Genomic DNA, 461,373 nt, shown 5'->3' with positions numbered 1-461,373 from the left:
TTCCAGAATCAGGGCGTCATGCAGCCAGTGGTGTTGAACGTGATCTTCCTGTGTCCCTTCTGCCAAGGCCACGGCCAGGCTGTACTGGCCCCGAGGCAGGATGGGCATGCGAAAGCTGAACCGGGCGGTAAAGGGTTCTCCGGCAGCCAGACGCAATCGCTCGGACCCCAGGTAGGTGTTATCGCCAAACAGCGCCTGCCCTAGACGGTCCTTCAGGTAGAAGCCGACGATAGGGCCGTCCAGAGGGTGCAGCGCGACGGCGTGAACCACCAGCTCGACCGCCTCTCCACCAACCAGCCAGGACAGCGCGCGCCCCTTGTCGTCATAGAGGGCCACGTGCTGTATTTCGCCACCGCCCTGCCCAAAATCACTGCTGTCGGGGTCGAAGCGAAACACTTCCAGGTCGTTGCGCAGCGTGCTGTTGACGACCAGCTCATGGCGCATGTCGACATAGTCCTGCTCGGCGATCTCGGCCGGCAGCGCCGCCGGGGCACTTTTCTTCTGAGACTCGGCGTCACCGGAGCCTTCAAACTGGGAGGCCAGATAGTGCTCGGTGACTTCCTTGGCCGTTCCCACCATGCGAAGGCGGCCCTGCTCCAGCCACAGCGCCTGGTCACACAGGCTGGTCACGGCGCTGCTGTCATGGCTGACAAAAAAGACCGTTCCGCGGGACATGAAGTCACGCAAAAAGCGCATGCACTTCTGGACAAAAAAGGCATCCCCGACGGAAAGCGCTTCATCAATGATCAGGATGTCGGCATCGACATGCACGATCACGGCAAAGGCGAGTCGTACCATCATGCCGCTGGAGTAGGACTTGACCGGACGGTCGATAAAATCGCCGATATCGGCAAAGGCTTCGATCCGAGCAAAACGCTCGTCCACCTGCGCCCGACCAAGGCCCATGATGGCGGCATAGATGTAGACGTTTTCACGTCCGCTGAACTCCGGATTGAACCCGGAACCCAGTTCCAGAAGCGCTGCAATACGGCCGTTGACCTTTATCTCGCCCTGGGTGGGCGTCAGGGTGCCGCTCAACAGCTGCAACAGGGTCGATTTGCCCGAACCATTGCGGCCGATGACGCCCACCGTCTGACCTTTCAGGACATCAAAGCTCAGCTCTTCAAGCGCTGTAAATATCCCGTAGGCCGGTTCGCGCGGGCGGCCAAGCCGCCGGCTGAGCGGATGCCAGAGCCACTGGCGCAGGCGGGCACCGGTTGACGGGTAAAGGCGAAAGTCCTTGCGCAGCTGACGGACCTGCAGGGCGTATTCCGGCTCAGATGACATCTGCAAATCCCTTGCGTCCTTTCTGGAAAAGTAACAGCCCAAACCAGCCCAGAAGACATGACACGACGCTGTATATGGCCAGTGCGCTGACATCCGGCAGGCGGCCCCAGAGCACGACTTCGCGGCTTTGCTCGATAATCACGGTCAAAGGATTCAGGGCCATGAGCTGTTGATAGGGCTCGCCAAGGGCTTCAACGGGAAAGAAGATCGGTGATAGAAACAGCAGTACCGTGCTGATCAACCCGGTGAGATGACCGATGTCGCGCAGATAAACACCAATGGAGGCAAACCCCCAGGCAATTCCCAGCAGCATGGGCACCATGGGCAGCAGTGTCAGGGGCAGCAGCAAAATGGTCAGGTGCAGCGGATGCCCAAGCACAATCATGGCCAGCAGCAGCACGCCGACACTGACGGCAAAATGGAAAAAGGCGGATAAAAAGAGTGTCAGAGGCAGGATTTCCAGCGGAAAGACCACCTTTTTGACATAGTTGGCATTGCCCAGCATCAAACCGGGGGATCGGGTCAGAATTTCTGCCATCAGGCCGTGAATGATCATCCCCACAAACAGGACGATGGCAAAGGTCGCCTTGCCCTGCTCGCCGGTTTCAACATTCCACTTTGTCTTGAAGACCACGGTGAACACAAAGGTATAGATCAGTAACAAAAGCAGGGGGGTAACAAAGGTCCAGACCATTCCCATCAGGGAGCCCCGATAGCGTCCTACCACGTCTCGCCAGCTCATGATCAGCAATAAATGCCAGTGCTTTCGCAGGGAGCGCAACAGCTGCAGGGGGTTGGCATCACGCATTGCAGACGACTGGGTCATGAATGCTTCCGTAAGCAGTGAAATCAGGTGGCGCATTGTATAAGCTCGGCCCTGCCCGGGCAACGCTCGCCCTGTTTGGCACAGATTGTTTTGTAAGAAATGTTATATGGCCGAACACTCGCCGCTAACCTGATAGCATGCTCGAACGCGCCTGCCGAGCCAGTATCATTACCATCACTTTTTTGGGTTTTCTCTATCTGACATGCAATGGCCACTTGAACATCATCAGCTCGAAGCACCGGGCAGTATCGGCATTGCGCTGCATGTCTTTTACCCGGAGCTTCTGGATGAATTTCGGGATCACCTTGCCCGAATGCCATGGCCGTTTGATCTGCTGGTTTCCGTCACCCGCCCGGATGAGATCGCCCTGGTCAGGGAAACGCTGCAGACGCTGCCCATGCTGGGTCAACTTTTAATAGAGCAGGCCCCCAATCGAGGGCGTGACCTGGCGCCCATGATGGTCACCTTCAATGAGCCACTGCGTCAGTATGATGTTGTGGGTCATCTGCACACCAAAAAGACCCCCCAGGCGCAATGGGGAGAGGCATGGCGCAAGCATCTGCTGTCGCATCTGCTTGGAACGCCCGAGCAGATACAGCAGATTTTTTTCCATCTTGCCCACGGCCATGTGGGGATGGTGTATCCGGCACTGACCCTGCAGACCCCTTTCTGGGCGATGAGCTGGCTCTCCAATGCTGAAATAGCACGACCGCTCGCCGAGCGGCTGGGCGTTACCGTTGAAGAAGAGGCCTGTTTCAGCTTTCCGGTGGGTTCGATGTTCTGGGCACGACAGGACACCCTGAGGCCGTTACTGGATCTGCACCTGTCCATCGAGGACTTTCCCGAGGAGACCGGCCAGCAGGATGGCACGCTTCAACATGCCATCGAGCGGCTGTTTGGGCTGGTCTGTCACCAGGTCGGCCTGCCCTTGGCGATCATCGACCTGGCGCGACATTGTCTTGATGACGACGACACGCTCAATGCCTTTTTCGAACTGGTTCCGCCCATCGACAGGAAAATCGAGCGCGTCTATCCAAGCTTTGATGCGCTGACCCTGAGCACGCGCGATACGCTGGTGCAGATGCCCTTCACTCACAGGGCAGCGATGCTTCGCTGCCTGATGGCGTGTCGTGGGCATGAAGCGGGCATTGCCGCCGCTCAAATCGAGGGCTTCATGGGGCAGCGTGACGCCGCCGAGCAGCAGGTGGCCCATGAGGGACAATCAGGGGCCGACGCCATGGTCACGGCCATGGTTCAGCAGGGCGTGCCCGAGACGACAGCCCGCGCATGGATGGCACTGGAAACCGGATTCGAGACCGGGCTGTGGCAGCCGCGACCGGCCGTTCTGGCGGCCCTGCAACGCTTTGGCTCATCGATCGAGCATATCGGCGCTGTCATCGACACACCGATAGACAATACCGCTGCCCTTGAGCGTCTCAGGACGCTGGGGTTTGACATGCTGACGTTTACCATCGCCGGCAGCGATGGTGGCCCCGACCGGTATGCTTCCGGCTTCTGGCAGCAGACGCTGGAAAAGGTCAACACATTTGGCAGTGACAAGCTGCTGCATGTCGGTGGCCACCCCTGGCATGACATGCAGTCTGCCTGGCAAATGGATGAGCGCGTCACGCCGCTGTATGCCATGCCTGGCACGGCCATGGCGCCCATTTTTTGGCCGTGTCGAGAGCTGATGCAGCATTTGTCGAGCGCGTGCTGGCAGGACGATTTATGGCGCGGCCTGATGACTAGGCGCCTGATACGTCAGGTGGATCACGAGCCGGGATGCCTGCTGCTGACGCATCATTTTTCCTGCGAGGAAGATGCCGGCTATCTGTTTATCGGCCCGCTGTTGCTGGAGATGCTTCAGCGCTGGATTCGCGCCCACGAGCGGGTCGGCATGAGACACTGCTTCATACCGGTTGATCGTGTACATCCGGCGGCCAGAATGTACGATTTGCTGGCAGGCACCGGTCGTTATCAAAAATCCTCGCTACCGACACTTCAATGCCGGCGTTTTGAACGGTATGCCCGATTGAGCATGAAGCTCACCCATCCGACCTGGCAGCGGAAATGGTTCTGGAGCGACTGGGCCACACAGCCGGGCATTGCCGCGGGTGCCGTGCAGTTTCTGGAGGATCTGATTGGTGTGCTCGGACAGCACTGGCACCGATTTTACGTCAACAATGATGCCCTGCAGGCACTCGCTGCCCGGCTGCAGGAGGGAGATACCCCACTGCCTTCCGGCATTTTCATTGATCAAGGCAACACGCGCTGATGCCCTGACCGTCAGCGCGTTGAACCAGCCGTTCGTATAACGATATTTTTAGTGGATCTTTCTTTGTGATGAACAGTTTTCTCAGACAGTTAAGCCATAAATCCCGACAGGCGCATCGTTACAATGCCTTTATTGCGGCGCGTCTGGATCATGTGCTGCGCTCGGGTTCCATTCCCGCGAAAATCGTCAATATTGGGCTATGGCTTGCCTTTCATGGGGTACGCGTTGCCCGTCAGATTCGTTATCGCCAGTGGTCATTGCGAAGCTCACAGACGGCTTCACAGGGCAGCGTTCATGAACGCCCCTGGCTTTTGCCCGTCACCGATAACCCCGTACGTCGGGGCGTGTTGATCGTTGCCGAACTTTCGATCCCCCAGTGTCGGCAATACCGCGTAGAGCAGAAAGTCACCATGTTTCGTCACCTTGGCCAACCGGCTACCGTGGTGAGCTGGACAGATTCTGCTACAGCATTTTCCCAGCTGCAGACCAGCCTGCTGCTGGTGTGTTATCGCACGCCTGCCACCCAGGAGATGAAGGACCTGGTCCAGGAGGCGAGCCGCCTTTCCATTCCTGTCCTTTTCGACATTGATGATCTGGTCTTTGATGTAGAAGCCTACTCGCTCAACAGTAATCTGCGTCAGCTGCCCAAAAGCGAGCAGAAACAGCTGCTGGAAGGTGCTCAGCTTTACTGCGACATGCTGAGCCTTTCGGATCATGCCATTGCCAGTACGCGGGTGCTCAAGGACCACATGAAGCCGTTTCAGGACGGCTCTCTTTTCATCGTCGAAAACGGTCTTGAAAATTCACTGTGTCAGATCGCCGAGGAGGATGACGGCTTTCCCGACAAGGACAGGGTTGTCATCGGCTATGGCAGCGGGACACGGACGCATGACTCGGATTTCGCCGAAGTCACTGAAGCTCTGACACGCGTGCTTTCAGAGCATCCCGATGTCGAATTGGCCATTTTCGGGCATTTGACCATTCCGGAAGCCCTGAACGGCTTCAAGGACAGGATACGGCGCGTTCCCTTCATTCGATCGGAAGATTACTACCGCGCGCTGCGCCAGTTTGATATCAATCTTGCCCCGCTTGAAGCCGGTGTCTTCAACGATGCCAAAAGCAATATCAAGTACCTAGAGGCCTCCGTTCTTGGCATCCCCTCGGTGGCATCCCCTCGGGATACCTTTAGCGACATTATTCGTCACGGCGAAAATGGCTATCTGGCAGATACTTCCGATGACTGGTACGAGGCCCTTTCCACACTGGTCAAAGACTCGGGGACACGTCAGAAAATAGGCAAGGCAGCCCGCGAAACGGTGCTGGCACGCTATCCGTTGACCACGATTGCCGAGCAACAGCTGGCGCCTGTCCTGGAATTGGCCGGCAATGCGCATGAGGGTGAAAGCACCTACCACATCATGGTCGTCAATGTGCTCTTTGCGCCGCTCAGCTTTGGCGGTGCCACCATCGTTGCAGAGCAGATGGCCAAGGACATCAACAAGCGTGAGGACACTCGAGTCACCGTTGTAACCGGTTGCTTCAACGGCACGCTTGCCCCCGGCGAGATTCGTCAGTACCAGTGGGAAGGCATTTCAGTCTTTGCGATTGGCCTGATCGGTGGTGACAAGGAAACCGATTTCTCCAACCCGCTGGCCGATGAATGTTTTGAGACCATCGTCAGCGCGCTACGCCCTGATGCCGTGCATTTTCACTCGATTCAGATGCTCGGTGCCGGGCTGACCGGGGTGTGTCGACAGTTCAACATTCCTTACGCCATTACCCTGCATGACGCATGGTGGCTGTGTGAACGCCAGTTCATGGTCAATGAAAACGGGTATTGCGGTCAGGAAGCCATTGACCCGCTGGTCTGCGCATCCTGTGTCGAAGATCCGTCACTGACCTATCGACGCCGGTTCATATTGCAGGACGCCCTGCATCATGCGGCCCTTTTGTTGTCGCCCAGCGACTTTCAGGCGCTTTTGCATGTCCGCTCGGGCTGCCCGAGCGAAAAGGTGGTGGTGAATAAAAATGGCGTACTGGCGCCTGATGAAAACTACCCGGCGCTGGTGGCAAAAAGGGACAGTAAGCCACTCGTTTTCGCCTATATGGGGGGCGTGGCCGACCACAAGGGCTACCCATGGCTGAAAAGGCTGTTCGAGTCTCTTGACCGCAACGATTATGTTCTTCGCCTTGTGGATATTCAGGCGCGCTTTGGCAGAGCCACTATCCGCCGCGAAGACTGGGATATCCAGGGCGACATCGACATCGTGGCCCCCTTCTCCACCCAGGACATGGACGAATTTTACGCCGATATCGATGTGCTGCTGTTCCCGTCCCAGTGGAAGGAAAGTTTTGGCCTGACGGTGCGTGAAGCCATGATTCGTGACGTCTGGGTCATCGCCACCGAGTGCGGCGGCCCGTCGGAGGATCTCAAGCCGGGCATCAATGGTGATGTGGTTGACATGAATGACAGTGCAGGCTTTGTTCAATCCATTACTGACTGTCTAAACGACCCAGAGCGCATCCGCGCCTATCGCAACCCATTGGCCAGTCAAATACGTACGTTCCCCCAACAGGCTGATGAGTTGCATGGTCTGCTTATCAATACCATCGAAGGATCACGCAGTGTCATTGCCACCGATGCCTGATATCGACAATAACGCGCTGGATGTCAGGGCCATCGTTGTGACCTACCACCCGGATGAGCCATTGCTGGCTCGTCTGTTGACGGCCCTGTCAAGGCAGGTCAGTGCCGGGGTCATTGTCAATAATGGCGAGCCCCTGTCTCTCGATGCGTCATTCATCAAGCGCTGCGGGTTCACTGTTTTGCAGATGGACAGCAATGTCGGCATCGCATCAGCGCTTAATCAGGGCATTACCTGGGCCATCGATGCGGGAGCTTCCTACGTCGCTTTCTTTGATCAGGACAGTTTGCCGGTTGATGGCATGATTACAACGCTCAGGACCACCCTTCTGGCGCTGCAGGCCAGGGGGCTTTCTCCGGGCGCTGTCGGGCCATGCTACGAAGATAGAAGAACCGGAAAGCTTGCCGAAGTCATGGCGGCGGATACACAGCAATGCCTTAAAATGATGGCGCCGCCGACAGAAGGATATGCCGAAGTTGATATGTTGATCACTTCAGGATGTCTGATCCCGGTCAGCGTGCTTGGCCATGTTGGCAATATGAAGGAGGATCTCTTTATCGACCACGTCGATATGGAGTGGTGCTTCAGAGCCAGGCATTACGGCTATAAAATATATATTGTGGGAGATACGCGGCTTGAGCACTGCATCGGCGACCGTTTTCTTCACTTCATGACAAGACGCGTCATTATGCATTCGCCGGTGCGTCATTATTACATGATCAGAAATGGTATCGCCCTACAGCGCTTTCCGCACATGACCTCCAGGTGGCGGCGCAATATCAGTTTGACGATTGCCAAGCAGTTCATCTTTTACAGCCTGTTCTTTCCGCAAAGAAAATCGCGTATTCCACTGATGCTAAAAGGCATTGTGGACGGGTTTCGTGGTCATCTGGGTCCACTTTCCCAAAACACCAGAAAAGACAGGCGCTAACCATGTCGACTGCCAAAACATTGACCTGTGGCATCTGCATCCCTACCTGCAATGCTGGCAGGGACTGGAAGGATTATCTGGAAAAAACGAGCGCTGCCAGCGCCGGCATGCGGCTTCTAATCATTGACTCGACCTCCGATGACAGTACTGCCTCCATTGCCCAAAAGGACGGCTGTGAGCTCGTGACCATCCCTCGGCATGAATTTGATCATGGGGGCACCAGAAACCGGGCACTTCAGCTGCTCGATGACTGTGATGTGATTATCTTCATGACACAGGATGCTTATCCTGCCACGACGTCAACGCTTCAAAAGCTTGTGTCCGTTTTCGAAGACTCTGATATGGGCGCTGCTTATGGGCGGCAGTTACCGCATGAAAACGCCAGTGCAGTTGCGGCACACGCGCGCCTTTTTAACTATCCGGCTGATTCTCATCGGGTCAGCGTCGACGATATCCCGCAAATGGGTATCAAGGCAGCCTTTTTATCCAACTCATTTGCAGCCTATCGCCGGCAAGCGCTTATGGATATAGGCGGCTTTCCTGAAAATGCCATTCTTAGCGAGGATATGGTTGCTGGCGCCAGACTCTTGAATGCAGGCTGGCAAATGGCTTATTGCGCTGAAGCAGAAGTTCATCACTCCCATAATTACACCATGCTTCAGGAATGCCGCCGCTACTTTGATATTGGCGTATTGCATGCCAGAGAAGCCTGGATTCAGGAAATGACCGGCCGGGCTGAAGGAGAGGGAAAACGTTTTGTGGTTTCAGAACTTCGCTATTTATGGCGCCGCTCTCCACTGACGATTCCTTCCGCCATATGCCGCAATGCCCTGAAATATATCGGCTACAGACTCGGAAAGATGGAAGGTCATCTGCCGACAGGATTAAAGCGTCAACTTTCGATGAACAAGGGATTCTGGGGGCGTTAAAACCATCTCGCCTCGAATCCCCTGCTCACCAAACGAAATGCTAGCCTCGCGCCCTTTCCCGGCCTTCAGATTGGCGATCACTCGGATCATCTGTTCGGGGCTGCTCAACCGGCGCCACAATGGTGCCAATCTTGCTCATGACATCAACCAGAGCTGCGGTATCCAGCTCACCGGAGACAGCCTCAAGATTCAAGCGGTCGAGCAATAATTGACGGAAAGTTTCTACATATTGAATTCGCTGAGAATACAGATCAGCCCTCGCCCCAAGGACATCGACCAGATCCCGTAGGCCAAGTGCAGCGCCCTTGTCTGCGGCTTCCAGGTAAAGCTCGCCGGAGCGAATGGATTGAGCCAGCGCTTCCAGACGGGTGATATCCCCCCCGATATTGCGATGGTATTGACGAAGCCTTTCCAGTGATTGACGACGCGCATCACTGATATCGGCCATTGCTGCCTGCTGACGTAGTTCGCCTTGGCGAATACTGGTACTGGTATAGCCACCGCGATACAGATTCATTCTGGCCTGTATGGAAGCTGTCTTGTCTTCGCTTTCCCGGTAGGGATCGTCGCTGTTGCGATCCTGCCAGGTCAGATTGAGATTGATCTCCGGGAAATAATCGGCGTGACGGGCGCTGGTTTCAGCTTGAGCCACTTCAAGCTGCGACTGTGCCAGCAAAACGTCTGCGTTATTGCTGATCGAGGGTTCCATCTGGTCGAGAGACCGTGGCGTTTCAAATCCGCTGTCTGGAAATGTGCTCAGCGCAAAATGATCAAAGTCAGGTGAAACACCGGTCAAGCGCTCCAGAGAAGAGCGCGCATTGTCATATTCATTTCGAGCGGCTGCGATATCAGCAAGCGTACGGTCATGCTCGGATTTCGCCGCCAGAAGATCGATCCGATCTCCAATGCCCAGGTCATAGGCTCTTTGAGCCTGAGTCACCTGAAGCTCCAGAGACTCACGCTTGCTGGTCAACAGCTCGACTCGTCTGGAGAGATAAAAGGCATTTAAGTAAGCTTCGGCAGTCTCCAGAGCCAGATCCCGCTCATTCACCACGATCTGTTGCTCGGCGGCATCGCGTTGACGGTTGGCCTTTTGAACCTGACGAATGCGCTCCATCGAAAACAGGGGCTGGGACAGCGTTACCTGGCGGGTCGTATCCTTCGATCTACCTTCACAGCGGCGCTCGAACTCGGATCCGGCAGCAGGCTCTCCTGTTTCGGGATTTTGTATACAGCTGTTTAGATTCCCATCCGTGTAAATGTTGTCGCTTTCGGTATAGCTTCGCAGCACCGTCACATCAATCTGAGGCTTGAGGCGCGCCCAGGCCATGGGAACTTCAAGACCGGTGGCTTCGGCCTGAAGGCGCTGGCTGGTCAGCGAAGCGTCATTTTCCAGTGCTTTTGCGAAAAGTGCCGGCAATGAAGGGACAGTATTGGCATAAGATATTTCCGATGCCGACACCGAACCGGTATAGCTTTCTCCCGCGATCTGCGGGGAAAGTGGAACCTGTTTTGAAGACAACGCGGAAAGTGCCTCTCTGTTCGGCTCGGCCCGCCTTGTGCGGTTTAACTGGCTCGAGCCATCGGACTGCACGGCCTCCATTTGCGTCATGAAGTCACTGCCGAAAGCAGGGAAGCTCGTTAGAGCCACCCCGCTCAGCAGCAGAGCACTAACACCCCATAGCTTGCGCCGAAAATGAGTCATTCTTTCCCCTCAGTCCTGGCGCATGGAGCGATTGAGCATATCGGTTACCGGCTGCATCAAATAGTTGAAAAGCGTTTTTTCACCCGTTTGAATCATGATCTCGGCAGGCATCCCGGAGAGCAGCTGCATGTTTTCGGTCATCTGCTCGCGTCCTTCTTCAGAGACCTGAAGCAGGGCCTTGTAATAACGCGCCCCGGTGTTTTCGTCTTCAAAACTATCTGCCGAAACATGATCTACCATACCGTCAACCACAGGCGCTCGACGCTGGTTAAAGGCACTGAAGCGAATTTCGGCTGACTGGCCATGATAGATATTGTCGATGTCCTGGGCTGGTATGCGTGCTTCAACCATGAACCCTTCATTGGCAGGCACAATACTCATGATGGGCTCACCAGCCCGTACCACGGCACCAATGGTGTGAATATCAAGCCCTACGACCGTTCCGCTGACCGGCGCCTTGATGTCTGTGCGACCTACTTGGTCCTGCAGGGCTACCATGCGCTCACGCGAGTCGGAAATCTGTGACTGAGCCTGACGCAATTGCTCGCCGATTTCCTGCTGATAATTCTGACGCTGCGATTCAATGCGTGAACGATTTTCACTGATCTGAGACTTCAACTGCGCAATCTGCGCTCTGGCCCTGGCCGTTTCGGATTCTGACTGCAAAACCTGTCGCTGGAGTTCACGAATACGCTGGTTGTTACCGAGGCCCTCCTTGAAAAGGGACTGATAGTCTTCCACCTCACCGTTAAGGGAAGTCATGCGTTTTCGATCAATACTGATGGTTCTTGTCAGCCCGTCAATCTGCTCACGGTACTGCTGAATCTGATCATTGAGGGCTGCAATTTCACTTTTCAGCGAGCTACGACGGGAGAAAAAAAGGCTTTTCTGGACAGCGATGATCTGTTGAAAACGATCATTATCATTCACCATTGTCAGTAGATCGTCCGGAAAGGTAACGCTGTCGCTGTCCTGTTGCTCTGCGAGCAGGCGGGCTTCCTGAGCACTGGCAATAAACCAGTTGGCACGGGCAATATCGTATTGAGAACGAGACTGCGTGCCATCCAGCACCATCAAGACATCCCCTGCCTCTACATGATCGCCATCACGTACATTGATCTGATTCACAATGCCGCCTTCAAGATGTTGCACCGTCTTTTTAAAGCTCTCGACAGAAACAGTGCCACTGGCGACAACCGCAATGGATAGCTGAGCAAGGGCCGCCCACAGGCCAAAACCGCCAAAGGCAACCAGCAGTATGATGATACCTGTCCACTTTACCTTTCGATCGCTGGTGGGTAGCTCAAAGCCACGCGTGCTGCTCTGACTGCGTGGCGCAGTGCTGCCTTCCAGAAAGGTCTGGCTGCCAGCAACAATATTATTTGCCATGAAAGGAAACTCCAGAACTTCCGGAAATGGTGCCAGGGATCTCTCTTAAACCCTTAGCTATTGGAACCCTGCCCCGAGGCGGTTCTACGGCCATGTTCGTTAAGCGATGTTGGCGGATTGCTGCTCTGAACGGCGGACTGGCGCTGGCGGGCAAAACGATTGAGCACTTCATCCCGAGGCCCAAACATGCTTACCTGCCCGTCCTTGAGCACCAGCAGTTTATCCATGCTGGTCAGCACGCTGGTGCGATGGGAAATCACAAAAAGGGTAGTGCCCTCTTTCTTGAGCACCTCGATTGCACTGGCAAGCGCTTTTTCACCGCTGTCATCAAGATTGGAGTTGGGCTCATCGAGCACGACCAGCACAGGTTTTCCGTACAGTGCGCGTGCAAGTCCGATGCGCTGCCGTTGACCTCCAGAAAGCGCACCAGCGGATGAAGAAATGAAGGTGTCATAACCGTCAGGCTGCTGCAGAATCATTTCGTGAACACCGGCGCGTTGAGCCGCTTCGACAACACGCTGTGCATCTACGTCGCCAAATCGCGCAATGTTTTCACTGATCGTGCCATCAAACAGTTCAATGTCCTGAGGGAGATAGCCAATCCAGGGCCCCAGCTCATGACGATTCCATTGAGTGATATCAGCGCCGTCCAGCCGAACCTTACCGACCTGGGCAGGCCAGATACCAAGCAGTACTCTTGCCAGCGTCGACTTCCCGGAAGCACTGGGCCCGATGATGCCAACGTGTTCGCCCTTGCCGACTTCGAACTGCACGCCGCGGATGGTCGACATCCTGCCGCCGGGCGGACCTGCTGCAATACCTTCGATGCTTATTCGCCCCGTGGGGTCAGGCAGCGACATCCTTTCACTCTCGGCAGGAATGTCGTTTAGAAGAGACTGTAAACGCTCATGTGCATTTCGTGCGCCTACAAACCCCTTCCATGCCCCAATCATCTGATCGATCGGCGCCAGCGCACGCCCCATCAATATGGAACCGGCGATCATCATGCCGGGGCTTATCAGCCCATCAATTACCAGCAGTGCACCCAGCCCCAGAATCAGGGACTGGAAAAGCAGCCTCAGCACCTTTGAAACATTGGATAAGGTACCGGCTCGATCGCTTGCCCATGACTGCTTGATCAAAAATTCTCGATGACGCGCTGCCCAACGCTGGCGGATCCCGGGAAGGATGCCCATGGCGTGCAACACTTCGGCGTTGCGAAGATTGGAGTTGGCAAGTTCCTGGGCCTTGATATGCTCGCTGCTGGCTTCCGCCAGAAGATTGCGGGTCGCATATTCATTGATAATGGCCAGTGCAAAAAGAATGACACCTGCTGCAATGGCAAACACACCAAACCATGTGTTGAACATGAAAAGAACAGCGATATAAACAGGAATCCAGGGAGCATCAAAAAAGGCGAAAAGGCCATTACCTGTCAGAAACTGACGAAGACTGGTCAGATCATTGAGCGGCTGTGCCGTTTGCTGCCCGGGCGTCATCAGGCTTTTTCGAAACATGGCGCCATAAAGCCGATCACTTACCAGCGTGTCGATACGGTTGCCTACTCTAACCAAAAGGCGAGAACGTATGATTTCGAGCCCACCCATAACCATAAAAAGAAACACAACGATCATGGTAAGCATAAGAAGTGTATCCACACTTCTCGTGGAAATGACCCGGTCGTAGACCTGCAGCATGTAAAGCGGGGGGACAAGCATCAGCAGGTTGATAAACATGCTGAAGACACCGGCTGTAACAAATGATCCTCTGCACGCCTTCAGTGCCACGCCAAGATCAGTAAGCGGCCGTTTCTGTTTTGAAGCCATGGAGGTTGCTCATGAGGATGGAAAGGAGCAAAACTTTGATGAACGAATTCTAACAAAATCGAACAACTCTTGCTACTTTGGAAGCAACTCAAGAATATAAAAAGTATTATTTAACTAATCAAAATAGGTGGTTAGAAAACATCGCGACCCTTAAAACCAATTAGCACCGTTTTGAATATGATCCAGAGATCGAGACCGAGCGTCCAGTGTTCGATATACCAGAGGTCATGCTCAACACGGTTTTGCATTTTATCTAGGGTGTCAGTCTGTCCCCGGTACCCCTTGACCTGTGCCCACCCGGTGATCCCGGGCTTGACCATGTGACGCTGCATGTAGGACTCCACCAGCTGTTTATAATGTTCATTATGAATCAGCGCGTGAGGCCTTGGGCCGACAATGGACATCCTACCCTGCAGAACATTAAAAAATTGTGGCAGTTCATCAAGTGAAGTTTGACGAAGAAAGGCACCTACTCTGGTGAATCGAGGATCTCGTCTTGAGGCCTGGGTCACATGACCTTCCGGCTCATCATGCATATACATGGACCGAAACTTGTACACCTTGAATCTCTGCCCGCTGAGCCCGGTCCGATACTGTTTGAAAAGCACCGGTCCAGGAGAGGATACGCGTACGGCAATGGCGATCATCAGATAAATCGGCAGGCACAACACCATGATCAGGGTGCTTAACACGATGTCTTCGCAGCGTTTGACGATACGTGCATTGCCGCTCATGGGGCTTACGCTCAAATCAATGGCATAAAGCCCTACCACCTGACTAACCCGATGATTAAGTAACGGAAGGTCAGAAAATTCGGGAATAAACCTGATTTCAACCGTTTGATGCCTAAGTGAATACATCAGGGATTTAACTACCCCCCCGAGTGCCAGTGGCATACAAATCCAGACCTCATGGACCTGTCGTTCTGCAACACGACGCGTAATCACATCCATTTCTTCAAGCCCCGGATCATGGTTGATACGGTGCATTCCACTGATTGAAAACCCGGCACTCTGCTCTTCACGCATATGGCGGGTAATACCGCGAAGCGTGACCCCCGGGCCAATCAAAAACACCTTGCGCCGATTGAGACCTCGCAAACGCAGCCACGACAACAACTTTTTAGCGGCCAGACGGGCAAAAGCACACAATAGAAAGGAGATAACAAGCGTCAGGCTCAACCAGAGCCTCGAGTAGCGACTCGCGGCCTGAGCGAAATAGATAAGCGATGCTGCAGCAATCGCTACCAGCAGCCATACCCATAAAAGTCTGAACAAAAGAGTTGCAAGAGACGTTGTTCGCCAGCGCACATAAGCCTGACGAGACATGTTTAACAGCAAAATCAGAAGAACCATAATCATGAGCGCAAGCTGATAGCGCTCATGAAGTTCAAATCCGCCGAGCCTTAAACGATAGGCGATGACGCCGGACAGCCAGATAGTGGCGGCATCGAACAAGGGCCCGAAATAGTGAAGGGGAAATCGTTCCGTGACTAAAAGCGTTCTGCCTTTCATTTACATCCAGGCCAATCAGACAATAGACATGATCATCATTGCACACTGGGATGATTCAGACAGAAATCATAATAACTTACAAATATTATCTTATTTTTCAGGAAGGTCTTCGACATCTTCCTGCTTCATAAACCAGAGCAGCTTGATACACATTGATAGGCAGGAGCACAGAGTGTTCCCGCCGACAAATGGCATTAATAAAACGGGCAACCTCTGATGGTCGAAATTTTTTATTCGACCATCAGAGAAATCATGCATCAACGATAAACAGGCAGCCTTTCGCAAACCCTGGCAACCTGGCTTTTCACTGTCTCTTCTGCATCGGCGCTATCACCCTTTTGCATGGCATCGAGGATATCGCAGATCCAGCCGGCCAGCTCGCGACATTCGTCTTCCTTGAAGCCACGGGTGGTCACAGCGGGCGTGCCGATACGCAGGCCGGAGGTGACGAACGGGCTCTGCGGGTCGCCCGGTACGGCATTTTTGTTGACCGTGATATGAGCACGTCCAAGCGCGGCATCAGCGTCCTTGCCGGTCAGGCCCTGCTTGACCAGCGAGAGCAGAAACAGGTGATCTTCCGTACCGCCGGAGACCACGTCAAAACCGCGCTCCATGAAGACACCAGCCATGACCTTGGCATTCTTGACGACCTGCTGCTGGTAGGCCTTGAACTCGGGTTCCAGCGCTTCCTTGAAGCAGACAGCCTTGGCGGCGATGGCATGCATCAGGGGGCCGCCCTGCCCGCCCGGGAACACGGCGGAGTTGAGCTTCTTGTAGAGGTCTTCATCACCCGCGGCGGAGAGAATCAGGCCACTGCGCGGGCCACGCAGAGTCTTGTGCGTGGTCGTGGTCACCACATGAGCGTGCTTGAGCGGGCTGGGGTATTCACCCGCGGCCACTAGGCCGGCAACGTGGGCCATGTCGACAAAGAACCAGGCGCCGACTTCATCGGCAATCTCGCGAAAGCGTGCCCAGTCGATGATCTGGGAATAAGCCGAGAAACCGGCGATGATCATTTTCGGCTGGTGCTCACGAGCCAGACGCGCGACTTCGTCATAGTCGATCAGGCCCTGGTCGTTGAGCCCGTACTGCACGGCGTTATAGTGCTTGCCGGAGAAGTTGGGTTTGGCACCGTGGGTCAGGTGGCCACCCGCGTCCAGGCTCATGCCCAGAATAGTGTCACCCGGCTTGACCAGTGCCTGAAATACGGCGCTGTTGGCCTGAGAGCCGGCATGCGGCTGCACATTGGCGTAATCGCAGCCAAACAGTTCGCAGGCGCGGGCAATGGCCAGCTCTTCAACCTTGTCGACAAACTCGCAGCCGCCATAGTAGCGCTTGCCGGGATAGCCTTCGGCATACTTGTTGGTCAGCTGTGAGCCCTGGGCAATCATGACGCGCGGGCTGGTGTAGTTTTCCGAGGCGATCAGCTCGATGTGATCTTCCTGACGGCCGTTTTCCTGCTGCATGGCCTGCCAGAGTGCGTCGTCATAGCCGGCAATGGTCATATCGCGTGTGAACATGAACTTCCTCGATACCAGAAGGTTGATAACGCACCGGACGAGCTTGACAGGCGCGTGATGGAAAGACGTTGCTCGTCATCATACACAACGCTTTTGGGCCTTTCACTTGAAACGCGGCCATCTCGGATGCGAGAGCGACATCCTGAAAAAAGACATCAAAAACGAGGTTGTCATGAGCCTTTCCGTAAAGCCTCCTTATGCCTGAAACAAAAACGGCAGCCCATGAAGGCTGCCGTTTTTGATGGTGACCGAATACCACTGCGCTATGCCGGCTCGCTCACGGGTACCGTCTCGGAAACGCCGAGGGGTGAGGCAGGACGCTTGATGGCCCTTTGGGGCGGCCTGGTTAAATCGATGTTTTCCGGGAAGCCGATTTTGCGCCCAAGCTCGATATCGGCGCTGACCGGGTCAAGCACGAACTCTCCGGCCACGGGCGTAAAGGTCAGCTCTCCCACGTAGCAGCGCTCACCGACCACGAAGAAGTCCACGCGACAGAAGCCGAAGGGCTCGGAAAGCGCCTTCGCCACCTGAATCATTTCATCAAGACACGCAGGCGCCTTGAGCTCTTCCCCCTGCAGGGGCTTGTAGCCACGGCGGTTGAACGGGGCGATCTGCCAGTCTTCGGTGAAAAACTGACAGCGGATATCGGTAAAGCGCCCGGCAATCAGCTGGATATAGATCTCCTGCTCATCGCCATTGTTCAGCACCAGTACCTTGTAATCCGCCGGAACCTCACCTTCAATGAGCAGGGCCTTTTCGATGACCAGCTGCGGTTTGATGGCGCGGTAATGCTTTTCCCGGTGCAGGCCTGCGTAGTCATAATGCAGCCATTGATTGGCTTCACAGGCCAGCGCAAACATGTCCGTATGCCAAGGTTTTTTAATCACGGCCACCTGCCCGGCACTGTGATTGGCCTTGATGACAAACGGCTCCTGAATGCGGCTCAATTCTCGCTCGGTGATCGTGTCATAAACACCGATAAAGGGCACCAGATACTGCTCGCCGGCACGCTCGGTAATATAGCTTCGCACCGCCACTTTATCGGCCAGTGTCGAAAAACAGGGATGCGGGTAACGCATCCGATGAAAAATCTTTTCACTGACACTTTCAGGCGATCTGAAATTACAAAAGCGACCGTGAAGGCGCAGATAGGTCAAATTGAAATAGATAACATCCGGTGTTTTTTTAAACAGCCGGTAGATCAAGCTTCGCAGCTTTCTCATGCGTTCATGCCCCTTGATGATAACAACACCAATGGTGAAAGCCCGCTCATGAGTCATGGCAGGTGATCACCTCTACCCTTGATGCCCGATCCATGATGGATGGCCGGTATTCAACGGCTTCTCTGGGCCCGATTAATTGACAACCACGATGTTATAAGAAGGGCGTGCAGAGCGGTGTGAATGTATATAGGCACGGCAGGGACGACTGTGCAGAAACGGTTTTTCAGCACCAAAATGAAGCAGATACGCACTAAAGTAGTGCACCGTGGATTTTTACTACACGGACATTTTTCATCACCTCGAAGACGTTGATAACCTTTCGCATCGACCAGCCAGTCATGACCAGCCATTTAACTTAAGTCAACCCCTATTCAAAGCGCAAAAATCCAAAATAACGCATCGGAAAAACGCCTGAAACGACATCATTCTCACTGTCAAAATAATGACATTTAAAGGCTCTGCACTGTGTCGTTTCCTCCCCCTTTAAATGCTGAAATGCCCGGGCATTGCTGACCGGGCATTTCATTCAATGGTTCTGACTCGTGAAAGGGGCTTGCCTACCCCTCCCCCAGCAGCCGCAGACTTTCCATCGGGGCCTGACGTCGCAGCGGTGTACTGAGCAGATACCCGATACCGCCGATTAAAATTGCCCCGCCCAGTGGCATTAAAAGCCATACGCTTAAATGCACGCGCACGTCGAGGTCCAGCCAGACGCTATACAGCAGCGCGCTGACCCCTTCTGCCAGCATGGCGCCCAGCAGGCCGCTACAAAAACCGAGCCAGCCAAACTCCGCCAGCTGAGTGCGCACCAGCCGTCGATCGCCGGCGCCAAACACCCTGAGCAATGCCCATTCATGACTACGGGCCGGTCGGGAGGCCGTCAGCGCGGCATACAGCACGGCAATACCGGCCAGCAAAACGAACAGCAACACCAGTTCCACGGCTCTTGAGACCTGGCGCAGCAGATCACGCACCTGCTGCAGAATGGCGTCGATATCCAGCAGCGAGACCGAGGGATATTGCTGTATCAGCGGCCCCAGTGCCTGCTGCTGATCCAGCGGCAGATGAAAGGCGGTGATAAAACTGTGGCTAAAGCGCTCAAGCGACCCGGGCGGAAAAATCACGAAGAAGTTGGGCTGAAACGACTCCCAATCCACATTGCGCAGGCTGGTAATGCTGGCCGTGATCTCGCGCCCGCCGATATCGAACGTCAGCCGGTCACCGAGCCCGAGAGACAATTCCTTCGCCATGCTTTCCGCGACCGATACGCCCACCGGCGCATCGCGAGTCCCCGCCTGCCCGTCCTGGTCATCGCCGTTTGAAAACCAGGCGCCCTGCGTCAGCGTATTGCTGTCGGGCATGGTCGCCGCCCAGGTCAGATTAATCTCACGGCGCAGGTTGCCATCGTTGCGAGCCGTTTCCGGGACCGCATCGCGCGCGGTCACGCCGTTGATCTCGACCAGTCGCCCACGCACGATGGGATAGACCTCCGAGCGGCTATCGGTAATGTCATCCAGCGCGCTGATAAACCCTTCTCGCTGGCTGGGCTGAATGTTGATGGCAAATTGATTGGGGGCATCAACGGGCAGTTTCGACTGCCAGTCATCGATCAGGTCGGTACGCACCAGTGCAATCAGCGCCATCAGGGCGAAGGTGACGGCAAAGGCCAGGATTTGACCGATGCTGGATTGTCGACGCCGCGCCAGCTGTCGGCTGCCCATGCGCCAGTGCCGTGGCAATAACGTTGCCCCGCGCAGCAGCAGCGACAGCATCACCTGGGCGACACCCCACAGTACAACCAGGGTCACCAGCCCACCGACCAACAGCCCGGCTGACAGCACAAGATCGCCGCTATAAAGCCACAGCAGTGCCCCGAACATGAGACTGGCACAGGCAATGATCAGCCAGCCGGCGGCCGGCAGCGGTGCCAGCTCCCGACGCAGCACCTTGAGGGCGCTGACCTGCTTGAGGCGCAACAGCGTCGGCCCGGCAAACCCGATCAGGATGGCCACGGCCGTGAGCATGCCCAGCAGTAATGGCAGCGGCCCCGGTGGCGGTAACTCCAGCGGCAGAAATTGCACCAGCAGGCTCAGTAGCGCCCACTGGCCGATCAGCCCCAGCACCGCACCGACGGCCGCAGCGGTCAGGGCCAGCATGGCCAGCTGCGCGGCAAAGATACGCGAGAGCTGCTGCTGACTGGCGCCAAGGCAGCGCATCAGGGCCGCCGTATCCAGATGACGCTCGACATAGCGCCGGGTGGCCATGGCCACCGCGACGCCGGCCAGCAGCACGGCAGCCAGCCCCGACAGGCTCAGGTATTGCTGGGAGCGCTCCAGTGCCCGACCGATGCGCGGACTGTCCTTGCGCACATCGATCACGCGAATGCCGCGGTCCTGCCAGGCTTCGAGCTGGTTATCCAGCGAACTGACCGCCTCCGGCGGGCCGGCGGCCAGCAGGCGCCAGGTCAATCGGGCACCGGGGGCAATAAGCCCCGAACGCTCCAGATCCGGCAGGTTGATCATGATGCGTGGGTTAAAGCTGGCCAGCCCCACATCCTGATCCGGCTCCTCTAAAATCCAGCCGCTGATCCGAAACTGCTCATCCCCCAGCGTCAGTGCGTCTCCCAACTCAAGTCCCAGTGCGGTGCCCAGCCGCGGCTCGACCCAGACAGTATGGCGATCGGGAAGCCGAGTGGTGGTCTCGGCCCCGTCGCCAAAGTCGACCTGAAAGCTGCCATATAGCGGATAGGCCGGAGCCACGCCCTTGAGGCTTGCCAGCTGGAAACGATCCTCAAACCCTGCCATTGAGACCGTATTGACCTGGCGCGCCGTGGTCATCCCGGCGTCTTCCAGCGCATCAAGCACCTGCGTATCGAAGGGGTTGCCCTGCACCAGCACCAGATCGCCCCCCAGCAGCTGGCCGGATTGACGCTCCAGCGCGCTGCCGATGCGATCCAGAAAAAAGCCGATCATGGTGGTCGCCGCCACCGCCAGTACCAGTGCCAGAAAGAGCGCGCGGACATCCGCGGCGCGCAGGTCACGCCGGAGGCCCGCCCACCCCAGCCGCAGCGTATGGCCCCACCCGGATGAAGGGCGACGTGTCGGGGGTCCGGCATCAGGCGTCAAGCGAGCAGTCATCAGTGATCAACTCCGTCAGAGTCATGACGCAAGGCCGCAGTATCGGGGCCGCGAACATGCAGTCGTCCCTCGTCAAGCGTCAGGGTACGATCGCAGCGCGCGGCCAGCCGGGGATCGTGGGTGACCAGCACCAGGGTGGTGCCGGATTCCCGGTTGAGCGTAAAGAGCAGGTCCGCTACCCGGTCGCCCGTGGCGCGATCAAGGTTGCCGGTCGGCTCATCGGCAAAGACCAGCGCCGGACGAGTGACAAAGGCACGCGCAATCGCGACCCGCTGCTGCTCGCCACCCGAGAGCTGTTTGGGCAGGTGCTGGACGCGCGCCTCAAGCCCCACGCGCACCAGCCACTGCCGGGCCTGATCGGTATCGACGTTGTGGTCACTCAATTCCAGCGGCAGCAGCACGTTTTCAAGCGCGGTCAGCGTTGGCAGCAGCTGAAAGTTCTGAAACACGAACCCGACCTGCCCGGCCCGAAGACGCGCGCGGCCGTCTTCATCCAGCGAGGACAGCGGCTCGCCGAACAGGTCAAGCTCGCCGTGAGTGAGTGTGTCCAGCCCGGCCAGCAATGCCAGCAGGGTGGATTTTCCCGACCCCGAGCTGCCCACGATGGCCACGCTTTCACCGGCGTGAATCTCCAGATCCAGAGCGTGCAGGATGGTGATGGCGCTTGATCCGCTGCCCACGGTCTTTTCAAGCTGGCGCGCCGTCAGGATCGGTGTTCTATCCTGTGGGCGTGCGCTTCGTGCATGATCATCCTGTAAACGATCATCCTGACCGGGGTGTTCAACGTCCTGTTTTCTGGTTTCTGGAGTCGACATCTTGCGCTACCTGAATTGGATGAAGGTTTCACATCGCCTCGCGCCGAAGGCCCGACGCCTGCTGATGGTGCTGGCGGTTGTGCTGGCAGCAGTTCTACAGCCGGTTCATGCCGAAACGCTGCTGGTAGTGGGCGACAGCCTCAGTGCGGCCCGCGGTATCGATCGTGACGAAGGCTGGGTCAACCTGCTGCGTCAGCGGCTGGAGACCAAGGCGCCGGGTGAGCATACGGTGATCAATGCCAGCATCAGCGGCGACACCACAGTAGCCGGTCTTGAGCGGCTGCCAAAAGCGCTTGAAACGCACCATCCCGATATTGTGCTGCTGGAGCTGGGGGGCAACGATGGTTTACAGGGGCTGCCCCCAAGGCGCATGCAGGATAACCTGGCGCAAATGATCGAGAAGAGCCAGGCCAGTGGCGCACGGGTGGCCCTGCTGGGCATTCTGATTCCCCCCAACTATGGCCAGACGTATACGAAGGCCTTCGCCAACGTTTTCCCAACGCTTGCCAGCCAATATGATGTGCCGCTGGTGCCCTTTATTCTTGAGGGTGTGGCGCTCAATGATGAGCTGATGCAGGACGATCGCATTCATCCCAACGCAAAGGGACAGCCCATCATGCTTGATAATATCTGGCCTACCGTGGCCGCCATGCTGGATAAAGCATCGCCAGGTGATGCGACGCCTGCCAGCCGCCATTAAGCACTGATTCAATCCCGGGTACTGGCTCAATCACAAGCCCTGATTCAATCACGGCGGCGTGGCCGCCCTGTTTTTTTCGACTTACGGTGGAACCCCTGACATGTCCTCTGCTTCTCCTTCTTCCTTTGTGGTGGCCTATCGTCTGGATGGCCAGGGCAGCGGTACGCCGCTGGACCATGAGGCGCTTTCCCGCGTCTGGCATCACGACGAGGCACAGCTCTGGATGCATCTGGACTTTACCCACAAGGATGTCGATCACTTTCTTGGCACCATTGCAGAGCTTGACGAAGACATCATCGAGGCGCTGACGGAAGAAGATACCCGCCCGCGCGTGGCGGTGTTCAAGGGCGGGAGAATCACGACCCTGCGCGGCATCAACCTGAATCCGGGCGCCGACCCCGATGACCTGGTCTCGCTGCGGGTCTGGCTGACCGAGAATCGACTGATCACCGTGCGTCGGCGGCCGCTGCAGTCGATTACTCGCGTTCGTGCCTATCTTGATGCCGGTGAGGGTGCCCGCAATGTCGGCGAACTGATGGCCGGCATGGCCGATACCCTGGTCGACCGTGTCGGGGATCTGACTCACCAGATCGATGATTCGCTCAGCGAGCTGGAAGAGCGCCAGACCGTCCAGGACGCGCCTGCCATCACCAATGAGGAGCTGACCGATATCCGCCAGCCGCTGATCACGCTGCGCCGGTTCATGGAGCCGCAGTACCACTGTCTGGCACGCCTTGCCGAGGATGACATCTTCGATGAGACCGCGCGGCTATGGCTTCGCGAAGCGTCCAACCAGCTCTTTCGCTACGTCGAGGATTTTCGCGCCATGCAGGAGCGTGCCCTGATTCTGCAGGAGCAGATCTGGAACTCACACAATGAACGGCTCAACGAGCGCATGTACCTGATGGCCATCATGACGGCCATTTTCCTGCCCCTGACCTTTCTGACCGGCCTTTTGGGCATCAACGTCGGCGGTATTCCCGGTGCCTCAAGCCCGGCAGGCTTTACCGTGGTCGTCGTGCTGTCGATGGTGGTCGGTGCCGGCGTGATGGCCGTTTTGAAAAAATGGCGCTGGTGGTAACCCTCTGGTGATAGCCCTTTAAAATCTGGTGATAGCCCTTTAAAAACAGTGGCCGGGCAGCTCAGCGGTCGATATGCCCCAGATCGCGCTCGGGGTCGAGCCGGTCTCGTACGCGCCGCTTGAGCTCCTTGATGTCGGGAAAGCCGCCATCGCGCTTGCGCTCCCAGAGCACCTCGGAGGTGCCCTGCTCATCACAGGTCATCACCACCTCGAAATGGCCGCCGTGGCCGGGGGCCAGCGCCACCTGCTCAAGGCTTTCGCCAAAGGTGGATAACAGCTCCTGCGCGTACCAGCCGGCGCGCAGCAGCCACTGGCACTGGGTGCAGTAGTGAATGGTAACTTTCATGAAGGACTCCTTATGAGGGAACAGCAGCTTTTCGTTCAGGACCATGGGGTTACATCATGCAACAGAGGTCCTTAAAAAACACCGCCAACTATTAGTTAATCTAATGAAGCCCCGCGCAAAAGGCACTTTTACTACTCATTATGCTGGCTTCGCGCCTGTCGGACTTCATATCATGCAAGCCTATCTTTCATGACCGAAAAGTCGCCACCTGCATGGCAGGGCAGCATTTTCATTTGAGGAAGCATCGATCATGCAAACACAGCGGATGATCAGCCCCGAGCTGCTCGAACGTGTCGTTAATGCCTCGGAAGACGGTATTGTCGTGGCAGAGCGGGAAGGCAACGAGAACATCCTGATCTACGTCAACAGCGGCTTTGAACGTCTGACGGGCTACAGCGCCGATGACATCCTCTATCGCGACTGCCGCTTTTTGCAAAATGGTGACAATCAGCAGCCCGGCCTTGACCGCATTCGTGATGCCCTCAAGGAAGGTCATCCCTGCCGTGAAATCATTCGCAACTACAAAAAGGATGGCGCCCTGTTCTGGAATGAACTTTCCATCACCCCCATCCACGATGAAGAGGATCAGCTTCTGTACTTCATCGGCGTCCAGAAGGATGTAACCGGTCTGATGGAAGCCCAGCAGGAGCTCGAGCGTCTGCGTGCTCGCGTCGAAGAGACGTCCTGAGTGCCGTTGACCACTACCTGCTCATGACGCTTTTGAACGCCCGCCACCAGCGGGCCGGATGGCTTTTCCCCGGTCATCGACACCCTTGTCAGCCATCAAGACCATGAACACGTCAAAACCGCTTGCCTGAGGCCACAAAGGGCGCTATATAGCCTTTTTTGCAGCTAAGGGCAGTCACCATGAGTACCGAGCTGTTTGATGAAGCACCCGATGAGTTCGAAGCGGTCAACGATGACACCTGGACGCCCAATGCGCGTCCCAAAAAGGGAGAGATCTGCGCGCGCCGGCGCGTTGAGACGCTGCTGGAAAAACGTCGACTCGAGCGCGATCTGATCGATGGCTGGGAAGCGTGGGACGAGGAGGAATAGCTCGACGCTTCCCCTGCAGGGCGCCCATGTGGCGCCCTGAACGTTTGTGACCACGCCATTGCCCACCGCTTGACGCTGGCCGTGATGCCCTGTGATCTCTATCATCACGGTACTGGCAGACGACTGCCTCTGATACCCTGCCTATCACCATTGACTACGAGGCTGAATCCACTCCATGGCGCAATACGTATATACCATGAATCGGGTGGGCAAGACCGTGCCCCCCAAGCGTGACATCCTCAAGGATATCTCCCTGTCGTTTTTTCCCGGCGCCAAGATCGGCGTGCTCGGGCTGAACGGTTCGGGCAAGTCATCCCTTCTGAGAATCATGGCGGGCGTCGATCAGGACTATCACGGCGAAGCCCGCCCCATGCCCAACCTCAACGTGGGTTACCTGCCGCAGGAACCGGTGCTTGACGACAGCAAGACGGTCCGCGAGACCGTTGAGGAAGCGCTGTCCGCCATTACCGAAGCGCAGGCAAAGCTTGATGCCGTCTACGCCGCCTACGCCGAGCCGGACGCCGACTTTGATGCGCTGGCCGCCGAACAGGCCCGCCTTGAGAACATGATCGAGGCCAGTGACGCCCACAATCTCGAGCGCAAGCTGGAAGTGGCCGCTGAAGCCCTGCGTCTGCCGCCGTGGGACGCGCTTGTCGAGCATCTCTCGGGCGGTGAGCGTCGCCGTGTCGCCCTGTGCCGACTGCTGCTGTCAGGCCCGGACATGCTGCTGCTCGATGAGCCGACCAACCACCTGGATGCTGAATCCGTGGGCTGGCTCGAGCGCTTTCTGACCGAGTTCAACGGCACCGTCGTGGCGGTCACCCACGACCGCTACTTCCTGGACAACGCCGCCGGCTGGATTCTTGAGCTCGACCGCGGCCGCGGCATTCCCTGGGAAGGCAACTACTCCACCTGGCTTGAAGCCAAGGAGAAGCGTCTCGAGCAGGAAGCCAAGCAGGAAGCCACGCGTCAAAAGGCGATCAAGCAGGAGCTTGAGTGGGTTCGCCAGAACCCCAAGGGTCGCCAGGCCAAGAGCAAGGCGCGCCTCAATCGCTTTGACGAGCTGCAGTCCGGCGATTTCCAGAAGCGCAACGAAACCAACGAGATCTACATTCCGCCGGGACCGCGTCTGGGCGACAAGGTCATCGAGCTGCATAACGTCACCAAGCGTTTTGGCGACAAGATGCTGATCGAGGATCTGACCCTGTCTGTCCCGCCGGGCGCGATCGTGGGCATTGTGGGCGGCAACGGTGCCGGCAAGTCGACGCTTTTCCGCATGATCACCGGTCAGGAGCAGCCCGACAGCGGTGAAGTGGTGATTGGCGAGACCGTCGACATCGCCTACGTCGAGCAGCTGCGCGATGCGATGGACGATCGCCAGACTGTCTGGGAAGCCGTTTCCGGCGGCCAGGACATGCTCAGCATCAATGGCTACGAAGTGTCTTCGCGCGCTTATGTCGGTCGCTTCAACTTCAAGGGCAACGACCAGCAGAAGTATCTGAAGGACCTTTCCGGTGGGGAACGGGGTCGCCTGCAGCTGGCCCAGACGCTCAAGCAGGGTGCCAACGTGCTGCTGCTCGATGAGCCCTCCAACGACCTGGACATCGAGACCCTGCGCGCACTGGAAGAGGCCCTGCTGGCCTTCCCGGGCTGTGCGATGGTCATCAGCCACGACCGCTGGTTCCTGGACCGTGTCGCCACGCACATCCTGGCCTACGAAGGCGACTCCCACGTGGAGTTCTTCGAAGGCAACTACACCGACTATGAAGCGGACTATCACAAGCGCGTGGGCAGCGACACGCCCAAACGCGTGAAGTACAAGCGTATCGACGCCTGATCGAGTTCGGTCTCCAGTGCATTAAAAGGGCCACCCCATTGGGGTGGCCCTTTTTTATGACACGGCTTTTTATAACGTGGCTTTTTTGATGACGTGGCTTTGATGACGGTTCTTCTATCACGGCCCTTCTGTCACGACGTCAACCCTGGTCGTAGAAGGACGCCTCCCCTTCCGGGCGGGTCTTGAAGCGACGATGCAGCCAGAGATACTGCTCGGGGTGTTTACGAATGGCCATTTCAATAAAGGCGTTGACCTGAGTGGCGTCGGCCACCTCATCGCCACTGGGGAAGTTTTCCAGCGCCGGCAGATACTCGAGCGTGTAGGTGCGGTTGTCCGGATTACGATGAAACATCAGCGGCATGACCGGCGCGCCGGTCATGCGCGCGATCTTGGAGGTCAACCGGATGGAAGCGGCATCAATGCCGAAAAACGGGGCGAACACGCTCGCGTCGCGGCCAAAGTCCTGATCCGGCGAATACCAGACCGCATGACCGCCCTTGACGCGCCGGACCACGCCACGCAGATCATGCCGGTCAATGGCGGCACCGAAAATCCCGCGCCGCGCTTTCGTCATGAAATGCTCGAACAGCGGATTGTTGTGCGGGCGATACACCACGTCAGCATCAAAGAACAGCGAGTGCAGCGCACCGCCCAGATCCAGCGTCGAGAAGTGGATGCCAATGATCAGCACCCCCTTCCCCTGCGCCTTCGCCGCTTCCATGTGCTCGGTGCCCTTGAAGCTGACCCGGTGACGCAGGTGCTCGGGGTCGCGACACCAGCCGGTGGCGGTTTCCAGAATACCGATACCGTTGGCATGGAAGGTACGCCGCACCAGTCTGGCCAGCTCGCGCTCTCCCAGCTCGGGGAAACACAGCCGCAGATTGGTCTCGGTGATATGGCGACGACGTTTGACGAAGCGCCATACCAGCTCGCCAATGGCCGTGCCCACCCACAGCTTGAGCCGCCAGGGCAGAAAGGCGCCCACGCGCATCAAACCAATCGCACACCAGGTGGACCAGTAGCGCGGGTGCGCAAAGGATTCGGGGTAGTCGTGACGTTTGCGTTTACTCATCAATCAGCCTGTGTAACTTCCTGCGGACAGACGCGCTGGCGCATGTGTACCACGCGGCAGACACTGGTAAGGGATCACGGAACAAAGCACCGGCCATCGACAACCCATCAGAACAACTCATCAGAACAACGCGCTGGTATCAGACGCCCTCTCGGCTGTCGTCGTTCTGATGATAACAACGCGGCACGCGCGGCAGTATGCCGGTCAGCAGCGTATAGGCGATGGTATCGCACCAGCTTGCCACCTCGCTGACGCTGAGCACCGCACCGCTGGCGTCACGCCCCCACAGGGTCACGCGTGACCCGATGTCGGCTTCGGGCAGCTCGGTAATGTCCACGGTCAGCATGTCCATCGAGACGCGTCCGGCAATGGCGGCGCGCTGTCCCTCCACCAGAACCGGGGTGCCCTCTCTGGCATGACGATCATAACCATCACCGTAGCCGCAGGCCACCACGCCGACCCGCGTGGGTCGATGGGTGACATGGCGTGCACCATAGCCGATGGGCTCACCGGCCTGTAATTCGCGCACGGCAATGATCCGGCTTTCCAGCGTCATGACCGGGCGAAGCACCTGTTCGATCTCGTCATGCAGCGCGTGCTGGGGTTCCAGCGGATTGACGCCATAGAGCATGACGCCCGGGCGTACCCAGTCATGCCGGGCGGCCGGCACGCTCAGGGTAGCAGGAGAATTGGCAAAACAGCCGGGCAGATTCAGCTGGCGACGCAGGGCATTGATCGTCTCGAGCTGGGAGGTCAAAAGCGGGCTATCGGGGGTGTCGGCCGTGGCGAAATGGGTCATCAGCAGCGTCTGCTCGATCCCGGCGTGCGCCTGCAGACGCTGACAGAGATCACCGACTTCATCGGGGGCAAACCCCAGCCGGTGCATGCCGCTGTCGCATTTGACCAGCACGGTCATTCGGTGCTGCGGCCAGTGCGCGAGCCGCATCAGCAGCGCGTCGACCTGCCAGTGCGTGTGCAGCACGCTCCAGTAGCCGCCCGTAATGACTTCATCGAGCTCATCGGTCTCGAAAAAGCCTTCCAGCAGCACGATGGGACACTCGATGCCGCGGGCACGAAGGGCCTGTCCCTCTTCCAGACAGGCCACTGCCATGGCCGGTGCCAGATCCTGCAGCGCCTGAGCACAGGCGATAGCGCCATGGCCGTAGGCATTTGCCTTGAGCACGGCCATGGCGCGCGCCTCTGGCGCATACCGGCGCGCCTGCAGATAGTTGTGACGCAGCGCATCCAGGTCAATATGCGCCGTCAGCGGCCTCATGTGATCAAGCCCCGTGCAAAAGGATGGGTATCAGTAGCCGGTATCGCCGGGCATACCGCGTCCCAGTCCGCCACGCCCCAGACCGTTGAGATCATTGTCATCCGGCAGGGCGGTACGGTTGGGCGGCGGCAGGCGACGCTGGCCGGCACCTCCCTGGCTGCCTTCCAGCGGACTGGGGCCATTCATGCCGGGGTCGGGCTGATCGTCACCGATGCCAAGCCCCGTGGTTCCCTGCGACTCAAAGTTCAGCAGGACGGCCTTGTCGGCGCGTAGCCAGCCGTTGAGAACATCCAGCGTATCGACATCCAGAATGCCGGCCTCCTGACGAAGACTCAACAGGTTGAGCACATAATCATAACGGGCATCGGCGTAGTTGGAGATCGCGGTAAAGAGATTCTGCTGGGCCTGCAGGACATCGACAATATTACGCGTGCCGACTTCATAGCCATTGCGCGTGGCTTCCAGCGCGCTGCGATTGGACTCGATGGAGCGCTTTTGAGCCTGCACGCTCAGGACATTGTTGAGCGTCTGGGCATAGTAGGAGCGTACCTGCTGAACCGCGGTGCGCAGCTGCGACTCCTGCTGATACTGGGTCTGTTCCAGAGAGAAGGTGCTCTGGCGGACCTGGGCGCTGGTCGAACCCCCGGTGTAGATCGGGATGGTGGCTTCCAGCCCGATCTGGTTCTGTTCGTTGTTCCCGCGCAGGTTGTCCTGATCGCTGTCACCATACTGATAGTTGGCAAAGGCGGACAGGGTCGGCAGGTGGCCGGCACGCGAGGTATCAAGATTGGCTCGCGCCACCTTGACGGCGGCCCGCGCGGCCAGCAGATCCAGGTTCTGGCTGGAGGCCATCTCGACCCATGCCTGCTGGCTGGCCGGTGTCGGACGCTCGATGGGCATGTCATCGGCCAGTCCATCGATGCTGGAATACTGCTTGCCGGTCAGCTGCTCGAGCGCTTCGAAATTGACCTGCAGGGTGCTTTCCTGGGAGATGCGCTGCGAGCGGGTCAGGTCATAGGACGCCTGAGCCTCATACACATCGGTGGCGGCCACAATGCCAACATCAAACTGCTGGCGCACCTGCTCGAGCTGGCGCGAGACGGCCTGCTCTTCGGCGCGCAGGGTGTCGAGCTGCTCCTTGGCACGCAGCACCTCGAAATAGGCCTGAGCGACGTTATACAGAAGCTGCTGGCGATCGACGCGCAGGTTCAGGGCTTCCTGGGCGGTCTGGCGTTTGGACGCTTCCAGCTGATACCAGTTGGTAGCATCAAACAGGGCCTGAGTGGCCTGTACCTGCACCGTACTGCCGGTGTAGTGATTGTCACTGCCACCGCCAGCGTTGATACCGCCAGCGCCCCCACCTGCGCCAGCGCCGGCAAGGTTGCTGCGCTGGGAAGAAGTGATGTTGTAGCGCGTGACGCTGCCGGTAGCACTGACCTGAGGCAGCAGGTCGCCGCGCTCGATGTCTTCACCGGCCTGCACACTGTTATAGCCTGATCTTGAGGCGGCGAGATCGGCGTTGTTGACCAGTGCATCGCGCGCGATGGACATCAGGTCAGCAGCCTGAGCCTGGCCCGCGAGCGAGACGGCAAGCACCAGTGGCAGTACTCTGAACTTACGCATCGAATGATTCCCTGTCTAAAACGGTTATGGCCGTCTCTGGTCAGTATCTTGTGACCGGCGGGCAACCTTGTCGCATTCTTGAGCACACTGTCATGAGCACAGTGCAGCTACCTTATGGGGTGCGAGCTTAGCACATTGCAGGATTTTACATACATCCCTGAATGTTTAAAGGCGGTCAACGCCCGTTGATTGGCCCGGGCAGAAAGGCCAATCAAAAAAACAGCGCCAGATTGGCGCCGTTTTTGATCATCTGCCCGAAGCAGTTGATGGCTTGCCTGACGATGTCAGGCCATAAGCGGCTTACTCAAAGATGGAGTCCAGAGACAGGCCCTGCTTTTCAAGCATGCGACGCAGCTTTTTGAGCGCCTCGACCTGGATCTGGCGAACACGCTCGCGCGTCAGGCCGATCTCTTCGCCCACCTCTTCAAGCGTGGCGGCTTCATGCCCGCGCAGCCCGAAGCGGCGTACCACCACTTCCATTTGCTTTTCGGTCAGCTCGCCCAGCCACTCATCGACATGCGCCTTGACGTCAAAATCGACCAGGTCGGACTCCGGGCCGGACTCGTTTTCATCGGCCAGCGTGTCCAGCAACGGCTTGTCGTTTTCACTGCCGACCGGGTAGTCGACCGAAGACACCCGCTCGTTAAGCCCCATCATCCGCTTGACCGACTCTACCGGACGGTCCAGATGGGTGGCGATATCATCTGCCGTGGGCTCATGGTCAAGCTTCTGGGTCAGCTCGCGCGAGGCACGCAGGTAGACATTGAGTTCCTTGACCACGTGAATGGGCAGACGAATGGTGCGGGTCTGATTCATCAGCGCCCGTTCAATGGTCTGACGAATCCACCAGGTGGCATAGGTCGAAAAGCGAAAGCCGCGCTCGGGGTCGAATTTTTCCACTGCACGAATCAGCCCGAGATTACCTTCCTCGATCAGATCCAGCAGGGTCAGACCACGATTGAGATAGCGCCGCGCGATCTTGACGACCAGGCGCAGGTTGGATTCGATCATGCGCTGGCGTCCGGCAGGGTCACCCTTGCGCGCCAGACGGCCGTAGTAGACTTCCTCTTCCGGTGTCAGAAGCGGAGAAAATCCAATCTCGTTGAGATAAATCTGGGTGGCATCAAGACTTTGATGCTGCTGGCGTTCTTCCCGGTTCAGGGCTTTTTCGAACGCGTCTGCGTTATCCACTTCCTTGTCATTGCTATCATCGAGCGTCAACTCGTTTTCGCTCTCTTCCACTTCAACGTCGTCGTGCAATCCCTGTTCAACCACGCTCATATCGACTTCCCCTTTTCGTTTGAGATTCCCGTGTCATCGACCATGTCGACAACCCTTCGGGTCTCATAACACCGCTCATCTCGATAGGGATGAGCGGTCTCCCTGGTGCCTCAGCGATCCGGCAGATACTGCTGCGGATCCTTCGGTTGGCCATCCTGGCGTATTTCAAAATGCAGCTTGACGCTGTCTGCGTCCGTGGACCCCATGGTGGCAATCGTTTCCCCCTGACGCACGACATCGTTTTCCTTGACGTTCAAGGCGTCATTATGCGCGTAGGCGCTGAGGAAGTGATCGTTGTGCTTGAGGATGATGAGATTGCCATAGCCGCGAACGCCATTACCGGCGTAGACGACAATACCGGGGCCGGCTGCCTTGACAGGTTGCCCCTTTTGACCAGCAATATCAATCCCGGCCGTGAGATTTGTCTTGGCGCCAAAATCACCCACCACCTTGCCCTGTGTCGGCCATTGCCACTGGATATTGCTGGTGGGGGTATAGGTGCGATCAGAGCGGTCTTCACTGGTGGTTTTACCCGCCACTGCAGTGCCGCCGGTGTCTTCCTTGCCGGCAGTGCTGCTGCCGGATGAAGCGCTGCTGTCATGTGTCGGAGCCGAACCCTGCGTACCGGTCTGGCTGCTTCCAGAGCCGCTGCCGCCTGCACTACCGGCAGCTGCACTGCCAGCGGCGGCACCCACACCGGCCGCCGCGCCGACGGCGCCCTGGGAAAGCGTCGTTTGCGAGCCGGCATTGGCACCGGTGCTGTGACTGCGATTGATGGAGTCCTCATCCGGGGACAGCCAGCTGTCATCGCCGCCACTGCTGTCAGTGCCCTGAGCACCGCTGAGCGCCGTGGCATGCGTACCGCTGGTGCCCGACGAGGAGGCTGAAGACGCCGAGGACAACGCCGGTGCGTTGACGCCTTCATTAAGCCGCAGCGCCTGGCCGGGCTCGATGGCGTAAGGGGGCGCAAGGTTGTTCAGCGAGGCCAGACGACGGAAATCGATGCCGGTTTTCCAGCCAATCGAGTAGATCGTATCGCCACGCTGGACGTGATAAATGCCGTTGGCCATCGCATTTTGATTGAACGAGGCCTCTTCGACGGCCGGCGCGTTGCTGACCTGAGCGCAGCCGCCCAGCACCGCCATCAGAACAACACTGCTGCCCAGAGTGACCTGTCGCATGCGCAGATGAAATCGAACCATGTCTTTGCTCTACTCCTTTGACATTGATTGACTGTCCGTGGAGACCCGTGACGAGTCACCCCCGGAACGTTCTCCCACGGCCACCACCACGATAAATCCGACCAGCGCCAGCGCCAGTGCGATCCACAGGTGTGCCGGTTCACCGGTGACGGCCGTATAGGCTTCCGGTGACAGCAGTCTGTATTTCAGAGGCACCACTTCGCCATCCGGAGACATCGTATAACTTTCCAGCGAACGCCAGGGCCAGAGTACCGGAAGCGATCCCAGAATAAAGCCGATCAGCAGATAGAGCGTGGTGGAATAGTGATGCTTGAAAAGCCATGACAGCACGCGCGAAAAGGTGAAAAGCCCCAGCAGACAGCCCATCGCAAACTGCGCCATGACGACAAGATCGAACGTCTTGATGGCGTCAATCACGGTGTGATACATGCCCATGGTCAACAACAAAAAGCTGCCGGACACACCGGGCAGCAGCATCGCACTGATCGCAATGGCGCCTGCCACAAACAGCATCAGCGCCCCACCACCGCTGGGCAGGATGGCCGGCAGAAAATGCGCCAGCAGCGCCCCGAGGGCCAGAGGCAACAAAAAGACGAGTCGCCAGCGGTCCAGCCGACGCGCCACCACGATCGCCGAGGCGACCACCAGCCCGAAAAAGAAGGCATTGAGCAGCATGGCCTGGTGGTCCAGCAGATAGCTCACCAGATGGGCAAGGCTCAAAACGCTGGCCGCCACGCCGGCCAGCAGCGGTATCAAAAAGCCAAGATTGAGATGAACGATCAGACCCTTCAGGCCGTGTTCACGCCATGCACCGATCGCGCTCGGACCAAAGCGACGAATGGTCTCGATCAATTCCTGATAGATGCCGGTCACAAACGCGATGGTACCGCCGGAAACACCAGGCACGGAATCCGCCGCTCCCATGCCCATGCCTTTCAGAAAAAGCGTCACATGCCTTTTCACTTGTTCTACTCCAGATAAATGGGCGGCACAAAGACCGACTCGGGAAAACCTGCAAAAGCGCGCGCCGCGGCAACCTGCAAACAGTGCCTGCAACGCGCCTGTTGATGCGAGGGGCGCGAGTATCTCATCGCCCCTGGCAACTGTCTGCCCCGAGGTGCTCAGACACGCTTTATCCGCTCGGTTCTGTCAGTTCAGCTCAAGCCTTCATCCTGCTGACGATGGCGGGTCAACGCCTCGAGCCAGCCGCTGACATCGGCAATCGAGGCGTGACGAGTCAAATCCGTCTGAAGGGGTGTAATGGAAACGTAGCCGGCCTCGATGGCGGCAAAATCGGTGTCTTCGCCCATGTCGGCACTGTCTCCCGAAGCGGCGATCCAGTAGCGGGTGCGCCCCCGCGGATCCTGCAGCCGTATGGGCTGACTGCCCTGGCCACGCTGGCCCTGCCGGGTCACCCGAAATCCCTTGAGTTCTTCCCAGGGCACATCGGGGACGTTGACGTTCAAAAGACTGCGGGGCGGCAGCGCCAGCTGCTCGACGGCGCCGACCAGGGTCGCGGCCACCCGACCGGCCGTGTCGAAATGCTGATGGCCGGCCAGTGACATGGCAATCGCTGAAAGCCCCAGCGACCGCCCTTCCATGGCCGCTGCCACGGTGCCGGAGTAGAGCACGTCATCGCCCAGATTGGCACCATGATTGATGCCGGAGATCACCATATCCACTGTTTCATCAAAGATATCGCTGACCCCCAGATAGACGCAGTCCGCCGGCGTACCGTCCACGCTGTAAAAGCCACTGTCCATCGGCGTCAGCGACAGCGGATAGGCCAGCGTCAGCGAATTGCTGGCGCCGCTGCGGTCGCGATCCGGGGCAATGACTCGAAGCCTTGCCTGATTGACCAGCGCATCATGCAGCGCCCTGAGTCCCGGGGCATGAACCCCGTCATCATTGGATAAAAGCAGTTTGCGCATTGGACGTTCCTGTTCATGTCGGTTCGAAAATGAATAAGACCACCCGGGCACACGACTGTCTGTCCGCTCGGGGCATCGCGCGCTTGATCTTAAAGGGCCGGGTGCTGAAAAAGCTCACGCAGCACGGCCGTGGCGAACCCACCGCGTGCCAGCGAAAATCGAAGCCAGAGCCCTTCACCCTCATACTCAAGCTCGGGCGATTGGAGACAAAGGCGTAACGGCCGCCGCATGGGAGCAGCCCCCGTTTTCTCGATACCCGCGGCAAGCGAGGACTCGCGCTCGGCAACGGCACGCTCAAGCGCAAGCGCCTCACCACCGACGCCGCTGTCACCACGCCCCCAGAGCGGGCCGGTGGGGTGAATATCCAGCGCAGTCAGGCGCGTTCGCAGAGCATCATCGAGTGCTTCACCGGCAAACTGACTGGCGCTGCCCTCGAGGTTGAAAACATCACCCTCCAGACCGCTGGCCCAGTTTCCCTGCTCAATGCGCGCACTCAGCACCTGATTGAACAAAAAACTGCGCGCACTCGACAGCAGAAACCCGTCGCGGTCCTGCTTTTTCTTCCAGCCACGCGCCATCAGCGCTCGGGCACGGGTGAGGTTGCTGCCCTGATGACCAAAGCGCTGGGGCCCGAAATAATTGGGCACGCCGTGCGCTGCCAGTTCATGCCAGCGCGCCTCGAGCGAGCCTTCCGCGACAGCCTCACCCGTCACATACAGGGCAAATCGATTGGCGCGATGCACGCCGCGGCGCAGCTTGCGCGGATGGCGACCAAAACTCAGAAGCGTCAGGCCCTCCATCTCGACCTGTTCGGCAAGCCCCGAGGGCGTTGGCCGCCCGGTCAGCGCCACCGACACCCACTGACGCGTCAGGGCGGTATGATCCTTGAGGCCACTGACCCCGATATCTTTCGTCGCCACCTCCAGCTGATGCGACAGGTGGCGGATCAACTGCGCCGTCGACAGATTGCGCTTTTCACAGTGCAGCCACAGATGCTCGCCCTCGCCCTCGGGCGTAAAGGACATCTGCTCTTCGACCTGAAAGGCTTCGGGAAATTCACGAAATCGCCCTGAATGAGGCGCCTGCCCCAGACTTCTGGCCCAGTCGGGCAGCGGTGACACCGGGGACGTGCTCATGTCCTGTGTCATGACGCCTCGTCATGGCGCATCAACAGCGCCACGGCTTCCACGGCAATGCCCTCTCCGCGACCGGTAAAGCCGAGCTTTTCGGTGGTGGTGGCCTTGACGTTGACACACGACATCTCAAGCGCGATGTCGTCGGCGATCACTTCGCGCATGGCATCAATGTGCGGTGCCATTTTGGGGGCCTGCGCCAGAATGGTGATATCGACGTTGATCAGCCCAAACCCCTGCTGATTGACCAGCGACACCACGTGGCGCAGCAACGCACGGCTGTCGGCACCGCGCCACTGTTCATCGGTATCGGGGAAGTGCCGGCCGATATCGCCCAGAGCAGCGGCCCCCAGCAGCGCATCGCTTAACGCATGCAGCACCACATCGCCATCGGAGTGGGCCACGAAACCGTGATCAAAGGCCACGCGCACGCCGCCCAGCATTAAATGATTCCCCTCGCCAAAGCGATGAACATCAAAGCCATGACCGATACGCAGCCGGGCGAGCAGGGAAGGATCAGACAGGCTCATGGCCGGGCTCCTTGTCGGACAGGGATAAATGAACGCTGGTGCGCTGGGCAGACAGGATCTGCGCGGCCAGCGCCAGGTCTTCAGGATGGGTAATTTTCAGATTGTCGCTGCGCCCGGTGACCAGCAAAGGCGCATGGCCGAGCCGTTCGACGCCCGAGGCTTCATCGGTCATCAAGAAACGGGCTTCAAGCGCGGCCCTGAAGGCATCACGCAGAACGCCGTAGCGAAAGCCCTGCGGGGTCAGGGCGCGCCAGAGCCCCTGACGCGGCACGGTCGCCTCAATGCGCTGATCACTGTCCTGACGCTTGAGGGTGTCGGTGACCGGCGCCGCCAGCAGGCCGCCCACCGAATCATGGGCAATGGCCGCCATCAAATGGTGTAGATCGGCCACGGTGACACACGGACGCGCCACATCATGAACCAGCACCCAGTCATCAACATGGGCATGATCGGCAAGCCAGTCGATACCGGCACGAACCGAATCCACACGCTCGTCGCCGCCCTCCAAACGCTGCCAGCGCGCAAAGGGCACCATGGATTCATGAAACCACTGATCCTCGCCGTCCAGGCACAACAGCAGGGTGGCCTCGGGGAAGGCGTCGTGCAGCCGCGCCAGCGTACACGCCAGAACGGCCGCATCATCAAGCAGCAGATACTGCTTGGGACAGGCCGCACGCATGCGTGTCCCGCGCCCGGCTGCCGGCACGATCAGCCACTGGGGCGCACTCATTGCTCCCGCCCGGCAAACTGGTCACGGGCTTCATCGGCGCTCTGGTCGGCCCCCGGCGGCGCCACGGGTGTTGGGTTGTGGCTGGCCTTTTCGCTGGGCACCCAGAAAAACTGTTCGTCGTTGCGAATCATGCCCAGGTCGTTACGCCCACGCTCCTCGATCGCATCAAGGCCGTTTTTCAAATCCACCACCTCGGCGGCAAGACGGTCGTTGCGGTCGGTCAGCAACTGATTGCTCTCGTGCAACTCATCGGCGCGCGCCTTGACCCGGCTGTGCTCCATGAGGCCGCCATCTCCCAGCCAGAGCTGATACTGCAGCGCGGCCAGTGCGACGACCAGCGCGATTGAAATCCATTTGAGCATCGTGATCTATATCGTTGTTGGCCAAACCGGCCCTGGAGAAAGGCACAATTATGCCATTATCCGGCGGTGAATCGTCCAGCAGACACCTTGTCAAAGCAGGATGGAAAACCCTGCAGTGCCGGGGCAGGCCAACATGGCCCGCCCCACTGCCGCGTTACCAGCGGCGAATCACATCGGCATGCAGGGCATAATGCGTCAGGTTGGCAACGTCGAGCGCATCGCGCTCAAGGCGTGCCCGATCCCTGAAATAGCATTCAAGGGTTTTCGTGATGGTCGAGAAGGCAAGCTCCGACCAGGGGATATCCTCTTCCCGGAAAAGACGCACCTCCAGGCTTTCAGGCCCCGCCGAAAAGGCCGGCTCCAGATCATCACGCAGCCGGGCCAGATAGATCATGTAGACCTGATTGATGTGGGGCAGGTCGACCATGGTATAGAGCCCGCCCAGCTCGATCTCGGCACAGGCCTCTTCCCGGGTTTCACGAATGGCGGCCTCGGGCGTGGTCTCACCGTTTTCCATGAACCCGGCCGGCAGGGTCCAGAACCCTTCCCGCGGGGCGATGGCACGCCGGCACAGCAATACCCGGTCATCAACAATGGGTAGACTGCCGGCCACGATCCGTGGATTCTGATAGTGGATGGTGCCGCAGTTATCACATAGATAGCGTGGACGATCATCGTCTGACGGGATGGCAAAGCGCACCGGCGCGCCGCAATGGCTGCAAAAATTCATGTCTTCCTCGTTGCTTACGGCGCGTGACCGAACGCTTTACACTACGTTTGATCATCTCATGTGTCGATTGGCGATTTCGCCATGACGCTCGGGTCCTTCTGCTGGAAAGTGTCTCTTATGCTGCAAACGGCACAACAACGTCTCAAGGGCTACCGTCCGACCCGGCTTGACGGCCATTATCCACGGGCGGCCGTGCTGATGCCGATCATCAATCATGAGACCCCCACCCTGTTGCTGACACGTCGCAATGCGCGTTTGAGCTCGCATGCCGGCCAGGTCGCCTTTCCCGGTGGCAAGCTGGATGAGGAAGATAAAAGCCTTGAAGCCTGCGCCCTGCGTGAAAGCTTCGAGGAGATCGGCCTGCCCGCCGGAAAGGTTCGCCTGCTGGGTCGACTGTCCGAGCGCTTTTCGGCCAATGGCATGATCGTCACCCCCTTTGTAGGACTGATTGAGCCCGAGGTGCGCTTTACGCCCAACCCCGACGAGATCGACACCATTTTCGAAGTCGAGCTGGCACGCCTGATGACCGACCCGCGTCAGCACACCGATGTCATCCACGATGACGAGACCTGCTGGTATGTGCCCAGCTACACGATCCTGGAGCACACGCTCTGGGGGCTGTCGGCGATGATGGTCGTTGAGCTTTTAAATGTGGCCTTTCATGTGGATATCGGGCTGGATCGCTACCCTGAAACCTCGACCCTTCGCCACCTCCCCCCTCGTCCTTTACGCAGGCGCCCGTCATGAGCACCGTTACCGATGATTTCGACCAGGAAGTGGCCACCCTGCTCGCGGCCTCGCCCCTTGATCCTGGGCGCATTGATGCCCTCATCGAGGATCTGATCCAGCAGGGGTTCAGCCATCAGCGCGACTTTTTCTCACCGGCGCTGATCGATGCCCTGCTGCTGGATCTGGAACGCCTTGAAGCCCATGACGCCCTGACAAGCGCGGGCATCGGTCGACTCAAGGAGCATCAGCTGGCCACCAGCATTCGCGGCGACGCGATCCGCTGGCTGAACCGGGAAAGCCCCGCCCAGCGGGTCTATCTCCAGCGCCTCGATGAGCTGCGCGAGCAGATCAACCGGGCGCTGTTCATCGGTCTTTTCGAGTTTGAGGCCCATTTTGCCCGTTACCCGCCGGGCGCCTTTTACAAGCGTCATGTGGACAGCTTTCAGGGTCGTGCCAATCGGGTGATCTCCACGGTGACCTATCTCAATCGCGACTGGCCCGTCGACGGCGGCGGCGAGATGGTGCTGTTTGAAAGTCAGCAGCAGGGCCCGGACGGGTTTGATCCCCACGCCCCCATTCGCGAGAGGGCACGCGTGCTCCCCGAGGCCGGCACCCTGGCCTGTTTTTTATCAGACACCGTGCCTCACGAAGTCCTGCCAACCCGGCTGCCGCGCGCCAGCATTGCCGGCTGGTTTCGACGCAACGCCTCGGTCAATGGCGTGGTCGACCCCGCTCACTAACGCCGTCAAACCCGGGTAACAGGGGCAGGCGTCAGAATGCCCTTGTTATCGTGCGCTTTTCAGCGCATGACCTTTCTCCCTTCGCCATTAAAGTCAATGCCATTACGGCCGACATAAGCTGCCTGTCCCTGAGCCTGCCCAGTGCTGCTTTTGTCGACGTCCCCATTTTCGACATGGCGAGACCCGAGCCTGATGAAGTTTCCCGCGTTTTTGCTGACAACGCTTTTGCTGATGGGCAGTGCCGGTGTGAAGGCGCAGACCCACCTTTTGAATGACCGGGTGACGCTCAGCGGTTTTGGCACGATTGGGCTTATTCACAGCGATCAGGGAGAAGCTGACTTTGTGCGTGATATCGGCCAGCCCAAGGGCGCCGAACAGGGCTGGAGTGGGCGAACCGATACGCGGCTGGGCCTGCAGGCCAGCCTGCTTTTGACCCGCGAGCTCGACGTCGTGGTGCAGGGCATGAGCCAGTATCACAGCTCTGGCGATTTCAGCCCCGAGCTGATGCTGGCCTTTGTGCGTTACGCCCCGACCCCGGATATTCAGATGCGTGTCGGCCGGATGGGCTGGGATGTCGACCTGCTCTCGGAGTCACGCTATATCGGCTACGCCTACCCCTGGATTCGCCCGCCGGTGGATCACTTTGGCGTACTGCAGCTGACCTCGATTGACGGCGCGGATGTCACCTTCACCCGACCGGTCGGTGACAACCTGGTCTGGGCACGATTTTTTGCCGGCACCTCTAACAGCCGGTTTTTCATGACAGATGCCCTGCAGGTGGATTTCGATACCCATAGCGTCTTTGGCGGCCATCTCAATTTTGAAACCGACTCCTGGCGGTTTCGCGCCGGCTATACCCGAATTCAATCAGACGTCAGCTTCAGCGGTGGCGATGCCGATCTGGTCGGCGACTTTTTGAATGTCGATGCCAATCGCTACCTGAACGATCTGATTGGCTTTGACGATCTGCAGGTCTACTCGCTGGGCGCAGCCTGGAGTGCCGGCCCCCTGCAGCTGCAGGCGGTCTGGAATCGCGACATTCTCGCCGATGACGAAACCTGGCTGGACACCGGATTTCTCTCTGCCGCCTGGCGCATGGAAGCGCTAACGCCGTATGTATTGCTTTCCGGCGTTAGAACACATGACAACGAAAGTGACCCCTTCAGTGGCAACGTCAATCAGAATACCTGGTCATTGGGGCTTCGCTACGATGTGGCCACCAACCTGGCCCTCAAGGCCCAGTTTGACCGTATCCATACCCGCTCCCCCGGACTGCTGTGGCGTGGCACCGATGGCACCTGGAAGGACGATCAATCAAACCTTGTCAGCCTCGGGCTGGATGTCATCTTTTAAGGAGATGTCCATGACCCGTTTCACACGCCTTGCGCGCGCCACCACGATGGCCCTTTTGGTCACCACCTCTACGGCCCGGGCCGACATTGCCATCGTCATCAACGAGGCAAGCCCCGTACGTCAGCTCAGCCACAGCGAGGCGGTCAATATCTTCATGGGCCGCTATCGTCGGCTGCCGGACAACAGTGCCGCCCTGCCGATCGACCAAGCGCCGCTCAAGGCGCGCTTTTACAGGGCACTGGTGCAAAAGGACATGGCCGAGATCAACTCCTACTGGGCAAGACTGGTCTTTTCAGGCCGCGCCTCACCGCCGCAGCAGACCGACACACGAGAAGATCTCATTGATATCGTGACGCACAACAACAATGCGCTTGGCTATGTGGATGCTGATCTCCTGCCCCCTCACCTGCGTGTTTTGCTGACGCTCAGTGAGTCGCCATGACCCAGCTTTCGGGCCTTTTTCGCAGTCGTCTGGCCCTGCGGGCGGCCGCCAGCATTCTGGCCATCGTCGGCGTGCTGGGTATTATCTTTCTGGTGGTGTCCGTGCACTTGCGCGCCGCATCCGAAAAGGACATTCAGCAGATGCGTCTTGAAGACCTGATCTCCACGGTCGAGCGTACCGCGCAGATCGCCTGCTTTCTGGAAGACAGTCAGCTGGCCGACGAGGTTACTCAGGGCCTTTTGAGCAATCGCATCGTGCGGGAAGTGCGGCTCGTGCGCCGAGATGGCAGCGCGCTGGCCGACCATGCCAACGCCAACGAACATAGCAGCGGCACCCCGATTACCCGGACCATCACCTCTCCTTTCGAACCCGAGCAGCAAGTCTGCAGCCTGACATTGATACCGGATCAGGACTGGATCGACAGCATGGTCAATGATGCCACGCGGTTTTTGTCTGTCGCTTTGATGTTGCAGCTTTTGGGCATCGGGCTGAGTGTCATCCTGGTGGTGTTTTACTTTGTCACCCGCCCCATTAGCGATATCTCACAAAAACTCCATGCTCTTGAAGCGGAAACCGGCCAAAAACTGCCAGCGCCCGGTGGGCACGGCAAAGATGAGATCGGCAAGCTGGTGCTCAGCGTCAATGCCATGATCGACCGGCTGGTCAGCAGCCTGAGTGAGGAGCGCCGACAGCGTCTGGCCCGTGACATCGAACAGCGGCGCTACCGGACCCTGTTTGATAACGTCGAGGCCGGCATCTTTGAACTCGATGACCAGGGGCACCTGCTGTCGGCCAATCCGGCTTTTTGCCGTCTGTTTCTGGGAGGGAAACCGTTTGACAGGGAGGCGCCACCGATTGCCCTGACGACACTGATCCATGACGGCGGCCCCACCATGCAGGAGCTCACCACTCGTCGGGCACGACGAGACGGCACGCGCCAATGGGAGATGGCCGTGGGCGAAGGCGACCAGCAGCGCTGGGTCAACGTCATGGTCAGTCGTCTGGAAGCGGGACGGCTACAGGGCGTGGCACACGACATTACCGAACGCCGCCACGCCGCCGAGGCGGCCGAGAGGCTTGCCGTAACCGACCCGCTGACCGGAATTGGTAATCGACTGGGATTTGAACGCCGCCTTGAGCTGATCCAGCGCCATTATCGCCTTCATCCCGACTCTCGACATGCGCTGATGGTGCTCGATTTCGACCATTTCAAACAGGTCAATGATCTCCACGGCCACCATGCCGGTGATCAAGTGCTCAAACAGATTGCCGAGCTGATGCGGGACATATCGCGCCAGCATGATTATCCGGCACGCCTGGGCGGTGACGAGTTTGTGCTGTTGCTCGATCACCGAACCCCCGGGGACGATCTGGATGGCATGGCGCAGCGGCTGATCGACAGCATTAATGTCCCTCTGGTGCTGGAAAGTGGCCAGCAGGTAAGCCTGGGCGTCAGCATCGGTATTGCCGTGCTGGGCAGTGACGCCACTGAGGTCACAACGCTGGTGCAGCTGGCCGATCTGGCGATGTACCGTGCCAAGCGTGAGGGCCGCAACACCTGGCGTTTTCATGATCGGCATCGCCCCTTCGAGACCTGATAAAAACCGCACCTTCGAGATCTGACCAGGGCCTCACCTTCGATATCTGGCCAGAGCCTCACCTACTCTGATGGGCGCATTGCGTCATCAGATCGGGGGGCGCGGTCATGGCGTGCATTGTCCTGATGCGCGGCTTCCTCGGCCTCATCCTTTTCCGCCTGATTTTCGGCACCGACCACCATCTCCTCGGTCACATCAAGCTCGGCACCCACCACGGTCTGTACCGGGTGGGCTGCAAAGGGGGCCACCGGCTGCGGTGCCGGACGCACGCTGCGACGCCACATGAAAAAAAGCGCCATGAAGGCCGAGATAATGGCAAAGCCGTAGAAAAGGCCATTCCCGCCCGTCTGCCCCATGATTCCGGTGAGAATGGGCGCGCTGAGGGTGCAGCCCACCGCATTGATCAGCAACAGTCCCTGACTCATGCCGACCAGTGCCTGCGGCGGTGCCCGATCAGCCGCATGGCTCATGGCGACCGGGTACAGGGAAAACGTCATCCCGCCGAACAAAAAGAGCACCACGCCCAGCGCCAGTTCGCTGATCGCCGCCGCCAGTGGCAGCGCCAGCGACAGGGCAATCAGCGTCATGCCCAGAATGATCAGCACGATCTGTCGGTCGTGGCGATCCGACCAGCGCCCCATGGGATATTGCAATGCCATGCCGCCGACAATGACCACGGCCATGAACTGTCCCAGTCGCTCGACCGACAGCCCAATCTGCTGCAGATACAGCGGCAACAGCGAATAAAGGGCCGCCACGATCAGCCCCGAGCCAAACACGCCCATGACGCCGGTCGGTGTCACCCGCACCAGCCGCCAGGGCGGCAGCGGCACGGCATGCTCCATCAGGGGTGAGACACGGGGAATAATGCAAAGCGGCAGTACCGAAAGCGTCGCCAGTATGCCGATCAAGACATAGGGCGTGGCATCAAAGGGCGCCTCGAAAAGCCCCAGCAATAGCTGTCCGAGCGCCAGCGCGGCGTAAAGCGAAATCATGTAGAAAGCCAGAATCTGGCCGCGTCGGGCCGAATCGCTGCTGGTTAACAGCCAGCTCTCGATGACCAGATACACCCCGACCGTGGCCCAGCCGCCCACCAGACGCATGGCAAACCACCAGCCGGCATCCAGCCACAGCGCCTGAGCCAGTGCCGCGGCCGCCACCAGCGAGGCAAAACAGGCATAGGCCCGAATATGGCCAATGCGCAGCAGCAACCGGTCATTGAGTACCGCCCCCAGCGCCAGCCCCACATAGTAGGCCGATGAGACCCAACCGATGGTCTCTACCGAGGCCCCGGCGTTGTCGAGCCGCAGCGTCACCAGCGTCGAGAGAAACCCGTTGCCGAGGGCCAGAATGAAAAGCCCCAGCAGCGGCGGCAGGATCAGGGTCAGCAGTGGACGAGCCATGGCTTCCTCACAGGACAGCAAACATTGATAAGTCTTTAAATACCGGGTCGGCATGACATGCCGCCGTGGGTACAGGCTGGCCTGCCTGGAGGGGATTTTCCAGGATTGTCGACGCAGGGTGATGCGGGTCGGTCAGAACCGTCGCCCCATCCGACCATGAAGCCGGGCAGTCAACTGGTTATACTCCCTGTCGATTTCGACACCACCAAAGCGTAGCAATGACGATGAAAGACAACTGGCAGGCGCGCCTTATCATGCGTCTCTGGCAAGTGCTCTCAAAGCGCCCGCCGCGCACATTGTGGCGCCTGGCGTCACGATTTGAACCCGTTTACAGCCTGGTTGGCGTCAGGGAACGGCGCATTACGCGCATGAATCTGCGTCAGGCCTTTCCGCAGGTCAGCGAAAAGGCGCGCCGACAGCAGATCCATGACAGCCTGCGACATTCAATCGCCACCATGATGGAGCTGGGATTTGCCTGGCAGGGGGACCCCGAGGCGGTGGAGAAGTCGATTGTCGAGGTGCATGGGCGCGAACTGCTTGATGATGCGCGCGCCGAAGGGCGCGGCGTGATCGTGCTGGCGCCCCACTTTGGTAACTGGGAGATTCTCAACTTCTGGCTCTCCAGCCACTTTCCGTTCACGGCCATGTACGAGCCGCCCAAGATCAGTGCGCTGGACCCGGTCATTCGACACGGTCGCGAGCGGATGGGGGCACAACTCGTGCCCACAACCTCACGCGGTGTGGCCGCGCTTTTGAAGGCGCTCAAGCGCAGCGAAGCGATCGGCATTCTACCCGACCAGGTGCCGGACTGGGGCAGTGGTGAGTTTGCCGAGTTTTTTGGCTATCCGGCCTACACCGCCACCCTGCTGCCGCGGCTGGTCTCACGTACCGATGCCCGGGTCGTCACGGGGGTGGCCAGACGGCGCGAGGATCGATGCGGCTTTGACATCCATTTTCTCAAGGCCGACGAGCGGGTTTATGCCCGGGAAGACGAGGCCTTGTCGGCCAGAGGCGTCAACGCCAGTGTCGAGGCCGCCATTGCGCTGGATGCCATGCAGTATCAGTGGGAATACAAGCGCTACCGGCGCACGCCGGGCCAGCGTGAAAACGTACCCGGCTGGCGCGAGCGGCGCTTTTACAAGCAGGGGCGCAGCGGCCGAAAGCTTTAAGCCACAGGCCGCCGCCAGTCTGCGGATCAGTCGCGGAAGTTATCAAACTGCAGCGGCAGATCCGGCCCTTCCTCGCTTTTCAACAGCGCGATGGCCTGCTGCAGGTCGTCGCGCTTTTTGCCGGTGACCCGCACCTTGTCGCCCTGAATGGCGCTTTGTACCTTGAGCTTGGCTTCCTTGAGCTGCTTGACGATCGCCTTGCAGTCGGGCTGTTCCAGGCCCTGCTTGAGCAGGACCTCCTGACGCGCCTTGACGCCGGACAGCACAGGCTCCTGCTCATCCATGCAGCGCGCATCGATGCCGCGGGCAATCAGTTTGGCACGCAGGACATCAAGCATCTGCTTGAGCTGGAAATCGGCATCGGCTTCCAGCGCTACCTTCTCCCCTTCCAGGGTGAAGCTGGCATCCACGCCGCGAAAGTCAAAGCGCGTCTGCACTTCCCGGTTGGCCTGATCAACGGCGTTGGTCGCTTCGTGCTTGTCGAATTCGGACACGATATCGAAAGAGGGCATGGCATGGTCTCCTGAATGCACCAAAAGGGCTGATTCTAGCCGAGTCCGGGGGCAAGGCCCATTCATCCGGTGCGGCTTTCGTATTCACACAGCTGCGCCAGCCGCTCGGCGGCCGGCGTCAGGGGGCGCTCATTGTGGCGCACCAGATAAAAGCGCGCCGGCGGCAGCGGTGTTTCAAGGCTCAACTCGATCAGACCCGCCATGCCATGATGGGCCACCATCCCCTGAGCAAAGACCCCCACCATGTCACTTTGTGCGATCAGATTGAGTGACGTGGTAAAGGCGTCACACTCAAGGTGTGACTGCGCATTGATGATGTGCTTTTCATCCAGCCAGCGATAAAGACCGGCGTAATAGCCGCTTCGCGGCGTGGGCAGCACCCAGCGGGCCTGACGCAGCATATCGGGGTCGGTCGTCTCAGCCAGCGGATGATCATGGCGCATGACGACCACAAAGGGCTTGTCGAACAGATGCTGGATCCGCAGATCGTGATCGAGGGTCCCCGTATCGACCGTACTGATGGTGAAATCAAGCGCGCCAGAGCGCAGCCGCTCGACCAGCGCCGATAGCTGCCCTTCCTGAAGATGCATGCTGACCTGCGGGTATTCCTTTTGAAAGCGCGCCACGGCGGCCGGCAAGATGGTGCGGGCCACGGTGGCCGATACACCAATGGCCACATGGCCATGAGCGCGACCGCTGACCTGATCCACACTGTCACGCGCCCGCGCCAACTCGCTGACAATCATCCGGGCGTGGCGCTCGAATGCCCGCCCGCTGTCGGTCATCGTTACCCCACTGGCGCCACGCACCAGCAGGGCGGCACCCATAAGGGTCTCCAGCTCGCGAATGGCGCGGGTCATGGCCGGCTGTGACATGCCCAGCTCACGCGCGGCCGAGCGAATGCTGCCATGGGTGGCCGCAGCCACAAAAGCCCGAATGTGATGCAGTCGCGGCTCTGCCTTGCCTGGATCCATCTTCTGCTCTCTTGTTATTGGTGGACGGCTGGCGCCCGGGACCCGGCGTCATTGATTCCCGGTCCAGGCCCTGTCGTGATGAACCCTGTCCTGATGCGCGCTGCCATGATGCCCCCTGCCGTGATGAACCTGGCCGTGATAACGCCCGGGTATCGGGCAGAACGCAGCGGTATCTGTTGAGCCGGTACCGCTTTCCCCTAAAGTGTCATGACCTGCCCGCACCAACGCTTTCGACCCTGTCGATCCACCTTTGCGTACTGGTGTCAGGTCGCCGATAACAATCGCCGGTATCAAACGGCACACAATAATACGTTACTCGGGAGTCCCCGCCATGGTTGCTACCACGCAACAACCGGCACGTGAACAGCGCCGCTCGACACGCTGGCTCAACGCCATCGAACGCCTGGGCAATCGCCTGCCTGACCCCTTTATGCTGTTTGTCGCGCTGGCCATGATCGTTTTGATCGCCTCCGTGATCTTTGCAGCCCTTGATGCCAGTGTGGTGTTGCCGGCCACCGGCGAGACCCAGCCGATTCAGAGTCTGATCTCGAGCGACGGCGTGCGTTTCATCCTGGAGTCGATGCTGACCAACTTCACAGGCTTTGCCCCGCTCGGGCTGGTGCTGTCGATGATGCTGGGCATTGGGCTTGCCGAAAAGATCGGGCTGCTGGATGTGCTCATTCGCCGCACGGTCATGTCCGCGCCCCGCCAGCTGGTCACCTATACGGTCGCCTTTACCGGCATCATGATGAACGTGGCTTCTGACGCTTCATTGATTCTGCTGCCGCCTTTGGCCGCGATGGTCTATCACGGCCTCGGGCGCCACCCGGTCGCAGGGCTGGCACTCGGATTTGCCAGCGCCGGCGCCGGATTCACGGCCAACCTTCTGATCGTGGGCACCGATGCCCTGCTCTCCGGCATTTCAACGGAAGCAGCGCGGCTGGTTGACCCCACCATGGTGGTGACCCCGGTCGACAACTGGTATTTCAACTGCCTGTCGGTCGTGGTGCTAACCGTGGTGGCCGCCCAGATCAGCGAGCGGATTACCGAGCCGCGCCTGGGCACCTACCAGGGCGATGTCGAAAAAGTCGAAAGCGATGAACCGGCCAACGCCGGACGGGGTCTTCGCAATGCCGGTATTGCAGCACTGTTATATCTGGGCGGACTGGCCACGCTGGTCTTCTGGCCCGACTCGCCGCTGAAAAATGACGATGGCGGTCTGATTCCTTCGCCGTTTCTGTCGGGCATCATCCCGATCATTTTGCTCTTTTTCATCGTCATCAGCGTCGCCTACGGCGTGACCACCGGCAAAATCAAAACCTCACGGGATGTGTCGGAGCGCATGGCCGACGCCATGCGGGATCTGGGTGGCTATATCGTGCTGATCTTTGCCGCCTCGCAGTTCATTGCCTGGTTTGGCTGGACCCATATTGGCAGCTGGCTGGCGGTCAACGGCGCAGAGCTTCTGACCTCGATCAACTTCACCGGTCTGCCGGTCATTATCTGCTACATCCTGTTCACCGGCTTCATGAATCTTTTGATCTTCTCGGGCTCGGCCAAGTGGGCGCTGGAAGCTCCCATTTTCGTGCCACTGTTCATGCAGCTGGGCTACCACCCGGCCTTTATCCAGATGGCCTATCGCGTTGCGGACTCCTCGACCAACATCATCTCGCCGCTCAATCCCTACATGGTGGTGGTGCTGACCTTCATCCGAAAATACGACCGTGAGGCGGGGCTGGGCACGCTGATCTCATTAATGCTGCCCTACACGCTGGCCTTTCTGGGGCTCTGGATCGTGATGCTGGTGGGCTTTTACCTGCTCGATCTGCCCTTCGGACCCGGTATCCATGCGCTGATGCCATAGTCCGAGGCCCCATAGTCCGATGGCCCCATAGTCCGCTGCTGCCGGCGTAACACTACGGCGGCCCTCGACGCGCCTTGATTATTAACGACAGGAAAATTCCACATGTCTGAATCACTGATGCCACAGCTCAATACCCATCTTGACGCCTTGAAGCCGCAGCTCACGGCCTGGCGGCGCGACTTCCATCAGCACGCCGAGTCGGGCTGGGTCGAGTTTCGCACCGCCTCCATGGTCGCCGAGGAGCTCGACCGGCTGGGCTACCAGGTCACGCTGGGGCGCGACGTCATTGATGACACCTCACGCATGGGCGTGCCGGACGCCGATACCCTCAAGCGTGAAGAGGCACGGGCCCGCGCCCAGGGCGCCATCGAGCGATGGCTGCCGCAGCTCTCGGGGGGCTTTACCGGGGTGGTGGGGGTGCTCGACACCGGACGCCCCGGGCCGACCATCGGCTATCGCATCGATATGGACGCGCTGGATCTCGAGGAGTCCCTCGAACAGACGCATCGCCCGGCCCAGCAGGGCTTTGCCTCGAAAAACGCCGGCATGATGCATGCCTGCGGCCATGATGGTCACACCACCATCGGACTGGGTCTGGCGCGGCTGTTCAAGACCCTTGAGGCGGGCCTTTCCGGGCGCATCAAGCTGATCTTTCAGCCGGCCGAGGAAGGCGTGCGCGGGGCCCGCTCCATGGTCGCCGCCGGCGTGCTCGACGATGTTGATGTCTTTATTGCCACCCATATCGGGCTGGACATCCCCTGCGGTGAAATCGTGTGTGCCCAGGATGGCTATCTGGCCACCACCAAGCTCGACGTGCGCTATACCGGTGTGCCCGCCCATGCCGGCGGACGTCCCGAAGCGGGCCGCAATGCCCTGCTGGCCGCCGCCCAGGCCGCCGTCGGGCTGCATGCCATTCCCCGTCACAGCGCCGGTGCCTCGCGCATCAACGTGGGCGTGCTCAACGCCGGCAGCGGGCGCAATGTCGTGCCGGCCACGGCGACCATGAAGATTGAAACCCGCGGTGAAAACACGGTCATCAACGAGGAAATGCGCCGCCGCGCGATCGATATCATCGAAGGTGCGGCGAAGATGCATGGCGTCAGCGTCGAGTACAGCCTTGCCGGTGAGGCCGATACCTGCACCTCAAGCCCCGAGCTGGTCGATTACATTCAGGCCCGCATTCAGGGACTGCCGGGCGTTGATGTGGTCACGCCGCGCATCAGCGAGCCCTCTGGCTCCGAGGATGCCACCTGCATGATGAAGCAGGTACAGTCCCGCGGCGGACTGGCCACCTACATGATTTTCGGCACCGAGCTGGCCGCCGGCCACCACCATCAGTGCTTTGACTTCAACGAGGACGTGCTGCCGCTGGCGGTGCGCACCCTGGCCCATCTCGCCTTCGACATGGCGTTACCGGGAGCGCGCCATGACCGCTGAAGCCCCACGTAAAGAGACCCCGGCGACGCGCCTCAGTGCGCGGGTCGAGGCACGTCGCGATCAGTTCATCGCACTGGCCGATGCCATCTGGGACCATCCCGAAACCCGCTTTGAGGAACACGTTTCAAGCCGCCTGCTGGCTGATGCGCTCGAGGCCGAAGGCTTTCATGTCGAGCGCGGTGTGGCCGGGATGGAGACGGCGTTCGTGGCCAGCATTGGCAGCGGTGCGCCGGTGATTGCCCTGCTGGGCGAGTTCGATGCGCTGACCGGCCTCAGCCAGCGCGGTGGTGCCAGCACTCATGAGCCGCTCGAGCCCGGCGGCAACGGTCATGGCTGTGGCCACAACCTGCTGGGCACGGCGGCGCTGGCCGCGGCCGTGGCCGCACGGGACGATCTACGCGCGCGCGGCAGGCTCGAAGGCGCCGGCACCCTGCGCTTTTACGGCTGCCCCGGCGAGGAAGGCGGCTCGGGCAAGACCTTTATGGTCCGCGAGGGGCTGTTCGACGACGTGGATGCAGCGCTCACCTGGCACCCGATGACCTTCACCGGCCTTTTCTCCACCCCGACGCTTGCCAACATTCAGGCCTATTTTCGCTTTCACGGCACGGCCGCGCACGCCGCCAACTCTCCGCATCTGGGGCGCAGTGCGCTGGACGCGGTCGAGCTGATGAACATCGGTGCCAACTATCTGCGTGAGCATGTCCCCGAGCAGGCTCGTCTTCACTACGCCATTACCGACAGCGGCGGGAGTTCACCCAATGTGGTTCAGGACAGCGCCGAGGTGCTCTATCTGGTACGCGCCCCTGCCATGCCGGAGACCGAAGAGATCTACTCCCGCCTGCAGGATGTGGCCCGCGGCGCGGCGCTGATGACCGGCACCAGTGTCGAGGTAACGTTTGACAAGGCCTGCTCCAGCTATCTGCCCAATCGCACACTGGAAGCCCTGATGTTTGAACAGATCCAGACGCTGGGTGCCCCTGCCTTTGACGAGAGTGATCAGCGCTATGCCCGTACCATCGCCGACACCATCACGCCCACCGGCCGACATGCCGACCTTGACGGCATGCGTCGGATGACCGGCCCCGACACCCAGGACCGCATTGAGGCTTTTGAGGGCCAGGTGCTGGCGGATGCGGTACTGGCACCGGGCGATGACCGGGAGATCATGAAGGGCTCTACCGATGTGGGCGATGTCAGCCGCGTCGTGCCAACGGCACAGTGCTATGTCAGCTGCTTTGCCATCGGCACCGCCCTGCACACCTGGCAGGTGGTGGCACAGGGGCGCAGCGCGCTGGGGCACAAGGGCATGCTCAAGGCTGCCGCCATTCTGGGCAGCACGGCCGTTCGGCTGCTGGAAGACCCCGAGTGTGTGAACCGGGCACGCCAGGAACTGCGCGACGCAAGCGAACGCACGCCCTACCTCTGCCCGATCCCTGAAGGCGTGACGCCCTCGCCGCTGGCGTGCTGAGCTGAAGCCGCACGGACAGCCCTTTCCCGGTCGGTTATGATGACGCCATCTCAATATCCTGAGGAGCGTTTCATGACCGACAGGGACCCAATACTGCATGATCAACCCGCCGCCGATGACGACCCGATGATGGTGCGCATCGGCTACGTGCTCTATCTGGTCAGCATTCTGACCGGTATCACAGCGCTGGCCGGACTGGTCATTGCCTATATCTACCGCGGTCGCTCGTCAGGCTGGCTGGCCGCCCACTACACCTTTTTGATACGTACCTTCTGGATCGGGCTGTTCTATATGGCTCTGGCCACGATGCTGTCGTTTCTGGGGGTCGGCGTTTTGCTGTTCCCGCTGATCACGGTCTGGATCATCGTGCGCTGCGCACGGGGCTGGCGCGAGCTTGAGCGCCAGCGCACGCCAACGCCGCTGATGAACTGGGCCTGGTAGATGACTCGACCCTCGCGACCCTGAGCCATAAAAAACGCCCGCAGCAATCGCTGCGGGCGTTTTTTATGGAACGCAGAGCACACGTCTTACCCGGCGGATAGCCCACCGAATTTGCCGTTCTGATAGTCACTGACCGCCTGCTCGATCTCTTCACGCGTATTCATCACGAACGGGCCATGAGACACCATGGGCTCCTTGAGTCGCGGCGAGTGACCAAACAGCAGCGTGGCATCGCCAGAGCCGCGAATCTCGACGTAGTCACCTTCCTGCTCGAACTCGATCAGATGACAGGGGCGAATGGCCTGCTCGGAGATCATGATGTTACCGCGTACCACATAGCAGAAAATCTCGTGATCCTCGGGTACCGGCAGCTGGAGCAGCGACCCCTCCTTGATGGTAATCACCGACATGAAACTGGTCGTCGGCGTTTCGATGGGGCCACGGAAAGTGCTGCCCTGCTGCTCGAAATCGCCAGCGATCAGCGTCATGTGCCCGCGCTCTTCATCAAGATCAACCTGCACCAGGTCATCGGCCTGAAGGCCGGTATAGCGCGGCTCGGTCATCTTGAGCTCGGCCGGCAGATTGATCCAGAGCTGGAGGATCTCCATGCGCCCGCCTTCACGGCGAAAGGCTTCGGGCGAGATTTCCGAGTGCACCAGACCGCGACCGGCCGTCATCCACTGGACGCCACCAGCGTTGATGATGCTGTCATGATCGCCACTGTCGGAATGAGCCAGCGAGCCGTCAAGAATAAACGTCACGGTTTCAAATCCGCGGTGCGGATGCGGCCCGAACGGCAGGCCGGTATTGTTCTTCCCATACACCTGAGGGCCGTGGTGATTGAGAAAGAGATAGGGATCGAGATAATCGATCGAGGCCCCGGGCAACGGGCGATGCGTGATCAGATCGCCGATGTCATCGCGAATGGCGGTATGCAGATGCCGTACTTTTCGAGCGGTCATCGGTGTCTTGTCCTGTATTTGAATGAAACACTGATAGCGTCAAGTGTAAGACACATCCCCCTGTTGTGCCGTGATCCAGTGTGCCGTGCTCTGTTGTGCCATGAACGATCACATCAACACCTGCTCCGGGGTCATGACGGGCCGGTGGTCAACCGACGCAGCCGAAGCCCCGCCAGTAATGCCAGAAGCAGCAGCGCGGCAATGAAGGCACACACCCCATTCCAGCCCCCCATGTCCCAGAAGGTGCCGCCCAGGGTCCCGGCCAGACTCGAGCCCAGATAGTAGCTGAACAGATACAGGGACGAAGCCTGCCCCCGCGCCTGAGTGGCGCGCTGACCCACCCAGCCGCTGGCAATTGAGTGCGCGGCAAAAAAGCCAAAGGTGAAGATCAGCATGCCGATCAGGATCAGTAGCACGGGCGTGGCCAGCGTCAGAGCAAGGCCTGTGAGCATCACGACCACAAAGACCCAGAACACGCGTGGGCGACCCAGTCGGTCAGCCAGCCCGCCCGCCCAGGCAGAGCTGTAGATGCCCGACAGATAGACGATCGACAACAGCCCGATCGTTGTCTGGCTGAAGTGATACGGCGCCTCCAGCAGGCGATAGACGATGTAGTTGAACAGCGTCACGAAGCTGCCCATCAGCAAAAAGGCTTCCAGAAACAGCCACGGCAGACCGGCATCGCGAAAGTGCAGTCGAAAGGCGCCGGCCAGATTGGCCACGCTCAGCTTTCTGGGCTCAAAGTGGCGTGAAGGGGGCAGCATCTTCATGAAGGCCAGCGCGCTGATCAGGGAAATCACGCCCATGGTCGCCAGCGTCACCCGCCAGTTAACGAAATCGACCATCACCCCGCTGATCAATCGCCCGCTCATGCCGCCGATGGCATTGCCACCGATATAAAGCCCCATCGAGACGCCAATAAAGCTCGGATGAATCTCCTCGTTGAGATAGGCCATCGCTACGCCGCAAAGGCCGGCCATCGAAAGCCCCGCCAGCGCCCGCATGACCAGAATCATGCCCCAGTGCTGCATGAACGCTGCACCGATCGTCAGCGCAGAAGCGCTTAACAGCGCCATCGACATCATCTTCTTGCGCCCGAGGGCATCAGAAAGCGGCCCGGTAATCAAAAGGCCTACGGCCAGCATGCCGGTTGAGACCGACAGCACCAGACTGGTGCTGGCCGGATCGATGCCGAAAGCCTCGGACAGGATCGGCAGCATGGGCTGTACGCAGTACAACAGCGCAAAGGTGGAAAAGGCGCCCAGAAACAGCGCCAGCATGGTCGGTCGATATTCGGGTTTACCACGCTCGATGAACGGTATCTCTTCACCGGACGTCTGTACGGCGCTGCTGTCCGGATAATCCGTGCGGGACATGCTCTCCCCCCTGTGACCGCTGGCGCCGGTCGGCGTCAGAGCGTGAATCGTTAAACCCCACATTATAAGACGACTTGGCATTTTTCGTGCGACTGCCCACACGACCGAACATGTCAGGGGCACCTGCTCATGGGTTATCCTGGAGTACTCGACAAACGCCATCGCGGAGACTTCACATGGCTCAAAATTTCGACACGCTGAAAAGCGCCTGCCTCGATCAGTGGCAGGCCTATATCCAGCACCCCTTCGTCGCCGGCATTAGCGAGGCCACACTGCCGGTCGAAGCCTTTAGTTACTACCTGAAGCAGGACTATCTGTTTCTGATCCACTTCGCCCGTGCCTGGGGGCTGGCGGTCTATAAAAGCCGCGACATGACGGAGCTTCGTCACTCTCTGGACAACCTCAAAACCATTGTCGATACCGAGATGGGCCTGCATGTGGACTACTGCCGGGCATGGGGCATCGATCAAGAGCAGCTTCAGAATCTACCCGAAGCGCAGGAAACGCTGGCCTACACGCGCTTTGTGCTGGACTGCGGCCATCGAGGCGAGCTGCTGGACCTGCACGTGGCGCTGGCGCCGTGTTTGATCGGCTACGCCGAGATTGCTGACTGGATCGGTGCGCGCCCGCAGACCGTGACGATCGACAACCCCTATCAGGCGTGGATCGACATGTATCGCGACGAGGACTATCAAGAGGCCGCACGTCGGGAACGCCGCTGGCTGGACGAACGCCTTGCCGAGGTCTCCCCGGGCCGTTTTGCCCAGCTGATCACGACCTTTCGTGACGCGACCCGTCTTGAAACCGCTTTCTGGCAGATGGGACTCAATGTGGCATCCTGAACCGGCGGCAAACGCTGATGGATGAGACTTGACCGGGCACCGCTGCCCGGCCCAGACTGACCCGGCAATGGCCAGCCCATTGCTGCTTGACGGGGTGCCGGTGGAACCGGCTGAGATCACCTTGTATTGCCTGGCGATACCACGGTGGATCCCGATGAACCTGATCCGGCTAATACCGGCGTAGGGATTCAAGCGAAGGGTCCGCGCCCTTGTTCCGGCGCCCTGCAACACCTCCCCTTCCTGCCTACGCTGTGCGCCGCCTGACTGATGTCACGCTATGGAGCACAACATGACTGAACGCACTGCCTCAACCTCGGCCTCTTCACCGCATCGCACCAAACATCGCGCCAGCTTTCTGGCCGACAGTGCCCGCGTCGACAGCGCCTCCGTATCGCCACTGCCCGCCTCGCGCAAGGTCTTCGTTGAAGGCTCGCGTCCGGACATTCGCGTGCCGATGCGCGAGATTACCCTCTCGCCCACCACCACCCGTGATGGCATCGAAGACAACCCGCCACTACTGGTCTATGACACCTCCGGCCCCTACACCGACCCGGCAGCCGATATCGATATCCGCCGTGGCCTCACCGATCTGCGTCGCGCCTGGATCGACGAGCGCGACGATACCGAGTGGCTCGACGGCCCCACCTCCGAATACGGCCGCCGCCACGCCAACGACCCGCAGCTGGCAACCCTGCGCTTCGATTTGAAACGCACCCCGCGGCGCGCGAAAGCAGGTCGCAACGTCACCCAGATGCACTACGCCCGCCAGGGCATCGTCACGCCGGAAATGGAATTTATCGCCCTGCGCGAGAATCAGCGCCGTCAGCAGCTGGGCAGTGCCGAGGTCGAACGCATTCTGGGCCATCAGCACCCGGGCGAGAGCTTCGGCGCCCGCATGCCGGAAGAAATTACCCCCGAGTTTGTGCGCGAAGAAGTCGCCCGCGGGCGGGCGATCATCCCCAGTAACATCAACCACCCCGAAAGCGAGCCGATGATCATCGGGCGCAACTTTCTGGTGAAGATCAACGGCAATCTGGGCAACTCGGCGGTGACCTCCTCGATCGAGGAAGAGGTCGACAAGATGACCTGGGGGATTCGCTGGGGCGCCGATACCATCATGGATCTCTCCACCGGCCAGAACATTCACGAGACCCGCGAGTGGATCATTCGCAATTCACCGGTCCCGATCGGCACGGTGCCGCTGTATCAGGCGCTTGAAAAGGTCAATGGTGTGGCTGAAAACCTCACCTGGGAGATCTTTCGCGACACACTCATCGAGCAGGCCGAACAGGGGGTGGACTACTTCACCATCCATGCCGGCGTCAGGTTGCACCATGTGCCGATGACCGCCGAACGCACTACCGGCATTGTCTCGCGCGGCGGCTCGATCATGGCCAAGTGGTGTCTGGCCCATCACGAAGAGAGCTTTCTCTACACCCGCTTTGAAGAGATCTGCGAGATCATGACGGCCTATGACGTCGCCTTCTCGCTGGGGGACGGCCTGCGCCCGGGTTCGATTGCCGATGCCAATGACGCCGCCCAGTTCGCCGAGCTGGAAACCCTGGGTGAGCTGACGCAAATCGCCTGGCGCCACGACGTGCAGGTGATGATCGAGGGGCCGGGCCATGTGCCGATGCATCTGATCAAGGAAAACATGGACCGGCAGCTGGAATGCTGTGATGAGGCGCCCTTCTACACCCTGGGGCCACTGACCACCGACATCGCCCCGGGCTATGACCACATCACCTCCGGCATTGGCGCGGCGATGATCGGCTGGTACGGCTGCGCGATGCTCTGCTATGTCACGCCCAAGGAGCATCTGGGCCTGCCCAACCGCGATGACGTCAAGACCGGCATCATCACCTACAAGATCGCCGCTCACGCCGCGGATCTCGCCAAGGGTCACCCCGCCTCGCAGCGCCGCGACAATGCGCTTTCAAAAGCGCGCTTTGAATTTCGCTGGGAGGATCAGTTCAATCTGGGCTTGGACCCGGACACCGCACGCGAATACCACGACGAAACCCTGCCCAAGGACTCGGCCAAGGTGGCGCACTTTTGCTCCATGTGCGGCCCGAAGTTCTGCTCGATGAAGATCAGCCAGGAAGTGCGTGACCGTTTTTACCACGGTACAAAGGACAGCGGCGCTGAAGAGGATGAAGAGACCCGGCGCCGCGGCATGGCCGAGCAGGCGGAGAAATTTCGCGACAGCGGCAGCGAACTCTACAAGGAAGTTTGACCCGTAAACGCCAAAGGCCCCGGCACGCCAGGGCCTTTCATTTCCCATGGTGTCGCGCTTCATGCGGTCTGAATAAAAGAGCCGCGATCGACCAATGTCTACCTTCTCGGCACGCACCCGGCATTGAGTCAAATATCAGACATTATTATATTTACATCTGATATTTGGAGACGCCTGTGGCCGACATACTTCCCTTGCCCTACGCAGCGGCCAATGCCGATGTCAGCACGCTGGCCGAGGTGCTGGCCCATACCATTCTGTCGGGTCAGTGGGCCTGCGGCGATATTGTTCCCCGCGAGCTGGATCTTTGTCAGCACTTTGCCGCCAGTCGCAATCGGGTACGCAATGCATTGGCCACCCTGAGTGCCTGCGGTCTCATTGAGCGCACTGCCGGGCGTGGGACCGTGGTACGTGACATTTCGGAATGGCATCTGCTCGACCCTAACATGAGTGTCTGGCTTTCGGGGCTGGATACCCCGCATCCTCAGCTGGTCAATGAGGTGTTTGCCTTTCGTCTGGCAGCTGAACCCTACGTCAGCGAGCTGGCAGCGCGCTCGGCAACGGCGCGCGATCTGGCGCAGATCGAAAGCGCCTTCAACGGCATGTGCGATACCGCCCACGACCCCGATCAGCGCAGCGCCCATATTGATTACGACATTGCCTTTCACGACGCCATCTATTGTGCCAGTCACAATCTGGTCTGGCGCCAGATGGGCATTTTGCTGCGTCCCTCGATCGTCGCCCTGATTCAACGCTCTCACCACCGGGTCGATCGGCTCGACGACAGCCTGGAGCGCCATCGCCGGGTTCTGGAAGCCATTCGCATGCGCCAGCCCGATACGGCCCGCAAGGCCACCGAACATGTGCTGGCGCGCACGGCCTCTGATCTTGAACTGTCCGCCCGGCCGCCTGCGCTGCGTCCCGGCGCCCCATAACATCCTGACCGGTATCACGTGATCTGCCCGACCGCGAACTGCTGCGCTCACAACCATCCCGGCGTCTTTCATGCGCATCATGCTAGCGCCTGATGCGCCAGCCCTGTCACTACTATCCACAGCCCATATCCCCAGGAGCCCATCATGCAGTTAGGCGTCTGTTACTACCCCGAACACTGGCCACCACAGCGCTGGGCCGACGATGCACGCGCCATGGTCGAGGCCGGCATCAGCGTGGTACGCATCGGTGAATTTGCCTGGAGCCGACTGGAGCCACGCTCGGGCGAGCTGCAGTTTGGATGGCTGGACAAGGCCGTGGCCACGCTGGCCGAGGCCGGTCTTTCCATCGTCATGGGCACGCCCACCGCAACGCCGCCCAAGTGGCTGGTCGATACCCACCCGGAGATTCTCGCCGTGGATGAGCATGGCCGGCCGCGGGGCTTCGGGTCACGCCGCCACTACTGCTTTGCCTCACCGGTCTATCGCACCCAGAGCGAGCGCATTGTTCGGCTGATGGCCGAGCGCTACGCGAACCATCCGGCCATCATCGCCTGGCAGACCGACAACGAATACGGCTGTCATGACACCATCCTCAGCTACTCGCCGGCCGCACGCGAAGGCTTCGGCCACTGGCTCGAGAAGCGCTATGGGGATGTCGAAACCCTCAATCATGCTTGGGGCAGCGTGTTCTGGAGCATGGAAGTCACCGGATTTGATGAGGTCGAGGCGCCGGTCGGTACCGTGACCGAACCCCACCCGGCCATCGTGCTCGATTATCGCCGTTACTGTTCGGATCTGGTGGTGACCTATAACCGCCTGCAGGTCGATACCCTGCGAGGTGCCGGCGTGTCGGTGGATATCGTCCACAACTTCATGGGGCTTTTCACCGAGTTTGACCACTTCGATGTCGCGCGCGATCTCGATATCGCCAGCTGGGACAGCTATCCATTGGGCTTTCTGGAGCGCGGCGCGCACGATGAGGCCACCCGGGATTACTATCGCCAGCAGGGCCATCCGGATTTCGCCGGATTTCACCACGACCTTTACCGCGCCATGTGTCAGGGGCGCTGGTGGGTCATGGAGCAACAGCCAGGGCCGGTCAACTGGGCCATCAGCAATGCCGCGCCCCTGCCCGGCATGGTCCGCCTCTGGAGCCATGAAGCTTTCGCCCATGGCGCCGAGGTGGTGTCCTATTTCCGCTGGCGTCAGGCCCCCTTCGCCCAGGAGCAGATGCACGCGGGCCTTTTGCGCCCCGACGGCAGTCAGTCCCGTGCTTGGCAGGAGTTGCTGGCGCTGCGTGATGAACTCCCCGGGCTGGCGCAGCAGGACATCACCACAACCCAAGCATCGGTGGCGTTGATGTTCGACTATAGCGCCGTTTGGGCCTGCCAGATTCAGCCCCACGCCGCCGACTTTGATGCCCTTGAGCTGCATCTGAGCTGGTATAGCGCCCTGCGCCGGCTGGGTCTGGATGTCGATATTGTCCCGCCGACGGCCGCGCTTGATGGCTATGCCATGGTCGTCCTGCCGTGTCAGGTCATCGCCGATGAAGCCCTGGCCCAAAGACTGGATACTGCCCGCGCCTCCGGGTCGCGGCTGATCATCGGGGCACGCTCCGGCTCGCGCACGCCTGATTTTCAAATGCCAGCCAACCTGGCACCCGGCCCGCTAACCCCACTGGCCGGCGTGACGGTCGATCAGGTTGATGGCCTGCGCCCTGGCGCCCGGCCACGCCTGACGCTGCCCGGCAGTCCGCAGGGTCATGCCCTGCGATGGCGTGAGCAGCTGGATGAGAAGCGCCTGAAGGCGCGTGTAGTCCATCGCTTCGAGGATGGTATGCCGGCGGTGACCGACCACCAGGGCGTGACCTACCTCACCGCCTGGCTGGATGAAGACAGCATGATGGCGATTTTCGCCGAGGCAAGTCGCGCCATCGATATGGCCACCACCGTATTGCCCGAAGGGGTCAGGCTGCGCCGTCGCGGCACGCTCTGCTTTGCCTTCAACTACGCGCCCGAGCCCCGCCATCTGCCGGATCATCTGATTCCTGAATCCGGCTACCTGGTCGGCGACGCGACGCTTCCTCCCGCCGGCGTCAGTATCTGGTCGATAGCGCACTGATCCTGACAGCCGGATAACGACACTGCCCCCGCTCGGATAACCGACGCGGGGGCAGTGCTTTTAGGGGCAGGCTTTTATAGACAGTACGTTTGCGGACAGTGGGTCAGCGCCTGCGATCCCTCCACAGGCGCCTGGCGAGAAGACTAGATAAAGGCCAGGTAGATGGCGACCACCAGCACCAGCAGCGCAATGCTGGCCGGCCATGCCTTGCTCCAGGGCGTCATGTCGATCGCGCCGGCGTCCTGCTGCACCCAAGGCTCGGCGCGCGGCCTCATTTTGCCGATCGCCAGCATCATCAGCACCAGCAGCACCATGACAATCGCGATGAAGTGGAAATTGGAGACAATGTCGACCACACCGGTCAGCGGCGGCACGAAATAGAAGGCAGCGATGATCACACAGCCCAGCACCAGCGCCAGATTGGCGGCCATGGCCGGTACGCGACGGGTCAGAAAGCCGACCACAATGACCGACAGGAGAGGCACGTAATACAGCGAATTGACCTTCTGAACGTAGACAAACAGGCTCTCCTGACTGGCCATCAGCGGTGCAATGCTCATGGCCGCAATGGCCATCAGCCAGCCTGACCATTTTGAAGCGCGCACGACCTGGGCATCGGTGGCATCGGGCTTCAATCGTGCCTTGTAGACATCCAGACTAAACAGCGTGGCCGTAGAGTTCAGCGCCGAATTGAACGACGACAGAATGGCGCCCACCATGGCGGCGGCAAAAAAGCCGGTTAGCGGTGCCGGCAACACGTCATGCACCAGCTGGCCATAGGCGGCATCGGCCTTGACGCCCTGGCCGGTATACATGTGAAAGGCGATGATGCCCGGCAGCACAAGATAAAGCGGCCCGAGCAGCTTGAGCAGACCGGTCAAAAGCACGCCCTTTTGCCCTTCGGCCAGCGTTTTGGCGGCAAAGGTCCGCTGAATGATCTGCTGGTTGGTGCACCAATAGAACATGTTCAACAGCAGCACACCGGTAAAGAGGGTGGAGAAAGGCACCGACTGCTCCTCGGTGCCCCAGGAGCGCATTTTTTCCGGATGGCTGGTCTTGAGGGTTTCCCATCCCGCCAGAATGCCATGGCCGTCACTGATCGCATTGAGGCCGAAATAAACGATCATCAGCCCACCGATCAAAAGCCCTACACCGTTGATGGTGTCGGAAATCGCAATCGAGCGCAGCCCGCCAAACAGGGCATAGATGGCCCCGCCAACCCCTACCGCCACGATGGTCAGGACCAGCAGTACCGCGTTGGATTCGATGCCGGTCAGCGTCTGCAGATCCAAAAGCCCCATCAGTCCCAGTGCACCGGAGTAAAGAATGCTGGGCAGCAAGATGGCGGCGTAGGCGACCATAAAAATGATGTTGGCCAATAGCTGGGTCGTGCGATCAAAGCGCAGCGCCAGAAGCTCCGGCACGGTCGTCACGCCGCTTTTGAGAAAGCGCGGCAGAAAGAACATGGCCATGGTAACCAGGGTCACTACTGCCACTATTTCCCAGGCCATGACCGATAGCCCATCGGTAAAGGCGGCGCCATTGAGCCCGACCATCTGCTCGGTCGACAGATTGGTCATCAACAAGGAGCCGGCAATGATCGGAAAGGTCAGACTGCGCCCGGCCAGAAAATAGCTGCTGGAATGGCGATGATCATCGTGGCGTGTCATGCGCCAGGTGATCAAGGCGACCAGCGCGGTAAAGAAGAAAAATGACACCAGAGTCAGCGCATTCATGACATTGCCTTTTCAGGGACGCAGAAAGGGATTGCTACGTGGAATCGCCAAGTCTATCGTCGCCAAAAAAGCACACCATTCGCCATTTGTCGTACTTATCGATATTAAATGTCTGACAATTCAGGACATTTCATGGAAATGCCCTTTCCCTTGCACGTCATGCACATAAGACAGCTTTTGCAGTGTTCAAGCCCTGTGAGAAAAGCGCCCTTGATGGGTGCGCCAGGCAGAGCGCCTTTTTAAAACGCAAAAGGCCCCGGCAAGCCGGGGCCTTTCATGACGTCCAAAACGTGCTATGCCGGGGCGGTCTGCGGCTCGAAACGCTTTTGCAGATAGGCCTTGATGGCGTCGGACTCATACATCCACTCGGTCTGGCCATCTTCGCCTTCAATGGCAAGACACGGCACCTTGACGCGTCCGCCACCGGCCTTCAGTGCCTGTCGAGCGGCATCATCGTGCTGGGTATCGCGCAGGGCGATCGGCAGCGCCAGGCGATGCATTTCATGACGCACCTTCACGCAGAAGGGGCAGGTACGAAACTGATACAGCGTCAAACTCTGGCAGGCACGATCTACCTCGGTCTGCGCCTGGGGGGCACGCGTGATCGGTTCAGGACGACCGAAACGGTCGCGGGCGATCATGACAGGCGCCAGCACCAGCCGCACGGTTTTGAAAAAGTAGCGCATGACGATTTTCATGATGACACCGTAGGGAAGTAAAACGAAAGGATCGCGCCCATGGTATCAGCCCCGGGCGCCGCGGTTGACCCCAGGGCATTACTGGATCATCTTCAAAAGCGTCCAGGGGGCCTCACAGGCATACTTCTGTTCGCGCTCAACATCATGATCCCCCAGCGCCAGCTCCCGGTCATTGTCGTAGGCAACAAACAGACGCTCGTGATCCAGCACGGCCAGCCCCTCAGCCTTGTGGGTGAATACCAGCGGACCTCCCGTGTCGTTTTCCACCAGCGCCGGCGCCCTGCCTCGGGCGAAATCCGCCATGTCGATCACCCAGAGATAGCCGCCGATGCTGTCGATGCCGCCCTGCTCGTTTTCAAAGCTGGTCATCAGATAAAGCCGGTGGTTATACGGGTCATACTCAAGGCTCGACAGGCCACAGAGGTGCTCAACGGCCTTGAATTGACCGGGATCAAAGGTGTAGTGCTCGCGCAGCTCGTCGATGAATGTCAGCTGGCCCTGCTCGTTGATCCGATAGTGGGCGCCGACCACCCGGCAGACATAGTTGAAATCATCATAATGCTGACCCTGTTCACGGATACCAAACAACAGCAGACAATCGCCTTCATCAGCCGGGATGGCCGCCAGCCCTTCGATCTTGTAATAGGGCATGCCGATGGCAGCCGTCAGGCGCTGGCGCAGTTCCAGCGAGCCCTCGACGCCATCACGCGGGTCCGGGTCCACCACCTGTACACGGTCAGGGTCTCCAAGCGGCCAGATCAGCAGGTGATTATAGTCATTGAGGGAGTGATCTTCGGGGTGAATGCGATCAAAGCCGGTGGTGGCCAGCACATGGCGGCCATCCACGGTGAGCGCGAAGTCCTCGTACTTGATCGCCTGACGAATCAGGGGCTGGGTGTAATAGGTCAGCGTCTCTTCCTGTGGATGCCCCTGATCGTCGAGATCAACAGCAAAGATCGAGGAGCGCTCAATCCCGGGAATCGGCTTGTCACTGCCCAGAATCAGACGCTCGCCGTCATACACCACGGCAGAGACTTCGGCATGCACCAGCGCCTGGCGCTCATCGGCGAGCCCGGCCGGAAAGCAATGCAGTGTATTGTGATATAACAGACGTGCCTGCATGGTAGGACCCTCTGCAAAAGTGGTTCGATCACCATTGTCTGACGTCGGCATCCAGTGAATACAACCCTTCGCCCCGTCATCTGCCGCCCGAGCCGGGATCTGAAGGTCAGAGCCACCCGGCCATGACGCCCCACCCCGGAGATTCGTGCTTGGAAGTTCTCGCCATTACCGCCCCCATCTTCATGCTGATTGCGCTGGGCTATCTTGCTGTCATGGGCGGCGTGGTCACCCGCGATCACGTGCAGGGCGTGGGGCGTTTTGTGGTCACGCTTGCCCTGCCTGCGCTTATCATACGCGCGCTGAGCCAGCAGGCGCTGACGGATGTCTTCAACGCGCACTATCTGCTGGCCTATGGGCTGGGGTCGCTTTGCATTTTGCTATTGGGGCTTGGACTGACGCGGCTGCAGGGCCAGCGGCTCGACCACGGCGCCATCATGGCCATGGGCATGGGTACGGCCAACAGCGGCTTTATCGGCTATCCGATTGCGGTCATGGTCATCGGCCCCACCGCCGGGGTGGCACTGGCGCTGTGCATGCTGGTCGAGAACATGCTGATGATTCCACTGAGTCTGGCGCTTGCCGAGGCGGGCCGACAGCAGGGTGTGTCGGTGTTTCGCATGCTGGGCACCACGCTACAACAGCTGATCCGCAATCCGATCATCATTGCCATCGTCACCGGCGCCACGATCTCGCTGACCGGCATCGACGTGCCAGCACCGCTTTACAAGGCGCTGGACATGCTGGCCAATGCCTCGGCACCGGCCGCCCTGTTCGTGATTGGCGGAACGCTTTACGGCCTCAGGGTACGAGGCATGTATCGTGATGTGGCCCAGATTACGCTGGCCAAGCTGGTGATTCATCCGCTGCTGGTACTGCTGGGTTTTCAGATATTTCCCATCGACAATACCGAGCTGATGATCGGGGCACTGCTGATTGCCAGTGCCCCCATGCTGAGCGTCTACCCCATCTTCGGCACGCGCTTTTCAATGGATGGACTCTGCGCGGCGGCGCTGCTGGCCGCCACGGTGGGTGCCTTTTTCACCATCAGTACCGCGATCTGGCTCATTCACCAGACCGGATGGTGATCAGCACTCGGCAAGCGCTTTCAACAGCGTGTCACGGCGGGTCTCGTCCATGAAAGCGGCTTCAATGGCGTTGCGAGCCAGCACACGAAAGGCGTCTTCATCCCAGCCAAAGGCCTCATGGCAGGCCACGAAGTTGTTAAGCATGCCGCCGCCAAAATAGGCCGGATCATCAGAGTTGAGCGTTACACACAGGCCATGATCAAGCAGACCGGGCAGCGTGTGGTCTTCCAGACGCTCAAAGACCTTTAGATAGACATTGGAGAGCGGACAGACCGTCAGCGGAATCTGTTCGTTGGCAAGTCGGGCCACCAGCGCCTCGTCTTCCAGACAGCGCACGCCATGATCAATACGGCAAACATCCAGTGCATCCAGCGCCCCGCTGATATAGGTCGCCGGGCCTTCTTCGCCGGCATGGGCAATCCGTGCAATCCCCAGCGTGCGGGCGCGCTCGAATACAGCGGTAAACTTCTCCGGCGGGTTGCCAAGCTCGGCGCTGTCCAGCCCGATCGCGTCAATCTGGCCATACCAGGGGGCGGCCTGCTCGAGCACGTCCAGTGCTTCCTCGGCGCTGCGATCGCGCAGAAAGCTCATGATCAGGGCCGTTGACATGCCAAAGCGCCGGGTCGCCTCTTCACGCGCCTGGCCCAGACCTGCAAACAGGGTGCGCATGGCCACGCCGCGCGACAGGTGAGGCTGCGGATCGAACGACAGCTCGATGTGAACCACACCGTCTTCATGGGCGCGTTCGAAATAGGCCATCGCCAGATCAAAGAAATCCTGCTCGGTATGCAGGACGTTCATGCCCTGATAGTAGAGGTCGAGAAAGGATTGCAGATTGGTGAAGTTATAGGCCGCACGGACCTCTTCAATGGAGCCATAGGGGAGCGCAACATCGTTTCTGGCGGCCAGCTCGAACATGAGCTCGGGTTCCAGCGTGCCCTCGATGTGCAGGTGCAGTTCCGCCTTGGGCAGCGTTTGTAGCCAGTCTTTCATGAGCACTTCCTCACAGTCCTGCAGTCCATCAGCACCAGAGTGCCAAATGGTTCATCAAATAATACGACCGGAGTCGCTTCACAGCCGTCAGGATAAACCAGCCGGCTCGTAGTGTCGCGCACACGGCCTGATCAGGGGGATGACCCCACAAAAAAGGGGCTGCCATGGCAGGCAGCCCCCGGGTATTGCCGAACGGCATACGGGACGTAATCAGCTGCGGCTGGTCACTTCCAGCAGATGGTAGCCGAACTGGGTCTTGACCGGACCGTGCACCTTGTTGAGGTCACCGGTGAAAACGACCTCGTCGAATTCACGGACCATCTGACCACGACCGAAGGTGCCCAGATCGCCACCCTGCTTGCCGCTGGGGCACTTCGAGTGCTCGCGGGCAACATCGGCAAAGTCCTTGCCCTGCTCGATTTCGGTTTTGAGTGCTTCGCACTCGGATTCACTGTTGACCAGAATATGTCGTGCACTTGCCTGGGCCATGAAAAAGCCTCCTGCAGTTAAAACCCTGATTGTACGACGCCCCCGAGGCCAGCCATAGCGCTGCAGGGCTTCAAATACAAAAAATGACCGTTCAACGGAAAGAGCCGCTCAATGAGCGGCTCTTTCATTAACTCTTCACATCAAAAGCATTACTTTTTGATGGCGTCCTTGGCATTACCCTTGGCACTTTCAGCGTGCCCCTTGGACTGTTGGGCCTTGCCCTCGGCTTCGGTTCCGGGCTTGTCGGTCGCCTTGCCTACAGCTTCCTTGACCTTGCCCTTGACCTTGTCCATTGCGCCTTCAGTCTTGTCGGACTTGGAATTTGTCATGACAATTACCTCCATGTAGAAAATGTGATACCAGACCCTCTGGGCGGTATCTGCGTATCCGGGATACGCCTGTCTCAGTGTAGTCGGTTATGCCGCATTGCCAATGTCATCGCTGGATCAGCACAATCGCTGTATCAGTACCAAAGACACTGCCAGAAAAAGCATGGTGAACGCCGATCAATCCTTGCTGCTGTCGGAATTCGCCTTACGCTCACCCTTGGCCAGATCCTTTTCACCCTTCTCGATCTGATCCTTGTCGCCGGCCGCCTTGCCGGTCTCCTTCTGGATCTTGCCGCCAAGCTTGTCGATCATTCCTTCAGCCTTGCCACCTTTCGACTCTGACATGCCAACCTCCTGTTCTGCATGATGGCTCCGACAGGTCCTGCTGTTGCACTGCACATGTGTCGGTGCCTTTTAACAGCATAGACCGTACACATCGGTCGTCAGCCATGATTTTGTGAACGATTGTGACGAATCGGGCCCAGCCCTTCAGGCCGCGTTAATGGCGCTTGATCAGGCGAACTGCTGGCGCAGCCAAGCCACGATATCGCTGGACTCGTACATCCAGTGCGCTTCACCCGTGGCCTGAGTGATGCGCAGACACGGCACCATGGTGCGGCCACCCCCCTCGATCAGCTCTTCGCGAGCCGCGGGATCCTCGCGCGTGTTGCGAAGTTCGATATTGAGCGACAGCCGCTCGATTTCATGCAGCACGCGACGGCAAAAGGGGCAGCTCTCATATTCGTAGAGGGCCAGAGACCGGCACTGCTGATCCACTTCCGCCTGTTCTTCCGGCGTACGGACCATCTCATCGGTATTGTTCTGCATCGATGTCTCCTTACATGCGTTTCTGTTTAAAGCGTATGGCCTTCAGGGTCAGGGCGTGGATTCCTCGATATCCACGATGCCCGAACGGCTCATGTTGATTTTCCAGCGCTGCAGGGTCGTTTTCTGGGAGCCGCGAATGCCGCGTGCCACCAGATTGATCTGATAGCGTCGCTCAACCACCTCGCGACTCACCTCGCCATCCAGCAGCTGATAGACATGATGATGGCTGTCCTCGAGCAGATTCGCGATCATGGAAAGATCGAGCATCATGATCTCGCGGGTTTCTTCATAGCCGCTGAGAAATCGCGTCGGCAGCATTTTCGAACGGCTTCGATACTGCAGGATGACCTCTTCACGCTGTGTCACTCCGCCACCGCGGGTGGCACGGATGTCATCATCAAGTCGCTTGAAGCGGACATAGTCGAGCCATTCACGCTGCTGGCCGACCATCTCGTTGCTGTGTACATCAAAGTACTGACGCATCCACTTGGCTCTGCCCCGTCGCAGCCAGCGCCACAGCGTATTGCGCAGATCCTCCTTGAAGACCTCACGCATGGCGTATAAAAGCGCCAGTATCAGCACAAAGCGCAAGGTCAGATCCCCGACCAGATTGCGCGCTTCAAGCACCAGCACCGAGATCACCAGCATCACCACACCGGTGGCCAGCGCCTTGACGCCGCGCTCCTCCCAGGCGCCCAGCTCGCGCGTTCGCTGCTTGAGGGTGACCGGATACTCGATCAAACGCCGCAGCAGTCGCATCTTGTTGGAAATGCGCGACGGGCTCTGGGCGGCACGGCTTGAATTGTACTGATGCTCATCGCGATAGCGGTTTTCGAACTGACAGATCTCCAGCAACGCAGCGCGCGCCAGTGTCTGCGAGTCATCACCTTCGGGCAGGTCGGCAATCAGCTTCAAGAGCCGCTGCTCGGTGATCCAGGACAGATAGTTATCGATATTGATGAAGTACTTGAGCTGACTGTCATCACCGGGCCGGTTGCGCCGCATGCGCTTGGGCACGTTACGCGCCAGCTCGACAATTTCTTCAAGCGTATCCACGTTTACCCGATCAGGATCGCCTTCCAGAGGCGCAATCAGGCGTTCAAGCGCGACCACATATTGATAGGCATAGAGACTCAGGCTCAGGCGATAACGTTCGGGCGACTGCCGATCCCGACGCGCCAGACGACTATGCGCCAGCGGTAAATGACGCTGGTTGCTGTAGTAGGTACGCTTTAAATGAATGGCGTTGTGATAAAAGCTGCCTTCGGAGACAACATTACGATGAAGATCAATCTCTGCAGGCACGAACAGATAAAGATCCAGGCCGTGCTCGGTGGCTTCCCGAAGCACTCGCGAGATCTTGATGTTGAAACCTTCCCTGCGCTCTACACTGACCAAGAACGTAACCCTTCAAGCATGACGTGGCAAAGGCGCTATGGCCTGTAACGCATGAACACTCACACGTCGTGACCTGGTTCGAATCTCAATGATGGCATTATTGCCGCTACACTGGGAGACGCCCTACAGGGTATTTCATTTACACGCCAGGCACCCGAATGCATGACGCACCTGCCTGAATCGTTCAACCGGGGTAATCAAACCATGCAGGACACCACCGACAAGCATCATGGCAGGGACAGGGGGCGAAACACCACGTCGCCGTTAGCCATGCCGGGACGGGGCTGGAAGGACACGTTGTTGCGCGTCAAACGTCAGGTGGAAGCCAATCACGCCACGCTGATTGCGGCCAGTATCGCCTTTTATGCCTTTCTGGGGATCTTCCCGGCCATTGCTGCCTTCATTTCGATCTGGGGTCTGGCCTTTGATCCGCAACAGGTGCAGGGTCAGATCGAAATGCTCAGCAGCGTGCTGCCCGAAGACGCCGCCAGCATCATTCGCCAGCAGGCGCTGTCGGTCAATAACAGTGCCGGCACCGGCATGAGCATCACGGCCGTGGCAGGTCTTGTCTTTACGGTCTACAGCGCCTCCAAGGGGATGAAAGGCTTGATGGCCGGGCTCAATATCATCTACGGGGAAAAGGAAGAGCGTGGCCTGATCAAGCTCACCCTGATGACCTGGGTACTGACCGGCGCCATGATGCTGATGACCATCCTGACGCTGGGCACCATTGCCGTGCTGCCTCCGCTGATTGCCTGGCTGCCGTTTGGTGAAACCCTGACCACGCTGTTGACCTATATTCGCTGGCCCATTCTGCTGATGCTGGTGATCAGTGCCATCACTGTCCTTTATCGCTATGGGCCCGACCGTGCGCCGTCGCGCGTGCGCTGGGTCAGTGTCGGTTCCGTGACGGCTACCCTCCTCTGGGCGCTGGGCTCGATCGGCTTTTCGATCTATGTACGTAACTTCAGCAACTACAATCAGACCTACGGCACCATTGGCGCGGTCATGGTGCTGCTGCTGTGGTTCTGGCTGTCAGCCTTTATCGTATTGCTGGGCGCTGCACTCAACTGTGAGCTGGAGCGCCAGACCCGTGAGGACACGACCACCGGCAAGCCGCGCCCGATGGGCAAACGCGGTGCCTGGGCGGCCGATACCGTTGCCAGGGATGCCCACGACATCGGTGAGAACGCCTTCACGGATGCCAGCAGCGTGCCTACCGGCGAGGATCGCCACCGCGAGAGTTGAGCAACCTGATACTCAAACGCCGTGGTCAACCGACAGACGAGTCGACCCACGGCGTCCGATCCATCATGAAGCAACAGGGAGCGTTGTCATGAGTGAGCACTACCGCCAGCGTCAGCGCGTGAAATGGAAATGGGGAGAGCACTGGGCAGAAGGCAAGGTAACCCGCAAATATACCGACAGGGTGACCCGGCGCATCAAGGGCAGCGATGTCACCCGCAATGCCAGTGAAGAAGAACCGGCCTATATGATCAAACAGGATGACGGCGACCGGGTGCTCAAGCTTCACAAGGAGCTGCGCAAGGCCTGAGCCGTCATGTGAAGGTGAATATTTTTTGCGTGTCAGGGAGGACACCATGAGTGATGACCACGAAAAGATCTATCAGGACTTCAGGGACAGCGTCAACATGGCGCCGAAAGAGCTTGAAGAGTGGCTTGAAAGTGACGAGTCAAAATCAGTCGGCGACAGCGATGATGGCGAATCTACCGGGCACAAATCGGGCCGGCGCATTGTCGAGATCAAAAGAAAGCGCAAGGCAGAGCTGGATGACAACGACTACAACCACATGAAAAAGGTTAACCAGTACGTGGCACGCCATCTCAAGCAGCCGCCCCAGAAAGAGGACAAGAAGACCTCGCGCTGGCGCTACTCCCTGATGAACTGGGGACACGACCCGCTCAAGTCATCGTAAACCCTGGCTGAAACTGAAAACATTAGCGTTGATCAGGCAGTCCCGCTTCTCGACTGCCAGGATTTTCCAGACACAGGATACAAGGATGCCCCCTATGTTTTATCGCTCTATTCTCGCCGGCGCCGTCATGATGAGTGCCGCTACACTCGCCCAGGCCAGCCAGCCGGCGACCGACGGTCTCTACTCTGCCGACAAGCTCATGGATGCGCATGTCCATCTTCAAAATGAAGATAAAGACATCGGAGAAGTGGAGGATCTGCTGTTTGGCGATGACATGACCCTTCAGGCCATCGTGATTGAAACCGACGACGACAGTTTTGGTACGCAGGATCAGGGGTATGTCATTCAGCGCGGTGACTTCACGGTTGAAACCAGCGCCAATACTGACCTTGATGAGCTGGAATACAACGTCACCGTCAATCTTGATCGCGATGCGCTCAAAAAGCAGGACACCTGGAGCAATGACTGGTGGCAGAATGCCCGCCAGCAGGCCTCGCAGACATGGCAAAAGACCAGCGACGCTGCCAGCAGCGCCTGGAAGGATACGCGCCAGGCCACATCCAGCCTGCTGCAGCGTGCCGGTGAAGCGCTGGAAAACTAGGCTCAGCCAAAATCAGGCGCAGCGGCTAGCCGTCAAGACTGCGCGCCGGGTCGCCTGAAACACCCGGACAATGCCCGTCATGGTGCTCGCACCAGACGGGCATATTATTGCCCCGATCAGGCGTCAGGGTGTCTCCACCCATCAGAATCAGCAGAGAAAGCAGTATCACCAGAATAAAAACGGCGATATCACCGAGGGGATAGTGGCGATAATGATGCATGGCGACCTCCCGTCCTGTTAGCCGGGAACAGCCACCCTCAAGGAGTCATGCAGGGCGGCAGCCCTTTATATAAGACTTCTTATATATTAAAGAAGTTTTAAAAGGCTGCCGCGATACACGTTTCGTCGCACATGGCGTAGCAGGGCTACGCCCTGTGCCCCACTCCCGGATTACGTCAGTGCTGCCTTGCCCGGCTTTAGCATCACGGCACCCAGCGGCGGCAGATGCAGCGACAGCGTAAATGGATGGCCATGGCTTTCACGCGCTTCACTGTCACGCCCGCCATCGTTGCCGGCGCCGGTACCGCCGTACGTTTGCGCATTGCTGTTGAAGCACTCCTGCCAGTAGCCTGCCGCAGGCACGCCGACGCCGTAATTTGACAGCGTCTGCGGGGTGAGATTGATCACCACCAGCACCGGCTCGCCATCGCGACTCCAGCGCAGCCACGCCAGAACGCTGTTCTGGGCATCATCGCCGATGACCCACTCAAACCCTTCGGGCACGCAATCCTGCTCATGCAGGGCCGGCTCACTGGTATAGAGGCCGTTGAGATCCCGGACCAGATCCGAAATCCCCTGATGCTCGCTGTCGGCCAGCAAAAACCAGTCCAGTTCGCGGTCGTGGCTCCATTCGCGAAACTGTGCCAGCTCACAGCCCATGAACAGCAGCTTCTTGCCAGGATGCGTCCACATCAACGACAGGCACGCACGCAGGTTGGCAAACTGCTGCCAGCGATCACCGGGCATCTTGTTGATCAATGAGCCCTTGCCGTGCACCACCTCATCGTGGGAGATCGGCAGCATGAAGCGCTCGGAGAAGGCATACACCAGCGAGAAGGTCAGCTCGCCGTGATGGTAGCTGCGATACAGCGGGTCCTCGCTCATGTAAGTGAGGGTGTCGTGCATCCAGCCCATGTTCCACTTGTAGTTGAACCCGAGACCGCCTTCCGACACGGGTCGGCTCACCCCGGGCCAGGCCGTGGATTCCTCGGCGATCATGATGGCACCCGGCGCCTCTTCACCGACCACCTCATTGAGATGGGTCAGAAAGTCGATCGCTTCCAGATTTTCCTGGCCACCGTGCCGATTGGGAATCCACTCCCCTTCCTGGCGCGAATAGTTGCGATAGAGCATCGAGGCCACCGCATCCACACGCAGGGCATCTACATGGAAGTGCTTGAGCCAGTAAAGGGCCGAGGCCAGCATGAAGCCGTGGACTTCATGACGCCCGAGATTGTAGATATAGGTGTTCCAGTCCTGATGGAACCCTTCTCGAGGGTCCTGGTATTCATACAGCGCCGTGCCGTCAAAGCGGGCCAGACCGTGCGGGTCGGTCGGGAAGTGCGCCGGCACCCAGTCCAGAATGACACCGATACCCGCCTGGTGGCAGGCATCGACAAAGGCAGCAAATTCCTGCGGCTTGCCGAACCGGCCGCTGGGCGCGAACTGCGACAGCGGCTGATAGCCCCAGGAACCGCCAAAGGGGTGCTCCATGATCGGCAGCAGCTCGATATGGGTAAAGCCCATTTCCTTGACGTAGGGGATCAGCCATTGGGCCAGATCGCCCCAGCTGTAAAGCTCGCCCTCATCGCCGCCGTGACGCCGCCATGACGCCGCGTGCACCTCGTACACCGAGATGGGCGCATCCGCGCCGTGACGCTTGGCCCGCTCGTCCATCCATGCCTGATCCTGCCAGTCATGAGACAGCGGTGCAGCGACCACCGAGCCTGTCTCGGGGGGCGACTGGGTCGCCCGCGCCACCGGGTCGGCCTTGAGCGGCAAAAGCCCGTGCTGGCCCACGAGTTCGTATTTATAGACGCTGCCTTCGGCAAGACCGGGGATAAAGATCTCCCAGACGCCGGTGGGCTGGCGCTGGCGCATCGGATAGCGCCGCCCATCCCACTGGCAGAACTCGCCCACCACCGAAACGCGCCGTGCATTGGGTGCCCAGACGGCAAAGCGCACGCCCTCCACGCCATCGACGGTCATCATCTGCGCGCCGAGACAGGTGCCCAGCTCGCGGTGATTGCCCTCGCCGATCAAATAGAGATCAAGATCGCCCAGCAGCGGGCCGAAGGCATAGGGGTCCTCGACGATTTCTTCGCCATGCGGCCAGCGAATGCGCAGCCGGTAAGGCGCCAGCCGATCCAGCCGGCCGACAAAAAGATCCGGCACCTGACCCGGCTGAAGCCGGGTCAGGACGCGATCGCTGTCGCGTTCGAGCAGCTCCACCCCGATAGCGCGCGGCAAAAAGGCCCGCACGACCATCTCATGATCCACCTCGTGCGGCCCCAGAATGGCAAAGGGGTCGCCATGGGTGCCTTCTACCAGCGCCTGAGCGGCGTCAGGGTGCAGGTGAGTGATGTCGGTTGACGCACTGCGAACGTTCAATTTATTGCGAGTCGTCATGGTGACCCTCCCCTGATTGGGACATGTCATTGCCCGAGCGGGCGCTCAGTTCATCAAAGAGTGCCACCAGCCCCCGCATGGGCACGCTCAGCCAGGCCGGTCGATTGGCGGCTTCATAGGCAATCTCGTAGGCGGCCTTTTCCAGAGTGAACAGTGACAGTGCCGCGCTGGCACCGTCCTCGAACGCCCATTCATGGCCCACCTGATGTGTGGCCTGACGATAGGCCAGCAAAAACGACTGCGTGACCCGGTGACGATAGTCCTCGATGACGTCCTGACTGACCGCTTCACGGTCATGAGCCACATCGGACCGGTAGGCGTTGTCCAGTGCCATGGCCGAGGCGTAGTCAAAGGAACGAACGACCCCTGCCACATCGCGCAGCGGGCTGCTTTTCATGCGGCGTTCATCGAGTGACCGGGCAGGTTCGCCTTCAAAGTCGATGATGTAGGCATCGTCATGCGACACCAGAATCTGCCCCAGGTGCAGATCGCCATGGGTGCGTGTGCACAGGCTGCCGCGCGCGTGATGGGCAAACGAATCGGCCATCTCATCAAGCGCTTCACGACGCTCAAGGAGCCAGTTGGCCAGCTGCTGATCCTCTTCGCTGGCACTGCCCTTGTGGCTTTCCAGAATTTCCATGGCTCGGGCAAGCTGCGCGCGCACGCTGTCGGCCCATGCCTGCGTGCGGGCCTCGTCGGCGACCTCGGGGGCAAAATCGGCCTCCGGTGTCTCCATGGCCAGCAGGGTATGCATTTCTCCCAGCCGCTGACCCAGAAGGCCTGCAAAGCCGGTCAGGGTCGCCAGCGGGTCGTAGGCGTCGTCCTGCTCGGACTGCACCATCTCACTGACATCGCGAATGGCACGCTCAAGCGTGTTGAGCGTCCACTCCCAGGCATCGCCCTGATTGTCGATGTAGCCCTGCAGGACCATCAGAACGTGCGGCACGCCCTGATCATCAACGCGGGTCACTTCGCCGAGCATGGGCGCGATATGCGTAAAGCCGCGCTCGGTCAGATAGCGTCCCATCTCCGCTTCGGGATGGATGCCGCTTTCGATGCGTCGAATCAGCTTGAGCACCATTCGATCATCGATGATCACGGAACTGTTGGACTGCTCGGCGCTCAGGTAGCGCATCTCGGCGTCCTGCCCCGACATTTCCATTTCGCTCAAAAGCGAGGTGGATCTGAAGTGCAGCTCGCCCGGACGCGGCGCCTCGGCGTCCGTTTCCACGGCGCTGTGGGTCAGATCCAGCACCATGCCCGCACGCAGCGCCTGAACGACCGCCATCGGGAAGCCCGGCATCGCAAAGGCATCGGTCAAAAGACCAACATCGCGGCCGCGGCGAATGCGGGCCATGGCCAGCTGCTGTGGCAACAGCGCCGTTTCATCTTCACCGATCATGCCCAGCGGCAGCACATAGCGCTCACAGGACGATGGCTCGTTACCCTGATGCGCCTGAACCTCGATTTCAGCCAGCAATATCCTGGGCGAACCGGAGGCGTGCTCATCGATGACCGGGCCATCCAGACCGACCGCCCAGGCAAGCTTCACCTTGTCGATGGTGCTGTTTTTGGCCGCAAACCAGCGCCTTCGCGGCAGATACTGCGGCAGGCTCTCGCTTTCCAGCGAGCGACGTGTCCGCCCGCTGCCGATTTCGTCCAGACGCTGTTTGATCACCAGCGTCAGAAGCTCCGGCATCATCTCCTGAGCCGGCGTATGCCAGTGCGGCATGGTGGTTTCCGGCGCCAGAAGGAACCAGTAAAAACCATAGGGCGGCAGAGTCAGCAGATAGCTCAGCTGCCCAATGGGCGGGAACGTGCTGCCGCCAAGCATCTCTACCGGCACATGGCCTTCCCAGCTCGAGAGATCCAGCTCCACGGCCTGTGCCGAACGCGAGACGTTGGCCACGCAGAGAATGGTGTCTACCTGACCGGTATCTTCATGGGTATATTCGCGGATATAGGCCAGAATGCGGCGGTTGGACGGATACAGCAGCTTCATGACACCGCGACCGAAGGCCTTCTGCTGGCTGCGCACGGCCAGCATGCGGCGCATCCAGTTGAGCAGCGAATGCGGGTCACGCGTCTGCGCCTCGACGTTGATGGTCTGAAAGCCATACAGCGCATCCATGATCGGCGGCAGCACCATGCTGGCCGGATCGGCGCGCGAGAAGCCGCCGTTGCGGTCCATTGACCACTGCATGGGGGTACGCACACCGTCGCGATCGCCCAGGTGGATGTTATCCCCCATGCCGATTTCGTCGCCGTAATAGACCGTGGGCGTGCCCGGCATCGACAGCAACAGGCTGTTGAGCAGTTCAATACGCCGACGGTCGCGTTCCAGCAGCGGCGCCAGACGACGCCGAATGCCCAGGTTGATCCGGGCACGACGGTCAGAGGCGTAGTGGTTCCAGAGATAATCGCGTTCGCGGTCGGTGACCATTTCAAGCGTCAGCTCGTCATGGTTGCGCAGGAAAATGGCCCACTGGCAGTTTTCAGGGATCTCCGGGGTCTGACGCAGGATATCGGTAATCGGGAAGCGGTCCTCCTGAGCCAGCGACATGTACATGCGCGGCATCAGCGGGAAGTGGAACGCCATGTGGCACTCATCACCCTCGCCGAAATAGGGACGCGTGTCCTCGGGCCACTGGTTGGCTTCGGCCAGCAGCATGCGATCGGGGAAATGCTCATCGATTACCGCACGGATGCGCTTTAACACATCGTGGGTCTCGGGCAGGTTCTCGTTGTTGGTCCCTTCACGCTCGACCAGATACGGGATGGCGTCCAGACGCAGGCCGTCCACGCCCATTTCCAGCCAGTAGTGCATGACCTTCATGACCTCGTCGAAAACAACGGGGTTGTCGAAGTTCAGGTCGGGCTGATGAGAATAGAACCGGTGCCAGAAATACTGGCCGGCTACCGGATCCCAGGTCCAGTTGGAGGTCTCGGTATCCAGAAAGATGATACGGGTGTCGCTGTAATGGGTGTCGCTGTCCGACCAGACGTAAAAATCGCGCTCGGGAGAGCCCTTGGGCGCATGACGGGCACGCTGAAACCAGGGGTGCTGATCCGAGGAGTGATTGATGACCAGCTCGGTAATGACGCGCAGCCCGCGAGCATGCGCCTCCTTGATAAACTGCTGCGCCTGCTCCAGCGTGCCGTAATCGGGGCTGACCGCGCAGTACTCTGAAATGTCATAGCCGTCATCACGACGCGGCGACGGATAAAACGGCAGGATCCAGATGGTGTTGACGCCCAGACCCGCAATGTAATCAAGGCGCTCGATCAGCCCCTGAAAATCACCGATACCGTCGTTGTTGGCGTCATAAAAGGATTTGACGTGGACCTGATAGATGACCGCGTCCTTGTACCACAACGGGTCATGGATAAAGGCGGGTTCTCCCTCGGCGGCTGCCATGGCCTGCTGGGACGATCCGGATACATCACTGGCATTCATCATGAGACCTTGTCCTCCTCGCCCCGACCAGCGGTCGCAGACGATCGTGTTGCGTCATGCCTGAAGAAAGGCGTGAACCGCGGGCGCCGGCCCGCGATGTACACGCCATCCCGTCTGCTGAACGTGTTGTCTGAACTACTGCGCCGGATGCAGGCGCCAGATGCCAAAGGGCATTTGCGGTGTCAGGTTCGTGGTCTGCCACTTGCCATGCCAGGTCCATCGGTGACCGGTCATCAGATCCTCGCCGTGCACATCGGCGTGATCTTCCAGCCCGAGCTCCCAGAGCGGCAGCTCAAAACGGCCCGACTGGTCATGGAAGGGATCAAGGCTGACGGCCACCAGCACCACATTGCTCAGGTCCGGCGTTGACTTGATGAAATAGAGAATGCGGTCGTTGTCGATGGTGCCGAAACGAACGCCCAGATGGGTCTGAAGCGCCGGATTTTGACGACGGATCCAGTTGAGCCGGGCGATCTCGGCGCTGATGTTGCCAGGGGCAAAGTAGTCCCGCGCCTTGAGCTGATACTTTTCGGAGTCGAGATACTCCTCCTTGCCCGGCACCGGCGCCGCCTCACAGATCTCAAAGCCCGAATACATGCCCCAGAGCCCCGACCCCATGGTCGCCAGTGCGGCCCGGATCAAAAAGCCCGGACGGCCCGAGCCCTGCAAGAAGGTCGGGTTGATATCCGGCGTATTGACGAAAAAGTTGGGCCGGTAGCACTCCCGCAGCGGTGACTCGTTGAGCTGGGTCAGATACTCGGTCAGCTCGGCCTTGGTATTGCGCCAGGTAAAGTAGGTGTAGCTCATGGTAAAGCCGACCTTGCCCAGCCGCGCCATGATGGCCGGGCGGGTAAAGGCTTCGGCAAAAAAGAGGACATCCGGGTCGCGGCCACGAATATCGGCGATCAGCCATTCCCAGAACGGGAAGGGCTTGGTGTGCGGATTGTCGACGCGAAATATCTTCACGCCTTCATCCACCCAGCCCTGCACGACATCACGCAGCGCCAGCCACAGCCCGGGGATGGCGTCCTCGGCGTAGAAGTCGACATTGACGATGTCTTCATACTTTTTGGGCGGGTTTTCGGCGTAGCGGATCGTGCCATCCGGGCGCCAGGCAAACCAGCCGGGGTGTTCATCAAGCCAGGGGTGATCCGGCGAGCACTGAATGGCGAAATCCAGCGCGATTTCCAGCTCGTGCTCATGGGCGGCCGCCACCAGAGCACGAAAATCTTCAAGCGTGCCCAGTTCCGGGTGCACGGCATCATGACCGCCGTGTTCATTGCCGATGGCATAGGGGCTGCCCGGGTCATCAGGACCGGGGGTCAGCGTATTATTGGGCCCCTTGCGATGGGCATGCCCGATGGGATGGATGGGCGGGAAATAGAGCACGTCAAAGCCCATGTCCCGAACCATCGGCAGCCGGGCATGCACGTCGTTGAACGTGCCATGCTGACCGGGGGTCGGACTCTCCGAACGAGGAAAAAGCTCATACCAGCTGGCAAATTCCGCCAGTGCGCGGTCGACGTCCAGCGGCATGACCATGCTGCGGCTCAGATGGTGCTGTGGATCACACTGCTGCATGAGCGTCAGGGTGTCCCGCGAGAGCAAAAGCGCGACCTGCTCACTTTCGTCACTGGCGGCCTTCAACTGCGCCAGCAGTGTCTCGAGCGCACCGGCCTGTTCACTGCCGGTAGTCGCACGCTCCAGTGCCCGAGAGACATGCGCATGCCCTTCCTGCAGTTCCAGTACAATCGGCACACCAGCGGCGTGCTTTTTGCTCAACTCGTAATGATAGGTGCCGTAAAGATCCCACCAGGCCTCAATCACGAATTCATGAGTACCGGTGACGGAGGGGATAAAGACGCCTTCCCACAGATCGTTACCCAGTGGTTTGACCAGCGTCAGTGTCTCGCTGTGCCACTGCTCTGTCTGAGCCGAGGCCTTTGGCGCTTCTCCCTGTGTACAGCGCCACCGGACACGTGCGGCAAGCACATCGTGACCATCGGCGAAGATGACTGCCGTGACGTTGACCGGCTGCCCGACGATGGCCTTGGCGGCAAAACGCCCCTGCTCAACGCTGGGTTCAATCTGTTCGATGGCAATGCGGTCGGCCATGGCCGCCTGCATTACCGGCGCATCCTGTTGCGCATCGTTTCGGGATGTATTGCGTTGCACCATCGACATTGCTGCTCGCTCCTTTCCCTGGGCGCAGCCCCTTGTCCTTGCTCGACACAGACAGGGCTGTCGGCAATCCGCCGATGACGCGAGGTCATCGGCGGCGTGGTTTGACTACCCGTTACGGCTGGCACCGTTGTCATCGCGTACCAGTTCCAGCATCACCATCGAGCGGCCTTCGACCTCATAGGTGCTGCCAAATCCGTATTGTTCTCCTTCCCTGCTGGCAGGGGCAGCCGTGTTGAGACGGAAGACCCAGTGTCGGCCGGAGGAGACTTCCGGCAGCGTCCAGGTGATCGACTCATGATGGGCATTGACGACCATCAACAGCGTACTGTGTGAACCGGCCCGACGGATGCCGGTCGGCTGGGCGCGACCATCCAGCAGCACACCGATGGCACGGGAGTGATCCGCTTCCCAGGTGCCGACATCCATTTCCTCGGCATCCGGGGTCAGCCAGGTCACATCGCGGACTTCCAGTTCCTCGTTCCAGTCGCCGGTGAGGAAACGACTGCGATGCAGCATTGGATAGCGACGACGCAGGGCAATGATGTGACGGGTAAAGGCCAGCAGATCACGCCCTTCCTGGGAAAGCTCCCAGTTGACCCAGCCGATTTCGCTGTCCTGACAGTAGGCGTTGTTATTGCCACCCTGAGTACGACCAAACTCGTCACCGGCCAGCAGCATCGGCGTCCCCTGAGAGAACATCAGGGTGGCGAGCATGTTGCGCATCTGACGCAGGCGCAGCTCACGGATTTCCGGATCGTCGGTTTCGCCTTCTACCCCATGGTTCCAGGAGTAGTTGTCGTCGCTGCCGTCGTTGTTGTCTTCGCCGTTGGCCTCGTTGTGCTTGTCGTTGTAGGTCACCAGGTCGCGCAGGGTGAAACCGTCGTGCGCGGTGATGAAATTGACCGACGAATATGGCTTGCGCCCGCGATGGTTGAACAGATCCGCAGAACCCGTCAGGCGTGTGGCAAATTCGGCCAGCTGGCCTTCATCGCCCTTCCAGAAGGCGCGCATGTTGTCGCGGAACTTGTCATTCCACTCCGCCCAGCCCGGCGGGAAACCACCGACCTGATAACCACCGGGGCCACAGTCCCAGGGCTCGGCAATCAGCTTGCACTGCGACAGCAGCGGGTCCTGACGACAGGAGTCGAGGAAACCGCCCCCTTCGTCAAAGCCGTGGGGCTCGCGACCGAGGATGGTGGCCAGGTCGAAACGGAAACCATCGACCCGCATCTCGTCGGCCCAGTAGCGCAGCGAGTCAGTGACCATCTGCAGAACGCGCGGATGTGACAGGTTCAACGTGTTGCCGGTACCGGTATCGTTAATGTAGTAGCGCTTTTCTTCCGGCATCAGACGGTAGTAGCTGAAGTTGTCGATGCCCTTCCAGGACAGCGTCGGCCCCAGCTCGTTGCCTTCCGCGGTGTGGTTGTAGACCACGTCCAGAATGACCTCGACACCCACTGCGTGATAGCAGGCCACCATCTGCTTGAACTCGCTGATGGTATTGGTCGCCATGTAGGCCGGATGCGGTGCAAAGAAGGCCAGGGTGTTGTAACCCCAGTAGTTGTGCAGCCCCTTCTCCTGCAGATGACGGTCATCGGCAAAGGCATGAATCGGCATCAGCTCCAGCGAACTCACGCCCAGATTGCGCAGGTGATCCAGCACGGCCGGGTCACTGAGGCCCGAGAAGGTACCGCGTACCGACTCATTGACCTTCGGGTTCATCATCGTCATGCCACGAACGTGGGCTTCATAGAAGATGGTGCGATCCCAGGGCACATGAATCTCGCGCGAGCGTCCCCAGGTAAAGGCGGGATCGATAACCCGACACTTGGGAATAAACGGCGCGCTATCGCGCTCGTCAAAGCTCAGATCGCCGTCTTCGTGGCCAATGGTGTAGCCATAGAGAGCGTCATCCCATTTAAGCTCGCCGACCAGCTGACGTGCACACGGATCAATCAGCAGCTTGTTGGCATTGAAGCGATGGCCGTGTTCCGGCTCATAGGGGCCGTGCACCCGATAACCATAAAGCTGACCCGGCCGCGCATCGGGCAGATACCCGTGCCAGACCTCATCGGTAAATTCCGGCAGCTCGATGCGTTCAAGCTCTTCCTCACCGTCTTCGCTGAAAAGACACAGCTCCACCTTCGTGGCGTGCGCCGAGAAGAGGGCAAAGTTGACCCCCAGACCGTCCCAGCTGGCGCCCAGCGGATAGGGCAGGCCTTCGCGGACCCGGCTGCGCTGCTGGCCGGAAGCCGAACTGAGAGGCGCTTCACGCCCGCCCGAAGTAATCCCGGGGGTTGGTGCGCCGGGATGGATCGGTGTTGTCGTCATAAATCACTCCCAAAAGGGAAATACAAGGGCTCGGACCGTGCAGAGAGGCACGGTTACTGGCTCGGACTGTCATCATTACTGCTGTTACTGTTCTTGCCACTGGCAGTGGTCTCTTTACTGGCGGCCGCCTTCTTTTTTGTGGCCGTCGTTTTTCGAGCACCTGTGGCTGCCTTGCCGGCAGCGGTTTTGGAAGCCGTGGTCTTGTCATCGCTACCGGCAGCGGTGCGCTTTTTTGCCGTACTGGCCCGTTTGGCCGGTGCCTTTTTTTTGGCTGCCGGCTCGGCGGTCGCATCAGCGGCTGCCTGGGTTGCAGCCTGTGTGGCTGCAGCCGCCACCGGCTCGGACGACTTTGTACTGCGCACCGTCGAGCGCGGCTGGGCATCCTGAGGAACGTCGGTAATCCGCTCGGCGGCCACCATGCGACAGGCCATGTGCCAGTGCCGTTCGGCCTGCCCGTCCGGGCAGTCTTCGGCTTCCCAGATTCGGTAGGCCAGCAAGCGAATACGAAGCTGATCGTCTGCCATGTGATCCATTCTCCTTCCTGGGTCATGCCCTGCTGTCCGGCAGACCCGTAGTGTCTGAAAGACGCCGGCCCGGGCCGACGCCTGTGGTAAGGGTTACACCGACTGCATCTGATCGCCCTGGGCGGCGTCTTCCTGCGCGGTCTCGGCCTGACGGGCGTGTTCGGCATGTGACGTTACGGTGGCGGCATCACGAAACAGGACGCAAAACGGCAGTGATGACATGAGATCAAACACCGGGGCCTGCACGTTGACGGCCTGTCCGGTCACCAGCGACTGCCAGCCCTGAGCATCCTCTTCTGACGTCTTCACGCGGGTATTGCCCCAGCGCGACGCGTCAATGCACAGCGTGTCGCCTTCCAGCAGGGAGCCACCGTGACGTGTGGCGATGACCATGATGGCTCGGCCTTCATGCTCACGCGTGAAACCGACCAGCTGCCCGGCACGCTCGCCTTCAAAATCCAGTGGCTGGTAGTCGCCGTGTAAAAAAGGCGCCGGCAGGCGCTGCCTGAGACCCAGCACCTGGGCAATCAGGGCCTGCTTGATGCGACCGTCGCGCCAGTGATCGATCAACTCGCTCATGGACCGGTTTTGCGTCAGTTGCTCGCGGCGTTCGTTGAAATCAACCGGGCGGCGGTTGTCGGGGTCGACCAGTGAAAAATCCCAGCGTTCCGTGCCCTGATAGCAGTCCGGGACACCCGGCACCGTCATGCGCAGCAGGGTCTGCACCAGAGCGTTAAGGGCACCGGTCGGGCTGACCGCAGCGACAACGTCGTAAATCGACTGGCGCAGGGCCGCGCCCCGATCATCGGTGAGCAGCGTCATGACAAACTCACGACACTGACGTTCATGTGTCTCGTCCGGGTAAAGCCAGTGCGAGTTCAGCTTGGCCTCGCGCAGGGCCTTTTCCTGCCAGTCGGCAATACGCGTGGCAAACTGCTCAAGGCCCTGAGCATCGTCAGGTGACAGGGTCAGCGGCCAGGCGCCGACAATCAGCTGATAGACCATCATCTCTTCGGCAGTCGAAGGACCGACAGGCGTGCCGTCGTCATCACCGGACTGACGCAGTGATGAAGAGGCGATCAGCCAGCCCCGCACCTGCTCTGCCCAGCGATCGCCCCACTCCGACAGCGCCGCCAGGCGTGCGCGGACGTCTTCGCCGCGTTTGTGATCGTGTGTGGCCGTGGTCACCATCGTGCCGGGGAAGTGACGGGCTTGCCAGGCGTTGAAGCGGTGGAAATCCTCGGTCGAGCAGGCAAAGTGTGCCCCGTCAAAGCCGACATCGTTGCGCGAGATCAGCACGGCGCTGCGATAGCCGGCCGTATCCTCCACGGCTTTCGCCGCCAGCGGTGAGGTCAGCTGGGCAAAGCGCACGATGGCGTTGCGCTTTTGCCGACAGCCCGGCTCGTCGTCGTTGGCCGGCGCATCACCGCCCAGCCAGTCATAAATCTGATCAAGCACGGACTGATCCGGCGGCGTAAGCGCCTCTCTGGCCGCCGCCACGGCGTGCGCAAAGAAGTTCTCATCGCGCGGCGCCAGTCCCTGATCATCGGCGTAGGTGCGATAGATGGGAAACTGCACGGCCAGCTCACGCAGAACGCGGCGGATCATGGCAGGCGTCGTATCCCGGGTCATGGGATCATGACGCGCCACATCGGCCAGCGCTCGAACGGCGCGCTCGAACTCGGTTACCAGCGCGGTATCGATGATCTCGCGGCGGGCATGAATGACCTCTTTTTCAAAGCTGTGCTCGCGACCTGACAGCGACTGCCACAGCGCCTTGAGCGGCGCCTCGCCTTGTGCATCATGCTGAAGCTTTGAGACAACATTCATGAATTCATAGCCGGTGGTGCCGGTCATGCCCCAGTCCAGCGGCAGTGACTCGTTACCCTCCAGAATCTTTTCCACAAAGATCGGCAGCGGCGTCTCGGGGGCACCGCCGGGACGGCGCGTGGCCGCCTCATCGACACGGGCGCGCAACAGGCGGCAATAGCCGGCCGGGTCGGCCAGTCCGTCGACGTGATCAAGACGCACGCCGTCCACCAGCCCGCGCTCGATCAGTTCCAGCAGATAGACATGGGTCTGGGCAAACACGGCCGGATCATCGACCCGCAGGGCACCGAGTTCGGTAATGTCAAAAAAGCGCCGCCAGTTGAGGCTGTCATTGGCCGTGCGCCACCAGGCCAGCCGATAGTGCTGTCGTTCCAGCAGTACGTGCAGCCGCTCGGCACCTTCCGGCGTTTCCGGGTTATAGCGCGCCAGCAACGTGTCGAGCGCGGCGCGGCCGTCTCCGGTACGCACATGTTCGGCAAGTGCCAGACCTGCCCGCTCGGCGCCCTCTTCCAGTGAGACGGCCTCTTCGATCTGTTCAAAAAGACGCGCCTGTTCGCCCATGCCGCTTTCCAGCAGCATCAGCGCGTGGCAGCGCGGATCGATCGGGAAGCAGTGCTCGAAATAATCGATCTGAAAAAGACCTGTGGCCTCATCCAGCGCAAGCGTCATGTCGCCGGACACCAGCGCCTGACCATAGGGCTCGCCAAGAAATGGCACCAGCAGTCGACCCTCGAGGGTCGGATCTCCGTTGTCGCGCCAGTTGATGTCAAACATGTCGGCAAAACGACCCGACGGTCCCCAGCGCAGCACATCCAGCCAGTAGGGATTTTCGCGTCCGCCCACCGCGAGGTGATTGGGTACAAAATCGACGATCAGACCCATGCCGTGAGTTCTCAGCCGCTCGACCAGGCGCGTCAGCCCAGCCTCATCACCGATCTCGGGGTTGAGCCTGGTCGGGTCGACGCCGTCGTACCCATGGGTCGAGCCGCTGCGCGCGTCCCACAGCGGAGAGGCGTAAATATGCGTAATGCCCAGCCCGGCAAAATAGTCGACCAGCGCCTCGGCATCCTCGAGAGTGAAATCCTTGTGAAACTGTAGACGCAGACACGATAGCAGCGGTTTCAACTCCGGCATGTTCGATGATGCCTCCATGGATGCTTCATTCATGCGGGCCTGCTCCTGCGCGTGCGGTGGTCATTGCCCGAAGTCTTGCCATGACGCCGGAGGTTTCAAACATCTCATCAACGGTCAACGGCAGACGACGGCGCCAGTTGGGGTGCTCATCGAGCGTGCCGGGCAGATTGGGCTGCTCTTCAAGGCCCAGCAGGTCCTCAAGCTGCAGCAGTACCAATGGCGAAGGCGTCGCCCCGATATGGCGCGCGGCGGCTTCAAGCCAGGTATCGCAGTCGGCATCCGGCTTGATCCCGAAGGTCTCGGCCAGCGCCACAATGTCGTGCTTTCGCATCTCGCGCTGCTGCTCTGGCGTTTCCCCCTCACCCAGCATGTCAAGCTCGATACGCCAGTCCAGATCGCGCCCGAGCCGCCAGCCGGCCACGGTGGGCAGATCGTGTGTACTGGTCATGGCCACGGCGCGCGCCGGATAGTCGCTGGCCGGGGTAAATTCTGTTTCCTCGCGCTCGAACCACAAAACGCCCATGCCCAGAATGCCGCTTTGATCCAGCCGCTCGCGGAACTCGGGTTCCACGGTGCCCAGATCCTCACCGATGATCACGGCGCGATGGCGCCAGGATTCCAGCGCGATCAAACGCAGCAGCGACCGTTCAGGGTAGCGCACGTAGGCGCCTTCGGTGGGCGAGGCGCCTTCCGGAATCAGCCACAGCCGGGAAAGCCCCATGATGTGATCGATACGCAGGCCACCGGCCCCGTGCAGGCAGGCCCTGAGAGTGGCGATAAAGCCATCGAAGCCGTACTCGATCAGTCCCTGCGGCGAGAAGCCCGTGACGCCCCACTCCTGGCCGTTGGCGTTGAAATCATCCGGCGGTGAACCGATGCGAAGCTTGCCCAGCATTTCCTCCGGGCGACTCCAGGCCTGACTGCCATGCGGATCCACGCCCACGGCGATATCCGCGATCAACCCGATGCGCTGTCCGGCGTCGATGGCGCGCTGCTGCACGGTGGCCAGCTCAAGGGCAACCTGCCACTGCGCAAAGGCATAGAAGGCCACGCGTTCGCCGTGCTCCTGACTGAAACTCGCGACCGCCTCGCTTTTGGCGTCCTGCATGTCACTCGGCCAGGTATGCATGGGGCCGAGCGCTTCGCTGATGGCTTCAAAGCGGCAGTGGTTTTCCAGTGTCTCGCCACTTTCCCGGCGAAAAGCGTTCAGCGCCTGACGGTCGGCCTCGGACAGCGCGGCAAAATCACGCTCAAGCGCCTGCCAGCGCATCCGGCTGACGGCTTCATAGTCCACCAGTGCCGAGGCAGCGGCGTTATCGGCCGTGTTGCTCAGGGCGCTGTAAAGGGGGTTGAAGGCCAGACGGGTCGACGGGGAATAAGGGGAAAACCGCTCGGGCTGATGCGGAAACAGAGCATGCACCGGGCTGATGGCCAGCGCGTCCAGTCCCTCACGACCGGCACGCTCGGCAAGACGTCCCAGCGCCTCGCAGTCGCCGATACCGCCATCCCCACGGCGGCGCAGACCATAAAGCTGTACGCCCAGGCCTGCCATGGCCTGTCGGCCGCCCTCGGCCAGCGTGGCCACATCCATGCAGCGATGTGGCGCCACTGCCAGACGCCGTGTCTTGCCTTCGATCTGTAACCGGTAATAGCCAGGCTCGGCCACGGCCTCAAGTCTGCCCTGAGCATCGATCTGCCCGCTCAGGCTCCTGCCCTGTTCGTCGATAAGGGTATAATCGGTGCCGACCGGCACCATGCCGGGCAGCTCGATACCCTGCTCGATTTCGCCGACCATCAGCGGCGGCCAGTCGGCTACGGTCTCCGGCGAATGCAGACGCTCGATGGCCGCCAGGCTCGCCTTGATGTCAGCGGGCGACCCGGCCTCGTAGCCAAGCCCTGCCAGCACGCCCTTGATGGTGGCCTCATCCAGCTGTTGCGGACGATCCTGACTGTCCTGCCACTCGATGACGATACCGGCAGCTTCGGCCAGCGACTTCAATGCGTGATTCATAAATGACTGCTCAGGCAGGCGCGAATCGCCCCCGGTGCCAGCGTCGTGGCATCGCTTGATTCGCCGAGTTCATAGAGTCGCTGCCCTTCCGGGGCCTCGATATTTACGCGCTGTGTGCCCAGGTTGACGGCAATCCCCAGTACGGTGCCATCCCCCATGCGCCAGTGCGCCAGTACTGCGCCCTCACCCAGCGGCACGGCGCCCATGGGCCTTGTGCCCTGCAGGCGCGGCATGATTTCGGCGTGGCGAATATCCAGCAGTGTCATGTAGCGGCTACGCCAGAAGGCAGCGTCGTCATCCTGCCCTGTGCCGGCACTCGGCACGGACTGCTCAAAGGTGGAGACCGCGTTGGGATCAGGAATCTGCGCGCGCGTTTTCTCATCCTTGAAATGGGAGAAATCGGCAAACTCGCTGCGGCGACCTTCGCGCACGGCGTCGGCCAGCTCATCGCGATGATCGGTAAAGAAAAGAAACGGATGGCGCTCGCCGGACTCCTCCCCCATGAACAGCATCGGAATCATGGGGCACAGCAGCAAAAGCGCCGTGGCCGCTTCGAGACGTTCCTGGTCGACCAGCGAGATAAGGCGCTCGCCCATCGCCCGATTGCCCACCTGATCGTGATTTTGCAAAAAGGCGATAAAGGCCGTGGTCGGCAGGTGGCCGCTGGGCTCGCCGCGCGAATGGCCGCGGCGGTCATTCTGACCCTGGAAGATAAAGCCGCCGTGCAGGGCGCTGGCGAGCTTGTCGGTGGCGTGGTCGCAGTAGTCGGCGTAGTAGCCTTCATGCTCACCGGTCAGCAGCGCATGCAACACGTTGTGGATATCATCGTTCCACTGTGCGGTGTAGGTGTCTTCAAGTAGAGAAGCGCTGTTGCGCTCGTTTTCAAGCATCAGGTGGACATGACGCGTGTCATTGACCTGTTGCTTGATGCGCTTGCTCATCTCTCGCAGAAAGGCGTCATTGTTGATGGCATGCACGGCGTCAAAGCGTAGGCCGTCAAAGCGATACTCTTCGACCCACATCAGGGCATTGTCGATGAAGAAGTCCTTCACCTGAGGTCGATCAAAATCGATCGCGTCGCCCCAGGGGGTTCTCTCCCCGGTAAAGAAATCGCCCGCGTAGTGCGGCAGATAGTTGCCGTCCGGGCCGAAGTGGTTGTACACCACATCCAGAAAGACCATCAGACCCAGCCCATGGGCCTGGTCAATCATGGCCTTGAGCTGATCCGGCGTGCCATAGGCGGCTTCAACGGCGTAGGGCAGCACACCGTCATAGCCCCAGTTGCGCGCGCCGGGAAATTCATTGACGGGCATCAGCTCGATGGCAGTAATGCCCATCGACGCCCAGTCCTGCAAACGCTCGCGGATGGCGTCAAACCCACCCAGTACCCCGACGTGAATTTCCAGAATGACGGTTTCGTGCCAGGGCCGGCCCTGCCAGTGGCTGTTTTTCCAGGCATGGCCTTGTGGGTCGATGACCACACTGGGTCCGGTGATGTCCTCGTGCTGGGCACGTGCCGCCGGGTCGGGCACGGCCAGATCATCGCTGATGCGATAACGGTAGTGCGCGCCCGGCGGGCACTCGACCTCAAGCGTAAAGTCGCCGTCACGCGCCTTCTCCATGAGAAGGACTTCAGGCTCGTCGTCAGGCGCGCGTGACAGCTCCAGCGTGACCGTGTCGGCACCGGGTGCCCAGAGGGTAAATCGGGTGCGGTGATCGTCCAGCAGGGTCGCGCCGTAATGGCTGCGACTGGAAAAACGATCACCGCTGAATTTGGATACGGCAGCACTCATGTTGGCCAGTCTCCCTGACGCAGGTAAAGCGTACTCAATGGTGGAAGCGTCAAAAGCAGTGACGCAGGATGGCCATGGCTGGGTTCAGGATGGGCGTGCAAGGCACTACCGTTGCCCTGGTTACTTCCAGCGTAGAAGACACTGTCGCTATTAAATATCTCGCGCCAGACACTCATGACCGGCACACCGATGCGATAGTGATGGTGAACCACCGGGGTCAGGTTGCAGACCACCAGCAGCGGTGCCTTGCCGGGTTCAGCATGGCGTAAAAAGGCCACCACGCTATTGGCGCTGTCATCGCCGACCACCCAGGAAAAACCGGCCGACTCTGCGTCGCAGACGTGCATCGCCGGATCCTCGACATAGATCCGGTTGAGATCGGCAATGGCGCGAGACAACCCGCGCGGGCCTGCCTCATCCAGACGTTCCCAGTCCAGCTCGCGGTCATGATCCCACTCGCGCCACTGGCCAAGTTCGGTGCCCATGAACAAAAGCTTCTTGCCGGGATGGGCCCACATGAAGGCCAGATAGGCGCGCAGTCCGGCCAGCTTTTGCGCTTCATCACCCGGCATTCTGGACAGCAGGGAGCCCTTGCCATGCACGACTTCGTCATGGGAAAGCGGCAACACGAAATGCTCGGAGAAGGCGTACTGCAGCCCAAAGGTCAGATCACCATGGTGCCAGGCGCGGTAGAGCGGATCGCGGGACATGTAGGACAGCGTGTCGTGCATCCAGCCCATGTTCCACTTGAAGGTAAAGCCGAGCCCACCTGTGGCGATCGGTGCCGTCACGCCCGGCCAGGCGGTAGACTCCTCGGCGATCATCATGACCCCGGGGCAGCGCTCGGCCACCGTGGCATTGAGCTCGCGCAAAAACTCGACGACTTCCAGATTCTCGCGGCCACCATGGATGTTGGGCAACCAGTCATCATCGCTGCGGCTGTAATCCCGATAGAGCATCGAGGCCACCGCATCCACCCGCAGCCCATCAATATGAAAGTGCTCGAGCCATTCCAGCGCACTGGCAATCAGAAAGCCTCTGACTTCATTACGCCCCACGTTGTAAATCAGCGTATTCCACTCGGGATGAAAACCTTCACGCGGGTCGTGATGTTCATAAAGCGAGGTCCCGTCAAAGCGCGCCAGTCCATGCTCATCGGCCGGAAAATGCGCCGGCACCCAGTCCAGAATGACGCCGATGCCTGCGCCATGACAGGCGTTGACGAAACGGGCAAAGGCTTCAGGCGAGCCCATGCGTGATGTGGGCGCAAACAGGCCAATGGGCTGATAACCCCATGAACCGACAAAGGGATGCTCGCTGATGGGCATCAGCTCAATATGGGTGAAGCCCATGTCGGCCACCCAGGGGATCAGGCGGGAGGCAAGCGCATCCCACTCCAGCGTGTTGCCGTTTTGGTCGTGCTGCCAGGAGAGGACATGCAGTTCATAGATGGACAGCGGTGCCGTGCGAATATTGCTGGCATCGCGGCGCCTGAGCCAGGCATGATCATGCCAGCTGAAGGGGCGATTGCCGGCCACCACCGAGACATCCGGTATGGCGGCTTCGGTGCGACGCGCCAGCGGGTCCACCTTGTGGCGAAGCTGCCCTTCCCGGTCGACAAGCTCAAAGCGATAGCGCTCACCCACCCTGAGATGCGGCACAAAGATCGCCCAGACGCCGCTGCCCTCATGACGCTGCATGGCATGCCGACGCCCGTCCCAGACGTTGAAATCGCCCACGACCGATACCCGCTGAGCGTTGGGCGCCCACAGGGTAAATCGCACCCCATCGACCCCATCGATGGCCGTCGGACAGGCCCCGAAGACACGGGCGAGCTCACGGTGACGACCCTCACAGAACAGATGAAGATCCAGCTCTCCCGGCAGCGGCGCAAACCGATAGGCATCTTCTGCAATCTGGACAACGTCTTCAGGCCAGGTAATACGCAGGCGATAGCGCGTCCCCCCTGGCAGGTACGCCTGATAAAGACCGCCCTCCAGAGGTTCGGCCACGGCCAGTAACTGGTGCGCGGCGTCAATCAGCTCTACGGCTTCGGCACCCGGCAATAGCAGACGAACCAGCGTTTGATCGCCCTGCTCATGTGGGCCCAGCCAGGCAAACGGTTGGTCGTGTCGTGCCTGCGCAAGACGCAGCAGGGCGTCACGCTCGCTTTGGCAAGCGCCGGAGAATGCTGTCGCCATTATATGCTCACATGTCTTAACGAATGGGCCGTTACCCCTGCAGGAACCATCAGCTGATGATAGAGGCGGCGATAGGGCGTGACGGAAAGTCGCCATTGATAGTGGATGGCCATGGCCGCACGACGCATGGCATAGAAAAGCTCGGTGCAGCCGAAGATGCGAAAGGCGCGATCAATGGCTTTCTGGAAGTCCTGCTGAGAAAGGTCATCAAACAGGAATCCGGTGACACCGTCCTCGATCGTATCGGCCAGCCCGCCGGTGCGATGGGCAATTGGCAGCGAACCAAAGCGCTGGGCATACATCTGCGACAGACCACAGGGCTCAAAGCGCGACGGCATCAGAAGAAAATCGCTGCCGGCAAAGATGCAGCGCGCCTCACGCTCGCTGAAACCGATGTGCACCCCAATGGCGCCCGGAAAGCGCGCTTCGAGGTTGCGCAGGGCATTCTCGATGGCCGGCTCACCGCAACCGATAACGACCAGCTGACCACCGGCGCGCACGATCGATTCAGCCGCAGCAATGGTCAGGTCGAGTCCCTTTTGATGCACAAGCCGCGACACTACCGCAAACAGCGGGCCATGACTGACGGCCAGGCGGAACATGCGCCGGACATGATCGGTATTGGCACGCTTGCCGGCCCAGTCATTGGTGGCAAAGGCGCAGGCCAGATAGGCATCGGTCTGCGGATCCCAGCTGTCATCAATACCGTTGGCGATACCGCTGAGGCGCTTGTCCCGGGCACAGTCCGACAACAGACCTTCCAGCCCGCAACCAAAGGCAGGCGTGGTGATCTCCCGGGCATAGGTCTCGCTGACCGTGGTGATGTGGTTGCTGTAGATGATGCCGGCCTTCATGAAGGACATCAGGTTGTAAAACTCGAGTCCCTGCGGCGTGAAGGCGCTCTCGGGAATGCCCAGTCGGCTCAGATATTCGGGCCCATAGAGCCCCTGATAGGCCAGATTGTGAATGGTATAGACGCACGGCGTATCATCACCATTCCAGCGCAGATACCCGGCGGCAAGGCCAGTCTGCCAGTCATGCAAATGCAAAAGATCAGGGTGCCAGCCCTGATCTTCAAAACGAGCTCCCGTAGTGCCCATCGCCATCTGTGCGGCGGCCAGCGACAGCCGCGCAAACCGGATGGCGTTGTCCTCCCACTCCTGTCCGCTCTCATCAAGATAGGGGCTGCCGGGGCGATCATAGAGCTCCGGGCAGATCAGCACGTAGACGGTCAGGCCTTCCGGCAGCTCGATACGCCCCAGATCACAGGCAGGAATATCGGCAAGGCCGGGCAGTTGTCCGATGACATGAACCGGCCAGATGCTTTCAAGAACTTCGCGGTAGGCAGGCATCAAAACGCGCATGTCGTAATGATTGAGCAGCGCGCGTGGCAAAGCTGCTGAAACGTCACCAAGCCCGCCAACCTTGACGAAATCGGCAAGCTCCGAGGTCACGAATAAAACAGGATCAGCCGGCTCGCTCTGACCGGCAGAAACGCTGCTGTGTCTTGCGAGGGCATCAGGTATCGATGTAATGGATGTTGCGGTGGTTGTAGCGTGAGTGGCGTGTGCCAAAGTGGCATCGACGGCTGAATGAGACATGCGCGACCTCCTCGCGAAGTGCGCTGACGCCGAAATGTCTCGAGCCATGAAGCGGTACAGCTGACAGCCCTGAAGGGCGCCGACGCTATTGGGCGGCACCACATGATGGACGCTGTACAAACATCGCCTTTACCGACACTCCATGTCGACAAACGATCGCTTATGGTCGGCTGTGCATCCGGCACCACCGCTACCTGATAAATCCATCAGAAAAATGGGGCCGGAACATCACGACGAGCCGGAACCATGAGCCAGATATAGCGTGAACTGACAGTAGCGTCAAAGTCCTTTTAAAGGCACTGACAGCAATTTTGTAACTTTTACAAACAAGTTAATCTGGATTAAAAATCCTGGCCAAAGAAACGCTGTTTACGCCATATCGCCGAACAATTCTTGCATCTTTTCAGACAATCAGATTTTGTTCATAAGCCTGATAAAAGTGGTTCATCCTTATCGATATCGCAAGGGTGCAGGCCCTGCCGGTAATGGCACGAATTCATCAATTCGCTGGCACAGCCCTCTCACAGCGGGCTGATGGCCCGCCTCTATTCTCGAGCGGCCGCCCGGTCGGCGCGAATGGCGCGCCGGACGCGAATCTTCTGAAAAATCACCCCGCGACCGGGCGCCAACAGAAAGGCCAGCAAAAACAGGAATGCCTGAATGAGCACGATCACACCGCCCGTCTCGACATCCACGTGAAAGCTCACCATTACGCCTGCAAACACGGCAAGCCAGGTGCTTGCCGAGGCCACCATCATCATCGCGGCCAGTCGGCGGGTCAGCAAAAAGGCCGTGCAGCCCGGCGTGACCAGCATGGCGATGACCAACACAACGCCCACGGCCTGAAGCGCCATGACGGTGGCCAGTGTCAGCAAAACCGTCAGTAGCAACTGCAGGCGGCGGGTATCAAGCCCCACCACCTGCGCGTGCTGCGGGTCAAAGCAATAAAGTCGAAGATCACTGAATTTAAGCGCCACGATACCCAGCACGACAATGCCGGTCACGATGAGCTGATAGCGCGTCGAGGCCTCGATGCCCAGCAGGTTACCCAGCAGGATATGCATGAAGTGCACATCAGAGGGCACCATGGCCACCAGCACCATGCCCAGCGCCAGAAAACCGGTAAAGGCAATGCCCAGCACGGCATCAGGACGGATGCGACAGTGCCGCTCGATCAGGCCGGCGCCCAGCAGACAGCACAGGGCACTGCCAAGCGCGCCGATCACCATGGGAATTCCGGCAAGCCAGGCCAGCACGATACCCGGCACCACCGCATGCGAGGCGGCATCTCCGACCAGCGACCAGCCCTTCAACACGATCAGACACGACAGCACGGCACAGACCGTGCCGACCAGCAGACCCATCCACAGCGCCTGGCGCATGAAATCCAGCGTCAGTGGCAAAAACAGCAGGGTCAGCGTCTCGTCAAGTGAACTCATGGCCACTCCTCGCCGGCGGTATCCGGTGCCGGACGTCGCCGCCGGGCCAGCAGCCCATGACGCGGCGCCAGCACCAGAATGACCAGAAAGCACAGCGTCTGCAGCAGCACGATGGCACCACCCACCGAGCTGTCCATGAAATAGCTCGCCCAGCTGCCCGTAAAGGCACACAGCGCACCGATCAGCGGGGCCAGCCACAGCATGTGACCAAAACGATCCGTGAGCAGCCAGGCACAGGCCCCGGGCGTAATCAGCATCGCCACCACCAGCAGCGCGCCCACGGCCTGCAGTGCCCCCACCGTCATCAGCGACAGCATCGACAGTAATAGCACATTGAGCCAGACGGTATTCAGGCCCATCACCCTGGCATGACCTTCGTCAAAGCAGTACAGCATCAGGTCCTTCCAGCGCAGTGACAGCGCCACGATACAGACCAGCGAAATGATGATCAGTTGAACGGTCTCACTGTCGCCGATGCCCAGCAGGTTGCCGAAAAGAATGGTGGTGAGCTGTACGCCTCCCGGATTAAGCGAGATCAGCACCAGCCCCAGCGCCAGAAAGGCAGAGAAGACCACGCCAATGGCGGCATCACTTTTCAGTGCCCCCTGCCCCTTGATCAACCCGATACCGCCCACCGCCAGCAAGGCGCTGATAAAGGCTGCCGGCGCAAACGGCAGACCCAGCGTATAGGCAATGGCAATTCCCGGTACCACGGCGTGAGACAGGGCGTCTCCCAGAAGGGACCAGCCCTTGAGCACCACATAGCAGGACAGCCAGCCGCAGACCGCCCCGATCAGCGTGCCGACCAGAATGCCGCGCGTCATGAACTGATAATCAAACGGCGCGAGCAGCAGGGCGAACGGATCACTGCTCATGACAGGCTCCATGACGCCGCGCGCACGCTGGCATCGGCATGGGCCGCTGACAACACCGTCTCGGCCATGACCTCGCCGAAAGTGGCGGCCAGGTGGTGCTGGGTAAAGGTCGTGGATACCGGCCCGAAAGCGATGAGTCGCCTTGAGACCATGGCGACATGATCACAGTACTGCGGCACATTGGACAGTGCATGCGTCACGATCAACACGGTGACACCTTCATCGCGCAGCCCGCGAATCAGCGCCATGATGCCCTGCTCGGTATGGGCATCCACGCCGGTAAAGGGCTCATCGAGCACCAGAATACGGCTTCCCTGGGCCAGTGCCCGCGCCAGAAATACGCGTTTTTTCTGCCCTCCCGACAGCATGCCGATCTGGCGCTGTGCCAGGTCGGTAATCTCCATGCGGGCCATCGCTTCTTTCACACAGCGCCGATCAGTTGCCGAAGGAATGCGCAGCCAGTTCATCTGACCCTGGCGCCCCATCATCACCACATCGCGCACCGACACCGGAAACTGCCAGTCCACCTCTTCGGCCTGAGGCACATAGGCGACCAGATTTTGCTTCTGGGCATGGCGCACGCTCATCCCCAGGAGCTGCACCCGGCCACTGGTCGGGCGCGTAAATCCTAAAATGGTTCGACACAGGGTGGACTTGCCGCTGCCATTGGGGCCGATCAGGGCACAGATACTGGCCCTCGGCAGGGCCAGAGAAATGTCCTGGATCCCCAGATGTCCGTCGGGGTAGCGCACACTGGTGCGGGAGACGTCGATGACCGGGCCATCATATGAATGTGGGTTACTCAAGGCCAAATCCCTTTTCTATCTGTCGGGCGTTGTAACGCAGAAGTGTTTCATAATCAGGGACCGGACCTTCGCGGCGTGACAGCGAATCGACATACAGCGCCCCACCATAATGCGCCCCGGTTTCAGAGGTCACCTGCTTCATGGCCCGGTCATTGACCGTACTTTCACAAAAGGTCACCGGCACCTCATCGGCGTTGAGATCATCAATCAAGCGGCGCACCTGCTGCGGCGAGCCTTCCTGCTCGGCGTTGACCGCCCAGAGATAGCGTTCGCGAAAGCCATACGCTCGGGTCAGGTAGGAAAAGGCCCCTTCACAGGTGGCCAGCGTTCGCTGCGCGGCGGGAATGCGAGAAAAGGCGTCCCTGAGCGATTGATCCAGCGCTTCAAGCCGCTCGCTGTAGGCCCTGGCGTTGCGGTTGTAAGTGTCTGACCGGGCCGGGTCCAGCGCCACCAGTGCCCGGCGAATGTTCTCGACGTAGATCAAACCGTTTTGCGGGGTCATCCAGGCATGAGGGTTGGGGCGGCCGCTGTAAGGCCCCTCGCCCAGGCCAATGGGGTCGATGCCCTCGGTCAGTACGGCGACAGGCACATTGTCCATGCCCTGATAAAAACGCTGAAACCAGCGCTCAAGCCCCATGCCGTTATAGAGAATCAGATCGGCCCGCCGGGCCTTGAGGATATCGCGCGGGGTGGGCGCATATTCATGAATCTCGGCGCCAGGCGGCACAATGGAGATCACCTCCAGTTCATCGCCGGCCACCTGACGGGCCATGTCCGCCATGATCGTAAAGCTTGCCACGACCGTCTTGCGCTCCTGGGCAAGCGTTGCACCGGACATCAGCATCAGCGCCGGCACCACCCAGAGCGCCACGGCCCGAGCCGCTGACCACCGGCGGCGAGCCGTCGTCATCGTGACCGCGTTCCCCTTTTTTATCATGACGAATCTCCCCTGGCGGTATCGTCATGAAATCCTATTTAACCACGGTTAAAAAAGAAACCCCTGGTTGCTTAACTTATCCTGATGAACCATGGCCGGCTGTGAAGTTTATCTCTCGCAACCCCTGCAGAGCTGGGGCAACATGCCGTTTCGGTCACTGGAAGAGACAAGCGTGTGCTCATGAATTCCCGGCGTTTCTGGCGAGTACCTGCCCTGCTGACAGGGGGCATCATGTGGCTGGGGGCCACCTCGGCCATGGCGCACCCCCACGGCTGGATCGATTACCGCGTCACGGTCATGGTCGATGATCAGCAGCGGGTCACGGCGCTCGAGCAATCATGGAAGATGGACCCGTTTCAGAGTCTGACCATGGTGGAGGGTCTGGAAGGCGTGACGGGCGACGAGAGCATGGCGCAACGTCTGGATGCCCTTGGTCATGAGATCGCGGCCAATCTGGCCACACAGCATTACCTGACTCATGTCTATGACGGCGAGCAGGAGCTGCCGCTGGGGCGTATCGAGGACTACACCACCCGTCTGAATGACAGCCGGGTCGAGTTTTCCTTCATTGTGACGCTGGCCGAGCCGCAACCACTGAGCGATGCGCTGCACTGGCAGGTCTTTGATGACACCTATTTCATCGAATTTTTGTACGACGATCAGACTGAGCAACCCATTGAACTGGTCAACGCCCCCTCGCAGTGTCACGGCGAAGTGGTGCACGCCGACCCTGACCCTGCCGTCGTGGCTGGCGTCTCTGCCATCGATGTGACCGGAGAGACGCCCGATGGCATTGGCCGGCTTTTTGCCGACACCGGGGTAATCAAGTGTCAGGATATTTGAAACCGGTGTGGATAACTCTGGCCATCATCGCCCTGGCCGGACTGCTGCTGTCGACGATGGGTCAGGGGCTGTGGCAACCGCTGGTCAGTGAGATCATCACACAACAGCGCGCGCTGCATCGGGGGCTGGCCAGCGCCATGATGGCGCTCTCTCGGCGTGAAGGTACAGGAGACTGGCTGGATCTGATGGCGTTGAGCCTGGGGTATGGCGTGTTTCACGCTCTGGGGCCCGGCCACGGCAAGGCGGTTGTGGCGACCTATCTGCTGACCCAGCGAGCAGCCCTGATGCGGGGTCTGATCATGACCGCCAGCGCTGCCCTGCTGCAGGGGGTGGTGGCCATTGTCATGGTCACGGTGCTGGTCCTGGGATTTGGCTGGCTGACCCGGGAAGCGATGACCGGCACCGTGTGGATCGAGAAGGCAAGCTTTGCCGCCGTGACAGCACTTGGGCTCTGGCTTATGGTGCGCGCCGGGCGCGGTCTTCAGAAACACCGGCACGGGGCGTCCAGGGCGTCTCTCTCTGTAGGCTCTACAGAGACCATTAAACTTAATGACCTGCGGCTGACGCCGACACACTCTGGCGGCGCCAGCGTTGTGACGCCGCTGAACCATGTCAGCAGCGGCCCCTGCCCCTGCGGGCGAACCCACCACATTGACCCCATGACCAGCGGCCGGCACTGGCGCGAGATGACAGCGGCAATTGTGTCGATCGGCCTGCGCCCGTGCAGCGGTGCGGTCATGGTGCTTGGCGTGGCCGCCATGCTGGGCTTCTGGTGGGCCGGTGTGCTGGCGGTACTGGCCATGTCACTGGGCACGGCGCTGTCGACATCTCTGCTGGCCGCCGTGACAGTGCTGGCCCGTCGTCACATGGCCCGGTTTGTACAGCGCAGTGGCCGCCAGCGGCCGGCAAGGCTCGGGTATCTCCTTGCCCTGCTGGGCGGCACGCTGATCGCGCTGCTGGGCATTGCCCTTCTGATCAACACCCCGGAGGCTGCGCTGTCGCCGCTGATGCAAAGGCCGCTGGGCTAGCAAACGCGCCTGCCTCAGGTGTCCGGGCGTAGACCGGTGGCATCCCAGGGGATCAGTACACCCTCGATGGGATGGACAATGCCGTTATGGGCCCGGGTCTCCTCCCGCTCAACAGGAATGTCATTGACCTGATACCTGCCGTCCTGCACGTCCAGGCTGAGCTGCCCCGTCAGGGCCTGAGGGCGGCCCAGCGCCTTGAACTCGCTGGCCGGCACAATACCCGGCAGTAGATGATATTTGAGTACCTTTCTCAGCCACTCTTCATGTTCACCGCCCAGCAGCGCCTGGCGCTCGCTGTCTGGCAGTCGGGCAAAGGCCTCATCGGTCGGTGCAAAAATGGTGTAGGGCCCGCCGTCGCTGAGCATGTCGCTCATGCCGGCCTCATCAATGGCCTTCACAAGCGTGGTGAAATCGCCGTTGGCCCTGAGCGTTTCCAGAAGCGTCCGGTTTTCGTGCTCGGTACGATCCCCCGGCTGCTGCTGAGGTGTCTCCTGCTTTTCTGGCTGGGCCTGCACCATCGGTGCCGTGCCCCCGCCGGCCAGCGCCAGACAGGCCGCCATCCACATACTGCGATACAAGGTTTTCATTATTTCTCCACGACATGAATACAGGAAATCGGTCGCCACCGAGGAGCATCGGCGTGCACGCCAAACGATCAGGGCTCGCGTCGAAAGGGCAACATGGTGGCTGCTTCGAGACGCATCTGCGCCATGGCAGTGTCTTCTCGACCCAGAAACTCCGCCACCGCATCGCGAAACCCGTCATGGGCCAGCCAGTGCAGTGAGCGCGTGGCAATCGGCTCAAAGCCCCGGGCGATCTTGTGCTCTCCCTGGGTGCCCGGGTCAAAACGTGACAGCCCGGCGGCCAGGCAGTGCTCGATGCCCTGATAGTAGCAGGCTTCGAAATGCAGGCAGCTGGCCTCGACCTCGCTGCCCCAGTAACGTCCATAAAGCGTAGTCGACCCGCGCAGACACAGCGCTGCGGCCACGGGTCGCGATGTCTCATCCAGCGCCTGGATCAATACCAGGGCGTCGGGCATGTCCTGCAGCAAACGGTAAAAGAAATCGATGTCCAGATAGCCACGCTGGCCGTGCTCCATATAGGTGATCTGATAGCAGCGATAAAAGTGCTCTATGGCCGTGCGGTCGACCTCGCGACCCACCAGACGTCGCATGCTCAGTCCCTGCTCGGCCACGCGGCGCCGTTCCCGGCGCACTTCCTTGCGCCGTTTCGAGGTCATCGCCCCCAGAAATCCTTCGAAGTCGCCATAGTCACGATCAAACCAGTGATACTGCATGCCGCTGCGCTCCAGCAGCTCGGGCCAGCGCTGGCGCCATTGATGCGCCAGGCCCGCTTCCGGAAACAGCAGATGCCATGACAACAGCCCCGCACTTTCAAGATGCTCGGCCATTGCTGTCAGAGCATCATCACTATCGATGTCGTCGGCGAGCAGCAGGCGCGGGCCGGTCGCAGGGGTAAAGGGAATGGCGCTCAACTGCTTGGGATAGTACTCGCCGCCGGCCCGCTCCCAGGCATCGGCCCATTGCCAGTCAAAGACATATTCACCCCAGGAGTGATCCTTGAGATAGCGCGGCATGGCGCCGACCAGCCGGTCGCCCTGCCATATCGTCAGATGATGCGGGGTCCAGCCGGTGTCCGCACAGACGGCCCCGGTCACCTCCAGCGCGTTGAGAAACTCATGACGCACGAAGGGGTAGTCCGAACCTGCCAGCGCATTCCATTGCTGCGCATCGATGTCGGCCATTGCACCGATATCGCGAATATCGAGACTCATGGCGCTTCTCCAGCCAGATACATGATAGGGGTACAGGATAGTGATAGCGGTACAGGATAGTGACAGGGGTAAAGAATAGAAGGTCCTGACGTGCCAGGGTCAGGCCTTGTGTCAACGCTTCGGGATGGAGTCAGCGTAGCGGCTGCGCTATGCTGTCAAGCTATCTTTTAAATGGCCATCAACAGAGATGCCGACCCGCTCAATGCTGCATTCGATCCTTGATAATGACTTCTACAAGTTCACCATGCAAAACGCCGTGGTGAAACTGTTTCCCAACGCTCATGCACGCTACAGCTTCATCAATCGTGGCGAGCATGCCTTCCCGCCCGGCTTCGGTGAACGGCTCAGGGAGCAGGTGGATGCCATGGCCGCACTGCGGCTGACCAGCGAGGAGCGCCATTTTCTGGAGGTCACCTGCCCCTATCTCGATCCGACCTATCATGATTTTCTGGAGGGCTTTCGTTACAAGCCCCATGAGGTCACCATCGATCAGCAGGGCGAGGTGCTCAACGTCACTATCGAGGGACTGTGGTATCGCACCATTCTCTGGGAAGTGCCGCTGATGACCCTGATCAGCCAGATCTGGTACGAGATGCTCGACGAACAGCGTGACAGCGATGAGCTGGTCGCTCAGCGCACGCGTGAAAAAATCGAGCATTACGGCGAGCTGGGCGTGCGCATTGCCGAGTTTGGCACCCGCAGGCGTCACTCCTACGCGGTGCACGACCTGGTGGTCAGCACGCTCAAGCGCTACGGCGGCAGCACCTTTACCGGCACCAGCAACGTGCACATGGCCCATCGCCATGGAGTCAAGCCGCTGGGCACCCACGCCCATGAATGGTTCATGTTTCACGCTGCCCGTTTCGGCTTCAAGATGGCCAATACGCTGGCGCTGGAAAACTGGGTCGAGGTCTATCGCGGTGATCTAGGCATTGCGCTGTCGGACACTTTCACGACTCAGGTCTTTTTCGAAGGCTTTGACAAGATGTTTGCCAAGCTCTTTGACGGGATTCGCCATGACAGCGGGGACCCCATCGAATTCGCCAAGGCCACCATCGATCATTACGAACATTACGGCATCGACCCTCGCAGCAAGACCATCATTTTTTCCGATGCCCTGGACACCCACAAGGTCGAGAAAATCACCCGCTTTTGTGAAGGGCGCATCGGCATGTCGTTCGGCATCGGCACCAATTTCACCAATGATGTCGGCCTCAAGCCGATGAACATGGTGGTCAAGATGACCGAAACCCGCCCCGAAGGGGATCAGTGGCTGCCGGTCGTCAAACTCTCCGACATTCGCGCCAAAAACACCGGCGACCCGGGCATGATTCATCTGGCCCGCCGTATTCTGTCCCTGCCTCAGTAGGCCTGGCGGCCATGGCGCAGCCAATAAAGAGGGCCGGCACGGTATTCACCGTGCCGGCCCTCTTTTTAATGGACAGTACTGAACAACAGCACTTTAACAACCGTCTTTTAACTGCCGTTCAGCGCGGCCTACTTGGCACTGCCCTGAGGGGCTGCAAACACCTTGTTGAAGACATTCAGCATGACCTGCCAGCTGGCGGCGTCGGCCGCTGCGTTATAGGCCAGGGGCAGGCCAAACTCTTTTGCCTTGGCATCGGCAGAAGGATTGGTAAAGGCATGCATGGCGCTGGGGTACTGAATCAACGTAGCGTCAGTTTCCACACTTTCAAAGGTATTGAGCAGCGACTCAAGCGCTGACTGCGCCACCATTTGATCATCCAGGCCATTCTGGATGATGACCCGCCCATCAAAGTGGCTGGGGGTGTCCACCACCTGCCCGGGACTGCCGTGAAAGCTGACCGCTGCCTTGAAGGGCATGCCATCAAGTGCGGCATTGAGTGCGATACCACCGCCGAAACAGTAGCCGATGATGGCCATGCGCGAGGCATCCACCCCCTGCTTGTCCTTGAGGGTCTCGATGGCCGTGTCAAGATTGTGGCGAGCACCGGGCCAGTCGCTCATGACGGCCTTTGAAAAGCTGCCGGCCTCATCAGGATGTGTGGCCGTTTTGCCACTGCCATACATATCGACGGCAAAGGCCACATAGCCCAGCGCTGCAAGCTGCTCGGTACGATGTCGAATGTAGTCGCTCAGCCCCCACCACTCATGGACCACCAGCACCAGCGGACGCTTGCCTTCCTTTTCGGTGTCACGGGCCAGATAGCCGGTGTATTGCTCACCGTCCACGCTATAGGTCAGCGTCTGTGTTTCAACCTTTGGCCCCATTCGCCCCAGAGTGCCCTCATCCCCCCAGGTATTGACGCTGGCCAGCATCAATCCCATGCCGAGTCCCAGAAACATGGTTCTCATGAAATTCCCCTGTGCCGTTATAAATTCGTTATGTGACGTCATTGTTGTTATCAGTATAAGAAGACTTAACGCATGCTGACATTATTGTATTGATGACCATCATGAGAAAAGGGGCTTCGCCATCGCTGGCGAAGCCCCTTTTCAGGAACAGGAATCTGCAGAATAACTCAGGCGCGACGCTGCTCGGCGAGAAGAACCGGTGCCTTTTCAGAATCCTGCTCGACGACGGTCTCGGTCGACGAGGTTTTTTGCGTCTGTGCCGCGTCCCGCGCAAGGCTTGCCCGGACAAGATCACGGAGCTGATCGCAGGTGATGATGATGCGCTCGGCGCGGGGCTGGCCCTGCCAGATCACATCGATGACCGGATGCTCCCGCGTCTGATCGATACCAACGATACGCCCCTGCCGCTCCCGACGTGCATCCCTCAGTGTCGATCCCAGAAGCTGATGCACACCGCTGACACATTGTTTCCTGGATACATATGGCATGGCTGGCTGACCTGTTGCTGCCATTGAACGGCAGTCATTTCGGCTGCATTGCTGCACGCAGACAGATGATTCAAGGTTGACAATTTATTTGATTTAGAGCGCGACCTTAACATAACCAACTGATCAGAACACAGGTTATTTGTCAATTAAATTGTCGCCATAAGGCGACACCTGCACGCTTTCTGCCCGGTCGATTCCAGAAAATCCGGATGCCATCAACGCCCTGATCATGACCTGATATCAGCGCATGCCTGCAAGCTTATCGGCCAGCTCATCCAGTTTGTCGACTTCAAGATTGGGCGCCAGTGACGGGTCTTCTATCAGGGCAGTTCGGTCACGATGAATCCAGGCAGCCTTCATGCCCGCATGGCGCGCGCCCTGAATATCCCAGTTATTGCTCGAGACCAGCCAGGCATTGTCATGGGCCACCTTCATGCGGCGTGACAAATGGTGATAGACCACCGGGTCGGGCTTGAAGCGCTTGATGTCGTCGACACTGACCAGCGCTTCAAAATGATGGGCCAGCCCTGCATGTTCCAGCACCTGCTGCATGGCCTTTTCCGTGCCGTTGGAGAACGCCACACAGCGATAGCCGGCAGCGACCAGAGAGGCCAGCGCGCCATCCACTTCCTCAAAGGCGGGCAGACGGGAATAGGCCGCCATCCAGTCATCCCGGGTGGCCGGGTCCACCTCGAGCTCATGCGCGGCAATGGCAACATCCAGTGCGTCGCGTGTACACACCGAAAACTCGACATAGCGTCCCATGAGCCCACGGCGAAAGGACAGCTGCAGCTGACTGGCACGCCACTGCGCGGCCACGCTTTCAGCCTGATCCTGCAGCGTGGGGCGCAGCACCTCGGCCATGGCGTTCGGGTTGATCAATGTGCCGTAAACATCAAAGGCCAGTAGTGTTGGTGCCATGTCTCCTCCTTGAGAACAATGATGGGTCAAAAAAGGACGCCCGAGGGCGTCCTTTGATATCGCGATACCATAATGGTAGTGCAACAGTGCTGCGAGAAACGGATTAGAGGGTTTTGCCCATCGCCAGTGCCGTGTCCAGCATACGGTTGGAGAAGCCCCACTCGTTGTCGTACCAGGACATGACCTTGACCAGCCGACCGTTGACACGCGTGTGGTTGGTGTCAAAGGTCGAAGAGCTCGGGTTATGGTTGAAGTCGATCGAGACCAGCGGCTTCTCGTTGATGTTCAACACATCCGATTTGGCAGCAGCATCGCGCATGATCTGATTGATCTCGTCACGGCTGGTATCGCGTGAAGCCGTGAAGGTCAGGTCCACGACCGAAACGTTGATCACCGGCACGCGAATGGCAAAACCGTCCAGCTTGCCATCAAGCTCGGGCAGCACCTTGGCGACGGCCGAGGCAGCACCGGTCTTGGTCGGAATCATGGACTGGGTCGCGCTGCGGGCACGGAACGGGTCGGAGTGATAAACGTCCGACAGGTTCTGATCGTTGGTGTAGGCGTGAATGGTGTTCATCAGGCCGGTCTCGATACCCACGGTATCGTTAAGGGCCTTGGCCACCGGCGCCAGGCAGTTGGTGGTGCATGATGCGTTGGAAACCACCGTGTGACCGGCTTCCAGTACCTGCTCATTGACCCCGAACACGATGGTGGCGTCGGCATCACCGCTCGGACCGGAGATCAGAACACGCTTGGCACCGGCTTCGATATGCTTGGCCGCGGCTTCGCGCTTGGTGAAGATGCCCGTGCATTCCATAACCAGATCGATGTTCAGATCGCCCCACGGAAGTTTGGACGGATCACGCTCGGAGAGAATGCGAACACGGTCGCCGTTGACGGTAAAACTTTCATCGTCATGCGTGATTTCAGCATTGAAATGGCCGTGCGTGGTGTCATTTTCCAGCAGTAGCGCATTCAGCGCCGGGTCGCCCAGATCATTGATGGCCACGACTTCGATACGGTCACGATAACCACTTTCATACAGCGCACGAAAGGTGTTACGACCGATACGTCCGAACCCGTTGATTGCGACACGAAGCGTCATGTTTTCTCCTCCTGCGATATTGGATAAAGCTCATCACCGACAGGTTAATGAGCCGCAATTCTCTCGGTTTTCGGCCCCTGAATGTCTAACGTGGGGTCATTTTTTCTGACCTCAATGGCCCTGTTGTAAAGCACTGCCCATGCGGGTGCCCGTACTGGCGCCAACGAACACCCGTTTTTTCATCTGGTGTCATGTAATGCCCGGACAAGTCTGGCCCGGGAAGATCAATTACGCCAGAGCCTGGCCCGATCAAGTCGCTGAATGTCTGTTTGACCGAAGCGCCATAGGTGATAACGGGACACGTCTTTCGCCCATAAAAGAGGTGAATCGTGTCAAACAAGGCGCAACCCGGTAAAGTCCTGACTATATGACATGCTTTATCCTGTGTGACCACCTCGCGTCAGCGTGTTGCCCTGATGACTGATATTCTGGCGGCATCGATGAGCAGGATTTGTTTCAAAGACTTATAGAATTTCAGGAGTATCATCCGCCATGACACGCCCCGCCCTGGTCGGCGATATCGGTGGCACCAATGCCCGCTTCGCCCTGGTGACCCCCGGCGCCTTCGATCTGCACGACATTCAGACGCTGGCCTGCGCCGATTACGCCAACCTCGATGATGCGGTCAACGCCTATCTCGCCGGCATCAACAGTGAGCGACCGACCGAAGCCTGTCTGGCCTTTGCCTGCCCGGTTCACGACGACGAAATCAAGATGACCAACAATCCATGGCGCTTTTCAAAAAGCGACATGAAACAGCGCCTGAAGCTGGACAACTTCAAGGTCATCAATGACTTTACCGCCATGGCGCTGGGTCTGCCCCATATTCCCGATGAAGATCTGGTCAACCTGGGCGATGGTCACAGCGAACCCGGCCGTGCACGGCTGGTGATTGGTCCGGGCACCGGTCTTGGACTGGCCGGTCTGGCCCCCAGCCAGCGTTTCTGGATTCCGCTGTCGGCCGAAGGCGGCCACGCCAGCTTCGCCCCTGTCGATGATTTCGAGATTCGCCTGCTGCAGTGGTTTCGAGGCCGCTACGGCCGCGTTTCGATCGAGCGCATGCTGTGCGGACAGGGTCTGCTGGACATCTACACGGCCATGTGCGAATTCGAAGGCCATGACTGCACTCTGAGCACCCCGGCCTGCGTCAGCGAAGCTGCCCGCAATGAAGAAGATCCCGTGGCCCATCAGGCCGTCCTGCGTTTTTGCAAGATTCTTGGCGATGCCACCGGCGATGCAGCCCTGACGCTGGGCGCCCGCGGCGGTGTTTATCTGTGCGGTGGGATTCTGCCGCGTATCCTTGATACCCTCCGGATCAGCGATTTTCGCAAGGCCTTTGCCGACAAGGGACGCATGAGCCCCTACAATGCCGATATTGCGACCTGGGTAGTGACCGCCAAATGGACCGGACTGCTGGGCGCTGCCGAAGCACTCCACAACGAGGAGGTGACATGATCCCGGATGCATTGAGCGAGCTTCTATCGGCCACTCAGGGGCAGCGTGATGCCACCTGGCAGGGCCGCTCGCTGCTGGTCATCAACGATGACTGGGGCCAGCTTGTACTGTCCCGCCATGGCGGCCATCTGCTGCACTACGCGCCGGCCGGAGAGCGCGGCTGGCTCTGGACCACCTCCACGCCCAAGGCACCGCCGGAGGCCCTGCGTGGCGGCGTGCCGCTGTGCTGGCCCTGGTTTGGTGAGCCCGAGGACGGCAAGGGTCCGATGCACGGCCTTGCGCGCACTGCCAACTGGCGCATCGACGCGGTGGATGAGGATGTGGAAGGCGGCGTGGAAATCCACCTCTCTCCCGAAGAGCGACTGCACGACACCCTGGCGCCTCGTCTGGTCATTCACGCCAACGCACAGCGTCTGGCCATGGAGCTTGTTACCGAACACATTGGCGAAACACCGATACGCCTGACCCAGGCACTGCACGCCTATTTTGCGGTGCCGGATACCCACCAGTGTCGTATCGAGGGGCTGGGCGGTGCGCGTTATCTGGACAAGCTGGCCGATTACAGCGAAGCAGAACAGACCGGCGTACTGGGCATTCGCGGCGCGCTTGACCGCATTCATCACTCCAGCCGACCACTGGTGCTCGATGACGGCCACCGGCGTCTGAGAATCGCCAAGCAGGGCAGCGACTCGACCGTGGTCTGGCATCCGGGCGACAAGCTGCCGAGTGATATCCCCGAACGTGAACGCCTGAACTTCATCTGCATCGAACCGGCCTGTACCCGCCTGGATCCGGTCTGGCTTGCTCCCGGGGCACAGCACGTCCTGTCGATGCACATAAGTCCTGAAACCTCTGCTCGGGAATAACCCTGATCATGACAGCCGCGCCCTTTGTAATCGGTCTGCGCCAGCTACCGTACTACGACAGCCTGCAAACGCCCGGAGCACTGGCGAGCTGGTTTCAGCAGCGCCTTGAAGAGGGGCTCTGCGAATTCGACCACAGTGATTTAGAAAAGGCACGCGAAGGCCTGCTGGGGCAGGCGATTCGACAGCTCCCGGCAGATCAGGCCCGACAACTGCAATTCGACATGAGTGCCGGCGTGATCCCGGCTCGCCAGAATGACGATCGCTTTGGTGCCAAGTATTACGATACCCGTCCCGAGTATCTTGATGAGGTCGTTAATCGCACGCTGAAGCAGCTGGGGCTCGAGCAACTCAACACCTTCCTGCTCATGCGCCCCGACCCCCTGATGGATGTTGAAGCGACCGGACGGGCGCTGGATGCCATCGTTGAAAGCGGGCGCGCTCGTCGCATCGGCGTGGCCAACTTCCTGCCTGCCCAGTGGCGCCATTTGCAGGCCGCCATGCAGACCCCGCTGGCCTGCCAGCAGATGGAAATGTCGATTGCCCGCAGCCAGATGCTTTTTGATGGCATGTGGGACAGCATGCGCCGCGACAACATGGCCGGCCTTGCCGGCTCTCCGCTATGGGGTGGGCGTATCTTTGAAAACCAGCTGGGTCAGATGCTCAAGACCATGGCCGACACCCACCAGGTCAGCCCTGCTGGCGTCGCCCTGGCCTGGCTTCACACCATTCCGGGCCAGCCCAGAGCCGTCGTGGGAACGCTTCGCCCTGCCCGACTGCAGGCACTGGCACACGATGCCGGTCTGACCCTGAGCCGACCGGAGTGGTTTGCCCTGCTGGAAGCCGTACGCGCCTATCGCGTGCCCTGACGTCTGTTTCCCTTGAAGGTACCCAGGGCTGCCCGCTTTTCAGCGGGCAGCCCTTTTTTGTCTGTATGGACAAGTATGGGTTGGCAGGTGACCCAATGGCACAGGCACGACCTGCAAACCAGAAGTCATGACCTGCAGACCAAAAAAAGCCCGCCTCAAGTGAGACGGGCAAAACAACAGCCGAGGCTGCCGAGAGAGCCGGTACTGACAGGGTCAATCATGCCCTGCCGTTTGATCACTCAATTCACTTAATGCTTGATGGTGGCCACGGTTTCACGCGCGATGGCGCGAATGCCGTCCCAGTCTTCATTTTCAATCAGTTCCTTCGGGGTCACCCAGGTACCGCCCACACACATGACGTTGCGAAGCCTTAGATAGTTGGCTGCATTGTCAGGTGTAATGCCACCGGTAGGACAGAACTGGACATCTCCCAGGGGGCCTGCGAGCGCCTTGAGCGCGCCAACGCCGCCACTGGCCTCGGCCGGGAAAAACTTGAAGCGACGATAGCCGTACTGCCAGCCGGTCAGAAGCTCCGTGGCCGTTGCAATGCCCGGCAGCAGGGGGACCGGGCTTTGAATGCCGTACTCATAAAGACGATCGGTCGTGCCGGGTGTGACCACAAAGTCCACACCGGCATCTTCGGCGCGACGATACTGCGCCGGCGTCAGGACCGTACCGGCACCAATGCTGGCTTCGGGCAGTTCATCACGCAGGCGATACAGTGCTTCCATGGCACAGTCGGTGCGCAGGGTTACTTCCAGTACGGTAAGCCCACCTTCGTAAAGCGCCCGGCAAAGCGGTACGGCGTCTTCGATGCGATGAATGGTCAACACCGGGATGACCGTGGTCCGCTGACAGATACTGTCAATTTCAGTCGTACGTGTGGACGGTAACTGCTTGTCCGATGACATGAAGCCTCCTGATCATCACCCCGGCGGTATGCGCCGCGCTAAACAGATCGAAAACAGACATCCTCGACCCGGCCTGTTCCTTTCCCGGCACCGCCTGACGCGCCGGGACATGCTTTATCGTATCCTGATCGTGTCACGGTGCCCAGTAAAGTGCCAGCGGCGCATCAAGAAAAGCCCGGATCGGCAATTCATGTCGATCACTGCCTGCCATGGCATTGGCCAGTACGGCTTTTTTATCGCCACCGTTGAGATGCAGATAGCGACGATGCGAGCGCATCAGGCGATCGCGCGTCAGAGAGATGCGGGGTTGCCCAACGCTTGGCGCATGCGCCGCGATGACCAGCGCCTCGCTTTCAAGCCCGTCCCCAAGTTCTGCGCTGTCCGGAAACAGCGACGCCGTATGGCCATCGCCGCCCATGCCCAGCACCACGACACTGGCAGGCCAGGTCAACGCAGCAAGACGCTGACCCACCTCCTCGGCACCGGCTTCAGGCGTTGACGCCTCGTTAACGAGCGGATGAAAACGAGCCTCGGCGGCCGCATTGATCATCATGTGGGTGCGAACAAAGCGATCATTGCTGTCATCGTGATCGGTCGCCACCCAGCGCTCATCGGCCAGCGTAATGTCCACACGTGACCATGCCAGTGTCATCCGGCTCAGCGCCTGCATGAAGGGCTTTGGCGTACTGCCCCCCGAGAGCACCAGCGTGACACGCTCCTGCTGCTCGAGATCCTCTCTGAGGGCAGCGGCCACACTTACCGCCAGGTCATGGGCCACTCGAGTGCGTGCGTCGGCTTCAGTCGTTTTCATGGTTGGTCGTTTTCATGATTAATAGTCTTCATACCAGCTGCGTCCGTCCTGGGTGATCATTCCGATGGAAGAGACCGGTCCCCACGAGCCTGCCGGATAGCGCTTGGGCATGATATCGCGCGCCTCCCAGCCCTTGATCAGCTGATCGATCCAGCGCCAGGAGTACTCGATCTCGTCACGACGCACGAAGAGATACTGTTGACCCTTCATGACCTCCAGCAACAGGCGTTCATAGGCGTCGGGAATACGCGCCGACGGGAAGGCCTGGTGGAAATCCAGATGCAGTGGCCCGGTACGCAGGCGCATGCCCTTGTCCAGCCCGCTGTCCTTGGTCAGCACCTGCAGGGCAATGCCCTCGTCGGGCTGCAGCCGAATAATGAGCTTGTTGGCTGCCATGCTGCGCTGATCGTTATCAAAGATGTAGTGCGACTGCGGGCGAAAGTGAATCACGATCTGCGAGAGCTTCTCCGGCATGCGCTTGCCGGTACGCAGATAGAAGGGCACGCCTGCCCAGCGCCAGTTCTGGATCTCGGTCTTGAAGGCCACAAAGGTTTCGGTGCGCGAATCAACATTGGCGCCCTCTTCCTCGAGATAGCCCGGCACCGACTTGCCGGCGATGGTGCCTGCAATGTATTGCCCTCTCACCACATCGGTATCCAGACGCTCGCCTTCAAAAGGACGCAGCGCCTTGAGCACCTTGACCTTCTCATCACGAATGCTGTCGGCATCCAGATTGGAAGGCGGATCCATGGCAATCATGCACAGAAGCTGCATCAGATGGTTCTGGACCATATCGCGCAGCTGGCCGGCCTGGTCAAAATAGCCCCAGCGCCCCTCGATCCCGACGGTCTCGGCCACCGTGATCTCGACGTGCGAGATATGGCTCTGGTTCCACTGACTGCCAAACAACGGGTTGGCAAAACGCAGGGCCAGCAGGTTCTGGACCGTTTCCTTGCCCAGATAGTGGTCGATACGATAGATCCGACTTTCATCAAAGACGGCACCAATGGCGTCATTGATCTCCTCGGAGGTCTGCAGCGAATAGCCGATCGGTTTTTCGACCACCACACGGGATTCGTTGTCCAGACAGCCGCTTTGGGACAGGTTGGCGCAGATCTCGCCATACAGACGGGCCGGCACCGACAGATAGATGGTCAGCGGCTGCGCACTGGTGCCGTGCCACCGGGCAATCTGGTTGTAACTGTCAGGAGAGGAAAAATCGATTTCGATATAGTCCAGCCGCGCCAGAAACCGATTCATGCTCTCCTCGGTGCGCTCATCGGCGCGCACACGGGTTTCCAGTGCATCGCGTACGCGCGCACGAAAGGCATCATTATCGTATTCCTGACGGGCCAGACCCAGAATTCGGGTCTCGGGCGCCATCAGCGATTCGCGATCCAGATGGTAGAGCGCGACATACAGCTTGCGCAGGGCCAGATCGCCCAGCGCGCCGAAAAGCGCCAGATCGACAGCAGTATTGTTGTCGTCATTCACACTCATGCCGTGCTCCCTTCCCGGTTTGGTAGATTTCCGACAACGTTAGACATCAGGACATCATCCTCGCAACACATTGCTTCGCTTCCATCAGGGCAGCAGGTAGCAGCCCCATCGTCTGCCCTTGCGGGTATAGACACTGTCGAACCAATACATCTGACATGGCTGGCAGACCGTTTTCACGGACGTGGCTGCGCACAACCCTGATCATGCGTCATTTGACAGGATAGTTCGGCGGCATCGAGGCTGCATGAAGATCCAATGATATCAGCACTCTTTTACCTTGGGGATGACATTTTTAGAACGCATTGATTGTCACGGCCATGCTGCTCCCGGGGACATCATAAGCCTTTGGTCTAACAAGCAACGATAATTGCTGGCCTTACCCTGCCTTAACAACTTTATTATGGTGCGCATGATTCGTGTTGCCATCAACTGTCGATTACTGACCATTTCCCACGGGGTCATGAAAGGCGTTTCTTTCATTGCCCTTCATTCCCTGCACCTGACAGCAAATGCCCATAATGGCGCAGTACACAGGCAGCGGCGCTGGTAGTTTATGGCTGACACGATTAAGCAACGCCCTTTCAACCTGGCAGTACAAGGAAAGATGACATGGTAGGTCACTCGGGGAGCAGCTCAGGCGCTGCAAGTTATGGTCAGGCAAAACCGGACGCCGTCAAGGATGCCGACATTGTGCCGATGGTCTGGCTGAGCTGTGGCCTGGCGGCACTGGCAGGTCTGCTGTTCGGCATGGACGTCGGTGTCATTTCCGGCGCCCTGCCCTTTATCGTCAAGGAGTTTCATGTCTCCACCCTGATGGAAGGCTGGATCGTAAGCTCCATGATGGTCGGTGCAGCACTGGGAGCACTGGGGGCCGGCGCCATTTCACAGCGCCTTGGCCGCAAAAAGGCGCTGATGTACAGCTCGCTCTTGTTCTTTATCGGCGCCCTGGTCGCGGTCATGTCCACCAGCCCGAACATTCTGATCGTTGCCCGTATCCTGCTGGGACTGGCGGTAGGCGTGGCCTCCTTTACGGCCCCCCTGTATCTGTCCGAGGTCGCTCCCGAGCGTATCCGCGGCACCACCATCTCCTTTTATCAGCTGATGGTCACCATCGGTATTCTGGCCGCCTTCATGTCGAATCTGGCCTTCAGCTATATCGAAAGCTGGCGCTGGATGTTCGGCGTTTTGATGATTCCGGCCGCCATGCTGTTCATCGGCGTGCTCATGGTCCCCAACAGCCCGCGCTGGCTGGCCTCGCGGGACCGCTTTGACGAGGCTCGTGAAGTCCTTACCAAACTGCGCAGCAGCAAGACCGAAATCGATTACGAGATGGGCGAGATCGAGGAGAGCATCAACGCCAAGCAGAAAAGTCGCGGCTTCCAGATGTTCAAGGAAAACCCCAATTTCCGTCGTTCGGTCATGCTGGGCATCTGTTTGCAGCTGGTACAGCAGTTCACCGGCATGAACGCCATCATGTATTTCGCCCCGCAGATTTTCCAGATGTCCGGGTTCGAAGGTACGGCCGCTCAGCTCTGGAGTACGGTCGCCACCGGTCTGGTCAACGTGCTGGCGACCTTCATTGCCATCGGTTTTGTAGACCGTCTGGGCCGCAAGCCCATTCTTTATGCCGGCTTTGCCGTCATGGCCGCCAGCATGGCCGTTCTGGCCTCGATTCTGGTCATTGGGCCGACCACGACGTTCCTGCAGTACACCGGCATGGCGTCGCTTCTGATCTTCGTGGCCGGTTTTGCCATGTCGGCCGGCCCGCTGATCTGGACCCTGTGTGCCGAGATTCAGCCGCTCAACGGCCGTGATTTTGGCCTGAGCTGCTCAACGGTCGCCAACTGGGTCGGCAACTTTGCCATCGGCCAGTTCTTCCCGGTCATGATTGCCGCAATCGGTGGTGCCATGACCTTCGGTATCCTGTCGGTGCTCAACGTGGTCTTTATCATCTTTACCCTGCTGCTGATCCCGGAAACCAAGGGCATCTCGCTTGAGAAGATCGAAAAGAACCTGATGAGCGGCAAACCGCTGAAAGACATTGGCAACTGATACATCGGTGTCCAGGTGTTCAAAACCCCTCTTTCGAGAGGGGTTTTTTATGGGCGCCCTGTTGGCCTGGTCAGCAAGGGGCCTACAAAAATATCAGCAGTGGCGTATATAGCCATCAGAGCGTGCTAGCATGCGCATTTGATCCAATCCTACTCGACGCTTCTGAGGAGTTTCCCCGATGCGCAGGCTCGTTGCCCTTTCGCTTGTCATGCTGAGCACCACGGCATTCGCCGACACCTTCCGCTTTACGGCCATTCCCGATGAGGATGAAGCAAGACTTGTGGAGCGTTTTGACAAGGTGGCCGACTATCTGTCCGAAAAAACGGGTCTGGATGTCGAGTATGTGCCAGTCAAATCCTATGCCGCCGCGGTCAGTGCCTTTCGCAATGACCAGGTTCAACTGGCCTGGTTTGGCGGCCTGACCGGTGTTCAGGCGCGCCAGATCGTGCCCGGCTCGAAAGCGATTGCCCAGGGCAAGGAAGACGCCGACTTCAAGACCTATTTCATTGCCAATACCGATACGGGCTTGAAGGCAGATCAGTCCGAACTGTCGGATGCGGTCAAGGGCAAGACCTTTACCTTCGGCGCCAAGACCTCCACGTCCGGACGTCTGATGCCCGACTACTATCTGCGCGAGCGTTTTGACGAAGCCCCGGAGAAGGTGTTCTCCCGCGTCGGGTACTCGGGCGATCATACCCGCACCATGGCGCTGGTCGAGTCAGGTGCCTTTGATATTGGCGCTCTCAATTACACCGTCTGGGACGCCGCCGTGGCCGATGGCCGGGTGGATACCGACAAGGTGCACGTCATCTGGTCAACGCCGGCCTATCCGGATTATCAGTGGACCATTCGCGGCGATGTCGATGATCACTACGGTGCCGACACGACGCAGCACGTCCAGAAGGCCCTGCTGGACATGACCGACCCCGACCTGCTGGCAAGCTTTCCGCGTGAAGGGTTCATCCCGGCCTCCAACGAGGACTATGCGCCCATCGAGAAGGTCGGTCAGGAGCTGGGGCTGCTGCGATAAACCCATGCTGGAAACTGCGACTGTCGAACCGGACGTCTCTGGCGTGATTGCAGAATTTGATCATGCCTGTCTGGGCCATGACGATCACGTTGTCTTTCCCGACCTGACACTGCGTATCTCGCAGGGCGACCGCATCGCCCTGCTGGGACGCAGCGGCGTGGGGAAATCGACCCTGCTCGATGCCCTGCGCATTCGACTCGGCGACCAGGGCGCCTGGTGTCCTCAGGCCAATGCGCTGGTGCCCACGCTTTCGGCCTATCACAACATTTACATGGGGCGCCTGGCCCATTTTTCACGCTGGCAGAACCTGACCAACATGCTGCGCCCCAACCGGGCCTGCTGGCAGGAGATCAGCGGGCTTGCCGATACGCTGGGGCTGGACGGATTGTTGCGGCGTCAGGTCGACCAGCTGTCCGGCGGTCAACAGCAGCGTGTCGCCATTGCACGAGCGCTGTATCAAAAGCGGCCGATCTTTATCGGAGATGAGCCGGTCGCAAGCGTCGACCCGCGTCAGGGCGTTCGGCTGCTGGAGCTGATCAACACACGCCACCAGACCTGTGTGGTGGCGCTGCATCAGCGTGAACTGGCACTGGCGCACTTTGATCGCATCATTGGCCTGGATGAAGGGCGCATCATTATCGACGCACCTGCCCGTGAGCTGACTTCCCACGACCTTGACGTGCTTTATGTCACGCACTGATGCACCTGCCGGCTGGTTCAGCTGGCTGCGGGGCGACAATGTCGGCGCCAGGCTTTTGCGCCTGACGTTGATCATGCTGGCCATTACGCTGGTACTGCTGCCGCTGGCGGATCTATCAATTACGACCCGTGATCCGTGGAAGGAACTGGGGCGCATGCTTCAGGGAATGATTCTGCCGGATATCACGGCGACCGAATCGCCTCTGCATGCCCTGCTTCTGACCATCGCCTTTGCCCTGTGGGGGGTGATGCTGGGCATTGTGCTCGGGTTCCCGCTAGCGCTGATCTTCATGCGCTCTCGTCTGGTACGGACCCTGTGCGCCTTCGTGCGCGCCATTCACGAGCTTTTCTGGGCACTGCTGTTTCTTCAGGTCTTCGGGCTCTCTGCCATTACGGCGCTGGCTGCCATCGCCCTGCCCTATGCCGCCACCTTTGCCAAGGTCTATGCCGAAATCCTGGCCCAGATTGATCGCAGCCCTTCGCAGACGCTGTCGCCCGGAACCGATCGGCTGTCACGCTTTGTCTATACCGAGCTGCCACTGGCCTGGCAGCGACTTTCCGGTTACACCCGTTATCGTTTTGAATGCGCCCTGCGCGCCAGCGTACTGCTGGGCTTTGTGGGACTGCCAACGCTTGGATATTACCTGGAAAGTGCCTTTCGCCAGGGGCGATATCACGAAGGCGGTGCCCTGCTGTGGGCCTTTTATCTGCTGATTGCCCTGCTGCCCTGGTGGGCCCATCGTCGCCTGCTGGTGCCCTGGCTGGTGGGCACGGCGTTTTTGCTGGGCCCGTGGCCCAGCGTCAACCCGACGCTTTTATGGCAGTTCGTAAGCCATGACATCTGGCCACAGCCGCTGCTGGAAGGCGATTTCGCGGCACTGCCGCAGTGGTTTGGCAGACTGCCGGATCTGCTGCCCGCCATTGGCAATACGCTTTTGCTGGGGCTGATGAGCACCGTCGGCTCGCTGCTGGTCTGCCTGCTGGCCTGGCCTCTGGTCAGCCGCCATTTCGGCAACCGCGCCACGCGCACCATGGGACGCGGCGCGCTGATTGTCATGCGCTCGACACCGGAACTGCTGCTGGCCTTTATTCTGCTGCTGCTGACCGGGCCGTCACTGCTGCCGGCGTGGATTGCCCTGTCACTGCACAACGGCGCCCTGATTGCCTTTCTGGCGGCGCGTCATGCCGATGAGGTGACACCGGGGCTGCCCGGCATTCGGGGAATCAATCTGTATAGCCATGAGCTGCTGCCTCGCATCTACCCCGGCATTCTGGCGCTGCTGTTTTACCGCGCCGAGGTCATCATGCGCGAGACGGCACTTCTGGGCATGCTGGGGGTGGTCACGCTGGGCTTTCAAATCGACTCGAGCTTTGAGTACCTGATGTTTGATCAGGCCGTCGCCCTTTTGATGGTGACGGCCGTGATCAACATGGCAGTGGATGTGCTGTCGCGACGCCTGCGCCCGGACGCTCTGCCCGAGCGCCGTGACCAGCCTCGGCCGGCGCCGGTGGGTGACAGCGGTTAGAAGCGCCGGACCGTGACTCAGCTCGGGTGGAAAATCGAGAGATTGAAGCTTTCCGGCAGGCTCGGCTGCCCGCTCTTGCGATCGACAAAGCGGATGCGAAAGCCTTTCCAGGCCTGATACTTCACCGAGCCGGAGTAGGCGGACAGATACTCGATGCCGTCATGGGCAATGCCGGCATCATCCACCGTGACCGTAATGATCGGGTCGCGCAGTTCCACTTCGCCGTCGGGGAAGGAAAATTCGACCTGCCCCTTGTCGACGACCTCGCAGCGACTGAAGAAATCACAGCCCGGCCCATCACCGCCCTTGCGCCATTTAACGAACTGGGGGATACCGGTCAGGGCATGGCGCACCTTCCCCTTCTTGTCCACCAGTGAGGTCTCGCCCACCATGCCCGGGCGGCCACGATTCACCCGGTAGTCGTCATACAGCACCTTGTCGTCACCATCGACCTGCGAGGCGAAGCGCAGGCGGCCATCCCATATGCCCTTGCTGTCCGACTCCCGATCGGTATCGAACACCACGTCGCCTTCGGGGCCACTATGGCGAAAGACAATGGGGTTGGTCTGATGGGTCCTGGCGGAATGACTCGACTGAATCACCAGCGGCGTGGCTTCCTTCCAGGCATCGGCCTCGGCGCGCAGTGAATTCGGCGACAGGCGCAGCGCATTACCGGTCGAATTGCGAACCACGACTTCGCCACCATCCAGCGACACACCGCCCATGCTGCCGCTGTGCGATTCGCTGTCAAAGACGTTGGTCCAGCCATAAACGCAGGTGTTGGAGGAAGCAAAGCAGTTCATGAACTGCTGGCTTTCTGTAGTACGCACACAGGGCCAGGGCGCCTTGCCCTTGTTGCGCCCCTCCCACCAGTTGCCGATAAAACTCGAGCGATAAATCAGTCTTGCCCGAATGGCATCGCCCTTCATGGCCTCGAAGATGTTGTCCTGAAAGGTTGCGCCGTAGACATTTTTCTCGAAAATGATGCCATTGTCGGAGTAGTTAAACTCGTTACCGACAAAACGCGCGGTCGTGGAGTTGTTGCCCTTTTCATCGTCGATCTGGACGCCCACTCCCATGCCGATGAAAGTACAGCGCAGCAGGTTGTAATTGACCATGATGCCGCGCACCCGGATACCGAAACCACCTGCGGCGAAGTGAACATTTTCGATGACGGTATTGTAGCCGGGGCTATCGATATAGGTGCCGTCCCAGCGGCCCTTCTTGCGCCCGGTAGCGAAGTTGAGATCCCGCACCACCGGGCCATGGCCGGTAAACATGACGCCATCGCCCAGCGAGTGGAATGGCATCAAAATGGCGTTGCCCTCGTTTCTGAAACGCTGCCTGCCGGGGCCAATGAGATTCTTGCCCTTGAGATCGACCGTCTGTCCGATCGCATAGCGCCCGGGCGGCACATAAAGGCTGTTAACGATACTGGAGCGCGCCGCGCGCACAAATGCCGCCGAGCTGTCACTCTTGCCGGTCGGGTCGGCGCCCCAGTAAATCACATTGTTGCGGGCGGTCATGTCGAGCGCCTCGGACCGCTCTCGTGACTCGCTGGCCTGCGCACGCTCCGGGGTTGCCAGTGCCCCCGCCATGCCGGCAACAGGCAGCAGGGCCAGTGCACGACGCATGAAGCGTCGGCGATTGCGATCGTCTGTAGAAAGCGCCATTCAAAACTCCGTATAAGGCCACAAAAGGCCTGTTTCAGGGAATATCACACCTGTTTTGGGAAAATGCTGCCATGCCATTGTGGCGATCACCATTTGGCGGCCACCACCACATGCCTCTGCCACGTCTGTCATACTCGTGGTTTATGAAACCACGCCTGCCGCTTACAATCAGATGACATTTTTCGGGAGGCTCGCATGGACCGCTTATCCCATGCTGATACAGCACTACCTGTACTCTATCTCCACCGCTGGCGTGCCTGGCTCCCCGAGCGCGCGGGCGAGGACATGCCTGCCTGTATCATCACCGATGAAAAGCCGGCAGCGTCGAGTGTCCCGGCCCTGCTGCGACGCCGTCTGACGCCGCTGGGCCGCGCTGTCTGTACCCTGCTGGGTGACATGGCCGCCCATGAGCGAACAACCATGCCCGTATTGCATGCCTCTCGTCACGGGGACGGGCATCGCCCGCTGGACATGCTCGATACGCTGTTCGAGGGTGAGCCGCTCTCGCCCGCCCGATTTGGTCTGTCGGTGCATAATGCCGTGCTGGGTGTCTACTCGATCGCCTTTGGCAATCACACCTCGATGGCCGCCCTGGCGGCAGCCGGTGAAGAGTTCGAGGCGCTCTTGAGCGAAGCCCGTGGCTATCTGTTCGATGGACGCGACAGCGTCATGCTGATTCTGACCGACTCACCGGTCCCCGACCGCTATCGCATCCAGACTCAGGCCCCACAGGCCCCTTCCGCCATGCTGATGGAGCTGTCGCTAACACCAGCACCGGATGCCGTGCGCTTACATGCTCGATCGGTCGATAACACCGAAAACAGGGGGCAAATAGTGACACCGCCGCTGCTGGCCGACTGGCTGATGGGCAGGGGAGAGTTGATCACGCGCACCCCACCGCTTTGCTGGCAGGCCACTACGGGAATGGAAACACCACACGCCGGATAGCGTCCCAAAGGATATCCGGTTCTGGCATCATATGCCGCCCGAACAGGCGGGCAGACGACGCTCCAGCGGCGTACTCGTCTGCCCGAAGACGACAACAAGGATCCCGGAGACCCCCATATGGCCAATACCTCATTGACCGAACTTGAACGCGATGTCGCCAACATGATCATCGAAGCGCTGGAGCTTGAAGATATTACGGCCGACGACATCGAACCCGAAGCGCCCCTGTTTGGTGACGGGCTGGGTCTGGATTCCATTGATGCGCTGGAGCTGGGACTGGCGCTGCAAAAGCGTTATGGCATTCGCCTTGACAGCGACGCCGAGGAAAACCGCGAACACTTTGCAAGTTTAAGGCAGCTCAGCGCCCTGGTGGCCGAGCGCCGCAGCGACTGAGGGTTGTAATGGAAGCCATGCCTGCCGAACGCCCCAGAGCACGTCACTGGTCATCACCCCTGTCGATGGTGCTGTTTCCGGCAGCCCTGTGGATCGTTCTCCCCCTCTGGGGCACTCATGCCCTGTTGATCACCCTGGTGCTTCTGGCAGGCATTCAATGGCTGGCCGGTGAACATCGCACCCGCTGGGCGATGGTGATGATACTGCTGCTGGCGCTGTTGTTGGGTGGGCAGGCAGAACTGGGCATCCGACTTTATCCGGTCATGATCAACGTCTCACTGGCACTGATCTTTCTGGGCAGTCTGCGTTCTACGCCTCTGATCGAGCGTCTTGCGCGTCTGTCAGAGCCCGACCTCCCTCCCGAAGGCGTGCGTTATACGCGCAGGGTTACCTGGATGTGGGGCATTTTCATGACCCTCAACGCCGTCATTGCACTGGTGCTGGCGCTGTGGGCCCCCCTTCACGTCTGGCAGGTCTGGACTGGCGCCATCAGCTATCTGCTGGCAGCACTGCTGATGGCCGGTGAATGGCTGGTGCGCCGGCGCGTTCGACGCAAGGTGGTGCAGGCATGAATCCATCTCGCCATGCAGCACCGTCACTGACTCGCTGCCCGTGGCTTCTGGGCGCGGCGAATGACATCGTGGCCCTTTCAGGGCAGAAGGAGCGCACCCGCGGCGAGCTGATCCAGGCCATCAGGAACTGGGCGAACACGTCGCTGCCGGCCGATCGGGATGTGGCCCTTTATGACAGCGATCCCTGGCGGTTTACGGCGGCCCTGCTTGGCCTCTGGCATGCCGGCCATCGGGTGTGGCTGCCCGGCGACAATCTGCCCGAAACCGTCAATCATCTGCGCCAGCGCGATCTGGTCCTGCTGGGTGAATTTCCGCAGGCCTGGATGCCACCACCGCCCGTCTCGGACATGATGCCCGAGCCCGGCCTGCCGCCCGAACAGGAGGCCGTGGTGCTGTTCACCTCCGGCTCCAGCGGGGAGCCTGCCCCCATCTTTCGCACGCTGGGCCAGCTCGAGGCCGAAGTTGCCGCTTTCGAGCGACACTGGCCGCTCGCACAAGGCGTCGTCATCAGCCAGGTCAGCCATCAGCATACCTGGGGACTGACGGCAGGGCTTCTGCGTGCGCTGGCGACCTCTCATCCCTTCGGGCTCGAGATCGTGACCTGGCCCGAGACGCTGGCCGAGTGGCTCATGAACGTGCCGGTCAGCGCCCTGATCAGCTCGCCGCCTCAGCTTTCCCGGCTACCCGAGAGCACGACCGGCATGCCGGACCGCGCGCCCGGCCGTATTTTCAGTGCCGCCGCGCCGCTGCCTCATGAGGCCGCCGTGCAGGCCGAAGCGCTGATGGGCAGCGAACTCATCGAGATCTATGGCAGCTCGGAGAGCGGCGCCATTGCCTGGCGCAGGCCCTGTCAGGATACGACCTGGCAGGCGCTCGACGATGTCATGCTTCGCTGTGACGGTGAACGCACACTGCTGCGCTCAGGGCGTCTCCCCGAGCCCGAACAGTGGCATGAACAGGCCGACCACATTCAGCTGCTGGACGAACATCCTGCACGATTTACCCTGCACGGACGCGCCGACCGCATCGTCAAGGTGGCCGGCAAGCGCGTCTCGCTGGAAGGTCTGGCCCATCACCTCAAGGCCTTCCCCGGCGTCCTGGACGCCCGCTGTCTGACCATCGATCACTCGGGTGGGCGCGTCGGGGCCGTCGTGGCCATGTCATCCGACAGCATTGCCCATGATCATGACGCGCGAAGAGCACTCATCAGCGATTTGAGACAGCATCTGGCCCGTGCCTTTGAGCCGGTAGTGCTGCCGCGTTTCTGGCGTTTTGTGCACCGCTTCCCGGTCAACGCTCAGGGCAAGCTGACCCGTGCCATGGCGCGTCATCTCTTTGATGACCTGGATGACCGGCGCCAGCCGCGCTGGCTGGATCTTGAGTCCTCAACACCCGATCAGCACCAAATCACACTGGAAATTCCGGAGCGCCTGGCAGCACTTGAGGGCCACTTCCCCGGACGACCGATCGTGCCGGGCATTGCCCTGATTCACTGGGCACGTCAGCAGGCCGAGCGTCTTTTCGGCAAGCAGGATCAATGGCGCGACATGCGCCGGGTACGCTTTCCCGCACCGCTGTTGCCCGGGGATCGCGCGGTCATGACGCTGAGCCGCCAGCGTGGCGATCTGAACATCACCGTGACCTCTCATCGGGGCCAGCATCTGCAAATGCGCCTGCTCGGTGTCGACCCGATGCCCGACCACGGGGAGTTTTCATGAATCACGTCCAGAACAGCGCAGCGTTTTCGCCCTGCGTGCTGGTGCCGGTGTATAACCACGAACACGCCATCGTGGCGACCTGCGAGGGGCTCGCCGCCCTGAACCTGCCCATCGTGCTCGTCGATGACGGCAGCGATGCGGGCTGCGCCAGTGTGCTCGATCACCTGGCACAGGCCAGTGATGTGCACCTGCTGCGCCTGCCGCGCAACCGCGGCAAGGGCTACGCCGTTCGTCACGGCCTTGCCCATGCTCAAACGCTCGGATTTACCCATGCCCTTCAGGTCGACGCCGATGGCCAGCATGATCAATCAAGCCTGCCGCCCTTTATCGAGGCGTCCAGACACGCCCCCGACCGGCTTTTGATCGGCTATCCCCGCTTTGATCACAGCGTGCCGCTGCACCGCTTTATCAGCCGCTACATCACCCACGTCTGGGTCTGGTGCAATACGCTGTCCACCACACTGCGCGACACCATGTGTGGCGTGCGTCTTTATCCGCTGGCTGCGGTCAATGCCATGCTTGCGCGCCACGGGTGCGGTCATCGCATGGAGTTTGATACCGAGGTGCTGGTGCGCTGGTTCTGGGCCGGTCATCCGGTCGACAATCTACCGGTGCGGGTCACCTATCCCACCGATGGCGTCTCTCACTTTCGCCTGTTTCGGGACAACGTCCTGATGGCACGCATGCACCTGAGGCTGACGCTGGGCATGCTGATACGCCTGCCGAAGCTGATCCTCGGACGTGCCCGGCACCGGCGCGACGAACGACACAAGAGCTCTTCATGACATCACCGCAACGCAAGCGCACCTCGCGCCACTGGTCGGCCATCAGTGAGTCAGGCTCACTCAAGGGCATTCAATTGATGCTGGCCATTTATGACCGTTTCGGTGCGCGCGCCTATCAGGGCGTCCTGTTTCTGGTCGGACTCTACTATTGGCTGCGCCGCCCGATTGCCCGACGCGCGTCAAAGGAGTACCAGAAGCAACTGAAGGCCTTTTGCCCCTCGGTCTCCCTGCCACGCCTGACCACCGTGCGCCATTTCACGACCTTTGGGACGGCCATTCTGGACAAGGTGCTGGCGCTCTACGGTCGCATTGCCCCCGAGACCATTCATATAGAGCAGCGCGAGACCCTGAGGGCCGCCATCGATGCCGGCCAGGGCGGCATCATCGTGGTCACGCATCTGGGCAGCCACGAGATCTGTCAGGCGCTGGGGCGACTGCGGCGCGACCTGAAAATGAGCGTGGTCATGCATACCCATCACGCCCAGCGCTTCAATTCCCTGTTCAACGATATCGACCGCCCCCTGTCGGTAGAGATCATCGAGGTCAGCGACATGGGCCCCGCCACGGCCCAGCGGCTTCAGGCCCGCGTGGCCGAGGGCGGCTTTGTGGTCATTGCCGCCGACCGCGACCCCATCGAGGCCGGCGCCCGACGCCGCTGGCTCGATTTTCTCGGCCGACCGGCGCCCTTCCCCGAGGGTGCCTTCTGGCTTGCCATACTGTTGCACTGTCCGCTGTATCTGCTGGTCTGCGCCCGCAAGGGGCAGACACATCATGTGCACTTTGAATCCCTGGGTGATGCCACCGGGCTCTCGCGCCGGGAGCGCAGTGTGTGGATGGACAACACCATGGCGCACTTTGTCACGCGTCTGGAGCATTTCTGCTGTCGTTATCCGCTACAGTGGTTCAACTTTTACCCGTTCTGGCAGTCCGAAAAATAAAACGCATGCCCCGTTAAATCACGGGCGATTAAATCAAGCACGAACAACGCACGGACAGCCGCTGTCCTGCCGGCCCAGGAGCTCAAGTTACATGTCTTGTCGCACGCGTTTACGATCCCTGACCCTTCTCATGGTCACTCTCCCCCTGTGGCTCATGGCCCTGCCGGCCCGGGCCATGAGCCTTGAGACCCTGGCAGACCACCTGGCCGCTCAGGGGGACGTGAACGGGCGCTTTGAGCAGACCCGTTATCTGGCCGACCTGGACACCCGCATTGACGGTCGCGGCCACTACCGCTTCGAACAGGGCGATCGCGTGATCTGGTCGCTGGAGTCACCGGTAGAAGAGACCATGGAGCTTTCCGATGCGGGCATTCAGCGTAACGGCGAGCGCATTGATGATGATCCGGCCGGCGTGGCGACGCTGATCATGCAACTGCTCAACGGCCAGTTCTCGGCGCTCGCCGATCGTTTCGACATCACGCTTGAAGGCGATGAAAAGGCGTGGCATGCCACGCTGGTCCCGCGCCAGCAGGGGCTGGCGAACTATCTCCACAATATCGATATGCAGGGCGATGCACGCCTTGAGCAGATCAACATGGCCATGGCCGATGGTGACCGGCTCAACATTCATCTGCTGCCGCCTGAAGAAGACGCCGGCACCGCCGCGACTTCCCCGCAACAGGGCCCCTGAACATGACGCGCACCTCTCGCCTGCCGGCGCTTTTATGGGGTCTGGTACTGACAGCCTGTCTGGTCTTCAGCGGTTGGCAGCTGCTGCGCGGAACAAGTCTTGATACGCGCATTACGGCGCTACTGCCCGACACGCATCAGTCTCCCGGGATTGATCGTGCCAACGAGCAGCTCGGCGCCCCTTTTACCCACCGCTTTGTGCTGCTGCTGGACGCCGAAACCCCGGGCGAGGCCGCGGCGGAACTGGCGCAGACGCTACAACGTGCCGGCGCGGTCAGTGAGCTGCGCTATCGTCCGGGTGACTACCAGCTCGACAGCCTGCTGGAAGTACTGGGGCCGTCGCGCTATCGCCTGCTGGATGACCATCTGCGCACCACCATCGACGGCGGGGATACCGACGAGCTGCGCCGCCAGGCGCTGGCGTCTCTGGTCATGCCCACCGGTATTGACCAGCACCCGGTACGTGACCCCTTCGGACTGCTCAATCGCTGGCTCGACAGTCAGCTCTCTACCCGCTTTGATACCCGGGGTGATCTGGTCACCCTCGAGGTGGATGGCAAGGCACTGGTCGTGATGACCGGGGAGCTTGCAGGCAGTGCGTGGGATACGGGGCTGCAGGACCGTCTGACCGGTGCCATCGATGCGTTTCAGAAGGCGCACCCCGGGGCACATCTGTGGCGCTCGGGCATGGTGTTTCACGCCGCCGATGGCGCGCATCAGGCCAGAAGCGAGATCAGCACCATCGGGCTGGGCTCGCTGATCGGGGTGCTGCTCATCCTGCTGGTGGTGTTTCGTTCACCGGTCACGATCGCCACGCTGCTGCTGCCGCTGGCCACTGGCGCCGTGTTTGCCCTGGCGATCACGCTCTGGTGGTTTCAGGGCATTCACCTGCTGACCATTGCCTTTGGCAGCAGCCTGATCGGTGTGGCCATTGACTATGCACTGCACCTTCAGTGTGCCCGCGCGCTGGCCGGCCGGGAGTTCCGGCTGCGTCACATGTTGCCGGGGCTGGCACTCGGGCTTGTGACCAGCGTCATGGCCTACGTGGTGCAGGCCTTCACGCCCATGCCCGGGCTTCGCCAGATGGCCATATTTGCCGGCTGCGGGCTGGTCGGGGCCTGGCTGACGGTGGTGCTGTGGCTGCCCATGACACGCGTGCGCACCACGCCCGGCACCCGGAAACTGGCCGAACGGCTCTGGCGAGTGCTTGACCACCTTCGCGGCCGGCTCGGGCCGCGCCTGGCCCTGGTGCTGGCCCTGATCGCCGTCGCCATTGCCGGCGTGCGCCTGCAGGGCGATGACAGCCTGCGTCTGCTCAACACCTCATCACAGCAGCTGCTGGGTGATGAGGCGCTGATTCAACGCGAGCTCGGGCGGGATACCGGTACCGTTTATCTGTTGATCACCGCTCATGACAGCGAGGGTTTTCTCGGTCGGGTTGAATCACTTAACCCCCTGCTGGATGGGCTGGTGAAGGACGGTCATCTGGGCGGTCACACCAGCCTCGCCGACCATGTCCCCTCTGGGGCGCGTCAAGGCGCCAATCTTGAACGGACCCGCCGACTGTACCAGCAGCAGCTCGACCAGGTGTATGCCTCGGCAGGGCTACCGCCGGCCCTTTACGAGCGCGCCATGGAAATGCTGACGCAATCTCCGCCGCTGACGCTGGATCACTGGCTGACAAGCCCACTGGGAGAAAGTGACCAACGCCTGTGGCTTGGCGACATCGACAAGGGTCAGGTGGCCGGCATGGTCACCCTCAGCGGCGGCATTGATGATTATGCGCGTCAGCAGCTGGAAAGCCTGGCGCGCAGCGATGAACACATCGAACTGGTCGACCGGGTCGAACAGATCAGCAATGTGCTGGGCAAGCTGCGCCGCCAGATCGCGCAGTGGGTGGCAGGCGCCCTGGTCGTGCTGACCCTGCTGCTGGCCCTGCGCTACCGGTGGCGCACCTGGCGTGTCATCGCCCCGGCCGGCGGCGCCATTTTGACCGTACTCACGCTGTATGCCCTGCTGGGCGTGCCGCTGAATCTGTTTCATCAGCTGGCGCTGCTGCTGGTGCTGGGAATCGGGCTGGACGCCGGCATCTTCATGCAGGAACATCCCAGAGCCCATCACGCCTGGCTTGCGATCACGCTGTCGATCCTGTCGAGCCTGCTGGCCTTTGGCCTGCTGGCCTTCAGTGCCACACCGGCGCTTCATCATATCGGCATGACCACCCTGATCGGGCTTGCCAGCGTCTGGCTGCTCACCGCTCTGGTGCAGCGGCGCATTCCAGAGGATCAGCCGGCGCATCATGCCAATACCCATGACCACGGATAACGCCATGACAACTTCCACGTCCCGCGCTTTTGAGGCCGACATGTCTGAAAGGGAAACCGATGTGGCCATTATCGGCGCCGGGCCCGCCGGCGCCGTGGCGGCCGCCCTGCTGGCCGAGGCCGGCCATCGCGTCGTCGTGGTCGAGGCGGCGCACTTCCCGCGTTTTTCCATCGGCGAAAGCCTTTTGCCCCAGTGTCTGATGGACCTTGAGCGCGCAGGGCTGGCCGACGTGATCGAAAGGGCCGGCTATCAGATGAAAAACGGCGCCCGCTTTGTGCGTGGCGATCAGCGCGTGGATATCGATTTTCAGGACAAGTCGAGCGAGGGCACCGGGCAGGCCTGGCAGGTCGAGCGCGCCGACTTCGATCAGCGCCTGATCGAGGCCGCCTGCGCGCGCGGGGCCGAGGTGCGGTTTGGTCAACGGGTCACGGCCTTCGAGCGCCACCCCGAGATTCCGACACTGACCATTCGTGATGAAAAGGGCCACTGCTGGCGGCTCAGGGCCCGCTTCGTCCTTGATGCCAGCGGTCTGGCTCAGGTGCTGGCCCGCCTGGAAGGGACGCTGGAAGAGACCCATCTGACACAGCGCCAGGCCCTGTATACCCATTTATCCCTCAAACCGGACGCCTGCCGGTCGCATGATTTCGATCGCACCAAGATTCAGATCGGGCTGCACCCGCAGGCCAATGTCTGGTACTGGGTGATTCCCTTTGCCAACGGTCGCGCCTCGACAGGCTTTGTGGGGTCATCCGAGGAACTGACACGCCTTACCGGCCCGGATGCCGACGAGACGCAGGGCTTTCAGACCTGCTTCAAGGCCTTTGACGAGCTGGACGGCTGGCTTGATGCCGAAACGCCTCACCGCCCCATCGCGGCACTTGGCGGCTACAGCCGCAACGTCACCACCCTCACCGGCCCGGGCTACGCCATTCTTGGCAATGCCGGCGAGTTTCTCGACCCCATTTTCTCCTCGGGCGTGACCATCGCGGTGCGTTCGGCATGCCTGGCCGCGCCGCTGGTCAGGGCACAGCTTGACGGTGGTGACGTCGACTGGCAGGGAGATTTCGAGCGTCCGCTGCGCCATGGCATCGATACCTTCCGCGCCTTTGTGGATGCCTGGTACGATGGCCGACTGCCGGCCATCATCTTTCATCCCGAACCGCCGGCCTATCTGCGGCGCATGATCAGCGCCGTGCTGGCAGGTTACGCCTGGGATAACGACAACCCCTTTGTCAGTCAGCCGCGTCGACATCTCGACACCCTGGCCCAACTGTGTGGACACGCCGCATGACAGCCCTTTTTCTGCCCCGACGCCTCTGGCCCGCCGCGCTTTTGTTGATGCTGACCCTGCTGGCAGGCTGCAGCGCACCAGCCATGGCGCCCCAGGCAGCCCCCGGCTGGCAGGGCGAGGCACAGACGCTCAAGCGCAAGCTGACCATCACGCCCTTTGACGAGACACGCCCCGAGCAGACACTGCTGGCGGTGATTCGCCTTTCCGGTGACGGGCTGCGCGTGGTCATCGCCACCCCCACCGGACAGCGGCTTTTCACCCTGGTACGTGATGACCAGGGCGCACGCTACACCCAGTCGATCATGGACAAGCCGCCCTTCCCGGCCCAATGGTTTGCCCAGCGTCTGGAGTGGAGTCTGCGTCCAGAGTCTGCCCTGCGGGAGGCCTTTCAGGGCAGTGCATGGCAGGTACAGGACCAGCGTTTTGAACATGGCCGAGTGCGCAAGATTCTCGACGGCGACACGCTGGTCGCCCGGATCGATACCATCGATCATCATCTTGAGCAGGCCCATGACGTGCTGACCGATTTTCAGATCGGCTATCGCATGGTCATCACGCCCTTTGGTAATGACAATAGCGCCGGAGAGACCCCATGACGTCCGCTTACTGTCGACTCTCTGCGCCTGCCGTGATCTGCAGTCTCGGGGACCACCACGACACTCTCATTAACGCGCTGATCAAGGGGCAACGCGGTCTGGTCGACAGCGAGCGCTATACGCCCGGACGAATGCTGGCGCTGGGGGATGTCACGACGGCGCTGGTATCGTCCGATAACTGGCCTGTCGAGCATGCCAGTCGCAACAATCGACTCATCGCCACGGCGCTTGCGGCACTGGGCCCGCAGCTGGAGGAGACGCTCAAACGCCATGCACCGCATCGCATTGCCGTCGTCATGGGGACCAGTACCTCGGGCATCTCGGAAACCGAAGCCGCCATTGCCCGCACCGGTCCCGGCAACAACTTCGATGAGCACTATCGCTACGCCCATCAGGAGCTCGGCGCACCGGCCCACTTCATTCGCGCTCATCTGGGGCTGTCGGGGCCGGCATGGACCATCTCCACGGCCTGCAGCTCCGGTGCCCGAGCGCTGAGTGCGGCCCGGCGCCTGTTGCTCTCCGGTCAGGCAGACGCCGTGATCGCCGGCGGCGCCGATACGCTGTGCCACCTGACCGTGCATGGCTTTGATGCATTGGGGGCGATCAGCGATACGCCGTGTCAGCCGTTTACCCATGATCGACGTGGCATCAACATCGGTGAAGCGGCCGCCCTGTTCATCGTGACCCGCGAGGCCGGTGGCATTCAGCTGACCGGCTACGGGGAAAGCTCGGACGCCCACCACATCTCGGCGCCGGCCCCGGATGGCGGCGGCGCCATCGCCGCCATCCGCCAGGCGCTCGACATGGCCAATCGAGCCCCCGGTGATATCGACTACCTCAACCTGCATGGCACCGCGACCACGCACAACGATGCGATGGAGGCGCTGGCCCTTCATGACGTGTTTGGCGATCACCAGCCCCCGGCCAGCTCGACCAAGGCGCTGACCGGCCACACGCTGGGCGCGGCCGGTGCGCTTGAAGCCGCCTTTTGCTGGCTGGCTCTGGAGCACGGTTTTTTGCCGCGCCATGTTCATGACCAGCCGCTTGACGAGACACTGATGCCGCTGTCGCTGGTGGGCGAAGACAGCGTCGGCCAGCCGCGCGTGGCGCTCTCCAACGCCTTTGCCTTTGGCGGCAACAATGCCGTGCTGGTGCTGGAGCGCAGCGATGCATGACACGTACCCCGGGCCGTCAGCGTGGCCCCCCGTGGCGTCTCTGGTGCCGCACCAGGGGTCGATGTGTCTGCTCGATCACGTCATCGACGCCAATGACCGGCACATCGTTGTGGCCGTGATCCCGTCACCCGAGGATCTCTTTGCCGACACCCGGGGCATTCCAGTACAGGTGGCGCTTGAGTGGATGGCCCAGGCCTCGGCGGCCTGGTCGACCCTGCAGCCGCGCGAAGGTGGTACGCCTCGCCAGGGCATGCTGCTGGGCGCTCGTCGATTCGAGGCGAATATCGATTACCTGGCCTTTGGTCAGCCTCTGGAGGTCAGGGTCAGCGTGGATACCATCGCCGACAGCGGTCTGGGCACCTTTGACGGCGTGCTTTATCGACCCGGCGAAAACCCCGAGCATGACTGGCTGGCCAGAGCGAGCTTAAGCGTTTTGCAGACTGCCGCCGGGTAATCCCGGCGATCCCCGGGGCCTGCGTCCTGTTGCCCACGGCCATTTTCAACCACTACTTGCAATGACGACTCCCTACCACGCGATCGGAAAATGACATGTCACAGACCATCCTGATTACCGGCGCCAGTCGCGGCATCGGCCGGGCGGCCGCCCTGCGCCTGGCCCGCGACGGCTTTGATATCGTCGTGCACTACCGCCACAGCGAGACGCAGGCACGCGCCGTGGCGGACGAAATTACCTTCATGGGTCAAAAGGCACGGCTATTGCAGTTTGATGTCGGCGCACGCGACGAGGCCCGCGCGTATCTGGAGGCCGATATCGCCGAGCACGGCGCCTATTACGGCGTAGTGCTCAATGCGGGCTTTCATCAGGATGCGCCCTTTCCGGGCATGTCCGAGGAACAGTGGGACAGCGTGCTTAATGTTGATCTGGGCGGGTTCTATAACGTGCTCAAGCCGCTGGTCATGCCCATGATTCAGCGCCGAAAGCCCGGACGCATCGTGGTGCTCTCCTCGGCCGCCGGCGTGATCGGCAATCGCGGTCAGGTCAACTATGGCGCTGCCAAGGGTGGACTGATTGCGGCCAGCAAATCACTGGCGCTGGAACTGGCCAAAAGAAAAATCACGGTGAACTGTATTGCCCCCGGATGGGTCAATACAGACATGACCGACGATATCGATGTGGACATCAAAAAGATCGTGCCCATGCAGCGCATGGGGGAAGCCGAAGAAGTCGCCGGCGTGATCAGCTTTTTGTGCTCGGAAGACAGCAGCTACGTGACCCGCCAGGTGATTGCCGTCAACGGCGGACTGTTCTGATTGCGCTTTTTCAGATCCGCATCAGGCAGGTCGATGTCGTCGCATGTTTCGTAAAGGGTAACGACAATAACGAAAAGGACGACGCATGACGTTCAAGGCAGCGCTGTATGGCTGGACGGCCACGACCCTTCGTACGCTGGATCATCACGGCGTTCGACTGCGCTACCCCTATCGAGACCGCGTCATGTTTGAACATCGCATCCTGCCGGCCATCGCACGAGATGAAAGCATTCGGCGCGTATTAATGGTGGGCTGCGGCTGGTATACCCATCACTACCCGTCACTGCTGAGCGATGCGGAGGTCACGACCATCGATCTGGACGCCGCCAAGCGCCCCTTTGGTGGCGACAGCCATATCGTGGGCAACCTGACCACGCTGAGTGATCATATCCCCCGGGGCGGTCTGGACGCCGTGCTGTGCAATGGCGTACTGGGCTGGGGGCTCAATGAGCAGATTGATGTCGAGCGGGCCTTTGCCGCCTGCGTGGACTGCCTGCGCCCCGGAGGTCTGCTGCTTTTGGGCTGGAACGACCAGCCACCCTATAACCGGGTCGGCCCCGGCGATATTCCGGCGTTTGCACAGCTCGAGCCTGTCAGGGTGCCGGGGCTTGACGCCCATCGGGTCGTGGCGCTGCCGAGAAATCAGCACTGTTTTCAGGCCTTTCGCAAACCACTTTCAGGCTGAGGCCCGCGCCATGGTCTTTCGCAAACGTGTGTGAAAGGCTACATTGTGCACCCTGCCTTTTTGATACCTCCCGGAGGACGTTCGATGACCTTCCACCTGCCCTTAAAATTTTCCATGGCCGCGGCCATGACGGGCGCCCTGATCATGCTGACCACGGCAGGCCCTGCACAGGCACGCAACACCTTTCTGATGCAGCCACTGGCCGAGGTCATGACTCAGCCCGAAGCGCAGGAAAAGCTCGATCCCTCGATCCGGCTCTATTTTGCCGACCAGCAGCATCCAGCCATTCAGACACGCCGCGGCGGCTTCTACAGTGCCAACAAGGTGCGCGCCGCCCTGCGCACCGACGCTGAATCCTGCCGGCTGGCCGCACTTCAGTCGCTGTTGGCCCTGCAGGAGCGCGCCCGTCAGGTCGGCGCCAATGCCGTCGTCAACATCACCAGCTACTACGAGCAGCGTGCCAATCCGGACAGCCAGCGCTATGAGTGCCATGCCGGCAATGTCGTCACGGAAGCCGCCTTCAAGGGCGACATGGTCACACTGGGGCAGTAAGCCAGCCTGCACAGTGATGGGCTCAAAAAAGGGGAACCCGACCGGGTTCCCCTTTTGCTGGTGACCACTGCCTGATCAACGCATCAAAAGAATGGCACTCGGCATCGCTTCAAGCAGCTTGTGGGTGGTACTGCCCATCAAAAAGCGACGTAGCGAGCTGTGACCATAGGCGCCCATGGCCACAAGGTCGACTTCCTGCTCGCGGGCATAGGCCGGCAGCTTGCGCCCGGCGTCGCCCTCAAGCGTCACGGGTTTCGCATCAAGGCCGGCTGCAGCGAGCAGCTCGGCACCGCGCGCGGCAGGCTGCGAATTGGCGGGCTCACTGACATGCACCACGTGTATTTCCAGCCCTTCAAGCCAGCCCCATTTCACCAGCCGCGAGAGCTGTTCAAGGCCGCGATCGCTGCCATCAAAGGCGACCATGGCGCGGGCCGGTACCCGAAAGCGTGCCGGGGCAATCAGCATGGGAATGTCCAGATGCTGCGCCAGATCCTCCAGATGCGCACCCAGTGACGTATCCTCGTCACCCTGGTTTTGATGATTCTGGCTATGCTGATGGCCACAGCGGCCCAGCACCAGCAGATCTTCGCTGGTGCACTGTTCGCGCAGGGTGGGTGCCAGCGCACCGTGGCGCTGCTGAACCTGCGGCGCCAGCCTCTCGTCTGTCAGGCGAGTCTTGAGCGCCTCCAGCATCAGACGCCCCTGCTCACGCGCCTGACGAATGACCCGCCCTTCTTCTTCAGTGCGCTCTTCCAGCATTCGCTCGCGGGTACCCAGCCCGATCTGGCCTGAATAATCCTCGTGCGTAATGGTCTTTTGTTCCAGTACGTGCAAAAGACACAGGGGCGCCTTGATCTGTCGCGCCGCCCAGGCCGCATAGTCACCGATGGCGCTGTCAGCACGCGCCTGGTCATCGAAGCAGGCAATGATGGTTCTGCTCATGAGAATCTCCGGAAACACGTCTCGTGGTTCGAGTGTGGCTTATCCCGGACGCCGGTGTCGCCGCCCGGGAGCATGACGATGACGCTCAATGACCGCCCGGCTCTATAATGCCATCGGTCTTGTCATGTACCCCAAAGCGGTCGACCATGGTCTGACTGGCCTCATTGAGACCGATCACTTCGACATCGATCCCTTCTCGACGAAATTTCATGACGATCCGGTCCAGCACCTCGACCGCCGTGATATCCCAGAAGTGGGCATGTGTCACATTAATGCAGACCCGATCCACCCCTTCCTTGACATCAAAGGCATCGGCAAAGCGGGTGGTCGAGGCAAAAAAGATCTGACCGCGCACGTGATAGTCACGCTGCTGCACGCCGTTTTGCTCGGCGAGCACGCTGTCGATCTGCAGGATGCGACCGATCTTGTTGGCAAAGAAAAGTGCTGCCAGCAGCACGCCCACCAGCACGCCCATGGCCAGATTATGGGTGGCCACGGTGACGGCCACGGTGGCCAGCATGACGACATTGGTGGTCAGCGGCTTTTTGGGCAGATCACGAATCGAGCCCCAGTCAAAGGTGCCGATCGAGACCATGACCATGACGGCGACCAGCGCGGCCATCGGAATTCGGGCCACCAGCGGCCCCAGAAAGACCACCATGATCAAAAGGCCGATGCCGGCCGTCATGGTGGAAAGCCGGGTCCGACCGCCGGATTTCACGTTGATGACGGTCTGACCGATCATGCCGCAACCGGCCATGCCGCCCAGAAAGCCGGTCGCCACGTTGGCAATGCCCTGGCCGCGGCACTCACGGTTCTTGTCGCTGGGCGTATCGGTCAGATCATCGACGATCGTGGCCGTCATCATCGATTCCAGCAGACCGACGACCGAAAGCGTCAGCGCATAGGGAAAGATGATCATGAGGGTGTCGAGATTGAACGGAATATCGGGAATCAGAAACACCGGCAGACTGTCCGGCAGGTGGCCCATGTCACCCACGGTGCGCACATCAAGCCCGAAGATCATCGCAATGGCCGTCATAAAAACGATACAGACCATTGGCGAGGGGATGACCTTGCCGACCTTTGGCACATACGGGAAGAGGTAAATGATGGCCAGCCCGCCCAGCATGATGGCATAGACCGTGGGGGTGGCATTGGCGCCGGTAATTTCCGGCAGCTGCGCCATGAAGATCAAGATGGCGAGCGCGTTGACAAACCCGGTCACCACCGAGCGAGAGACAAAGCGCATCAGGCTGCCGAGTTTCAACACGCCCCAGAGGATCTGCAGAAGACCGGTCAGAATGGTCGCGGCAAACAGATACTCAAGGCCGTGGTCGCGCACCAGGGTGACCATCAAAAGGGCCATGGCACCGGTGGCCGCCGAGATCATCGCCGGCCGACCGCCGGCGATCGAGATGACCACCGCCATCGAAAAGGAGGCATAAAGCCCGACCTGAGGGTCAACGCCTGCGATGATCGAAAAGGCAATGGCCTCTGGGATCAGCGCCAGCGCCACCACCAGCCCCGACAGCACATCGGGACGCACATTGGAAAACCAGTTTTGTTTTATTGAGCCTCTCATGCTCATCCTTCCCTTCTGCAGTAAAAAATTCATGGCGCCCCGCGGGGCAAGCGATTGCGATCTGTGCCTGACGTCGCGTGCCGGGTCTGAATATGGATGACCTGCCCTGTCACGGTCTTTACATCCGCTGCATTAGCCGGGCAAATTCCAGACGCTGAAAAACGCTCAGCAATAATGTCGACAGCATTGTGCGGTCAGGATCATGGCAGCACGCGCAGGCCGGCCAGCGGCGTGCAAGGGCATAACGACACGGGTTTTAAACACGACATACGGAGATTTGACGCCGGAGGCGTCACGACAAAAGCACTCGTGCGAGCGCACCGCTCGGGTGAGCGGACATTCCTGAAAGGCTCAGGGTGGCGTAAGGCGCCAGAACGTCGTGACAGGCATCGAGATCATTGCTTCAACTCATTGTTGAGGTCATCAATTGCGGCGCAGTTTAACAGCCGGGTATCCATTGTGCATCCCGCTGGGGGCATCTCGTGCGCTGGATGACCGATCACGGGCTTCCGGCCAAACCGGGCATGAGCGCGTGACCACATCCCGGGTACCGGCAGCAAAAAGCCGTGATCGGCAAGGATCACGGCTTTCGGGACCAGGGCGCAGTCACATCACGCCCGGTCAGTGCCGCAGTTACTGAGTCTTCTCGGGCACGAACTCGGCTTCGATATGAAGCGTGACCTCATCGCTGATGCCCTGCTGGTCATCTTCGGGGATCAGATAATTCATGGCGAAGTCGCTGCGCTTGATCGTGGCTTCACCGTTGAAACCGATATGATATTTCTCATCGAAGGGATACACCGCCCCGCGATTGAATTCGGCGTCAATCTCGACCGGATGGGTCTGACCATTGAGGGCGAGATTACCGGTGATCGTGGCCTCATCATCACCATCAATTTCGATGCTGGTCGAGGTAAAGGTGGCCGTTGCATGCTCGGCGCTATTAAAGAACTTCTCACCCTGAAGGTGTTCGCTCAGATCGCTGCCGGTCAGCACCTTGTTCAGCGGTATTTCGATTTTCAGGTTGCTGGCAGCGGGATCTTCGCCAAGTCTGAGCGACCCGGACAGATCAACAAACTGGCCTTCGTAGTGCGAAAAGCCGTAATGGTCCACGCCCCATGTGATCTTGGAATGCAGCGGGTCAATCGTGTAATTGCCGGCCGGAACATCGTTGATGTTGTCGGTTTCAGGCTGCTGCTGATCGGCCATGGCCGGCGCAATGCTCAGCATGCCTGCCAGTACGGCAGCACTCAATGCGGTCGTTTTTATCACGTGACACTCTCCCTCGATGATCCTAGAAACAACATGACACAGCATAGATTAAATCAATGATCACTGCGGCACGATTTCACATTTGACATTGCCATTGCGCGTCAGGAGTGATTGCGCATCTGCTCAAAGATTTTGGTGATTTCCAGCGGCAGCGGAAACACGATGGTCGAGGCATTCTTGTTGCTCATGTCACTCATGGTCTGCAGATAACGAAGCTGCAGAGCGGCCGGATTTCTCGACATGATGTCGGCGGCCTCCACCAGTTTCTCGGAGGCCTGCATCTCGCCTTCGGCAGCGATGATCTTGGCCCGACGCTCGCGCTCGGCTTCGGCCTGACGGGCAATCGCACGCACCATGTCCTCGCTGATATCGACCTGCTTGATCTCGACATTGGAGACCTTGATGCCCCAGGCCTCGGTCTGCTGATCAAGAATGACCTGAATATCATCATTGAGACGGTCGCGCTCGGAGAGCATTTCATCAAGGTCATGCTTGCCCAGCACCGAGCGCAGCGTGGTCTGTGCAATCTGACTGGTGGCCATGCCGTAATTTTCGATCTGAATGATGGCGCGCTCGGGGTCGACCACCTTGAAATAGACCACCGCGTTGACCCGCACCGTCACGTTATCCCGGGAGATGACGTCCTGACCCGGCACATCCAGCGTCACGGTTCTCAGATCCACGATATCCATCTTCTGGACCACGGGAATGATGAAAAAGAGCCCCGGCCCCTTTACACCCTGAAAGCGCCCCAGAAAAAACACCACCCCGCGCTTGTATTCGGGCAGTACCTTCACCGACGCGGCAAGAATGAAAACAATGACAACAACGGGAATCAGATAGGTCAGCATGCGATGTCTCCCTTATACCGTATAGAGGCTGGCAGGATTATTCGTGCGTGGATGTTGCATCCTTCTTGGCGGGGATCGCCTCGTGTTCCAGTATCAGCACAAGGCCGTGCACATCGCTGACGCGGCGGCGCTCTCCTTCTGCCACGGGCGTGACGCTGCGCGCCTGCCACCGCTCCCCCTGCACGCGCGCATAGCCGTGATACTCATTTTGATGGTGCTCGGTAAAGTGGCGCGTGGCTTCGGCCACCGCACCGATGACTTCCTCGCGCCCGCCCATCGGGGTGATACGGCGAAAGCGTAAAAAGCGCATGACGATCCACAGCAAAAAGGCGCCCAAAAGCAGCGCAGTGGCGATAACCAGCGTCATGCCCAGCGCACTGTCACCGCCGGGCAAAAGTCCTGCGTTGACCATCATCGAGGCACCCACCACAAAAACCAGAAGGCCCAGTAATCCCACCACACCGAAGGTCGGCGTTATGGCCTCGATGCCAATCAATAAAAGACCGAGCAGCAGGATCAGGACCCCGTCTTCAACGGCCAGTGGCGTGGCCGCCCAGGCTGGCAGCGCCACCAGCAAGAGAAAAAGAAAGGTCAGTATGCGAGGTGCAGGTTTCATCAGACCTCCCGGCAGGCGCAGTGCATCAGATATCAGTGATCAACAGGGTACACCTGCTGGCTGCATCCTGTCTGAATGCATCATCGGAAAGAATGAGATGGAACATGGCTGGACACGGCGCCGGAAAGCCATGAAGACAGGAAGGTGTGAAAGGACGCCGTCCATTGGTAAAAGGCGCGCGAAACGGCCTAATGACCGCCCCGCCAGATGCGATAGCGTTGGCCCGAATATATTCACGCCAACTTATGGAGACCTGAATGCGATCCCGGATAGATGTGCTGTGGACAGGTGGCTGGGACTCGACCTATCGGGTGCTATGGGCCGCCATGGTCGAGAAAAGAACGGTTGTACCGCACTACATCGTCGATCTGGGACGAGCCTCCAGCCTGCGTGAGCTGCAGGCCATTTCCGAGGTGCGCGCGGCCCTGGCCGGGATTGATCCCGACGCCGCCGCCCGAATCGAGCCACTGCGGATCACGCCGGTCAGCGAAATCGCGGAGATACCTGACCTGAGCGCGGCATACCATCGGCTGACTCAGCAAGCACATCTGGGCAGCCAGTACGACTGGCTGGCACGCTATGCCAAAAGCGAAGGGATCGAGCATCTGGAGCTGAGCGTGCACGTGGATGACAAGGCCTATCACTTTCTGAAAGGCAGGGTGGTGGCCACCGAGGACGGCAGCTGGACCTTTGATGATCGGGTCGAGACTGACGAAGCCATTTTCCGCTTCTTCGACTTTCCCTTGCTGGAAGTCTCCAAGACGCAGATGAAGGCCGAGGCCGAGCGTCATGGTTTCATCGAGGCGCTGGAAAAGGCCTGGTTCTGCTACACGCCCATCGATCGCGCACCCTGCGGGCTCTGCAACCCCTGCCGCTACACCATCGAGGAAAACATGGGCTATCGCCTGCCGGCGAAGGCGCTGCGCCGTCACCGTACCCGCCACCTGCGCCGGGCCGCCAGAGCACCGCGGGCCCTCTGGCGCCGGGCGACAAAAGCCTTTTCGTCCGGGTCCTGACGTCACCCTGGCAGCGAGGCCGCCTTCTGGACCGCTTCCATAAAAGCCGCACCCATAAAGGCCATGCCTACAGAGCGTGCTCTAACAGAGCGCGCGTACGGCGCACTCCACGCCGCGCAGTTCGGCCAGCCCCTTGAGACGCCCGATCAACGGATAGCCTGGATTGGTCTGGCGTACGCGGTCATCACAAAGCTGATGGCCGTGATCGGGGCGCATCGGCATTCGTGCTCCCCCTTCTTCTTCACGGCGACGCTCCTCGCCGATCAGTTCACGAATCACCCCGACCATATCGACATCGCCGTCCAGATGCTCTGCCTCGATGAAGCTTTGCGGGTCATCATCGTCACGCCGGGTGGCGCGCAGATGGACAAAATGAAGGTGCGGGCCGAACTCACGCGCCATCGCGACAAGGTCATTGTCCTTTCGCACGCCATAAGAGCCGGTACAAAACGTCAGACCGTTGGCCGGGCTTTTCACCTGGTCCAGCACCCAGCGCGCATCGGCCGCCGTCGAGACAATCCGCGGCAACCCCAGCAGCGGGCGCGGCGGATCATCCGGGTGCACGGCCAGACGCATGCCCAGCCGCTCGGCCACCGGCACCACCTGCTGTAAAAAATGGCGATAGTTGTCCCGCAGCCGATCCTCATCAATGGCTTCGTAGGCTTTCAGATGCTCGAGAAACTGCGCCAGCGTGTAGTGCTGATCCGCCCCCGGCAGCCCGGCGATCAGAGTGGTGACCAGCCGCTTTCTCGCCTCGTCATCCATGCCCTCGAAATGCTGTCGCGCCGCCTCGATCTCGGCCTCGCTGTAAAGCGCCTGAGCCCCCGGGCGCTCAAGAATGAACAGCTCAAAAGCCGCAAAGCTCGTCTGATCAAAGCGTAGCGCCCGCCCACCGGTCTCGGTGGGCCATTCAAGCTCGGTACGCGTCCAGTCCAGAATCGGCATGAAGTTGTAGCACACCGTATCAATCCCGCTGGCCGCAAGGTTTTCAAGCGTTGAGCAGAACACTTCGATGGCACGGTCCCGGGCTGAAATATCCAGCCCCTGCTTGATCGACTCCGGCACCGGCACACTTTCCACCACCGACCAGGACAGCCCTGCCGCCTCGATCAAATGCTTTCGCTCGGCAATCTCCTCGACCGACCAGGGCGCGTCCGGAGCGTGTCCGTGCAGGGCCGTGACAATACCGGTGGCACCGGCCTGGCGAATCTCGGATAGCGTCACCGGGTCATTGGGGCCGAACCAGCGCCAGGTATGTTCCATGCCTCTCTCCTGTCCTGAATCCTGAAATCATCCCGAAAACCGGGACCTGCTTAAACGCCAGCCAGATGCTGCTCAAGCGCCGCGCGCATACCGAGTTGTTCGATTGATGCCAGGGCCTGTTGTACCTGTTCCCCAAAGCGCGGCGCGCGGACCAGCGACGCAGAGAAGATCGCCTCGATCCCCATGACGGCCGCCGCGCGATCAACGCTGCGCTCATGGTCATGACACTGCGCCAGTCGATCCGCCATCGGGTCGCTGACCGGATAGGTTCGGCCCTGCTCGTCCACGCCACGGGTATAGCGAATCCAGGCCGCCACGCCAAACACGGTCGCATTCAGCGCCTGCGCGTCATCACTGGCGTTTAACCGCTCCTCGCCGCCGCGCAGCCAGCGCTGAGGGAGCTTCTGCGAACCGTCCATGGCGATCTGGTGCAGCCGGTGGCGCAGGCTGTCATTGCCAAAACGTGCCATGAGCGCGCGGGCGTAGTCTTCAAGCGACACGCTCTCCGGCATCGACAGGGTCGGCGCCGCTTCTTCCAGCATGTAACGACGCAAAAGCTTTTGCAGCAGCGGATCGGTGACAGCCTCGGCCACCGTTTCCAGCCCCATCAGCGGGCCGGTATAGGCCAGAAGCGAATGCGCACCGTTGAGCATGCGAAGCTTCATGGTCTCAAAGGGCGCAACATCCTCGACCATCTCGACGCCGTACTGTCCCCAGTCGGGCCGTCCCTGTGGGAAGTGATCCTCGATCACCCATTGAAGGAAGGCCTCGCTGACCACGGCTGCCGGATCATCACAGCCCAGCGCCTGCAGGCGCCCGAAAGCCTCCTCATCCATGGCTGGCACGATGCGATCCACCATGCTGGAGGGAAAGGCCACCTGTGACTTGATCCAGTCGGCAAGCGCGACGTCACGCTGCTCGGCCAGTGCCACCACGGCCCGGCGGGTGCGCTCGCCATTGTCCGGCATGTTGTCACAGGAGAGCACCGTAAAGGGCGCAATGCCGGCCTGTCGCCGCCGGGCAAGCGCCTCAACCAGAATCCCCGGTGCCGTACGGGGCGCATCAAAATGGGCGATGTCGGCAGCAATGGCCGGATCATCGATCAGCAGCGTCCCTTCACTGGGGCTCAGGTAATAGCCCTTCTCGGTCACCGTAAGCGTGACGATGTGGGTATCCGGATCGCTCAGACGAGCCAGCAGCGCGGGAAGATCCTCGCCGCGCAGGCCCCGGGCATCCGTACCGGTGAACATCGTCTCATTGATGGCACGAATCTCGCGCAGGGTGACATGTGCGCGGTCCGTATATTCGGCCAGATGGTAGCGAAATCCCTGATCCCGCAGGGCGTCCACCAGCGCGCGATTGCCGCGAATATTGACGCTGCAGATGCCCCAGTCACGCTCGCCACCAGCGATGCACTGCTCGACCACCTGCGCCTGGTGCGCCCGATGAAAGGCACCCAGCCCCAGGTGCACGATGCCGATGCGCTCGGGGGCGTTTTCCGAGGCGATGCGTACCACCTCGATGGCGTCGTGATTATCGGATGGGCTCATTACGGTCTCCTTGTCGGGGGCACCTGCCAGCCTGTGCCCCCCTTACGGTTTCAAACGCCACGTTATCCCGCCGGGCCCATGACCAGATTGGGCAGCCACAGCGAAATGGCCGGGATATACATCACCAGCACCAGTACCGCCAAATTGCACAAAAGAAACGGGACGATGGCGCGGGCCACTTCACTCATGCGGATTTCGCCAATTCCTGACACCACAAACAGGCAGATGCCCACCGGCGGCGTGGTCAGACCGATCATCAGGTTCAGTACCGCCATGATGCCAAAGTGCACCGGATCAACACCGACGCCGGTCGCCACGCCCAGCAGCGCCGGGAACAGGATAATCAGCGCTGCGATGGTTTCCATGAAGGTGCCGACAAACAGCAGAATCAGGTTAAGGATCAAAATCACCATCAGCGGGTTGTCGCTGATGCCCAGAATGCCGTCGGCGATCATCTGCGGGATGCGCTCGCTGGTCAGAATCCAGCCAAACAGATTGGCCAGACCCACCAGCATCATCAGCGCCGCCGACGTCAGGGCGGCATCCACAAACAGCCCCGGCAGGTTGCGCCAGTTCAGCCCCTTGTAGACGAACATCCCCACCACCAGCGCATAGATACAGGCCACGATCGAGGCTTCCGTCGGCGTAAAGAACCCGCCGATGATCCCGTAGAGAATGATGAAGGTCATCAACAGCGCCCAGAACGCGCTCTTGCCCTCACTCAGGATCTCCTTGAGCGTGGCGCGCTTTTCCTTCGGATAGCCTCTTTTCACTGCCAGCACGTAGACGGTAATCATCATGCCCAGTGCCAGCAGAATGCCCGGCACCACACCGGCGATAAACATGCGCCCGACCGAGATACCGGAAAGCGACCCGACGATGATCATCGGCACGCTGGGCGGAATGATGGGGCCAATCGTTGAGGAAGCGGCCGTGACCGCTGCCGCAAAGGGCTTGTCATAGCCGGACTTCGCCATACCGGGAATCATCACGGCACCGACGCTTGCCGCATCGGCCACGGCCGTGCCGGAGATGCCACCAAAGATCATCGAACCACCCACGTTGGCCAGCCCCAGACCACCGCGAATGTGACCGACCACGGCGTTGGAAAAGCGCACGATATGTTCGGTAATGTTGCCCACATTCATCAGGTTCCCGGCCAGAATGAACCCGGGAATACACAGCAGCACAAACGAATCCATGCCGGCAAACATGCGCTGGGGCACGATGGTCAGCGGGATTCCAGCAGTGAACAGGTAGGCCGCCGAGGAGATGCCAAGCGCAAACGCGATCGGAATACCGGCAAACAGCAGGACAAAAAATACCGCAAACAGCATCAGGACTTCCATGGGGCTACCTCCGCTCGCCGGCAGGCGTTGTCTTGTTGTCACGAGACAGGCTCAAAAGCCCGGCCACGGCTTCAATGCCACCGATCACGCCGTACAAAATGACCATGGCAAACAGCACCACGGTGGCGCCAAAGACCCATTGCATCGACACCTTGAGCGCCGGCGAGGTCTGAAAGGCGCCGATGCTGGCGTATTGCAGGGCGTAGGGCACGATCAACCAGGCAAAACCGACCAGCACCACGCTGATCAACAGCTGATAAAGGCAGGCGCCCCTGACGCCGAAGCGATGATGAAAAAGCTCCAGACTGATGTGCTTGCCGCGACGCATGACAAGACCGGCACTGACGGCAATCATCATGATAAAGAGATAGCGCGACAGCTCCTCGGTCCATACCGGGGCCGCCGGAAGGATCAAGCGACCGAGAATCTGCAGGATCACCACACCGGCGATCGTGACCAGTATCAGACCGGCGATCGTGGCCAGCACTCGATCAAGCCCATTGACCAGGGTGCCGAATACGCCGCCCAGTCGCGGCACGCGCCCCAGAACGTCGAGCGCTTCCAGTGCATCACTGGCTCGCTTTTCAGTGTTACTCACGTTGTCTCTCCCTGCTGTCACGCCCCTTGCGCAGGGCACAAGGGGCGTGAAGGTCAGCAATAACGCCTTTATCCGAAGATGAGACGAGCGATCAGAGTTTTTCGATGCGCTCGAGAAGCTCGGTCTGCTCGGGGTCGAGCGCCTTTTTGATGGCCGGCATGGCCTTGTCGGCAAAGGCCTGGGTGTCGACCTCGACAAAGGTCATGCCCTTGTCCTTGAGCGCCTTCTCCAGACGCTTCTGGTCTTCAACAAACAGCGTGCGCTCATAGCTTTGCATGTCGCCTGCGGCGTCACGCACGACCTTTTGCAGATCGTCCGGCATGCTGTCGAGCTTGCGCTTGCCAATCACGACATAGATCCAGCTTCTGACGTGGTTGGTCATGTTGACGTATTTCTGCACCTCGGAGAGGCTCGCGCTTTCGATCAGCGACAGCGGGTTTTCCTGAGCATCGATGGTGCCCTGCTGCAGCGAGGTGAAGACCTCACTGAAGGACATCGGCGTGGGCCGTGCCCCCAGCGCCTGCCAGGTATCGACAAACAGCGGCACGTTGGGCACACGCAGACGCAGCCCCTTCAGGTCATCCGGTGTCTTGATCTCGCGGTTGGCGGTCAGCTCACGGGCGCCGCGCTCAAACCAGGTCAGCGGGACCAGCCCGGTACGTTCGGTGATCTGGGCCTCGATCTCGTCGCCGATGTCGCCATCGACCGCCTTTTTGAGCTGTTCGCTGTCGCGAAAGGCATAGGGAACGGCCATCATGGCGGCCTTGGGGGCCCAGTTCTGCAGGCTCTCCCCGGTAATGGTCATGTCGGCCGTGCCCAGCTGGATGGAGTTGATCGTATCCATCTCGTTGCCCAGCTGTTCATTGGGGTAGACCTGCACTTCGATACGGCCGTCGGAGTTTTTCTCGACTTCCTCCTTGAAGTGCATGGCGGCCTTGTTCCAGATGTTCTGCTCATTGGCCAGATGGCCGAATTTCAGCGTGTAATCTGCTGCCTGTACGGGGGTGGCCATCGCCAGCACACCAGCGGCCAGCACACCGGCACCGATCAGCTGTGACAGACGCAGACGTGACAATTGACGCATCGACATACCTTGCTCCTTCAGGGCCCAGGCCCTGATCAAATCCAGCGGTGGGATCATCGGCTGCCTGGCAGCCCGTATCTGTCGTCCTGCCTGTTTTCAGACAGGGCGCTATCGACCTACCAGTGCCAGAGCGTGCCATCCTCGAGCCGATTGACCGGCAGACTGGCGCGTTTGTAGGGGTACTTCGCGGCCAGGTCCTCATCGATGTCCACCCCATGACCGGGCACCTCGCCCGGTGTGAAGTGGCCATCCTCGAAGCGGTAGGCATGCGGGAAAACTGCCTCGGTCTCCTCACTGTGCGGCATGTGTTCCTGAATACCGAAGTTGGGTACCCAGGTATCGAAATGCAGCGCCGCGCCCATGCAGACCGGGGAAAGATCGGTCGGTCCGTGAAAGCCGGTGCGCACGTGGTAAAGCTCGGCCAGTGCCGCGATACGACGCACATGGGTGATGCCACCGGCGTGGGTCAGCGTGGCGCGGATATAGTCGATCGACTGTGATTCGATCAGCTCACGGCAATCGTGGATCGAGTTGAAGACTTCCCCTACCGCCAGCGGGGTGGTGGTGTGCTGGCGAATCATGCGAAATGCGCTCTGATTCTCGGCCGGCACGCAGTCCTCGAGCCAGAACAGATGATAGGGCTCGACTTCCTTGCCCAGTCGCGCCGCCTCGATGGGGGTTAGCCGGTGGTGCACGTCGTGCAGCACGTGCAGGTCATCGCCGAAGCGTTCGCGTACGGCCCGGAAAAGCTTCGGCACATGATTGAGATATTTCGAGGTGCTCCAGACGTTTTCACTGGGCAGGCTCGAATCGGCCGGTTCATAACGCTCGCCAGCCTTTTTGGCGACGCCGTAGGTAGAGGCGATGCCGGGAATGCCGCACTGCACGCGCACGGCGCGATAGCCCTGATCCACGTGGCGCTGTACCTCTTCGAGGCAGCCCTCGATGTCATGGCCGGTCGCGTGGCCGTAAACCATGACGCGCTCGCGGCTCTTGCCCCCCAGCAGCTTGTAAAGCGGCATGCCGGCGGCCTTGCCCATGATGTCCCACAGCGCCATGTCCACGGCACCGATCGCCGACATGGTGACCGGCCCACGGCGCCAGTAGGCCCCGCGATAGAAGAACTGCCAGATGTCCTCGATGCTGGAAGGATCGCGTCCGATCAGCGCCGGCGCCACATGTTCCTCGAGATAGGCCACCACCGCCAGCTCACGACCGTTGAGCGTGGCATCGCCGATGCCGTAGATTCCTTCATCGGTTTCGATTTTCAGCGTGACCAGATTTCGACCCGGGCAGGTCACGATGACGCGCGCATCCACAATCTTCATAAAGGTTCTCTGCCTGTGTACATCAATGGTGCCAGGCTACCTGTATTATGATTGGTATACCAAATAGACATTGGTATACATCGACGTCGCAAAGCTTCACAGCGCGTTTTAAAGTATTGTCAGATAGGCTGCATCAGCACATCGTGGTAAAACTGGCATGCCACATTGGGCCGCCAAAAATTGACCGGATCGTGGCCATCACGGGCCGGTGCCATCAGGGAGGTCGGGATGCGCCGACAGTATCAGATCATTGGCGAGCAGATCGGTCAGCAGATCGACCGCGACGGGTATATCCCCGGCGATCGACTGCCCACGGAGCGCGAATACGCCGAGCGCTTTGACGTGAGCCGCACGGTGGTGCGCGAGGCCTTCATCATGCTGGAACTGGCCGGGCGCGTGGAGGTACGCAAGGGCTCAGGGACCTATGTCTGCGCCCCCGGTGACAGGCCCCGACCTGCCTCCACCAACGCACAGGCCGAGCCTGTCGAAGATATCGGCCCCTTCGAGCTTTTGAAGGCGCGTCAGGTGGTGGAAAGCGCCGTGGCCGCAGCCGCGGCCGAACTGGTAACGCCGGCCGACATTCGCGCCCTGTCGACGCTACTGGCCGAGGAGCGTCAGGCGCTGGAGACCTCGATCGGCGGTCAGGAGCTGACCAATGCCCCCGATCAGGCCGATCGCGCTTTTCATCTGCTGATTGCGCGGGCCAGTCAAAACACCCTGCTGGAGGACGCCGTCAATCGGCTCTGGGAGCAGCGCGACCGAAGCCCCATGTGGCGACGGCTGCACGGACGCATCATGGATTTCTCCTATCGTCGCAGCTGGCTGGATGACCACGACCGTATTCTCGCCTGCCTTAAAAAACGCGACAGCGCCGGTGCTCATGACGCGATGTGGGGGCATATCGAGCATGTGATGCATACGCTGTTCACCCACTCCGATACCGATGACCCGGGCTTTGATGGCTACCTGTTCACCCGCGGCCTCGAGCGCCCATCTTCCTGAGTTTCCCGGCCCTTGCCGATCATGTCCCCCCAGCCCGTCTCGCCACCCTCATGCATCTGACCTAATGTAGGTAGGTGCAGCGTGCCAATGACTGCATTCAATGTCGGCAGGCAGCGCCTCAGAGAACAATACCAATACGGATGAGCGGCAGCGCAACAGGGCTGACCGAAAACGGGAGGGTGATATGGCCTGGCTGGATTACGCAGTGATCGTGGCATATCTGGGCGGCTTTTTGCTGCTGGGACAGCTTTTCAGGCAGCAGCACTCGGGCGAGGCCTATTTTCTGGGCAGCCGCGACTTTGGCTGGTTCCCGCTGTCCCTGTCGGCGGCGGCCACGCAGCTGTCGGCGGTCAGCTTTATTTCAGCACCCGCCTTTGTCGGCATGAAGGAAGGCGGCGGCCTGATCTGGCTGACTTACGAGTTCGCGGTGCCGCTGGCAATGATCGTTCTTGTCGTACTCTTTTTCCCCACGCTCTACGCCGCCGGTGTCGTCAGTATCTATGGCTATCTGGAAAAACGCTTCGGGCGCAGCACTCGCATCCTGTTGAGCCTGGTGTTTCAGCTCTCGCGTGCCTTCGCCACCAGTGTCATGGTGTATGCCATTGCCCTGATCCTCACCCATGCCATGGGCCTGCCGCTGTGGGCCACCATTGTCGTGATCGGGGTGGTCACGCTGGTGTATTCGTGTCAGGGCGGCATGAAGGCCGTGGTTTATGGCGATGTGATTCAGATGATCCTGCTGGTCATCGGGCTGGTGGTCTGTCTGGTGTTTGCCCTGTCGCTGCTGGGCGGCTGGGACGCCTTCATGGCCAATGTCGACCCGGCACGTCTTGAGACCGTGCGCTTTGATGACTTCGGGGTCAGCAGTGGCAACAACGGGTTTGGTTTCTGGCCCATGGTGATCGGCGGGCTTTTTCTCTACGCCGCCTACTACGGCGCCGATCAGAGTCAGGCCCAGCGGCTATTGTCCGCTCGCAACGCGCGCACCGCACGCCACACCCTGCTGGCCAATGGCCTGCTGCGCTTTCCGGTCACGCTGTGCTACTGCCTGCTCGGGCTGGTAATGGGCACACTGGTCGTCACGAATCCGGAATTTCGCGCGCTGATCCCCGCTGACGAGCCGGATCTGATGGTGCCGCTGTTCATACGCGACTATCTGCCTGCCGGGCTGACCGGCATCCTGATTGTGGCGATCTTTTCGGCGGCCATGTCTTCGGCCAGCTCGGCGATCAATTCGCTGTCGGCAGCCAGCGTGGAAGATCTCTTCGTGCGCGGCCGAAAGATCGATGACAAACGCTACATGCGTCTGTCCCGGCTCATGTCGGTGTTCTGGGGCGTGGTCTGCATCACGCTGGCCTTTTTTACCGGCAATATTGCCTCGACCATTATCGAGGCGATCAACAAGGTCGGGTCGCTGTTTTTCGGCCCGATGCTGGCGACCTTTCTGGCCGCCATTCTGATTCGGCCCATCAATGGCATCGGCGCCAACTGCGGCCTGATCGCGGGCGTGGGCCTCAACGCCTTTTTGTGGCTATTCGTGCCGGAGCTTTTCTGGTTCTGGTGGAACGTGACCGGCGCCGTCACCATGCTGGCGGTGGCGCTGGTGGTGAGTGCCGTGACGCATCGTCGCACGCACGCTGATGCCATGCCGCGCCCGGTGCTGGATGTTCACATGCCCACCGTGGCGGCGCTGGGCGTTTTCTTTGTAGTGATCGTGGCGTTCAGCATGTGGCTGCCGACGCTTCTGATCTGATCCACGTACGCCGGTTTCTGAATTCAGCCTTGATATCGGGACAGGACGTACCAAAATTCATGAGTGGAAGGATTCGACGGCGTGCCATGACGACACGCCACGCCCGTGGACGCGGGCAGTGTTTAACCGGTCTCGACAAAAGGATGTGACTCATGAGCGGTGCCACCACACGTAATCTCAAGGACGCCAACCAGAAAACCGCAACAAAGCTCTACCCGACGCGCAACGATATTCCCGAAGGCGAGCGCGAAAAGGTTGTGGCGGTCATGAACGCTCGCCTGGCCGAGCTGATCGACCTGGCGCTGGTGATCAAGCAGGCCCACTGGAACCTCAAGGGCCCGCAGTTCATCGCCGTCCACGAGATGCTCGACGGTTTCAGAAGCGGCATCGATGCCCACGTCGACGAAGTCGCCGAACGTCTCGTTCAGCTTGGCGGTACGGCACTGGGGACGGTGCAGCAGGTTTCCCAGAACACCAGCCTTGACAGCTACCCGGCCAATATTCACCGCATCGAGGATCACCTCAAGGCGCTGGCCGATCACTACGCCGGCGTCGGTGCCACGGTACGCAAGTCCATTGATGACACCGACAAGCTCGGCGATGCCGACTCCTCCGATCTGCTGACCGGCGTCTCGCGCACGCTCGACAGCAACCTGTGGTTTATCGAGGCCCACATGCAGGAAGGCGCCTGAGTCAGCGGCTCATTCACTGGCCTGAGAAAACGGCAACGGGAGCACCCTATGGGGTGCTCCCGTTTTTTGTATGGCCAGCAAAACGCCGATAGATATGTCAGGGCATCTCGGGCATAAGCTCGACATCAATGATGGCGCCACGATGACCAATGACAGTGCCCGCCAGTCGGTGACCCCAGCGCGCTGATTTTTCGACATCGCCACCGGTCAGACGACAGGCCAGATAGCCGGCGCTGAAGGAGTCTCCCGCGGCGGTGGTATCCACCACCTTGTCGACCCGCTCACCGGCCACCTCGTAGCGATTGCCGTCGTGCTCGATCAGACAGCTCTCGGCGCCGCGCTTGATCACGATCTCGCTCACACCCTGGTCGCGATAAAACGCAAACAGGGCCTCGGGCGTTTCAAGGCCAAAAAGGGCCTGATCATCCTCAAAGGTGACAATGGCCAGATCCACCTGGGCCAGCAGCGCCTGGTGCGCCTGACGGGCGGTCTCGACATCGGCCCAGAGCCTGGGGCGATAGTTGTTGTCAAAGACCACCCTGACCCCGCGCTCGCGCAGGCCTGGCAGCCCCGCCAGCAGCCGCTGGCGGCCCTCGGGCGTTAAAATGGCCAGACTGATGCCGCTGAGATAGAGCGTATCCGTGTGTGCCAGACGCGCCAGCAGCTGCTCGCTTTCCTCACCATCCAGCATGAAGCGCGCCGCGGCTTCGCTTCGCCAGTAGTGAAAGCGTCGCTCGCCTGTCTCATCGGTTTCAATGAAATAAAGTCCCGGCAGACGCGACTCAAGGGTCATGACGTTACCAGTACCGACCCCTTCCAGGGTAAAGCGCTCACGCATGGCCTGGCTGAAACTGTCGCTGCCCAGCGCCGTGACGTACTCCACCTTCAGGGCATCGCCTGCCAGGCGCGCCAGGTAAGCTGCCGTATTGAAGCTGTCGCCCCCGAAGGTCTGATGAACGGACTGCCCCGGCCGGCCATGCATTTCGATCATGCACTCGCCCATAAGCGCGATGGTTGATGACAAGATGGTTCTCCCTTTGCATTGTGTTTTGCGACGATGCACCCGAAGCTAAAAGGACTCAAGCAGCAACGACATTTTCCAGGCGATACCTTCAAACGTCACGACGTTCCCGAGAGAACAGTTTCAGGAGATCCCATGGCACGACTCAAATGTTTGATCTTTGACTGCGACGGCACGCTGGTCGACAGCGAACCGCTGCTCGCCGAGGTACTGGCACAAACCCTGCCCGAGGCCGGTTTGCCCTTTAGTGCCAGCGACTATATGAACGAATTTCGCGGCGTGGTCTATGCCCATATCGTGGCAGAACTCGAGCAGCGTCATGGCGCCGTTGACGAGACCCTGAAAAAGGAGACCGAAACGCGCATGCGTGCACGCCTGATGGCGGGTCTCAAGGATAACCTGATCGTGATTGAGGGCATCGAGTCGGTCATGGAAATCCTGGCGCCGGACTATCTGTGCTGTGTGGCCTCCAACGGCCCGCTCAACAAGATTCGCCAGTCCATGGAGGTTTCCGGGCTGGGGCACTTTTTTGGCGATCACCTTTTCTCGGCCTACGAGGTGGGTCACTTCAAGCCGGACCCGAGGCTTTTTTTACACGCCGCACACGCCATGGGCGTGACCCCCGAGGAGTGCCTGGTCATTGATGATGCCCCGGTTGGCGTCACCGCGGCGCTGGACGCCGGCATGCAGGTGGCCCATATCAACCATTTCCCCGATGAGGAACAGACACCGGCACGCGCCCATGAACTCCTTCACATGAAGGATCTGCCCGCCCTGGTGGAGAGGCTCAATCAGGCACTATAACGCCTGATAGCGGTCCAAACCCCTGAATGGTCTTACGCATTGATGGAACGGAGAACACCATGGCACGCAGTGAACAGGAAGTGATCGACGGTCTGTTTTCACGCCTCAAGGAAGCCGAAGCGCAGACCGGCGAGCGTGACGCGAAAGCGCAGGCATGCATTGATGACCACGTGCGCGACCAGCCCGGCGCCCCCTATTACATGGCACAGACCATTCTGGTTCAGGAAGCTGCGATCAAGCGGCTCAATGCCCGGGTCGAGGCGCTGGAAAAGCAAAAAAGCGAGAAACGCAGTAGTGGCGGCTTTCTGGCCGGCATTTTCGGCGCGGATCAGCGCGAGGAACCCGCCAACGAGCGCGGCCGGGCGCCCGGTACATCAGGGCGCCCTTCCGCCAGTGGCCCGGGGCAGAACTGGCAGACCAACGGCCCGGCCTCAAGCGCCCCCGGCAATGCCCTGCGCGGCGGTGGCAGTGGCTTTCTGGGCGGTGCTCTGCAAACGGCAGCGGGTGTTGCCGGCGGGATGATGCTGGGCAACATGCTGATGGGCATGTTCGGCCATCACAACAGCGAAGAGATTGCCGAGGTCATTGAAGACCCGGTCGGTACTGACAGCCAGGCCGATCAGGTCAATGACATGGACAGCGGTGACTCCGGCACGGATCAGGGCGGTTTTGCTCAAACCGACTACGATGCGCAATCCGATGCTCCTCAGGATGACGCTGGTTTTCAGGATGACGGCTCCCTGTTCGGTGGGGATGATGGCGGCTTTGACGACTTCGACGAGATCTAGCCACTGCTGACCGGGTATCAGCTCACGGACCGGATCGACCCTCCGGATGGCGTTCGGGCATGGACATTTCATCCCGGCATCAGTACTATATGGCGCCTTCGGAGAGGTGGTCGAGTGGTCGAAGGCGCCGGTCTCGAAAACCGGAGTGGGTTCAGGCCCACCGAGGGTTCGAATCCCTCCCTCTCCGCCATATATGAAAAAACCGGCCCAGTGGCCGGTTTTTTTATGCGCGATCGTCTGGCTCTGTTTGTCCATCTACCCCTGGTAGGGCGTGGACTGTGCCGCCGAGCCTGATGCCGGTTGTATCGGCTCGGCCACGTGGCGCAGCTCGATATTGTGCGTGGTATTGATGGCCTGACCGTTGCAGTTCAGCTGGCGCAGACGGTCATTGCCGATGACCTGAAAACTCATGCAGCTGTCGGCGCTTTCAGGGTCGAGCCGGTAAATCACCGCCTGCGGGTCTACCTGATTGCCGCGCGTCACGACCCAGTCACCCGAGCGCGTTTGTACGTCCTGCTCACGGCCATTGCCCAGATACCGCTGTTTCAGCGTATAGGTCGACGCAAATCCGGTCATGCCGGAAGACACCAGCGTCAGCTCGGTATCGATCCCCTCGCAGTCGGCACATGGCAACACGCCCTGCCAGCTTTCTGCCACGGACATGACCTGCGGTGACGATGACACTTCCGGCTGCTGACTGCAGCCCCCGAGTGCCAGACCTGCTGCGGCCAGCATGATGCCACTGGAAAAAGCTCTTTTCATGACGCGCCCCCGTTTACCGTTAACTGTCCTGACCGTTATCGGGTCCTGACCCTGTATGACTATAAGCAAACGTAGTCGAGTCGCATCAAACTGTCGTGGCCTTCAAAAGACGATTCGATCGCGACCGCGCCCCTTGGCCTGATAAAGCTTCTGGTCCACGCCTTCCACCAGATCATTACAGTTCATGCCGCGCGCATTGATGATGCCGGCCGAGAAAGTGACCTGCAGCCCGCGCGGACTGAGATACTCGAGCGCCAGCGAGTGACGCAGGCGCTCAAGCGCCTGAAAGGCACCGCTGACATCAATACCCGGCAAGATCAGCATGAACTCTTCCCCGCCCCAGCGCACCAGAATATCGCTGACGCGCAACTGGCGTGACAGCACCTCGGCAAACTGCTGAAGCACCTGATCACCGACGGTATGGCCGTAGTCATCGTTGACGCGCTTGAAGTGGTCGATATCCAGCAGCGCCACGCTGATCTCCAGACCCTGACGTTCGGCCTGCTCAAGTGCCGCCTCAAGGCTGCTGATCCCGAATCGACGATTGCGAATGCCGGTCAGCTCATCGTGCGTGGCCAGATACTCAAGACGCACATTTTTTTCTTCCAGCGCCATCTCGAGTTTTTTACGCTCGCTGATGTCGACCAGAAAGACCACATCACGCGGCCGGCCGTCTTCTCCCTCGATGCGGACGCTTTCGACAATCACCGTATGGCGCTCGCCATTGCGCGCCACCAGCTCACACTCTCCAAACTGCTGGGTATGGCCGTGACCGCTGCCCAGTGCACCTCGATGCTGGCACTGCAGGTAGTGGTAACTGCTGTAGGGCACGAGCATCGAAAAGGATCGACCAATCAACTCGTGCTCTTCATAACCATGAAAGCGACAGTAAGCCGGGTTGACCATTTCAAAACGCCCGTCTTCGGTCAGCACACAGATGCCCATGGGCGTGGCATTGATGATGCTTGAAATACACTCCTGGCTGCGCCTGAGCTCTTCGTGCTGAACGATCTGGCGGGTACAGTCCTGAAGCACCAGCATGATTCGGGCGGTCTCACCATCACTGGCCAGTCGACAGCCGGTAAGACTCAGCGCCAGACGCCGCTGGCTTCCCTTGAAACCGATCCAGCGCACGCGCGGCGCCTGTCCATGCTCGATGATGTTGTCATCAAGACACCAGTCGTGAGCAGGATGGTCGCCCTTGTCGTCGGGATACCAGTGCCAGGGCTCATCCTCCTCGAAGGGATCGAAATGGTTCAAAAGGGTTCGGGCAGAATGGTTGGCACCTTCCAGCGTAATACGCTCGCCACACCGGTAGACCAGCGCTGCAATGTTCAGCTTGTCGAGTGCCTCGATGGACGGGCAGTCGTTGGCGGGCGGCAAACAATGACTCATCTTGTGATGATTACCTTCCATTACATAAAAATTACTCATGAACACATTATGAACGTCCGTTTCTGGCGCTTCCTGTCTGATTAACGCATTAATCATTTTCAACGCGAAAATGTATTGCAAAGGGTGCAAATGGCACAGGTCACATGAGCCGGAGGAGTACTGGGGAATGAAAAATGCTGAATGAAAAACATGCTTTGAGAGGAAAAGGGATAATGCTTCTTTATCAGTTAAGGGAGTGAACAACAGGGATTTTCAATCATCTCCTGCCGGCTCGAGTCACTGGCGAGGAGCAATGCTCTCGTTTTGGGGCTGGTTAAAAATATAATCCTGCCGGCCATCCGTTTTGCATACCCTGACACTGACATGTCTTTCCAGCGCCTTTTTTTCGGCCCATTGAACCGCCGTACGCCTGGTACAAAAGCGCTTGATGATTTGATCCTTGTCATTGCATACCAGCCATCGGCCGTTTTGCTTTCTCACCAGATAGCCAAATGACATTGTGATCTCTCTCTGACAGGGCCATGCCCATTATTGTTCACACAGACCTTTTATTTTTTCAGCAATGACTATAAGCCACGACCGATGTTTTGCCAGAGGCTTTTGCGACCGTATCCGGATGGTCGGCGCGTGCAATCATTTGATTTAATACCCGAAACGATTCATTTTTCAGCCACTGATATTTCGAATTGATGCGCGCATCGACTCGACTGGCGAGATGCCCCTGGTGCCTTTCCCGGCCAATTGCCACCCTCGGGTGCATGGCGGCACTGAAGGGGTACAATGACAGCAGCCAACAGATTCGACCCATTACTCCCACGCGAGGTAGACCATGACGTCCAGGGTATTCGTGGATGGCCAGGAAGGCACGACCGGCCTGAGAATTTTTGACTATCTACAGGCACGTGACGATATCGAGCTGCTGCGCATCGACAGCGACCGCCGCAAGGACCGCGATGAGCGGGCGCGTCTGATCAATCAGGCCGATGTCGTCTTTCTCTGCCTGCCCGATGAGGCCTCACGGGAAGCAGCCTCTCTGGTCGACAATCCCGATACCTGTCTGATCGATGCCAGTACCGCCTTTCGTACCGACCCCGACTGGACCTACGGCCTGCCGGAGCTGACGCCAAGCCAGCGCGCGCGTATTCGCGACAGCAAGCGCATTGCCAACGTGGGCTGCCATGCCAGCGCCTTTATCATGCTGGTTCGCCCGTTGATTGAGGCCGGCCTTCTGCCATCCGATTACCCTTTCTCGGCCTTTTCACTGACCGGCTACAGCGGCGGCGGCAAGAAGATGATTGCCGATTATGAAGCCGCGCGCGACGGCTCGCTGGACGCCCCGCGCCCCTATGCTCTGACACTTGACCACAAGCACCTGCCGGAGATGCGCATTCATGGCGGGCTCGACCGCTCACCGGTGTTCACCCCGATCGTGGGCAACTTCCTGAAGGGGCTGTCGGTCAGCATTCCGCTTCAGTGCTCCCACCTGCCCGAGGGCACCACTGCCGAGCGTATTACCCGTGCCTGGCAGGCGCACTACGACGGTGCCCCCTTTGTAAATGTCATGGCGGCCCGCGACAGCGAGGCGCTCGACAACGGCTTTTTCGACGTCACCGCCTGCAACGACACCAACCGTGTCGACCTGTGCGTCTTTGGCAACGAGGAAAGGCTGGCGCTGGTGGCCCGCATGGACAACCTGGGCAAGGGCGCCGCGGGGGCTGCCGTACAGAACATGAACATCCACCTGGGCCTTGAAGAGACCACCGGTCTGGCCTGTCGGCTCGACTGACCCCGACCTCCTGTCGCGTGTGCGACGCGGCAGGAGGTCATCTTTGGTCCAGCCGTAACGGAACTGTCGATGAAAGAGCGCGTCACCCCCTTTCAGCTGTTCATTCTGGTGCTGTCGATCTATGTCATCACCGCCATGGCCGTCAGCATGCTGGTGACGCTCCCGCCGGAGCTTTCCCGGCTGTTCCAGTACATGGACTACATCGTCTGCCTGTTCTTTTTCATCGATTTCTGTCAGCGCTTCATGCGGGCCGAGAGCAAGCTGGCCTACATGCGCTGGGGCTGGATCGACCTGCTGGCGTGTATTCCGGCGGGGCTTTTTCAGGGCGCACGCATGTTTCGCGTGGTGCAGGTACTTCGTGTGCTGCGCGCGATCAAGTCGATGGAAATGATCTGGCGGCTCTTGTTTCGCAACCGCGCCGAGGGCGTTTTTGCCTCGGCCGCCACCGCCACGGTGCTGCTGGTGGCCTTTGGCGCCATCACCATGCTGATGGTGGAAAGCCCCAACCCGGAGAGCCCGATCAACACGGCCGAGGATGCCCTTTGGTGGGCGATCGTGACCGTTACCACCGTGGGGTATGGCGACTACTACCCCGTGACGACGCTGGGCCGTGTGGTTGCCGTATTGCTGATGATCGGCGGCGTGGGTCTTTTCGGCAGTTTTGCGGCCTATATCAGCTCGATTTTCATTGCCGATGACAGTGAGCGCGAATCCCGCGAGGCCCGCGCCCAGCGCGACATGACCCGTGCCCTTTACCATCAGATTGTTGAGCTGACCAGCGAGGTCCGAGAGCTGCGCCAGCGGCTGGACCAAATGAACGATCCCTCCAATCCGTCTCCTTCGTCCTCGCCCCTGCCGCACCCTGATGACGAAAACCGTCCGAACCGGGACGCCTGATCCGAACCTTCATGCAGGAATGAGGCATAACGTCGCAATTGCATTACGCTTTATGAAAAGGGGGCAGCGCACGGCTCCCGATTCACATGCACCCATGCACAAGGCGATGACATGACCCAGACCGACCCGCAGCATCAAAAGGACGGGCAGCAACAAAAGGCTGCTCCCCCGGCCGACGACACCACCATGTTCATCTTTGGCGCCAGCGGGGATCTGGTCAAACGCCTGCTGGTGCCCTCGCTATACAACCTGGACCGCGACGGCCTGCTCGACCGCGGCATGAATATCGTGGGCCTCGATATCGCCGAGCACGATGACGAAAGTTTTCGAGGCCATCTCAAGGACTTCATCGCTGACAAGGCCGCCGACAAGCACGCCGAAGGCGGCGGTCAGGAGCTCGATGAAGCACACTGGCAGGATTTCGCCCAGCGCATTCATTATCTTCAGGGCGATTTTACCGAATCGGACATCTACACCCGGATCGGCCAATATCTCGACAAGGCGACCAGCGACAACGCCATCTTCTACTGCGCCACGGCACCGCGCTTTTTTGGCGAGATCGCGACCCAGCTGGGCCAGACCGATCTGATGAAGGAAGGCAACAACCGCTACCGTCGCATGGTGGTGGAAAAACCCTTTGGTCATGATCTCGAATCGGCCCGCGCGCTCAATGCCCAGCTGCTGGAAGTCATGAAAGAAGAGCAGATCTATCGGATCGACCACTTCCTGGGCAAGGAGACGGTGCAGAATATTCTGGTCGCCCGCTTTGCCAACGTGTTGTTCGAGCCCTTCTGGAACAATCACTATATCGATCATATCCAGATCACTGCCGCAGAGACGGTCGGCGTTGAAAAGCGCGGCAGCTTCTATGAAAAAAGCGGGGCCATGCGGGACATGGTGCCCAATCATCTTTTTCAGCTGCTCGCCATGGTGGCCATTGAGCCACCGGCGGCCTTCGGCGCCGATGCCCTGCGCAGCGAAAAGGCCAAGGTACTGGGTGCCCTGCGCCCCTGGCCCAGAGAAGAAGTGCGCGAGAACTCGGTGCGCGGCCAGTATCGTGCCGGCCGGCTTCAGGACGAGGACGTGCCCGGCTACCGGGACGAGCCTGATGTAGAAGAAGACAGCAACACCGAGACTTATGTGGCCATGAAGATGATGGTCGATAACTGGCGCTGGGTGAATGTGCCCTTCTATCTGCGCACCGGCAAGCGACTGAGTGCGCGCGACACCGAGATCGCCATCTGCTTCAAGCCGGCGCCCTACGCCCAGTTCCGCGGCACTGACGTTGATCGCATGAATTCCAACTGGCTGATCATCCAGCTTCAGCCCAACGAAGGCATGTGGTTCGACTTTCAGGCCAAGCGCCCGGGGCCGGAGCTTGAAATGGACACCGTCAAAATGGGCTTTGCCTACAAGGATTTCTTCGATCTGCCGGCCGCCACCGGCTATGAAACCCTGATCTATGACTGCCTGACCGGCGATCAGATGCTGTTTCAGCGCGTGGATACCATCGAAAACAGCTGGCGCGCCGTGCAGCCCTTTCTTGATGCCTGGTCAGAAGATGACAGCGTCGAGGTCTATGAGGCGGGTTCCGAGGGTCCGCAGAGCGCCAATGACCTGCTCGAACGCGATGGGCGTCAGTGGCACAAGATCGGCGAGGTCACAGGTCCCGGCGTGGCGCCGGTACCCGGTGGTTCACGTCGCCAAACAGACTAGGATGGAAGGCGAAGGCGCGTGGCGCCTTCGCCCTGTTTTACAGGTTCATAATGGTGATCGCTGCCCGGGCCTCGGTTCCGGCGCTACTGCGCCAGTTCGTCTCGCCAGCAGTAGTTCGGTACGAAACCGACCAGACGGCGCGCTTTCTCATTGCTGTAAAAGGTCTCGAACTCCCCCATCTCACGCTTGAGCGGCACATCCGGATAGAACCGCTCGATCACCTCGGCGCTGGTCAGACTCACCGATAGATCGTCATTGGCGACGTTGAATACCTGATAGCCCAGTCCATCCGTTTGCAGACAGCACTCGACCATCCGCCCCAGATCGCGAGCATCAATATAGGCAAAGATGTTACGACGGCGCAGCGCAGGATTTTCCATGAACGCCGGAAACATCTCACGGTACTCGTGCGGCTCGATCACGTTGTTGATGCGCAGGCCGTAGATATCGATGCCCGAACGCGTCTGGAAAGAGCGCGCAGTGACCTCGTTGACCACCTTGCTCATGGCGTAGCTGTCCTGAGGCACCGTGGGATGTTCTTCATCCACGGGCAGATAGTCCGGCTTTACCTCGCCATCGGCAAAACAGATGCCGTAGGTGGTTTCGCTGGAAGCAAAGATGACCTTGGGGATGCCCAGTTTGGTGGCGGCATCGAGCACGTTATAGGTGCTCAACGTATTGATGCGATACGTCTCGTTATCCGGCCGGTGCAAAATGGCCGGTATGGCCGCGAAGTGGACGATGGCATCGTAATTCGGCACGCCGGTGCCCGGTTCAAGCTCATCGGGGCTGGCATAAGCCCTGCAGGCATTGAAGACCTGGCCTGCATCGGTCAGATCGGTGGTCAGGTGCGCGATGCCCGGCGTATCAGAGGGTGCCCAGTCCAGATTGGTGACCCGATGTCCCTGGTCGCGAAGATAAGCCGTCGCATGGCGGCCGGCCTTGCCGCTACCGCCCGTAAACAGAATGCGCATGAAGCTCTCCCCGATTGATGAAACGATCATGACACTCTGGCAAGGAACGGTCCGTGGCGCCAATGCCCCTTGCGACCTGACCGGTACACCGCTCCCCCGGGTAGCCACACAACGTTCCTCCGAATCCGGCGACGTCTGCGCCAGCGGTGTTTACCGGCCAACGATGACGGCAATTCCCCGGAAGACCCTTCTTTTGTTCCTTTCTTATCCAGCGTTAATACCTTCCCTGATCTTCACCTTGTACCTCCTGGCGTACTGAACCAGATTGGAAAGGCACCCTTTTTATCAGTCGGCGACGCCATGACAACGCCGATTCTCCGGACCGTTTTGACAGAGAGGTCACGCCATGAAGGCGCTTTGCTGGCACGGCAAGAATGATATTCGCTACGACACGGTACCCGACCCCACCATCGAGGATGCGCGCGACGCCATCGTCAATGTCAGCAGCTGCGCCATCTGTGGCTCGGACATGCACCTTTACGACCATTTCATTCCCGCCATGGAATCCGGTGATGTGCTGGGGCATGAGTTTATGGGCGAGGTGATGGAAGTCGGCAGCGAGACGCGCAATCTCAAGGTCGGCGACCGCATCGTGGTGCCCTTTACCATCACCTGCGGTGAGTGCGAACAGTGTCGTCGTGGCAACTTCTCGGTCTGCGAACGCTCCAATCGTAACCGCGCGCTGGCGGATGCCGCCTTTGGGCACGCCGGGGCCGGCCTTTTCGGCTACTCGCACCTCACCGGGGGTTACGCTGGCGGCCAAGCCGAGTATGTACGTGTGCCCTTTGCCGATCATACCCATATCAAGGTGCCGGACACGCTCACCGACGAGCAGGTGCTTTTTCTGGGCGATATCTTTCCCACCGGCTGGCAGGCGGTCGTTCAGTGTGACGTCCAGCCCACCGATACCGTGGCCATCTGGGGTGCCGGTCCGGTGGGTCAGTTCTGCGTGCGCAGCGCGCTGATGCTGGGTGCCGAGCAGATCATCATGATCGACAACGTGCCCGAGCGCCTGGCCATGGCCCGTGCCGGCGGCGCCATCACCATCAACTTTGACGATGAAAGCGTGCTGGAACGGCTCAATGAGCTGACCCGCGGCAAGGGTCCCGAGAAGTGCATCGACGCCGTCGGCCTTGAGGCCCATGCCACCCGCTCGCTGGACAGCGTCTATGACCGTGTCAAACAGGCCGTGATGCTGGAAAGTGACCGCGCGCACGTACTGCGTGAAATGATCTACGTCTGTCGTCCGGCCGGGGTGATCTCGATTCCCGGTGTCTATGGCGTGCTGGTCGACAAGATCCCGGTGGGGGCCCTGATGAACAAGGGCCTGACGGTGCGCACCGGCCAGACCCATGTCAAACGCTGGGCCGACGATCTGCTGGCGCGCATTGATGACGGCCAGATCGACCCGTCCTTTGTCATCACGCACACCATGGGACTCGACCAGGGGCCGGACATGTATAAAACATTCCGGGAAAAACAGGATGGCTGCATCAAGGTGGTGCTCAAGCCATGATGTTTAGCGCTCCTTTACAACCAGGTTCTCCTTTAAGAGGCACTCTCGTCAAAAGGCACGTCAACAGGCAAAGGGAGGCACTGACATGACGACATCGCATCATCTGCCCGCCAATCCGGGCGATCATGGCGGCCCGCGATCGCTGGATGGCAACGACCGGCTGGCACGCCTCATCGGCTGGACCGGTGTGGGGCTGGGTCTGGCCGAGCTCTTCATGCCGGAGCGCATTACACGGTCGCTGGGTATCGAAGGCCGTGAGCACTGGGTGCGCGCCTGTGGCGTGCGCCAGATCCTTACCGGGATGGGGGCTTTAAGTGATCACCCGGGGCCGGCCCTCAAGGCCCGGGTGGTCGGCAACGCGCTGGATCTGGCGGCACTGGCCTGGGTGCGACGCGAGCCGCAGGCGCATCAGGCCAATATCAATGGCACGATGCTGGCGCTGGGTGTTGCCACGGCGCTGGAAGCCTAGTGTGCCGGCAAACTGCATGGCCGCCATAAATACATGGGCGGCATCACACCCGACTACAGCCGCCGCTCCGGTTTCCCAAAACCAGTCGCGCACATGCGCGGTATTGCAAAGGATTTCGAGACACCTGCGGACATGCGCGCGACGCTGCCCATGCCTCGCTACCAGCCCGGCGAGCCCCGCATCACCGGCTGATCTGTTCTGCCCTCAAACGGGACAGGGCAAAACCGGCAATGGCGGTATCCTGCACCCCGGTGCCGGTCAGATCGCATACCGTGATCTGATCGTGCCCCGTAAGAGGGGATTGGCCGGACGCTATCACCTGGCCCAGCTCCTGCACCTCAAAGGGCACCGTTTTGCCAGCCCAGGCCTTGAGTTCACCGTTGGTCTCGCTCTGGGCGCGGGTATCGGCCACGAACACATCGGCGCACGTCATCACGGACGCTTCGAGCTCCCGTTTTTCCGGACTGTCCGAACCCATGGCGGTGACATGCACGCCGGCAGGCAAATGATCGGCATTGAGCAGCGGCGATTTCGACGGTGTGGTGGTAATGATCACATCCGCCTCACGGCAGGCGCTTTCAATGTCGCCATGCACATTGACGGTGAGATCGGAAAACCGCGTTCGCATACGTTCGGCCCAGGTGTTGGCGCGATCGGTATCGCGCGCCCAGACATCGACGGTGTCGATATCGCGCACCAGCCTGAGCGCGGCAATCTGCAGCTCGGCCTGGACGCCCGCCCCGATGACGGTCGCGCGGCGGCTGTCGCCACGAGACAGATGCTTGGCGGTAATGGCACCGGCCAGCGCGGTACGAATATCGGTGAGATACCCCTCGTCAAAGAGCACGGCCTCGACCAGCCCGGTTTTGGCCGAAAAGACGATCATCAACCCGTTGAGACTCGGCAGGCCCAGTGACGGGTTGTCAAAAAAACCGGGGCTGACCTTGATGGCAAAGCGATCATGGCCGCGAATGTGGGCCGTCTTGACGTCAACCTCGCCGTTGGACTCCTCAATCGTCATGGAGAGAATCGGCGGCTGCACCACCCGGCCCTGCCCCAGCGCGCGAAAGCCGGCTTCCACGGCGTCGAGCGCGGCGTGATCAAGCCGAACAACGTCCTGAATCTGCGTGCGGTTGTAAAGCTCCATCCCTGCTCCCGTGTTCTGCATGATGGTTCATGGGTCGACCATGTTTTTTGCCCGCTGCCAGGTGGCCATATCTACACCGTTGCCGGACACGATCAGGGCGACCCGCTCCCCGCGAATATCGATGGCATGCTCCTCAAGCGCCGCGAGCCCGACGACCGCGGCGCCTTCTACCAGCATTTTCTCGGTTTCCAGAAAGTGCACCATGGCGCGAGCAATGGCATGCTCGCTGACCTGACAGTGATCGCTCATCACCTCACGCACCAATGGCCAGGTACAGCGGTTTTCAAGACCGATACCGCCACCCAGCGAGTCCGCCAATGTTTCGATCTCCTCGACCGCGATCGGATGCCCGGCTGCCAGACTCTCGATCATCGCGGCTCCCGCCATCATGCTCACGCCGGTGACCCGCACCGGCGGGTTGATCCCCCGTACGGCGCGTCCGATACCCCCCAGCAATCCACCGCCGGAAAGACCGATCAGCACCCGATCGAGGCCGGGGACGTCTTCCATCAGCTCAAGGCCGATGGTGCCCTGCCCGGCCACGACCAGCGGATCATCGAAGGGCTCGATCAACGTCATGCCCTCCTCATTGACCAGTCGGCGCGCCTCCACAAAGGCGTCATCCTGACTGCGCCCCACCGTGCGCACCTCGGCGCCCAGCGCCTCGATGGCAGCGACCTTGTTGGCCGGCACCAGTTCGGAGACGCAGATGATGGCGTGCGCCCCCAGCCGGGATGCCGCCCAGGCCACCGCCCGGCCATGGTTGCCGGTCGAGGCCGTGGTCACCCCGCGGGCAAGTGTGGCCTCTTCCAGCGCGGCAATGGCGTTCAGCGCCCCTCTGAGCTTGAAGGCCCCGCTGGGCTGCAGGGTCTCAAGCTTGAGATAGACCTCGGCCTCGAAACGCTCAGAAAGAGAAACGGATTTCACCAGCGGCGTTCTCGCCGCCTGTCCCGCAATCCGGGCGCGAGCGAGATAGATATCGTGCAGGGTCACGGGACAGCGGGTCATGGCGTTCTCTGTCGATGGAAGGCGGATGCGCCACGGTGTTTTACTCTGGAACTGCTTTACTCTGGAACCGTTCCACCCTGGCGCACGGGGCCGGCTGCTTCAAGGCAGCCGGCGTTGCGCCATGGCCTCAGCTGCCGGACGGCCCCGGCATGTTCCCCAGACAGAAGTACTTGGTATCAAGATACTCCTCCAGCCCCTGAGCACCACCCTCGCGGCCAAGCCCTGACTGCTTCACCCCGCCAAAGGGAATTGGTGCACCGGTCATCTTCAGTGTATTGACGCTGACCATGCCGTACTCGAGCCCGCGCATCATCTTCCAGATGCGTTTGACGTCGTTGCTGTAGACATAGGCCGCCAGACCATATTCGGTGTCATTGGCGGCCGCCACGACCACCTCGTCATCATCGAAGGCGCACACGCCGGCGACCGGTGAGAAGGTCTCCTCGCGAAAGACACGCATGGCCGGGGTAATGTCGGCCAGAAGCGTGGGGATAAAGAAGTTGGCGCCCGGCGCCATCGACTGGTTCCCGGCCACCAGCCGGGCACCCTGGGCGAGGGCATCATCGACGATGGCCTGAGCCGCCTCGACTGCGCGGCGATGGATCAGCGGGCCAATATCGACCTCCATCATGCCGCTGCCCACCTTGAGGGCTTTCATGTGCACGGCAAAGCGCTCCAGAAAGCGGTCATAAATACGGCGATGTACGAAGATGCGATTGGCGGCCAGACAGTCCTGACCGGCGGTCTGGAACTTCGCCGCCACCGCATCACGGGCAGCCTCGTCGACATCCACATCCTCACAGACAATAAAGGGCGCATTGCCGCCCAGCTCCAGCGACATGCGCTTGACGCTGCCGGCGCTCTGACGGATCAAAAGCTTGCCTACCCGCGTGGAACCGGTAAACGACACCGAACGCACCCGACTATCGGTGCAGAGCACCTCGGATACGGTGGCAGGCTCCCCGGTGACCACGTTAAAAACGCCCGGCGGGATGCCGGCGCGCTCGGCGAGTTCCGCCAGCGCCAGCGCCGTAAACGGCGTCTCGTTGGCGGGCTTGACGATCACCGGACAGCCCGCGGCCAGTGCCGCGCCTGCCTTGCGCGTAATCATGGCCAGCGGAAAGTTCCAGGGCGTGATCATCACCGACACACCCACCGGCTCCTTGAGCGTGCCCAGCAGGGCATTGGGAATATGACTCGGAATCGTCATGCCGTAGGCGCGGCGCGCTTCTTCGGCAAACCATTGAATGAAGCTTGCGCCGTAATCCACCTCGCCACGGGCATCGCGCAGCGGCTTGCCCTGCTCCAGCGTCATCAGATGGGCAAGGTCCTCGCGATGCTCCAGAAGAAGCTGATGCCAGCGATGGAGCTGTCGGCCACGCTCATCCACTGACAGCGCCCGCCAGCCGGCGAAGGCGCGCTCGGCCGCCGTCACGGCGCTGGTGATCTGCTCGGCGTCCAGCAGCGCGCAGTGTCCGAGGGTTTCGCCGTTGGCCGGATCCAGCACAGGCTCATCATGATTGCTGCGGCCGGCCGTCCATTGGCCATCGACATAGGCAAGCTGGCGAAAAAGGCGCGGGTCGTTGAGCTGCATGTCACCTCCTGGACGCAGGCGCGTCATGGATGCACGTGATGAAAAAGGAGGATGCCGGCAGCCGGTAAAGAGGCTGTCGCCACCTGCCTTCAAGCGTGACAGAGACGCCCGGGAGGTTTTTTCTGTCCCCGCGCCTGCCACCGTGACTTTTTTTTCTTATGCGCTGTGCAACCTGGTGTTTTTTTGGTCAATGTCGGTGCAGACCCGGACGATACGACAACCCGCAGACACAAAAACGCCGCCTCGAAGGGCGGCGCTGGCCAGCAGCAAAAGCAGTGGCGCTTCTTAATTCATCGTTTTCTGGTCGCTATCCATGTGCTCATCGACCCACTGACTGGCGACCTGCGCCGGATCGGCCTTGTCGATCTCGACACGATGGTTCATGTCCTGCAGATCTTCCGTGGTCAGGGTTTTTGACACGCGGTTGAGGCTATCGCGCATCTCGTCGTTTAACGCCTCAGTGCGTGCGATCGGCACGATGTTCTGGGCCGGCTCCAGATCCTTGTCATCCTTGAGGGCCACCCAGTTGTTTTCGGCAATGGCGCCCTGAGAAGAGAACATGCGCGCCACATCAATATCGCCGTTGGACAGCGCCCCACGGGTCAGCGGCCCACCGGCATCCAGTGAGCGAAAATTGGCAAACTCGATGTTATAGACCCGCTTGAGCCCGGGAATGCCGACATCACGTGTGCGGGTTTCCGGCGGCCCGCCCAGGGTCAGCTCACCGGAGACCGGTGCCAGATCGGAAAAGGTTTCCAGACCGTATTTCTCGGCAGTCTCGGAGGTGACCACCAGCGCATCGCGATCCTCGGCCGGCGAGGCGTCCAGCGCCTCGATCCCGTCAGGTAGAACGCTGCGCAGCGCCGTCATGACGTCCTCATTGTTGCGGGCGTCAACATGAGCCTCATCCTGATCAAGATACGTCATCAGTGCCCCGGAGTATTCCGGCAGCAAATCGATTTCACCATTGGTCAGCGCCGGGAACACGACTTCGCGCGAGCCCAGGTTGAGACGGGTGGAGACATTGACGCCGTCACTTCTGAGCACATCGGCGTAGATGTTGGCCAGAATCAACTGTTCAGGAAAATTGGTCGAGCCGATGGTCAGGCTCGCCTGAGCCTTGTCGCCATTTTGTGTGGTGTCCTTGTCGGTACGGTCATCGTCATCGCCGGAGCAGCCGGCAAGGGCTGCCAGTGCCAGCGCCCCGAGCCCCAGTTTCCATCCACGCCCCATGTCCATGTTCATAACCCTGATCCCTTTTGTCATGAAGTGCATTCCCTTGTGTTCGTCATTGGTCTGTCGATTCTGGCCCAGAGAGGCACTGCGTGCATCCTGCTACGGCCATCATCCCTGCTATTGTCATCATCCTTGCTGCTGCAGCCCTTTGGCCGTGATCAGCTTCTGAAGGCCCGCAAACAGAAGCTCGGTCACCATCGCCAGCACGGCCACCAGTATGGCGCCCACCAGCACCTGAGCGAGATCGCGCACGGCAAGTCCGTCGATCAGATAGCGCCCGAGACCGCCCAGCCCCACATAGGCCGCCAGTGTTGCCGTCGACATGACCTGTACGGCAGAGGTGCGAACGCCTGCCATGATCAACGGCATGGCGATCGGCAGTTCTACCTGCCACAGACGCTGCCAGCCGGTCATGCCCAGCGCCACGGCGGCCTGGCGTACGGCCGGGTCCACCTCGCGCATGCCGACAAAGCTGTTGGTGACCATCGGCGGAATGGCCAGCGCCACCAGTGCCACGATTACCGGAATGACGCCATAACCCGCCAGCAGAAAGACCAGGATGATGACGCCAAAGGCCGGAATGGCGCGCCCGATATTGGAGATGTTGATGGCCAGCAGCCCACCGCGCCCGCTATGCCCCAGGCCAATGCCGATCGGCAGCGCGATGGCGGCACCGATCATCGTCGAGATCAGCACGTAGGTGACATGCTCAAGAATATGGTCGGGGATACTGCCGGGCCCCTGCCAGTTCATCGGCTGGGAGAAGAAGTCGATCACCCCGGTCATGAGCGTCATGACATCACTGTTCATCAGCGCACTCCCCGCTGCCAGGGCGTCAGACAATACAAAAGACCGACCAGCGCCAGATCCACCGTGACCGCCAGCGCCACCGACAGCACAAAGCCGATGATCAAGGGCGTTGCAAAACTCAGGGTAAAGCCGGTGATGAAAAGCTGTCCCAGCCCGCCCTGGCCAATCAGCGCCGTCACCGTCACCATGCCGATGATGGTCACCGCCGCGATGCGAATACCCGCCACGATCACCGGCAGGGCAATGGGCAGCTCAACGGTAAACAGCCGCCGGGCCGGCGTATAGCCAAGCGCCCGTGCCGCTTCACGAACGATCGGCGACACCCCGCGCAGCCCCTGAACGATGTTACGAAACAGGATCAACAGCGTGTAGAGCGTCAGCCCGATCAGCGAGGTCGCCATTGAAAGCCCGGTGAAGGGCATCAGCAAAATGAACAGCGCCAGCGATGGGATGGTAAACATGACCCCGGTGACGGCCAGCGACGGACCATAAAGTCGCGGCCAGCGTACGGCCAGAAGCGCCAGCGGAAAGGCGATCAGGAAACCGAACAGGAGCGACAGCCCCACCAGCTGGACATGCTGCAACAGCGCCGCCGTAATCTGATGACTGTTGGAGACGACCCAGTCCCAGTTCATGACAGCCGCCTTGTCAGCTGCAGCTGATCGATCACGCCCAAGTAGCGCCCCTGAGCGTTAAGCACCGGCATGACCTCGCCAGGCGCACTGATCAGGGCATTGAGCGCGCTGCGCAGGTTGTCATGGACGTAAAGACGATGACGCCATGGCTTGAGCGGCAAGGAATCGATTCTTGCCCGATCGTCTGCCTGCTTGAGGGTGTCCCAGTCCAGCCAGCCCAGCGGCGCGCGCTGCTCATCGAGCACTACGATGCCACTGCTGCCGGCCTGCTGCAGGTAGCTGCGTGCCCGCGCCACAATCTCATCACGCGGCGCGGTCAGACCCGCATCCAGCTCCAGACTGTCAAGGCGCTCCAGCGCCAGACGGCGCAGTTCACGGTCGGCCCCTATGAAATCCACCACAAAGTCACTGGCCGGCGCCGAGAGAAGACGCGTTGGCGTGTCGAACTGGGCCAGCCTGCCGCCCTGGGCGAAAATGGCCACCCGATCACCGAGCTTCATCGCCTCATCAATATCGTGGGTCACCATGACGATGGTCTTTTGCACCCGGCGCTGCAGGTTCAAAAACTCTTCCTGCAGGTGCGCCCGCACGATGGGGTCGACCGCGGCAAAGGGTTCATCCATCAAAAGGATCGGCGGGTCGGCGGCCAGCGCCCGCGCCAGCCCCACGCGCTGCTGTTGTCCGCCGGACAGCTGATGCGGATAGCGCCCGGCCAGCGTGTCATCAAGCCCCACCAGTTCGACCAGCTCGGCGACGCGCTCGCGAATGCGCTTTTTGTCCCAGCCCAGCAGGCGCGGCACGACGGCAATGTTGTCGGCGATGGTCTTGTGGGGAAAGAGCCCCGAATGCTGCATGACATAGCCGATCTGGCGGCGCAAACGAGTGGCATCCACCGACATGACGTCCCGATCACCGATCAGAAGTCGCCCGTCACTCAGGGTTTCCAGCCGGTTGATCATGCGAAGCGTGGTGGTCTTGCCACAGCCCGAGGGCCCCACCAGCACGGTCAGCTCGCCGGCCGGCAGGGTCAGATCCAGCGACTCGACGGCCACCGTGCCATCGCCGTAGCGCTTGGTGACCCCTTCAAACACGATGGCACTGCTGTCGTGGGTATCACGATCTTCTGCGCGGTCACGTTGGCGATGATCATCCGTCAACGGCGTATCCTCCTGAAATTAAGTCAACGCTGCCCTGAACCGGCAGTGTGCTATCGATGGGCATCAGACCCAGTCGCGGGCCACGCCCGCCGCCTTGCCCGCCACCGGATCAAGCGTCGGCCGCGGCAGTGACGCGATACGCTGGCGTACGGCGGGTGTGTCGTCACCGCTGCGACAGATGTCCCAGTCTCCCTGCCCTCGCGGGTAGCCGGCCGTCACGGCAAAATCGTGGCTGGCACTGATACGACAGTGCCCGGTGCCCGCCGGCAGAACAATCACGTCACCAGCGCTGACCTCGATGTCTTCACCCTGCTCACCGCCCAGACGCAGTGTGGCGGCGCCGTCGTATACCCCCAGCACCTCGTGGGCGGTGCTGTGAAAATGGTGGTAATCAAAGACACCGCCACGCCACTGAACGGGCCAGCCATTTCGCTCAAAAAGGGCCTCAAGCGTTGCTACCATCGAAAGGCCGTCTTCTGGCGTTATGGCGCGATAGAGCAGCACGGGATAGCGGCTATTGGGAATGCGGCCATCCTCCTGAAACAAAAGGGTCTGCGGCTTTTTCATTCATATATCCAGGGGATGGTGATGCAGGCATCTAGTCGCTATCAGTACAGCAGGAAACGGGGCATTCTGCGACAAATATGCAAAGCTTCTAACGGCTGCGAGCGGTGCGATTATAGGCATGCACGGCGCGCTGTATTCGGGCCAGATAAGTATCCTCGACGCCCAGATCGCGCAGGCCTGCCACCGTGTTATCAAGATACTCAAGGCAGCTGCCCAGCACGCCGGTAGCCCGGGCCAGACGATGAACGATATCGCCATCCGAAAGCCCCGGCAGATAGCGCGGGTGGTCCGGATTGGCGATAAAGGCAATGCCCGGCAGCTCGCCCTCATCGGTGGCCAGCGTCACCCAGCACGGCACATAGGCACCGGTGATCATCTCGCGGCGCCACACCAGTAAAAGCTCGTGCGCCAGATGCTGTTCGCTGACCCGAAGCGCCATGCCCTCACTGTCCCCGCCGGGAATCAGGGCCAGCATCAGCCCCGGACATTCGGGTGTGCCGCGGCCATGCTCCAGATTCAGACAAAAGTCACGGTGATAGCCCTCAAGGCGCACGCGCCGGCGCTCCTCGACCTCGATACACGGGTTCCACACCAGCGAGCCATAGGCAAAGAGATACACGCCATCGATCTTCTCGGCGCAGGGCGGTCGATTCGAAAGCATCTCGTTGATCGAGTCACGAAAGGCGTCATTGGAGACAAGCCGCTCCTGCGGGTGGCATTTCTCGTAGTGGGCGCGCAGACGATCGGCCTCAAGCACCTCTCGCGTCATGGCCAGCGGTCGTTCCTCATCCGGCTGTTCGTTCATGGAGCGCCCTCATTCATGAAAGTCATCTCATCAAGCCTAACGTGAACGAGCCCTGAAAACGAAAGCATCGGTTGTGATAACGCCCGGCCCCAGCCATGGCGGCAGCATGACAGGGGCCGGAACAATGGCAACAAACCTGACGTCAGTGGCCGCCCTCCAGCGTCCTGCGCGCCGTACCACGACGCAAAATGGCATGCAGGATAATGGCGCCGAAGGTGGCGGTGCCAATGCCATCAAGTGTGAACTGGCCAAGGCTCAGCGAGAAATTGCCGGCCCCCAGCACCAGCGTGACGGCGACCACGATCAGGTTGGCGTTATCCCCCAGATCCACGTTGTTCTCGATCCAGATACGCGCACCGGCCACGGCAATCAGACCGAACACAACAATCGATGTGCCGGCCAGCACCGGCCCGGGGATGGTGTGAATCACCGCCCCGAAACGAGGCGAAAAGCCCAGCAGGATCGCAAAACCGGCGGCTGCAACGAAGATCAGCGTCGAGTAGACCCTGGTGACGGCCATGACGCCGATATTTTCGGCATAGGTCGTCACGCCGGTACCCCCGGCCGACCCGGAGAGCATGGTGGCCAGGCCATCACCCAGAAAGGCGCGCCCGATATAAGGATCAAGGTTGCGCTGGGTCATCGCCCCGACCGCCTTGATGTGGCCCAGATTTTCGGCGACCAGAATCACCGCCACCGGCGCGATCAAAACCATCGCATGGGTGCTGAACTCGGGCGCCGTGAAGGTCGGCAGGCCAAACCAGGCCGCCTGCGAGATCGCCGAGAAATCGATCGGCGTCCCCCAGCCCAGGCCGTTGGTGACCACGGCGTAGATCATATATGCCGCCACCAGACCGACAAGAATCAGAAGCCTTTGCAGCATGCCGCGGGTGAAGACTGCCGCCAGCCCCACACAGAGAATCGTGACCAGCGCCATGATGCTGTCAAAGCTTGAGCCGGAAACGCTTGAGACCGCGACCGGCGCCAGATTGAGCCCGATGGTCATGACGATCGCCCCGGTCACCACAGGCGGTAGCAGCACTTCAATCCACTGTGTGCCCAGTCCCATCACGATCAGTCCGACCAACGCATAGATGGCCCCGCAGGCAATAATGCCGCCCAGCGCCAGACCAATACTGGGGTTGCCCCCACTGCCGGCATAGCCGGTAGCGGCAATCACCACGCCGATAAAGGCAAAACTCGAGCCCAGATAGCTCGGCACGCGCCCGCCCACGATCAGGAAAAACAGCAGGGTGCCAATGCCGGACATCAAAATGGCCAGATTGGGATCAAACCCCATTAAAAGCGGCGCCAGCACGGTCGAGCCGAACATCGCGACCGCATGCTGAATGCCCATGATCAGCGTCTGGCCGGCGCTCAGACGCTCGTCGGGCGCGACCAGCCCGCCCTTGCCAGCGTCGGCCGGTTGCCAGCGTGGAAACCAAGATTGTGCCATCTCGTGTCTACTCCAGACTTGTCATCAAATGCGATATGGCGCGCATTCTATCGCCCCGCACATTTTGATGCTCACCTGCGATGAAAACAGATCAAACACGCCTTGTTGACCGCTGACATCTCAACCTTTCGGCAGCCTCGCCATAGACGGCGCGCAGCGGCGAAGTAATGACTCCGAAATGCCCTTCGAAACCTTACTTAACGGTATAAATAAACAGGGCATGCGCCACAATCAATCAGGGAGTTCTGGTGGCAACGTCTGATATCGTAGGGCCACAACAGGTGATGATAAATGATGCTCCGATGACCGATGATCAGCCACACCAGACCAGCCGCCCCACTGCGGACAAGCGCCGTAGTGGCGTTGAGAAACGCCGGGCCGTCATGCGCAGCGCTGCCCTGCACTTTTTTTCGCGCTTTGGCCTGCACGGCACCAGCCTGGATCAGATCGCCGAGCGGGCGGGCGTCTCCAAGACCAATCTGATCTATCACTACCCGACCAAGGAAGTGCTGTATACCGCGGTGTTACTTGAAACGCTCGACATCTGGATCGCCCCCTTTCAGGCACTGCAGCCCAACGTCGAGGCCCTGCCCGCCATCCGCCACTACATTCGTCTCAAGCTGGAGCTCGCGCGCGATCATGCCGAAGCCTCGCGGCTTTACTGTCTGGAAGTGGTGCAGGGCGCACCGCTTTTAACCCCTCTGCTGGAAGGCAGCGTAAAAGCGCTGATCGATGACAAGGCAGGCGTTATCCGGCAGTGGATCGCACGCGGTGACATTGCACCGACCGATCCATGGCACCTGTTTTATCTATTGTGGGCCACCACCCAGCACTACGCTGACTTTGCTGTCCAGATTGAAACCATTTCAGGACAAACGCTGGCAGATCCGGACTTTATGGAGACGGCCGTCACCAATCTTCAAACGATCATCATGGCCGGACTCATGCCTCCCCGGCCCTGATTCAGGTTAATTTTTTTACTCAACAGACTCCCCTGCCCTGAACTACGCTTGAGCTATCAGGCCGGAGGCCGAAGCGCCATAACGCTTTTCACGACAGGGAGTCGATATGCAACGTCATGATTATCTGATCATCGGAGGCGGCATGGTGGCCGCCAACGCCGTTAACGGCATTCGCGAGCACGATAAAACGGGCAGCATCGCCATTCTGGGTGCCGAACCCGACGGCCCCGTCACACGCCCCGCGCTTTCCAAAAAGCTCTGGACCGACCCGGAGTTCACTTATGACAAGATCTGGATGACACCGGAAGAGGATGAGAACACCACGCTCTATACCGACATGCGCGTAGAACGCATTGATCGTGATGAGAAAACCGTCACCACAGCCTCGGGTGAAGTGCACGGCTACGGCAGGCTGTTGCTGGCCACCGGCGGTGCGCCCGTGACGCTTGATGGCCTGCCTGCCGGCGATCGTGTGCTCTATTTTCGCACCGTGCGCGACTACGACCGTCTGCGCGAGCTGTCGGGCGAACAGCGTCATATCGTGGTGGTCGGCGGCAGCTATATCGGTACCGAAATTGCCGCGGCGCTGGTGCAAAACGAGACGCAGGTCACGCTGGTCTATCCCGAGGAAGTGCTGGGCGGCAAGATGTTTCCGCCGTCGCTGGCCAGTCGCTATCACCAGACCTATCTGGATCAGGGCGTCAAGCTGCTGGGCAGTCGCCGCGTCGAAGGTGGCCGGGTCAACGGCGATCACGTCATTCTGACACTGGATAACGACAGTACGCTGGAAGCCGACGCGGTGGTGTTCGGGCTGGGGGTGACGCCCAATGTCGAGATTGCAGAACAGGCCGGCCTTGAAGTGGATGGCGGTGTGGTCGTCAACGAGCAGTTACGGACCGCGGATGAGCATATCTTCGCCGCCGGCGACGTGGCCTGCTATCCGGACCGCATTCTGGGTCGCCGACGCATCGAGCACGTCGATCACGCCAACCAGTCCGGGGTCACTGTGGGTCATATCATGGCCGGCAGCAATGAGACCTACGACCACACGCCCTATTTCTACTCCACCGTGTTCGACATGGCCTACAAGGCCGTCGGCACACTCGACAGCTCATTCGAAACCATCGAGGACTGGGCCACACCTCAGGAGCAGGGCGTGGTGTATTACCTCGATAACGGCAGGGTTCAGGGGGTGCTGCAGCTCAACATGGACCCGGACAAGCTCGCTGAGGCCCGCCGGATACTGGCCGACACCTCGGAGCAGAGTGAAGAGACGCTGGTTGGGCGTATCGAGATCAGTTGATTGTGATTCGCTGTCGTGTGGCAGGCGTTCACGACAGTGCCAGGCGCATGACGTAGTCGGTATCCACGACCTCTCCCATTCGGAAGTCGTGGGTCCCCACGACCTCGAATCCCATGGATCGGTAAAACTCAATCGCGCTGTGATTATTTTCCCAGACGCCCAGCCAGACAAATCAGCTGTTGGAGGCTCTGGCAAAGGCCATGGCCCTGTCAAAAAGCACTCGCCCGAACCCTTGTCCCTGAAACGCCTTGAGAAGATCGATCCGCTCGATCTCGATACTGCCCTCTTCCCGAGACTCGGTTTGTGCATCGCCTCGGTTCACCTTTAGATAGTCTGCCATTTGACCCTCGACCTCGAGCAGCCAGAAATCTGACTGTGGGTTACCGAGCTCGCAGGCCACTGCGTCAGGGTCAAAGGCGCGATCAAGATACTGCGCCATGACGTCAGCGTCATAATGGCTCTCAAACGTCTGACGATAGGTCTCGCGGCCAATATCGGCGACCTCCATGGCATCCGCCGGGCCACATTTTTTCAACACAATCGCCATGACATCCCCCTGAAACGATTTGAGCCTTTCGGACAACGCTTTCGATACGGCCCTGCCCGCTCACCTGTAACGGTATTTGAAAATACACCATGCCCCCGAATACAAAACGGGCGCCCTGTGATCATGGCGCCCGCCCTGGCGAACTGATCAGACCGCTATAACTGACTTTCTTATGATCACCAGACCTTATACCGCCTCATTCAGAACCTTTTTCTCACCGCTGTTTGCAGCTAAAAGAGACTCGCGATATCCCGGCTGATGTTCAGGTGCCAGGATCGCCAGCAGTTGGTCGTCAGCACCTGCATAAATGCGACGAAAACGTAGATAGCCACCGCCGAGCAGATAGGACTCCCGCCCACCAACCGTCATTTCAGGAATACGACCTGTTTTTTCATAATATTCGGCTCGTTTTATTTCAACATCCGTCAAACGGTTACTCATCTGACTTGTTTCAAAACCACTCATTGCAATATTGGAGCTCATATAACGAGGCGGTGCTGCAGCTACCATATTGTTTTTACGCTTGACCAGTGTTTTCAGATAGGTGATAGCTTCATCCCTGTCAGCAAATTCGCCCAAAGGCCTGAAACCCGCAATGGAATCGTGTACATAACGATCCATCATGACGACGACAGCTTCAGACGGACGTGAAAAGCACGGCTCCAGATCAATGATCCTGAGCCAATCGTTGATAACCGAGGGATCTGCTCCCGGAACTCTTGACTGTGATTTCAGAGCCCAGCCCGGGCCCATTTGCATGAAATCAGCAAGGCTTATTTCCGTTTTAGGCGCGCTTTCAAGGCTTTCCAACCCATCAATTTCTTTGAACTCCTTCTCCCTATATTTTTTAAATTCATCGTATCTTTCAAGCTCTTCTTCAAACCCTTCGTAGGCACTTTTCAGCTCATTTCTCTCGAAATCCGACGCACGCTGATAACTTTCCAAAACCTCAATGCCGCCATGGTGATGATTATCAAATCTCCACTCAATGGTTTTTTCCCAGTGCTCACGGACAACCTTACCCGTTTCACCGGATTTCACATTGCACAGAGAAATATACGCATTGAAGTCTTCTATCGTTTTCAACGTGATTTCGAAAGCATCATCTTTTACTTCAGGAGCGGCCTGCTCAAGCTTTAAAGGTACTCCTGATAGCCTTGCCTGACGGTACATTTCGGCCAGTGGAATACGGGACAGCAAGTCCTTGCCCAGAGGGTCAACGCCCTTCCCCTGACAACCGGGCACATATCCTCCACCGATATCGGAATGTACGCCCGGATACACGATCTCTTCGCCATTGGCAGGAATGGAGTGGTCGTTGTAGATGGAATCCAGCGGGAAGGAACGACGGTTTTCATGCGCCGCGACCAGGTGCAGGCAGCGCCCTGCGCGTGAGTCGATACTCAGGGTTCTTTCTGCATCGGCCCATGAAAAGTGACCGCTGGCAAAGGAAATCAGGCTGGGAATGCCCACCGAGGCCACGGTGTCAAACAGCCCCAGAAAATCGAACGTGACTCTGAAGCCGCCCAGCGTCAGTCCCGAGTTACCGGTCATGCGGGCATCCAGCTCGCAGAGCTGAATCAGCCAGTTGGTAAACACCCGTGCCAGAGCAGAGCCGCGTGAAAATCCGAAGGTCGAGATATAGATGTTTTTGACAATGCCTGGATCCTTGTTCTGCGGAAGCCCTGCGTTGTCCTTGTCAGGCATATGTGGTGCGATGGCTTGGTGTAGGGTAGAGAGCCAGGTATGCAGAAAGGTGTATTCTACGTGCCGGGTATGGCTGCTTAATGAAGCGCTACCCAGCTGCGCCATTTTCCCAAAGCCCTCGGCCTGCTGATGGCTAATCAAGGATTTGCCGGTAAAATATCGATACACTGTATTGATGGCCTGTGCCAGTGCCCAGGTGATTCGGACCTGTCCTAGTCGTCCGGTGCCACCGCCCAGCTTGGCATCCCAGAACCCTTCTCCGGAATCATCAACCTGTTCAAAACGCGTGCCGATGCCCGGAAGATAAATTCGGAAGTAATTATCATAATCGGCAACATTGGTCTGCCAATCGGTCTCCGGCGGCAGAACGCCGGGCACACTCAACCCTGGAAATGCACCATAGAGGCGTGCCACGTTGGACTGGCTGTTATCGCCTCGCTCCAGACTGTCTGCGAAATTATTGCCGGTACCATCGAAGAAAAAACCCAGGAAGAGATTGGTATCGCAAGGTGCAAGAGGATTATCGTTATTTTCCCTTTTCTCGTATTTTCCTTGTATATCGTTTTGTTCTGCAACACTGAAGAATACGCCTCTATCTGAAGGATTAACGAAGGTGCTTTCTAGAAGACTTGCAACCCTAGCGCTCATTTAAGCAACTCCCTCAGTTCATCGTTTTCTTTCTTTATATTTTTAATATGGCGTTTGTAATCTTCTATTTGGTCAGGAGTTCCTTCTTGATCCTTAATGCCTTGCTCAAAACTTCGAATAACCCCTTCATTCGACTCGATTTTCTCTAATATCAATTTATTCCGATACTCATCCGAAGGCACAGGCCACCCCTTGATGTCGCCCGGCCAATCTTCATGATTCGGATCGACATCGCTGACCACTACCTTGTACTGATCCTCGGGCAACATCTCGACCCAGAGCGTGGCGTTGTCGGCATTGTCATAGCGCGGCACGTCAACTCTAATATAGTCATTCACCGTGCCATTCTTCTTGCGCTCGGCAAATTCGCGAGAGCGACCTTCGGAAGTGGTACTTTTGAGGCCTCTTCGAATAACCAGTTCCACCTGCAGCCCTTCATGCCACTCTTTCGGCAGGTTGTAACAGCACATGACGCCACCGGCACTGTAGGGGCCCAACGGTTCGCCCCCTGCACTGCTTTTCTCTGCACCTGGTTCTCGGACAGCGTATCCTCCAAATGATTGGTCCGTGTAGTTCACGCCACTGACTCCGACGCCGACACGGTGTCTATCACTGCTTTCACTACAGGCCGCAAGCGGTAATAGCGTCAGCAGCAGTGCTATCAGAGGTCTAAAGGTCATGCGATCTTTCCTTTTCCGTCGTTTTGCACGTATTCGTAAATAATCAGGACAGCAGGCCATCGGCCTGGGCCGCTGCTCGGCAACACTGCATCTGATCGGCGTAGCCCGTCACGGGTGCCTCGGTATTGGCAAGCGCCTGCTCGATCCATCGATAACGGCTGGAGGGTTTTTCGAAGGCGTTATAAAGCCAGGCTTCCTCCCGCCGGATAATGTCCATCAGGGCGTCGATGGTGTTCATGTTCAGCAGCTCTGCAGTTTGCTGATCATCAAACGTTACTCGCCCGGGTGGGTCTATCGCGTATTCCGGCAGGGGCACGTTTTGCCAGTGTGTTTCCCGATCCACGTAGTGCCAGGCCAGCGCCGGCCCCATTAGCGCTGCGTGCTGCTGCTCGTTCAGCATTGCGATGAGCTGGGGAAGCCTGCGGGTATCGCTCAGGCGCAGCACAAATCGCATCTCCTGCACCGTCACCACCTGAAAGGCGGACAGCCGCTCAATTACTGCACTCATCGGCTCGGGAGTAACGATCAGGCTGAGCATGGGCATGCCATCTGTCAGCTTGAAAAGCTCGATCAGGACATCTCGTGGCAGATCGCGCGGCATCACCAGGATGGGAGAAACAGCCAGCACTCTGTCACTGGCATTGGGTGCATTGGCATACAGGGCATACCAGTGTTTCTGTGCCACATGGGTGTGCAAAAAGGGCAGCAAGGCGTTCTTGTTGAAAGCGGCATCGATCAGGAAATACAGGTTCGCCTCGGGATGCTGCCGAGACAGCTGATCGGTCCATGCCAGCGTCTCTTCTGTCCAGTCCTGCGGGTATGGGTCTATCAGCCACATGCTATTTCTCCTGTCAGGAAACACTGACCAGCGGCGAACCGGATGACAGATTTTTCAAAAGACACTCCACGCAAATGCCTTCAGGCATCTCAGGGAAAGTGCGCGTCATCTCCGCTCCCCCGGTAAAACTCTTGCTCGCACCCTTGATATCCACCTTCCCCGGCGCGTGAATCTCGATATTGCCGCCCTTGAGCCGCACATAGGCGCCGCCGCTGACGAGCAGAATTTCCTCGGCGGCGGCGAGGTCGATCTTCTGATCGCTGGAGGTGACGTTGAGATCGCGCCGGGCGGTGGCTTCCAGATTGTCGGACTGGGCCTGAATGTCGATTTTGCCGCGGGCGGCGAAGAGTTTGATGCCGGCCTTTTGCACAAAAAACGAGAGCTTTTCGGAGACCGAGGCAATCAGGCTGCGCCCGGCGGCAAGCGTCACGTCCTCACCGCTGGCCAACCCAAGCGAGCGCCCCTGAACCAGATGAGTCGATTCCGGCGTGCTCAGGGTAATACCCGCCGATGCGGCGGCGTGCAGCCAGGGGGCCTTGAGACCGGGGCTCTGGCCGCGCCCGCCGCTGTCGACCGCGCCGAGGGCACTGCTCTGATCGCCCCCGGCCATTTCACTGTTGCCGTAGGGGGCCTGGGTGTCGTCTCCGGCCTTTTTAAGCGATGTATTGCTTGCCAGCGGCTCGGCGTTATGGCCGGCGGCGCTCTGACTCAGGGACTCGGCCATCTCGTGGGCGGTGCTGAGCTGCTGAAAGGCCGGTCGCAGGTCGAGCTGATCACCGCTGGCACCAAGCTGGCCCCAGCTGGAGAGATACAGCCCTTCGTTGGCGCGGATGGCGCCATAGGCGTCGGTGCGCAGCTCAAAGCCGGTGCCGCGGAAGGCACCCCGGTGATTGCCGTTCTGGTGGATCAGGTAGCCGAGGTTGAGCTGGCTTTTCGAGTGCTCGGAGTTGAGCCGCACCCGCTCCTGATCGGTGGCGTCATCAAACACCAGTTCGTTGTATTTGCTGCCGCGATAGGTCTTGCTTTTGATGCCGGAGAGCAGGCCATTGCTGTGCCAGTCGGGGGTCTGTTCGCCGTTGTAGATGCGCCCGGTGATCAGGGGCCGGTCGGCGTCGCCTTCGAGGAAGTCGACCAGCACTTCCTGGCCGATGCGGGGCACGAACACCCCGCCCCAGCCGCCGCCGGCGTTGGGCTGGGCCACTCGCAGCCAGACGCCGGACTGTTCGTTACGTTGCCCCGTACGGTCCCAGTGAAACTGGACACGGACCCGGTTGAGGTGATCGGTATGGATCTCCTCGCCTTCCGGCCCCACCACGGTGGCGGTCTGCGGACCGCCGATCACCGGGCGGCGATGGGTCAGTGCGGTGCGATAGGGCTGGCTGCGGCGCTGGGCCTCGATGTCGACCAGGAAGTGGCCGGTGCCGGCACTGCGGTAGTTGTCGAGCAGGTCACTGCCCTGCTCGACCTGATCCTCATCGAGCCCGTGGGCGCGGCGGGCGGCGTCCATCTCGGCCTGCAGGCTGCCGGGCAGACGCTTCAGATGCGCCGAGACCGGCAGGGCGTTTTCGGCATGCGTGGTAATGCCCAGCAGCAGGAACTGCCGTTCGGCTTCACCGCCGGTGTCGTGCAGCGGGTGCTGGGTGAGTTCGAACCAGTGGCCGGCCTGCAGCTGTCGCGCACCACCGGCACCGTGAAAGCGTTTGGCCAGCGATTCATGGGCCTCGAGCCGGTTCTCGGTCAGGCGCTCGCCGCGATCATGGCCGTGGTAGTAGTATTCCCCAGCGTAGTCGTAGACCTCGGTGGCCGGCAGGTTGCCCTGATCATCGAGAGTGTCCAGCCCGGTGCGCTTGGTGAGGGCGGGCTGCTTGTAGTCAAAGGTGCCGACGCTCACCCGGGTGGGCTGGGCGCGGCGCACGCCACCCCACTGGTTCAGGGCGTCCTCGGTCTCGGTGGCGGCCTGGCAGTGGAAGCGGATCGCCTGCGGGCTGACCGGCGGGCAGGTGTCGACGTCATCGGTGATGACCAGCCGGTGGCCGTCGAAGGCGGCGCTGCTGTCGTCGCCCTTGCCCTGTTCACTGCCATCAGGATTGCTGACGCCGTCCCCGGCATGCTCGAAATAGTAGAAAAGGCCTTCTTCCTCACACAACCGGCTGATGAAGTTGAAGTCGCTCTCGCGGTACTGGACGCAGTAGCTGCGCGGCGGGTACTCGCGGCGCAGGTCGAAGCGGTAGCCGCCACGGGCGATGGCGTGGCCGTCAAACACTTCAGTGAGGATGTCGACCGCGCTGCGATCCTGAAAGAGGCGGCTGTCGCGGCCCAGTTTGAGCATCGCAAGCCACGGCACCAGAGTGAGCTGGTAATAGTAGACGCCACCGTCCTCGCCCAGCAGCGCGGCCTCCTCGACCAGCGCATGGCGGGTACGAGTGCTGCCGTCGGCCTGCAAAAAGCTCAGCTTTGCCGGCTGGGCCATCAGCGACTTGAGTTCGATATCGCCCTGCTGGGCCATGCAGTCGAGGCGATAGCGAAACGGCGCGCTGACGCGCTCCTCGCCCACTAATCGATGCGGCAGCAGTGCCGCACCGGCCAGTTCCAGACGCAGCAGACGCTGCGACTGCGACAGTGTTATGCCGAACTGTTCCAGTACACTATCCAGTAGCGAATCTGACATTTTCCTGCGCTCTGCCGCCTTATAATTAATCTACTAATTTAACACATACCACATGGAAGATTGCATGGAACCATGTCACCGGACATGCCAGTGCCTTGTACGACATGGCGTTCCCTTTACCCATCTACCAATAACGTTCTGCAAGGCTTTAGAGAAGCTGTTTCGCGTCCTGGAAAAACAAAAACGGGCGCCCTGTGATCAGGACGCCCGTAGCGTTTCGGCTCAGCGAAGCGCCTAGATACTGAGGCGGCTGTCTTCGAGCTTTGAAATCACCAGCTTCGAGCGGCGCTCGATTTCCTCGAGCATGCCAGCGCACTCGTCAGACATGCCGCTGTCACGGATCTCGGCCAGCGCCAGCAGCGCCTTGAGCTGGCTGCAGGTGTCCAGCGCCTTTTTCTGATCACCATCGTTGTTACCCATGACATGATCTTCCAGTTCACGCATATGGTTATTGGCCTGATCCAGAATATTGCGTTCCAGCCTGATCATGTTCTCTACCCTTGTCCGTTCATTGCAGTGTATCGCGAGGGCGCCACTGTATAGATTTGACGGCGCACATACCACCGACGCAGGCGCGATCAGGGGCAAAAAAAGGGCGTCGGCACAATGGCCGACGCCCCCTGATCTGCCCGGTCGTGATCAGACCTGCAGGTAGTCCAGAATGCCTTCGGCGGCCTGGCGACCTTCAAAGACGGCAGTCACCACCAGATCCGAACCGCGCACCATATCGCCGCCGGCAAAGATCTTCTCGTTGCCGGTCTGGTAGGCAAAGCGCTTCATTTCCATGTCCCCCTGCTCGGGCGCCAGCACGCGACCGCGGTCGTCGATCTCGACGCGATGATCGCTGTACCAATCTACCTCGTGGGGCTGGAAGCCAAACGCCACGACCACCGCCTCGCACTCGATGATCTCTTCGGAATCCGGGACCACCTCGGCACGCTGGCGTCCGTTCTCGTCCGGGTCGCCCATGCGGGTCCGCACGACCTTGATGCCCTCGACCCGGCCGTCTTCACCCACCACCGCAATCGGCTGGCGATTGAAGAGAAACTCGACGCCCTCTTCGCGAGCATTTTTCACCTCGCGACGCGAGCCGGGCATATTGGCCTCATCGCGACGATAGACGCAGGTCACCTCGTCGGCGCCCTGGCGCAGGGCCGTACGGTTGCAGTCCATCGCCGTATCGCCGCCACCGAGCACCACGACACGCTTGCCCTTGAGCGAGACGAAGTCGGGGCCGGTGTTGGCAAACCCCAGATTGTGGCTCACGTTGCCGATCAGGTAGTCCAGCGCCTTGTAGACACCGTCGAGCTGCTCGCCGGGGAAGCCCCCTTCCATGTACTTGTAGGTGCCCATGCCCATGAAGACGGCATCAAACTCCGACAGCAGCTCGGTGATCGCGACATCGGTGCCGATGTTCACGCCCAGGCGAAACTCGACGCCCATCTCCTCGAATACCTTGCGACGGCGCTGCATGACGTTCTTTTCGAGCTTGAATTCCGGGATGCCGAAGGTCAGAAGTCCGCCGATTTCCGGATAGCGGTCATAGACCACCGGCCTGACGCCGTTGCGCACCAGTACATCGGCGCAGCCCAGCCCCGCCGGGCCTGCTCCGATCACCGCCACACGCTTGTCGGTCCATTCAACGCCTGACATATCCGGACGCCAGCCCATCGCAAAGGCCGTATCGGTGATGTATTTCTCGATCGAGCCGATCGTCACCGCACCGAAGCCATCGTTGAGTGTGCAGTCGCCTTCACACAGACGATCCTGCGGGCAGACGCGCCCGCACACTTCCGGCAGCGAGTTGGTGCGATGGGAAAGCTCGGCGGCTTCCAGAATATTCCCCTCGGTGACCAGCTTTAGCCAGTTGGGGATGTAGTTGTGCACCGGGCACTTCCACTCGCAGTACGGATTGCCGCAGTGCAGGCAGCGATGGGCCTGGCTTGCGGCGTCGCGCGGGCGATACTCTTCATAGATCTCGCCGAACTCCTGCACGCGCAGGTGCGCTTCCTTCTTCTTCGGGTCCTGGCGACCCACATCAATAAACTGAAAATCGTTGGAGAGCTGTTCTGCCATTTGAATTCACTCCTCACTCGGGCCGGCGGCGGGATTCGGCCAGAAGGCTTCCAAGGCTTGCGGCCTTGGGCTTCACCAGCCAGAAATAGCGGACAAATTCGGTGAAATCCTCAAGGATCTCCTGACCCCAGGCGGACCCGGTTTCAGAGACATAGGCCTCAAGCGTTTCACGCAGATAGCGCCGATAGGCTTCCATGTACTCGGTATTGACGCGCTGAATCTCGACCAGCTCGTGGTTGTAGCTGTCCACGAACTCGCGATCCAGATCGAGTACAAAGGCAAAGCCCCCGGTCATGCCTGCCCCGAAATTAAGCCCGGTCCTGCCCAGCACCGTGACGACACCGCCGGTCATGTATTCACAGCAGTGATCACCGGCACCCTCGATAACTGCAAAGGCGCCCGAGTTACGTACCGCAAAGCGCTCGCCGGCCGTGCCCGCGGCATACAGCGTGCCGCCGGTCGCGCCATACAGACAGGTGTTGCCGATGATCGCCGTGTGACGACTCTCGAAACGACTGTCCTTCGGCGGGGTGATGATCAGCTTGCCGCCATTCATGCCCTTGCCGACATAGTCGTTGGCGTCGCCTTCGAGATACATGTTGAGCCCGCGGGCGTTCCACACGCCAAAGCTCTGACCAGCCACGCCCTTGAGGCGCAGCGTGATCGGCGTCTCTTCAAGGCCTGCCTCACCGTAGCGCTTGGCAATGGCGCCCGAGAGCGTCGCACCGATCGAGCGATCGCAATTGGTGGTGGTGAGATGGAACTCACCGCCACTCTGATCCTCGAGCGCCTCGCGCGTCAGATCCATGATCTCGAGATTCTTCTCGCCACCATCGTGGGGCACGTTGCGCTCGACCTGACAGAACTGCGGCGCATCGTCGGGCACGAAGTCGTTATGCAACAGCGATTCGAATTCGAGCGCGCGCTGGGAGCGGGTCTCGCCCTCGATCTTCTCGAGCAGATCCACCCGCCCAATGAGATCGGTCAGCTGACGAACGCCCAGCATGGCCATCAGTTCGCGCACCTCCTCGGCAATGAAGCGGAAGTAGTTCTTGACCATATCCACCGTGCCGCGGAAATGCTCATCACGCAGGCCCTGGTGCTGGGTGGCGACACCGGTGGCACAGTTGTTGAGGTGGCAGATACGCAGGTACTTGCACCCCAGCGCCACCATCGGCGCGGTGCCAAAGCCGAAGCTCTCGGCGCCCAGAATCGCCGCCTTGATGACGTCCAGACCGGTCTTGAGGCCGCCATCGGTCTGCAGTCGAATCCGCCCGCGCATGCCGTTGATGCGCAGGGCCTGATGCACCTCGGGCAGCCCCAGCTCCCAGGGCGAGCCGGCATGCTTGATCGAGGTCAGCGGGCTTGCCGCCGTGCCGCCGTCATAACCCGACACCGTGATCAGATCGGCGTAGGCCTTGGCCACACCGGTGGCGATGGTGCCGATACCGGGCTCGGACACCAGCTTGACCGACACCTGACCGGCCGGATTGACCTGCTTCAGATCAAAGATCAGCTGGGCCAGATCCTCGATCGAGTAGATGTCGTGGTGCGGCGGCGGCGAGATCAGCGTCACCCCGGGAACGGCGTAGCGAAGCTTGGCAATCAGCGCGTTGACCTTGCCCCCCGGCAGCTGACCACCCTCGCCGGGCTTGGCGCCCTGGGCGACCTTGATCTGCATGACCTCGGCGTTGACCAGATAGGCCGGCGTTACCCCAAAGCGCCCTGAGGCGATCTGCTTGATCTTGGACGAGCGAATCGTGCCGTAACGCGCCGGGTCTTCACCGCCTTCCCCGGAGTTGGAGCGCCCACCCGCCTCGTTCATGGCCTGAGCCAGCGACTCGTGCGCCTCGGGCGAGAGCGCGCCAAGCGACATGCCGGCACTGTCAAAGCGCGGCAACAGCTTTTCAATCGGCTCGACTTCGCTCAGAGCAATCGGCTCGGCGCCGGCCTTGAGCCTGAGCATGTCGCGGATGGTCGCTACCGGACGCTCATTGACCAGTGCCGCGAACACCTTCCATTTTTCGAAGCTGTTTTCCTGCACGGCTTCCTGAAGCTTTTTGACCACATCCGGGTTGTAGGCGTGGTACTCGTGGCCGTGCACGTAGCGATAGATGCCGCCCTGTCGGATCGGCTTGCGCGCCGTCCAGGCATCCCGGGCCAACAGCTCCTGCTGAAGCTGCAGCTCGGCAAAGCCGGTGCCTTCAATGCGCGAGGCCATGCCGTGGAAGCAAAGGTCCATGATCTCGGAAGACAGCCCCACCGCCTCGAACTGCTGCGAGCCACGGTAGGAGGCAATGTGCGAGATCCCCATCTTGGAGAGGATCTTGAACAGGCCCTTTTGCAGACCGCGACGATAGTTCTCGCGTCCGTCTGCCGGGTTGCCGGTCAGCTCGCCGGTGCGGTACATGTCCGCCATGGTCTGATAGGCCAGCCACGGATAAACCGCCGTAGCGCCGACACCGAAAAGCACCGCCATTTGATGAGCGTCACGGGCATAGCCGGTTTCGACCACCAGATTGACGCGCGGACGCAGGGCCAGACGACCCAGATGCTGGTGCACGGCGCCGACGGCCAGTGCCGGATGGATCGGCAGCTGCCCCTTTTGAAGGCCGTTGTCGGACAGCACCAGCACCACGCAGCCGGCACGCGCGCACTCTTCGGCCCGCTGACGCAGATGCACGAGGGCCTCTTTCAGACTCATCGACTCGCCGTCATACATCATCGGCAGGCGACAGCTGGCAAAGACCGGATCGTCGTGTTCGGTCAGCGCCGTGAACTTGCGCGGTGACAGCACCGGCGTGGTCAGAATCAGGCGATGAGCGTGATCGGGTGTGGCCTCAAAGACGCTGCGCTCGGCGCCCAGGCAGGTTTCCAGCGACATGACGATCGCTTCACGCAGCGGGTCGATCGGCGGATTGGTGACCTGGGCAAACTTCTGACGGAAAAAGTCGCTCAGAAGTCGCGGCTGGCGTGACAGAACGGCCATGGGCGTGTCATCCCCCATCGAGCCGACCGCTTCCTGGCCGGTTTCGGCCAGCGGCCGCAGCACCTGATCGCGCTCCTCGTTGGTCACGAGGAACATTTTCTCCATCGCCAGCAGCTGCCCTTCATCCACGGTCTGGAACTCGGCCAGCTCGGTCAGCGCCGATTCCAGATAGTGGGCGTTTTCCTTGAGCCAGCGCTTGTAGGGATAGGCACGCTTGAGCTTGTCATCGACATCGCGGGTATGCAGCACCTCACCGGTATGGGTATCCACCGACAGAATCTGCCCCGGACCCACACGGCCCTTGGCCACGACCGATCCGCTGGGGTAGTTCCATACGCCGATTTCCGAGGCGAGCGTGATATAGCCGTTGTCGGTGATCACCCAGCGGGCCGGGCGCAGACCGTTACGATCCAGCATGCACACGGCGTGGCGACCGTCGGTCAGCACGATACCGGCCGGGCCGTCCCATGCTTCCATGTGCATGGAGTTGTATTCGTAAAAGGCGCGCAGCTCGCTGTCCATGGTTTCGACGTTCTGCCATGCCGGCGGCACCATCAGACGCACGGCGCGATAAAGCTCCATGCCCCCGGTCAGCAGAAGCTCGAGCATGTTGTCCATGCTGGACGAGTCGGAACCCGTGGTATTGACGACCTCCTCGAGCCCTTCGATGTCTTTCAGCCGCTCGGTCGCAAAGTTCTCCTTGCGCGAGTTGGCCCAGCTGCGGTTGGCCTCGATGGTGTTGATTTCACCGTTGTGGGCCAGAAAGCGAAACGGCTGGGCCAGCGGCCAGCGCGGTGCCGTATTGGTCGAAAAGCGCTGGTGGAAGACGCAAATCGAGGTCTCCATGCGCTCATCGCCCAGGTCCTGATAGAAGGTCGGCAGATCTGCCGGCATCATCAGGCCCTTGTAGGAGACCACCTTTGAAGAGAGCGAGCAGACGTAAAACTCTTCTTCGCTCTTGAGCTTTTGCTCGGCAAACCGGCGCGCCATATAAAGATCGACGTTGAAGTCGAGATCGCCGTCGCGCCCTGCGGCCGGCGATACAAACATCTGGCGAATGCGCGGCATGCACGACTGCGCCAGCGGTCCGCAGACACTGTCGTCTACCGGCACATCGCGCCAGCCGTGAAAGGTCAGGCCGCGGGCGGCGAGTTCTTCCTCGACGACGCCCCGCGCCTTCATTTCACGGTCGTCGTCGTCGGGGAAGAACACCACGCCCACGGCGAAATTGTCGCCCAGCTCTGCCTGCAGCGACGTCCGGGCAATGTCGCGCATGAACCCTGCCGGCATCCCCAGCAGCAGCCCACAGCCGTCACCGGTCTTGCCATCGGCGTTGATGCCGCCACGGTGCGTCATGCAGGTCAGGGATTCGATGGCAGTGGCCAGCAGGTCGTGGCTTGACTGCCCTTCCATGTGAGCGATCAGGCCGAAACCGCAGTTGTCTCGGAACTCGTCGGGCCGATGAAGACCTCTTGTCATGAACATGCCTCTCCGTAAACGCTAAAAAGCGAAGCATCAAGAAATTGACACGGTTGTAATGGGTCTAAAAGAAGGATACTCTGCCCGGTTATTTTTATTTCAGACAGCGCCTCTTGAGCGCCCGAGGTGGGAAAAGAGCTGCTTCGAGCATACGATAGACGGCCCCTGAGGCAAACCCCCTGCCGCCGTCGAAAGTTTGAAAAAAACGGCTCAATTTCCAAGGGTTACGTGACACTTTCATCAAAAAAGGCTTTCTTCTCAAGACGTTAGACTTGCACCCCGATGGCGCCTGACTGCGTCATGCGCCCTATAAAAGTGCGCGCCATCCCATGCCATTTGTGCATAACCCATGCCTTTTTTGGTTTTCACCTTCGCATCAGAAATCTCTCGGATGGATCGCAAAAGGCCCGGAAAACGATTTCCGGGCCCGAGCCACCTCGACGCCATCAAATCCGCCTGTCAGGCCGACTCAATACAGGCCGAAGAGATACCCCACGACCATCATGATCAGGCTAAAACCCCAGAGATAGATAAAGGCATAGCGGATGTAGCGCCCCATCTCGAGACCGGCCAGACCCAGCGCCAGCCAGAGTGCCGGCGAAAACGGGCTGATAAAGGTGCCCACGATGCTGCCGATCGACATGGCATGCGCCACCGAGATCGGATCCACCCCGGCACTGGCCGTAATCTGCTGAATGACCGGTAGCAGCGCGAAGTAGTAGGCATCGGTGCTGGTCAGCAGCTCCAGCGGCACCCCCATGATGCCGACGAGAATATGCAGGACACCCACGGCCTGACCCGGCAGCACGTGCGTCACATCCAGCGCAATCGACTCCAGCATGCCGGTGCCGTTGAGAATGCCCAGAAAGGCACCGGCCGCGGCAATGATCGCGCCCATGTTGAATGCCTGCGGCGCATATTGCGTGATCACGCGTGACTGCGCCGACAGGCTCGGATAGTTGAGCAGCAAGGCCACCGACAGTGACAGCATGAAGATATAGGCCGGTGCCATCAGTCCCAGCGCCAGCGACACCACCGTGACCAGCGTCAGCGCCGCATTGATCCAGTAAAACCGCGGCATACCCTCACGCGCCCGGGTGGTGTGGTCACCCTCGCCGCTGTGAGAGGTCTCTGCGGTGGCCGCCGAGCCGCTGGAAGCAATGTCCGTACTGCTGCCCGGCGGATAGTGACGCGCGATGGCCGCTTCTACGCCGCCGGCGGCATGGATCTGACGCTTTTCACGCAGCCCCAGCAACAGCGCGCCGACCACGGCCAGCCCTACGCCGATCAGCTGCACCGGAATCAGGCCGTGCCAGAGCTCGTCGGGAGAGATGTTGGTGACGGCGGCGGCCCGTCCGATCGGGCCACCCCAGGGCACCATGTTCAAAAGGCCCATGCTGGTCGCCATCAGCGTCAGCATCAGATAGGGGTTCATGCCCAGTCGACGATAGAGCGGGATCAGCGCCGGCAACACAATCAGGAAGGTGGCTGCACCGGCCCCATCCAGATGCACACAGGCAGATACCAGTGCCGTCATGACGGCCACGGCCACCACATTGCCGCGCGTAAGCTTCACCATGGCGGTAATCAGGGGATCAAAAAGCCCCCGCTCTTTCATGACGGAGAAAAAGAGGATGGCGAACATGAACATGAAGGCCACGCCGGCCACCTTGTTCACGCCCTGCTGAAAAAACTCCGAGATCTCACTGATGCCAAAACCGGCCAGCAGCGCGCCAACGAAGGGAATGGCGCTGAGCGCGATAACCGGGATGACCTTCTCAAACAGCAAAAGGGTCACGATGGTGATAATGATGGCAAGGCCTATGAGGGTCAGCACCTTTCCTCTCCCGCGTGTGTTGTCATGAAGGGGCCTGCCGGCAAAGTGCCGACTGGAAACCATCGGGCGAGACTAGAGGGCCTGAGTGCTGCAAGGCAAAACTTACACAATTGAAAGGAAAGGAATTTTTAGTACCGGCCTGATCTCACAATAAGACCTTGGTCTCAGGAACCAGACGTTCAACAGGAATCATTATTATTTAAAGCGGCATTTAGCCGTCGAGCCTTTCAGAAATGAAAGCCTCACTTGATGTAGTGATACTACTAAAGTTGAGCCAAAAAAATGGCCGATGCGTCGTTGCACCGGCCATCCATCAGAGACATCACGCCACATCAGAATAAACGAATAAAATTACTGCCTTTCCCAGTGTGCCAGAAGCTCATGAACCTGTGCTTCATCGACGTCATCGGTAATACAGGCCTCACCCAGCGCCCTTAACAGTACCAGCCGCAGCCGCGCATCCATGACCTTCTTGTCCAGATGCATCAGCTCCAGAAAGCGCTCGGCACTCACCTGCGCCGGGGCATGGCGCGGCAGGCCGGCCGCATCGAGCAGGGCCGAAACGCGCCTGACGGTGGCCTCATCCAGCCAGCCAAGACGATGCGACAGGGCCGTGGCCATCATCATGCCCGCCCCGACCGCCTCGCCATGCAGCCAGTTTCCGTAGCCCATGGCCGTCTCTATCGCATGGCCGAAGGTATGCCCCAGATTGAGATGCGCCCGTACGCCCTGCTCGGTCTCGTCTTCCACCACGATCTCGGCCTTGACGGCGCAGCTTTTCAGGATTGCTTCGGTCAGAAGCGATGCGTCCAGCGCGCGCAGACCGGCCATGTTGTCCTCAAGCCAGGTCATGAAAGTCTCATCGCGGATCAGACCGTACTTGATGACCTCGGCAAGCCCGGCAGTCAGTTCACGGGCCGGCAATGTCTTGAGCGTGTCGGTATCCACGATCACCGCACGAGGCTGATGAAAGGCGCCGATCATGTTCTTGCCGCGTGGATGGTTAACGCCGGTCTTGCCGCCCACCGAAGAGTCCACCTGTGCCAGCAGCGTGGTGGGGATCTGGATAAAGGCAATGCCGCGCTGATAGCTGGCCGCCGCGAAGCCGGTCATGTCACCGGTCACACCGCCGCCCAGTGCGATCAGGGTGGCGCGGCGATTGAAACCGGCCGCCAGCAGGCCATCCCAGATGCGCTCAACGTGTTCAAGATTCTTGGTCGCCTCGCCGTCGGGCAGGATCACCTCATGTACCTCAAAACCGGCCAGGGTTGCCTTCAAGCGCTCGAGATACAGCGGTGCCACCGTCTCGTTGGTCACGATCATGACCTGACGGCCGCCCAGATGCGGCGTTAAAAGCGAGGCATCATCCAGAAGGCCGGGCCCAACATGAATGGGATAGTGACGATCCGGCAATTCCACCGTGAGGGTCTGCATCTGCGATATCCGTTGGATCAGTAAAGGGAAAACGGCGGCATCCGGTACCGCCGCTGACGGGAAGCCTCTCAAGTGACGGACAGCTTCTCAAGTAACGGGCTGCCTCTACAGCGAGTAGCCCGACAAATCGGAGCAACAGCTGCGCGAGACGCTGCCCGCATAGCGGCGAGTGCGTCGTCGGATCTCGGCCACTACCGAGCGTGGACTGCGCCGGTCGGTGCTGACAATCAGGGTCGCAGTGTCACGATAAAGCGGATCACGCATTTCCAGCAGCTCACGAAGGCGCTGTTCCGGGTCGGCGCACTGTAAAAGCGGCCGATTGCGATCCCGCGACGTGCGCTTGAGCTGCTGCTCAACGGTGGTGGAAAGATAGATGACCACGCCCCGCTCACGCAGCAGGCGCCGATTGGTCGGATGCATGACCGCGCCACCGCCGGTGGCCAGCACGATCCCCTGGTAGCGGGTAATTTCATCGATGACCTGGGCTTCACGAAGGCGAAAGCCGGCCTCCCCCTCGACATCGAATATCCAGGGGATATTACAGCCACAGCGCTGCTCGATAACGTGGTCGCTATCGAAGAAGTCACGCTGCAGCTCGGCCGCAAGCGTGCGGCCGATGGTGCTTTTGCCGGTCCCCATGGGACCGACCAGAAACAGATTGGGTAATGCCTGCATTAGCGCACCGTCAGGGTGTCCTCAAGGATCCTTGGCGTAATGAACACCAGCAATTCTACCTTTTCATTGGACTGTTCGGTATAGCGAAACAGTCGGCCAAGGCCCGGCAGATCACCCAGAAAAGGGGTCTTGTACAAATTGTTGACCTGCTCGGTAGAGAGGATACCGCCAAGTACGACCGTTTCACCATCATTGACCAGCACCTGGGTCTGAATTTGATTGGTATCAATGGCCGGCACACCGTTGTACTGATTACTGGAAACGTCGTCATTGTTGACGATCAGATCCATGATGATGCGATTATCGGGCGTGATCTGGGGCGTGACTTCCAGTGACAGCACGGCCTCCTTGAACTGTACGGTCGTGCCGGTCAGCGTACTGTCACCGCCCTGCTGGTAGGGAATCTCCTGCCCCTGCTTGATCAGGGCCGGATGCTGATTGGCCGTGATGACCTTGGGCTGGGAAATGGTCTGACTCTTGCCCTCGGACTCCAGCGCGTTGAGCTCCAGGTCCAGCAGCACATCGCCGGAGAGATAGCCAAAGCTGAAGCCGGTGGTGGGCGCCACGCTATTGCCCAGATCCACACTCAGCCCGCCGTTGGCCGCCACACCGCTGGAGGCCCCGGCCAGATTGATGCCACTGGAAGGCGTGCCCGGACGCGACACGCCCCAGCGCACGCCCAGCTGATTGACCACCCGATCACGGGCAATCACGATGCGCGCCTCGATCTGGACCTGGCGCACGGGCACATCCAGATGATCGATGGTGCGCCGGATGGCGTCGATGCGCTCGCGGGTATCCTGCACCAGCAGCGTATTGGTACGCTCATCCACCGACACGTGCCCGCGCTCGGACAACAGTCCCAGCCCCTGTTCCCCGCGCAGCAGCGCGGCCATGTTGAGTGCCTTGGCATAGCGCATCTGCAGATAGTCGGTGGTCAATGCCTCATTGGCAGACAGGCTCTGATCGGCCTGGGCAACACGCTGTGCCATGCCGGCCAGCTCTTCCCCGGGCGCCACCAAAAGCACGTCGCCGCTGCGCCGACTGGCCAGTCCACGGGTCTGAAGGATCAGATCCAGCGCCTGATCCCAGGGCACCTGACGCAGATTGATCGTCACGTTGCCGCTGACGCTGTCGCTGACCACCAGATTGAGGCCGACCTCATCGGCCAGAATCGACAGCACCGTGCGCACGTCAATGTCCTCGAAATTCAGCGAGATGCGCTTGCCGTCAAAGGGAAACTGCGACTGCTGGCGACCAGCGGCCGCCGAATCCGCCGGCGATACCCGGATCACCGCCTCGCGACCGCGCTGGGTCGCCATCGCGACCGCCCCGGGCTGCATGGCAAGCGTGAGCACGACATCATCGCCCGATTGAGAAGGCGTCACGCGCGACACCGGCGTTGCAAAATCACTGACATCCATGATGCGCTGCCACTGTGGCGTCAGACGCACATCGCTCAGACGCACTCGCGCCTGCCCGCCCTGCACATCCAGCTGGGGCGAGATGCCCTGCCGGTCCAGAGACACGACCAGCTCTCCGGCGCCCTGCCCGGCGGCGCGATAGTCAATATTGTCGATGCGGGCACGGGCATCGCTGACCGCCGAGGCCCCACTGTCATCATAGGCTCGGGTAGCCGCACCGCCCGCCTGAACGGCGGCAATACGCTGCAAAAGATCACCGCTCTGGCCTGCCCCGCGGCCTGGCGCACGCGCACCGAGTCTGACCTCCAGCACATTGCCCACTGCAGACAGCTGCCAGCCCACCGGACGGGCCATGGCCAGAATGACGCGCAATTGATCCCCCGAAACGTGTGCCTCGGCTTGCTCGACGCTGGCACCGGTCAGCGGCACGCGCGATGACGTCAGTCGACTACCGGCGCCGTCGAAATCCAGCACCAGCCGCTGCGGAGCACTCAGCAGAGTGGACTGAGGTACGCTGACCATGCCATCGAAGGTCAGGCGAACGACCTCCTGCCCCGAGCCTGCCGGACGCAGCGAGATATCGGTCAACGAGGCAGCACTCGCCAGCGCGCCTGACAGAAGCAGTAAAAGCCCCGTCAAAAGCGTGGTGACATGACGCCCGAGTCGGTGATGATTCATCACTTTTGCAAGAAGGCGCGTCGCAGCAGAGAGCCGAGCGCGGTAAAGAAGGTGACCCTTGGGTGTCATGAGGTTGCTCCCAGCGTCAGCGTGCGGCTGACTTCGCTGAAACCGCCGCGGCCATCCGGCGCCAGCTCCGTAATCTCGATATGGTCACTGCCGATGCGGGTGACCCGTCCACTGTTTTCACCGATGTACTGTCGCGGCTCAAGGCGTACGACACGGCCATCGGGCGTGCGTATCAAGGCAATCGTGCGCCCCCCCACACTCAGGGTGCCCACCAGCCGCAAAGTGGCGAGCGCGTAGCTTTCCAGCGGCTCGCGCGCGCGGCCGGGATTTGGCCTGGCATCGCCTGATGGTGTCACTTGAGCAGGTGTCGTGGCGACCATGCCCGGGGCGGCGGCAAAGGGGCTGCGACGTCCGCCCGCGCCATAGTGCAACGGTTGATACACCGGCTGCTCGGGCAGCGCGTCCAGATGCCCTACCGGGCGATGGCGCAGCGTCTCGAGTTCGGCATCCAGCTGTGCACTGCTGTCGCGCTCACAGCCCCAGAGCCCCAGACACAGTGCCAGCATGATCAATGGAGAGGCTCTCATGGCGTCACCGTCGCGTTTGAACCGGTGTCTGCCTGTTCGGGCTCATAGCGATAGGTCTCGGCCTGTAGCGACAGGACCAGCGCATCATTGGCCTCGCTGCCCGTGGGCGCCGGGGTCTCGCTGGCCGTAGGCGCTAAAGTAAAGTCATGCAGCGTCACGATGCGCGGCAGCTCCGCCACCCGTGAGATAAAGGCCGCCAGGTGGTGATAATCGCCACGCACCTGAATATCCAGCGGCTGGGTAATATAGAAAGGATGCGCCTCGGTCGAGGCCAGCCGGATAAAGTCGATGTCGAGCTGCTGCTGACGAGCAGCGTCGCTGATGTCATCGAGCAGTGCCGGCACTTCGCTGTCCGTGGGCAGCATGCTCAACAGTGCGCCCATGCGCACATCCAGTTCCTGCATACGCCTTTCCAGCAGCGGCAGGTTGGCCGCCTGGAAGGCGCGCGTGGCGTACTGCGACTTCATCGTTTCCACCTGCGCACGGGCATCACTGACTTCACGCGCGACGGGGGCGGCCAGATACCACTGCGCCCCGAACGCCACTACCAAAGTCACCAGCGCGCAAAAAAGTACCCGCAAAAGCCAGGGCCAGCTGCCCCCTTCTTCAAGGCTCAGTTCGGTCAGGCGAACCTGACGCAGCCGCTGCCATTCAAGACGCCAGTCGATGCGGGTCATGGTGAGGCCTCCGCGGTCGTCGCCGACGAGCTTTCATGCAGAGGGTGCTCCGGCACCTGCAGATTGAAGCGCCGACGGTTTGAACGCTCGTTTTCAGCACGCACGTCCAGCAGCAGGGGCTCCCCCAGTACCGGCGCATTCGAGAGCGCGCGCATCTGATCGGAGACCTGACGGTTGGTGGTCGCCAGCCCACTGATTTCGAGCTGGCCGTCATGGCGCGCCACCCGGTCGTAGACTACTCCGTCGACCAGGGTATCGGTCAGCGCCTGAAAAAGCGCCACGGTCTGGGAGCGCGAGAACTGCAGCTGCCGGATCAGCTCGATGCGTTCCTGCATCTGGTGGCGCCGATCCTCAAGGGCATGCCCCTGAGTGATGTCGTGCTCAAGGCTTTCGGTGCGCTGCTGGATATAAGCGATGTCGGCATTGACGCGCCCCAACTGGTATTGCTGCCAGGACTGGCACAAAAACCCGATACCCAGCCCGACAAGTACGGCAAGCAACAGCCAGAGGTGAAAGCGTCGAGTGCGCCGCTCACGTGCCTGCTCCCGCCAGGGCAGCAGGTTGATGTCGATCGGGGCATCGCCCGGTGTTTCGATCACCGTGCTCATGACAGCGACCTCATGGCCAGCCCGCAGGCGGTCATCATGGCCGGGGCATCGAGAGCGAGACTGGCATTGTCGATGCCGCTGCCAATACGCATGGTGGCAAACGGATTGGCCGGCACAACCTCCAGTCGGCTTTCCTCGGCCAGCCGCTCGGCCAGCCCTTCGATGACGCTGGAGCCGCCGGCCAGAATCAGACGTTCGATATCACAGGCACCGGCCGTGGTGTAGTAAAGCTTGAGCGAGCGCATGATCTGCTGGACCAGCGACTCTCGAAAGGGATGGAGAATGCGCTGGCGATAGTCCGGCAGGTCGCCGGTTTTTTTGGCACGCCCGGCATCGTCAAAGGTCAGACGATAGTGCTGGCGAATCTCGTCGGTCAGCTGACGTCCGCCCATGACGTTGTCACGGGTATGGACGATGCGACCGCGATGCACGATGTGAAAGGCAGTCATGCTGGCACCGATGTCGATCAGGGCACTGCCCCGGTCGGGGTGATGAGAGATCCGGGAGAGCAGATAGCGGGTTGCACGCTCCATGGCGAACATTTCGACATCCACCACCGCCGGCTCAAGGCCGACCTGTTCGAGAACATCGGTGAGCTGCTGCATGTCCTGACGCCGACAGGCCACCAGCAGGATGTCCTGCTGATCGTCGTAGCGGGCGTTGACACCCAGACGCTGAAAATCGAGGGTCACTTCATTGAACGGAAACGGAATGTGCTTGTCCGATTCCATGGCAATACGCTGGGCGATGTCATTGTCATCAAACGACACCGGCATGCTCAGCACCTTGGTAATCACGGCGCCGGTGGGCACGGCCACCACGGCACGACGCGCACGCGGACCGGCATGGTCAATGGCACGAGACAGGGCCATGACCACCTGATCGACATCACGAATGCGTCGCTCGACCACGGCGCGATCCACCAGCGGGCGTACGGCCCAGGAGGCCACCCGCCAATGATCACTGTGACGCTCAAGCTCGAGCAGCTTGACGGTGGCAGAGGTAATATCCACGCCGATCAAACCCTGTGTCGCACGTCCAAAACCCAGCACTTGAGTTCTCCGGCCAGTGGCACGTCCCTTGTAGACGTTATTTATAACGTGGCCCGGTCCGCACCGATGGCGCAAATAACGGGGTTTACTCGCGCTTTAAACGGTTTTAAAAGCACGTACTCTGTGCTCGACTACCCATTAACGCTGGTCGCCCTGGCACCGGCTACTTATAATGCCCGGCTTGCTAGTGCCATATTCCCGCGCGGTCTTCGACGACGACGCCAGACGGTCACCGATCCCCTGCGTACACAAGCCCGCCTCATTGACGGAACACGTGTTACATGACGTTCATCAAGCGCCTGGTTTTCCACCTCTTTTTCCTGCTGCTGGCCATAACGGCAGGCATCGCACTTTCTGTAGCTGGCGCTGCGCTCTACTTCGCTCCCAGCCTGCCCGACGTTCACCAGCTACAGGACTACCAGCTCGAAATGCCGCTGCGGGTCTATACCCGCGATGACAAGCTCATCGGTGAGTTCGGTGCCCAGCGCCGCCAGCTGGTCAAGGGTGACGAGATTCCGCAGGACTTCATCAATGCCCTGCTGGCCGCTGAAGACGCCGGTTTCTATCAGCACCCGGGTGTGGATCCGCGCGGCCTGATGCGTGCAGCACTGGAGCTTGGGACCAGCGGTCGCATTCGCTCCGGCGGCAGTACCATCACCATGCAGGTAGCTCGTAACTACCTGCTCACCCTGGATCAGACCTTTACCCGCAAGATTCGCGAGATCCTGCTGTCGCTGCAGATGGAACAGATTCTGTCCAAGCAGCAGATTCTTGAGCTTTACGTCAACAAGATCTATCTGGGCCAGGGTGCCTACGGTGTGGGGGCAGCCGCCGAGGCCTATTTCGACAAGCCGCTTGATGAGCTGAGCCTGCCGGAGCTGGCCACCATTGCCGGTCTGCCCAAGGCCCCGTCGAGTTTGAACCCGATCAGCAATCCTCAGCGTTCGCTGATTCGCCGCAACTGGGTCCTGCTGCGCATGCATCAGCTGGGCATGATCGACCAGAACGCCTATCAGGACGCCGTTCAGGCACCGATCGAAACCAAGCGCCACCACTCCCAGCCTGACGTCCAGGCCCCCTGGGTGGCCGAGATGGCCCGTCAGTACGCGCTCGAGCGCTTTGGCGACGAGGCCTATACCGGTAATTACCGCATTGTCACGACCCTTGACAGCAGGATGCAGGAAGCCGCTCGCAATGCGCTGATCCACGGCCTGGTGGACTACGACACCCGCCACGGCTGGCGTGGTGCCGAACAAAGCGACATCCCGGCCAGCCTGTCGGAAGCCCAGGACCGCACCGATCGTGCCGGTCTTGAAGAAGAGCTTTCCGAGTCACCGGAAGTCGAAAGCACTGCCCGGGAGGCCGCCGCGCGCAGCAAGGCATCGGTGCCCGGTATCGACGGGGATGTCAGCAACTGGCAGCGCGTGCTCGATGCCACACCGCGCCTGGGGCCGCTACAGCCGGCCATCGTGATCGACACCAATGGCCGCACCATGCGGGTGCTCAATGACAACGATGAAGTCGTGACCCTTGAATGGCCGGGGCTTGAATGGGCCGCACGCTACCTGAGCCCGCGCGGCCGGGCGGCAGCGCCGAGCAGTGCCGGTCAGATCGCCAAACGCGGGGATCTGGTGCGCATCATGGAGCGCAGCCGCGGTGACGGCTGGCGACTGGCGCAGATGCCGCAGGCCGAAGGCGCGCTGGTATCGCTGGATCCGCAGACCGGCGCTCTGAGGGCATTGCAGGGTGGCTTCAGCTTCGCCAGCAGCAAGTTCAACCGGGTCACGCAGGCGCGCCGCCAGCCCGGCTCCAACTTCAAGCCGTTCATCTATCTGGCCGCGCTTGAAAACGGCATGACGCCGGCCACCATCGTCAACGACGCACCGATCGTGCAGGCCGGCATCGGCAATCAGGACGCCTGGCGCCCGGAGAACTCCGAGCGCAGCTTTGGTGGCCCGACCCGGCTGCGAGTGGGGCTTTACCGCTCGCTCAACCTGGTGACCATCCGCACTCTTCAGTCAGTGGGGCTGGACCAGACCATCGACTTTCTGGTCAACATGGGCTTTGAGCGCAAGCGCCTGCCACACGGCCTGTCGCTGGCGCTGGGCACGGCCGAGCTGACGCCGCTTGAGGTTGCTCGCGGCTACGCTGAAATCGCCAATGGTGGTTTCCGCATCAAGCCATGGTTCATCGAGAGCGTGACCCAGGGCGAGGACGGCCCCAACCTGCTGGAAGAGACCAATCCGCCGGCGGCCTGTCGCGAGTGTGACCCAATGGACGCCACGGTGACCATCGATGACCGTACCTACCCGATCGCCGAACGTGTGGCCTCGCCCGAGTCGGTGTATATGCTGCGCACCATGATGCGCGATGTCATCGAACGGGGCACCGGACGCGCCGCACTGTCGCTCAATCGAGGGGACATTGCCGGCAAGACCGGGACCACCAACGATCAGCGTGATGCGTGGTTCTCGGGATTCAACAACAACGTGGCCACCAGCGTCTGGGTCGGCAAGGACACCAACGAGACCATTGCCGAATATGGTGCTCAGGCCGCGCTGCCCATCTGGAAGGATTATATGGGGGCCGTGCTCAAGGGCACACCGGAAGCAGCACCGAGTGCGCCTGACGATATCGTCACGGTACGCATTGATCCGGATACCGGCAGACGCCTGCACGATGAGGACAGCGGTGGCATCACCGAGATCTTCCGGAAGGACAACCTGCCGCCTTATCAGCCACGCTCGATTCGTCCTGAACTTGAATCGGAAAGCGGCTCTCAGGGTACCGGCAGCTACGACGCCATTTTCTGATCGCGCCTGTTTCTGATCGCGCTTATCTGTCTGTCCGGGTGCCCTGCCCGGACAGACATTCAAACTGCAACGATACATCATGACCATGTACCCACCCGTTCACGCCAATACCGATGTCACGACCGCGCCTGCGCCGGTGGTCACGTCTCGCACGCCTCCAACCCGTCGTCGGGGTCTCGGGGTATTCGTGCTCGCCGTCATGGCCGTCTGCTGGCATGGCAGTGCCCGGGCTGCCGATTCACTGTTCTATGCACCGCCGCCGCCCAGCGATGACTCCGTGCCCTTTTCGGGCGCCATTGAACTTGGCTATACGGCGCTTTCCGGCAATACCAATACCGAGACGCTGCTGGGCAAGGGCCGTATCACCTGGTATGACCAGGCCTGGACGCATACCACCCGCGCCGAGGTCAAAAACGTCAGGGACAGCGAAAACACCACCGCCGAGCAATACCTGTTCAGTCAGCGTGAGCGCTATTCGCTGGGAGATTCTCCCAACTATCTCTTCGGGCTGGCGCGCTATGAAAAGGAGCGCTTCTCGGGCTATGACAATCAGTTCACGACCATCGTTGGCTATGGCCGTCAGCTTTTTGATACCGACCTCCAGGCCCTGTCGCTGGAAGCCGGCCCGGGCTATCGTTTTGACGACTACGAAAACGGTGGCAGCCGACACATGCTGCTGGGCTATCTGGCCGCCGACTACTCCCTGTCGTTGTCCGATACCGCAAGCTTTATTCAGCAGTTTTCGGTCGAGGGCGCCGATGACAATGTGACCCTTCGCTCGTACTCGGCCATTTCGGTGTCGATCAATTCAAGCCTGGCACTGCGGGTGTCACACGACATCAAGAGCAACTCAAATCCGCCGCGTGAAGCGGATGCCCACACCGATCGCACCACGGCGGCCTCGGTGGTTTACAACTTCTAACGCCGTTCAACGTTTCAGACCACGAAGACATCACTTCTCACAAAACGTGACCCCAAACCCCGTGTCGCCTTCAAGCCTTCCGGGCACACTGCTGTCGCGCAGCGCCATGGCCAGTATTCGGGCTCGCTGCGATACCGCCATATGGGCCAAAACCACTAAAGCTGCCACCGCAGCGCATCGGTATTCAAGAGATTTCCATTATCATGGGTTCACGCTACACACGTTTTTTTGTTCCTGTTCTACCGCTTTTGATCACCGCATTGTCGAGTGGACAGAGTCTGGCCGCCGATAATGAAAACTTTGCCGGCTACTCAACGCTTGAAAGCGCCCAACAGGCCGATGACGACTTTGATGGCGAATATGCGCTGGGCTATACGAAACTGTCAGGCAACAGCAACAGCTCCAGCCTGCGTACCAATGCCGATCTCACCTGGTACCGCGGCCCCTGGTCGTGGAATCTCTATGCCGGCATCAACAGCGCCAGCGACGAAGACGACACCTCGGCCGAGAATTACAACGTCGGCGGGCGCACACGCTATGACCTCGACGATGACAACTATCTCTTTGGCCTGGCGCGCTGGCGCAAGGATCGGTTTGCCGGCTACAACTCCCAGAGCACACTGGCAGGCGGTTACGGCCGCCAGCTGCTCAGCGGCCCGCCGCAGTCGCTCTCGATTGAGGCTGGCCCCGGCGTGCGCCGTGACAGCTATACCGATAGCGATGAGAAAAAATATCGGGCGCTGGCCTATAGCGGCCTGAACTATCGCTGGCAGGTCTCGGATACGGCGACCTTCGGTCAGGATCTGGTGCTGGAAGCCACCGGGCTCAATCTCATCATGCGCTCCCAGACCTCGATGACCGTGGCCATCAATGACGCCCTGGCGATGCGCCTGTCCTACGATGTCGACTTCAATGATGATCCGCCCGAAGACGCCGAACACAAGACTGATACCACCACGGCCGTCTCGGTGGTCTACGACTTCTGACGCCAGGCGTTTGGTATAAAAAACCCCGCACCACTGGTGCGGGGTTTTTGTTTGACGCGATACGGGGCATGGGATCAGCCGCCGTAGACATCCTCAACGCTTGTCAGCGGGTAGTGAGACGGGTAGTCCTTCGTGGCCACGCCCGAATCCACTGCAGCGCGGGCCACGGCCGAGGAAACGCGATCAAGCAGGCGTGAATCCAGCGGCGTGGGAATGATATAGCCACGTCCGAACTCGAGTGATTCAAGCTCATAGGCACTCAGCACTTCCTGCGTGACCGGCTCGCGGGCGAGGTCCTTGAGGGCGTGTACGGCAGCGACCTTCATCTCTTCATTGATTTCACGGGCCCGCACATCCAGCGCGCCGCGGAAGATAAAGGGAAAGCCCAGCACGTTGTTGACCTGATTGGGATAGTCCGACCGCCCGGTGGCCATGATCACATCATCACGCGTGGCGTGCGCCGTATCGGGATGAATTTCCGGATCCGGATTGGAGCAGGCAAAGACAACGGGGTTGGCCGCCATTTTTTTCAGCTGCTCGGCGGCAAACAGGTTCGGACCGGACAGACCGATAAACACATCGGCGCCGTCGATGGCATCATCCAGGCTACGCTCGGAGGTAGTCACCGCGTAGCGCCCCTTGAACTCGTTGAGATCGTCACGGCCGTCGTGAATGACGCCCTTGCTGTCAAGCATGCGGATGTTGTCGGGCGTGGCGCCACAGGCGATCAACAAATTCATGCAGGCGATGGCGGCCGAGCCGGCGCCCAGACAGACGATGCGGGCCTGTGACAGCGTCTTGCCGGCGATGTCCAGGGCGTTGAGCAGCCCGGCAGCGGTCACGATCGCCGTGCCGTGCTGGTCATCATGAAAGACCGGAATATCGCAGCGTGCCTTGAGTTCGCGCTCGATCTGGAAGCACTCGGGTGCCTTGATGTCTTCCAGATTGATGCCGCCCCAGCTGCAGGCAATGTTGGCCACGGTCTCGATAAAGGCGCGGGGATCGGCGTTGTCGACCTCGATGTCGATGGCATTGATGCCGGCAAAGCGCTTGAACAGCACGCCCTTGCCTTCCATGACCGGCTTGCTGGCCAGCGCCCCGAGATTACCGAGACCCAGGATGGCGCTCCCATTGGAGATGACGGCGACCAGGTTACCCTTGCCGGTATAGCGATAGGCGGTTTCGGGGTCGCGCGCGATTTCACGGACCGGCTCGGCCACGCCCGGACTATAGGCCATGGCAAGATGTTTTGAGGAGGTCGTGGGTTTGGTGACTTCGATGCTCAGCTTTCCCGGAATCGGGTGAGCGTGATAATCCAGTGCTGCCTGTCTCTTGTCCTGGGACATGTCTTTTATCCGATTGAAAATCAACGATCAATCCGGCGCAGCGTAACGAAAAAGCCCCCTGCTCACAAGCTGACACGGCCCATGCGCAGCAAGGATACAAGCGCACTACATCAGGGCATTCATACCTGCCCCTCACGCCCGGCATGGAACGTGCTACCCTGCCGCGGCCCGTGAGACCACCCTCGACAGTCGGGCCGAATCATCCTCTTTTTACTTCTGGAGCAAGCCGATCGTGTCCAAGCCCGGGCCTGACCGCGTGATTCTGGCGGTGGCCGTGCCCTCACCCCTCAAGCGAGTGTTCGACTACCTGCCCGGCCGTGATGCGCCCGAAGAGGGCTGGGTCGCCGGTGTGCGTGTACGTGTGCCCTTTGGACGACGATCGGTGATCGGTGTCGTCATCGAGGTTCGCTCGCACAGTGATGTCCCCCTTGATCGCCTGCGCGACATCGAAGCCCTGATTGATCGCAGCCCCCTGCCTGCAGACTGGCTATGGCTGTGTCGGTTTGCAGCGCGCTACTACCAGCATTCGCTCGGTGAGACGATCAACGGCGCCATGCCGGCCCTGCTGCGCCAGGGGCGCCCGCTGGCTGCACGCTCCCAGGCGCGCTGGTTTCTGACAGAATCGGGACGCACACCTGGTGATGCCCTCACCCGAGCGCCTCGTCAGGCCGAGTTGCTGGCTGCCATCGCCCAGCATCCGCGCGGGCTGGTGGCGCCGGCGATCTCGGCGCTGGGGTTCAACCGAACACAGCTGAACGCCCTGCGTGACAAGGGACTTATCGACTGTCGCGAGGAAAGCGTGGCAGCGCCGGCCAGCGATCGAACGCCCGGAACACTGGCCGAGCCCACGCTGCCGCTTAACCGTGAACAGTCGGGCGTGCTGGCCGAGCTGCATCAGGATCTGGACCGATTTCGGGTATCGCTGTTGCACGGCGTCACCGGCAGCGGCAAGACCGAAGTCTATTTACAGCTGATCGAAGCGGTGCTGGATCGAGGGCGTCAGGCGCTGGTGCTGGTCCCCGAGATCGGCCTGACTCCGCAGACCCTGTCGCGCTTTCGCAAGCGCTTTAATGCCCCGGTCATTGCCCTGCACTCCGGGCTCAACGACAACGAGCGCCTCGACAGCTGGGAAGCCGCACGCTCGGGTCGTGCCGCGGTGCTGATCGGCACCCGCTCGGCGGTCTTTACGCCGCTGGCCGCCCCCGGTGTCATTATCGTGGACGAAGAGCACGATGGCTCCTTCAAGCAGCAGGACAGCCTGCGCTACCACGCCCGCGATCTGGCCATCGTTCGCGCCCAGCATGACGGTGTCCCCATCGTGCTGGGCAGCGCCACCCCTTCGCTTGAAAGCCTCGCCCGCGCACGCGACGGTCACTACCGCCACCTGCGCCTCAACACCCGTGCGGGCAATGCCGCGCCGGCCGCCCTGTCGATGGTGGATCTGCGCGGCAAACCGCAGCGCGGTGGACTGGGACCGCAGGCGCTGACGGCCATCAGGGAGCACCTGGAGGCCGGGCGTCAGGTGCTGGTTTTTGTCAATCGTCGTGGTTTTGCCCCGACGCTGACCTGTCATCAGTGCGGCTGGCTGGCCGAATGCCCGCAGTGTGACGCCCGCATGACGCTACACCGCGACCCGCACCGCCTGATCTGTCATCACTGCGAGCAGCAGCGCGGCGTCCCGGATGCCTGCCCGAAATGTGGCAGTGCCGACCTCAGACCCCAGGGGGCCGGCACCGAGCGCGCCGAAGAGGCACTGCAGGAGGCCTTCAGCGACACCCGCATCCTGCGCATCGACCGCGACAGCACCCGCCGACGTGACGCAATGGAACAGACACTGGCCGAGATCCGACAGGGCAACTCATGTCTGCTGGTCGGCACCCAGATGCTGGCCAAGGGGCATCACTTTCCTCATGTCACCCTGGTGGTCGTGGTCAATGCCGATGGCGGCCTTTATAGTGCCGACTTCCGCGCGCTTGAACATTCCGCGCAGCTGCTGACCCAGGTCGCCGGGCGGGCCGGGCGGGCGCAGCACCCGGGGCGGGTACTCATTCAGACCCTGCATCCCGAGGATCCGAGCCTGAGGCTGCTGGTTGAGGAAGGCTATGACGCCCTGGCCGAGGAGCTGCTCACCGAGCGTCGTCTGGCCGGGCTGCCGCCCTTTCGCTTCATGGCCCTGATGCGGGGTGAAAGTGCGCGCATGGAAGCCGTCATCGAACTCTTCACCCGGGCCGGAGACGCCATGCGGGCATGGCTCAATGAACGGGGTCTGGCGGTTCACTGTCTGGGCCCGGTACCGGCACCCATGGAGCGGCGCCAGAATCGCTATCATGCCCAGCTGTTGCTCAGCGCCGACCGGCGCAGCGCACTGCATGAGGCCAGTGCCTGGCTGGATGAATGGATGATGCAGCAGGCCGATGCCCGGCGCCTGCGCTACAGCATCGACATCGATCCGCAGGAGATGTATTGAGCCAACAGGGCCGACGCGACAGGCGCCTGATACACACCGGACACAATACCGGTTTTGACACTGTCTCCGGTTGAACGATAATGGCGTGCGCCAAAGCGCCTGCCCCCGTTGACCGATCGACAGCGAATTCATCGACAGTGTCAGCGCGGACGTTTTGTTACCAGGCGCGCAGTTCAAGACCTGGCCGAATGCGTCGGGCCAGTCATCCACGACCATAGATGCCAGCATGAAAGAGACGATCACCCTACTGCTCAATACGGCGCTCGAGGCGCTCAAGGCCGAAGGCGCGCTGCCCGTTGGCACCCAGCCCGACATTCGTGTCGATGCTGCGCGTGACCGGGCCCACGGCGACTACGCCAGCAATCTGGCCATGATGCTGGCCAAACCCGCCGGCATGAAGCCGCGCGATCTGGCCGAGCGCCTGATTGCTGCCCTGCCGGCCTCCAGCGCCATCTCGAGCGTCGAGATTGCAGGCCCCGGCTTTATCAATTTTTTCGTCAACACCAGCGCCGCCGGCGAAGTGCTTTTCGATATTCTCGAGGCCGGTGATGACTTTGGCCGCAACAGTGATGGTGCCGGTCAGAAGGTGCAGGTCGAGTTTGTCTCCGCCAATCCGACCGGCCCGCTTCATGTGGGCCACGGCCGCGGAGCGGCGGTAGGCGACAGCCTGTGCCGCCTGCTTGAAGCCAACGGCTTTGAGGTCACCCGCGAGTTTTACTACAACGATGCCGGCGCCCAGATCGATAATCTGGCCCTGTCGGTGGCAGCGCGTATCAAGGGCATCGAGCCCAACGATCCAGCCTGGCCGGCTGACGGCTATCGCGGCGAGTATATTCAGGACGTGGCACGCGCCTACATGCAGGGCGAGACCGTCACGGCCGACGACCGTCAGGTGACAGCCTCGGCCAATCCTGATGACATGGACGCCATTCGCGCCTTTGCCGTGGCCTGGCTGCGCCATGAGCAGGATCTTGACCTCAAGGCCTTTGGCGTTGGCTTCGATGTCTTCTTTCTGGAGTCCGACCTTTACGAGAGCGGCAAGGTAGACGCCACCGTGAAGCGCCTGATCGAGGGCGGTCATACCTATGAATCCGACGGTGCGCTGTGGCTCAAGACCACGGACTTCGGGGATGACAAGGACCGCGTAATGCGAAAGCGCGAGGGCGGATACACCTACTTCCTGCCCGATGTCGCCTATCACCTGGACAAGTGGCAGCGTGGTTTCACCACCGTCATCAACGAGCAGGGTGCCGATCACCACTCTACGGTCACCCGCGTGCGTGCCGGGCTGCAGGCACTTGATACCGGCATTCCGAAGGGCTGGCCGGACTACGTGCTGCACCAGATGGTGATGGTCACACGCTCGGGCCAGGAGGTTAAACTCTCCAAGCGGGCCGGCAGCTACGTCACCCTGCGCGACCTGATCGATGAAGTTGGCCGTGACGCCACGCGCTACTTCCTGGTATCGCGTGCGGCAACGTCCCAGATGACCTTTGATATTGATCTGGCACGCTCCCAGTCCAGCGATAACCCGGTCTATTACGCCCAGTACGCCCACGCTCGCGTGTGCAGTGTCGAGGCGAAGGCTGGCGAAAACGGCTGGGCCTTTGATGAGACTCTGGCGCGCGCGTCGCTGCATCTGCTCGAGGACGCTCGCGAACGCGATCTCATCAACCGGCTGGGCAGCTGGCCCGAAACGGTGCGCCGCGCCGCCGATCAGCGCGAACCCCAGCAGATTGCCCTGTATCTGCAGGAGCTCGCCAGCGAATTCCACACCTGCTACAACGCCGTCAAGGTCATGGTCGATGACGCTGACCTGCGCAATGCACGACTGGCGCTCGGCATGGCCGTGCGTCAGGTCATGCGCAACGGTCTTGACCTGCTGGGCGTGTCGGCCCCCAGGGAGATGTAAATGGCACAGCGCCAGAGCAAAAAGGCGCCCTCGGGCAAGGGCGCCACATCACGTAACAAGTCAAAATCCGGCGGCGACGGCTTCCATATTCCGGGCTGGCTGTGGGCACTGGTCGGCATCATCGCAGGCTTTGCCATTGCGCAGTACTTCCAGAATGATGCCCCGCCCAGGCGCGACCAGGTAGCTGCTGTCGTGGCCAAAAAGCGCGCCGATGGCGGCAATCAGCAAAAGGAAGGTGAGGCGTCATCGCAGGCCAGCGAAGAAGGCCAGATGCCGACGTTTGAGTTCTATACCCTGCTGCCCGAGTCGGAAGTGATTGCACCGAACGTGGAAGACTACAGTTCGGCCCCGCGCCCGGGCACCGAGGGCGCCGTGCTGGAACAGCACGCCAGACGCATTGCAGGCAACACCAGCAAGGCTACGGTGAGCAATCCCGATGGCAACAAGACCTCTTCATCACAGCAGAGCGCCCCGACGCAAAAGTCCGAGCCCAAAAGCAGTGCCAGCAGCAGTGATGCCATTCAGCAGATGGCCTCTCGTCATGAGGCGTCCAGCAGTCAGAAGAGCGCGCCCGCAAAGCAGACAAGTGCGAGCAGCGCCGGCAGCGGCCCCAGCTACATGCTGCAGGCGGCGTCGTTCAAGTCACAAAGCGATGCCAACAACATGGCCGGCAAGCTGCGTGACCTGGGCCTTGTGATGCAGGTCAGCCAGGTCAAGACGGCGGACAACACCACCTGGTATCGCGTCCAGGCCGGTCCCTATCGCGACTCCGGTGAGCTTGCGCGTGCCAGGGGGCTGATGCAGACCCGCGGCATCGATCCGATGCAGATTCAGCAGCGTTAACCACTACTAAGCGGTAACCACTACCACTAGTAGTGGTCCGAGGTCGACGTTGTCCCCCGGTCTCTGCTGTGCCCCTGTCTCTAAAGGCGTCTGTCGTGATACGACAGACGCCTTTTTAAAAATATCCCACGACAGACAACAGCCCGCCTAGACGCTTTTCTCACTGCCCTGCAGCAATGACACCTCATCCATCTCCTCGGACTGTTCGACATCGCCCTCCGCTGATGCACAGGAAAGGTCGTTGTCCAGGGAAGTCTGCCGAGGCTGTGCCATATCGTTACCGAAAATGTCATCCAGCAAGGGATTGTGCGGATTCATGTCGACCGTGCCCTGGAAGGCAGCGCCTTCCTTGAGGATCAGCCCGGGGGAATGGATTTCGCCTTCAACGCTGGCTCCGGCATGTATGGTCACGCTCTGCGCGGCAATCAGCCGCCCTTCAACGTGTCCGGAAACCGACAGGGAATGTCCGATGACATCTCCTTCGACCCTGCCTTCAGACCCGATGCTGACAGTATGATGCCTGAAAGTCACAGTGCCGATCATCGTCCCTTCGATATGCAGGTTTTCATCCCCCAGTATTTCCCCCGTGACCTGCGTCCTTGGACCAATCAATGCCCTGCCCGACGGTTCACGTACCGATGCCGATGCCATATCACTCGACGACTCGCGAGCAGGGACAGTAGATGCCTCTGACAGACTGCTGTCGCTTTTTGACTTATTGAACATGCTCGCCCCTCGTTATGCTGTTGCTGCGTGAACGCATTGTCCCTTCATCACTTTTCCGGGATGACGCCTGGGTAATGGGAAACATTGGTATTAATACTTATCATGACACCCAGCGTATGGCCCTGTCTGCCAGTGGTACTGCTCACCCTCTACCCGAACTGCCTTTTCTGGAGACTCGAGTGTAACGGCCGACATGCCGGGGCGAAGGCCATAGGGTCAGGGTTCCTGTCTTATGACCGTGGCACGACGCCCTTTTCAAGGAGACATTATGGGAACGGTAAACTGGTTAATACTGCTGGCCACGGTCGCCGGGGTGATGATTGTGATTGACGGCCTGCGCCGAGCGCATCGAGATCATGGTGCTGGCGGCCAATCTGCTGGTCTTGTCAAGGTCCATGATGGCGAAGAGGCCCGGGCGCAAAAAGAGACGCACGCACGCACGACCTTGGTGAACACCGCACGCAACCCGGTCATGTCAGAAGCCGTGTCGCCCCCTCCTGAATCGACGCCGGCACCATCACGTCAGAGAAGTGACCATGGGTGCAGCCTCATCGGCGCAACCCTGCATGTTCGCGGCCGCATCGAAGCTGACGAACCCCTGATCGTGGCGGGACGAGTGGAAGGCGATATTCATGCCAAACATCACTGCGTGACGCTTCTGGCCGCCGGGCGCATCGGACCGTCAGTAAAATCACAACGCCTGATCGCTTCCGGCACACTGTGTGGTGATATCGTCACCAGCGAATGTGCCCCCTTTCACTGGGGAGCAAGTTTCAGTGGACAGCTCAATGCTGCACGACTGGCATGCGACGAAGGCGTTCAGCTCAACGGCAGATGTCATATCGGCACTATGCCATAAGTATCATTTTCTCCCCCCGAAAGCCCCACCTGACAATTTCATCCCCGTCATGGCTTGATTTGGCCAACAAAAGCCCGCACTTCAAGGGAAAGTTTTCAAAACGCAGACGACTTCACGCGCCCTCGGGCGCTGTTTGCGTTCAAGTCACCAGGTGCATGTCACCAACGCATTGGAGTAGCGCCGATGACCACGATTGTTTCGGTTCGCCGCGGCGAACAGGTCGCCCTGGCTGGCGACGGACAGGTGTCGCTGGGCAATACGGTCATGAAGGGGAATGCCAGCAAGGTTCGCCGTTTTTATCGAGGCCAGGTGCTGGCCGGCTTTGCCGGCGGTACCGCAGATGCCTTTACCCTGTTTGAACGCTTTGAAGCCCAGCTCGAGAAGTATCAGGGGCATCTGACCAAGGCGGCCGTGGAACTGGCCAAGGAGTGGCGCACCGACCGTGCGCTGCGCAAGCTCGAGGCGATGCTGGCCGTGGCCGACCGCAACGCCTCGCTCATCATTACGGGCACCGGCGATGTGCTGGAACCCGAGCACGGCATCATCACCATCGGTTCGGGCGGTCAGTATGCCAACGCCGCCGCACGGGCGCTGGTACAAAATACCGACCTGTCAGCGCGTGAAATCACTGAAAAGAGCCTCGCGATTGCGGCAGACATCTGTGTGTACACCAACCACAACGTGACGCTCGAATCACTGGACTGATCATGACTGAGACTTCCATGCCCTCTGAAAACGCCAACAGCCAACACATGACCCCGCGCGAGATCGTTCACGCGCTGGATCAATACATCATCGGCCAGGCCGACGCCAAGCGCGCCGTGGCCATCGCCCTGCGCAACCGCTGGCGCCGCATGCAGCTCGACGACGCGCTGCGCCCGGAGGTCACGCCCAAGAACATCCTGATGATCGGCCCGACCGGCGTGGGCAAGACCGAAATCGCCCGCCGCCTGGCAAAACTTGCCAACGCGCCGTTCATCAAGATCGAGGCCACCAAGTTCACCGAGGTCGGCTACGTCGGCCGCGATGTGGAATCCATCATTCGTGATCTGGTGGAAGCGGCCATCAAGCTGGTGCGCGAACAGGCCAAGTCTCAGGTCGGTCACAAGGCCGATGATGCCGCTGAAGAGCGCATTCTGGATGCCCTGCTGCCGCCGGCCCGCGGCAGCGAGTACGACAGCGGCAAGAGCCGTGACAGCGCCACGCGTCAGACCTTCCGCAAGCAGCTGCGCGAAGGCAAGCTCGATGACAAGGAAATCGACATCGAACTGTCGCCGGCCGGTCAGGGCATGGACTTTCAGGCCCCTCCCGGCATGGAAGACATGGCCAGCCAGCTGTCGAGCATGTTCTCCAGCATGGGCAAGCAGAACAAGGAAACGCGTCGCATCACCGTCAAGGAAGCGCTCAAGCTGGTCCGTGACGAGGAAGCTTCCAAACTGGTCAGCGATGAAGACCTGAAAGCTCGCGCCATCGAGGCCGTCGAGCAAAACGGCATCGTGTTTCTGGACGAGATCGACAAGGTCGCCAAGCGTGCCGAATCCGGCAGCGGCGGCGACGTCTCCCGCGAGGGCGTACAGCGCGACCTGCTGCCGCTGATCGAGGGCTCGACGGTGTCCACCAAGCACGGCATGGTGCATACCGATCACATCCTCTTTATCGCCTCGGGCGCCTTCCATCTCTCCAAGCCCTCGGATCTGATTCCGGAGCTTCAGGGACGTCTGCCGATCCGCGTGGAGCTCTCCGCCCTGTCACCTGACGAGTTCAAGCGCATTCTGACCGAGCCGTCGGCCTCGCTGACGCGTCAGTACGAAGCGCTGATGAAGACCGAAGGTCTTGACGTTGAATTTACCGATGATGGCATCGAGCGCATCGCGCAGATCGCCTGGCAGGTCAACGAAGGCACCGAAAACATCGGCGCACGTCGTCTGCACACGGTCATGGAACGTCTGCTGGAAGAGGCGCTCTTTGAGGGCAGCGACATGCAGGGGCCGCTGGTCATCGATGGCGCCTATGTCGATGAACGACTGGGTGCCCTGGCGCGCGATGAGGACCTGTCACGCTACATCCTCTAAGCGTCTTTATCGTTTAACGCCAAAGGCGTATCCTGGGGGCGGTCCGTTCATGGACCGCCCGCTTTTGTTTAAATGAATGCCGGTCCCGTTCGAGGGCGTGGCGTCATTGAGTGCTTTTCAACATCATGGAGACGTCCCATGAGTGCCCCCATGCCAACAGGCGTTCACTATCATCAGCGCAGTCGCGAACTGGCGCTGACCTATGACATCAACGGTGAATCGCAAAGCTTTCGCCTCGGTGCCGAAATGCTCAGGGTGTATTCGCCCTCGGCTGAAGTACGAGGCCATAGCCCGGAACAGGCGGTATTGCAGACCGGGATGAAATACGTCGGGCTTAAAAACATTACGCCCGTGGGCAACTATGCCCTCAAGCTGCACTTTGATGATGGCCATGACAGCGGCCTCTATACCTACGCCTATCTCTGGGAGATGATCGAAAACCGCGAACTGTGGTGGGACGACTATCTTCACGAGCTCAAAAAGGCCAATGCCTCACGCGAGCCTCTGGGCATACCGCTGCAGCGTCATTGAACAAAGCGCCTGATGGGCGTCAGGACAAATGATCTCCTGAAAGCTACAATGGCTTTCGACAGGCGCGACCCTCCCGACCGGATAGACGACGCACGCATGCCCGCAGGGCAGGTAGCGCCACTGACGACACCAGAACACATGATTTGCAAACGCTGACAGGGGAACGCCATGGACAAGCAGACAACGCACTTCGGCTATGAGGAAGTCCCTGTCGAGGAAAAGGCCGGCCGCGTCGAGCAGGTCTTTGATAGCGTGGCACGCCGCTATGACGTCATGAACGATCTGATGTCGATGGGCGTGCATCGCTTCTGGAAGCGCGTGGCGCTGGAGCGCTCGGGTGTCCGCCGCGGCCATGCCGTACTCGATATTGCCGGCGGCACCGGCGACCTGACCGCCAGGTTCGTGGAGCGTGTTGGCCCGACCGGCCGGGTGGTCCTGGCGGACATCAACGCTTCCATGCTGCAGGTCGGACGTGACCGGCTGATGGATCGCGGTATCGGTGCTCAGGTCGAGATCGTGCAGGCCGATGCTCAGGCCCTGCCCTTCCCTGACAACACCTTTGACTGCATTACCATTGCCTTTGGCCTTCGCAACGTCACCGACAAGGATGCAGCGCTGGCGTCCATGACGCGCGTGCTCAAACCGGGCGGACGGCTGCTGATTCTGGAATTCTCAAAGCCCGTCAATGCGGTTTTCGAGAAGGTCTATGATCAGTACTCCTTTCATATCCTGCCGCGGATCGGCAAGTGGGTGGCCAACGATGCCGAATCCTACCGCTATCTGGCCGAATCGATTCGCATGCACCCCGATCAGCCGACGCTCAAGGCGATGATGGAAAATGCAGGGCTCGAACGCGTCGAGTACACCAACATGACCGGCGGTGTTGTCGCACTGCACCGCGGTATCAAGTTCTGAACGTCCCGTGCGGATGGTGTCCCTTGTTCGGCAGCATCCGCCGGGCCGCTTTCCCGACAGGGTTAATGGCATGACATACGCGTACCTCATGACTTTTCGTCATTGCATACCTCAAGGGCAATTCCGCTGATGTCCTTTATAACCCCCGTATTGCTGGCCGGCGTCGAGAAAACGGTAAACCGTCTGCTGGCGCGCGACCCGGCAGCCCCGTCCCGTCTGGCCGCCATGGCCGGGCAACGCCTTTTGCTGAGACTTGAATCCCCGCGGATTGAAGTGCTGGTGATCTTTCACATTCATGGTCTGACGCTTGCCTCACTGCCCGATGGCGAGGACCGGGATGCCGACACCACCATCGAAATCGATGCCGATACGCTGGGTGCCCTGCTGGGCGGCATGCCGATACAGTCGCTCATGACCAGCCACCGGCTGGTGGTACGCGGCCAGCTTGGCCTTTTGATGCAGGCGCGCGAGCTGTTGATGGATCTCGATATCAACTGGGAAGGCGCCTTCGCCGAATGGTTTGGCGAGGCCCCGGCGCATAGTCTGGCGACCGGTCTGCGACGTCTGGGACATTTCGGCGTGTACTCTTCCAAAAGTCTTGAACAGGATCTGCGCGAGTACATCCTGGAAGAGGGCCAATGGCTTGCTGGTCGTGCCCGCTTTGATGTCGCCCGTGAACACCTGACCGAACTCGAAATTGCGACCGACCGGCTGGAAGCCCGGCTGGAACGTCTCAACCGTCGTCTGCGAGGGCATCACTCTTGATGACGCTATGGCGCCTGATCCGTATTGCCTGGGTAGTGACCCGTTATCGGCTCGACAGTCTGATTCCGACTGAACGCCTGCCGGGCTACGCCCGTTTTGTCATGGCCATTGCCCCCATTCGGCTGTTCCCGAAGGGTGACAAGACGCGTGGCGAGCGCCTGCGATTGGCGCTCGAGGATCTGGGTCCCATTTTCATCAAGTTCGGGCAGATGCTCTCGACCCGACGCGACCTGATGCCGCCGGACATCGCCGTGGAGCTCAAGCGGCTGCAGGATCAGGTGCCGCCCTTCCCCAGCGATACGGCTCGCCACATCATCGAAGAGGAACTGGGCGCCCCGGTCGGGGAACTGTTTGCTCACTTTGAAGCCGACTCGATGGCGTCGGCCTCCATTGCCCAGGTCCATGCCGCGCGGCTTCATACCGGCGAAGAGGTGGTGATCAAGGTCATCCGGCCCGGCATCGACCGTGTCATGCGCAATGACATTGCGCTGTTGTATACCTTTGCCAAAGTGCTTTTGAAAATATGGCCCGAAGCCCGGCGCCTGCGCCCCGTGGAAGTGGTCAAGGACTATGAGTCCACGCTTTTTGATGAGCTTGATCTGCAAAAGGAGGCCGCCAACACCTCCCAGCTCAAGCGCAACTTTCAGCACTCTCCGCTGCTGCACGTGCCGACCATCTACTGGCCGCAGACGCGCAAGCGCGTCATGACCCAGGAGCGTGTCAACGGTGTTCCGGTGGCCGATACCGAGGCACTGGAAGCCCAGGGCGTCGACATGCGACTTCTGGCCGAGCGCGGCGTTGAAATCTTTTTTACCCAGGTGTTTCGCGACAATTTCTTTCATGCCGACATGCACCCGGGCAATATCTTTTTGGACATCAGCAACCCCAGCGATCCGAGCTATATCGCCATCGACTGCGGGATCGTGGGCAGTCTGACCCGGGAAGACCAGGACTATCTGGCGCGTAACATCATCGCGTTTTTCCGCCAGGACTATTACGAAGTGGCCATGCTCCATATCGAGTCCGGCTGGGTCGGTGAGCATACCCGCGCCAACGAGTTTGCTGCCGCCATCCGCTCGGTGTGTGAGCCCATTCTGGAAAAGCCGCTCAAGGACATCTCCTTTGGCCAGGTGCTGATGGGGCTTTTTCAAACGGCCCAGCGCTTTCACATGGAAGTGCAGCCACAGCTGGTCCTTTTGCAGAAAACCCTGCTCAACATTGAAGGGCTGGGACGCTCGCTGTATCCCGAGCTTGATCTGTGGCATACCGCCAAGCCCTTTCTGGAGCGCTGGATGCACGAGCGGGCCGGCCCCAAGGGGTTCTGGGAAGAGCTCAAGCGGCAGGCGCCGGACCTTGCCCAGCGCATACCACAGCTGCCGGTACTGGCACACCAGGCCCTTTCCCAGGTCGAAAACGAGCGCAAGCACCGCGAGCAGCAGACCGCCGCCCTTGTCACCCTGCAGAATTCCTTTTCGGGTGTACGCAAGGGCGCGCGGCGGATCAGGATCGGCCTGGTACTGATCGCAGGCGCCCTGGCCTGGCAGCCCATCTCCCAGTGGGCGCTGCAGCAGCACTGGAGCATTCTGGCCGCAGCCGGTATCGGGCTGGCGCTGGTCATCTGGCGCTGAGCACCGCAGAGAACATCGACAGATTGCGGACGGTGATGATATAAGCTCCCATCGTCCTGAACACGCCCTGGCATGACACATCAGGAACCCATTTCCATGAGCACTATTCTCGATCAGCTCGACCAGAGCCTGGCCAGTCGGCGCCACGGCGACGCTGATACTTCCTACGTCGCCGGCCTGCACCAGCGCGGTCTTAACAAGATTCTGGAAAAGGTCGGCGAAGAAGCCGTCGAAACGATTCTTGCCGCCCGTGACGCCGAGCAGGGCGATGACAACGCCCGCCAGGCGCTGATCGGCGAGACGGCCGATCTGTGGTTTCATTCGCTGGTCATGCTGTCGCATCTGGGACTTGATCATCGCAGCGTGCTGGAAGAGCTGGCACGCCGTCAGGGCATTTCAGGACTGACCGAAAAAGCGTCACGGACCGAGGGGTAACATTTCCCTCTTTTATCTGTCCTATCATTACAATGATGGGCGCAGCACCGAATCAACCAATGAACGTGTCCGGTCGGACACAATGGAGAAACGCCATGTTGGGTGGCATCAGTATCTGGCAGCTTCTGATCGTTCTGGGCATCATTATCCTGATTTTCGGCACGAAAAAGCTTCGCAACCTGGGCGGTGATCTGGGCGGCGCCATCAAGGGTTTCAAGCATGCCGTCAAAGATGATGACGATGAGACAGCCAACAAGCCTCATCAGCGCGTCAAGCATGACGAGACCCCGGGCAACGAGACCATCGATAGCCATGTGGACACGCGTGACAAAGAAGACACCCGGAAATAATCCTTCATGTTCGATATCAGTTTTCCCGAGCTGATCGTGGTCGGTGCCATTGCGCTGGTGGTGCTGGGCCCCGAGCGTCTGCCCACGGCAGCCCGCACGGCCGGTTTATGGCTGGGAAAGATCAAGCGCACGGTGTCCAGCGTTCAGCAGGAAATCACCTCGCAGCTCGAGGCCGAGGAGCTGCAGCGCAAGATGAAAAGCCAGCAGGACCGCTTTGACCAGGGTCTGAAAAAGGCACGAAATGATATCGAAAGTCTGGGCGATGATCCCTCGGCCAGCAGTCGAAAGCTGTCGGACAGGGCGCTTTCCGATGATCGTCCTGCCAACCGGCAGAGTGAATCGCCAAAGCAGCACGGCGAGACATCAAGCGCCGAGGCCCTGTCGGATCGTCACGCCAATACTGCCAATCCATCGACCGCCCCACCATCGGCTGCCGAAGCAGCCGCCAGCGAGCAGACAACCTCCGACACCCCGTCCTCCGGGCAGCCATCGGTGTCGGACAGCCATGACAGGGATAAACAGGATCGATGAGCCCACAGGACGATAATCAGTCGCACACACCGCTGATCGATCATCTTATTGAGCTGCGTTCACGACTCTTGCGCGCCATGATCGTCGTCGTGGTCGCGTTTGCATCGCTTTACGCCTTTTCCAACCAGATCTATACCTTTGTGGCCGAGCCGCTCATGGCCCTTCTGCCGCCCGGCTCGCAGATGATTGCCACTGAAGTCACCTCGCCCTTTCTGGCACCTTTCAAACTGACGTTGATCGTGTCGCTGTTTCTGGCCGTTCCCTTCGTGCTCTACCAGGCCTGGGCCTTTATTGCACCGGGCCTTTACGCGCACGAAAAAAAGCTCGCCCTGCCCATACTGGGATCAAGCGTCCTGCTGTTTTATGGCGGTGCCGCCTTTGCCTACTACGTCGTGTTTCCGCTGCTGTTCCAGTTTTTCACCACGGCAGGCCCGGCGGATGTGCAGATCATGACCGACATCAACGCCTACCTCTCCTTCGTGCTCAAACTGTTTCTGGCCTTCGGGCTGGCGTTTGAAATTCCGGTGGCCACCTTCCTGCTGGTATTGACCGGGGCGACCACGGTACAGGCGTTGTCGGCCAAGCGCCCTTATGTGGTCATTGGCTGTTTTATTGTGGGCATGGTGCTCACCCCGCCCGATGTCATCTCACAGACCCTGCTGGCCGGCCCCATGTGGCTGCTGTTCGAGGTCGGCATTCTTTTCGCCCGTCTGATTCGACGTCCGCGTGGCGGTCGTGACGATGTCGAAATGAATGACACCCATAGCTGAGTGACAAGCCGCGCGTCAGCGCGGCTGCTCCATAAGCGTATTCACGCGATCCACGAGCTTGAAAAGCCCCTGAGCCACGTCCGAGGGTCGTTTGCCCATGAGCCAGCCGGGCGTGGTAAGCACTCGGTGCTCGATATCCACCACGATCTCGCCGACGCCGGCACTCTTGTGCAATCCGCCCATGGCGCTGATGGTGCCGGACAGCGCAGCGCTCTGACCCAGCGTGACCGGAATGGCCTGCTCAAAGAGTCGGGGCACCAGCAATGCTGCCATGCCGATCAGCGCGATGGGCTTGTGGGCGTCATGAAACTCGTGAAGCTGGCCGACCAGCTGTTCAAGTACCTGCATGGAGGACCCGCTGACGGCAAAGTCGCTCAATTGATTGATGGCACCATGCCCACCGGGGATGATGATCGCGCCAAACTCTCCCGCCTGAAGCTTTTCCAGCGGATAAATGCGCTCATGCACCATGCGACATGACTCCACCATGGCATGGCGGCCCTCACTGTTCATGGGCTCGCCACTGGTGTGGTCTATTACGTGATGCTGCGCCACGTCCGGCGCAAAGCAGCTCCACTCAAGCCCGAGTTGATCCAGGCGCAGAAGCACCATCGTCAACTCCTGCACATCGGTACCATCCAGCCATCCGCATCCGGAAATCACGACTGCTACACGCTTTTTCATGCTGCTGCTCCCATGAGATTCATGACATCCGCCTTCCCGGGCAGATAGTGGTGACAGGCGCTTATACCGGCCTGTCGAATGCGACGATCGTCGTCACCGCTGCCGCACAGGCCAGCTATTATGGTTATGTTGGTTGTGTCACTTTTATGTTTCAGAAGTGCGCTGGTGTCTGCCATCGTCTCACGCAAATGTCCTGCCACCTGCCTGTATCGCATGCACCATGATGGTTTCTCGCACCGCATGATGCGCGGAAAAGCACGCTGACCGTGGATGATCTGATACTGCTCGTTTTTATACAGTATGGATGCCGGGATTAAAGCCATCCGAAAGATTCTGGAAATCAGGGGGCTGATCAATGTCATCTTCTGAAGGCACCCGGCCCATAGTCCTGAAGTGCGGCATGAAGGCGCTGTGGATATCAGTGGAGGCGCCGATGCCCTCATGATTACAACGGGCATGTTCTGTCTGGATGTACTGTATCGCGTCAGGCAGGAGCTGCGTGTCCCGACTTTCGTCTACCAGGCGAGCGCCGGGGCCGATGGCATGGTTACCTGATGTGCAAGGCAGGCCGCAAAGGCTCTCAGGACGTTATGACTGTCATCAAAGGGTCATGAGAGTTTCTCACACTGATGGATGCGCTGCCTTTTTTTGGTGGCGCATGTCATTTTCCGGAGAGTTCTCGATGTCATCACTACCCACTACCCCGGCTTCTGAAACGACCGCGTCACTCGAGAATGACCCTGCCTCCACGCTGAGGATCAATCACACACACGCCGGTATTCGCGCCCGGGCAGCCGCCAATGCCCTGCGCGATCTGGACGATGCCGGGCTTTATTTCAACCGTGAACTGTCCACGCTGAGGTTTCACATACGCGTGCTGGAGCAGGCGCTTGATGACACTCATCCGCTGCTCGAGCGACTCAAGTTCCTGCTGATTTTCTCCTCCAATCTGGATGAGTTTTTCGAGATTCGCGTGGCAGGTCTCAAAAGACGCATTGCCTATGGCAACGAAGACGTTGGTATGGACGGTCACTCAAGCTCCAGCATCTTCCAGGAGATCGTGAGCACCGCTCATGAACAGGTCGAGCGTCAGTACCATATTCTCAATACCCGTCTGATCCCGGCACTGGCCGAGCGCGGCATCCACTTCCTGCGTCGTAACAGCTGGAACAAGGCGCAAAAGGAGTGGGTCAGCACCTATTTCGACGACGAAATCATGCCGGTGGTCAGCCCGATCGGGCTGGACCCGTCCCACCCCTTCCCGCGACTGGTCAATAAAAGCCTTAATTTCATCGTCGAACTGGAAGGCCGGGACGCTTTTGGACGTGAAGGCGGCATGGCCATCATTCCGGCGCCCCGCTCACTGCCCCGACTGATCAGACTTCCCAAAGAGCTTGAGCGCGAAGGATGCCAGGAGTATGTCTTTCTCTCCTCAATGATTCATGCCCATGCCGAGCAGCTTTTCCCCGGCATGGTCGTGCGTGGCTGCTATCAGTTTCGTCTGACGCGCAATGCTGACCTTGCCATGGACACCGAGGACGTCTCGGATCTGGCCTCGGCGCTTAAAAGCGAGCTGCTGGCCCGACGCTACGGAGACGGCGTGCGTCTTGAAGTTGCCAATAACTGCCCGGCGCATCTGAGTGACTTTTTACTCAAGCAGTTCAAGCTGGGACAGGAGGATCTCTATCTGGTCGATGGGCCGGTCAACCTGAGCCGGCTGATGGCCATGATTGGCGACAGCGAGCGCGCGGACCTGCGCTACACCCCTTTCGTGCCTGGCCTGCCGAAAGCCCTTCGCAAGGATGAAAGCCTGTTCGACATGATCAGTCGACAGGACATCCTGCTTTTACACCCCTGGGAATCGTTTGGCGTCATCGAAAACTGGCTGGCCGAGGCCGCTCGAGATCCGAGCGTTCTGGCCATCAAGCAGACACTTTATCGTACCGGCTTTGAATCAGGCGTGGTCAGCGCCCTGGTTGATGCCGCAAGAAGTGGCAAGGAAGTCACGGTGGTGATCGAGCTGCGCGCCCGCTTTGATGAGGCCGACAACATCGCACTGGCCTCCCGGCTTCAGGAGGCCGGCGCCAACGTGATCTATGGCGTCATGGCCTACAAGACCCACGCCAAGATGCTGCATATCGTGCGTCGCGAAGCCGGTCAGATTCGCCATTACGCCCACATGGGCACCGGCAATTACCATTCAAAGACGGCAAAGCTCTATACCGATTACAGCCTTCTGACGGCGCGCGAAACGCTTTGCGAGGATGTCCATCACGTGTTTCAGCAGCTCTCCGGAATGGGCGAGCCGCGCCACACCGAACACCTCCTGCACGCGCCCTTTACGCTGCACCGTCGACTGGTGGAGCTGATCGACCGTGAAACCGCACACGCGCGCAAGGGCCGCAAGGCGATGCTGACCATCAAGTGCAACTCCCTGACCGAGCCAAAACTGATCCAGGCGCTCTACCGGGCGTCTCAGGGCGGTGTCATCTGCCAGCTGATCATCCGGGGCACCTGCTGTCTGCGCCCGGGGGTTCCAGGCATCTCGGACAACATTACGGTGCGCTCGGTGGTGGGCCGCTTTCTGGAACATACCCGCGTCTTTCATTTTCACAACGCTGGCAAGTCGGAAACCTGGTGTTCCAGCGCCGATTTCATGGAGCGCAACATGTTCCACCGGGTAGAGACCTGCTTTCCCCTGCTGGATCGCAAGATCGCCCAGCGGGTCAGAAAGGATCTTGATACCTATATGCTGGACAACTGCCAGAGCTGGACGCTTCAGTCAGACGGGCATTATGAAAAGCGCTGTCCGGGCAAGGATGAAGCCGCCATCAGTGCGCAGGAAACCCTGCTGTATGCCTATGCCGCGCGGCCCTGACAGAGCCCTTTCCGTGACTTTCAGCCCCATGAAATACGCTCGAGCCGCATGAGGCGGCCCGAGCGATTATTTTGCTGACTGATGCTGATGCACTGCCAGAACAGGTGTCAGAATGTTAAACGCCAATTCTGCCCCCATCGCGTTTTTGAATGACGACCGTCGATGACCGCGGACGAACCTGGCCCTGCGCTGCCTGTGTGGCATCCTCGGTATTGGCGGCCGGCCAGTTGACCGGGTGCTGAATATTGATAAACAGCGCCGTTCGATCAGGCGTTGCAAAAATGCCGGTGACTTCGGCTTCGTTGGGTCCAATGGCGAAACGCTTGAGCTGTGCCTGGTTTTGCGCGTTGATGGCAGGCTGGCCATCGCCTGTCATTGCACCGGGCACGACGGCGAGCACCTGATCGTTGGTCATTTCGGCCACCGCGTTCTCACGACCCTTGTCCAGCCCATTGTCGGTTTCGATCCACAGGATCCCTTCGCCGTTGTCACGGTCGTCAAACCAGAGACCGTCGGGACTTGCAAAGGCGTTGACGTCGGTCAGACCGGACAGATTGCTGTCAGCATCACTGGCGCTGCCCCCAAAGACGAAGGGCTCCCAGCGCATACGGGTCGGGTCATCACTGCTCTCCTGCCAGCGAATGATATGGCCATAAGTATTGTCTGCGCGCGGATTGGCAGCATTGACCGGCGCCGTGGCGTAGCCGCTGCCCATGGCAAGCGCATCACCCTCACCGGTAAAGCTCGCCTCACTGTCCTCTTCGGTGCGTTTTGAGTTATTGGTCAGCGTCATGTACACCATGCCCGAATGCGGATCGACCGTTCCCCACTCGGGGCGGTCCATGGGTGTGGCGCCCATCAGGTCGGCGGCGTCGCAGGTATTGATAATGATGCCGGCCTGATCCTCGAACAGCTCTCCCAGCCGACGCCCCTTGTGTTCTCCCCGCGGGATGATGGCGTCCACGCTCAGAGGCAACCACTCACCAGTCCCATCAGCATCAAAACGGGCGACATACAGTGTCCCCTCATCCAGATAGCGGGCACCGATGGCCTGGCGGTCATAGGCTTCACCGGGGCGGTTGGCGTCACTTTGCTGCCAGTGCTTTCGTGTCACGAACTTGTAGATGTATTCGTTGCGGCTGTCGTGTCCGGTATAAAAGGTCAGCGGCATGCCTTCGACGACGCGACCGGGCCAGCAGCCCTCGTGACGAAAGCGCCCCAGCGCCGTGCGCTTGTAAATGGCGCTACCGGCATCGTAGGGATCAATCTCGACGATATAGCCAAAGCCGCGGGCCTCATTGCGGTAGTCCTTCGCGGGGTCGTCGCCGCGCGGGGTATTGTCAAAACGACTGAACTCACCCTGCTCACCATCATCAGCACTTTCCCAGCCATAGCGGCCACGCTCGCCGTTGATACCCAGACGTGCCTGATCAGGCGTCAGCTCTCCCTGAGCGGTGAACACCTCGGGCCAGTTTTCTTCACAGGTCAGATAGGTGCCCCAGGGAGTATGGCCGCAGGCACAGTTGTTATTGGTGCCGCGAACGCGTGTGCCGTCGGGTGACCAGGCAGTGACGACCCAGGGCGTACCGCGCACGGGCCCGGACAGTTCCATGGGTGTGGCCGAGGTAATGCGTCGGTTGTGGGCATCACCGGCCACTGGCGCCCAGTGGCCCTGATCGTCACGTCTTAGACGGACCACGGCCACGCCATGTGCATTGATCTCGGTGCGCACTTCATCCGCTGGCCGTGCGCCCTCATCACCGTTGGTTGGGCCATCCTGCGGCGCCCAGAGGGCCGTTTGATCGATATATTCATGATTGATGGCCAGCAGAAAATCGCGTGAGGCATGCTGTGTATCAAGCGGAAAGTGGTACATGCCGTCGTGATGCATGCCCATGGCACGTGCCTGAAAGGCAGGAGTCATATGAAGATTCTGCTGCCAGCCGGCATTGCCGCCCTCCAGTGACGTCCCCCAGGGGACCAGAACCTGAGCGGTATAGCCTTCAGGCACCACGATAGCATCCGTCATGCTGCCGGGCAGCGACTCGAAACCCAATACAAGTCGGCGACTCGAGGGATTGGCGCTGGCCTGGCGAATGGCAGCACTCAGGCCAAAGTCGGTAAACAGTGTGGCAGCGGCAAGCCCCAGACTCCCCTGCAGCATGCGACGACGCGATAGATAGCGCGTCATTACGGATGAGAAAGGACGATTACCGCTATCGTTGTGATTGTCGTGATTTTCAATTTCCTGGCTCATGTCATCGCTCTCGGGTCTTGATCGATGAGCCGAGATTACGACGATATCATGACAGGTTTTTGACAGCCTCATGGCCCGGGGTGGCGATCGCTCGACCCCGGGCCATATCTTTAGTGCTTCAGGTATGGCGGATGGCCAGACGCTGCGCCGCACGACGCAGGTGGTGCTCGGTGTCCACCCAGCCCAGACAACCATCGGTAATGGAGACGCCATAGCGCAGCGGGCCCCCCAGCGCCTGCTTGCCCGTTTCGAGATGACTTTCAAGCATCACACCGACCAGAGAGGAAGCGCCATTGAGACGCTGGCCAATGACCTCATCAAGCACCAGTGGCTGACGCGCGGGGTCCTTGTCGCTGTTGGCGTGAGAGCAATCCACCATGATGGCAGTTGAAACACCTGCCGCGCGCAGGGCACTGCTGGCCCTTTCAACACTTTGAGCGTCAAAGTTGGGGCCGTGATGGCCACCCCGCAGCACCAGGTGGGTATCGGGATTGCCGCTGGAATGCAAAAGCGCCGGACAGCCGCTGTCGTCGAATCCCGGATAACGATGCCCATGGCGGCTGGCGCCCATGGCATCGATGGCGACTTGAATGCCACCGTCGGTGCCGTTTTTGAACCCCGTGGGCATGGGCAGCGCACTGACCATTTCACGGTGGATCTGCGACTCGGTAGTACGCGCCCCCACCGCCGCCCAGCTGATGAGATCATCCATGTAGGTGCTCAGCATGGGCTGGAGAAGTTCGCAGGCAATCGGCAGTCCCAGTGCGGTAATGTCGCGCATGAGTCGGCGCGTGCTGGCAAGCCCTTCGGCCATGTTGTCGCTGCCATCAAGATGCGGATCATACGCCAGTCCCTTCCAGCCCACGGTCGTACGCGGCTTCTCCACGTAAACCCGCATGACCAGCACCATGCTGTCCGCTACTTCCTCGGCAAGGTCTTTCAGACGCCGGGCATAGTCCAGTGCGCTGTCGCGGTCATGAATGGAACAGGGGCCCATCACAACCAGCATGCGTGAATCCTGCCCGTTCAGGATATTGCGGATCGCCTGGCGATGACCGGCAATCTGTTCCTTTAAAGCGGGCTGAAGCGCAATGGCTTCCTTGAGGGCGCCGGGCGTCGGCAACGGCTGGGCCATGGTGGAGGCCCCGGCATGACCACTCTGATCGACAGCTACGGGACAGGCAGTTTCAACTGTATCAAGCAAGGCGTTCATGGCGTTTTTCTATCCTTTGACAGCGTAATGAGGGTAAGCGTGGAGCGCCCTGTATCAGCACGCCGGCGGTCGGCACTCGAGTCGCCGCCAGCGTGTGGTTAAATCGCCAGTCAAACGTCGGATAGTGGTGATAAGTCATGCTCATGTAGCGCTCCCTGTGATGTCTGTCGGATCATTTGCCGTGATGCGAAAAACAAAAAACCCCGGTGGCGTGCTGCCGACCGGGGTTTTAAAGGGGTGGGCAGCACGGTGGATACCGGCACGCCCTGATGTTCAGGCGTGCCTGTCTCTAAACCAATAGCCCACTGGATAACCGACCGTGCTCAAAACACACGACAACGCTGCTGTTGACTTTTGGGCCAGCAGAGTCAGAGTGTCATTGAGCACGAAATGCAACATGCAACGTTATCCTGATCAAAAGTTTTAATACCACATCATGGGACACCTGCCCTCATGATGCATCATCCGAGACTAGCATGACTTCCCGGGATGAGAAACGCCTCAGATGAGAAACTCCCTCCAGATAAACAGCGCCGGCAATGCCGCTGCCAGCGATAACACCACTACGCCGGCCACCATACCGACCAGCAATGCACGATCCTTCAGTAACGTCGACGGCGATGTCATGATGGCCACCTGTCACGGTTGTTGGAACAACATTGTCTTGAACATCGTGGTTGTTGTCTGGCGAATTGTTCGCCACTGTCAGTTCACTTCACATGACGCCCGCCGTCAACAGGCAATGTGGCCCCTGTGACGAAAGCACTATCGAGCAGATAGCGCACGCCCTGCCAGATCACCCCAGGCCCGGGCACTGCCGGCAGCGCTGACTTAGCGTTGAGATGGGCCACATAATCATCACTGTCGCTGGCATTGAGCATGATGCCGGCCGGTGCGATGGCGTTGACCTTGATGTCGGGGGCAAAGCGCCCTGCCATCGACAGGGTCAGATTCTCAAGACCAGCCTTGGTGGCCGCATAGGCCATATGCCGTTGCGAGCCGTGAGCGGCGCTGTAGTCGGTGATATGGATGATGTCGCGCATGGGCTCGGGGCAGGCCATCAAAAGCTCATGAGCATGCAGATTGATGAGGTAGGGCGCCTGCATGTGCACCTGAAACATCAGGGCGAAATCCTCGCCGCAGGCGGCACTGTTCTCATCGCACTGCCAGTGCGAGGCATTATGGATGATGGCCCGCAGCGCCGGCGTCTGCGCCTTTAGCCGGGCAATAAAATCCAGAATGGCTGACTCGCTCGAGAAGTCGGCATAAAGGGCCACGATGCCCCGGGCTCTTAGTGCCTCGATGGCCGGTCGTTCACGCCGGTAGGTAATGATGATTGGATGCCCATCATCATGAAGACGTTCGGCACAGTAGCGGCCCAGTCGCTGACCGCCGCCGGTGATCAGTATGGGCGCCTGACTCATGACGCCGCGTCCTGCCCTTTTACTCTGGGCGCATAGCTGAAGACATCGGAAAAGATCCGTTTGGCCATGGGCTCGATCCGGGCCAGCGTATCCACCACGGCGTAGACCATGCCGGGAGAGCCGGCGATAAAGATGCTGGCCTCATCAGCGCGCTGGACCCGATCATGCAGGGCGTTATCGATGCGCTCGACCACGCCATCAAAGTCCTCTTCTCCGGGCAGTTCCACTACCGGCGTAAAGCTGAAGTGCTCGTTGTGTTCAGCCCAGTGGCGCGCCTGCCATTCCATGTAAAGCTCGCTGCGCGCACGCGCCGCCCACCACAGATGGATGGGGCGCTCGGGATGCAGGGCCAGCGAGGCCTCGATGATGGATTTCATCTGCGCAAACCCGGTGCCGGCAGCGATCAGCAATAGCGGGCGCGGATCATCAAGTTCCAGCACGGATTCCCCACCGGCCAGCGACACCTCGATATCGGCGCCTACGTGGAGCTGTTCAAACAGCGCGCGAGCGTTGTCACTTTCGGCGATATACTGGACGTGCAGCTCCAGAATGCCGTCGCCGTTGGGCGCATTGGCAATCGAAAACGGCAGATGATTACCCTGCACGACCAGCGACAGATACTGGCCCGGGGCAAAGAGAATCTGTTGCGGGTCGCCACGCAGAAACAGCCGATAAACATCGGCCGATAGCGTTTCCATGGTCTCGACCCTACAGGTCAGCGTCCTGGCAGACATGGTGCTTCCTTCAATCGATAGAAATGCAGCAGTGCATTGTGTCAGTGACTCCCGAGGCGTTAACCGCTCAGGTATTGATGCCGTACGTGTCCCAGCGCTCGTCGACCCGAGCCTTGATTTCATCGCTCATGACAATTGGCGTGCCCCATTCCCGCTGGGTCTCGCCGGGCCATTTGGAGGTCGCATCCAGCCCCATCTTGGAGCCCAGGCCGCTGACCGGTGAGGCAAAGTCGAGATAGTCGATCGGCGTATTCTCGACCATGACCGTGTCGCGCGCCGGGTCCATCCGCGTCGTGATGGCCCAGATCACATCCTTCCAGTCGCGGGTATTGACGTCATCATCCACCACGATCACGAACTTGGTGTACATGAACTGACGCAAAAAGCTCCATACCCCCATCATTACGCGCTTGGCGTGCCCTGGATACTGCTTTTTCATCGATACCACGGCAAGGCGATACGAACATCCTTCGGGCGGTAGATAGAAGTCCACGATTTCAGGGAACTGGCGGCGCAGAATGGGGACGAAGACCTCATTGAGCGCCACACCCAGCACGGCCGGCTCATCCGGCGGACGGCCGGTATAAGTGGAATGATAGATGGGATCGCGCCGATGCGTGATGCGCTCGACGGTAAAAACCGGAAAGGTATCAACTTCGTTGTAATAGCCGGTGTGATCGCCAAAAGGGCCTTCTGGCGCCATATCATCAGGATAGATGTAGCCTTCCAGGACGATCTCGGCACTGGCCGGCACGCTGAGGTCAAAGTGATGACACTTGACCAGCTCGGTTTTGGAGCCGCGCAAAAGCCCGGCAAAGGCGTATTCGGACAGCGAATCAGGCACAGGAGTGACCGCTCCCAGGATGGTGGCAGGGTCAGCGCCCAGCGCTACCGCCACGGGAAAGGGCTTTCCCGGATGGGTCTGCTGCCAGTCGCGAAAATCAAGCGCCCCGCCACGGTGGGACAGCCAGCGCATGATCAGGCGATTTTTCGAAAGCTTCTGCTGACGATAAATCCCCAGATTCTGACGTTCCTTGTGCGGCCCCTTGGTGATGACCAGAGGCCAGGTCACCAGCGGTGCGGCATCGCCCGGCCAGCAGTGCTGAATGGGAATGATATCAAGGTCCACGTCATCGCCTTCCAGCACGACTTCCTGACACGGCGCCTTTTTGACATGCCGCGGCCCCATGCTCATGACCTGCTTGAAGATCGGCACCTTCTGCCAGGCATCGCGAAAGCCCTTCGGCGGCTCGGGCTCCTTCAAAAAGGCCAGCAGTTCGCCGACCTCGCGCAGTGCCTCGACGCTGTCCTGCCCCATCCCCAGCGCCACCCGACGCGGCGTACCAAACAGATTGGCCAGCACCGGCATCGTGCTGCCGCGCACGTTTTCAAACAACAGAGCAGGCCCTTCATCGCGCAGGACGCGATCACATATCTCGGTCATTTCCAGATAGGGATCTACCTCGGCGGTGACACGCTTGAGCTCCCCCATCCGTTCAAGCCCCTGGATAAACTCCCGCAGATCGCGATACTTCATGCCCGGTCCTGCTCCCGTAATAAAGCAAAGGGGCAGCATAGCATGCTGCCCCTTCCATGCAGGCGTACCCCTGGCACGCCCGTGACACCTGACAAGCGCTTTAGCGGCGCTTCATGGCCTCGAAGAATTCCAGATTGGTCTTGGTATCCTTCAGGCGGTCGATCAGAAACTCGGTCGCCGCAATATCTTCCATCGGGTTGAGCAGCTTGCGCAGAATCCACATGCGCTGCATTTCATCCTCGGAGGCGATCAGGTCTTCACGACGGGTGCCGGAGCGGCGAATGTTGAGCGCCGGGTAGACACGCTTCTCGGCCAGCTTGCGGTCCAGATGCGCTTCCATGTTACCGGTCCCCTTGAACTCCTCGAAGATGACTTCATCCATCTTGGAGCCGGTATCCACCAGCGCGGTCGCCAGAATCGTCAGACTGCCGCCTTCCTCGATGTTACGAGCGGCACCGAAAAAGCGCTTGGGCTTTTCAAGGGCGTGAGCATCCACACCACCGGTCAGAACCTTGCCGGAGCTTGGCACCACGGTGTTATAGGCGCGGGCCAGACGAGTAATGGAGTCCAGAAGGATGACCACATCCTTTTTGTGCTCGACCAGACGCTTGGCCTTCTCGATGACCATCTCGGCCACCTGCACATGGCGGGCCGGCGGCTCATCGAAGGTAGAAGCCACGACTTCGCCGCGTACGGTACGCGACATCTCGGTGACCTCTTCCGGACGCTCATCGATCAACAGCACAATCATGTGACACTCGGGATTGTTGCGGGTAATCGAGTTGGCGATGTTTTGCAGCATCATCGTCTTGCCCGCCTTGGGCGGCGAGACGATCAGACCACGCTGGCCCTTGCCGATCGGCGAGGTCAGGTCGATGACGCGAGAGGTAATGTCTTCCGTGGAGCCGTTGCCGATCTCCATGACCAGACGCTCCTGGGGGAACAGCGGCGTCAGGTTTTCAAACAGGATCTTGTGCTTGGCGTTCTCGGGACGGTCAAAATTGATCTGATTGACCTTGAGCAGGGCAAAGTAACGCTCCCCTTCCTTGGGCGGACGAATCTTGCCGGCGATCGAGTCGCCCTTGCGAAGATTGAAGCGACGGATCTGGGACGGCGAGACATAGATGTCATCGGGTCCGGCCAGATAGGAAGAGTCAGCACTGCGCAGGAAACCAAAGCCATCCTGAAGGATTTCGAGTACGCCATCGCCGTAAATGTCCTCACCGCTTTTGGCGTGCTTTTTGAGGATGGCGAAGATGATGTCCTGCTTGCGCGAACGAGCCAGATTGTCGATGCCCATTTCCTGGGCAACTTCCAACAGCTCGGGAACAGTTTTTTGCTTGAGTTCGGTTAGATTCATCGGCTTGATTCGGAAATCGCTTTAGTCAGCATGGCTGTAAGAGATGCGGCCGGGACAGGAAACGGTATCTTGAATACCGCCTGATTTGTCGTCAGAGCCCGCGGGGTCTCGACACCTGATGGCTATTAAAAACCAGGCTGTGGAGATGAACCCGAAAAGCGCCTCGTTCGAAGGAAAGAAGTAACATGATGGTAAAACCCGAGTTCAGCACCGATAGCATCAGGGTCAGTTCGTCTGCTTGAGAAATGGCGTGGCAGACTGGGAGAAAAGCAATACGACCCTGTTGGCTCGCTCGGCGGCTGGCGAGCAGCTGAAATCAGGCGAACGCACCGATGTTAGACAACGCTGATCGTCGACGCAAGCCCTTTTATTGCTCGGCGATCGCCGGCCCGAATCGCCCGGCCCCGGGCCTTATTCAAAGATGCTCATCAATAAGCTGGTGCAGCTGCGCTCGTGAAAGGGCCCCGACTCGGGTGGTTTCAAGCGCGCCATCGATAAAAAGACACAGCGTCGGCACGCCTCTGGCCCCCAGACGCCCTGCCAGCGCCGGCGAGGCGTTGATGTCGACACGATAGACCTTCACCCGATCGGCGTAGTGCTGAGCGACTTCCTCAAGCGTCGGCATCAGCGTACGACAGGGGCGGCACCAATCAGCCTTCAGCATCACCAGTGCCGGCTCATGCCTGTCGGCCACCTCCTGCTCGAAACGCTGCTCATCCAGATCCGTGATGATACTCATGCCCTTCCCCATTGACGTCGTCTCCTCACTTGCCCCGCCAGGGCGGGCGGTTCGTTTAAGCAATTGACATGATATCAGCCTGACATCACTCTTTGGCGAACCATTACCTGACCGAAGGGGCCTGATGCGCGAAGGCTGCCAGGTCAGCAACGCCATGGAATCGGCTCATGACGCATGTTCAGACAATACCCTCTTCCGGCCCTCTTCGCCTGGCGGCGGTAGACCTGGGGTCCAACAGCTTCCACCTCTTGATCGTGGAGGCAGATAACGGCCACTTTACCGAACTGGAAAAGTGCAGCAAAAAGGTACAGCTCGCCGCTGGACTTGATGACCATGGTCAGCTTGATGAAAACGTCATGGCGCGCGCGCTGAAGTGCCTGGAATCGTTTGGTACCATCATCGATGAACATCGGGTCGATCGGCTAAGGGTGGTCGGCACCAATGCTCTGCGCACGGCCGCCAACAGCATCGACTTCGTGATACGCGCCGAACAGTGCCTGGGCCAGCGCATCGAAACCATTTCAGGCCGTGAAGAAGCCCGCCTGATTTATCAGGGGGCCTCGACCGCCTGGCAGGAAGACACCAGCCATTGTCTGGTCGCCGATATCGGCGGCGGCTCAACAGAGCTGATCGTGGGTACCGGTACCCGACCACTGGCGCTGGAAAGCCTGGAAATGGGCTGCGTGGCCTACACGCGGCGCTTTTTTGAAAGCGGCGACATCACCGAGGCCACCATGCACAGCGCCGAGCAGGCTGCCCTGCTGGAACTGGCCAACATTACCGCGCACTATCGCCGGCTGGGCTGGCAGCGTGCCATTGGTACTTCCGGCACCATCAAGGCCGCGGCGGCCACGCTCAGAGCGATGCAGCCGCATCTCAAAAAGGGCGAGATCACCCGCGAAGGACTTGCAGAGCTGCGTCAGAAGCTGATCGACCTGGGCCATCTTGACCATGTCAGCATGGCCGGACTCAAGAGCAATCGCGCTCGGGTCTTCCCGGCTGGCGTTGCCATTTTAAGCGCGATCTTCAAGGCACTGAATCTGGAGCACATGCAGCACACCAATGGTGCGCTGCGCGATGGCGTATTGCTGGATCTGCTTTCGCGTGATACTCGTCATGACGTGCGTCATACCACTCTGAGCGACATGCAGCGCCAGTATCAGGTCGATGTTCAACATGCCGAGTATGTGAGCGCAACTGCCCTGAGGCTGTTTGATCAGCCTGAAGTGTCGCGGGGGCTGGACGAGACGTCCCGCCAGCTGCTTGAACAGGCCGCCATGGTTCATGAAATTGGCTTGGGCGTGGCGCATAACCGCTACCATCAGCACGGCAGTTATCTGCTCGCCCACAGCGACATGGCAGGCTTTTCACTGCCCGATCAGCTGGCGCTGGCCTGGCTGGTTCAGGCGCATCGTCGCCAGCTTCCCGACCCCCCGCCGGAGCATCGTGCGGCGCTGCCTTCAGACGTGCTCGTACATCTGGCCCGCCTGCTGCGACTGGCCGTGGTGCTCTGTCGCGCGCGTGATCCGTCCAGTGACTGGCAACCGGCGTTGCATACGGAGGAGCAAGGTCTGGTGCTGACCTTTCCGGAACCAGTGCCTGAGCTGCTACGTCAGGATCTGGCATTGGAACAGCAGTGGCAGCAGCGGGCGGGGCTACCGCTTTCGATCAATACGCCCTGAGCCATCAGGGCCAGCGTGCCCTGTCAGACGCCAGCCATCGGCGGCCAGGTTTAGAGGCCCCAGCACGCCTGCCGGCGTCTCGTCATGCCACACGACCATGATGCGGTTACGCTGCCATGGCGGGATGGCATGCTCCTGCAACAGCTTTTTGAGCGGGCGTCGCCGCCCATGCAACCGGAGTTTCTCTCCGCCGACGCGGGGTGTCAGTATCAGCGCGGGATACCCGCCTGCCAGCGGCTGCATTTGCTCCCGGACAATGCCCAGCGGCGTGCTAATCGGTGTGGTGCCGTCCCACTTGAGTGACCACGAATCATCAGAGCCGCCTTGTTCGCTTTCAGACAGTAGAAAAAGCGTTTCACGCCAGAGCCGCGCCTGACCACCGGGCCAGACAACACACACCTGACGATCCGGGCCGGCACAGGCCAGCTGATCCAGCAGGGTTTCCAGCCGACCGCGGGGCGGCAATGCCAGCCCCAGCTGTCGTAGCGCCACATCGATAACCAGTCGCTGTCTTGGGCGGCCAAGGTGGCACAGCAGCGCTCGCGGCAGACGATCGGGCGTATTGCCCAGCGCCGCCAGATCCATATCTGCCAGCGCCTGCAGGAGTTCATCCGCCTCACGCAGATGATCAGCACTGCGCGCCATCTGCGCGGCCGCCGCCGGCCAGCGTTTCGCCAGAGGCGCCATGACATGGTGGCGCAGATAGTTGCGATCCTGAAGGTCGTCACTGTTGGTGGGGTCATCGCACCAGGCAATGGCCTCATCGGCCAGACAGGCATCGATATCTTCACGGCTTGCCGCCAGCAGCGGCCGCTCAAGGCGACCCGAACCCAACGTTCGATGCATCGGCATGCCGGCGAGTCCGCGCACGCCGCTGCCGCGCATCAGGCGATACAGCAGCGTTTCAGCCTGATCCTCCTGATGATGGGCCATCCACAGGGTATCGCCGGGTGAGAGCAGCGCTTCGAATACGGCGTAACGCGCGTGGCGGGCATCGGCTTCCAGCCCGTCACGCGATTCAGGGGTTACCCATTCGACATGGAGCACCACGCCCAGCTGGTCGCAGGCGCGCTGCGCCGTACCAACGAAGACATCGGCCGCCGGTTGCAGCCCATGATGAACATGAACGGCCCGCAGGGTCAGACCGGGGTAGCGCCTGGCCGCGCGCGCGGCCAGCAGCAAAAGACAGGTACTGTCACGCCCGCCCGATAATGCCACCCAGAGCGTGGACGTCGCCGCGCGCGCATGCAGCGCCGCCATGGCCTTTTCAATGCGCGCCTCCAGTGACAGGCTCATGGCGGGGCACTCCATGTTCAAACGTGACGGGCAGGCTACGCGGACACTGATACCCGGGAAGGTTTTAACCATTAAAAACGGGAAGGCAGAGCCTTCCCGTTGTGCATTCACTATCGACCAGCATATCGATCAGTCGAGGGCACCGTAGCTCATCAGGCGCTCATAACGACGCTCCAGCAGGGACTGGGTGTCCATGGCCTGCAGCACGTCCAGCTGATGCAGAAGAGAGCTCTTGAGGCGGCGTCCCATTTCGGACATGTTTCGATGCGCGCCACCCAGCGGCTCCTCGATCAGCGTATCGACAAAGCCCAGCTCCTTGAGCCGGGTCGCCGTGATGCCCATGGCCTGAGCGGCATCCGAGGCACGATCAGCGCTTTTCCACAAAATCGAGGCACAGCCTTCCGGCGAAATGACCGAATAGGTGGAAAACTGCAGCATGGCCAGCGAGTCACACACCCCGATCGCCAGTGCACCACCGGAGCCGCCCTCGCCGATGACCGTCGAGATAATGGGCGTTTTCAGGCGCGACATGACCGCCAGATTGCGGGCAATGGCTTCGCTCTGCCCACGCTCCTCGGCATCGATACCCGGATAGGCCCCGGGCGTATCGATAAAGGTCAGGATGGGCATGTGAAAGCGCTCGGCCATTTCCATCAGGCGACAGGCCTTGCGATAGCCTTCCGGACGCGGCATGCCGAAGTTGCGGCGCACCTTGTCCTTGACCGTGCGGCCCTTCTGATGACCGATGACCATGACCGGGCGATCATCAAGACGCGCCACGCCGCCAATCAAGGCGGCATCATCGGAAAAGCTGCGATCGCCGTGCAGCTCATCGAATTCGGTAAAGATTTCAGCAAGATAATCCAGCGTATAGGGACGCTGGGGATGACGAGACAGCTGAGAAACCTGCCAGGAGGTCAGATCCCGAAAGATCTGCTCGGTCAGCTTGCGGCTCTTGTCCTCAAGCTTGGCAATCTCGTCACTGATGTTGATCTTGCTGTCGTTGCCCACCAGTCGCAGTTCTTCGATCTTGGCCTGCAGCTCGGCAATCGGCTGTTCAAACTCGAGATAATTCGGATTCATAGGGGTCGTCACAGAGCTCTTTCATCAACGCGAGCAGCGCAGGGCATGCACGACAGTATCGGCCTGGACCGTCACAGCACAGAAAGGCAGCGCACGGCGTCGGTGAATCGGTGGGCCATTATCCCATTGTGGGCGTTGGGTGCAACCTTGAGACAACATCCATTGTACCGTGATGTCATCCCATGGTGTTTCCAGAGCGTCAGCGGTAGCAGAGTCTGACCTCCGGATGGCCCTCCACACCCTCCTGCAGCCCGGTAATCAGCTCGTCACAGGGCAGGACCCGCCACTGCGGATCGAACTCGAGACAACCGCCGGCGTGGCTGTTGCGATATTGAAGCCGAATGGGCAGCCCTTCCTGGTTCAGATGGGGCGTCAGGCGATCCATGAGCGTGCGGCTGAAGCGTCCATTGATGCGCTCGGCATCGATACTGATTTCAATCGCCTCTCCAAAGCGGGCGCGAGCCTCGACCATGGGGGTGACCTCCTTGGCGCGTAGACGCAGCCCGCCGGAATAGTCGTCCAGGCTAACCTCGCCTTCCAGAATCACGACCCGATCGGCTGCCAGATGCTGGCGCACCTGATCATAGAGCTCGCCAAAAAGGGAGGCCTCGATACGGCTGGTACGGTCATCGAGGGTAACAAAGGCGATGGTATCGCCCCGCTTTGACTTCATGGTACGCATGGCCACGATCAGGCCGGCCACACGCTGGAGTTCGCGGGCAGGCTTTAGATCGACAATACGGGTCGAGACAAAGCGCTTGAGTTCGTTTTCATATTCATCGATCGGATGACCGGTCAGATAAAGCCCCAGCGTATCCTTCTCGCCGGCCAGACGGTCACGGTCGCTCCAGTGGCGCACGCCGCGATGATCGCTGTAGACATCCAGCGTCTCTTCTTCATTTTCACAAACGAACGCCTCACCAAACATGTCCACCATGCCGATGCTGGCATTGTTCTGACTCTGCGAGGCTGCCCGCAGAGCATCTTCCAGCGCCGAGAACAGAACCGCGCGCGACGGCCCCAGATGATCCAGCGCCCCCGAGCGGATCAGCGCCTCCAGCGTGCGCTTGTTCATGCGCTTGCCATCGATGCGGCGGCAGAAATCAAAGAGATCACGATACGGTCCGCCCGCCTCACGCGCCTCGACAATAGCGCCAATCGGGCCTTCACCCACGCCGCGAATGGCACCCAGCCCGTAAACCACGTGCCCCTGCTCGTTGACGCTGAAGCGGTAGCTGCCGATGTTGACGTCCGGTGGGGTCACGTTCAGCCCCATGCGCCGGCACTCCTCGATCAACGGCACCACCTTGTCCAGGTTGTCCATTTCGGTCGAGATCACCGCGGCCATGAAGGGGCCCGGGTAGTGCGCCTTGAGCCAGGCCGTCTGATAAGACACCAGACCGTAGGCTGCCGAGTGCGACTTGTTGAAGCCGTAACCGGCAAACTTCTCTACCAGATCAAAAAGGTTACCCGCCAGATCGGCATTGATGCCGTTATTGGCGCACCCTTCCATGAAACCGGCGCGCTGCTTGGCCATCTCCTCGGGCTTTTTCTTGCCCATGGCACGACGCAGCATGTCGGCCTGCCCCAGGCTATAGCCGGCCAGCACCTGGGCAATCTGCATTACCTGTTCCTGGTAAAGGATGATGCCGTAGGTGGGCTCCAGAACCGTCTTGAGCAGCTCATGCTGATAGTCCGGATGGGGATAGGCAAGCTCGGCACGGCCGTGCTTTCGGTTGATGAAGTCATCCACCATGCCCGACTGCAACGGGCCCGGGCGAAAAAGCGCCACCAGGGCGATCATGTCTTCCAGCGAATCCGGCTGCAGGCGCTTGATCAGCTCCTTCATGCCGCGCGATTCCAGCTGGAACACCGCCGTGGTCTCGGCCTTTTTCAGCATGTCGAAGGTCGGCTTGTCATCAAGCGGGATGGTGGCAATATCCAGCGCCCCCTTCCCTTCTCGTGCTCGTACCGTATCCACCATCTCGAGCGCCCAGTCGATGATGGTCAGCGTACGTAGCCCCAGGAAGTCGAACTTGACCAGTCCGGCCTCCTCGATGTCGTTCTTGTCGTACTGCACCATCAGGCCACTGCCATCCTCATCGCACAGCAGCGGTGAGAAGTCGGTCAGGCTGGTAGGCGCAATCACGACCCCCCCGGCGTGCTTGCCCGTACCGCGAGTAATGCCTTCGAGTCGGCGCGCCATGTCCCAGATTTCCTGAGCATCCTCGTCGACGTCCAGAAATTCACGCAGCGCACTTTCCTGCTCGTGTGCCTTGGCAAGCGTCATGCCGACCTCAAACGGAATGAGCTTGGAGAGCTTGTCACCCAGCGAATAGGGCTTGCCCTGAGCACGCGCCACGTCACGCACCACGGCCTTCGCCGCCATGGTGCCGAAGGTGACGATCTGGGACACGGCGTTGCGGCCGTAGCGATCGGCCACGTAGTCGATGACCCGGTCACGCTTTTCCATGCAGAAGTCGACGTCAAAGTCGGGCATGGAGACACGTTCGGGGTTCAGAAAGCGTTCGAACAGCAGGTCGTATTCAAGCGGGTCGAGGTCGGTGATCTCGAGCGCGTAGGCCACCAGCGACCCCGCACCAGAGCCACGCCCGGGCCCCACCGGCACGTCGTTCTGCTTCGCCCAGCGAATGAAGTCCATCACGATCAGAAAGTAGCCGGGAAAGCCCATCTGATTGATGATATTGAGCTCGAAATCCAGTCGCTTGCGATATTCGGGTTCGTGCTCTTCGCGGGAGCGTCCCGGATAGATGGGCCGCTCGCCCCCAAATAGCAGATCCAGACGTCGGCTCAGGCCGGCATGGGAGAGTTCACAGAAAAACTCCTCCATGGTCTGGCCTTCCGGTACCGGATACTCGGGCAAAAAGATTTCGCCCAGCCGCATATTGACGCTGCAGCGCGACGCAATATGGACGCTGTTTTCCAGCGCCTCGGGGATATCGACGAAAAGTTCTGCCATCTCCTCGGGCGTCTTGAAGTACTGCTCCTCGGTGTAGCGCGTTTCCCGGCGCGGATCATCCAGCGCCTTGCCCTCGGCAATCGACACCCGGGTCTCGTGCGCCCAGTAGTCCTCGCGAGACAAAAAGCGTACATCGTTGGTCGCCACGACCGGCGTCCCGGTCTCCATGGCAAGCTGCACGCTCAGATGCAGGCACTCCTCATCGTTTTCACGCGAAGTGCGCTGCAGCTCCAGATAGAAGCGGTCGGGGAAAAAGCGCTGCCACTCGGTAAGCAGCTCACGGGCCGTCTCGGCATGTCCGTGCAGCAGATAGCGGCCAATTTCGCCTTCACGTGCCCCCGAGAGTGCGATCAGCCCCTCACTTTGCTCAAAAATCCATTCCTTGTGCAGATAGGCTCGCCCCTGCTGCTGGCCATGCTGCCAGGCCCGCGAGATCAGCTCGGTCAGATTGAGATAACCGGCCTGATTCATGGCCAGCAGCGTCAGGCGATAGGGATGCGCCGGATCCTGAGCGTTATACAGCCAGACATCGCTGCCCACGATCGCCTTGAGCCCCGCGGCCTGCGCCTGTTTGTAGATCTTGACCAGCCCGAACAGGTTGGTCTCATCGGTGACGGCCAGTGCCGGCTGACCGACCTCAACCGCCTTCTGCGTCAGCGCCTTGAGCCGGATCAGCCCGTCAGTCAGCGAATATTCACTGTGCAGTCGCAAATGTACAAAGGGCGTGGTCATGGGTGCAGGCTCGCTATGGTCAACGGATGGCATCAGTCAACGAAGGACATCAGGGGAACATCGGAAAGGCCATGCCATGGTACCGATGAACAGCGCTGCCGAACCAGTGGCCCGGCAAGAGAGCAGGGATTTTTCTGCGGGCATCAGCCCGGCAGAAGTACCCTGACCGGTCGAAAGGAGCGCCGGTGCTCGGGCAGCGGGCCAAGCCGCGCCAGCGCCTCAAGATGGGCGCGGGTCGGGTACCCCTTGTGGGCAGCAAAGCCGTATTCGGGATGGCGGGCATCCAGCGCCTGCATCTGGGCATCACGTGCCACCTTGGCCACAATCGAGGCCGCCGCAATGGCCGCGACCCGACCATCGCCCTTGACGACGGCCTGACCGGGCAAGTGATGTCCGGGCAAACGATTGCCGTCGACAAGCAGGTATTCCGGCGTGATCGACAGGCCATCAATGGCGCGGCGCATGGCCAGGTGGGTGGCATGATGAATATTGAGCGTGTCGATTTCACCGGAGGTGGCCTCCCCCAGCGAGACCGCCATGGCCTGCTCTCGAATCTGGCGATCAAGGCGCTCGCGGCGTGCAGGCGTCAGCTTCTTGGAATCCATCAGCCCTTCAATGGGGCGCTCGGGATCAAGGATCACGGCGCAGGCCACCACGGTGCCGATCAAGGGGCCGCGACCCACTTCATCAACGCCTGCCAGCCGCCAGCCCTGGTAGGGAATGACCAGCGGCGGATGCTCGGCATTTGAAGTCATGATTTCGGGAATAAAGTTCATGTTCTGCTGCGCTGTTGTACAGGAGTGATCGGCTCAGTGTGGACGAGCCATCAGTTCAACGATGGCCTTGGCGGCCCGCGCACTGGCACCGCGCTGAAGCGCTCGGTGCATGTCGACAAATCGTGCGCTCAACGCACGGGCCTCAATATCGTTTTCTAGCATGGGCGCCAGCGCCGCGGCAATGGCCTCGCCCGTGGCGTCATCCTGAATCAGTTCGGGCACCAGAGTCTCCTGCGCGATCAGATTGGGCAGGGAGATCCAGCGCGTTTTGACCAGACGACGAGCAATCTGCCAGGTCATGGGCGCCATGCGATAGGCCACCACCATGGGACGATGGCAGAGCATGGCCTCAAGGGCTGACGTCCCTGAGGTCAAAAGCACCGCATCGGCGGCCGTCATGACCTCCCACGCCCGACCCTCCACGATGGTGATGCCTTCATCAATGACACCATGGCCCAGCAACTCTTCACGCCTTGCCGGTGAGGCAGCAGGCATGACGACCTCAAGCTCGGGCAAACGCTGCCTCAATAGCCGAATCGCCTCGAGAAAGACTGGCGTCATGAAACCGATCTCACTACTGCGTGATCCCGGCAATACGGCCAGCACGCGGGCATCGTCATCAAGCCCCAGCGCCCGACGCGCCTGATGGCGGTCATTTTCCAGAGGCAGTTCTTCCGCCAGCGGGTGGCCCACAAAGCGGACGGGAACGTCGTGACGCTCGTAAAATTCAGCCTCAAAGGGCAGGAAGGTCAGCATCATGTCGACGGCGCGGCGGATCTTTTTGACCCGACCCTGCCGCCAGGCCCAGACCGACGGGCTGACATAGTGCGCCGTGGTCATGCCCTGTGCCCGGAGCTGCGCTTCCAGGCCCAGATTGAAATCCGGTGCATCGATCCCGATCATGATATCGGCAGGCCAGGCCTGCGCCTCGCGCCTTAAATGTCGGCGCACACCAACCAGTCTCGGGAGATGTTTGAGCACCTCGACGAGCCCCATGATGGAGAGCGTCTCCAGCGGATAGAGACTATCCAGCCCCTCATCGATCATCCGCGGACCGCCAATGCCACGAAAGCTCACATCGCCATGATGACGCTTGAGCTCACGCATCAGTGTCGCCCCCAGGATATCGCCCGAGAGTTCACCGGCTACCAGGAAAACGCGCATCGTGATTCTCTCCGGCGAATGGCTTGCGCCATTAGCGCGTCAGGCCTCGCGATGAGCTTCTCAGTGAATCGATGAAGACATTGAGCCAGGCACTGCGATTATCCTGCTGATCCAGCACTTCCAGGGCCTGAGCCAGCGTCTTCTGACTGCGAAACACCAGCTTGTAGGCCCGACGCAATTCGCTGATCACCTCACTGTCAAAGCCGCGGCGCTTGATACCCTCGGCGTTGAGCCCGTGCGTGGCGGCCGGATTGCCGGTCACCATGACAAAGGCGGCGATATCCTTGGTGATGATGGAACCACCGCCGCACATGGCGTAGGTACCGACATGGCAGAACTGGTGAACGGCAGAAAGGCCGCCCAGAATCACGTTGTCGCCGATATGGACATGACCGCCGAGCGTGGCCTGATTGGCCAAAATCACGTTGTCACCCAGCACGCAGTCGTGGGCAACATGGGCATAGGCCATGAACAGACCGCCGCTACCGATACGGGTGACGCCCTGGTCCTGAACGGTGCCTCGATGAACGGTGACCCCTTCACGGAAGATGTTGTTGTCACCGATCTCGAGACGAGTGACCTCGCCCCGATACTTCTTGTCCTGACAGTCTTCACCGATGGTCGCGAACTGATAGACGCGATTGTTGCACCCCATCGTGGTGGGCCCTCTGACCACCACATGCGGCCCGATGACGCTTCCGGCGCCGATCTCGACATCGGCACCGATCACGCTGAACGGGCCGACCTCGACATCGTCAGCCAGCCGCGCAGCAGGATCGATGATGGCAGATGGATGAATCAAGAGACTTTCCTCTCGGCACAGATGATATCGGCTTCACAGACCACTTCGCCGGCGACGTGCGCACGGCAGGAAAATTTCCAGATACCGCGACGCGCCTTGAGCATGCGCGCTTCCAGCGTCAGCTGGTCGCCCGGGAAAACCGGACGCTTGAGGCGAACATTATCACTGCCGACATAATAATAGATGTAGCCATCGGCGGGTCGCTTGTCGACCGTCTTGAAACCGAGAATACCGGCGGCCTGAGCCAGCGCCTCAATGATCAGCACACCCGGCATGATGGGATGGCCGGGAAAGTGCCCCTGAAAGAAGGGCTCGTTGTAGCTGACGTTTTTGCAGGCCGTAATGCATTCGCCCAGCTCCAGCGCGTTAACACGATCCACGAGCAAAAACGGGTAACGATGGGGGAGATATTCCTGGATCTCGTTGATATCCATGACCATGGGCTTACAACCTCTGACATAACGAAATGCCTGCCGATCCGGCAGGCATGTGACTGGCGGCCGCATGGCCAACCACTATGATGTTTGCCGCCGAGGCGACAATGGAAAACCGGTTGCACCAGCAACCCGAGGGGTGCTTATTCACCCTCGTTCTGGCGTTCAAGACGGGTAATTCTTCTGGCCAGCTGATCCAGCTGCTTGAAGCGCACGGCGTTCTTGCGCCACAGCGCATTGGGCATCGAGCCAGTCCCGGAGGAGTAGACACCGGGCTTTTCGATGGAATTGGTGACAAGACTCATGCCGGTCACATTGACACCGTCACACAGTGTCAGATGGCCGGCAAGGCCGACCCCGCCACCGAGCTGACAGTGACGGCCGACGTGGGTCGAGCCTGCAATACCGACACAGCCGGCCAGCGCACTGTGGTCACCGATGTGAACGTTATGCGCAATCTGCACCTGGGAGTCGATCTTGACGTTGTGCCCGATCACCGTGTCATCGAGCGCGCCGCGATCAATGCTGGTGCAGCTGCCCACCTCAACATCGTCACCGATAATGACACCACCGAGCTGTTCGATCTTGTGCCAGCGGCTACCATCATGGGCAAATCCGAACCCGTCGCCACCGATAACGGCACCGGCGTGGAGGATGGCCCGGGCGCCAACGATGACGCCATGATACAGCGTGACAGATGGATGAATCAGGCTGTCGTCACCCACCGTACAGTAGTCGCCTATGACGCTATTGGCACCGATGGTGACCCGATCCCCCAGGGTTGCGCCGGCGCCGACGACCGCATGCGCCGCCACCGTGACATCGCTTCCCAGTCGGGCACTGTCATCAATCACGGCCGTGGGGTGGATACCGCCCTGCTGACTGGGCAGAACCGGAGCGAAACAGCGAGACAGGTGCGCATAGCCCAGATAGGGATTGTCGATGGCCAGCGCCGGAACCGGGCACTGGTCGACCAGATCGGGATGCAGCATGACAGCCGCAGCACGCGTGCCGGCCAGATCCTTCAGATAGGCACGATTGGCCAGAAAGGCAATGTCGGTGGTGCCGGCATCCTGAAGCGTCGACAGCCCATCAACACGTACGGTGCCATCCCCGTGAAGGGTGGCACCCAGGCGCTGAGCGAGATCGGCGAGTGTAAAGCCTTGACTTGAATATCTTGTCATCTTGGTGGAGCGACGCGCGCCTTCAGTTGAGCGAGTTGAAGGTTTTGGTCACTTCCTGTGTCAGGTCCAGCGCATCACCTGCATAGATCACGCTGTTACGATCGACCAGCACATCCACATTGTGACGCTTGACCACCTGTTCGATGGCGCGATCCAGCTTGGGACGTGCCTGTTTCAGGAAGGCCTGCTCCTGCTGAGCCCGCTTCTGTTCAAGCTGACCCCGCTGTTGCTGAAACTGACCGCCCTTCTGACGCAGTTGCTTCATGACGCCCTGCCGCTCGCTGTCGGACATGACGTCACCATCGCTTTGCAGACGCTGCTGAAGCTTTTGAACTTCCTCTCCCAGCGCCTTGACCTGCTGCTGCTGACTGCCCAGCTGATTTTTGAGCTGGTTCATCGATTGCTGCGCCGAACTGGTCTCCAGCAGTGCCTGCTGCCAGTCCAGTACCGCCACTTCATTGGCCTGTGCAGCCCCTGCCGTCGTTCCAAGCGCTCCGGTCATCGCCAGAGCCAGCATCCACTTACGCATTACTTAACTCCTGAAATTCGTATCATTGTAACGCAATGGCCAATGATCAGAAGGTCTGGCCCAGCGAAAACTGGAAGAACTGGGTGTCGTCGTCATCCTTTTTATTGATGGGACGTGCTACCGAGAAGGTCAGCGGGCCCACCGGCGTCAGCCAGGAAAGACCCAGGCCTGCGCTATAGCGAAGGTCACCCAGATCAATACCGGAGCTGCAATCGGAAGTACGCCCTGACTCGACGGGGTAGCAATCACTCAGGAAGGTATTACCGGCATCAATGAAAAAGGACGTCTGAACCTGACGATGATCCTCGATAAAGGGCGTCGGGAAGATCAGCTCGGCAGACCCTTCCATCAGGATATTGCCGCCGAGTGTATCGTCGTCACCATCATTGCGCTCGGTGGTGCGCTGCCCCAGCGTATTGCTGCGAAAACCGCGCACGGAACCCAGACCACCGGAATAGAAGTTTTCGTAAAACGGCATGTTATCGGTGCCGCCGAAGCTGTTGGCGTAACCCAGCTCCGAACGGAATTTGAGCGCCCACTCTTCGGTCTTGATCGGGAACAGCTTCTGTCCCTGATAGCGCAGCTTGTAGAACTGCGCGTCGCCGCCGGCCGTTTCAATGGAAGCGTTCTGATAACTACCGGCCGTGGGCAGAATGCCACGGTTAAGGTTATTGCGCGTCCAGCCTGCAGTCAGGCTGTAGGTATTGAAATCCTTGCCTTCGTCATTGATGAACTGAACGATTTCAGAAGGAGAATCGTCGTAATCATCGACATGCAGGCTTTCAAGATTGACGCCAAAGTTCAGACGCGACAGGTCACTGATCGGATAGCCGAAATTCACGCCACCGCCAAAGGCATCGGTGGAATAGGTCGAAATATCGGAGTCCTCATAATCGGTGGACCGATAGTAGAGGTTGTAACCGCGCGAGATGCCATCCAGCGTCCAGTAGGGGTCGGTATAGCTGAACCGCAGATTCTGGTAGTACTTGCTGGTCTGCGCACCGATGTCCACACGATTGCCCGTGCCCAGGAAGTTACGCTGGGACAGGGAAGCACCATAGATGATGCCTTCGGACTGGGCAAAACCAAGACTGGCCGAAATACTGCCCGAAGGCTGCTCTTCGACGTTGTAGGTGACGTCCAGCTGATCGGGTGTATCGGCAACCGGCTGGGTATTGACCTCCACCTGCTTGAAAAATCCCAGGCGCTCGAGACGCGCCTGAGAGTCACTGATGGCATCGGTCGAGGCAGGCGCGCCCTCGAGCTGGGTCATCTCGCGACGCAGGACTTCATCGGAGGTGGTCGTATTACCCCGGAAATTGACGCGCCGAACATAGGCACGACGACCCGGGTCAACGTTGAAGGTCACATCGACCCGGTCATCGTTGTCATGAATATTGGGTACGGCCTCGATGCGGGCAAAGGCAAAGCCCTGCGCACCAAGTGCCTTGCGAAGCGCCTCGGAAGACGCCGTCAGATCCGACTGGGAAAAGATCTCGCCGCTTTTGGCCTGCACCAGGCTACGGGCCTTGTCATCGCCCATTTCGATATTGCCGGCAAAGTTGATATCGCCAAAGCGATAGCGCTTGCCTTCATCGATGTTGACCGTGACATAGATCGAGGACTTGTCCGGGCTGATCGAGACCTGGGTCGAATCGATGGAGAAATTGACATAGCCCCGATCCAGATACCACGAGCGCAGGCGATCCAGATCGCCCTGAAGCTGTTCGCGAGAATACTGATCGGCAGAGAACCAGCCAAAGAACCAGCCCGGGCGGTCTTCCAGCTCGAACTGTTGCTGAAGGGTATCGTCATCAAAATCGTGGTTACCCACAATGTTGATCTGCTTGATGCGCGCCACGTTGCCTTCGTTGATATCGATATCAACCTGCACGCGGTTTTGATCAAGCTCGTGCACCGACGTCGAGATGCTGGCGCTGTAACGTCCCTGTCCCTGATAGACCCGCTCCAGCTCACGCTGCATCTCTTCAAGCGTTGAACGCTGAAGCACCTGCCCTTCGGACAGGCCTGCATCGCTCAAACCCTTTTTGAGCTGATCCTCGGGGATCTTGGAGTTGCCCTTGATATTGATGCTGGCAATGGAGGGACGCTCATCGACATCAACCACCAGAACATCGCCGTCCCGCCCCAGCTGAACATCATCAAAAAGGCCGGTGCGAAACAGTGCCTTGCCGGCATTGGAAATCGATTCGTCGCTGACCGTATCGTGGGCGGAAATGGGTAACGCGTTGAACACGGTCCCCGCAGAAACACGCTGCAACCCTTCCACGCGAATATCGGAAACCTCGAAGGACACGGCAAACGCCGCCTGGGAGGCGCCCATTAACAACACCGCCCAACCTGTAGCTTTAATCTTCATGCCGTCATTTCGCTTGTTACAGAATTCCGCCCACTCGGGGCCCGCTTTTGCTCAAGGTTCATGCCAATGCCCTGACAGGGTCCAACAAAAAGGAAACCGTTTCGCTTATCGACATCGATGCTCCGAGCGGGAAGGCCAGTATGACACCCCAGATACGCCAGCAGTAGCCATCAACCACCCCGACGGGAACAGGCACCTTATACACAACCCCACCACCCTGACAAGCGTGGACGTCATGGCCTCGGTACAGAATTTGTAATAATCGCGAGGCCAACGACCCCGGCCATCATGCCAAAAGCCGTCAAAGACGCATGATGTCAAAATAAAAGGCCATCAGCATCAGTGAGGCGATCAGCGCCATGCCAATACGAAGTCCGAATGCCTGCACACGCTCTGAAACCGGCCGGCCACGCACCAGCTCAATGACGTAATACACCAGATGCCCACCATCCAGTACCGGTACCGGCAACAGGTTCAATACGCCCAGACTGATGGAGAGATAGGCCAGAAAACTGATGAAGGTTTCGAGGCCAGACCGGGCCGAATCTCCTGCCACTCGCGCAATCGTGATCGGCCCCGACAGGTTGGATGGTGAAATCAGTCCCGTGATCATCTTGCCAATGGACCCAACGGTCAGAGACGTCATCTCACCGGTGCGCGACAACGCCTGACCCATGGCGCCCAGCGGCCCCCAGGACAGGGTGCGCTGATACTCCTCGGGCCAGCTGACACTGCCGACGCCGGCCCCCATGAAACCAGTGGTGACGCCATCCTGCTCACGCCCTTCGGGTGTGACCGTGATCGTCATGTCACGACCATCGCGTTCTATACGCAGTGCCAGCGGCGTATCGGCAGCGGCCTGCACGTGCGATACCAGTGCCTCCCAGGTCGATATGGGCTGCCCCGCCACCGACCTGATGCGATCTCCCGGCTGAAGACCGCCCTGCGCCGCCGGACTGTCGTCGAGAACCTGCCCAATGACTGGCGCAACCACGGGGCGCCAGGGCGCAAACCCAAGGGTGCCCAGAGGCTCGGGCGGGTCCTGACGCACCATGAAACGCTCAACCGGCAGCTGATGCGTTTCAAGGCGTCCCTGTTTGTCTTTTGTGGAGATCTCAAGATGACCACTGGCACCTATTTCAGCCACCAGCGCCAGATTGACGTCGTTCCAGTCCGGTGTCTGCCGCCCCTGAACCGAGACGATTTCCTGCCCGTTTTGCAGCCCGCCACGCGCAGCAGGGGAATCCGGAGTGACCTTGCCCACCATGGGCACAATGGCACTCGTCCCCGCCATGAACATGACCCAGTAGGCCACCACCGCCAGAATAAAATTGGCCAGAGGGCCCGCAACCACCACGGCAATGCGCTTGAGCACGTGCTGACGATTAAAGGCCAGATGCTGTTCGGAAGGATCAACCGGGCCTTCGCGCTCATCGAGCATCTTGACGTAGCCGCCCAATGGGATAGCGGCCAGAGCAAATTCAGTGCCATGACGATCAACCCGGGAGACCAGCGGCTTGCCAAACCCGACCGAAAACCGCAGCACCCGAATGCCACAGCGGCGCGCCACCCAGAAGTGGCCAAACTCATGCACCGTAATCAGAAGCCCCAGAACCACGATGACCGCAAGGATGTTTTGCAGGATTCCCATGGCTATCCCTCGGCCGCTGTCGTGGCCAATGCATCAATCACGTCCTGCGCCACATGACGGGCCAGACGATCCTGAGCCAGAATCACGTCAAGCTCATCGGCACTGCGACGCTCGATGCGCCCCATGACGGTTTCGACCACGACCGGAATATCGGTAAAGCCGATACTGCCGGCCAAAAAGGCATCCACGGCAATCTCGTTGGCGGCATTGAGAACGGCAGGCGTCGTCCCTCCGGCCATCATGGCCTCACGGGCCAGTCTCAGGCAGGGAAAACGCTCAAGATCGGGGGTTTGAAAATCAAGGCGAGCCACGGCAAAAAGATCCAGCGGCCTGACGCCGGCATCGATGCGCTCGGGCCAGGCCAGCGCATGAGCAATGGGCGTTCGCATATCCGGATTGCCCATCTGGGCCAGCACCGAACCATCGCTGTAGGCTGCCATGGAGTGAATGACGCTTTGTGGATGCACGACCACGTCAATCTGATCCGGGGTGGCATCGAACAGCCAGCAGGCCTCGATCAGCTCAAGCCCCTTGTTCATCAGGGTGGCACTGTCCACGGAGATCTTGCGTCCCATGGACCAGTTGGGATGCGCGCAGGCCTGATCCGGCGTCACCTTCGCCAGCGCCTCGCGATCATGGTCCCGAAAGGGGCCACCTGACGCGGTCAGCAGCAGCTGGGTAATGCCATGACGATCAAGCCCGCCACGATGCTCGCGCGGCAGGCATTGAAAAATGGCGTTGTGTTCGGAATCCAGTGGCAGCAATACCGCGCCGGAGCGGGCCACTTCGCGCATGAACAGCGCCCCACTCATCACCAGCGCTTCCTTGTTGGCCAGCAGAACACGCCGCCCGGCGCGCACAGCCGCAAGCGTTGGCATCAGCCCGGCCGCCCCAACGATACCGGCGATCACGACGCCTGCCTGGCCGGCCACCTCGCAAAGCGCCTGCTCACCCCAGCTGACCCGGGTGGACATCCCATGCCCCTTCAGCGCCGCCTCGAGTTGATCAGCGTCTTCCTCACTGCCCAGCACGGCATGCTCGGGCTGATGTTTTAGACACAGTGACAGAAGTTTTTCAACGCTTGAATGCGCGGTCAGCGCATGGAGACGATAGCGGTCAGGATGGCGTTCGATGACATCAAGGGCACTGGTACCAATCGAGCCGGTGGCCCCCAGCAGGGTGACAGTCTGCATGAAAGAGATCCTGAAAGCTGAAACGGGTGGGAGGCATAAAATGCGTGGCCCGAGCCGATTCAATCATGATCATCGGCAACAGGCCACAAAACCGCATGCTGGCAGCACTTAACCGATCCAGGGCGCCAGCAGGGCAAAAATGGGGATGGCCGCGGTCAGGCTGTCGATTCTGTCCAGCACCCCGCCATGTCCCGGCAGGAGATTGCCGGAGTCCTTGATGCCGCGGTAGCGCTTGAGCATGCTCTCGTTGAGATCGCCCAGTACCGATGCGGCAGTCACGATGGCACTGATAATCACCAGCACCAGCGTCTGGCCAAGGCCCATGCTCTGCCACAGCGCCATGAGCAGCGCCAGAACGACCGTGCCTCCCAGTGCGCCATAAACGCCGGCCCAGGACTTGCCCGGACTGACACTGGGGGCCAGCTTGCGATTGCCAAAGGCACGCCCGGCAAAATAGGCCGAAATGTCGGCGCCCCAGACCAGCAACAGCACATACAAAAGCCATACCGGTGACTCACGCAGCAGCAACAGGGCGACCCAGCAGGGCAACAGCACCCAGAGGCCCATGGCATAGCGCACGCCACGGCTTTGCCATTGATCAACGTTGTCAGGGTAGCTGATGACCCAGTAGAGACAGAGCAGCCAGCCGGCCAGCGCAATCCACAAGGGCCAGGTATGCAGCGCAGCGCCAGAGGACCAGCCCAGTGCCATCAGGGCGATCAGCGTAACCGTGAACAGCGCACGGTCCCGAAAGGCCTCTCCCCCGGAAAGGTTGGACCACTCCCAGGCAGAGGCTGCGACCAGTATGCCCACGAACGTGGCAAACCAGCCGCCCCCCAGCACAAATAGAAGCACCAGAGACGTGGGCCCAATGGCCAGCGCTGTCAACACCCGTTGTTTAAGCACCCTGAACCTCGATTTGTTCGTCGGTCATGCCGAAACGTCGCTTGCGACCGGAATAAACGCTCAATGCCTCGTCAAAGGCGTCGCCGCCAAAGTCAGGCCAGTACAGCGGTGAAAAATAAAACTCTGCGTAGGCCATCTGCCAGAGAATAAAATTACTGATGCGCTGTTCACCGCTGGTACGGATACAGAGATCCACTTCCGGAATCCCGGTCGATACCATTTCGCGCTCAAACAGGGTCTCGTCGATGGCATCCGCCGAGAGATGGCCCTCTTCTACCTGACGCGCCAGGCGCTGCGCGGCACTGGCGATGTCCCAGCGCCCGCCATAGTTGACGGCCACAATCAACTTCAGGCCCTGATTGTGACGTGTCAGATTCTCGGCACGATCAATGGCTCGATTCAACGAAGAGGACAGCCTTGAGCGGTCACCAACGATACAAAGGCGAATGCCATTTTTATGCAGTCGGGACACTTCACGCTTGAGCGCCATGATGAAAAGCTCCATCAGAGCGCTGACCTCCTGTGCCGGACGTTTCCAGTTCTCACTGGAAAAGGCAAACAGGGTAATGGCTTCAAGATGATGCTCGGCAGCGCGCTTGATCACGGCCCTGACCGACTCTACCCCGGCATGGTGACCGCGTACGCCGGAAAGCCCACGAGACTTGGCCCAGCGATTGTTGCCGTCCATGATGATAGCCACATGCCGGGGCATGTTTGAAAACTTGTCAGGCGTCATGACTTCTCACTGCAGGCACGGCATCACGCCGTGCCCTGAATCGGATGGTTTCGGGCCCGAACCTCAGACCTGCATCAGATCGCTTTCCTTGTGCTCAAGCGACTTGTCGATCTCGGCAATAAAGCGGTCGGTCAGCTTTTGAATACCGTCCTGACCCTGACGCTCTTCATCTTCCGAAATTTCCTTCTGCTTGAGAAGGGATTTCAGATCACCGTTGGCATCGCGACGGATATTGCGCACGGCCACACGCGCATGCTCGGCTTCAGTCCGTGCCTGCTTCGTATACCCCTTGCGGGTCTCTTCCGTCAGCGCGGGCATCGGCACACGAATGACCGTACCTGCCGTCGACGGGTTCAGGCCAAGATCTGCGGTCATGATGGCCTTTTCCACCTTGGGCACCATGGCCCTTTCCCACGGCACCACTGACAGTGTCCGAGCATCTTCGACATTGACATTGGCCACCTGGGACAGCGGCATTTCAGCACCGTAATACTCGACACGCACGGCATCAAGAATACTGGGGTGTGCACGACCGGTGCGGATCTTGCCAAAGGCCGTCTGCAGCGATTCGACGCTTTTCTGCATGCGGCTTTCGGCGTCTTTCTGGATCTCGTTGATCACTTTATAAATCCTCTACTCAGCCTTTTTGTTCCACCGGGCCGTTATCGACGATAGTGCCTTCACGACCACCCATGACAAGATTCAGCAGCGCACCGTGGCGCGTCATGTCGAAGACGCGAACCGGCATGTCATGGTCACGTACCAGACAGATGGCGGTCAAATCCATGACGCCGAGTTTCTGGTCGAGTACATCATCGTAGCTGAGTCGATCATATTTGGCGGCATCGGGATGCTTGACGGGGTCCTTGTCGTAGACACCATCCACCTTGGTGGCCTTGATGACCACGTTGGCATCGATCTCGATACCCCGCAGGCAGGCAGCACTATCAGTAGTAAAGAAGGGGTTGCCGGTGCCTGCCGAGAAAATCACGACATCACCGGAGGTCAGGTAGCGTATGGCCGTGCGGCGATCATAGTGTTCGACCACACCGCTCATGGGGATGGCAGACATGACGCGCGAGCGGATGTTGGCACGCTCCAGCGCATCACGCATGGCCAGGGCATTCATGACCGTGGCCAGCATTCCCATGTGATCACCGGTGACCCTGTCCATGCCGGCGGCATGAAGCGCCGCGCCGCGGAACAGGTTACCACCGCCGACCACGATACCCACCTGGACACCAATGCCCACCAGCTGGCCGATTTCAAGCGCCATTCGATCCAGGACCTTTGGATCAATACCGAAGTCCTGTTCGCCCGTCAGCGCCTCACCCGAGAGCTTGAGCAGAATACGCTTGTACTTGGCGCTACGTTCAGTATTTGGGGGCATGTGACATCCTCCTGATGGCCCGAGGGGAGAAAACGTGATGTGTATTGCCGGTCATGACAGAAGATGTCATGCCTGAGCAGATACGCGAAGGCGTGCGCGAACGCACGCCTTCAAAACGCCTGCGATCGATAACGGTCACAGACCAGAAGCGACATGCCCGATCAGCTGCGGCGTGCCTGCTCCATGACTTCCTTGGCGAAGTCGACTTCTTCCTTCTCGATACCTTCGCCAACTTCAAAGCGCACAAAGCTAACAACTTCAGCGCCCGACTGCTTGGCGTATTCGGCCACGGTCACATTCTGATCCTTGACGAAAGGCTGATTGATCAGACTGTTCTCGGCAAGATACTTCTTCAGACGGCCCTGAACCATTTTCTCGGCGATTTCAGCGGGCTTGCCGGCCATGTCGGGCTGCGCAAGGATAATTGCCTTCTCGCTGTCGAGCTCTGACTGGGGCATGTTCTCGGGATGCGACACCGACGGGTTGATCGCAGCCACGTGCATGGCGATCTCGCGTGCGACGTCCTGATTGCCACCCTTGAGCACCACAACCGCGCCGATACGATCACCGTGCACGTAGGCACCAACGCTGCCGCCTTCGGGCGCTTCGATAACGGCTGCACGACGGACCGTGATGTTTTCGCCGATTTTCTGAACCAGCTGGGCGCGGGCATCTTCAAGCTCGCCTTCCATCACGACCGTGATGTCTTCGCTGCGAGTATCCATTACCTTGCTGACCACTTCATTGGCAAAGTTCTTGAAGTTGTCATCACGCGATACGAAGTCGGTCTCGGAATTGACTTCGAGCATCACGGCAGTAGTGCCATTGTCGTTGACGCGGGTCAGTACGGCGCCTTCGGCGGCCACACGACCAGCCTTCTTGGCGGACTTCAGACCTGCATTCTTGCGCAGGTTTTCAATGGCAGTTTCGATATTGCCATCGGCTTCAGAGAGTGCCTTTTTGCACTCCATCATGCCAAGCCCGGTGCGCTCGCGTAGTTCCTTGACCAGAGATGCGCTGATAGCTGCCATGTCATGAACCTCTGTTGAATCATGTATTCGGTTCCGGAGACACCGGAACGGGAAGAAAAATCGGTAGTGTTACAAAAGGACAGTGTCAAGACATAGGGTCTGACGCTGCGGTCGACGCTGTTTATTGTCTCAAAAAAGGGGGCCCGTAAGCCCCCTTTGTACACTGTCATTCACAGACACCGGCAGCAGACACGCGCCGGTGCGGGTGACATTACTCGGAAGCCGCTTCGGCTGCTTCGTCGACTTCAACAAACTCGTCGCCGCTGCCTTCCTTCGACTTGGCACAGGCATTGGCAATCGCCTGAACGTAGATCTGGATGGCACGGATGGAGTCGTCGTTGCCCGGGATGATGTAGTCAACACCGTCCGGATCAGAGTTGGAATCCACAACGCCGATGACCGGAATGCCCAGCTTGTTGGCTTCGTTGATCGCGATACGTTCGTGATCGACGTCAACCACGAACATGACGTCCGGCAGGCCGCCCATGTCCTTGATACCACCGATGGAGCGCTCGAGCTTTTCCTGCTCGCGCGTGGCCATCAGGACTTCCTTCTTGGTCAGCTTCTCGAAGGTGCCGTCTTCATGCATGGCTTCGAGTTCGCGCAGGCGCTTGATGGACTGACGAATGGTCTTGAAGTTCGTCAGCATCCCGCCCAGCCAGCGATGGTTCACGAAGGGCTGGCCTACGCGAGTCGCTTCCTCGGCGATGATCTTGGCCGCAGCGCGCTTGGTACCAACAAACATGATCTTGTTGTTGTTGGCAGACAGACGCTCAACCACGGAGACGGCTTCGTTCAGCGCCGGCAGCGTATGTTCGAGGTTGATGATGTGAATCTTGTTACGAGCGCCGAAGATGTATTTGCTCATCTTCGGGTTCCAGTAACGGGTCTGGTGACCGAAGTGGGCACCTGCCTTGAGCAGGTCACGCATATTGACTGACATGATGACTCTCCTGAGTATCGGGTTAAGCCTCCACGTACCCCATGGGTCCGACCGTTTTCACGGCACCCGGGACCATGTGTCGGTACATGTGTGGTCTCTGTGGTAATGGTTCAGACGCTTTTCCTGATCGCCTGTCCACGATACAAGTCTGTCATACCCGGACATCGATTGCAGGAAAACGCGCGGCTTTATACCATATAATGCTGTCAAGATGAAGCCGAACCTTGCTGTCACTGCCCCGCTTTCAGGGACAATATCGACCCTGCATTGTCGCACGGCTTCCCATTTCGCTTACCACGAGTCGCCATGAACATCCCCATCCATACTGCCGAAGATATCGACAAGCTGCGCACCGCAGGCCGCCTGGCCGCCAGCGTGCTGGAGATGATCGAGGCCCACATTCGCCCGGGCATTTCCACCGGCGAAATCGACCGTCTGTGCCATCACTACATCGAAAACGAGATCGACTCGATCTCGGCCACCATCGGTTACCACGGCTACCAGCACGCCACCTGCATCTCGCTCAATCATGTGGTGTGTCACGGCATCCCGGACTTCGGCAAGAAGCTTAAAAAGGGCGACATCTTCAATATCGATGTCACCATCATCAAGGATGGCTATTACGGCGACACCAGTCGCATGTTTATCGTCGGCGACAACATCAAGGGCGAACGCCTGTCCCGCGTAGCTCAGGAGTGCCTGTACGAGGCCATGAAGATCATGCGCCCCGGGGTCTGGCTGTCCGACATCGGACGCGCCATCGAGGCGCACGCCACGGAAAACGGCTATAGCGTGGTTCGTGACTTCTGCGGTCACGGCATCGGACGCAGCTTTCATGAAGACCCGCAGGTGCTGCACTACGACGGCTATAACGAGCATAATGATGCCGAGCTCAAGGAAGGCATGTGCCTGACCGTCGAGCCGATGATCAATGCCGGCGACTGGCAGACCCGGGTACTCCGGGATGGCTGGACGGCCGTGACCCGCGACAAGAGTCTCTCCGCTCAGTGGGAGCACACCCTGATCATCACCGCTGATGGCGTGGAAGCCACCACCGTCCGCCATGACGAGGACCTCGGGTTTCTGACAGACTGATCCGATCACCCTCCTGCCCTCTTCGGCCTGCCAGTGGCAGGCCCGTGGCGGACGCTGCCGCTCACTGCCTACTACGGTCACCGCCCATGCTGCTGCACCATTACCGGTTCACGCCGGACACCACCCTGATCGACATTGACGCCCTGAAAGCGCGTCTTGACCGGGATACCTCCCCCATCGGCGCCATTCGGGAGGTACTGGCCGAGATCCGCAGCCGCCTGGACGAGCGGTTCAAAAACGGGGCAGACATTCGTGATCTGGTGTTTGGCAGGGCCTGGTGCATCGATCAGCTGCTGGCGCTGTTATGGTCGCGTCTTGACTGGTGTGATGACGGCATCGCCCTGATCGCCGTGGGCGGCTACGGCCGCGGGGAGCTGCACCCGCACTCCGACATTGACCTGATGATCCTGCTGGAAGGCGATGACGACACGCCCTACCGGGCGTCGCTGACCGCCTTTATCACAATGCTCTGGGACATCGGCCTTGATATCGGCCATAGCGTGCGCTCTCTCACGGACTGCGAGCGCGAGGCACGCGATGACGTTACCGTCATTACCAATCTGCTGGAAACGCGGCGAGTGGCCGGTTTTGAACCGCTTCTGGCGCAGATGCGCCAGCGCCTGGACCAGCTGGACACCTGGAACAGTGAAGCCTTTTTCCAGGCCAAGCTTGCCGAACAAAAGGCGCGTCACCAGCGCTTCAACAACTCCGAGCATCATCTCGAGCCCAACATCAAAAGCTCACCTGGCGGTCTTCGCGACATTCAGACGGTGACCTGGATCGCCAAGCGTCATTTCGGCACCAACATCATCGAAGTGTTGATGCAGCGCGGCTTCATGACAGATGCCGACATGCGCATCGCCAGTCAGAGCCGGGCCTTTCTCTGGCAGGTGCGCTACGCCCTGCACATGATCAGCGAACGCGCCGAGGATCGGCTTTTGTTCGATCATCAGCGCACCATCGCCACCCTGTTCGGCTACCAGGACACGCCGGAGCGACTGGGGGTGGAAGAGTTCATGCGCCGTTACTATCGCGTGGTGACAGCGCTGGTCGAGCTCAACGACATGCTGATCCAGAACTTCGAGGAAAATACCCTTCAGCACGATCAGCAGCCGGAGGTCGTACCTCTTAATAACCGCTTTGAACTGGATGGACGGTATCTGCGTATTCGCAGCCCTCATGTGTTCAAGCGCCGCCCTTCTGCTCTGATCGAAATGTTCGTGCTGCTGGCCCAGCACCCTGATATTGAAGGCGTGCGTGCTGCCACCATTCGCGCCATTCGGGATCATCGCCATCTGATCGACAACGGTTTTCGAGCCGACCTGCGCAATCGCAGCTTGTTTCTGGAGCTGTTACGCGGTGGTGGCATGGTGGCCCGCGAGCTGGGTCGCATGGCGCGCTATGGGATTCTGGGCAAGTATCTGCCCCGCTTTGGCCACATCATCGGCCTGATGCAGCATGACCTTTTCCATATCTACACGGTGGATGCCCACACCCTTCGTGTGCTGGACGTCATCCAGCGCTTTCGTACCCGCGAAGGCCGCGAGGAGTATCCGCTGTGCGCCGCCCTGATCGCGCGCGTGCCCAAGCTTGAGCTTCTGTGGATCGCAGGGCTTTACCATGATATTGCCAAGGGCCGCGGCGGCGATCACTCCAGGCTGGGCGCCCGTGACGTTCAGGGGTTTTGCAATCGCCACGGAGTGCCGCGTCGCGATACGCATCTGGTCAGCTGGCTGATCGAGCATCACCTTTTGATGTCCACGACCGCGCAAAAGCGCGATATCAGCGACCCGGAAGTGATCCGTGAATTTGCCGCCATCGTTCACGATGAAGTGCACCTCGACTACCTCTACCTGCTGACCGTGGCCGACATCAACGCCACCAACCCCACGCTCTGGAACAGCTGGCGCGCAGCACTGCTCAGACAGCTGCACGGTGAAACGCGTCGCGTACTGCGTCGCGGGCTTGAAAACCCGATGGACCGTCAGGAGTGGATCGAGGAGACACGCGAAGAGGCCCGCGCCCTGACCCAGTGCATGGGCGGCGAATGTCAGGCCGTGGATGTGCTCTGGAAAACGCTGGGCGATGACTACTTCCTGCAGTACAGCGCCAGTGAGATTGTCTGGCATACCCAGGGCATTCTGCAGGCCGGTGTGGACGTCATGCCGCTGATTCTGATCAGCGCCCCGACCGAGGACATGACCGATGGGGGCACCAAGGTCTTTATCCACACCCGTTCGGTCAACAATCTGTTTGCCGCCACCGCCGCGGCCATCGATCAGCTGGACCTGTCCATCCACGACGCGCGCATTGCCACCTCGAGCAACGACTGGACGCTCAATACCTTTATCCTGCTCGACGACGACGGTCATGCCATTCGCGACCCGGCCCGGCTCAAGCAAATTCAGGCGCATCTGATCGAAGAGCTCGATGACCCGGACGACTACCCGCGCATCGTCAAGCGTCATACGTCGCGCCAGCTCAAGCATTTTCGGGTCCCCACCCGGGTACTCATCGAACAGGATGAGGCCAATCAGCGCACGGTACTGGAGCTGATCGCTGCTGACAGGCCCGGGCTTCTGGCCCATGTCGGGCAGATTTTCATGAGCTTTGATATTGCCCTGTCCGGCGCCAAGATCGCCACGCTTGGAGAACGGGTCGAGGACGTGTTCTTTATTACCGACACCAACGGCAATCCGCTGACCGACCCCGAGCTTCAGAAAGCACTGAGTGATCGCTTGTGCCACGTACTCGATGCCGAGGCCGGTATTGCAACGCCCGGATAGGCGCGAACCATCGACAGCAGCATTTTTCCCGATTTGAGCCGCGCCACGCCGGGCGCCTATAATCGCCGCCCAATGCGTCACAAGAGATTTCCCATGTTGAAGCTTTACGGCCTATCCAACTGTGACCGCTGCCGTCGCGCCCGCCACCGGCTCGAAGCCAGTGGTCAAAAGGTCGAGATGATCGACCTGCGTCGCCTGGCCGACCAGGGCGGACTGGAAGAGGCCCTTCAGCATTTTATGGCCCATGTCGACTGGTCCACGCTGCTTAACCGTCGTAGCACGACCTGGCGAGGGCTGGATGATGCCGAGCGTCTTGATCTGGATCAGACGCGCGCCGTGGCACTGATCAAGGCCCACCCCAGCCTGATCCAGCGTCCGGTACTTGATACCGGCACCCAGGTGCTGGTGGGCAAGGCCGTCGACGACTGGCCCGCCTGACCTCTTCCCTTTTAATTCAAGGAGTTTTTCATGCTGAGTTTTGCACTGGGTATCGGCACCCAGAACCGTCAGGGCGACTGGCTTGAAGTCTATTACCCGGCCCCGCTTCATACCCCGGAGCAGACGCTTGTTGACACCGTACGCAGCACGCTGGGTGCGCCCGAAGGCAACGTGGCGGTAAGCTTTCTGCCCGAGCACTGCGAAAGTCTGGCCGAGGCCTTGAGCCATGCCGGCAATGATGAGCAGGCCGATATCGCCCGTGCCATGGCGAATAGCCGCCGCCCGCTGGTCGCCGTCTTTCTTGAAGAAGACCGGGCGCCGGAAAGCGTGCCTGAGGTGTATCTCAAGCTGCATCTGCTGTCGCATCGTCTGGTGAAGCCCCACGGGCTCAAGCTTGATGGCATGTTCGGTCTTTTGAAGAACATCGCCTGGAGCAGCGAAGGCGCCATCGACATTGAGGAACTCGACGATCGTCGCCTGAAGGCACGCCTTGAAGGCCGCGCCCTGTCCGTCGACTGTGTCGACAAGTTCCCGAAAATGACCGACTACGTGGTGCCAAAGGGCGTGCGCATTGCCGACACCGCGCGCGTGCGTCTGGGCGCCTATCTGGGCGAAGGGACCACCGTCATGCATGAAGGCTTTTGCAACTTCAATGCCGGCACCGAAGGCCCGGGCATGGTGGAAGGCCGTATTGCGGCAGGCGTCATGCTGGGCAGTGGCTCTGATCTGGGCGGCGGCGCCTCGACCATGGGCACCCTGTCCGGCGGTGGCAACATCGTCATCGGTACCGGCGAAAACTGCCTGATCGGCGCCAACGCCGGCATCGGCATTCCGCTGGGTGATCGCTGCACCGTTGAAGCCGGCCTCTATATCACTGCCGGCGCCAAGGTGGCCCTTCTCGACGACCAGGGCGAACTGGTAGACACTGTCGCGGCACGCCATCTGGCCGGACAGAACGATCTGCTGTTTCTGCGCAACTCTCAGACAGGCCGCCTTGAGTGTCGTACCAACAAGAGCGCCATCGCGCTCAACGACGCACTGCACGCCCATAACTAAAGCGATGTCAGCGCTGTCCACACATCCGGGCGTCCACACGGGCGCCCGTTGAATGAAGAGAGTCATGCACAAGGTTTTCAACAACACTGCAGCGACCCGTCAGGCGCCGAGTGAGACACTGTCACTGGCGCTTGAGCTGCTTTCAAGAGCCTCGGTCACGCCGGAAGATGCCGGCTGTCAGACCCTGATCGGTGAGCGTCTGGCACAGCTGGGCTTTCATCTGGAGTGGATGGATCAGGGCGAGGTGCGCAATCTCTGGGCCGTGCGCGGTCAGACCGGACCCACGCTGGTGCTGGCCGGCCATACCGATGTCGTGCCCACCGGCCCGGAACATCTGTGGCAGACACCACCCTTTTCCCCCTGCATCGATGAGCACGGCTACCTTCGCGGACGCGGTGCGGCCGATATGAAGGGATCGCTGGCCGCGATGGTGACCGCCGTCGAGCGCTTTGTGACTGCTCACCCTGATCATCGCGGGCGGATTGCCTTTTTGCTGACCAGCGATGAAGAGGGCCCGGCCCGAGACGGCACCCGCGCCGTGGTTGAAATCCTGCGCGCCCGACACGAACCCATTGATTACTGCATCGTCGGCGAGCCCTCTTCCGAGGCACAGTTTGGCGACGTTATCAAAAATGGACGGCGTGGCTCGCTCAACGGCGTCCTGCGCATTCACGGTATTCAGGGTCACGTCGCCTATCCTCAGCTGGCGCGCAACCCCATCCATCAGGCCATGCCGGCGCTGAACGCCCTGGTGGCAGAACACTGGGACAGCGGCAATGCGTTTTTCCCGCCGACCAGCTTTCAGATTTCCAACATCCATGCCGGCACCGGTGCCAACAATGTCATTCCCGGCGAGCTGGAGGTGACCTTCAACCTGCGCTTTTCCACCGAAGTCACGGCGCAGGCGCTCAAGACACGCATCGAGGCATTACTCGATACATACGCGCTTGACTGGCATATTGACTGGCAGCTCTCCGGTGAGCCTTTCATGACGGTGCCGGGCGTACTGACCGAGGCCGTCAGCGCTGCTCTTTTTGACATTACCGGAGCGTCTCCCCGGCTTTCTACCGGCGGCGGTACCTCTGATGCCCGTTTTATTGCGACACTGGGGCCACAGACCATCGAGTTCGGCCCGCGCAACGCCACCATTCATCAGCGCGATGAACGCATCCTTGCCACGGACCTTGATCTGATGAGTCAGGCCCTTGAATCCACCCTTGACCGGCTGCTGCGATAATCCCATGGAGCACTATCCAGACATCGAGGTTTACCTTGCCTGCAATGATGCCGGGCGTATCTCGCAATGGCTTTCCACGGCGCTGGAGACCAGCGTGACGCTTGAGCGCGCCGGCAAACAGCAGTGGCGGGCGGCACCGATCTACAAGGGCCAGCGCCTGCCTGTCCTGCTCGTTGAACATGCCGCCGACCGACTGGCCAGCCTCTGGTTTGACAGCGAAATGACGCCCTGGCCCAGAGACGCTGACTGTGCCCGCGCCGCAAGCCAGGCGCTGGCGTGTGAAGTGCGCTGTTCACTGGGCGGATGGCAGCCCGGCGATGATCCTGACCGCTTTTTCCAGGTGCTCGCCGATGGCAGCGAAGGCGTGATCCACTGGCCGGATGCCGGCGCTCAGGATGGCAAGAAATAAGACATCATTGACGTGATCTGTCCTTGAGTTCATCAAAAACGCCCCGCGTTGCGGGGCGTTTTCGTGGTACACCATGTTTTTTTGGCACACCACGAGGATGTTTGAAAAGACGCTCTGTCAGGTGATGACCGTCACATCCTCGGCCTGCAGGCCACGCTCGTTCTGGATGGAGTAATAACGCACTCGTTGGCCCTCGGCGAGCGTACGATGCCCCTTGCCGCGAATGGCACGGAAATGAACGAAAACATCCTCGCCCCCGTCACGGGTGATAAAGCCGTAGCCCTTGTTGACATTGAACCATTTGACCACCCCGATCTCGCGATCATCCTTCTCGACTTCCACCACATTGGACAGTGTTGGCGTCAGCACATGCATGGCAAGTGTTGCGATCTCAAGCGTCACAAACGACGCCACGGCAGACAGCGCCCAGATGACGACAAGACCGGGATCAACGGCCATGTTGTCGATAACGACAGGGCTTGCAAGATAGACAAGAAAACCTGCGATAACCGGCGTTAAAAGCGCCAGCAGCAGGCTGATAACGGTACAGCGCCAGATGGTTTTTGAACTCATGACGATACTCTGCTTCAAACGTTTATCGGATTGTTTACTCGGACTGTCCCCATCCCGCGTATCCCCATGATGCCCCTTGCTCACGGGATGTGAACCCAGCCACCGGCCCTTCGGCCGGATGTTTAACGTACGGAGATCAACCACATGAACACACCTCCGCAACACGCTGATTCTAACATGCACATTGACACTACGCTTAAGCAGGTGATAGAGCGTGCTAACGATATGGAGAGCCGCCTGGCCTGGCAGGAGGACTGGCTGGAGCGCCTGGATGACGCGCTGATCAAGCAAAATGCCACCATTGAAAGACTGGAGCGTCTTTGTAATCTCATGGCCCAGCGCCTGGGAGAGCAGCGTGACAGCCTTGAATCCCTGCAGTCCGACAGCGCTCAGGAGCGACCGCCGCACTATTGATCGGATCCCGAGTGACCATCCGGATGCCATGGGTCAAGCAGGGCGCGACGGTGAAAAGCGATCACGGTATTGGTGACAGGAACCGGCGACAAAAAAAGAGGGAAGGCCCTGAGCCTTCCCTCTTTTTGCATCAAAATCGCCCGCGATCAAAAACGATCTTGTTTACCAGGCCGAATGCGGCACGCTCGGATCCAGACCATCCAGATAGCGCTCGGCATCCAGCGCTGCCATGCAGCCACTGCCGGCCGAGGTGATCGCCTGACGATAGATCTGGTCGGCCACATCACCGGCGGCAAAAACACCCGGAATGCTGGTGGCCGTGGCGTTGCCTTCAAGGCCTGACTTGACGGTGATGTAGCCATCCTTCATGTCCAGCTGCCCAGTAAACAGGTCCGTGTTGGGGCGATGACCGATGGCCACGAACAGCCCCGGCGCCTCAAGTTCGCGCGTACTGCCATCCGTCATGGATTTGAGCCTGACTCCCGTAACTCCGGAACCATCGCCGAGCACCTCATCGACCATGGTGTTCCATTCGATCGCCATATTGCCGTTGTCGACCTTGTCGAACAGCTTCTGCTGCAGAATTTTCTCGGCGCGCAGACTGTCGCGACGATGCACCAGCGTCACTTTCGAAGCGATATTGGAGAGATACAGCGCTTCCTCAACCGCCGTGTTGCCACCGCCCACCACCACAACGTCCTTGTTGCGATAGAAAAAGCCATCGCAGGTGGCGCAGGCAGACACGCCCTGCCCCTTGAAGCGCTCTTCGGATTCAAGACCGAGATACAGCGCGGTGGCACCCGTGGCCACAATCAGGGCGTCACAGGTGTAGCTGCCCTGGTCCCCCTTCAGCCGGAAGGGACGCTCGGTCAACGTCACCTCATTGACATGGTCGATGCGAATGTCGGTATCAAAACGCTCGGCATGGCGACGCATGCGCTCCATGAGCTCGGGACCCTGTACACCGCTATCATCACCCGGCCAATTGTCGACATCCGTGGTCGTGGTCAACTGACCGCCCATTTCCATGCCGGTCAGCAGCATCGGAGACAGATTGGCGCGAGCCGCATAGACCGCAGCGGAATAGCCGGCCGGGCCCGAGCCCAGAATAATCAGCGGATGATGGCTGGCATCACTCATGACATAACCTCAACAGAAATCGACAGAAATTGGATGGCGCCCAGTGTAACACTGCACACGACCTGCTTCAGTGTCCGGGCAGACATGATGGACATGTCTTATTGTGAGGGGGCGTGCAGCCTGCAGCCAATCGGCGATGGCAATGACACTCATTGGCTGCAGCCGGATCAGGCATCGTCGTCACGGCCTAGCGTGACCGACTCCAGGCTGTCATCGAAAAGGGAGATCGTCACCGTGACGACAATCGGCGCGCAGCACCACTGGCAGTCAACCCAGGTGATATGGGAGCCCTGACTGGTGTCGATATCGATATCATTCATGGCGTCGCAGTAGGGGCAATGCGCCTGCCAGGATATTAGCCTTTGGTCGTGCATAGGGGGCTTTCGCCTTGAAATACTTGAACGAAACGGGCGGTAAACTGTTATGCTAGCGCCACGAAGTTTGTCGACAATGTAGGCAGACCGACACAAGGTCATATTGCAGGTATGCTTACTATACTCATCAGGAAACAACAGCTCACGCTGAAAAATGTTCCCTGATGCGGCGTACCGGCCATGCGTTATCGCCTCTCCTGACGGAGGTTATCAAGCCGCATGGTGCGGGTCCGGAATCCGATGATGAGGAGGCCTCATGAGCCCTGATAACACCAAAGGCACGCTTAGCGAGCTGAAGGTCGGTAACACCACCTACCACTACTATAGTCTCAAAAAGGCAGCCGAGCAGTACGGCGATTTTACGCGCCTGCCCTTTACCCTCAAGGTGCTGCTTGAAAACCAGCTGCGCTTTCAGGACGGCGTTACCGCCACTGAAGACGATATTCAGGCCCTGGTCGACTGGCAGAAGGAAGCCCGCTCCACGCGCGAGATCGGCTATCGTCCGGCCCGCGTACTGATGCAGGACTTCACCGGTGTTCCCGGCGTGGTCGATCTTGCCGCCATGCGCGATGCGGTCGCCAAACTGGGCGAAAAGCCTTCTCGCATCAATCCGCTGTCGCCGGTGGATCTGGTCATTGACCACTCGGTCATGGTCGACGATTACGGCAACCCGGAAGCGTTTGAAGACAACGTCAAGATCGAGATGCAGCGTAATCACGAACGCTACGAGTTTCTGCGCTGGGGTCAGCAGGCCTTTGACAACTTCAGTGTGGTTCCGCCCGGCACCGGCATCTGCCACCAGGTCAACCTTGAGTACCTGGGCAAGTCGGTCTGGACGAAGGAAGAAGACGGCAAGACTTTCGCCTTCCCCGACACGCTGGTCGGCACCGATTCCCACACTACCATGATCAACGGTCTGGGCGTGCTGGGCTGGGGCGTTGGCGGTATTGAGGCCGAAGCCGCCATGCTGGGTCAGCCGGTGTCCATGCTGATTCCCGAAGTCATTGGCTTCAAGCTGGAAGGCAAGCTCAGGGAAGGCATCACGGCGACCGATCTGGTACTGACCGTCACCCAGATGCTGCGCAAGAAGGGCGTGGTTGGCAAGTTTGTCGAATTCTATGGTGATGGCCTCAAGGATCTGCCGCTGGCCGATCGTGCCACTATTGCCAACATGGCGCCGGAATACGGGGCGACCTGTGGTTTCTTCCCGATCGATGACGAAACCCTGACCTACATGAAGCTCACCGGGCGTAGCCAGGAGCAGATTGAGCTGGTCAAGGCCTATGCCCAGGAACAGGGCATGTGGCGCGAGGCAGGCCACGAGCCGATCTTTACCGACACCCTGTCGCTGGATATGGATAGCGTCGAGGCCAGCCTGGCCGGTCCGAAGCGTCCGCAGGATCGCGTTGCCCTGACCGACATGAGCGCTACTTTCGAAAAGCTGCTGTCCGATCAGTCAAAGGATGCGCCGGAGAAAGAAGAAGGCCGCTGGCAAAGCGAAGGTGGCAACACCGCGCCCTTTGTCGACAATAGCTTCAACGAAGAGCCCAATATCGAGCACCGCGGGCATAACTTCCGCCTGCAGGATGGTGCGGTCGTCATCGCCGCCATCACGTCGTGCACCAACACCTCCAACCCGAGCGTGCTGATGGCGGCAGGCCTGGTGGCCAAAAAGGCCGTCGAGAAGGGACTGACCAGCAAGCCTTGGGTCAAGACCTCACTGGCCCCCGGCTCCAAGGTCGTCACCGACTACCTGGCCGCAGCCGGCTTCCAGGAGCCTCTCAACGCGCTGGGCTTCAACCTGGTCGGCTACGGCTGCACGACCTGTATCGGCAACTCCGGCCCGCTGCCCGAGCAGATCGATCAGGCCATCCAGAATGACAATCTGACGGTTGCCTCGGTGCTCTCCGGTAACCGTAACTTTGAAGGCCGCATTCATCCGCTGATCAAGACCAACTGGCTGGCGTCACCGCCCCTGGTTGTGGCTTACGCGCTGGCCGGCAACGTGCGTCTGGACATCTCCAAGGAGTCACTGGGCAACGACCGCGATGGCAATCCGGTCTATCTCAAGGATATCTGGCCGTCCCAGAAAGAAATCGCCGAGGCCGTCGAGCGTGTTCGCAGCGATATGTATCGCAAGGAATATGCTGAGGTCTTTGACGGTGATGCGGCGTGGCAGTCCATCGACATCACCCCGGGTGAAGTCTACGAATGGTCGAAGGATTCCACTTACATCCAGCATCCGCCGTTTTTTGAAGGCATGGGCCGTGAGCCGGAACCGATCCAGGACGTCAAGAACGCCAGCGTCCTGGCCAAGCTGGGTGACTCGGTCACGACCGACCATATCTCTCCGGCCGGTTCCATCAAGCCCGATAGCCCGGCAGGTCGCTACCTTCAGGAGCACGGCGTCGAGGTCAAGGACTTCAACTCCTACGGTTCCCGTCGCGGCAACCACGAAGTCATGATGCGCGGCACCTTTGCCAACGTGCGTATCCGCAACGAGATGCTCGACGGCGTTGAGGGTGGTTTCACCCGCTACGTGCCCAACGGCGAACAGATGGCCATCTATGATGCCGCCATGAAGTACGCCGAAGAAGGCACCCCGCTGGTCGTGATTGCCGGCAAGGAATACGGCACCGGCTCGTCGCGTGACTGGGCCGCCAAGGGCACTCGCCTGCTGGGCGTCCGCGCCGTCATCGCCGAATCCTACGAGCGTATTCACCGTTCCAACCTGATCGGCATGGGCGTTTTGCCGCTGCAGTTCCCGGAAGGTGAAGATCGCAACTCGCTGGGCATGACCGGTGATGAAACCATCAGCATTTCCGGTCTTGGCGATCTGAACCCGGGTGCCAGCGTGAAGGTCTCCATCACCTTCGCCGATGGCAATACCAAGGAACTCGACGCGCTTTGCCGGATCGACACCATCAACGAGCTGGAGTACTACCGTCACGGCGGTATCCTCCACTACGTGCTGCGCAGCATGCTGCCGAAATAAGCAGCGCCTGCCATACAAAAGGCCCCATCCATGGATGGGGCCTTTTTTTGATTATCAAACGGACAGGCTGCCGGTCAGTGACGACCGATCAGAACGCCCCGGACATCTGCCGACGTGCCCAGAGCCAAAGCTCCACAATGGCCAGCAGCATCAGAGCATAGCCCAGCGTCTCGACGCCCTCTTCCACCGTGGACTTGATCTCGTAGATGTACTGCGCCTTCAAGACGGCCTCCCAGAAAATGCCTCGCCCCATCAGGCGTGAAAAAACATAGACCGTGACAAAGCCGCTCAGGAAAAGACCAAAGGACATCTGCTGCATGTAGCGGTAACACTCATCGAGTACACGCAGGCGATAACGCACCAGAAACACGAGGGCCGGCACCAGCACCAGCGCTACCAGCCACTGCCAGAGATCATCGAACACACGGTCCAGCATGAAATCCTGCTCACGGATCAGTGAGGCCAGCAAAAAGGCAAACATCAGCACAACCCCGTGGCGATACACGCCCATCGCGCGAACCTTCCACAGAAGGATCAGACTGGCCAGCAGCATGAAGGTCTGGGAAATTTCAGCGAAGGAAGCTTCGGTGAACTGATGCTCAAGGTCTCTGGGCAGCGCATCCCAGTACATGCACTGGCAGATCAAGGCAATAAAAAAGAGATAGGCAACGTAGCGATAGATGCTGTTGAGCGTCTGACGTCGCTCGGCGGGGGTCAAGGAGTTTGAAACTGACATGTTACTTCCGTAAATCATAAGCGTGTTAACGAATTATTATACCTTTTATTTTTAAAAAAAATTATCAATTTGCGCCAATATGTCATGGCCCAACGGCTTATCGAAAGGACAGGGTCGGAGATGCCATCAGGCATCTCCGATTTGTCCGTTGAAAGAATCAGGGTGTCTCAGCAGCCGCTGACCGCCGGACGCGCTGGCTGATCAAAAAAGAAGGGACGCAGTTTTACCCCCACCATATTGCCGGCGAAGGCGAACACCATCCATACCCAGCCATGCAGGCTGCCCGAGGCGATGCCGCTGAAATAAGCGCCAATGTTGCAGCCAAAGGCAATGCGCGCACCGTAACCCAGCAGCACCCCACCGATGACGCAGGCGGCCAGCGAGCGCGCCGGAATCCTTAAGCTGGGTCGAAATCTCCCTGCCAGCGCCGCGGCCAGCATCGCACCCAGCACAATGCCGATGTTCATGACGCTATTGATGTCATGCCAGATACTCTGGCTCAGCGCACTGGCATTGCCAGGCTGCTGCCAGTAGGCCCACTGGCCCGGATCACCGCCCATCACCTGCAGGCCCTTGGCGCCCCACAGCGCAAAAGCCGAGGTAATCCCCCAGGGCTTGCCGGACAGCGCAAGCGTTGCAAAATTAAGCAGCGCCAGCGCCACGGCACCAAAAAGCAATGGCCAGGGGCCACGCAGCCAGCGGGCTGTGCCACGACGCTCGGCCGGTACAGCTGCCGCCTCAAGCTTTCCATGCCGTCGACGCTCCAGCACCACCGTCAACGCCGCGATGGCAGCAAAGAGCGCCAGACTTGTCGCAATACCGGGCCCAATACCCAGCTCGACCAGCGATGTCGGCTGAAATGCCGGAAGCGACGACCACCAGTCAAAATTGATGGTGGCCAGCACCGAGCCGACAATAAAAAAGAGCAGCGTCACGACCATGCGGGCATTACCACCGCCCGCCGTAAACAGCGTCCCCGAAGCGCAGCCGCCACCGAGCTGCATGCCGATGCCAAACATGAAGGCGCCCACCATCACCGACACGCCGATGGGAGAGACAAAGCCGCGCACCGGATGGTCAAACAGCGTGCCGGCCGACAGCGCCGGAAAGAAAAGCACCACCGCAACCGCCAGCAGTACCATCTGCGCCCGTAGCCCACGCCCGCGGCGCTCAAGAATAAACACGCGCCACGCAGAGGTGAATCCAAAGGCGGCATGATAGAGCACCAGCCCCAGCGCGCCGCCTACCAGCATCAGCGCGCCCTGCGTCACGCTGATGGCACTGCCCACCATCAGAATCGCGACCAGCAAAAGCCCTGCAGATCCCCAGACAATCGGAGATTGATGCAGCGGCCTCGGCTGCTCTGTTGCCGTTACCTGCGCCATGACATTGCTCCAGACATACCTTTACTCCAGAAATAAAAAAGCCGTTATCCATATTCTATCGGCATAAACACAGTGGCTGAAATAAACGCTGGCTAACGGATTCATCAGGCCCTGGAAACACACGTGCGTTATGCTGTCGAACTCAAGATGACGCCGTAGATTGATACGGCCACCGGCTATCGGTACAAGGAGTTCATGATGCGCTGGATCAATGTAGCGCTGGCCGCCGTGCCGGCCAGCCAGACCCCCTCGGCAGGCGCCGGCCCGGCAAATGATGTGGCGCTTATCGAGCGTCAGCGCCTGTTTGGCAATCCCAGCCGCGTGCAGGGACGCCTGAGCCCGGACGGACAGTGGCTGTCCTGGATTGCCCCTCACAATGACGTGTTAAATTTGTTTGTGGCGCCCACTGATCATCCCGACCAGGCCCGGGCCCTGACGCACGAAGACACCCGCCCGATTCGAAGCTATTTCTGGTCACCGGACAGCCGGCAGCTCTTGTACGTCAACGACCAGGGCGGCGATGAAAACTTCCGCCTGTATGGCGTAAGCGTGGCCAGTGGCAAGCAGCGCATTCTCACGCCGCAGGAAGGTGTGCGCGTGCAGGTACTGGGCGTGAGCCGCCATATCAGGGACTACATCATGGTCGGCATCAACGACCGTGACCCGCGCTGGCACGATGTCTACCGGCTTGATCTGGACAGCGGCGAGCTGTCGCTGGTGTTACAAAACGACGGCTATGGCAGCTTTTTGCTGGATGAAAATCTGAACATTCGGCTGGCCGAGAAGCCCCGCGCCGATGGCGGCGAGGATTTCTTTCGCGTCAACGACCTGACCGTCGAGCGCGAACCGTTCACCTCCATCAGCTTTGAAGACAGCGCCAACACCGGCCCGGCCGGCTTTACCCGCGATGGCCGCACCATGTACTGGATCGACAGTCGCGGACGCGATACGGCGGCCCTGACAGCTCAGGACTGGGAAAGCGGCGAGTCCCGCGTGATCGCCCAGTCACCAAAGGCCGATATCACCGGCGTGATGGCCGACCGGGACAACCACGACATTCAGGCCTGGGCGGTGGATTATCTGCGCACCGAATGGACGGCCATTGATCCGGCTATCGGTGAAGCACTGGACTTTCTTGACGAGCGCCTCAAGGGCGACGTCAACGTCACCTCGCGCACCGATGATGACCGCCGCTGGATCGTGGTCAATGATCCGGTGACTGCCCCGGCCGAGACCTGGCTTTTTGATCGCGACGCCGGCACGCTGACCTCTCTGTTTGTCAGTCGTCCCGAGCTTGAAGGCGCACCGCTTGCCGGCATGACGCCGCTGGCGCTCACCTCACGCGATGGTCTGACGCTGGTCTCCTACCTGACCCTGCCTGCCGGCAGTGACGCCGATGGTTTCAAAACGCCGGACGCCCCGCTACCGATGGTACTGCTGGTCCATGGCGGACCCTGGGCGCGTGACAGCTACGGCAGCAACAGCTACCACCAGTGGCTGGCCAATCGCGGCTACGCGGTCCTGTCGGTCAACTATCGCGGTTCGACCGGGCTTGGCAAGTCCTTCACCTCTGCCGGTGACGGCGAGTGGGGCACCACCATGCATGATGACCTGATCGATGCCGTGAACTGGGCGGTGGATCGGGGTATTGCCGATCGGGACAGGGTCGCGATCATGGGCGGCTCCTACGGCGGCTATGCCACGCTTGCCGGACTGACCATGACGCCCGAGGTTTTCGCCTGCGGCGTGGATATTGTCGGACCGTCAAATCTGACCACCCTGCTGGACAGCATTCCGCCCTACTGGGAAGCCGGGCGCCAGCAGATGTATCGTCGCATGGCCGACCCCAACACCGAGGAAGGTCGTGAGTGGCTGAAAGCGCGCTCGCCGCTGACGCACGCTGACCGTATCCAGCGACCGCTGCTGATCGGACAGGGGGCCAACGACCCGCGCGTCAAGCAGGCTGAAAGTGACCAGATCGTTGAAGCCATGCGCGAAAAATCGATTCCCGTCACCTATGTGCTCTTCCCCGATGAAGGCCATGGCTTTGCCCGTCCGGCCAATAACATTGCCTTCAATGCCATCACCGAGGCGTTTTTGGCTGAATCGCTGGGCGGCCGGTTCGAGCCGATCAATGATGCATTGACACCTTCCACCGTGACCGTGCCGCATGGCGCCGAGTACACGCCCGGACTTGAAGCCGCACTCAGCACGAAGGACTGATTCACCTCACGTTTGGAATAAATAGGTCTGGAATAAAAAAGGGCCGCCTTCATGAGAAGGCGGCCCTTTTCCTGTCTCTGCCAATGGATCATCATCGGCAGTCAGCGCATCAGCGGCGACAGGGCTGGATCAAACGAATCGACCCAGACCTACCGCCGGACGCAGACGCTCCAGCAGCGTATTGGCCTCACTGCGGGCACGCTCGGCACCCTTTTGCAGCACCGACTCGATATGGCCCGGGTCCTGCATGAGACGCTCATACTCACCGCGTGGCGCCTCAAGTTGCGCATTGAGGTGCTCAAATACGGCATTTTTGGCATCGCCCCAGCCGATCCCCTCGGCGTAGCGCGTGCGCATGGCCTGCTCTTCGCTTTCGCTGGCAAAGGCCGAGTAGATCTGAAAGAGCGTGCAGGTCTCGGGATCCTTCGGCTCACCCGGCTCCAGCGAATTGGTCTTGATCTTGCGGATCAGCTTCAAGAGCTTTTTCTCGGAGGAAAACAGCGGGATGGTGTTGTCATAGCTTTTGGACATCTTGCGCCCGTCCAGCCCGTTAAGCGTCTGCACGCGCTCATCCACCACCGCTTCGGGCAGCGTGAAGTAGTTGCCCTTGTAGACATGGTTGAAACGCCCGGCCATGTCGCGCGCCATCTCGATGTGCTGAACCTGATCGCGCCCGACCGGCACGCGATTGGCGTTGAACAGTAAAATATCGGCCGCCATCAGCACCGGATAGCTGAAAAGCCCCATGGTGATGCCACGATCCGGGTCGGGACTGCCGTTGTCTTCATTGTCCGTCACGGCCGCCTTGTAGGCATGCGCACGATTCATCAGCCCCTTGGCACAGACGCAGGAGAGCATCCAGGCAAGCTCGGTGGTCTCACGGATGTCCGACTGGCGATAAAAGATCGCGTTGTCGGTATCCAGCCCCAGCGCCAGCCAGGTGGCTGCGATCTCCAGGCGCGACTGCTGCACCCGCTTGGGATCACTGGCCTTGATCAGCGCGTGCAGATCGGCCAGAAAATAGTAGGACTGAACGCTCTCGTCCTGACTTGCGGCAATGGCGGGGCGAATGGCACCGACGTAATTGCCCAGATGGGGGGTACCGGTTGTGGTAATGCCGGTCAGTACTCGTGTGCTGGTCATGAACGCAACGTCTGCTCGGTGATGGAAAACGGCGCGGATGAAGTCATCGCGTGAAAGTCCCCATAGTGTAACGCGCACGGAACGACCGGGCGACAGTCGCGCCCTCAGGGGCTACGGATCCGGTCGCTCAAGCCCGCACTGCCAGCAGGTGTCAAAGTGGTCGTCATGCCACTCGCCACAGTGCTGGCAGCGCCAGCCCCGCAACAGCCGCGCCCCGGGAGAGGCCGTTGCTTCAGCGCTCTGACGCCACTGATCGATCACGACCCGAGCGCGCGCCTCATCTTCCGGCATGACCCAGAGCTCGGGTTCGCAGTCGATGGGGGCCAGATCGCCCATACCGCCGGCCAGTATCCAGTTGCGCAGATCGCACGGGATACCGGCCCCCTCAAGCAGGTTGCGCACATGCCCCACCAGCAGGCTGTTGGGATGCGAAAAGACGCGAACCCGGCGCGGCATCATGGCCTCAGTCGCGGAAGATACGCACGCCCATCGCCTTGAGATAGGCCGTTTCCGGAATGGACGGATGGATGGGATGATCACCGCCCTGATGCCCCTGATAGATCAGCTGGGCATGACGGTCCTGATGACGAGCCGAACCGCGCACGACGTCAATGAGCCGGTCGCTGGCCAGATGCATCGAGCAGGAGGCTGACATTAACAGTCCATCGCGGCCCAGCAGACGGATCGCTTCCCGATTGAGTCGTCCGTAGGCCCGCTCGCCGACATTGATGTCCTTGCGCTTGCGAATGAACGCCGGCGGATCGAGCACGATCACATCAAACTGCTCATCGGCCGCCTTGAGCTGGGCGAGCACTTCAAAGGCATCGCCCTGTAGCGTGGAGACGCGATCTTCTACTCCGTTAAGCGCGGCATTGCTCGTGACGCGCTCCAGCGCCGGGGCTGATGCATCCACGCAGACCACTTCCGAGGCGCCAGCAACCGCGGCCTGTACGCCCCAACCGCCGATATAGCTGAACACATCCAGTACTCGCTTGCCGGCCACCTGGGCGTTGAGCCAGGCACGGTTATCGCGATGGTCAAAGAACCAGCCGGTCTTCTGGCCACCCACGACGTCGGCTTCAAAACGCACGCCGTTTTCTTCCAGCGCCACGGGACCATCCAGCGCCCCCTGAACGATCTCGACATCCGCATCGAGCTGCTCCAGACGACGTCCGGCGGTGTCACCGCGCAGCACGATCACTCGTGGTGATAGCACCTTGTTGAGCGCATCAATGATCTCGTCACGCACCTTCTCCATGCCGAGCGTATTGAGCTGAACCACCACCACATCATCAAAGCGGTCGACCACCAGCCCGGGCAAAAGATCACCCTCACCGTGCACCAGACGATAGAAGGGGCGCGAGTAGAGACGCTCACGCAGGGACAGCGCCTGCTTGAAGCGGTGCACCAGCAGGGAGCGGCTGAGCATCACTTCGGTATCGCGCGAGACGATGCGGGCGCACAGCAGTGCATTGGGATTGACATAGGCCACGGCCATGGCGCGCCCGTTGGCCGCCTCGACGATGACCTGAGCGCCGGGCTCAAAGCTCTTGAGCGGCGTTTCAGCGATGTCGATCTCGTTGGAGTAGAGCCATAGATGGCCCGCCTTGAGACGACGATCGGCGTTTTTCTTGAGACGAAGACGTTGGGTCACGACAGCTTCCGGAATTGATAATAAAAGGGGCACAAGCGTATTACCCGCCATTCTATCAGCTGGGCATCGCCACGGCAGTGTGTCGTATGGCCCTGATGGCGACTAACACTGGCAGTGCGGGCAGAATACGCTGGCGCGCTGACCGATGGTCATCGAGCGAAGCTCGTGACCGCACACGCGGCACGGCTCGCCACCACGACCGTAGACGTTCAGGCGCTGTACGAAATAGCCAGGTTCCCCGCGCCCGCTGACAAAGTCACGCAGCGTGGTGCCGCCCTGCTCGATCGATGCGGCCAACACCTGCCTGATGGCCTCCGCCAGGCGCTGATAGCGCTCGCGTGACACCTTGCCCGCCTCGACCCGCGGGTCGATACCCGCCATGAACAGCGCCTCGGCAGCGTAAATATTGCCCACACCGACGACCACGGCGCTGTCCATGATGAAGTTCTTGACCGCCACTCGCTTGCCACGCGAGCGCTGATAAAGAAGCCCGCCATGGAAGTCATCACCCAGCGGCTCGGGCCCGAGGGCAACCAGTCGTCGATCGCTCATGGGGTCGCCTTCAATGAAATCCACCAGCCCGAAGCGACGCGGGTCGTGATAGCGCAGCACCAGGCCTGAGCTCATGACCAGATCGATATGATCATGCTTGCGCGGCTCGGTACCGATCTCGACCAGACGCAGACTGCCGGACATGCCCAGATGCCAGAGCAGATGGCCCCCGGCCACCGGCAGCAGCAGATACTTGGCGCGCCGGGTGACGTCACCGATGCGCTCACCGGTCAGACGCTCGGCCAGCCCTTCCGGGACAGGAATACGCAGACGGTGATGGCGAACGATGACTTCATTGATCTCGAAACCCGCTACCCACGGCGCAATACCGCGACGGGTCGTTTCGACTTCAGGCAGCTCGGGCATGAGGTTCTAATGTGACAGCGTTGAAGAAAGTGCGGCGACGCAGCGGATGAGGGCCGGCCGGCCGAGCATCAGATACAAAAAGACCAGATACAAAAAGACCCGGCCATGACCGGGTCCTTTCAGGCCACCCTGACGGGCGGCACGCAAAGCGCCATCAATTACTTGATTTTGGCTTCACGATACATGACATGCTTGCGTACGACCGGGTCGTACTTTTTGAATTCCAGCTTGTCAGGAGTGTTGCGCTTGTTCTTGTCGGTCGTATAGAAATGACCGGTACCCGCGCTTGAAACCAGCTTGATCTTGTCACGCATGTTATTGCTCTCCGCATTCAAGCGCGCCAGGCGCTTGAGGTGTAATCACGAACCGTCGTCTCAGACGCTCAGACCATTGGCACGCAGATCCTTGAGGACCACTTCGATGCCTTTCTTGTCGATGATACGCATGCCCTTGGAGGACAGACGCAGCCTGACAAAGCGCTTTTCGGACTCGACCCAGAAACGATGCGTATGCAGGTTGGGGACGAAACGACGACGCGTCTTGCGCTGAGAGTGGGAAACGTTGTTACCAGTCACCGGACGCTTGCCGGTAACCTGACAGACTTGTGACATGGAAGCCTCCAGCCGTGAGCCCGAACGGGCCGCACATGAGTGTCTATTAAGTATTCGGGCAAACCGGTGAGAAGTGGCGGGCGATACGCCTCCCTGCCCCCTGTTCATAACCCGCAGAAAGTCAAAGGGCGTACTTTATACCAGAGCGCCCCCTGCTCGGCAAGTACGCCTTGATATAATTGCCTGTGCACCGCCATTAGCTCTGGAGCCAGCCTCGTTCGGCAAAGGAGGTGACCTCACCGTCACCGACCACAAAATGGTCCAGCACCCGAATATCAAAAAGCCCCAGCGCATCGACCAGCCGGGTCGTGATACGACGATCGGCATCGCTGGGCTCGGCCACGCCGGAGGGGTGATTGTGGGCAAAAATCACCGCCCCGGCATTGAGTGCCAGCGCCCGCCGGGCTACCTCACGCGGATAGACGGCAGCGGCGTCCAGCGTGCCGGTAAACAGTTTTTCAAAACGCAGCACCCGGTGCTGACTGTCCAGAAAAAGCGCTGCAAACACTTCATGGCCAAGGTCACGCAAATGCGCACTCAAAAAGCGACGCACCATATGCGGTGAATTGAGCGCATCACCGCGCATCAAAAGCGTTTCCAGATGCCGACGCGACAACTCAAGCGCCGCCTGCAGCTGCACGTACTTGGCATCTCCCAGCCCATGCGCCTGGCAAAACGTTTCACGACTGGCATCCAGCAGCGGCCGCAGCCCATCGAATTCACTTAAAAGATCGCGCGCCAGATCCACTGCCGAGCGGCCCTTGACGCCCACCCGCAAAAAGATGGCCAGCAGCTCGGCATCCGAGAGCGCCTGCGCGCCCAGATTGATCAACTTTTCCCGCGGCCGTTCCCCTTCCGGCCAGTGACTGATACCCACACCACTCTCCAACAGCATTGCCTGATAAAGGGTTAACGGCGCTTTCCCATCGAACTAAAGCCAAACGAGTGAGCTTTCAAAAGGTCATAACCTGTGCATGCCTTGCGAAACAGCCACTACGCTTTCCATGACATGCAGCTCACCACAGGAGAATCATGATGCGTCTTTATACCCTGCCCAAAACCGGTGCCATCAGCGATTTGACGCTCACCGAGCGTGACACGCCCCGCCCGGCGCGTGGTCAGGTGCTGGTGCGCATGCGCGCGGCGTCACTGAACTATCGCGACCTGATGGTTGTTACAGGCAAGTATGGTCGCGGTGGCGTGGCCCCGAATCGCGTGCCGCTGTCTGATGGCGCCGGTGACGTCGTCGAGATTGGTGAAGACGTCACCCGCGTGGCGGTTGGTGATCGTGTCGCCGGCATCTTCATGCAGAACTGGCTGGGCGGCGAGATCAATGACAGCCACCCCGGCTCGGCACTGGGTGGCGCCGTGGATGGCGTCCTCAGTGACTATGTCCTGTTCGATCAGCAGGGGGTGGTCACCCTGCCCGAGCACCTCTCTTTTGAAGAAGGTGCCACCCTGCCCTGCGCCGCCGTCACGGCCTGGAATGCCCTGTATTCCGGCAAGTCACCCCTGAAAACCGGCGACAGCGTGCTGTTGCTGGGTACCGGCGGCGTCTCCATGTTTGGCCTTCAGTTCGCCCGCGCCGCCGGCGCCCGGGCCATTCAGACCTCTTCCAGCGACGACAAGCTTGCCCGCGTGCGCGAACTCGGCGCTGACGCCACCATTAACTATCGCCAGACGCCTGAATGGCAGCAGGAAGTGCAGCGACTGACCGATGGCCGCGGTGTGGATCACGTGGTGGAAGTTGGCGGTGCCGGCACCCTGCCCCGCTCGATCGAATCTGCCCGCCTGGGTGGGCAGGTCAACCTGATTGGCGTGCTGACCGGTGGCGAGATCAATCCAACCGATATCATGCGCAAAAGCGTGTTGATGCGGGGCATCTTCGTGGGCTCACGCGAGATGTTCGAGCAGATGAACCGCGCCATCACCCAGCACCGGATCAAGCCGGTCATTGATCGCACCTTTGCCTTTGACGATACCCGTGCCGCCTTCGAGCATCTGGAAAGCCAGCAGCATCTGGGCAAGGTCGTCATTACCCTTGACTGAAACTGCATCAACACTGCCGGGCGCCCGTACCCGGCAGTATCGAAGGCCCCTCCTGGCATATTGGCGGATACCCAAACGACTCGACATCCCCTAGCGTAGCGCTGATCCATGTTAGCGCTAACAACTCAAAGGGGATATCAATGAGCACACATCAGGATTGCGGTAGCGGCCTGCGTCGTCAGTTTCTCAAACAGTCGCTGGCCTGCAGTGCCGCCGCTGTCGCCGGCGTCTCGCTGACACAGCCGGTCGCGGCGCAGCCGCTCAATCAACGCTATCCCGACCCGGCCGTCAAAATTCTCGACGAGCGTTTTCTGGACCTGCGTCTTTTCAATGCCAGCGTTGAAAAGCTGGCAGATGGCCTGCGCTGGGCCGAAGGTCCGGTCTGGTCCGGCGATGGTCGTTACCTGCTGGTCAGCGACATCCCCAATAACCGCATCGTGCGCTGGGACGAGATCAGCCAGTCGCTGGGCGTCTATCGGGAGAACTCAAACTTCTCCAATGGCATGACGCGCGACCGGCAGGGCCGCCTGATCGTCTGCGAAGGCTCCACTACACACGATATCGGTCGTCGCATTACCCGCACCGAACCTACAGGTGAGATCACGGTGCTGGCCGACAATTTCGAGGGCAAACGTTTCAACTCGCCCAACGACATTGTGGTCAAGCGCGATGGCTCGATCTGGTTTACCGACCCGCCGTTCCAGGCCGGTGGTTATTACGAAGGCCATAAAATCGAGACCGAACTGCCACACGGCGTTTATCGCATTAACGGTGACACCCTCAACGTGACCCGCGTTATCGACAATATCGCCGGTCCCAACGGCCTGTGCTTCTCCCCTGACGAAAAATTGCTCTATGTAGTGGAAGGCCGCGCCAAACCGGACCGACTGGTCTGGGCCTATAAAGTCAATGACGACGGCACGCTGGGCGCGCGCCATCAGCATATTGTGGCAAAGGATTTTGGCGGGCTCGATGGCATCAAGTGCGATGAGAAAGGCAATCTGTGGTGCGGCTGGGGCAGCTCGGGCTCTCCCGACGCGGACCCGGAAGCCCTGGATGGCGTGCGCGTGTTTGACACTCAGGGCAAGGCCATCGGCCATATCAGCCTGCCGGAGCGCTGCGCCAATCTGTGTTTCGGCGGCCCTCAGGGCAACCGGCTGTTCATGGCCGGCAGCCACTCGATTTACTCGATTTTTGTCAGCGTGCGCGGCGCTCAGTACCTGACCTGATTCTGGAAACAGTACCTGACCTGCTCGGCAGCAGGAGCACGTATTGTGCCCCTGCTGCCAGCGTGACAACCCCGATTTACGGCGCGGTCTGCTCCGGCCCACCCCAGACCCGCAGTGCCGCCCGCCGCCGTTGATCCTTTTCCTGCGGGGACAGCGAGAAGTCGCCCCCGTAAAGCGCCGCCTCCCAGCCACCATAGGTCGGATTGGGCAGCACGATGTAACGCTCACCAAACTGCGCCCGGTCCTGAATGACCTGCGCGTTGCGCGTGGCCACGTCATCAGCATCGTAACGGCTGTCGAAATCGGCCAGATTGTCACCCACCAGCAGCGCCACGTCGTGAGTGGCCATGACCGCCTCGCGTCGCGGCTGCTTGTCGCTGGCATTGGTGCGCAACATCATGTGCTGCTCATCAACCCATGGGAAATCCAGCTGTTTCAGGTTTTTCATGGTGGCATCCAGACCGCTCTCATCGCGATTGGTGACATAAAACACCTCGACGCCACGCGAGTGCGCGTACTGCAAAAACGCCTGCGCGCCGGGCAGTGCGCGTGCCTGAGCCTCCTCGACCCAGGCATTCCAGTTCGCACTGGAGTAGCGCTCATCACGCCCGATCAGCCAGGCCTGAAAGGCCGTGTTATCGATGACCGCCTCGTCACAGTCCACGATGACTGCCAGTGGTCGATCCCCCGTTTTTTGAGCCTTAAGTGCCTGATCAAGGCGCAGACGGGCCACATTGAACGCCTGAAAGGAGAGCGCCCGGTATTCGCCGGCGCTTTGCATCCAGGCCGTGGCCATGACCAGCTGCTCGTTGAGATCATCATTGCTGTAGGTCGAAGACGCCGGCGGGTTTTGACTGGCGCAGCCGCTCAGAACAACGCCAAGGGCCAGCGCCGAGAGCATCGGGGCCATTTGATGACGGGATAAAAAGGAAAGCGAGCGGTGTTGATTGAAGTGCATGGCAGTGTCCTTCTCGGGCATATCGTTGTGATTGTTTCCGGCCCGGCAGGTGCTACGCACGCCAGGCACGCAGTGGTAAGGTAGCATCCCCTTGATGACCGTTATGCCCATGGAGCCCTGCATGTCACGACTGGCTGGTCAACGCATCGTTTTAGGCATCAGCGCCGGCATCGCGGCCTACAAAAGCGCGGTACTGGCGCGGCTTTTGAAAAAGGCCGGCGCGGAGGTCCGCGTGGTCATGACCGAGGGCGCCCAGGCCTTTATTACGCCGCTGACGTTGCAGGCCCTGACCGGCGAAGAGGTGCGCACCTCATTGCTTGACCCTCGAGCCGAGGCAGGCATGGGTCATATCGAGCTGGCCAAATGGGCCGATATCGTTCTGATTGCGCCCGCCACGGCCGACCTGATCGCCCGACTGGCCGCCGGCATGGCCGATGACCTGCTGACCACCGTGTGTCTGGCCACACGGGCACGCTGTCTGCTGGCACCTGCCATGAATCAGGCCATGTGGTCGCATCCTGCCAGCCAGCGCAATGCCGCCACGCTCGTGGAGATGGGCTGGCAGCAGCTTGGCCCCGATGCCGGCGAGCAGGCCTGCGGCGATGTCGGTGGCGGTCGCATGCTGGAGCCGGAAGACATTGTCAAGGCACTCGAAGCTGCCCTGTCCGGGCATTTCCCGGCCCCCGGTGCACTGCCTCTGGACGCCACGCCCGAGCATGACGATCACGCCCCGACACCGGATGCCTTCATGCCAACCGGTGGCGAGACGCAAGCCGGGGCGCTGGCCGGTCATCATGTCGTGATCACGGCCGGCCCCACCCGTGAGGCGATCGATCCGGTGCGCTATCTCTCCAATCACAGCTCGGGAAAGATGGGCTTTGCACTCGCCAGTGCTGCTCGTGGCATGGGCGCCCGCGTCACCCTGATTGCCGGACCGGTGTCGCTTGCCACGCCCGAAGGCATTACCCGCATCAATGTCATCAGCGCCGTCGAGATGCTGGAGGCCGTGAACGCAGCGCTGCCCGACTGCGATATTTTCATTGGCTGTGCGGCAGTCGCCGATTATCGGCTGGCCGACATTGCCGAACACAAGCTCAAGAAAGTGCCGGGCAGCGCCGCGCTGACCCTGAACCTGATCGAAAACCCCGATATTATCGCTAGCGTCACCGACCGGGCACACCCGCCCTTTACTGTCGGCTTTGCTGCCGAAACCCGGGAACTGGCGCGCCATGCCCATGACAAGCTCGTGCGCAAGCGCCTGGACCTGATCGTGGCCAATGACGTGGCAGCACCGGGGCTGGGATTTGGTGCCGATGATAATGCCGCTGTGCTGTATCATCTCGAACCTGACCAGCCGGAGGTTCCGGTCACGTCGCATACGCTGTCACCGCGTGCCAAGCAGGATCTGGCGCGCGCCATCCTTGATTACATGCTGCCCCTTTACCATGGGCACCAACCAATGCGGAGCCCTGTCTGCTCATGACTGCTTCTTCCGACCGGCCGCGCCTGCAGGTCAGAATTCTTGATGATCGGGTACGTGAATACCCTCTGCCCCATTACGCCACGCGCGGCAGCGCCGGCATGGACCTGCGCGCCCTGCTGGACGCTCCACTGACGCTGGCCCCCGGGGACTGCGAGCTGGTCCGCACGGGTCTGGCCGTTCACATTGCCAATCCGGCCTGGGCGGGCATGATCCTGCCGCGCTCGGGCCTGGGCCACAAGCGTGGCATCGTGCTGGGCAATCTGGTCGGCCTGATCGATGCCGACTATCAGGGCGAGCTGATGATTTCGGTCTGGAATCGCGGTCAGGAGCACGTCACGCTCGAGCCGTTCGAGCGCATTGCCCAGTATGTGCTGGTGCCGGTCATTCAGGCCGAACTGGAGATAGTGGAAGACTTTACGCCCGGTGACGACGACACCGGGATTCGTGGCGCCGGCGGCTTTGGCCACTCGGGACGACACTGACGCTGGCTTACATGACAGGAACATTCCCATGACGCAGGTAAGTGCCGCCATCTTTCGTGCCTATGACATCCGTGGCGTGGTCGACGAACAGCTCACTCCCGATACCGCCCGCCTGATCGGCCAGGCGATCGGCAGTGAAGCCCTCGCCCGCGGTGAACGGGGCGTAGCCGTCGGCCGTGACGGCCGGCTTTCAGGCCCGATGCTGGCAACAGCACTGATCGAGGGCCTCTGTGCCGCCGGCTGTGATGTGGTCGATATCGGCATGGTGCCCACGCCCGTGCTCTATTTTGCCACCCACGTGCTGGAGGGCATCACGTCCGGCGTGGCGGTCACCGGCAGCCACAACCCGTCGAATTATAACGGCTTCAAGATCGTGCTGGGCGGCCACGCCCTGTCGCGCGACGACATTACTACCCTGTATCGCCGTATCGAGCAAAACGATCTGTCTGTCGGGGAAGGCAGCTATCGCGAGCATGATATTCGCGAAACCTATCTGGCGCGCATTGTTGATGATATTGCCCTTGAGCGGCCGCTGCACGCCGTGGTCGACTGCGGCAATGGCGTGACCGGTGAACTGGGACCGGAGCTGATCCGCCGCCTGGGCGCCCGCGTCACGCCGCTTTTTGAAGAGATCGACGGCCGGTTCCCCAATCATCATCCGGACCCGGGCAAGTTCGAAAATCTGACGGATCTGATCGCGAAGGTCCGGGAGACCGGTGCCGATATCGGCCTGGCCTTTGACGGCGATGGCGACCGGGTCGGTGTAGTCACGCCCCTTGGCGAGATCATCTACCCTGACCGACTGCTGATGGCCTTTGCCTGCGATCTCCTCGAGCGCCAGCCCGGTGCGCGCGTCATTTTCGACATCAAGAGTACCGGCAATTTGATCCCGATCATCGAAAACGCCGGCGGCACGCCCGAGATGTGGTACACCGGGCACTCTCTGATCAAGGCGCGCATGAAGGAAACCGGCGCGGCACTGGCCGGCGAGATGAGCGGTCATATCTTCTTTCAGGAGCGCTGGTACGGTTTTGACGACGGGATCTACGCGGCCGCCCGACTGCTGGAGATTCTGTCGCGCCAGCCCGACGATGCCGACCTGTACTTCAGTCGCTTCCCTCAGGATGCCAGCACCGCCGAAATCAATGTGCCCGTCACCGACGACAACAAGTTCGGTATTGTCGAGCGCTTCATCAGGGACACCGATTTCGGCGAGCAGGCGACCCGAACCACGCTTGATGGCATTCGCGTGGACTATCCGGACAGCTGGGGGCTGTGCCGTGCCTCCAACACCACGCCCATGCTGGTGTTTCGCTTTGAAGGCAAGTCCGTGGAGGCCCTCGAGCGTATTCAGGATCGTTTTCGTCAGGCGCTGCTGGCCGTGGCCCCCGACATTACGCCGACCTTCTAGAGAGACGGCTCAGTCCGGGCCCGCGAATGCATCGCCGGCCCGGCATTATCGACACAGAATCATCGGCACAGAATCATCGAGACAGCCTTCATGACGCATGAAGCGCTGACGCTGCCCCGGTCCTTTATCCCTTTCTACAGGAGCGTTTTGCAACATGCATGACAGCGAATACAATCCGCGTCAGGTCGTTGAAATCCTGTCCGAGGCGCTGCCTTATATTCAGCGCTTTTCAGGCAAGACCGTGGTGATCAAGTATGGCGGCAACGCCATGACCGAGGACAACCTGATCCATTCCTTCGCCCGCGACGTGGTGCTGCTCAAGGAAGTGGGGCTTAACCCGATCGTGGTGCACGGCGGCGGCCCGCAGATCGGTCAGCTGCTGGAACGTCTCAATATCGAATCCCGCTTTGTCGACGGCATGCGGGTGACCGATTCAGAGACCATGGACGTGGTGGAAATGGTGCTTGGCGGGCTCGTCAACAAGAGCATCGTCAACCTGATCAACGGCGCCGGCGGCAAGGCGATCGGCCTGACCGGCAAGGACAATGCCCAGATTCGCGCCCGCAAGCTTTCCGTGCAGCGCAAGCGCGCCGACATGACGGCGTCTGAAATCATCGATATCGGCCATGTCGGAGAAGTCGAGCATATCTCGACCGATCTGATCGAGATGCTCTCGGAAGCCGATTACATTCCGGTGCTGGCGCCCATCGGTGTCGATGCTCAGGGGCACTCCTACAACATCAACGCCGATCTGGTGGCCGGACGTGTGGCTGAAGCGCTGGGCGCCGAAAAACTCATGCTGTTGACCAACGTGGCCGGGCTCATGAACCAGCAGGGCGAGGTCATGACCGGCCTGACCACCGAGCAGGTTGATCAGCTCATCGAGGACGGCGTCATCTACGGCGGCATGCTGCCCAAGATTCGCTGCGCGCTCGAGGCCGTCAAAAATGGCGTCAACAGCTCGGTCATCGTGGATGGTCGCGTGGAACACGCCATCCTTCTGGAAATCTTTACACGCTCGGGTGTGGGCACGCTGATTACCGATCAGGCAAGCACTCCGTCGCCCTGATGCCACGCGCACCACGGGTGTGATCTTATTCACGGGTGCCAGAGGCCGTCCCGGGCACCCTTGCTGGCAGATAAAAAAGATGGCCATGACCAGGGAACAGAAAATTTCACGCCGCGATCAGATTCTGCAGGCGCTGGCGCGCATGCTGGAACAGGGTCGCGGTCAGCGCATCACGACCGCAGCGCTGGCGCGCGAGGTAGGCGTTTCAGAGGCTGCGCTTTATCGTCACTTCCCCAGCAAAACGCGCATGTATGAGGCGCTGATCGAATATATCGAGCAGACGCTTTTCGAGCGCGTCACGCTGATTGTCAGTGAACCCGGCGATGTCAGCGATCGCTGTCAGCGTATTGTGACCCTGCTGCTGATTTTTGCCGATAAAAACCCGGGGCTTTGTCGCCTCATGACCGGTGAGGCACTTAGCGGTGAACACGAACGCCTGCAGACCCGCATGGCCCAGCTTTTCGAGCGCCTTGAAACGCAGCTCAAGCAGGTCCTTCGAACCGGTGAAATCGAACAGGGGTATCGACCGGCCATCGGCGTATCGGCTCTGGCCAATCTGCTCATGGCCGTTGCCGAGGGGCGTATCAATCAGTACGTCAGAAGCGGATTTCGGCGTGTCCCCCAGCACCACTGGGAGGAACAGTGGCACCTTTTGAGTGCCCATCTGGTTTCTGAAACCGCCGCCGTCAATCCGCATTCCCCTTCAGATATCTGATCGCCGTATCGGCCTCGACCCCGGCACCAAACAGATAGCCCTGCAGGATCTCGCACCCCAGCTCGTTGAGCAGATGCTGCTGGCGGCGCGTCTCGACACCTTCTGCCACAACCGTCAGGCGCAACAGGTGCGCCAGCCGCACGATGGCCTCGATCATGTGGTATCCGTGGCTGGCGTCGGTGAGCGCTGTCACGAAACTCCTGTCCAGCTTGAGACGATCCAGCGGCAGCATCGCCAGCTTGTCCAGTGATGAGTAGCCGGTGCCGAAATCGTCCAGCGAGATTCCGATGCCCTGCTGGCGCAGTTTTGAGATGACGTGCACGCACTCGTCAAAATTCAGCATCATCCGGCTTTCGGTGATCTCGAATTCCAGGCAGGCGCCCTCCAGCTGATAGGCGGACAGTACCTGTGCGACATGGGTCAGCAGGGCTTGATCAAGCTGCAACACGGACACATTGATGGCCACGACCGGCACCTGATACCCCTGTGCCCGCCAGCCACTGATCTGTCGGCATACCCGATCGATGATCCAGTTCCCCAGTACCGGCATGAGGCCCATCGATTCGGCCATCGGAATAAAGGTCGAAGGGGGAATATCTCCCTGGTCGGGATCATGCCATCTCAGCAGGACTTCAAAACCGACAATGTGCTGGTCGCGACCATCTACCTGAGGCTGATATACCAGTCGCAGCTGGCCATCCGTGATGGCCTGGCGCAGCGCGGCAGGCGCCACACTCGGCGCTTTTTCACCAGCAGAGAGCGCAATGGCGCCGGCATCATTGCGTGAAAAAGGTCTGGCAACCCCGGCCGGCCGGCCCTGCTCTTCTTCCTGCGACGCGGCACTGATCTCCTCAAGCTGACTGATATCGACCAAAAGACCGTGACACTCGACTCTTCCGTCACGGCGAAGAATGACACCCCGGTCCAGCACCCGCTGCTCGGACGTGCCATGAACCAGACGATAGGTATGCTCGAAATATCCCCGACGCAGGGCAAGCTGTCGGGCGCTTTTCAGCGACGCTCGATCATCGGGATGGACCATGGCGTCAAAGGTGCCACCGGGCAACTGACAGCTCTGCTCCCATGGCCCCGGCATCGGCGCCGCTGCATGGTTGAGATAGCAGTAATGATGCTGTTCGTGACAGTAGCAGTACACCACGCCCTGTAACTCGTCGGCCGTTTGCTCGATATCAACACACACGTCCTGCTTCAGGCGATACCGATGATAGCCCTTTGACAACAGTCCCTTCGCCTGCAAAAGACAGCAGAGCCACAGCAGCAGCCCCAGAGCCAGCGTACTGTCATCAATATGCCCCTGCCACCAGAGCAGCCAGATCGTGACCAGTGACAGCGCAAACAGCAAACGATAGAGCGTCACCAGCACCCAGGGGACAGGAGGCGGCGCATCTTGTGGTTTACGAGAAAATGCAGGATTGGACATCGGTCAGCGCTCAAGGCAACTACAGAAAATCATTTGATGATCATCACAATAAGTCATTGAGAATATGAAGCATCATTTTTTTTCATGAGACGTGACCGTAAAGCAAAACCCCGGGCCTTGGGAGCCCGGGGTTAACTTTTGCGCTAAAAACAATCTTTAGTATTAGAACAACAGTGCGGTGATCAGGCCGCCTCAGCGGATTCGCCGATCGCCTGTTTGAGTTTTTTCATGGCATTTTTTTCAAGCTGTCGAATACGTTCGGCGGAGACACCATAGGTATCGGCCAGCTCGTGGAGCGTGGATTTCTGCTCGGCCAGCCAGCGGCGCTGCAGAATATCGCGCGAGCGATCATCAAGCCTTGCCAGCGCCTCACGCAGCTGCTGCGAGGAGCGATCCTGCCAGTCAGACTCTTCAATCGACAGGGCCGGGTCGGAGCGGCCATCTTCCAGATACTGCGATGGAGACTGGTAGCTCTGCTCGTCATCCTCACTGCCGGGTGCCGGATCGAAACCGGCATCGAAGGCCGACAGGCGCCCTTCCATTTCCCGAACGGCTTCCGGCTTGACGTCCAGGTCCTGCGCAATGGCAGCCACTTCGTCATTGTTCAGCCATGACAGACGCTTTTTGGCACTGCGCAGGTTGAAAAACAGCTTGCGCTGCGCCTTTGTGGTCGCCACCTTGACGATGCGCCAGTTACGCAGCACGAATTCGTGAATCTCGGCCTTGATCCAGTGCACGGCAAAGGAGACGAGCCGTACGCCCTGAGCCGGATCAAAGCGCTTGACGGCCTTCATCAGGCCCACATTGCCTTCCTGGATCAGGTCCGCCTGTGGCAGGCCATAGCCGGAATAGCTGCGAGCGATATGCACTACAAATCTCAGATGCGACATGACAAGGCGACGGGCGGCTTCAATGTCACTGTCGGTATGCAGACGCGTGGCAAGGTCTCTTTCCTCGTCCACGGTCAGTATGGGAATACGATTGACTGCCTGAATATAGCCATTCAGGTCATTGCCCGGCGAAAGATGACCGATAGGCTGAAGACTGGTACTCATGTTTAAACGGTCTCCCCTGGTCCCTGGCTGGTAATTATCTACCATTATAGACCATGGTAAAGGTGCTTTGTTTCCCGCGTCACGGCTTTCTCAAATACTTGCGCTTATCATCTCAACGCGGGCTGATGTCTGCCAGATGGCGACTGACGGCAAGCCATGCGCCTACAAGTCCCAGCATGGTACTACAGATCAGCAACAAAACCGATCCGCCAAACCCGATGCCCGGCAAAGTGAAATGACTGCCGAACCCGGAGGCCAGCATATCGATGGGGGCCGATAACCATCCTCTCCCCAGCGTCAGCAGGATCAGCGCCAGAATGCCGCCCCCCAGTCCGTACCAGACCCCGACATACAGAAACGGGCGTCGCACAAAGGCATGCGTGGCACCGATCAGGGTGACCACCTCAATCTCCTGACGACGGCTTTCGACCGCCAGTCGAATGGTATTACCAACGACCAGCAGTACGCCGAGGGCAAACAGCACGCCAAAGGCCAGTACGACACGACGCCCCAGCTCACTGAGCTGACGCAGTCGCTCAAGCCAGGCCATGTCCAGACGCGCATCCGTCACGCCATCAATTCTGCCAAGGCGTTCGGCCAGCGCCTGCGCTGCCTTCGGGTCGCGCGAGCGCGGCTGTACCAGAATGGTCGCCGGCAACGGATTATCATCCATCATGGCCAGGGCATCATTCATTCCCAGGCGCTGCTGAAAGCTTTCAAGGCCAGCGGCGGCCGTGATCAACTCGGTCGAGGCGATATCGCGCTCCCCTCGCACCTGATCGGTAATGTCCATGGCCTGCGACTCCGACAGTGCCGGGTTCAGGTAGAGCGTCATGCGGGCGCTGTCATCCAGATTGCTGTCCAGAAGCTGAGCACTACCCAGCGCCAGCCACAGACTTGCCGGCAATACCATCGCGATGGCAATCGCCATCATGGTCATGAGACTCGACAGCGGCCGACGGCGCAGACGATGAAGGCTATCCACGGCCATCTGCTCGTGATGGCGACGCCAGGCGCGTGAGCGGCTTTCAAAGGTGATCTGATGGGAACGTGCGCCCCGCCGGGGCTTATCGGTGTCGGGTGCAGGACGACGTGTCTCGTTACTGGCTGGGCGACGACGTGGTTTCTGGCTCATGCCGCCTCCTCATCACCGATCAATCGGCCATCGCGCAGCTTGAGCACCCGATGCCTGAGCCGGGCGATCAGCGCCAGATCGTGACTGGCCAGCAGGACGGTTGTGCCAATGCGATTAAAGTCCTCGAAAAGCCGCATGATATCGGCCGACAGCTGCGGGTCCAGATTACCGGTCGGCTCGTCTGCCAGCAGCATGGCCGGCTTGTTCACAACGGCCCGGGCAATGCCGACGCGCTGCTGCTCACCGCCGGAAAGCTCGATGGGCAGCGCCTTTTCACGATGCAAAAGACCGATCTTGTCCAGTGCCGCATGCACCCGGCGCCGGGCATCCTGAGGCGTGGCGCCCTGGATGATCAACGGCAGGGCCACGTTATCGAACACGCTACGATCAAAGAGCAGCTGGTGGTTTTGATAGACCACGCCGATCTGGCGCCGATAAAACGGAATCTGTGACACGTGAAGGCTGGTAATGTCATGGCCGGCCACGACAATGCGGCCCCGGGAAGGCCGCTCCAGCGCCATGAGAAGGCGCAGAACCGAACTTTTCCCGGCACCGGAGTGACCGGTCAGAAACACCATTTCACCGCGCTGCACGGTGAAATTGAGATCGGCCAGCGCCTCGAAACGACCGCCATAGCGCTTGCCGACATGCGCAAACTCGATCATGGCCATGAGAAATCAGCTGCCTTCCCGGTCAAAGAGAGCCCCCACGAAGTCTTCAGCCTCGAAGGGTCGCAGGTCATCCAGCGTTTCCCCGACCCCGATATAACGAATGGGGGTGCCCAGCTGCTTGGCAATGGCAAAGATGATGCCGCCCTTGGCCGTACCGTCCAGCTTGGTCAGGGTAATACCGGTGACGGGCACCGCCTGGTTAAAGGTTTCTGCCTGTGAAATCGCGTTCTGGCCCGTACCGGCATCAAGGACCAGCATGACCTCATGAGGCGCCTGGGCGTCCAGACGCGCCATGACACGCTGTACCTTGCTGAGCTCATCCATGAGATGGCCCTTGTTGTGCAACCGGCCGGCCGTATCGGCAATCAGCACGTCAATGCCGCGCGCCTTGGCCGCCGATACCGCGTCATAGATGACGGAAGCACTGTCCGCGCCGGTGTGCTGGGCAATCACCGGCACATCGTTACGTTCGCCCCAGACCTGCAGCTGTTCAACGGCGGCCGCGCGGAAGGTATCCCCTGCCGCCAGCATGACGCTGCGGCCCTGACGCTGAAAGCGCTGGGTCAGCTTGCCAATGGTCGTGGTCTTGCCTACGCCATTGACCCCCACCATCAGGATCACGAACGGCCCTTCACCCTTCGGCGGCAGGCGCAGCGGTTTGGCCACCGGCTCGAGCATTCTGGACAGCTCTTCCTGCAGCGCCTTGTAGAGGGCATCGACATTTTTGAGCTCACGCCGGGAGATACGCTCTTCCAGGCTTGCCATGATGTCGCTGGTGGCCGCAACGCCCACATCCGCCATCAGAAGCTGCGTTTCGAGCTCTTCCAGCAGATCATCGTCAATTTCCTTGTGACCGAGCAGCAGCGTTGCCAGACCGTCGGTCAGGTTGGAGCGGGTCTTGCCAAGCCCCTGACGCATGCGTGAAAACCAGCCCTTTTTGGCACCGGCGATATCACTCTGCTCATCGGCGGTTTCAGGGCCAACTTCAACGGCCGTGTCATATCGGGCCCGGCGCGGCTTGTCGCGACCGCGGTTACGTGCAGGCGTTGTGACTTCCGAAGCAGTACCGGGAGTAGTGTCCTCCGGCGCTGGCTCAGACGGTGTTTCTTGCAGCGCCGACACATCAGACGGGCGCTTTTGAGCAGGCTCGGGCTCGACTACCGGTTCCGGCTCAACGGCAGGTTCTGGCTCGGCCTCGATAACGGGCTCAGGCTCTCGCTCAACCACCGATTCCGGTTCGGGCTCGACGACGGGCTCTGGCTCTCGCTCAGCCACCGGCTCCGGCTCGGGCTCGACGACGGGCTCGGGCTCTCGCTCAACCACCGGCTTCGGTTCGGGCTCGATGACGGGCTCTGGCTCACGTTCGACCACAGGTTCCGGTTCAGGCTCAACGACGGGGTCTGGCTCGGTCTTGACAACAGGCTCAGGCTCTCGCTCGACTACCGGTTCCGGCTCAGCCTCGACGATGGGCACTTCTCGCGCCTCGACAGGCGGCTCTGGAGGCTTCTCCTCGGTGACATCGGACTCAGGCATCTGCGCCTGCTGCTCCAACTTCTGCTGCTCTTCGCGATCCTGCTGATCGCGGCGCTGCTTCTTGCGCTTAAAAAAACCAAACATGGGCTATATCGTCGCGATTGATCCATCGGAAAAAGACGGTCGAGCCGTCATTTGATACCGCATCCTACCACTCAAGCACTGCTCGCCGGTACAATCCGTGCACATCATCCAAGGATGGCACACCCGGCAATGATTGCTGCGTTTCCCGTAAATCATACGGACCGGCACTGGCAGCATATTTTTACCTATCGAGGCTTTAAGGGCACATGAGGCGACAGCGGCACGGCACATCAGGACAGGATCAACGCCAGGGCAAGGCCCGCACGGGCAGCGGCCGCCTGAGACTGATTGGTGGTCGATTTCGTCGGCGCCTGTTGCCCGTACTCGATCATCCGGGCCTGCGGCCAACGCCGGATCGCGTCCGCGAGACCCTGTTTAACTGGCTGGTGACCGAGATCGACAGCCGCACTCGCGTGCTCGATCTATTTGCCGGCACCGGTGCCCTGGGGCTCGAGGCCCTTTCCCGCGGCGCCGGAGAGGTGCATTTCGTCGAAGCCGACCGTCAGGTGGCCCAGCAGATCACCCGGAACCTGACCACCCTGGACGTGGCAATGCCGGTTCATCATCAAAGGGCACAGACCTTTCTGGACACGCGCCCGACGCAACCCTTTCAGCTGGTCTTTCTTGACCCGCCCTTTCGACAGGACCTGATCACTGACTGCTGTCAACGCCTGGAGCAGGACGGCTGGCTGAGCGAGGGCGCCCTGATTCATGTCGAAACCGAGGCCGGCCTGATGTTGCAACTGCCCACCGGCTGGCACCTGATCCGCGAGACCCGGGCCGGTGACAGCCACACCCGTCTTTATCGACGTGAAGCACCTGATCCGCGAGACCCGGGCCGGTGACAGCCACACCCGTCTTTATCGACGTGAAAGCGGCCAATAACCGGGCCGCCCTCTTGCCGCCGCGCGTCGGCGCGCGTAGTCTGGCCTGCGCGCGCGCCGGCACCCGATCCGGGCCATGCAGGGCGGCACTTCGCCTTAATATCTGTATCAGGAGTACAGCATGAGCAATGAACTTTTCGAGCAGCTTGAACAGCGCGTCAATACTGCCGTTGACACCATCGAGATGCAGTGCATGGAGCTTGACGAACTGCGTCAGGAAAACGAGCGTCTGAAAAACGAACGTCAGCAGTGGGAAAGCCGTCTGGGCAGTCTGCTGGAGCGTTTCCGTGAGCTCGACGCCAGCACTGCGCCAGCCCAGGAAGAACCGGCCGCCAGCCCCTCCTACTGAGCAGGTCTTTCGGCGCCCTGCTCCTGGCGCGCAAGAGGACGCGACATCAGGATCGCGTCCTCGCGCCCGCCTGAAGCTTGCGGGTAATAGCCCGTCCGGCGCCCGTCCACCTCAAAACCATGACGTTCGTAGAGTGCCTGTGCCGCGTCATTGCCGGCGCGCACCTCCAGCAACACCCGCTCAAGCCCCTTCGCTTCTCCCTGCTCGATCATGGCAACAATCAGTTGACCGGCCAGCCCCTGGCGTCGATGGCTCGGGTCTACCGCAATCATTTCAAGCTCAAGATCAAAGGGCCCCACCGAGAACACGGCAAAGGCCAGCAGCGCCTGCGTACTGTCATCGGCAATGCCCATCAATTGATATCCCTGATCGCTTGTTAGCGCCTCAAAGCGGGCCAATGACCAGGCATCAAGGCCTCTGGCACGGGCATCCAGTGCCGTCAGCGCTTCAACATCACTGATTGGCTCAGACGTCATCGCTTTGCTGCACTTCGGCGTCTACCTGCCACCAGCGGCGCCAATCTCCCATCGCCGCCCAGAGTGCCCGACGCGCAGACGCCTCATCCAGCGACTCGAGTGCCGGCCCCTGCCAGAGCGGTAGACCCAGAACCCGGCTTCGACCGTCCTGCACATCCAGCACCTCTTCAAGCACCGAAAGCTGTCCAAAGAGCAGGAGTCGCTCCGGATTCCAGCCGCGGGCACGACGACCGGCCAGAAAAGCCTTGAACCCCTGGCGCGCCTCATCAAGCGCATCATCGACCGGCAACCCTTCCATCATGGGCCAGCCAAACCGCTGACAGGAGAGCGGTGCAGAAGGCTCGACTCCCCCGGCCCGGAATATGGCATTCAGCAGCGTTTCTTCCTGAGCGGTCAGCGCGTCATCACGCATCAGCAGCACCAGCCAGCGGCCATCAAGCGCCGCCACCTGCAGCGAGAAACGCAGCGCCTCATGGGGTAATCTTGCAACGGGCGCAGCCACCTCTGACGCCACCGCCGGGCTGTCCTCCTCGAGGATCGGCGCAGAAGAAAGCACCGCCGGAGCGTTCACCGGGGCATCGTTTTGCTGATCCCTGTCGGTTTTGGTGTCGAGCAGGGCCTTGATCGAGCGCACCGGCCTGGTCGACTCGTGCGGTGTCCCTTCCAAGGCAAGCGTGGCTGGTTCAGGCGTGGCCTCGGGACGGTCGAACTCATCGATCAAAGCGTGCAGGCGCTGATGATGATCCAGCGGGGCCTCCCGACTACTCGCGACCTCTTCCACTTCCGGCAAAGAGGATGCCAGCGCGTTGGGCAGCGGGTGACGGGCCACCCACAGGTGAATGCCCATGGCCTCAAGATATTGTCGGCGCGCGCGCTCGGTCACCATACAAAATGTCCGTTGGAGGGGTGCCATCTGAAAGGCCTTCCCATGAGGAAGGCCTGAAGTCGATATCGACGACTCAAGATCTGAACAACACTAGGCGTCACCGCCACGACAGTTCGGCGAATCGGGCCGCGCGTTGCCACGCGCTTCCCACTGCTCGGGCGTATAAAGATGCAGGGCGAGCGCATGCACCGGACCTGCGAGCTCATCGGAGAGTACGGCATAGATCTGCTGATGACGCTTGACCGGCATCATGCCTTCAAACTGCTCGGAAATCAGCGTTACCTTGAAGTGCGTCTGTGAGTTGGGCGGGACGTGATGCTTGTGGCTTTCATTTTCGATGCTCAGCCACTGCGGCTCGAAAATGGCCAGCTTCTGCTCGATCAGCGCTGCAATGTCAGCGCCTTCAAGCGTATCCACCGAAGAAATTGTCATGGGTGATCACCTCCGGCATGTCAGATAATTGTTGGTAGGTATGCATCACGGCGACGATCAGCAGGGCCATTCAGCCGGTCTGCTGACGCTTTAGCACGCATATTCGCGACGCCGACAGTATCAGCGCCACAAGGGCGGAGGCCATGCCCATCCAGAGGGCCAGGCTCACCGTGACAGCACTGTCCATCGTGGCATTCATTATTCCAGAAAGCACCAGTGCAACCAAGGCAGCGCCAACAGACTGACCAAAGGTACGCACACTGGCCAGCACGCCGGAGGCACTGCCACTGCGTGCCTTGGGCAGTGATCCCATCATTTCACGGTTGTTGGGGGCCTGATAGAGACCAAAGCCCAGTCCACACAGGGCGCTGCGCCAGAGGATATCGATCGTTGTGGGCTGATCCCCCAAAAGCGCCAACACCCCAAGTCCTGCCATGAACAGCAAAAGCCCTATTGATGAGATGATCGGCGGGCTAAAGCGGTCGGCCAGCCGCCCACCCAGCGGCGCTCCGATCATGACGCCCAGCGGCCAGGGCGTGAACAGGAAGGCGGATTCAAGTGGCGTGTAGCCCTGCACGTTCTGAAACAGAAACGGCAGGCTGATAAACGCCATGCTCTGGGCCAGAAAGGAGAAAAACGAGGTCATCACCGCCATGGAAAAGCGCGTCTCGCGAAAGATGACCAGCGGCAGCAGCGGGTTATCAAAATGCCGCTGACGCCAGATAAACCCTGCCAGCGATGCCACGCTCACCGCCAGAAGTACCGGTACGGTCCCCGAGCGTGACATGTCGGCAATGCTGTCGAGCATGATGACAAAGGCCCCCAGACCCACTGCGGACAGCACGGCGCCGAGCACGTCAAACCGATAGCGGCTGCCCTGCTCCTGCGGCAGCGCACGGATGGCCAGCCAGATGGCGGCCACACCCAGTGGCACGTTAATCCAGAAAAGCCACGGCCAGCTCGCCACGGAAAGCACCAGCCCACCAAGTGCCGGCCCACCGGCGACCGCCAGTGATACGGTCAACGCGGTCAGTCCCATCGCCTGCCCCAGCAGCCGGGTGGGAAAGATCACCCGATACAGGGAAGGCCCGATGCTCATCATGGCCGCCGAGCCCAGCCCCTGAACCGCACGAAAGACAATCAGCCAGCCCAGCGAGGGCGCCAGCGCGCACATCACCGAGGTCAGTACGAACAGAATCATGCCACCGATATAAAGACGATAGCGCCCGATGCGATAGCCCAGAGCTGCAAAGGTCAGCATGGAGGCAGCACCCACCAGCTGATAAACGTTGATGATCCAGACAGAAGCCGCAGAAGAGACGCCCAGTTCACGGGCGATGGTCGGCAGGGCAATGTTGACACTGTTGATGTTGAGCACCGCCATCAGCGACCCCGACATCAGGACCATCATGGCCAGAATACGCTGACGCGGAGGCAGGCCATCATCACCTTCACGCCAGGACAGTAGTGCTTTCAAGGGGAGTTACCGGCAGTGCAAAACAACGTGCGAGCACGCAGAGCAGGAACAGGGTAAAAAAGCTCACACCGGCCATGATGCCGGGCAAGCCTCAGGGTCATTTCAACGCAGGATGATCAGACCTCATCGGTATCCAGCAGCAGATCATCTTCGAAATCGCTGCGCTCAAGGGACACTTCCTCGTCCAGATCCACGCATAGATAGCTGTGCTCGACACGAAGGAAAAACTCAAAGGTGACTTCGTTGATGTCCGGCCAGTGGCGGGAATTTTCTTCCCAGGCGGACAGCTCGTTTTCAAGGATATCGGCAAAGCGTTCATGCAGGCAGGCCCGCAGCGCATCTTCCGTATCCATCTCGGGAATGAGGTAGATGGTACTTTCGCGTTCGGCATCCTCAAGCGTGAGATCATCTTCACCCTCGGTCGCTTCCAGCGAATTGATCCAGTCTACAAAGGCCTGTTTGGGACGCACGCTAAGTGCAGAGCGGTTCACCAGTTTCATTGCAACTCTCCCGGTTCGGGGCTGGTGGAAATCCTGTTCAAGCGCCCAAGTATGGCCGCCCGGAGGCGCCAACGCCATGACTCATCCGGACATTGACGCACATCGGGCGGCCAGTCCCTGTTGACCGCCGTGATTTACTCGGCTTCCGGGCGCATGGCCGGGAACAGCAGCACATCGCGGATGGACGGCGCATCCGCCAGCAGCATCACCAGCCGGTCGATGCCGATACCCTCGCCTGCCGTCGGCGGCAACCCATACTCGAGCGCACGCACATAGTCGGCGTCATAGTACATCGCCTCGACATCGCCGGCGTCCTTCTCGGCCACCTGGGCGGCAAAGCGTTCGGCCTGATCCTCGGCGTCATTGAGCTCGGAGAAGCCGTTGGCGATCTCGCGCCCGCCCACGAAGAACTCGAAGCGGTCGGTCACGAACGGATTGGTGTCGTTGCGACGCGCCAGCGGGCTGACCTCGGCCGGATACTCGGTGATAAAGGTCGGCCGCTCGAGGCGATGTTCGGCAACTTCTTCAAAGATCTCGGTCTGCAGCTTGCCAAGGCCCCAGCCCGGCTTGACATCGATCCCCAGTCGCCCGGCCAGTGCCGTGGCGCGCTCGAGATCATCCAGCTCGCTGGACTCGATTCCCTGCCCGTACTTCAGAATCGACTCGCGCATGGTGAGGCGGTCAAAGGGCTGAGAGAGGTCAACCTCGGTGCCCTGATAGTTGATCAGGGTGGTGCCCACGGCCTTTTCGGCCGCAAAGCGCACCAGCGACTCGGTCAGATCGATCAGGTCATGATAATCCGCATAGGCCCAGTAGAATTCGAGCATGGTGAATTCTGGGTTGTGCCGGGTCGAGAGCCCTTCATTGCGGAAGTTGCGATTGATCTCGAAGACCCGCTCAAAGCCCCCCACCACCAGACGCTTGAGATACAGCTCGGGCGCGATGCGCAGATACATGTCGATATCCAGCGCATTGTGATGGGTCACAAACGGGCGCGCCGTGGCACCGCCGGGAATCGGCTGCAGCATCGGCGTTTCAACTTCCATGAAGTCACGCTCGGTAAAGAACTGACGAATGGCGCTGATGACGGCGGCGCGAATGCGGAAGGTATCGCGTACCTCCGGATTCATGATCAGGTCCACATAGCGCTGACGATAGCGGGCTTCCTGATCGGTCAGGCCGTGGAACTTGTCCGGCAGCGGGCGCAGGCTTTTGGTCAGAAGACGGGCACTCTCCATCATCACATAGAGATCGCCCTTGCCGGACTTGTGCACCGGACCCTGACCGAAGACGATATCGCCAATGTCCCAGCCCTTGATGTCTTCGAGCACCTCATGAGGCAATCCCTTTTTATCCACATAGAGCTGGATCTGTCCGGAGGCGTCCTGAATGACGATAAAGGGGCCACGCTTTCGCATGATCCGCCCGGCAACGGCCGCCTGACGCCCCAGCGACTCCAGCGTTTCCTTGTCGTGCTCGCCGAGTTCTGCCTGCAGATCCGCTGCCAGACTGTCGCGGCGCAGATCATTGGGGAAGGCACTGCCGCCCTCTGCACCGGCCTTCTCGCGGCGAGCGGCAAGCTTTGCCCGCCGCTCGGCGATCAGATGGTTCTCTTCGTGTTCGCTGCCTGCCTGCTGATCCTGATTCGCCATTACCTTGCCTATTGAAAATAACCGTCAATGGCAGGCTCGTGACAGCCTGCGGTTCATGTCTGACATCCATGCCGGACACTCATGTCTGACACGGCTCATGCCCGGCACTGGTCGCGCCGGAAACACGCGATGCTGCAAAACGAGCCTGCCGGTCGGAAGTCGTCTCTTAAAAACGTCTCTTCCGATCAAAGCCCCTGCTTGAGACTGGCCTCGATGAACTGATCGAGGTCGCCGTCGAGCACACGCTCACAGTTGCTGGTCTGCACGCCGGTACGCAGATCCTTGATGCGCTGATCATCGAGCACGTAGGAGCGAATCTGGCTGCCCCAGCCGATGTCGGACTTGGAGTCCTCGGCCTGCTGCTTCTCGGCGCTGCGGCGCTGCATCTCCAGCTCCCAGAGCTTCGCCTTGAGCTGTTTCATCGCAAAATCGCGGTTGGCATGCTGGCTGCGCTGGGTCTGACATGACACCACGACACCGCTGGGCTCGTGGGTAATTCGCACCGCCGAGTCGGTGGTGTTGACGTGCTGACCGCCGGCGCCCGAGGAGCGGTAGGTATCCACGCGCAGATCGGCCGGGTTGATATCGACCTCAAAGCTGTCATCGATCTCGGGAGAGAGAAAGACCGAGGCGAACGACGTATGGCGTCGGCCGCCCGAATCAAACGGGCTCTTTCGGACCAGCCGGTGCACGCCGGTTTCAGTGCGCAGCCAGCCAAAGGCGTAGTCACCCTGAACATGGATAGTGGCTGACTTGATACCCGCCACATCGCCGGCGGAAATCTCGGAGATTTCCGCCTTGAAGCCGTGATGCTCGGCCCAGCGCAGATACATGCGCAACAGGATGTTGGCCCAGTCCTGCGCCTCGGTGCCCCCGGAGCCGGCCTGGATATCCATGTAGGCGTTATTGGGGTCCATCTCGCCGGCAAACATGCGGCGAAATTCGAGCTTGGCCAGCTGCGTTTCGAAGCTTTCGAGGTCACGACGAATTTCTGTCATAGTCTCCTCGTCCTCTTCCATGTGCGCCAGCTCATAGAGTTCGCCGTTGTCACGCACGCCGCTTTCCAGCGCGTCGAGCGTGGTCACGATATCCTCAAGCTGTGCCCGTTCGCGTCCCAGCTTCTGGGCATGCTCCGGGTCATTCCAGACGTTGGGATTTTCCAGCTCGCGCGTTACTTCCTCGAGGCGGTCCTTGCGTTCGGCATAGTCAAAGATACCCCCTCAGGACGTCTGTCCGTTCGGACAGGTCCTTGAGGATATGATGAATGGGGGTCAATTCCTGCATGGTATCTCGCTCGGACAGGACGCAGGCGTCAAAACACCGGCATCGCATGAGAGTTGAAAAACAAGGGCGTTATTGTAGCCAAAGCACCACCTGCCCGTCATCCGCCGCCCGCGCCCTTATCCTGATTCGGGAATAAAAATGTCGGAAATGGTTATATGCCCTGCTTTGACACTTTTCCCCCGGGCTGTGATCTTTCAAGGACGCGTCGTTGTCGCGTTGACAATAAAACCTTCAGGGAAACGTCATGAAAAAAGTAACGCTTGCACTGCTGGGGGCCGCCGGCCTGTCGCTGGGCGCGCCACTGGCCACTGCCGCCACGCTCAATATTGGCATCAGCGGCGACCCGGCTTCACTGGACCCGGCCCGTGTCACCGGCGGCGTCTGGGAAGAAGACGTGCTGCGCGATATCTTCGAGGGGCTGGTGGCCATTGACGCCCAGGGACAGATCATCCCGGGCGTGGCGACCTCCTGGGAGACCAGCGACGATGGCAGGACCTACACCTTCCACCTGCGCGAGGATGCCCGCTGGTCAGATGGTGAGCCGGTCACGGCCGATGACTTTGTCTTTGCCCTGCGCTATCAGGTCGACCCGAAAACTGCGTCCAACTATGCCCACCGGCTCTATCCGGTCGTGAACGCGCAAAAGATCAACGCAGGCGAGGCAAAACTCGACACCCTGGGGGTAGAAAGCCGCGACAATGGTCGTACGCTGGTGATCCAGCTTGAACAACCCGCCGCCTATTTTCTCAAGACGCTGGTGCTGCCGTTTGGCTATCCGATCCCCGAGCATGTCGTGGACGACAAGGGAGACAAATGGAGCCAGCCGGACAACATCGTGGTCAATGGCGCCTTCAAGCCGGTGCGCTGGATCTCCAATTCGGAGCTCGACACGGTCAAAAACCCCGAGTTCCATGACGCCGACAAGGTCTCGCTCGAGGGTGTGAACTACTACCCCATCGAGGACAAGAATGCCGGCATTTCACGCTTTCGCGCCGGCGAACTCGATATCCTGCGCGACTTCCCCGCGGCGCGCTATCAGTGGCTTGAGCAGCAGATTCCCGATGCCGTCAAAATCACCCCGTCGCTGGGCAGCTACTACTACGTCTTCAATCTGCGCGACGGATCACCGGTCGCCGACAAGCGGGTACGCGAGGCGCTGTCACTGGCCATCCGTCGCGACATCATCAGCGAAAAGCTGCTCGACGGGGCCGTGACACCCTCCACGTCACTGGTGCCGCCCGGGGTCAGCAACTACACCCCGGCCGCTCAGCCAGGCCTTGAAGACGACATGGACACGCGCATGAACCATGCTCGCGAGCTCATGAAGGAAGCCGGTTACGGCCCCGACAAGCCGCTTAACCTCACCCTGCGCTACAACTCCGGCGATGAGCATCAACGCATTGCCGTGGCGGTTGCGGCCATGTGGAAGCCGCTGGGCGTCAACGTCGAAATGCGCAACAGTGAAGCCAACGTGCACTACTCGGACCTGATGCAGGGCGATTTTCAGGTGGCTCGCGCGGCGTGGATTTCAAGCTATGACGACGCGCAAAACTTCCTGCAGCTGCTGTCGGCGGAAACCAACAATTACGGTGACTATCAAAACGGCGAGTACAGCGAGCTGATCACGCAATCCGACCGCGAGCTCGACAGTGACAAGCGCCGAGACATGATGCAGCGCGCCGAGAAGATGGCACTGGCCGACTACCCGCTGGCACCGATCTATACCTATGCAGCACGCAACCTGGTCAAGCCCGGGCTTTCCGGCTGGGACAACAACGCACTCGACATGCATGCCTCACGCTGGATTTCGATCAAGGATGCTCAGTAGCCGTTAAGCGATATACATCATGACCATCAGGGGCGGGCACTGCCTGCCCTTGAGGGCCACACGCTCCCGGCAACCTTCTCGGTTGCCTCCCGGCCGCCCCAAATCAGTCATGCGTTTGAACGACGGGTCACCTCTGGACACATCCGCTGACGCGGAGTAACTTCACAAAATCGTCATAAGCGATACTTCAGCTCGCGCCGCTATCCCGGACTGCGATAGCGATAACAACAATGCCAGTACCTTCAGGAACTTTCATGCCCTCGATCCGTCCCCTGATGGGCGCTCTTGCGCTGTCATCCGCTCTGTTTGCTTCCCCGCTTTACGCCCAGACCCTCAATATCGGCATCATCGGCGAGCCCGCCTCGCTGGACACCTCCCAGGTCAGTGGCGGTACCTGGGAAGCCGATGTGCTGAAGGATATCTACGAGGGCCTGCTTACACAGGATCCTGAAGGCCATCGTATCCCGGGTGTGGCCAAATCCTGGGACATCAGCGATGACGGCAAGACCTACACTTTCCACCTGCGCGATGACGCGAAATGGTCAGACGGAAAGCCGGTGACGGCCGAGGACTTCGTCTTTGGCTGGCAGCATATGCTCGACCCCGCCAGCGCTTCCAAGTATGCCTACATGCTTTATCCGGTCAAAAATGCCGAGGCAGTCAACACCGGCAAAATGCCGGCGGACCAGCTCGGCGTTGAATCCCTCGATGACGGCAAGACCTTTCGCGTTACGCTCAAGGAACCGGCCCCCTATTTTCTCGGTATCCTGACCCACTACACCGCCTTCCCGGTGCCGAAACACGTGTTTGATGAGTACGGCAAGCAGTGGACGCAGATGGATCACATCCAGACCAACGGCGCCTACAAGCCGACCAGCTGGGTCTCTCATGATCACATTACGGCCGAGAAGAATCCCGAGTTTCACGATGCTGCAAAGGTAGCCATCGATACCGTCAACTATTACCCCACCGAGGATCGCAACGCGGGTATCTCTCGATTCCGCGCCGGCGAACTTGACGTGATGCGTGAATACACCTCGGACCGCTATCAGTGGCTCAAGGAAAATCTGCCGGATGCCACGCACATGAGTCCGTTTCTGGGCTCGTATTACTACGTATTGAACCATCGTGACGGCCACCCTACCGCTGACATTCGCGTGCGCGAAGCGCTGAACCTGGCCGTACGACGCGACGTCATGTCCAAACAGATCATGGCCAACACCTTCCTGCCGGCCAATGCGCTGGTGCCACCGGGCGTCAATCACTACGAGACGCAGCACATGACGCTCGACGGGGATGACATGAATGCCCGCATGGCAGAAGCCAAAAAACTGATGAAAGAAGCCGGGTACGGCCCGGACAAACCGCTCAACCTGCGTCTGCGTTACAACTCAAGCGACGAACATAAAAAGATCGCCGTGGCATTAGCCGCCATGTGGAAGCCGCTGGGTGTCAATGTGCAGATGATCAACTCCGAGGCCACGGTGCATTACCAGTCCATTGCCAATGGCGATTTCGATGTGGCGCGCGCGGGCTGGGTTGCCGATTATGATGACGCCGAAAACTTCCTGACCCTTTTGCACACCGGGGTGGGCAACAACTACGGCGCCTATTCCAATCCCAAGTACGACAAACTGCTCGACCAGGCCAACGTCACGCTGGATGAAGACAAACGTGCCGGTCTGATGCAGCAGGCCGAGCAGATTGCGCTTGGTGACTATGCGCTGGTACCGCTGCTGACCTATGTCACCCGCAACCTGGTCAACCCAAAGCTTCAGGGCTGGGAAGACAACGTGCAGGATGACCATCTTTCTCGCTGGGTCAGCTTCAAGCAATAACTGCCTGGTGGCGGCATCGCCGTGATGCCGCCCACTTTTGACGTTACTCGGGAATTTTCCATCATGACCAGGTGTCTTTCCAAAAGCCTTGGCGCAGCCCTGTTGCTGACCTGCCCGCTACTGGCCACTTCCCTGTCAGCCCAGGCCGCCACGCTGGATATCGGGATCTATGGCGAGCCGGCCTCGCTGGACGCTGCGCGCGTGACCGGCGCCGTCTATGACAACGATGTGCTGGGTGATCTGTTTGAGGGCCTGGTGACACTGGCCCCGGACGGCGATTACCAGCCGGGCGTGGCCAAAAGCTGGTCGGTCTCCGATGACGGTCTGACCTGGACCTTCACTCTGCGCAATGACGCTCGCTGGTCAGACGGCGCGCCGGTGACCGCCGAGGATTTCGTTCTCGCCTTTCAGCGCGCGCTCGACCCGGCCATCGCCTCGGTCTACGCCAACCTGCTCTATCCGATCAAAAACGCAGCGGCCATCAACCGCGGCGACGCCGAGGTGGCCTCATTGGGCGCCCGCGCCGTGAACGATCATCAGCTCGAAGTGAGCCTTGATCAGCCCACGGCCTATCTGCCGACCCTGATGGCACACATCATTGCCGCCCCGGTGCCTGCACATCTGGTGCGCAAGTACGGTAACGACTGGACGCAGATTTCGCACATCGCCACCAATGGCGCCTTCATGCCCAGTCGCTGGGTCTCGCATGACCATATTGAAGCGGTGAAAAACCCGCAGTTCCATGATGCTGCAAGCGTCACGCTGGATGGCGTCAACTACTACCTGGTCGAGGATCTCAATACCGGCCTGTCGCGCTTTCGCAGCGGTGACCTGGACGTGATGCGTGACTTTGATGCCAGCCGTTATCAGTGGCTCAAGGAGAATTTGAGCAGCTCGGTCCATCTGCACAATCAGCTTTCCACCTACTACTACGCGCTCAACAATCGCGACGGCCATCCGACCAGCGATGTGCGCGTGCGTGAAGCGCTCAACCTGGCACTGCGGCGCGACATCATTACGCAAAAGGTGTTGCAGGGCGCCGCCAACCCGACCAGTTCACTGGTGCCCGCCGGCACTGCGCACTATGACGTTCAGACCATGCCGGGCATGGAAGCGCCCATCGATGCGCGGCTCAAAAAGGCCAAAACGCTTTTAAAGGACGCCGGCTACGGCCCCGAGCACCCTCTGAAACTGCGCCTGCGATTCAACTCACGGGATGACCACCGCCGCATTGCCGTGGCCGCGGCCGCCATGTGGAAACCGCTGGGCATCGACATCGAAATGGTCAACGCCGAGGCCAACGTGCACTACGCCGAGATCGCCCGCGGTGACTTTGATATTGCCCGTGCCAGCTGGGTGGCCGACTTCGATGACGCCAGCAACTTTCTGGGGATTCTCGCCTCCGGCAACGTCAAGAACTACGGCGGCTATCACAGTGACGAGTTTGATCAACTGTTGACACAGGCCGCCGCACAGCCCGACCAGAACAAGCGCCAGCAGTTGCTGGAACAGGCCGAACATCATGCGCTGGGGGACTATGCCATGGCGCCCATCTACGCCGATGCCGCCCGCAACCTGGTCAACCCGGACATGACCGGCTGGGAAGACAACGCCATCAATCGCCACCTGTCTCGCTGGATCAGCCTCGACCAATAAACCGTGACATCGCGCGGGTCATCAAGACCGCACGCCATGATGACAGCACCGGACAACAACAATGACCGACACAACACGACATCCGCGTCCGATGGGCGCTTATCGCCCCTTTTTCAAACGCGTCGCGTTCACGGCCTGCCTGCTCGCCATCGCGCCACTCGGCATGGCGGCCACACTGCGCATTGATAACAGCGCCGAGCCCGGCACGCTCGACCCGCAAAAAACCAGCGGTACCTGGGAGACGCGCATCGTGCGCGAGCTTTTTGAGACGCTGGTCAGCCAGGATGCGAAAGGCCAACTGGTACCGGGGCTGGCCAGCCACTGGCAGCTCAGCGATGACGGCCTGACCTGGACCCTTGAGCTGCGTAACGATGCACAGTGGTCCGACGGCCAGCCCGTGACGGCCGGCGACGCCGTCTTCAGCCTGCGCCGGCTTTTAAGACCGGAGCTTGCCGCCCATAACGCCAATCTCTACTACCCGATCAAGAATGCCCGGGCGATCAATGCCGGCGACGCCGCCCCGGAGACACTGGGCGTACGCGCGCTTGATGCTCATCATCTGGAAATTCAGCTTGAGCGCCCTACCGCCTGGTTTTTGCAGGCCATCGCCATGCCGGAAGCTGCCCCGCTGCCCGAACATGTCTTAAAGGAAAGCGAGCGCTGGATCGTACCCGGCAACACGGTCGTCAGCGGGCCCTTCATGCTGAGTGAGTGGTCGCCGCAGGATCACATCACGCTCGATAAAAACGAGCACTACTATGACGCCGACAAGGTGTCGCTGGATGAGGTCATCCTCTATCCGCTCGAAGAGGCCACCGCAGCCCTGAATCGCTTTCGCACCGGCGCGCTGGATATCAGCTACACCAGCGTGCCCGGCGGGCGGTTCCAGCAACTGCGTCAGGAGCTTGGTAATGCCCTGCGGGTCAGCCCGCTGGTGGGGGAATATTTCTACATGTTCAACCTGAAACCTGACAGCCCGCTTGGCGATATCCGCGTGCGAGAAGCGCTGAATCTGGCCACGCGGCGCGAGGTCATCACCGACCAGCTATTGGGCATGGGACAAACACCATCGTACTGGCTGGTGCCGCGGGTGACCGAGGGCGGCACCGAAGGCGAGATGCCGATGGCGCAGATGCCGATGGACAAACGCATGGCGCGCGCCCAGGAACTGATGAAGGCAGCAGGGTTCGGGCCGAATAACCCAGTGAAGCTGACGCTGCGCTACAACACCCTGGAAGATCATAAAAAGATCGCCGTGGCGCTGGCCGCCATGTGGAAGCCACTGGGCGTTGAGGTCTCGCTGGTCAACGCCGAGGCCGCCAGCCACTACGCCGCCATTCGCGAGGGGGATTTTCAGCTGGCCCGCTATGGCATGGTGGCGACCATCAACGACCCGTATGACTTTCTGGGCAGCTATACCGCAGGCGGAAGTGCCGCCCGCAGCAGCGGCTATCGCGACGAGACCTATGACCAGCTGGTCGAGCAAAGCAGCGAGACCATCGATGCGGGCGAGCGCGCCGAGCTTCTGACGCGCGCCCAGCAGCGCCTGCTCGATGACTACGCTCTGCTGCCGCTTTACGATTACATCACCACCGCGCTGGTGTCAGAGCGCGTCCATGGCTGGGAGCCTTCCCCCATGGACGTGCACCCCCTGCGCTACATCAGCATCGAGGAGTAATCCCGTGTTTTATATGTCCATCCTGCGCCGAGGTAGACCGGCATGCTGAGCTATATCGCCAAGCGTCTGGCCATGGCCATTCCCACGCTTTTGATCGTGATCACGGCCTCGTTTTTTTTGATGCGGGTTGCCCCGGGCGGCCCGTTTGACGGCGAACGCCAGCTCCCGCCGGAGATCGAGGCCAACCTGATGGCGGCCTATCACCTGGATGAGCCGCTGCCCATGCAGTATCTGCGCTATATGGGCAACCTGGTGCAGGGCGACTTCGGGCCGTCGTTCAAATACAAGGACTTCTCGGTCACCGACCTGATCGCTCAGGGCTTTCCGGTCAGTCTGGAACTCGGGGGGCTGGCGATCGTGCTGGCGCTGCTGTTGGGCATTCCGATGGGAGTGATGGCGGCCCTCAGGCGCAACTCGACCGTGGATTATCTGCTGATGGGCACGGCGCTGGGCGGCATTGCCGTGCCCAACTTCGTGATCGCCCCGCTGATGGCGCTCTTTTTCGGCGTCATTCTGGGCTGGCTGCCGGTGGGCGGCTGGAACGGCGGTGCCCTGCCCAACCTGGTGCTGCCGGTGGTGGCACTGGCCATCCAGCAGATTGCCTACATCGCTCGCATGATGCGCGCCTCGATGATCGAGGTGCTGGGCAGCCATTTCATCCGCACCGCCCGTGCCAAGGGACTCAACGAACGCCAGGTCATCTGGCGCCACGCCCTGCGCCCGGCCATGCTGCCGGTCCTTTCCTATCTCGGCCCGGCCATCGCCGGCATCATCACCGGATCGGTGGTCATCGAACAGATCTTCGGCCTGCCGGGCATCGGGCGCTACTTCGTGCAGGGCGCGCTCAACCGCGACTACACGCTCGTGATGGGCACGGTGGTGTTCTACGGCATCCTGATCGTGTTGATGAACCTGATTGTCGATCTGCTCTATTCGCTGTTCGACCCACAAATTCGCTATGACGACTGACCGGAGCGCATCATGACCTCTTCACACGGTGCTCATGACACCCACGGCGCGCCCGGCACAACTCCGGACAACGCTGACAACCTGCAGGGCGGCGATGGCCCCAACCCACCTCAGGCCCCGGTCGCCCAGCCCGGCGAGAGCCTCGCCCGCGAGGCCTGGCGTCGCCTGCGCCATAACCGTGCTGCCATGGCAAGCCTTGTGCTGCTGGCGCTGATGGCAGTGATCTGTATTGCCGGCCCCTGGTTTATGCCCTGGGATCTGGCCGAGGTAGACTGGAACGCCTTCGGTGTGGCACCGACCCTGGAAGGCCAGCACTGGCTGGGCACCGATGCCAACGGCCGTGACCTTCTGACCCGCACGCTGTACGGCGGGCGTGTATCGCTGTCCGTGGCACTGGTGGCCACGCTGGTGAGCCTGGTCATTGGCGTGCTGTATGGCGCGATTTCCGGCTACGTCGGTGGGCGCACCGACAATCTCATGATGCGCTTTGTCGACATCATGTACTCCCTGCCCTTCATGTTTCTGGTCATCCTGCTGATGGTGGTGTTCGGTCGTAACATCTTTTTGATCTACGCCGCCATCGGCGCGGTGGAGTGGCTCGACATGGCGCGCATCGTGCGTGGCCAGACGCTGTCGCTCAAGCGTCGCGAGTTCATCGAAGCCGCCCATGCCCTGGGCGTTCGGGACTCAAAGATCGTTACCCGCCATCTGATTCCCAACTCGATCGGGCCGGTCATCATCTACGTGACGCTGACGGTGCCCAAGGTGATTCTGCTGGAGAGCTTCCTGTCGTTTCTGGGTCTGGGCGTTCAGGAGCCACTGACCAGTTGGGGCGTTCTGATCAGCGAAGGGACCTCCAACATGCAGGGCGCGCCCTGGATGCTGATCGTGCCGGCAGCGTTTCTGGCCGTGACGCTGTTCTGTCTCAACTTCCTGGGCGATGGGCTGCGTGATGCCCTCGACCCGCGTACCCGCTAAGGAGTCCTCCATGTCGACACCCCTGCTTGAGATCGACAATCTGAAGGTGGACTTTGAACTGCCCACCGGTACTGTCTCCGCCGTCAAGGGCGTCAGCTTCCATATCGATCAGGGCGAGACCGTCGCGCTGGTGGGCGAGTCCGGCTCCGGCAAGTCGGTGACCTCTACTGCCCTGATGCGCCTGCTGCCGGAAATGGCCAAAATTTCCGGCGCCATTCGCTTGGACGGCGAGGATCTGACACAGGTCAGCGCCGCGCGGATGCGACGGCTGCGCGGCAACGAGTTCTCGATGATCTTTCAGGAACCGATGACCTCGCTCAATCCGCTGCACCGGATCGGGCGCCAGATTGCCGAAGTCCTTCATCGCCACCGCGGCGTTTCCGGCAGCCAGGCACGAACGCGGGTGCTGGAACTGCTGGATCAAGTCGGTATCCCCGAACCCGAACGGCGCATTTCAAGCTATCCGCACGAGCTCTCCGGCGGCCAGCGCCAGCGCGTGATGATTGCCATGGCGCTGGCCTGCGAACCGCGCCTGCTGATCGCTGATGAGCCCACCACGGCACTCGATGTCACCGTCCAGGCCCAGATTCTTGACCTGCTCCGGGACCTGCAAAAGCGCTACGGCATGGCGATCCTGTTCATCACCCACGACCTGAGTCTGGTGCGGCGCTTTGCCGAGCGGGTTTGTGTGATGCGCTACGGCGAGCTGGTCGAATCCGGTGAAACCGCGAAGGTCTTCAATGCGCCACAGCACGACTACACCCGCATGCTGCTCGATGCCGAGCCACGTGGCAGCAAGGCGGCCGTGGCAGATGATGCACCGGTACTGCTCAGCGGTCAGGACGTTCGGGTGCGCTTTACCACCAAAAAACGTCTGTTCGGAAAAAGCGATTATTTCGAAGCCGTGCGCGGGATCAACCTGACCGTCCGGCGCGGTCAGACCGTGGGCATTGTCGGCGAGTCGGGCTCGGGCAAATCAACGCTGGGGCGGGCACTGCTCAGACTTTTGAAAAGCCAGGGGCAATTGCGCTTCGAAGACACCGACATCACGGATTTTGACAAGTCCCGCATGCGGCCGCTGCGCTCACGCATGCAGGTGGTCTTTCAGGACCCCTTCGGCTCGCTGTCTCCGCGTCTGACCGTCGGTGAAATCATCAGTGAAGGGCTCAAGGTCCACTTTCCGGAACTTGATCGGCGCGAGCGCGAAGCACGGGTCATCGAATCACTGGAGGAAGTGGCGCTGGACCCGGCGATGCGCAAACGCTACCCGCACGAATTCTCCGGCGGCCAGCGTCAGCGCATTGCCATTGCCCGCGCACTGGTACTCAAACCCGACTTTCTGCTGCTGGATGAACCCACCTCGGCACTGGACCGCTCGGTGCAGATGACCGTCATCGAGCTTTTGCGCCATCTGCAGCAGAAATACAACCTGACCTATGTCTTCATCAGCCACGATCTGGCCGTGGTTCGGGCGCTGTCCGACACCGTGCTGGTCATGAAGGAGGGTCAGGTGGTTGAACAGGGTTCGGCCGAGAGCATCTTCCGGGCACCACGCGAGGCTTACACGAAGGCGCTATTGAAGGCGGCATTTCTCGACACTGCCGCCTGACCTCCTCAGGGGAACACCTTTTAAAAGAACATGGCGGGCCCTTGCTGCCCGCCTGTCCATGACGCCCCATTCATGGCGTCACGGGAGGCCTTTGCCTCATTGATGGGCCCTGCGCCCCTAAACGTGCAAACAACAAGGGATCCAACCATGCACAACTACAATAACGCTTTACGAGGTGGCCTGGTCGGCGCTGCATTGCTGACGCTTGCCGGCTGTACCGGCCCGCTGTTCGGCCCGGGCGGCTTTGACAACGCCACCCTTGAAAACGGGGCACCGCCCGAGCTTGTCAGCCGCTTTCGTGAGGCAGACAGCGACGGTAACGGTGTGATCGATCCAACGGAAGCCAGCGCCGCCGGGCTGCAGGGACTTTTTACCACACTGGATGAGGACCGGGATCGTCAGATTTCCGAAGCCGAATTCATCAACGGTATGCAGCAGCTCGATAACAACCAATAAATGCGGAGCCTTCTCTCATGTCTTTCAATCAAAAGGGCATTACGCTCTCCCTTTGCCTGTCGTCCCTGTTCGTTGCGCAGCAGGCCTCGGCCGTTATCCTGTATGAATCCCCCGATGACCGGCTGCAGTTCAGCGGCCGGCTGGCCGCCGCCAGCTCATGGGTCGACAACGTTCACGATGACCATGACCCGACCAACTTTGGCTCGCGCGTACGCCTGATCCATGAACACAACTTTGCCGGCGGCTGGTCATCGATTGTGCGTACCGAATGGGCCTTCGACCCCTGGTTTGAAACCGGCAACGATGAACATTACAAGCGGCTGCAGTACGCAGGTCTCAGCAACAGCGAATACGGCACCATCCTGATCGGCAAGCAGTACTCGCTCTGGTATGACATGGTCGGCGTCTGGACAGACTGGTTCTGGATCAACGGTGCCGCCGCTCAGGGCTCCTTTTCAGGGCGCAACGGCGATGGCGGCTTTGAAGGCAATGGCCGCCCTGACCGTGCCATCTCCTACCAGAACAGCTGGGGCGACTGGTCGTTTGGCGCGCTCTATCAGGCCGGACGCGGTGAAAGCAGCAGCGATAACGTTCCAATCTCCACCACCATTGGTGGTCAGGAGGTCATCACCGGGACCGAGCAGCGACGGGGTGGCGTGGATCGTGACTATACCGGTCAGGTCGCGCTGAACTGGCTGCCGTCTGAAACCGTGGCGCTGGGGCTTGCCTATACCCATTCCCGCATTACCGACTATAACGATGACAGTGACAGGCATCCGAATGTCAACGCCACGCTTTTGGGCGCGCGCTGGACACCGGGCGACTGGTACTTCGCAGCCACCGCCGGCGATTATAAAAACCTTGAGCGCAATAGCGTCTTTGAAGGCCTGCCGGCGACCGGTGCCGTTGAACATGCCCGCGGCTATGAGCTGGTCGCCCTGTATAACCTGCGGGGTTATACCCCCGGCAGCGTGCAGCTCTACACCGGTCTCAACCGGTTGGAAGATCGCAATTCCGAGGCGCGTAACGCCAACTATATCGCCGGGGTTGCCTGGCTTTTGGCCAACGACAACCTGGTACTGGCGCTGGAACGTTCCGAGGATGATTCAAAAAATGCCAGCGGCGGCAGCGTCAACAATGACAATACCGCCATCCTGGTGCGCTACGACTTCTAACCGGACGCTGGCATCACCCGAAACCCTCGCCCATGGCGAGGGTTTTTTGTTGCCGCCCGAACGAACCCGTTGCCTTGACCATGTGGCAACCCCAGGGTTTTATGCTGGTCATATGACAGGCAACCGGCAGGCGATGACATGAAAATCGGTGAACTGGCCGAACGTGGCAACGTGACCCACGAAACCATCCGGCACTACGTCCATCAGGGACTGATTCATGCCGAGCGCAATCCCGATAACGGCTATCAGCTTTTTGATGACGAAGCGCTCAGGCGACTGCGTTTTATCAACCGCGCCCGCACGCTGGGCTTCAGTCTGAAGGAAATCGGCGAGATCTTTGCCCACACCGATCACGGTGACTCGCCCTGCCCCATGGTGCGAGACCTTCTGCAAACACGTCTGCCTGAAGTCAGATCACGAATTCGCGAACTGGAGCAGCTGGCCGATCGCATGGAAAAGGCGCTTGAGGTCTGGTCCTCCATGCCGGATGGCGCCCCCGATGGGCACACGCTGTGTCAGCTGATCGAACACTGGAACGAACCACGCACCGATGTGCCCGAAGGTGACGCCAGGAGGCCACATGTCTCATGATCATCGTCTCGCCCTGAGCGGCCTGCACTGCGGTGGCTGCGTCAAACGCACCCGCGCCGCACTGGAAGCTCTCGATCCCGAGGCCCATATCGATATCGATGTGGAACACCTTGTCATCCGCACCGATCAATCTATTGAAGCGGTTATCGAGACCGTCGAAGGTGCCGGCTTTCAGGCGGCCCCGGTCCAGAGCGAGCCTCACCACTACACGCTGGCCCTCGAGGGTCTGCACTGCGGTGGCTGCATCAAACGCACGCGCGCCGCACTGGAAGCGCTTGATCCCCAGGCGCAGATCGAACTCGATACCGAACATCTGTCGATCACAACGCATAACACCCAGGATGAGGTCATCAGCGCAGTGGAAGAAGCGGGCTACCGTGCCACGCCTGCCGACAGCGCACCAAAGCCGCAGCCCGAGGCCGAGCCAAAGCTCGAGGCCTCTAAAAGGTCGGATACGCAAGACGCTGTCGAACAGGCTGATGCTGACACCTCGACGCCACCGGACAAGGCCTCGGGAGACGCCATCGAACTCCAGCTGTCCGGTATCACCTGCGCCGGCTGTGTCCGCACCATTCAAAACGCTCTGGATCACGTCGACGGCGTCAATGAGGCTCAGGTCAACTTCGCCACCCGCAGTGCCCGGGTGCGCGGCAGCGCCACGTCCGGTGATCTGATCCAGGCAGTCGAACGGGCCGGCTATGGCGCCGAAGTCATCGAGAGCATCGAACAGGGCGAAGCCCGCCGTGGTGAGCTGGAACAGCAGAGCTATCGTCGCAAGCTGCGCGACACCTGGCTGGCGCTGGTGCCCGGGGTCGCACTGATGCTGTCGATGTTCTTTCATCATCCGCAGCTGGAAGGCAGCGAGCGCTGGCTCTGGGTCGCCATTGGCGTGGGTGTGCTGGGCGTCATGCTGACCGCCGGTCGCGGTTTTTATGATGCCGCCCTGAAGGCCGTGCGCCATCGCATGGCCAACATGGACCTGCTGGTGGCCATCGGGGCCACTACCGCCTGGCTCTACTCGATGTTTGTCGCGCTGTTTCCAGCCGCCGTGCCGGAAGCTGCGCGCGCGCTCTATCTTGAAGCACCGCTGATGATTATCGGACTGATCAGTCTGGGGCAGGCCATTGAGACCCGCTCACGCGGGCGCACCTCAAAGGCACTTTCGCAGCTGGTATCGCTGCGTGCCAGCACGGCGCGGGTGATGCGCGACAATCAGGAAGTCGATGTGGCGATTGATGACGTGGTGCGCGGCGACGTGGTGCGGCTGCGCCCCGGCGAGCGGGTGCCGGTGGACGGCGAGGTGGTCGAGGGCCGCAGCCATATCGATGAATCGATGCTCACCGGTGAACCTCAGGCCGTCGCACGAGAAAGCGGTGATCGGGTCTCGGCCGGCACACTCAATACCAAAGGCACCCTCACGCTGCGCGCTACCCAGGTGGGCAGCGACACCAGCCTGTCACGCATTATCGAACAGGTGCGCCAGGCGCAGGGGTCGCGTCCGCCCATCAGTCGGCTGGCCGACCGGGTCGCCAGCATCTTTGTGCCGGCCGTGATGATCGCGGCCATCATTACGGCGCTGATCTGGTTCAACCTTGGCCCCGAGCCGCGCATCACGCACATGCTGATCACGGCCACCTCGGTGCTGATTATTGCCTGCCCCTGCGCCCTGGGGCTGGCCACTCCGATTTCGACCATGATCGGCGTGGGCCAGGCCGCCAGCGCCGGCATTCTGATTCGTCACGGCGAATCGCTGCAGCGTATCGGCGAGCTGACCGCGCTGGTGGTCGACAAGACCGGAACGCTGACCGAGGGCAAACCGCGCGTGACCGACAGCGTCTGGCAGGATGAAGATCATGACCGGGCACTGGCGCTGCTGGCAGCGCTTGAGCGCGGCTCGGAGCATCCGCTGGCCAGTGCCGTACTGGCGTATTGTGGCGAGCAGCGGTTGGATGGGGAAAATGTCTCAAACTTTGAGGCCCTTTCCGGACGCGGCGTCACGGCCACCGGTCCAAACGGTGAGCAGCTGGCACTGGGCAATGAGGCCCTGATGAGTGATCACCATGTGGCCCTTGACGAGGTCAGCGACACCGTCAGCGCGTGGGAAAATCAGGCCCACAGCGTGCTGTATTTTGCCATTGAGGGTCGACTGGTCGCACTGCTGGCCGTACAGGACCCACTCAGAACGGATGCGCGAGAGGCGATCGAACGGCTGCATGCCCGCCACCTGCGCGTGGTCATGCTGACCGGTGACGCCGAGCCGACCGCAAAAGCCATTGCCGCTCAGGCCGGTATCGATGAGGTGCACGCGGGTCTCATGCCCGAGGACAAGCAAGCCCATATCGAGCGGCTGCGTCGCGAAGGATATGTGGTTGGCATGGCAGGTGACGGGATCAACGATGCGCCGGCACTGGCGGGTGCCGATGTCGGTTTTGCCATGGGCGCGGGCAGTGATGTGGCCATCGAATCGGCAGGTGTGGCCCTGATGCGCGATTCTCTGCACGGCATCAGTGACGCCATCGATTTAAGCCGTGCCACGATTGGCAACATCAAGCAGAACCTGTGGGGCGCCTTTGCCTATAACACGCTGGGCATTCCGATTGCCGCCGGCGCGCTCTATCCGCTGACCGGCACGCTGCTCTCACCGATGGTGGCGGCCCTGGCCATGGCGGCCTCCTCGGTGACCGTGGTCACCAATGCCAACCGGCTGCGCCACTTCACCCCGGAGCGGGTCACACGTCCGGACAGCGACAGCTCAACCGCGGAGGTGACCTCATGAGTCTTTTGATCAATGCCCTGGGGGTCGTACTGATGGTGCTGATTGCCTGGTGGTTCTGGGGTGGGCACAAGGACACATGACAGCGTGGGCGGGCTCGCCCACACTGCCCTTTGGATTCATGCCACGAGAGTGTTTAGCCATGTCCGAACAATCTGCCCCCGCCCTTCATGGGGTGATCGAAACCGCGCTTTATACCGCCGACATGGCCCGGGCGCGGGCCTTTTTCGAAACGGTGCTGGGCCTGACGCCCCATCTCTTTGATGAGCGCTTTACGGCCTACCCGACCGGGCAGTCGATGCTGCTGATCTTTCTGCAGGGGGAGACGCAGGACACCGTACATCTGCCCGGGGACATGGGCACCATTCCGCCCCACGATGGCGGCGGACGCCAGCATATCGCGCTGGCCATCGATGCCGAGGCATTGGGCGCCTGGGAGGCACATCTGGCCCATCATGACGTGGCCATCGAAGGGCGCACGCACTGGCCGCCGGGTGGTGAAAGCGTTTATTTTCGCGACCCCGACGGCCATCTGCTGGAGCTGGTCACGCCGGGACTCTGGCCCAACTATTGAGCCAGGCCGGAGACTAATTGCTGCTGGTGCCGGTATAGCGTCCGGGGCGATGGTTGAGGGTCAGAATCACGCCCAGCACGACGGCCCCCACGATCGAATAGATCACATTGGCCGGCGGCAGCACGAAAAAGGCCATGAGCATGACCAGGCCATCAAGGATGAGCTGAACCTTGCCGGCGCTCCAGCCGCGCCGGTCCTGAAGATACAGGGCAAGAATGTTGAAACCACCCAGACTGCCGCGATGACGAAAGAGGGCCAGCGCCCCCAGTCCGATCAGACTCCCGCCCATCAACGCTGCAAACAGCGGCGATACGTCGCCGATCGTGATCCAGCGCGGCATCTGCCAGCTGATCAATGAGAGCAGGGCAATGGCGGCAAAGGTCTTGAGCGCAAACTGATGGCCGACCCGCTGCCAGGCGAGCCAGTAAAAGGGCAGGTTCACCACGAAAAAGACCGGGCCGAAGTCCCAGCCGGTGATATAGGTGATTAAAAGCGCAATGCCGGCGGTGCTGCCGATCAGAATCTGGGCGTGTTCGTAAAGCCCGATCCCCAGCGCGGCGCAGGCCGAACCCAGCATGATGGCCATGACATCCTCGTGCAGGCGATGTCGGGTCTCAGTGGTATCCATCGATAATATCCTTGTTGTTGTGCGCCCACCGGATAGGCAGTGCATTGGTCACGGCGCTTGTGGCACCTCGGGATATTATCGGCAGCCCACGCACAGGCGTCGAGCAGCGGTGCGCTATTCGAACTGTGGCGTGGCGTGTTCGATCATCAATTGCAGGCTCTCCCGGCCACGATAACGATTGCGCGACAGACGAAAGGCGCAGCGTATTTCCTCTCCGACCGCCACCGGCATGTTCTCGCCGGGTGTGACCGCGCGAAACCAGATGGCGCGGACCATCTGATCGCCGGCGTCCAGCGTCATCATCAGGTGGTTGCCTTCACTGCCGACCAGACGCGCCTGATCCACCACAAATCGACCTTCGAAAAGCGGCGCCTCGAACTCGCGACCATAGGGGGCCAGCGCCTCGAGCTCGTCGAGAATCGGCAGCGCCAGCTGATGGGGTTTTAGCGCGCCATCGCTGAGAATCAGCGGATAAAGCTCGCGGCCATCCAGCTGCTCGTCTATGGCCGTGACCAGCGCGTGTTGAAAGGCTTCCATCTGACGGATGGGCACACCGACGCCGGCCGCCCCGCTGTGACCACCAAAACGTGGCAGGGCCTCGGGGGCCAGCTCGCAGGCACGCTGAAGCGCATCACGCAGATGAACGCCTTCTACCGAACGCCCGGAGCCGGTCAGCATCTCCGGGTCGGGCGACTGGGTCAGCACCACGGCGGGACGCCCGAAGGACTGCACCAGCCGTGAGGCAACGATGCCCTGTACGCCGGGGTGGCCATCCGCCAGATGCACCACCAGCACGCTCGCACCCTGTTCAAGCTGCTGATGCGCCAGGGCACGCGCCTGCTCGGCCATATCGGCCTCAATCGCCTTGCGCGACTGGTTATCATCATCGAGCACGTTGAGGTAGCGCCGCGCGCTGGCATCGTCTTCTGCCAGCATGAAGTGCAGCGCCGCGTAGGGGTCATCCAGCCGCGAACGGGCATTGATGCGCGGGCCCATCTGAAAGGCGAGCGTTTCGGCATCAAAGGGGGTGCTGTCCGGCCCCAGCCGCTCGGCCATCATCCGCCAGCAGGGCGCCTCCATGCGATTGATCAGTTTGAGCCCGAGCGTGACCACGGCGCGATTGATGGCGCTGTCGCCCAGCGAGACGCAGTCGGCGACCGTCCCCAGCGCCACATAGGCAAGCCAGGGGGAAAGCTTGGGCGTATCACTTGCCAGACGGCCGGCCTCGATCAGGTGCGTGCGGGTCAGCGACATTAAAAGCCAGCACACCATGCAGCCGGCGATGGTGGCATCGGGATAATCGCAGTCGGCGCGAGATGGATTGACCACCGCATAGGCCGACGCCGGCGGCCCTTCCACCGGCAGGGCGTGGTGATCGGTCACCACCACATCAATACCGGCTTCCTTCAGACGTGCCAGGCGCGGCTCGTCACTGGAACCGCAGTCGGCACTGATGATCAGCGACGGACGCGGCGTGAGCGCCAGGGTCTTGTCGACCAGGGCGCTGCTGATGCCGTAGCCATCATTGATGCGATGGCCGATGAGGCTATGAAGCCGCTTACGCGGGACACCGAAAAGCTCGACCAGCGTTCGCAGGATCACCACATGTGAGGTGATGCCATCGACGTCATAGTCGGTAATGATGCCAATGTGTTCACCATCGATGACGGCGCGGGCAATCCGCTCGGCGCCACGAGCCGCATCACACAGCTTGTCGGGATGCTCGATGTAGCGCAGTGCCGGCGCAATCAGCGCTGATACCGGAGCGCGCGGGTCCTTGAGGCGACCGGCCAGAATCCGCGCCTGCAGCTCGGTCAGGCCGGCATCAAGTGCCTCCTGATAGAGCCCGGCATGACAAGGGCGCTGCAGGATTCGTTTATCCAGTAACGTTTGCAGGGGAGAACGCGCGTTATCCACAGGGGCTCCGAATACTGAAAGGCTGCGCCAACGTCCATGACGCCGGCACAGCCTTGTTTGAAGGGTCGCTACGCCATCAGGTCAGGGAGGTCATGACCTGTCGCTGGTAGGACGCACGTTCGATCAGACGCTGATACCAGCGCTCGAGATGAACCAGCGTTGGGCGCTCGATAGGCATTTCAAACCAGGCATACGCCATGCACCCCAGCGGGATATCCCCCATGCCCAGAGCCTCGCCGGAAAGCCAGGGCTGCCCGGCCAGCACGGCGTCGACGCACGCCAGCAGCATCGCGCATTCAGTGATACCACGGTCCCTGATCGCCTTGTCACGCTGATCCGGCGGCAGCCGAACGGCATTTAAAAAGACATCCCGAAACGGCGCCGTCAGGGTCGAGGTGGCCCAGTCCATCCATTTGTCCGCCTCGGCGCGCCGGGCAGGATCATGAGCGGTCAGCGGTTCATCGCCATACTGCGCCATCAGGTAGCGCACGATGGCGTTGGATTCCCACAGCACCAGCGCATCGTCCTGCAGACACGGTATCAGGCCATTGGGATTGAGCGCGCGATAGTCGGGATCATCAACGATGCCAAACTCACCGCCAGCATCGATACGCTCGACAGCAAGTCCTAGTTCATCGGCGCACCACAGCACTTTTTTGACATTGGTCGAGTTGGCACGGCCCTATACCTTCAGCATGTCCCCTCCTCACGCAGTGATGTAGACAACGCTCACAGCCTGATCAGCTACTGGCGACCCGATGCTCGGCGACAAAACGCTGAACGTCCCGGGCATTGGCCGGCAACACATCGTAGTGCTCTTCACGGTCCATCAGATCACTCATGGATTCCGGAAGCGCTGCGCCCTCAAACCCTGCCCTGACCACGGCATCCTCGAACTTGGCCGGGTGGGCCGTGGCCAGCGTGATCATGGGGGTCGTGTCATCGCTGCGCGCCACTTCAGCTGCGCGATAGCCGGTCGCGGTGTGCGGGTCGAGCAGCTCACCGGTACGCTCAAAGGCCTCGCGAATCACCTCAAGGATGGTGTCATCATCCACGCGGTGGCTGCCGAATTTCTCGCGCAGTGTTGCCAGCGGTGCATCGGCCAGCGCCGTGGGCTCCTGCTGGAAGCACTCCAGCAGTGCGCGAACCCGGTCGCCATCGCGGTCATAGGCATCAAAAAGCAGACGCTCGAAATTCGATGACACCACGATGTCCATCGAGGGCGCGAGCGTGGCGGCCAGCTCGCGTTTGGAGAAGTCGTTGTCGGTCAGCGTTCGGTGCAGGATGTCGTTGGCATTGGTCGCAATCACGAATTGCTTGACCGGCAGCCCCATGCGACTGGCCGTGTAGCCGGCAAACAGGTTGCCGAAGTTGGCCGATGGCACCGTGAAACTGACCTCGCGGTGCGGGGCGCCCAGCGCGACGGCCGAGGCAAAGTAGTAGACGATCTGCGCCATGATGCGCGCCCAGTTGATCGAGTTGACCGCGATCAGTCGGGTGCCGTCGAGAAAACCCTGGTCGGCGAAGCTGGCCTTGACGATGGCCTGGGCATCATCGAAGTTGCCTTCGATGGCGATGTTATGAACATTGTCGGCCAGCACCGTGGTCATCTGGCGACGCTGCACGGCAGAGACGCGCTGATACGGATGCAGAATAAAGATGTCGAGGTTGTCGCAGTGGCGGCAGCCTTCGATAGCGGCTGAGCCGGTATCACCGGAAGTGGCCCCCATGATGACGCCTTTCTCGCCGCGCTTTTTGAGAAAGTGATCGAGCAGGCGACCCAGCAGCTGCAACGCGACGTCCTTGAACGCCAGCGTCGGCCCGTGAAAGAGCTCCATCAACCAGTGGTTGTGCGAGAGCTGTCTGAGCGGCACCACGGCGTCATGCTTGAAGGTCGCGTAGCTGTCCTCGATGAGACCGCGCAGGGTGTCATCGTCGATCTCGCCGCCGACAAAGGGCTTCATGACCCGAAAGGCGATTTCGGTATAGGGCTGCCCGGCCATGGCCGCGATCTCTTCACGAGAAAACTGCGGCAGTGTCTCCGGCACATAAAGGCCACCGTCAGGTGCCAGTCCGGTCAGCACCGCTTCTTCAAAATTCAGCGCGGGAGCGTTTCCGCGCGTACTGATGTAACGCATGGTCTGTGCGCCCCTGATCAGACGTTTTCGTCAAGGTGTTCGATGCGAATGCGGGTGAGCGGCCCGGCGATATCGGCCAGCGCTTCAAGCTGTCGGATCGCTTCGTTCATGTTGGATTCACGGGTGCGATGGGTCGTGATGATGATCGGCACCAGCTCGCCTTCGGTGGCTTCCTTCTGGATCAGCGCCTCGATGCTCACGCCCTGTTCAGCCAGAATGGTCGCCACACGTGCCAGCACGCCCGGACGATCCACCGCCAGCAGACGCAGGTAATAGGCCGTGACGATGTTCTCCATCGGCAGGATCGGCAGACTCTCATCGCCTTCCACGATGCCGCTGAAGGCCAGATAGGGCGTGCGATAGTCATGATGCGTAGCCATGTCGCGCGCCACATCCAGCAGGTCGGCCACAACTGCCGAGGCCGTCGGCTCGGCGCCGGCACCCGCCCCGTAGTAAAGCGTCGGCCCCACGGCGTCACCCATGACTTCGATGGCATTCTTGACGCCGTGCACGTTGGCCAGCAGTTGCTCTTTGGGAACAAGCGCCGGGTGCACCCGCAGCTCGATGCCGTCATCGGTGCGCTTTGAGATGCCCAGGTGCTTGATGATGTAGCCCAGCGCATCGGCCTGCTTCACGTCATCAAAGGTGATGCGCGAAATCCCTTCGGTATAGGCACGCTCGAACTGCAGCGGCACACCGTAGGCAATCGACGCCAGAATGGTTAGCTTGTGGGCCGCATCAATGCCTTCGACATCAAAGGTCGGATCGGCTTCGGCATACCCCAGTGCCTGCGCTTCGGCCAGCACGTCCTCAAAGGCCCGGCCCTCGTCACGCATGTGGGTCAGAATGTAATTGCCAGTGCCGTTGATAATGCCGGCCACCCACTGAATGCGGTTGGCACCCAGTCCCTCGCGCAGCGACTTGATCACCGGAATGCCACCGGCCACGGCCGCTTCAAAGGCGACAATCACGCCCTGCTCGGCTGCCGCGCGAAAGATCTCGTTGCCGTGCACGGCGATCAGGGCCTTGTTGGCGGTGACGACATGCTTGCCATGGCGAATGGCTTCCAGCACCAGCTCGCGGGCCACGTCGTAACCACCGATCAGTTCGACCACGACATCGATATCAGGATTTCGGGCCACCTCAAAGACATCACGGGTGACGTTGACCCCGGTCAGATCCACCTGCGGATTATCGCGCCGCGCGCCGATTTGCTCTACCACAATGGCGCGCCCGGCGCGGCGTTCAATATCCAGCGCATTGCGCACCAGTACATTGAATGTGCCGCTGCCCACGGTCCCCAGTCCGCAAATGCCTACCTTTACCGGTTCCACCGTCTTGCCCCCTGGTCTACTGATCTCAACGCTGCATGACTGTTGTCCCGGCGCTGTCAGACACCGGGAGGAGAAGCAGTGTAACGCCCTGCACGGCTTGCATGAATGCCTTGCGATTAATTCTCCAGGCCCAGCATGCCGACCAGCCGATCCACCGGCACATAACCCGGGATCATGCGTCCATCGGGCAGGATCAGCGCCGGCGTTCCCTGGATGGCCATCTGCTTGCCCAGCGCAAACTGCGACTCGATGGGCGTGTCACAGCTGGCCGTACCCTTGAGCTTTTTGCCCTTCATGGCTGCGGTCAGCGCCTCGCTGCGATTGTCATTGCACCAGACCTGACCGAGCTCACGCGCGCCCTCACCGTTCATGCCGGCACGCGGGAAGGCCAGATAACGAACCTCGACACCCCGCTTGTTAAGCTCGGGCACCTCTTCATGAAACTTGCGGCAGTAAGGGCAGGTGGTATCGGTAAAGACATTGATGACGGTTTTGACCTCACCGGCGGGGCGAAAGATGACCATATCTTCATCGGGTATCTGCTTGAGCAGTGCCACGCGATGCTGCTGCTGTTTCTGCTCGGTCAGATTGACCATTTGCCCACTGTCATTGCGGTAAAGATCGCCCACCAGCAGATATTTCCCTTCCCGATCACTGTAGAGGGTCTGGCCGCCTTCCAGCTGGACTTCATAAAGGCCCGGCAGGGGCGAGGCTTCTACGGCGCGCACCGGCATCGACTGGCCATTAACGACCAGATGATCGGCCAGATCCTTTGGCACATCGGCCTGGGCGCTCTGGGCCACTACGGCGCCGGCCAGCATTACACCGGTCAAAAGCGAGCGAAAGGAGAAAGCAGGCAACATGGACATGGGTAATTCAGCCCCTTGGGTGATGTTTGGCGTGAATGGCTTCAAGACGCGCCTGAGCCACTCGAGTGTAAATCTGTGTGGTAGAGAGGTCACGATGCCCGAGAAGTTCCTGCAGTACACGCAGATTGGCACCGTGATTGAGCAGGTGGGTGGCAAAGGCGTGGCGCAGGGTATGCGGTGACAGCGACGCATCGATGCCCGCTCTGATGGCATGGTGCTTGATGCGATACCAGAAGGTCTGTCGCATCATGAAGCCGTCACTGCGACCGGGAAACAGCGGCGCCCGGGTAATATCGGCCATCAGCTCGCCGCGCCCTTCGCGCAGGTAGCGCTCCAGCCACTCGATGGCAGGCTCGCCCATTGGCACCAGCCGTTCAGCGTCGCCCTTGCCCAGCACCCGCACCACGCCCTGACGCAGATTGATGCTGTCCACCCGTAACCCGACCAGCTCGGAGACACGCAGCCCACAGCTGTAAAGCACCTCCAGCATGGCCCGGTCACGCAGCCCCAGGGCCGTGGTCACATCCGGGGCGCCGAGCAGGCGCTCGACCTCTTCTTCCTCAAGTGTGCCAGGCAGTCCTGCACTGGCTCGAGGCGCCACGATATCCGCCAGCGGGTCGCTGTGGATCTGGCCGGTGACCAGTGCCCAGCGATAAAATCGGCGCAGACTGGAGGTCAATCGGGCATCGGAGCGCGCCTGATAGCCATCACGGCGTCGCTCATCAATAAGATTTTGATAGGTCTGACTATCCGGCGCCAAAAGGCTCATGTCGTGACGTGACAGATAACGCTGCCAGTGCATCAGATCACGGCGGTAGGCATCCAGCGTGTGCATGCTGGCACCGCGTTCAAGCCATAGCGCATCAAGAAAGGCATCAATCAGCTGGCTGGACATGACAGTTTCTCATGAAAACACGACCGTGATTCGGGCAGGCCTGTACGGCGCGCCCGTTCCGATGTTGCACCGACCGGTTCCAGAAACCGGTTCCAGACAGACAAAGACCCCGCCCATGATGCATGGTGCGGGGTCTTTGGGAAACTGCCCGATAAACTCGGGCAGTCACGGAAAGGCTCAGGACTTCTTGGCGAGCTTTTCCTTGATACGTGCAGACTTGCCGCTGAGCTCGCGCAGGTAGTAAAGCTTGGCCTGACGAACGTCACCACGACGACGCACTTCAATGCTGTCGACCTGACGGCTGTAGGTCTGGAAAGTACGCTCAACGCCTACACCGTGGGAGATCTTGCGCACGGTGAAAGCGGAGTTCAGGCCGCGATTACGCTTGCCGATAACCACACCCTCAAACGCCTGCAGACGCTCACGGGTACCTTCCACGACCTTGACCTGTACCACGACAGTGTCGCCGGGGCCGAAATTCGGGATTTCCCTGTCCAGCTGCTCGTTTTCAAGCGCCTGGATAATCAGGTTTTTGCTGCTCATGACATTTCTCCAATGTGACTGGACCCGGTAGCAGTGTCTGCAACACCGGCGTCCTTGATCCCGGCGACATGCGCGGGGTCGATTCGTGGGTGACACGGCATTATTCGAGCGATGGCTCTTCAATCCCGCACCGCCGCATCGGCATCCACCGATGCGTGTTCGTCGATGAACTCGTCCAGCAGCTGATGCTGTTCACGGTCGAGTGTCATCTCCTGCAGCAGTTCCGGTCGACGCTGCCAGGTTCTTCCCAGCGACTGCTTGAGCCGCCACCGGCGAATTTCGCCATGATGACCACCCAGCAGTACCTCCGGTACCCGTCGTCCATCCACTTCTTCCGGACGCGTGTAATGCGGACAGTCCAGCAGGCCGGCGCTGAAGGAATCTTCTTCAGCAGAGGCCTGATGACCCAGCACTCCCGGCACCAGCCGCGCCATGGCATCACACAGCACCATGGCAGGCAGTTCGCCACCGCTGAGCACATAGTCACCGATGGACCACTCTTCATCGATATCAAGATCAATGACGCGCTCATCGATGCCTTCGTACCGCCCGGCGACCAGCACCAGCCTGCTGCTTGAGGCCAGCTGCCTCACGCCTTCCTGATCCAGCCTTCTCCCCTGCGGGGAAAGATAGATCACGCGTACCGGCTCATCGTCACTGCCGGCCTGCTGCTCACCGTGACGTCTGGCCTCGGCAATGGCACTACGCAGCGTATCGACTTTCATCAGCATGCCGGGGCCGCCCCCATAGGGACGATCATCCACGCTGCGATGGCGATCCAAGGCGTAGTCACGCGGATTCCAGCAGTCGATGCGCATCAGACCACGCTCAACGGCGCGCCCGGTAACACCATAGCGTGTTACGGCATCAAACATTTCCGGAAACAGCGATACCACTCCAATCCACACGGCCCATTACTCGCCTGAAGGGAAAACAATCATCAAAAATCGGGATCCCAGTTGACGGTCATGAGACCGCCCTCGAGATCAATCCGTGTGACGACGTCATCCGGCAAAAATGGGATCAGGCGCTCGCGGTCTTCACCCCGAACCACCAGAACGTCGTTGGCACCGGTTTCGAAAAGATATTCGACCCGCCCCAGTGCCACACCGTCGACCGTATGTACGTTGAGTCCTTCCAGCTGATACCAGTAGTACTCATCGTCTGCCAGTGCCGGCAGCTCATCGGCCTTGAGCCAGATGGTAGCCCCCGCGACACGCTCGGCAGCTTCTCGTGAATCAACACCATCAAGGCGAACCACCAGTCCCTTGCCGTGACGTTGACCGTTGAGCAGGGTCATGGGCGTTCGCTGCCCATTATGCTCAATCAGCCAGGTCTCGTAGGCGAGGATACCCTCCATGGGGCTGGTCCACGAATACACGCGAAGCCACCCTTTAACGCCATAGGGGCTGGTCAGCTTGCCCATGACGACGTACTGCTCAGGCGACTGCGTCATACCGATTCCAGAATGTATCAGGCGGAAGCGGTTTGCTGCTTGCGCGCAAAACGCACCAGCTCGGCAACGCGATCAGAGAGCTGAGCGCCCTGGGACTGCCAGTGCTCGATGCGCTCGAGATCGATACGCAGACGTTCCTGCTGACCACGGGCGATCGGATTGAAAAAGCCCACCTGCTCCAGATAGCGGCCGTCACGCTTGACGCGCGAATCAGTCACATGCAGGTGATAAAAGGGACGCTTCTTGGCGCCACCACGTGCCAGACGAATGGTAACCATTTAAAGTCCTTCAGTTGGAATAACGTCGTACCAACAGCACGACGAGGCCATAAACATGTTGCGCGCAACATCCTGATCACTTGCACCTCCGGAAAATTCATTCCGGAAAACGCCGTGCGCAGGCGCGCCGCTTCTCGAAGACGCGGTATTCTACGGGAAATTTCAAGGCTTGGGAACTGCATAAATGCAGTTCCCAGGCAAGCGAAATCGGGCATTCCTCAGCGACGCGGGAAACCGCCCGAGCCCCCCATGCCGCCGGGGCCACCCATTCCTCCCATACCGCCGCCGGGGCCGCCCATGCCGCCACCGCCCATCATGGAGCTCATGCTGCGCATCATTTTCTGCATGCCGCCCTTCTTGCCCATCTTTTTCATCATCTTCTGCATCTGCTTGTGCTGCTTGAGCAGACGATTGAGGTCCGGCACGGTCGTGCCGGAACCTGCGCAGATGCGACGCTTGCGGGACCCATTGATAAGATCCGGCTTGCGGCGCTCTTTCGGCGTCATGGAGTTGATCATTGACTCGAGCTTGCCAAACTCCTTCTCGCTGGCCTGCCCCTGCGCCATCTCGGCCATCTGTCCCATGCCGGGCAGCTTTTCGAGCAGACTGCCCATACCGCCCATGTTCTTGAGCTGCTGGAGCTGGTCGCGGAAGTCCTCAAGATCGAAGCTTTCGCCCTTCTTGATCTTTTTGGAGAGCTGGTCGGCCTTGTCGCGATCGACCTTGCGCTCGGCTTCCTCGATCAGACTAAGCACATCGCCCATGCCGAGGATGCGCGACGCCACACGGTCCGGATAGAAGGGCTCGAGGGCGTCGGTCTTTTCCCCCATGCCCATGAACTTGATGGGCTTGCCGGTAATATGACGCACTGAAAGCGCAGCGCCCCCGCGGGAGTCACCGTCGGCCTTGGTCAGGATCACACCGGTCAACGGCAGCGCTTCATGGAAGGCGCGGGCCGTATTGGCGGCGTCCTGACCCGTCATGGCATCCACCACGAACAGCGTTTCCTGCGGCGAAATGGCGCGATGCAAATCGCGAATCTCGCCCATCATGGTCTCGTCGATATGCAGGCGTCCGGCGGTATCGACCAGCACCACATCAAAGAACTGGATGCGGGCATGACGAATCGCCGCTTCAGCGATCGCGACCGGCTGCTGTTCGCTGGTCGAGGGGAAGAACTCGACACCTACTTCATGGGCCAGCGTTTCAAGCTGGTCGATGGCGGCCGGACGATAGACGTCCGCTGACACCACCAGCACCTTCTTCTTTTCACGCTCGCGCAAAAAGCGGGCCAGCTTGGCAACAGACGTGGTCTTGCCCGCCCCCTGCAGACCGGCCATCAGGATGATGGAGGGGGTCTGCTTGAGCTCGAGCGGCACATTGCCCTCGCCCATGGTGGCTTCCAGCTCCTGCTGGACGATCTTGACGAACTGCTGGCCGGGCGACAGGCTTTTGGAGACTTCCTGACCCACGGCGCGCACACGGACACGCTCGACAAAGTCCTTGACCACAGCCAGCGAAACGTCGGCTTCCAGCAGCGCGCGACGGACTTCGCGCAAAGTATCCTTGATGTTCTCCTCGGTCAGCCGTGCCTGTCCGGTCACGGATCTGAGCGTATGGGAGAGACGATCTGTCAGGTTATCAAACATGAGCTTCTCCGATGGTGCAGCGGCGGCGGCAGAAACGTGAGAGGCGCCCATGCCGAGACCGGAAAATGTTGGCACGCATTATAACGGTTCAGGGGACTGCCATGCACCAGCCTGACAAGGATTCGTGCTGAAGGCGGGTACGATACCCCGGTGATGCCCGGTTTCGATCGAGGTTGGCTCCCGGTATAGTAGTCGAACCCCGTGATTTGCATCACGACGCGCACGCCGGGTTCGCGATTTCCATACGGATTGTCACATAACGATGCTCACGCTTTTTTCTGCCCTTGTGGCAGTCGTGTTTTATTGCACCGCCGCCTGTCGCCAGATGCTGTCCCTGACTCGGCGCCTGCCCCTACGCCAGGGGCTTGTCAATGCCGCCAGCGCGCTGGCCGTGATCGGTCACGGCATTGTGGTCTATACCACCCTGCGCGCGCATGACGGTCTGCATCTGGGGATCTCCGAGACGGTCTCGCTGGTCTTTTTCCTGATTGCCACCCTGCTGTTGCTGGCCAGCATCAAAAAGCCGCTGATGCCGGCCGCAGTGGGCCTTTATCCGCTTGCGGCCCTGAGCGTGATCGGCGCCATCGGCTTTCCACAATCCAGTATCGAATATGGCTTTACGCCAGGAATGCTGACGCATATCGCCACCTCGGTGCTGGCCTATGCGCTGTTGATCATGGCCGCCGGCCAGGCCGTGCTGCTGGGCGTGCAGACCCATGCGCTCAAGCACAATCACCTTCGAGGCATCATTCAGGTCCTGCCGCCGCTGACGACCATGGAGCGGCTGATGTTCGAGCTGATCATCTATGGCATGGTGTGCCTGACCGCCTCGATCATCAGCGGCTTTTTGTTCATCAACGATCTTTTTGCCCAGCATCTGGTGCACAAGACCGTGTTGTCCCTGCTGGCCTGGGTGCTTTTTTCAATCCTTTTGTGGGGACGCTATCAGCGCGGCTGGCGCGGCCTGTGGGCCATTCGCTGGACGCTGGGCGCCGTCATCGTGTTGATACTGGCCTATTTCGGCACCAGGCTGATCGTACAGTTGCTTCATGGGTAGAACAGCCTTCATTCAGGCAGCCCCTGCCAATGCCGCCTTGACACCCATGCCACAAATTCCTAAAAACGACCGACAACCGATTCCGAGGATCCACCGACCTTGAGCGATGACACTCCCCTGGGGCTGATGTTTGCCCTGCTCGTGCTGCTCATTATCCTGTCTGCTTTTTTCTCGAGCTCGGAAACCGGCATGATGTCCATCAACCGCTACCGGTTGAAGCATCAGGCCAATACGGGACACAAGTCCGCCAAACGGGTGCTGCGCATGCTGTCGCGCCCGGACCGTCTGATCGGCGTCATCCTGATCGGCAACAATTTCGTCAATAACCTGGCCGCCTCGATCGGCACCATTATTGCGATTCACTTTTTTGGCGACGTTTCCGGCCCGGCCATTTCTACAGCAATTCTGACCCTGATCGTTTTGATCTTTGCAGAAGTCACGCCCAAGACAATGGCTGCCCTGCGGCCTGAAAAGATCGCCTTTCCCGCCTCGCTGATCCTCGAGCCCCTGCTGCGCGTTCTTTATCCGCTGGTCTGGCTGGTCAACGGCATTTCCAACGGCCTGCTGCGCCTGGCCGGCATCCGCGAGATCGATGGCAGCGCCGCTCACCTGACCCGCGACGAATTGCGCACGGTCGTGCATGAAGCCGGCACCATGATTCCACGCCGGCACCAGACCATGCTGATATCGATTCTTGATCTGGAAAATGTCACGGTCAACGACATCATGGTGCCGCGTCACGAGGTGGTAGGGCTCAACCTCGAGGATGATCTGGACGCGCTGCTTTCGGAGATTCGTACCAGTCAGCACACGCGGGTGCCGGTCTACAAGGGCGACATCAACAACATCATCGGCATCCTGCATCTGCGTAACGCAGCACGCATCATGTCCCAGCCCAACGTCAGCAAGGCCTCCATCGTGCAGGAAGCACGCGAGCCCTATTTCGTGCCGGAATCCACCCCGCTGCACACCCAGCTGCTCAACTTTCAGCAGCAAAAGCGCCGCATCGGCATCGTGGTCGATGAATATGGTGACGTGCAGGGGCTGGTGACACTCGAGGATATCCTCGAAGAGATCGTGGGCGAGTTCACCACTGACATTGCCGATACGCATCAGGAAATTCATCAGCAGGATGACGGCAGCTACATCATCGATGGCACGGCCAATATTCGTGAGATCAACAAGGTGCTGGGCTGGCAGCTGCCGACCAGCGGCCCCAAGACCCTCAACGGATTGATTCTTGAGTATCTGGAGTCCTTCCCCGATGCCCCTGCCAGTCTGGAGATCGGCCCTGTCCGTCTCGAGATCCTTGAAATCAGGGAAAACCTGATCACGTCGACGCGCTGCTGGCAGACCCAGCGACGTACGACGCGCGCCGGTGATGCTCGCCAGTAATCCTGGACCAGCACATGCTAAAGACCCGCTTTTGGGATTGAATTAAGTCTGTTTTGTTAAGTTGCGCGATATCCATGATGGTCGTTCCAGGAACGCATGATGATATCGCTCACTTTCTCGCACGATGCTTGTGCAACAGGTCAACATGATGTTCATGGATAGCATTCGACGATGTCTATCGGTTCTTTGCTGTCTGATGATGCTTCCGACGCTCACGGCAGCGGCCTGCGCCTGCCCAAGGGAAGGTCAGGATGTGTCTCAGGATGAAGTGCTGCAGATGACCGAGAATGGCCATATCGAGCCCTTCCCGGCCATTCTCGAGAAGGCGCGCGAATACCGCAGCGGCAAGCTGCTTGAAGCCAAGCTCGACTGTATCAACCAACGTTATGTTTACGAGATCGACATGCTCGATCATGATGGGCAAATCAGGGCGCTTCGATTCGATGCCGTGACCGGCAGGCACCTGGATCTGGAAGAAGATTAAAGGGGTAACCATGCGGCTGCTATTGATTGAAGACAATGTCCCGCTTGCGGACGAACTGACTGCCCTGTTTACCCAGAACGGCTACGCCGTTGACTGGTGCACGGATGGCCGTGACGCTGCGGTCATGGCCACCAGCGAACCCTTTGACATCATCATTCTTGACCTGGGGTTGCCCGGCCGTCCAGGCCTGACGCTGCTGGAACAGTGGCGTGCCGACGGGCTGGACACGCCCATTCTGATTTTAACGGCCCGCTCCAGCTGGAGTGAGCGCATTACCGGACTGCGTGCCGGGGCCGATGATTACCTGCCCAAGCCCTTTCATCCTGATGAACTGATTTTGCGCCTTCAGGCGCTGGTGCGCCGGCGTCACGGTCAGCGCCCCTCTCCAACCATCTCGGTGGCGGGGGTCGTGCTGGATGAAAACGGCCAGAGCGCATGGCGCACGTCCAACGAAACGCCGGTCAATCTGACCCGCGCCGAATTTGCGATTTTGCGCTATCTCATGCTGCATCCCGAGCACGTCATCGCCAAGGACCGCCTGCTCGATCACCTCTACGACAGTGAGCATGATCGCAATCCCAACGTGGTCGAGGTGCACATCAACCACCTGCGCCAGAAGCTGGGCCGCGGCGTGATCGTCACCCAGCGGGGCCAGGGCTATCGTTTCGGCGGTGACAGCGTCGTCGCCTGATGTCACTGACACGTCGTCTTGATCTGGGTCTTCTGGCCTCGGTGCTGGTGGTCATGCTGCTGCTGGCCCACGGCAGTGTGGTGCTCTTTGACTACGTCCTGCGTGACTACCTGACCGAACGACTGCGCGAGGACGCTGAAAGCCTGGCGACCCTGCCGGTCGACCGGGACCACCAGGTTCAGATTGATCCGCTACGTCTTCGCGCCTCCTTCAATCAGGTGTATTCGGGTCAGTACTTTGTCATCGATATTGATGACACCATTCATCTGCGCTCCCGCTCGCTTTGGGATCACCGGCTCAAGCCGGTAGAGGGCGATACGGCCCAGATTCGGGAAGGGCCGGAGAATCAGTCTCTGCTGGCCTGGACGGGTCAATACCATCGCGGCCAGCATCACTTCACCATTACCACGGCGCTGGATTACAGCACCGTGACCCGACGTCTGGACTGGCTGCGCCTGTGCATCTGGGGTCTTGGGGGCGTCATGGCGATTTTACTGGTGTTCATTCAACGCCGCGTGATTCGCCTGGGGCTCATGCCGCTGGAAAAATTGCAGCGCGAACTGGCGCAGCTGCATGAAGGCAAGCGCATGGCGCTGGAAACCCGGGTACCGGATGAAATTGCCCCGTTTGTTGAAGAGCTCAACCATCAGCTGGAGCGCATCGAGCGCGTGCTCAATCGCTCTCGTGACGGCATTGCCAACCTGGGTCATGCCCTCAAAACACCGCTGTCCGTCATGGAAACCCAGCTGGCACGGCGTGAGCTTGAACAGTTTCCTGACCTGCGTCGGTCCTTGCAGGCCCGTCTGGATGACATCCACCGCCTGGTAGAGAAAGAGCTTCAGCGCGCCCGACTGGATACCGGCGAAGTCTCTGCCGCGGCGCGCTTTCAGCCTGACAGCGACATTCAGCCCCTGCTGGAGACGCTTCGCGAGATTCACACCAATGTCGCCTTCATTAATGAAAGCGCGCCCCTCCCGCCCCTGCCCTGGGATCGTGATGAGCTGCTGGAGATTCTGGGCAATCTGCTGGATAACGCCGGCAAGTGGGCCCATGGACTGGCCCGACTGACCATGTCCTTTCAGAAGGGGCGGTTCGTCATGCTGGTCGAGGATGACGGGCCCGGCATCCCGCCGGATCAGAGAAGCCGGGTGATGGGCCGTGGCACGCGTCTGGATGAGCAGGTGACCGGACACGGTCTGGGGTTGGGCATCGTGGAACAGATTGTCCATCACCACGGTGGGCAGATTCATCTCGGTGAGAGCAATCTGGGCGGGCTGGCCGTGACCGTTGAATTACCCGCCCCGCTGACGGCCTGAAACGCCTGGTGCCCCCTGCCTTTCTAGCGCGGTGCCTGCTCCATGGTTTCATCGTCCTGCGTCAGCGTGTCCGCCGCGCGAAAGGGCTTGTTGTTGGCATAGCCATCGATACTGGTCTTGAGCGCGCCAACGCTTGCCTGTAACGATTCGCGCGTGACGGTCCGGGAGTCAACCGGCGCCCCGAAGCTCAGGCAGACCCTGGCTCGAAAACGTCTGGGCATCCCCTTGAACGGCAGACCATCGTAGCGCGACGACCACGACCCCCAGAGTCCGGACAGCGCAGCCGGGACAACCGGCACCGGGTCACGCTTTAAAATCAGGTCAATTCCCCGGCGAAACTCGTTCATGTGACCCGTGCGGGTCAGACGTCCCTCGGGGAACAGCATGACCACCTCTCCGTTTTGCAGCGCCTTGCTGACCATATCCAGCGCCCGCCGCATGCCCTTGGGGTCACGGCGCTCGGAGGCCACCGGAATGGCGCCGGCCATGCGGAAAAACCAGCTGAGCCCGGGCGACTCGTAAATGGGCTTGTCCATCAAAAAGCGCAGCGGGCGGGGGCTGGCGCCCCCCATGACCAGGGCGTCCATGAAGCTCACATGGTTACAGACCACGATGGCGGCGCCTTCATCGGGAATATTTTCAATCCCCCGGATGCGCAGGCGATACCACATGTGCACCAGCACAAAGATACTGATGCGCATCATGGGGCGTGCCTGCAGCACGGCACAGACCAGTGCCGTGATCAGGGAAATGACCGCCAGTGATACAAAAAAGGTATGCAGGGAAACTTCGAGCACCCCGATCATCACGGCGCCAAAGGCCGCCGACAGCACCATGAACAACGCATTGAGAATATTGTTGGCAGCAATCATACGGGCCCGGTGCTCATCGCTGCTGCGCATCTGCACCAGCGTATAAAGCGGAATGATATAAAGCCCGCCGCCGATTCCGATCAGGGTCAGGTCAAGCAGCATCCACCAGAAGCGCGGCATGACCACAAGATCCGCCAGCGTATTGATGCCACCGCCCAGGGCCGGGTGCACGGCAAAATCAAGGCCCGCCAGCGCCAGCACGAAGGCTCCGATGGGCACCAGACCCACTTCCAGCCGGCCGGCCGACAGGCGGGCACAGACCAGCGACCCCAGCCCTACGCCCACGGCAAAGGCCGCCAGCAGCATGGTGACGGCCCCGGCCTGACCGTGCACGACATGGCTGGTCCAGAGCGGCAATTGCGTCAGGTAACAGGCCCCCAGAAACCAGAACATGCTGATCCCGATCAGGGCCCGAAAGATGCGCGGCGCTCGCCAGGCCGCCGACAGCACCTGCCAGGAGCCTCGAAAGGGCTGCCATTTCAACTGTCCACGGGACTGGGCCGGCGCCGGGGGGACCAGCAGCGCTGACCCCAGCCCACACAGGGAGACCACCACCAGCGTTGCGCCGATCAGCACACGAGCGTGGCTACCCCCGAGCGCCATGAGAATGCCGGCGCCGAGTGTGCCCAGCAAAATGGCCAGAAAGGTTCCCATCTCGACCCAGGCATTGGCCTGAACCAGCTCGGTGCGCTGAACATGCTGGGGGAGAATGGCGTATTTGACCGGGCCGAAAAGCGCCGACTGGGTGCCCATCATGAACAAAAGCCCCAGCAGCAGAGCGTAGGCATCCAGCCAGATGGCCAGCGCCGCACAGGTCATGGTGGCCAGTTCCAGCCACTTGAGCGCGATAATCAGCTGTCGCTTGTCGCGATAGTCGGCAAGTTGCCCGCCCCAGGCGGAAAACAGCAGATAGGGAAGAATGAACAGTGCTGCGGCCAGATTATTGATCAACCCCGCGTCCCAGCCCAGGCGAGGCACGGCCACAAAGGTCACCAGCAGCAACAACACGTTTTTGAAAACGTTATCGTTGAAGGCGCCCAGCGCCTGAGTCCAGAAAAAGGGCGCAAAAAAACGGCTGCGCATCAGGCTCAGGACATTTCTCAATGCTTGCCTCCCCCGGCACGCAACCCGGCCAGAATGGTATGCAAAAGCTGATCCAGCAGTTCGGTCACCTCAAGTGCCTGCCCCTGGCCATAGCCCAGACGCTGATTGAGTCCCAGCTGTACAAGACCATGCACGCTGCCCCAGAGGGTGCGCGCCAGACGGCTGGCTTCAAGGTCGGCAATATGCGGCTGCACTTCCTTGAGCGTGGCCTCGACCCGCAGGAAAAGCGCCTCGATCATTCGCCCCTGCCGGGTATCGAGCTCCCCCTCTTCGGCCAGCGGATAATCAAACAGCAGCTGCCAGCGATGAGGATAACTGTGGGCGAAATTCCAGTAGGCTCTGGCCAGAGCGCTCAGACGCTCATCAGGCGTGCCGGTCTGAAAGGTATCAATGTGGCCCTTGAGGCTGTCGAGCGTTTCAAGGTTGACGTACTGAAGCAGATTGTTGAAGCTGCCATAGAGCTTGAGCAGCGTACTGGGCGCACAGCCGACATCGCGAGCAATGGAGCGCAGGGACAGGGCATGTATGGGATGATCCTTGAGCCAGATGTCGCATGCCGCCATGACGCTGGCATGCAGCTCCTCTGGTGAATGCTGTCTTGGGCGCGCCATGAAAATTCCTGCCTGTTATATTTTGTGATCGAACACTGTTTTCATACAGCATATCCAGCCTGTTTTCAAAAGCAAGAGATATTACCGATGCCGAAAACACGCAGGCTGTAAACAACGCTTATACACGGACACATGATATTTCAAAGCTTTCCTTAACAAGGCGTTCATATCCTTCACCATTTTCATGTTATCAGGGGAGATTGCCATGGCAGGGCGTTTGTATATTGAAGCACTGAATACTGCCCGGCTTCTCGACGACCTCGTCATCGATAGCCCCATCGTTACCAGCCCCAATCTTGCCCCCAGACACTGGCTGTCAATGCTTCGCCTGGAACAGGGCCACATTCATCTGGGTCGTGCCTTCTGGGGCATGACGCCGTCCTGGCTCAAGGTCCTTGACCACGCACCTCACTGCGCACGCGCCGAATCACTTGACGAAAGACGCATGTTTCGCGAAGCCTTCAGCGCCCGACGCTGTCTCATCCCGGTGTCCGGCGTCTATATCTGGAAACAGCTGCCGCGGCAGAAACAGCCCTTCCTGGTCACCCGGGTCGACCGCGAACCCTTCATGCTGGCAGGCATCTGGTGTCGATACATGACCGATACCAAAACGGCCTTCGATTCCATGGCGCTGATTACCGTGGAGGTTGATGCACCGCTGACGCCACTGACCGACCGCTTCCCTGCTGTCATCAGTGCCGAACAGGCCGCTGCCTGGCTTTCTCCCGAGACGCCACTGGCACAGGCACGTGATCTGCTTACACCGGCACCGCCTGCCCTGCTCGGCGCCTTTCCGGTCGAGCGTCTGGTCAATGACCCGGCCAATCAACACTGGCACTGCGCACGCCCTACCGGACACATGCTGACGGCAACACGCGGCGCCATTCCCGCCACCGGGTACTAGCCGGTACACAGACACCTTCAAGTGCACAGGGCGACCCTGACCCTGATCACGCGAGCGACGTTGATACCCATGACCACAAAGACTTCTTCCAGCAATGGACAGGACATCCGCATCATCCCGGGCCCGGGCGACAGCGCCGACTACCAGGCACTCACGCTCGACAACGGTCTGCAGGTGCTGCTGGTCCATGATGCAAAAGCCGAACGTGCCGGCGCCGCCATGAACGTGGCCACCGGCAGTGCATTCAACCCTGAACGCTTTCCGGGACTGGCCCACTTTCTGGAACACATGCTGTTTCTGGGCACCGACCTTTACCCTGACCCGAATGACTATCAGCAGTTTCTGGGCGCCCATGGCGGCCATCACAATGCCTTTACCGCGCCGCGCGACACCAACTACTTCTTTGACATTGCACCAGAGGCTTTTGCTCCGGCCCTGACACGCTTTAGTCGCTTTTTTGTTGCCCCGACGCTCGATGAGGCCTATGTCGAGCGCGAGCGCCATGCCGTTAACGCCGAATATCAGGCACGTCTGCAGGACGACGGCCGCCGCATCGAGGATGCCCTGAGTCAGGCGCTCAACCCGGCGCACCCCTATAACCATTTCAGCATTGGCAACCTCGACACCCTCAGGGACCTTCCCGAACAGACCCTGCGCGATGCCCTCGTGGCCTTCCACGAAGCGCACTACGATGCCAACACCATGTCACTGGCCCTGATCGGCCCGCAGTCTTTGGACACCCTGTCGGCCCTGGCACGGGAGCACTTCAGCGAGGTTCCCGACCGGGGCCTGACCCGGCGCACCATTGATCAACCGCTGATACTCGATGAGCAGCTGCCCACGGCCATGGCCGCGCAATCGCTGGATCAGCAGCACCAGGTCCGCTTTCTCTTTCCCATCCCCGACCCCGAACAGGACTATCGGCTCAAGCCGGTCTCGTTTTTGTCCCACATGATTGGCCATGAGGCGCCCGGCAGCCTGCTGGCCTGCCTTCGACAGCGCGGCTGGGCGGATGGACTCTCTGCCGGCAGCGCCCGCGGCGATGGTCATCGCGCGCTTTTGATGGTCAACATCGAGCTCACCCCCCAGGGCAGCGAGCATCTGGAAGAGATCCAGGCCGCGCTCATGGCATGGATTGATCTGATTCGGGAGCGGGGCGTTGAGTCGTGGCGCTATGACGAGCAGGCCCGCGTGGTCGAGCAGCAGTTTCGCTTTCAGCAGCGCCAGGCGCCCGCGCAGCTGGCCACGGCGCTCTCGGTGGCGATGGCGCGCTACCCCCTCCAGGAAGTACGCCGGGCCGGCTTTTTGATGGACGGCTTTGATGAACGGCGCATTCATGACTATCTCGACGTCCTGACGCCCGACAACCTGCTGCGCCTTTATAACGGCCCGGAAGTCACCGGCGAGCTGCGCTCCCCCTGGTTTGACACGCCATGGCAATACCAGCCCGCTAGCCAGGGCCAGAGGGAGACCGCGCTTGAAGGACTGGCACTGCCGCAGGCCAATGCGTTCATCGCCCGGGATCTGGACATGATCAACGACGGGAGCACCGAGACCCGATGCCTTTTGGACACCCCGGAACTGGATCTCTGGCTGCATGCCACGGGCGCCTTTGGGGCACCGCGCGTGGAATGGCGCATCAGCCTGCAGAGTCCACACGCAGGTGAGCGTGTTCAACAGCTGGTCATGACCGAGCTGCTGGCACGCTGGCTGGAAGACAGCCTGTCCGATGCGCTCTACCCGGCTCGACTCGCCGGGCAGGGAATGAGCGCCCATGCCCACGCACGCGGCATGACGCTGTCCTTTTCAGGCTGGCGAGATCGTCAGGAGCTGGTGATGACGCAGGTGCTTGAACAGCTCATGCAGGGCGAGATGAGCACTCACCATATCCAGCGCGTGCGTCGCAGCCTCAAGCGGCGCTGGCAGGATGAGCCCGGCTCGGCCCTGCACGAGCAGCTCAATCGAGCGCTGCTTCAGTCGCTGATCACGCCGAGCTGGACCAGTGAGGCACGGCTGGCAGCACTTGAAGAGATTACCCCTGAGACGCTGCGGGAATTTCGCCGTCAGTGGCTCGGTGCGCTGCACGTACAGGCGCTCGCCACTGGCGACACCAGTGCCGAACACGCCCGAGAGCTTGGTGAAACCCTCAGGGCGAGGCTGTCGCCCAAGATAGCGCTGGACGCCATTCCCGAACTGAAAGTGCTGACCGCGCGTGCCACGCCGCCGTTGCTGCGCCCACAGAGTCGGCGCGGCGATTCGGGCATGCTGTATTACCTGCAGGGCGAGGGCCAGACACTGGAAGATCAGGCCCGCCTGGCCATTCTGGGACAGATCATCAGCGCGCCCTTTTTCAATCAACTCAGAACCGAGCAGCAGCTGGGCTATGTGGTTGCAGCCCGCTATCAGCCGCTGATCGAAACGCCTGGACTGGCGCTGCTGGTGCAGTCACCGGATCACGATACGACAACCCTGCGGCTGCGTATCGAGGAGTTTCTGGCAGGTTTTGACGAGACCGTCATGGGTATGGAGGACGCAGAAATCGAGGCCTATCAGCAGGCAGTGGCCGAACGCCTTGTCGAGCGGGAGCAGCGCCTGGGCCAGATCACTGCCCGTCTGTGGCAGGAGCTGGCACACGGCTGGACCGGCTTTGACCGCCGCGAACAGCTGGCAGAGGCCGTCAAGCGGCAGCGAAGCGAACACCTTCAAGGCGCCTGGCAGGCACTGCGATCACGTCCGGTACTGGTCGCAGGGTCCGATGACGGGATAGCCGCCAATATAGTGGACGCGCCCTGGCAGCCGTTTCTGGTCACTACCCCGTAGCGTTCAGGCACTGCGCTAAAGCGTATTAAAAAAGGGCGCCTCAGGAGAGGCGCCCTTTTCTCTTGTCAGGACACAGCGCTCACGCCAGCGCCCTTCACAAAAGCGTCGCGTGCCTAACCAAAGGCCTGCGGCGGCATCATGGCCTCAACGTACATGACAAGCTCTTCGATGCACTGACGCTCATGATCGCTCATGTGGGCAAGCTCTGCGTTGATCCGCTCGATCTCGCGGGCAAAACCGGTCAGCGTCATGGCGGCCACCTTCGGGTCGTTCATGCGATCCCAGCGATCGCTTTCCCAGCGCGTGCGTTCCTCCGAGGTCAGCACCTCAGGGTAGTTACGCGCCTTGTAGCGAAAGAACATCTCTTCCAGACGAGGGTCCTGAAAAGAGGGCTGCAGCGCCTCGAGTGTCTCGACCGGGGTCTGGCGAATGCGGCCCATCTCGCGCTTGTCACTGTTGGAGAAAAAGCCGCCCGAATACAGCATCAGATCAGGGTCGGCCGGCGGCTCCGGCGGCGCGCCGCTGAACGCCTGCGCCACGCGCGTGGCGATATCGGCGCTGCCCGCCAGCTGCTGCCAGTGGCGCTCGGCGGCTTCCCGGTCGATGCCAAGACGTTCGGCCACGGCGTCATCCACCGCCTTGATCGGCATCAGCACCGGACTGCGGTTGAGATGAATGACCTTGAGCGGGATGCGTGACGTTCCCTCTGCCAGCTCATCGGCACTGGCAAAGACGCGTTCGGCGATGGCCTCGGGGCTCAACTCGAACAGCGGTGTCGGGTCCATGGCCAGATCCACCACGATCACCCCGTTGGGGTTGGTCGGATGCATGGCCAGCGGCGCAATCAGGGCACTGCAGCCCCGACTGGCAGGATAGCGCCGCGAAATATGCAGCATGGGCTTTCTGGTGTTGATATCGAGCAGCGAGGCGACCCGGCGCTTGTCGCGCAGGCCCAGCAGATAGTCAAAAAGCTTTTCGTTGCGTGTGCGCAAAAGCTTTGCCAGCTCAATGGTCGCCCGAACGTCGGCCAGCGCATCGTGGGCATCGCCGTGCTCGATACCATTGGCCACACTGAGCTTCTCAAGCTTGAAACTGGGGCTGCCGTCTTCGCGTTTGGGCCACTCAATCCCTTCCGGGCGCAGCGCATAGAAGGCGCGCACGGCATCGATCAGGTCCCAGCGCGAATTACCGTTTTGCCACTCGCGGGCATAGGGGTCGATAAAGTTGCGATAGAACAGATGTCGCGTGACCTCATCATCAAAGCGCAACGAATTATACCCCAGCGTGCACGTGTCGCCCTGTTGCATCATCTCAAGGATACGCCCGGCAAACTCGGTTTCGGGCACGCCGCGACGCGAGGCCTGCTGCGGGGTAATCCCGGTCAGAAGACACGCCACCGGCTGAGGCAGATAGTCATCACTCTGACGGCAATAAATGACTTCGGGCTCGCCAATTTCATTGAACTGCGCATCGGTTCGAATGGCGGCAAACTGGGAAGGACGATCACGGCGCGGGTCGGCACCGAAAGTCTCGTAGTCGTGAAAGAGAAAGCTGACCGACAAGGCAGTGGCTCCAGACAGGGATTACGGGGGGGCAAACAACCGATAGCGCCCCTTCAGTGACGCATATCACTGAAGGGGCGCACAAAAGCAAGGCGTTAACCGCGGTTGGGCAGGGTTACATTGAGCTCCAGCACCGAACAATCGTCTTCGCTGTCCAGACTGATATTGATGGCGTCCTGGTCGACCTGAACATAGCGACGGATCACCTCAAGAAGCTCACGCTCCAGCATCGGCATATAATCAGGCTGGCCTCGCTGACCTCGCTGATGGGCCACGATAATCTGCAGTCGCTCCTTGGCGACCGAGGCAGACTTCTTGCGCTCACGCTTTAGAAATTCCAGTAATTTCACCGACGCCCCCCGCCGAAGATCCGACTCAGAAAACTTCTCTTTTGTAGTAGATGGAAGCGTAGCGGCTTTTCATCCCCCAAAAGCCTGGCCACGGTATCACTATAGGCCTGGCCGGCGTCGCTGTCTTGGTCATGTGTCACCGGTACCCCGGAGTTGGACGCGCGCAGCACTGCTTCGGATTCCGGAATCAGACCGATCAGCTTGATCGCCAGAATTTCCTGGATATCTTCAAGATTGAGCATATCACCGCTATCCACCCGGTTGGGATCGTAGCGGGTAATCAGCAATCGCTCAATTACCGGGTCCTGATTCTGCTCGGCACGGCGGGTCTTGGAGGCCAAAAGCCCCAGAATGCGGTCGGAGTCACGTACCGAGGAGACTTCCGGGTTGGTCACCACGATCGCCTCGTCGGCAAAATACATGGCCAGCTGGGCGCCGCGCTCGATACCGGCCGGCGAGTCGCAGACGATATAGTCGAAATCTTCCGACAGCTTCTCAAGCACCTGCTCGACGCCCTCAAGCGTCAGGGCATCCTTGTCACGCGTCTGGGAGGCCGGAAGAATGTAGAGGTTGTCGGAGCGCTTGTCGCGGATCATGGCCTGATTGAGCCCCGCCTCGCCCTGAATGACATTGACCAGGTCGTAAACCACACGACGCTCACAGCCCATGATCAGATCGAGATTTCGCAGGCCCACATCAAAATCGATGACGACGGTCTTGTTGCCTCTCAAGGCCAGACCGGTAGCGATGGCTGCCGCGCTGGTGGTCTTGCCGACCCCGCCCTTTCCTGATGTAACGACGATGATCCTGGCCAAAATGCGCTTCCTGTAACTGTTGCGTTGTAAGGGGGCTTCGCGGTCAGACGAGTGCTTCTATGGATAACTGATCGTCTCTCAGTCTGACCTGAACCGTCGTATTGAGCAGTGACGGATCGATATCCTCAAGGCGCTTGTAATTGCCCGCCACTGACAGGAGTTCGGCATGCAGCTCATGACAGAAGATACCGCACTCACGATCACCGTGAATGCCTGCCAGAGCACGACCGCGTAGCGGTCCGTACACGTGGACGCTGCCGGCCGCCAGCACCTCGGCACCGGCATTGACGGCGCCCACAACCACCAGATCGCCCTCGGCGGCACTGATCTGCTGGCCCGAGCGCACCGTCCCGCGAAAGATACGACCGCCACTGCCGGCTTCTGCCAGCACGGGCGTTTGCGGCGCAGGCGGTGTCACGGAGGCCAGTGTACGTGCCTCGCGTGACTCCTGAGGTGGAAACCAGCCCAGCCCCAGTGCCCATGCCGACTGCTTGATACCTTCGCTGCCGCCCCTGACTGCTACCGGCAGCAGCTTGTGCGAACGGCACACGGCGCAAAGACGCTCCAGCGCCAGTGAGGTATCATCAAGTTTTTCAACACTCAACACCACTGGCGTATGCTGAAAAAAAGCCGGCGACTGGCTAAGCTTGCCTGCCAGTTGCGCACTGACACGTTCGGGGTCAGGGCTATTAAGCTCCATGACCGTCATGGGCAGCATGCCGCCCTTGAACGTAAAGGCAGTGGCCGTCTGATCCACCTTGAGACTCATGCCCGGTTTCCTGTCGGATAATGAATGAACGCCCTGAGCGATGATAGCGTTTCCGCTTAACGATCATACGGTGTGTGCCGGCATCTGTCAGGTGTCGCCAGTTACCGACGCCTTCTGAAAGAAGCCTTGTCGTAAAGGGAACCCTACGCCACACGTGTATAGGCCTGTTATCATTCCTCCAACGTCAAAACGCTCATATCGCCCGGTACTCAGCCACCGCCAGTTGCCTGGAAAGACATCGATCTCATGCCCGGATTTCTACAACGTCTGTTTGCGCCGCGCTGGCGTCACAATGATCCCCGTATCCGTCAGGAAGCCATTGCCGGCCTGACGGTCGAGCGCGATCGCGAAAAACTCGAAACCCTGCTTCATGACGACAACATTGAAGTCCGTCATGCCGCCCTCGCCCGTCTGGCCACGCCAGAGCGCTATCAGACGCTGCTGGCCACGCTCGAGCCGGGCGATCCGCTGTATCGCACGCTGCTGGATACGCTCACCGGCAAGGAGCGCACGCTTCTGTCGCTGGAGCAGCGTCTTCAGGTAGTGGAAACGCTCGACGATCCGGCCCTTGTCACGCACATGGCCACGCACGCCGACAATCAGCAGTTGCGTCTGGCGGCTCTGGCCCGCATCAGCGATGAGCAGGCCCTGATCGAACAGGCCTGCCAGAACTCGATTGCCGGCGTACGCCAGGCCGCTGCCAGTCGCATCGACAGCGACGAGGGCCTTGAGCGTCTGGCGCGGGAAGCACGTCGCGACAAGCAGATCATGCGCAGCGCGCGTGACCGACTTAACCAGCGTCGCGATCAGCGCCGCGAGCAGGATGCGCGTCAGCAGCGGCGTGACGATCTGATTGCTGCCATGACCCGGCTGTCGGATCAGCCATGGGAGCCCATGCTGCCGGCACGTTACCGCCATCTGGTACGCGAATGGCGTTCACTCGCCGAAGATGCCGACGAATCACAGCGCCACCGGTTTCATCAGGTTGAACAGATCACCAGTACGCGCGTGATCGAGCATGACAACGCCGAGCGTGAAGAGCGGGCGCGCGAGCAGGCCATGGACATGGCCCGTCGCGACAGCCAGCGCATCATTGGCTCTCTGGAACAGGCCCTGAAGGATCTTGAGCATCACGCCACGCTCGACGCTCAGGACGTGGCCCAGCTGCAGGCGCACTTCAGGTTGCAGGCCGAACAGTGGCGCGATCTTACCGATCGCATTGCGCCAAGCCTGGAAGATCAGAAACGTTTCGAGGCACTGCTCCAGAAGGCCAGCGAACTGACCGGCGCCTGGCAACGCTTTGAAGAACATGAGCAGACCTTGCGCGGCGCCATCGATAGCCGCGACTTTCAGGCCATCAAACGGTTGACGCGTACCATTGCCTGGCCGGAGGGGTTGCCCTGCCCGACGCTGCTCACCCATCTTCCCGAACCCGCAGCCCCGGCCGACAGCGACCCGGCGCCGCGCAATACGCTTGATCCCGACCAGTTCCAGCAGTCGCTTGATCAGCTGGAAAGCCAGCTTGATCGCGGTGAGCTTCAGGAAGCCACGCGCCTGCTCGACAGCCTGATGCAGCGTCGTCAGCGCCTTCCCTCGGATCAGCGCGACCGCCTGCAGGCCCGCCTCAACCAGCTTGGCCAGCGCACCCATGAGCTGCGTGACTGGCGCAATTTTGCCGCAGCCCCCAAGCGCGAACAGCTGATCGAGGGCATGGAAGGCCTTGCGGCAGCGGACATGGACGAGCCGGCCCGGGATCAGCAGCACCGTCGTCTGGTGCGCGACTGGAAGGCACTGGGAGATGCAGCAGCTTCGCGCGAGCGCTCCACCCGCTTTCGCCAGGCCTCTGATCTGGTCCGCGAACAGCTGGCCGGCTTTTATCAGCGCCGTGACCATCAGCGTGAAACCAATCTCGCGGAACGGGAAAGGCTCTGCGAGCAGCTGGAAACGCTGATCAGCCACAAGGCGGCCACTTCCGACCCCGACAGCCTGCGTACCATTCGCGATCGCGCCAGAGAAGCCTGGCGTCAGTGGTCCCCCGTCCCCCGGGATCGAGAGAGCGAACTGCGTCAGCGCTTTACAAGGTCGCTGCGCGCCCTTCAGACCCTGATCGATCAGCAGGCCCGCTCCGTGGCTCAGGCCAAGCAGGCCCTGGTTGACGAGATTCGCGAGCTGGAAGACGCCGATATTGATGATGAGCGTCGTGCTGATCAGGCCAAGGCCCTGCAGACGCGCTGGCGTGAACTCGGGCGCGCCCCGAGAGGCGAAGAGCAGGCCCTGTGGCGCGCCTTCCGCCAGCACTGTGATGCCATCTTTGAGCGTCGCAACGCTCAGCGCAATCAGCAGCGCCAGCAACGCGACAGCCGTCTCGATCAGATGCAGGCCCTGATCGACCGGCTGGATCAGTGGCTCCCTGCCACTGCCGCCGACCAGGCCATTCTTGATGACGCCGAACGCGAAGCCGATGACCTGATGCCTTTGCCCAACGGTCCCCGTACCGGTGGCATGCTCAAGCGCTGGGAAGGCATTCTGCGCGATCGTCGGGAACGGCTGGGTCGTCTGGCCCTGGGCACACTGGCCGAACGCTGGCAGCAGTGGCAGCCGCTGCTTGAGGCGCACGTGGCCGCAGACAGTCGCGCACTTCAGGGTGAGCCTGCCGACCGCGTGGAGACGCCCCTGCCTCTTTCTCCTCAGGCGCTGGAAGCGCACCGACTGCGCAATGATCGCCGCGCCAGCGGTGAGCAGGCCAAGGCCCGGGAGTGGCTTGAGCACCTGCGCGTGCATCTGTCTGTCCTGGTGGATGCACCGCTGGGCAGTGAAGACTCCTCGCGCCGACTGGATGTGCAGGTGGCGCGTCTTAACGATGCCATGGGCAACATGCCGGAGCCCATGGAAGAGATCGAGCAGCTGCAGTGCCGGCTGCTGGCCAGTGGCCCGATCGATCAGGAGGACTGGCAGCGTATTGCCCCGCGCCTTGAGTCTCTCATGGCGATGTTGCAGGAATTTGACACAAACGATTGACACCACGACAAAATCGCGTAGTATGCACAGCACGTCGATGCGGGGTGGAGCAGCCTGGTAGCTCGTCGGGCTCATAACCCGAAGGTCGTCGGTTCAAATCCGGCCCCCGCTACCATCGACTATTAAATTGCAAAAGCCGACCTCCGGGTCGGCTTTTTTGCGTCTGGAGATCAGAGTCAGTTTGCGGCGCAGGATGAAAACGAACGCTGAGCAAAGGCATGGACTTTTGTACTTGTCTCAACCACACAACCATTCCCTGTCATGAATGGCCGTTATCTCATACATCGTTAAATCTTTACGCAAACAAAAACCGCATTCCCGGAGGCCCCATCCCAGGGGATGATTTTCTCGTAATCATGCGCCAGCACATGAACCTCAAAGTACGGCTGCAATAGCGTCTGTAACTCGTCAAAACTGATAGCCACCATCGGGTGTTCGTCATGCCATACCTGGCGCTCATCAGCTGTCATTTTTTCAATGCGAAGTTTCAGCGACTGTCGCTCGCCCTCCCCGACATAATGCCAGCACGAGCTGAAGTTGAATAAACCTTCAGGGTGATTGGCGACGTGCGATACAAATGAGTTGTTGTCGATAGTGTTCTTGTCGACTGCGTTGAAGCAGAAAACGCCATGATCGACCAGTGCGCCATATACGCTGGCGATACAGGCCTTCAGCCTTTCAACGCTTGCGCTGTAGTGAATGGAATACAAAAAGCAGGTAATAAGGTCGACCGGCTCTTCTACCGTGAAGCTGCACATGTCCTGCAAGGAGAACCGTGCCTCCGGGCAGCGAATGGAGGCTCTATCCAGCATGGGCTGATTGATGTCCAGCCCGGTGCTTTGATAGTCAGCATCAATAAAATGCCGGATATGCGGCCCTGTTCCGCAGGCAAGGTCGAGATGCCTGCCTCCGCCATTCCCGAATAACTGATACAGCCGATGAACGCAGTGGCTTTGCGCCTGATAGTCGATATCGGCGCACATGAGATCGTAGTAACCCGACAGGTCGGTATAAAGGGCGTTGCCGGGCATGATGACCTTGAGTGCAGCGTTGAGGGGCGCACATCATATCCGAAGCGGGTCATCGCAAGAATGGGCGCTGTAGAAGTAAATCGCCCTTTTCAGGCCTATTGTGCGCGATAGCAGGCTTGACTCACATCGCCCGGAGCGCTCAGAGCAACAGGCTGGATGCCTTGCTGGTTTAACGTTTAAAGAATCTGGCATCCATGCCCTGCGCCGTAACCCTGGCAAGCAGCGCGTCTTCAAGTCATGTTCACAAGAAGTGTTGAGAACCTCTCCTTTTGATCAGAATCATGGCATTGCCCCTGTCGATCGCACGGTATTGCTTCCTGCCATGTCACTGTCCTGATGCAGGTTTCCCCGCCCCATTTGACCAGGCGTCTTGAATTCGGCCCCGGCCAGCGCCATAAACCCCTATATTCGAACGGATCATGAACCCCCTTTTAGCGCCATAAACCCCTATATTCGAACGGATCATGAACCCCCTTTTAGCGAGAGTTTGTCATCATGCAGATCGTTGATCCCAAAACCGGTCAACCCATGGGCGGGCCGTCACCACAGCCCGGCCAGAGCGCCGGCGGCAGTGCCGATGCCTCGCAGTTTATCGTTGATGTCGACATGTCCAATTTCCAGCAGGTCGTGCTGGAAGGCTCCATGCACATTCCAGTGGTGCTGCAGAGCTGGTCGCCGCAGAGTGCCTCCTGCAAGACCCTCATGTCGGCGCTGGAAAAACTGGCCCATGAGTATCAGGGCACGATTGTTCTGGCCAGGCTTAATATCGACGAGCAGCAGCAGATTGCCGCCCAGCTGGGCATTCGCGCCGTCCCTGACGTCAAGATGATCATTCAGGGACAGCTTCATGATCAGCTTCATGAGGCACTGCCGGAGCGTCAGCTGCGCGAGTGGCTTGGCAAGCATGTCACCGCGCCCGAAGGCGGCAGTGAAAGCCTCGAAGAGCAGGCCCAGAAGGCCCTTGAGGCCGGCGACACGGCCATCGCCCGCGCGATGTTTGAACAGCTGATCAGCGAAAATCCCGATGACCACAGCTATCGTATCGACATGGCCGGTGTCATGACCCGTGAAGGCAACTTTGATGATGCTCTGAGCATCCTCGATGCCCTGCCGCCGGAGCATCGTGATGGCGTCAAGGCACGTGGCGTGCGTGCCCGAATCGATTTCGCCCGCGAGGCCCTGTCACCGGAAGACATCGAGGCCATGGCCGAGCGCGATGACAGCGAAGCACAGTTTCAGCGCGCCCTGCGTGCCGTGGCTGATGGTGACTATGAGCGGGGTCTCGAGGGTCTGCTTGAGCTGATGAAGCGCGACCGCAGCTACGGCGAAGACGCCGCGCGCAAGACACTACTGCGCGTCTTTGATGCCCTCGGCGGCGATCACCCGCTGACGGTAGCCTACCGTCGGCGCATGTTCACGCTGCTGTACTGATTGGCGCTGTCCTGATCAGAGCCCTCTTCTCGAACGCCCGGCGCCTCTCGGCGCCGGGCGTTTTGGCATCTACGGCTCGTTGCCGGCGCCCAGCAGGGTGTCCATTCGCGTCAGGGCCTCTTCCAGCAGGGCGTATCCGGTCCCAAAATTGAGTCTTGCAAACCCGGGCCAGCCAAAATCGGCACCGTTATTGAGCGCCACCCGGGCACGTGTGAGCACCTCCTTTTGCGGCGTCTCGCCAAGGCCGGCTTCACGCAGGTCCAGCCAGGCCAGATAGGTCGCCTGCGGGGTACTCATGTGCACCCCCGGCCAACGCGTCACGAACGATTCAATCAGCGCCACGTTATCGCGCAGCTGGGCCAGCAGGGCCTGACGCCACGGCTCACCGTGCGCGTAGGCGGCCTGCGCTGCCGTCTCGCCCATGATGTTGTTTGAGGGCATCAGCCCCAGACAGCCTCGCTTGAAGCGGGCACGCAGGTCATCATCACTGATCACGGCGCAGGCACTGGTCAACCCGGCGACGTTAAAGGTCTTGGACGCCGCCCACAGTGTGATGGTGCGCGAGGCCAGCCGCGGCTCGGCCATGGCCAGCGGGCGATGGGCACTGCCGTCCAGAATCAGGTCACAGTGAAGCTCATCAGAGCAGACGATCAGATCATGACGCTCGATGAAATCGGCCAGCCGCGAGAGCTCCTCCGCCTCAAAAACACGCCCGGTCGGATTATGGGGATGGCACCAGAGCAGCAACCGGGTGCGCGGCGTCACGGCGGCCTCCATGGCCTCGAAATCCAGCCGCCACAGCGGATCATCAGGAGTCGGTGCTCGCATGGGCGCCACCTGCGTGGTGCGCCCGGTGTTGTCAGCCACCTTCAAAAAGGGCGGATAGATGGGCGTGACGGTCAGCACGCCATCGCCCGGCTCGGTCAGGGCCAGACTGGCCACATGCAGTGCCGGCACCACACCGGGCAGCCAGTGCTGCCAGTCGGGCTTGATCTCCCAGCCGTAACGCTCATGACTCCACTGACACAGCGTCTGCTTCAGCGCTTTATCGGCATGCGTATAGCCAAACACCGGATGCGCCAGACGTTCAGCCAGCGCTGTCTGAATGGCCGGTGCCACGGCAAAGTCCATGTCAGCCACCCACAGCGGCAACACGTCCTCGTCATACAGATGCCATTTGGTGGTAGGGTACACGCGCCGATCCAGCGGTGTCGTAAAATCAAAGTCGGCACTGTCCTGCGTCATGCTGTCTCCCTGAAATGCAGTCCGGTCAGACACTGACCGAAACGTGATTGAATGCATGATGTCGTGATGCCGGCGGCATCGTTACCCTTGATTGATCCCACGCTTTTGAACAGACCCCATCATGACCGATAGTGACTTTTATACCAGCGCCATGGCCGGCCTGCCTTCCCTGATCGAGCGCTGGCTCGAGATCGGCGATACCACACCCGAAAAACTGGGCATCATTCTGGCCGATACGGCCCGGATTGCAGGGCTTGGAGATCCAGCACAGGATCCGGACGGTGAGACGCTCAGACGCTGGGCGGCACCGGGCACAAGCGCCGATCACCCGCCGGCCTGGGCCACACGCAGCGCGCTTTTCCTGCTTTCACAGATGCCGGCGCACCCGATGCCGCAGACGCCATCACAGTGTGATGGCTGGGCCTGGGCGTGGGTGCGCCTGCGTCGCTGGGAAAGTCTCGAACAGGCCGTCGAGGCACTGCCGGGCTGGCTTGCCCCAGCACTTGAGGCTCGCCTGCCAAAGGCCTGGCACGATCATGGGTCCCAGCGGCTCATTTGAGCGACGATCATTGGATCTCAGCGCTGGCGCCGAATCGGCGACTTGGGCTTGAAACCGGCCGGGCGGCTTGAAAGCCAGCGAGCGAATTCCGCGATCTCGGGCTGTGCCAGCAGCGCCTCACGCGTGTGATAGCTTTCGGCCATCTCGCGCTCGCTGAGTACGCGATGAATGTGGTTGTGACAGGGTCGGCAGATCATCAAAATGTCGCCTTTCATCTCCTCACGACTGAAGCGCTTGCGAAACCGCTTGCGCCCATGCAGCGCTCGCGGGATCAGATGATGGCGCGTCAGCGCCACGCCCTGACGCCCGCACAGCGCACAACAACTCAAGGGAGTGTCCTCATGTTGTGACATGGCATCTCCATAACAGTGGCCGGGACAGGTTCGCAACCAGGCTTACCGTCAGTATAAGATGGCGGGGCACGCCTTGCCGCCGACCAGGGGCATGTCTATGATGCAACCCCGTTTTCGCACATGCAGCGACTGCTCTTTTCCTTTCACGATCGTGCGCCCTGTGCCCACGTCGAACTGCCTATCCGACCATGATCATTCGTACCGACCACGCCCCCAGCGATGCCCAGCTCGATATCATTACGCAGCAGCTGGGACGCACGCCGCGCGGCCTTCAGGCCGTCAGCGCCGAGGACAGCCGCGGCACGCCGCTGGCGCTGCGCGTCGCCCCACTGGTAGAAGGCAAGCCCTTCCCGACACTTTACTGGCTCTGCAGTCGCGAGCTGACGGTGGCGCTGTCGCATCTTGAAGCCGATGGCGTGATCAAGCGTCTTGAAGCACATCTCAAGGAAAATGAAGCGCTGCGTGAGGCCTATCGCCAGAGCCATGAAGCCTATGTGCAAAAGCGCTGGTCATGGATCAGCGAGCAGGAACGTGCCGAGATCGAGCGACTGGGCTTTACGAAGGCCCTGACCGAGCGCGGTGTGGGCGGCATTACCAACTGGCAGCAGGTCCGCTGCCTGCATACGCAGTATGCCCATCACGTCAGTGACCACAACGCCATCGGCGCCTGGATTGATGAGCACTACCCGCAGGTTGCCGCAAGCGTTGACTGAGCGCCGTCGCAGCCTCCGTGTGATCCACCAGCAGCAGGAATCGTCATGAACAGCCATACCCGGCCCTTTGAAGGCCTCAGCGTCTGCGTTTACATGGGCTCTCGCAGTGGTCATGCACCGCACTGGCAGCAGCTGGCCGAAGCCGTGGGCGAGGGCATCGCCCGGCGGGGCTGGCGGCTGGTGTACGGCGGCGGGCGTACCGGCCTGATGGGCGCCTGTGCCAGCGCTGCGCTGGCCGCCGGAGGTGAGGTCGTCGGCGTCATTCCGGACCATCTTGTCGATCGAGAGGTGGCCCACACGGGGCTGACCGAGCTGATCAGAGTGCCCGACATGCATACCCGCAAGGCACAGATGGCGGCCCACAGCGACGCCTTTGTCACCCTGCCGGGGGGCATCGGTACCTTCGAGGAATTTTTCGAGATCTGGACCTGGCGCTATCTGGGCCTGCATCGCAAGCCCATTGGCCTGCTCAATCACGAGCGCTTCTTTGATCCGCTGCTACAGTTTCTGGACAACACGGTCGAGGCAGGTTTTCTCAACGCCGATACGCGCGCCACGCTGATCAGCGCCAGCGCGCCGGCTGACCTGCTGGACGCCCTGTTCGACTAAATTTCAATCTTTCGGGAGTAGCATCGCATGTACGCCATCGCCGTCAATGATTCACACCTTCAGTGGTGTGAACACAAGGATCTGCCCTCCCCCGGCGGCAGCGAAATTCTGATCGATGTGGCCTGGGCGGGCATGAACCGCGCAGACGTGCTTCAACGCGATGGGGGCTACCCACCGCCCAGGGGCGCCTCCGAGATCCTCGGTCTGGAAGTCAGCGGTGTGGTCGCAAGCGTCGGGCCGGCCGTCGAGCGCTTTCGCGTGGGTGATCAGGTCTGCGCCCTGCTTTCGGGCGGTGGCTACGCCGAGCAGGTCGTCGTCAACGAAGCCCAGGCCCTGCGCATTCCCGAAGGCATGACCCTGCGCGATGCTGCCGCCCTGCCCGAGGTGTTTGCCACGGCCTGGCTCAACCTCTATATGGAAGCCGACCTGCGCGAAGGCGAGCGGGTTCTGCTGCATGCCGGCGCCAGCGGTGTCGGCACCGCCGCCATTCAGCTCTGCCATGCCTTTAACAACCCGTGCTTTGTGACCGTGGGCAGTCAGGACAAGATCGAGGCCTGCAAGGCGCTGGGCGCCGATGCCGGCTGGAACCGCCACGATGGCAGCTTCGTCGAAGCGGTACAGAACTGGGGTGGCGTTGATGTGGTGCTGGACCCGGTCGCCGGGGAGTACATCGAGTGGAACCAGCAGGTCCTCAATCTCGATGGCCGCATCATTTTGATCGGCTTCATGGGCGGCAGGGAAACCCGAGTGGATCTGGCGCGCATGCTGATGAAGCGCCAGCGCCTGGTCGGCTCAACCCTGCGCTCTCGCTCGCCGGCCGGCAAGGGTAGCGTCATGGACGCCCTTCATGCCCATGTCTGGCCGCTGCTGGAAAGCGGTCGGGTCAAGCCGCTGGTGGATCGCACCTTCTCCATTCAGGAAGCTGACGAGGCCATGCGCTATCTGGAAGAAAACACCAGCACCGGCAAGGTACTGATGGGCGTTTCCGGCGCCTGAGACCGTTTGATCCGGTGACAAACGTCGGACATTAAAAAAGCCCGAATCCAGTGGATTCGGGCTTTTTCGTGTTCTCACCGGAGCCTGGGTTTTCGTTACTGCAGGGCAGGCGCGCTCGCAGAGATCGAGGTCATCTGCCGTACACCCGCAGACGCATCGTCTACCAGACGCCAGTGGCGCGAGCGCTCGGGGTCGACCGGCAGCCCCAGCTCGCCGTGATCAAAGGCGCGGGACAGTCGCTGTGCGGCACCGGCATGACCGGCTTCGGCAGCCCTGGCATACCAGGTCACCGCTCGATCTTCACGACGGGCAATCTGGGTGCAGCCATGTTCGTAGATGTGCCCTGCCTGATACTGCGCCTCGGGATGACCCGCTTCGGCCGCCTGAACCACACAGCGCACGCCCCGGGCCTTGTCACGCGCCGACTGACCACGACGAAAAAGCATCACACCGTAGGTCGAGAGCGCATCAACATGGCCGGCATTGGCGCAGCGTCGAAACAGATGAAGGGTCAGGCGCCGCTTGTGCGCAGAGCCTTCCAGCCATGGGGCCTGCATCAAACGCGACGCCAGACGATATTCAAACTGTGTGAATACTTGAGCAGACCGCAGCATAACAACAACCTTGTGAGTTCCAGCGTTCGATTCATGCCCTGTCTGCACGTAGCGTGGCAGGGATCGAGCATTGATGCGAACAACCTTTGTCATGCAGGTGACGCATCACCTGCAGAACAAGAACAAAAAAGAGGGGTGGCCTCAATATTATCGCGCTGTCAGATGGGGTTCACCAGGTGCAGCGAGGCCGGCAATATACGCCTGTGCAGGAGGTGACTCAAGCCCTGTGTTTGCCCGCGCATCAGCGCCCGTCTAACATGGGCATTCATCCGCGTTTCAAGGCTCTGGAAACCCCATGGAAAGACGTCCTCTCGGTGACAGTGGCATTACGGTCAGCAGGCTTTGTCTTGGCACCATGACCTTTGGCGAACAAAACAGCGAGGCCGAAGCGCACGAGCAGCTCGACCGCGCTCTGGCCGCCGGCATTGACTTCATTGATACGGCTGAGATGTACCCGGTCCCGCCGGGTGGCGAGACCCAGGGACGCACCGAAGCCTATATCGGCAGCTGGCTGAAGGCCCGCGGTCGACGCGACGACATCGTGCTGGCCAGCAAGGTGGCCGGTGCCGGTCGTGGCATGGAGCACCTGCGTGGCGGGCCAAAACTTTCGCGAGCACAGATCCATCAGGCGCTTGATGACAGCCTCAAGCGTTTGAATACCGACTATCTCGACCTTTATCAGCTGCACTGGCCGGACCGCCCTGCCAACTACTTCGGCAAGCTGGACTATCAGCACGAAGAAGCACCTGACGCCACGCCGCTGGAAGAAACCCTGTCAGCCCTCAAGGAAGCCGTGGATGCCGGCAAGATTCGCACCATCGGCCTTTCCAATGAAACGCCCTGGGGCACGATGACCTGTCTGCGGCTGGCAGAGACCATGAACCTGCCGCGCGTGGTGTCGGTCCAGAACCCCTATAACCTGCTCAACCGTAGCTACGAGATTGGCATGGCCGAGATCAGCCATCGCGAGAACGTGGGGCTTCTGGCCTACTCGCCGCTGGCCTTTGGCGTACTCTCGGGCAAGTATCTGGGGGGCGTGAAGCCTGAAGGCGCCAGGCTGACCCTGTTTGAGCGCTTTCAGCGCTATAACTCGACGCTGGCGGAAGAAGCCACCTGGGCCTATGTCGATATTGCCCGGCGCTTTGATCTCAACCCGGCCCAGATGGCGCTGGCATGGGTCAATACCCGCCCCTTCCTGACCAGCAACATCATCGGCGCCACGACGCTTGAGCAGCTTGATCGCAACATCGCAAGCGAAGGCATGACGCTCTCCGATGAGGTCATCGAGGCCATTGAAGGCGTTCACAAGCGCCTGCCCAACCCCTGCCCCTGAGCCTTCCCCTCGCCCCTCGAGGGCTTGCGCCTCCCCTTTGGCCTGGCACTGACTTAAGGCAGTCTGATGCCGGCGCCAGAGGGGTTATAATCAAGACAACATGAGCGGAGAATCTGCATGCTGAGCGTGCTGTCCCCAGCCAAGACGCTGGATTTTGAAACGCCTTCCCATGTCGCGACGGCCACGCAGCCGGATTATCTGGACCAGAGCCGTCAGCTGATCGACATTTTGCGCGACCATTCGCCGCAGGATCTGTCTCAACTGATGGGGATCAGCGACAAGCTGGCCGGCCTCAATGTGGCCCGTTTCGAGCAGTGGCAGACGCCCTTTGATAGAGACAATGCCAAGCAGGCCATTCTGGCCTTTCAGGGCGATGTCTATACCGGCCTTGAAGCTGCGAGCTGGCGTGAGGAAGATCTTGAATGGGCGCAGTCTCATCTAAGAATCCTGTCCGGGCTTTACGGCATGCTCAGACCGCTGGATCTGATGCAGCCCTACCGCCTGGAGATGGGCACAAAACTTGAAAACCCGGCTGGGCGCGATCTTTACGCCTTCTGGCGTGACCGACTGACCCGGGATCTGGACCAGGCGGTGCATGAGAGCAGCGGTGATAAGGTGCTGATCAATCTGGCTTCAAACGAATATTTTGGCGCCATCGATCGCAAGCGCTTGAGCAGCGAAGTCGTTACGCCGGTATTCAAGGACGCCAAAAACGGCCAATACAAGGTCATCAGCTTTTATGCCAAAAAGGCGCGCGGCATGATGAGCGCCTGGATGGTGCAGCAACGACTTGAAAGGCCTGAAGACCTGAAAGCTTTTGACATGGGCGGCTACCGCTTCAACGCCGACCTGTCGGATCAACGCAGTTGGGTATTTACCCGCGACGCGCAGTAATCGCAACGATGGTCAATTGACCACCACTCAATGATGCATTTATCGGGAGGATCTCTCATGCGTCATCTATTGATTACCCTGCTCATCGGTCTGATGAGCTTTGGCCTGGCCGTCGACCATGCCGACGCCAAGCGGTTCGGCGGCGGCAAGAGCTTTGGCAGCTATTCCCGCTCTTCCAGCCCCAGCAGCAGCCAGGCCAGTACACCGCCACGTCAGGCCCAGCAGGGCACGCGTGCCGCCGGTGGCGGCATGTCGCGCTTCATGGGTCCGCTGGCGGGCATCATGGCGGGCGGTCTGCTGGCCTCGCTGTTTTTCGGCGGCGCCTTCGACGGTATCCGTTTCATGGATATCCTGCTGATCGCGCTTTTGGGCTTTGTCGCCTGGAAGGTACTGGCGGCGCGTCGTCGAGCGACCAATACCGGCGCTCACGACGAACAGCACCAGCCCCAGCAGCGTCAGGCGCATGACATTGGCGGCACTTCAAGCGGCTCTTCAGACAATGCGGCCGGCGCCATGGGCGGTGCGGCCATGGCCAGCGAGCCGGCCTGGTTCAATCGCGAGCAGTTCCTTGCCGGTTCCAAGGAGCACTTCATGAATCTGCAGCGCGCCTGGGACAACAACGACTTCGAAAAGATTCAGGAGTTCGTCACGCCCGAGCTTTACAACCTGCTGCGCAAGGAGCGTGCCGAGCAAAGCGCCAACAACCAGACCGAGATCGTGCGTCTGTTTGCCGAGCTGGGCGATGTGCGAGAGCACGGCCCGCAGGCCGAGGCCACGGTGCTGTTCCACGGCATCATGAAGGAGGATGGTCAGGAGAACGAGTTCAACGAAACCTGGCATCTGATTCGTGAAGTCCGCGACCAGGCACCCTGGTACATTCAGGGTATCGAGCAGAACAACGTCTGACCCTGATCGCCTGTTGCTGAAATGCCCCGCTCATGCGGGGCATTTTTTTGTCATCAGCGCACAGCGATTATCTGCCAGGTTCGACCAGCGGCGCTGTCTGCCCTCTGCCTGTCAGGCATACACCGGTGTATAGCGCTCGAGTGCCTTTTCAAGTGCGGCCACGCCTGCGGGCACATCGACCTGATAGCCCAGCGTCCGGACACTGGCGCCCAGCGCATGCAGGGTGCGAAACAGATGATGCGCTCGGCACTGCTCACCCATCTGCCCGATACGCACGATGTTGGCCCCGAAGGCGCCGGAAATCTCCACGCCGTGATGACGCGAGATGTGCTGCATCAGGTCAGCCTGGGACAGCCCTTCGGGCAGATGAATGCCCACCACCGAGTTCAGCCGGGAGGGGCCTTCGATGTAGAGCTCAAGTCCAAGCCCTTCGATGCCGGTTTGCAGCGCCCTTGAGCAGCGCAAATGGCGATCAAAGCGCCTGGGCAGGGTCTCCTGACAGATCAGTCGCAGCGCCTCATGCAGTGCCAGAATGCCCGAGACCGGCGCCGTATAGTGATAGGACTTGTTGTACCAGAACTGATGCGCCAGCCGGGCATCGAGACACCAGTGAGTCAGCGTGCGCTCGCGCCGCTCGATGACGCCCCAGGCCCGATCGGAAAAGGCCACCAGTGACACGCCGGGAATCGAGCTCAGGCCCTTCTGCCCGCCCGTAATCACCACATCTACCCCCCAGGCATCCATCTCCAGCGGCATGGTGCTCAGCGTACAGACCGCATCGCAAACCACCAGGCAGTTCGCCTCGGCTGCCACCCGACAGATGGCCGGCAGGGCGTGGTTGAACACGGTGCTGGAGGTTTCCCCCTGTACGATGGTCAACACGCGCGGGCGATGCGTACGGATCGCCTCGATAACATCTTCCTCACTGGCGGCACAGGCGACGCCGGCATCCATCTCCATCACATCGCCGCCGGCGCGACGGGCCATCTCGCCCAGCCGACTGCTGAAAAAGCCGTTATTGACCGTCAAAACCCGTGTGCCGGGGTCGACCAGATTGATGACTGCCATTTCCATCGCCGCCGAACCAGGGCCTGCCACCCCCAGAATATGGCGCGATTCGGTCTGAAAAACGTAGCGCGACATCGACTTTACCTGGTCGATGATGCGCGCCATGGTCTCGCCCAGATGATTGATAACGATGCCGTTGGCCGCCGCCACCCGTGCCGGAATGGGCACAGGGCCCGCGCCCATCATGAGCAGCGGCTCATCGGGCAGGATACTTTCCAGGGGTTCGATATCGGGCACGTTATAAGGCATCACCATCTCCTTGAGATGACATCAGGCAGGGTTAAAGCGCCGTGGCATCGGCACAGAACCTTCAGTATGCACACGGTCTGAAAACGTCGACAAGCGCCGGATCAGGATTGCCTGATCAAGCCAATGCCGTAGAAAAGGAGAGGAGAACGGGGAATTTGACGAAGGCCTGCAGAAGCCGGGCGGCCCCTGCAGGCAACGATGATGGGTTTAAACGTTATCCCAGTGCATGGTGTTGTCGAATGCGCCGGGCAACAGTGCGGTCACGGCGCGAACCCGCTGCATGAGGGTTGAATAGTCCTCGGCCACCACGTTGATATGGGCCAGCTTGCGACCAGTGCGCGGTGCCTTGCCATAGCGGTGCAGGTGCACGCCATCAAGCGCCAGTAGTGCGGCACTGTCGCCCTCCTCGCCGATGACATTGACCATGCAGGTCAGCCCGCGCGCGCGGGTATCGCCCAGTGGCAGCCCGGCGATGGCGCGCAGATGATTCTCGAACTGACTGGTGACCGCCCCGTTCATGGTCCAGTGGCCGGAGTTATGCACCCGCGGGGCCATCTCGTTGGCCAGAAGCCTGCCGTCACGGGTCTGGAAAAGCTCCAGCGACAGCACCCCGACATAGTCCAGCTCATCGAGCAGGGCCTGAATATAGCCATCCGCCGTGGACTGCAGGGCCGCATCAACATCCGGCAGTGGCGCTACCGAATAGCGCAGGATGCCCTCTTCATGCTGGTTTTGCGTGATCGGGTACGAACGCACGGACCCGTCGCGACCGCGCACGGCAATCAGGGACACTTCCCGCACGAAATCCACAAAGGCCTCGACCACCAGTTGCTCATGACCAATGCTCTGCCACGCCTCGCTCGCCTGCTCGGGCGTGCGCAGGACGGCCTGACCCTTGCCGTCATAGCCTTCGGTGGTGGACTTGGCCACTACCGGGCAGCCCAGCTCGCGCGCCGCTGCTTCCAGCGCCTCGGCGCTATCGACCAGCCGATACTCGGGCGTCGGTATGCCCAGCTGCGAGAACAGCGCTTTCTCTTTGGCGCGATGCTGACACACCGCAATGGCACGGCTGGAGGGGTAGACCGGACGTACCTGCTCGATACGCTCCAGAAGCGTCACCGGCAGGTGCTCGAATTCATAGGTGACCACATCAGCGCGGGCGATAAAGTCTTCAAGCGTGGCGTCATCGCTGCCGGTGAGAAGCTCACCGATGCCGGCACTGGGCGTACCGCTGAGGTCCAGAAGTGTAAATTGCTGACCCAGCGGCAGGCCCGCCAGCGCCATCATGCGTCCGAGCTGTCCTGCTCCCAGAATGCCGATCTGCATGGCCATCTCTCACTCATCAACAGGGGGAAAGGAATCTGCGCCAGTACTTTTTTGAACAGTACTTTTTTGAACAGTACTTTTTCAACCGCACTTTTTTAGCCGTACTATTCTGCGCCGGGGTCGGGATTATCCAGTACGGTCTGAGTCTGCTCGGCGCGGAAGGCCTCGACAGCGCGACGTACCTCAGCGTCATGGGTCCCGATGATCTGTGCGGCCAGAAGTCCCGCATTGGTGGCTCCGGCCTTGCCGATGGCCAGCGTGCCCACGGCGATGCCACCGGGCATCTGGGCGATCGACAGCAGCGAATCCATGCCCTTGAGCGCCTTGGACTCTACCGGCACGCCGAGTACGGGCAGCGGTGTCTTGGAGGCCACCATGCCGGGCAGGTGCGCAGCACCGCCGGCGCCGGCAATGATCACTTCAATGCCGCGCTCGGCGGCGGTGCTGGCATATTCAAACATCAGATCGGGCGTACGATGGGCGGACACCACACGCGTTTCGTAAGCCACACCAAGACGCGTCAGCATGTTGACGGCATGCTCCATCACCGGCCAGTCCGACTTCGATCCCATGATCACTCCCACGCGCGGCTGCATCGGCACTCCCCTTTCGGCAATGAACAACTTCGGCAATGAGCAAGGCAGCGCCGGCGATGGCCAAAGCGCTGCGTCATGCTGGAAAACCGTGCAGGATACCCGCTCGGGTCAGGGGGGGGAAGTCACGACAGTCCGGGGGCGGCGCGTCAGTGACCGGTCATCCCCCGGAGCGGCATGGTCAGCCTGAGGTGCGAAAGCGCTCGGGGATGGTGCGCTCGAAGCTTTCACGCTGTCGGATGTTGTCCCACCAGCGCTGCACGCTCGGAAAATCCGCCATGATCTCGCGGCCTTCCGGCGTCATCATCACATAGGCCATGATCGGGGCCAGCAGAAAGTCCACATAGGAGACGGGGCCGGCAACCAGCCAAGTGCGGGTGGCCAGCGACTGCTCCAGCAGCGAGAACTGATGGCGCACCTTTGGCAGTGCTGCGGCAATCACGGTCTCATCCACCGGGCGCTGCAGCAGCGGATTGATGACGCGCTGCCAGGCCAGCTCCCCGATCATGGTCTGGTAGTAATAGTTGTTGATCACCGCGGCCCACTGGCGCATATCGACCCGGTCATCCAGCTGGCGCGGCACCAGTGCGGGCGACGGAAAATGCCCCTCCAGAAACTCGGCGATGGCGTCGGTTTCATACAAAATGCGCCCGCCGGTCTCCAGCGCCGGCACCTTGCCAAAGGGATGGCGGCGCAAATGTTCAGGACTATGGGTTTCTCCCTTGAGCACATCGACCGGGACCTGATCATAGGTCACGCCCTTTTCAAGAAAGAGCATGCGCACCGTGCGCACATAGGTACTGCCATCAAAGCCATAAAGCACAAAGTCGCTCACGCGCGGACTCCCTGAAGTGTCGGGCCTGCCGTACTGTGCTCGCCCACCGGCACAGCATGTTGACAGGCGTTAACCCAACCGTAGACGTATTGGCCCGCGATGCGCCACCGTCGGGGACAGACGCTGCCCGCGGGCCAGCATGTCGAGCCGACCCTCGCACGCAAGATCCGAGGCCACTCGGCGCACATCGTCCATGTGATCGCGCCAGTGCTGCGGGTCATAGAGCGTACGTGCCGCCTCGGAGGGGCAAAAGCTCTTGTCTCGACCTCGATGCTCGGCAAGGGCCATCAGCGTCTCGGCAATGGCGTTGTCATCAGGATTACTCATGACGCCATGCCCGCCTCATGACGCGAGACCATCGTGCTGTCATGGACAAAACAGAGCTTGTTGCCTTCGATATCGCGACAGTAGGCGGCGTAAAAATCCGGCCCATAGCAGTCACGCACGCCCGGCGGGCCTTCACTGACGCCACCGCAGGTCATGACCCGGCGCCAGACCTCGTCAACGCTTTCGCGACAGGGCGACATGAAGCTGACCTGAACACCGTTGCCCCAGGTCGCCGGCAGCCCGTTGAAGGGGTATTGAATGACAAACAAGGGCCAGTGCCTGCCCGGATAGTGCCAGATGGCATCGGGCGGGCCACCATCTCGCTCGCTGGGCAGACGAATCAGACCGAGCGGTTCCAGCACATGATCATAGAAGGTGGCCAGGCGTGGCAGATCACGAGCCCCCAGCTGAATGTGAGTAAACATGGTCTAGGCGAGCTCCCTGCCAATGAAAGGGGCCACGCAGGGCGATAGGGCAAGACAGCGGGGACAGGCGTGCCGACAGACAGTACTCATGCGGCAGAACTCCTCGGAGTTGTTATTGGGGAGTAAGCTTTTCAGCCGATGCCCTCACACCATAGCCAGCCTTTCAGACGGTGACATCACCCTTTTTGTGACGATGCGTATGCATTGCCAGTACCGAAAGGCCTAACGACACAGGCCGTAACCACGCATGCCCAAGTGGAAGTGATCGCGATGGGCGGCGTTGTATTCCGGGCCCAGCGAGTTGCCGAACACATCACAACTGCCCTTGAAGGCACGTCTTAAAAGCGCGCCCCGAGCCCCCTCATCCCGCCAGTGCCCGGCGACCGTTGCGCGGGTCTGCCCTACCCGGAACCCGACAACATCAAAGGCCTCGGCCGTGGCGTGCTCACTGCGTCGGCCGCTGGCACGGTGATAGACGTTGCGACAGGCAAAGCTGCCGACGTGATCGACCCGGGTGATGTCCTGTCCAAAAAGCTCGCGCGCGAGCGGCTGGAGACGCTGTCGCTCAAATACCACCCAGGACAGCGCCAGCGGACAGCTGGCCAGAAAACTGGCGGTAAACTGCACCGATGTCGAGCGCACCCGTACGGCATGATCAAGCTGGCAGGCCCCAATCGCGGGGCTGCCCACGTCCACGTAATCGATGGCGCCTTGTTCACGAGCGCGAGCCAGCGCGGCCAGACAGCGCTGCGGGTCCTGCCCCAGCGCCTTTAACTTGAAACGGGTGACGGGCGTCAGCGGATCATCGACATCAAAGGGCGCAAAGGGATTGTATTGCGAAGGCACGTGCTCGCTGCCCGGCCACTGCTGCCAGAGCCCTACCGCTACCAGCGCGGGGACCAACAAAACGATCAGTACGACGTAGCGCACGTCCCCTCCGGACTACTGGGCAGGCAAAAAAATGGGAAGGTAAAAAACAGACAGACAAAAAAATCCCGCATGGCGAACATGCGGGATAGAAGGGGGTGTTGCAATGCATCTTTGATGCAAAATGAAGCAGATTCGAGTCTGGCGGCTCGAATCACGGCCAAGGATAAGGACGAAACGGTTAACGGACTAATCATCATTGCGGATCATTGAGATAGGCATATGCAATCAGGCTGGGCAAAAATCCCAGCCTGATGCTATTACCACCCGATACCATCCTCACTCCTGCTCGATCTGCCCGGTCCCCCGTCCTCGATGGATACGGCGGTTTTTTACCCCGGGAGAGCGGCGAATACGTTCGGAATGGGCATCTGACATCTCATCGGCTTCAAAGGCATCTGCCCCGACCGGCGTTTCATTATGCTGACGATAAAGATTGAGCAGCATCTGTTTGCGATCGGCGCGCAGCTCCTTGAGCAGTACGTAGACCATGCCATAGATGATCAGCGTAAACGGCAGGGCTGAGACCACCGCCGCCGACTGCAGACCACTGAGACCACTCTCACCGCCTGCCGAGATCAGAATCAGACAGATGGCCGCGATCAAAACGCCCCAGGTCACCCGCTTGTAAAGCGGGGGATTGAGTGAACCCTTGTCGGTCATCTGACCCACGATATAGGCCGCAGAATCCGCTGATGTCACCAGAAAGATGAAGATCAGGATCATGGCCACAATCGACAGCGGGAAGGAGAACGGCATCTGATCAAACATCACAAACAGCGCCGAGGTGATGTTGTCGCTGGTCGCCTGGGCGAGGTCCGTGCCCTGAAAGATATCCATGTGGATGGCGGCCCCACCGAACACCCCGATCCAGAGACAGGCCAGCATGGGCGGCACGATCAGCACGCCGAAAACATACTGCTTGATGGTGCGCCCGCGCGAGATCCGCGCCACAAAGGTGCCGACAAACGGTGACCAGGCAATGACCCATGCCCAGTAGAACACGGTCCAGCTGCTGGCCCAGTCCGTCTCGGTATAGGGACTCAGGCGCAGACTCATGGCAAAAAAGTTCTGCAGGTAGTCCCCAAGGCCCGTGGTAATGGTGCCCAGAATGGCCACGGTAGGCCCGGTAATCAGGATATAGCCCATCAGGGCCAGACACAGGGCCATGTTGAGGTTGGACAGACGCTTGATGCCCTTGTCGAGCCCTGAAACGGTCGACAGCATGTAGCAGACAAACATCGCAAACAGGATGATGGCCTGCCACATCAGCCCCTCGGTGACATCGAACACGGCATGCAGGCCGCCATTGATCTGAAGCACTGCAAGGCCAATGGAGGTGGCCACGCCCATGACGGTGGCGACAACGGCGAAGGTATTGAGGATGCCGCCGGCGAGCACGCGCCCGCGGCCAAGCTTCGCCGTCAGCGGCGCCATGACCGTTGAGACCAGCCCGGTCTGCCCCTTGCGAAACTGGGTATAGGCGATGATCAGCCCCACTACCGAAAAGGCCGCCCACTGGTGCACCCCCCAGTTGAAAAACGCGTACTGGATGGCCAGTCGCGCCGCTTCAGGCGTCTCACCTTCCACATCCCCGAAAGGCGGGTTGGCAAAGTGCATCATCGGTTCGGCCATACCGTAAAACACCAGCCCTACCCCGAAACCGGCCGCCAGCAGCATGCTGACCCAAGAAAAGAAGTCGTAGGTCGGTTTGCTTTCCTGAGGCCCGAGACGAATCTTGCCGTACTTGCTAAAGGCCAGTACCAGCAAAAAGATGACAAATCCGAAGACCGAGAAGAGATAGAACCATCCGAAAAGATGGGTAACACCGCTGAGTGCGGCACTGGCGCCCTGGCTGAACTGCTCAGGAAAGATGGCACCGATGGCCACAAGAACCACGATAATCATCGTGGACGCGACAAAGACCCGCTGTCTGGGAGCAATAGCCATAAATGCGTCGATCCCCTGTCATTGTTGGATTGTGGTTAAAGACTAGTTCAAAAATGTCACCGTCCATGCAAATAAACACATTGAAACCTCCATCGACCCTGTCAGCGTGACGGCCGCTGCCCTTCATTTGCATTGATCAATGACCGTGCTTCAAAGGCACGTTTTGCCCACGAAAAAGGGGACACCTCTGTGTCCCCCTGTATGTTTTGCGCCGCAGGACGATTACATCCTGGCATCAATACCACCCTCTATCCATAACGCCCTGTTATATAATCCTCGGTCTGCTTCTTCTCGGGGTCGGTAAAGATTTGATCGGTGTGACCACATTCAATCAGTTCCCCCAGATACATGAACGCTGTAATGTCGGAGACGCGCGCCGCCTGCTGCATATTGTGTGTCACGATCACGATCGTGTACTCGGTCTTCAGCTCGTGAATCAGGTCCTCGATATAGCCAGTCGAGATCGGGTCGAGGGCCGAGGTAGGCTCATCCAGCAGAATCACCTCGGGCTTGACCGCAATGGTACGGGCGATACACAGGCGCTGCTGCTGGCCGCCGGACAGCGCCTGTCCGTTGGTCTTGAGCTTGTCCTTGACCTCGTTCCAGAGTGCGGCCTTTTTCAGCGCCCACTCCACGCGCTCATCCATGTCGCGCCGCGACAGGCGCTCATAAAGCTTCACGCCAAAGGCGATGTTGTCATACACCGACATCGGGAAGGGCGTCGGCTTTTGAAACACCATGCCAATCCGGGCACGCAGCAGATTGATGTCCACACCCGAGGCGTGAATGTTCTCCCCGTCCAGCAAAATACCGCCCTCGGTTTTCAGCCCCGGATAGAGATCATGCATCCGGTTGAAACAGCGTAAAAGCGTGGACTTGCCGCAGCCGGAAGGCCCGATATAGGCCGTGACCTGATGCGCCGGGATTTCCATCGAGACGTTCTTGATCGCCTGAAAATTGCCGTAGTAAAAGTTCAGGTCCTGAACCGACAGCTTGGCAGGGGCTGAAGCATGGGTATTTCCGGAAGCGTTCCTGGAGGTCTGCCTGGGCGCCATGGTGAAATTCTCTGATCGCATGTTCATGAAATGAAAGCCCCTTGATGCCTACTTCTGTGATCGCGCCGCACTGACGCGCGCCAGAATGTTGAGGATCAGCACCGCAGCCGTCAGTATCAGTGCCCCGGCCCACGCAAGCGCCACCTGGGCGGGGATAAACGAATTGATGGTCATGTTCTGGTAAAGCACCATCGGCAGATTGGGCATCTCGCTGCCCATGTTGAAAAAATTCCACTGATTGGTGTTGAGTGCCGTAAACAGCAGCGGCGCCGTCTCACCGCTGATGCGCGCACACCCCAGCAGCACACCGGTGGTAATCCCCGCCCGGGCACCGCTGTAGCAGACCCTGAGCACGATCAGCCAGCGATGCGCGCCCAGCGCCGCGGCGGCTTCCCGCAGCGAATTGGGCACCAGCAGCAGCATGTCCTCGGTCGAGCGAATCACGACCGGAATGATGATGACCATAAGCGCGGCCACCCCGGCCCAGCCCGAAAAGTGCCCCATCGGCAGCACGACAACGGCGTAGATATACAGCCCGATGATGATCGAAGGCGCCGACAGCAACACGTCATTGATAAAGCGGATGAGATTGGCCAGTCGCGAGCGGCCGCCGTACTCGGCAAGCCAGGTGCCGGCCGCGATGCCGATAATCGTGCCCCCGACGGTGGCCAGCGCCGTCATGATCAGCGACCCCAGAATGGCATTGCCCAGTCCACCACCGGACATGCGGGTGCGCTCGGTAAACACGTCAAGCGACAGGGCCGGAACGCCCTTGGTGACCAGCGTCAGAAGAATCAGAAACAGCCAGATGACGCCGAAGGCCGAGGCCAGCAGCGATGCCATCATGATGATGCGATTGGCCATCCGGCGCCGACGATAGACAGGATTCATGACAGCCTCCTTCATGACGGTGCCCGCTGATTGATGCGATTGAGCATGAAACGGGCCAGCGCCAGTACGGCAAAGGTGATCAGAAACAGGACAAGACCCAACAACAACAGCGCCGAGCGCTGCAGGCCATCGGCTTCGGAAAACTGATTGGCGATCAGGGCGGCAATCGAGGTGCCCTGCCCGGTCACCGTGGCGTTCAAAAACAGATTGTTGCCGATCACGAAGGTCACCGCCATGGTTTCTCCCAGCGCCCGACCCAGCCCGAGAATCACTCCGCCCAGCATCCCGGCCTTCACGGACGGAAAGATCACGTGACGCACGACTTCCCAGGTGGTGCAGCCCAGTCCGTAGGCCGACTCGCGCATGATCGAGGGCACGGTATTCATCACATCGCGGGTCACGGCCGTGATAAACGGGATGATCATGATGGCCAGAATCAACCCGGCCGTTGTCAGTCCGGTACCGGCTGGAAATACCGACGGAAAATGGGACTGTAGAAACGGCGCCAGTACTTCCATGCCCCACATGCCATAGATGATTGACGGGACGCCCGCCAAAAGCTCGACCATGGTGCCAATGGTGCGGCGCAGCTTCGGCGGACAGATTTCGGTCAGAAAGATCGCGATGCCCAGCGACACCGGAATGGCGATGGCAATCGCAATCAGGGACGTGACCAGCGTGCCGTAAATGGCCGGCAGCGCCCCGAAGCGGTTGACGTTGGCGGCCCAGCGGTCATCGGTAAAAAAGGACAGCCCCAGCTCTGACAGGGCCGGCCAGCCGGCCAGTATCAGGGAGCCGGTAATGGTGCCCAGAAGCAAAAGCACCAGCAGTGCCGAGCCTCTGGTCGTGATTTCAAATACCCGATCCACGAGACCGTTGCGCTTGAGCGCGCTCCGTTCGTGCCCGCTTGCCGACAGCTTTTGCATCCGATCGCCCTCTGCGGCCTGTGGTGTGACGCTGCTGCCGGTCGTCATGGCGCGTACCTGTGCATAAAAACGTAAGGATTTTCAGGTGGACAGAAGCCGGAGCACATGGCCCCGGCCCGAGACATCGGCTCAACGGGGCTTATGGCTTCCAGATGACCTTGCCGCTGTCGTCCTTGATCTGCGACCAGACGTCCTGCTTGACCATGCTGACCACACTGTCCGGCATCGGGATGTAGTTCAGCTCGGTGGCCATGTCGCCGCCGTTTTTAAACGACCAGTCAAAGAAGGCAAGCGCATCACCAGCGGCTTTGGCGTCATCCACTTCGGTATGCATGAGAATGAAGGAGGCCCCCACGATCGGCCAGCTCTTGTCCCCCGGCTGATTGGTCAGCACCAGATACATGCCCTCGGCATTTTTCCAGTCGGCATTGGCGGCCGCGGCCTGGAAGGAATCGCTGTTGGCCGCCACGAACTTGCCGGCCTGGTTTTTCAGCTGTGCCACGTTCAGATCGTTTTGCTCGGCATAGGCCGACTCGACGTAGCCGATCGCGCCATTGATGCTGCTGACCTGGTTGGCCACACCGCCATTGGCCTTGGCCCCGACACCGGCCGGCCAGGCCACTGACTTGCCTTCACCGATCTCGTTTTTGAACGACTCGCTGACCTGGGCCAGATAGTGCGTAAAGAGGAAGTTGGTGCCGGAGCCTTCTGCGCGATAGACCGGCGTAATTTTGGTATCGGGCAGCGTCAGGTCGGGGTTGAGCTGAGAGATGGCCTCATCGTTCCAGGTCGTAATCTTGCCCTGATAGATATCGGCCAGTGTTTCGCCGTCCAGCCGTAGCGCGCCGTCATCTACCCCTTCCACGTGCACGACCGGTACCACACCACCCATGATCTGCGGCCACTGGACCAGGTTGTTTTTCTTGAGCTCTTCCGGGGTCATCGGTGCATCGCTGGCACCGAAGGTGACCGTGCCGGCCGTAATCTGCTGAATACCGCCGCCGGACCCGATGGCCTGATAGTTGAGGCCGTTGCCGGTCTCGTCCTGATAGCCATCAGCCCACTGTGAATAGACCGGATAGGGAAAGGTGGCCCCGGCGCCGGTGATGGTAGCGGCCGAGGCGGAGGCCGCCAGCGAGGTAGCGATGAAGGCTGCAGCGACTTGCTTGATCATCAGATTGCTCCGGTTCCCTTGCGCCAGGACGCACGAGGCGCCCTGATGATTATCGTGCCGGCCCGTCAGACAGGGCGCGGCTGCTTTAATGCAACGCCAGGTTAACAATCAAATATGTCAGTTTTATTGCAGCACTGTCATATATCGCCACGCGCTCTTTTCTTATCCCCCTTCTCAGCCCCTATCGCAGCGCCTGTCTGACAAGAGTTACACAGGCCATGCCGAGCGCCGTCATCAGCAGCGATCCGGCAAGATGGGCGCTGATGCCGGCCAATGCACTCAGATAGCGGCCAGCCTGTAGCTGTCCGGTCATTTCCAGCGAGAAGGTCGAAAAGGTCGTCAGCGCGCCCAGAAAACCGGTCACGACAAAGAGTTTCCAGTGCGGGCTCAGTTCCGGCAGAAGATTAAACAGCGCAAAGGCAATCCCGATCAGCCAGGCGCCCAGCAGATTGGCCACCAGTGTTCCAGGCGGCAGGGGTGGAAACAGCGCATTGAGCATCAGTGACAACGCCCAGCGCAGGTTGGCGCCCAGCGCCGCCCCAAGGCCGATGGCAAGAATGGAAAACCACATGCAGCACTCCTCGAAGTTCTCAATATGTATCGAGGTGGCGGGCAAAAACGTTATGTCGGCACGTGCCTGCGCCCGCACCCCGGGTGCGTTGCAGGCATCATTAATCACGACGTGGCAGGACGCGATGGTTTGAAGCGCAAGCTTCAGGAGGCATGCCATCTCCCGGGGAAAATCATTGCACTGCCGCGAGGCCGTGACAAGCCATGTGCCGCGGAAGGCCTTCCCCTGCCCGCCATCGATGCGTTTGCGTTAACATGGCGCTTTTACTTTATGCACGGGGCGTGACCATGCCGGCAATGGGCCGTTTCAATACGCTTGAAATCCTCAGGACGTCGTCCATCGGGCTTTTTCTCGATGGCGGCTCGCTGGGCGATATTCTTCTGCCGACGCGCCAGATACCGCGAGGTATCCCGACCGAACCGGGCGACTCGCTGCGGGTCTTTTTGTATCGCGACAGCGAAGATCGCCCGATCGCCACCACCGAGCGACCCAAAATCCAGGTCGGCGAGTTTGCCGCGCTGGAAGTGGTCGAGCGCACCCCGGTCGGCATCTTTTTAAACTGGGGGCTGCCCAAGGATCTGCTGCTGCCGCATTTTGAGGAGCACACGAGCCGGCCACTGCGTCAGGGCGACCGCTGCGTGGTCGCCGCCTATCTGGATGACCGCACTCAACGTATTACTGCCTCGATGCGACTGGACCGGCACCTGAGTTCCGAACCGGCCGACTATGCCCGGGACGAGGAAGTCGACCTCATCATTACCGGCCCGACGGATCTCGGCTTCAATGCCATTATCAACCATCGCCACTGGGGGCTTTTGCACAAAAGCGAGGCGATTCGTCCGCTGCGCATGGGCACCCGAACCAAAGGCTACATCCGCCAGATTCGCGACGATGGCAAGGTGGATCTGAGTCTTCAGCCCCGCCGTGAAGTGCTGGCCGAGCCGCTGGCCGAGCAGATTCTCGAGCGGCTGCAAAAGGCCGGCGGCACACTGGCCATCAGCGACAAGAGCGACCCGGCCCTGATTCAGCGCACGTTCGGTGTGAGCAAGGGCAATTTCAAAAAGGTCATCGGTGGTCTCTACAAGCAGGGACTGATCACCATCGACGCCGATGGCATCCGACAGGTCAATAAATCGTGACCGGCGCCAAACGCTGATATTTCAATAACACCCTACCAACGTTCAGGGATCTTCATGCGCAAGACAACGGGCATTATCGGTACCGCGGCGGTCATCATTGTGGCGGCAGGCGTTGCAGCACCCTGGTATACCGGCAAGCGTATCGAGCAGGAATTTCGCCAGGCCATGACGCAGATCTCGGCCGGCGCGCCTACCGAGGTGACGCAATATGATCGGGGCTGGCGCACGTCCGACGCCGTGACCCGGACCGTGATCGAGACCGAAGATGGCCCGTGGCAGGTTGAGGTGCATCACCATATGACACATGGTCCCTGGGGATTTGGCTGGGCACGGATCGACAGCACCCCTGATTTTGGCGAGCACCAGAACGCGGTGGCGCACTATTTCGGTGAACAGCCGGCGCTTGAGGCCAACACCACTGTTGGCTTTGGCAACGACGTCAATATCGACTGGCACTCACCGGCCTTTGATGAGACCGACGTACCCGAAAGCCCCGGCGCGCGCCTGGCCTGGGGCGGCATGGATGGCCATTACCGCCTTGCCGACAACCGCACCGACTCCAGTGTGTCGGTTCCCTCCCTGAACTTTCAAAGTGACGACGCCACGCTGACGCTCAATGCGCTGAAGATGGACAGCAACGGCGCCGGCGGCCCCGACTGGCCCAACATGGATAACTTCTGGGACGGCCGCTTCAAGACCACGCTGGGCCAGTTGAACCTTCAGGATAACGCCGAAGGCGTGGCCCTGAAGCTGGGTCTGGACGGCCAGGGCCAGCTGCGTGACAACGGGGATGACGGCCTGTCGATGAACGCCTCCTGGCAGGTCAGCAACCTGCTGATGCAGGGCCCATCGCTTGCCGAGCCGCTGGTCATCAATAACGCCACCCAGACGCTGGCGCTCAAACATCTGCCGCGTGACGCCACGCATCGCCTGTTGATCGATCTGTCCAATGTCGATGACTCACTGGACGAGGATCAGGTCTCGGGCCAGATGCAGAACATCATGACGCGATATCTGCTGGAGGCCTTGAAGGGCACGCCCACGGCCGAAATCACCATCGCAGGCCTTGATACGCCTCAGGGATCCCTTGAAGGCAAGCTGGCGCTGAATTTCCGAGCGCTGGACAGCGACCGTGATCCGCTTGCCACGGCGCTGGAGCGCGGTAATCTGACGCTGGACATGGCCTCGGACCGCACGCTGCTCACACGTCTGATCTCAATGTCCGAACCCAATGCCCGCCCGGAGCAGATGCTTCAGGGACTTGAGCAGCAAGGGCTGCTGGCGCGCGAGGGGGATCGATATCGCATGGATGTCGAGATGAACAGTCAGGATCTTCGTATCAACGGCGAGTCACATCCCGAGCTTTACATGATGCTGCCGCTGCTGTTGATGTCATTGAACGGCTGATCCATTCGGCCTGACGTGCGCGTTGGGCCATGGTAGCGCCGTGCGGCGTTTCTGGAGATGGCCATGCGTTTCTGGAGATGGCTATATGTAGGAACGCCGCCGGCGGTGAACGACCCCATTGATATCCTGTACATCATGTTCGGGATATTTCTTCATTTTCCTGTCTACAGCGAGTCATGACGATGTCCCAGAACCCTTCTCGCCCGCTTTATATCGTGCACTCGGGGCCCACCCTGCTCGAAACGCCACTGCTCAACAAGGACAGTGCCTTTTCGCTTGAAGAACGTATTCAGTTCAACCTGCTGGGCCTTTTGCCGCAAAACATCGAAACGATCGAGGAGCAGGCCGAGCGCGCCTATCAGCAGTATGCGCAGCAGGCCGGTGATCTGGATCGTCATATCTATCTGCGCTCGATTCAGGACAGCAACGAGACCCTGTTTTTCCGGCTGCTGGAAGATCATCTCGAAGAAATGCTGCCCATCATCTACACGCCTACCGTCGGCGAGGCGTGCCAGTCCTTCTCCCAGATCTATCGTTCCCACCGCGGCATTTTCATCTCCTATGACCACCGCGAGCACATCAACGATATTCTGCACAGCGCCACCAAGGACCACGTCAAGGTCGTCGTGATTACCGACAGCGAGCGCATCCTTGGGCTGGGCGATCAGGGAATCGGGGGGATGGGCATTCCGATCGGCAAGCTCTCGCTCTACACGGCCTGTGGTGGCATCAGCCCGGCCTATACCATGCCGATGGTGCTCGATGTCGGCACCAACAATCAGGATCTCCTGGACGACCCGATGTACATGGGCTGGCGCCACGAGCGTGTCACCGGAGAGGCCTACTACGAATTTGTCGATCAGTGCATTCAGGGCATCAAGCGCCGCTGGCCCAACGCCATCATCCAGTTCGAGGATTTTGCCCAGGCCCACGCCATGCCCCTGCTGGAGCGCTATCGCGACGAGATCTGCTGCTTCAATGATGACATTCAGGGCACGGCATCGGTCGCGCTGGGCACGCTGTTTTCGGCCTGCAAGGCCAAAAATGAAAAGCTCTCCGAACAGCGCGTGGCCTTTGTAGGCGCAGGTTCCGCCGGCTGCGGCATCGCCGAGCACATTGTGCTGGCCATGCAGGAAGAAGGGCTCAGCGAAGCCGAGGCCCGCAAGCGCATCTTCATGATCGACCGCTACGGCCTGTTGACCGATGACATGAGCAATCTGGTCAACTTCCAGCGCCGCCTGGTGCAAAAGCGCGCCGACATCAGCGACTGGGACACCGGCGAGGGTGATCTGGCCCTGATCGATGTGGTGCGCAATGCCAGACCCACCATCCTGATTGGCGTGTCGGGGCAGCGTGGTCTCTTCACTGAAGAGGTCATCAAGACCATGCACCAGCACTGCCGCGAGCCGCTGGTCATGCCGCTGTCCAACCCGACATCACGCATCGAGGCCACGCCGCGCGAGATTCTGGAGTGGACCAATGGCGAGGCGCTGGTCTCGACCGGGAGTCCCTTCAAGCCGGTGACCATCGGCGATCGCAAAATTCCCATCGCCCAGTGCAACAACTCCTATATCTTCCCGGGCGTGGGGCTTGGGGCGATTACCGCCAGGGCGTCGCGCATCACTGACGGCATGCTGATGGCCGCCTCGAGAGCGCTGGCCGACTGCTCCCCCGTGGCGATTGAAGGCAAGGGCGCTGTCCTGCCGCCGCTGTCCGACATTCAGGAAGTGAGCCGAAAAATCGCCATCGCCGTGGCCAAACGCGCCCAGGAAGACGGCGTGGCCCTTGAGACCGACGACGAGACCATTCGCAAGGCGATTGATGCCAACTTCTGGCGGCCGCGCTATCGTCAGTACCGTCGCGCCTCCTACTAGGCCGGATCGTACCGACCACAAAAAGGGCGCCCGCAGGCGCCCTTTTTTACTGTACGGCCACGGTTCATGTCCGTGCCGCACTGCATCGCCTTACCCCTTCGAAGCCTTCTTGCGCCTGGCCGGGAAAAAGGTGCCGTTACGCAGGTCCGTTTCGATCTCCTCGAGCGAACGTCCCATGGTTTCAGGCACGTAGCGTACGATAAATACCAGCGCCAGCAGCGTAATCAGACCATACAGCCAGAAGGTACCCGAGGTGCCCAGCGCACTGATCAGCGACAGCGTGGTCAGTGTCATCAACAGGTTGAAGATCCAGTGGCTGAAGGCGCCCACGCTTGCACCCTTGCCGCGGACAAACAGCGGGTAGACTTCGGCATTGATCAACCACAGACAGACCCCGAAGCTTGAATTGAGCGCCATGTAGATGGCAAGGCATCCCACCAGCGTCCACTGTGCTGCTGCACTTTCCGGCGAGCCACCGATAAACAGAGCCCCCATGACAAACAGGGCCACAGCAGAACCCGGCACCATCCACAGCAAAAAGCGCTTGCGACCGATGCGATCGACCAGAAAGATGCCCAGCACGGTCGCCAGATTGATCAGCACTGCCCCGCCCACGGCGGCCAGCACAGAGGCGCTGTCGCCAAAGCCTGCATCACTCAGGATGGTGGGCGCGTAGTAGATCAGGGCGTTGTTACCGGTAATCTGGGAGAACATCGCGATACCAAAGCCCGCGATCAGCGCCGGGCGTACCCAGGAACTGAAAAGATCCTTCCAGGTGCCTTCGGGCTGCGCCGAAATCTCCTTGATCTCGTCAAGCTCCTGCTGCGCGCCCTTTTTGTCACCGCGCACACGCTCAAGGATGCCCAGCGCCTCGCTTTCACGATTTTTACCCAGCAACCAGCGCGGGCTTTCCGGCAGCAGCAGCATGCCAATCATCAACACCACCGAGGGGATAATGCCGAGTGCAAACATCCAGCGCCACTGATGCCCCAGCGCATAGCCGGTGAGATAGGCCACCAGGATGCCAAAGACCACCATGAACTGAAACATCACCACCAGCTTGCCGCGGTGTGCCGGCGGCGTGACCTCGGCGATATAGACCGGAATGATCTGTGTGGCGCTACCGGCAGACAGCCCCAGAATAAAGCGGGCCATGATCAGTACGGCCACACTGGGGGCCGCCGCCGACAGGATCGAGCCGATCGTGAACACAAGGCCCACAAGCGCAATCGACCAGCGTCGCCCGATACGATCGGAAATGGGCCCGGTGCCCAGACACCCCACCAGCGCGCCGAGGATAATGGCGCCGGTCACGATCTGCTTGAGCGTGTCGCTGAGCGCAAAATCGCGCGCCAGCCCCAGAAGGGCCACACCGATGATGCCGGTATCATAACCAAACAGCAGCCCACCCAGCGCCGCAATGATCGACACCACAACGACCAGGGCTCTCCCGCGAAGCCCCTTCTGTGCGTGCCCTGCATGATGATCCATGAAAACTCCTGAAGCTGGCTGAATCGTGTCAGCGTGACTCTCAAAAAAATGCTCTGATGCAAACATCAGAGCCTGACCGAGATTGTAACCTGAAGCCACACTGATACGATCATTCATTGGCCGCAAGTGGGCCCCTAAATAGTGACATCGTGTTAAAAAATGTCGCTCTATTTATAGAAAGCGAATACAGGCCCCATCCCAGCCGATGCGCCGGTCAGCGCGCACGCGGGTTGCCTCGATGCGCTCGGCATTGGGTCGATCGGTACTGGCCACCCACGCTTTCGCGTCAGCCTCGCTACGCCCAAAGCGCATATGCCGCTCGACCAACCACTGCTCGCGCAGCTCGGTGTCAACCTCGACATACCAGACCTCATCAAGCAGCGGCCTGACGCGACCCCAGGGCGTTTCCTCCATCAGAAGATAATTGCCCTCGGTGACCACCAGTGGCGTCTGCGGTAATACCGCAATACTGGCCGCGATGGGCTCCTCGATCTGGCGATAAAACCCGGGGGCGTAAACGGTTTCATCCGCCTCTGGCGTGCGAAGCCGCTCCAATAACGACACGTAACCGGCACTGTCGAACGTATCCGGTGCGCCCTTGCGCTCGGCGCGCCCAAGGCGGGCCAGTTCACGATTGGAGAGGTGATAGCCATCCATCGGTACCACCTGCATCTCCTCACCCAGCCGGCTCAGCAAGGCTTCGCTGACGCTGGACTTGCCAGCGCCCGGCGCGCCGACCAGCCCCAGCAGTGCCCGTGGGCGCCCCTTGATCAGCGCTTGGGCAGCACTGACCACGGCCTCATCGATCATGAGACCTGCAATATCGTTTTCAGACGTCGTCATCTTCTCTCAAACATCCTTTCTCGCGCTTTTGACATGATATGACCACACAAAAAGGGCCGGCTCCAGAGGAGCCGGCCCTTGAGTCTCAAGCGCGGTATTTACAGGCGCTTTTCGATCATGCCTTCAAGCTTTTCCTGGTCTTCGGCAAACTTGCGGATCCCTTCGGCCAGCTTGTCGTTGGCCATGGCATCCTGGTTGTGCTCCCAGCGGAACTGCCTTTCGGTCATGGGCTCAATTTTCTTGTCACCAGCGCCGGTGTCAGTCACCTTGCGCTCAACCTCACCTTCGGTATTGGCGAGCTTTTCCAGCAGGTCCGGAGAGATGGTCAGACGGTTGCAGCCGGCCAGTGCCAGAATCTGATCAGTGTTGCGGAAGCTGGCGCCCATGACCACGGTGTCGTAGCCATAGTTGCTGGCGTAATCGCATACGCTGCGGACGAACTTCACACCCGGATCTTCCTCGGGGCTGTAGTTTTCGACGCCGTCACGCTGCTTGTACCAGTCAGTGACACGGCCCACGAAGGGCGAGATCAGAAACACGCCGGCCTCAAAGCAGGCACGTGCCTGTGCGTCGCTGAACAGCAGCGTCAGATTGCACTGAATGCCTTCCTTTTCCAGCACTTCAGCGGCGCGAATGCCTTCCCAGGTCGACGCCAGCTTGATCAGCACCTTGTCACGACCGATGCCGGCATCGTCATACAGGTCAATCAGTTTGCGTGCCTTGTCGATACTGCCCTGCTGATCGAAGGAAAGCTTTGCGGCCACTTCAGTGGAGATGCGTCCAGGCACGATATTGGCAATTTCGGTACCAATGACCACGGAAAGGCGATCCACGGCGTGCTCAAGCTGCGCCTCGCGCTCCATACCGCTGGCTTCCTTCTTCACATCGGCCAGCGTCTTGTCGATCAGCTCCTGATAGCCGTCCAGATCGAAGGCCTTGAGCAGCAGCGACGGGTTGGTCGTGGAGTCTTGCGGCTGATATTTCTTGATCGCGTCCAGATCACCGGTATCAGCGACGACCTTGGAAAGCGCCTTGAGAGACTCGAGCTGAGTTGCCATGTATCACTCCATCGTAACGATTGGGATCAGCCGACGAGCCAACATCGGCTGACCGCGATATTCATGCACGAGCGGTACGCGACCGCCTGCAACGTAAATCCTACCGTGTCAGAGCTTCAGGATAGCGGTCTTTAAGCGTTTGGGCATAGTCTGCATAGACATCTGCATAGCGCGAGACGTTATCCCTGTCAGGGGATGTGAGGGTGGATCGGTCAATATCAACCGCATGGCGGCAGATATCGCCCAGCGCCGTCTTGCGACCCTGCATGTATTCATCGCACCACTGCGCCTGCAGCGCGCCTCCCAGTGCAGCGGCCTCGCGAATCACCGGGCAGACCAGCTCGACATTCATGATGTCGGCAATCATCTGTCGCCAGACTGAACTGTTGGCACCGCCGCCGACCAGACGCAGCTGATCGGGACGAATATCAAACGCTGACAGCAGATCCAGACCGTAGCGCAGCCCAAAGCTTGTGCCCTCCATGACCGCGCGACAGAGGTTGTCTGCCGAGAAGTTATGCGCCGAAAGCCCCAGAAAACTGCCGGTGGCGTCCGGCAGCATCGGTACGCGCTCCCCATTGAAAAACGGCAGCACCCTGACGCCTTCGGCGCCGATGGGCGCCCGCGATACCGCCTCATTGAAGGCCTGGACGTCATGCCCCAGCACGCGGCTTAACTGACTGGTCGCCGAGGTGACGTTCATGGTGCAAATCAGGGGCAGCCAGCCGCCATGACTGGCGCAGAAATTGGCCACCAGTCCATTGTCGGTAATCGCCGGCTGGCTGGCGCTGGCATAGATGGTGCCTGAGGTACCAAGACTCATGGTGACCGCCCCGGCCTGAATATTGCCGGTGCCAATCGCCCCCATCATGTTGTCGCCGCCGCCGGCCGAGACGATCACGCTGCTGCCCAGTCCCAGACGCTGCGCCATCTCGCGGCGCACGGTGCCGGCCGGCTGATGCGGCTCGATCAGCCGCGGCAGCACGCGTTCCGGGTCCAGCTCGGGCGCCACATGTGAAAACGCCTCGACATGCCAGCAGCGCTTTCGGGTATCAAACCAGCCCGTGCCGGAGGCATCGCCACATTCAGCAGTGTATTCACCGGTCAGATGGAAGTTGAGATAATCATGCGGCAGCAGGATATGGGCAATCCGGTCATAGGCATCGCGATGGTGCCGACGCAGCCACATGACCTTGGACGCGGTATAGCCCGTCTGAGGCACGACCCCCAACCTCTCCAGACAGCCTTTCTCACCGCCAAGCGCATCAATGTATTCCGCATTTTCCTTCGAGGACTCGGTATCGTTCCAGAGCTTGCCCGGATAGACCGGCACGCCCTGATCATCAAGGGCCACCATGCCGTGCTGCTGTCCGGAGACACCGATACCGCGAATGGCACCGGCATCGATTCCGGCGGCTTCGATTGCCTGATGAAAGGCGGCTTCAAATGCCTTGATCCACCATTCGGGGTCCTGCTCGCGACGCCCGCTTTCGCGACTGATCAGCTCATGAGCCTGCTGTCCTTCGCCGATGATGACGCCATTTTGTGCATCCAGCACCACCACCTTGGTACTCTGCGTTCCGCAATCCACGCCGATATACATGAGCTCTCCCTGTCCAGAAATGCTGTCGTGGCGATGGGTTAGCGTACCGCTTCCACCGTGGCCCGTGCGCCCTGCTGGTGCAGCCGCGACAATGCCCGGGTATAGGCCTCGACAAAGCGTTCGTTATCCACCAGATCGCCGAACACTTCCCGGTTTTCGATAAAGGCCAGCGGGTTATCGCGATTGCGCCGGGCAATCGTGTGAAGCTCATCTTTCATGCGATCCACGATCTCGATCGGCTCGCCCTGCTCATCGACACCTTCGGCGTAGCGGGCCCAGCTGGCAACCACCGCTGCCGAGCGCTTGATCTCGCCGTTACGCTCAAGCTGCTCGCGAATGACCGGCAACAACCACTTGGGGATGCGATCAGAGCTTTCGGCGCACAGCCTCGCCAGGGTGTCACGAATCTCGGGATTGGCAAAGCGCTCGATCAGGGTACGGCGGTAATCATCAAGATCGACCCCCGGCACCGGTGACAGCGTCGGCGAGCCCTCCTCAACCATGTAATTGAGCAGGAAATCGGCATACAGCGCGTCCTGACAGACCTCATGGGCATAGCGGTAGCCGTCGAGGTAGCCAAAATAGGTCAGTGCCTGATGGCTGGCGTTCAAAAGGCGCAGCTTCATCAGCTCATAGGGCATGACGTCATCGACGACCTGCACACCGACCTCTTCATAGGCCGGGCGCCCCTGGTTGAAATGATCCTCCAGCACCCACTGGGTAAAGGGTTCACATACCACCGGCCAGCCATCCTCGATATCAAAGCGCTTTTTGATCTCGGCGCGATCGTCATCGGTGGTCACCGGCGTGATGCGGTCCACCATCGAATTGGGAAAGCGCACTTCCCTTTCGATCCAGTCGCCAAGGGCCGGATCACGACGCCGGGCAAAGGCCACAAAGGACTCTTTGGCCACATCGCCATTGCCCTGAATGTTGTCACACGACATGATCGTGAACGGCGCAAGCCCCTTCTCCCGCCGACGTGCGAGTGCCTCGACAATCAGGCCGAAAAAGGTTTTCGGCGTGGCGCTGGCGTCCAGGTCATGGCGCACCTCGGGGTTGTCGAAGTTGAACTCGCCGGTGACGTGATGGAAGTTGTAGCCGCCCTCGGTGACGGTCAATGAGACGATTCGGGTCGCCTCGTTGGCCAGTCGCTCGATCACCGCTTCGGGATCATCGGGCGCATAGAGATAATCCACGATCGAGCCGATCACCTGTGCTTCCCAGCGACCGTCCGGATGCTTCTGCACCAGGGTATAGAGACCGTCCTGCGCCTTGAGGACCTCCTGCATGCGCCGATCCCCCGGCATCACGCCTACGCCGCAGATGCCGAAATCCATCGCCTTGCCCTCATTCATCAGCGCATCGAGATACATGGCCTGATGGGCACGGTGAAAGCCCCCGACACCGAAGTGAAGGATGCCGACGCTGACATCGTCACGGTTGTATCGAGGCAGCGTCACATCGCCGCCCAACTGATCAAGATTGCCTGCCTTCAGCGCTGTCATCCCGTCACTCCCTGTGTTGTCGACCCTTTGGGCCGGCGTACTGTCCGATGTTGCAGTGCTTTGCCGGTGATGTATTGTCCTACTGGTAATGTACTGCCCTGCCGGTTATGCGGTGGCGTGAGCCGATACTGCCGGGTCTGCTTCAAGCCCCAGCGTCCTGTCGCTTTCTATATCAAAAAGATGGACATGATCCGGATCAAAGGCCAGGGCCAGTGTGTCACCGATCTGAACCTCCAGATGCGCTGCCAGCTGCGCCGTTACAAGCGTCTCGCCGATGCGCACCTGTGCCATGGTCACCGGCCCCAGCGGCTCGATGACTTCAACGATACCTTCCAGGCTGCCGTTGCCGGTGAAGGCGTCTGCCTGGTGCAGATGCTCGGGTCGAATACCCAGCCAGCATCGCGCGCGCTGGCCGGCATCCCCCAGCGCCACCTGCTGATGCGGATTCAATGAGCAGGAAAACCCATTGCCTCTGAGCGTGCCGCCCTGATAATCGGCCTGCAGAAAGTTCATGGATGGCGTGCCGATAAAGCCCGCCACGAAGCGATTGACCGGCCGTTCATAGAGGTTATAGGGCGTGTCGATCTGCTGGATTCGGCCATCACGCATGACCACGATGCGCTGGCCCATGGTCATGGCTTCGGTCTGGTCATGGGTAACGTAGAAGGTGGTCACGCCCAGCCGACGGTGAAGCCGCGTAATTTCAGCGCGCATCTCGACACGCAGGCGCGCATCCAGATTCGACAGCGGCTCATCCATCAAAAACACCTGGGGCTGGCGCACCAGTGCTCGCCCGAGTGCCACACGCTGGCGCTGGCCGCCGGAGAGTGCCCGCGGCTTGCGGTCCAGCAGATGCTCGATATCCAGGATTTTGGCGGCTTCCTGAACGCGCTTTTTCACCTCATCCTTCGGTGTTTTCTTGAGCTCGAGTGCGAAGGCCATGTTGTGATAGACGCTCATGTGCGGATAGAGCGCATAGCTTTGAAACACCATCGCGATATCACGATCACGCGGCTCGACAGCACTGACGTCCTGACCGTTGATGCGGATTTCGCCGGCCGTGTTGTGCTCAAGGCCTGCGATCATGCGCATGGTGGTGGACTTACCACAGCCGGAGGGCCCCACCAGCACCACGAACTCGCCATCCCTTGTGATCAGGTTGAAATCCTCGACCGCATTGGCGTGCTCGCCCCCCTTCTTGCCCGGCATGCTGTCGTAGCGCTTGGCCACACCTTTAAGTTCTACAATCGCCATCGAAGCGCTTCCTTTTCCAGGCGCAGCCATCCGGCTGCGCAGATGCATTCAATGCGCCTACTTGACGGCGCCAAAGGTCAGTCCGCGCACCATCTGACGCTGAGCAAACCAGCCCAGCACCACGATGGGCGCAATGGTCATTACCGAGGCGGCCGACAGTCGCGCCCAGAAAAGCCCTTCACCACTTTTGAAGGAGGCCGTGTACACGGCAAGCGTTGCTGCATGATAGTCGGTCATGGTCAGACTCCAGAACGACTCGTTCCAGGCCAGAATCAGCGCCAGCAGTCCGGTCGAGGCAAGGCCCGGCAGCGCCAGTGGCAAAATCACGCGAAACATGGTCTGGGCCGTGCTGGCCCCATCAATGCTCGCCGCCTCGACGATATCCACCGGGATATCACGAAAATACGAGTACACCATCCACACCATGATGGGCAGGTTCATGGAGGTGAACAGCATCGTCAGTCCCAGGCGCGTGTCCAGAAGCCCCAGCGAGCGATAGACCAGAAAAACCGGAATCAGCACGCCTACGGCCGGAATGAACTTGGTCGAGACCATCCACACCAGCGTGAAGTCGGTGCGTTTTGAGGGATAAAACGCCATGGCATAGGCCGCCGGAATGGCCAGCGCCAGGCCCACCAGCGTTGACCCAAGCGCCGTGATCACCGAGTTCAGCGCGTAGTGCCAGTAGCCGCTGCCCTGGGCGAGCGCACTTTTAAAGCTGTCGAGCGTGGGCGAAAAAATAAAGGTCGGCGTCATGCTGAACGCGGTCTGCTCGGTCTTGAGCGCCGTCAGTATCACCCAGAGAATCGGAAAGAACATGGTGATCCCGATCAACCAGGCCAGCAGCGTCAGTAACGTGCCACCAAAGCCACTTTTGCGCCCGGGGGTTTGATCAACGGTGGATGCAGTCATCGTTGGCTCCCTGCGTTGAGGTTACCGGCCACAAACCGGATCAGGAATATGGCGCAGATGTTGGCGAGCACGACAGCACCGATGGCGGCGGCTGAAGAGAGCCCGATGTCGTACTGGAAAAACGCACCCAGGTAGATGTAGTACGGCAGATTGGTGGTCGCCGTCCCCGGGCCACCGCTGGTGGTGGCATAGATCTCGGCAAAGGAGGTCAGAAAGAAGATGCTCTCGAGCATGATGACGACATAGAGCACCTGCCCCAGATGCGGCAGCACGATATGGCGAAACTCCTGCCAGCGATTGGCACCATCCAGACGCACCGCCTCAAGCTGGTCCTCCGGCAGAGACTGCAGGCCGGTAAGCAGAATCAGCAGTGCAAAGGGCGTCCACTCCCAGCTGATCATCATCACCACCGACAGCAGCGGATAGCTCGACAGCCACTCGATGGGCTCAAATCCCATCGAGCGCATTACCCAGGAGAACAGCCCGTAGACCGGGTCCAGCAGCATGTATTTCCAGATCAGGCCGGTGACGACCGGCATGACAAAAAACGGCGAGATAGCCAGCGTTCGCGCGATCCCTCGCCCCACAAAGGTGCGATTGAACAAAAGCGCCAGCGCCAGTCCTGCCACGACCGTGACCAGAAGACAGGTCGCGACCAGAAGCAGCGTATTGAGCAGCGCGTCCCAGAACACGGGGTCGGTAAAGAGCAGTTCATAGCTTAAAAACCCTGCGAAGCCTCGCATGTCCGGCATCATCAGGTTGTAGTCCTGCAGCGAGTAGTACAGCGTCATCGCCAGCGGAACGATCATCCAGACCAGCAGAAACAGCACTGATGGCGCCATTAGCCATTTGGTGGGCGCACGCCGTTTGGGGGATGCATTGGTGGGAGCAGCACTCATGTCGCGGGCCTCAAGTGGCGGAAGTCATCAACGGAGGAAACCACGCGGGCAGGCCCGCGTGGTCGTGCGTGTTACCGACGATCATTCACCGGTCATGGTTCGACTACTTCCTGGTGACCTCGGCGCGACGCATCAGCCGTTCCGTGAAGGTCTGGGCCTGCTCAAGGCCTTCATCCACACTGCTCTGACCGCTCAGGATACCGGCCATGATCTGACCGACCCGCGTACCAATGGCCTGAAACTGCGGGATGCTGATGAACTGAATGCCGGTGTAGGGCACGGGTTCGGCGGTTGGATGCTCCGGGTCGGCGCTGTTGATGGCCTCCTCGACCAGCCCGGCAAAGGGCGCCACTTCCTGATAGCCCTGGTTTTCGTAGGTTGACTCACGCGTACCGGGCGGCACCGACAGCCAGCCGTGAGCATCAGCCACGCTCTGGATATAGTCGGCAGAGGTTGCCCAGTCGACAAAGGTCTGCGCTGCATCAGGGTTTTTGGCGGATTCCGGCACGGCCAGTGCCCAGGCATATAGCCAGCTTGAACCGGCCTCGGTGGTCTCGTGCGGCGCCTGAGCAAAGCCTACGTGTTCGGCAACCTTGGAGTTGTCGGGGTTAGAAAGGTAACCGGCCGCAACCGTTGAATCGACCCACATGCCGCACTGGCCGTTGGCAAACAGCGTCTCGGACTCGGTAAATCCGTTGGAGGTCGAGCCCGGCGGCCCGTACTGCGTGAGCATGGTCTTGTAGGCATTGGCCGCATTTTTCCACTGCTGAGACATCAGCTGCGGCTCCCACTGCTCGTTGAACCAGCGCCCGCCAAAGCTGTTCACCATGGTGCTGAACAGCGCCATGTTTTCCCCCCAGCCCGGCAGGCCGCGCAAACAGATGCCGTAGACGCCGTTTTTGGGATCATGCACCTTCTGGGCAAAGTCCTGCATCTGACTCCAGGTCGGATGGTCAGGCATCTCGATGCCGGCCTTTTTAAACAGATCCTTGCGGTAGTAGGTCATCGAGGATTCTGCGTAAAACGGCAGCGCATACAGCTTGTCATCCACGGAAAGCCCCTGACGCACGCTGGGGATCAGATCATCGACCTGATAGCTCTCCGGCAGGTGATCCATGGCCTTGAGCCAGCCGTTTTTGGCCCAGATGGGCGTTTCGTAGTTGCTGACGGTAATGACGTCGTACTGACCGCCCCCGCTTGAAATGTCAGTGGTGATCTTCTGGCGCAGCTCATTTTCAGCCAGCGTCACGTAATTGACCTTGATATCCGGGTGCGCCTCGTTAAAGGCTTTGGTCATCTTCTGCATGGTGACCATATCGGGATTATTGACAGTCGCTACCGTAATCGTGGTTTGCGCCTGAGCAACGCCGACACTTCCAAGCCCTGCCAACAGCATGATCCATGACGTTTTCATTGTAATGCCTACCCTGGTCATTGATGGACTTCCCATGGCAGGAAGTCGTTCCATTGCGGGGCACCAAACCTTTAATTTTTATCATTTGGTGTCATTCGCATCATTGCTCCATCGTTAAGCAGTAATGAAGTTCAGGCAAGCTGACAATTTTTCAAAAAACACATTTCAAACAGTTAGTTATTAAAAACATGACCAATTGATAATCACGAGTAGAAAAACAACACGACTATCGACCGACGAATGTCTCCCCTGCTCCGGGCAACTTTCAGGCGGCATCAATGACAAAAAATGATAGATAAGAAGCAGGGTCGCACGGTCTGGCACCACCGGTGACCGCCTCTGAACAGACACGGCGGGAAGGTCATGGCAAAGCCCATATCAACGGGAACGGGCAGGGTTCGGTTAAAGGATGTCGCGCTGGCAGCCGGCGTCAGTCCGATCACGGTGTCGCGTGCGTTCAGCACGCCCGGGCAGCTGCACCCGCAGACCTGCCAGCGAGTGCTCGAGGTGGCTCAGACGATGGGGTATGTGGCAAAACGGCGCCCGGCCGAGCACACCAACAGACGAGCGGTGATTGGCGTGATCAATCCTCAGCTCAACAACCCCTATTTTCATGAGCTGGCCTGTGCCTTCAGTCAGCTGGGGGAAAGTCGCCAAATGGATGTGCTGATCATGGACTCGCATGATTCGCCCAGCCAGGAAGCGGCGGCCGTGGATCGGCTGATTGCCTGCGGCGTGGATGGCATCATCCTCACGGTCATTTCTGCCGACAGGCGCTATCGACCAGACTACTTCGAGCGGCTGGAAAAGGCAGGCATCGCCGTCATTCTGGTGGATCGCGAAGTCACGGCGCCCCATTATGGCGGCGTCTATATCGACAACCTGGACTGCGGCTACCAGGCCGGAATGTGGATGAAAGGCCAGCCGATCAAGCGGCTGCTGATTCTGTCGGGGCCGTCGGATTCCATGGTCACCATCGGGCGGGTGTCCGGCCTTCGTGAGGCACTGGCAGGCAGTCAAATCGCACTTGAGGTGCACTACGGCGATTTTTCCATGGCCCCTGCCGAGCATTTTTTAAACGAAAGACTCAAGCACCCTCCGCTGCCCGATGCCCTGATCGGCATCAACAATCAGATCACGCTGGGCATTCTGGCAGCCTATCGACGAGCCGGCCTGTCCCTGCCCGAACAGCCGGGCGGGCCACGCCTTTTTTGCATCGATGGTATTGCTCGCGCAGAGCTGCTGGGCATCGACATCCCCTCGATCCATCATGATCTTGTGACCATCGCCACCCAGGCCATGGACCTTGTCGAGGATGCCCTGCGCTCCGGCAGCCGACGTGGGTCTCGCCAAGTGGTGCGAGGTCATCTTCACCTGCCGGGCGAGACCGATTAAGCACACCTGTTCACAAGCGCGCCGTCAGGGACGTGAGGGCGCATCGCCCTGAGGGCTGCCGTCAGGTGCGCCGTCGGTATCCGCGTCTTCATCCCGTGACTCGGGCGGCATGGCGACCACATCGTGATCCTCACGCGTCCCGGCCGGGCGCGCGCCGCGCAGATGCTCCAACAGCCCATCAAGGTTTTCCAGATGGATGCTCTTGCGCGGTACGGCCAGATCAAACCCCTCTTCATCCATGCGCCGCTTGAGACGCAGGTTGAACTCGCGCGTGACTTCCCACTGCATGACCGGGGCGGTACGAAAACGGGCACGCACGATGGCCGAGCCTTCGGTAAAGCTCTCCACGCCCTGCATCTCGAGCGCCGACCAGATCTTGAAGCGAAACAGCGGGTCGTTGCGCATGCCGCCGGCCGTCTCCTCGATCATCTCGATGGCCCGGTCGATGGTCATGCGCTGAGGCACACGCACCCGAAACATGGCGTAGCCGAATTCCCGCGAATAGTTCTGCACTGCCTTGATCTGGCTGAAAGGCACCGAATGGACGATACCGTCCAGATCGCGCAGGCGAATGGTGCGCAGACTGAGCTTTTCGACGGTCCCCAGATTGCCGCCCACATCGACAAAGTCATCAATGGCCAGCGTATCTTCCACCAGAATGAAAATGCCGGTAATCAGATCCTGCACCAGCGTCTGGGCACCAAAACCGACCGCCAGACCGATCACACCGGCACCGGCCAGCAGCGGCGTCACGTTAACGCCCAGATTGGCCAGCGCCACGATCGAGCCGATCACCACGATGGTGACAAACACCACGTTGCGCATCAGGGGCGTGATGGTTTCGGCCCGGGCACGGCGTGCGCGCCCACGCTGGGAGCGTGACGTTGACGTCATGGCGCGATGGATCGCCGTATCGGTCAAAATCCAGATCAGCCAGCAGATCAGAACCGTCAGCCCGATACTGATCAGAGGCTGTGCGATGCGCTCGCCTACCCCACCGGTTCGCCCGAAATTGAGCAGCGAAAAGCCCCAGGCCTGGGCGGCGCACTCGGCAAAAATGACCCAGCAGGCCAGATGACACAACACGTAGCCAAACCGGGTCAGACGCCGAATATAAAGCGAACGTCTTGGCCGCTGGCGTACCTGTTGACTGTTGCGGCGCAAAAGGCCGGTCACGATCAGGGTTACGATCATGAGAGCAGCGGTCAGAATCGCCCGGGCAAAGACCGAGCGCACGTCACCGCTGTAGGTCAAGATGGCCAGCAGCGATGCGGCCACAATCAAAAGAGCCGGAATGTGCCAGACCCGGCCCAGCACCTGGATCAAATCGCTGACGGCACCGCCCTGCTGGCGCTGGCTCAGCGGACGATTGCGGATCAGATGGCGAATCGGGCGTCGAAAACGCACCACGAAAAATCCGGTCAATACGACCGCCGTAATATTGACCACTTCGGCACTGAAACCGGCCAGCGCGTTGCCAAGTGCCTCATTGAGCAGGGTGGCATTGAGGGCATCGCCCAGCGCGGCCACGCTGCCGATATAGAAAAGCGGCCAGGCCGCCTGCTGGCGCAAAAGACGCAGCGCCGTGCGGCGATGGCCCCAGGAAAACAGCGAAAAGACCACCTCGCACACCGAGGCAAACACCATGCCACACAGTGCCGCCCACCCAAGCGTGGTCGCCAGTATCATGCCGGGGGTGGGGCCCATTCTAAAGGTCATGACCAGAGTGGCGGCAAAGGCGGCGCCCATGGGCAGCAGCCGTCTCAGGCAGTAGCGCATCAGCATCACGGCGGTCGGCTGCTCGGGCAGACGCAGCGCCACGCCATAGTGTTTGCCTACGGCGCGAATCAGCAGATAAAGCAGCAGCGCTGCGACCGCCTGCACGGTGATGGTGAGCAGGAAATCACGGATCAGTGACCAGCGACTGGCCGGGTCGCCAAATCTTTCAGAGAGATCCTTCAGCGCATTGTTGCCACGTCGCTGCCAGCTTTGAATCAGGCTTCGCCCTTCTCCTTCCTGACCGGTTACCTGCTCGAAAGTGGTCGCCAGCGCCCCCAGCAACCCACGCCCGGAAGTCCCGGGCGTCCCATCGGCGCTGTCGCTGTCAATGCGGGCCTGGCTGGCCTCGCGCAGGTCACGCAGGCTTTTGAGCAGCGAGTCACGCTGCTCGCTGCTTTCAAGCGTCGAGATCAACTGATCCAGCGAGTCGCGCATCTGCTCGGGAGACACCTGCTCACTCTTGCCAGCGCCCTCCTTGCCACCGCCGCCCAGCCCGGCGAGTTCGGCCGCCGAGGCATGGGCCTGCGGTACTCCCGCCAGCATGATCAACACCAGCATCACCATTGCGCCCATTCGGCGCATGGCCGTCAGCGGCCAAAGCCCTGTTGTCGCCTGCATTCCCCGATATTCCTTTGCATTCAACCGGCAGGCAGCGTGACCTGGTCGGGCCGGCCCCACAAGTCATGGCCACCAATCGTGGCCGAATCTCCGTCCCTCTCACTGATCAGAGGCGAGCGCCGGAGCCATGAAAGCCCTGAAAACTGCTCTTCCGGGTCGGGCAGGGCCGGAAAAGGTTGAAAAAATATTGACGCTGGCTCATCATACCCGGCCATTAAATTTGGCTGACCAACATCTTTCCGGAGCGCGCCATGAAAGCAGGCATCCATCCCCAGTACCGTACGGTGATCTTCCACGACACCAACGCTGATACTCACTTCAAGATTCGTTCGACGGTAAGCACCAGCGAAACCATCGAGTTTGAAGGCGACACCTATCCGCTGGTACGTCTGGATATTTCTTCTGCATCACATCCCTTCTATACCGGCCAGCAGCGTCAGGCCAGTTCTGAAGGTCGTGCTGCACAGTTCCGTCGTCGCTTCGGCAACTTCGGTACGCGCAACAACGCCGAGTAAGACTCCGGGCGCGCTTCGCCCGTGCAATACGGCCCTGTTCGGTCCGATACTCCGAACACAGCAGCGCTCCTGTATGCCCGAAAGAGTTTTTCTTTCGGGCGTCAGGGCTGCCCCGCCTGATCTCGAACGATCCGTATTTCTTCAACGCCTCGTGTTTTCCGAAAGCCCATTGTCTTTCTCTCGACAGACCCTTTTTCTCTCTCGACAGACCTTTGCTTTTCTCTCAATAGCCCCTTGTTTCGCTCTCGACAGACCGCCCCTGACACAAAACTGAATCACGCCGGCGAGCATGAACCTGCCACAAGCGCTATTGTCTTATGATCAGCCATTTTGATTCAGCCACTACCCGTGAGGAGTGTTTACATGGCAGAACAGAGTTATAACGCCGCATGGCGCATGGCCGAAGAGATGAAGTCACGCGCCCGGGCCGCACAGCCCTCCCGTCAGCCCGGCGCGCTCAAGATGCTGGGTGCGTGGATGGTTTTTGGCATTCTGCTGATGCTGGGCAGCGTACTGGCCCTTTTCTTTATCCTGCTGGGGTGGGCCATGATGCCGCTGGTACGCCACAGGATGAAAAAACAGGCAGGCCGTCAGGGTCAGACCTGGCAGGGCCACACGAGCGCGGCCGGCGGACATGCCACGCTGGAAGGGGAATACGAGATTCGCCGCGACCCACACGCACAGCATCACTGATCGAACGACCCTGACCCGTTCTGGAAAAGCCGGCGCTGCCGGCTTTTTTGTGGCCGGTTGTCCCGCCTTGCCTCTGTGACACTTGAATTATCAATGCCGCGCCCCGACCTCACACGTAATAAGCCTGCTAATGATATGCTGACAGCAACGCTTTCCCGCAATTGACAGAGGTCATCATGTCCCTACTTGCCAATACCCGCCTGTCCGTACTGGATCTGGCGCCAGTGCGTCAGGGCGGCACCATCGCCGAGACCTTTGACAATACGGTCACTCTGGCGCGTCACGCCGAGGCGCTGGGCTATCACCGCTTCTGGCTGGCCGAACATCACAACGCCGCCGGTATCGCCAGCGCCGCCACCTCGGTACTGATCGGCCATGTTGCTGGCGCTACCTCGACCATCAGGGTCGGCTCAGGCGGGGTCATGTTGCCCAACCACCCCCCGCTGGTGGTGGCCGAACAGTTCGGCACCCTGGCCACGCTTTATCCCGATCGTATCGATCTGGGGCTGGGCCGCGCGCCCGGTACCGATGGCGCCACCATTGCCGCGCTGGGCCGCAATCCGCAAAGCGGTGTGAGCGATTTCCCCCAGCAGGTTGCAGAGCTCTCTCGCTATCTGGGTGATGAGCAGCCCGGACAGCGTGTCAGCGCCTGGCCCGGTCAGGGCACCCATGTGCCGCTCTGGTTGCTGGGTTCCAGCGGCTATAGCGCCCAGCTTGCCGCACATCTGGGACTGCCGTTTGCCTTCGCCGGGCAGTTTGCGCCGGGCTACATGATGGAAGCGCTGCGGCTGTACCGGACGCAGTTCCAGCCGTCAGAGGTGCTGAGCGAACCCTACGCCATGGCCGGCATTCCACTGATCGCCGCGGACACCGATGAAGAGGCGCAGTATCAGGCCACCACCCAGCAGCAGAAATTTTTGTCGCTGATTCGGGGGCGCCGTATTCAGCTGGCGCCGCCGGTGCGCGAGATGGACTGGAGCCCGCATGAGCAGGCCGCCATTTCCAACAACCTGGGGGCCTCCATCGTTGGCGGCCCGGACACCGTTCGTCGCGAACTCGAAGCCTTTATCGAGCGAACGGGGGTTAACGAGGTGATGGTCAATTCGGACTTTTTCGAGCATGCCGACCGACTGCGCAGCTACGAAATTCTCGCCGACATCCGGTCAGGCCGCCGGTAAGTGACCCGACCGGCTCAGTGGGTGTCAGACAGCACTGTCTGACACGCCTGATGCCGCCCTTCCCGCCAGCGCTCGATTGGTCACAAACACGATGACTGCGATCGCCGCCCCGGCAATGTCGGTCCAGACCCCCGGGAAGATCAGCATCAGCGCCCCAACAAGCGACAGCAGCCGCATGATCATGTTGACCTTCGTCCACAGATAGCCCTCGGCAGCCACGGCCAGCAGCGTCACCCCGGCCACGCTGGTCACCAGCACCATCGTGATATTGGCAAGTGTGGAATCGATCATCAGCATTTCATGTGCAAACACGAACATGAAAGGCACTACAAATCCGGCAATGGCCAGCTTCATGGCCTGGAAGCCGGTGGCATTGGGTGAACCACCGCTGATGCCCGCACCGGCATAGGCGGCCAGCGCCACCGGCGGGGTCAGGTTGGCAAAGATGCCGAAATAGAACACAAACATGTGCGCCACAAATACGGCCGTCTCATTGCTGCCAGAGAGTTCCCGGAACAGCGGCAGATTGAGCAGAATCGGCGCTGCCATGGTGCTGGTGATGATATAGGTCGGGATACTGGGCAGGCCCATGCCCAGCACGATCGATGCCAGCATGGTCAAAAGCAGCGTGACCATCAGCTGCAGGGTCGGGCTGGGGATCTGTGAGCCCAGCGCCACCACGGCATCGGCCGCTTCAAGCGCAATACCGGTCAGTGTGGCGACCCCCACGATGATGCCCACGGCCCCACAGGCCACGGCCACCGGAATGGCATTGCGAATGCCCCCTTCCATGGCATCAACACAGTCACGCGCGGTCATGGTTTCGGCAACAATGCCCTTTGTGGCCCGCAGTACATTAATGACTACCGGTACCACGATCACCGCCAGCAGCCATAGCCGACCGGCGGAGATAGCCGGGATACCACGCCCCACCATCAGCCCTTCCAGCTGGGGCTGAAAGATCAGCGCCAGCAGAATCAGCGACAAGCCGATCACCACGCGCCGTGTGCCGCAGATCAGCACCGTGGCACCAATCGACCAGAAGGCAGCGAAAAACGGTGCCCGCCCGTCAGCCAGCAGCCAGATCAATACCGCCATGGGCACCAGCAGATGCCCGCGCTCGACCATGACCGCCCGCACCGGTGAGAGCTGATCACGCGGAATGCCCTTGAGACCGTTACGCAGTGCACGCAGGTGCACCTGAATCAGTACGCCCAGATAAAAGAGCAGCGCCGGGATGATGCCGGCCAGCATGACCTGGGTATAGGGCACTGACAGCACCTCGGCCATGATGAAGGCCGCCGCTCCCATGATGGGCGGCAGGATCTGCCCGCCGACACTGGCGGCCGCCTCCACGGCGCCGGCAAAGTTGGCCTTGTAGCCGGTCTTTTTCATCAGGGGGATGGTAAAGGCACCGGTCGTGACCACGTTGGCAATGGCCGAGCCGTTGATCGAGCCCAGAAACCCGCTGGCAATCACCGCCACCTTGGCCGGCCCGCCGCGGGAATGCCCTGCCACCGCCAGCGCCAGGTCGTTAAAGAGCTGACCGAGCCCCGACTTGCCCAGAAAGGCGCCAAAAAGGATAAACAGGATAATATAGCTGGCCGACACGGCAATGGCCGAGCCCAGCAGGCCTTCGGTGATGTAGACCAGATGCGACATCAGCTGACGGCCGATGGCCATCAGAATGTCGGGGTTAAGCTCGGGATAAAACGACAGGCGTGCATAAATACCGTAGGCCAGAAAGGCCGTGGCCAAAAGCGTCAGCCCCCAGCCGGTCACACGCCGGGTGGCGTCCAGCACCAGCACAATGGCGACAATTCCGATCACCATGTCCAGATCGGTGATGCGCCCGGCGGCCAGAATGATCCGCTGGGTAGAAAAGATCATGTAGATGCCGATACCGATGGCGACCAGCGCCAGAATCACATCGCGAACCGGTACCCGATCACGCGCGCCCTTGCGGGTGAAGGGGTAAAGCACAAAGGCCAGCGCCAGCAGCGTATACAGGTGAATACTGCGCTGCTGAATATCGATCAGCGGCCCGGCCGTTGAAGTGTAAAGATGAAAAATCGCCAGCAGTACGGCCAGAACGGAGACCACGCGGGCAAACAAGGTCGGCAGACTGTGACGTATGGCACTCTCGCGGTCGTATTTTTCCAGCAGCGCAGGGTCCAGTGCCGCGCGCTCGTCCCCGCCTGCCAGACCGCCGGTCAGCTCGGCGCCGTCACGCTTTTCACCCGGCGCATCCCGGCTATCCATTTTTGTGTTCATGCTGTTCTCTCGAGACCGACCCGACATCCTGATGGCCGCGGGTCATTCGGTGCCACCACGGGCGCAACAGAGCCCCCATCACCAGCACCGGTGGCAACCGTTGTTGTTGGAAATGCAGAAGCGGTGCCGGCCCAAGGGCGGCAAGATCGAAGCAGTGCCCGCCGTACGCCATGCGATAGTGCTCGCGCGAGGCCGCCTGTACCAGCATCGGGTCTACCGACCGATGAAGGTCATCCAGCACGACCCAGCCGTGCTCCAGACGACTGGGTCGACCGGTATCCGGCACACCGGCACCAAAGGTCTTGAAGCGGCTGCGTACCACCTCGATGCCGCCATGGGACAGCTCGAAGGTTTCGATCCAGTCTTCACGCTCGACCGAGTGCTGCCAGCGCAGTGAAAACCGCGTGCCATCATCGCCGGAAAATACATAGCGCCGCTCGGCGGCGCCTTCGGCGTGAAGCTCGCTGACCACCAGCCAGGACCGGGGCCAGCAAAGCACCAGCAGCAGTACCAGTGCATACAGCACCAGCCAGCCGTGACGACGGGACACGTACTGGCTCAGGTAGCGTTATGGTCGGTGGTCCCGTTGTCAGCAGCGTCGCTGTCAACGGCATCACTTTCGGCGTTACTACCCTGAGCGCTGTTGTGGCGACTGTCGTAATAGTGCTTGGCGCCGGGATGCACCGGCAGGACCAGATCCTGATCCAGCGTATCGGCCCCCACTTCTCGCAGCGCCCCCACAGCGACCTGACCGGAGTCGAGATACTCGTCAAAGCGACGGGCCAGATCCTCGGCCACATCTTCACGCATGCCGGCCGGTGCCACCAGCAGGTTGCGGATCGCCACGGTATTGACCGGTTCGGAAAGGTTATAGCGCTCGGCGGCGCCAGCAGGAATGGTGTAGCTCTGGTAGTAGGGATAATCCTTCATCAGCTTCTGCGCGGTATCGCCATCAATGTTGACGAACCTGATGTCGCGGCTTTGCATCAGACCGGTGATGTTGCTGTTGGGCACGCCAGAAGTGAAAAAGGCAGCGTCCAGATTGCCGTTGCTCATTTCGGTCACGCTGTCGGCATAGCCGGTATGGCTGACGCGCGCCAGATCGTCGTAATCGAGACCGGCCGCCGCCAGTGCAATCCTGGCGCTGGCTTCCACGCCCGAGCCGACCTGGCCGACACCAATGCGCTTGCCGGCCATGTCCGCGATGCTGTTGATACCGCTGTTATCAAGCGCCACGATCTGCACCACGTTGGGGTACAGCCCGGCGATGGCGGTGATATCGGCAGGATTGTTTTCGAACTGGTTCTGCCCGTTGACAGCGTCATAGGCCACATCGCTCATGACGATGGCCAGCTGATTCAATCCGTCCTGGATATTTTGAATGTTTTGTACCGAAGCACCGGTCGAAACGACCTGTACGTTGCTGACCACCGGACTGGCCTCGAGCACCGACTTCAGTGCGCCACCCAGCGCGTAGTAGGCCCCCGAGGTGCCGCCGGTGCCGAATACCAGCTGAACCGGATCCGCCGTGGCATCACTGCCGGCGTTCTGGCTGTCAGCGCTGTCCTGCTGGGCATTTGCACCGTTTTCAGCCTTCTGGCTGTCGCTGTCATCGCTGCAACCGCCCAGCATCAGCAGGGCCAGTGAGGCTGCTATCAGTCCGCTTTTATAATTCATGGTGCCATCCCCTGATTCATTGGTATTCGCACGCCCTTGTCGATCAGGCGCTGTCATGCGAGGTCAATGTATACAGGGGCAATGTCGTAACACAATGTACCGGACGCCCGATAGGCGTCAGGCATGACATCCATTGGTCGTATTGCAAAAGCGACAGCCGCCGTTCCCTTAACTGCGCTGCTGACCGGCGTGTACGGCAAAATCAGCAATCAGGTCGGCCAGCGCCTTTGGCATTTCCATTGGCAGCAGATGGCCGTGATCAGGGATGACCTCAAGGCGCGGCGCGGCGAACTGCCCCAGCACCAGATCCCTTTGAGTCTGCGGCGGTAATGAGGGGTCCTGATCGCCCACGACAATCAGTGTCGGATAGTCCAGCACACCGACTTCCCTTGAGAAATCCTCGCGACTGCCGTGGCGCGGCCAGGCCTGCCAGGCCTCGGGGGAGGCACGCATGGCATCGTCCACGGCGTCACGATAGCGCGCGGGAGAAAGACTCCGGGCAATCGCACCATCAATGAAGGCCTCGGCCTGGGCACGACTGTGATCAAAGGCCTGCTGGAACTCGCGCTCCTCTTCGCTGACCGGCTGCGGGCCGGCCGGCGCCGGTGCGACCAGCACCATCGACACCAGCCACCGGGGCCTTCTGGCCGCCAGCACCATGGCCACCTTGCCGGAAAAGGAGTGGCCGACCAGCACCACCCGCTCAAGGCCCAGCGCCTCAATGGTCTGCTCGACCTGATCCGCCATGGCGCAGGTATCGAACCCTTCACGGTCTGCCGCGTCGCCAAACCCGGGCAGGTCCAGCGCAATGCAGCGATGTCCCGGTCCCAGATGCTCGATGACCTCGAGCCATTCCCGATGTGAATTGCCGAAAAAGTGCATCATGACCAGCGCAGTCTCGCTCTGGCCCCGATCGATCAATGGCAGCATGTTGTCTCCCTGACGCAGGCGTTGAACATTTGAGTTGAGCATAGCCGGCCTCATCACATGTGACACAGGGATGTGCCAGCGAGGGATTGTCGAGGACGGCGCAGGCATGTCTATACTGATGCTTATGTCCGACAAACGCCGGTGATGCCGGCACCTTCGTCGAACGGCCAAAGAGGATGCATGCCCATGAATGCCAGCGGTTATATTGTCGCCAGTGACAGCGCCATCATTGGTGTTGGAGAGACCATCAAGGAAGCCGCCAGCCAGGCGCTTGAATGGAGTGATGATTACGAAGGCGTCGAGGCGCTGATCGAGGACATGGAAGGCGATCTTGAAAAGGCGCACGAGGAAGATGGCAAGCCCTACCTGCGCCGTGCCACCGCTGCTCTCATTGACGCCGTGGAGAAAGGGGGTACGCCGGAGCAGTGGACCATCATCGACAATATTGCCTGTACGGCCGAAGAAGCCATCGAGCACAACAGCTGACGCACGCCCCTTCCCCTCTTTTTCGAGACTGCTCTAGAGCAGTCGCCGAATGCCCGGCAGGCCGCCCAGCCATTTTTGAGCACGGGCCGACAGACTGCCGGGCTCCTTCAGCAGCCGATGCGCCCGATTGTTTTCATCCACAATCAGCCACGAAAGCTGGCCCTTGTCATCCTGTTCAACCCTGAAGCTGCTGGCCGGACTTAAGGCCCGCTCTATCACGCCGTCAAGCTGCGCTGCCAGCCCCTCATGCTCCACCCGCAGACCCATTTCGTTGTTCCACCAGGTGGAGCGCGGGTCGATATTGAACGAGCCGATAAAGAGCTTTTTGTCATCCATGACCATGGCCTTGCCATGCAGACTGGACGCCATGATGCCGAAATGGTGCTTACGGCGTCGGCGCGGCTTGTGGCCGTGTCGCAGCTCATGCATGTGTGCCCCCTTTTCCAGAAAGCGTGCCCGCCAGGGCGCATAGCCGCCATTGACCACCGGCGTGTCATTGGACTGCAGGGAGTTGGTCAATACGGTCACGCGTACCCCCCTTTCCAGCAGCGCTTCAATATCGATCACATCGCGCTCACTGGGCACAAAATAGGCCGAGACAATCTTTATCTGCGTTTGCGTGTTGGCCACCATCGCCCCGATGGCAGGTCCCATGATCAGCTCGCGGGGTGGATATCCCGGTTGACACGGCTTGTCCGGATGGTCCCAGTAAAGCTCGCCTTCGGCCTGAACCAGCTCGCCCAGCCCCTCTTCAAGCGCGCGTTGTTCACCCTGATGGATGGACAAAAAGGCAGAGTCTGCCAGTTCCTCGCCGGAAAGCTGTTGTTTGAGCGTTTCGCGCAGGGCCTGCCAGTCATGATCCGGCGCTTTGGGCATCAGAGACATCAGGGTGCGGACGCAGCGGCCATGCCAGTACTGACGAAAGCACTCGCGCATCTGCTCTGCCACGTGACCGTCGGCCACCAGCATGTCGAGATCGGCGAAATTGTGTTCGCTTTTGGTGATGAAGTAGTCATCGCTGAGGTTGCGCCCTCCCGCGATACCGACCATGCCATCCACCAGCCAGAGCTTGTTGTGCATGCGCCGATGTGCCTGGCGAATGGTCAGCGCCATGGCCAGTCGATGGCTCCAGGTGTAACGGCGCCAGAAGGTGGCCGGGTTGAAAAGACGCACTTCAATATTGGGATGGGTCTGCATGGCCCGCAGCATGCCCTGCACGCTGATGGCGCTCATGTCATCCACCAGCATCCTGACCTGGACGCCGCGTTCGGCCGCGGCCAGAAGCTCGGCCATCAACACCCGGGTCGTGGTGCCGTCCTCAAGGAGATAGCTCAAGCTGTCGATGCTGTATTCAGCGTAGCGTGCCAGATGGGCACGTACTTCAAAGGCCTCAAGGCCATCGGACAGCAGACGCATGCCGCTGCTGTTACTGGACGCCTGGCCATGCTGTTTCGCCCAGCGCCTCAGGGCACCGGCACTCATATCATTGGTCATGAAAGGACTCATGGTCGCGACGCTTCAGCGACCGATTGCGGTAATAGCGACGCAGCAGAGCAGCGTAAAGCGCTGCCACGAGCATGGCGACCAGGACAAGGCCCTGGGACGGACGTTTGAGATGCTCAGGCAACAGGGTCTCAAAGAGCACGATCAGAATAAAGCCGATCGCCTGGGCTGAAATGGCCACGATACGTGGCGTATCACGACGGCGAGCGCGTCTGGCGCGGGAATCGGGCATGAAAATCACCGGCAACAACATGGATCAGCAAGCATGGCCGGACACGCCGGCCGGGCCAATTCTAACGCATGATGGAAAAAACGAATGGATCTCCCTGATAGTGCCATGTTCTTTTTGTCTCCGGCACCACTGGCCGTGGCCTGTGCCACGATAACGCTATTAACGGCACATCTTGTCAGCCCTTCAGCGCGGGCCACGACGACATTCTGGGCACTGGGCGCGCTGGTGTGCTGGCCGACCGGGGCGGCGCTCTGGGCATGGCTTGCCGGCAGCGGGTCCCTTGAGCGTTCGTGGCAGGCACAGCTCTGGCAGGCCGGGTTCGCTCCCGCCGGCGGTCTGCTCGCCCTGCTGGTGTGGACACTGTGGTCGTGTCGCCGGCGCCCAGCGCTGCAGGGGAAACTGTGCCTTGTGCTCATGATGGCCAGCGGTCTCTGGTGGGGGCTGGAACAGTGGCGCACGGCCCTGCCCACGCCGCTCGCCGGGTCCCTGCCAGCAGTGACGCTCGAATCCCTTGAGGGCCGCCCGGTAACGCCGGACAGGACAGCCTCCGCCCATTACCTTCTACTGTGGCGCAGCGACTGCCGCCCCTGCCGGCAATGGCTTCAACGACTGGCCGAGCAGCCCGCCGGACGTCGCCCGGAGCTGACACTGGTCAATCAGGGCGAACCGCTTCTGGCCGTGCTTCGTTATCTGGATCAACATCCTGACCAGCGGCTCGGCCTTGAGGATACGTCCCTGCTGCTGGATCCCGGACAGCGCCTGCTGGCTCTGACCGGGCATCGCCGCCTGCCGGTACTGCTGCACGTGGCGCCGGACAATACCCTGACGCGCGCTCATGATCTTTCGGTGATGACCGCCGCCATCCCCTGATGGCCGTGACACATGCTCACATCAGTGCCCCGAACCCCTTCTCTTTTGGTTAAGATAGGCCCCTTTTCAAGGGTCAGGGCTGATGGCAGACCGTGCCGGTGACCCACGACAGTGCATCTCCAGTCGATGACCGATTCACATTTGTACCCGCGCGCCCCAGAGGCGACATTTTCGAGGCATCATGAGCAATTTTACTCCCGGTCAACGCTTCATCAGTGACGGCGAAACAGAGCTGGGCCTTGGCACCATCCTGAACTGCGACGCGCGCAGCGTGACCGTCCTGTTTGCCGCCAGCGATGAAACCCGTACCTACAGCGTGCGCGAAGCGCCCCTGACCCGCGTGGTGTTCGGCCGCGGTGACCGCATTGATACCGATGACGGCCAGAGCCTGCTGGTCAGCGAGCTGCGCGATGAAGGCGGCCGCATCACCTACCTCGGTCAGGACAGCAACGGCGAGCGTGAGCTTCCCGAATCCCGCATCAGCGATCGCATGCAGTTTCATCAGGCCCGCGACCGTCTGCTGACCGGCCAGATCGATCGCAATGACGCCTTCAACCTGCGCTACCGCAGCCTTCAGCACCTCGCGCGCGTTGAGCGCCATCCCGGTTTTGGCCTGTCCGGCCCGCGTATCGACCTGATCCCGCATCAGCTCCATATCGCCGATGACATCGCCAGCCGCCGCCTGCCGCGTGTGTTGCTGGCCGATGAAGTCGGTCTGGGCAAGACCATTGAGGCCGGCCTGGTACTGCATCGCATGCTGCTGACCGGGCGCGTTGAGCGCGCCCTGATTCTGGTGCCGGACAGTCTGACGCATCAGTGGCTGGTCGAGCTGCTGCGCCGTTTCTCCATTGAAGTCACGCTTCTGGATGAACAGCAAAGCCAGGCCCGCGGCAGCGATGGCAACCCGTTTGAATCCGCGCAGCTGGTGCTGGCGAGCCAGCAGTGGATGTTTGCCAGCCCCGAGCGCCAGAGTCAGGCGCAGGCCTGTGCCTGGGACATGCTGATCGTTGATGAAGCCCAGCACCTGGAATGGGACCCGGAAAACGGCGGCGACACCGGCTATCAGTGCGTGGAAGCGCTGGCGACGCAGCGCACCGGAATGCTGCTTTTGAGCGCCACCCCGGAGCAGATGGGCGATGTCAGCCACTTCGCCCGTCTGCGCCTGCTGGACCCCGAGCGTTACCACGACATTGATGCCTTTAGAGCCGAACAGCGTGGCCACGCCTCGCTTGCCGAGGCCATCAAGGTACTGGAGCATCTGCCGGCACAGACACAGCAGTACGATGTCCTGCATCACCTCGTTGAGGAAGATCCCCAGGCGCTGAGCCTGCTGGACAACCTGATGCAGGCGGATGCCGAGGAACAGCCGTCGCTGCGGGAATCACTGCGGCGCGTCCTGCTCGACCGCTACGGCATCGGCCGGGTCATGTTCCGCAATAGTCGCCGCCATGTCAGCGGCTTTCCGGTGCGCCATTTGCACGTCAGCGAGCTGGAAAACCCGGGCGCCTATCGCCGTATCGAGCAGCGCATTACCCGCGACGAGGACTATCTGGACAGTCTCCTGATCGAGACCGGCCTGGATTACCCGGAGATTCTGCTTTACCCCGAGGCCACCTTTGAGGCGCGCCGACAGGACACGCAGGACGATGAGCGCTGGTGGCGACTTGATCCGCGCATGGCCTGGCTGCGTGAATGGCTCAAGAGCCATCCCGGCGAGAAGGCCTTATTGATCTGCCACTACGGGGAAACTGCCCGCGAGCTGGCCGCCGGACTGCAGGTACTGACCGGGCTTCACGTACCGGTCTTTCATGAAAACATGACACTGATCGAGCGGGATCGCGCCGCGGCCGCCTTCGCCGAGGCCGAAGATGGCAGCCCGCTTCTGATCTGCTCTGAAATCGGCTCCGAAGGTCGCAACTTCCAGTTCTGCCACCATCTGATCCTGTTTGATCTGCCGCCGCATCCTGATCAGCTGGAACAGCGCATTGGCCGCCTGGACCGAATCGGCCAGCAGCATGACGTCGAGATTCACCTGCCGATCATGACCGGCAGCCCTTCCGGTGCGCTGTTGCGCTGGTATCAGGAAGCGCTGGCCGCCTTTGAAGCGCCCAGCGGTCTGGGCAGCGTGGTCAGCGATGCCCATGGCGATGCGCTGTTTGATGCCCTGCTGGACAAGGAGGCACTGGACGAGGTCATCGAACAATCCCGCACGCTGGCCGTCCAGACACGTCAGGAACGCGAGGCCGGTCGCGACCGTCTGCTCGCATGGAGCTCGTTTGACGCAGCCCATGCCAATGACATGATCGAAGCCGTTCAGTCGCTGGATGATGATGCAACGCTTGATCGCTATCTCGATCAGGCGCTGGACGTCTTTGGCATCGACACCCGGGAAACGGATGAAGGCCTGACCTATCTGCACCCGGGATCGCACATGGTGGATGGCATGCCCGGTCTGATCCGCGGCGAAGAGGGCTTCACTGCCACCCGGTCTCGCCAGCGCGCGCTGGCCCGCGACGATCTTCAGCGACTCTCCTGGGAGCACCCGCTGGTGCGCGAGATGCTCTCAAAGGCCACCAATGAGAGCATGGGCAATACGGCGCTGGCGCTGCTGGCCCACCCCTCCATTCCGGGCGGGCGCTTCATGATGGAAGCGATCTTTCGCACGCGTACCAGTGCGCCGAAGGCGCTGCACGTCAATCGCTTCTTCCCACCTGCCACCGTGCGCGTGCTGCTCGATGAGTCAGGGCAGGTACTGTCCGACAAGGTCTCCTTTGGCGGACTGGCGAAGAATCTGCGTCACGTCAAAAAGGGGGTCGCCCGCAACCTGGTGCGAGAGCGCCAGCAGCAGCTGCGCGAGCTGTTTGGTCAGGCCGAGCAACAGGCCGAGGCCGAGCTGCCGGCGCTGGTGGATCAGGCCAGAGCGCAAATGGCCACCCAGCTGGAAGGTGAAATCGATCGACTGGAGGCGCTGGCACAGCGCAACCCGGACGTGCGTGCCGAGGAGATCGAGATGCTGCGTCACGAGCGTGCAGCACTGGATGACGCCATTGCCGGCACCCGCCTGCAGCTGGATGCCGTGCGTGTCATCGTGACCGTCGACCCGCAGTAAGCGGGCGGCCGGTCAAACGGGCATGTCGCGCCGCTCAGGCGGCGCGATGTTCGATGGCGGTCAGCGCCTTTTCAAGGGTGGGATATTCAAAGCGGAACCCGGCAGCTTCAAGCCTGGCCGGTAGCATGCGGGCCCCGGTCAGCAACAGCTGTGACATCTCCCCCAGTGCCAGCGATACCACGCGCCCCGGCATGACAAAGGGTGCCGGCCGATTCAGACTGGCCGCCAGCGTGCGGGTAAATTCCGCGTTGGTGACAGGCGCTGGCGCACCGGCATTCCAGGCGCCCTGAATTTCCTCATGATTGAGCAAAAAGTCGATGATGCGCACGAGATCATGGCGATGAACCCAGGGCATGTATTGCTGTCCTTTCCCGAGCCGACCGCCTACCCCCAGACGGAACATGGGCCGCATGGGCTTGAGCATGCCGCCATCGCGGTCCAGCACCAGGCCGATCCGGATACAGGCCACCTGCATCTGATCCGTGGCCAGTTGCTGGGCGGCTTCCTCCCACTCGCGACAGAGCCTGTGGGCGAATTCATCATGAGGCGGGGTCTGCTCGGTCACCTCACGACTGCCCTGATCACCGTAGTAGCCCATTGCCGAGCCCGAAATCAGTCGCTTTGGTGGTTGCTCTAGCCGCTGACACAGCTCGCCCACATCCCGAGTGGCCTTGAGGCGTGAGGCGATCAGCTTTTCCTTCTGGTCCTCGCTCCAGCGACGATTGAAAATGGGTTCACCGGCCAGATTAACGATCGCATCCACTGACTGATCAGCAAAATCGACTGCCGCGGCGCGGGCCATGACCGGCACACCAGTGGTGGCGTGCGCCTTGTCCGGCTGACGAGAAACGACCATCAGCGTATGGCCCTGTTCATGCCAGTACTGACACAGCGCCTGCCCGACAAAACCGGTTGCTCCGGTGATTACTATATTCACGTCACTCTCCCCTGATCGGCACGTGACCATTGCAGGAATTCGCCATGGCCGTTGGTTATCCTGCAAAAATCTGTAGAGAACCGTTTTTAACGTCAACGCTCTTTTGGTACATATAACGTACAAGATTTATCCGGACAGCGCCCAGAACCCCGCAGATGTCGGGGCCTTTCCCCTTCAGACAGTTTGAGGCTTTCGTGGACTTCTTGCACAATATAGCCGTCGTCGGCGCCGGCATGGCCGGGCTGGCTGCTGCACGCGCACTGCAGCAGGCGGGAAGGAATGTACAAATTTTTGACAAGGGCCGCCGGCCCGGCGGGCGAATGTCATCGCGGCGCAACGCGCACGGCCTGTTCGATCTGGGCGCCCAGTATTTCACGGTTCGTGACCCTGATTTTGCCAAGGTCATCGCACACTGCGAGAAGCTGGGAGTTGTGGCGCAGTGGCCAAACATCATGGCCCGTCATGTCGACGGCCAATGGCAATCACAGCGCCCCGAGCATCCCAGATATTCAGGGGTGCCCTCCATGGCAGCCCTGATCGATGCGCTGGCCGAATCGCTGGACATCCACCAGCAGGTCCGTATCACCTCGATGACGCGCACAGATTCGATCTGGACACTGGAGGATCAGAATGGCCGGCTCTGGCCAGGATTTGATCATGTCATCCTGGCCATCCCGGCACCTCAGGCGACGCTGCTTCTGGACGAGGTCGCGACATCACTGCTGCCCCTGCCCGACATGTCCTCCTGCTGGAGTACCTGGGTGCGGTTCGAGGACACTCTGGCCATGCCGGAAGGCATCGATGCCTGGCAGGGCGTTTTTCTGGAGACATCACCGGTGCTGCGCTGGGCCGCACGCAATCAGACGCGCCCCGGGCAGCATGAAGGTGAACGCATCACGCTTCTGGCCAGTGATGACTGGTCTGACAGACACCTTGAAGCCGACCCCGCCCGGGTGGCGGATGACATGATCGAGGCCTTTCGGAACGCTTATCCCGCGCCGCTTCCGGCCATCAGGGCCCGAGGCGCCCATCGATGGCGATATGCCCAGCCTCGCCAGCCGACAGAAGACACTGCTGGCTACCTTGTCGGCATGGCAAAGGGGTTATCACTTTGCGGAGACTGGTGTATCGATGGCCGCGTCGAGGCGGCCTGGCAATCGGGCAACCGACTGGCACAGGCGCTTTGCCATCCATAAAGGTGCCCGCCACCCGCGTGGCCGGCCCCTTCAATATTTTGCTGATTCAGGAATGAGACTGACATGACAACTGCACTGATCGTACTGGCCCATGGCTCCACGGACAGCCGCTGGCAGGCACCTTTTGAAACGCTGGAACAGCGCCTCAAAACACGCATGACGACGCCGGTTCGACTGGCCTATATGGAACTCTGCGACCCGCTGATCGAAAATGTGGTAGCAGAACTGCATGCCGAGGGGTTTAACACCATCGATATCCTGCCGCTGTTTTTTGCCGCCGGACGCCACCTGCGCGAAGACGTGCCGGGACAGCTGGACGCCCTGCGCCAGGAACACCCTGAGCTTTCACTGACACTTCTGGATCCGGTGGGTCAGCATCCGTCGTTTGCAGATGTCGTGGTCTCGATCGTGGCCGAAAACCAGCGTGACAGCACTTGTACAGAATAAAGTTTGGCGTACAACATCTGTGCAAATACTGCTACACTCTCGCCATACACAGGTTAAATTTATTTGTTCGACCATGATGGCCAAAGCAATCATGCATGCAGGTCGAATAGCTCATTTTCGCAACGTGGATGCCTTCAGGGTAATCCACGGTCCTGCTGGCAGGAACTGCGAAGGAGGCTCTCTTTACCATGACTGAGAAAGTGGCAAATGCTGTCGGCGGACCGCTCTATCCCATAAGAGAGGTGTCGCGCCTGACCGGCGTCAACTCGGTAACGCTGCGTGCATGGGAGCGCCGTTACGGATTGATCCAGCCAAGACGTACCCCAAAAGGGCATCGACTCTACGCTCGCGAAGACATCGAGCGGGTCGAGCGTATCCTGCAGTGGCTTAATCGGGGCGTCCCGGTCAGTCAGGTAGGCGAACTGCTTGATCAGGCTTCCAACGATACTCAAGCGTCGAACGATGGCGACCAGGTATCGCCCACCGGAGAGGCGTCATCGGATCATGACTGGGAAGGTCAACGCCTTGAAGTCATTGATGCCGTGGCCGAATTTGATACCAACCGCCTCGAGAATCTTTTTACTCGAAGCATGGGTCTTTACCCGGTCAACACCGCCATCGCGCGACTCTGGCAGCCCGTTGTAGAGCGTCTTGAAAATGACTGGGCAGATCATGCCACGCCCATGGCACAGCGATGCTTTCTGGAATCATTTTTGAGAACCCGGCTGGGCCTGCGGCTTTATCATGGCAACCATGAAAATACCGAACCCCGCATCCTGATGAGTTATCTTCCGGGGGGCTGCGGTGCGCTCTGGCAGCTTCTGTTTGCCTTCACTGTCAGCAGTGCCGGTTTCTACATCACCCTGTTTGATGGCTCTGTTCCCGTGGGCGAGCTTATCGAGGCCGCTCGACGAAAGAATGCCAGAACCATCGTTCTCTCAGGCGCCATGGAAGCCGATATCGAAGGGCTTCGTCGCGAGCTTTCAAAAGCGTCCTATCAGGGCATCCTGCCCATTCGTGTTGCAGGTTCCATTACGCGGCAGCTGCGTGAGACGGATGAGGAAAACCTGAGCGCACTGGACAGCGACCCGGCCCGAGCGATTGCCCAGCTGAGACTGGCTACTGCTCGTCATGGCTGATATCAAGAATCTCTATCGAGAAACTCCTGGATTGACTGCGACCCGCCTTACGGCGGGTTGCTTGCGAAAGGAACCGGTAAATGGGTAGCAAGCGCCAGCTGGTCTGGTTTAGAACCGACCTGAGATGTGAAGACAATACCGCCCTTCACCATGCAGCGCAGCGTGGACCCGTGATCGGTGTGGTGTGCTGGACGCCGCAGCAGTGGCGACAACATGGGCATGGTGACAACAAGCTCGCTTTCTGGCGGCGCGGGGTCGAGGTGCTCTCAAGGCATCTGGACAGCCTCAATATCCCGTTGAAAATCATCAGTGCCGAGCACTTTGACGCCCTGCCCGCGCAACTTCTTGAACTGGCACAGGCCCTCAACTGTGAGGCCGTGCACTTCAACGATGAATACGCCCTCAACGAGCGGCGTCGCGATCGACAGGTCAGCGAGCAGTTTCATAACAACGATCTGGGCGTTCATCGCTATACCGACCAGGTCGCCTTTACGCCCGGCGAGCTTTTGACCGGCGATGGGCGTTATTACAGCGTCTTTACGCCCTTTTATAAAAGCTGGCTTAAAAATATTGGTGCCAACCAGCTTCAGCAGTTTGATGCGCCCAGGGCACAAACTGCTCCAGATGATGTTTCAGGCGACACCCTTCCGGAATTGGATACCAGCAGTGCCGTCATCAGTGCCGAAGACTGGCCTGCCGGCGAGGAGGCTGCGCAGGATCGACTGGCGCGCTTTCTGCAAAAAAGAGCGCATCACTATGACAGCGGGCGCGACTTTCCAGCCATGACGGCCACCAGCGGTCTATCGGCCTGGCTGGCGCTAGGCATGATTTCCTGGCGCCAGTGCATCAACGCTGCCGCAGCCAGAAATGGCGGGCATCTGGGTGACGGAGACAGTAACCTGCAAAGCTGGATCAGCGAGATCGTCTGGCGCGAATTCTATCAGCATGTACTGGTCGGCTTTCCCCGCGTCAATTGCCACCAGCCCTTTCAGGAACATACCAGGGCTCTGGTCTGGCGTGACAGCGATGAAGACTTTCAACGCTGGTGCGACGGCAACACCGGTTACCCCTTGGTAGATGCAGCCATGCGCCAGCTGACAACGACCGGATGGATGCATAATCGTCTGCGAATGGTAACTGCCATGTTTCTCAGCAAACATCTGCTGATAGACTGGCGACGCGGCGAAGCGTTTTTTCTACAGCATCTCGTGGATGGTGAACTGGGCGCCAACAACGGTGGATGGCAGTGGGCAGCCTCTACGGGAACGGATGCATCACCCTATTTTCGCATCTTTAACCCGACCACCCAGTCCAGACGCTTTGACCCGGAAGGCATATTTATTGCAGAGTTTGTGCCCGAACTGGCAAACGTTGCCGCAAAAAAGCGTCATGCGCCTGATGCCGCCACCTGTCAGCAGACCGGTTATCCGGTTCCCATGGTGGATCATCGCGTTGCGCGTCAACGAGCGCTGGACGCCTTCAAGGCACTAAGTTAAACGTAGCTGAAGAGTGATGCCGGGGCTGCAGACCTGCCCACAGGCGCTGGCGTGCATTTCGCCACCTCTATCAGTAAACTAGGCGCGCTCCCCCGGGAGTACCTATTCCTTTGATTTCCGGAACATGTCAGTGACCACGCAACACTCCTTTAACCGTGATCAGCTGCTTGCATGCAGTCAGGGTGAGCTTTTCGGCCCTGGAAATGCACAGCTACCGGCACCGAACATGCTGATGCTGGATCGCATCACCAACATTCAGGAAGCGGGTGGCAAATACGGCAAGGGCGAGCTGATCGCTGAGCTGGATATTAGCCCTGACCTCTGGTTTTTCCAGTGTCACTTCCCGGGCGATCCTGTCATGCCCGGCTGCCTGGGCCTTGACGCCATGTGGCAGCTGGTGGGTTTCCATCTGGGCTGGCTGGGCAATCCCGGCCGTGGCCGCGCTCTCGGTTGTGGCGAGGTCAAGTTCTCCGGACAGATCCTTCCGGATGCCGAGAAGGTTACCTATCATATTCATATCAAGCGGGTGATCACGCGGCGTTTGATCCTGGGCATCGCCGATGGCGTCCTGTCCGTGGATGGCCGCGATATTTACGAAGCCAACGACCTGCGCGTTGGCCTGTTCACCTCCACTGCGAATTTCTGATGGGGAGGCTCCCATGCGACGAGTGGTAGTCACTGGCCTGGGCATTGTCTCCTGCCTGGGCAACGATCAGCATCAGGTACTTCAATCCCTGAAGGAAGGCCGTTCCGGCATTCGCTTTCGCGAAGAGTATGTCGAGCGCGGAATGCGAAGCCATGTTGCAGGTGTTGTGGACATCGACCTGGATGCTCTGGTCGATCGCAAGCAGCGCCGCTTCATGGGAGATGCGGCCGCCTACGCCTATGTCTCCATGCAGCAGGCCATCGAGGACTCAGGGCTTGCTCCTGAAGACGTGTCGAATGTGCGAACCGGCCTGATTGCAGGCTCGGGCGGCGCGTCTTCTGCCAATCAGGTTGAAGCCGCCGATATCCTGCGTGAAAAGGGGCTACGCCGGGTCGGGCCCTATCGGGTCACCCGCACCATGGGCAGCACCGTATCGGCATGTCTGGCCACTCCCTTTGGTATCAAGGGCATCAACTACTCCATCTCTTCTGCCTGCGCGACTTCGGCGCACTGTATCGGTAGCGCTGTCGAGCAGATCCAGCTGGGCAAGCAGGATGTCGTCTTTGCCGGCGGTGGTGAGGAAGAGCATTGGACCCTGTCGTGTCTGTTCGATGCCATGGGCGCGCTGTCCACCAGCTATAACGATTGCCCTGAAAAGGCTTCTCGTGCCTATGACACTGCCCGCGATGGCTTCGTCATCGCCGGTGGCGGTGCCATGCTGGTTCTCGAAGAACTCGAGCATGCCAAAGCCCGTGGTGCCAAAATTTATGCCGAGGTCGTGGGCTACGGCGCCAATTCCGATGGTCACGATATGGTCGCGCCCTCCGGTGAAGGCGGCGCTCGCTGCATGCAGCAGGCAATGTCGACCGTCAAGGGTGACATTGACTATATCAACACGCATGGCACCTCGACGCCGGTAGGCGATATGTGCGAGATCAAGGCCCTGCGTGACGTCTTTGGTGACAGGGTGCCCGCAATCTCCTCGACCAAGTCGCTGACAGGACACTCTCTGGGTGCTACCGGTGCACAGGAAGCCATCTACTCGCTTCTCATGATGCAAAACGATTTCATCTGCGCGTCAGCCAATATTGATGAAGTCGATCCGCAAGCCAGTGACCTGGATATCGTGACAAAGCGTCGTGACGGTGTACGCCTTGATCGAGTGCTGTCCAACAGCTTCGGGTTTGGCGGCACCAATGCCTGCCTGATCTTTCAGCGTATGACTGACCAGTCGATCTGATTGCTGCACTATCGGTACGAAAAAGGGCGCCCTCAGGGGCGCCCTTTTTAATGTTACGGCGGTTCAGATAACGAGGGCTTCGATATTCACAGTGCGCTGGCAGATGCTTCTTCGACCGCAGGCCTGGGTACGCTTGAAATACGTGAAAGCTGCTCCTCGATCCACTGCTCGACTTCCCGGGCCACCTCATCGGGCCTGCGATCCTTGGTGGCGATGGGCTCGCCAATCACGACATTGATCTGCCCGGGGGTCTTGATAAAGCTTTTGCTCGGCCAGTGTTCACCGGCATTGTGGGCTACCGGCAATATCGGCACGCCGGCCCGACAGGCCATGTGAATACCGCTTTTGTTGAAGCGACGACGCTCTCCCGGCGGCACCCGGGTACCTTCAGGGAACAGCAGCACGGAAAGCCCGGAAGCAAGACGGGCAGCGCCCTCACTCAATACCATCCTGAGCGCTCGCGAGGGTTTGGAACGATCCAGAGGAATGGGACTGAGCATTCTGAGCGCCCATCCAAAAACGGGAATCTTCAGCAGTTCCTGTTTGAGCACCGTACACATGGGCGACTTGATGGTCTGGAGAAAGAGGGTCTCCCACTCGCTTTGATGGTTGGACAGCAAAACGCAGGGCGCGTCCGGAATATGATCGCGCCCCTCTACCCGATAGCGCACGCCACAACAGAGGCTGAACCAGACCACAATAAAGTGGTTGTAAAGATTCAAGACTCGAAAGCGGGCGTTGAGGGGCAAAAAAAATGCCAGCGGCACCAGAGTAACCGCGCTGACAAGAATGGCCATCAGATAGCCGGTATAAAATAACAGACTGCGTAGCGCCTTCACGGCCCCTTCTCCTCGTCAAAGCGTGTCTGACACCACTGTTCGAGCATGGCATCCAGCGCCAGCCGCCAGGGCTTTTGATGCACGCCAAAGGTCTCAAGCATCTGACGACAGTTGAGTACGCGTCGCAGCGGCTGATCATGATGATGGTGCAATGGCTGAATCTCGCCGAGCGTCAGATTGATATGTCTTCTGGCCAGCTGAATTTCCAGCTGGTGGCGCACGACGCAGTGAAAGGTATAAAGACTGACCGGTTCCACACCGGCAAGATGATACGCCCCCCAGGCATTGGCACCTGAAAACTGCTGGGCCAGCATGCCAATCATGGCACGCGCCACGGCCTGCACCGGTGTTGGGCAGATAATCTCGTCTTCTGCGGCGCGCAGTGGCCTGCCATTGGCCAGAGCGTCCAGCACCTCTGCAAGCCTTGCGTTGCGCCCTTCCAGCGCCATCAGCGGCCCGGTACGCACGATAAAGTGCTCAGCCAGACCCGATCGAATGCGATTGCCCGTTTCCAGCAGACGCTGTAGCCCTTCATGACGAGGCGAAGGCAGCACGCTTTCCTCAATGGGCATGTCCGACCCGGCTTCAAAGACCTGGTCGCTGACCAGCCAGACCAGCGGCACCCCCTGGGCATGACAGGCAGTCATGACGGCGTCTACCTGATCGACATGCTCAACAATCTCGGCATGGTCGACACTGGCTGGATCCAGTAATGGCGGAAAAATGACGGCGTCCGGTGCCCGGGCCTTCAAATGTGACAAGGAGCACTGACGGGAACGTTCAATGATCAGCTTAACATCGCTTCGCGAGTCGCTTTCATCGATGAGCGCCCGACCAAGACAGTGATCGGCATCAAGCAGTAATAGTTTCATTGATTTTGCGGCCCGACAGAAAATGACGTCACTCTTGGCGGGCAGTGACGCGGCAGGCCCGACACTTTACAAAAAAAACCCATGGGTTGCACTGTCCCTGCCCTGCTCTGCAACGCCGGCCCGTCCCGGCGGACAGGTAATAATCGTCTATGATCAGTCAGAGTTCCTGTAACGTTTACCAGCCAGGAAGCCTGACTGCATGACAAAAGACGCCACCACCGTGACACGCCATCGCAGCGGCAAGGGATTTACCTACCGCGACGAAGGCGGAAAGACCCTGAAGGATCGCCAATGGCGAGAGTGGATCAAAAGCCTTGCCGTGCCTCCGGCATGGCGCGACGTGGCCATCAGCCTTGACCCCGAGGCGCGTATTCACGCCACAGGAAGAGACGATGCCGGGCGCAAGCAGTATATCTACAACAGCAAATGGCGCGAGCAACGAGAGAAAATGAAATTTGATCGCATTGTCGATTTTGCCCAGCGGCTATCAACCATGCGACGCATTACCGGTCAACACATGGCGCGCGAAGGCATGCCGCGTGAGAAGGTGCTGGCCTGCATGGTCAGACTTCTGGACACGGCGTATTTTCGTCCCGGCAACGACAGCTATAGCGAGCAGAATGACTCCTATGGGCTGACCACCATGCGTTCGCGCCATCTCACCATCAACGGTGACGAGTTGATCTTCGACTATCAGGGCAAAAGCGGGCAGCAACAGCACAAGGTAATCGAGGATGAAAAGCTGGCCCGGATTGTCGGAGAACTGGATGACATCCCGGGTTACGAAATCTTCAAGTATTTTGATGATAACGGCCGCAAGGTGCGCGTCGATAGTCACGATCTCAACGAGTACATTCATGACGTCATGGGGGAGCGCTTCAGCGCCAAGGATTTTCGTACTTGGGCCGGCACTTCCATTGCCGCTCTGGCGCTGGACGAGCTGGGCATCGGTGATGATGACGATATCAGCCAGCAATACATTCGTGAGGCAGTAGAACGCGTGGCCTCCCGGCTGGGCAACACACCCAGCATTGCACGGGCCAGCTACATCGACCCCCGGGTGATTGAGAACTATCTCGATGGCCGGCTGTTGCGACACTTTCTGGAGCAGATAGAAGAAGCACTCGATCAGGATGACCTGACCGGGCCGGAAGAGCGCGCCATTTTGAAGCTTTTGCAGACCCGATTGAAAAAAGGGCACTGATTCATTAAAAAACCCGCCGGATGGCGGGTCTGGTAAGGCGCAATATATTCCGGCGTCTAGAACGGGATTTCGTCATCGAAATCATCGAAGCTGCCAGGATTGGGCGCGCCGCCACCCTGACCTTGACCGGCCTGCTGGTTGCCCGGGGCACCCTGCTGGTTACCCTGACCGCCCTGCTGACTGCCCTGCCCATAGCTGTTCTGGCCCTGACCGTAGCCACCCTGATTCTGGCCGCCCGAGGGGCTGTTCTGGCGGGCGCCGCCGCCCTGCTGGTCATAACCACCACCCTGCTGGCCATAGCCGCCGCCGCCCTGACCGCCGAAGTCGCCGCCCTGAGCACCGCTACGGCTATCTAGCATCTGCATGTCGTTGGCCACGATTTCAGTCGAGTAACGGTCCTGCCCATCCTGACCCTGCCATTTGCGGGTCTGCAGACGCCCTTCGATATAGAGCCGAGAGCCCTTTTTGACATACTGCTGCGCAATTTCGGCCAGTTTGTTGAACATGACAACGCTGTGCCACTCGGTGCGCTCCTGACGCTGACCACTCTGACGGTCAGTCCAGTTATCAGTAGTGGCCAGACGCAGATTGCAGACAGGACTGCCGGAGGGCAGAAAACGTACTTCCGGGTCCTGACCCAGATTACCGATCAGTATGACCTTGTTTACCCCACGGGCCATGTTTCTCTCCAGTGCCGGCTGGCATGTTTAAACGAATGGACTGCCAGGGACATTGCCTTGACATGATCGTCTATAATAACTGTATGGATATTCACTGCAATGCAGGCCTTGCCACGCATATCGTTGAACGAACAAAAGCAGCGCTTCAAGCGGCTGCTTTTGACGTGCCCTGATGGGCACCCGCCCCGGTATGGTGTGCTGTTACCATTTTACCGGGCCGCGCATCACATGGAAAACGCTGTGCACTGCATTTTGCACCTCGTTTTCAACTCCTTCTATAGTGTCTTTCCGACGTCGGCGATGAGGTAGGTATGGATCGTATTTCGGTGAGTGGGGCCCGCACCCACAACCTGAAGAACATTGATGTCGAGCTGCCCCGTGACAAACTGATTGTCATTACCGGGCTCTCCGGATCAGGCAAGTCTTCTCTGGCCTTTGACACCCTGTATGCAGAAGGACAACGGCGCTACGTCGAATCGCTGTCGACCTATGCGCGCCAGTTTCTTTCCATGATGGAAAAACCCGATGTGGATCACATCGAGGGGCTGTCACCGGCCATTTCCATTGAACAGAAGTCCACATCCCACAATCCGCGCTCGACGGTCGGTACCATCACCGAAATATATGACTACCTGCGCTTACTGTATGCCCGCGCCGGTACACCGCGCTGCCCCGATCATGAACTCGATCTTGAAGCCCAGACCGTGTCGCAAATGGTCGATCAGACGCTGGCACTGGAAGAAGGCACCCGTGTCATGCTGTTGGCCCCCATTATCAAGGGCCGCAAGGGAGAACATCAGCAGGCCCTGACCGAGCTGCGCACCCAGGGGTTTGTGCGGGTACAGATTGATGGCCAGACCTACGAATTCGATGAACTGCCGACGCTGGACAAGAACAAGAAGCACGACATCAGTGTCGTGGTGGATCGTCTGAAAATTCGCCAGGATATCGATCAGCGCCTGGCAGAGTCGTTCGAGACCGCACTGGGGCTTTCCGACGGCGCCGCCGTGCTGCATTTCATGGACGGCGATCGCGAGGACATGATTTTTTCGTCGCGCTTTGCCTGCCCCATCTGTGGCTACTCGATCGCCGAACTCGAGCCACGCATGTTCTCCTTCAACAATCCGGCAGGTGCCTGCCCAGGCTGTGATGGTCTGGGCGTGCACCAGTTCTTCGATCCCGACAAGCTCATTCGTCAGGACGAGCTTTCCCTGTCGGAAGGGGTCATCAAGGGGTGGGATAGACGCAGCATCTACTATTTCAACCAGCTCGAAGCAGTGGCCGCCCACTACAAGTTTGAGCTGGAAACCCCCTGGCAGCAGCTGCCACAGCGGGTGCGCGACGTGGTACTGCACGGCAGCGGCCGTGAATCCATTTCGTTTTCCTACGTCAATGATCGCGGCAAGAAGGTCTCCCGCGAGCATGCCTTTGAAGGCGTGCTGCCCAATATGGAGCGGCGCTACCGGGAAACCGATTCGAGCATGGTCCGCGATGATCTGTCGCGACACCTGGCCGTACGCCCCTGCCCGACCTGTCACGGCAGTCGATTGAGACGCGAGGCACGTCATGTATTTGTCGATGATCATTCGCTGCCCTCGGTGGTCACCAAACCGATCGGGGAAGCACGGACATTTTTTGGCGAAATGGATCTTCCCGGTCGCAGGGGCGAAATTGCCAAACGCATTCTCTATGAAATCACCAGCCGCCTTGAATTTCTGGTCAATGTCGGTCTTGACTACCTGACGCTGGAGCGCAGTGCCGATACCCTGTCAGGCGGTGAAGCTCAGCGCATACGACTGGCCAGTCAGATCGGCGCCGGACTGGTGGGTGTCATGTACATTCTTGATGAACCCTCCATCGGCCTTCACCAACGCGATAATGATCGCTTGCTGCAGACCCTGGTCCGACTTCGCGATTTGGGCAACACCGTCATCGTGGTCGAGCACGACGAGGATGCCATTCGAGCCGCGGATCACGTGCTCGATATCGGCCCTGGCGCCGGGGTTCATGGCGGTCAGATCATTGCCCAGGGCACGCCTGACGACATTGAAGCCAGTGCGGAGTCGCTGACCGGACAATACCTGTCAGGCACTCGACGCATCGAGATCCCCTCGCCACGTACGCCCATCAACCCCGAAAAGATGCTGCACCTGACCAGGGCCAGTGGCAACAACCTCGACAACGTTGATCTTGCACTACCGCTGGGGCTTTTTGTCTGTGTGACCGGCGTTTCCGGGTCAGGGAAATCCACCCTGATCAACGCAACCCTGATGCCCGTGGCGGCGCGCGAACTCAACAAGGCCACAACACTCACGCCCGCGCCCTTCAAGGAGATCAAGGGCCTTGATCAGCTCGACAAGGTCATCGATATCGATCAGAGCCCCATCGGACGCACACCTCGCTCCAACCCGGCCACTTACACCGGTATATTCACGCCGATTCGTGAGCTCTTTGCCGGTACACCAGAGGCGCGATCGCGAGGCTACAAACCGGGACGGTTCTCCTTTAACGTCAAGGGCGGGCGCTGTGAGGCGTGTCAGGGCGAGGGCATGATCAAGGTAGAGATGCACTTCCTGCCTGATATCTATGTGCCCTGTGACGTCTGTGGCGGCCGGCGCTACAACCGGGAAACACTGGACGTGCTCTACAAGGGGCACAGCATTCACGATGTACTGGAGATGACGATCGAGGAAGCCGTCGAGTTTTTCTCGCCGGTGCCTGCCATCGCCCGCCGCTTGCAGACCCTGATGGACGTCGGCCTTTCCTATATCAAGCTCGGGCAAAGCGCTATCACGCTTTCCGGCGGCGAGGCACAGCGGGTCAAACTGGCCCGCGAGCTGGCCAAGCGGGATACCGGCAAGACACTCTATATTCTTGACGAGCCCACCACAGGGCTTCATTTCGAGGATATTCGACAGCTGCTTGGCGTGCTGCACCGCCTGCGCGATCAGGGTAACTCCGTGGTGGTCATCGAGCACAATCTGGATGTCATCAAGACCGCCGACTGGATCATCGATCTGGGTCCGGAAGGAGGTTCCGGCGGTGGACGTATTATCGCCGAGGGTACACCCGAAGAGGTCGGCGAGCAGGATATTTCGCACACCGGACGCTTTTTGAAGCCACTGCTGGGGCGCGGCTACTAATCCTTGGCCAGTCCAGAAAAGGGCCGGAAGCCATGAAGGCTTCCGGCCCTTTTTTATAGGGCAGTCACTGCCGCCATGCAGGACTGATCAATCTCTGGCAATGCTTCGAAGGCAGGCCTGGCATAGTAATAGCCCTGATGGCGCATGATGCCCTGCCGATACAGCCAGCTCGCCTCTTCAAGCGTTTCGACCCCTTCAGCAACAAGCCCTATTTCAAGCGATTCAGCCATTGAAGCGATGTGACGAACCAGATGCTGGCGACGTACATCCTGCCCGATACCACTGATCAAAACCCGATCCAGCTTCAGATGATGCGGTGTCAGTACCGTGAGCAGATCGAGATTGGCATGCCCCGTGCCGAAGTCGTCCAGCGCCACGGTAAATCCCATCTCATGGTATTCCTCAACGATATGGCGCAGATGATCTCGATCAGCCACGTGCTCGTTTTCAGTAATTTCAAAGATCAGATTATTCAGTGACCAGCCTACGCGCTCGGCGACTTTCAACGTGGCACGAATGCAGGCCCGCGGCTCATAGACGGCATTGGGCAAAAAATTGATGGAGAGCTTTGAGGTCATGCCGAGCTGACCGGCCATCTCGATGGCACGCACCCGACAGGCCTGATCGAAGGCATAAAGCTCTTTTGCCGTTACCTGTGACAGAACAGACCAGGCAGACTCGCCATTGATACCGCGCACCAGCGCTTCATGAGCAAAAACGCTACCGGTGGATAGATCGACGATGGGCTGAAAGGCCATGGTGAAAGAGAAAGGCAAATCGCGTTGACAGTTTTCGCACTCTCCGTTGACGAAATGACATCCCACGGCAGGTACTCAAGCGGCTGATTGGATCCTTAGTATGAATCAGGCAGGCAAGGTTCAGAGACAAAAAAAGCCGACCCTGAGGTCGGCTTTTCTGACGATAGCAGAAAGTGCGGTTATTCTTCGCCGCTGGCTTCTGCTGCTACCGGGCGATCAACCAGCTCAACATACGCCATGGGCGCATTGTCGCCGGCTCTGAAGCCGCACTTGAGTACGCGAACATAACCACCCGGACGGGTGTTGTAACGCGGACCCAGTTCGTTAAAGAGCTTGCCAACCGTTTCCTTGGAGCGGGTACGGCTGAACGCCAGACGGCGATTGGCCACACTGTCATTTTTAGACAGGGTGATCAGCGGCTCAATATAACGACGCAGCTCCTTGGCCTTGGGCAGCGTGGTTTTGATCATTTCATGCTCAACCAGCGAAATGCACATGTTCTGGAACATGGCATTACGGTGCGAGCTGTTACGGCTTAGATGACGACCGGTTTTACGATGACGCATGGATAAGATTCCTTACCAATCTGGGGCGCGAGTCACCCGTTCAGGCAGAGGCCTTGTCGTCTTTCAGACTCGCCGGCGGCCAATTATCCAGCCGCATGCCAAGTGAAAGATTACGAGCCTCGAGAACGTCCTTGATTTCATTCAACGACTTCTTGCCGAGATTGGGTGTTTTAAGAAGCTCTACTTCGGTGCGCTGAATCAGGTCACCGATATAGTAGATATTCTCGGCCTTGAGGCAGTTGGCACTTCGGACAGTCAATTCGAGATCGTCAACAGGACGCAGCAGAATCGGATCAATCTGATCTTCCTCTTCTTCTACTTCCTGCTCTTTTTCGGCTTCAAGATCAACGAAGGCAGCCAGCTGCTCCTGCAAGATGGTTGCAGAGCGGCGAATGGCTTCTTCGGGATCCAGTGTGCCGTCGGTCTCCAGATCAATGACCAGCTTGTCGAGGTCGGTACGCTGTTCAACGCGTGCCGCTTCGACTGCGTAGGAAACGCGGCGAACCGGAGTATACGTGGCATCGAGCTGAAGCCGGCCGATAGCGCGTGACTCATCATCACGCTCGGCACGGACGTCTGCAGGCTCGTAGCCACGGCCACGCATAACGCGCAGCTGCATCTTCAGTTCACAGCCATCATTGATATGAGCAATGACGTGATCCGGGTTGACAATCTCAATGTCATGATCGACGGCGATATCGCCGGCAGTCATGATGCCCGGGCCCTGCTTGTTCAGCGTTAATACAACGTCATCGCGGCCATGCATCTTGATGGACACGCCCTTCAGATTCAGGAGGATCTCAATGACATCTTCCTGAACACCTTCGATTGCGCTGTACTCATGCAGAACGCCTTCGATTTCTGCTTCTGTAATCGCACACCCAGGCATGGATGACAGCAGAATACGACGCAGGGCGTTCCCGAGAGTATGACCAAAGCCGCGCTCGAAAGGCTCGAGCACGATCTTTGCATGATTCGCGCTGACTTCTTCGACCTTGATGTCGCGGGGTCTTAGAAACTCTGTCACTGAACGCTGCATATGAACACCTATCAGGCTGCCAAACGGTTTATCCAAAAAAGCTCAATGCTTATTTGGAGTACAGCTCGACAATCAGGTTTTCGTTGATGTCGGCAGACAGGTCGCCGCGCTCAGGGAGAGCCTTGAAAGTGCCTTCCATCTTCTTCGAGTCAACGTCGACCCAGCTTACATCGCCGCGGTTGCCAGCAAGCTCGAGAGACTGCTGAATACGCGACTGATTTTTGGCCTTTTCACGAACGCTGACCACATCACCGGGACGGACCTTGTAGGACGCCACGTTGACGGTACGACCGTTAACAGAGATGGCCTTGTGGCTGACAAGCTGGCGAGATTCGCTGCGAGTCGAGCCAAAGCCCATACGATAAACGACGTTGTCGAGGCGAGTCTCGAGGAGCTGAAGCAGAACTTCACCTGTGGCCCCTTTCTGACGCGCGGCTTCCTTGTAGTAATTGCGGAACTGCTTTTCCAGTACGCCGTAATAACGACGAACCTTCTGCTTTTCACGCAGCTGCGAGCCGTATTCGGAAAGACGCTGACGGCGCTGACCGTGTTGACCCGGGGGAGTCTCTGACTTGCATTTCTTCTCGAACGCTGTAACACCGCTCTTCAAAAAGAGATCGGTGCCTTCGCGACGAGAGAGCTTGCACTTCGGACCAGTATAACGTGCCATGAGTGTGTCTCCTTAAACGCGACGCTTTTTCGGTGGGCGGCACCCGTTATGCGGGATGGGTGTCGCGTCAACAATGCTTTGCACGCGAAAACCGGCGGCATTCAATGCGCGCACGGCGGACTCACGGCCGGGCCCCGGGCCCTTGACCAGTACGTCGACGTTTTTCACACCATACTCGGCTGCAGCAGTTGCTGCACGTTCACTTGCCACTTGGGCAGCGAACGGGGTGCTCTTGCGAGAACCACGAAAACCCGAACCACCGGCAGTGGCCCATGAAAGAGCGTTGCCCTGGCGGTCTGTGATCGTCACGATCGTATTGTTAAAAGAGGCATGGATGTGGGCAACCGCATCCACCACCTGCTTTTTAACCTTTTTACGGTTACTGCGCGGGTTAGCCATGTTTGATGTTCCTGAATTCTAAACGCCGGACATGCGTTTATTTGCGAATCGGTTTACGCGGTCCCTTGCGGGTACGCGCATTCGTCTTCGTGCGCTGCCCGCGCATCGGAAGACTGCGACGATGGCGCAGACCACGGTAGCAACCCAGATCCATGAGACGCTTGATATTCAGCGTAATCTCACGGCGAAGGTCACCTTCCACGGCATATTGGCCAACTGCAGTACGCACCTCGTCGAGCTTCTCGGCGGAGATATCTCCAACCTTGACGTTAGGTGCAATACCCACCTGCGCACAGATTTCCATAGCGCGGGTGCGACCAATACCGTAGATGTAGGTCAGCGAGATCGCCGCATGCTTGTTGTCCGGGATATTGACGCCTGCAATACGGGCCATCAGCTTTCTCCGAATTTGAGCGGCTTGCTCGGTTAATCGTCTGTAAAAGGCGCAATAGCATACCGCCCCTGATAACTCATGGCAAGGGGTATGCATCGCAACCTGTCTCATTGGCAGTGAAGCAAAGGCTTCCCACCGCTATCGCTATCACAGTGAAACTGTATGACGGCGTGATCAGACCCTGCGGCCTGAGTGGTAAGTGGCAGGCCCAAAAGGCAGCCTGCCACCACCGGGACATGTCAGCGCATTACGCCGCCGCTGCCATATCCCTTGAGGTTTGACTTCTTCATCACTGACTCATACTGACTGGACATCAGATGAGACTGGACCTGCGCCATGAAATCCATGACGACCACAACCACGATCAGCAGCGAAGTGCCACCGAAGTAAAAGGGTACCTGCCATGCCACCATGAGGAACTGGGGCATCAGGGAGACCAGAGTGATGTAAAGAGCGCCAAACAACGTAAGACGCGTCATGACCTTGTCGATATAACGCGACGTCTGCTCACCGGGACGAATACCCGGCAGAAATGCTCCTGACTTCTTCAGGTTATCAGCTACATCCTTCGGGTTAAAAACCAGTGCGGTGTAGAAGAAACAGAAGAAAACAACGGCAGTGGCAAACAGCAGAATATACAACGGCTGACCCGGCCCCAGAGCCTGGGAAATGGTCGACAGCCATCCCATGTTTTCACCCTGACCAAACCACTGACCCAGCGACGCCGGGAAAAGCAGAATACTCGAGGCAAAAATGGGCGGAATAACGCCGGCCATATTGACCTTCATTGGCAGATAGCTGCTCTGACCGGCATACATCTTGTTGCCGACCTGTCGACGCGGATAGTTGACCGTAATACGGCGCTGACCACGCTCAATGAAGACCACAAAGGCAATCGTTGCAATACCCAGTACGCCAAGCGCCAGCAGCGGCAGCACGTTCCAGGCACCATCGTTGCGTGCCAGTTCGAACGACTGCCCCAGTGCACCGGGCAAACCGGCAACAATACCGGAAAAGATAATCAGCGAAATACCATTGCCGATGCCCTTTTCGGTAATCTGCTCACCCAGCCACATCAGGAATACGGCACCTGCCACAAAAGTGGTGACCGCCGTAAAGTAGAAGCTGAAATCGGCGCTGTAAGCGACCCCGTTACTGACAAGCCCTACTGACATGCCGATCGCCTGGATCAGCGCCAGCAACACCGTGCCGTAGCGAGTGTACTGGCTGATCTTTCGACGGCCGGCCTCGCCTTCCTTCTTCAGCTGTTCAAGCTGCGGCGAAACCACGGTCAGAAGCTGCATGATAATTGATGCAGAAATATAGGGCATGATGCCCAGTGCAAAAATACTCATGCGCTGCAGCGCACCACCCGAGAACATGTTGAACATGCTCAGGATGGTGCCCTGGTTTTCTCTGAACAAGGCAGTGAGCTGGTCAGGATCGATACCGGGGACTGGAATGTGGGCACCAATACGGTAAACCACGATTGCGATAAAAACGAACCTCAGGCGAGCCCACAGCTCGCCCAGACCGCTTTGCATATTAGCCGGTACTTTTCCTGACTTTGCCATTTAGTCCTCTACCTTGCCACCGGCGGCTTCAATGGCAGCCCGTGCACCCTTGGTGACTTTCAGACCGCGTACTGTAATGGCGCGATCGAGATTGCCGGACAGCACAACCTTTGCAAAACGCGTGGCATTTTTCAGTACGTTGGCCTTTTTCAGGCTTGCCAGATCCGCGACGTCGCCTTCGACATGGGCCAGTTCATTAAGACGAACTTCTTCGCTGACCAGTGACTTGGCAGACGTGAAGCCGAACTTGGGCAGACGACGCTGGAGCGGCATCTGACCACCTTCAAAGCCCGGCTTGATGGAACCGCCGCTGCGAGAAGTCTGGCCCTTGTGACCGCGACCAGCAGTCTTGCCCAGCCCGGAACCGATACCGCGACCAACACGCTTTGCAGCCTGCTTGGAACCCGGCGCCGGGGTCAGGCTATTCAGTTTCATGGTCATTACTGAGCTCCTTCAACGCGAACGAGGTAGTTGACCTTGTTGATCATGCCACGAACGGCCGGCGTGTCTTCGAGTTCAACCGTGTGGTTGATACGGCGAAGACCCAGCCCGCGCATGGTGGCCTTGTGCTTTTCAAGTACGCCGATCGTGCTGCGCACCTGAGTAACCCTGATTGTGGCTGACATGGCGCTTACCCCGTAATCGCTTCAACGGACAGGCCACGCTTTGCCGCAACGTCCTCGGGAGAACGCATGGAAGCGAGGCCCTTGACGGTTGCGCGCACGACGTTGACCGGATTGGTCGAGCCATAGCACTTGGCCAGGACGTCATGTACACCAGCCAGTTCCAGCACCGAACGCATCGCACCACCCGCGATGATGCCGGTACCTTCAGAGGCAGGCTGCATGAAGACCTTGGAAGCGCCATGGTTGGCACGTACCGGATACTGCAGCGTATGACCGCGCAGCTCGACCTTGATCATGTTGCGATGTGCCTGGTCCATCGCCTTTTGAATCGCGACCGGCACTTCACGCGCCTTGCCACGACCAAAGCCGATACGGCCATTGCCATCGCCTACGACGGTCAGAGCGGTGAAACCGAAAATACGGCCGCCCTTGACCACTTTGGCAACACGGTTGATCTGAACAAGTTTTTCCTGCAGATCGCCGCTGCCCCTCTGTTCATTATTCGCCATCGTAGAACCCTTTAGAATTGCAGGCCGCCTTCGCGCGCGGCATCAGCCAGGGCCTTGACCCGACCATGGTACCTGAACCCGGAACGGTCAAAGGCAACTTGAGTAATTCCCGCTTCCTTTGCACGCTCGGCCAGCAGTGTACCAACGCGAGCAGCGGCATCAGAATTACCGGTAGCATCTTCACGCAGCGACTTGTCGAGCGTGGAGGCGCTGACCAGTACCTGGCCACCGTCTGCGGAAATAATCTGAGCGTACATGTGACGCGGCGTGCGATTGACACTCAGACGATTGATACCAAGTTCGCGGATCTTGGCGCGCGTGCGGCGGGCACGACGGAGACGAGCTTCTTTCTTCGCGTTCATAACCCTGCCCTATTTCTTCTTGGCTTCTTTACGAAGGACGCGTTCATCGCTGTAACGAACACCCTTGCCCTTGTAGGGCTCCGGCGGACGGAACGCACGAATCTCGGCAGCCACCTGACCAAGACGCTGCTTATCAGCGCTCTTGAGAACGATTGTGGTGTTTTTGGGCGTTTCAACAACCACGCCTTCAGGCACCTTGTAATCGATCGGGTGAGAGAAACCAAGTGTCAGGTTGAGTGTCTGACCGTTGGCCTGAGCACGATAACCCACACCGGTAATTTCCAGCGAACGGGTAAAGCCTTCAGTAACACCAACGACCATGTTATTGACCAGTGCGCGGGTTGTCCCGGCCATGGCCCAATTCTTTGCTGAAGCGCTGGGTTCGAACGTCAGCTTGTCTTCCTGCTGACCAATCACAACATCGTTGTGAACGTTCATTTCCAGCTGCCCCTGACCGCCCCGGACGGTCAGCCTGCCTTCCTCGAGCGTGACTTCCACACCGCTGGGCAGCTTAACCGGGTATTTTGCAATCCTGGACATCATAGACTCCTAGAATACGGTGCAGATGACTTCACCGCCGACGCCTGCCTGGCGCGCCGCACGATCGGTCATGACACCCCTGGAAGTGGACACGATGGCCACACCCAGACCGTCTGCTACGCGCGGCAGTTCATCCTTGCCCTTGTAGCTACGAAGAGAAGGCTTCGAGACACGCTGAATGTGCTCGATAACCGCCTTGCCTTCGAAGTACTTGAGGACAATCGTCAGGTCAACCTTGACGTCGCCTTCAGTGGAGAAGTCGGCAATGTAACCTTCTTCTTTCAAAACACGCGCGACTTCGACCTTGATTTTGGAAGACGGCATGGTGACCGTCTCCTTGGTCGCCATCTGCGCATTACGGATACGGGTCAGCATATCCGCGAGTGTATCCTGCATGCTCATCGATAACGCTCCTGATGCGATTACCAGCTGGACTTGGTCAGGCCGGGCACATCGCCACGCATAGCCGCTTCGCGCAGTTTATTGCGCCCAAGTCCGAACTTGTTGTAATAGCCGTGCGGACGGCCGGTGATGCGGCAGCGATTACGCTGACGCACCGGGCTCGAATCACGCGGCAGTTTCTGCAGCTGCAGCTGCGCATCGAAGCGCTCTTCGTCCGAGCTTTTGGCGTTGCTGATGATCGCCTTGAGCTCGCCACGACGGGCTGCGTACTTGTCTACCAGCTCGGCGCGCTTGCGCTCGCGCTCAACCATGCTTTTCTTTGCCATGATTACACCTTTATTTCCGGAAGGGGAAGTTCAGTGCACTCAGGAGTGCACGAGCTTCTTCGTCGGTGCCGGCAGACGTCGTGATGGTGATATCCAGCCCGCGAACACGGTCAACCTTGTCGTATTCGATCTCGGGGAAGATGATCTGTTCACGCACACCCATCGAGTAGTTTCCGCGGCCATCAAATGATTTCGCATTGAGGCCACGGAAATCACGAATACGCGGAATCGCGATGTTTACCAGACGGTCAAGGAAATCCCACATGCGCTCGCTGCGCAGGGTTACCTTGGTGCCGATCGGCCAGCCCTCACGGACCTTGAAGCCCGCAACTGACTTGCGAGCAAGAGTCACGATAGGCTTCTGGCCGGAAAGCTTTTCCAGATCAGCCACGGCATTGTCGATCAGCTTTTTATCGCTGGTCGCATCACCGACGCCCATATTCAGAGTCACCTTGGTGATCCGGGGCACCTGCATTACGTTGGCGTAGCCAAATTGCTCAGTGAGCTTGGCCATCACCTCGTCTTTATACTGCTCTTTCAAGTTCGCCATGTTGCCACCCGAATCGCGTTAGGCGTCGATCTGCTTTTGCGTCGACCTGAAGATACGGATCTTGGTACCGTCGTCATTCATCTGAAAGCCGACCCGATCCGCCCTGCCGGTCTCCGTATTGAAGATGGCAACGTTAGAACCGTGGATCGGAGCCTCACGCTCAACGATACCCCCTTGATTGCCGGCCGTCGGGTTGGGCTTGGTGTGACGCTTGATCATGTTCACACCTGAAACCACGTAGCGCCCGTCCTGCAGAACCCGCTTGACGGTGCCGCGCTTGCCCTTGTCCTTGCCGGCGATGACGACGACTTCATCATCACGTTTGATCTTGCGCATAATTCCGCCTCGCTCCTTACAGCACTTCGGGCGCCAGGGAGATAATCCGCATGAACTTCTCGGTACGAAGTTCGCGGGTTACCGGCCCGAAAATACGAGTGCCTACCGGCTGCTCGTTGGCGTTGTTCAATAAAACCGCCGCATTGCCATCGAAGCGGATAAGAGAACCGTCAGGACGGCGAATTCCGCTGCGTGTGCGTACTACAACGGCCTTGAGCACCTGACCCTTTTTAACACGGCCACGCGGAATCGCTTCCTTGACCGTCACCTTGATGATGTCACCAACACGGGCGTAGCGGCGGTGTGAACCACCCAGGACCTTGATGCACTGGACCCTGCGCGCTCCGCTGTTGTCGGCGACATCCAGCATTGTTTGCGTTTGAATCATCGGTTTTCTCCAAACCTGAACTGATGCACGGGTTTAGGCTGCTGCCTTACCCTCTGGCCTGCTCGACGACTTCAACCAGAGTCCATGCCTTTTTCTTTGAAAGCGGCCGACACTCTTCGATGGAAACCAGATCGCCGATGTGGGCCTGATTGGTTTCGTCGTGCGCATGCAGTTTGGTGGAGCGCTTCATGTACTTTCCGTAGATCGGATGGCGCTCACGACGCTCGATCATGACAACGATCGATTTCTCCATCCGATCACTCACCACACGTCCGGTGAGCCTGCGTGCTTGCTTTGCCTGTTCTTCGGCCATTTCAGTCCACCTTCTCGTTGAGCACAGTCTTCACGCGCGCGATGTCGCGGCGAACCTGTTTGAGCAGATGGTTCTGGCTCAACTGACCGGTAGCCTTCTGCATCCGCAGGTTGAATTGCTCGCGCAGCAGTTCGAACAGCTGCTCATTGAGCGCTTCGGTCGACTTGTCACGAAGTTCCTGAGCTTTCATTACATTACCGTCCGTTTCACAAAGGTAGTGGCAACGGGCATCTTCTGAGCCGCGAGAGTGAACGCTTCGCGTGCCATCTCTTCCGATACGCCTTCAATCTCGTAAAGAACCTTGCCGGGCTGAATCTGAGCGACCCAGTATTCGACAGAGCCCTTGCCCTTACCCATACGGACTTCGAGCGGCTTTTCGGAAATCGGCTTATCCGGGAATACACGGATCCAGATCTTTCCGCCACGTTTAACATGACGCGTGATAGCACGACGGCCGGCTTCAATCTGACGAGCAGTGATACGACCACGGCCGGTCGCCTTGAGGCCGTACTCACCGAAGCTCACGCTACTACCGCGATGCGCCAGACCGCGGTTGCGGCCCTTCTGCTGCTTGCGGAATTTGGTACGCTTGGGCTGTAACATCGACTATCCCCTTACTTGGAACCTTTCTTCTTGCCGGGAGCGCCAGTCTGCGAATTATTCTGCTTCGCACGGACTTCTTCTATCCCACCAAGAATTTCGCCCTTGAAGATCCACACCTTGACACCGATGACACCATAAGTGGTGTGCGCCTCGTAAACCGAGTAATCGATATCGGCACGCAGGGTGTGAAGGGGAACACGGCCTTCGCGATACCATTCCGTACGCGCGATTTCTGCACCACCAAGACGACCGGAAAGCTGAATCCGGATACCCTTGGCGCCCAGACGCATGGCGTTTTGTACCGCCCGCTTCATGGCACGTCGGAACATGACGCGACGTTCAAGCTGACCTGCGACGTTTTGCGCTACCAGCGCAGCGTCAAGCTCAGGCTTGCGAACTTCCTCAATGTTGACATGCACAGGCACGCCCATGAGGTTGGTCAGATCGCGACGCAGGCGCTCGACATCTTCACCCTTCTTGCCAATCACGATACCCGGACGGGCAGTATGAATGGTAATACGGGCATTGTTTGCCGGACGCTCGATATGGATCCTGCTGACAGACGCACTTTTCAGGCGCTCAAACAGGAAACTGCGAACTTTGAGATCGTTATTCAGCTTGTCGGCATAAGCACCGCGCTCGGCGTACCACACAGAAGTGTGATCCTTGACGATCCCGAGGCGAATACCGACTGGATTGACTTTTTGACCCATCTGGTCGACTCCTACTTCTCGGCTACCTTGACGGTGATATGGCAGGTACGCTTCATGATGCGATCCGCACGGCCCTTGGCACGCGGCAGGATACGCTTGAGCGTCATGCCCTCATCGACACAGATGGTCGAGACGCGAAGCTCGTCGATGTCCATGCCGTTATTTTCTTCCGCGTTGGCGATAGCGGATTGCAGTACCTTTCTCACCAGCACAGCCGCCTTTTTGGGCGAAAATGCCAGGATATTCAGCGCTTCTGCGACCGGCTTGCCCCGCACCTGATCTGCCACCAAACGAGCCTTCTGGGCGGACAGGCGAGCGCCGCGCAATTTAGCAGCTACTTCTTCCATTATGGTCCTCTCCCTTACCGCTTGGCTTTCTTGTCAGCCGCGTGACCGCGATAGGTGCGGGTGGCAGCAAATTCGCCCAGCTTGTGGCCCACCATCTCTTCCGAGACGTGAACCGGTACATGCTGGCGACCGTTATGGACAGCAATGGTGAGTCCTACCATATTGGGCAGGATCATCGAGCGACGCGACCAGGTCTTGATCGGTTTGCGGTCGCTCTTTTCCACAGCCGCCTCAACCTTCTTCAAAAGATGAAGGTCAATGAAGGGACCTTTCTTAAGTGAACGTGGCACAGCCGTTACCCCTTAAATACTGATGTTTGGCCTTGCGGCACCGTTTATCTGGCTTTGCGACGACGCACGATAAGCTTGTCGGTACGCTTGTTCTTGCGCGTCTTGTGACCCTTGGTCGGAATACCCCAGGGGGTTACCGGATGACGGCCACCACTGGTACGACCTTCACCACCACCATGCGGGTGATCAACCGGGTTCATCGCGACGCCGCGAACAGTCGGACGGACGCCTCTCCAACGCTTGGCACCGGCCTTGCCGAGCTGCCCAAGGCTATGCTCGGAATTACCGACTTCGCCCAGCGTGGCGCGACATTCAGCCAGGATGCGACGCATTTCACCGCTACGCAGACGCACGGTGGCATAGTTGCCCTCGCGTGCTACCAGCTGAGCACTGGTACCAGCGCTGCGTACAAGCTGTGCACCCTTGCCGGGCTTGAGCTCGATGCAATGAATGGTCGAACCAAGCGGAACATTGCGCAAAGGCAGAGTGTTACCCTGGCGAATCGGTGCGTTGACACCGGACTCCAGGCGATCGCCTTCTGCAACACCGCGGGGGGCAATGATGTAACGGCGTTCACCGTCCACATACTTGAGCAGTGCAATATGTGCGCTGCGATTCGGATCGTATTCAAGACGCTCAACGATGGCCGGAATGCCATCCTTGTTGCGCTTGAAATCTACCAGACGATAGTGCTGGCGATGGCCACCACCTACGTGACGGGTAGTGATACGACCGTTGTTGTTACGACCGCCCGAACGAGACTGTGCTTCGGTCAGCGCCGCATGCGGACGCCCCTTGTACAGTCCTTCAGTAACGACCTTCACCTTATGGCGACGGCCGGCGGACGTGGGTTTTGTCTTGACTACTGCCATGATCCGTTCTCCTGCCTCACTCGGCGCCGGTGAAGTCTTCGAGCGTTTCGCCCGCAGCCAGGGTGACGTAGGCCTTGCGATAACCGCTGCGATGACCTTCACCACGAGCGTTACGCTTGACCTTGCCTTTCATGTTCAGGACCTGGACGCTGTCGACCTTCTTTTCAAAAAGAGCTTCAACAGCCTTCTTGATTTCGGGCTTGGTAGCATCACTGGCGACCTTGAAAACATACTGATTACGCTCTGCAGCGTAGGCAGCCTTCTCGGTCATGTGCGGGCCAAGCAGCACCTGGAATACGCGTTCCTGATTCATGCCAGCTTCTCCTCGAACTTGCGGAGGGCGGGTACGGTCATCAGCACCTTGTCATAGGCAATCAGGCTGACAGGATCCGCGCTCGACGCTTCGATCACATCCACATTGGGAATGTTGCGAGCGGCCAGATAAAGATTCTGATCCAGCTCGTCAGTCACGATCAGCACCTTTTCCAGACCGAGGTCGGAAAGACGACCAACCAGCTGCTTGGTCTTGGGGCTGTCTACGGTAAAGGCATCAACAGCGACCAGACGTTCCTGACGCACGAGTTCCGAAAGAATGGAACGCATGGCAGCGCGGTACATCTTGCGATTGACCTTCTGAGAGTGATCCTGCGGACGTGCCGCAAAAGTCACACCACCGGTACGCCAGATCGGCGAACGAATGGTACCGGCACGAGCACGACCGGTACCCTTCTGACGCCACGGCTTCTTGCCACCGCCGCTGACATCAGAACGGCTTTTCTGTGCACGGGTACCCTGACGCGCGCCTGCCAGATAGGCAGTCACGACCTGGTGAACCAGCGCCTCATTGAATTCCTTGCCAAAAGTCTCGTCGGAAATCTCGACGGCTCCGGCTCCTGCACCTGCAAGATTGAGATTCATCGTTACCTACCCCTCAGCGAGCTTTGACAGCGGTGCGCACGATCACATCGCTACCGGCAGCACCAGGTACGGCGCCCTTGACCAGCAACAGATTGCGTTCGGTGTCAACACGGACGATTTCAAGGCTCTGAACGGTGACACGCTCGTTACCCATCTGACCGGCCATCTTTTTGCCCTTGAAGACGCGACCCGGCGTCTGGCACTGACCGATGGAACCCGGCGCGCGATGCGACAGAGAGTTACCGTGAGTGGCGTCCTGCGTGCGGAAGTTCCAGCGCTTGACTGCGCCCTGGAAGCCCTTGCCCTTGGACGTACCAGTGACGTCGATGAGCTGGCCTGCTTCGAAGAGGGATACGGTGAGCTCGCTTCCGGACTGCGGATCTTCTTCACCTTCGGAAAGGCGGAATTCCGCGAGGAAACGACCGGCCTCAACACCTGCGCTGGCATATTGCCCGGCAATTGCCTTGGTGAGGTGTTTGGCCTTGCGCGAGCCTGCAGTAACCTGCACGGCACGATAACCATCAGACTCGAGAGTCTTGATGCGCGTGACGCGGTTAGGCTCGACTTCAATTACGGTTACAGGCACGGATGCGCCATCTTCGGTAAAGATACGGGTCATACCGCTCTTTTTACCGACTAAACCGATAGACATGTTCAGTCTCCTTTAGTGTACGGGGCTATCACCCGCTATGGCTGCCCTTTCCAGAGCATTCCACTAGCACATTGTGTGACGCCATCCCGGCGTGAGCGGCGGGGCCAGTGCCCTAAAATGCCGCGTAAGTGACTAGTGTTGGGTTAATCAACCTTGATCTGGACGTCTACACCCGCCGCCAGATCGAGCTTCATCAGTGCATCAACCGTTTTCTCGGTCGGCTCAACGATGTCCAGCACACGCTTGTGAGTACGAATCTCATACTGATCACGCGCGTCCTTGTTGACGTGCGGAGAAATCAGAATGGTATAACGCTCACGCCTGGTAGGCAGCGGAATCGGACCGCGAACCTGCGCACCAGTGCGCTTTGCAGTATCCACAATTTCCTGTGCGGACTGATCGATAAGACGATGATCAAAGGCTTTCAAGCGAATGCGAATCTTCTGGTTCTGCATTACCCGGGACTCCAGGGAAATTCAAGACGATGTCTGACGCCGATGGGCGCCTGACCGCCTACGCACGCCTCAAAAGGATGCGCATTATAGGCAGGCACTCGCTCAGAGTCAAACATGCATATGACAAAGGGGCCTCCCGACGGAGGCCCCTTTAGATTTCGAGCCGTTAAATCACTCGACGATCTTGGCAACAACACCAGCGCCAACGGTACGACCGCCTTCGCGAATGGCGAAACGCAGGCCGTCTTCCATGGCGATCGGAGCAATCAGGGTGATAACCATCTTGACGTTATCGCCCGGCATAACCATTTCTACGCCTTCCGGCAGTTCACAAGTACCGGTCACGTCAGTGGTACGGAAGTAGAACTGGGGACGGTAGCCCTTGAAGAAAGGCGTGTGACGACCACCCTCTTCCTTGGACAGGATGTAGACTTCGGACTCGAACTTGGTATGCGGCTTGATGCTGCCCGGCTTGGCCAGAACCTGACCACGCTCGACGTCATCACGCTTGGTACCACGCAGCAGGGCACCAACGTTCTCACCGGCACGACCTTCGTCGAGCAGCTTGCGGAACATTTCGACACCGGTAACGGTAGTCTTGACGGTGTCCTTGAGGCCGATGATCTCGACTTCTTCACCCGGCTTGACGATACCACGCTCTACACGACCGGTAACAACAGTACCACGGCCGGAGATGGAGAAAACGTCTTCGATCGGCATCAGGAACGGCTGATCGATGGCACGCTCGGGCTCGGGGATGTACTCATCCATGGCGCGAACGAGGTTGGCAACGGCAGTTGTACCCATGCCATTGTCGTCCTTGCCTTCCAGTGCCATCAGAGCAGAACCGATGATGATCGGAGTATCATCACCCGGGAAGTCGTACTCGGACAGAAGCTCACGAACTTCCATCTCTACCAGCTCGAGCAGCTCTTCATCGTCGACCATGTCAGCCTTGTTCAGGAAGACAACGACGAACGGAACGCCGACCTGACGAGACAGCAGGATGTGCTCGCGAGTCTGCGGCATCGGGCCATCAGCGGCAGAACAGACCAGGATAGCGCCGTCCATCTGGGCAGCACCGGTGATCATGTTCTTGACGTAGTCAGCGTGACCCGGGCAGTCAACGTGCGCGTAGTGACGCATTTCGGACTGATACTCAACGTGTGCTGTTGAGATCGTGATACCACGCTCACGCTCTTCAGGAGCGTTGTCGATGGTAGAGAATTCACGCCAGTCACCACCAAACACTTCGGCAGAAACACGTGTCAGGGCCGCAGTCAGCGTAGTCTTGCCATGGTCAACGTGACCGATGGTACCTACGTTTACATGCGGTTTGGAACGTTCAAATTTTTCCTTGGCCACTGCTATAACCTCTTTGTCAGCTAACGGTTATCATTTCTGGTTAATGACGGCTTCGACGATGCTGGACGGTGCCTCATCGTACTTCGCAAACTCCATGGAGTAGCTTGCGCGGCCCTGGGTCTGAGAACGCAGATCGGTCGCATAACCGAACATCTCACCCAGCGGCACCATGGCACGGATAACCTTACCGGAAATAGTGTCATCCATACCCTGAACAAGACCGCGCCGACGGTTAAGGTCGCCCATGACATCACCCATGAAATCTTCGGGTGTTACCACTTCAACGCTCATCACCGGCTCGAGCAGAACTGCTCCGGCCTTGCGTGCGCCCTCCTTGATTGCCATCGATGAGGCAACCTTGAAGGCATTCTCATTGGAGTCGACGTCGTGATAGGAACCGTCATACAGCGCAACCTTGACGTTAATCATCGGATAACCGGCGATGACACCGTTCTGCAGCTGCTCAAAGGCACCCTTCTCGACTGCCGGCACATATTCCTTGGGTACTGCACCACCTACAATCTCGGAATTGAACTTGAAGGTCATTTCCGGATCGTCCCCACGGTCTTCGTCTGTCAGCGGCGAAATGCGCAGGTAAACATGACCGAACTGGCCACGACCACCGGACTGACGAACGAACTTGCCTTCCTGCTCGACGCTTTTCTTGATCGTCTCGCGATAGGCCACCTGAGGCTTGCCGATATTGGCTTCCACCTTGAACTCGCGACGCATGCGGTCAACGAGAATGTCCAGGTGAAGCTCACCCATACCGGAGATAATGGTTTGCCCTGTTTCTTCGTCGGTCTTGACGCGGAACGAGGGATCTTCCTGAGCCAGCTTGCCCAGAGCGATACCCATCTTTTCCTGGTCAGCCTTCGACTTGGGTTCAACGGCCACCGAAATAACCGGTTCCGGGAACTCCATGCGCTCCAGCACGATCTTGGAATTCGGATCACAGAGCGTGTCGCCGGTCGTGACATCCTTGAGGCCAACACAGGCAGCGATATCGCCCGCGTAAAGCTGCTTGATCTCCTGACGGCTGTTGGCGTGCATCTGAACGATACGGCCAACGCGCTCTTTCTTGTCCTTCACCGAATTATACATCTGGTCGCCGGAATTCAGCACACCCGAGTATACGCGAATGAAGGTCAGCGTTCCGACGAAGGGGTCAGTTGCGATCTTGAATGCCAGTGCCGAAAACGGTGCACTGTCATCCGCTTCACGCGTCTCGATGGTGCCAGCAGCATCATCAAGCTCACCTTCGATGGCCTTGACCTCGGTGGGCGACGGCAGATATTCAACGACGGCATCCAGCATGGCCTGAACGCCCTTGTTCTTGAACGCCGAGCCACAGGTGACCAGAACAATTTCATTGTCCAGCGTACGACGTCGCAGACCGGCCTTGATTTCCTCAACGGAAAGTTCACCTTCTTCAAGGTACTTTTCCATCAATTCTTCAGAAGATTCGGCTGCAGCCTCAACCATATGCTCATGCCATCCCTGAGCCGTTTCCTGCAGCTCTTCCGGAATGTCGACGAGGTCATAGGTCATGCCCTTGTCTTCTTCATTCCAGAGAATGGCCTTCATCTGGAGAAGGTCGATGACGCCCTTGAATTCGTCTTCTGCGCCCCAGTTGATCTGGATCGGCACAGCGTTGGCGCCCAGACGCTTGCGCATCTGATCCACCACCATGAAGAAGTCGGCACCGGCGCGGTCCATCTTGTTGACGAAGACCATGCGGGGAACTTCATAGCGATTGGCCTGGCGCCATACGGTTTCGGTCTGCGGCTGAACACCGGAGCTGCCACACAGCACGACGATCGCGCCATCAAGAACACGCAGGGAGCGTTCAACTTCAATGGTGAAGTCAACGTGCCCGGGCGTATCGATGATGTTGATGCGATGCTCATCGAACTGCTGATTCATGCCGCTCCAGAAACAGGTGGTGGCAGCAGAGGTGATGGTAATACCACGCTCCTGCTCCTGCTCCATCCAGTCCATGACAGCGGCACCTTCGTGCACTTCACCGATCTTGTGAGAAAGACCCGTGTAGAAAAGCACACGTTCGGTTGTCGTTGTCTTGCCGGCATCAACGTGGGCGCAGATACCGATATTGCGGTAGCGCTTAAGAGGAGTCTTGCGTGCCACGATAGCGTATCCTGTAGTTGGAAGCGCCTTCGCCTGAAGGCGCTTCTATTAGAAGCGGTAGTGAGAGAAGGCCTTGTTGGCTTCTGCCATACGATGGACGTCCTCACGCTTCTTGACAGCAGCACCCTTGCCTTCAGCCGCATCCAGCATTTCGCCGGCCAGCCTCTGCACCATGGTCTTCTCACCACGATTACGTGCCGCGTCCACCAGCCAGCGCATGGCCAGCGCATGACGACGGGAAGGACGCACTTCAACGGGCACCTGATAGGTAGCACCGCCAACACGACGTGATTTAACTTCGACCATGGGCTGGATGGCTTCCAGTGCCTTGTCGAAAATGTCCAGCGGCTCATCATTGGAGCGTTCGGCAACCCGATCCAGCGCACCATATACGATGCGCTCGGCGACGGATTTCTTGCCGCTGATCATCAGATGGTTCATGAACTTGGCCAGGCGCTCGCTTCCGAACTTGGGATCCGGCAGGATGTCGCGCTTCGCCGCAATACGTCTTCTAGGCATGATAAGCCCTCAGTCAGAAGAGTCTTTCAGGTAAACCCGGGACCAAACACCTCAAGGTGCGCTGCCCGGCCTTACTCTTATCAGACCGTGTAAATTAAGTAGATACCGATCAGGATTTCGGCTTTTTGGTGCCGTACTTCGAACGCGACTGCTTACGGTTTTGAACACCAGAAGTATCCAGCGCACCGCGAACAGTGTGATAGCGCACACCCGGAAGATCCTTTACTCGACCGCCACGGATCAGAACCACGGAGTGTTCCTGAAGGTTGTGACCTTCACCGCCGATATACGAAGCCACTTCGTAACCGTTGGTCAGGCGAACACGGCAGACCTTACGAAGCGCCGAGTTCGGCTTCTTGGGCGTGGTCGTATAAACGCGCGTACAAACGCCGCGGCGCTGCGGGCATGCCTGCAGCGCAGGGACATCGCTTTTGGCCTGCGGGCGCTTGCGGGGCTTGCGCACCAGCTGATTAATCGTTGCCATAAAAGGCTCGCTCCAATGATGATGATACAAAACAGCAGAGACAGGACGCACCTGCCCCTACTGTTAAAGGCTGCGAATTCTAAGGGTTCGCCCGCAAGGGCGTCAAGTCCTGCGCCATAACTGACGCAGGACCCTGTATCCCCCTAGAGGTCGTCGTCGGCATCCAGCGCAGTCAGATGCTCACCCAGCTGCTGTTCGACATCGAAGGCAGAAGGATGCGGATCACGCTTGGCACCCTCCTTCCTGCGACGACGTTCGGCATGATGGGTAAGCCCCGTGCCTGCGGGGATAAGGCGACCAACCACCACGTTTTCCTTCAGACCACGCAGATAGTCGCGCTTGCCGGTGACAGCCGCTTCGGTCAGTACGCGGGTAGTCTCCTGGAAGGACGCTGCCGAAATAAAGGATTCGGTCGCCAGCGATGCCTTGGTAATACCCAGCAGAACACGGTCGTACTTGGCAGGGAACTTCTCCTGCTCATGCAACCGCTCGTTTTCCGCCAGTACACGGACCAGTTCAACCTGATCGCCCGGAATCAGCGTACTGTCTCCAGCATCGATGATCTCTACCTTGCGCAGCATCTGACGCACGATGGTTTCGATGTGCTTGTCATTGATACCAACGCCCTGCAGACGGTAGACGTCCTGGATTTCTGCGGTGATGTACTTGGCCAGCTCACTCACACCCAGCAGACGCAGAATGTCATGCGGGTTACTGGGGCCATCGGAAATGACCTCACCACGCTCAACGGTCTCACCTTCAAAGACACCAATCTGACGCCACTTGGGAATCAGCATTTCGATCGGGTCACCATCGGCAGGCGTAATCATCAGACGACGCTTGCCCTTGGTTTCCTTGCCGAAGGTGATGGTACCCGTGGCTTCAGCCAGCACCGAGGCTTCCTTGGGCTTGCGCGCTTCGAACAGGTCGGCAACGCGCGGCAGACCACCGGTGATGTCCTTGTTACCGGACGCTTCCACCGGAATACGAGCGACAACTTCACCGATGCCGATCGCAGAGCCATCGTCAACGGAAACAATCGCATTACCGGGCAGCATGTACTGTACCGGTGTATTGGAACCTGGCAGGGAGACTGCTTCACCATGCTCGTTTTGCAGCATGATCATCGGGCGCTTGTCGCGACCGGACGTCGGACGGTTACCGGACTCGATGATCTCAATGGAGGAAAGCCCCGTCATTTCATCAACACTTCTGTTGATGGTGACGTTTTCTTCCATGTCGGTGAACTGGATGCGACCCTGCACTTCCGAAACGATAGGGTGCGTGTGCGGATCCCACTTGGCAACCACCTGGCCGGGCTCAACCTGCGCACCGTCCTTGATGGACAGCTCGGCGCCATAGGGCAGCTTGTAGTACTCGCGCTCACGGCCATGCTCATCGGCAACGGCCAGCGCACTGGAGCGAGAGACCACAACCAGCTTGCCGTCGCTGCGCTCAACATGCTTCATGTTGTGCAGTCGAACGCTGCCGCCATGCTTGACTTGGACACTGTCCACGGCCGAAGCACGCGAGGCCGCACCACCGATGTGGAAGGTACGCATGGTCAGCTGAGTACCCGGCTCACCGATCGACTGTGCCGCAATGACACCCACCGACTCACCCACGTTGACCACGTGGCCACGGGCCAGATCGCGCCCATAGCAGGAAGAGCAGACACCATGCGCCGTTTCACAGGTGATGGTCGAGCGCACCACAATCTCGTCAACACCCATGGTATCGAGACGATTGCACCATGCTTCGTCCAGCAGCGTGTTACGCGGGATCAGTACTTCCTGCGTCTGCGGATCCACAACATCGCGGGCCACAACACGACCCAGAACACGCTCGGCCAGCGAGACGATAATATCGCCACCCTCGATAACCGGATGTAGCGTCAGACCTTCTTCCGTGCCGCAATCGACCTCGGTGACAACCACGTCCTGAGCCACGTCGACCAGACGGCGCGTCAGATAACCGGAGTTGGCCGTCTTGAGTGCCGTATCCGCCAGACCCTTACGAGCACCGTGCGTCGAAATGAAGTACTGGAGTACGTTCAAACCTTCACGGAAGTTGGCCGTGATCGGCGTTTCGATGATCGAGCCATCCGGCTTGGCCATCAGACCACGCATACCGGCCAGCTGACGAATCTGGGCCGCACTACCACGGGCACCGGAATCGGCCATGATGAAAACGCTGTTGAACGAGTCCTGTTCGACCTTGTTGCCTTCGCGATCAGTGACCGTTTCCTTGGAAATACCGGTCATCATGGCACGGGCGACCTTGTCGTTCGCCTTGGACCAGATATCGATGACCTTGTTGTATTTCTCGCCGGCAGTCACAAGGCCCGAGGAGAACTGATCCTCGATTTCCTTCACTTCGTCCTCGGCCGCTTCGATGATCTCCTTCTTGGAGTCGGGAATCACGAAGTCGTTAACGCCGATGGAGGCGCCCGACCAGGTCGCCAGACGGAAACCGGTGTACATCAGCTGGTCGGCAAAGATGACGGTTTCCTTCAGACCCACCAGACGATAGCCGGCGTTGATCAGCTGGGAAATCGCCTTTTTCTTCATGGACTTGTCGACCATTTCGAACGGCATGCCGCGTGGCACGATGCGATACAGCAGCGCACGTCCCACGGTGGTGTCCTTGACCGAGACCTGCTCGACCAGCTCACCGCTCTCTTCATCACGCGCCCATTCGCTTAGACGAACACGAATGCGAGCATGAAGATCGACGCTCTGGGTACCGAAGGCGCGCTCAACCTCATTGAGGTCAGAGAAGGCCATGCCTTCGCCCTTGGCACCGATGCGCTCGCGGGTCATGTAATACAGACCCAGTACAACGTCCTGCGATGGGACGATGATGGGATCACCGTTGGCCGGCGACAGCACGTTGTTGGTCGACATCATCAGTGCACGCGCTTCGAGCTGGGCTTCCAGCGTCAGCGGCACGTGTACGGCCATCTGGTCGCCGTCAAAGTCGGCGTTGTAGGCCGCACAGACCAGCGGGTGCAGCTGAATCGCCTTGCCTTCGATCAGCATCGGCTCGAACGCCTGGATACCCAGACGGTGAAGCGTCGGCGCACGGTTAAGCAGCACCGGATGCTCACGAATCACGTCGGCAAGAATGTCCCAGACTTCGGGCATTTCACGCTCGACCAGCTTCTTGGCGGCCTTGATGGTAGAGGCCTGACCGCTGCCCTGCAGCTTCGAATAGATGAACGGCTTGAACAGTTCAAGCGCCATCTTCTTGGGCAGACCGCACTGATGCAGACGCAGTGTCGGACCCACGGTGATGACAGAACGGCCGGAGTAATCGACGCGCTTGCCCAGCAGGTTCTGACGGAAACGTCCCTGCTTGCCCTTGATCATGTCGGCCAGCGACTTCAGCGGACGCTTGTTCGAGCCGGTAATGGCGCGACCACGACGACCGTTGTCCAGCAGGGCATCAACCGATTCCTGCAGCATGCGCTTTTCGTTGCGCACGATAATGTCCGGTGCAGACAGATCCAGCAGTCGCTTGAGACGGTTGTTACGGTTGATCACACGACGATAAAGGTCGTTGAGATCGGACGTCGCAAAGCGGCCGCCGTCCAGCGGTACCAGCGGACGCAGGTCCGGCGGCAGTACCGGCAGCACTTCCATGACCATCCAGCCCGGGTGGTTACCCGAACGGTAGAAGGCTTCCAGCAGCTTGAGACGCTTGGAAAGCTTCTTGATCTTGGTGTCCGAGTTGGTCTGCGGAATTTCTTCACGCAGACGATCGATCTCTTCACCCAGATCGATGTCGGACAGCAGCGCCTGAACGGCTTCGGCACCCATGCGGGCATCAAAGTCATCGCCGAACTCTTCAAGCGCTTCGAAATACTGCTCATCGTTGAGCAGCTGACCACGCTCAAGCGTTGTCATGCCGGGATCGATGACCACGAAGGACTCGAAATACAGCACACGCTCGATATCGCGCAGCGTCATGTCCAGCAGCATGCCGATACGTGACGGCAGCGACTTCAGAAACCAGATATGCGCGACAGGAGAAGCCAGCTCGATATGGCCCATCCGCTCACGACGTACGGACGCCTTGGTGACTTCAACGCCGCACTTTTCACAAATGATGCCGCGGTGCTTCATGCGCTTGTACTTGCCGCACAGGCACTCGTAATCCTTGACCGGACCAAAAATCTTGGCACAGAACAGGCCATCGCGTTCTGGCTTGAACGTCCGGTAGTTAATGGTCTCGGGCTTTTTGACCTCGCCAAACGACCAGCTGCGGATCATGTCCGGAGAAGCAAGCGAAATCCGAATGGCATCAAACTCTTCGGACTGCGCCTGCGATTTAAGAACTTTGACCAGATCTTTCATGGGGTCGGCTCCGTTGCGGAGTTGTCATGAGCGGGGCCCGATTAATCGGGGCCCCGCGGACCTTCATAGGGTAAAGGCGGCGTTTAGCCTTCCAGCTCGATGTCGATACCCAGCGAGCGGATTTCCTTGACCAGTACGTTGAAGGATTCAGGCATACCCGCCTGCATGCTGTGATCACCGTCGACGATGCTCTTGTACATCTTGGTACGACCTTCGACATCGTCGGACTTGACCGTCAGCATTTCCTGCAGCGTATAGGCGGCGCCATAAGCTTCAAGTGCCCAGACTTCCATCTCACCGAAGCGCTGGCCGCCGAACTGCGCCTTGCCGCCAAGTGGCTGCTGAGTAACCAGCGAGTACGAGCCGGTGGAACGCGCATGCATCTTGTCATCCACAAGGTGGTTGAGCTTGAGCATGTACATGTAACCCACCGTCACCGGGCGATCAAACTTCTCGCCGGTACGACCGTCGTACAGTGCCATCTGACCGGAGTCCGGCAGATCGGCCAGACGGAGCAGGCCCTTGATTTCCTGCTCATGGGCACCATCGAACACCGGAGAAGCAATGGGCACGCCGCCCGAGAGGTTCTTGGCCAGGGCCAGAACTTCATCGTCGGTCAGCTCATCAATGTTTTCCTGGCGCCCGCCACTGGTGTTGTACACCTGATGCAGGAACGCGCGAATCTCGGTGAGCTGCTGCTCACGTGCATTTCGCATCATGCGCTCGATCTTGACGCCCAGACCATGAGCCGCCATGCCCAGGTGCGTTTCAAGAATCTGACCGACGTTCATGCGCGATGGAACACCCAGCGGGTTGAGCACGATGTCGACCGGTGTGCCCTCGTCATCAAACGGCATGTCTTCAACCGGCATGATGGCCGAGATAACACCCTTGTTACCGTGACGACCGGCCATCTTGTCACCGGGCTGGATACGACGCCTGACGGCCAGATACACCTTGACGATCTTCAGAACGCCCGGCGCCAGATCATCGCCCTGAGTGAGCTTGCGCTTCTTGTCCTCGAAACGCTCCTCCATCTCCTTGCGACGAATTTCCAGCTGCTCGTCGGCCTGATGCAGCAGCTCATTGAGCGCCTCATCCTGCATGCGGATCTTCGACCACTGAGAGCGCGGCAGCTCTTCGAGATACTCGTCGGTGACCACATCGCCCTTGGAAAGCCTCGGGCCACCGTTGACCGGCTGACCGGACAGCGTGCGCTGCAGACGTTCAAAGGTCGCATTCTCGGCGATGCGATAGGTTTCCTGCAGATCCTTGCGCACTTCGTCAAGCTGCTGCTGCTCGATGGAAAGCGCACGCGCATCCTTGTCAACGCCGTCACGGGTAAAGACCTGAACGTCGATGACCGTACCGCGCATTCCGGTGGAAGCACGCAGCGATGTATCCTTCACATCACTGGCCTTCTCACCAAAGATGGCTCGCAGCAGCTTCTCTTCCGGTGTCAGCTGGGTTTCGCCCTTTGGCGTTACCTTGCCAACCAGAATGTCGCCCGGATTGATCTCGGCGCCAATGTAGACCACGCCGGATTCATCAAGCTTGCCCAGTGCCGCTTCGCCCACGTTGGGAATATCCGAGGTAATTTCCTCGGCGCCCAGCTTGGTATCGCGCGATACGCAGGTCAGTTCCTGAATATGGATCGTGGTAAAGCGATCCTCTTCAACCACGCGCTCCGAAATCAGCATGGAGTCTTCGAAGTTGTAGCCATTCCAGGGCATGAAGGCGATACGGATATTCTGACCCAGGGCCAGATCGCCGGTATCTACAGACGGGCCGTCTGCCAGAATATCGCCAATGGCAATATGGTCTCCCTGGCGCACGATCGGGCGCTGGTTCTGACAGGTGTTCTGGTTGGAACGCACGTACTTCGTCAGGTTATAGATATCAACCCCGGCTTCACCGCCGATGATTTCATCTTCATTGACCCGGATAACGATACGCTTGGCGTCCACGGAGTCTACCAGACCGCCGCGTCGAGCGACGGCGCAGACGCCGGAGTCGCGTGCCACGAAACGTTCCATGCCGGTTCCGACCAGAGGCTTGTCGGCCTTCAGGGTCGGCACCGCCTGACGCTGCATGTTCGAACCCATCAGGGCGCGGTTGGCGTCATCGTGCTCGAGGAACGGAATCAGGGCAGCAGCCACCGACACGACCTGGCGCGGCGACACATCCATCAGGGTCACCTTGTCAGGTGCCATGAAGGTTGTCTCACCCCTGTGACGCACCTGAACCAGGTCGTCGATCAGCTGACCATTCTCATCGACCGTGGCCGAGGCCTGAGCGATGATGAAGTCGCCTTCCTCGATCGCCGAGAGGTGCACGACCTCGTCGGTCACCTGACGATTTTCCACCTTGCGGTAGGGCGTCTCGAGGAAACCATAATGGTTGGTATGGCTGTAGGTGGCCAGCGAGTTGATCAGACCGATGTTCGGGCCTTCAGGGGTCTCGATCGGGCACAGACGACCATAGTGCGTGGCGTGTACGTCACGCACTTCAAAACCGGCACGTTCGCGGGTCAGACCACCCGGCCCGAGTGCAGACACACGACGCTTGTGCGTGACCTCGGACAGCGGATTGTTCTGGTCCATGAACTGGGAAAGCTGTGAAGAACCGAAGAACTCCTTGACCGCTGCCGCGACAGGCTTGGCATTGATCAGATCCTGTGGCATCAGGCCTTCGCTTTCAGCCATGGACAGGCGTTCCTTGACCGCACGCTCAACGCGCACCAGGCCCACACGGAACTGGTTTTCGGCCATTTCGCCAACACTACGAATACGGCGGTTACCCAGGTGGTCAATGTCATCGACATCGCCAAAGCCGTTACGAATATTGATGAGCTCTCGGAGCACATCAATAATGTCGTTGTGGGTCAGGACACCCGGGCCTTCGTCGGTATCCCGGCGCAGGCGACGGTTGAACTTCATGCGACCAACGCCGGAAAGGTCATAGCGGTCTTCGCTGAAGAACAGATTGTTGAACAGCGATTCAGCCGCTTCCTTGGTCGGCGGCTCACCCGGACGCATCATGCGATAGATTTCGACCAGCGCTTCAAGCTGCGAACCGGTGGAATCAACACGCAGGGTGTCAGAGATGAAAGATCCGGTATCCAGATCGTTGGTGTAAAGCGTCTCGATGGTGGTAATGCCGGCCTGACCGAGCTTTTCAAGCATCTCGAGAGTCAGTTCGGTATTACAGGCCACCAGCAGTTCACCGGTATTCGGATCGACCTGATCCTTGGCCAGCGTCTTGCCCAGGAGATATTCCATCGGTACGTCAAGACGCTCGATGCCCGCCTTTTCCAGCTGACGGATATGCTTCTGGGTAATACGACGACCTTCTTCAACGATGACATTGCCATCATTGTCGGTCATATCAAAGCTGGCCGTCTCGCCGCGCAGACGTGACGGCACCAGCTGAACAGAGAAGCCGTTTCTTTCGACGTGATAAACATCGGTGTCGAAGAAGTAACCGAGAATATCCTCGGCATTATACCCCAGCGCGCGCATCAGCACGGTTGCCGGCAGCTTGCGACGACGGTCGATGCGGACAAACACGTTGTCGCGCGGGTCAAACTCGAAGTCGAGCCAGGAGCCGCGATAAGGAATCACACGTGCCGAGTACAGCAGCTTGCCCGACGAGTGACTCTTGCCCTTGTCGTGATCAAAGAACACGCCCGGGCTGCGGTGGAGCTGAGAAACAATAACGCGTTCGGTACCGTTGACCACAAAGGTACCGTTCTCGGTCATCAGGGGGATTTCCCCCATGTAGACTTCCTGCTCCTTGATATCCTTGATCGCCTTGTTCGAAGACTCGCGATCGTAGATGATCAGACGTACCTTGACACGCAGGGGTGCGGAATAGGTCACGCCTCGCAGCTGGCATTCCTTGACATCAAAGGCAGGAGTGCCGAAGCGATAGCTGACATATTCGAGTGCCGCGTTGCCCGAAAAGCTTTCAATCGGAAACACGGACTTGAAGGCGGCATGCAAACCAATATCATGGCGACCTTCAGGGGCACGATCCTGTTGCAGGAAGTCATAATAGGAATCAAGCTGGATGGCCAGTAGATAAGGCACATCCATTACTTGGGGCAGTTTGCTGAAATCCTTGCGGATGCGTTTTTTCTCAGTGTATGAGTAAGCCATCTGTAGTCCCCAGCTTGTTCACCATGAGTGACTGGCGTGATCGGTACACCAGCGGATTGGCTCCATCAGGCGCCAACGGCAAGCTTCCCTGGAAGAAAGCTCGCCGCTTGAAGTTTTCCGGATCGCCTTAGCGTACTCGCGGTGTGTAATAAGCACGCTAAGCCCATCCGGCAACAGAAAAAGGCCGGCGGCGGTCAGCTCATCTGACCGCCACCAGCCGTCATGCTATAACGCTTTCAGGCAGAACACTGATTACTTGAGTTCCACGGAAGCGCCAGCTTCTTCCAGCTTCTTCTTGGCCGCTTCGGCATCGTCCTTGGACATGCCTTCCTTGATGGTTGCCGGAGCACCGTCAACAGCGCCCTTGGCTTCCTTCAGGCCCAGACCGGTGATCTCACGAACTACCTTGATGACGTTAACCTTCTTGTCACCGGCAGCTGTCAGGATCAGATCGAACTCGGTCTGTTCTTCAACAGCAGCAGCTTCGCCGCCGGCGCCCGGACCTGCAACAACAGCTGCAGCGGCAGAAACGCCGAACTTCTCTTCCATCGACTCAATCAGGTCGACGACTTCCATGACGGACATTTCAGCAACAGCGTTGATGATGTCTTCTTTGCTCAGTGCCATGATTATATTCCTGTACTTTGCGGGGCAAATGACTGCCCGATGAAATTTGCCTAGATGATACGTCGATCAGGCCGCTTCTTCTTCCTGCTTCTGATCGCGCAGCGCTGCAAGCGTGCGTACCAGTTTGCCGGCAGAAGCTTCCTTCATGACGGACATCAGCTTGGCGATAGCTTCGTCGTAGGTCGGCAGGCTTGCCAGACGATCGATATCTTTCGCATCGATCAGCTCGCCTTCGTAGGCCAGCGCCTTGACTTCAAACTTGGGCTGTTCGCGAGCGAAATCCCTGAGCAGACGCGCGCCGGCGCCCGGATGCTCAAGAGAAAACGCCAGCAGAGACGGACCAACAAAAGTCTCGTTCAGGCACTCCCATGAAGTGCCCTGCAGGGCGCGACGTGCCAGCGTGTTACGCACAACGCGCAGCTGGACGCCGTTATCGCGAGCCTTTTTACGCAGCGCCGTCATGGCGCTCACGTCGACACCGCGAGAATTGGCTACGACAACGGAGAGCGCCTGTCCGGCAGTTTCGCTGACCTCAGCGACAATTGCCTTCTTGTCTTCAAGACCCAGGGGCATATCTTCACTCCTCGTGTCAGCCACCCGGAAGGATGGCCATCGTGGTTACCATCTGCTGAGGACATACAACAGAGTGGATGATGGCGTGTTGCCGGTTGGCAACAGGCGCCATCTGCGCAGGCCACCTGCTCAGGGCAAATGATTAAGCCGCCCCTTGGGACGACACCTGCGGTCTTTGACGGCGCCCCGTTCCACCACGGGCACGGGGACCGCAAAGCAATCGGTAAATATCGATCAGTTCAGGTAGGAATGATCGACGGTAACGCCAGGACCCATGGTCGTGGACAGGGAAACCTTCTTGATATAAACGCCTTTGGAAGTGCTGGGCTTGAGCTTTTTCAGATCATTGACCAGTGCTTCCAGGTTGCCACGCAGGGCTTCAGGCGTGAAATCGACCTTGCCGATGCCCGCATGAATAATGCCGTTCTTGTCGGTACGGAAGCGCACCTGACCTGCCTTGGCATTCTTGACAGCAGTCGCAACGTCAGGCGTAACGGTGCCGACCTTGGGGTTAGGCATCAGGCCACGCGGACCCAGAATCTGACCCAGCTGACCGACAACACGCATGGCATCGGGCGCTGCAATGACGACGTCAAAATCAAGGTTGCCCTTTTTGACTTCGGCGGCCAGATCGTCCATGCCAACAATTTCGGCACCGGCTTCACGCGCGGCATCCGCTGCTGCGCCCTGAGCAAAGACCGCAACGCGAACGTCACGACCAGTGCCGTTGGGCAGCACGGTAGCACCACGTACAACCTGATCCGATTTACGCGGATCAACACCCAGATTGACGGCGATTTCTACACTTTCCTTGAATTTCACGGAGGAAATCTCGGACAGCAGTGCAGTCGCTTCATCAACACTGTAGACACGCGAAGCATCAACACGATCGCGAATCAGCTTCATACGCTTGGAAAGCTTGGCCATGATCAGAGACCCTCCACGTTCAGGCCCATGCTGCGAGCAGTACCAGCAATGGTACGCAATGCAGCTTCAAGATCGGCAGCCGTCAGGTCAGGCTCTTTCGTGCGAGCGATTTCTTCAATCTGCTCACGTGTGACTGTACCGACCTTCTTCTTGTTCGGCTCACCAGAGCCGGACTTGATGCCTGCAGCCTTTTTGAGCAGCACCGGCGCCGGGGGCGTCTTGGTGATGAACGTAAAGCTGCGGTCGGAATAGACCGTAATGACGACAGGCGTCGGCAGACCGGCTTCCATATCCTGGGTTTCTGCGTTAAATGCCTTGCAGAATTCCATGATATTAACGCCGTGCTGACCGAGTGCCGGACCTACCGGCGGACTGGGGTTGGCTTTACCCGCTGCAACCTGCAGCTTGATGTAAGCCTGAACTTTCTTGGCCATGATGAACTCCGATTGGGTAATAGCGCCTTGCGGCTTCCCGGACTATCGATGCAGCGTTGCTGCATCACCAGCACCCTTCAAGCCTAAATTTTCTCGACCTGCGAGAACTCAAGCTCAACGGGCGTAGAGCGCCCGAAGATCAGCACACTGACCTGCAGACGGCTCTTTTCATAATTGACTTCTTCAACCACGCCATTGAAATCTGCAAAGGGACCATCGGCAACCCGAACGGTCTCGCCTGCATCAAACATGGTCTTGGGTCGTGGCTTTTCAGTACCATCCTGAACACGACGCAGAATGGCTTCCGCCTCATTGGGCGTAATAGGAGCGGGCTTCTCGGGCGTTCCGCCGATAAACCCCATTACCCTGGGCGTTTCATTAACGAGGTGCCAACTGCGGTCATCCATCGCCATTTCAACCAGCACGTAACCGGGATAAAACTTGCGTTCGCTTTTGCGACGCTTCCCATCGCGCATTTCAACGACTTCTTCCGTAGGCACCAGTATCTCGCCGAAATGGTCTTCCATTTCGTAAAGCTTCACGCGCTCAATCAATGAGCGCATGACCTGCTTTTCAAAACCAGAGTAGGCGTGGACAACGTACCAGCGCTTAGTCATGCAAGCTCCTAACCAATGAGAGTCGACACCAGCCAACCGAAGAACATATCAATCAGCCAGAGCAACAGGCCCACGATGACAACTGCACCCAGCACGATAGCGGTGGTTTGAAAGGTTTCCTGACGGGTAGGCCAGACAACACGCTGAATTTCCTTCTTCGCGTTTTTGGCAAGCGAGGTCAGTTCACGCCCTCGACCGGTTGTCAGCGCAATACCCAGAGCGGCCACAACCAGCACGACAACGCCGACCACACGATAAATCATCGGTTGATCGGCAAAATAGACATTACCCGCTACCGCAACAGCGACAAGCACCACAGCAGCAGCCCACTTGAGCGCATCAAAACGGGTATCCTGCACTTCGGCGGTCTGTTTCATGGGGAAGAAAACTCCTCAGGAGTGCGGCAATCGATTTACACACAAAAGCTGCCAATCTGAGGAAGACTGGCAGGCCAGGAGGGACTCGAACCCCCAACCTGCGGTTTTGGAGACCGCTGCTCTGCCAATTGAGCCACTGGCCTGTAACATCGTCGTCGTAATCACCTTTGCGAGCGGTGAGCACGATACCAAAAAGCCCAAGGCACGACAACCTGCACATTGGACTAAAAAGGGCGACCCTTACGGCTCGCCCTGAATGGAGCTCATGGACGGAATTGAACCGTCGACCTCACCCTTACCAAGGGTGTGCTCTACCCCTGAGCTACATGAGCATAACTCTTCACAACTGGAGCGGGCAGCGGGAATCGAACCCGCATCATCAGCTTGGAAGGCTGAGGTTCTACCATTAAACTATGCCCGCTTACCCAATCTTTCGATTGCCGCGCAATCGAAAAAAATCTTGGTGGAGGGAGGAGGATTCGAACCTCCGAAGCTCGCGCGGCAGATTTACAGTCTGCTCCCTTTGGCCACTCGGGAATCCCTCCAACTTGGCGGCAAATTATACCGATCCAAGAAGGCCTGTCAAGCCTTGTTCCCTTCTGCATTCATATCGTACTGTTTTACGATATATCCTGCTTTCTGGAACGCGGCGCATTCTGTCAGAGCATTCGCGTAAACGCAAGCGCCTTGCGCATTTCCGTTAAATTCGCTGGCTTGACCACTTCAGGCATACCGGCCAGTACCCCCTGCCCTTCGGCAGACGTTATCGGAAAAAGAGCCTCAAGGCCTGCATACACCATGTCCGGCCAATGGGCATGCGGCAAGCGAAGCCCACGCGATACGATTGCTGCATCCCCCCCGGTAATCAACAGGGGCAGCGCCATGCCCTGACTGTCACAGACTTCCATATAAAGACGGTTAATCGCGCTGATGGCAGCCATGAAAACGCCGTGATTGACGGCATCCACGGTGTTGGTGCCGGGTGCGAGTACATGGAGCGCGTCCTGCTCGGGGTCAATCACTACCTTGCGGGTTCCGAGCTTGAGACTCTCTTTCATGAGCCGGAGCCCCGGAATGATATACCCCCCGATGTGCTGCCCGCCCGGCAGCACTGTATCCATGGTAATGGCACTGCCACAATCCACGGTACAGCACCCCCCCGTGAGCTGATACCCGGCAAGTACGCCAAGCCAGCGATCCACCCCCAATCGTTCAGGCGTGTCGTATCCGTTACGGATCCCCAGGGCTTCGAAAGAAGAATGCGCAATGTGTATATTATCGACGCGGCGCTTTAAAAGCCTGACCGTGTCTTCAAGCACATCCTGGCGCGCCACATTCGAGATGCGAATGATATCGACGATGTCCAGATCAGGGATATCGGCACCCGAGCGCCATTCATCACGCGTCCACATGGCCCCCCGAGCCCGAATCTCGCTGCTCTTTCGATCCTTTAGACGCCATTTCGACAATGTGTTGCCAATATCCAGATCCAGAATCATGAACGACCACGCAAACTGACTTCGCCACCGGCAAAGCGCCTGTCCTCACCATCGATACTGACAATCAGATTGCCTGTGTCATCGACCCCTTTTGCAATACCCTCGCTGACAGTACTGCCCTGATAGATCTGAACCGGTCTGTTCCGGTAAACGTGATAATCGTTCCAGCGATCACGCCAGGCGGTGAACCCCGTCTCCTCAAAGCGCCCCAGCATCTGCATGTGCGCCTCGATCATGGCGCTGACCAGGGCATTACGCGATATATCGGGCGCCAGATCAGCAAGGGCCGTCACCGACTGTTCAATACCCGCCCTCCCCTTTTCAGAGAGACGAACGTTGACCCCTATTCCAATCACTACCTGACAGGGCCCTGAGGTATCGCCCCGAACTTCGACAAGAATGCCGCCGAGCTTGGACATTCCCGAAGCCGTTGAGACCAGCAGGTCGTTGGGCCATTTCAGCTGAATATCTATCCCCCGCTCTGACAGAAGATCAGCCATGATGACACCCACCGCCAGGCTCAGTCCTTCCAGTGCCCCCACCCCGCTTTCAAACTGCCAGCCGATGGAGAAGTGAATATTGCCGCCCCATTCACTGTAGAACGACCGGCCACGCCGCCCTTTCCCGGCACTCTGCCATTCGGCGAGACAGACTTCGCCGTGTCCGGCGCCCTGAGCAAAGCGCTCCAGCAGAAAGGTGTTGGTAGAACCGATCGAATCTTCCACAAAGAGGTGTTTGAGACACTGGCGTGCCGAACGTGACAGGTTGGCCACGATATCAGCACCCTGAAGAGGCTCTGGTGGATTGAGCAGGCGATACCCACACCCTCTTGCCGTCTCGACAGAAAGCCCCAGCCCCTCAAGCTTGCGCAACTGTTTCCATATCGCTGTTCGCGATACGCCAACCTCTCTGCCCAGTGCCTCACCTGAATGAAAGGCACCATCGCTCATCAATCTGATCAGGTCACTGACACTCATGGCGTTGCGTTCATATCCTGAAATCCTTTTATCCGCCTGCGTTGCGGCGGGCATTGTTCTTTAGAAACCAGTGCAATGCACGAAAAACAAAAAGGGTACCCCTTTGGGTACCCTTTGTAATCTCTGAACGCAGGATTTGATCCTAGTGATACCCCTCACCCGCACGCACCTTGCCTCGAAAGACATAATAACTGTAGGCCGTGTAAATGAGCACAATGGGCACCAGAATGACATAGCCAACGATCAGGAATGACTGGCTGGCCCGAGCCGAAGCCGCATCCCAGAGCGTAATGTCCGGCGGGATGATCAAGGGGAAAAAGCTGATGACCAGCCCCGAGAGGCCGAGGAAAAACAGGCCCAGCACCTTGAAGAAGAGCCGCCGCTCATGAGAGTGCGTGACACCGTTCCAGATACTCCAGGAAAGCAGCGCGACCAGAATCGGCACCGGCGCAAACCAGGCAATATTAGGGAACGTAAACCAGCGCTCGGCAATGCGTCCGTTGGAAAGCGGTGTCCATACGCTGATGACGATCATGGATGCCACAAGCAACAGCGTCAGGGGCCGGGCCAGCTGGTAAAACCGGTTTTGCAGATCGCCTTCGGTTTTCATGATCAGCCAGCCGGCGCCCAGCAGGGCATAACCTGCCATGAGCGCCAACCCGGTGAACAAGGCAAAGGGGGAAAACCAGTCAAAGGTGCCGCCCTGATAGGCACGCTCCGACACGGACAGGCCATTGATGATACCTCCCAGCACGACGCCCTGACTAAAGGTCGCCACCATGGCGCCGCCGCTGAACGCCAGATCAAACCATTTGCGTGAACGGTTCGATTTAAAGCGAAACTCAAAGGCAATTCCCCGAAAGATCAATGCCAGCAGCATCAGGATCAAGGGAAGATACATGGCGGGCAGAATGACCGAATACGCCAAGGGAAAGGCACCATAAAGGCCGGCGCCCCCCAGAATCATCCACGTCTGGTTGCCATCCCATACCGGTGCCACGGTATTCATCATGACATCGCGATTCTCGTCCCCCCTGATAAAGGGAAAGAGGATCCCGACGCCCAGGCTAAAGCCGTCCATCATGACGTACATGGCGACAGCAAAACCGATCAGCAGGTACCAGATGACTGGCAGATCAATTGTCATGCTCATGGCTCCCAATCAATTTTGCTCTTCGAAACTGCCGTCGGCCGCCGACATGGGTCGCTTGGGCTGACGCTCATGACCCGGGCCTCCGGAAGGCACCATGTTCATCGGCTCGGACCTGATCAGTCTCAACATATAGTAGATCCCGATGCCAAAGATGATGGCGTAGACGACCATAAAACCGATCAGCGTTGTCAGCATGCTGCCCACACTGTGCGTTGAGACAGCGTCTTCGGTGCGAAGCATGCCGTAGACCACCCAGGGCTGGCGACCGGCTTCTGTCGTAATCCAGCCAGCCAGCAGGGCAATAAAGCCCACCGGGGTCGTAAACAGCGCAATCCGCTGGAACCAGCGCGCTTCATAAAGCTGTCCTCTCCAGCGCAGGAACAGACCCACAACACCCATGCCCAGCATCAGCATGCCCAGCCCCACCATGATCCTGAAGCTCCAGAATACCAGTGGCACATCAGGCCACTCGTCACGAGGCCAGTCCTTGAGCCCCTGAATCTTGCCCTCCAGCGTGTGGGTCAGAATCAGGCTGCTGGCATAGGGAACCTTCAGCTCAAAGTGATTGGCAGCGTCATCCATGCTGGGCAGAGCGAACAGCACCAGCGGCATACCCTTCTGATCAGGCTCGTTCTCCCAGTGGCCTTCCATCGCTGCCACCTTGGCCGGCTGATGCTCCAGCGTATTCAGGCCATGCATGTCGCCTGCAATGATCTGTACAGGCAGGGCGACCAGAATGGCCCACATTGCCATGGAGAACATCTTGCGCGCCGCCTGGTCATGACGGTTGCGCAACAGGTGATAGGCGCCGACACCGCCAACAACAAATCCGACCGAGATAAAGGCAGCCAGCCCCATATGGACAATGCGATACGGGAAGGATGGGTTGAACATGATCTCGAGCCAGCTGGCAGGCTCAAAGCGTCCATCGATGACCTCATAGCCGGCAGGCGTCTGCATCCAGCTGTTGGACATCAAAATCCAGGTCATCGAAATCAGGGTACCAACGGCCACAAGGCAGGTTGCCGAAAAATGCAGTCGCTTGCTGACCCTGCCCTCACCGAACAGCATGATGCCAAGGAAGCCGGCTTCCATGAAAAAGGCCGTCAGCACCTCATAGGTCAACAGCACCCCGGTAATGTCGCCTGCCCTTTCGGCAAAGCCGCTCCAGTTGGTGCCGAACTCATAGGCCATGACCACACCGGAGACAACCCCCAGACCGAAAACCACGGCAAAGATGCGCACCCAGAAGCGGTACAGATTATGGTAAATCTCGTTACCCGTTTTTAACCACAGCCCTTCCAGTACCATCAGGTAACTTGCAAGGCCGATCGAAAAGGCGGGAAAAAGAATATGAAAGGAAACGGTAAAGGCGAACTGGAAGCGCGCCAGGTCTAAAGCTTCAAACCCCAGCATTGGCTTGGCTCTCCTGCTTTGGGTTCTGGACAGTCACGGAAGTTATGAAGTTAGAGCATTCCCACGCAAAAGTGAAAGACTCGGGACATCATGTCGCACGGCTACGGACCGCCAGAAAACAGGGACAACCACATCAGGGCAAACAGGAAAGGCAATGCTGATCGACCGGAACGTCAATACAGCATTGAATTGATTAGACGTGCAGAGGTGCTGTCAGGTCAAGCTGCGCCGCTGTCACTTCCGAAGCAGGCTTTTGGTAATCGATCGCCATGACGGCACTCAGGACAGTGACGACCAGTATCGAAATCCCAAAAAGCTGACGGGCCCAGCGGCTATCATCCCCCTGCCCATAACGGGCAATGGCGATGTAAAGCCAATAGAGCGTCATGACAATCATGACCACCAGATAGACGTAGCCGGTGTATCCCGTCAGCGTCAGAAGCGTGGCGGCCACACCAAAAGCCACGATATAGGCAACTGTCTGGCGCTTGGCAGACGCCACCCCCTTTGCAACAGAGAGCACGGGGATGGAAGCTGCTCGATAATCTTCCAGCCTGAAGATAGCAATCGCATAGGAATGCGGCATCTGCCAGAGACTGAAAATCAACAATACCAGCAGCGCACCAAGGTCAAACTCATTGCTGACGGCACAGTATCCGATGACCGGCGGTGCCGCACCGGACAGACTACCAATCAGGGTGCCATGGACAGAATGACGCTTGAGCCAGAGGCTGTAGGCGCCAACGTAAATGGCAAAACCAAACAGGGCTACACCCGCAGCCAGCGGGTTGGCAATTATCAATAAAAGTAAAAAGCCTGCTGTACCCAGCAGGCAGGCCATGATCAGCGCAGAGCGAACATCGATCGTGCCTTCGACAAGCGCACGCTTTTGCGTGCGCGCCATGTACTCGTCAATGTCACGATCTATGACATTGTTGAACACACAACCGGAAGCAACGACCAGTGACACCCCGATAACGGTGGCGAAAAACAACACCAGGTCGATGCTTCCTCTCGAGGCCAGAAAGAATCCCCCTGTTACCGAGATCAGATTGCCGAAGACAATGCCCGGCTTCGTTAGCAGGAGATATCTTTTGAGCATCGGGACAGACTTCTTACATCCCTACCATCAGATTATGGTTGAGATGGAACATGATCCACACCGAGCCCACCACTACAATGCCCACGATCAGAATCGTGAACCATAGCGAGATCATGTTCCAGCGTGGCCCTGAACCTTCACTGAGATGAAGGAAATATACGACCTGCACCACAATCTGTACTACCGCCATGATCAGGATGATTGCAAGCGTCGCCGTGGTCGATAGTGCACCGGTCATCACCAGACCAAAGGGGATGACGGTCAGGATGATGGAGATGATCAGGCCCGTGGTATAGGACTTGACGCTACCATGATCGTGACTTTCCTGGGATTGATGCTGATTGGACATTAAATGACCCCCATCAGATAGACGATGGTGAATACGCAGATCCAGATGATGTGCAGGAAGTGCCAGAACAGGCTCAGACACATCAAACGCGAGCGGTTCATGTCAGTCAGACCCTTGGTGGCAATCTGGATCAGCAAAATGATGGCCCAGATACACCCGGAAGTGACGTGCAGACCGTGCGTACCCACCAGCGTAAAGAAGGACGACAGGAAGGCACTGCGCTGAGGACCGGCTCCTTCAGAAATGAAGTGATGGAACTCGTAAATTTCAAGACTGACAAACACTGCACCCAGAATCAGGGTCAGCGCCAGCCAGAGCATGGTGCGCTGCTTGTCTCCCTTGTTCATGGCCAGCGATGCCAGCCCGATCATGAAGCTACTGGCCAGCAGTACAAAGGTTTCTACCAGAACAAAGGGCAGCTCGAACAGTTCATGCGACGTGGGACCGCCGGCATAGTTCGTACCAAGGACTGCGAAGGTTGCAAAAATCGATGCAAACAGTATGCAGTCGCTCATGATGTAGATCCAGAAACCGAATACTCTGGTCGCTACCGGATCATGATGCTCATGCTCATGGTGCTCATGCCCGTGGGCATGAGCGTCCTGATTGGTCATTGATTGAGTCGACATGGATTACGCCTGATTTGACAATTTTTGATAACGCTGACTTTCGATGCGCTCAACTTCGGCAGCGGGAACGTAATAGTCAATATCGTCGTTGAAGGTACGCATCACCATGGTGATGAAGATACCTACAGCCGAAACGATCGCCAGCCACCAGATATGCCAGATCAGAGCAAATCCAAAAACGGCAGCAATGATGCCAATGAAGAATCCGGCCGAGGTATTTTTCGGCATGTGGATATCCTGGTATTCGGCAGGCTTTTGTTCACTGACGCCATTTTCCTTCATGTGCCAGAAGGCATCACGCTCTTCAACAACGGGAATATGCGCAAAGTTGTAGAAGGGAGCCGGTGAAGGAATGGACCATTCCAGTGTACGACCGCCCCACGGATCGCCTGTCTCATCAATGTTCTGATGACGATTCTTGATGCTGACGAAAAGCTGCAGCAGCTGGCAGGCAATACCACAGGCAATGATGCCGGCACCAATGGCAGCAACGATCAGCGGGAAATGCCAGTCCGGGTTGTCATAGCTGTTCAGACGACGGGTCATGCCCATGAAGCCAAGGGCATACAGTGGCATGAAGGCCGTAAAGAAGCCCACGATCCAGCACCAGGCAGATGCCTTGCCAAGCTTTTCATCAAGCTTGAATCCGAACACTTTCGGGAACCAGTAGGCAAAGCCGGCCAGATAACCGAACACCACGCCACCAATGATAACGTTGTGGAAGTGTGCGATCAGGAACAGGCTGTTATGAAGCACATAGTCAGCGCCCGGTACGGCCAGCAGTACACCGGTCATCCCACCAATCGTGAAGGTGATGAGAAAACCCAGTGTCCACGCCATTGGCACGCTGAACTGAACACGACCTTCATACATGGTGAACAGCCAGTTGAAGATTTTGACCCCGGTGGGGATCGCAATGATCATCGTGGCGATACCGAAGAAGGCGTTTACATTGGCGCCGGCACCCATGGTGAAGAAGTGGTGCAGCCAGACAACAAAGGACAGTACGGTAATGGCGACCGTGGCATAAACCATGGAGGTGTAGCCAAACAGACGCTTCTTGCAATAGGTCGCCACAACCTCGGCAAAAATACCAAAGGCAGGCAGCACCAGAATATAAACTTCAGGGTGCCCCCATGCCCAGATGAGGTTGACGTACATCATCTGGTTGCCACCCATGTCATTGGTAAAGAAATGGGTGCCAATGTAGCGATCAAGCGTTAGCAGGGCGATGGTGACCGTCAGAATGGGGAATGCAGCAATGATCAATACAACGCTGCACAGCGATGTCCAGGTAAACATCGGCATCTTCATCATGGTCATGCCGGGCGCGCGCATCTTCAAAATGGTGACGAAGAAGTTCACACCGGTCAGCAGGGTACCGATACCTGATATCTGTAGACTCCATATCCAGTAATCCACGCCTACGCCCGGACTGTACTGAATATCGGACAGCGGCGGATAGGCAAGCCAGCCGGTTGCTGCAAATTCGCCCACACCCAGAGACACGTTGACCAGAATGACACCAGCCATCGTGAGCCAGAAACTCAGCGAGTTCAGGTACGGAAAGGCCACGTCACGAGCGCCGATCTGAAGCGGCACCACAATGTTGATCAGACCCACCATGAACGGCATGGCCATGAAAAAGATCATGATGACGCCGTGAGCGGTAAAGATCTGGTCATAGTGTTCAGGTGGCAGATAGCCCTCTGCTCCCCCGGAGGCAATGGCCTGCTGGGAGCGCATCATGATGGCATCGGAAAAACCACGGATCAGCATGACAATGGCAACGATGATATACATCACGCCAAGGCGCTTGTGATCCACGGAGGTAATCCACTCCCTCCAGAGATATCCCCACTTCTTGAAATAGGTAATGGCCGCAGCCACTGCCAAACCCATCAGCGCCGCCACACCCAGAACCACCATGACAATGGGTTCATGGTAGGGGACGGCTTCAATACTAAGTTTGCCGAACATGTTTACTCCTCAGCCCCATGATGCGAGCTATCGCCCGACGTGATGTAACTGTTGACAATATCGGTGTACAGGCCAGGAGTAACGGTAGAGAAGTACTCGACCGGGTTGTCTCGGCTGGGTTTGGCCAGCTCATTGAAACTATCCTGCTGCAGGGTTTCCGAAGACTGTCGAACGCTGTCGACCCACTGCTGGAAGCCTTCATCCGATGTTGCCAGTGCCTTGAAGTGCATACCGCTGAAGCCATGACCGCTGTAGTTGGCTGACATGCCAGCGTAGGTGCCTTCTTCAGTCGCCATCAGGTGAACGGTATTTTCCATTCCTGCCATGGCATAAATCTGGCTGCCAAGCTGGGGAATGAAAAACGAGTTCATGACGCTGTTGGAACTGACCCTGAACTCGACTGGCGTATCAACCGGGAAAGCCAGTTCATTAACCGATGCGATGCCCTGCTCCGGATAAACGAACAGCCACTTCCAGTCCAGTGCCATGACCTGAATGACGATGGGGTCCCTGTCGGACTCCGGCACGCGATGCGGGTCAAGAGCATGCGTACTGCGCCATGTCAAAACACTCAGGATGAAAACGATGGCCAGCGGTACTGCCCAGACAACCACTTCAATCTTGTTGGAGTGGGACCAGTTGGGCGAGTACTTCGCATTCTTGACATAGTTGTAACGGCAAGCGAAAAGAATCGTCATAACGATGACGGGAATTACCACGATCAACATCAGGAAAAACGATGTCATGATCAGGTATTTCTGTTCAGCGCCAACCGGCCCCTTGGGATCGAGGAGGCTTGATCCCGTACAACCACTGAGCACAAGTGCGACAGTAGCAAGCAGTGACACCCTTTTAAGAATGTCTGGATAGTTCCATTTTCTCATCTCACGCTCTCTTGAACGGCCAGCTTGAACACTTCGCTTTTGTCCGGCCAGAGAGGCCGGAAATGCGTGACAGGTACCTGCCCGCTTCCGATCACGGTCTGACAGCAACGTTCACGGATGGCATCTACCGCGTCAGACAACCTGACATTGCAGGAGTGTCTGATGGTCTTATCGTTGGAAGTGACTGTCCCGGACGGATATTTCCCGTCTGTGACGGCTCCCAGCAGGGAGGTGACATGAAAGTCATCTGACTGACTGAAAGCGGCAGGCATGACAGCCCTGCATGGTGCTATACGCTACCACTGCTATTGTTCAGTTTTTCGCCTGTTGACTTCAAGTGCTGTGACAAAAGCTTATTTAGACCTTGGCATTAGAAAACATGCGATCAAGGGGCCTTAAAGTAAGTGAACACTTCGCCATCAGCCCAGGCACTAAAAGCATTTTACAGGGGTAGCAGCTAAAAATGGCAGGCGAACAACACTAAACCAATGCGACAAAACACCGCGGCATGATACATGGAACCTTTCACCAATTCCATTCGTCACAAGGGGAGCTGACTTTCATGCCCTTAAAGAGCGCTCATGCCTTACCCGTGCATCCCCGGATCGTATATCAATTTCCCGCAGCCCCGTCAGACCGTTAAAATGATGACCTGCCCCAAGGTTTTCGGAGAATCATGAAACACATTCCACTCAATGCAGGCGAATACCGTGCAATCGCAGGCCTGGGCATGTTGTATGCCTTTCGCATGCTGGGGCTTTTTATGGTTTTACCTGTACTTGCCCTTTATGCCAGAGATCTGGAAGGCTCAACGCCGTTTCTGATCGGTATTGCACTGGGAGGTTATGGGCTGGCACAGGCCATCTTTCAAATTCCCTTTGGCACGCTTTCTGATCGACTGGGCCGTAAACAGATCATCGCCTTCGGTTTACTGCTCTTTTTCGCAGGCAGCGTTGTGGCTGCCCTGTCGACGTCCATTTATGGCGTTATTGCCGGGCGCTGCCTGCAGGGTAGTGGTGCCATTGCCGGTGCGCTGATGGCATTGCTGGCAGACAAGACCAGAGAGGAAACAAGGACCACTGCCATGGCAGCCATTGGCATGAGCATTGGTGTTGCCTTTGGTATTGCAATGGCATTAGGACCGTTTCTGGCAGAAGTGTTCGGGCTTTCAGGCGTATTCTGGAGTACAGCACTGCTGGCGCTGGTGGGCCTTTTGATTCTCTGGCGACTAGTGCCCTCAGCGCCGGCCAGACAGCATCGGGATGTTGGTATAGACCCACGGCAAGTGAGAAAGATGTTGTTTCAGAGCGAACTCCTGCGCCTGAATTTTTCAATATTTGCCCTGCATGCCATTTTGACAGGCTGTTTTATTGCTCTGCCCATCAGGCTCGAAAACCTCGGCATTGATGCTCAGTACCATGGGTGGGTTTATCTTCCCGTCATGGCTGTCGGCTTTTTTGCCATGGTGCCCTTGATCGTTGCAGCAGAGAAATATCGTCACATGAAAATGGTTTTCATGGGTGCTGTCGCGGCCATGACACTGGCACTTTTAGGCCTTGGTGAGACAGCGCAAACCAAATGGGTATTGATTCTGCTGTTATTGATATTTTTTACCGGTTTCAACCTGATGGAAGCCATGCTGCCCTCCATGATCAGCAAACTCTCACCCGCCGGCGCCAAGGGTACGGCCATGGGCGTGTATTCTACCAGTCAGTTTCTGGGCGCCAGTGTGGGCGGCGGTCTGGGAGGCGCAGTGGCCGGTCATTTCGGTATCGATGCCGTTTTTCTTTTTGCCGCGGCGTTGGGTGCACTATGGTTTTTGACCATCCTGAACATGACCGCTCCCAAACATCTTTCAAGTGAAGTTGTTTCTCTGGAAGGAAAAAAAATTACTGACAGTAGCGCGTGCAGCAGAGAGCTCAAGAATATTGCAGGCATTGAAGATGCACTGGTGGTCAGGGAGGAAAACGTGGCTTATTTGAAAATTGATCGTGACGCCATTGATCGTGAAGCACTGACTCGCTGGCTACAGATATCGCCGTAATGTTCTAACGATTTACAGTGATAATTACTCATTAAAAGGCATCCATCAGGATGCCTTTTTTATTGGCATTAATTTGCGACTTAATACAATAATGCTTTCTATGGAATGTAGTCTGAAGGCCATTAAAGACATTATCAGAGCCATTTTTTTCTTCCGTTGAAGCGATTGGAGCCAGCTGAAACACTGTTGTTCTCGGCTGTTAAAGGTTGCCCTCTCGGGCCAACTTCCTGTTTGCCCGGCCCACACGTCACCCGGCGGCCGACGTGGCCGCCCGGCTGCGGACCGCCGGCATTCTGGTGCGCCACTTCGGCACGCCCGGCCTGTCGGACTGGCTGCGCATCTCGATCGGTACCGAGGCGGAGATGACGGCCCTGACCGCCGCGCTGGCGGCCATGAACAAGACGCCCTGAGGCGGGGGGGCCCTCGCCCGCCGGTCACGTCAGTGACCGCGGGCGGGGCCGGCACCACGGGCCGTGGCGGCCGGATGGCGCGCATAAAAGAACCCCGGTCCTGTTAAGGACCGGGGGTTCGGAAGGGGTGCCTGACGATGACCTACTCTCACATGGGGAGACCCCACACTACCATCGGCGCGGAGCCGTTTCACTACCGAGTTCGGGAAGGGATCGGGTGGTGCCGGCACGCTATGGTCGTCAGGCAATTCTGCAGACCGGCTGCTCTTGAGCAGCGGGTCAAAATCGGGATCATGCTGATCGATATATCAACGCATTCGTGTGATGCGAACCACTTGGGTGTTATATGGTCAAGCCTCACGGGCAATTAGTACGCGTCAGCTCAATGCATTGCTGCACTTACACACCGCGCCTATCAACCTTGTCGTCTTCAAGGGCCCTTCAGGGAGCTCGAGGCTCCAGGGAAGTTTCATCTTGAAGGGGGCTTCCCGCTTAGATGCCTTCAGCGGTTATCCCGTCCGCACATAGCTACCCGGCGGTGCCATTGGCATGACAACCGGTACACCAGCGGTGCGTCCACTCCGGTCCTCTCGTACTAGGAGCAGCACTTCTCAAACTTCCGACGCCCACGGCAGATAGGGACCGAACTGTCTCACGACGTTCTAAACCCAGCTCGCGTACCACTTTAAATGGCGAACAGCCATACCCTTGGGACCGACTTCAGCCCCAGGATGTGATGAGCCGACATCGAGGTGCCAAACACCGCCGTCGATATGAACTCTTGGGCGGTATCAGCCTGTTATCCCCGGAGTACCTTTTATCCGTTGAGCGATGGCCCTTCCATACAGAACCACCGGATCACTAGAACCTGCTTTCGCACCTGCTCGACATGTCCGTCTCGCAGTCAAGCACCCTTATGCTCTTGCACTCATTGCACGATTTCCAACCGTGCTGAGGGTACCTTAGTGCTCCTCCGTTACTCTTTAGGAGGAGACCGCCCCAGTCAAACTACCCACCACACACTGTCCTCACACCGGATCACGGTGCGGAGTTAGAACGCCAATGATACCAGGCTGGTATTTCAAGATTGGCTCCACCCCAACTGGCGTCAGGGTTTCAAAGCCTCCCAGCTATCCTACACAGGTAACATCAGCGTCCAGTGTGAAGCTATAGTAAAGGTTCACGGGGTCTTTCCGTCTAGCCGCGGGTACACTGCATCTTCACAGCGATTTCAATTTCACTGAGTCTCGGGTGGAGACAGCGTGGCCATCATTACGCCATTCGTGCAGGTCGGAACTTACCCGACAAGGAATTTCGCTACCTTAGGACCGTTATAGTTACGGCCGCCGTTTACCGGGGCTTCGATCAAGAGCTTCGCCTTGCGGCTAACACCATCAATTAACCTTCCGGCACCGGGCAGGCGTCACACCCTATACGTCCGCTTACGCGTTGGCAGAGTGCTGTGTTTTTAATAAACAGTTGCAGCCACCTGGTCTCTTCGGCCGGTCAGAGCTGAGGGAGCAAGTCCCGTTACCCTGGCCGGCGCACCTTCTCCCGAAGTTACGGTGCCATTTTGCCTAGTTCCTTCACCCGAGTTCTCTCATACGCCTTGGTATTCTCTACCTGACCACCTGTGTCGGTTTGGGGTACGATCGCATGTTATCTGAAGCTTAGAGGCTTTTCCCGGAAGCGTGGCATCAGTGACTTCCAGACCGTAGTCTGTTCGTCTCGCGTCTCGGCTTATAGAGGACCGGATTTGCCTGATCCCCAGGCCTACTCGCTTTTACCAGGACAACCAACGCCTGGCTCACCTAGCCTTCTTCGTCCCCCCATCGCAATAACATCCGGTACGGGAATATTAACCCGTTTCCCATCGACTACGCCTTTCGGCCTCGCCTTAGGGGTCGACTCACCCTGCTCCGATTGACGTCGAACAGGAACCCTTGGTCTTCCGGCGGGGGAGGTTTTCACTCCCCTTGTCGTTACTCATGTCAGCATTCGCACTTGTGATACCTCCAGCAGACCTCACGATCCACCTTCGCAGGCTTACACAACGCTCCTCTACCGCGCATCCATAAGGATGCACCCGCAGCTTCGGTACCCGGTTTGAGCCCCGTTACATCTTCCGCGCAGGCCGACTCGACCAGTGAGCTATTACGCTTTCTTTAAAGGATGGCTGCTTCTAAGCCAACCTCCTGGCTGTCTGTGCCTTCCCACATCGTTTCCCACTTAACCGGGATTTTGGGACCTTGGCTGGCGGTCTGGGTTGTTTCCCTTTTCACAACGGACGTTAGCACCCGCTGTGTGTCTCCCACGCTGTACTCACCGGTATTCGGAGTTTGCCTCGGGTTGGTAAGCCGGGATGGCCCCCTAGCCGAAACAGTGCTCTACCCCCGGTGGTAATACGTGAGGCGCTACCTAAATAGCTTTCGAGGAGAACCAGCTATCTCCGAGCTTGATTAGCCTTTCACTCCGATCCACAGCTCATCTCAGCATTTTTCAACATACTTGAGTTCGGACCTCCAGTCAGTGTTACCTGACCTTCATCCTGGCCATGGATAGATCGCCCGGTTTCGGGTCTATTCCCAGCAACTAAGTCGCCCATTTAAGACTCGGTTTCCCTGCGCCTCCCCTATTCGGTTAAGCTCGCTACTGAGAATAAGTCGCTGACCCATTATACAAAAGGTACGCAGTCACAGAACAAGTCTGCTCCCACTGCTTGTACGCACACGGTTTCAGGATCTATTTCACTCCCCTCGCCGGGGTTCTTTTCGCCTTTCCCTCACGGTACTGGTTCACTATCGGTCAGTCAGGAGTATTTAGCCTTGGAGGATGGTCCCCCCATGTTCAGTCAGGGTTTCACGTGCCCCGACCTACTCGATTTCACAATGCTCGGATTTCGGCTACAGGACTATCACCTGCTATGGTCAGACTTCCCAGACTGTTCGCCTATCGGTT

414 protein-coding genes, 6 tRNA genes, 2 rRNA genes, 2 pseudogenes and 1 riboswitch (2 of these 425 only partly in view) are annotated in these 461,373 nt (G+C 59.7%); of the genes and pseudogenes, 154 read left to right on the top strand and 270 right to left on the bottom strand.

Going from position 1 to position 461,373, the window contains the following annotated elements; genetic code table 11:
• Together ACUN8C_RS04280 and ACUN8C_RS04275 are read right to left on the bottom strand one after the other, a co-directional pair.
• Positions 1-1,287: the 5' portion of an ABC transporter ATP-binding protein gene (locus ACUN8C_RS04280; RefSeq protein WP_445621063.1), read on the bottom strand. The gene continues 123 nt to the left of window position 1, outside the view; the window shows 1,287 of its 1,410 coding nt (coding positions 1-1,287); it begins with the start codon at positions 1,285-1,287; the stop codon falls past the left edge of the window.
• Positions 1,277-2,113: an ABC transporter permease gene (locus tag ACUN8C_RS04275; RefSeq protein WP_445621062.1), complete on the bottom strand. Its 837-nt coding sequence runs from the start codon at positions 2,111-2,113 to the stop codon at positions 1,277-1,279. Before ACUN8C_RS04275 ends, ACUN8C_RS04280 begins: the two co-directional genes overlap by 11 nt.
• A gap of 202 nt (positions 2,114-2,315) precedes the next feature.
• On the opposite strand from ACUN8C_RS04275, the gene ACUN8C_RS04270 reads away from it, so the two are divergent.
• The 4 genes from ACUN8C_RS04270 to ACUN8C_RS04255 all read left to right on the top strand — a co-directional run bounded on the left by ACUN8C_RS04270 (position 2,316) and on the right by ACUN8C_RS04255 (position 8,893).
• A complete protein-coding gene (locus ACUN8C_RS04270) occupies positions 2,316-4,388 on the top strand; it encodes a rhamnan synthesis F family protein (protein WP_445621061.1) in 2,073 nt (690 codons plus the stop codon).
• A gap of 68 nt (positions 4,389-4,456) precedes the next feature.
• Positions 4,457-7,036 carry a glycosyltransferase gene (locus tag ACUN8C_RS04265; protein WP_445621060.1) on the top strand — a complete coding sequence of 860 codons (2,580 nt, stop codon included), beginning with the start codon at positions 4,457-4,459 and terminating at the stop codon, positions 7,034-7,036.
• The gene (locus tag ACUN8C_RS04260; RefSeq protein WP_445621059.1) at positions 7,014-7,964 is read left to right on the top strand and encodes a glycosyltransferase family 2 protein; all 951 of its coding nucleotides are present in this window, start codon (positions 7,014-7,016) and stop codon (positions 7,962-7,964) included. Before ACUN8C_RS04265 ends, ACUN8C_RS04260 begins: the two co-directional genes overlap by 23 nt.
• Before the next feature lie 2 nt (positions 7,965-7,966).
• Positions 7,967-8,893 carry a glycosyltransferase gene (locus ACUN8C_RS04255; RefSeq protein ID WP_445621058.1) on the top strand — a complete coding sequence of 309 codons (927 nt, stop codon included), beginning with the start codon at positions 7,967-7,969 and terminating at the stop codon, positions 8,891-8,893.
• Between the two features lie 40 nt (positions 8,894-8,933).
• Here the strand turns inward: ACUN8C_RS04255 and ACUN8C_RS04250 are convergent, their stop codons facing one another.
• The 8 genes from ACUN8C_RS04250 to ACUN8C_RS04215 all read right to left on the bottom strand — a co-directional run bounded on the left by ACUN8C_RS04250 (position 8,934) and on the right by ACUN8C_RS04215 (position 22,022).
• The gene (locus tag ACUN8C_RS04250; protein ID WP_445621057.1) at positions 8,934-10,598 is read right to left on the bottom strand and encodes a TolC family protein; all 1,665 of its coding nucleotides are present in this window, start codon (positions 10,596-10,598) and stop codon (positions 8,934-8,936) included.
• A 9-nt stretch (positions 10,599-10,607) separates the two neighbouring features.
• Complete coding sequence (locus ACUN8C_RS04245; RefSeq protein ID WP_445621056.1) at positions 10,608-11,987, bottom strand: HlyD family type I secretion periplasmic adaptor subunit; 1,380 nt, start codon at positions 11,985-11,987, stop codon at positions 10,608-10,610.
• Between the two features lie 53 nt (positions 11,988-12,040).
• Positions 12,041-13,813, bottom strand: a complete 1,773-nt coding sequence (locus ACUN8C_RS04240) for a type I secretion system permease/ATPase (RefSeq protein WP_445621055.1) — start codon at positions 13,811-13,813, stop codon at positions 12,041-12,043.
• A 131-nt stretch (positions 13,814-13,944) separates the two neighbouring features.
• Entirely contained in the window at positions 13,945-15,327 is a 1,383-nt protein-coding gene (locus tag ACUN8C_RS04235; protein ID WP_445621054.1) for an undecaprenyl-phosphate glucose phosphotransferase, read from the bottom strand.
• Positions 15,328-15,584: 257 nt separating this feature from the next.
• The gene (gene glyA, locus ACUN8C_RS04230; protein ID WP_445621053.1) at positions 15,585-16,847 is read right to left on the bottom strand and encodes a serine hydroxymethyltransferase; all 1,263 of its coding nucleotides are present in this window, start codon (positions 16,845-16,847) and stop codon (positions 15,585-15,587) included.
• Positions 16,848-17,110: 263 nt separating this feature from the next.
• Entirely contained in the window at positions 17,111-18,070 is a 960-nt protein-coding gene (locus ACUN8C_RS04225; RefSeq protein WP_445621052.1) for an ATP-grasp fold amidoligase family protein, read from the bottom strand.
• A gap of 557 nt (positions 18,071-18,627) precedes the next feature.
• Positions 18,628-21,207: an ABC transporter permease gene (locus ACUN8C_RS04220; protein ID WP_445621051.1), complete on the bottom strand. Its 2,580-nt coding sequence runs from the start codon at positions 21,205-21,207 to the stop codon at positions 18,628-18,630.
• Positions 21,207-22,022, bottom strand: coding sequence for an ABC transporter ATP-binding protein (locus ACUN8C_RS04215; RefSeq protein WP_445621050.1), 816 nt, complete (start codon positions 22,020-22,022; stop codon positions 21,207-21,209). The genes ACUN8C_RS04220 and ACUN8C_RS04215 overlap by 1 nt, the downstream gene beginning before the upstream one ends.
• Before the next feature lies 1 nt (position 22,023).
• Here ACUN8C_RS04215 and ACUN8C_RS04210 point away from each other — a divergent pair, with 1 nt between their 5' ends.
• Complete coding sequence (locus ACUN8C_RS04210) at positions 22,024-22,722, top strand: arylesterase (protein ID WP_445621049.1); 699 nt, start codon at positions 22,024-22,026, stop codon at positions 22,720-22,722.
• Positions 22,723-22,822: 100 nt separating this feature from the next.
• Positions 22,823-23,803 carry a zinc transporter ZntB gene (locus tag ACUN8C_RS04205; protein WP_445621048.1) on the top strand — a complete coding sequence of 327 codons (981 nt, stop codon included), beginning with the start codon at positions 22,823-22,825 and terminating at the stop codon, positions 23,801-23,803.
• A 61-nt stretch (positions 23,804-23,864) separates the two neighbouring features.
• Here ACUN8C_RS04205 and ACUN8C_RS04200 read toward each other — a convergent pair whose 3' ends face one another.
• The gene (locus tag ACUN8C_RS04200) at positions 23,865-24,149 is read right to left on the bottom strand and encodes a SelT/SelW/SelH family protein (protein WP_445621047.1); all 285 of its coding nucleotides are present in this window, start codon (positions 24,147-24,149) and stop codon (positions 23,865-23,867) included.
• A 250-nt stretch (positions 24,150-24,399) separates the two neighbouring features.
• Here ACUN8C_RS04200 and ACUN8C_RS04195 point away from each other — a divergent pair, with 250 nt between their 5' ends.
• From ACUN8C_RS04195 to ettA, 3 genes are all read left to right on the top strand, one after another.
• The gene (locus ACUN8C_RS04195) at positions 24,400-24,837 is read left to right on the top strand and encodes a PAS domain-containing protein (RefSeq protein WP_445621046.1); all 438 of its coding nucleotides are present in this window, start codon (positions 24,400-24,402) and stop codon (positions 24,835-24,837) included.
• Between the two features lie 179 nt (positions 24,838-25,016).
• Positions 25,017-25,205: a PA3496 family putative envelope integrity protein gene (locus tag ACUN8C_RS04190; RefSeq protein WP_108843162.1), complete on the top strand. Its 189-nt coding sequence runs from the start codon at positions 25,017-25,019 to the stop codon at positions 25,203-25,205.
• A 175-nt stretch (positions 25,206-25,380) separates the two neighbouring features.
• Entirely contained in the window at positions 25,381-27,042 is a 1,662-nt protein-coding gene (gene ettA / locus ACUN8C_RS04185) for an energy-dependent translational throttle protein EttA (protein ID WP_445621045.1), read from the top strand.
• A gap of 139 nt (positions 27,043-27,181) precedes the next feature.
• On the opposite strand, the gene lpxL is transcribed toward ettA, so the two are convergent.
• The 12 genes from lpxL to ACUN8C_RS04125 form a co-directional block, all read right to left on the bottom strand.
• A complete protein-coding gene (gene lpxL / locus ACUN8C_RS04180; RefSeq protein ID WP_445621044.1) occupies positions 27,182-28,114 on the bottom strand; it encodes an LpxL/LpxP family Kdo(2)-lipid IV(A) lauroyl/palmitoleoyl acyltransferase in 933 nt (310 codons plus the stop codon).
• 139 nt (positions 28,115-28,253) lie between these two features.
• Positions 28,254-29,390 carry an alanine racemase gene (gene alr / locus ACUN8C_RS04175; RefSeq protein ID WP_445621043.1) on the bottom strand — a complete coding sequence of 379 codons (1,137 nt, stop codon included), beginning with the start codon at positions 29,388-29,390 and terminating at the stop codon, positions 28,254-28,256.
• A 30-nt stretch (positions 29,391-29,420) separates the two neighbouring features.
• Complete coding sequence (locus ACUN8C_RS04170) at positions 29,421-31,013, bottom strand: TolC family outer membrane protein (protein ID WP_445621042.1); 1,593 nt, start codon at positions 31,011-31,013, stop codon at positions 29,421-29,423.
• Between the two features lie 300 nt (positions 31,014-31,313).
• Positions 31,314-32,294, bottom strand: a complete 981-nt coding sequence (gene rpoS, locus ACUN8C_RS04165) for an RNA polymerase sigma factor RpoS (RefSeq protein ID WP_445621041.1) — start codon at positions 32,292-32,294, stop codon at positions 31,314-31,316.
• 110 nt (positions 32,295-32,404) lie between these two features.
• Positions 32,405-33,496: a peptidoglycan DD-metalloendopeptidase family protein gene (locus ACUN8C_RS04160; RefSeq protein WP_445621040.1), complete on the bottom strand. Its 1,092-nt coding sequence runs from the start codon at positions 33,494-33,496 to the stop codon at positions 32,405-32,407.
• 9 nt (positions 33,497-33,505) lie between these two features.
• Positions 33,506-34,459 carry a DUF368 domain-containing protein gene (locus ACUN8C_RS04155; RefSeq protein WP_445621039.1) on the bottom strand — a complete coding sequence of 318 codons (954 nt, stop codon included), beginning with the start codon at positions 34,457-34,459 and terminating at the stop codon, positions 33,506-33,508.
• A 191-nt stretch (positions 34,460-34,650) separates the two neighbouring features.
• Entirely contained in the window at positions 34,651-35,427 is a 777-nt protein-coding gene (gene surE / locus ACUN8C_RS04150; protein ID WP_445621038.1) for a 5'/3'-nucleotidase SurE, read from the bottom strand.
• 89 nt (positions 35,428-35,516) lie between these two features.
• Positions 35,517-36,563 carry a tRNA pseudouridine(13) synthase TruD gene (gene truD, locus ACUN8C_RS04145; protein WP_445621037.1) on the bottom strand — a complete coding sequence of 349 codons (1,047 nt, stop codon included), beginning with the start codon at positions 36,561-36,563 and terminating at the stop codon, positions 35,517-35,519.
• Positions 36,564-36,571: 8 nt separating this feature from the next.
• A complete protein-coding gene (gene ispF, locus ACUN8C_RS04140) occupies positions 36,572-37,057 on the bottom strand; it encodes a 2-C-methyl-D-erythritol 2,4-cyclodiphosphate synthase (protein ID WP_445621825.1) in 486 nt (161 codons plus the stop codon).
• Between the two features lie 19 nt (positions 37,058-37,076).
• The gene (gene ispD, locus ACUN8C_RS04135; protein WP_445621036.1) at positions 37,077-37,820 is read right to left on the bottom strand and encodes a 2-C-methyl-D-erythritol 4-phosphate cytidylyltransferase; all 744 of its coding nucleotides are present in this window, start codon (positions 37,818-37,820) and stop codon (positions 37,077-37,079) included.
• The gene (ftsB, locus tag ACUN8C_RS04130; RefSeq protein WP_108843153.1) at positions 37,817-38,182 is read right to left on the bottom strand and encodes a cell division protein FtsB; all 366 of its coding nucleotides are present in this window, start codon (positions 38,180-38,182) and stop codon (positions 37,817-37,819) included. Before ftsB ends, ispD begins: the two co-directional genes overlap by 4 nt.
• Before the next feature lie 154 nt (positions 38,183-38,336).
• Positions 38,337-38,912: an NUDIX hydrolase gene (locus tag ACUN8C_RS04125; protein ID WP_445621035.1), complete on the bottom strand. Its 576-nt coding sequence runs from the start codon at positions 38,910-38,912 to the stop codon at positions 38,337-38,339.
• 81 nt (positions 38,913-38,993) lie between these two features.
• Here ACUN8C_RS04125 and ACUN8C_RS04120 point away from each other — a divergent pair, with 81 nt between their 5' ends.
• From ACUN8C_RS04120 to ACUN8C_RS04100, 5 genes are all read left to right on the top strand, one after another.
• Positions 38,994-39,659 carry a CoA pyrophosphatase gene (locus ACUN8C_RS04120; RefSeq protein WP_445621034.1) on the top strand — a complete coding sequence of 222 codons (666 nt, stop codon included), beginning with the start codon at positions 38,994-38,996 and terminating at the stop codon, positions 39,657-39,659.
• Positions 39,656-40,381 (top strand): 2OG-Fe(II) oxygenase, encoded by a 726-nt coding sequence (locus ACUN8C_RS04115; RefSeq protein ID WP_445621033.1) that lies wholly within the window; start codon positions 39,656-39,658, stop codon positions 40,379-40,381. Before ACUN8C_RS04120 ends, ACUN8C_RS04115 begins: the two co-directional genes overlap by 4 nt.
• Before the next feature lie 192 nt (positions 40,382-40,573).
• Complete coding sequence (locus tag ACUN8C_RS04110) at positions 40,574-41,734, top strand: porin (protein WP_445621032.1); 1,161 nt, start codon at positions 40,574-40,576, stop codon at positions 41,732-41,734.
• Positions 41,735-41,744: 10 nt separating this feature from the next.
• Positions 41,745-42,176, top strand: coding sequence for a hypothetical protein (locus ACUN8C_RS04105; protein WP_445621031.1), 432 nt, complete (start codon positions 41,745-41,747; stop codon positions 42,174-42,176).
• Positions 42,173-43,774 (top strand): diguanylate cyclase domain-containing protein, encoded by a 1,602-nt coding sequence (locus ACUN8C_RS04100; RefSeq protein WP_445621030.1) that lies wholly within the window; start codon positions 42,173-42,175, stop codon positions 43,772-43,774. The genes ACUN8C_RS04105 and ACUN8C_RS04100 overlap by 4 nt, the downstream gene beginning before the upstream one ends.
• 62 nt (positions 43,775-43,836) lie before the next feature.
• Here the strand turns inward: ACUN8C_RS04100 and ACUN8C_RS04095 are convergent, their stop codons facing one another.
• Positions 43,837-45,177 carry an MFS transporter gene (locus tag ACUN8C_RS04095; protein WP_445621029.1) on the bottom strand — a complete coding sequence of 447 codons (1,341 nt, stop codon included), beginning with the start codon at positions 45,175-45,177 and terminating at the stop codon, positions 43,837-43,839.
• 218 nt (positions 45,178-45,395) lie between these two features.
• On the opposite strand from ACUN8C_RS04095, the gene ACUN8C_RS04090 reads away from it, so the two are divergent.
• The gene (locus ACUN8C_RS04090; RefSeq protein WP_445621028.1) at positions 45,396-46,346 is read left to right on the top strand and encodes a lysophospholipid acyltransferase family protein; all 951 of its coding nucleotides are present in this window, start codon (positions 45,396-45,398) and stop codon (positions 46,344-46,346) included.
• A gap of 26 nt (positions 46,347-46,372) precedes the next feature.
• On the opposite strand, the gene ACUN8C_RS04085 is transcribed toward ACUN8C_RS04090, so the two are convergent.
• Together ACUN8C_RS04085 and ACUN8C_RS04080 are read right to left on the bottom strand one after the other, a co-directional pair.
• A complete protein-coding gene (locus tag ACUN8C_RS04085) occupies positions 46,373-46,858 on the bottom strand; it encodes a YajQ family cyclic di-GMP-binding protein (RefSeq protein WP_445621027.1) in 486 nt (161 codons plus the stop codon).
• 62 nt (positions 46,859-46,920) lie between these two features.
• The gene (locus ACUN8C_RS04080; protein WP_445621026.1) at positions 46,921-47,832 is read right to left on the bottom strand and encodes a LysR substrate-binding domain-containing protein; all 912 of its coding nucleotides are present in this window, start codon (positions 47,830-47,832) and stop codon (positions 46,921-46,923) included.
• A gap of 331 nt (positions 47,833-48,163) precedes the next feature.
• Here ACUN8C_RS04080 and ACUN8C_RS04075 point away from each other — a divergent pair, with 331 nt between their 5' ends.
• From ACUN8C_RS04075 to ACUN8C_RS04060, 4 genes are all read left to right on the top strand, one after another.
• Entirely contained in the window at positions 48,164-49,696 is a 1,533-nt protein-coding gene (locus tag ACUN8C_RS04075; RefSeq protein ID WP_445621025.1) for an AbgT family transporter, read from the top strand.
• Positions 49,697-49,798: 102 nt separating this feature from the next.
• Positions 49,799-51,133, top strand: a complete 1,335-nt coding sequence (locus ACUN8C_RS04070) for an amidohydrolase (protein ID WP_445621024.1) — start codon at positions 49,799-49,801, stop codon at positions 51,131-51,133.
• Positions 51,123-52,601 carry an amidohydrolase gene (locus ACUN8C_RS04065; protein WP_445621023.1) on the top strand — a complete coding sequence of 493 codons (1,479 nt, stop codon included), beginning with the start codon at positions 51,123-51,125 and terminating at the stop codon, positions 52,599-52,601. Before ACUN8C_RS04070 ends, ACUN8C_RS04065 begins: the two co-directional genes overlap by 11 nt.
• Positions 52,602-52,673: 72 nt before the next feature.
• A complete protein-coding gene (locus ACUN8C_RS04060) occupies positions 52,674-53,042 on the top strand; it encodes a DUF4870 family protein (RefSeq protein ID WP_445621022.1) in 369 nt (122 codons plus the stop codon).
• Positions 53,043-53,128: 86 nt separating this feature from the next.
• Here ACUN8C_RS04060 and ACUN8C_RS04055 read toward each other — a convergent pair whose 3' ends face one another.
• Entirely contained in the window at positions 53,129-54,004 is an 876-nt protein-coding gene (locus ACUN8C_RS04055) for a pirin family protein (RefSeq protein ID WP_445621021.1), read from the bottom strand.
• Positions 54,005-54,135: 131 nt separating this feature from the next.
• Positions 54,136-55,380 (bottom strand): MFS transporter, encoded by a 1,245-nt coding sequence (locus tag ACUN8C_RS04050; RefSeq protein ID WP_445621020.1) that lies wholly within the window; start codon positions 55,378-55,380, stop codon positions 54,136-54,138.
• Positions 55,381-55,556: 176 nt separating this feature from the next.
• Here ACUN8C_RS04050 and tenA point away from each other — a divergent pair, with 176 nt between their 5' ends.
• The 4 genes from tenA (at position 55,557) to ACUN8C_RS04030 (ending at position 61,514) form a co-directional block, all read left to right on the top strand.
• Complete coding sequence (tenA, locus tag ACUN8C_RS04045) at positions 55,557-56,222, top strand: thiaminase II (RefSeq protein ID WP_445621019.1); 666 nt, start codon at positions 55,557-55,559, stop codon at positions 56,220-56,222.
• Between the two features lie 80 nt (positions 56,223-56,302).
• Positions 56,303-56,427: riboswitch (TPP riboswitch) on the top strand.
• 84 nt (positions 56,428-56,511) lie between these two features.
• On the top strand, positions 56,512-58,458 hold the full coding sequence (thiC, locus tag ACUN8C_RS04040) for a phosphomethylpyrimidine synthase ThiC (RefSeq protein ID WP_445621018.1): 1,947 nt from the start codon (positions 56,512-56,514) through the stop codon (positions 58,456-58,458).
• 176 nt (positions 58,459-58,634) lie between these two features.
• Positions 58,635-59,393, top strand: a complete 759-nt coding sequence (locus ACUN8C_RS04035) for a FadR/GntR family transcriptional regulator (RefSeq protein WP_445621017.1) — start codon at positions 58,635-58,637, stop codon at positions 59,391-59,393.
• Between the two features lie 144 nt (positions 59,394-59,537).
• Complete coding sequence (locus ACUN8C_RS04030) at positions 59,538-61,514, top strand: beta-galactosidase (protein WP_445621016.1); 1,977 nt, start codon at positions 59,538-59,540, stop codon at positions 61,512-61,514.
• 143 nt (positions 61,515-61,657) lie between these two features.
• Here the strand turns inward: ACUN8C_RS04030 and ACUN8C_RS04025 are convergent, their stop codons facing one another.
• The 3 genes from ACUN8C_RS04025 to ACUN8C_RS04015 form a co-directional block, all read right to left on the bottom strand.
• Complete coding sequence (locus tag ACUN8C_RS04025) at positions 61,658-63,250, bottom strand: solute:sodium symporter family transporter (RefSeq protein ID WP_445621015.1); 1,593 nt, start codon at positions 63,248-63,250, stop codon at positions 61,658-61,660.
• A gap of 293 nt (positions 63,251-63,543) precedes the next feature.
• Positions 63,544-63,948 carry a glutaredoxin family protein gene (locus ACUN8C_RS04020; RefSeq protein WP_445621014.1) on the bottom strand — a complete coding sequence of 135 codons (405 nt, stop codon included), beginning with the start codon at positions 63,946-63,948 and terminating at the stop codon, positions 63,544-63,546.
• A 78-nt stretch (positions 63,949-64,026) separates the two neighbouring features.
• Positions 64,027-65,070, bottom strand: a complete 1,044-nt coding sequence (locus ACUN8C_RS04015; RefSeq protein WP_445621013.1) for a hypothetical protein — start codon at positions 65,068-65,070, stop codon at positions 64,027-64,029.
• Between the two features lie 149 nt (positions 65,071-65,219).
• On the opposite strand from ACUN8C_RS04015, the gene ACUN8C_RS04010 reads away from it, so the two are divergent.
• Positions 65,220-66,155 (top strand): AEC family transporter, encoded by a 936-nt coding sequence (locus ACUN8C_RS04010; protein WP_445621012.1) that lies wholly within the window; start codon positions 65,220-65,222, stop codon positions 66,153-66,155.
• On the opposite strand, the gene ACUN8C_RS04005 is transcribed toward ACUN8C_RS04010, so the two are convergent.
• The 6 genes from ACUN8C_RS04005 to ACUN8C_RS03980 form a co-directional block, all read right to left on the bottom strand.
• A complete protein-coding gene (locus ACUN8C_RS04005; RefSeq protein ID WP_445621011.1) occupies positions 66,156-67,148 on the bottom strand; it encodes an adenosine deaminase in 993 nt (330 codons plus the stop codon). It lies immediately after the preceding gene.
• A 210-nt stretch (positions 67,149-67,358) separates the two neighbouring features.
• On the bottom strand, positions 67,359-67,637 hold the full coding sequence (locus ACUN8C_RS04000; RefSeq protein WP_108843129.1) for a peptidylprolyl isomerase: 279 nt from the start codon (positions 67,635-67,637) through the stop codon (positions 67,359-67,361).
• A gap of 149 nt (positions 67,638-67,786) precedes the next feature.
• The gene (locus tag ACUN8C_RS03995; protein WP_445621010.1) at positions 67,787-67,966 is read right to left on the bottom strand and encodes a CsbD family protein; all 180 of its coding nucleotides are present in this window, start codon (positions 67,964-67,966) and stop codon (positions 67,787-67,789) included.
• Between the two features lie 177 nt (positions 67,967-68,143).
• Positions 68,144-68,311, bottom strand: a complete 168-nt coding sequence (locus tag ACUN8C_RS03990; protein WP_445621009.1) for a hypothetical protein — start codon at positions 68,309-68,311, stop codon at positions 68,144-68,146.
• A gap of 168 nt (positions 68,312-68,479) precedes the next feature.
• Positions 68,480-68,794, bottom strand: a complete 315-nt coding sequence (locus ACUN8C_RS03985; RefSeq protein WP_445621008.1) for a glutaredoxin family protein — start codon at positions 68,792-68,794, stop codon at positions 68,480-68,482.
• 48 nt (positions 68,795-68,842) lie between these two features.
• On the bottom strand, positions 68,843-70,192 hold the full coding sequence (locus tag ACUN8C_RS03980; RefSeq protein WP_445621007.1) for a hypothetical protein: 1,350 nt from the start codon (positions 70,190-70,192) through the stop codon (positions 68,843-68,845).
• Between the two features lie 162 nt (positions 70,193-70,354).
• Between ACUN8C_RS03980 and ACUN8C_RS03975 the strand changes: the two genes are divergently transcribed.
• From ACUN8C_RS03975 to ACUN8C_RS03960, 4 genes are all read left to right on the top strand, one after another.
• Positions 70,355-71,440 carry a YihY/virulence factor BrkB family protein gene (locus ACUN8C_RS03975; protein ID WP_445621006.1) on the top strand — a complete coding sequence of 362 codons (1,086 nt, stop codon included), beginning with the start codon at positions 70,355-70,357 and terminating at the stop codon, positions 71,438-71,440.
• Positions 71,441-71,528: 88 nt separating this feature from the next.
• Positions 71,529-71,747 carry a hypervirulence associated TUDOR domain-containing protein gene (locus ACUN8C_RS03970; RefSeq protein ID WP_445621005.1) on the top strand — a complete coding sequence of 73 codons (219 nt, stop codon included), beginning with the start codon at positions 71,529-71,531 and terminating at the stop codon, positions 71,745-71,747.
• Between the two features lie 46 nt (positions 71,748-71,793).
• Positions 71,794-72,129 carry a DUF3140 domain-containing protein gene (locus tag ACUN8C_RS03965; protein WP_445621004.1) on the top strand — a complete coding sequence of 112 codons (336 nt, stop codon included), beginning with the start codon at positions 71,794-71,796 and terminating at the stop codon, positions 72,127-72,129.
• Between the two features lie 94 nt (positions 72,130-72,223).
• Positions 72,224-72,730 carry a PRC-barrel domain containing protein gene (locus tag ACUN8C_RS03960; RefSeq protein ID WP_445621003.1) on the top strand — a complete coding sequence of 169 codons (507 nt, stop codon included), beginning with the start codon at positions 72,224-72,226 and terminating at the stop codon, positions 72,728-72,730.
• A gap of 25 nt (positions 72,731-72,755) precedes the next feature.
• Here ACUN8C_RS03960 and ACUN8C_RS03955 read toward each other — a convergent pair whose 3' ends face one another.
• The 15 genes from ACUN8C_RS03955 to ACUN8C_RS03885 all read right to left on the bottom strand — a co-directional run bounded on the left by ACUN8C_RS03955 (position 72,756) and on the right by ACUN8C_RS03885 (position 98,454).
• Positions 72,756-72,950, bottom strand: a complete 195-nt coding sequence (locus ACUN8C_RS03955) for a hypothetical protein (RefSeq protein WP_108843122.1) — start codon at positions 72,948-72,950, stop codon at positions 72,756-72,758.
• A gap of 170 nt (positions 72,951-73,120) precedes the next feature.
• Positions 73,121-75,358 carry a 1,4-alpha-glucan branching protein GlgB gene (glgB, locus tag ACUN8C_RS03950; RefSeq protein WP_445621002.1) on the bottom strand — a complete coding sequence of 746 codons (2,238 nt, stop codon included), beginning with the start codon at positions 75,356-75,358 and terminating at the stop codon, positions 73,121-73,123.
• On the bottom strand, positions 75,342-78,818 hold the full coding sequence (gene treS / locus ACUN8C_RS03945) for a maltose alpha-D-glucosyltransferase (RefSeq protein WP_445621001.1): 3,477 nt from the start codon (positions 78,816-78,818) through the stop codon (positions 75,342-75,344). Before treS ends, glgB (ACUN8C_RS03950) begins: the two co-directional genes overlap by 17 nt.
• Positions 78,819-78,950: 132 nt before the next feature.
• Positions 78,951-80,999: an alpha-1,4-glucan--maltose-1-phosphate maltosyltransferase gene (locus tag ACUN8C_RS03940; RefSeq protein WP_445621000.1), complete on the bottom strand. Its 2,049-nt coding sequence runs from the start codon at positions 80,997-80,999 to the stop codon at positions 78,951-78,953.
• Positions 81,000-81,104: 105 nt separating this feature from the next.
• The gene (gene glgX / locus ACUN8C_RS03935) at positions 81,105-83,330 is read right to left on the bottom strand and encodes a glycogen debranching protein GlgX (RefSeq protein WP_445620999.1); all 2,226 of its coding nucleotides are present in this window, start codon (positions 83,328-83,330) and stop codon (positions 81,105-81,107) included.
• A 53-nt stretch (positions 83,331-83,383) separates the two neighbouring features.
• Positions 83,384-83,854: a DUF2934 domain-containing protein gene (locus tag ACUN8C_RS03930; RefSeq protein ID WP_445620998.1), complete on the bottom strand. Its 471-nt coding sequence runs from the start codon at positions 83,852-83,854 to the stop codon at positions 83,384-83,386.
• A 93-nt stretch (positions 83,855-83,947) separates the two neighbouring features.
• Entirely contained in the window at positions 83,948-86,851 is a 2,904-nt protein-coding gene (gene treY / locus ACUN8C_RS03925; protein ID WP_445620997.1) for a malto-oligosyltrehalose synthase, read from the bottom strand.
• Positions 86,844-88,829: a 4-alpha-glucanotransferase gene (malQ, locus tag ACUN8C_RS03920; RefSeq protein ID WP_445620996.1), complete on the bottom strand. Its 1,986-nt coding sequence runs from the start codon at positions 88,827-88,829 to the stop codon at positions 86,844-86,846. Before malQ ends, treY begins: the two co-directional genes overlap by 8 nt.
• On the bottom strand, positions 88,826-90,622 hold the full coding sequence (gene treZ / locus ACUN8C_RS03915) for a malto-oligosyltrehalose trehalohydrolase (RefSeq protein ID WP_445620995.1): 1,797 nt from the start codon (positions 90,620-90,622) through the stop codon (positions 88,826-88,828). Before treZ ends, malQ begins: the two co-directional genes overlap by 4 nt.
• On the bottom strand, positions 90,619-92,823 hold the full coding sequence (gene glgB / locus ACUN8C_RS03910; protein WP_445620994.1) for a 1,4-alpha-glucan branching protein GlgB: 2,205 nt from the start codon (positions 92,821-92,823) through the stop codon (positions 90,619-90,621). Before glgB (ACUN8C_RS03910) ends, treZ begins: the two co-directional genes overlap by 4 nt.
• Positions 92,823-94,424 carry a glycogen synthase GlgA gene (gene glgA / locus ACUN8C_RS03905; RefSeq protein ID WP_445620993.1) on the bottom strand — a complete coding sequence of 534 codons (1,602 nt, stop codon included), beginning with the start codon at positions 94,422-94,424 and terminating at the stop codon, positions 92,823-92,825. Before glgA ends, glgB (ACUN8C_RS03910) begins: the two co-directional genes overlap by 1 nt.
• A gap of 545 nt (positions 94,425-94,969) precedes the next feature.
• Positions 94,970-95,863, bottom strand: a complete 894-nt coding sequence (locus ACUN8C_RS03900; RefSeq protein ID WP_445620992.1) for a metal ABC transporter permease — start codon at positions 95,861-95,863, stop codon at positions 94,970-94,972.
• Positions 95,860-96,738: a metal ABC transporter permease gene (locus ACUN8C_RS03895; protein ID WP_445620991.1), complete on the bottom strand. Its 879-nt coding sequence runs from the start codon at positions 96,736-96,738 to the stop codon at positions 95,860-95,862. Before ACUN8C_RS03895 ends, ACUN8C_RS03900 begins: the two co-directional genes overlap by 4 nt.
• A complete protein-coding gene (locus tag ACUN8C_RS03890; protein ID WP_445620990.1) occupies positions 96,735-97,544 on the bottom strand; it encodes a metal ABC transporter ATP-binding protein in 810 nt (269 codons plus the stop codon). The genes ACUN8C_RS03895 and ACUN8C_RS03890 overlap by 4 nt, the downstream gene beginning before the upstream one ends.
• Positions 97,537-98,454, bottom strand: coding sequence for a metal ABC transporter substrate-binding protein (locus ACUN8C_RS03885; protein WP_445620989.1), 918 nt, complete (start codon positions 98,452-98,454; stop codon positions 97,537-97,539). Before ACUN8C_RS03885 ends, ACUN8C_RS03890 begins: the two co-directional genes overlap by 8 nt.
• A gap of 207 nt (positions 98,455-98,661) precedes the next feature.
• On the opposite strand from ACUN8C_RS03885, the gene ACUN8C_RS03880 reads away from it, so the two are divergent.
• Both ACUN8C_RS03880 and ACUN8C_RS03875 read left to right on the top strand, forming a co-directional pair.
• The gene (locus ACUN8C_RS03880; RefSeq protein ID WP_445620988.1) at positions 98,662-99,324 is read left to right on the top strand and encodes a DUF1007 family protein; all 663 of its coding nucleotides are present in this window, start codon (positions 98,662-98,664) and stop codon (positions 99,322-99,324) included.
• A gap of 5 nt (positions 99,325-99,329) precedes the next feature.
• Positions 99,330-100,352, top strand: coding sequence for a nickel/cobalt transporter (locus ACUN8C_RS03875; RefSeq protein WP_445620987.1), 1,023 nt, complete (start codon positions 99,330-99,332; stop codon positions 100,350-100,352).
• Positions 100,353-100,366: 14 nt separating this feature from the next.
• On the opposite strand, the gene ACUN8C_RS03870 is transcribed toward ACUN8C_RS03875, so the two are convergent.
• Positions 100,367-100,939 (bottom strand): fasciclin domain-containing protein, encoded by a 573-nt coding sequence (locus ACUN8C_RS03870; RefSeq protein WP_445620986.1) that lies wholly within the window; start codon positions 100,937-100,939, stop codon positions 100,367-100,369.
• A gap of 68 nt (positions 100,940-101,007) precedes the next feature.
• Positions 101,008-102,147: a GNAT family N-acetyltransferase gene (locus ACUN8C_RS03865; protein ID WP_445620985.1), complete on the bottom strand. Its 1,140-nt coding sequence runs from the start codon at positions 102,145-102,147 to the stop codon at positions 101,008-101,010.
• Positions 102,148-102,349: 202 nt separating this feature from the next.
• Here ACUN8C_RS03865 and pncB point away from each other — a divergent pair, with 202 nt between their 5' ends.
• Entirely contained in the window at positions 102,350-103,516 is a 1,167-nt protein-coding gene (pncB, locus tag ACUN8C_RS03860) for a nicotinate phosphoribosyltransferase (RefSeq protein ID WP_445620984.1), read from the top strand.
• A 128-nt stretch (positions 103,517-103,644) separates the two neighbouring features.
• Here the strand turns inward: pncB and ACUN8C_RS03855 are convergent, their stop codons facing one another.
• The 4 genes from ACUN8C_RS03855 to gap all read right to left on the bottom strand — a co-directional run bounded on the left by ACUN8C_RS03855 (position 103,645) and on the right by gap (position 106,998).
• Positions 103,645-104,484, bottom strand: coding sequence for a dienelactone hydrolase family protein (locus ACUN8C_RS03855; RefSeq protein WP_445620983.1), 840 nt, complete (start codon positions 104,482-104,484; stop codon positions 103,645-103,647).
• 167 nt (positions 104,485-104,651) lie between these two features.
• Positions 104,652-104,936: a hypothetical protein gene (locus ACUN8C_RS03850; RefSeq protein WP_108843105.1), complete on the bottom strand. Its 285-nt coding sequence runs from the start codon at positions 104,934-104,936 to the stop codon at positions 104,652-104,654.
• A gap of 276 nt (positions 104,937-105,212) precedes the next feature.
• Positions 105,213-105,893: a haloacid dehalogenase type II gene (locus ACUN8C_RS03845; RefSeq protein WP_445620982.1), complete on the bottom strand. Its 681-nt coding sequence runs from the start codon at positions 105,891-105,893 to the stop codon at positions 105,213-105,215.
• Between the two features lie 103 nt (positions 105,894-105,996).
• Positions 105,997-106,998, bottom strand: a complete 1,002-nt coding sequence (gap, locus tag ACUN8C_RS03840) for a type I glyceraldehyde-3-phosphate dehydrogenase (RefSeq protein ID WP_108843103.1) — start codon at positions 106,996-106,998, stop codon at positions 105,997-105,999.
• Between the two features lie 492 nt (positions 106,999-107,490).
• Between gap and glk the strand changes: the two genes are divergently transcribed.
• Genes glk through ACUN8C_RS03825 form a run of 3 tightly spaced genes read left to right on the top strand, consistent with a single transcriptional unit; the run spans position 107,491 to position 110,185 of the window.
• Positions 107,491-108,453 (top strand): glucokinase, encoded by a 963-nt coding sequence (gene glk, locus ACUN8C_RS03835; RefSeq protein WP_445620981.1) that lies wholly within the window; start codon positions 107,491-107,493, stop codon positions 108,451-108,453.
• The gene (locus ACUN8C_RS03830) at positions 108,450-109,319 is read left to right on the top strand and encodes a D-hexose-6-phosphate mutarotase (protein WP_445620980.1); all 870 of its coding nucleotides are present in this window, start codon (positions 108,450-108,452) and stop codon (positions 109,317-109,319) included. The genes glk and ACUN8C_RS03830 overlap by 4 nt, the downstream gene beginning before the upstream one ends.
• Positions 109,320-109,327: 8 nt before the next feature.
• The gene (locus ACUN8C_RS03825; protein WP_445620979.1) at positions 109,328-110,185 is read left to right on the top strand and encodes an aldo/keto reductase; all 858 of its coding nucleotides are present in this window, start codon (positions 109,328-109,330) and stop codon (positions 110,183-110,185) included.
• 248 nt (positions 110,186-110,433) lie between these two features.
• On the opposite strand, the gene ACUN8C_RS03820 is transcribed toward ACUN8C_RS03825, so the two are convergent.
• From ACUN8C_RS03820 to zwf (ACUN8C_RS03810), 3 genes are all read right to left on the bottom strand, one after another.
• On the bottom strand, positions 110,434-111,096 hold the full coding sequence (locus ACUN8C_RS03820; protein WP_108843099.1) for a bifunctional 4-hydroxy-2-oxoglutarate aldolase/2-dehydro-3-deoxy-phosphogluconate aldolase: 663 nt from the start codon (positions 111,094-111,096) through the stop codon (positions 110,434-110,436).
• Positions 111,097-111,229: 133 nt separating this feature from the next.
• On the bottom strand, positions 111,230-111,907 hold the full coding sequence (gene pgl / locus ACUN8C_RS03815; protein WP_445620978.1) for a 6-phosphogluconolactonase: 678 nt from the start codon (positions 111,905-111,907) through the stop codon (positions 111,230-111,232).
• Between the two features lie 18 nt (positions 111,908-111,925).
• On the bottom strand, positions 111,926-113,407 hold the full coding sequence (zwf, locus tag ACUN8C_RS03810; protein WP_445620977.1) for a glucose-6-phosphate dehydrogenase: 1,482 nt from the start codon (positions 113,405-113,407) through the stop codon (positions 111,926-111,928).
• Between the two features lie 609 nt (positions 113,408-114,016).
• Between zwf (ACUN8C_RS03810) and ACUN8C_RS03805 the strand changes: the two genes are divergently transcribed.
• The 4 genes from ACUN8C_RS03805 (at position 114,017) to ACUN8C_RS03790 (ending at position 118,714) form a co-directional block, all read left to right on the top strand.
• Entirely contained in the window at positions 114,017-115,459 is a 1,443-nt protein-coding gene (locus ACUN8C_RS03805; RefSeq protein ID WP_445620976.1) for a sugar porter family MFS transporter, read from the top strand.
• A gap of 178 nt (positions 115,460-115,637) precedes the next feature.
• On the top strand, positions 115,638-116,489 hold the full coding sequence (locus ACUN8C_RS03800) for a putative selenate ABC transporter substrate-binding protein (RefSeq protein WP_445620975.1): 852 nt from the start codon (positions 115,638-115,640) through the stop codon (positions 116,487-116,489).
• Positions 116,490-116,493: 4 nt separating this feature from the next.
• Positions 116,494-117,189 carry an ATP-binding cassette domain-containing protein gene (locus ACUN8C_RS03795; RefSeq protein WP_445620974.1) on the top strand — a complete coding sequence of 232 codons (696 nt, stop codon included), beginning with the start codon at positions 116,494-116,496 and terminating at the stop codon, positions 117,187-117,189.
• A complete protein-coding gene (locus tag ACUN8C_RS03790; protein ID WP_445620973.1) occupies positions 117,176-118,714 on the top strand; it encodes a PhnE/PtxC family ABC transporter permease in 1,539 nt (512 codons plus the stop codon). The genes ACUN8C_RS03795 and ACUN8C_RS03790 overlap by 14 nt, the downstream gene beginning before the upstream one ends.
• 17 nt (positions 118,715-118,731) lie before the next feature.
• Here ACUN8C_RS03790 and ACUN8C_RS03785 read toward each other — a convergent pair whose 3' ends face one another.
• Positions 118,732-120,387, bottom strand: coding sequence for a hypothetical protein (locus ACUN8C_RS03785; protein WP_445620972.1), 1,656 nt, complete (start codon positions 120,385-120,387; stop codon positions 118,732-118,734).
• A gap of 195 nt (positions 120,388-120,582) precedes the next feature.
• Here ACUN8C_RS03785 and ACUN8C_RS03780 point away from each other — a divergent pair, with 195 nt between their 5' ends.
• From ACUN8C_RS03780 to ACUN8C_RS03710, 15 genes are all read left to right on the top strand, one after another.
• Positions 120,583-121,335: a beta-ketoacyl synthase chain length factor gene (locus ACUN8C_RS03780; RefSeq protein ID WP_445620971.1), complete on the top strand. Its 753-nt coding sequence runs from the start codon at positions 120,583-120,585 to the stop codon at positions 121,333-121,335.
• Positions 121,336-121,452: 117 nt separating this feature from the next.
• A complete protein-coding gene (locus ACUN8C_RS03775; RefSeq protein ID WP_243409211.1) occupies positions 121,453-121,728 on the top strand; it encodes a phosphopantetheine-binding protein in 276 nt (91 codons plus the stop codon).
• Between the two features lie 8 nt (positions 121,729-121,736).
• On the top strand, positions 121,737-122,300 hold the full coding sequence (locus tag ACUN8C_RS03770; RefSeq protein WP_445620970.1) for a hypothetical protein: 564 nt from the start codon (positions 121,737-121,739) through the stop codon (positions 122,298-122,300).
• Complete coding sequence (locus ACUN8C_RS03765; protein ID WP_445620969.1) at positions 122,297-124,018, top strand: AMP-binding protein; 1,722 nt, start codon at positions 122,297-122,299, stop codon at positions 124,016-124,018. Before ACUN8C_RS03770 ends, ACUN8C_RS03765 begins: the two co-directional genes overlap by 4 nt.
• On the top strand, positions 124,015-124,803 hold the full coding sequence (locus ACUN8C_RS03760) for a glycosyltransferase family 2 protein (RefSeq protein ID WP_445620968.1): 789 nt from the start codon (positions 124,015-124,017) through the stop codon (positions 124,801-124,803). Before ACUN8C_RS03765 ends, ACUN8C_RS03760 begins: the two co-directional genes overlap by 4 nt.
• Positions 124,800-125,741, top strand: a complete 942-nt coding sequence (locus ACUN8C_RS03755; RefSeq protein ID WP_445620967.1) for an LpxL/LpxP family acyltransferase — start codon at positions 124,800-124,802, stop codon at positions 125,739-125,741. The genes ACUN8C_RS03760 and ACUN8C_RS03755 overlap by 4 nt, the downstream gene beginning before the upstream one ends.
• A gap of 130 nt (positions 125,742-125,871) precedes the next feature.
• On the top strand, positions 125,872-126,432 hold the full coding sequence (locus tag ACUN8C_RS03750; RefSeq protein WP_445620966.1) for a LolA family protein: 561 nt from the start codon (positions 125,872-125,874) through the stop codon (positions 126,430-126,432).
• Between the two features lie 2 nt (positions 126,433-126,434).
• Positions 126,435-128,756: an MMPL family transporter gene (locus ACUN8C_RS03745; RefSeq protein ID WP_445620965.1), complete on the top strand. Its 2,322-nt coding sequence runs from the start codon at positions 126,435-126,437 to the stop codon at positions 128,754-128,756.
• 4 nt (positions 128,757-128,760) lie between these two features.
• Entirely contained in the window at positions 128,761-130,047 is a 1,287-nt protein-coding gene (locus tag ACUN8C_RS03740; protein WP_445620964.1) for an NAD(P)/FAD-dependent oxidoreductase, read from the top strand.
• Positions 130,044-130,643, top strand: coding sequence for a DUF3261 domain-containing protein (locus ACUN8C_RS03735; protein WP_445620963.1), 600 nt, complete (start codon positions 130,044-130,046; stop codon positions 130,641-130,643). Before ACUN8C_RS03740 ends, ACUN8C_RS03735 begins: the two co-directional genes overlap by 4 nt.
• The gene (locus ACUN8C_RS03730) at positions 130,640-131,818 is read left to right on the top strand and encodes a beta-ketoacyl-ACP synthase (protein WP_445620962.1); all 1,179 of its coding nucleotides are present in this window, start codon (positions 130,640-130,642) and stop codon (positions 131,816-131,818) included. Before ACUN8C_RS03735 ends, ACUN8C_RS03730 begins: the two co-directional genes overlap by 4 nt.
• Positions 131,811-132,272 carry an ApeP family dehydratase gene (locus ACUN8C_RS03725; protein WP_445620961.1) on the top strand — a complete coding sequence of 154 codons (462 nt, stop codon included), beginning with the start codon at positions 131,811-131,813 and terminating at the stop codon, positions 132,270-132,272. Before ACUN8C_RS03730 ends, ACUN8C_RS03725 begins: the two co-directional genes overlap by 8 nt.
• A 95-nt stretch (positions 132,273-132,367) precedes the next feature.
• A complete protein-coding gene (gene fabG / locus ACUN8C_RS03720; protein ID WP_445620960.1) occupies positions 132,368-133,090 on the top strand; it encodes a 3-oxoacyl-ACP reductase FabG in 723 nt (240 codons plus the stop codon).
• Positions 133,091-133,175: 85 nt separating this feature from the next.
• Positions 133,176-133,775: a methyltransferase domain-containing protein gene (locus tag ACUN8C_RS03715; RefSeq protein WP_445620959.1), complete on the top strand. Its 600-nt coding sequence runs from the start codon at positions 133,176-133,178 to the stop codon at positions 133,773-133,775.
• An 84-nt stretch (positions 133,776-133,859) separates the two neighbouring features.
• Positions 133,860-134,327 (top strand): excinuclease ATPase subunit, encoded by a 468-nt coding sequence (locus ACUN8C_RS03710; RefSeq protein WP_445620958.1) that lies wholly within the window; start codon positions 133,860-133,862, stop codon positions 134,325-134,327.
• Positions 134,328-134,402: 75 nt separating this feature from the next.
• Here ACUN8C_RS03710 and ACUN8C_RS03705 read toward each other — a convergent pair whose 3' ends face one another.
• The 5 genes from ACUN8C_RS03705 to ACUN8C_RS03685 form a co-directional block, all read right to left on the bottom strand.
• The gene (locus ACUN8C_RS03705; RefSeq protein WP_445620957.1) at positions 134,403-135,269 is read right to left on the bottom strand and encodes a universal stress protein; all 867 of its coding nucleotides are present in this window, start codon (positions 135,267-135,269) and stop codon (positions 134,403-134,405) included.
• A gap of 85 nt (positions 135,270-135,354) precedes the next feature.
• Positions 135,355-136,854 carry a SulP family inorganic anion transporter gene (locus tag ACUN8C_RS03700; protein ID WP_445620956.1) on the bottom strand — a complete coding sequence of 500 codons (1,500 nt, stop codon included), beginning with the start codon at positions 136,852-136,854 and terminating at the stop codon, positions 135,355-135,357.
• A gap of 633 nt (positions 136,855-137,487) precedes the next feature.
• Positions 137,488-138,126, bottom strand: coding sequence for a YceI family protein (locus tag ACUN8C_RS03695; RefSeq protein WP_445620955.1), 639 nt, complete (start codon positions 138,124-138,126; stop codon positions 137,488-137,490).
• Positions 138,127-138,227: 101 nt separating this feature from the next.
• Complete coding sequence (locus ACUN8C_RS03690; RefSeq protein WP_445620954.1) at positions 138,228-138,977, bottom strand: slipin family protein; 750 nt, start codon at positions 138,975-138,977, stop codon at positions 138,228-138,230.
• Between the two features lie 37 nt (positions 138,978-139,014).
• Positions 139,015-139,593, bottom strand: coding sequence for an NfeD family protein (locus ACUN8C_RS03685; protein ID WP_445620953.1), 579 nt, complete (start codon positions 139,591-139,593; stop codon positions 139,015-139,017).
• A 257-nt stretch (positions 139,594-139,850) separates the two neighbouring features.
• Between ACUN8C_RS03685 and ACUN8C_RS03680 the strand changes: the two genes are divergently transcribed.
• Entirely contained in the window at positions 139,851-140,609 is a 759-nt protein-coding gene (locus ACUN8C_RS03680; protein ID WP_445620952.1) for a hypothetical protein, read from the top strand.
• Positions 140,610-140,690: 81 nt separating this feature from the next.
• Here ACUN8C_RS03680 and uxuA read toward each other — a convergent pair whose 3' ends face one another.
• The 6 genes from uxuA to manD all read right to left on the bottom strand — a co-directional run bounded on the left by uxuA (position 140,691) and on the right by manD (position 147,781).
• Positions 140,691-141,872, bottom strand: a complete 1,182-nt coding sequence (gene uxuA, locus ACUN8C_RS03675) for a mannonate dehydratase (protein ID WP_445620951.1) — start codon at positions 141,870-141,872, stop codon at positions 140,691-140,693.
• Positions 141,873-141,922: 50 nt separating this feature from the next.
• Complete coding sequence (locus ACUN8C_RS03670; RefSeq protein ID WP_445620950.1) at positions 141,923-143,422, bottom strand: mannitol dehydrogenase family protein; 1,500 nt, start codon at positions 143,420-143,422, stop codon at positions 141,923-141,925.
• Between the two features lie 62 nt (positions 143,423-143,484).
• Positions 143,485-144,771, bottom strand: coding sequence for a TRAP transporter large permease (locus ACUN8C_RS03665; RefSeq protein ID WP_445620949.1), 1,287 nt, complete (start codon positions 144,769-144,771; stop codon positions 143,485-143,487).
• Between the two features lie 4 nt (positions 144,772-144,775).
• Entirely contained in the window at positions 144,776-145,369 is a 594-nt protein-coding gene (locus ACUN8C_RS03660; RefSeq protein WP_445620948.1) for a TRAP transporter small permease, read from the bottom strand.
• A 91-nt stretch (positions 145,370-145,460) separates the two neighbouring features.
• Entirely contained in the window at positions 145,461-146,381 is a 921-nt protein-coding gene (locus tag ACUN8C_RS03655; protein WP_445621824.1) for a TRAP transporter substrate-binding protein, read from the bottom strand.
• Positions 146,382-146,569: 188 nt separating this feature from the next.
• Complete coding sequence (gene manD, locus ACUN8C_RS03650; RefSeq protein WP_445620947.1) at positions 146,570-147,781, bottom strand: D-mannonate dehydratase ManD; 1,212 nt, start codon at positions 147,779-147,781, stop codon at positions 146,570-146,572.
• Positions 147,782-148,009: 228 nt separating this feature from the next.
• Here manD and ACUN8C_RS03645 point away from each other — a divergent pair, with 228 nt between their 5' ends.
• From ACUN8C_RS03645 to dps, 3 genes are all read left to right on the top strand, one after another.
• Positions 148,010-148,783, top strand: a complete 774-nt coding sequence (locus ACUN8C_RS03645; RefSeq protein WP_445620946.1) for an FCD domain-containing protein — start codon at positions 148,010-148,012, stop codon at positions 148,781-148,783.
• Between the two features lie 184 nt (positions 148,784-148,967).
• Positions 148,968-150,536 carry a sodium:solute symporter family transporter gene (locus ACUN8C_RS03640; RefSeq protein WP_445620945.1) on the top strand — a complete coding sequence of 523 codons (1,569 nt, stop codon included), beginning with the start codon at positions 148,968-148,970 and terminating at the stop codon, positions 150,534-150,536.
• A 152-nt stretch (positions 150,537-150,688) separates the two neighbouring features.
• Complete coding sequence (gene dps, locus ACUN8C_RS03635) at positions 150,689-151,228, top strand: DNA starvation/stationary phase protection protein Dps (protein ID WP_445620944.1); 540 nt, start codon at positions 150,689-150,691, stop codon at positions 151,226-151,228.
• A gap of 97 nt (positions 151,229-151,325) precedes the next feature.
• Here the strand turns inward: dps and ACUN8C_RS03630 are convergent, their stop codons facing one another.
• Positions 151,326-152,252, bottom strand: coding sequence for a sugar kinase (locus tag ACUN8C_RS03630; protein WP_445620943.1), 927 nt, complete (start codon positions 152,250-152,252; stop codon positions 151,326-151,328).
• 132 nt (positions 152,253-152,384) lie between these two features.
• Between ACUN8C_RS03630 and ACUN8C_RS03625 the strand changes: the two genes are divergently transcribed.
• The 3 genes from ACUN8C_RS03625 (at position 152,385) to ACUN8C_RS03615 (ending at position 154,031) form a co-directional block, all read left to right on the top strand.
• The gene (locus tag ACUN8C_RS03625) at positions 152,385-153,053 is read left to right on the top strand and encodes an HAD family hydrolase (RefSeq protein ID WP_445620942.1); all 669 of its coding nucleotides are present in this window, start codon (positions 152,385-152,387) and stop codon (positions 153,051-153,053) included.
• 59 nt (positions 153,054-153,112) lie between these two features.
• Complete coding sequence (locus ACUN8C_RS03620) at positions 153,113-153,841, top strand: DUF2076 domain-containing protein (RefSeq protein WP_445620941.1); 729 nt, start codon at positions 153,113-153,115, stop codon at positions 153,839-153,841.
• A gap of 100 nt (positions 153,842-153,941) precedes the next feature.
• Positions 153,942-154,031, top strand: a tRNA-Ser gene (locus ACUN8C_RS03615).
• Positions 154,032-154,096: 65 nt separating this feature from the next.
• On the opposite strand, the gene ACUN8C_RS03610 is transcribed toward ACUN8C_RS03615, so the two are convergent.
• The 3 genes from ACUN8C_RS03610 to ACUN8C_RS03600 form a co-directional block, all read right to left on the bottom strand.
• Positions 154,097-154,603, bottom strand: coding sequence for a copper resistance protein NlpE (locus tag ACUN8C_RS03610; RefSeq protein WP_445620940.1), 507 nt, complete (start codon positions 154,601-154,603; stop codon positions 154,097-154,099).
• A gap of 102 nt (positions 154,604-154,705) precedes the next feature.
• On the bottom strand, positions 154,706-156,037 hold the full coding sequence (locus ACUN8C_RS03605; protein ID WP_445620939.1) for a sensor domain-containing diguanylate cyclase: 1,332 nt from the start codon (positions 156,035-156,037) through the stop codon (positions 154,706-154,708).
• A 237-nt stretch (positions 156,038-156,274) separates the two neighbouring features.
• Positions 156,275-156,496 carry a DUF2188 domain-containing protein gene (locus ACUN8C_RS03600; protein ID WP_445620938.1) on the bottom strand — a complete coding sequence of 74 codons (222 nt, stop codon included), beginning with the start codon at positions 156,494-156,496 and terminating at the stop codon, positions 156,275-156,277.
• A gap of 331 nt (positions 156,497-156,827) precedes the next feature.
• Between ACUN8C_RS03600 and argC the strand changes: the two genes are divergently transcribed.
• From argC to zwf (ACUN8C_RS03585), 3 genes are all read left to right on the top strand, one after another.
• Positions 156,828-157,784: an N-acetyl-gamma-glutamyl-phosphate reductase gene (gene argC, locus ACUN8C_RS03595; RefSeq protein ID WP_445620937.1), complete on the top strand. Its 957-nt coding sequence runs from the start codon at positions 156,828-156,830 to the stop codon at positions 157,782-157,784.
• Between the two features lie 69 nt (positions 157,785-157,853).
• Positions 157,854-158,681: an ion transporter gene (locus tag ACUN8C_RS03590; RefSeq protein WP_445620936.1), complete on the top strand. Its 828-nt coding sequence runs from the start codon at positions 157,854-157,856 to the stop codon at positions 158,679-158,681.
• A 111-nt stretch (positions 158,682-158,792) separates the two neighbouring features.
• Positions 158,793-160,397, top strand: coding sequence for a glucose-6-phosphate dehydrogenase (zwf, locus tag ACUN8C_RS03585; RefSeq protein ID WP_445620935.1), 1,605 nt, complete (start codon positions 158,793-158,795; stop codon positions 160,395-160,397).
• 83 nt (positions 160,398-160,480) lie between these two features.
• Here zwf (ACUN8C_RS03585) and ACUN8C_RS03580 read toward each other — a convergent pair whose 3' ends face one another.
• Entirely contained in the window at positions 160,481-161,371 is an 891-nt protein-coding gene (locus ACUN8C_RS03580; protein WP_445620934.1) for an NAD-dependent epimerase/dehydratase family protein, read from the bottom strand.
• A 346-nt stretch (positions 161,372-161,717) separates the two neighbouring features.
• On the opposite strand from ACUN8C_RS03580, the gene ACUN8C_RS03575 reads away from it, so the two are divergent.
• Together ACUN8C_RS03575 and ACUN8C_RS03570 are read left to right on the top strand one after the other, a co-directional pair.
• Positions 161,718-162,887 carry a zinc-dependent alcohol dehydrogenase gene (locus ACUN8C_RS03575; RefSeq protein WP_445620933.1) on the top strand — a complete coding sequence of 390 codons (1,170 nt, stop codon included), beginning with the start codon at positions 161,718-161,720 and terminating at the stop codon, positions 162,885-162,887.
• Between the two features lie 85 nt (positions 162,888-162,972).
• Complete coding sequence (locus tag ACUN8C_RS03570) at positions 162,973-163,356, top strand: hypothetical protein (RefSeq protein WP_445620932.1); 384 nt, start codon at positions 162,973-162,975, stop codon at positions 163,354-163,356.
• Between the two features lie 181 nt (positions 163,357-163,537).
• Here ACUN8C_RS03570 and ACUN8C_RS03565 read toward each other — a convergent pair whose 3' ends face one another.
• The 10 genes from ACUN8C_RS03565 to ACUN8C_RS03520 form a co-directional block, all read right to left on the bottom strand.
• On the bottom strand, positions 163,538-164,524 hold the full coding sequence (locus ACUN8C_RS03565; RefSeq protein WP_445620931.1) for a cyclodeaminase: 987 nt from the start codon (positions 164,522-164,524) through the stop codon (positions 163,538-163,540).
• Positions 164,525-164,530: 6 nt separating this feature from the next.
• Positions 164,531-165,511, bottom strand: a complete 981-nt coding sequence (gene eutB, locus ACUN8C_RS03560) for a hydroxyectoine utilization dehydratase EutB (RefSeq protein WP_445620930.1) — start codon at positions 165,509-165,511, stop codon at positions 164,531-164,533.
• Positions 165,512-165,638: 127 nt separating this feature from the next.
• Entirely contained in the window at positions 165,639-167,132 is a 1,494-nt protein-coding gene (locus ACUN8C_RS03555) for an NAD-dependent succinate-semialdehyde dehydrogenase (RefSeq protein ID WP_445620929.1), read from the bottom strand.
• Positions 167,133-167,390: 258 nt separating this feature from the next.
• Positions 167,391-168,350 (bottom strand): ABC transporter substrate-binding protein, encoded by a 960-nt coding sequence (locus ACUN8C_RS03550; RefSeq protein ID WP_445620928.1) that lies wholly within the window; start codon positions 168,348-168,350, stop codon positions 167,391-167,393.
• A gap of 117 nt (positions 168,351-168,467) precedes the next feature.
• A complete protein-coding gene (locus ACUN8C_RS03545; RefSeq protein WP_445620927.1) occupies positions 168,468-169,151 on the bottom strand; it encodes an ABC transporter permease in 684 nt (227 codons plus the stop codon).
• Positions 169,151-169,786, bottom strand: coding sequence for an ABC transporter permease (locus tag ACUN8C_RS03540; RefSeq protein WP_445620926.1), 636 nt, complete (start codon positions 169,784-169,786; stop codon positions 169,151-169,153). Before ACUN8C_RS03540 ends, ACUN8C_RS03545 begins: the two co-directional genes overlap by 1 nt.
• Positions 169,783-170,943: an ATP-binding cassette domain-containing protein gene (locus tag ACUN8C_RS03535; RefSeq protein WP_445620925.1), complete on the bottom strand. Its 1,161-nt coding sequence runs from the start codon at positions 170,941-170,943 to the stop codon at positions 169,783-169,785. The genes ACUN8C_RS03540 and ACUN8C_RS03535 overlap by 4 nt, the downstream gene beginning before the upstream one ends.
• Positions 170,944-171,006: 63 nt before the next feature.
• Positions 171,007-171,510 carry a cupin domain-containing protein gene (locus tag ACUN8C_RS03530; RefSeq protein WP_445620924.1) on the bottom strand — a complete coding sequence of 168 codons (504 nt, stop codon included), beginning with the start codon at positions 171,508-171,510 and terminating at the stop codon, positions 171,007-171,009.
• Positions 171,511-171,598: 88 nt separating this feature from the next.
• The gene (locus ACUN8C_RS03525) at positions 171,599-172,315 is read right to left on the bottom strand and encodes a gamma-glutamylcyclotransferase (protein ID WP_445620923.1); all 717 of its coding nucleotides are present in this window, start codon (positions 172,313-172,315) and stop codon (positions 171,599-171,601) included.
• Between the two features lie 142 nt (positions 172,316-172,457).
• Positions 172,458-173,771, bottom strand: coding sequence for a solute carrier family 23 protein (locus tag ACUN8C_RS03520; protein ID WP_445620922.1), 1,314 nt, complete (start codon positions 173,769-173,771; stop codon positions 172,458-172,460).
• 302 nt (positions 173,772-174,073) lie between these two features.
• Between ACUN8C_RS03520 and rutR the strand changes: the two genes are divergently transcribed.
• Positions 174,074-174,733 (top strand): HTH-type transcriptional regulator RutR, encoded by a 660-nt coding sequence (gene rutR, locus ACUN8C_RS03515; RefSeq protein WP_445620921.1) that lies wholly within the window; start codon positions 174,074-174,076, stop codon positions 174,731-174,733.
• A gap of 106 nt (positions 174,734-174,839) precedes the next feature.
• A complete protein-coding gene (locus tag ACUN8C_RS03510; RefSeq protein WP_445620920.1) occupies positions 174,840-176,036 on the top strand; it encodes an NAD(P)/FAD-dependent oxidoreductase in 1,197 nt (398 codons plus the stop codon).
• 172 nt (positions 176,037-176,208) lie between these two features.
• On the opposite strand, the gene ACUN8C_RS03505 is transcribed toward ACUN8C_RS03510, so the two are convergent.
• The 16 genes from ACUN8C_RS03505 to pilM form a co-directional block, all read right to left on the bottom strand.
• Entirely contained in the window at positions 176,209-176,583 is a 375-nt protein-coding gene (locus tag ACUN8C_RS03505) for a GNAT family N-acetyltransferase (protein ID WP_445620919.1), read from the bottom strand.
• 186 nt (positions 176,584-176,769) lie between these two features.
• On the bottom strand, positions 176,770-178,938 hold the full coding sequence (locus tag ACUN8C_RS03500) for a T6SS phospholipase effector Tle1-like catalytic domain-containing protein (RefSeq protein WP_445620918.1): 2,169 nt from the start codon (positions 178,936-178,938) through the stop codon (positions 176,770-176,772).
• Positions 178,935-179,618 carry a DUF3304 domain-containing protein gene (locus ACUN8C_RS03495; RefSeq protein ID WP_445620917.1) on the bottom strand — a complete coding sequence of 228 codons (684 nt, stop codon included), beginning with the start codon at positions 179,616-179,618 and terminating at the stop codon, positions 178,935-178,937. The genes ACUN8C_RS03500 and ACUN8C_RS03495 overlap by 4 nt, the downstream gene beginning before the upstream one ends.
• A 43-nt stretch (positions 179,619-179,661) precedes the next feature.
• Positions 179,662-180,456 (bottom strand): DUF4123 domain-containing protein, encoded by a 795-nt coding sequence (locus ACUN8C_RS03490; protein ID WP_445620916.1) that lies wholly within the window; start codon positions 180,454-180,456, stop codon positions 179,662-179,664.
• Between the two features lie 13 nt (positions 180,457-180,469).
• On the bottom strand, positions 180,470-183,124 hold the full coding sequence (locus tag ACUN8C_RS03485) for a type VI secretion system Vgr family protein (RefSeq protein WP_445620915.1): 2,655 nt from the start codon (positions 183,122-183,124) through the stop codon (positions 180,470-180,472).
• Positions 183,125-183,358: 234 nt separating this feature from the next.
• Positions 183,359-183,613, bottom strand: coding sequence for a hypothetical protein (locus tag ACUN8C_RS03480; RefSeq protein ID WP_445620914.1), 255 nt, complete (start codon positions 183,611-183,613; stop codon positions 183,359-183,361).
• A 150-nt stretch (positions 183,614-183,763) separates the two neighbouring features.
• Positions 183,764-185,200, bottom strand: a complete 1,437-nt coding sequence (locus tag ACUN8C_RS03475) for an FAD-dependent oxidoreductase (protein WP_445620913.1) — start codon at positions 185,198-185,200, stop codon at positions 183,764-183,766.
• Between the two features lie 13 nt (positions 185,201-185,213).
• Positions 185,214-189,668, bottom strand: coding sequence for a glutamate synthase large subunit (gltB, locus tag ACUN8C_RS03470; RefSeq protein WP_445620912.1), 4,455 nt, complete (start codon positions 189,666-189,668; stop codon positions 185,214-185,216).
• A 469-nt stretch (positions 189,669-190,137) separates the two neighbouring features.
• Positions 190,138-191,505, bottom strand: coding sequence for a CitMHS family transporter (locus tag ACUN8C_RS03465; protein WP_445620911.1), 1,368 nt, complete (start codon positions 191,503-191,505; stop codon positions 190,138-190,140).
• Positions 191,506-191,856: 351 nt separating this feature from the next.
• Positions 191,857-192,939, bottom strand: a complete 1,083-nt coding sequence (gene aroB, locus ACUN8C_RS03460) for a 3-dehydroquinate synthase (protein ID WP_445620910.1) — start codon at positions 192,937-192,939, stop codon at positions 191,857-191,859.
• A gap of 105 nt (positions 192,940-193,044) precedes the next feature.
• Positions 193,045-193,614 carry a shikimate kinase AroK gene (gene aroK, locus ACUN8C_RS03455; RefSeq protein ID WP_108843041.1) on the bottom strand — a complete coding sequence of 190 codons (570 nt, stop codon included), beginning with the start codon at positions 193,612-193,614 and terminating at the stop codon, positions 193,045-193,047.
• The gene (gene pilQ / locus ACUN8C_RS03450; protein ID WP_445620909.1) at positions 193,614-195,785 is read right to left on the bottom strand and encodes a type IV pilus secretin PilQ; all 2,172 of its coding nucleotides are present in this window, start codon (positions 195,783-195,785) and stop codon (positions 193,614-193,616) included. The genes aroK and pilQ overlap by 1 nt, the downstream gene beginning before the upstream one ends.
• The gene (locus ACUN8C_RS03445; RefSeq protein ID WP_445620908.1) at positions 195,782-196,312 is read right to left on the bottom strand and encodes a pilus assembly protein PilP; all 531 of its coding nucleotides are present in this window, start codon (positions 196,310-196,312) and stop codon (positions 195,782-195,784) included. Before ACUN8C_RS03445 ends, pilQ begins: the two co-directional genes overlap by 4 nt.
• Positions 196,309-196,989 carry a type 4a pilus biogenesis protein PilO gene (locus tag ACUN8C_RS03440; RefSeq protein WP_445620907.1) on the bottom strand — a complete coding sequence of 227 codons (681 nt, stop codon included), beginning with the start codon at positions 196,987-196,989 and terminating at the stop codon, positions 196,309-196,311. Before ACUN8C_RS03440 ends, ACUN8C_RS03445 begins: the two co-directional genes overlap by 4 nt.
• Positions 196,986-197,597 carry a PilN domain-containing protein gene (locus ACUN8C_RS03435; RefSeq protein ID WP_445620906.1) on the bottom strand — a complete coding sequence of 204 codons (612 nt, stop codon included), beginning with the start codon at positions 197,595-197,597 and terminating at the stop codon, positions 196,986-196,988. The genes ACUN8C_RS03440 and ACUN8C_RS03435 overlap by 4 nt, the downstream gene beginning before the upstream one ends.
• Positions 197,594-198,649 carry a type IV pilus assembly protein PilM gene (gene pilM / locus ACUN8C_RS03430; protein ID WP_445620905.1) on the bottom strand — a complete coding sequence of 352 codons (1,056 nt, stop codon included), beginning with the start codon at positions 198,647-198,649 and terminating at the stop codon, positions 197,594-197,596. The genes ACUN8C_RS03435 and pilM overlap by 4 nt, the downstream gene beginning before the upstream one ends.
• Positions 198,650-198,930: 281 nt before the next feature.
• Here pilM and ACUN8C_RS03425 point away from each other — a divergent pair, with 281 nt between their 5' ends.
• The 3 genes from ACUN8C_RS03425 (at position 198,931) to ACUN8C_RS03415 (ending at position 203,370) form a co-directional block, all read left to right on the top strand.
• Positions 198,931-201,462 carry a penicillin-binding protein 1A gene (locus ACUN8C_RS03425; protein WP_445620904.1) on the top strand — a complete coding sequence of 844 codons (2,532 nt, stop codon included), beginning with the start codon at positions 198,931-198,933 and terminating at the stop codon, positions 201,460-201,462.
• A 79-nt stretch (positions 201,463-201,541) separates the two neighbouring features.
• Positions 201,542-202,384 carry a DUF481 domain-containing protein gene (locus tag ACUN8C_RS03420; protein ID WP_445620903.1) on the top strand — a complete coding sequence of 281 codons (843 nt, stop codon included), beginning with the start codon at positions 201,542-201,544 and terminating at the stop codon, positions 202,382-202,384.
• 203 nt (positions 202,385-202,587) lie between these two features.
• Positions 202,588-203,370, top strand: coding sequence for a DUF481 domain-containing protein (locus ACUN8C_RS03415; protein ID WP_445620902.1), 783 nt, complete (start codon positions 202,588-202,590; stop codon positions 203,368-203,370).
• A 74-nt stretch (positions 203,371-203,444) separates the two neighbouring features.
• Here the strand turns inward: ACUN8C_RS03415 and ACUN8C_RS03410 are convergent, their stop codons facing one another.
• Positions 203,445-204,716 carry a malic enzyme-like NAD(P)-binding protein gene (locus ACUN8C_RS03410; RefSeq protein ID WP_445620901.1) on the bottom strand — a complete coding sequence of 424 codons (1,272 nt, stop codon included), beginning with the start codon at positions 204,714-204,716 and terminating at the stop codon, positions 203,445-203,447.
• A 229-nt stretch (positions 204,717-204,945) separates the two neighbouring features.
• Here ACUN8C_RS03410 and ACUN8C_RS03405 point away from each other — a divergent pair, with 229 nt between their 5' ends.
• From ACUN8C_RS03405 to ACUN8C_RS03395, 3 genes are all read left to right on the top strand, one after another.
• Entirely contained in the window at positions 204,946-207,183 is a 2,238-nt protein-coding gene (locus tag ACUN8C_RS03405; RefSeq protein WP_445621823.1) for a primosomal protein N', read from the top strand.
• A gap of 226 nt (positions 207,184-207,409) precedes the next feature.
• Positions 207,410-209,095, top strand: coding sequence for an arginine--tRNA ligase (argS, locus tag ACUN8C_RS03400; RefSeq protein WP_445620900.1), 1,686 nt, complete (start codon positions 207,410-207,412; stop codon positions 209,093-209,095).
• On the top strand, positions 209,096-209,938 hold the full coding sequence (locus ACUN8C_RS03395; protein ID WP_445620899.1) for an SPOR domain-containing protein: 843 nt from the start codon (positions 209,096-209,098) through the stop codon (positions 209,936-209,938).
• Positions 209,939-210,085: 147 nt separating this feature from the next.
• Here ACUN8C_RS03395 and ACUN8C_RS03390 read toward each other — a convergent pair whose 3' ends face one another.
• Positions 210,086-210,664: a bactofilin family protein gene (locus ACUN8C_RS03390; protein ID WP_445620898.1), complete on the bottom strand. Its 579-nt coding sequence runs from the start codon at positions 210,662-210,664 to the stop codon at positions 210,086-210,088.
• A 232-nt stretch (positions 210,665-210,896) separates the two neighbouring features.
• Here ACUN8C_RS03390 and ACUN8C_RS03385 point away from each other — a divergent pair, with 232 nt between their 5' ends.
• The 11 genes from ACUN8C_RS03385 to tatC all read left to right on the top strand — a co-directional run bounded on the left by ACUN8C_RS03385 (position 210,897) and on the right by tatC (position 219,520).
• A complete protein-coding gene (locus ACUN8C_RS03385) occupies positions 210,897-211,523 on the top strand; it encodes a bactofilin family protein (RefSeq protein ID WP_445620897.1) in 627 nt (208 codons plus the stop codon).
• Between the two features lie 183 nt (positions 211,524-211,706).
• Complete coding sequence (gene hslV / locus ACUN8C_RS03380; RefSeq protein ID WP_445620896.1) at positions 211,707-212,228, top strand: ATP-dependent protease subunit HslV; 522 nt, start codon at positions 211,707-211,709, stop codon at positions 212,226-212,228.
• Positions 212,229-212,230: 2 nt separating this feature from the next.
• Positions 212,231-213,595, top strand: coding sequence for an ATP-dependent protease ATPase subunit HslU (hslU, locus tag ACUN8C_RS03375; RefSeq protein WP_445620895.1), 1,365 nt, complete (start codon positions 212,231-212,233; stop codon positions 213,593-213,595).
• A 138-nt stretch (positions 213,596-213,733) separates the two neighbouring features.
• Positions 213,734-214,126, top strand: a complete 393-nt coding sequence (locus tag ACUN8C_RS03370; RefSeq protein WP_445620894.1) for a gamma-butyrobetaine hydroxylase-like domain-containing protein — start codon at positions 213,734-213,736, stop codon at positions 214,124-214,126.
• A gap of 168 nt (positions 214,127-214,294) precedes the next feature.
• Complete coding sequence (gene ubiE, locus ACUN8C_RS03365) at positions 214,295-215,041, top strand: bifunctional demethylmenaquinone methyltransferase/2-methoxy-6-polyprenyl-1,4-benzoquinol methylase UbiE (protein WP_445620893.1); 747 nt, start codon at positions 214,295-214,297, stop codon at positions 215,039-215,041.
• Between the two features lie 129 nt (positions 215,042-215,170).
• The gene (locus tag ACUN8C_RS03360) at positions 215,171-215,806 is read left to right on the top strand and encodes a ubiquinone biosynthesis accessory factor UbiJ (protein WP_445620892.1); all 636 of its coding nucleotides are present in this window, start codon (positions 215,171-215,173) and stop codon (positions 215,804-215,806) included.
• A complete protein-coding gene (gene ubiB, locus ACUN8C_RS03355) occupies positions 215,806-217,434 on the top strand; it encodes a ubiquinone biosynthesis regulatory protein kinase UbiB (RefSeq protein ID WP_445620891.1) in 1,629 nt (542 codons plus the stop codon). Before ACUN8C_RS03360 ends, ubiB begins: the two co-directional genes overlap by 1 nt.
• 96 nt (positions 217,435-217,530) lie before the next feature.
• Positions 217,531-217,869: a phosphoribosyl-ATP diphosphatase gene (locus ACUN8C_RS03350; RefSeq protein ID WP_445620890.1), complete on the top strand. Its 339-nt coding sequence runs from the start codon at positions 217,531-217,533 to the stop codon at positions 217,867-217,869.
• Between the two features lie 95 nt (positions 217,870-217,964).
• Positions 217,965-218,219 (top strand): Sec-independent protein translocase subunit TatA, encoded by a 255-nt coding sequence (tatA, locus tag ACUN8C_RS03345; RefSeq protein ID WP_445620889.1) that lies wholly within the window; start codon positions 217,965-217,967, stop codon positions 218,217-218,219.
• A 6-nt stretch (positions 218,220-218,225) separates the two neighbouring features.
• Positions 218,226-218,750, top strand: coding sequence for a Sec-independent protein translocase protein TatB (tatB, locus tag ACUN8C_RS03340; protein WP_445620888.1), 525 nt, complete (start codon positions 218,226-218,228; stop codon positions 218,748-218,750).
• Positions 218,747-219,520 carry a twin-arginine translocase subunit TatC gene (tatC, locus tag ACUN8C_RS03335; protein WP_445620887.1) on the top strand — a complete coding sequence of 258 codons (774 nt, stop codon included), beginning with the start codon at positions 218,747-218,749 and terminating at the stop codon, positions 219,518-219,520. The genes tatB and tatC overlap by 4 nt, the downstream gene beginning before the upstream one ends.
• 15 nt (positions 219,521-219,535) lie before the next feature.
• Here the strand turns inward: tatC and elbB are convergent, their stop codons facing one another.
• Complete coding sequence (gene elbB, locus ACUN8C_RS03330; protein WP_445620886.1) at positions 219,536-220,204, bottom strand: isoprenoid biosynthesis glyoxalase ElbB; 669 nt, start codon at positions 220,202-220,204, stop codon at positions 219,536-219,538.
• A 387-nt stretch (positions 220,205-220,591) separates the two neighbouring features.
• Between elbB and ACUN8C_RS03325 the strand changes: the two are divergent.
• Positions 220,592-220,759: pseudogene (locus tag ACUN8C_RS03325) on the top strand (hypothetical protein); the annotation flags it as partial.
• Positions 220,760-220,886: 127 nt separating this feature from the next.
• Positions 220,887-223,082 carry a polyphosphate kinase 1 gene (gene ppk1 / locus ACUN8C_RS03320; protein ID WP_445620885.1) on the top strand — a complete coding sequence of 732 codons (2,196 nt, stop codon included), beginning with the start codon at positions 220,887-220,889 and terminating at the stop codon, positions 223,080-223,082.
• Between the two features lie 115 nt (positions 223,083-223,197).
• On the opposite strand, the gene ACUN8C_RS03315 is transcribed toward ppk1, so the two are convergent.
• The 9 genes from ACUN8C_RS03315 to ACUN8C_RS03275 form a co-directional block, all read right to left on the bottom strand.
• Positions 223,198-225,339 (bottom strand): PhoX family protein, encoded by a 2,142-nt coding sequence (locus tag ACUN8C_RS03315; protein WP_445620884.1) that lies wholly within the window; start codon positions 225,337-225,339, stop codon positions 223,198-223,200.
• A 118-nt stretch (positions 225,340-225,457) separates the two neighbouring features.
• Positions 225,458-226,552, bottom strand: coding sequence for a 3-deoxy-7-phosphoheptulonate synthase (locus ACUN8C_RS03310; protein ID WP_445620883.1), 1,095 nt, complete (start codon positions 226,550-226,552; stop codon positions 225,458-225,460).
• A complete protein-coding gene (locus ACUN8C_RS03305) occupies positions 226,536-226,697 on the bottom strand; it encodes a hypothetical protein (protein WP_445620882.1) in 162 nt (53 codons plus the stop codon). Before ACUN8C_RS03305 ends, ACUN8C_RS03310 begins: the two co-directional genes overlap by 17 nt.
• Before the next feature lie 356 nt (positions 226,698-227,053).
• The gene (locus tag ACUN8C_RS03300; RefSeq protein WP_445620881.1) at positions 227,054-227,179 is read right to left on the bottom strand and encodes a hypothetical protein; all 126 of its coding nucleotides are present in this window, start codon (positions 227,177-227,179) and stop codon (positions 227,054-227,056) included.
• 83 nt (positions 227,180-227,262) lie between these two features.
• A complete protein-coding gene (gene folM / locus ACUN8C_RS03295) occupies positions 227,263-227,976 on the bottom strand; it encodes a dihydromonapterin reductase (RefSeq protein WP_445620880.1) in 714 nt (237 codons plus the stop codon).
• Positions 227,973-228,710: an FAD-binding oxidoreductase gene (locus tag ACUN8C_RS03290; protein ID WP_445620879.1), complete on the bottom strand. Its 738-nt coding sequence runs from the start codon at positions 228,708-228,710 to the stop codon at positions 227,973-227,975. The genes folM and ACUN8C_RS03290 overlap by 4 nt, the downstream gene beginning before the upstream one ends.
• A gap of 67 nt (positions 228,711-228,777) precedes the next feature.
• Complete coding sequence (ubiD, locus tag ACUN8C_RS03285; protein WP_108843015.1) at positions 228,778-230,247, bottom strand: 4-hydroxy-3-polyprenylbenzoate decarboxylase; 1,470 nt, start codon at positions 230,245-230,247, stop codon at positions 228,778-228,780.
• 100 nt (positions 230,248-230,347) lie between these two features.
• Positions 230,348-231,607 (bottom strand): transcription termination factor Rho, encoded by a 1,260-nt coding sequence (rho, locus tag ACUN8C_RS03280; RefSeq protein WP_108843014.1) that lies wholly within the window; start codon positions 231,605-231,607, stop codon positions 230,348-230,350.
• A 415-nt stretch (positions 231,608-232,022) separates the two neighbouring features.
• A complete protein-coding gene (locus tag ACUN8C_RS03275; RefSeq protein WP_445620878.1) occupies positions 232,023-232,346 on the bottom strand; it encodes a thioredoxin family protein in 324 nt (107 codons plus the stop codon).
• A 167-nt stretch (positions 232,347-232,513) separates the two neighbouring features.
• Here ACUN8C_RS03275 and ACUN8C_RS03270 point away from each other — a divergent pair, with 167 nt between their 5' ends.
• A complete protein-coding gene (locus ACUN8C_RS03270) occupies positions 232,514-234,028 on the top strand; it encodes a Ppx/GppA phosphatase family protein (RefSeq protein ID WP_445620877.1) in 1,515 nt (504 codons plus the stop codon).
• Here ACUN8C_RS03270 and tilS read toward each other — a convergent pair.
• The 18 genes from tilS to rpsB form a co-directional block, all read right to left on the bottom strand.
• Complete coding sequence (tilS, locus tag ACUN8C_RS03265; protein ID WP_445620876.1) at positions 234,002-235,324, bottom strand: tRNA lysidine(34) synthetase TilS; 1,323 nt, start codon at positions 235,322-235,324, stop codon at positions 234,002-234,004. The two genes, ACUN8C_RS03270 and tilS, sit on opposite strands and share 27 nt — an antisense overlap.
• Before the next feature lie 129 nt (positions 235,325-235,453).
• Positions 235,454-236,407 (bottom strand): acetyl-CoA carboxylase carboxyl transferase subunit alpha, encoded by a 954-nt coding sequence (accA, locus tag ACUN8C_RS03260; RefSeq protein ID WP_445621822.1) that lies wholly within the window; start codon positions 236,405-236,407, stop codon positions 235,454-235,456.
• Between the two features lie 199 nt (positions 236,408-236,606).
• The gene (dnaE, locus tag ACUN8C_RS03255; protein ID WP_445620875.1) at positions 236,607-240,119 is read right to left on the bottom strand and encodes a DNA polymerase III subunit alpha; all 3,513 of its coding nucleotides are present in this window, start codon (positions 240,117-240,119) and stop codon (positions 236,607-236,609) included.
• A gap of 143 nt (positions 240,120-240,262) precedes the next feature.
• Positions 240,263-240,895: a ribonuclease HII gene (gene rnhB / locus ACUN8C_RS03250; protein WP_445620874.1), complete on the bottom strand. Its 633-nt coding sequence runs from the start codon at positions 240,893-240,895 to the stop codon at positions 240,263-240,265.
• A gap of 33 nt (positions 240,896-240,928) precedes the next feature.
• Complete coding sequence (gene lpxB, locus ACUN8C_RS03245) at positions 240,929-242,059, bottom strand: lipid-A-disaccharide synthase (RefSeq protein ID WP_445620873.1); 1,131 nt, start codon at positions 242,057-242,059, stop codon at positions 240,929-240,931.
• Between the two features lie 31 nt (positions 242,060-242,090).
• A complete protein-coding gene (gene lpxA / locus ACUN8C_RS03240) occupies positions 242,091-242,861 on the bottom strand; it encodes an acyl-ACP--UDP-N-acetylglucosamine O-acyltransferase (RefSeq protein WP_445620872.1) in 771 nt (256 codons plus the stop codon).
• Complete coding sequence (gene fabZ, locus ACUN8C_RS03235) at positions 242,858-243,301, bottom strand: 3-hydroxyacyl-ACP dehydratase FabZ (protein WP_445620871.1); 444 nt, start codon at positions 243,299-243,301, stop codon at positions 242,858-242,860. The genes lpxA and fabZ overlap by 4 nt, the downstream gene beginning before the upstream one ends.
• 137 nt (positions 243,302-243,438) lie before the next feature.
• Positions 243,439-244,479, bottom strand: a complete 1,041-nt coding sequence (lpxD, locus tag ACUN8C_RS03230; RefSeq protein WP_445620870.1) for a UDP-3-O-(3-hydroxymyristoyl)glucosamine N-acyltransferase — start codon at positions 244,477-244,479, stop codon at positions 243,439-243,441.
• A gap of 22 nt (positions 244,480-244,501) precedes the next feature.
• Positions 244,502-245,008: an OmpH family outer membrane protein gene (locus tag ACUN8C_RS03225; RefSeq protein WP_445620869.1), complete on the bottom strand. Its 507-nt coding sequence runs from the start codon at positions 245,006-245,008 to the stop codon at positions 244,502-244,504.
• A gap of 46 nt (positions 245,009-245,054) precedes the next feature.
• A complete protein-coding gene (gene bamA, locus ACUN8C_RS03220) occupies positions 245,055-247,388 on the bottom strand; it encodes an outer membrane protein assembly factor BamA (RefSeq protein ID WP_445620868.1) in 2,334 nt (777 codons plus the stop codon).
• Positions 247,389-247,689: 301 nt separating this feature from the next.
• Positions 247,690-249,039: a sigma E protease regulator RseP gene (rseP, locus tag ACUN8C_RS03215; RefSeq protein ID WP_445620867.1), complete on the bottom strand. Its 1,350-nt coding sequence runs from the start codon at positions 249,037-249,039 to the stop codon at positions 247,690-247,692.
• 2 nt (positions 249,040-249,041) lie between these two features.
• Positions 249,042-250,232, bottom strand: coding sequence for a 1-deoxy-D-xylulose-5-phosphate reductoisomerase (ispC, locus tag ACUN8C_RS03210; RefSeq protein ID WP_445620866.1), 1,191 nt, complete (start codon positions 250,230-250,232; stop codon positions 249,042-249,044).
• A 108-nt stretch (positions 250,233-250,340) separates the two neighbouring features.
• The gene (locus tag ACUN8C_RS03205; protein ID WP_445620865.1) at positions 250,341-251,138 is read right to left on the bottom strand and encodes a phosphatidate cytidylyltransferase; all 798 of its coding nucleotides are present in this window, start codon (positions 251,136-251,138) and stop codon (positions 250,341-250,343) included.
• Positions 251,131-251,874, bottom strand: a complete 744-nt coding sequence (gene uppS / locus ACUN8C_RS03200; RefSeq protein ID WP_445620864.1) for a polyprenyl diphosphate synthase — start codon at positions 251,872-251,874, stop codon at positions 251,131-251,133. Before uppS ends, ACUN8C_RS03205 begins: the two co-directional genes overlap by 8 nt.
• Before the next feature lie 63 nt (positions 251,875-251,937).
• Positions 251,938-252,495, bottom strand: a complete 558-nt coding sequence (gene frr / locus ACUN8C_RS03195) for a ribosome recycling factor (RefSeq protein ID WP_445620863.1) — start codon at positions 252,493-252,495, stop codon at positions 251,938-251,940.
• A gap of 16 nt (positions 252,496-252,511) precedes the next feature.
• Positions 252,512-253,264 (bottom strand): UMP kinase, encoded by a 753-nt coding sequence (gene pyrH / locus ACUN8C_RS03190; RefSeq protein ID WP_108842996.1) that lies wholly within the window; start codon positions 253,262-253,264, stop codon positions 252,512-252,514.
• 161 nt (positions 253,265-253,425) lie between these two features.
• A complete protein-coding gene (gene tsf / locus ACUN8C_RS03185; protein ID WP_445620862.1) occupies positions 253,426-254,295 on the bottom strand; it encodes a translation elongation factor Ts in 870 nt (289 codons plus the stop codon).
• A 211-nt stretch (positions 254,296-254,506) separates the two neighbouring features.
• A complete protein-coding gene (rpsB, locus tag ACUN8C_RS03180; protein ID WP_086620646.1) occupies positions 254,507-255,241 on the bottom strand; it encodes a 30S ribosomal protein S2 in 735 nt (244 codons plus the stop codon).
• A 303-nt stretch (positions 255,242-255,544) separates the two neighbouring features.
• On the opposite strand from rpsB, the gene map reads away from it, so the two are divergent.
• The 6 genes from map to ACUN8C_RS03150 all read left to right on the top strand — a co-directional run bounded on the left by map (position 255,545) and on the right by ACUN8C_RS03150 (position 262,259).
• Positions 255,545-256,333 (top strand): type I methionyl aminopeptidase, encoded by a 789-nt coding sequence (gene map / locus ACUN8C_RS03175; protein WP_445620861.1) that lies wholly within the window; start codon positions 255,545-255,547, stop codon positions 256,331-256,333.
• Positions 256,334-256,419: 86 nt separating this feature from the next.
• The gene (locus ACUN8C_RS03170; RefSeq protein WP_445620860.1) at positions 256,420-259,119 is read left to right on the top strand and encodes a [protein-PII] uridylyltransferase; all 2,700 of its coding nucleotides are present in this window, start codon (positions 256,420-256,422) and stop codon (positions 259,117-259,119) included.
• Positions 259,120-259,212: 93 nt separating this feature from the next.
• Positions 259,213-259,557, top strand: coding sequence for an ArsC/Spx/MgsR family protein (locus ACUN8C_RS03165; protein WP_445620859.1), 345 nt, complete (start codon positions 259,213-259,215; stop codon positions 259,555-259,557).
• 30 nt (positions 259,558-259,587) lie between these two features.
• Positions 259,588-260,613 carry a 2,3,4,5-tetrahydropyridine-2,6-dicarboxylate N-succinyltransferase gene (gene dapD / locus ACUN8C_RS03160; protein ID WP_445620858.1) on the top strand — a complete coding sequence of 342 codons (1,026 nt, stop codon included), beginning with the start codon at positions 259,588-259,590 and terminating at the stop codon, positions 260,611-260,613.
• Between the two features lie 64 nt (positions 260,614-260,677).
• A complete protein-coding gene (gene dapE, locus ACUN8C_RS03155; protein ID WP_445620857.1) occupies positions 260,678-261,850 on the top strand; it encodes a succinyl-diaminopimelate desuccinylase in 1,173 nt (390 codons plus the stop codon).
• A 4-nt stretch (positions 261,851-261,854) separates the two neighbouring features.
• Positions 261,855-262,259 (top strand): hypothetical protein, encoded by a 405-nt coding sequence (locus ACUN8C_RS03150; RefSeq protein WP_445621821.1) that lies wholly within the window; start codon positions 261,855-261,857, stop codon positions 262,257-262,259.
• 117 nt (positions 262,260-262,376) lie between these two features.
• On the opposite strand, the gene ACUN8C_RS03145 is transcribed toward ACUN8C_RS03150, so the two are convergent.
• The gene (locus ACUN8C_RS03145; protein ID WP_445620856.1) at positions 262,377-262,832 is read right to left on the bottom strand and encodes a cold-shock protein; all 456 of its coding nucleotides are present in this window, start codon (positions 262,830-262,832) and stop codon (positions 262,377-262,379) included.
• Between the two features lie 177 nt (positions 262,833-263,009).
• Between ACUN8C_RS03145 and ACUN8C_RS03140 the strand changes: the two genes are divergently transcribed.
• Positions 263,010-263,246, top strand: a complete 237-nt coding sequence (locus tag ACUN8C_RS03140; RefSeq protein ID WP_445620855.1) for a SlyX family protein — start codon at positions 263,010-263,012, stop codon at positions 263,244-263,246.
• Between the two features lie 162 nt (positions 263,247-263,408).
• Here the strand turns inward: ACUN8C_RS03140 and trxB are convergent, their stop codons facing one another.
• Entirely contained in the window at positions 263,409-264,386 is a 978-nt protein-coding gene (gene trxB, locus ACUN8C_RS03135) for a thioredoxin-disulfide reductase (RefSeq protein ID WP_445620854.1), read from the bottom strand.
• A gap of 167 nt (positions 264,387-264,553) precedes the next feature.
• Positions 264,554-264,760 carry a CPXCG motif-containing cysteine-rich protein gene (locus ACUN8C_RS03130; protein ID WP_445620853.1) on the bottom strand — a complete coding sequence of 69 codons (207 nt, stop codon included), beginning with the start codon at positions 264,758-264,760 and terminating at the stop codon, positions 264,554-264,556.
• 256 nt (positions 264,761-265,016) lie between these two features.
• Here ACUN8C_RS03130 and acnA point away from each other — a divergent pair, with 256 nt between their 5' ends.
• Positions 265,017-267,755, top strand: coding sequence for an aconitate hydratase AcnA (gene acnA / locus ACUN8C_RS03125; RefSeq protein ID WP_445620852.1), 2,739 nt, complete (start codon positions 265,017-265,019; stop codon positions 267,753-267,755).
• Positions 267,756-267,843: 88 nt separating this feature from the next.
• On the opposite strand, the gene ACUN8C_RS03120 is transcribed toward acnA, so the two are convergent.
• Both ACUN8C_RS03120 and ACUN8C_RS03115 read right to left on the bottom strand, forming a co-directional pair.
• Positions 267,844-268,491 carry a hypothetical protein gene (locus tag ACUN8C_RS03120; RefSeq protein WP_445620851.1) on the bottom strand — a complete coding sequence of 216 codons (648 nt, stop codon included), beginning with the start codon at positions 268,489-268,491 and terminating at the stop codon, positions 267,844-267,846.
• 167 nt (positions 268,492-268,658) lie between these two features.
• Positions 268,659-269,876 carry a YeeE/YedE family protein gene (locus tag ACUN8C_RS03115; RefSeq protein WP_445620850.1) on the bottom strand — a complete coding sequence of 406 codons (1,218 nt, stop codon included), beginning with the start codon at positions 269,874-269,876 and terminating at the stop codon, positions 268,659-268,661.
• A 198-nt stretch (positions 269,877-270,074) separates the two neighbouring features.
• On the opposite strand from ACUN8C_RS03115, the gene ACUN8C_RS03110 reads away from it, so the two are divergent.
• The gene (locus tag ACUN8C_RS03110) at positions 270,075-272,099 is read left to right on the top strand and encodes a S9 family peptidase (protein ID WP_445620849.1); all 2,025 of its coding nucleotides are present in this window, start codon (positions 270,075-270,077) and stop codon (positions 272,097-272,099) included.
• 129 nt (positions 272,100-272,228) lie between these two features.
• Here ACUN8C_RS03110 and trpS read toward each other — a convergent pair whose 3' ends face one another.
• The 7 genes from trpS to radC form a co-directional block, all read right to left on the bottom strand.
• The gene (trpS, locus tag ACUN8C_RS03105; protein ID WP_445620848.1) at positions 272,229-273,242 is read right to left on the bottom strand and encodes a tryptophan--tRNA ligase; all 1,014 of its coding nucleotides are present in this window, start codon (positions 273,240-273,242) and stop codon (positions 272,229-272,231) included.
• A gap of 111 nt (positions 273,243-273,353) precedes the next feature.
• Complete coding sequence (locus ACUN8C_RS03100) at positions 273,354-273,701, bottom strand: putative signal transducing protein (protein ID WP_445620847.1); 348 nt, start codon at positions 273,699-273,701, stop codon at positions 273,354-273,356.
• 4 nt (positions 273,702-273,705) lie between these two features.
• The gene (locus tag ACUN8C_RS03095) at positions 273,706-274,896 is read right to left on the bottom strand and encodes a class I SAM-dependent rRNA methyltransferase (protein WP_445620846.1); all 1,191 of its coding nucleotides are present in this window, start codon (positions 274,894-274,896) and stop codon (positions 273,706-273,708) included.
• Positions 274,897-274,998: 102 nt separating this feature from the next.
• Positions 274,999-275,814, bottom strand: a complete 816-nt coding sequence (mutM, locus tag ACUN8C_RS03090; protein WP_445620845.1) for a bifunctional DNA-formamidopyrimidine glycosylase/DNA-(apurinic or apyrimidinic site) lyase — start codon at positions 275,812-275,814, stop codon at positions 274,999-275,001.
• Positions 275,815-275,972: 158 nt separating this feature from the next.
• Entirely contained in the window at positions 275,973-276,128 is a 156-nt protein-coding gene (gene rpmG, locus ACUN8C_RS03085; protein WP_086620664.1) for a 50S ribosomal protein L33, read from the bottom strand.
• Positions 276,129-276,188: 60 nt separating this feature from the next.
• Positions 276,189-276,425 carry a 50S ribosomal protein L28 gene (gene rpmB / locus ACUN8C_RS03080; protein ID WP_086620665.1) on the bottom strand — a complete coding sequence of 79 codons (237 nt, stop codon included), beginning with the start codon at positions 276,423-276,425 and terminating at the stop codon, positions 276,189-276,191.
• Between the two features lie 196 nt (positions 276,426-276,621).
• Positions 276,622-277,302: a RadC family protein gene (gene radC / locus ACUN8C_RS03075; RefSeq protein ID WP_445620844.1), complete on the bottom strand. Its 681-nt coding sequence runs from the start codon at positions 277,300-277,302 to the stop codon at positions 276,622-276,624.
• 155 nt (positions 277,303-277,457) lie between these two features.
• Between radC and ACUN8C_RS03070 the strand changes: the two genes are divergently transcribed.
• Entirely contained in the window at positions 277,458-278,474 is a 1,017-nt protein-coding gene (locus ACUN8C_RS03070; RefSeq protein ID WP_445620843.1) for a zinc-dependent alcohol dehydrogenase family protein, read from the top strand.
• A 140-nt stretch (positions 278,475-278,614) separates the two neighbouring features.
• The gene (locus tag ACUN8C_RS03065; RefSeq protein ID WP_445620842.1) at positions 278,615-279,703 is read left to right on the top strand and encodes an SMP-30/gluconolactonase/LRE family protein; all 1,089 of its coding nucleotides are present in this window, start codon (positions 278,615-278,617) and stop codon (positions 279,701-279,703) included.
• 76 nt (positions 279,704-279,779) lie between these two features.
• On the opposite strand, the gene ACUN8C_RS03060 is transcribed toward ACUN8C_RS03065, so the two are convergent.
• Positions 279,780-280,661: a 5'-nucleotidase, lipoprotein e(P4) family gene (locus tag ACUN8C_RS03060; RefSeq protein ID WP_445620841.1), complete on the bottom strand. Its 882-nt coding sequence runs from the start codon at positions 280,659-280,661 to the stop codon at positions 279,780-279,782.
• Positions 280,662-280,782: 121 nt separating this feature from the next.
• On the opposite strand from ACUN8C_RS03060, the gene coaBC reads away from it, so the two are divergent.
• The 5 genes from coaBC (at position 280,783) to slmA (ending at position 285,821) form a co-directional block, all read left to right on the top strand.
• Entirely contained in the window at positions 280,783-282,144 is a 1,362-nt protein-coding gene (gene coaBC / locus ACUN8C_RS03055) for a bifunctional phosphopantothenoylcysteine decarboxylase/phosphopantothenate--cysteine ligase CoaBC (protein ID WP_445620840.1), read from the top strand.
• Positions 282,141-282,626, top strand: coding sequence for a dUTP diphosphatase (gene dut, locus ACUN8C_RS03050; protein WP_445620839.1), 486 nt, complete (start codon positions 282,141-282,143; stop codon positions 282,624-282,626). Before coaBC ends, dut begins: the two co-directional genes overlap by 4 nt.
• 28 nt (positions 282,627-282,654) lie before the next feature.
• Positions 282,655-284,037 (top strand): phosphomannomutase/phosphoglucomutase, encoded by a 1,383-nt coding sequence (locus ACUN8C_RS03045; protein ID WP_445620838.1) that lies wholly within the window; start codon positions 282,655-282,657, stop codon positions 284,035-284,037.
• 154 nt (positions 284,038-284,191) lie between these two features.
• Positions 284,192-285,106 carry an acetylglutamate kinase gene (argB, locus tag ACUN8C_RS03040; RefSeq protein WP_299256304.1) on the top strand — a complete coding sequence of 305 codons (915 nt, stop codon included), beginning with the start codon at positions 284,192-284,194 and terminating at the stop codon, positions 285,104-285,106.
• Between the two features lie 85 nt (positions 285,107-285,191).
• On the top strand, positions 285,192-285,821 hold the full coding sequence (gene slmA / locus ACUN8C_RS03035) for a nucleoid occlusion factor SlmA (RefSeq protein WP_445620837.1): 630 nt from the start codon (positions 285,192-285,194) through the stop codon (positions 285,819-285,821).
• Here slmA and ACUN8C_RS03030 read toward each other — a convergent pair.
• The 5 genes from ACUN8C_RS03030 to ftsY form a co-directional block, all read right to left on the bottom strand.
• Positions 285,793-287,262, bottom strand: a complete 1,470-nt coding sequence (locus ACUN8C_RS03030; protein ID WP_445620836.1) for a sensor domain-containing protein — start codon at positions 287,260-287,262, stop codon at positions 285,793-285,795. The genes slmA and ACUN8C_RS03030 overlap by 29 nt on opposite strands.
• 182 nt (positions 287,263-287,444) lie before the next feature.
• Complete coding sequence (rpoH, locus tag ACUN8C_RS03025) at positions 287,445-288,317, bottom strand: RNA polymerase sigma factor RpoH (RefSeq protein WP_108842969.1); 873 nt, start codon at positions 288,315-288,317, stop codon at positions 287,445-287,447.
• A gap of 112 nt (positions 288,318-288,429) precedes the next feature.
• The gene (gene ftsX / locus ACUN8C_RS03020) at positions 288,430-289,452 is read right to left on the bottom strand and encodes a permease-like cell division protein FtsX (RefSeq protein ID WP_445620835.1); all 1,023 of its coding nucleotides are present in this window, start codon (positions 289,450-289,452) and stop codon (positions 288,430-288,432) included.
• Entirely contained in the window at positions 289,449-290,117 is a 669-nt protein-coding gene (ftsE, locus tag ACUN8C_RS03015; RefSeq protein WP_445621820.1) for a cell division ATP-binding protein FtsE, read from the bottom strand. Before ftsE ends, ftsX begins: the two co-directional genes overlap by 4 nt.
• Before the next feature lie 12 nt (positions 290,118-290,129).
• Positions 290,130-291,740 carry a signal recognition particle-docking protein FtsY gene (gene ftsY, locus ACUN8C_RS03010; RefSeq protein ID WP_445620834.1) on the bottom strand — a complete coding sequence of 537 codons (1,611 nt, stop codon included), beginning with the start codon at positions 291,738-291,740 and terminating at the stop codon, positions 290,130-290,132.
• Between the two features lie 206 nt (positions 291,741-291,946).
• Between ftsY and rsmD the strand changes: the two genes are divergently transcribed.
• Entirely contained in the window at positions 291,947-292,585 is a 639-nt protein-coding gene (gene rsmD / locus ACUN8C_RS03005; protein WP_445620833.1) for a 16S rRNA (guanine(966)-N(2))-methyltransferase RsmD, read from the top strand.
• Positions 292,586-292,745: 160 nt separating this feature from the next.
• Positions 292,746-292,973: a cell division protein ZapB gene (locus tag ACUN8C_RS03000; RefSeq protein WP_445620832.1), complete on the top strand. Its 228-nt coding sequence runs from the start codon at positions 292,746-292,748 to the stop codon at positions 292,971-292,973.
• Here ACUN8C_RS03000 and ACUN8C_RS02995 read toward each other — a convergent pair.
• The 7 genes from ACUN8C_RS02995 to prfB all read right to left on the bottom strand — a co-directional run bounded on the left by ACUN8C_RS02995 (position 292,967) and on the right by prfB (position 299,680).
• Positions 292,967-293,449 (bottom strand): GNAT family N-acetyltransferase, encoded by a 483-nt coding sequence (locus ACUN8C_RS02995; RefSeq protein ID WP_445620831.1) that lies wholly within the window; start codon positions 293,447-293,449, stop codon positions 292,967-292,969. The genes ACUN8C_RS03000 and ACUN8C_RS02995 overlap by 7 nt on opposite strands.
• Positions 293,439-294,335, bottom strand: a complete 897-nt coding sequence (locus ACUN8C_RS02990; protein WP_445620830.1) for a hypothetical protein — start codon at positions 294,333-294,335, stop codon at positions 293,439-293,441. The genes ACUN8C_RS02995 and ACUN8C_RS02990 overlap by 11 nt, the downstream gene beginning before the upstream one ends.
• A gap of 90 nt (positions 294,336-294,425) precedes the next feature.
• On the bottom strand, positions 294,426-294,767 hold the full coding sequence (locus ACUN8C_RS02985) for a BolA family protein (RefSeq protein WP_445620829.1): 342 nt from the start codon (positions 294,765-294,767) through the stop codon (positions 294,426-294,428).
• Between the two features lie 70 nt (positions 294,768-294,837).
• Positions 294,838-296,244 (bottom strand): DHA2 family efflux MFS transporter permease subunit, encoded by a 1,407-nt coding sequence (locus ACUN8C_RS02980; RefSeq protein ID WP_445620828.1) that lies wholly within the window; start codon positions 296,242-296,244, stop codon positions 294,838-294,840.
• Positions 296,245-296,360: 116 nt separating this feature from the next.
• The gene (locus ACUN8C_RS02975; RefSeq protein ID WP_445620827.1) at positions 296,361-296,744 is read right to left on the bottom strand and encodes a hypothetical protein; all 384 of its coding nucleotides are present in this window, start codon (positions 296,742-296,744) and stop codon (positions 296,361-296,363) included.
• Positions 296,745-296,878: 134 nt separating this feature from the next.
• The gene (lysS, locus tag ACUN8C_RS02970; RefSeq protein ID WP_445620826.1) at positions 296,879-298,396 is read right to left on the bottom strand and encodes a lysine--tRNA ligase; all 1,518 of its coding nucleotides are present in this window, start codon (positions 298,394-298,396) and stop codon (positions 296,879-296,881) included.
• Positions 298,397-298,581: 185 nt separating this feature from the next.
• A protein-coding gene (gene prfB, locus ACUN8C_RS02965; RefSeq protein ID WP_445620825.1) for a peptide chain release factor 2 occupies positions 298,582-299,680 on the bottom strand; the annotation gives its coding sequence in 2 pieces (ribosomal slippage) (positions 298,582-299,604 and positions 299,606-299,680; 1,098 coding nt in all).
• 244 nt (positions 299,681-299,924) lie between these two features.
• Here prfB and ACUN8C_RS02960 point away from each other — a divergent pair.
• The 12 genes from ACUN8C_RS02960 to ACUN8C_RS02905 all read left to right on the top strand — a co-directional run bounded on the left by ACUN8C_RS02960 (position 299,925) and on the right by ACUN8C_RS02905 (position 315,805).
• Entirely contained in the window at positions 299,925-301,508 is a 1,584-nt protein-coding gene (locus ACUN8C_RS02960; protein WP_445620824.1) for a peptide ABC transporter substrate-binding protein, read from the top strand.
• Positions 301,509-301,762: 254 nt separating this feature from the next.
• Positions 301,763-303,346: a peptide ABC transporter substrate-binding protein gene (locus ACUN8C_RS02955; protein ID WP_445620823.1), complete on the top strand. Its 1,584-nt coding sequence runs from the start codon at positions 301,763-301,765 to the stop codon at positions 303,344-303,346.
• A gap of 63 nt (positions 303,347-303,409) precedes the next feature.
• Entirely contained in the window at positions 303,410-305,002 is a 1,593-nt protein-coding gene (locus ACUN8C_RS02950; protein WP_445620822.1) for a peptide ABC transporter substrate-binding protein, read from the top strand.
• 61 nt (positions 305,003-305,063) lie between these two features.
• Positions 305,064-306,680, top strand: a complete 1,617-nt coding sequence (locus ACUN8C_RS02945) for a peptide ABC transporter substrate-binding protein (RefSeq protein ID WP_445620821.1) — start codon at positions 305,064-305,066, stop codon at positions 306,678-306,680.
• Positions 306,681-306,722: 42 nt separating this feature from the next.
• The gene (gene oppB, locus ACUN8C_RS02940; RefSeq protein WP_108842954.1) at positions 306,723-307,649 is read left to right on the top strand and encodes an oligopeptide ABC transporter permease OppB; all 927 of its coding nucleotides are present in this window, start codon (positions 306,723-306,725) and stop codon (positions 307,647-307,649) included.
• Between the two features lie 12 nt (positions 307,650-307,661).
• Positions 307,662-308,627 (top strand): ABC transporter permease, encoded by a 966-nt coding sequence (locus ACUN8C_RS02935; RefSeq protein ID WP_445620820.1) that lies wholly within the window; start codon positions 307,662-307,664, stop codon positions 308,625-308,627.
• A gap of 10 nt (positions 308,628-308,637) precedes the next feature.
• Positions 308,638-310,236 (top strand): ABC transporter ATP-binding protein, encoded by a 1,599-nt coding sequence (locus ACUN8C_RS02930; RefSeq protein WP_445620819.1) that lies wholly within the window; start codon positions 308,638-308,640, stop codon positions 310,234-310,236.
• Between the two features lie 147 nt (positions 310,237-310,383).
• The gene (locus ACUN8C_RS02925; protein WP_445620818.1) at positions 310,384-310,692 is read left to right on the top strand and encodes a hypothetical protein; all 309 of its coding nucleotides are present in this window, start codon (positions 310,384-310,386) and stop codon (positions 310,690-310,692) included.
• A gap of 17 nt (positions 310,693-310,709) precedes the next feature.
• Positions 310,710-311,867 carry a porin gene (locus ACUN8C_RS02920; protein ID WP_445620817.1) on the top strand — a complete coding sequence of 386 codons (1,158 nt, stop codon included), beginning with the start codon at positions 310,710-310,712 and terminating at the stop codon, positions 311,865-311,867.
• A 138-nt stretch (positions 311,868-312,005) separates the two neighbouring features.
• The gene (locus ACUN8C_RS02915; protein ID WP_445620816.1) at positions 312,006-312,458 is read left to right on the top strand and encodes a MerR family transcriptional regulator; all 453 of its coding nucleotides are present in this window, start codon (positions 312,006-312,008) and stop codon (positions 312,456-312,458) included.
• A complete protein-coding gene (locus ACUN8C_RS02910; RefSeq protein WP_445620815.1) occupies positions 312,448-315,234 on the top strand; it encodes a heavy metal translocating P-type ATPase in 2,787 nt (928 codons plus the stop codon). The genes ACUN8C_RS02915 and ACUN8C_RS02910 overlap by 11 nt, the downstream gene beginning before the upstream one ends.
• Positions 315,235-315,373: 139 nt before the next feature.
• On the top strand, positions 315,374-315,805 hold the full coding sequence (locus tag ACUN8C_RS02905) for a VOC family protein (protein ID WP_086900867.1): 432 nt from the start codon (positions 315,374-315,376) through the stop codon (positions 315,803-315,805).
• 13 nt (positions 315,806-315,818) lie between these two features.
• Here the strand turns inward: ACUN8C_RS02905 and ACUN8C_RS02900 are convergent, their stop codons facing one another.
• The 13 genes and pseudogenes from ACUN8C_RS02900 to ffh all read right to left on the bottom strand — a co-directional run bounded on the left by ACUN8C_RS02900 (position 315,819) and on the right by ffh (position 327,512).
• Positions 315,819-316,433 (bottom strand): YitT family protein, encoded by a 615-nt coding sequence (locus ACUN8C_RS02900; protein WP_445620814.1) that lies wholly within the window; start codon positions 316,431-316,433, stop codon positions 315,819-315,821.
• 114 nt (positions 316,434-316,547) lie between these two features.
• Positions 316,548-318,350, bottom strand: coding sequence for a single-stranded-DNA-specific exonuclease RecJ (locus ACUN8C_RS02895; RefSeq protein WP_445620813.1), 1,803 nt, complete (start codon positions 318,348-318,350; stop codon positions 316,548-316,550).
• 76 nt (positions 318,351-318,426) lie between these two features.
• Positions 318,427-318,840, bottom strand: coding sequence for a glutathione binding-like protein (locus ACUN8C_RS02890; protein WP_445621819.1), 414 nt, complete (start codon positions 318,838-318,840; stop codon positions 318,427-318,429).
• A pseudogene (locus tag ACUN8C_RS02885) lies at positions 318,820-319,008 on the bottom strand (glutathione S-transferase N-terminal domain-containing protein); the annotation flags it as partial. The pseudogene ACUN8C_RS02885 and the gene ACUN8C_RS02890, both read right to left, overlap by 21 nt.
• An 82-nt stretch (positions 319,009-319,090) precedes the next feature.
• Positions 319,091-320,488 carry a threonine synthase gene (thrC, locus tag ACUN8C_RS02880; RefSeq protein WP_445620812.1) on the bottom strand — a complete coding sequence of 466 codons (1,398 nt, stop codon included), beginning with the start codon at positions 320,486-320,488 and terminating at the stop codon, positions 319,091-319,093.
• Between the two features lie 17 nt (positions 320,489-320,505).
• The gene (locus ACUN8C_RS02875; RefSeq protein WP_445620811.1) at positions 320,506-321,822 is read right to left on the bottom strand and encodes a homoserine dehydrogenase; all 1,317 of its coding nucleotides are present in this window, start codon (positions 321,820-321,822) and stop codon (positions 320,506-320,508) included.
• 116 nt (positions 321,823-321,938) lie between these two features.
• Entirely contained in the window at positions 321,939-322,691 is a 753-nt protein-coding gene (locus ACUN8C_RS02870; protein WP_445620810.1) for a DsbC family protein, read from the bottom strand.
• A gap of 7 nt (positions 322,692-322,698) precedes the next feature.
• On the bottom strand, positions 322,699-323,586 hold the full coding sequence (gene xerD, locus ACUN8C_RS02865; protein WP_445620809.1) for a site-specific tyrosine recombinase XerD: 888 nt from the start codon (positions 323,584-323,586) through the stop codon (positions 322,699-322,701).
• Positions 323,587-323,763: 177 nt separating this feature from the next.
• Positions 323,764-324,129 carry a 50S ribosomal protein L19 gene (gene rplS, locus ACUN8C_RS02860; RefSeq protein ID WP_445620808.1) on the bottom strand — a complete coding sequence of 122 codons (366 nt, stop codon included), beginning with the start codon at positions 324,127-324,129 and terminating at the stop codon, positions 323,764-323,766.
• Positions 324,130-324,248: 119 nt separating this feature from the next.
• On the bottom strand, positions 324,249-325,037 hold the full coding sequence (trmD, locus tag ACUN8C_RS02855) for a tRNA (guanosine(37)-N1)-methyltransferase TrmD (protein ID WP_445620807.1): 789 nt from the start codon (positions 325,035-325,037) through the stop codon (positions 324,249-324,251).
• 32 nt (positions 325,038-325,069) lie between these two features.
• Positions 325,070-325,585, bottom strand: a complete 516-nt coding sequence (gene rimM, locus ACUN8C_RS02850) for a ribosome maturation factor RimM (RefSeq protein ID WP_445620806.1) — start codon at positions 325,583-325,585, stop codon at positions 325,070-325,072.
• 17 nt (positions 325,586-325,602) lie between these two features.
• Positions 325,603-325,863, bottom strand: a complete 261-nt coding sequence (gene rpsP / locus ACUN8C_RS02845) for a 30S ribosomal protein S16 (protein WP_108842940.1) — start codon at positions 325,861-325,863, stop codon at positions 325,603-325,605.
• Positions 325,864-326,081: 218 nt separating this feature from the next.
• Entirely contained in the window at positions 326,082-327,512 is a 1,431-nt protein-coding gene (gene ffh / locus ACUN8C_RS02840; protein WP_445620805.1) for a signal recognition particle protein, read from the bottom strand.
• A 262-nt stretch (positions 327,513-327,774) separates the two neighbouring features.
• Between ffh and ACUN8C_RS02835 the strand changes: the two genes are divergently transcribed.
• From ACUN8C_RS02835 to ACUN8C_RS02815, 5 genes are all read left to right on the top strand, one after another.
• Entirely contained in the window at positions 327,775-328,569 is a 795-nt protein-coding gene (locus ACUN8C_RS02835) for a cytochrome C assembly family protein (protein ID WP_445620804.1), read from the top strand.
• Positions 328,570-328,668: 99 nt separating this feature from the next.
• The gene (locus tag ACUN8C_RS02830) at positions 328,669-329,964 is read left to right on the top strand and encodes an HlyC/CorC family transporter (RefSeq protein WP_445620803.1); all 1,296 of its coding nucleotides are present in this window, start codon (positions 328,669-328,671) and stop codon (positions 329,962-329,964) included.
• A gap of 253 nt (positions 329,965-330,217) precedes the next feature.
• Complete coding sequence (locus ACUN8C_RS02825) at positions 330,218-330,448, top strand: PepSY domain-containing protein (protein ID WP_445620802.1); 231 nt, start codon at positions 330,218-330,220, stop codon at positions 330,446-330,448.
• Between the two features lie 10 nt (positions 330,449-330,458).
• The gene (locus tag ACUN8C_RS02820; RefSeq protein ID WP_108842935.1) at positions 330,459-331,139 is read left to right on the top strand and encodes a response regulator transcription factor; all 681 of its coding nucleotides are present in this window, start codon (positions 330,459-330,461) and stop codon (positions 331,137-331,139) included.
• On the top strand, positions 331,139-332,455 hold the full coding sequence (locus tag ACUN8C_RS02815; RefSeq protein ID WP_445620801.1) for a sensor histidine kinase: 1,317 nt from the start codon (positions 331,139-331,141) through the stop codon (positions 332,453-332,455). Before ACUN8C_RS02820 ends, ACUN8C_RS02815 begins: the two co-directional genes overlap by 1 nt.
• 23 nt (positions 332,456-332,478) lie before the next feature.
• Here the strand turns inward: ACUN8C_RS02815 and ACUN8C_RS02810 are convergent, their stop codons facing one another.
• Both ACUN8C_RS02810 and ACUN8C_RS02805 read right to left on the bottom strand, forming a co-directional pair.
• Entirely contained in the window at positions 332,479-334,410 is a 1,932-nt protein-coding gene (locus tag ACUN8C_RS02810) for an MFS transporter (protein ID WP_445620800.1), read from the bottom strand.
• Between the two features lie 17 nt (positions 334,411-334,427).
• Positions 334,428-335,042, bottom strand: a complete 615-nt coding sequence (locus tag ACUN8C_RS02805) for a TetR/AcrR family transcriptional regulator (RefSeq protein WP_445620799.1) — start codon at positions 335,040-335,042, stop codon at positions 334,428-334,430.
• Between the two features lie 205 nt (positions 335,043-335,247).
• On the opposite strand from ACUN8C_RS02805, the gene ACUN8C_RS02800 reads away from it, so the two are divergent.
• On the top strand, positions 335,248-335,946 hold the full coding sequence (locus ACUN8C_RS02800; RefSeq protein ID WP_445620798.1) for an SOS response-associated peptidase: 699 nt from the start codon (positions 335,248-335,250) through the stop codon (positions 335,944-335,946).
• 69 nt (positions 335,947-336,015) lie between these two features.
• A complete protein-coding gene (locus ACUN8C_RS02795; RefSeq protein ID WP_445620797.1) occupies positions 336,016-338,766 on the top strand; it encodes an insulinase family protein in 2,751 nt (916 codons plus the stop codon).
• Between the two features lie 113 nt (positions 338,767-338,879).
• Here the strand turns inward: ACUN8C_RS02795 and sbcB are convergent, their stop codons facing one another.
• The 4 genes from sbcB to minC form a co-directional block, all read right to left on the bottom strand.
• On the bottom strand, positions 338,880-340,346 hold the full coding sequence (sbcB, locus tag ACUN8C_RS02790; RefSeq protein ID WP_445621818.1) for an exodeoxyribonuclease I: 1,467 nt from the start codon (positions 340,344-340,346) through the stop codon (positions 338,880-338,882).
• Between the two features lie 77 nt (positions 340,347-340,423).
• A complete protein-coding gene (gene minE, locus ACUN8C_RS02785; protein ID WP_108842928.1) occupies positions 340,424-340,678 on the bottom strand; it encodes a cell division topological specificity factor MinE in 255 nt (84 codons plus the stop codon).
• The gene (minD, locus tag ACUN8C_RS02780; protein ID WP_108842927.1) at positions 340,675-341,493 is read right to left on the bottom strand and encodes a septum site-determining protein MinD; all 819 of its coding nucleotides are present in this window, start codon (positions 341,491-341,493) and stop codon (positions 340,675-340,677) included. Before minD ends, minE begins: the two co-directional genes overlap by 4 nt.
• Positions 341,494-341,536: 43 nt before the next feature.
• Positions 341,537-342,262 (bottom strand): septum site-determining protein MinC, encoded by a 726-nt coding sequence (gene minC, locus ACUN8C_RS02775; RefSeq protein ID WP_445620796.1) that lies wholly within the window; start codon positions 342,260-342,262, stop codon positions 341,537-341,539.
• Positions 342,263-342,508: 246 nt separating this feature from the next.
• Here minC and ACUN8C_RS02770 point away from each other — a divergent pair, with 246 nt between their 5' ends.
• Positions 342,509-345,280 (top strand): DUF349 domain-containing protein, encoded by a 2,772-nt coding sequence (locus tag ACUN8C_RS02770; RefSeq protein ID WP_445620795.1) that lies wholly within the window; start codon positions 342,509-342,511, stop codon positions 345,278-345,280.
• A 38-nt stretch (positions 345,281-345,318) separates the two neighbouring features.
• Positions 345,319-345,395, top strand: a tRNA-Met gene (locus ACUN8C_RS02765).
• A 172-nt stretch (positions 345,396-345,567) separates the two neighbouring features.
• Here the strand turns inward: ACUN8C_RS02765 and ACUN8C_RS02760 are convergent.
• Positions 345,568-346,311 carry a class I SAM-dependent DNA methyltransferase gene (locus tag ACUN8C_RS02760; RefSeq protein WP_445620794.1) on the bottom strand — a complete coding sequence of 248 codons (744 nt, stop codon included), beginning with the start codon at positions 346,309-346,311 and terminating at the stop codon, positions 345,568-345,570.
• A gap of 495 nt (positions 346,312-346,806) precedes the next feature.
• Here ACUN8C_RS02760 and ACUN8C_RS02755 point away from each other — a divergent pair, with 495 nt between their 5' ends.
• Positions 346,807-347,742, top strand: a complete 936-nt coding sequence (locus ACUN8C_RS02755; RefSeq protein WP_445620793.1) for a tetratricopeptide repeat protein — start codon at positions 346,807-346,809, stop codon at positions 347,740-347,742.
• A 69-nt stretch (positions 347,743-347,811) separates the two neighbouring features.
• On the opposite strand, the gene ACUN8C_RS02750 is transcribed toward ACUN8C_RS02755, so the two are convergent.
• Positions 347,812-348,987, bottom strand: coding sequence for a MalY/PatB family protein (locus tag ACUN8C_RS02750; protein ID WP_445620792.1), 1,176 nt, complete (start codon positions 348,985-348,987; stop codon positions 347,812-347,814).
• 121 nt (positions 348,988-349,108) lie between these two features.
• Between ACUN8C_RS02750 and ACUN8C_RS02745 the strand changes: the two genes are divergently transcribed.
• Positions 349,109-349,546: a hypothetical protein gene (locus tag ACUN8C_RS02745; RefSeq protein WP_445620791.1), complete on the top strand. Its 438-nt coding sequence runs from the start codon at positions 349,109-349,111 to the stop codon at positions 349,544-349,546.
• A 17-nt stretch (positions 349,547-349,563) separates the two neighbouring features.
• On the opposite strand, the gene ACUN8C_RS02740 is transcribed toward ACUN8C_RS02745, so the two are convergent.
• The gene (locus tag ACUN8C_RS02740) at positions 349,564-349,899 is read right to left on the bottom strand and encodes a hypothetical protein (protein ID WP_445620790.1); all 336 of its coding nucleotides are present in this window, start codon (positions 349,897-349,899) and stop codon (positions 349,564-349,566) included.
• Positions 349,900-350,087: 188 nt separating this feature from the next.
• Here ACUN8C_RS02740 and ACUN8C_RS02735 point away from each other — a divergent pair, with 188 nt between their 5' ends.
• The 3 genes from ACUN8C_RS02735 to ACUN8C_RS02725 are packed head-to-tail and all read left to right on the top strand — an operon-like array spanning position 350,088 to position 352,217.
• Positions 350,088-350,612 carry a DUF501 domain-containing protein gene (locus ACUN8C_RS02735; RefSeq protein WP_445620789.1) on the top strand — a complete coding sequence of 175 codons (525 nt, stop codon included), beginning with the start codon at positions 350,088-350,090 and terminating at the stop codon, positions 350,610-350,612.
• Positions 350,613-350,657: 45 nt separating this feature from the next.
• Positions 350,658-351,221: an LOG family protein gene (locus ACUN8C_RS02730; RefSeq protein WP_108842919.1), complete on the top strand. Its 564-nt coding sequence runs from the start codon at positions 350,658-350,660 to the stop codon at positions 351,219-351,221.
• Between the two features lie 27 nt (positions 351,222-351,248).
• A complete protein-coding gene (locus tag ACUN8C_RS02725; RefSeq protein ID WP_445620788.1) occupies positions 351,249-352,217 on the top strand; it encodes an NAD(P)H-quinone oxidoreductase in 969 nt (322 codons plus the stop codon).
• 95 nt (positions 352,218-352,312) lie between these two features.
• On the opposite strand, the gene ACUN8C_RS02720 is transcribed toward ACUN8C_RS02725, so the two are convergent.
• On the bottom strand, positions 352,313-352,774 hold the full coding sequence (locus tag ACUN8C_RS02720; RefSeq protein ID WP_445620787.1) for a tetratricopeptide repeat protein: 462 nt from the start codon (positions 352,772-352,774) through the stop codon (positions 352,313-352,315).
• Between the two features lie 352 nt (positions 352,775-353,126).
• Here ACUN8C_RS02720 and ACUN8C_RS02715 point away from each other — a divergent pair, with 352 nt between their 5' ends.
• From ACUN8C_RS02715 to ACUN8C_RS02705, 3 genes are all read left to right on the top strand, one after another.
• Positions 353,127-354,164: an NADP(H)-dependent aldo-keto reductase gene (locus tag ACUN8C_RS02715; RefSeq protein WP_108842916.1), complete on the top strand. Its 1,038-nt coding sequence runs from the start codon at positions 353,127-353,129 to the stop codon at positions 354,162-354,164.
• 117 nt (positions 354,165-354,281) lie between these two features.
• Positions 354,282-355,058: a peroxide stress protein YaaA gene (gene yaaA, locus ACUN8C_RS02710; protein WP_445620786.1), complete on the top strand. Its 777-nt coding sequence runs from the start codon at positions 354,282-354,284 to the stop codon at positions 355,056-355,058.
• 57 nt (positions 355,059-355,115) lie between these two features.
• A complete protein-coding gene (locus tag ACUN8C_RS02705) occupies positions 355,116-355,964 on the top strand; it encodes a Tim44 domain-containing protein (RefSeq protein WP_445620785.1) in 849 nt (282 codons plus the stop codon).
• A 111-nt stretch (positions 355,965-356,075) separates the two neighbouring features.
• On the opposite strand, the gene ACUN8C_RS02700 is transcribed toward ACUN8C_RS02705, so the two are convergent.
• The 13 genes from ACUN8C_RS02700 to crcB all read right to left on the bottom strand — a co-directional run bounded on the left by ACUN8C_RS02700 (position 356,076) and on the right by crcB (position 368,281).
• Positions 356,076-357,281, bottom strand: coding sequence for a pyridoxal-phosphate-dependent aminotransferase family protein (locus tag ACUN8C_RS02700; RefSeq protein WP_445620784.1), 1,206 nt, complete (start codon positions 357,279-357,281; stop codon positions 356,076-356,078).
• A 207-nt stretch (positions 357,282-357,488) separates the two neighbouring features.
• Positions 357,489-358,607 (bottom strand): 5-(carboxyamino)imidazole ribonucleotide synthase, encoded by a 1,119-nt coding sequence (locus ACUN8C_RS02695; protein ID WP_445621817.1) that lies wholly within the window; start codon positions 358,605-358,607, stop codon positions 357,489-357,491.
• 104 nt (positions 358,608-358,711) lie between these two features.
• Positions 358,712-359,203 (bottom strand): 5-(carboxyamino)imidazole ribonucleotide mutase, encoded by a 492-nt coding sequence (purE, locus tag ACUN8C_RS02690; protein WP_108842912.1) that lies wholly within the window; start codon positions 359,201-359,203, stop codon positions 358,712-358,714.
• Between the two features lie 178 nt (positions 359,204-359,381).
• The gene (locus ACUN8C_RS02685) at positions 359,382-360,035 is read right to left on the bottom strand and encodes a glutathione S-transferase family protein (RefSeq protein WP_445620783.1); all 654 of its coding nucleotides are present in this window, start codon (positions 360,033-360,035) and stop codon (positions 359,382-359,384) included.
• A gap of 69 nt (positions 360,036-360,104) precedes the next feature.
• Positions 360,105-360,362, bottom strand: a complete 258-nt coding sequence (locus ACUN8C_RS02680; RefSeq protein WP_445620782.1) for a DUF3253 domain-containing protein — start codon at positions 360,360-360,362, stop codon at positions 360,105-360,107.
• On the bottom strand, positions 360,359-360,787 hold the full coding sequence (locus ACUN8C_RS02675; protein ID WP_445620781.1) for a VOC family protein: 429 nt from the start codon (positions 360,785-360,787) through the stop codon (positions 360,359-360,361). Before ACUN8C_RS02675 ends, ACUN8C_RS02680 begins: the two co-directional genes overlap by 4 nt.
• A 222-nt stretch (positions 360,788-361,009) precedes the next feature.
• Positions 361,010-361,717, bottom strand: coding sequence for an extensin-like domain-containing protein (locus ACUN8C_RS02670; RefSeq protein WP_445620780.1), 708 nt, complete (start codon positions 361,715-361,717; stop codon positions 361,010-361,012).
• A gap of 276 nt (positions 361,718-361,993) precedes the next feature.
• Positions 361,994-363,664: a BCCT family transporter gene (locus tag ACUN8C_RS02665; protein WP_445620779.1), complete on the bottom strand. Its 1,671-nt coding sequence runs from the start codon at positions 363,662-363,664 to the stop codon at positions 361,994-361,996.
• A 248-nt stretch (positions 363,665-363,912) separates the two neighbouring features.
• Complete coding sequence (gene pstB, locus ACUN8C_RS02660; RefSeq protein WP_445620778.1) at positions 363,913-364,746, bottom strand: phosphate ABC transporter ATP-binding protein PstB; 834 nt, start codon at positions 364,744-364,746, stop codon at positions 363,913-363,915.
• 21 nt (positions 364,747-364,767) lie between these two features.
• Entirely contained in the window at positions 364,768-365,610 is an 843-nt protein-coding gene (gene pstA / locus ACUN8C_RS02655; RefSeq protein ID WP_445620777.1) for a phosphate ABC transporter permease PstA, read from the bottom strand.
• An 11-nt stretch (positions 365,611-365,621) separates the two neighbouring features.
• Entirely contained in the window at positions 365,622-366,584 is a 963-nt protein-coding gene (pstC, locus tag ACUN8C_RS02650) for a phosphate ABC transporter permease subunit PstC (RefSeq protein ID WP_445620776.1), read from the bottom strand.
• Between the two features lie 91 nt (positions 366,585-366,675).
• Positions 366,676-367,710 (bottom strand): phosphate ABC transporter substrate-binding protein PstS, encoded by a 1,035-nt coding sequence (pstS, locus tag ACUN8C_RS02645; RefSeq protein ID WP_445620775.1) that lies wholly within the window; start codon positions 367,708-367,710, stop codon positions 366,676-366,678.
• Positions 367,711-367,891: 181 nt separating this feature from the next.
• Positions 367,892-368,281: a fluoride efflux transporter CrcB gene (crcB, locus tag ACUN8C_RS02640; protein WP_445620774.1), complete on the bottom strand. Its 390-nt coding sequence runs from the start codon at positions 368,279-368,281 to the stop codon at positions 367,892-367,894.
• Positions 368,282-368,535: 254 nt separating this feature from the next.
• Here crcB and ACUN8C_RS02635 point away from each other — a divergent pair, with 254 nt between their 5' ends.
• The 3 genes from ACUN8C_RS02635 (at position 368,536) to ACUN8C_RS02625 (ending at position 372,701) form a co-directional block, all read left to right on the top strand.
• Complete coding sequence (locus ACUN8C_RS02635) at positions 368,536-369,420, top strand: CvfB family protein (RefSeq protein WP_445620773.1); 885 nt, start codon at positions 368,536-368,538, stop codon at positions 369,418-369,420.
• 54 nt (positions 369,421-369,474) lie between these two features.
• The gene (locus ACUN8C_RS02630) at positions 369,475-370,827 is read left to right on the top strand and encodes a YdgA family protein (RefSeq protein WP_445620772.1); all 1,353 of its coding nucleotides are present in this window, start codon (positions 369,475-369,477) and stop codon (positions 370,825-370,827) included.
• 182 nt (positions 370,828-371,009) lie between these two features.
• Positions 371,010-372,701 (top strand): NAD-dependent malic enzyme, encoded by a 1,692-nt coding sequence (locus ACUN8C_RS02625; protein WP_445620771.1) that lies wholly within the window; start codon positions 371,010-371,012, stop codon positions 372,699-372,701.
• Between the two features lie 90 nt (positions 372,702-372,791).
• Here ACUN8C_RS02625 and ACUN8C_RS02620 read toward each other — a convergent pair whose 3' ends face one another.
• The 9 genes from ACUN8C_RS02620 to ACUN8C_RS02580 form a co-directional block, all read right to left on the bottom strand.
• Positions 372,792-374,192, bottom strand: a complete 1,401-nt coding sequence (locus ACUN8C_RS02620) for a sugar porter family MFS transporter (protein WP_445620770.1) — start codon at positions 374,190-374,192, stop codon at positions 372,792-372,794.
• 171 nt (positions 374,193-374,363) lie between these two features.
• Positions 374,364-375,035, bottom strand: a complete 672-nt coding sequence (locus ACUN8C_RS02615) for a nucleoside/nucleotide kinase family protein (protein WP_445620769.1) — start codon at positions 375,033-375,035, stop codon at positions 374,364-374,366.
• Between the two features lie 98 nt (positions 375,036-375,133).
• Positions 375,134-376,093, bottom strand: a complete 960-nt coding sequence (tal, locus tag ACUN8C_RS02610) for a transaldolase (RefSeq protein ID WP_445620768.1) — start codon at positions 376,091-376,093, stop codon at positions 375,134-375,136.
• A gap of 100 nt (positions 376,094-376,193) precedes the next feature.
• Entirely contained in the window at positions 376,194-377,696 is a 1,503-nt protein-coding gene (gene xylB / locus ACUN8C_RS02605; protein ID WP_445620767.1) for a xylulokinase, read from the bottom strand.
• 38 nt (positions 377,697-377,734) lie between these two features.
• The gene (locus ACUN8C_RS02600) at positions 377,735-379,204 is read right to left on the bottom strand and encodes a mannitol dehydrogenase family protein (RefSeq protein WP_445620766.1); all 1,470 of its coding nucleotides are present in this window, start codon (positions 379,202-379,204) and stop codon (positions 377,735-377,737) included.
• 105 nt (positions 379,205-379,309) lie between these two features.
• The gene (locus ACUN8C_RS02595) at positions 379,310-380,458 is read right to left on the bottom strand and encodes an ABC transporter ATP-binding protein (RefSeq protein ID WP_445620765.1); all 1,149 of its coding nucleotides are present in this window, start codon (positions 380,456-380,458) and stop codon (positions 379,310-379,312) included.
• A 57-nt stretch (positions 380,459-380,515) separates the two neighbouring features.
• On the bottom strand, positions 380,516-381,370 hold the full coding sequence (locus ACUN8C_RS02590) for a carbohydrate ABC transporter permease (RefSeq protein WP_445620764.1): 855 nt from the start codon (positions 381,368-381,370) through the stop codon (positions 380,516-380,518).
• Complete coding sequence (locus ACUN8C_RS02585) at positions 381,367-382,269, bottom strand: carbohydrate ABC transporter permease (protein WP_445620763.1); 903 nt, start codon at positions 382,267-382,269, stop codon at positions 381,367-381,369. Before ACUN8C_RS02585 ends, ACUN8C_RS02590 begins: the two co-directional genes overlap by 4 nt.
• A gap of 103 nt (positions 382,270-382,372) precedes the next feature.
• Positions 382,373-383,683 carry an ABC transporter substrate-binding protein gene (locus tag ACUN8C_RS02580; RefSeq protein ID WP_445620762.1) on the bottom strand — a complete coding sequence of 437 codons (1,311 nt, stop codon included), beginning with the start codon at positions 383,681-383,683 and terminating at the stop codon, positions 382,373-382,375.
• Positions 383,684-384,046: 363 nt separating this feature from the next.
• On the opposite strand from ACUN8C_RS02580, the gene ACUN8C_RS02575 reads away from it, so the two are divergent.
• Entirely contained in the window at positions 384,047-385,078 is a 1,032-nt protein-coding gene (locus ACUN8C_RS02575; protein ID WP_445620761.1) for a LacI family DNA-binding transcriptional regulator, read from the top strand.
• 24 nt (positions 385,079-385,102) lie between these two features.
• Here ACUN8C_RS02575 and ACUN8C_RS02570 read toward each other — a convergent pair whose 3' ends face one another.
• Positions 385,103-387,475 (bottom strand): mechanosensitive ion channel family protein, encoded by a 2,373-nt coding sequence (locus ACUN8C_RS02570; RefSeq protein ID WP_445620760.1) that lies wholly within the window; start codon positions 387,473-387,475, stop codon positions 385,103-385,105.
• 251 nt (positions 387,476-387,726) lie between these two features.
• On the opposite strand from ACUN8C_RS02570, the gene ACUN8C_RS02565 reads away from it, so the two are divergent.
• The 3 genes from ACUN8C_RS02565 to ACUN8C_RS02555 all read left to right on the top strand — a co-directional run bounded on the left by ACUN8C_RS02565 (position 387,727) and on the right by ACUN8C_RS02555 (position 389,861).
• The gene (locus ACUN8C_RS02565) at positions 387,727-387,990 is read left to right on the top strand and encodes a type B 50S ribosomal protein L31 (RefSeq protein ID WP_108842891.1); all 264 of its coding nucleotides are present in this window, start codon (positions 387,727-387,729) and stop codon (positions 387,988-387,990) included.
• Between the two features lie 363 nt (positions 387,991-388,353).
• Entirely contained in the window at positions 388,354-388,683 is a 330-nt protein-coding gene (locus ACUN8C_RS02560) for a hypothetical protein (RefSeq protein WP_445620759.1), read from the top strand.
• Positions 388,684-388,859: 176 nt separating this feature from the next.
• Positions 388,860-389,861 carry an LLM class flavin-dependent oxidoreductase gene (locus ACUN8C_RS02555; protein ID WP_445620758.1) on the top strand — a complete coding sequence of 334 codons (1,002 nt, stop codon included), beginning with the start codon at positions 388,860-388,862 and terminating at the stop codon, positions 389,859-389,861.
• A gap of 24 nt (positions 389,862-389,885) precedes the next feature.
• Here ACUN8C_RS02555 and ACUN8C_RS02550 read toward each other — a convergent pair whose 3' ends face one another.
• The 4 genes from ACUN8C_RS02550 to ACUN8C_RS02535 form a co-directional block, all read right to left on the bottom strand.
• The gene (locus ACUN8C_RS02550) at positions 389,886-392,135 is read right to left on the bottom strand and encodes a TRAP transporter permease (protein WP_445620757.1); all 2,250 of its coding nucleotides are present in this window, start codon (positions 392,133-392,135) and stop codon (positions 389,886-389,888) included.
• Positions 392,116-392,685 (bottom strand): DUF1850 domain-containing protein, encoded by a 570-nt coding sequence (locus ACUN8C_RS02545; RefSeq protein WP_445620756.1) that lies wholly within the window; start codon positions 392,683-392,685, stop codon positions 392,116-392,118. Before ACUN8C_RS02545 ends, ACUN8C_RS02550 begins: the two co-directional genes overlap by 20 nt.
• A gap of 8 nt (positions 392,686-392,693) precedes the next feature.
• On the bottom strand, positions 392,694-393,812 hold the full coding sequence (locus ACUN8C_RS02540) for a TAXI family TRAP transporter solute-binding subunit (RefSeq protein WP_445620755.1): 1,119 nt from the start codon (positions 393,810-393,812) through the stop codon (positions 392,694-392,696).
• Positions 393,813-393,980: 168 nt separating this feature from the next.
• Complete coding sequence (locus ACUN8C_RS02535) at positions 393,981-394,784, bottom strand: alpha/beta fold hydrolase (protein ID WP_445620754.1); 804 nt, start codon at positions 394,782-394,784, stop codon at positions 393,981-393,983.
• Between the two features lie 138 nt (positions 394,785-394,922).
• On the opposite strand from ACUN8C_RS02535, the gene ACUN8C_RS02530 reads away from it, so the two are divergent.
• Positions 394,923-395,228 carry a hypothetical protein gene (locus tag ACUN8C_RS02530; protein ID WP_445620753.1) on the top strand — a complete coding sequence of 102 codons (306 nt, stop codon included), beginning with the start codon at positions 394,923-394,925 and terminating at the stop codon, positions 395,226-395,228.
• Positions 395,229-395,261: 33 nt separating this feature from the next.
• Here the strand turns inward: ACUN8C_RS02530 and ACUN8C_RS02525 are convergent, their stop codons facing one another.
• Together ACUN8C_RS02525 and ACUN8C_RS02520 are read right to left on the bottom strand one after the other, a co-directional pair.
• Positions 395,262-396,722 carry a phospholipase D-like domain-containing protein gene (locus tag ACUN8C_RS02525; RefSeq protein ID WP_445620752.1) on the bottom strand — a complete coding sequence of 487 codons (1,461 nt, stop codon included), beginning with the start codon at positions 396,720-396,722 and terminating at the stop codon, positions 395,262-395,264.
• Complete coding sequence (locus tag ACUN8C_RS02520; RefSeq protein ID WP_108843372.1) at positions 396,712-396,963, bottom strand: hypothetical protein; 252 nt, start codon at positions 396,961-396,963, stop codon at positions 396,712-396,714. The genes ACUN8C_RS02525 and ACUN8C_RS02520 overlap by 11 nt, the downstream gene beginning before the upstream one ends.
• Positions 396,964-397,047: 84 nt before the next feature.
• Between ACUN8C_RS02520 and ACUN8C_RS02515 the strand changes: the two genes are divergently transcribed.
• Together ACUN8C_RS02515 and rapA are read left to right on the top strand one after the other, a co-directional pair.
• A complete protein-coding gene (locus tag ACUN8C_RS02515; protein ID WP_445620751.1) occupies positions 397,048-397,833 on the top strand; it encodes a hypothetical protein in 786 nt (261 codons plus the stop codon).
• A gap of 181 nt (positions 397,834-398,014) precedes the next feature.
• Entirely contained in the window at positions 398,015-400,942 is a 2,928-nt protein-coding gene (gene rapA, locus ACUN8C_RS02510; protein WP_445620750.1) for an RNA polymerase-associated protein RapA, read from the top strand.
• Between the two features lie 34 nt (positions 400,943-400,976).
• Here rapA and ACUN8C_RS02505 read toward each other — a convergent pair whose 3' ends face one another.
• Complete coding sequence (locus ACUN8C_RS02505) at positions 400,977-401,879, bottom strand: TIGR01777 family oxidoreductase (protein WP_445620749.1); 903 nt, start codon at positions 401,877-401,879, stop codon at positions 400,977-400,979.
• Positions 401,880-402,034: 155 nt separating this feature from the next.
• Here ACUN8C_RS02505 and ACUN8C_RS02500 point away from each other — a divergent pair, with 155 nt between their 5' ends.
• The 6 genes from ACUN8C_RS02500 to fabB all read left to right on the top strand — a co-directional run bounded on the left by ACUN8C_RS02500 (position 402,035) and on the right by fabB (position 408,043).
• Positions 402,035-403,075, top strand: coding sequence for an NAD(P)/FAD-dependent oxidoreductase (locus ACUN8C_RS02500; RefSeq protein WP_445620748.1), 1,041 nt, complete (start codon positions 402,035-402,037; stop codon positions 403,073-403,075).
• 63 nt (positions 403,076-403,138) lie between these two features.
• Positions 403,139-403,522, top strand: coding sequence for a sirohydrochlorin chelatase (locus ACUN8C_RS02495; RefSeq protein WP_445620747.1), 384 nt, complete (start codon positions 403,139-403,141; stop codon positions 403,520-403,522).
• Positions 403,523-403,710: 188 nt separating this feature from the next.
• Positions 403,711-404,661 (top strand): MerR family transcriptional regulator, encoded by a 951-nt coding sequence (locus ACUN8C_RS02490; protein WP_445620746.1) that lies wholly within the window; start codon positions 403,711-403,713, stop codon positions 404,659-404,661.
• A gap of 80 nt (positions 404,662-404,741) precedes the next feature.
• Entirely contained in the window at positions 404,742-406,157 is a 1,416-nt protein-coding gene (phrB, locus tag ACUN8C_RS02485) for a deoxyribodipyrimidine photo-lyase (protein WP_445620745.1), read from the top strand.
• Positions 406,158-406,287: 130 nt separating this feature from the next.
• A complete protein-coding gene (fabA, locus tag ACUN8C_RS02480; protein WP_108843371.1) occupies positions 406,288-406,803 on the top strand; it encodes a 3-hydroxyacyl-[acyl-carrier-protein] dehydratase FabA in 516 nt (171 codons plus the stop codon).
• A 13-nt stretch (positions 406,804-406,816) separates the two neighbouring features.
• Positions 406,817-408,043, top strand: a complete 1,227-nt coding sequence (gene fabB / locus ACUN8C_RS02475) for a beta-ketoacyl-ACP synthase I (protein WP_445620744.1) — start codon at positions 406,817-406,819, stop codon at positions 408,041-408,043.
• An 86-nt stretch (positions 408,044-408,129) separates the two neighbouring features.
• Here the strand turns inward: fabB and ACUN8C_RS02470 are convergent, their stop codons facing one another.
• Positions 408,130-408,882: a lysophospholipid acyltransferase family protein gene (locus tag ACUN8C_RS02470; protein WP_445620743.1), complete on the bottom strand. Its 753-nt coding sequence runs from the start codon at positions 408,880-408,882 to the stop codon at positions 408,130-408,132.
• Entirely contained in the window at positions 408,879-409,754 is an 876-nt protein-coding gene (locus ACUN8C_RS02465; protein WP_445620742.1) for a sugar nucleotide-binding protein, read from the bottom strand. Before ACUN8C_RS02465 ends, ACUN8C_RS02470 begins: the two co-directional genes overlap by 4 nt.
• 199 nt (positions 409,755-409,953) lie before the next feature.
• Here ACUN8C_RS02465 and ACUN8C_RS02460 point away from each other — a divergent pair, with 199 nt between their 5' ends.
• Positions 409,954-410,958 (top strand): DNA topoisomerase IB, encoded by a 1,005-nt coding sequence (locus tag ACUN8C_RS02460; protein WP_445620741.1) that lies wholly within the window; start codon positions 409,954-409,956, stop codon positions 410,956-410,958.
• Positions 410,959-411,014: 56 nt separating this feature from the next.
• On the opposite strand, the gene ssb is transcribed toward ACUN8C_RS02460, so the two are convergent.
• Positions 411,015-411,638 (bottom strand): single-stranded DNA-binding protein, encoded by a 624-nt coding sequence (gene ssb, locus ACUN8C_RS02455; protein WP_445620740.1) that lies wholly within the window; start codon positions 411,636-411,638, stop codon positions 411,015-411,017.
• A gap of 311 nt (positions 411,639-411,949) precedes the next feature.
• Between ssb and uvrA the strand changes: the two genes are divergently transcribed.
• Complete coding sequence (gene uvrA, locus ACUN8C_RS02450; RefSeq protein WP_445620739.1) at positions 411,950-414,781, top strand: excinuclease ABC subunit UvrA; 2,832 nt, start codon at positions 411,950-411,952, stop codon at positions 414,779-414,781.
• 53 nt (positions 414,782-414,834) lie between these two features.
• Here uvrA and ACUN8C_RS02445 read toward each other — a convergent pair whose 3' ends face one another.
• The 53 genes from ACUN8C_RS02445 to cyoA all read right to left on the bottom strand — a co-directional run bounded on the left by ACUN8C_RS02445 (position 414,835) and on the right by cyoA (position 455,961).
• Positions 414,835-415,539: an EAL domain-containing protein gene (locus tag ACUN8C_RS02445; RefSeq protein ID WP_445621816.1), complete on the bottom strand. Its 705-nt coding sequence runs from the start codon at positions 415,537-415,539 to the stop codon at positions 414,835-414,837.
• 179 nt (positions 415,540-415,718) lie between these two features.
• Entirely contained in the window at positions 415,719-416,105 is a 387-nt protein-coding gene (rplQ, locus tag ACUN8C_RS02440; RefSeq protein WP_108842869.1) for a 50S ribosomal protein L17, read from the bottom strand.
• A 40-nt stretch (positions 416,106-416,145) separates the two neighbouring features.
• Positions 416,146-417,144 carry a DNA-directed RNA polymerase subunit alpha gene (locus tag ACUN8C_RS02435; RefSeq protein WP_108842868.1) on the bottom strand — a complete coding sequence of 333 codons (999 nt, stop codon included), beginning with the start codon at positions 417,142-417,144 and terminating at the stop codon, positions 416,146-416,148.
• 49 nt (positions 417,145-417,193) lie between these two features.
• Positions 417,194-417,814 carry a 30S ribosomal protein S4 gene (rpsD, locus tag ACUN8C_RS02430; RefSeq protein ID WP_108842867.1) on the bottom strand — a complete coding sequence of 207 codons (621 nt, stop codon included), beginning with the start codon at positions 417,812-417,814 and terminating at the stop codon, positions 417,194-417,196.
• Positions 417,815-417,826: 12 nt separating this feature from the next.
• Positions 417,827-418,213, bottom strand: a complete 387-nt coding sequence (gene rpsK, locus ACUN8C_RS02425) for a 30S ribosomal protein S11 (RefSeq protein WP_009099028.1) — start codon at positions 418,211-418,213, stop codon at positions 417,827-417,829.
• Positions 418,214-418,250: 37 nt separating this feature from the next.
• Positions 418,251-418,607 (bottom strand): 30S ribosomal protein S13, encoded by a 357-nt coding sequence (gene rpsM / locus ACUN8C_RS02420; RefSeq protein ID WP_108842866.1) that lies wholly within the window; start codon positions 418,605-418,607, stop codon positions 418,251-418,253.
• A gap of 239 nt (positions 418,608-418,846) precedes the next feature.
• Entirely contained in the window at positions 418,847-420,181 is a 1,335-nt protein-coding gene (secY, locus tag ACUN8C_RS02415) for a preprotein translocase subunit SecY (protein WP_108842865.1), read from the bottom strand.
• A complete protein-coding gene (rplO, locus tag ACUN8C_RS02410; protein WP_108843369.1) occupies positions 420,182-420,616 on the bottom strand; it encodes a 50S ribosomal protein L15 in 435 nt (144 codons plus the stop codon).
• A 5-nt stretch (positions 420,617-420,621) separates the two neighbouring features.
• Positions 420,622-420,807: a 50S ribosomal protein L30 gene (gene rpmD / locus ACUN8C_RS02405; RefSeq protein ID WP_086620778.1), complete on the bottom strand. Its 186-nt coding sequence runs from the start codon at positions 420,805-420,807 to the stop codon at positions 420,622-420,624.
• A gap of 5 nt (positions 420,808-420,812) precedes the next feature.
• Positions 420,813-421,316: a 30S ribosomal protein S5 gene (gene rpsE, locus ACUN8C_RS02400; protein ID WP_108842864.1), complete on the bottom strand. Its 504-nt coding sequence runs from the start codon at positions 421,314-421,316 to the stop codon at positions 420,813-420,815.
• Between the two features lie 11 nt (positions 421,317-421,327).
• Positions 421,328-421,678 (bottom strand): 50S ribosomal protein L18, encoded by a 351-nt coding sequence (gene rplR / locus ACUN8C_RS02395; RefSeq protein WP_108842863.1) that lies wholly within the window; start codon positions 421,676-421,678, stop codon positions 421,328-421,330.
• Positions 421,679-421,687: 9 nt separating this feature from the next.
• The gene (gene rplF, locus ACUN8C_RS02390; RefSeq protein ID WP_445620738.1) at positions 421,688-422,218 is read right to left on the bottom strand and encodes a 50S ribosomal protein L6; all 531 of its coding nucleotides are present in this window, start codon (positions 422,216-422,218) and stop codon (positions 421,688-421,690) included.
• Between the two features lie 9 nt (positions 422,219-422,227).
• Complete coding sequence (gene rpsH, locus ACUN8C_RS02385; protein ID WP_445620737.1) at positions 422,228-422,620, bottom strand: 30S ribosomal protein S8; 393 nt, start codon at positions 422,618-422,620, stop codon at positions 422,228-422,230.
• A gap of 20 nt (positions 422,621-422,640) precedes the next feature.
• A complete protein-coding gene (gene rpsN, locus ACUN8C_RS02380) occupies positions 422,641-422,946 on the bottom strand; it encodes a 30S ribosomal protein S14 (protein ID WP_108842860.1) in 306 nt (101 codons plus the stop codon).
• Between the two features lie 10 nt (positions 422,947-422,956).
• Positions 422,957-423,496 (bottom strand): 50S ribosomal protein L5, encoded by a 540-nt coding sequence (gene rplE / locus ACUN8C_RS02375; protein WP_086620784.1) that lies wholly within the window; start codon positions 423,494-423,496, stop codon positions 422,957-422,959.
• A gap of 18 nt (positions 423,497-423,514) precedes the next feature.
• Positions 423,515-423,832: a 50S ribosomal protein L24 gene (rplX, locus tag ACUN8C_RS02370; RefSeq protein ID WP_108842859.1), complete on the bottom strand. Its 318-nt coding sequence runs from the start codon at positions 423,830-423,832 to the stop codon at positions 423,515-423,517.
• Positions 423,833-423,848: 16 nt separating this feature from the next.
• Complete coding sequence (gene rplN / locus ACUN8C_RS02365; RefSeq protein WP_086620786.1) at positions 423,849-424,220, bottom strand: 50S ribosomal protein L14; 372 nt, start codon at positions 424,218-424,220, stop codon at positions 423,849-423,851.
• A 46-nt stretch (positions 424,221-424,266) separates the two neighbouring features.
• Positions 424,267-424,533: a 30S ribosomal protein S17 gene (gene rpsQ / locus ACUN8C_RS02360; RefSeq protein WP_086620787.1), complete on the bottom strand. Its 267-nt coding sequence runs from the start codon at positions 424,531-424,533 to the stop codon at positions 424,267-424,269.
• A 1-nt stretch (position 424,534) separates the two neighbouring features.
• Entirely contained in the window at positions 424,535-424,723 is a 189-nt protein-coding gene (rpmC, locus tag ACUN8C_RS02355; RefSeq protein ID WP_086620788.1) for a 50S ribosomal protein L29, read from the bottom strand.
• Positions 424,723-425,136 (bottom strand): 50S ribosomal protein L16, encoded by a 414-nt coding sequence (rplP, locus tag ACUN8C_RS02350; RefSeq protein ID WP_108842858.1) that lies wholly within the window; start codon positions 425,134-425,136, stop codon positions 424,723-424,725. Before rplP ends, rpmC begins: the two co-directional genes overlap by 1 nt.
• An 11-nt stretch (positions 425,137-425,147) precedes the next feature.
• On the bottom strand, positions 425,148-425,849 hold the full coding sequence (gene rpsC, locus ACUN8C_RS02345; protein ID WP_108842857.1) for a 30S ribosomal protein S3: 702 nt from the start codon (positions 425,847-425,849) through the stop codon (positions 425,148-425,150).
• Positions 425,850-425,860: 11 nt separating this feature from the next.
• Positions 425,861-426,196 carry a 50S ribosomal protein L22 gene (gene rplV / locus ACUN8C_RS02340; RefSeq protein WP_086620791.1) on the bottom strand — a complete coding sequence of 112 codons (336 nt, stop codon included), beginning with the start codon at positions 426,194-426,196 and terminating at the stop codon, positions 425,861-425,863.
• Positions 426,197-426,210: 14 nt separating this feature from the next.
• Complete coding sequence (gene rpsS / locus ACUN8C_RS02335) at positions 426,211-426,486, bottom strand: 30S ribosomal protein S19 (protein ID WP_008959165.1); 276 nt, start codon at positions 426,484-426,486, stop codon at positions 426,211-426,213.
• A gap of 44 nt (positions 426,487-426,530) precedes the next feature.
• Positions 426,531-427,358, bottom strand: coding sequence for a 50S ribosomal protein L2 (gene rplB, locus ACUN8C_RS02330; protein ID WP_445620736.1), 828 nt, complete (start codon positions 427,356-427,358; stop codon positions 426,531-426,533).
• Between the two features lie 16 nt (positions 427,359-427,374).
• On the bottom strand, positions 427,375-427,671 hold the full coding sequence (rplW, locus tag ACUN8C_RS02325; protein WP_086620792.1) for a 50S ribosomal protein L23: 297 nt from the start codon (positions 427,669-427,671) through the stop codon (positions 427,375-427,377).
• On the bottom strand, positions 427,668-428,276 hold the full coding sequence (gene rplD, locus ACUN8C_RS02320; protein ID WP_108842855.1) for a 50S ribosomal protein L4: 609 nt from the start codon (positions 428,274-428,276) through the stop codon (positions 427,668-427,670). Before rplD ends, rplW begins: the two co-directional genes overlap by 4 nt.
• A gap of 13 nt (positions 428,277-428,289) precedes the next feature.
• A complete protein-coding gene (gene rplC / locus ACUN8C_RS02315; protein WP_086620794.1) occupies positions 428,290-428,928 on the bottom strand; it encodes a 50S ribosomal protein L3 in 639 nt (212 codons plus the stop codon).
• A gap of 143 nt (positions 428,929-429,071) precedes the next feature.
• Positions 429,072-429,383, bottom strand: a complete 312-nt coding sequence (gene rpsJ, locus ACUN8C_RS02310) for a 30S ribosomal protein S10 (RefSeq protein WP_019951460.1) — start codon at positions 429,381-429,383, stop codon at positions 429,072-429,074.
• 171 nt (positions 429,384-429,554) lie between these two features.
• Positions 429,555-430,748, bottom strand: coding sequence for an elongation factor Tu (gene tuf, locus ACUN8C_RS02305; RefSeq protein WP_108842853.1), 1,194 nt, complete (start codon positions 430,746-430,748; stop codon positions 429,555-429,557).
• A 30-nt stretch (positions 430,749-430,778) separates the two neighbouring features.
• A complete protein-coding gene (fusA, locus tag ACUN8C_RS02300) occupies positions 430,779-432,896 on the bottom strand; it encodes an elongation factor G (RefSeq protein ID WP_445620735.1) in 2,118 nt (705 codons plus the stop codon).
• Between the two features lie 48 nt (positions 432,897-432,944).
• Positions 432,945-433,415 carry a 30S ribosomal protein S7 gene (rpsG, locus tag ACUN8C_RS02295; protein WP_108842851.1) on the bottom strand — a complete coding sequence of 157 codons (471 nt, stop codon included), beginning with the start codon at positions 433,413-433,415 and terminating at the stop codon, positions 432,945-432,947.
• A gap of 109 nt (positions 433,416-433,524) precedes the next feature.
• Positions 433,525-433,899 (bottom strand): 30S ribosomal protein S12, encoded by a 375-nt coding sequence (gene rpsL, locus ACUN8C_RS02290; protein WP_086620798.1) that lies wholly within the window; start codon positions 433,897-433,899, stop codon positions 433,525-433,527.
• Positions 433,900-434,042: 143 nt separating this feature from the next.
• Complete coding sequence (gene rpoC, locus ACUN8C_RS02285) at positions 434,043-438,257, bottom strand: DNA-directed RNA polymerase subunit beta' (RefSeq protein WP_445620734.1); 4,215 nt, start codon at positions 438,255-438,257, stop codon at positions 434,043-434,045.
• A gap of 83 nt (positions 438,258-438,340) precedes the next feature.
• The gene (gene rpoB / locus ACUN8C_RS02280) at positions 438,341-442,417 is read right to left on the bottom strand and encodes a DNA-directed RNA polymerase subunit beta (protein WP_445620733.1); all 4,077 of its coding nucleotides are present in this window, start codon (positions 442,415-442,417) and stop codon (positions 438,341-438,343) included.
• Positions 442,418-442,669: 252 nt separating this feature from the next.
• Complete coding sequence (gene rplL, locus ACUN8C_RS02275) at positions 442,670-443,044, bottom strand: 50S ribosomal protein L7/L12 (protein ID WP_445620732.1); 375 nt, start codon at positions 443,042-443,044, stop codon at positions 442,670-442,672.
• 66 nt (positions 443,045-443,110) lie between these two features.
• Positions 443,111-443,617: a 50S ribosomal protein L10 gene (gene rplJ / locus ACUN8C_RS02270; protein ID WP_445620731.1), complete on the bottom strand. Its 507-nt coding sequence runs from the start codon at positions 443,615-443,617 to the stop codon at positions 443,111-443,113.
• Between the two features lie 234 nt (positions 443,618-443,851).
• Positions 443,852-444,544, bottom strand: a complete 693-nt coding sequence (rplA, locus tag ACUN8C_RS02265) for a 50S ribosomal protein L1 (RefSeq protein ID WP_086900771.1) — start codon at positions 444,542-444,544, stop codon at positions 443,852-443,854.
• Positions 444,545-444,546: 2 nt separating this feature from the next.
• Complete coding sequence (rplK, locus tag ACUN8C_RS02260; RefSeq protein ID WP_086620803.1) at positions 444,547-444,978, bottom strand: 50S ribosomal protein L11; 432 nt, start codon at positions 444,976-444,978, stop codon at positions 444,547-444,549.
• Positions 444,979-445,061: 83 nt separating this feature from the next.
• The gene (gene nusG, locus ACUN8C_RS02255) at positions 445,062-445,595 is read right to left on the bottom strand and encodes a transcription termination/antitermination protein NusG (RefSeq protein WP_108842845.1); all 534 of its coding nucleotides are present in this window, start codon (positions 445,593-445,595) and stop codon (positions 445,062-445,064) included.
• 8 nt (positions 445,596-445,603) lie between these two features.
• Positions 445,604-445,972 carry a preprotein translocase subunit SecE gene (gene secE / locus ACUN8C_RS02250; protein ID WP_108842844.1) on the bottom strand — a complete coding sequence of 123 codons (369 nt, stop codon included), beginning with the start codon at positions 445,970-445,972 and terminating at the stop codon, positions 445,604-445,606.
• A 67-nt stretch (positions 445,973-446,039) separates the two neighbouring features.
• Positions 446,040-446,115, bottom strand: a tRNA-Trp gene (locus tag ACUN8C_RS02245).
• 114 nt (positions 446,116-446,229) lie between these two features.
• A tRNA-Thr gene (locus ACUN8C_RS02240) sits at positions 446,230-446,304 on the bottom strand.
• Between the two features lie 15 nt (positions 446,305-446,319).
• Positions 446,320-446,393: transfer RNA gene (locus ACUN8C_RS02235), tRNA-Gly, on the bottom strand.
• A 40-nt stretch (positions 446,394-446,433) separates the two neighbouring features.
• A tRNA-Tyr gene (locus tag ACUN8C_RS02230) sits at positions 446,434-446,517 on the bottom strand.
• 114 nt (positions 446,518-446,631) lie between these two features.
• On the bottom strand, positions 446,632-447,471 hold the full coding sequence (locus tag ACUN8C_RS02225) for a type III pantothenate kinase (RefSeq protein WP_445620730.1): 840 nt from the start codon (positions 447,469-447,471) through the stop codon (positions 446,632-446,634).
• Positions 447,468-448,448: a biotin--[acetyl-CoA-carboxylase] ligase gene (locus ACUN8C_RS02220; RefSeq protein ID WP_445620729.1), complete on the bottom strand. Its 981-nt coding sequence runs from the start codon at positions 448,446-448,448 to the stop codon at positions 447,468-447,470. Before ACUN8C_RS02220 ends, ACUN8C_RS02225 begins: the two co-directional genes overlap by 4 nt.
• Positions 448,449-448,590: 142 nt before the next feature.
• Positions 448,591-449,595 carry a cytochrome d ubiquinol oxidase subunit II gene (gene cydB, locus ACUN8C_RS02215; RefSeq protein ID WP_445620728.1) on the bottom strand — a complete coding sequence of 335 codons (1,005 nt, stop codon included), beginning with the start codon at positions 449,593-449,595 and terminating at the stop codon, positions 448,591-448,593.
• Between the two features lie 15 nt (positions 449,596-449,610).
• The gene (locus tag ACUN8C_RS02210; protein WP_445620727.1) at positions 449,611-451,017 is read right to left on the bottom strand and encodes a cytochrome ubiquinol oxidase subunit I; all 1,407 of its coding nucleotides are present in this window, start codon (positions 451,015-451,017) and stop codon (positions 449,611-449,613) included.
• A 193-nt stretch (positions 451,018-451,210) separates the two neighbouring features.
• Positions 451,211-452,119 carry a heme o synthase gene (gene cyoE, locus ACUN8C_RS02205; RefSeq protein WP_445620726.1) on the bottom strand — a complete coding sequence of 303 codons (909 nt, stop codon included), beginning with the start codon at positions 452,117-452,119 and terminating at the stop codon, positions 451,211-451,213.
• 13 nt (positions 452,120-452,132) lie between these two features.
• Positions 452,133-452,468 (bottom strand): cytochrome o ubiquinol oxidase subunit IV, encoded by a 336-nt coding sequence (gene cyoD / locus ACUN8C_RS02200; protein ID WP_108842838.1) that lies wholly within the window; start codon positions 452,466-452,468, stop codon positions 452,133-452,135.
• Complete coding sequence (cyoC, locus tag ACUN8C_RS02195; RefSeq protein ID WP_108842837.1) at positions 452,468-453,097, bottom strand: cytochrome o ubiquinol oxidase subunit III; 630 nt, start codon at positions 453,095-453,097, stop codon at positions 452,468-452,470. Before cyoC ends, cyoD begins: the two co-directional genes overlap by 1 nt.
• Positions 453,098-453,100: 3 nt before the next feature.
• Positions 453,101-455,077 carry a cytochrome o ubiquinol oxidase subunit I gene (gene cyoB / locus ACUN8C_RS02190; RefSeq protein ID WP_445620725.1) on the bottom strand — a complete coding sequence of 659 codons (1,977 nt, stop codon included), beginning with the start codon at positions 455,075-455,077 and terminating at the stop codon, positions 453,101-453,103.
• Between the two features lie 2 nt (positions 455,078-455,079).
• On the bottom strand, positions 455,080-455,961 hold the full coding sequence (cyoA, locus tag ACUN8C_RS02185) for a ubiquinol oxidase subunit II (RefSeq protein WP_445620724.1): 882 nt from the start codon (positions 455,959-455,961) through the stop codon (positions 455,080-455,082).
• Between the two features lie 676 nt (positions 455,962-456,637).
• On the opposite strand from cyoA, the gene ACUN8C_RS02180 reads away from it, so the two are divergent.
• Both ACUN8C_RS02180 and ACUN8C_RS02175 read left to right on the top strand, forming a co-directional pair.
• Entirely contained in the window at positions 456,638-458,005 is a 1,368-nt protein-coding gene (locus ACUN8C_RS02180; protein WP_445620723.1) for an MFS transporter, read from the top strand.
• Between the two features lie 206 nt (positions 458,006-458,211).
• Positions 458,212-458,415 (top strand): aminotransferase class I/II-fold pyridoxal phosphate-dependent enzyme, encoded by a 204-nt coding sequence (locus ACUN8C_RS02175; protein WP_445620722.1) that lies wholly within the window; start codon positions 458,212-458,214, stop codon positions 458,413-458,415.
• A gap of 129 nt (positions 458,416-458,544) precedes the next feature.
• On the opposite strand, the gene rrf is transcribed toward ACUN8C_RS02175, so the two are convergent.
• Positions 458,545-458,660 (bottom strand): 5S ribosomal RNA (gene rrf / locus ACUN8C_RS02170).
• A 101-nt stretch (positions 458,661-458,761) separates the two neighbouring features.
• Positions 458,762-461,373: ribosomal RNA gene (locus ACUN8C_RS02165) — 23S ribosomal RNA — on the bottom strand; it runs 280 nt beyond the window's last position.

Source organism: Kushneria sp. Sum13 (assembly GCF_052692355.1).
The sequence above is the reverse complement of the archived record's forward strand: the minus strand, read 5'-3'. Positions and strand labels throughout refer to the sequence as shown.

What these genes read in the sequence shown, in the direction of transcription:
- ACUN8C_RS04275 (WP_445621062.1), bottom strand. Translation starts at nt 2,113, where the DNA reads ATGACCCAGTCGTCTGCAATGCGTGATGCCAACCCCCTGCAGCTGTTG.
- ACUN8C_RS04270 (WP_445621061.1), top strand. Translation starts at nt 2,316, where the DNA reads ATGCAATGGCCACTTGAACATCATCAGCTCGAAGCACCGGGCAGTATC.
- ACUN8C_RS04265 (WP_445621060.1), top strand. Translation starts at nt 4,457, where the DNA reads ATGAACAGTTTTCTCAGACAGTTAAGCCATAAATCCCGACAGGCGCAT.
- ACUN8C_RS04255 (WP_445621058.1), top strand. Translation starts at nt 7,967, where the DNA reads ATGTCGACTGCCAAAACATTGACCTGTGGCATCTGCATCCCTACCTGC.
- ACUN8C_RS04250 (WP_445621057.1), bottom strand. Translation starts at nt 10,598, where the DNA reads ATGACTCATTTTCGGCGCAAGCTATGGGGTGTTAGTGCTCTGCTGCTG.
- ACUN8C_RS04245 (WP_445621056.1), bottom strand. Translation starts at nt 11,987, where the DNA reads ATGGCAAATAATATTGTTGCTGGCAGCCAGACCTTTCTGGAAGGCAGC.
- ACUN8C_RS04240 (WP_445621055.1), bottom strand. Translation starts at nt 13,813, where the DNA reads ATGGCTTCAAAACAGAAACGGCCGCTTACTGATCTTGGCGTGGCACTG.
- ACUN8C_RS04235 (WP_445621054.1), bottom strand. Translation starts at nt 15,327, where the DNA reads ATGAAAGGCAGAACGCTTTTAGTCACGGAACGATTTCCCCTTCACTAT.
- glyA (WP_445621053.1), bottom strand. Translation starts at nt 16,847, where the DNA reads ATGTTCACACGCGATATGACCATTGCCGGCTATGACGACGCACTCTGG.
- ACUN8C_RS04225 (WP_445621052.1), bottom strand. Translation starts at nt 18,070, where the DNA reads ATGAGAAAGCTGCGAAGCTTGATCTACCGGCTGTTTAAAAAAACACCG.
- ACUN8C_RS04220 (WP_445621051.1), bottom strand. Translation starts at nt 21,207, where the DNA reads ATGACTGCTCGCTTGACGCCTGATGCCGGACCCCCGACACGTCGCCCT.
- ACUN8C_RS04215 (WP_445621050.1), bottom strand. Translation starts at nt 22,022, where the DNA reads ATGTCGACTCCAGAAACCAGAAAACAGGACGTTGAACACCCCGGTCAG.
- ACUN8C_RS04205 (WP_445621048.1), top strand. Translation starts at nt 22,823, where the DNA reads ATGTCCTCTGCTTCTCCTTCTTCCTTTGTGGTGGCCTATCGTCTGGAT.
- ACUN8C_RS04200 (WP_445621047.1), bottom strand. Translation starts at nt 24,149, where the DNA reads ATGAAAGTTACCATTCACTACTGCACCCAGTGCCAGTGGCTGCTGCGC.
- ACUN8C_RS04195 (WP_445621046.1), top strand. Translation starts at nt 24,400, where the DNA reads ATGCAAACACAGCGGATGATCAGCCCCGAGCTGCTCGAACGTGTCGTT.
- ACUN8C_RS04190 (WP_108843162.1), top strand. Translation starts at nt 25,017, where the DNA reads ATGAGTACCGAGCTGTTTGATGAAGCACCCGATGAGTTCGAAGCGGTC.
- ettA (WP_445621045.1), top strand. Translation starts at nt 25,381, where the DNA reads ATGGCGCAATACGTATATACCATGAATCGGGTGGGCAAGACCGTGCCC.
- lpxL (WP_445621044.1), bottom strand. Translation starts at nt 28,114, where the DNA reads ATGAGTAAACGCAAACGTCACGACTACCCCGAATCCTTTGCGCACCCG.
- alr (WP_445621043.1), bottom strand. Translation starts at nt 29,390, where the DNA reads ATGAGGCCGCTGACGGCGCATATTGACCTGGATGCGCTGCGTCACAAC.
- ACUN8C_RS04170 (WP_445621042.1), bottom strand. Translation starts at nt 31,013, where the DNA reads ATGCGTAAGTTCAGAGTACTGCCACTGGTGCTTGCCGTCTCGCTCGCG.
- rpoS (WP_445621041.1), bottom strand. Translation starts at nt 32,294, where the DNA reads ATGAGCGTGGTTGAACAGGGATTGCACGACGACGTTGAAGTGGAAGAG.
- ACUN8C_RS04160 (WP_445621040.1), bottom strand. Translation starts at nt 33,496, where the DNA reads ATGGTTCGATTTCATCTGCGCATGCGACAGGTCACTCTGGGCAGCAGT.
- surE (WP_445621038.1), bottom strand. Translation starts at nt 35,427, where the DNA reads ATGCGCAAACTGCTTTTATCCAATGATGACGGGGTTCATGCCCCGGGA.
- truD (WP_445621037.1), bottom strand. Translation starts at nt 36,563, where the DNA reads ATGAGCACGTCCCCGGTGTCACCGCTGCCCGACTGGGCCAGAAGTCTG.
- ispD (WP_445621036.1), bottom strand. Translation starts at nt 37,820, where the DNA reads ATGAGTGCGCCCCAGTGGCTGATCGTGCCGGCAGCCGGGCGCGGGACA.
- ftsB (WP_108843153.1), bottom strand. Translation starts at nt 38,182, where the DNA reads ATGCTCAAATGGATTTCAATCGCGCTGGTCGTCGCACTGGCCGCGCTG.
- ACUN8C_RS04125 (WP_445621035.1), bottom strand. Translation starts at nt 38,912, where the DNA reads ATGAATTTTTGCAGCCATTGCGGCGCGCCGGTGCGCTTTGCCATCCCG.
- ACUN8C_RS04120 (WP_445621034.1), top strand. Translation starts at nt 38,994, where the DNA reads ATGACGCTCGGGTCCTTCTGCTGGAAAGTGTCTCTTATGCTGCAAACG.
- ACUN8C_RS04115 (WP_445621033.1), top strand. Translation starts at nt 39,656, where the DNA reads ATGAGCACCGTTACCGATGATTTCGACCAGGAAGTGGCCACCCTGCTC.
- ACUN8C_RS04110 (WP_445621032.1), top strand. Translation starts at nt 40,574, where the DNA reads ATGAAGTTTCCCGCGTTTTTGCTGACAACGCTTTTGCTGATGGGCAGT.
- ACUN8C_RS04105 (WP_445621031.1), top strand. Translation starts at nt 41,745, where the DNA reads ATGACCCGTTTCACACGCCTTGCGCGCGCCACCACGATGGCCCTTTTG.
- ACUN8C_RS04100 (WP_445621030.1), top strand. Translation starts at nt 42,173, where the DNA reads ATGACCCAGCTTTCGGGCCTTTTTCGCAGTCGTCTGGCCCTGCGGGCG.
- ACUN8C_RS04095 (WP_445621029.1), bottom strand. Translation starts at nt 45,177, where the DNA reads ATGGCTCGTCCACTGCTGACCCTGATCCTGCCGCCGCTGCTGGGGCTT.
- ACUN8C_RS04090 (WP_445621028.1), top strand. Translation starts at nt 45,396, where the DNA reads ATGACGATGAAAGACAACTGGCAGGCGCGCCTTATCATGCGTCTCTGG.
- ACUN8C_RS04085 (WP_445621027.1), bottom strand. Translation starts at nt 46,858, where the DNA reads ATGCCCTCTTTCGATATCGTGTCCGAATTCGACAAGCACGAAGCGACC.
- ACUN8C_RS04080 (WP_445621026.1), bottom strand. Translation starts at nt 47,832, where the DNA reads ATGGATCCAGGCAAGGCAGAGCCGCGACTGCATCACATTCGGGCTTTT.
- ACUN8C_RS04075 (WP_445621025.1), top strand. Translation starts at nt 48,164, where the DNA reads ATGGTTGCTACCACGCAACAACCGGCACGTGAACAGCGCCGCTCGACA.
- ACUN8C_RS04070 (WP_445621024.1), top strand. Translation starts at nt 49,799, where the DNA reads ATGTCTGAATCACTGATGCCACAGCTCAATACCCATCTTGACGCCTTG.
- ACUN8C_RS04065 (WP_445621023.1), top strand. Translation starts at nt 51,123, where the DNA reads ATGACCGCTGAAGCCCCACGTAAAGAGACCCCGGCGACGCGCCTCAGT.
- ACUN8C_RS04060 (WP_445621022.1), top strand. Translation starts at nt 52,674, where the DNA reads ATGACCGACAGGGACCCAATACTGCATGATCAACCCGCCGCCGATGAC.
- ACUN8C_RS04055 (WP_445621021.1), bottom strand. Translation starts at nt 54,004, where the DNA reads ATGACCGCTCGAAAAGTACGGCATCTGCATACCGCCATTCGCGATGAC.
- ACUN8C_RS04050 (WP_445621020.1), bottom strand. Translation starts at nt 55,380, where the DNA reads ATGTCCCGCACGGATTATCCGGACAGCAGCGCCGTACAGACGTCCGGT.
- tenA (WP_445621019.1), top strand. Translation starts at nt 55,557, where the DNA reads ATGGCTCAAAATTTCGACACGCTGAAAAGCGCCTGCCTCGATCAGTGG.
- thiC (WP_445621018.1), top strand. Translation starts at nt 56,512, where the DNA reads ATGACTGAACGCACTGCCTCAACCTCGGCCTCTTCACCGCATCGCACC.
- ACUN8C_RS04030 (WP_445621016.1), top strand. Translation starts at nt 59,538, where the DNA reads ATGCAGTTAGGCGTCTGTTACTACCCCGAACACTGGCCACCACAGCGC.
- ACUN8C_RS04025 (WP_445621015.1), bottom strand. Translation starts at nt 63,250, where the DNA reads ATGAATGCGCTGACTCTGGTGTCATTTTTCTTCTTTACCGCGCTGGTC.
- ACUN8C_RS04020 (WP_445621014.1), bottom strand. Translation starts at nt 63,948, where the DNA reads ATGAAAATCGTCATGCGCTACTTTTTCAAAACCGTGCGGCTGGTGCTG.
- ACUN8C_RS04015 (WP_445621013.1), bottom strand. Translation starts at nt 65,070, where the DNA reads ATGCAGGCACGTCTGTTATATCACAATACACTGCATTGCTTTCCGGCC.
- ACUN8C_RS04005 (WP_445621011.1), bottom strand. Translation starts at nt 67,148, where the DNA reads ATGAAAGACTGGCTACAAACGCTGCCCAAGGCGGAACTGCACCTGCAC.
- ACUN8C_RS04000 (WP_108843129.1), bottom strand. Translation starts at nt 67,637, where the DNA reads ATGGCCCAGGCAAGTGCACGACATATTCTGGTCAACAGTGAATCCGAG.
- ACUN8C_RS03995 (WP_445621010.1), bottom strand. Translation starts at nt 67,966, where the DNA reads ATGACAAATTCCAAGTCCGACAAGACTGAAGGCGCAATGGACAAGGTC.
- ACUN8C_RS03990 (WP_445621009.1), bottom strand. Translation starts at nt 68,311, where the DNA reads ATGTCAGAGTCGAAAGGTGGCAAGGCTGAAGGAATGATCGACAAGCTT.
- ACUN8C_RS03985 (WP_445621008.1), bottom strand. Translation starts at nt 68,794, where the DNA reads ATGCAGAACAATACCGATGAGATGGTCCGTACGCCGGAAGAACAGGCG.
- ACUN8C_RS03975 (WP_445621006.1), top strand. Translation starts at nt 70,355, where the DNA reads ATGACGCACCTGCCTGAATCGTTCAACCGGGGTAATCAAACCATGCAG.
- ACUN8C_RS03970 (WP_445621005.1), top strand. Translation starts at nt 71,529, where the DNA reads ATGAGTGAGCACTACCGCCAGCGTCAGCGCGTGAAATGGAAATGGGGA.
- ACUN8C_RS03965 (WP_445621004.1), top strand. Translation starts at nt 71,794, where the DNA reads ATGAGTGATGACCACGAAAAGATCTATCAGGACTTCAGGGACAGCGTC.
- ACUN8C_RS03960 (WP_445621003.1), top strand. Translation starts at nt 72,224, where the DNA reads ATGTTTTATCGCTCTATTCTCGCCGGCGCCGTCATGATGAGTGCCGCT.
- ACUN8C_RS03955 (WP_108843122.1), bottom strand. Translation starts at nt 72,950, where the DNA reads ATGCATCATTATCGCCACTATCCCCTCGGTGATATCGCCGTTTTTATT.
- glgB (WP_445621002.1), bottom strand. Translation starts at nt 75,358, where the DNA reads ATGACGACTCGCAATAAATTGAACGTTCGCAGTGCGTCAACCGACATC.
- treS (WP_445621001.1), bottom strand. Translation starts at nt 78,818, where the DNA reads ATGATGAATGCCAGTGATGTATCCGGATCGTCCCAGCAGGCCATGGCA.
- ACUN8C_RS03940 (WP_445621000.1), bottom strand. Translation starts at nt 80,999, where the DNA reads ATGTCGATGGTGCAACGCAATACATCCCGAAACGATGCGCAACAGGAT.
- glgX (WP_445620999.1), bottom strand. Translation starts at nt 83,330, where the DNA reads ATGACGACAACACCGATCCATCCCGGCGCACCAACCCCCGGGATTACT.
- ACUN8C_RS03930 (WP_445620998.1), bottom strand. Translation starts at nt 83,854, where the DNA reads ATGGCAGACGATCAGCTTCGTATTCGCTTGCTGGCCTACCGAATCTGG.
- treY (WP_445620997.1), bottom strand. Translation starts at nt 86,851, where the DNA reads ATGAATGAAGCATCCATGGAGGCATCATCGAACATGCCGGAGTTGAAA.
- malQ (WP_445620996.1), bottom strand. Translation starts at nt 88,829, where the DNA reads ATGAATCACGCATTGAAGTCGCTGGCCGAAGCTGCCGGTATCGTCATC.
- treZ (WP_445620995.1), bottom strand. Translation starts at nt 90,622, where the DNA reads ATGAGTGCTGCCGTATCCAAATTCAGCGGTGATCGTTTTTCCAGTCGC.
- glgB (WP_445620994.1), bottom strand. Translation starts at nt 92,823, where the DNA reads ATGGCGACAGCATTCTCCGGCGCTTGCCAAAGCGAGCGTGACGCCCTG.
- glgA (WP_445620993.1), bottom strand. Translation starts at nt 94,424, where the DNA reads ATGTCTCATTCAGCCGTCGATGCCACTTTGGCACACGCCACTCACGCT.
- ACUN8C_RS03900 (WP_445620992.1), bottom strand. Translation starts at nt 95,863, where the DNA reads ATGAGTTCACTTGACGAGACGCTGACCCTGCTGTTTTTGCCACTGACG.
- ACUN8C_RS03895 (WP_445620991.1), bottom strand. Translation starts at nt 96,738, where the DNA reads ATGAGCAGTGATCCGTTCGCCCTGCTGCTCGCGCCGTTTGATTATCAG.
- ACUN8C_RS03885 (WP_445620989.1), bottom strand. Translation starts at nt 98,454, where the DNA reads ATGACGACGGCTCGCCGCCGGTGGTCAGCGGCTCGGGCCGTGGCGCTC.
- ACUN8C_RS03880 (WP_445620988.1), top strand. Translation starts at nt 98,662, where the DNA reads ATGAATTCCCGGCGTTTCTGGCGAGTACCTGCCCTGCTGACAGGGGGC.
- ACUN8C_RS03870 (WP_445620986.1), bottom strand. Translation starts at nt 100,939, where the DNA reads ATGAAAACCTTGTATCGCAGTATGTGGATGGCGGCCTGTCTGGCGCTG.
- ACUN8C_RS03865 (WP_445620985.1), bottom strand. Translation starts at nt 102,147, where the DNA reads ATGAGTCTCGATATTCGCGATATCGGTGCAATGGCCGACATCGATGCG.
- pncB (WP_445620984.1), top strand. Translation starts at nt 102,350, where the DNA reads ATGCTGCATTCGATCCTTGATAATGACTTCTACAAGTTCACCATGCAA.
- ACUN8C_RS03855 (WP_445620983.1), bottom strand. Translation starts at nt 104,484, where the DNA reads ATGAGAACCATGTTTCTGGGACTCGGCATGGGATTGATGCTGGCCAGC.
- ACUN8C_RS03845 (WP_445620982.1), bottom strand. Translation starts at nt 105,893, where the DNA reads ATGGCACCAACACTACTGGCCTTTGATGTTTACGGCACATTGATCAAC.
- gap (WP_108843103.1), bottom strand. Translation starts at nt 106,998, where the DNA reads ATGACGCTTCGTGTCGCAATCAACGGGTTCGGACGTATCGGTCGTAAC.
- glk (WP_445620981.1), top strand. Translation starts at nt 107,491, where the DNA reads ATGACACGCCCCGCCCTGGTCGGCGATATCGGTGGCACCAATGCCCGC.
- ACUN8C_RS03830 (WP_445620980.1), top strand. Translation starts at nt 108,450, where the DNA reads ATGATCCCGGATGCATTGAGCGAGCTTCTATCGGCCACTCAGGGGCAG.
- ACUN8C_RS03825 (WP_445620979.1), top strand. Translation starts at nt 109,328, where the DNA reads ATGACAGCCGCGCCCTTTGTAATCGGTCTGCGCCAGCTACCGTACTAC.
- ACUN8C_RS03820 (WP_108843099.1), bottom strand. Translation starts at nt 111,096, where the DNA reads ATGTCATCGGACAAGCAGTTACCGTCCACACGTACGACTGAAATTGAC.
- pgl (WP_445620978.1), bottom strand. Translation starts at nt 111,907, where the DNA reads ATGAAAACGACTGAAGCCGACGCACGCACTCGAGTGGCCCATGACCTG.
- zwf (WP_445620977.1), bottom strand. Translation starts at nt 113,407, where the DNA reads ATGAGTGTGAATGACGACAACAATACTGCTGTCGATCTGGCGCTTTTC.
- ACUN8C_RS03805 (WP_445620976.1), top strand. Translation starts at nt 114,017, where the DNA reads ATGGTAGGTCACTCGGGGAGCAGCTCAGGCGCTGCAAGTTATGGTCAG.
- ACUN8C_RS03800 (WP_445620975.1), top strand. Translation starts at nt 115,638, where the DNA reads ATGCGCAGGCTCGTTGCCCTTTCGCTTGTCATGCTGAGCACCACGGCA.
- ACUN8C_RS03795 (WP_445620974.1), top strand. Translation starts at nt 116,494, where the DNA reads ATGCTGGAAACTGCGACTGTCGAACCGGACGTCTCTGGCGTGATTGCA.
- ACUN8C_RS03790 (WP_445620973.1), top strand. Translation starts at nt 117,176, where the DNA reads ATGTCACGCACTGATGCACCTGCCGGCTGGTTCAGCTGGCTGCGGGGC.
- ACUN8C_RS03785 (WP_445620972.1), bottom strand. Translation starts at nt 120,387, where the DNA reads ATGGCGCTTTCTACAGACGATCGCAATCGCCGACGCTTCATGCGTCGT.
- ACUN8C_RS03780 (WP_445620971.1), top strand. Translation starts at nt 120,583, where the DNA reads ATGGACCGCTTATCCCATGCTGATACAGCACTACCTGTACTCTATCTC.
- ACUN8C_RS03775 (WP_243409211.1), top strand. Translation starts at nt 121,453, where the DNA reads ATGGCCAATACCTCATTGACCGAACTTGAACGCGATGTCGCCAACATG.
- ACUN8C_RS03770 (WP_445620970.1), top strand. Translation starts at nt 121,737, where the DNA reads ATGGAAGCCATGCCTGCCGAACGCCCCAGAGCACGTCACTGGTCATCA.
- ACUN8C_RS03765 (WP_445620969.1), top strand. Translation starts at nt 122,297, where the DNA reads ATGAATCCATCTCGCCATGCAGCACCGTCACTGACTCGCTGCCCGTGG.
- ACUN8C_RS03760 (WP_445620968.1), top strand. Translation starts at nt 124,015, where the DNA reads ATGAATCACGTCCAGAACAGCGCAGCGTTTTCGCCCTGCGTGCTGGTG.
- ACUN8C_RS03755 (WP_445620967.1), top strand. Translation starts at nt 124,800, where the DNA reads ATGACATCACCGCAACGCAAGCGCACCTCGCGCCACTGGTCGGCCATC.
- ACUN8C_RS03750 (WP_445620966.1), top strand. Translation starts at nt 125,872, where the DNA reads ATGGTCACTCTCCCCCTGTGGCTCATGGCCCTGCCGGCCCGGGCCATG.
- ACUN8C_RS03745 (WP_445620965.1), top strand. Translation starts at nt 126,435, where the DNA reads ATGACGCGCACCTCTCGCCTGCCGGCGCTTTTATGGGGTCTGGTACTG.
- ACUN8C_RS03740 (WP_445620964.1), top strand. Translation starts at nt 128,761, where the DNA reads ATGACAACTTCCACGTCCCGCGCTTTTGAGGCCGACATGTCTGAAAGG.
- ACUN8C_RS03735 (WP_445620963.1), top strand. Translation starts at nt 130,044, where the DNA reads ATGACAGCCCTTTTTCTGCCCCGACGCCTCTGGCCCGCCGCGCTTTTG.
- ACUN8C_RS03730 (WP_445620962.1), top strand. Translation starts at nt 130,640, where the DNA reads ATGACGTCCGCTTACTGTCGACTCTCTGCGCCTGCCGTGATCTGCAGT.
- ACUN8C_RS03725 (WP_445620961.1), top strand. Translation starts at nt 131,811, where the DNA reads ATGCATGACACGTACCCCGGGCCGTCAGCGTGGCCCCCCGTGGCGTCT.
- fabG (WP_445620960.1), top strand. Translation starts at nt 132,368, where the DNA reads ATGTCACAGACCATCCTGATTACCGGCGCCAGTCGCGGCATCGGCCGG.
- ACUN8C_RS03715 (WP_445620959.1), top strand. Translation starts at nt 133,176, where the DNA reads ATGACGTTCAAGGCAGCGCTGTATGGCTGGACGGCCACGACCCTTCGT.
- ACUN8C_RS03710 (WP_445620958.1), top strand. Translation starts at nt 133,860, where the DNA reads ATGACCTTCCACCTGCCCTTAAAATTTTCCATGGCCGCGGCCATGACG.
- ACUN8C_RS03705 (WP_445620957.1), bottom strand. Translation starts at nt 135,269, where the DNA reads ATGAGCAGAACCATCATTGCCTGCTTCGATGACCAGGCGCGTGCTGAC.
- ACUN8C_RS03700 (WP_445620956.1), bottom strand. Translation starts at nt 136,854, where the DNA reads ATGAGAGGCTCAATAAAACAAAACTGGTTTTCCAATGTGCGTCCCGAT.
- ACUN8C_RS03690 (WP_445620954.1), bottom strand. Translation starts at nt 138,977, where the DNA reads ATGCTGACCTATCTGATTCCCGTTGTTGTCATTGTTTTCATTCTTGCC.
- ACUN8C_RS03685 (WP_445620953.1), bottom strand. Translation starts at nt 139,593, where the DNA reads ATGAAACCTGCACCTCGCATACTGACCTTTCTTTTTCTCTTGCTGGTG.
- ACUN8C_RS03680 (WP_445620952.1), top strand. Translation starts at nt 139,851, where the DNA reads ATGCGATCCCGGATAGATGTGCTGTGGACAGGTGGCTGGGACTCGACC.
- uxuA (WP_445620951.1), bottom strand. Translation starts at nt 141,872, where the DNA reads ATGGAACATACCTGGCGCTGGTTCGGCCCCAATGACCCGGTGACGCTA.
- ACUN8C_RS03670 (WP_445620950.1), bottom strand. Translation starts at nt 143,422, where the DNA reads ATGAGCCCATCCGATAATCACGACGCCATCGAGGTGGTACGCATCGCC.
- ACUN8C_RS03665 (WP_445620949.1), bottom strand. Translation starts at nt 144,771, where the DNA reads ATGGAAGTCCTGATGCTGTTTGCGGTATTTTTTGTCCTGCTGTTTGCC.
- ACUN8C_RS03655 (WP_445621824.1), bottom strand. Translation starts at nt 146,381, where the DNA reads ATGGCCACCCCCGTACAGGCAGCAGATTACACGCTGAAATTCGGCCAT.
- manD (WP_445620947.1), bottom strand. Translation starts at nt 147,781, where the DNA reads ATGAAGATTGTGGATGCGCGCGTCATCGTGACCTGCCCGGGTCGAAAT.
- ACUN8C_RS03645 (WP_445620946.1), top strand. Translation starts at nt 148,010, where the DNA reads ATGCGCCGACAGTATCAGATCATTGGCGAGCAGATCGGTCAGCAGATC.
- ACUN8C_RS03640 (WP_445620945.1), top strand. Translation starts at nt 148,968, where the DNA reads ATGGCCTGGCTGGATTACGCAGTGATCGTGGCATATCTGGGCGGCTTT.
- dps (WP_445620944.1), top strand. Translation starts at nt 150,689, where the DNA reads ATGAGCGGTGCCACCACACGTAATCTCAAGGACGCCAACCAGAAAACC.
- ACUN8C_RS03625 (WP_445620942.1), top strand. Translation starts at nt 152,385, where the DNA reads ATGGCACGACTCAAATGTTTGATCTTTGACTGCGACGGCACGCTGGTC.
- ACUN8C_RS03620 (WP_445620941.1), top strand. Translation starts at nt 153,113, where the DNA reads ATGGCACGCAGTGAACAGGAAGTGATCGACGGTCTGTTTTCACGCCTC.
- ACUN8C_RS03610 (WP_445620940.1), bottom strand. Translation starts at nt 154,603, where the DNA reads ATGAAAAGAGCTTTTTCCAGTGGCATCATGCTGGCCGCAGCAGGTCTG.
- ACUN8C_RS03605 (WP_445620939.1), bottom strand. Translation starts at nt 156,037, where the DNA reads ATGAGTAATTTTTATGTAATGGAAGGTAATCATCACAAGATGAGTCAT.
- ACUN8C_RS03600 (WP_445620938.1), bottom strand. Translation starts at nt 156,496, where the DNA reads ATGTCATTTGGCTATCTGGTGAGAAAGCAAAACGGCCGATGGCTGGTA.
- argC (WP_445620937.1), top strand. Translation starts at nt 156,828, where the DNA reads ATGACGTCCAGGGTATTCGTGGATGGCCAGGAAGGCACGACCGGCCTG.
- ACUN8C_RS03590 (WP_445620936.1), top strand. Translation starts at nt 157,854, where the DNA reads ATGAAAGAGCGCGTCACCCCCTTTCAGCTGTTCATTCTGGTGCTGTCG.
- zwf (WP_445620935.1), top strand. Translation starts at nt 158,793, where the DNA reads ATGACCCAGACCGACCCGCAGCATCAAAAGGACGGGCAGCAACAAAAG.
- ACUN8C_RS03580 (WP_445620934.1), bottom strand. Translation starts at nt 161,371, where the DNA reads ATGCGCATTCTGTTTACGGGCGGTAGCGGCAAGGCCGGCCGCCATGCG.
- ACUN8C_RS03575 (WP_445620933.1), top strand. Translation starts at nt 161,718, where the DNA reads ATGAAGGCGCTTTGCTGGCACGGCAAGAATGATATTCGCTACGACACG.
- ACUN8C_RS03570 (WP_445620932.1), top strand. Translation starts at nt 162,973, where the DNA reads ATGACGACATCGCATCATCTGCCCGCCAATCCGGGCGATCATGGCGGC.
- ACUN8C_RS03565 (WP_445620931.1), bottom strand. Translation starts at nt 164,524, where the DNA reads ATGCAGAACACGGGAGCAGGGATGGAGCTTTACAACCGCACGCAGATT.
- eutB (WP_445620930.1), bottom strand. Translation starts at nt 165,511, where the DNA reads ATGACCCGCTGTCCCGTGACCCTGCACGATATCTATCTCGCTCGCGCC.
- ACUN8C_RS03555 (WP_445620929.1), bottom strand. Translation starts at nt 167,132, where the DNA reads ATGACGCGCCTGCGTCCAGGAGGTGACATGCAGCTCAACGACCCGCGC.
- ACUN8C_RS03550 (WP_445620928.1), bottom strand. Translation starts at nt 168,350, where the DNA reads ATGAACATGGACATGGGGCGTGGATGGAAACTGGGGCTCGGGGCGCTG.
- ACUN8C_RS03545 (WP_445620927.1), bottom strand. Translation starts at nt 169,151, where the DNA reads ATGAACAGTGATGTCATGACGCTCATGACCGGGGTGATCGACTTCTTC.
- ACUN8C_RS03540 (WP_445620926.1), bottom strand. Translation starts at nt 169,786, where the DNA reads ATGAACTGGGACTGGGTCGTCTCCAACAGTCATCAGATTACGGCGGCG.
- ACUN8C_RS03530 (WP_445620924.1), bottom strand. Translation starts at nt 171,510, where the DNA reads ATGAAAAAGCCGCAGACCCTTTTGTTTCAGGAGGATGGCCGCATTCCC.
- ACUN8C_RS03525 (WP_445620923.1), bottom strand. Translation starts at nt 172,315, where the DNA reads ATGAACGAACAGCCGGATGAGGAACGACCGCTGGCCATGACGCGAGAG.
- ACUN8C_RS03520 (WP_445620922.1), bottom strand. Translation starts at nt 173,771, where the DNA reads ATGGCACAATCTTGGTTTCCACGCTGGCAACCGGCCGACGCTGGCAAG.
- rutR (WP_445620921.1), top strand. Translation starts at nt 174,074, where the DNA reads ATGACCGATGATCAGCCACACCAGACCAGCCGCCCCACTGCGGACAAG.
- ACUN8C_RS03510 (WP_445620920.1), top strand. Translation starts at nt 174,840, where the DNA reads ATGCAACGTCATGATTATCTGATCATCGGAGGCGGCATGGTGGCCGCC.
- ACUN8C_RS03505 (WP_445620919.1), bottom strand. Translation starts at nt 176,583, where the DNA reads ATGGCGATTGTGTTGAAAAAATGTGGCCCGGCGGATGCCATGGAGGTC.
- ACUN8C_RS03500 (WP_445620918.1), bottom strand. Translation starts at nt 178,938, where the DNA reads ATGAGCGCTAGGGTTGCAAGTCTTCTAGAAAGCACCTTCGTTAATCCT.
- ACUN8C_RS03495 (WP_445620917.1), bottom strand. Translation starts at nt 179,618, where the DNA reads ATGACCTTTAGACCTCTGATAGCACTGCTGCTGACGCTATTACCGCTT.
- ACUN8C_RS03490 (WP_445620916.1), bottom strand. Translation starts at nt 180,456, where the DNA reads ATGTGGCTGATAGACCCATACCCGCAGGACTGGACAGAAGAGACGCTG.
- ACUN8C_RS03485 (WP_445620915.1), bottom strand. Translation starts at nt 183,124, where the DNA reads ATGTCAGATTCGCTACTGGATAGTGTACTGGAACAGTTCGGCATAACA.
- ACUN8C_RS03480 (WP_445620914.1), bottom strand. Translation starts at nt 183,613, where the DNA reads ATGATCAGGCTGGAACGCAATATTCTGGATCAGGCCAATAACCATATG.
- ACUN8C_RS03475 (WP_445620913.1), bottom strand. Translation starts at nt 185,200, where the DNA reads ATGGCAGAACAGCTCTCCAACGATTTTCAGTTTATTGATGTGGGTCGC.
- gltB (WP_445620912.1), bottom strand. Translation starts at nt 189,668, where the DNA reads ATGACAAGAGGTCTTCATCGGCCCGACGAGTTCCGAGACAACTGCGGT.
- aroB (WP_445620910.1), bottom strand. Translation starts at nt 192,939, where the DNA reads ATGCAGACCCTCACGGTGGAATTGCCGGATCGTCACTATCCCATTCAT.
- aroK (WP_108843041.1), bottom strand. Translation starts at nt 193,614, where the DNA reads ATGCAGGCATTACCCAATCTGTTTCTGGTCGGTCCCATGGGGACCGGC.
- pilQ (WP_445620909.1), bottom strand. Translation starts at nt 195,785, where the DNA reads ATGACACCCAAGGGTCACCTTCTTTACCGCGCTCGGCTCTCTGCTGCG.
- ACUN8C_RS03445 (WP_445620908.1), bottom strand. Translation starts at nt 196,312, where the DNA reads ATGAGAGCCTCTCCATTGATCATGCTGGCACTGTGTCTGGGGCTCTGG.
- ACUN8C_RS03440 (WP_445620907.1), bottom strand. Translation starts at nt 196,989, where the DNA reads ATGACCCGCATCGACTGGCGTCTTGAATGGCAGCGGCTGCGTCAGGTT.
- ACUN8C_RS03435 (WP_445620906.1), bottom strand. Translation starts at nt 197,597, where the DNA reads ATGAGCACGGTGATCGAAACACCGGGCGATGCCCCGATCGACATCAAC.
- ACUN8C_RS03425 (WP_445620904.1), top strand. Translation starts at nt 198,931, where the DNA reads ATGACGTTCATCAAGCGCCTGGTTTTCCACCTCTTTTTCCTGCTGCTG.
- ACUN8C_RS03420 (WP_445620903.1), top strand. Translation starts at nt 201,542, where the DNA reads ATGACCATGTACCCACCCGTTCACGCCAATACCGATGTCACGACCGCG.
- ACUN8C_RS03415 (WP_445620902.1), top strand. Translation starts at nt 202,588, where the DNA reads ATGGGTTCACGCTACACACGTTTTTTTGTTCCTGTTCTACCGCTTTTG.
- ACUN8C_RS03410 (WP_445620901.1), bottom strand. Translation starts at nt 204,716, where the DNA reads ATGTCCCAGGACAAGAGACAGGCAGCACTGGATTATCACGCTCACCCG.
- argS (WP_445620900.1), top strand. Translation starts at nt 207,410, where the DNA reads ATGAAAGAGACGATCACCCTACTGCTCAATACGGCGCTCGAGGCGCTC.
- ACUN8C_RS03395 (WP_445620899.1), top strand. Translation starts at nt 209,096, where the DNA reads ATGGCACAGCGCCAGAGCAAAAAGGCGCCCTCGGGCAAGGGCGCCACA.
- ACUN8C_RS03390 (WP_445620898.1), bottom strand. Translation starts at nt 210,664, where the DNA reads ATGTTCAATAAGTCAAAAAGCGACAGCAGTCTGTCAGAGGCATCTACT.
- ACUN8C_RS03385 (WP_445620897.1), top strand. Translation starts at nt 210,897, where the DNA reads ATGACCGTGGCACGACGCCCTTTTCAAGGAGACATTATGGGAACGGTA.
- hslV (WP_445620896.1), top strand. Translation starts at nt 211,707, where the DNA reads ATGACCACGATTGTTTCGGTTCGCCGCGGCGAACAGGTCGCCCTGGCT.
- hslU (WP_445620895.1), top strand. Translation starts at nt 212,231, where the DNA reads ATGACTGAGACTTCCATGCCCTCTGAAAACGCCAACAGCCAACACATG.
- ACUN8C_RS03370 (WP_445620894.1), top strand. Translation starts at nt 213,734, where the DNA reads ATGAGTGCCCCCATGCCAACAGGCGTTCACTATCATCAGCGCAGTCGC.
- ubiE (WP_445620893.1), top strand. Translation starts at nt 214,295, where the DNA reads ATGGACAAGCAGACAACGCACTTCGGCTATGAGGAAGTCCCTGTCGAG.
- ACUN8C_RS03360 (WP_445620892.1), top strand. Translation starts at nt 215,171, where the DNA reads ATGTCCTTTATAACCCCCGTATTGCTGGCCGGCGTCGAGAAAACGGTA.
- ubiB (WP_445620891.1), top strand. Translation starts at nt 215,806, where the DNA reads ATGACGCTATGGCGCCTGATCCGTATTGCCTGGGTAGTGACCCGTTAT.
- ACUN8C_RS03350 (WP_445620890.1), top strand. Translation starts at nt 217,531, where the DNA reads ATGAGCACTATTCTCGATCAGCTCGACCAGAGCCTGGCCAGTCGGCGC.
- tatA (WP_445620889.1), top strand. Translation starts at nt 217,965, where the DNA reads ATGTTGGGTGGCATCAGTATCTGGCAGCTTCTGATCGTTCTGGGCATC.
- tatB (WP_445620888.1), top strand. Translation starts at nt 218,226, where the DNA reads ATGTTCGATATCAGTTTTCCCGAGCTGATCGTGGTCGGTGCCATTGCG.
- tatC (WP_445620887.1), top strand. Translation starts at nt 218,747, where the DNA reads ATGAGCCCACAGGACGATAATCAGTCGCACACACCGCTGATCGATCAT.
- elbB (WP_445620886.1), bottom strand. Translation starts at nt 220,204, where the DNA reads ATGAAAAAGCGTGTAGCAGTCGTGATTTCCGGATGCGGATGGCTGGAT.
- ppk1 (WP_445620885.1), top strand. Translation starts at nt 220,887, where the DNA reads ATGTCATCACTACCCACTACCCCGGCTTCTGAAACGACCGCGTCACTC.
- ACUN8C_RS03315 (WP_445620884.1), bottom strand. Translation starts at nt 225,339, where the DNA reads ATGAGCCAGGAAATTGAAAATCACGACAATCACAACGATAGCGGTAAT.
- ACUN8C_RS03310 (WP_445620883.1), bottom strand. Translation starts at nt 226,552, where the DNA reads ATGAACGCCTTGCTTGATACAGTTGAAACTGCCTGTCCCGTAGCTGTC.
- ACUN8C_RS03305 (WP_445620882.1), bottom strand. Translation starts at nt 226,697, where the DNA reads ATGAGCATGACTTATCACCACTATCCGACGTTTGACTGGCGATTTAAC.
- ACUN8C_RS03300 (WP_445620881.1), bottom strand. Translation starts at nt 227,179, where the DNA reads ATGACATCGCCGTCGACGTTACTGAAGGATCGTGCATTGCTGGTCGGT.
- folM (WP_445620880.1), bottom strand. Translation starts at nt 227,976, where the DNA reads ATGAGTCAGGCGCCCATACTGATCACCGGCGGCGGTCAGCGACTGGGC.
- ACUN8C_RS03290 (WP_445620879.1), bottom strand. Translation starts at nt 228,710, where the DNA reads ATGTCTGCCAGGACGCTGACCTGTAGGGTCGAGACCATGGAAACGCTA.
- ubiD (WP_108843015.1), bottom strand. Translation starts at nt 230,247, where the DNA reads ATGAAGTATCGCGATCTGCGGGAGTTTATCCAGGGGCTTGAACGGATG.
- rho (WP_108843014.1), bottom strand. Translation starts at nt 231,607, where the DNA reads ATGAATCTAACCGAACTCAAGCAAAAAACTGTTCCCGAGCTGTTGGAA.
- ACUN8C_RS03275 (WP_445620878.1), bottom strand. Translation starts at nt 232,346, where the DNA reads ATGAGTATCATCACGGATCTGGATGAGCAGCGTTTCGAGCAGGAGGTG.
- ACUN8C_RS03270 (WP_445620877.1), top strand. Translation starts at nt 232,514, where the DNA reads ATGACGCATGTTCAGACAATACCCTCTTCCGGCCCTCTTCGCCTGGCG.
- tilS (WP_445620876.1), bottom strand. Translation starts at nt 235,324, where the DNA reads ATGAGCCTGTCACTGGAGGCGCGCATTGAAAAGGCCATGGCGGCGCTG.
- accA (WP_445621822.1), bottom strand. Translation starts at nt 236,407, where the DNA reads ATGAATCCGAATTATCTCGAGTTTGAACAGCCGATTGCCGAGCTGCAG.
- dnaE (WP_445620875.1), bottom strand. Translation starts at nt 240,119, where the DNA reads ATGACCACGCCCTTTGTACATTTGCGACTGCACAGTGAATATTCGCTG.
- rnhB (WP_445620874.1), bottom strand. Translation starts at nt 240,895, where the DNA reads ATGAACTTTATTCCCGAAATCATGACTTCAAATGCCGAGCATCCGCCG.
- lpxB (WP_445620873.1), bottom strand. Translation starts at nt 242,059, where the DNA reads ATGCGCGTTTTCCTGGTAGCCGGTGAACTCTCGGGCGATATCCTGGGG.
- fabZ (WP_445620871.1), bottom strand. Translation starts at nt 243,301, where the DNA reads ATGGTCATGGATATCAACGAGATCCAGGAATATCTCCCCCATCGTTAC.
- lpxD (WP_445620870.1), bottom strand. Translation starts at nt 244,479, where the DNA reads ATGACAAGATATTCAAGTCAAGGCTTTACACTCGCCGATCTCGCTCAG.
- ACUN8C_RS03225 (WP_445620869.1), bottom strand. Translation starts at nt 245,008, where the DNA reads ATGCGTAAGTGGATGCTGGCTCTGGCGATGACCGGAGCGCTTGGAACG.
- bamA (WP_445620868.1), bottom strand. Translation starts at nt 247,388, where the DNA reads ATGAAGATTAAAGCTACAGGTTGGGCGGTGTTGTTAATGGGCGCCTCC.
- rseP (WP_445620867.1), bottom strand. Translation starts at nt 249,039, where the DNA reads ATGGGAATCCTGCAAAACATCCTTGCGGTCATCGTGGTTCTGGGGCTT.
- ispC (WP_445620866.1), bottom strand. Translation starts at nt 250,232, where the DNA reads ATGCAGACTGTCACCCTGCTGGGGGCCACCGGCTCGATTGGTACCAGT.
- uppS (WP_445620864.1), bottom strand. Translation starts at nt 251,874, where the DNA reads ATGACGCCTGACAAGTTTTCAAACATGCCCCGGCATGTGGCTATCATC.
- pyrH (WP_108842996.1), bottom strand. Translation starts at nt 253,264, where the DNA reads ATGCCCCCAAATACTGAACGTAGCGCCAAGTACAAGCGTATTCTGCTC.
- tsf (WP_445620862.1), bottom strand. Translation starts at nt 254,295, where the DNA reads ATGGCAGCTATCAGCGCATCTCTGGTCAAGGAACTACGCGAGCGCACC.
- map (WP_445620861.1), top strand. Translation starts at nt 255,545, where the DNA reads ATGAACATCCCCATCCATACTGCCGAAGATATCGACAAGCTGCGCACC.
- ACUN8C_RS03170 (WP_445620860.1), top strand. Translation starts at nt 256,420, where the DNA reads ATGCTGCTGCACCATTACCGGTTCACGCCGGACACCACCCTGATCGAC.
- ACUN8C_RS03165 (WP_445620859.1), top strand. Translation starts at nt 259,213, where the DNA reads ATGTTGAAGCTTTACGGCCTATCCAACTGTGACCGCTGCCGTCGCGCC.
- dapD (WP_445620858.1), top strand. Translation starts at nt 259,588, where the DNA reads ATGCTGAGTTTTGCACTGGGTATCGGCACCCAGAACCGTCAGGGCGAC.
- dapE (WP_445620857.1), top strand. Translation starts at nt 260,678, where the DNA reads ATGCACAAGGTTTTCAACAACACTGCAGCGACCCGTCAGGCGCCGAGT.
- ACUN8C_RS03150 (WP_445621821.1), top strand. Translation starts at nt 261,855, where the DNA reads ATGGAGCACTATCCAGACATCGAGGTTTACCTTGCCTGCAATGATGCC.
- ACUN8C_RS03145 (WP_445620856.1), bottom strand. Translation starts at nt 262,832, where the DNA reads ATGAGTTCAAAAACCATCTGGCGCTGTACCGTTATCAGCCTGCTGCTG.
- ACUN8C_RS03140 (WP_445620855.1), top strand. Translation starts at nt 263,010, where the DNA reads ATGCACATTGACACTACGCTTAAGCAGGTGATAGAGCGTGCTAACGAT.
- trxB (WP_445620854.1), bottom strand. Translation starts at nt 264,386, where the DNA reads ATGAGTGATGCCAGCCATCATCCGCTGATTATTCTGGGCTCGGGCCCG.
- ACUN8C_RS03130 (WP_445620853.1), bottom strand. Translation starts at nt 264,760, where the DNA reads ATGCACGACCAAAGGCTAATATCCTGGCAGGCGCATTGCCCCTACTGC.
- acnA (WP_445620852.1), top strand. Translation starts at nt 265,017, where the DNA reads ATGAGCCCTGATAACACCAAAGGCACGCTTAGCGAGCTGAAGGTCGGT.
- ACUN8C_RS03120 (WP_445620851.1), bottom strand. Translation starts at nt 268,491, where the DNA reads ATGTCAGTTTCAAACTCCTTGACCCCCGCCGAGCGACGTCAGACGCTC.
- ACUN8C_RS03115 (WP_445620850.1), bottom strand. Translation starts at nt 269,876, where the DNA reads ATGGCGCAGGTAACGGCAACAGAGCAGCCGAGGCCGCTGCATCAATCT.
- ACUN8C_RS03110 (WP_445620849.1), top strand. Translation starts at nt 270,075, where the DNA reads ATGCGCTGGATCAATGTAGCGCTGGCCGCCGTGCCGGCCAGCCAGACC.
- trpS (WP_445620848.1), bottom strand. Translation starts at nt 273,242, where the DNA reads ATGACCAGCACACGAGTACTGACCGGCATTACCACAACCGGTACCCCC.
- ACUN8C_RS03100 (WP_445620847.1), bottom strand. Translation starts at nt 273,701, where the DNA reads ATGATGCCGCGCCGGGTTCGCGTCTTTTCGCATCCCAACAGCCTGCTG.
- mutM (WP_445620845.1), bottom strand. Translation starts at nt 275,814, where the DNA reads ATGCCCGAGCTGCCTGAAGTCGAAACGACCCGTCGCGGTATTGCGCCG.
- rpmG (WP_086620664.1), bottom strand. Translation starts at nt 276,128, where the DNA reads ATGCGTGACAAGATCAAGCTGGTTTCAAGCGCGGGTACCGGTCATTTC.
- rpmB (WP_086620665.1), bottom strand. Translation starts at nt 276,425, where the DNA reads ATGTCACAAGTCTGTCAGGTTACCGGCAAGCGTCCGGTGACTGGTAAC.
- ACUN8C_RS03070 (WP_445620843.1), top strand. Translation starts at nt 277,458, where the DNA reads ATGATGCGTCTTTATACCCTGCCCAAAACCGGTGCCATCAGCGATTTG.
- ACUN8C_RS03065 (WP_445620842.1), top strand. Translation starts at nt 278,615, where the DNA reads ATGAGCACACATCAGGATTGCGGTAGCGGCCTGCGTCGTCAGTTTCTC.
- ACUN8C_RS03060 (WP_445620841.1), bottom strand. Translation starts at nt 280,661, where the DNA reads ATGCACTTCAATCAACACCGCTCGCTTTCCTTTTTATCCCGTCATCAA.
- coaBC (WP_445620840.1), top strand. Translation starts at nt 280,783, where the DNA reads ATGTCACGACTGGCTGGTCAACGCATCGTTTTAGGCATCAGCGCCGGC.
- dut (WP_445620839.1), top strand. Translation starts at nt 282,141, where the DNA reads ATGACTGCTTCTTCCGACCGGCCGCGCCTGCAGGTCAGAATTCTTGAT.
- ACUN8C_RS03045 (WP_445620838.1), top strand. Translation starts at nt 282,655, where the DNA reads ATGACGCAGGTAAGTGCCGCCATCTTTCGTGCCTATGACATCCGTGGC.
- argB (WP_299256304.1), top strand. Translation starts at nt 284,192, where the DNA reads ATGCATGACAGCGAATACAATCCGCGTCAGGTCGTTGAAATCCTGTCC.
- slmA (WP_445620837.1), top strand. Translation starts at nt 285,192, where the DNA reads ATGACCAGGGAACAGAAAATTTCACGCCGCGATCAGATTCTGCAGGCG.
- ACUN8C_RS03030 (WP_445620836.1), bottom strand. Translation starts at nt 287,262, where the DNA reads ATGTCCAATCCTGCATTTTCTCGTAAACCACAAGATGCGCCGCCTCCT.
- rpoH (WP_108842969.1), bottom strand. Translation starts at nt 288,317, where the DNA reads ATGAGTACCAGTCTTCAGCCTATCGGTCATCTTTCGCCGGGCAATGAC.
- ftsX (WP_445620835.1), bottom strand. Translation starts at nt 289,452, where the DNA reads ATGAGCCAGAAACCACGTCGTCGCCCAGCCAGTAACGAGACACGTCGT.
- ftsE (WP_445621820.1), bottom strand. Translation starts at nt 290,117, where the DNA reads ATGATCGAGTTTGCGCATGTCGGCAAGCGCTATGGCGGTCGTTTCGAG.
- ftsY (WP_445620834.1), bottom strand. Translation starts at nt 291,740, where the DNA reads ATGTTTGGTTTTTTTAAGCGCAAGAAGCAGCGCCGCGATCAGCAGGAT.
- rsmD (WP_445620833.1), top strand. Translation starts at nt 291,947, where the DNA reads ATGAGGCGACAGCGGCACGGCACATCAGGACAGGATCAACGCCAGGGC.
- ACUN8C_RS03000 (WP_445620832.1), top strand. Translation starts at nt 292,746, where the DNA reads ATGAGCAATGAACTTTTCGAGCAGCTTGAACAGCGCGTCAATACTGCC.
- ACUN8C_RS02995 (WP_445620831.1), bottom strand. Translation starts at nt 293,449, where the DNA reads ATGACGTCTGAGCCAATCAGTGATGTTGAAGCGCTGACGGCACTGGAT.
- ACUN8C_RS02990 (WP_445620830.1), bottom strand. Translation starts at nt 294,335, where the DNA reads ATGGTGACCGAGCGCGCGCGCCGACAATATCTTGAGGCCATGGGCATT.
- ACUN8C_RS02985 (WP_445620829.1), bottom strand. Translation starts at nt 294,767, where the DNA reads ATGACAATTTCTTCGGTGGATACGCTTGAAGGCGCTGACATTGCAGCG.
- ACUN8C_RS02975 (WP_445620827.1), bottom strand. Translation starts at nt 296,744, where the DNA reads ATGAAACTGGTGAACCGCTCTGCACTTAGCGTGCGTCCCAAACAGGCC.
- lysS (WP_445620826.1), bottom strand. Translation starts at nt 298,396, where the DNA reads ATGGCGAATCAGGATCAGCAGGCAGGCAGCGAACACGAAGAGAACCAT.
- ACUN8C_RS02960 (WP_445620824.1), top strand. Translation starts at nt 299,925, where the DNA reads ATGAAAAAAGTAACGCTTGCACTGCTGGGGGCCGCCGGCCTGTCGCTG.
- ACUN8C_RS02955 (WP_445620823.1), top strand. Translation starts at nt 301,763, where the DNA reads ATGCCCTCGATCCGTCCCCTGATGGGCGCTCTTGCGCTGTCATCCGCT.
- ACUN8C_RS02950 (WP_445620822.1), top strand. Translation starts at nt 303,410, where the DNA reads ATGACCAGGTGTCTTTCCAAAAGCCTTGGCGCAGCCCTGTTGCTGACC.
- ACUN8C_RS02945 (WP_445620821.1), top strand. Translation starts at nt 305,064, where the DNA reads ATGACCGACACAACACGACATCCGCGTCCGATGGGCGCTTATCGCCCC.
- oppB (WP_108842954.1), top strand. Translation starts at nt 306,723, where the DNA reads ATGCTGAGCTATATCGCCAAGCGTCTGGCCATGGCCATTCCCACGCTT.
- ACUN8C_RS02935 (WP_445620820.1), top strand. Translation starts at nt 307,662, where the DNA reads ATGACCTCTTCACACGGTGCTCATGACACCCACGGCGCGCCCGGCACA.
- ACUN8C_RS02930 (WP_445620819.1), top strand. Translation starts at nt 308,638, where the DNA reads ATGTCGACACCCCTGCTTGAGATCGACAATCTGAAGGTGGACTTTGAA.
- ACUN8C_RS02925 (WP_445620818.1), top strand. Translation starts at nt 310,384, where the DNA reads ATGCACAACTACAATAACGCTTTACGAGGTGGCCTGGTCGGCGCTGCA.
- ACUN8C_RS02920 (WP_445620817.1), top strand. Translation starts at nt 310,710, where the DNA reads ATGTCTTTCAATCAAAAGGGCATTACGCTCTCCCTTTGCCTGTCGTCC.
- ACUN8C_RS02915 (WP_445620816.1), top strand. Translation starts at nt 312,006, where the DNA reads ATGAAAATCGGTGAACTGGCCGAACGTGGCAACGTGACCCACGAAACC.
- ACUN8C_RS02910 (WP_445620815.1), top strand. Translation starts at nt 312,448, where the DNA reads ATGTCTCATGATCATCGTCTCGCCCTGAGCGGCCTGCACTGCGGTGGC.
- ACUN8C_RS02905 (WP_086900867.1), top strand. Translation starts at nt 315,374, where the DNA reads ATGTCCGAACAATCTGCCCCCGCCCTTCATGGGGTGATCGAAACCGCG.
- ACUN8C_RS02900 (WP_445620814.1), bottom strand. Translation starts at nt 316,433, where the DNA reads ATGGATACCACTGAGACCCGACATCGCCTGCACGAGGATGTCATGGCC.
- thrC (WP_445620812.1), bottom strand. Translation starts at nt 320,488, where the DNA reads ATGCGTTACATCAGTACGCGCGGAAACGCTCCCGCGCTGAATTTTGAA.
- ACUN8C_RS02870 (WP_445620810.1), bottom strand. Translation starts at nt 322,691, where the DNA reads ATGTCCATGTTGCCTGCTTTCTCCTTTCGCTCGCTTTTGACCGGTGTA.
- xerD (WP_445620809.1), bottom strand. Translation starts at nt 323,586, where the DNA reads ATGTCCAGCCAGCTGATTGATGCCTTTCTTGATGCGCTATGGCTTGAA.
- rplS (WP_445620808.1), bottom strand. Translation starts at nt 324,129, where the DNA reads ATGAGCAGCAAAAACCTGATTATCCAGGCGCTTGAAAACGAGCAGCTG.
- rimM (WP_445620806.1), bottom strand. Translation starts at nt 325,585, where the DNA reads ATGACGCAGTCGCCTGAGCAGTACGTCGTCATGGGCAAGCTGACCAGC.
- rpsP (WP_108842940.1), bottom strand. Translation starts at nt 325,863, where the DNA reads ATGGTTACCATTCGTCTGGCACGTGGTGGCGCCAAGAAGCGTCCCTTT.
- ffh (WP_445620805.1), bottom strand. Translation starts at nt 327,512, where the DNA reads ATGTTTGATAACCTGACAGATCGTCTCTCCCATACGCTCAGATCCGTG.
- ACUN8C_RS02835 (WP_445620804.1), top strand. Translation starts at nt 327,775, where the DNA reads ATGCTCACGCTTTTTTCTGCCCTTGTGGCAGTCGTGTTTTATTGCACC.
- ACUN8C_RS02820 (WP_108842935.1), top strand. Translation starts at nt 330,459, where the DNA reads ATGCGGCTGCTATTGATTGAAGACAATGTCCCGCTTGCGGACGAACTG.
- ACUN8C_RS02815 (WP_445620801.1), top strand. Translation starts at nt 331,139, where the DNA reads ATGTCACTGACACGTCGTCTTGATCTGGGTCTTCTGGCCTCGGTGCTG.
- ACUN8C_RS02810 (WP_445620800.1), bottom strand. Translation starts at nt 334,410, where the DNA reads ATGCGCAGCCGTTTTTTTGCGCCCTTTTTCTGGACTCAGGCGCTGGGC.
- ACUN8C_RS02805 (WP_445620799.1), bottom strand. Translation starts at nt 335,042, where the DNA reads ATGGCGCGCCCAAGACAGCATTCACCAGAGGAGCTGCATGCCAGCGTC.
- ACUN8C_RS02800 (WP_445620798.1), top strand. Translation starts at nt 335,248, where the DNA reads ATGGCAGGGCGTTTGTATATTGAAGCACTGAATACTGCCCGGCTTCTC.
- ACUN8C_RS02795 (WP_445620797.1), top strand. Translation starts at nt 336,016, where the DNA reads ATGACCACAAAGACTTCTTCCAGCAATGGACAGGACATCCGCATCATC.
- minC (WP_445620796.1), bottom strand. Translation starts at nt 342,262, where the DNA reads ATGAGTCTCAAGGTGGATCAGACGGCCACTGCCTTTACGTTCAAGGGC.
- ACUN8C_RS02770 (WP_445620795.1), top strand. Translation starts at nt 342,509, where the DNA reads ATGCCCGGATTTCTACAACGTCTGTTTGCGCCGCGCTGGCGTCACAAT.
- ACUN8C_RS02760 (WP_445620794.1), bottom strand. Translation starts at nt 346,311, where the DNA reads ATGCCCGGCAACGCCCTTTATACCGACCTGTCGGGTTACTACGATCTC.
- ACUN8C_RS02755 (WP_445620793.1), top strand. Translation starts at nt 346,807, where the DNA reads ATGCAGATCGTTGATCCCAAAACCGGTCAACCCATGGGCGGGCCGTCA.
- ACUN8C_RS02750 (WP_445620792.1), bottom strand. Translation starts at nt 348,987, where the DNA reads ATGACGCAGGACAGTGCCGACTTTGATTTTACGACACCGCTGGATCGG.
- ACUN8C_RS02745 (WP_445620791.1), top strand. Translation starts at nt 349,109, where the DNA reads ATGACCGATAGTGACTTTTATACCAGCGCCATGGCCGGCCTGCCTTCC.
- ACUN8C_RS02740 (WP_445620790.1), bottom strand. Translation starts at nt 349,899, where the DNA reads ATGTCACAACATGAGGACACTCCCTTGAGTTGTTGTGCGCTGTGCGGG.
- ACUN8C_RS02735 (WP_445620789.1), top strand. Translation starts at nt 350,088, where the DNA reads ATGATCATTCGTACCGACCACGCCCCCAGCGATGCCCAGCTCGATATC.
- ACUN8C_RS02730 (WP_108842919.1), top strand. Translation starts at nt 350,658, where the DNA reads ATGAACAGCCATACCCGGCCCTTTGAAGGCCTCAGCGTCTGCGTTTAC.
- ACUN8C_RS02725 (WP_445620788.1), top strand. Translation starts at nt 351,249, where the DNA reads ATGTACGCCATCGCCGTCAATGATTCACACCTTCAGTGGTGTGAACAC.
- ACUN8C_RS02720 (WP_445620787.1), bottom strand. Translation starts at nt 352,774, where the DNA reads ATGCAGGCCCCATGGCTGGAAGGCTCTGCGCACAAGCGGCGCCTGACC.
- ACUN8C_RS02715 (WP_108842916.1), top strand. Translation starts at nt 353,127, where the DNA reads ATGGAAAGACGTCCTCTCGGTGACAGTGGCATTACGGTCAGCAGGCTT.
- yaaA (WP_445620786.1), top strand. Translation starts at nt 354,282, where the DNA reads ATGCTGAGCGTGCTGTCCCCAGCCAAGACGCTGGATTTTGAAACGCCT.
- ACUN8C_RS02705 (WP_445620785.1), top strand. Translation starts at nt 355,116, where the DNA reads ATGCGTCATCTATTGATTACCCTGCTCATCGGTCTGATGAGCTTTGGC.
- ACUN8C_RS02700 (WP_445620784.1), bottom strand. Translation starts at nt 357,281, where the DNA reads ATGCCTTATAACGTGCCCGATATCGAACCCCTGGAAAGTATCCTGCCC.
- ACUN8C_RS02695 (WP_445621817.1), bottom strand. Translation starts at nt 358,607, where the DNA reads ATGCAGATCGGCATTCTGGGAGCAGGACAGCTCGGACGCATGATGGCG.
- purE (WP_108842912.1), bottom strand. Translation starts at nt 359,203, where the DNA reads ATGCAGCCGCGCGTGGGAGTGATCATGGGATCGAAGTCGGACTGGCCG.
- ACUN8C_RS02680 (WP_445620782.1), bottom strand. Translation starts at nt 360,362, where the DNA reads ATGAGTAATCCTGATGACAACGCCATTGCCGAGACGCTGATGGCCCTT.
- ACUN8C_RS02675 (WP_445620781.1), bottom strand. Translation starts at nt 360,787, where the DNA reads ATGTTTACTCACATTCAGCTGGGGGCTCGTGATCTGCCACGCCTGGCC.
- ACUN8C_RS02665 (WP_445620779.1), bottom strand. Translation starts at nt 363,664, where the DNA reads ATGGCTATTGCTCCCAGACAGCGGGTCTTTGTCGCGTCCACGATGATT.
- pstB (WP_445620778.1), bottom strand. Translation starts at nt 364,746, where the DNA reads ATGAACATGCGATCAGAGAATTTCACCATGGCGCCCAGGCAGACCTCC.
- pstA (WP_445620777.1), bottom strand. Translation starts at nt 365,610, where the DNA reads ATGAATCCTGTCTATCGTCGGCGCCGGATGGCCAATCGCATCATCATG.
- pstC (WP_445620776.1), bottom strand. Translation starts at nt 366,584, where the DNA reads ATGACGACCGGCAGCAGCGTCACACCACAGGCCGCAGAGGGCGATCGG.
- pstS (WP_445620775.1), bottom strand. Translation starts at nt 367,710, where the DNA reads ATGATCAAGCAAGTCGCTGCAGCCTTCATCGCTACCTCGCTGGCGGCC.
- crcB (WP_445620774.1), bottom strand. Translation starts at nt 368,281, where the DNA reads ATGTGGTTTTCCATTCTTGCCATCGGCCTTGGGGCGGCGCTGGGCGCC.
- ACUN8C_RS02635 (WP_445620773.1), top strand. Translation starts at nt 368,536, where the DNA reads ATGGCGCTTTTACTTTATGCACGGGGCGTGACCATGCCGGCAATGGGC.
- ACUN8C_RS02630 (WP_445620772.1), top strand. Translation starts at nt 369,475, where the DNA reads ATGCGCAAGACAACGGGCATTATCGGTACCGCGGCGGTCATCATTGTG.
- ACUN8C_RS02625 (WP_445620771.1), top strand. Translation starts at nt 371,010, where the DNA reads ATGTCCCAGAACCCTTCTCGCCCGCTTTATATCGTGCACTCGGGGCCC.
- ACUN8C_RS02620 (WP_445620770.1), bottom strand. Translation starts at nt 374,192, where the DNA reads ATGGATCATCATGCAGGGCACGCACAGAAGGGGCTTCGCGGGAGAGCC.
- ACUN8C_RS02615 (WP_445620769.1), bottom strand. Translation starts at nt 375,035, where the DNA reads ATGACGACGTCTGAAAACGATATTGCAGGTCTCATGATCGATGAGGCC.
- tal (WP_445620768.1), bottom strand. Translation starts at nt 376,093, where the DNA reads ATGGCAACTCAGCTCGAGTCTCTCAAGGCGCTTTCCAAGGTCGTCGCT.
- xylB (WP_445620767.1), bottom strand. Translation starts at nt 377,696, where the DNA reads ATGTATATCGGCGTGGATTGCGGAACGCAGAGTACCAAGGTGGTGGTG.
- ACUN8C_RS02600 (WP_445620766.1), bottom strand. Translation starts at nt 379,204, where the DNA reads ATGACAGCGCTGAAGGCAGGCAATCTTGATCAGTTGGGCGGCGATGTG.
- ACUN8C_RS02595 (WP_445620765.1), bottom strand. Translation starts at nt 380,458, where the DNA reads ATGGCGATTGTAGAACTTAAAGGTGTGGCCAAGCGCTACGACAGCATG.
- ACUN8C_RS02590 (WP_445620764.1), bottom strand. Translation starts at nt 381,370, where the DNA reads ATGACTGCATCCACCGTTGATCAAACCCCCGGGCGCAAAAGTGGCTTT.
- ACUN8C_RS02585 (WP_445620763.1), bottom strand. Translation starts at nt 382,269, where the DNA reads ATGAGTGCTGCTCCCACCAATGCATCCCCCAAACGGCGTGCGCCCACC.
- ACUN8C_RS02580 (WP_445620762.1), bottom strand. Translation starts at nt 383,683, where the DNA reads ATGAAAACGTCATGGATCATGCTGTTGGCAGGGCTTGGAAGTGTCGGC.
- ACUN8C_RS02575 (WP_445620761.1), top strand. Translation starts at nt 384,047, where the DNA reads ATGGCAAAGCCCATATCAACGGGAACGGGCAGGGTTCGGTTAAAGGAT.
- ACUN8C_RS02570 (WP_445620760.1), bottom strand. Translation starts at nt 387,475, where the DNA reads ATGCAGGCGACAACAGGGCTTTGGCCGCTGACGGCCATGCGCCGAATG.
- ACUN8C_RS02565 (WP_108842891.1), top strand. Translation starts at nt 387,727, where the DNA reads ATGAAAGCAGGCATCCATCCCCAGTACCGTACGGTGATCTTCCACGAC.
- ACUN8C_RS02560 (WP_445620759.1), top strand. Translation starts at nt 388,354, where the DNA reads ATGGCAGAACAGAGTTATAACGCCGCATGGCGCATGGCCGAAGAGATG.
- ACUN8C_RS02555 (WP_445620758.1), top strand. Translation starts at nt 388,860, where the DNA reads ATGTCCCTACTTGCCAATACCCGCCTGTCCGTACTGGATCTGGCGCCA.
- ACUN8C_RS02550 (WP_445620757.1), bottom strand. Translation starts at nt 392,135, where the DNA reads ATGAACACAAAAATGGATAGCCGGGATGCGCCGGGTGAAAAGCGTGAC.
- ACUN8C_RS02540 (WP_445620755.1), bottom strand. Translation starts at nt 393,812, where the DNA reads ATGAATTATAAAAGCGGACTGATAGCAGCCTCACTGGCCCTGCTGATG.
- ACUN8C_RS02535 (WP_445620754.1), bottom strand. Translation starts at nt 394,784, where the DNA reads ATGCTCAACTCAAATGTTCAACGCCTGCGTCAGGGAGACAACATGCTG.
- ACUN8C_RS02530 (WP_445620753.1), top strand. Translation starts at nt 394,923, where the DNA reads ATGCCCATGAATGCCAGCGGTTATATTGTCGCCAGTGACAGCGCCATC.
- ACUN8C_RS02525 (WP_445620752.1), bottom strand. Translation starts at nt 396,722, where the DNA reads ATGACCAATGATATGAGTGCCGGTGCCCTGAGGCGCTGGGCGAAACAG.
- ACUN8C_RS02520 (WP_108843372.1), bottom strand. Translation starts at nt 396,963, where the DNA reads ATGCCCGATTCCCGCGCCAGACGCGCTCGCCGTCGTGATACGCCACGT.
- ACUN8C_RS02515 (WP_445620751.1), top strand. Translation starts at nt 397,048, where the DNA reads ATGGATCTCCCTGATAGTGCCATGTTCTTTTTGTCTCCGGCACCACTG.
- rapA (WP_445620750.1), top strand. Translation starts at nt 398,015, where the DNA reads ATGAGCAATTTTACTCCCGGTCAACGCTTCATCAGTGACGGCGAAACA.
- ACUN8C_RS02500 (WP_445620748.1), top strand. Translation starts at nt 402,035, where the DNA reads ATGTCGGGGCCTTTCCCCTTCAGACAGTTTGAGGCTTTCGTGGACTTC.
- ACUN8C_RS02495 (WP_445620747.1), top strand. Translation starts at nt 403,139, where the DNA reads ATGACAACTGCACTGATCGTACTGGCCCATGGCTCCACGGACAGCCGC.
- ACUN8C_RS02490 (WP_445620746.1), top strand. Translation starts at nt 403,711, where the DNA reads ATGACTGAGAAAGTGGCAAATGCTGTCGGCGGACCGCTCTATCCCATA.
- phrB (WP_445620745.1), top strand. Translation starts at nt 404,742, where the DNA reads ATGGGTAGCAAGCGCCAGCTGGTCTGGTTTAGAACCGACCTGAGATGT.
- fabB (WP_445620744.1), top strand. Translation starts at nt 406,817, where the DNA reads ATGCGACGAGTGGTAGTCACTGGCCTGGGCATTGTCTCCTGCCTGGGC.
- ACUN8C_RS02465 (WP_445620742.1), bottom strand. Translation starts at nt 409,754, where the DNA reads ATGAAACTATTACTGCTTGATGCCGATCACTGTCTTGGTCGGGCGCTC.
- ACUN8C_RS02460 (WP_445620741.1), top strand. Translation starts at nt 409,954, where the DNA reads ATGACAAAAGACGCCACCACCGTGACACGCCATCGCAGCGGCAAGGGA.
- ssb (WP_445620740.1), bottom strand. Translation starts at nt 411,638, where the DNA reads ATGGCCCGTGGGGTAAACAAGGTCATACTGATCGGTAATCTGGGTCAG.
- uvrA (WP_445620739.1), top strand. Translation starts at nt 411,950, where the DNA reads ATGGATCGTATTTCGGTGAGTGGGGCCCGCACCCACAACCTGAAGAAC.
- ACUN8C_RS02445 (WP_445621816.1), bottom strand. Translation starts at nt 415,539, where the DNA reads ATGGCCTTTCAGCCCATCGTCGATCTATCCACCGGTAGCGTTTTTGCT.
- rplQ (WP_108842869.1), bottom strand. Translation starts at nt 416,105, where the DNA reads ATGCGTCATCGTAAAACCGGTCGTCATCTAAGCCGTAACAGCTCGCAC.
- ACUN8C_RS02435 (WP_108842868.1), bottom strand. Translation starts at nt 417,144, where the DNA reads ATGCAGCGTTCAGTGACAGAGTTTCTAAGACCCCGCGACATCAAGGTC.
- rpsD (WP_108842867.1), bottom strand. Translation starts at nt 417,814, where the DNA reads ATGGCACGTTATACTGGTCCGAAGTGCAAGCTCTCTCGTCGCGAAGGC.
- rpsK (WP_009099028.1), bottom strand. Translation starts at nt 418,213, where the DNA reads ATGGCTAACCCGCGCAGTAACCGTAAAAAGGTTAAAAAGCAGGTGGTG.
- rpsM (WP_108842866.1), bottom strand. Translation starts at nt 418,607, where the DNA reads ATGGCCCGTATTGCAGGCGTCAATATCCCGGACAACAAGCATGCGGCG.
- secY (WP_108842865.1), bottom strand. Translation starts at nt 420,181, where the DNA reads ATGGCAAAGTCAGGAAAAGTACCGGCTAATATGCAAAGCGGTCTGGGC.
- rplO (WP_108843369.1), bottom strand. Translation starts at nt 420,616, where the DNA reads ATGAAACTGAATAGCCTGACCCCGGCGCCGGGTTCCAAGCAGGCTGCA.
- rpmD (WP_086620778.1), bottom strand. Translation starts at nt 420,807, where the DNA reads ATGTCAGCCACAATCAGGGTTACTCAGGTGCGCAGCACGATCGGCGTA.
- rpsE (WP_108842864.1), bottom strand. Translation starts at nt 421,316, where the DNA reads ATGGCGAATAATGAACAGAGGGGCAGCGGCGATCTGCAGGAAAAACTT.
- rplR (WP_108842863.1), bottom strand. Translation starts at nt 421,678, where the DNA reads ATGAACGCGAAGAAAGAAGCTCGTCTCCGTCGTGCCCGCCGCACGCGC.
- rplF (WP_445620738.1), bottom strand. Translation starts at nt 422,218, where the DNA reads ATGTCCAGGATTGCAAAATACCCGGTTAAGCTGCCCAGCGGTGTGGAA.
- rpsH (WP_445620737.1), bottom strand. Translation starts at nt 422,620, where the DNA reads ATGAGCATGCAGGATACACTCGCGGATATGCTGACCCGTATCCGTAAT.
- rpsN (WP_108842860.1), bottom strand. Translation starts at nt 422,946, where the DNA reads ATGGCAAAGAAAAGCATGGTTGAGCGCGAGCGCAAGCGCGCCGAGCTG.
- rplE (WP_086620784.1), bottom strand. Translation starts at nt 423,496, where the DNA reads ATGGCGAACTTGAAAGAGCAGTATAAAGACGAGGTGATGGCCAAGCTC.
- rplX (WP_108842859.1), bottom strand. Translation starts at nt 423,832, where the DNA reads ATGCGCAAGATCAAACGTGATGATGAAGTCGTCGTCATCGCCGGCAAG.
- rplN (WP_086620786.1), bottom strand. Translation starts at nt 424,220, where the DNA reads ATGATTCAAACGCAAACAATGCTGGATGTCGCCGACAACAGCGGAGCG.
- rpsQ (WP_086620787.1), bottom strand. Translation starts at nt 424,533, where the DNA reads ATGGCCGAAGAACAGGCAAAGCAAGCACGCAGGCTCACCGGACGTGTG.
- rpmC (WP_086620788.1), bottom strand. Translation starts at nt 424,723, where the DNA reads ATGAAAGCTCAGGAACTTCGTGACAAGTCGACCGAAGCGCTCAATGAG.
- rplP (WP_108842858.1), bottom strand. Translation starts at nt 425,136, where the DNA reads ATGTTACAGCCCAAGCGTACCAAATTCCGCAAGCAGCAGAAGGGCCGC.
- rpsC (WP_108842857.1), bottom strand. Translation starts at nt 425,849, where the DNA reads ATGGGTCAAAAAGTCAATCCAGTCGGTATTCGCCTCGGGATCGTCAAG.
- rplV (WP_086620791.1), bottom strand. Translation starts at nt 426,196, where the DNA reads ATGGAAGAAGTAGCTGCTAAATTGCGCGGCGCTCGCCTGTCCGCCCAG.
- rplB (WP_445620736.1), bottom strand. Translation starts at nt 427,358, where the DNA reads ATGGCAGTAGTCAAGACAAAACCCACGTCCGCCGGCCGTCGCCATAAG.
- rplW (WP_086620792.1), bottom strand. Translation starts at nt 427,671, where the DNA reads ATGAATCAGGAACGCGTATTCCAGGTGCTGCTTGGCCCGCACATGACC.
- rplD (WP_108842855.1), bottom strand. Translation starts at nt 428,276, where the DNA reads ATGAATCTCAATCTTGCAGGTGCAGGAGCCGGAGCCGTCGAGATTTCC.
- rplC (WP_086620794.1), bottom strand. Translation starts at nt 428,928, where the DNA reads ATGTCTATCGGTTTAGTCGGTAAAAAGAGCGGTATGACCCGTATCTTT.
- rpsJ (WP_019951460.1), bottom strand. Translation starts at nt 429,383, where the DNA reads ATGCAGAACCAGAAGATTCGCATTCGCTTGAAAGCCTTTGATCATCGT.
- rpsG (WP_108842851.1), bottom strand. Translation starts at nt 433,415, where the DNA reads ATGCCTAGAAGACGTATTGCGGCGAAGCGCGACATCCTGCCGGATCCC.
- rpsL (WP_086620798.1), bottom strand. Translation starts at nt 433,899, where the DNA reads ATGGCAACGATTAATCAGCTGGTGCGCAAGCCCCGCAAGCGCCCGCAG.
- rpoC (WP_445620734.1), bottom strand. Translation starts at nt 438,257, where the DNA reads ATGAAAGATCTGGTCAAAGTTCTTAAATCGCAGGCGCAGTCCGAAGAG.
- rpoB (WP_445620733.1), bottom strand. Translation starts at nt 442,417, where the DNA reads ATGGCTTACTCATACACTGAGAAAAAACGCATCCGCAAGGATTTCAGC.
- rplL (WP_445620732.1), bottom strand. Translation starts at nt 443,044, where the DNA reads ATGGCACTGAGCAAAGAAGACATCATCAACGCTGTTGCTGAAATGTCC.
- rplJ (WP_445620731.1), bottom strand. Translation starts at nt 443,617, where the DNA reads ATGCCCCTGGGTCTTGAAGACAAGAAGGCAATTGTCGCTGAGGTCAGC.
- rplA (WP_086900771.1), bottom strand. Translation starts at nt 444,544, where the DNA reads ATGGCCAAGCTTTCCAAGCGTATGAAGCTGATTCGCGATCGTGTTGAT.
- rplK (WP_086620803.1), bottom strand. Translation starts at nt 444,978, where the DNA reads ATGGCCAAGAAAGTTCAGGCTTACATCAAGCTGCAGGTTGCAGCGGGT.
- nusG (WP_108842845.1), bottom strand. Translation starts at nt 445,595, where the DNA reads ATGACTAAGCGCTGGTACGTTGTCCACGCCTACTCTGGTTTTGAAAAG.
- secE (WP_108842844.1), bottom strand. Translation starts at nt 445,972, where the DNA reads ATGAAACAGACCGCCGAAGTGCAGGATACCCGTTTTGATGCGCTCAAG.
- ACUN8C_RS02225 (WP_445620730.1), bottom strand. Translation starts at nt 447,471, where the DNA reads ATGATTCTGGATCTGGATATTGGCAACACATTGTCGAAATGGCGTCTA.
- ACUN8C_RS02220 (WP_445620729.1), bottom strand. Translation starts at nt 448,448, where the DNA reads ATGAGTGTCAGTGACCTGATCAGATTGATGAGCGATGGTGCCTTTCAT.
- cydB (WP_445620728.1), bottom strand. Translation starts at nt 449,595, where the DNA reads ATGACAATTGATCTGCCAGTCATCTGGTACCTGCTGATCGGTTTTGCT.
- ACUN8C_RS02210 (WP_445620727.1), bottom strand. Translation starts at nt 451,017, where the DNA reads ATGCTGGGGTTTGAAGCTTTAGACCTGGCGCGCTTCCAGTTCGCCTTT.
- cyoE (WP_445620726.1), bottom strand. Translation starts at nt 452,119, where the DNA reads ATGCTCAAAAGATATCTCCTGCTAACGAAGCCGGGCATTGTCTTCGGC.
- cyoD (WP_108842838.1), bottom strand. Translation starts at nt 452,468, where the DNA reads ATGTCCAATCAGCATCAATCCCAGGAAAGTCACGATCATGGTAGCGTC.
- cyoC (WP_108842837.1), bottom strand. Translation starts at nt 453,097, where the DNA reads ATGTCGACTCAATCAATGACCAATCAGGACGCTCATGCCCACGGGCAT.
- cyoB (WP_445620725.1), bottom strand. Translation starts at nt 455,077, where the DNA reads ATGTTCGGCAAACTTAGTATTGAAGCCGTCCCCTACCATGAACCCATT.
- cyoA (WP_445620724.1), bottom strand. Translation starts at nt 455,961, where the DNA reads ATGAGAAAATGGAACTATCCAGACATTCTTAAAAGGGTGTCACTGCTT.
- ACUN8C_RS02180 (WP_445620723.1), top strand. Translation starts at nt 456,638, where the DNA reads ATGAAACACATTCCACTCAATGCAGGCGAATACCGTGCAATCGCAGGC.